Origin of the sequence: Pedobacter chinensis (assembly GCF_003339865.1) — a bacterium.
Classification (GTDB): Bacteria; Bacteroidota; Bacteroidia; order Sphingobacteriales; family Sphingobacteriaceae; genus Pedobacter; species Pedobacter chinensis.
Map to the genome: position 1 here is coordinate 807,400 of NZ_QPKV01000003.1, position 347,440 is coordinate 1,154,839.

Genomic DNA, 347,440 nt, shown 5'->3' on the forward strand with positions numbered 1-347,440 from the left:
ATTGGTTTACGCGATGCCTTTGATGTAAAGGGACAGAACGTTACGGTTTAGGTTTTTTCTTCCTCTTCGAAACCTTTGCCAGTGGATTATAGGCTAATGCTAAATTTATCCAAAACATTAAATCTTCATTTTTATTAAGCACATCTTCAGAAACCAAAATATAGCCTTTCATTAGTATTTTACCATGAATCATTTGCTCCCAACCATCTTTATCTTCTAATGTAATCAAACTTTCCGGATCTAGTCTGAGCATCATTTTGTTCTTCATTACCCCCATGCACATTTTTTCATCAACCATGAAAACCAAACCACCAAACATTTCTTTTTCTTCTACATCGGGCAAGTGCATTAAGCATTCCCGAACACGATTTGAAAGTAATTCATCGTACGGCATAATATTAATGTTTAAAACTAAATTAAACCTTTAATATCCGATTGACAAAATTTAGCCGTTAATAATTAAATTTGCAATATGTTATTAAACTGCTATCAGGAAGAATTTTTGGAGGCCGGATGTGATGAAGCTGGGAGAGGCTGCCTTGCAGGTCCTGTTTTTGCTGCGGCAGTAATTTTACCAAAAGGCTTTGTACTTGAAGGTTTAAATGATTCCAAGCAATTATCTCACGAGCAAAGAGATTTATTAAGGCCAATTATCGAAAAAGAAGCTCTGGCCTGGGCGGTGGCTTCATGCGATCATGAAGAAATAGATCGGATCAATATACTTAATGCTTCATTTCTGGCCATGCATCGGGCGATTGAAAAATTACATACCCAGCCTCAATATCTGGTTATTGATGGAAATCGTTTCAAAGCTTATCCACAAATTCCACACAGTTGTATTATAAAAGGTGATGGAAAATACTTAAACATTGCTGCGGCTTCCATCCTGGCAAAAACGCATCGTGATGAATATATGAGTAATCTCCATATTGATTATCCGCACTATAATTGGCAGCAAAATAAAGGCTATCCAACCATCGCGCATAGAAAAGCTGTTATTGAAATCGGATTATCTCCCTTTCATAGAAAAACTTTTAATGTGAGCGATCCACAATTAGAATTGTTTTCAAAAAATGCCTAAATTTCGTATTTTCACAACATTGTGAAAATTCTGTTGATTACTAAGCGGATCCCCTTCCCGCCAAATAGTGGTTATCCAATTGTGGTTTACAATACCATGAAAGGCCTGCTGCAACTTGGTGCAGATATCACTTTGTTTAGCCTTAATCCAAGTAAAGGCAGAGTAGATATTGAAGATGTTTATGATCCGATTTTCGATCAAATCAATTATCACACGGTTGATTTAGATATTGAAGTGAACGTGTGGTCTGCCTTCTTTAACATTTTTACTAACCAATCTTATAACGTTTCAAGGTATTATAGCGAAGAAGCTGCCCGACAACTGGAAAATGTACTGCGTGAAAATATTTTTGATATTATTCAATTTGAAGGATTGTTTGTTGTGCCATATCTGGATGTGGTAAAAGCAAACAGTAACGCAAAGCTGATTTACCGGGCCCATAATATAGAGTTTACTATGTGGGAACGTCTTTCCCATTCAGAAAGTTTTTTGATAAGGAGAAAGTACCTGGCTTTTCTCGCGCAAAGATTAAAAGCTTACGAAACTGATCAGATCAATCGCTTTCATCAAATATTTGCGATAAGTGAACCAGATCGGCAAAGTATTATCCGCTTCGGTTGCGAAGTGCCGATGTCGGTTTTTCCGGTAGCCATTGACCTGGAGAAATACCAGATCGACAAATCAAAAACGAGTTTTCCAACCCTTTTTCATTTAGGTGCAATGGATTGGCGGCCAAACCAGGAAGGACTTGAATGGTTTTTGGATGATATTTGGCCGGATATAGAAAGGCTAAATAAAGATCTGCGGTTTTATATTGCAGGTAAAAACATGCAGAAACATTTCTTTGATTATGATTCAGAAAACCTGATTGTGGAAGGCGAGGTTTTTGATGCAGTGGAATTTATGAATTCTAAAGCAATTATGATTGTACCCTTAATCTCCGGAACAGGAATGAGAGTGAAAATTATAGAAGGGATGGCCATGAAAAAATGCATTATTGCAACCACAACCGCAGCAGAAGGCATCAATTGCAGACATGGACACGATATTCTGATTGCAGATTCTGCAGATGAGTTTTACCGGTATATTTTACAATGTATCATTAACCCTAAACGCTGGATGGAAATAGGGGAGAACGCCCGGAAAACGGTGGAGAACGATCATGGAATAAAGTTAATAGCAGGCAAAATGCTGGAGATTTATGAAGGGCTGATTAGTGCTTAAGCAGCCATTTTCTGTCAACGAAAACGACTGGTGGTTTTCAACTGTCTTTTTTCCAAGGTAAGCGAAACAACGATTGTGCTTAATGGGAAGCTGGGGTTTGATGGAATCGGGGTAACTGAAATTTTGTGACGCGATTTACTCATAATGCCCATAATTTTCCAAAATTGGATTTAAATATCTCTCAAAATTAACCCCAAAACATTACAGTTTTCTTAGTACTTTTGCGCCAACTAAATATTAAGTATGAAACCATCTTAATTTGCTAAAAAAATCTAATTGAACAGGCAAATGACGCAGGAATCATCTCTTTAAAAAACAATTACATACGGATGAAAAATACCGCATTAACAGAAAAACACATTGCTTTAGGCGCTAAAATGGTTCCATTTGCAGGCTACAATATGCCAGTTACTTACGAAGGTATAAATGCAGAACACGCAACTGTGCGGAATGGCGTTGGCGTTTTTGATGTAAGCCACATGGGCGAGTTTATTTTAAAAGGCGAAAATGCTTTGGATTTAATTCAACGGGTAACCAGCAACGATGCATCAAAACTGTATGACGGCAAAGTTCAGTATTCATGCTTACCTAATAAAGATGGCGGTATTGTAGATGATCTTTTGGTTTATCGCATTGATGATAAAACCTATATGCTGGTTGTTAATGCATCGAACATTGAAAAAGATTGGAACTGGATTCAAGGTTTTAATGATCAGGATGTGGAAATGCACAATATATCTGACAAAACCTCACTTCTGGCCATTCAGGGGCCTAAAGCGGCAGATGCACTGCAAAGTTTAACTGATGTGAACCTGGCATCGATGGAGTACTACACCTTTGTTAAAGGTACTTTTGCAGGTGTGGATAACGTGGTTATTTCTGCAACAGGTTATACCGGCGCAGGTGGTTTCGAGATTTATTTCGAAAACCAATATGCTGATCAGATTTGGGATGCGATTTTCGAAGCTGGTGCAGCCTATAATATCAAACCAATTGGTTTAGGTGCCCGCGATACTTTACGCCTGGAAATGGGCTTTTGTTTATACGGAAATGATATTGATGATACTACTTCGCCAATTGAAGCTGGCTTAGGCTGGATTACCAAATTTTCTAAATCTTTTACTAATTCTGAAGCCTTGCAAGCCCAAAAGGAAGCAGGTATTCAAAAAAAATTGGTTGGTTTTGAAATGATTGATCGCGGCATCCCTCGTCATGATTACGAAATTGCTGATGCTGAAGGTAATATCATTGGAAAAGTAACATCAGGAACGCAGGCACCATCATTGCAAAAAGCAATTGGTATGGGCTATGTTGCAAAAGATTTCTCAAAAGAAGGTACTGAGATTTTTATCTTAATCCGAAATACACCAATTAAAGCTAAAGTAGTTAAGTTTCCTTTTTACAAGTAAGGTTTAGGGTTAAAGTTGTAGGGTTAATACACCCAAACCCTATACCTTTAACCTTACGCCTTTTACATTTTTTCTCGTGTCAAAAAAAATAGAAGTTTGTTTAACACCCGCTTTGATCGGTTTATATGATATCGAACAAAGCATTGTAGTCGTTATTGATATCTTAAGAGCAACCTCATCCATTACCTACGGAATTGATAATGGCGCAGAAGCCATTATTCCCGTTGCTAATGTGGATGATTGCCTGAATTATAGCGACAAAGGCTTTCTATTGGCTGCAGAGCGCAATGGAGAAGTTGTTGTTGGCTACGATTTTGGGAATTCTCCATTTTCCTACACCAAAGAAAAGGTGGCAGGTAAAACAATAGTGCTTACCACCACAAATGGAACCAAAGCCTTGCATTTGGCCAATAAAAGAGCTTATCAAGTTGTTATTGGCTCTTTTTTAAATTTAGATGCGCTTTGCAATTATCTTGAAAGTCAGAATAAAAACGTGCTTTTACTTTGTGCAGGATGGAAAGATCAATTCAATTTGGAAGATACCTTGTTTGCGGGAGCAGTGGTAAATAAACTTCGTAAAAATTTTAAACACTTTGATGATTCCAGTGTTGCTGCCGAAGATTTATATCTTTTAGCAAAAGAAGATTTAAGAAAATATCTCCATAAATCTTCTCATAGTCACCGTCTTGCTCAATTAAATATTGAAGAAGATGTTGTTTTTTGCTTGCAATTGAATATTTGTAAGGCTATTCCTGTTTTAGATGGGGAAAGATTGATAGCCCTGAACCCAAAAGCCTTTTAAAGGTGCTTAATGGCACATTAGAATATCAAAAGACAAAACCTTTAGAATCCTGATTTACTTTTTCAGAAAAGCAGGGAATTTAGGGCTTTGTTATCAGTTCTCTGATTGTAGGCGTGTTTTTAATGGTAATTAATGCCTCTTCGTGTGCCAGCCAATAAATATCCTCAGCACGTTTCATATCGAAAGTACTGATTGCACCCAAACCTTTAGGCTCAATCATCACACTACAAAACTTGGCTTTGCGCTCCATGTCATGATTGATAGACATCACACCCGCCCGACCCATTAAGTTTGTAATACCGGTAATTTTATCTACAGGTTTTAAATGATTACACGAAGAGCCAATAATAAAATCACATTTCTCCATCAAAGGCTCAACCGGGAAATTATTCAAAATTCCGCCATCAACATACATTTGCCCTTCTATCATAATGGGCCTGAAAATTCCAGGGATGCAGCTGGATGCATGTATGGAGCGAATTAACGGTCCTTTTGTAAAATAAACCAATTTGCCTTCACTGAAATTTACTGCTGCAATAGTTAAAGGGATTTTGAGTTTTTCAATAGCATCTTCAGGGAAATACTCCTTTAAAATCAATGAAGTGTTTTCGATGTTAATTAACCCTAAAGATCCTACTGCCGGGCGAACAAAACGCCATAATCTCGTTTTCAGGAAAATACTCAAACCTTCTTCCGGATCTATACCTGCAGCAAAAAATGCTCCGGCAATTGCTCCCGCGCTCGTTCCACTGATATGACTGAAAGTTATACCCAAATTGCTAAATGCTTTTAAAACACCTAAATGAGCTATTCCTCTGATTCCGCCTCCTGATAATACTATACCAACTTTCATCTCTACTGGTTAACTGTTAAAATTGATTAATCGGTTAAATTGCTTACAAATTGCAAACTACCAACTAAAAACTGTATGCTACTTCTGCTTAGGTTTGTATTTCGATTGATTGAGAATTTTTTGCGTATCGTGATCAGCCATAAGTTGTTGTAGCGTAACTTTCGGATTTTCGGCCATATATTTTCGCACAATTTGCCATCCGGTCCACACTCCCAGTTTCGGAGCTGACTCCCGCTTTTCTCCCAAACCTGGTGTAAAAGGTCCTTCAGATAAGAAAACCTGTATTTTTTGATAGTCAGTTTCATAAAGAAAACTATTCTCCAGAAAATATGCCCAGATATCGCCCTCGAAATTTTGAGCCCACTGTAACTGATCTTTCGTATACCCTATCTTAACAGAATCGGCAATGTTTTCAGGTAAAACCTGATCCAGAAAATACAGGATTTTCCCCTGGAAGATCATTTTTGATAATAAAGTTCTGTTCTCATCAGGTTCTGCAAATAATTCTTCGTGCGCATAGGTTTCCGCTACGCGTGGAACGATATATTCTGGTGTAAACCTTCGGGATAAGTATAGCGGAACGCTTTGAACTATAGCCGTGTAAAATTTACTATCCTTACCTAAAAACATATCCAATCCAATCCCCAAATAATTGTCGCCTACAGGCATTTGATAGGCGAAGCCCGATACAAAGGATATTATTTTTGGAACCTTCGCCTTTGGATAATAATATTTAATGTATTTAAAGGTTTCTGTCAAACCTTCTTCGTGAGCTTTCAGGTTTGGGTAAACACTATCAACTTCTTTGGTTAAATCACTATAAGCCTGATCTTTAAACAACGTATTCAATACTTCTTCATTGCTATATTCAGGCGATCCGATCATCTTATGAATATAGTCATCGTAGAAAAAACCGTATTTATTTAAAAATGCAATATTGGTTTGACCTGTATTTTTATCTCTTGCTGCAAACAGCTCTTTATCAAAGCGTTCTATTTTGATATTCAGATTTATCTGGCTCACATCGGGCCTTTTACTTTGCTTACAGGAAATAAGTGCTGCGGCAAAAAGAAAAATTAGATAAATTTGCCTGTGTTTTACGTTATACTTCATGTACAACAAACTTAGATAAAACCAGGGAGCATTCACGAACACAATAAAAAAAATATTGATTTACAATTGTTTTGGTGTAAAAAACATTGTTAAAAACAATTTTAGTTAATTTCTCCTTTATATAAATTAAACGGATTTAGGAGAAGAGGTATAGTAAATATGAAAAAAATAGCGACAATTTTAATTTTATCCTTTTTAAGTCTTGGTGGTTGGGCTCAAACTTCTCCGCTTACAAGCTACGGGTTCAGACTTGGGTTAACCGCCACACCAACTATAGGCTGGGTTAAACCAGAGCAGGGGAAAACCAATAGCGTTGCATTAGGTTTTTCTTATGGTTTGATTGGTGATTTTAATTTCGCCCCTAACTACAGCTTTTCTACAGCACTTACGGTAACCACTGTGAATGGAAAAAGTACCGAGGCTGATCCGGTATATATTAAAAGTATGGATCATGGTGCTAATCCGAATATTCCTGTTGCTTACGATTTAAAATATAAAATACAGTATTTAGAATTGCCATTAACCGTTAAGTTAAAAACAATTAAAGAAAATGGCAGACGTTTCTATGGCCAGTTTGGTCTATCCAACGCCGTTTTACTAAGTGCCAAACAAGATGCCGTAAGTGGAAACACAAAATTTGATGATGTTAAAATTTCAGATTATACCAAGTTTTATCGTGCCGGATTGTTAATTGGTGGAGGTGGTGAATTTGATATTTCTGGAAATGCAAGTGTTATTGCTGGCTTAACTTTTAACAATGGATTTACCAATATAACAACCGATAAAAATAGAGACGTTAGAAATCACTATTTAGCACTTAATTTTGGAATATTCTTTTAATCATATACCTCGAAAATGAAAATAGCACTAGCTCAACTAAATTATCATATCGGAAATTTTGAGTCAAACACAAAAAAGATCATCGATCATATTCAATTGGCGAAAGATAGCGGAGCTGATTTAGTGGTATTTGCAGAACTGGCTGTTTGTGGTTATCCGCCAAGAGATTATTTAGAGTTTGATGAGTTTATTTCACTTTGTGAAAATGCTGCGCAGGAAATTGCAAAACATTGCACGGAAATTGCCTGTATAGTTGGTTTGCCTGTTAAAAATGAAATTTTAGAAGGGAAGGATTTGTTCAATGCTGCTTACTTTATTGAAAACGGAAAGGTAAAATCTGTTACTAAAAAAGCGTTGTTGCCTACTTATGATGTGTTTGATGAATACCGCTATTTTGAACCTGCCACCAGTTTTAAATGCATCGATTTTAAAGGTAAGCGAATTGCACTAACCATTTGCGAAGATCTTTGGAATATTAACGATAATCCCTTGTATGTTTCTAATCCAATGGATGAATTAATAGAAGAGCAGCCAGATGTGATGATCAATATTGCTGCATCGCCATTTTCATATACACATGATGATGAGCGGATAAAAGTTTTAGCTGATAATGCTAAAAAATATAATTTGCCGGTTTTTTACGTGAATCAGGTTGGTGCACAAACCGAAATTATTTTTGATGGAGGTTCATTGGTTTTTGATGCCGACGGGGTAATGAAAGCCGAAATGAAATATTTTGAAGAGGATCTCCAGGTATTTGACTTAACAGAAGTAGAGCATGTTCGCAACAAATATCCTCAACCAGAAAGATTAACCGATATAGAGCAAATTCATGATGCCTTGATTTTAGGCATTCGGGATTATTTTCAAAAATCCGGTTTTACAAAAGCAGTTTTAGGCTTATCAGGCGGAATTGATTCTGCCGTTGTTTGCGCTTTAGCCTGTCGGGCTTTAGGTGCAGAAAATGTGATGTCGGTTTTAATGCCGTCTAAGTTTTCATCAGATCATTCAGTACAAGATGCCTTGGATTTGGTGAATAACATCGGATGTATGCATGAAATCATTCCTATAAAAGAGGTGGCAGAATCATTTGACCATATTTTGGTGCCAGCATTTAAAGGATTGCCCTTTAACCTTGCCGAAGAAAATATTCAGGCCCGCATCCGTGGAATTATTAATATGGCGATGAGCAATAAATTTGGTTATATACTGCTGAATACTTCTAATAAAAGTGAATGTGCTGTAGGGTATGGCACTTTATATGGTGATATGTGCGGGGCCATTGCTGTAATTGGTGATGTATACAAAACTCAGGTTTTTGAGCTTGCTAAATACATCAACAAGGAAAGAGAAATCATTCCGGTAAATACCATAGTTAAACCACCTTCGGCTGAGTTAAGGCCAGATCAAAAAGATTCTGACTCACTGCCTGAATATGATGTGTTAGATAAAATACTTTATCAGCATATTGAAAAGAAACAAGGTTCAAAAGCCATAATAGAACAAGGTTTTGATGAAACTTTGGTCAGAAAAATTTTAAAGATGGTAAATATTGCCGAATTTAAACGTTATCAAACGCCACCTATACTACGGGTTTCTCCTAAAGCATTTGGTATGGGAAGAAGGATGCCAATTGTGGGAAAACATTTGATTTAAGTCATCAAATTGCACGATTTTTTCTCTATTTACTTAATATTGAGTAGTTTGTATGTAAGTTGACATTTCAATCTCTCATATGGCTAAGTTTAATAATCCCAATCTTACTCCCGAAATGTGCAGTAAGATTAATAGTCACATCCAGTCTTTTAACAGCATTCCAGGCGTAGTTATTCTTCACGATCTTCGTGATTGGCACATTGCCTACATGTCTGATAAGGGGCTTAATCAGTTAGGAACTACACTTGAGGAGGTTTGTGCGCTTCCCAGCGAAATTTATCACGCTAAATATTTTAATCCAGATGATGCGCTGGATTATGTTCCGAAAATCGGTGCACTAATGGAAAATAATAAAGATTGTGAAACGGTAAGCTTTTATCAGCAAATAAGATTTCCCAATTCACCAAACTGGAACTGGTATTTATCAAGTATAAAAATTTTTATGCGTGATGCCGATGAAAAACCTTTAATGACGATTACAGTTTCCATTCCGGTTGATGCCATGCACCACATGGCAGTAAAAGCGGAGCGAAACCTGGAAGAAAATAATTTTTCGCGGAATAATTCAGATAATTTTTTACGCTTAAGTAAACGGGAAAAAACCATATTGAGGGAAATGGCTTTAGGAAAAAGTTCTATTGAAATTGCAAATGAGCTTTGTATCTCTTCTACAACAGTAGATACGCACCGACGAAATATCCGGGAAAAACTAAATACAAAATCGTCTTTTGAGATTTCAAAATACGCCAGAGCGTTCGATTTGATTTAGAAATATAGCGATCAGCTTTCTGATCGTTTTTTCTGTAGAATACAGCGAAATAGAGAAATCTTTGAGCTGTATGCTTTGCAAAGATTTCTCCACCAATGTTGAATGGCTAATTTTGTTTTTCAACTTACGCTAAAGTAGCATCAACTGTAATTGATGTGTTCAATAATTTTGAAATCGGGCAGTTTTTCTCTGCATCTGCAACCAACTCATCAAATTTTTCCTGAGATAAATCAGGTACTTCTGCTGTTAAAGTTAAGTGCGATTCTACAATTTCTCCTTTTGATGGATCGAGATTGATCTCACATTTGGTTTCCAGTTTCGTAGCTGTAAAACCTGCTTCTGCCAGGTTTGCCGAAAGCTTCATCGTAAAGCATCCTGCGTGTGCGGCCGCAATTAATTCTTCAGGATTGGTACCAACACCCTCTGCAAAGCGAGAGTTAAACGAGTATTGTGTATTACTCAGTGTTGTACTTTGAGTGGTTAAATGACCACTGCCTTCTTTAATAGAACCTTGCCAAACGGCTGTTGCATTTCTTTTCATGATGAGATTGGTTTTTTTTGGTTGATTTTAGATTGTTAAACAAATAAAGATAATTGAATGTTTTTACATAAAAGTAAATCCTTAATCATCTTAATATAAACTTTTGTTACTTCAAATGGTAAGTTAATTTGGTATGGTTGGACAGAAGGAGAGGTAAATAACCGCAAAAGGCAATTAATGATATTCCAACTGTGATTGCAATTTTTTTTAAAAAAACTGCCTTAAATTGATTCTTCTTCGATATCCTTATTAATCATTTTCCTCTTCATTGATTGAACCAACAAAATTCCTACGCCAATCATGATAGAAATATCTGCAAAGTTAAAAACCCCTGTTTGGAATATATAAAAATCCATGTGCATGAAATCGGTAACCGAGCCATGAACAATTCTGTCGTAGAGATTGCCAATGCCACCACCAATTAAAAAGCACAAAGCAATTTGCATACTGACTGGCAAGTTGCGTTTGGAAAAAAGAAAATATAAACCGTAAAATAAAAACAGCAATGGCAGGCCGGTTAAAATTACCAACCGAAAAAGATAAGGCATATTGTCGCCTAAACTTAAAAAGGCGCCACTGTTTTCAACTTTAGTCAGGGTAAAACGATCTTTTATAATACTGATATGCTCATAATCACTTACTTTATTTCGAATAATATGCTTCGAAACCTGGTCGCAACCAATGTTAAGCAACAATAAAAGAGTCAAAAAAATAAGTCTGGTGGTATGTTTTATTTTCATTTGTTTTAACGGATTATATCAGCATCAACAGGTGTATAACCTAAGTGCCTGCTTAACGACATGATTTGCCCTTTATGATGAAACTCATGAGTAATGACATGTGTAAATAATCGCAATGGACTTATCTTTAACGTTTCTCCATTGCGAAAAATGTCAATTTCGAGTTCGTAATCTGATTTGAATTTTTCAAAAAACCGATGCATATAACCGTCAACTTTACTAAAGTAGTTAATGCAATCATCCAGATGTTTATAGGTTTCGAAAGATGCATAGTTTATGTTATAGCCCAATGCCCGTTCTCCAATCCATGCTGAATAAGTATCACAAATATGAACCAATAAATTACGAATCGAACCTCTTCCAAAAGTACTATTATCTGTTACAAAATCTTCTGCAGAAATGGTTTTAATATATTCAAGAATCGTATTTCTTGAATATAGCACAAAATCGTATTGTTGTTGAAGCATGGTTATTTTTTAATCCATTTTTTATATGGAATGATTAAAGCTAAAATCACTGCGATTACGCACAATAATTTTGCAATGATATCTCCACTTTTAACATAAAAAGTAATTTCATCGTTCAGGTTGATTTCGCTCTTAAGTGCTGTTCTGGTCCACCAATTTGTACTTTGTGTTATATCTCCACGTTGATTGATGAAACAGGAAATGCCTGTATTAGCCGAACGTGCAATATCACGATGGGTTTCTATTGCCCGAAGTTTAGCATACATTTCATGTTGATCTTTACCTGAGGTGTTTCCCCACCACCCATCGTTGGTAATAATGGCAATAAACTGGGCGCCATCTTTAACCTGTTGACCAATCCAATCGCCCCATAAACTCTCATAACATACTACAGGAGCAGCGCCAATCCCGCTTTGAGCATATAAAACACTGGGTTTTTCTTGCCAGCCCCATCCGCTTACGCTACCGCCAAGCTCTGAAAAAACAGCATCCATAAAAGAAAATACTTTTGGGAAAGGCATTTTTTCTGCTCCGGGAACTAATTTCGATTTATGATAGAACTGAACATTGGCAGAATTTTCCAGTTGCATGGCTGCGTTAAAATTATCCCAGTATTGTCCGCTTCTTTCATCGTACTTAGCAGATAAAGTTCTTTTGTCAGGATAAATTTTAATGCTTTCAATGCCAGTAATCAGTGTGCCATTCTTGTACTTGTTTAGAAAGCTCTGTAAAGCAATAATTTCAGGATAGGTTCTGATTTTATCTTCGTCTGCATAAAGTGGAAGCGCTGTTTCAGGCCAAATGAAATATTCGGTGTTCGGCTGTGCCAGTGAGTCAGATAAATGGGTTAATATTTTGATTTGCTCTGCTGGTGGAATATCATCCAGCTTTTTATACGGATCTATATTGGGTTGAACCACTACAACATTGCTTGGTGCTCCCTGTTGTTCGGCCATAAAATATTTAGTTAGTGAAATCCCAATAGGAACAATAACAACCAAAGCCCAGGTTCCTGCTGCTCTGTATTTTAGATAACCGGTTTGTGATTTGAATTTTTTATAAGCCTCGAATGCTAAGATATTACTTAATAGAATCCAAAATGAACCGCCATAAATACCAGTGTGGTCATACCACTGTGCCAACTGATGCATCCCGGCTAATCCGTTTCCTAAGGTCATCCAGGGGAAAGCCAGATCCCAGGTTTGCTGAAGATATTCTAAAGCAATGTAAAAGGAAATCAAGCCTAAATAGGCAATTTTTTGATTGGTGTATCTGCCCAATCTGTAATGTAGCCAGAAAGCAAAGGTCATTAAAAGTGCGCCTAAACCATACGGAATTAAGGATACCGGAATGGCAACAAAAGTTCCGTTATAGGCTTTAATGGCATTATAAACCCAATAGGTTGATGCTGTATTCCAGACCAGAAAAGTTAAGCCCGCAGTTAAAAATATTCTTTTGCCTGTTTTTTTTATTCCGCTATTAGAGATATTTTCAAGCGCAATAAACAGCGGAACCAGTGCTATTAATAACAAAGGCGTTGTAAATGGCATTGGCGGCCAGGCCAGCCAGAGTAAAAATGCGCTTAGTAAAGCGAGCAGATAAGTTTGTTTGGATTTCATTTTAGATTATACCGTCATTGCGAGTCACGATTTTCTCGTGCGAAGCAACCTTTCATGTCGATTTATGAGTTTTCTGATTTTTTTGAAAAAGATTGCTTCGTCGTTCCTTCTCGCAATGACGAATTATTATACTTACAAACTATCTAAAATATCGGCTTTTTTTGCTTCGTATTCTTCCTGAGTAATCAAATGTTTATCATACAAAGTTTTTAGTTTTCGAAGCTTTAGTGTTGTTTCATCTTCCGCTTCTTCAACAACTTCTGCAATTTGAATGGGTTCAGGTACTACCGGAGTTTCTACAGGGGCAAAATTAGTGGGTGAATCGCCGGAAAGATTAATTGGCGATGCCGTTGCACGATTTTCTTCTAATTTTTGTTGACGCAACAACTCTTTATATTCTTCCAACTGTTGGTTAGCGGCCTGATGCAATTTTCTGGCCTGTACTTTTGGAATAAATTCAGTTACAATGTTTTCGCCATGTTGCGGAACACAGATAAACTTTGAACCGAAAAACTCTTCCTTAAAAGAAACCTCTTTAACACTTTTCCATGAGATATCTTTAAAGTTCATGGTTAAACCCAAATTACCCGGTTCACAGTAAAAAATGCGTTTGTTTGTGATGGCAATACTATCAGGTAATAAGTTTACTGCTGGCTTTTTCTGTACCGCTAAATATAAAATTTCTTCACCCGTGGTTAAAAGGTCGTTTAATTTTCCAATAACTTTTTCAACCGCTTTTGGGTCTTGCTCGTCACTTAGAAATCTATCAATGCTGATCATAATGTTAAATTTTTTATCCAAGGTAATTGCTTACCTCTTTTTGTAAAACTGGTAAATCTTTAATAATAATTTTTCCATATCACGATGTCGTTAACATTATCATATGAATGAATTATTTATTTCTCAAATCAATAATTTGCCTGGAATGAGAAATGGCAATTTCTTGATTTATTTTTAATAACTTATTTATAGCCTCTCTAATAATCTCAAGTTCTCATTAACAACTCTTCGTTTGGTTTTGTTAGCCTTATAAATTTCAAAGTCGAAGTTGCTTTCCAGATGATCATAAATGAACTGAATGGCAATTTTGATATCAGTAAGAAGTTTTTTTCTTCTAAAACACTCATATCAATTGAATTTTACTTTGATTAATGCTTTCAATGAGATATGGGTTGCTCAATGTTTCTTCGGCGATTAAATCAACATCTCTTTTCAACAAATCTTGCAGGGCATAGAGTAAATCGAAATAATTATTATCATAACTTTCAAAATCTGTTTTATTGGAAAAATTTATCAAAAAATCGACATCACTATTTTCAGTTAGGCTATTTCTTGCTGCACTACCAAATAAATAAGCTTCTTTAACATCATATTTTTTGAACAGATTTTTTATTTCCGGTAAATGATTTGAAATTAAACTCTCCATATAACTCAATTTAAAACATTGTTATTCCTCAACATCATCATATTTGCTTTTGCTCTTTTTTGCTGGTTTCCCTGCAATGCAAATTACAAATTCTCCTTTTAAAGTATTGTTCTCAAAATGTGATTTTATTTCTGTTAACGTGCCGCGAACAGTTTCTTCAAACATTTTGGTTAATTCCCGGCTTACTGATGCTTGCCTGTCAACTCCCAAATATTGTGCAAATTCTTCTAAAGTTTTTAATAAACGATGCGGACTTTCATAAAGTATGATAGTACGATCTTCTTCAGCAAGTTTTTTAAACTTGGTTTGACGTCCTTTTTTTACCGGAAGAAACCCTTCAAAACAAAATGCATCGGCAGGTAAACCCGAATTTACCAAAGCCGGAACGAAAGCGGTGGCACCGGGCAAGCATTCAACTGTAATTTCATTTTTAATTGCCTCACGAACCAGGAAAAAACCCGGGTCTGAAATGGCTGGTGTTCCGGCATCAGATATTAAAGCTATTTTCTGCCCTTCCTGTAAAAATTTAATGATCTCAGCAGTGGCCTTGTGTTCGTTATGCTGGTGATGTGAAAACACCCGTTTATCAATACCGAAATGTTTGAGCATTGGCGCACTTGTTCGGGTATCTTCTGCCAGAATTAAATCGCATTCTTTTAAAATCCGGATGGCCCTAAAGGTCATATCTTCCAGATTGCCAATCGGCGTGGGTACAAGAAACAGTTTGCCATCCATATATTTCACATGTTCGTCATTGCGAGGAGACCAATGAAGCAATCTTTCTTGGAGAGATTGCCGCACTGCGTTCGCAATGACGACTTAATTATTATCTTTGTAAAAAAATTAAATAATGCTGCAAGTTAACTATATCCGCGAAAATAGAGAGAAAGTTTTAGAACGTTTAAGTGTACGTAATTTTAAACAACCAGAGCTGGTAGATGAAATCATTAAAATTGATGAAGAGCGTCGTTCCACTCAAACTATTCTTGATGGTATTTCCGCAGAGGCAAATGCAGCAGCCAAACAAATTGGCGATTTAATGCGTGCGGGTAAAAAAGATGAGGCTGAAGCAATAAAAACTCAAACAGCAACTCATAAAGAAACCATTAAAAACCTTACCGAAAAATTGAACGAACTTGAGGCAAATCAATTTAATTTGATTGTTCAGTTACCTAATTTACCTTATGATCTTGTTCCAAAAGGCTCTACAGCAGAAGAGAATGAAGTGGTTTATTTACATGGTACACCAGCTGAATTGCCAACAAAAGCATTGCCTCATTGGGAATTAGCAGCAAAATACGATATCATTGATTTCGAGTTAGGTGTTAAAATTACCGGCGCAGGTTTTCCTGTTTACAAAGGAAAAGGTGCAAGGTTGCAACGGGCTTTAATTAATTTCTTTTTAGATCATGCTACTGCTGCGGGTTATAAAGAAATGCAGGTTCCGCATTTAGTAAATGCAGCTTCAGGTTTTGGTACTGGTCAGCTACCGGATAAAGAGGGGCAGATGTATCATTCTACGATTGATGATTTGTATTTAATTCCAACGGCTGAGGTTCCGGTAACCAATTTATACCGCGATGTAATTATTAAAGAAGAAGATTTGCCAATTAAAAACACAGCTTACACACCATGTTTCCGTAGAGAGGCAGGTTCTTACGGTGCGCATGTTCGTGGTTTAAATCGTTTACATCAGTTTGATAAAGTTGAGGTGGTGCAAATCACACATCCTGATAAATCTTATGAAACTTTGGAAGATATGAGCCAGTATGTTCAGTCTTTATTACAAGAATTGGGCTTACATTATCGCGTTTTACGTTTATGCGGAGGCGATATGGGATTCACTTCTGCGATGACTTATGATATGGAAGTCTGGAGCGCGGCACAAGAACGCTGGTTAGAAGTTTCTTCTGTTTCCAACTTTGAAACCTACCAAACCAACCGCCTGAAACTTCGTTTTAAAGGAAAGGAAGGGAAAGCACAACTGGCACATTCACTAAACGGAAGTGCTTTGGCATTGCCACGTATTGTAGCCTCTATTTTAGAAAACTATCAAACTGAAAACGGAATTAAAATTCCCGAAGCTTTGGTGAAATACACAGGGTTTGATATGATTGATTAATCATTCCTGTAGAAAAATTCTATTTTTTTTAAAGAAGTCAAGTTTTTAAAACTTGACTTCTTTTTGTTATGACCAAAGCATAAAAACACAAAAAAGCTTTGCATCACTGCAAGGCTTTTTGTTTTTATAGATAGATGTGAATATTTTTTCTGATTATAAGATCAGGATCAATAATAAAATGATGATGATAATTGCACCAACTGAAAGATAAACGCCGCCAGAAATTGCCCGGGCCTGACCTTTTAACTCTTTTAATTCGCTACGTAATGCCTTACGTTCTGCTTTGGTTAAGTTAGATTTATCCATATCTCTGATCTCTTCCACGCGGGTTTTGATTCTTTCTAACTGTACAGATTGCTCAGCAGTTAGTTCAGTAGGATTTTTTGCAGGTTTATCGGCCGCCTGTACCGAGTTGAAACTAATGCCTAAAGTAAAGATAAGTGCTAGGGTGTAAACGAATTTTTTCATAATATTTAAATTTTTTAGTGTTCGATGTCTACCTAACAAAAAACCTACCAAAATGTTTCTGGTAGGTTTAAAAAGCATTAATTTAAATGTTAAACTTTTAATTGATCTCGAAAACAGCATTCACAGTGAAATTCAGCTTAATTTTCTTGAAATCGATTTCCGGAGCAGATCCTGCATCAGCCATTTCTGCTTTCATCATATAGTTTCTGTAAACAGGTTGTATAACATTGTCGCCACCATCCTGTATTTCAATTACACCACCTAATTTATTGCCAAGTGCTTCTACCATATAGGTTGCTTTTTCTTTGGCGGCCAGCAAAGCTTTAATTTTTAAATCCTTTTTTAGGCTTTCTATTTTGGAATAATCATAACTTTCTATGTTTGTACTGGCAATGCCTTTGGCGTCAATTCCATCCAATATGGCGTTGAACTTATTTAAATCACTTACTTTTAAACGATACTGTTTGCTCGCTAAAAAATCCGGATTTTTCTTTTTCTCGGTAGCATAATTCCAGCTGTTCAGGTTGCTGATGGTTAAATTTTCTTTTGCAATACCCGCTTTTTGTACTGCGGCATAAAGTTGTTTTTCCAAATCTGTAATCTCTACTTTTTTCTTGCCGTTTAAATATTCCTTAAGCGAAATGCCGATATAGATAATATCGGGAGTAACTTCAGTTTCGGCAGAACCACTAACATTAATTTTTCTACGTAAATCTGCTTGTTGAGCCATTGCTGATGAAAGGCCTAAAAATGCAACGAGTGCAATTGCTATTAACTTTTTCATATATTTTTTCTTTGTGTGTACTGTAAAGATGTAAGGGCTAAGCAAATTCCACACCGAGATTTTTGATTTTTTTATGTTTTGTTTAAAATGAGTATCTATTTGGTTTATTTACAACAGATTATGTTTCTTTAAAAACATACTGGCAAAAGTAATAACTGCCATAAAATGATTTCCATAAAAAAATATCAGTTGATTTTAAGCGCCCGGTTCTTTAAAAAAAGATTCTGTTTTGGCCACCTAAACCCGACAGAGCGGATTAGCCCGGAATGAAGCGCAGCGAAATGAGGACTATTAGCGATGGCGGGACTGAAGCAGCCAAAGCGAATCGGAGCCTGATTTTCTAAAAATAAATTAGAAGGAAAGAAAATATGCGCCAGGTTTTATGCTTAAATAGACGGAATTATAAATGATTATAAAACCTTGCGCAGCAGAAATTTCTGCAGAATTTTGTTGTTCACCGTTTTTGGATAACCGTGAATGAAAACTAAATTTTAGATACTTTAACGGCAGTTGGTCCTTTTTGACCCATTTCTACCTCGAAAGTAACTTTGTCGCCTTCTTTAATTTGAGTTATGCAACCATTAGCATGAACAAAAATGCTATCCTGAGTTTCAGTATTTTTAATGAAACCGTAACCTTTACTATCGTTGAAGAAAGTAACTGTTCCTTTTTTAACCGGATTTTCGTCGATGATATCTTCTTGTCTGGAAATACCAATCTGAATATCTTCAGTATTGATTACTTTCTTCTTTTTCGGATCTGGTGGAGTAGAAGAGATGTTCCCGTTTTCATCAACGTAAGCCATCATATCTTCAAGCGCTAAACCTTTTTTGGCATTAGCCTGACGCTCTTCTTTTTTCTCTTGTTTGTCTTTTTGTTTTTTTAATCGTTTTTTTTCGTTCTCTTTTTTACTGTATGTTGCCTGAGATTTAGCCATATTTATTTAATTGTTTTGTTTTTAGAAAGGTGAGTGGAAATGGAGAATTATTCCAAAGATAACAATACTAAAATGAAAACACGATTTTATTCCTTCAAGTATTGTTCATGAGGCAATTAGTGTTTTTGTTTAGCAATAGAATAACAGATTTTTTTGATCAATTATTTTTCTAACGTAGAATTTGTAGTTGTTTTAGTTCCTGTTTTCCCATTTCTCTTTGTCAATTTGATATACAAAATTCCATTTTATAGGTTCGCCATAATAAGCAACTTCCAGTTCTCCAACTTTTAATGCACCCAGCTTTTCTGTTGCTTTTTGCGACCTGAAATTTGTTGCCCCGATATGCAGGATCACTTGATCAACAAACCGGAAAGCATGATCGAGCATTAACTTTTTTAATGCGGCATTATAACCCTTGGCCCAAAAATCGCGGCCTATAAAGGTATAACCAACAGCAACTGAGCCATTCTCTTCCTCCAACTCATAATATCTCGAACTGCCAACTACGTTTCCTGTCGCTTTATCATAAACAATAAATGCACCTTTAGATTCCATCGCACCTTTGAAAAAGTTTTCAAAAACATCGCGTTTATAACGGTCTTTGTTTGGATGTTGCTCCCATATTAATGGGTCGGAGGCAACGGCATAGAGTTTTTCGAAATCATCAGCTTTTAGCGGAACCACTTTAATCAGATTGTTTTCTAATATAGGTTGTAAATCGAAATTCATAATAGCTGCTGGAATTAAAAACGGCCAGCTAAAAAGCCAGCCGTTATATGATGTGATACTGAAGGGGTAATTGATGAATTTTAACCCGAAACAAGCGTTTTATATCTTGCAGATATGTTACTGTTTGGGGAATTACAGGTCAGTTTTATTCTACCAATCCTTCAATTTCTACTACTTCGTTAGCGTCTTTTTGGTAATCTACCTGATCAACTTCGAAACCGAACAGACTTAAAAAATCAGAACGATAACCTGGTAAATCGCCAATTGCCGGTAAAGTTTCAGTGGTTGCTTCTTCCCAAAGTTTTGCAACTTCAGCCTGAACATCGTCACGCATTTCCCAATCATCAATTCTTATTCTGCCTTGTTCATCAACTGGAACTTCGCCGCTGTTATATAATCTTTCTGCAAACAAACGCTGAATTTGTTCAATGGTTCCTTCATGAATGCCTTCTTTTTTCATTATTTTATACAATAATGAAATGTACAATGGAATTACAGGAATTGCAGAACTTGCTTGTGTAACTAATGCTTTATTTACCGAAACGTAGGCTTTACCATTAATATCTTTCAATTTGTCACTGATTTTGAAAGCAGTGGCTTCTAAATCATCTTTGGCTCTTCCGATGGTTCCTTTACGGTACACAGGCTCAGTTAAAGCCGGACCGATATAAGAATAAGCTACGGTTGTTGCACCTTCTGCCAGTAAGTTCCCGGCTTTCAGTGCGTCAATCCACATTGCCCAGTCTTCGCCGCCCATTACAGCAACTGTATTTGCAATATCTTCTTCTGTAGCTGGCTCAATGGAAATTTCAGTAACATTACCAGTATGGAAGTCAACGGTTTTATTTGTGTAAGTTCCACCAATTGGTTTTAAGGTAGAACGGTGTAATACTTCGGTAACAGGATGTTTTCTAACCGGAGAAGCCAGACTGTAAATGACTAAATCAACTTGTCCTAAATCTGTTTTAATCAGTTCGATTGTTTTCTCTTTGATTTCATTTGAGAAAGCATCGCCATTAATGCTTTTGGCATACAAACCAGCAGCATGAGCTTCTTTTTCAAAAGCCGCACTATTGTACCAACCTGGAGATGCTGTTTTGCCTGCTGATGGTGCTTTTTCGAAAAACACACCAATTGTGGCAGCGCCAGAACCGTAAGCAGCAGTAATGCGTGATGCTAAGCCGAAGCCAGTAGATGCACCAATTACCAATACTTTTTTAGGTCCGTCAACAGCACCTTTAGATTTTACATATTCAATTTGGTTCTTTACGTTTTGAGCGCAACCATCAGGATGTGCAGTTAAACAAATAAAGCCCCTCATTCTCGGTTCAATAATCATTTTGTTCTTATTTTACGTTTTGTAATGTTTAAAAACCCAGGCTAGTTATAGAAATGAAAACCATCCCAATGCCCAAATCTATAACGAAGATAAATTTTTAATTGTTTACCGCTAAATGAAATTTAAATAAACGCCAATTGAGTTAACAAATCGGTGTAAGTTTATGTTATCGTAATATTAATTTAAGATGATGATTAAGCTTTGTTAAATTTCTATTATTTTAGCGGCACACAGATAAAACCGGTTAATTTTTTATGAGAAGAATATTACTGCCTGCCCTAATTTTATTCGGCACCTTAGGAAAACTTTCTGCCCAAACCCAACATCAAAATTCTGGCTGGCTCTTTTTTTTGAACAATACTAAATTTAATCAGAAATGGGGATTGCAATTCGATTTGCAAGTTCGATCGGCCGATGACTGGGCTTATGTTAGAAATACATTAGTGCGCCCTGCTGTACAATATTTCATCAATGATAAACATAATGTTGCTTTAGGTTATTTGTGGCAAACTACACAAAATCAGGTTGAAGGTACTTCCAATACTTTTCTTCACGAACATCGTATTTTTGAGCAATATATTTTTAACCATAAGCTTAGCTCTGTTTTTGCAAGTCATAGAATAAGGGTAGAGCAACGGTTTATTGAGCGTGCTAACGAGGATGTCTTTGCTCAACGCTTTCGCTATTTCTTCAGGTTGATTCAACCTTTACAAAAAACAGAACCAACCTTTAGTAAAGGGCCGTTTGTGGCATTACAAAATGAGGTTTTCTTGAATTTTCAAAATAAAGAAAAAATAAATAATAGCATATTTGATCAGAACAGGCTTTATTTAGCTGCCGGATATCGATTTTCGAAAAAAGTAGACCTTGAGGCTGGCTACATGAATCAGGCAGTTAAAAACACCCTAAATCATACCAATAACAGCATTGTTCAGCTCGCAGTTTACACCCGCTTTTAAAGTTTAAAAGTCATTTTTCGTATGCTAACTCTTACAAAATGTTAAAGATGTTGTAATTGGTTCGGCTTTTCGTTCAATTTGCCGCGTGAAAAAAATTTCGATCCTATTTTTAGCGTTTTTGTTTGGCAAGCGGATGCAGGCACAAGAAATAAAAACATCTTCTCTTAATAATACACCAAGTTCAAAAAGCCTGTTTAATCCTGAAAATAAGAGAAATTTCTCCCGAAAAGGTGATTTCTTTTTTCATTGGGGTTACAACAATTCATGGTATAGCAAAAGTGATATCAGGTTTCAAGGCCCGAATTACGATTTTACGTTGCACGATGTTGTTGCGCACGACAGACAATCGAAATTGGGTTGGGATTGGTTAAATCCTTCCATGATATCCATTCCACAATATAATATCCGGGTAGGTTATTTCATTAAGGACAATTATAGTATTTCCATTGGCTGGGACCACATGAAGTATGTGATGGATATTCCACAAAATGTAAGCATTACCGGAACAATTGGGAAAAATATTACACCTGAAAATGTGCCTACCGGGGCTTTGGCGGGTACTTATAATGGCCAAACCATTAATGTTAAAGAAAGCATGCTGACTTTCGAACATACTGATGGTTTCAATTATGCCAATATCGAAGTTGAACGTTATGATGATATATGGGTTGCACCCGGTGGAAACACTTCTTTAACCCTGGAAACCGGTTTGGGTGGTGGATTAATGGTGCCCCGTAGCGATGTTCGTTTGTTTGGCTTAGGTAGAAACAATCACTGGAATATTTCTGGTTATGGTATCTCAGCGAAATTAGGCCTTAAACTATATATTTGGAAGCGCGTTTATCTACAGAATACCACTAAAGTTGGTGCCACAAACTTAACGCAGATACATACCACTGGTTGGGATGAATATGATCATGCCAGCCAGAAAATTAACTATCTGGAAAACATGTGGGTAATTGGCGTACAGTTTTAATGTTAAAAAACAAGGTCATTGTGAGTAGGAGCGACGAAGCAATCTGTTTGCTGCCAAAAATCCATTGAGGCACTGAAAAGATTGCTTCACTCCAACGCACAGCCCTTTCTTCAGTTCGCAATGATGAGGGTTTCAAAATCGTAATTTATTCTTTAAAACAAAAACGTCCCGAATTACTTCGAGACGTTCCACTTTAATAGCTGATTTTTTAAATTTTTCTAACTCTTCCGGAGCCAATGATTGTTTTATCTACCGATGCATTGCCAGAATAGTTAACACTACCCGAACCGCTGATCACTGCTTTTATAGATTGATCAGCTTTTATATTGATTGTTCCCGATCCACTGATGGTGCTGGATAAGGTGTTTACAGAAAGGCCTTTTCCTTCAAATGAACCTGAACTACTGATAACAATTTTAGCCCGGTCTGCATTTCCGGTAATGTTTAATGAGCCGGAACCACTAATCACACCACTATAATGATCAACATCAGCAGATGCCTTGATACTTCCCGATCCGCTCAACGTAGTTGTTAAATCACCAGTGCTAATTTTGCCATTAACCACCATGCTGCCGGAGCCGCTCATGGTTAAACTTGCAAGTTCTCTTGCAGAAACATAAGCAGTAATTTTTTTACCCTCATATTTCCTAGACCAACTCGTGATACTGTTTTGAGGGCGAATAATTAATATATTGCCTTTAACTTCAGTAACAATTGTTGCTAATGCTTCTGCATCTCCTTCTAAACGACAGCTTTCTTTGCTTCCAAGCGTAACAATAACATTGATTGGCCCGGCTGCAGCAATGCCGTTGAAATTTCTTACTTCTCTTTCATCATCCTGGTATTTTGATGAAACGATGTTGTTTTGCGCTTTTGCTATTGCATTAGTGTTCGAGGTTAGTGCTAATGCAGCAAATAAAATAGTGAATAATTTTTTCATTGTATATAGATTTTTAGCAATTGAATAATAATGCTCAATGGCAGATTAATGAGTTTTTTAATAAGACGATGGATATGTCAAAAAGTTGCACGATGGATTAAATCTTTTGATTTTTCTTTTAAAATAAAGCAGTGTTTTTAAAAGTTTATTCAAAGCAAAATCGAGAAATCTTTTATCAGATTTCTCGATTTTGCTGCGTTTCGATGGAGAATATTTCTAACTTAAATCTTCTTTGTGGTGATATAAAACAGCGGATCGGCTTTAAAATTATCAGTGGTTATATTTTTATCAACCTTAATTGTTTTCCAATTGTTTGTTGGCTTAATTAAAGTGTATGTTCCGTTTTTTAATGTTACCCGAACTGGCATGTCGAAATCTTTCACGTCTGTTACCCATCGATAAGAAAGTAAACTATTATTGATCTTATATTCCAATACCGGAATTTGGGTATAACGTAAATATTGATCGAATATCTTGTTCAGTTTTAATCCACTTTGTTTAGCAATATAATTTTCAATTTCTGCCGTGGTTACGGTTTTGTGATAAAAAGTTTTATTCAAACCACGAAGGATCTGTCTGAATTTTTCATCATTATTAATTAACTGGCGAATGGTATGGATTAAATTTGCACCTTTTGGGTACATATCGCCCGACCCTTCTTTATTAACCCCATAAGGTCCAATTAGCGGAATATCATTTCGAATGCCTTTTCTAATTCCAATGACATATTCATTTCCTGAGGCTTTGCTATCGGTACATTCAGTAAAGAGCGTTTCGGAATAATTTGTAAATCCCTCGTGTATCCACATATCAGCAATGTCTTTTGATGTGATATTATTCCCAAACCATTCGTGCCCGCTTTCATGAATGGTAATGAAATCCCATTTTAAGCCATGTCCGGTGCCACTTAAATCTCTTCCCAAGTAACCTTTCATAAACTTATTGCCATAAGCTACAGCACTCTGGTGTTCCATTCCTAAATGCGGTGCCTGAACTAGTTTATAACCGTCTTTATACCAGGGGTAAGGTCCAAACCAGTACTCGAAACATTTCAACATTGGTTTAACATCAGCATCCCAGTGTGGGCGAGCTTTAGCGCTATCCACTTGTAAAGCCCAATAATCGATGGTCAATTTTCCGTTCTCGCCATCGAAGCTATCTTCCCAATGAGAATATTTGCCAATGTAAAAGGATACATCATAATTATTGATCGGATTGCTTACAAACCAATTATATTGTTTGTATCCATCTGCCTGGTCTACTGTATTTCTTAATCTTCCATTTGATACTTCCTGTAAAGTATTTGGCACACTGATACTGATCAACATACTGTCTACCTCGTCACTTTGATGATCTTTGTTTGGCCACCATACGCTTGCTCCAAGCCCCTGGCATGCTACGGAAACAAACGGATTGCCCGCTGAATCTTTCTTAAAAATAAAGCCGCCATCCCATGGTGGGTTTTTGGCAACAATGGGATTTCCTGAGTAAAATACAGTGAATTTATCTTTGCTGCCTTTTTTTATTATAGTAGGAAACGTTACAAAAACAGCATTATATTCACGGGTAAAAGATAGGTTTGTACCATTGTATACCACTTTCTCAACTTTTAAGTTTGAAAAAAGATCGAACTGTAACTTGCTAAAATCTTGTGTTGCCGTAAATGCAAATTCATTACTTCCGCTAACTGATTTCTGATCAATGTCGATTTTAACATCCAAATGGTAGTAGTTAATGTCGTAGCAGGTTCGCAATGGAGTAAGTGTTCCCCTAAGGCTGTCGGCACGGGAATTTATCTGGTTTTTGCCTAGCATTTGAGCACTTGCATTTGTAATGTATAGTGCAAAAGCAAAAAGGATGAGGAGTTTTTTCATTTATTTTTTAAGTTTTCCCGTCATTGCGAGGTACGAAGCAATCTTTTATGCTATATAAAACATTTAATGGTAAGATTGCTTCGTACCTCGCAATGACGACTGCCAAATATGCGTTTTTATTTTTAGGTTTTTTAAAATTTGCTTAATTGACCCACAAGCACTTTATTTTAAAACTGAAACAGTGATGTATGAACTGTTGTGTACATCGTGGTAAATTTTGTGTGTCGCTTTTTGGAAATCGCCTGGCTCTGCCTGATAAATATCCATAAATTTCTGTGGATTCCGGTCTGCTAAGGGGAACCATGAGTTTTGGATTTGGATCATTATTTTATGGCCTTTTTTAAAAGTATGAGCAACATCGGGCAATGGATAATTAACTTTTGTTATCGCATCCGGAACAAATGGCTCTGGTTTTTCGAAGCTGTTTCGATATTTGCCACGCATAATCTCTCCACGCACCAGCATTTCATAACCGCCCATAACAAGATTTTTCGGATTTGGAACCGGATTTGGTGCATCTTCAGGATAAACATCAATTAATTTGACCACATAATCGGCATCAGTTCCGGTTGTAGAAACAACTAAATTAGCCAATACAGGGCCAGTTAATGTAATATCTTCTGTTAGTGCATCAGTTTGGTAAGTTTTAACATCTGGCCTGCGAGCCGCAAAACGCTGATCATCGATCATGTATTCACGGGTACGTTTTGCCTGGATGCCATCCTGGTAAGGAACCGGATTATTTGGATCACTTACATATTCATCCCAACTATCGGTTCTTCCCACCTTTTCAAAACTCAGTTTTCCGTTAGGCTGAAGATATAGATTTTTCGTTTCCACCTCTTGCGGTGGCCATGAATTGAATTTTTTCCACTCATTGCTGCCTGTTACAAAAATATTAGCCTCGGCGGCATTGAAGTCTCCCTCTCCCTTTAAGTAATATTTGAAGAAAGGTAATTCATATTGCTGCTGGTAATCGATACTCGTGGTTTTACCAAACTGGATATCTCCAAAATAAGAGCCATCACTACGTACCCAACCTCCATGGAACCATGGCCCTGCAACTAAAATATTATTAGCGCCGGGATTCTGTTTCTCAATAGCTTTATAGGTATCGAAAGTTCCATAAGCATCTTCGGCATCGAAAAAGCCACCCACAACCATTACTGCTGGTTTTACATTCTTTAAGTGTGGTGTAATCAATCTTGCCTTCCAAAAGGTATCTAAATTCGGATGTTTAAACAGGTCATTCCAAAACTTAATGCTATCTGCAAAGTATTTATCTTTTAAATTTTTAACCGAACCTGATTCCAGATAAAAACGGTAATTATCCTGAATGGGGAACTGGAAGCCCTTCGGACCTTTATCTGGTGTGATCGGCTTCGGACGAGGAACCCCAAAGCTGCTCATAAAACTAAAAGCATCCATTAAAAATAATGTGCCACGGTGGTGAAAATCATCTCCCATAAACCAATCGGTAACTGGTGCTTGTGGCGAAACGGCTTTTAATGATGAGTGTGCATTTGGTAGTGATGTTGTAGAATAAAATCCCGGGTAAGAGATGCCATAAATTCCTGCTTTTCCGTTATTTCCTTTTATGTTTTTTACCAACCAATCAATGGTATCATAAGTGTCAGTGCTTTCATCGATATCTTTTTTGCCCTTTTTAGTTGTCTGCGGACGGATATCTTCGAATTTTCCTTCGCTCATCCAGCGCCCGCGAACATCCTGATAAACGAAAATAAATCCTTCATGCATCATTGCCGGGAAATTTCCTAAACTGAGTTTGTACTTATCCTCACCATATGGGGCAACAGTATATGGTGTGCGGTTGATCAGAAAGGGGTATTTTTTGGTTTGATTTTTGGGTATATAAATAGAAGTAAAGAGTTTTGCCCCATCACGCATGGGGATCTGGCGTTCTATTTTGGTATAGTTCTCTCTTACATAAGCCGAATCAGTTTGCTGAGCCAATAATTCATTTGAAATAAACAGAGAAAATAGAAGGCAGAAAATTTTTGTAAAGTTCATTAAGATTAGTTTTTTAGGGATGAAATTTAAATATAGGCGATTATGAATTGATTATAAAAATCTTCCCGTAAAAGGTTTGTTAGTAATGAATAAAGATTCGTCATCATTTTATCAAAATTTAGTTAAAAGACGTTAAGGGATAATCTTTTAGGAATTTTCATCGTCATATAAATAATTGAATTAAACACACAACATGAAAAGGTTATTAAATAAAAGATTGGTTGTTTTCGCTGCAGCAGCGATGATTACAACATTAAGCTTAGAAAGCGTTTTTGCTCAAAGACCAAGTAGAGGCGGTGGTGGTGTTTCTTCAGGTGGAGGGGCGAGATCAGGTGCTGTTTCTCCATCAAGAGGTGGCGGAATTTCCAGAGGACCATCTATACAAGGACCATCAAACAATAGAATTTCCCAGGCACCGAACAGAAGTGGTTACAGTCCGGCTCCAGGTAGAACAAGTGTACGACCAGAACGCCCAGGTTATAGTTATAATCGTCCGGGTGTAAATTATCGCCCGGGATACGGCTATAGGCCGGGTTATGGTTATCGTCCAGGTTTTGGAAGACCTTTCTACAGACCTTATTATAGCTATTATAATTTTTACAGGCCATTTTTAGGATTCAGAATTGGCGTTTTACCTTATGGTTATTATCCATTTTACTACGGTGCCAATCAATTTTACTATTCAGGAGGATTATTCTATCAACAAAATAATGATCAGTATGAAGTGGTAGCTCCGCCTGTTGGTGCAGAAGTACCTAGCTTACCTCAGGATGCTAACCTGGTTACAATTAATGGCGTTGATTATTATGAATATAAAGGTGTTTATTATACCCAAAGTCAAAATGCCGATGGAAAAACAGTTTATGTGGTTGCTGGTAAAGATGGTGTATTAAATACAGATAACGGTCCGGCTGATACGCATCAAATTGGCGATATCATCACAAAGCTGCCAGAAGGATGCAGAGCAGTTACGATCAAAAATGAGAAGTATTTTGTTTCTCCTGATGATGTTTATTATGAAGAAGTGGTGGATGGGAATAACATTTCCTACCGTGTAATTGGTAAGTTGTTTTAATCATTCGCATGAAATGATATAAGCCGTTCTGATATTAATTTAGAACGGCTTATTTGTTTTCGACTATTTTCTGGAAGATTTGCTAAGTTTTATATCCTGCACAATTTAGGAAGTTGATAAAATTTTTATCAGGCTCTTAATCAAATTCAATACTTTTACTGATAAAATATTTCGATTTGAAAAAAATATCCTTGAAAATCTCCCTTTTCTCTTTTGCTGTTATTGTAATATTTGCCTCTTGTTCTGCAACAAAAAATGTTGCAATTAAACAAAAGGAAACATCAATTTCTTCAATTAAATTCTTAAGTGAATACATTATGCCACTTAACGATACTTTTCAAAATACTTTGGTTGGTGGTTTGTCGGGGATTGATTACGATTTGAAAAATGATCAATATTATATGATCAGTGATGATCCATCTCAATACAGTCCGGCCAGAATATATACAGCTAAAATTGATATTAAGGAAAACAAAATTGATACAATCAGGCTTACGGGTGTTACTTTTATTTTACAGGAAGATGGTACACCATATCCTAAATATCAGTACGGTAAAAATTCAAAAGCCGATGGGGAATCTGTTCGGTACAATCCGTTAAAAAATACTTTCGTATGGAGTAATGAAGGTGAGCGTTTATATCGCCCAACCGATACCACTATCGTTCAGCCAGCTGTAACTTTTATTTCTACATCGGGAAAATTTTTAGATACTATTCCTTTACCAACTGGGTTTCATATTACTAAACAGGAATACGGTGTGAGGAAAAATGCCTTTTTTGAGGGTTTAAGTTATGCCGATGACTATAAAACACTGTATGCGAGTTTAGAAGAACCTCTTTACCAGGATGGAAACCAGGCTGCGTTTGAATATGATAAGGCACTGACGAGGATTTTAAAATTCGATGTAGAGAAGAAAAAAAATACGGCTCAATATGCTTACAATTTGGATGCCATGCCGATAAAACCAACCGTGGAAAGCGATTGGAATATTAATGGGATCTCAGAAATATTGGCTGTTAATAGTCACACCCTTCTGGTAATGGAAAGAGCCTGGGCAAAAGGACGCGACGACCACTCTTTTGTAAAGCTTTATCTGGTTGATTTAAATGGTGCAGAAAATGTGATCAACAATCCATCGTTTATTAACAACCCGCCAAAACCATTAGTAAAGAAATTGCTTTTTGATTTTGATACGCTGAATCGACATATCGATAATTTCGAAGGCATAACCTTTGGTCCGAAATTGCCCAATGGACATAACTCTCTTGTTTTTTGTGTGGATAACAATTTCGGTAAAACACAAACTCAACAGTTTTTCTTATTTGAGATTATACCTTAATGAGTGCGAAATTAGCATGCAACGTAGAAGATCAGTAATATAAATAGAATAAGATGAGTAAGATAAAAGCCCTGTTGTTTGATTTAGATGGAACATTAATTGACTCTGAAAAGTTTCATTTCGACTGTTGGAACGAGTTTCTGTGTCAGTATAAAGTTTCACTTGATTTTAAGGATTGGCTAACAAATTATGCCGGTATTCCCTTACCGCAAAATGCCAAAACGATTATCGACAGATACAAAATTGATGAGGAACTGGCGCATTTTATTGATAGGAGAGAGCGAATCACTTTCGATGGATTCAAGACAAAAGATATCGAATTAATGCCATTTGCTTTGGAGTTTATCCAGTTTTTCTACGAAAAAGGACTTAAGCTTGCTGTGGTTACGGCCAGTCCAAGAATTGATGTTGAGGCCGTTTTTGAAAGAAACGGATTGGCTAAATATTTCAGCTTGTTTGTTACCAGAACAGATGTGACCAAAAGTAAACCGGACCCAGAGAGTTACAATATTTGCGTTGAAAAATTAGGTTTCGCAAAAGAAGAATGCCTTGTATTTGAAGACACTATTAATGGCGTAAAATCGGCTATGGCGGCTGGAATTACCTGTTACGCCATTCAAAACAATATTAGAGCACACCAAAAGTTAAGAATTGCCGATCAACTGTTTCTGAATTTCGCTAATGTTAAAGATTACATGATTCAAAATAAATTAATTGATTAGCGTTAAAATGACTTGGTTCACATAGATGTTACAGATAATGATGTTTATGGATATTTCTATCATTGCTTAACCTTATTAAGGGGCTCTCCTGAATCCAGCTGATTTTACTTCATCATGGCTTTAAGATCGGCTTTTTACCTTTTACCTTAAGCCTTTTTTCCCTACATTTGGGCAATCAAAATTCTCAAAAAATTATGCAATACGATGTCGTTGTTATCGGTTCAGGGCCGGGCGGTTATGTAGGCGCAATCCGTTGTGCTCAGTTAGGTTTAAAAACTGCAGTTATTGAAAAATATAAAACCTTTGGAGGCACTTGCTTAAATGTAGGTTGTATTCCTTCAAAAGCATTGTTAGATTCTTCAGAGCATTATCATAACGCTGCTCATACCTTTACCACCCATGGCATTGATCTTAAAAATCTTAAGGTTAACATGCCACAAATGATTGCTCGTAAAGACGATGTTGTTGCACAAAATACAGCTGGTATCACTTATTTATTCAAGAAAAATAAAATTGATTCTTATGAAGGCGTTGGTTCTTTTGTAGATAAAAACACAATTTTGATTACTAAGGCTGATGGTTCTACTGAAACTTTAACCGCTAAAAATGTAATCATTGCTACGGGATCTAAACCAACAGCTTTGCCATTTTTGCCAATCGATAAGAAACGGATCATTACTTCAACCGAAGCCTTAAATATTAAAGAAGTTCCTAAAACAATGGTTGTAATCGGTGGTGGTGTAATCGGATTAGAATTGGGTTCTGTTTACGCTCGTTTAGGTACTAAAGTTTCTGTGGTAGAATTTTTACCATCTATCATAGGCACTATGGATGCCGGTTTGGGTAAAGAACTTCAACGTGTGCTAAAGAAAACCTTAGGCATGGAATTTTACATGGGGCACAAAGTTACTGGTGCAACCACTAAAGGCAAAACAGTAACCGTAACCGCCGATACTCCAAAAGGTGAATCAATCTCTTTAGAAGCTGATTACTGTATTGTTGCGGTTGGTCGTACCGCTTACACTGAGGGTTTAGGTCTAGATAAAATCGGAATCACGGTAGAAGAAAGAGGTAAGAAAATTCCTGTAAATGAACATTTGGAAACTTCAGTTAAAGGTGTTTATGCCATTGGAGATGTGATTACTGGTGCAATGTTAGCGCACAAGGCTGAAGATGAAGGAACTTATGTTGCTGAAACCATCGCCGGACAAAAACCGCACATCAATTATAATTTAATTCCTGGTGTGGTTTATACCTGGCCGGAAGTTGCATCAGTTGGTTTAACAGAAGAGCAATTAAAAGAAAAAGGAACGAAATATAAAGCAGGCTCATTCCCATTTAAAGCAAGTGGACGTGCGAAAGCAAGTATGGATACAGATGGTTTCATCAAAGTTTTGGCAGATGCTGCAACTGATGAAGTTTTAGGCGTGCACATGATTGGCCCGCGTGCAGCAGATATGATTGCTGAGGCTGTGATTGCGATGGAGTTCCGTGCATCGGCAGAAGATATTGCCCGCACTTGCCACGCTCACCCAACTTATACTGAAGCTTTAAAAGAAGCTGCATTAGCCGCAACGGATAACAGAGCGATACACATTTAATTGAATAGTTCATTATGCTGAACTTGTTTCAGCATCTATTTTATTGTTATAGATACTGCATTCAGTTCAATAAATGAGAAGCCTCGATAATGGTCGGGGCTTCTTGTTTAATAATTATATCCAAATGATAAACCTTTCTTCCAATTTCCGTTTGATTTAAGGAACTTTGCGGCACAATCCCACTCATAAAAAATCAGATTTTGGAAGACGTCAATGCAAATCAGAAAATTTTAAAGCAAGAAGAAGTTAAACCTGTACAACCTCACAGTTCTCCAAATCGAATTCGCTTAGCTGTTTCATTATTTTATTTTGGTCAGGGCATTGCTTTTGCATCCTGGGCGAGCCGGATTCCTGATATCAAACATAGTTTAAATTTATCTGATGGCGAATTAGGAACTATATTATTGGCCCTCCCATTAGGACAGTTGTTGACCATGCCAATTTCTGGCGGTTTGGTTACCAGATATGGCAGCAAAACCATTTTGACCATCACTGCTCCACTATACGTTTTAGCCCTGAGCAATCTGGGCTTAGCAACAGCTCCATGGCATCTTGCAGCTTTCCTTTTCTTGTTTGGTGTAATCGGAAATATGTGTAATATTTCAGTGAATACGCAAGGATCGGAGGCTGAAAAGTTATTTGGCAGGCCCATCATGACTTCATTTCACGGGGCCTGGAGTATTGCAGGATTTACAGGAGCTTTGATTGGCTTGCTCATGGTTAATCTTCATGTTATCCCGTACCATCATTTCTGGATCATTGTTGCCCTCATTTTCACTAACATATTTTTTAACTATAAACACCTTGTTCCAGGAAAAGGTGCCAGTGCTGAACGTAAAGGAAAGTTATTTGTTAAGCCAGAGGGTATACTTCTACAGCTTGGTATTATAGGTTTTTGTAGCATGGCAACTGAGGGCGCCATGTTCGATTGGAGCGGGGTATATTTTAAGGAAATAGTTAAAGCGCCATCGTCTATGGTCATTTTAGGTTATGCATCTTTTATGGTGATGATGGCCACAGGCCGCTTTGTTGGCGATAAAATTATTGCTAAACTGGGTAGAAAGAAAACCATTCAAATCAGTGGTTTGATCATTTCCACAGGAATGTTTCTTTCTGTATTTTTACCATATATTGTAACGGCAACAATTGGTTTTATGCTGGTTGGAATAGGTGTATCGAGTATTGTTCCTACGGTTTATAGCGTAGCAGGGAAAAATGGAAAAGTTTCGGCGGGAATGGCAATAGCAATGGTTTCAAGTGTAAGTTATTTGGGTTTTCTGATGGGACCACCGTTAATTGGTTACATTTCGGCTTTATCCAGCCTTCAATATTCTTATGCCGTTATTGGTGTTTTTGGTTTGCTTGTTAGCGTTTTGGTTAGTAAAATTAAGGCTATTGAGTAGGTGTTTTGCCTAAATTATCTTTTTGTAAAGCTTTTCCCTCATTTTTAATTAACCCATGCTCTTTTAGTGCAGCAATTGCAATTTCAATCAGCCTCAGGTTTTCATCTAAATGGCCATGTTGCACTTCTACATTGATATATGGAATATTGTTTTGCATAGCATAAACAGACAATGACCCATCATTTTCTGCAAACTTTGATTGCAAAATCACATTCACATTTGCCTTTTTTAAGCTGGTAAATAATCGCGGTTCGGTAACATACAATAAATCATCGCCATCCATCTGAAAATTAATGTAAACTGAATCTGCTGTACTCGATAGCTCGTAACCAGGTAAATAAGAGGAAATACCAAAGCCTCCATCCGCATTGTTATGTAATGTTAATATATAGCCTGTAGATTTTGGATCGTAAAAGTCTAAAATTTGTTTTCCAGCATTTAGAATGAGTTTTTCTACTTCATTTGAGCTATAGGCATCCTTTTTTAATCTCGTGCTAACACCTATCTGGGTGTAAATTGCATTTGGATCAATTCGATAAGGATCGCTCATGTAGTTGAAAGTATAATCCCTGACTCCGCCGTACTGGCTGTCAATTAATTCTCCTCCACTCCAACGGATATATTCAAAACCAGCCTTAACTCCAGTATCTTCGTTATCGTGCACAACTAAAAATCTAACACCATTTGGCTTATAAGAATATTTAACAAGACTAATGTTTAGGTTAGCAATTTTAATAAAGGAGGAATCGGTTGTCATTGCCGGAAATACCGGGGGATGCTGGGCTTTTACTAGAAGCGAAAAGCAGATTAAAATAATGGATAAAGCAACTTTTAACATACCACTAATATACAATATTGCTCAATAATTTGTTTGCTGAACCAAAGAATAGACTTGCGAAGTTTAGGTGGATTTGTGGGATTGGGGAAACTTCGTCAGTCTGATCGATGTCTGGTCAATCTATTTAACTATATAGAAAATTAGCCCCAGCGGATAGCTAAGATATTCTTAAATGTCTTAGGTGGTTCATCCCTCCGAACCATCATTAAGGGAGTATCTGCCAAGGCTTTGGTCCTTGAAGCTTCGCAAGTCGAATCAGATACAGACTTGCGAAGTTTAGGTGGATTTGTGGGATTGGGGAAACTTCGTCAGTCTGATCGATGTCTGGTCAATCTATTTAACCATACAGAAAAATTAGCCCCAGCGGATAGCTAAATGTTCTTAAATGTCTTAGGTAGTTCATCCCTCCGAATCATCATTGAGGGAGTATTTGCCAAGGCTTTGGCCCTCGAAGCTTCGCAAGTCGAATAAGATACAGACTTACGAAGTTTAGGTGGATTTGTGGGATTGGGAAAACTTCGTCAGTTTGATTAAACTTCTCAAAAAAAAAGGCCGCCTTTGGGGGGCGACCTGATTGATTGTTAATCTGGATATATATTAATGTCCGTGATCTAAATCGTATTCATGCACTTCTTTATGATCGTAAGGTTCAACCATTAACTCATCGATGGTTTTACCTTTTTTATTAAAGCCAAATTTTTCCAGCATTCTATCGAATATTAAATAAACCACTGGTACAACAATTAAGGTTAAGAATAACGAACTGGTTAATCCGCCAACAATAACCCAAGCCAAACCATTTTTCCATTCAGCACCCGCTCCACTTGCCAATGCAATTGGAAGCATACCAAATACCATGGCGATGGTTGTCATTAAAATTGGCCTTAAACGAGCATGGTTGGCTAAAACAAGCGCTTCTTTGGTTTCTTTACCTTCTGCTTTTAAGTGATTGGTAAAATCGACAAGGATAATCGCATTTTTAGCCACAAGGCCCATAAGCATAATTAAACCCAATATAGTAAAAATACCAATTGAATTATTGGTTAATGCTAACGCTAATAAAGCACCGATTACAGCCAATGGAAGCGAGAACATTACTACTAAAGGATAAACAAAACTATCATACAGTGCAACCATAATTAAATAAACCAGTATAATTGAAGCCAGTAACGCAATACCTAGGGTACCGAAACCTTCGCTCTGATTTTCCTGATCTCCAGCCCATGTATAACTTACGCCTATTGGTGCTTTTAATTTACCATTCTGTTGCAACTCTTCTAATTTCGATTGAAACTCGGCAACTACTGTTCCGGTTGGTCTACCGATTGATTGTGCTTTAACTGATACTGAAGTGGATTTATTCAAACGTTCCAGCTGACTAGGTCCTGACCCTTCTGTAATAGTGGCAAACTGTGTTAATTTAATTTGTGCACCAGCATTATTTACAAAAATCAGGTTACGAACATCATCAATGTTTTTTCTATTGAAATCCTGATACTGAATATTGATATCATACTCGTATTCGCCTTTTCTATATTTGCCATCTGTGTTACCGGCAAATGCTGTTTGCATAGTTGAACCCACGGTTTGGAGAGTTAAGCCAACAGCCGACATTTTATCGCGGTCTACCTGAACATTAATTTCCGGCGTTCCTTTTTCTACTGATAATTTAATCTCTGTGGCACCTGGAATTGCTGCTAATACTTTTTGAGCACCTTCTGCATATTTTAAAGCGCTATCTAAATCAGAACCCATTACCACCAATTGGATTGGTGCATTCTCTGCTATACCCAAAATACTGATTGGAACAGTTTTAACCTTTGCACCAACCAATTCCTTACCTAAAGCACGACTCATTTTAGTGGCGAAGATATCTGAAGAAACACCTTCACGCTTGTTGCGTTCAACAAGTTTTACATTGATCTCTGATTTATAAGCTGTAGCCTGTGAACCACCAAAATCTCCGGTTGATTGTCCAACTGTTGTGATTAGCTGTGTAATTTCTGGTTGTTTACTTAAAAAGGCCTCTGCTCTTTGTGTGAAAAAGTTCGTTTGCTCAAGCGAGGCATCTTTTGGTAACTCTAACTGAACTAAGAACTCCCCTTTGTCTGATTTAGGGAAAAACTCAGAACCGATGAACCCAGCGCCCAATAAACCACAAGAACCCAGGAACATCACAAAAACAGCAACCAGGGTTAGTGCTTTATGGTTTAACGACCAGGTTAAAATACTAGTAATCCAAAGAGTGAATTTCTTCAATTGTTTTTCGAACCACAGAATAAAGCGGCCAAACATATTCTTACCTTCAATACGTTCTAATTTACCAAAACGAGAGAAGATAAGAGGTACAATCGTAAATGATGCAACCAATGAAAGCAGCGTTGCAATGATCACAACAATACAGAACTGACGAAGAATATTCGAAACTAAGCCTGTACTAACGGCGATTGGGAAGAATACCACCACGATTACAAAGGTAATGGATACAACGGTAAAACCGATCTCACGCGTAGCATCGGATGCAGCCCTAACCTTGTTCTTGCCCATTTCCATGTGCCGCTGGATATTTTCCAGTACCACAATTGCATCATCCACCAGGATACCTACTACCAGTGATAAACCCAATAATGACATTAAGTTTAGCGTAAAACCAAATAAGCTGATTCCGATAAATGTTGCTACCAGCGAAACCGGAATGGATACCATTACGATTAATGCATTACGAAAACTATGCAAGAAGAAAAGCATCACAAATGCCACCAATACTACAGCAAGAATTAAATCGTGAATTACCGCATCAGCAGATTCTAAAGTGAAAATAGAACTGTCATTAACAATTTTGATATCAAGTTTATTGGCTTCATATTCTAATTTTAGCTTTTCAATAATGGCATGTACACCTTTACTTACCTCTACCGCATTCGCGTCACTTTGTTTAATGATTTGAATGGCAATAGATGCCTGGCGATTAATACGGGCTAGCTTCTCTGTTTCTTTTTGCGCATCCTGAACGTCGGCAATATCACCCAGGCGAATTTGTGCGCCCGCTTGTGAGGTGGTTAAAACCAGGTTTCTTAATTCTTCAATACTTCTGTATTTACCAGATAAACGGATTAATACATCTTGATTTTGAGTTTTAACACTTCCTGTAGGGAAATCAAGGTTAGAACTTAAAATCATCTGCTGAACCTGAGGTACAGCAAGGTTATATCCTTGTAATTTATCCGCATCAAGTGAAACCTGAATTTCACGCTCCGATCCACCAACCAGGTTTACCTGAGCGATACCGTTTACCCTTGAAATTACCGGAGCAATTCTTTTATCGATCAAATCGTAAAAGGAAATGTCATCCATATTTGCTGAGGCCGACATGGTAATCACAGGTAAATCATCCAATGAGAATTTACTTAAGGATGGTGTTTTAACATCCTCTGGCAATTGAGATAAAATCGCATTTACCTTACGTTGTGCATCGTTTAATGAAATATCGATGTTTGCTTTATCCGTTAAAGTAATTGTTACGGTAGATAAACTTTCGAATGATACCGAGTTGATTTTTTTAATGTTTTCCATTGAGGATACCGCATCTTCAATTTTTTTGGTAACGGTATTTTCAACCTCATTTGGTGATGCACCAGGATAAATGGTTGCAATAGATACTACGTTGTTTGAGAATTTTGGAAGTAATTCATAACCCAACGAAAAGTAACTTAATAGCCCAAGTAATGTAAGTGCGGTAAATACCACAATTACCAGCGAGGGCCTTTTTATAGATATATCTGTTATCTTCATTTTAATTTTTTATTGCGATTGAACTAAATATTGTTCTTCAGCAGGCTCAGAATTATAAAATGTAAACTGAAAACTGCGAATTGAACTATTTAACGATACTCACGGCTGTGCCATCAGCTAAATTGATTTGGCCACTGGTAATTACCGTTTCACCTTCATTCAAGCCATCAAGAATTTCCACGCTATCGCCCAAAATACGTCCGGTAACCACCTTACGGATTTTCGAAGTGTTGTTTGCCTTATCTAACACAAATACCTGATTACTGCTTACACTACCAACAAAAGAAGTACGCGGAATCAGAATGCTTGGAGCTTGTTTAGGGAACTTAAATATGGCTGTTCCATACATACCAGCTTTCAATGTGTTCTTGTGGCTGTTTTCTACTTCAATTTCGATAGGGAAATTTAAGGTGGCATCGGCTTTAGCCGCAATAAAAGTTACCTTTCCAGAAAACTTATCATTAGGAAATACAGAAGATTTAATGTCGATCTGATCACCAACTTTTAAGTTTGCCACCTGCGATTCGTTTACGTTAACTTTCAATTTTAATTTAGAAACATCAACCAATTCGAATAATTGTGTTCCTTGAGCAGTTACAAAAGCACCAACCTCAATATATCTTTTGTTTACAATTCCGTTAATTGGAGATTTGATGTTTGCATCACTCAATCTGCGTTGAGAAGCTTGTAAGCGTAATTTTGCATTTCTGGTAGCCAGTTTAGCCTGATCTAACTGTTGTTGGGTAACACCACCAGTTTGATAAGAACTTTGATAACGTGCTTCGTCTCTTTGCGCATTTTGGTAAGCGGCTTCAGCAGTTTCTCTATCTGTATTGATAATTTCAGCATCAATGCGAGCCAAAACCTGTCCTTTACTTACACGGGCACCCTCGTCAACATAAATTGCTGTAACACGACCTGCATTCTCTGATAAGAAATTAAGTTCTTGTTTAGGAATGAAATTTCCGTTTGCACTAAAATCCAAGTCTACAACCTTTTTTTCAACTTGAGCAACACGAACGGCAACAGCACCGCTACCTTCTGCAATGAAAGCAGTTTTAGCTTCGTTCTTCTTTTTATTGTTGCTTAACACATAAGCTATTGCGCCCAAGGCAACAACAACTACGATAATTATGGTAATTACTCTTTTCATTTCTATTTTACTAGCGATTTAATATTTCCGTTTGATTTTATTAATTGTATTTCAGCTATTTTATAATTCAATAAAGCTTGTGTATAGCTGTTTTGCGATGAAGTAAGGGAGTTTTCTGTGTCCAATAAATCAGTTAAGGACGCTAAGCCGTTGTTATAATTGTTTTGCGTGCTTTTGTAAATTTCCTGGGCAAGTTCAACATTCTTCTTTTGCGCATTAATGGTGTTTAAGTTATTGCGCAACTGAATTTTGGCATTCTCATAAGCTAAGTTCAATGAGTTGGTAGATTCCTTTCTATCTTCCTGAGCCTTCTTGATTTCCACATCAGCCTGACGGATTTTTGAACGGGTCAAAAAACCATTAAAAATTGGCACCCTCAAAGTTAAACCTACTGCTGATGAACCAAAACCAATTGAAGATGCATTTGAACTCAGAAAATCGAAACCATTGCTCTGGCTCGAATAAGTGTAATTGCCAGATAAAGATAATGTTGGGTAGTATTCTGCCACATAAGCCTTACGTTGCAGTGATAACAACTTATCCTGATTGTCTAAAAGTTTAATTTCTGTTCGGTTAGCCAAATTAACTGAGTCAGTAAATACGGGTAGCTGCGAAACTTCGGTAAGCTCGGTATAAGGCAGTTCAATTGGATTAGAAACAGGCATGCCCATGGCAAATTTCAATTGATTTTCCAACTGAATGATGGCATTAATCACTTGTTCGCGTTGGGTTGTCAAATTGGTTAAATTAACACTGATCCGGTCAACATCAATTTTTCTTGCCAGGCCATTTTTATATTGGTTGGAAATAATTTTTTCTACCACCCTAACATTCTTAATGTTGGTATCAATTACGTTTAATTGCTGTCTGTTTACCAAAACCTGATAATAGTTATTGGCAACCAACTCAATAATTTGTTCTTCAGTTAACTGAGAAGTGAGGTTGTAATATTCTTCACTGGATCTTGCGGCTTGTAAGCCGGTAAAAACCTGTTGATTGAATAGTTGTTGCGAAAGTTGAACGCCAGCATTTGAATTCCACTTTTGTCCAAATTTTAATGTTTGCAATTGCCCGCCAAAATCAACCACTTGTTGACCAATTATTGGGTTATAAGTTAAACCACTCGTTCCAGTAATTTGTGGTAAGGCTTGCGCTCTTACTTCTTGCACTTTATATCTTCCACCTTCTATATCCAGTTTCGATTTACGAACACGGGCATTATTTTGTAATGCGTAAGTGAGTGCATCTTTTAAAGTAAGCCTTTGCTGTGCAGCCACCAATTGTGGTAAAGCCATGCCGGTAAACAGGATGAGCATTAATTTTACCATTTTTACTCTATGCATAATGTATTGTTTTTTTGTTTTTGGGTTCTTATCTATTTATTGTTCGCTTCAAGCTCATTCTTTACCTAAGCTTTCAGCATTTTAATCCTCTTGTAAAGATTGACGAAAGGTCTTTTTGCTTTTGAGCCATTTTATTTACCATTTTCTTGTCAGGCAATAAGTCTTTTCCAAGTTCCATGATACACATGTTGGTCAGGCCCATCAAACTTTCTAAATACAGTTCGGCCACATGAGTCATGTTTTCATGTTTGATTTCTCCTTTTTCCTGAGCACGCTCAAATATTTGAGCATAAAAAACTTTCTCAGAATTTTTCAGGCTGGTTAGCTTTTTCTTCATGGAGTCATCATTAAAAATATCGGGAAGCCCTTCTGATATTCGCAACATGAAGTACTTCATAAAGAATGTGTTACGAACGTCAATGGTTTGAAACAATATGTTTTCCAATGATGCATCCGGATTGTATTTCTTTTTCAGCAAATCGAAATAATCTGTAAAAACCTTTTCGATAACACCCACAATAAGACTTCTTTTATCGGGGAAATAATAATAAAGAGATGGTTTGGAAACAGATAAATCTTCGGCAATATCATTCATGGTGGTTTTGCCGATACCAAAATGAATGAAACGTTTTATAGCACCTTCAATAATTTGTTCCCGCTTTTTATCAGCTACAATCATTTTACTTTTCTACTTTCTGACTTTTTTAATATTTTAGTCAAAGTTAGATGTTTAATTTTAAAAGTTAATCAACTGATTAATAAATGAGAAATAACATTACCTTTTAATGACAATCAAATCCTTTATCATTGGTTTATAGTATATTTAGGTTGCCATTATCCAATTCCCTATGCAAGTTTTTCTAAATATCCTGATCATGCTGCTAACCATTGTTTTGATGGAATGTTTCTCATGGCTTATCCATAAGTATTTGTTTCATGGGCCACTTTGGTTCATGCATAAAAGCCACCATCAAAAGTCGCATTCCTTTTTTGAGTGGAATGACCTGTTTGCGTTAATATTTGCTATGGTATCACTTGATTTGATGTATACCGATCGAAATCAGTACGGATATTTGTTTTTTATTGGATTAGGAATCACTATTTACGGATTAGTCTATTTTATTTTGCACGATTGGTTTGTACATCGTCGGTTCAAAACTTTTAAAAGCAATAACAAATATTTACAAGCCGTTAGAAAGGCCCATAAAATTCATCATAAAAATCAAGGAAAAGAGAAAGGGAAGGCTTTTGGATTGTTGTTTGTAAGGAAAGATGTGTTACGGAATTAATCTGGATTTAAAATAATTGGTAACTTTTTCTTTATAAGTAGAACCAACCGGAATAGATTCCCCACTTCTTAAGTAAACAAAATCATCTTTAAATTTTTCAATATGTTTTGTTGATACGATAAAGGATTTATGAATTCTGATAAAATGTGAATAAATCTCTAATCTTTTTTCTGTTTCTGATAATTTTAAAAGTGTGGTTATTGGTTGATGTATGCCATTGATTACAACATAGTTTCCCGCTGCCTCAATAAAAGTAATTTCAGAAGTGTAAATTTTTATAAATCCCCTTTTATACTTGTTTTTTAAGAATATAAAAGGATTGTCTCTGGATAATTGATTAATAACAGATAATATAACAGATTTAAATTTTTGAAACGTGTAAGGCTTAAGTAAGAAATTATTAACGTTTACCTCATAGCCATCTAATGCATATTTTAAGTGAGCGGTAACAAATACTGTAGCTTTAACTTCATGGCTTAATTTCATTACCAGGTCAATGCCCGAAATTTTTGGCATTTCTACATCTGTAAATAAAATATCTACAGGAGTTTTCATTTGCATGATTTCGTGCAGTGCCAGCTCTGGGTCGGTAAAAGCTTTGATTAAGTATAATGTAGGGGTATTTTCTACATATTCTAATAGCTGTTCAGTAGCATGTTGTTCATCATCTACAATTATGCAGGTATATCTCATCACTTGTAAAACTTGTTTTTAAAACAATTTTTTTGTTCTGGGATGATAACAAAAATTGTATAATCGTACGTTGCAAATATAGGCGACTTCAAACTAAGAACAAGATCATTTTTAAAATTTCATCCTTAAAAAGCATGATTTCATCCTTGAAATAGCAAAATGTAGATAATTTTTAATAAATTTTGATCTTTAACTTCTATTCACAGAAGGTAATACGAGCTTTTAGAACTAACCTAATCATTATTGTACTTATTTGAATTAATGCCAATACTATCTGAAAAAAACGTCGCTAACACATCCCTCATCTTTCTTCATCAAACCCGTACACGCTCTCAGATTATTTATAGCGTAACTCTTTTTGCTATTTTGACGGCTTTAGGGGCGCTACCGTTTCTTTATACCACTGTTAGCGTAAAAGGTATTGGTTCTTTACAAAGTAATATTGAAAAAACCGAACTGCTTGCACCAGTTTCAGGTAAAATTACCCAAATTAATTTAGCCGATAATGAACAAGTAAAAAAAGGAGCATTGCTTTTAAGCATAGACTCCTCTTTGCCCGAAAAACAGCATATCATCAATAAAACACATGTTGGCGAGTTAAAGAGTTTATTAAAAGATGCGCTTATTGTGTTAAAACAGGTTGATTTAAACAATGGCACGCAACCGGCATTACAAACAGGTTTGTACATTGCAAGCTGGCAACAATATAAAGAACAAAGCCAAAATGCAATTAATGCTTGCGAGCAGGCACATAAAGTTTATAACAGATACGAATTATTGTTCAATAAAAAAGTTGTAACTCAGGTAGAATACGAACAATATAAATTTAATTATGAACAAGCACTTTCCGACTTTAAGTTGGTAACAAAAAAATATAAAACTCAGTGGCAAACTGAATCTAATCAGTATCGTAAAGAGTTAAAGGAATTGGAAAATCAAAATGTTCAACTTACAGAACAGGAAAAACTATATAATTTAACAGCACAAATTTCAGGAACCATTCAAAATCTTTCAGGTTTGCAATCTGGTTCTTTTGTTTCAACCGGTCAAAAAATAGGAGAAATCTCTCCTGATAGTGCTTTACTCGCCATTTGCTTTATTAAGCCATCTGATATTGGTTTGATTAAGAAAGGACAGCAAGTGCGTTTTCAGGTGGATGCATTTAATTATAACCAATGGGGTTTACTCACGGGTAATGTTTATGATATATCAGAAGATGTGGTTTTAGTTAATCAGACACCATATTTTAAAGTAAAATGTAAATTAAAAAAAGATTTTCTACAGCTTGGAAATGGTTATAAGGGTGTGGTTAAAAAAGGAATGTCTTTAAGTGCTCATTTTACCATAACCCGAAGAAGTTTATATCAACTACTATATGATAAAATGGATGATTGGCTAAATCCATCAATATAAAACCTCCCTTTTCACATCCTCTTCATGATTGCAGCTTTTGAATTCATTAGCTTAAATTTCATGTATCGAAAATCAAATTTATTAGTAAAACAAAGAGACATTACCGATTGCGGTGCGGCTTGCCTGGCATCTGTATCTGCATATTATAAATTAAACATGCCTGTTGCCCGTATCAGGCAATTTGCGGGTACCGATAAAAAGGGAACAAATATTTTGGGCTTAATTGAGGCCGCCAACAAACTGGGTTTTGAAGCAAAAGGCGTGAGGGGAAGTTTAGAAAGTTTAAATAAAATTCCCCTGCCGGCAATTGCGCATGTTGTGGTTAAAAAGCAATTGCAGCATTATGTGGTAATTTTTAAAGTTACCAATAAACATATTGAGGTAATGGATCCGGGCGATGGAAAAATACACCGCAAAACCATAATCGAATTTACTGAAGAATGGACAAACGTTTTATTGATTCTTTTACCCGATAAAGGATTTACGCAAGGAAACGAAAAAGTCGCCAATAGCTTTCGGTTTTGGCAATTAATTCAGCCATATAAAAGCATTGTGGTGCAGGCACTGTTTGGGGCATTAGTTTATACCATTCTAGGTCTTTCTACCTCAATTTTTGTGCAGAAAATAACAGATCATGTTTTAGTTGATGGAAATCGGAAACTGCTCAATTTAATGAGTTTAATTATGATTGGCATTTTATTGCTCCAGCTCTTTATTAGCACAGTTAAAACCATATTTACCATGCGAACCGGGCAACAGATAGACGCCCGGTTAATTTTAGGATATTACAAGCATCTGTTAAAACTGCCTCAACAGTTTTTTGATACCATGCGGGTTGGCGAAATAATATCAAGAGTAAATGATGCCGTAAAAATCAGAACATTTATTAACGATGTTTCTATTAATCTGGTTGTAAATGTATTCATTGTACTGTTGTCTTTTGCATTAATGTTTACCTTTTACTGGAAACTGGCTTTGCTTATGTTGACGGTTATTCTTTTTTATTTACTTGTTTATTTTATTACCAATAAACTGAACAAGAAAATACAGCGCAGGTTGATGGAAGATTCTGCCGAATTGGAAAGCCAATTGGTAGAAAGTTTAAATGCGGTTGGAACCATAAAGCGGTTTGGACTGGAAGAATTTACCAATCTGAAAACAGAAACACGATTTGTTCAATTGCTGCGAACAGTTTATAAATCGGGAACGAACACTGTTTTTTCTGGTACATCTTCTGAAATGATATCCCGTATATTAACCATCTTGCTGCTTTGGGTTGGTGCTGGTTATGTTTTGGATAATCAGATTACCCCGGGAGAATTATTTTCATTTTATACACTGATAGGCTATTTCACAGGTCCGGCAGCTTCATTAATTGGTGCCAACAGAGTTATACAAGATGCAGTTATTGCAGCCGATAGACTATTCGAAATAATGGATCTGGAGGTAGAAAATGATGCCTCGGATGTAGAGCTTACACAAGAGTTGATTGGAGATATTCGATTTGAACAGGTGGCTTTCAGGTATGGAACAAGAATAACCGTTTTCAAAGATTTAAACCTGAATATAAAAGCGGGTACGTTCACGGCCATTGTTGGCGAAAGCGGTTCTGGTAAATCTACCCTCATGGCATTGCTACAGAATATTTATCCGATACAAAAAGGAAACATATATATCGGCAAGTATGCCATTAAATACCTCAATAATAAGTCGTTGCGTAATTTGCTAAGTGTTGTGCCACAAACCATCGATTTGTTTGCGGGTAATGTGATTGATAACATTGCCGTTGGCGATTACGAGCCAGATATGCAGCATATAGTTGATATCTGTACCCAACTCGGCATTATCAATTTTATAGAGGCTTTGCCCGAAGGTTTTCAAACCTATTTAGGGGAAAATGGAGCAACCTTATCGGGCGGGCAAAAACAGCGTATTGCCATTGCACGGGCATTATACCGAAACCCGGAAATTTTAATATTGGATGAAGCCACCTCATCGCTCGATTCTACATCTGAACAATACGTACAGCGAACCGTAGAAATATTATTACAGCAAAAAAAGACGGTTATCATTATTGCACATCGATTAACTACCATTTGTAAAGCTGATAAAATTGTTGTTTTGGATAAAGGCAAGGTAGTGGAAGAAGGTAACCATGAAGAAATGATTTTGGCAAACGGATGTTATAGTAATTTATGGAAGCAGCAGTTCGGCTAAAAGGCTCGTTCAGCTGAATTTATTCCATTACCTGTTTGTAGCTAATAAACCAATACTAATGAAGCCAATAAACCAATTATGAAGATATTTGAATATATAGACCGGATTAACCTATTACATAAATTAATCAAGGAACGAAAAACAGGAACGCCTGAAAAACTGGCAAAACGCTTAAATATTTCTAAAGGCAGGCTTTATCAACTTATAGAAGAATTGCGTTTAATGGAAGTGCCCATTGCCTATTCCCGTAGTTTCGAAACTTACTATTATACCCTAGATTATGAAATTTCGGCTTCACTTTCTCTAAAAAATCTTTCTGCCAGCGATATGTTAAAAATAAATGCAGGCTTAAAATTGGAACATGAATTTCAACTTTTTTATTCGCTCTAATTTTTATAGAGTGGGCAAATGTAAATTAGCACTGTTGCAACAAAAAAGGCGTAGACCGAAAAGCCTGTAACAGAGTAGGGGATAAACTTAAAAACTAAATTATGAAAAAATTAGAATTGGAAAATTTCGGCGTTCAGGAAATGGATGCTAAGGAGATGGTGGTAATAGATGGGGGGAACTTGCCACCATGGGCTAAAGGTGGGATTTGGGGTGCAATAGCATATGAAATAATGGATAACTGGAAAGCAGTCAAAGCTGGTCTTTCTGACGGATGGAATGGGACATATAATAACAAATATTAGGTATGAAACTAGAAGAATTAACAATAGAAGAACAAATTGCAATTGAAGGTGGGAGAATAGGCAATTTCATATATGATGTAATGTATTGTATTTCATATACTGCTCATGCTTCATATGATATAGCTAACTCACTAAGAAGTAATCCGGCTTATGGTAATGCAAGCGTTTATAAATAATATTTTTAAAAAATAGTTAGCAGGCTATTTATACTTAAATAGCCTGCATTTTATTAAGAATGATAAAGGTGGGGTTAGAAAGTAAGAAAATCTTGAAATATTTCTTTGTTTTTCTATTCATGAAGATAATCAATGGTTATATATTCAACTATTTGAATGTAGTCTTTTTTAAACTAAATAACGATCAGTTTGACAAAATCTCTGAAAATGAATTTTTTTATATTGCGATTTTTTTTGCTCCATTAATTGAGACTTTAATATTTCAGCTTTTTCTATATCGATTTCTTAAACTGTTAAAAATTAAAAATACTTATATAATTATTCTTATAATGTCACTTGCTTTTTCACAGGCTCATTGGTATCATTGGCTTTATGTAGTGGCAGCATTTGTTAACGCATTATTATTGAATACCTTTTATCTAAAAGTTTACAAATTGAAAAATGAATTCATTGCTGTTTTGTTAACAATAATTTTGCATTCATCTTATAATTTATATGGTTGTTTATTTGTTCGGTAGTTTTTTTGATAATAGATATAACCACTAAATGAAAAATTATGACTGGCTAAGAGTTTTAAAAATATTATTTCCCTATATTTTTGTTGTTGGGTTCTTTCAATATCTGGCCTATCTAATTCTAGGGATACAGGTTTCTATAAAACCCAGGGATATAAATATCTATCAAAAAGTAGTTATAGCTATATTTACCGTCTTAGGTACTTTTTTAGTCATCTGGGCCTTTAACAAATATGTTGATAAACAAAAATTCAATGTTTTTCAACTAAATAAATTTAATAAAAAAAGCTTTTTTTACGGATTGGCAATAGGTATTATCATTATGTGCCTCGGTTTTGCCATTCTTTTTTTTACAAATCAAATCTTTCTGAAAACCATACAATGCAATTTTTCAAATTTCCTGTTAAGTATTGTTTTTTTTGCGTGCGTTAGTTTTAACGAAGAATTTTTAATGCGAGGTTATGTGTTAAATAATTTATTAAATTCCTTTAATAAATTTATTTCCCTTATTATTTCAGCTATATTATTTGCATTAATGCATTTTGCTAATCCATATCTTAATTCTTTATCTTTTGTTAATCTTTTTTTAGCAGGCATTCTTCTGGGCTCTTTTTATATTTACACCAAAAATCTTTGGTTCTCTTTCGGGTTACATTTCAGTTGGAATTTCTTTCAGGGAACAATTCTTGGTTTTAGTGTTAGTGGTATTAAATTTCCATCAATTCTTATGCAAGAGCGGTTGGAAAATAATATATGGAATGGAGGAGATTTTGGCTTTGAAGGCTCAATGTTGTGTTTGGTATTTCAAATAATCAGTATTATTGCAGTCTACAGGTTATTTAAACAAAGAAATTTCCGAATGCTAATGTACTCTGGCTATAATGATATTCCAGATTAACTGTATTTGTTTTACCTGCTTTAGTTTATTTTAAACGAAGCTATTTCGTGCAACGAACTTCTTTGGCAGGAAGCTTGATATGTTTTTTTAAATTTCTATATGAAACCATCATGATTTTTCAAACCACGCAGTGGTATGAATAAATCTGATAGCTTCATCACAATTAAAAACAAATTTATACGGATGAAAAAAAGCTCTTTTCTATTTTTATTTATACTTACTTTTTTATCCTGCTCTAAAAAAACGGATAAGGACCGGGCAATAGCACTCGTTGAATCCAAATATGAAAGTTCGGATCAGAAACTGGATTTTGAGAATTCAAAATTAGATAGCCTTTACCACATTGATCCTAAAGCTTACGCCGATAGTATTAAAAAAGGAAACGAACTGGATTCAATCCTGGCGGTTTTAGAAAGTCAGATCGAGCATTTTGATCAAAGAGAATCAGATAGTGTGGGGTTGATCAGTGCTGCGCTAACCAGGGAACGATATCACTTACTTGATTTGACAAAAACCAAACCCAGGTTTATCGGCTGGAAATTATCAGGTGTTAAAATAAAAAATGTGAAATCAGAAGAGCTAAGCTTTAATTTCAATAAAGATATCACAGAGATTGTGGAGTAATTATCTGAAAATCCGAACAGGTTTTAGATGTATCAGTATATCTATTATTTGTTACTTTTGTGCGCAAACACAAAAACAATATGCTTCAAATTCGAGAAAATATTTCGCTAAAGCCTCATAATTCATTTGGCATAGATGTAAAAGCAACCTATTTCGCAGAAATATTTACTGAAAATGATTTAAAAGAGCTGTTTCAAAACCACCTGGTAAAATCTCAAAAAATCTTAATCATTGGTGGCGGCAGCAATGTGCTCTTCACTGAAGATTATGATGGCTTGATCATAAAAATCAGTATCAAAGGAATTGAATCTCAAACAGAAGGGCAAAATGTTTATGTAAAAGCCGGAGCAGGAGAGGTTTGGAACGATTTTGTGAACTATTGCGTTGAGCATGGCTTTGCAGGGGTTGAAAACCTGAGTTTAATTCCTGGAACTGTAGGTGCATCTCCAATCCAAAATATTGGTGCCTATGGTGTTGAGCTTAAAGATGTTTTTGAAAGCTGCACTGCTTTCGAAATCAGAACGGGGGAAATTAAAACATTCAGCTTTGCCGATTGCCAGTTTGGTTATCGCGAAAGTATTTTCAAAGGCAAATTAAAAGGACAATACATCATTACATCTGTAACTTTCCGTTTATCATCAGTACCTAAAATTAATACCTCTTATGGTGCAATAGAAACCGAGCTTCAAAAAAGGGGAATTGAAAATCCGGATATTGCCGATGTATCAGCTGCGGTTTCACATATTCGGGTAAGTAAGCTTCCTGATCCATCAACCATTGGTAATGCCGGTAGTTTTTTCAAAAATCCGGTAATTGAAAAACATGAGTTTGCAGATATTGTGGGCAAACACCCCGATGTGGTGCATTATCCAACAGCAGATGATAAAATTAAATTAGCTGCAGGCTGGCTGATTGAACAATGTGGCTGGAAAGGTAAAATTGTTGGAGAAACAGGTACCTGGAAAAATCAAGCGCTGGTTTTGGTAAACCATGGAAATGCAACAGGCGCAGAAGTGTACCATTTTTCTGAACTAATAATAGACAGTGTAAAGTCTACTTTTGGAGTCACTTTAGAACGAGAAGTAAATATTCTGTGACGAAAATGCGCTTCAAATAACTTCCGGAGTTTTGTCGCCGTGCCAAAAAAAATTGGTATTAAGTTTGTTTAAGTATAAAAGAATGAACATCAATTCATTCATTTTTTTAAATCTTACCCTAAAGCTAAACATCATGACAAAATTTGAATTCAACCATCTGGTTAATCATCACTCGGTATCGCTTAGATCTTACGCTTTAAATTTCACTAAAGACGCAGAAGACGCCAATGACCTTGTTCAGGATACCATGCTGAAAGCGATCACTTATTACAATAAGTTTAAAGAAGGTACGAATTTAAAAGGTTGGTTATTTACCATCATGAAAAATACCTTTATAAACAATTATCGCCGGTTAGTAAAAACAAATACCTTGATTACGCAAAGTGAAGATATTTCTTCGGCAAACCTTTCTTACAGTGCTACCAAAAATCAAGCTGAAAGTAAATTTGTTTTAGGCGATATTGATAAAGCCCTTTCGCAATTGCCGGAAGAATATTATGTGCCGTTTATCCGTTATTTTGAAGGCTATAAATACCATGAAATTGCCGATATGTTACAAATTCCAATTGGAACGGTAAAAACCCGTATCCATGTGGCAAGAGGAATCCTTAAAAAATATTTGAAAACCTATTCAAAAGATATTGCCATTACAGAAATGGCGTAAAACACATCAATTGAAAAACTAAAAAGTCTCAGCAAAAGTTGAGACTTTTTTTTTATGCCTGAATTTTTAGGAGAGCATGTGCAGTGCCTCTTCGGTTAGTGTGGTCCCGCTATCATTTCAAGTCCTCAGCATTTCATGCTTCCGGGCTTTCCATTCTATCGGGTCTATATTTGCTCCTGCAGTATATCAAATTGCTTTATCGTTATTTTCTGAGTGTCATTAAGTCTTTTGTAGATCAGGTAAAGCGTTTGAAGTGTAGCAATCTTTCTTCTTTACGATGTCTGTAATAAAATTAAACGGCAAAACAGATTGCTTCGTCGTTCCTCCTCGCAATTGTAAGGTTTATTTATAGATGATAGGCTCGTCATTGCTGAGGCCAGTTTTTCACTGGCTGTGGCAATCTGTTAAGATGAACAATCTGATTGAAATAGGAGATTGCAGCTAATATTATCAATGAAGGATCGGAAATATTCTCACGATGTTATAATCATCAGACTGACGAAGTTTCCCTAACGCTCAACCCGACTAAACCTCGCAAGTCGATTTCAATCTCAAGAAAAGTGTTATAAAAATAGCCAATTGAAGATCTGTGAAAATCGGCGTTTTCAGCGTGAAGATCACTAAAGCTAAAAAACCAAAACCTTGTAAAAGCAAAAGGTCTGGAAAATCCAGACCTTATTTGCTTATCATATATTTGGTTAGTTGATTCTTATTTTTTCTTTCAACAATTCGCCTTTTCTCTTATTTCGAAACAAATGCAAACCTCAAACAATTATGCGTTTTAAAGTTTTTTAACAGTGTTTTTGTTTTGTGGTTATAAAGATAAGGGAAATTTTAAATTTGTCAAGCTTTTTTTAACTTTTTTTTTATTTCTTTTGCTGCCACTTGTCCTGAAATGATTGCAGGCGGCACACCGGGCCCTGGAACGGTTAATTGCCCGGTATATAAAAGATTTGTTACTTTACTTTTCATTCTGGGTTTTAGAAAAGCAGTCTGTTTCAAAGTGTTTGCTAAACCATAAGCGTTTCCTTTAAAAGCATGGTAGTCATCAATAAAATCGTTCATTGCATAACTTCTTTTAAAAAGAATATGATTGCTGATATCGTTTCCGGTTAAATCCTTAAACCGTTTGGTTAGCAAATTAAAATATTCTTCTCTTTTTTCATCGCTATCATTTAATCCGGGAGCAAGTGGAATAAGAAAGAAAAGGTTTTCGCATCCATCAGGAGCAACGCTGTCATCAGTAACAGAGGGGCAGCAGGCATAAAACAGTGGCTTATTGGGCCACTTAGCGCTGGTGTAGATTTCTTCGGCATGTTCATCAAAGTTTTCATCAAAGAATAAATTATGATGCAGAATGTTGTCGAGTTTTTTATTCAATCCAATATAAAAGAGCAAACAGGAGGGCGCCATTGTTCTTGTTTGCCAATATTTTTCATCGTAATTACGATAGCGCTGCGCTAAAAGGTGTTGGTCTATATGATGATAATCAGCATTGCCCACCACGAAATCAGTTTTAAAATTTCCTTTATCGGTAATGATTTCTTCAGCAATATTGTTTTTGACTTCAATTTTTTTTACTTCCGTGTTAAACACAAACTTCACGCCTTGTTCCTCTGCAATTTTTTGCATTGCCGAAACAATTTTATGCATGCCGCCAATTGGATACCAGGTGCCTAAAACCAAATCGGCATAATTCATTAAACTATACAATGCAGGTGTATTTTGCGGAGTAGCACCCAAAAATAAAACAGGAAATTCCAAAAGCTTTCTTAACTTCTCATTTTTGAAAAGTTTGTGCACATGTTTGCGCATATTGCCTAAAAGCTGGAGTCTGATTCCACTGATAGCCAGTCTTGGATCAAAATATTCCAATACACTGTGCGATGGCTTGAAAACATATTCATTCATGCCAACATCGTACTTGTATTTCGCCTGAGCTAAAAACGAATCTAAATTTTTACTGCTATTGGGCTCAATTTTTTCGAAGAGTGCATATAAATCCTCAATGGTTGTCGGAACGTCCAATGTGTCATTTTTGCCAAAATAGATTCTGTAAGAAGGGTTTAGTCTTTTAAGCTCATAAAAATCAGCAGTAGTTTTATTGAATAGCGAATAAAAATTCTCAAAAACATCGGGCATCCAATACCAACTCGGACCCATATCGAAAATGAAACCATCTTTTTCCCAGGTTCTGGCTCTGCCGCCAGCCATTCCATTTTTTTCGATTATGGTAACATCACAACCATCTTTAGCCAGTAAAGCTGCAGCAGATAATCCGGCAAAGCCAGCACCGATAATAGTAACCTTGGGTTTTTGATCCATTGTGTAAATAAAGTGATTTTTTAGAGATTTTGTTTCAGGAAATTTTGCCATTCTGAACGCAGTGAAGACTGCGAAGTAAATCCCTAACCTACAGGCATTGGACTTGATTTGTTGTTGGCTTTGTTTTTTAAATGTTATAGTGCTGTTTCATCGCGAGTAGATTATTCATTAATAATGTTGTTTTCAATTGTACTCATACTTGCTTCGGAGGCCTTCACTTCGTTCAGGACAGTGCCGAAATTGGGCCAAACAATGGCCCTTCTCCTCCCTTGGCATTGTTTCTGCAATTAAACAAAGTTGATTACCTTTGCCTGAACACATGATTAGACTCCTCATTTTATTTCTCTTCTTTACTGCTTTTATCAACATCACTTATGCTCAATTATCTCCCAGAGAAATTGCGGTTTTAAAAGCTGATATGGTTAAGGCTGTTGAAAACCCCAGGCTTACCGATTCGATATATGAGCGGCTAAATAACCTGCACAATAAAACCGCACTAGTCACAGCCTATGTAGGCACACTGGAGGCCTTAAAAGCCAAACATTCCTGGAATCCGTATCATAAGATAAAATATGTGAAAATTTCTTTAAAAACCATGCAACAGGCCATCGATATGGATAAAGAGAATATGGAAATCCGTTTCATGCGCTTTTCAATAGAACATTATACCCCAGGATTTTTGGGCTTCAGCAAGGATTTAACTATCGATAAAAAAGAAATTATTAAACACTATCAAAATCGTAATTTCGGAACGGCCGATGAAACACTTATTAAAAACGTAGCCAGGTTTATGATCGATAGCAAGCGCTGTACGCCATTGGAAATCAATATGTTAAAGAAATATATCTAAATGAACTATACTTATCTGTTAATCAATATTGCCGTGATTTTCTTTCCCCTGGTTTTATCATTTGATAAAAAAGTACATTTTTACAGCAAGTGGAGATTTGTAATCCCTGCAATATTTATAACAGGTATGGTTTTTTTAGTATGGGATCTGCTTTTTGTAAAATTAAATGTCTGGTCATTTAATTCAAATTACATTATCGGGCTAAGTTTGTGGGGATTGCCGCTGGAAGAAATACTCTTTTTTTTAACGGTTCCTTATGCCTGTATTTTTATTTATGAATGTTTAAATGCTTATTTCCCCAATAACAACTTACAGAGATATAGTTTGGCATTAAGCAACACCCTATTGGGGCTTTGTATCGCAATTTTGTTTTTTGGTTACAGTAAGTGGTACACTTTAATCAACTTTGGTTTTTTATTCGCCGCGTTATTTGCAGTAGAATATTTCAATCATAAATTTAGGTTTATGTACAAGTTTTACCGGGCTTATTTGGTATCGCTGATTCCTTTTTATATTGTTAATGGTTTTTTAACTGCCATTCCTGTTGTTATTTATAACAATAATGAAAACCTCAATTTCAGCATTGGAACCATTCCTTTTGAAGATCATTTCTATTTAATGGGATTGTTGTTGATGAATGTTTATTTATACGAATTTTTTAAAAGTAAAAAGGTTAATTAATGGATTTGCCTGGTTATACCAAACAACAACTGGCGTTGAGAAACGGGCAAGACAAACCACAGATTTGGGTTGCTTACAAGGGGTTAATTTATGATATGACCGACAGCAGGTTGTGGCGAAATGGCAAACATTATGAACATTGGGCTGGCCAGGATTTGACTGATGAACTTCCTGATGCGCCGCATACCGAAGCAGTTTTTGAAAAGTTTGTGCCAATTGGTCGTGTCATTTAAATAAATAGCCGTCGATTTGCAGGTTGTTATTCTGCGAATCGACGGCTAAACTTTTATTGTAATGAATCCTCCTGACTACAACTCTATCGTAAATGCGCTCAGACTCACAAATTCCTGAATTCTTGCAGCTACCTCTTCTTCAGTGAGGTTTAATAATTTTTCCGTACCGAATTTTTCTACGCAGAAAGATGCCAAAGCAGAACCATAAATAATTGCATTTTTCATGTTATTGAAATTGATGGTGCCAACTTTAGCTAAGTAGCCGATAAAACCACCGGCAAATGTATCGCCAGCACCTGTCGGATCAAATACTTCTGCTAAAGGTAAAGCAGGCGCAGAGAAAATCTGATCTTCATTGAACAATAAAGCACCATGTTCACCTTTTTTAATGATCAGATATTTTGGTCCCATTGAAAGGATTTTTTTAGCAGCTTTAACTAAAGAATATTCTCCCGATAGTTGGCGGGCTTCTGCATCATTAATGGTTAAAACATCAACTAATTTAATGGTTTCCAATAAATCATCCATCATAATGTCCATCCAGAAGTTCATGGTGTCCATTACGATTAATTTAGGGCGGTTTTTTAAACGTTTAATAACGGTTTGTTGCACTTGAGGGGTTAAATTCCCTAACATTAAATACTCACAATCCTGATAGCTATCGGGGATGATCGGGTCGAAGTTCTCTAAAACATTTAATTCTGTAATCAAAGTATCGCGGCTATTCATATCATTATGGTATTTTCCAGACCAGAAAAACGATTTTTCGCCAGTTTTGATTTGTAATCCCTCCGTGTCGATACCGTGTTTTGTAAAGGTATCGATATCTGATTGATGAAAATCATCACCTACAACTGCTACAATTTTTGCTCGATTATAGAAGTACGATGCTGCCAAACTTGCATATGTTGCAGCTCCACCAACAATTTTATCCGTTTTTCCGAAAGGAGTTTCAATAGCATCAAAAGCTACAGTACCTATGATTATCAGACTCATATATTTTAATTTAATTTTTTTTGAAAATTTTTCCCTGCAAATATTGCATAAATAATTTAAAAGCCCTAATATTGCATTCCCAAAACGAACAAGGGTTTACAAGGCGTAAAGCACAAAGAACCTCGTTTTAGGAAACAACCAGCACTCCTTCTTAGCTCAGCTGGTTAGAGCATCTGACTGTTAATCAGAGGGTCGCTGGTTCGAGCCCAGCAGAGGGAGCAAAATCCTCACAGTAATGTGGGGATTTTTTATGATAAATTGCCAAATGATTTTGGCAAAATTTACAGCATAACCAGAATAAATATTCCTTCTTAGCTCAGCTGGTTAGAGCATCTGACTGTTAATCAGAGGGTCGCTGGTTCGAGCCCAGCAGAGGGAGCTCAGATTTTCAAGACCGGAAATCACATAAAAACCCCATTTCTAGCGATAGGATGGGGTTTTTTATTTCCATAATAGGAAGTTTCCTACCTCCATTTTGTCTTTTCAATAGCCAAATCATGTTAAGTTTTACAGGAAAAACTGTCGAATTTAACGTATGACTTTTACAAATATTTAACAAAGAAAATCCCGCGATTTAGGACTTCCGGTATCCGTAAACGCAATTTTTTTCAAGTTAAAATGGCAACAGTTGATGCGAAAATCTACGTTCACCATTACAAAAATGATGGTACGTGCAATGTAAAGATTAGACTTTACCACAAAAACCAGCAGAGGTTCATAGAAACAACACACTTTCTCTGCGACAAACAGTTAAAAAGGCATCCCGAAAACAAGCGGGAGTTCTTAATCAAAGATCAGTTTGTTAAAACACTGGTCAATTCAGAATTGGACAGCTATAGATTGGCCATTAGCAACCTTGGTCCAAAGCTTAACCTCTTTAGTGCCGATGAACTCAAAAGGTATCTGACCAAGACTGATGAAAGAATTGATTTTATAGCTTTCTGTAATAAGTTTATAGCTGAGCTGGAAGAAAATGGTAGAGGTAAGAGCGCAGCAAATTACCGAACAGTAAAGAACAGCCTCATAGATTTTTTTGGTAAGGAGAAGATATTCATCGAGGAAATCAATCACGATATGCTTGGTGACTGGGAACATTACCTCAGATCAAAAAGGGTAATAACCAGATTGAACCAGTTCCACAAACCAGTCTCAACTTTTCAGCATCCCTTAAAAGATGCCAGTGTGCATAATTATCTACGGGACTTAAGAGGGCTTTTCAACCATGCTAGGAAAAAATATAACAGAAAAAGTTTGGGATTATTAAGGATTGAGCACTATCCTTTTGATGAATATAAAATTGTTGAAGCACCACTGACTCGTAAACGTAATACAGACATAGAGACATTAAAGCTAATCCGGGATAGCAGCCCCTTAACAGAAAGTAGAGCAGAGTTGGCCAGAGATTTATTCATGCTGTCTTTTTATATGTGCGGTATCAATGCTGTAGATGTTTTTAAAGCAGACAAGTCCAATATTGTTGGAGGAAGATTGGAATACAACCGTTCAAAAACCAAAAATAAAAGAAAGGATAACGCTTTCATTAGTATAAAGATTGTAGCCCAGGCTAAACCTCTTATAAATAAATACCTAGGATCTCTTTGTCAACGATACAGCAATATTGGGAGTTTGAACAAGGCTTTAAGTGCAGGAATGAGAGAGTTGTGTAAGCAATTAAATATCAAGGGAATCACTTATTATTGGGCCCGTCATACCGTTGGCAATTTAGCACGTAACAAGTGTAGGATAAGCAAGGATGACGTGGCGCTTGCATTGAACCACGTAGATCAAGGAAGAAGAATTACCGACATCTATGTAGACAAAGATTGGAGCATCATTGATGAATTACAGGAAAAAGTGATCAAACTTTTAATTGAAGAAAAAGAAGATATTAACGAAAAATGATAGATCAAAATGATTGGATTAATTATTCCATGTGAAGTAAGCACACCATTCATATGTGTAACCAAACGTTATAATCAACCCGATGTGTGCACAATAAATTATGGCAACAATTAGCGCAAAGATTTACAAGCATCACAAAAAAGCTGATGGAACTTACAATGTAAAGATCTGCATTTTTCACAAAGATCAAAGAAGGTACATTAACACTAACCACTATCTGGTTGGTAAACAGCTAACATCAAAGTTAAAGATAAAGGATAGGTTTATCGCCGATCTTGTTGAAAGGCAGCTGATCGATTATAGGAAAACAGTTAGCGAGCTTGGGAACAAGCTTAGTTCATTTAGCGCTGAAGCATTGCGGGATTATCTTAGGGATAAAGATGCAGATATCGATTTTATTGCATTTTGCGATGAACATATTCAAAAAACTAAATTGGAAGGACGTGAGGGCACTGCACATAATCATCGTAGAATTAAAAATAGTCTTATAGACTACTTCGGGCGGGAAAATGTTTCTGTGACAGAGATTAACTCGGCCATGCTATTTATTTACGAACGTTATTTGAAATCAGAAAGGAAAATGGCGAGGATAAATCAATTAGGGAAAACGGTTGTAATCATTAGGCCACCTATGAGTGAAATTGGTCTTCACAATCATATGAGGGATTTACGGACATTATTCAATGAGGCCAGAGATTTTTATAATAATGAAGATTTGGAGTTCAACCGAATCAAACACTATCCTTTTAAAAAATATAAACTTGGGCCAGCACCTGTGGCAAAGAAAAAGAATAATTCGATTGTAGAGGTGCTGCGAATTAGAGATTGCATAACAGAACCTGGAAGCCGGGCAGAGCTTGCAAAAGAGCTTTATATACTTTCCTTTCTTACATGTGGAATGAATGCAGTAGATCTTTACAATTGTACGAAAGATAATATTAGAGATGGTCGTATAGATTATAATAGAACAAAAACCAAAAGAAAAAGAAGGGATGATGCTTTTATCAGCATAAAAATAATGGAGGAAGCCGAACCTTTGTTGAAAAAATATATTGGCAAACTTCAAAAACGTTATGGTACCTATAGGACGCTCGATTCCGCTCTGAGCAAGGGAATGAGAGAAATCTGTAAAATGACCGGGTTGAATGGTATAACGTTTTACTGGGCACGTTATACCTTTGCAAATCTCGCTAGAAATTCATGTAGAATGAGCAAGGATGATGTTTTGTTGGCAATGAACCATGTTGATATGACAAGCCGTATGGTAGACATCTATATTGAGAGAGATTGGAAGATAGTGGATGAAGTACAATTAAAAGTTGTTCAATTATATAGGGATGCAGATGCTGAGTTAATCAGAAGAGTAGAGCCAAAATATGAAGAAGAATATTGTTAAAACTGTAACAGATATGTAACAGGGTAATATTTTCAGATTTTTAAAAAAAGCCGTAAAATCGGCCTTTAAGTGTATAAAATGCGCGTTTTTTCGTATATTTAGACTAGAAGACTCATAATCTTCTACTCTTTTAATTTACCAAGAGTATTATAGATGATTATAAAGCAATGATTTTGAATCGTCAAACTAACATCATACCGGATTCTTGGAAAGAGAATAGCCTACCGGAAACAAATGTGAATTATTATGAATCTGAACACCGTTTTGGGATCAATACAAAAAAATAACACATTTCATCTTCAATATGAGTTTTTTAGGGATACTTCATTTAAAACATCAGAAAAACTTTTCTAAAATCAGCAAAAACTGATTAATTTAGGCTAACGCTTTTATTGAGGAGAAATGACTAAGGAACAATTGTTCAAATATATTAGGGAAGAAAAGGTAACGCTTTGGGCAGGCGCCGGTTTTTCGAAATATGCAGGATATCCACTCGCATGGGAACTAAAAGATAAAATCTTAGCTAGATTATCAGTTAGTGAGGAGCCATTAATCGACAAAAATTTGCCCTTGGATGCTTTCGCAGATGAATTCGTAAGAATCAGGCGTAATAACAGAACCGATCTGAATGAATTGTTGGATGAATGTTTTAGCGCTGAGCCATCTACGACGCACTTGCATGAACAACTATCTACAATTCCGCATATCCAGGATATTATTACAACCAATTATGACTTGCTGTTTGAAACGGTGTATACTGGTCGCATAAATGTGATTGCCCAAAATCAGGAGGTGGTCAAATTCAATGGAAAAGAGACTAACTTAATAAAAATACATGGGGATCTTCGGTTTCCTGAAACACTAGTGATTACCAAAAGTGACTATGCCAGGTTTTACAACCTTGACAAAAGCTCTCCCTTGTGGTCATTGATTATAAATAAGATTTCAACTGATATTATCCTCTTCATTGGTTATGGCTATGAAGATCCAAATATTTGGGCCATTTATGATCAGGTGGCTGATTATCTTACCTCTTCGAGAAAACCAATATTTTTGGTCGCACCTGATTATCCTGAGCATAAAATCGAATTCCTGCGACAAAAAGGAATCACTTATCTAAATATGAAGGCGGAAGAATTCTTGACAGAGTTACATCAAGATATTAAAAATAATATTCTACCGGATTTTCGTGATGGTATTGTATCTCCTGAAACATTTAGGGAATTTTTAAAATACCATAATATTAGCCCAACATTGAAAGGGAATAATGAGGGATTTGCAATTGATGTATTAAAAGGAATTAAACGACCCTTGGAAGGAGATCTTAAACTGAAATTTAACGAAGGCCCCTTGAATGCCTTGAAGAGTTTTTTTGAGACGGGGTTAAGCAGCCCTGTAGAAATTGATGATACAGGTGCTAATGATATACAAATTTCTGTTGAAGGACTCAGCATGTATAAGGAGGGAGAAATAGCGAAAATCGAATTTAAAAAAAATCCGACTTCGGTTATTCAATGTGATCTTTCCTTTAATTCAAATCATTTTGAGTTGAATGATTTACAGGCCCAGGTTTATCATGGGACAAAACAGTTTACGATTGTTGTCGTGATCCATAATTATACCCTGAAGATTAATGGCGATCTGTTTTTTGATAATAAGATTGATTTGAATTTCACGCTTAACAATAGCCGGATGCATGCAAATACCAAGGATGCGTTAGAGGCCTATCAGTTTGCAAAAAACTTATTTCTTGCAGAGCCTTTTACAGTTTATCTCAAGGGTGGCGGATCATTTAGCAACTCCCTTCCCAAACGTCAGGATAAGAATGTGGAATGGTCAGAAAACTACATTCTGTACATCAAAGCATTAAGGGAAATCGAAAGCCATTTCAGTGTCCGCTTTAGGGATTTTGGGATGCCATCTGATGAAGAAGAATGGCTGATAAGAAAGCTGGTTCGCATTATCAAGGGACTGCCATTGGAATTGGAGAATAACGAGGTGACCATGACTATGTACAAGATTTATCCTAGTACGATTGAAATGGTAGAAAGATTGGAATATGAAAATCACGATCTTGATATGAGTTTCTTGCAAGTCAAAGAAGTTGAATTATATGGTTACCGTTTCTTTCTCACGAAAAGTAGCGTTAAGGTGGTTTGTGCCAAAGCAGTCAATCTTGAAGAGGTTAAGGCCAAAACAACCAAAGAAATTAAGATTATAAGTAAAACTGGTAAGTTACATGAGTTTTATGATCTTGAAAATTCAAGAGCTGAAAAGATATAATATCTATGCCAAAGAATTCTATAATAATCAAGGCAAAGGATTACAAGTATCCAACAACGGAAGAACTTAAATGGGCATATACTGTTTCTCCAGAACTTTCCAATTTCGGTTTTGAATCCAAAAACCCGATGATTTCATTAATCTCTGGTAAACGAAGCATTTCGGAAGTTCATCGGGATGATCAATTACAATATTGGAATAATATGCTTCTAAATAGGAATGGTGGGCTATTACATACTTATCACAATGCAATAGTTCACTATCAAAGAGGCGTTCCTGATGATTTTAGCAATTTTGAACAAAATCACTACATCAATAGGATTCAGTTTGATTATTATCTCGAATATTTTTACCATCAGTTTGCAACAGTTTCTGATACCATTAAAGGGTTTTAGTTGTGGCAAGGAGAAGCTCGACAACTACCTACATAAACAGGCAAGCCAAGATGTTAAACGTAAACTCTGTGTGGTGTTTGCAATGTTTGAAGACACAATAATCAAAGGTTATTATACACTTTCCAGTGCATCGATACCTTCAATGCTTGTGCCCGAGGATTTTAGAAAAAAAATGCCTAAATCATATGAGTCCCTCCCTGTTACATTGCTTGGAAGATTAGCAATAGATTCTAAATTTAAAGGAAATGGCCTGGGAGGTATTATATTGCTGGATGCGCTTAAGCGGAGTTATGAAATTGCCAATCAAAGCCTGGGTTCTATTGGTATTGTGGTTGATCCTTTAGACGATGATGCAGTGGCGTTTTATGAAAAATTTGGTTTTATTCTTTTGCCTGATAGTGGTAAAATGTTTCTTCCTATGTCTGATATTGCTCAATTAACATTATAGATGAGCTTTTACTCCATATACCTTATTTAAGGTTTGGTCATTTCAAACCTCGTGACTTACCGTAAAATTCCTATAATTTTCCAAATTGTGAATTTTGCAATGATTTCTCTAATAGCCGGTCAATTTTTTATTTACATCAATATTTTCTAATGGTAATCCTGTTAAGGTCGGTAAAGAGATTCCTGGAAAAACATAGTGTCTCGGGAGCTCAGATTTGCAAGCCTGCAATTACATTAAAACCCATTTCTAGCTAATAGGGTGGTTTTTATTTCCATAACAGAAAGTTTCCTTACGTATTATAAGAAATCTTTATTCCATTCTTTCAAAAGTTTATACTTTATATTTGCATCAGCTACATATTTCCCTTCGACATACCATACTAAAAGATCTCGAAAAGTCATATCTGAAACTGATCTGGCTGGTTTATAAAAAGTTGGCTTTGAGATTTTTAATTTATTGAATGTTAGCAATTCTATCGTTTTAAGCGGGAGCCAAATTGAAATTACTAATAAATTATAAAGGGCTGCGGCAGAATCGTACAGCTCCGCTTCGGAATAAAAATGTTTGTCATAATTAAAATCTGAATGTTCTAATTGAAATTTTTCTACAAACTTCACTAATAAAAAATAATTGTCATCACCAGATAAGCCCAGGTCTCCAACGATTTTAGTGTTCAATGATGTAACATCGTCTCCAGACTCACTTTCCAGGAAATTTTTAATGGTATGATAGGCGTGTTTTAATTTTGAAAATTCGATGTGTTTTTCGGTTTCCATGGGTTAAAATAATTATCTTTTAATCATTTTAAAATTAAATAAATATTTCAGGTTTTTACGAACTGTATAATTGTTCGAAATTCAGGCTATGGGTTTAGTTAGTATGATCCATGTTGTACATTCGAGGATGCTTACTTAAAGCCTTTTAATTAGGGAAATCATCATATTATCTCCAGAGTTCATTGCCCTATATTTTTTGATGTTATTCGTTGAAATGTATTTGCCTGCTGATATTTAACCCTTTTTAGCCAACCAGATAAGCATTAAACTGGTTGACTAAACTTCAATTAGAATTTTAAGCCTCTTCATTCCACCTTGCTCATGATTATCCTCTCCGTTAATTACAAGCCTAATATTCATTTTTATTAAATCGCTAAAACTTAATGGTAAAATAAAAGGTTGTATCATCACTATAATCTAACAAAACTGACCATGAAAACAAAGGAAACAGGTAGCGATCCAAAGTTTGCTACCAAAACAAGCTCGCAGGAGTCCCCTGCTCTAAATGAACTCTTTAAAGACTCGATTTCAGATTTATATTGGGCTGAGAACCATCTGGTAAAGGCATTGCCAAAAATGATTTCTGCAGCAACGGCGCCCGAGCTTAAAAATGCCATCGAATCGCATCTGGAGGAAACAAAGGGCCATGTTTCCAGACTGGAACAAATCTTCGAACTTTTAGGCGAAAAAGCCATTGCAAAAAAATGCGATGCCATGGAAGGCCTGACTAAAGAAGCAGAAGGCATTGTAGAAGAAACCGAGCCAGGTACAGCAACCAGAGATGTAGGGATTATTCTTGCCTCACAAAAAGTAGAGCATTATGAAATTGCCAGTTATGGCGGACTTTATCAGTTGGCAACTACATTAGGTTTGACTGATATCGCAGATCTTCTGGAGCAAACACTTGCTGAAGAGAAATTGGCAGACGGTAAACTAACTGATATTGCAGAAAATGAAATTAATTATAAAGCAGCCGATGAGGCCTAATAACGAAAGATATGGCTAAGAAAAGTTCTGAAAAAAAAGTAGCGCCAGTTCAGCAGGAAAATGAAAAAGCAGCTAAACTGGAATCATTCGTTGCAGATTCAACCGGTGAATTGATGACCACCAATCACGGTGTGAAAATCAATGATGACCAAAATTCGCTCAAAGCAGGCGAAAGAGGTGCAACATTATTGGAGGATTTTATCCTGCGCGAAAAAATTACCCATTTTGATCATGAAAGAATTCCTGAACGCATTGTACATGCCCGTGGATCGGCAGCACATGGCGTATTTAAGGTATATGAAGATATGTCGGAACTAACCCGTGCGGCATTTTTATGTGATCCGGGCGCTGAAACACCTGTTTTCGTTCGCTTTTCAACGGTAGCAGGTTCACGTGGATCTACCGATCTTGCCCGCGATGTTCGCGGTTTCGCCGTGAAATTCTATACCCAGGAGGGTAATTTCGATTTGGTGGGAAATAACATGCCTGTATTCTTTATTCAGGATGCTGTTAAATTTCCTGACCTCATTCATGCAGTTAAACCAGAGCCTGACAACGAAATGCCGCAGGCCGCTTCAGCACACGATACCTTTTGGGATTTTATTTCTCAAATGCCTGAGTCGGCTCACATGATCATGTGGGCAATGAGCGACCGTGCCCTGCCAAGAAGTTACCGGATGATGGAAGGATTTGGCGTACATACTTTCAGGTTTGTTAATGCCAAAGGAGTGTCCAGTTTTGTGAAGTTTCACTGGAAACCCTTGCTCGGTGTACATGCGGTGGCCTGGGATGAAGCACAGAATATTTCCGGAAAAGATCCCGATTATCACAGAAGAGATCTTTGGGATGCCATTGAAGCGGGCGCTTTTCCTGAATGGGAACTTGGTGTTCAGATTGTTCCGGAAGAAGATGAGTTTAAATTTGAATTCGACCTTCTTGATCCGACCAAATTAATTCCTGAGGAATTGGTTCCGGTACAACGCATAGGTAAAATGACACTGAACAGAAACCCTGATAATTTCTTCGCAGAAACCGAACAGGTAGCTTTTCACGTTGGTCATGTAGTGCCGGGTATCGATTTTACCAACGATCCCTTATTGCAGGGCAGATTGTTTTCTTATACTGATACCCAACTGATTCGTTTGGGCGGTCCAAATTTTCATGAAATTCCAATTAACAGACCCGTTGTTCCGGTTCACAACAATCAGCGTGATGGCCATATGCGTCAAACCATTAACAGAGGTAAAACAAGTTATGGTCCGAATGGTATCGCGGCCAATGACCCTCAACAGGCTAAAGCTGCAGATGGTGGATTTGTAAGCTATAACGAACGGATTGACGCCAGAAAGATCCGAGCCAGAAGCAGAAGTTTCTTCGATCATTTCTCTCAGGCCCGATTATTCTTCAATTCACAAAGTGATCCAGAGAAAAATCACATTATTGATGCGTTAAGCTTTGAGTTGGGAAAGGTAAAAGCAGTTGAAATTCGTGAACGCATGTTGGCGGTTCTGGCACAAATTGATAAAGGCCTGGCTGGAGAAATTGCCTTTGCCCTCGGTCTGCACATTCCAAAAATTCCGCTGGAAGAATTGAATAATAGTATTCCTGCCGATGGAGATCGGGCTGATTATGCTTCGACAAATCCTGAAGGTAGTCTGGCGAAATCGGAAGCATTAAGCATGGCAGGTACCATTAAAGATAATATCAAAACCAGGAAGATTGCCATATTGGCTGCTGATGGCGTAGATGAAAAATCGTTAAGCAAAGTAAAGGATACATTAGTTGCTGAAGGTGCAGTTGTTCATATTATTGCCCCAAAACTGGGAGAGATTACATCTAAAGGAGACAAAAAAATTGTTCCTGATGAAAGTTTCTTAACTGCTGCATCAGTTTTGTATGATGCTGTTTATGTTCCTGGCGGCGGAAATTCAGTAGCAACGCTTGAAGCTGAAGCTAATGCAGTTCATTTCTTAAACGAGGCTTTTAAACACTGTAAAGCAATTGCAGCTGATGATGAAGCCATTCAGGTATTGGAATCTACCTATTTCTTTAAAAAGCTGCCAGCCGATTATGCTAAAGAGACCGTGTTAAGGGAAGGCATTATCGTGTCTGCTGATTTTAATGAACTAGCAAGTACTTTTGTGGAAATGATTGCGCTACACCGTTTCTGGGAAAGAGAAAATCCAAGGAAAATCCCAGCATAATTAGAACAAGTATAACAAAATAATTGTCATTCTGAACGCGAAAGATCTTCGACTACGTTACCATTGACGTTTTTTGTAATTCATTGTAAATCATGATTTAACTGAAGTTTTAAAGAAATAATATCCCGCAGATTTAAGAAAATTACGCAGACTTTGTTTTTATCTGCGTAATCAGCAACATCTGCGGGAAATACCTTAAGAATCTCAACATCATTTATATTGATTTTTATGACCACGAAGTAGCTGCAAAGTAAAATAAATTATCCCTTAGACTGAGAGCGGTTATCTTAACTTAGGATGGTATTGGTTGAGAACCACGCAAGTGCTCATCGAAAATAATCTTAAAGTTTTCGCTCTTGAAAACGCATTAAGATACCAATTAACTGGGAATGATGTATAATTCTAAGGAGGAGTCCAACAGGAACAACGAGAACTTCTGTTCAGTTACGTCCTCATTGTTATAAATTTAATTTTTTGAGTTCGCTAGTTCGTTTTGGGAAGATTAGTATTGGCCAGATATGCTTCCAGCAGGGCTATTCCTTTTTCGTTCCCTTGCAATGCCGCAAAATCCAGTGCATGTTGACCTCTTGCATCTAAAAGGCTTACATCGGCACCGCTTTCCAATAGTAACTTTAGTACATCATTTCTGCCAAACATGGCTGCAAACATCAGTGCCGTTCCACCATTGCCATGCTGTAAATTTAATGCAGCCCCATTTTCAATAAGCAACTTTGCGATGTCAAAATACCCCTTAAAAGCTACACCCATCAGTGCAGTATTTCCACCCTGATCGGCAGCATTTATGTCAGCACCAGCCTCAATCAATATTTTTGCTGCTTCCAACTGGTTATTGTAACAGGCAATAATAAGCGGAGTGTATCCTTTTTCATCCTGATGATTAAGATCGGCATTTCTGCGAATCAATTCTTTTAATACTTCTATTTCCCCTTTTCTGGCGGCGGGAATGATGAGTTCGTTGATGTTTTCCATGTTCATACAACCACGCTTTGATTTAAAAGTTTTCAGCGCAACAATAATTTTTTAACACGATTATCTTAACTGTTTTATCTTCTCGCCCGGGTTAAGCTATAAGCTATGAAATATTCAGATTCGGCCTGCGCCTCAATTTTTGGGTTGTCAACTGTCAATTTTGGTTGAGCAGATTTGAGGTGAAGTATTACACTGTTAGAGAAATCTAAAAGCACTTTTGGATCAACCCGGGTTGATACTGTTGGATAATAATCTCGTTCAATAGCGGTTTTTCCTTCTTCATTTACGAGACTGAACTTCCAGCTTTCTTCCGGCCGAAAACCGTTTTCACTGTTTGAATTGTTAAGATGATATAAGAATACCTTAGCCTGTAAGGCAATATTTTCGTTTTGCATAATATAAAATTTATAGCCGGATGGCTGATTAAGAAATGATCAACTGAAATTAATCTGCCGATCCAAGTTTTTTAATGTGTGAAAGATGTGAAATAAATGCATTGAGCATGGTTTTATGCTCCAAATAAGATATTCCAAACTCTGCGCAGGTTTCTCTAACGTATTTGTTTATTGCAGGGTAATGTATGTGACTGATTGCCGGAAAGAGATGATGTTCCACCTGGAAATTGAGTCCGCCAAGAAACCAGGATGCAAGCTTACTTTTTGTAGCGAAGTTGGAGGTAGAGGAAATCTGGTGGATGGCCCATTCCTTTTCAATCTTGCCATTCTGTACTTGTGGAAAGGACGTTTCTTCAACCACATGAGCCAGTTGAAAAACAATACTGAGGGTAAAACCACATACCACCGCAACAATCATAAACCCTATTATTGCCTTTAAAAATCCAAGCATGATGATGGGCAATAAAAAGTAGATAGATAGATATACTAATTTTGTGATCCAGAAAATAAAATGTTCTCTGAACTTCAGTTTCATAGGCCTGCCATTTTTGCCCATCTTCCGGCTAAAGTATTTCTCGAAATCCTGATAAAGTGTCCACGCGATATAAGAGATCCCGTAAAGCAATACCCAGTAATATTGTTGGAAACGATGGTAAGAGTTTTTAGGCTGTTCAGCGTGCATACGCATAAACTTGATATCGATATCATGATCCATTCCTTCAATATTGGTATAAGTGTGATGATCGATATTGTGTTTCTGTTTCCAGAAATAGATGGTACCTCCCATGATATTAAGCGTATAGGCAGACAATTTGTTTACCCATTTATAACGGGAAAAAGTTCCATGACCGCCCTCATGCATGATATTAAAGCCTATTGCCGCCAGGTTTGCCCCGAAAAGAATACACAAAACCACAGAAACAGACCAATGTGGAACGGCAAAAATGAGGGTAACGTAAATGCAAACTGCAGAAAGAGATAAGATAAGTGCTTTAAGAAAAAGCTTTTCTCCGCCGTTTTTGCTTTTTCCAGAACTGGTAAAATAGTGATTAACCTTTGCCTTTAATGACTTAAAAAAAGGAGTTGATGTTGATTCGAATGATGTTTTTGACATATTTATTGTTTAGCTCCTGCACTGAAGACCAGTCAGGGAATTCCCGTTGCCTGCTAAACAAAAAGAACACGCTTTTTTGAGCGCTTATAAATTTAACGTTTTTTTCTGAATTATGTTGTGTGAACAGCATCGTTTGTTTTTCTGGCAGATTATGTGGTAATTTTTTTATAGGTTGGTGTCTCACCAACCTATAGAGCAAAATGGGTTTGTGTTCACTTGTCTGGCCAGGATCCAAGTAATGCTTTATGCGACACGGACCATAGATCTTAACAAAGAACCAGTTAAAGGCTGAGCTACAAAACCCTTTTAATATATCTTTCTAATCTGCAGCGCATTTAATATTGCAGAACCAATAGCTGGATCAAAGGCTATGCTTATTCCTTTATTATCAGTAACAGAGATCGAAAATTTTGTGCTGTATGCATGAATTGGCTTTAAATAATTCTCATCCGATAGATTTTCAATGATATTAATCCCATTTAGAGAGACGTTAAAACTTCTTGATTTCAACTCGTTCTTTTCAGCTGGATTGCTTTTGGCTAAATCGTATATCAGTTTCTGCTGTTGTTCTTTGGTCAGCAGTTCTGCAAAGTGGAAAGTAACCTCATAAAACCCATCTGGTACATCTGCCTTGAATTCTTGCAGGCCAATTCGCTGTGTTTGATATATGGCATCATAAGGAGTTCCAAGCACATTGCGCCACGAACCATAACGGTCGCTTTTTTCATCGTCTTTAAACACTGAACCTCCGATATAGCCCCAGTTTCCTGAGGAATATTCCTTTTCAGGGACCCACGATTCGCCGGTTACTTCATCCATAAACATTCGTTTATCGCCAAGGCTTACGTTTAAAGTCGTAAACTGATTGGTTTTATTCTTTAAATTATTGGCGATAACATGAAAATTAACATGAGTGTTATCTTCCATGCCATCATCGGCAACCGCCTTCAAATTATTTATTCCATTTAAAAAAGGTACATTAAAAACTGCTTTTCTCTCTACAACCTCTTGTGTACTTATTTTTTGATGATTTAACCACAATGTAACTTCTTTTTGGTTGGAGAAAATAGTAACGGGCTGTGTGGCTACTATATCACTTCCACGATCTGCCTGCTGAGCCCTATAATCCCAACTACTCCCACTAATTTTAACAACATGTTCCTTAGCTAACAGGGCTTTATAAATAAAATAAGAATCTTTCGCTTTTCGGTCTGCTGTTAACAACCCCTTCGTGTTAAGATGTGGATTTGCATCCTGTCTTGCCTCGTTAACAAACTCCACTAAGTTCCATACTATCCCTCCCGCAATAAAAGGGTATTTGGTAATCGTTTTTATATAGGCTTCATGATATTGATTGGCATATTCCTGTGTTTTGTCAAATCGCGAAGGATTAAAATCGTGAAGACGATAATCCGCATCTGCACCAAATTCTGAAATTATTATGGGTTTATCAGGATATTCACGATGATATCGTAAAACGAAGGTTTCAAAATCTTCAAATTTGCCTACGTACCAACCTTGATATAAGTTCCAGCCACTGATCATCGGAATATCAAAGAACCCAACACGCTTGTACAGCTCAAAATCGCCGTGGAATGCAACCATTGTGTATCTGGCAGGGTCTTCTTTCCTACACAAATCCTCTAACTCCTGCGCTAATTTTCTTAAATTTTTCCAGTATTGTTCGCGTTCAGGTGTATTCTCTTTATGAAGTGGCTGTATAAGAACTTCATTCATATAGCTCCAGATGATAACGCTTGGATGGTTAAAGTTTTGACGAATCATTTCTCGTTGCATCTCCAGCATATTTGTGGAATAAGCTTCGTTTTCTGTGATCTGGTTGTTACCAGGGGTTTCTACAGAAACAAGTATTCCCAATCGGTCGCAAGCCTCCATAATGGCTGGGTCCTGGGGATAATGCGAAACCCTCAAAAAGTTGCCGCCCATTTCCTTTAGCTGTTGCACATCGTTGATGTGTAATGCATCGGGCAGTGCAGAGCCAAGTCCTTTATAGTCCTGATGCCTGCTGGCTCCCATAATCTTATAAGGATTTCCATTAAGGAAAAAGCCCTTTTCTGCATCAAAGCTGAACCAGCGAAATCCCAATGGATTGGTCACTTCATCTAACTTCTTTCCAGATTTAATGTCAATTATAGAATTTACAACTCGATAAAGATAGGGGTTTTCAGGTGTCCAAAGTTTTGGATTAGTTACTGATTGTGCAACTGCAGAAAAGCTGCCATCAGCATTAATATCACTTGTGAGATTAGAAATAATACGTCCATCTGCATCATAAATGATGGTCTTAACCTTTAGGTTTTTTTGAAATGAAGATACTTTTCCTTTTACCGAAACAGACGCTTTTTGCGCTGAAACTTGGGGTGTAGTAATAAAAATGCCTGAAGAGGCATAATTATCCATGTCAAAGTGGGCTTTTTCTAACGTGACCAGATAAACATCACGATATATGCCACCATACACGCTAAAATCGCCTCCCAGTGGTGCAATATCTCTATGGTAAGAGTTGTCAACCTTTACAAAAACAGTGTTTTTTCCACGTTTAATTACCTTGGTCATGTTGAAACTGAATGGCGAATAACCTCCGATATGCTTACCAACGCTTTGGCCATTTACAAAAAGTTCGGCTAGTTGACCAGCGCCTTCAAAATATAGATACACATCTTTATTGGCAGCCCCATCGGCTATATAAATATCTTTTTTATAAAACCCGATGCCCCGGTAATAGCCGGGGGTGTCATCCATCACATCCTCACTGTTCCAGGTATGGGATAAATTTATATTTTGCCAGTAACCTAATGAAGCAGTATCCAGATCTTCTCCTTTATGGAATTGCCACGATGTGTTAATGCTTTGCTTTATTCTTTGAGCAAAAGCTGTATGCGATGATATTAATAATGTGAGTACGCATAAAGAAAAGATTTGGAAGGCAAGATTTTTTGGTTTATTCACTTTATATAAAATTTTTATGTTTTTCAATTTCTAGTGGTGTTATTCAATCAAAAATAAAATTATGACTATGCTTAAAAATGGATTAACCCTAAATTAAGATGGATTATATTATCAATTGGAATACTTTCGCAAAGTAAAGGTAATATTATCCATCTTTTTTTGTTGTTTATCCATTTTTACCAATAGAATTAAATGCCAACTTTAATTTTCTAACCAATAATATAAGTTCCGTGTATTGCATTTTGCTTTTACCACAAGCATTGTTATTGTGTAGCCAAATAAACCTTTTATAAATTTAGACCGAACGTATTTTTATGTTTTCTCATTTTACTAAAACGATTAACTCATTGGTTTTATTAATAACCATTAGCCTAAGCGTTTGCGCCCAGGAAATTGTTCCGTTAAATAGTTCTGCTACACAAGTATGGGGTGTTAAGCCTAAAAAAGAAGTAAGTGATATGAGCACTTTCTGGAAACCAGATTTTAAACAACAAGATTGGGTAAAAGCAGTGGTACCTGGAACCGTTTATAGCTCGTATGTTGAGGCTGGATTGGAAAAAGACCCTAATTTTGCCGATCATATCTGGAAAGCGGATCGGGCAAAATTTGATCAGAGCTTTTGGTATGTAACCAGCTTCGAAATGCCAAAGTCTTTCAATAAAGAAAAAATCTGGTTAAATTTTAATGGTGTTAACCGTAAGGCCGATGTTTATTTAAACGGAACGAAGCTGGGTTCGTTAAATGGCTTTATGGAAAGGGGCAAATATGATATTGGGAGCATCGTAAATAGAAACCAAAAAAATATTTTAGCTGTTTTGGTAGATATTCCTCAAAAGCCCATGGCAAATTCTGCCAGTCCAACCTATGTATCCAGTGCGGGCTGGGATTGGATGCCTTATGTTCCTGGATTAAACTCGGGAATTACCGATAAGGTATTTCTGTCCAATTCAGGTAGCTTAACTATTCAGGATCCCTGGGTTCGTACCAAATTGCCCACCAATGCCAGGGCCGATTTGAGTATTGCGTTAGCGATAAAAAATACAGAAAATGAAGAACAAACGGCTTATTTAAATGGACTGATCATGCCTGGCAACATCAGATTTGTTAAAAAAATAAAGGTAGATGCCAATGACGAAACTTCTTTTTTACTCGATAAAAGAGAGTTTGAGCAGCTTGCAATCAATAATCCAAAACTTTGGTGGCCAAATGGATATGGAGCACCTAATCTTTATACTTGTGAGCTGAATGTGGTGGTAAACGATCAGGTTTCGGATACGCAGACCATTAAATTTGGGATTAAATCATATACTTATGATACCATCGGACAAGTTTTTCATCTCTATATCAATGGGAAAAGAATTTTTGTTAAAGGTGGAAACTGGGCCATGTCTGAATATATGCTGCGTTGCCGCGGAGAGGAATACGATACCAAGGTCAAATTGCATAAGGAGATGAATTTTAATATGATCCGTAATTGGATTGGATCAACCACTGATGAAGAATTTTATGAGGCTTGCGATAAATATGGCATCATGATCTGGGACGATTTTTGGTTAAATTCAAATCCTGTTCTTCCGCGGGATGTCAATAATTTCAATGGCAACGTAATCGAGAAAATCAAACGGTTTAGAAACCATCCCTCTATTGCAGTTTGGTGTGGCGATAACGAAGGCTGGCCCGAAGCACCTTTAAATAATTGGCTAAAAGAAAATATTGCCACCTTTGATGGCAACGACAGGTATTACCAGGCCAACTCTCATGCCGATAATTTATCGGGAAGCGGGCCGTGGATGAATAAAGATCCGCGATACTATTTTACGCAATATCCTACTGGTTTAGGGGGTAATGATGGTTGGGGCTTTAGAACCGAGCTGGGCACTGCTGTATTTACCAACATAGAGAGCTTTAAGAAAATGATCCCTAAAGAAAACTGGTGGCCAAGAAACGACATGTGGGATAAACATTTTTTTGGTACCTGGGCTTTTAACGCAGGGGCCGATCATTATGAACAAAGCATTAACAGCAGATATGGCAAAGCCACAGGGATTGAAGATTTTTGTAAAAAAGCGCAATTGCTGAATATAGAAACCAATAAAGCCATGTATGAAGGCTGGTTAGATCATATCTGGGAAGATTCCTCGGGGATTATGACCTGGACAAGCAATGCCTCAAACCCAACTTTTGTTTGGCAAACCTACGATTATTATTATGACTTAAACGGAGCCTTTTGGGGCGTAAAGAAAGCTTGTGAACCTGTTCATGTTCAGTGGAATCCTGTAAATAATGAAATTAAGATTGTCAATACCTCTTCAAATGATGTAAATGAGCTAACAGCCGAAGCCAGTATTTTTAATATGGATGGCAAACAGGTTTCAAAATACAATCAAGTAGCAAAAGTAAATTCGTTGTCAAACGCTGCAGTTACTGCTTTTAAGCTTCCATTTCAGGGAGATAAGGTAAATTTGGCTTTGAATAAACCTTGTGTAGCATCTTCCAGCTCATACAGTGATGTGGCCATGGTTAACGATGGAAAAGATGATACCAGATGGGCGAGCAATTCTACTGATAATGAATGGATTTATGTTGATTTGGATAAGAAAGAGATCATTAGTGGGGTTAAGCTAAACTGGGAACAGGCCTATGCTAAGGTTTTTAAAATCCAGTTATCAAACGATGCCAAAAACTGGAATGATGCAGTGGCACAGGTTAACGGAAAAGAAGGGATACAAGAAATTATCTTTTCAGAAGAGAAAGAAGCACGTTATGTGCGAATATTAGGTATAGAGAGAGGTTCGTATTGGGGTTACTCTTTGTGGAATTTCGAAGTGTTTGCCGGTGGTGTTCCAAATCCTGATTTATCAAGTGTGCACTTTTTAAAACTTAAGCTTAGCGATATGAAGGGGCAATTAATATCAGATAATTTATATTGGAGAGGAAATAATAAAAAAGATTTTACGGCACTAAATCAATTGCCTAAAGCCAAACTGGAAACCAGATATACAGAGAAAACAGTAGGTGGTAAGCATTTCATTGAGGCAAAAGTTACCAATCCAAAATCAGCAAAAACAATTGCCTTTGCCGTAAGGGTGCAGCCACTTAAAGCAAGTAATGGCGAACAAATATTGCCTCATATTATTGACGATAGTTATTTTACGCTCATGCCAGGCGAAAGCAAGAACATTAAAATAGAATTTAAATCAGATTTGATAAAAAACGATTCAGTAAAACTATCTGTGGTACCTTATAATAATTAAAAAACTATCGTTTATGCAATTTTTTATAGCGTGATGGAGAGGTACCGGTAATCAGCTTAAACAAACGTGAAAAATAATATTGATCTACAAAGCCCAGTTCAGCGCAAATTTCTTTAATGCTCATATCGCTAAAATAAAGGTATTGGCAAGATTCCTGAATTTTAAGCTGATTGAAATAATTAATGGGTGAACTGCCGGTTTTTTGTTTAAAAGACCTGAGGTAATGAGAAACCGACAGGTTTTGCTGCATCGCTAAATCTTCAATGGAAAATCTTGTCCTCAGGTTTTTCTTCATATAAAGAATAGATTTGCTGATGGAGTCTGTATTGTAAACATCTGGATTTACTTCTTTGTAATAGATAAATGAAGATATAAAATTCAAAAGTTTGATATTAATAATCTCCATATCCCTTTCATCAACACTTTGCTCTAATAATGTATAAATTAGATTAAACTGTTTGATGCGGCTTTCTACAAATGGAATCTCCTGCACATGGGTTGAATTACCTTCAATAAAGCGATTATAGATGCTCTCTGCAATGTCACCACTAAAATGTACCCAAAAAATACTCCAGGGAGAGATTTCGTGACTTTGATAACGGTGGCTTGCATTTTTTGGAATGATATAATAAGAATTTGGACTTAACAGTAATTTTTCGCCAAAAATATTAATATAACCAAACCCTTCGGTACAGTATAAAAGAATATATTCTCTGCTGCCAGATTTTCTTTCGATATCATGATTCGCTGCTTTTGGATAATGACCTATTGCTGTTAAATAAAAATTTTTAACGATAGTGTTGTTTATGATCTTTTTCCGAATATTAGGCGGGAGTACAATTCTTTTCTGACCGATAAAGCCTTCCTTGATTTTTTTTCTAGGCTCAATGATTTTATGCTCCATTAAAATTTTTAGAAATATGGTTATAGAATATTTTGTTGATGATGAACTAAAAACATCATGTATGATTTATGGCTTAGCGGTAAACAATATAAGTATTTCTGATTTAAAACACTAATGCCTTTATATAAAATATGATAAACTTTTTCATTCGGCATGAATTTGAGCGTAATGATAATATTGTCCATCTTTTTTTTGGGTTTATCCATTTTAAAAGGCGCTTTTCTATCCTAAGTTTACTAAACCAAATATAAAACGTTATGATTGTCATCCCCACAGATCCGTAGTTAGCTGATTGCTTTGGTGCAGTTGATATATCAACCCAGCAAAAATTAATACTATAAGTAAAGCTTAAGTTACTTATACAACCAGCAATATTTACATTCACTAACCAAATCATTTATGAAGTCATTTTTTACTAATCATTCTGGAATTAGGTGGCTCTGCAAAAAACATATTTTGCTTAATGTGTTCAAATGCATTCCATTTTTGTTCCTTATTTTAATTGGTTCACAAGTAAACGCTCAGACCAAAGCAACCATTACGGGAACTGTTCGAGATACGGCTGGGCTGGCTTTACCGGGAGTAAGTATAACCATAGAAAATGCTAAAGGAGGTACACAAACAGATAACAATGGAAAATTTGTTGTCGATGTGGTTAAAGGTAACATCCTTCGGATATCATTAGTAGGCTATCTTGAAAACAGAATTACCGTAACAGATAATACGGTATATAACATTGTTTTGAAAGAATCAGTAGTAATGGCTGATGAAATTGTGATTACTGCTATGGGGCAAAAGCAACGGAAAGAAGCTGTAGTGGGTTCTGTAACTACAATTAAACCGGGCGATTTAAAGATACCAGCCAGTAATTTAACTGCTGCACTTGCGGGTCAGGCTGCAGGTATTATTTCATATCAACGTAGTGGTCAGCCCGGACAAGATAATGCCTCCTTCTTTATAAGGGGCGTAACCACATTCGGCTATAAACAAGATCCTTTGATTCTAATTGATAATGTTGAATTAACCCCTAATGATCTTGCTCGTTTACAACCCGATGATATCGCAAGTTTCTCTATACTGAAAGACGCCAGTGCAACAGCACTTTATGGCGCTCGTGGTGCCAATGGCGTAATTTTGGTAAGCACTAAAGAAGGTAAGGAAGGTAAAGCTAAAATTAACTTTCGTTCAGAGTATTCGCTATCACAATCTACCCAAACCCTTGAGCTGGTAGATCCTATCGAATATATGACACTTTTTAACGAAGCCTCATTAACGCGTAATGCCGCTTTGCCTTTGCCTTTTACGCAATCGAAAATAGATAATACACGAGCCACAATGGCTGGTGCGCCTGGTAGTAATCCTTATGTATATCCGGCAGTGAACTGGATGGATATGTTATTTAAAGACAGGGCCAGTACACAACGTAATAATTTAAGCATTAGCGGTGGCGGAGGTGTAGCCAAATACTATATTTCAGGTTCATATAATATTGATAACGGAGTTTTGAAAACAGATATCCGTAATAACAATGATAACAATGTTAATTTTAAAAATTATCAGTTGCGTTCAAACATCAATGTTAACCTAACCAAAACGACTGAGCTTATCGTTAGGCTTTCAGGTACTTTCAGTGATTATAACGGCCCTATTACACTTGATGGTTCTTTTGCTTCTGATTTGTATGCAGTGGCCTCCCACGCCAGTCCGGTTTTGTTCCCAGCCTATTATCCCGCTGATGAGGCAAATGCCGGTGCCAATCATATTTTATTTGGAAATGTAGGTGGTCCGGATGGAACAAGAAATAACAGCATTCTGTATCCCAACGGCAATCCCTATGCACAACTTTTAAAAGGACATAAAAATTCGTCAGAATCGCGCATGTCGGCACAGTTGGAACTTAATCAGGATTTTAATTTCATAACAGAAGGTCTTAAACTAAGAGCAATATTTAATACCAACAGATATTCTTATTTTGATTCTCAACTTTCTTATTCTCCGTATTTTTATAGTGCAGACAGCTACAATAAGCAAGCGAATACTTACTCCTTAACCTGGCTTAATCCAAGAAACAATGTAGACAATAATGTTCCGACAGAATACCTGGTGTATAGTAAAAATGAACCTAATGCCAATTCCTTTTTTTACTTTCAGGGGGCTTTGGATTATAATAGAAAATTCGGAAACCATACGGTTAGCTCTACCATGATCGGAACAGCACAGCAAACTTTATATTCTAGTGCAAAAGATCCGCGAACAAATACAACCACACTACCTTATTCACTGCCTTTCCGTAATTTAGGTTTAGCAGGGAGGGCTACCTATTCATTTAAAGATCGGTACTTTGTAGAATTTAATTTTGGATATAATGGTTCTGAACGTTTTTCAGAAGCCAACAGGTTTGGTTTCTTCCCAACTATAGGCGCTGCCTGGGTGCCTTCAAATGAGAGTTTCTGGAAGGAAAACGACATTGTTAATCGTTTAAAAATACGTTTTAGCCATGGTTTAGTGGGTAATGATGCCATTGGTTCTCAACGATTCTTCTACCTTTCAGACGTTAACCTGAATGGGGGCAACTTTGCTCAGTTTGGTATCAATAACCAAAATCAACTCAATGGTGTATCCATCAGAAGTTATGCAAACGCTAACATTACATGGGAAACTTCAAGACAGACCAATTTAGCAACAGAAATTACCTTGCTAAAGAACTTTAATATCATTGCCGAACTTTATAAAAACCACAGATACGATGTTTTACGTTCGCGTAATATTCCCTCTACCGAAGGTTTTGAAGCTGATGTTTTGACCAATCTCGGAGTAGTAGATTCAAAAGGAATGGATTTATCAGTTGATTATAAACAAAACTTCAGTAATGGTTTGTGGGGTGCAATTCGTGGAAATTTCACTTATTCTACTAATAAATATACCTATATAGAAGAACCTAACTATCCTGAAACATGGAGGCATTTTATCGGACAGCCTATTAGCAGGGGGTACGGATTTATTGCCGAACGTTTGTTTGTTGATGACGCTGAGGTGAGCAATTCTCCTACACAAGCTTTTAATACAAGTGATGCTTATGGCAATAGAATAACAGGAGCAGTTCCAAGAGGGGGTGATATAAAATATAGAGACTTAAACGGAGATGGAAGAATTGACGATTTGGATATGGCTTTTTTAGGTTATCCGTCTACACCTGAAATTGTATACGGCTTTGGTTTCTCAACAGGATTTAAAGGATTCGATCTTTCCGCATTCTTTCAAGGGCAGGCCAGGGTATCATTCTTTATCGATCCTCGAAAAACGAGCCCTTTTCTTGAACGTAATGTGGCGTATGTTGAAGGTAGAGCGCAGGTATTAAAATCTTTTGCAGATAGTCATTGGTCAGAAGAGGATCAGAATCTATATGCAATCTACCCAAGATTAGGAACAAGTTCAGCTGTAGTTGCGAATAATCTGCAGCCTAGTACCTGGTGGCTCAGAGATGGAAGTTTTATCAGGTTAAAATCGGTAGAAATTGGTTACACCCTTCCCAATAGCATATTAAAATCTTTAAGGCTTTCAAATTGTCGCATTTACCTTAACGGCCTGAATTTGGTTACCTGGAGTCCTTTTAAAATGTGGGATCCGGAGTTGGGCGGTAATGGATTTTCTTATCCGATCCAGAAAGTATTCAATTTTGGCTTAAATGTGAATTTATAATTATAACAGAAAAATAAAAGATATGAAATTCTATTATAAACTGACCTGCTTAGTTGCGCTTTGCATCACCAGCCTGTCCTGTAAAAAATATCTTGATGTTGTTCCTAACAATGTGGGTACGCTCGATTATGCCTTTTCGAATAGAAATGAAGCAGAAAATTACCTTTTCGGATGTTATAATACCTTTCAAACGTTAAATCGTGAGGTTGTGAATAATGTTGGCTTTGTTACTTCATCTGAAATTATCTACCCGAATTTAGATGACAATCCATTTAATAGAATTACAGGCGCTGGCTTTAAACTGATCAGGGGTGGTGTACAAAATGTATCAGACCCGGTTATTGATTATTGGAACGGTGCAAATGGAGGACAGGCAATTTACATTGCACTGAGAAGGTGCAATATTATGCTCGAAAACATCGATAAACCTTTCGATTTAAAAGAACCGGAAAAGAAAAGGTGGATCGCCGAGATAAAATTTTTAAAAGCCTATTATCATTATTATTTAATCAGATTGTATGGGCCAATTGTACTAATTAAAGTAAATCGTGCTATCGATGGCCCAATTGAAGAAACCAAAGTTAAAAGATCAACCATTGATGAATCTTTTGCTTACGTAACTCAATTGCTTAATGAGGCCATACCAGACTTACCGCCTGTAATCGAAAATCAACTTTTAGAATATGGCCGTACCACCAAATCAATGGGAATGGCTCTAAAAGCAGAGGTTTTAACAACTGCTGCAAGTCCGTTGTTTAATGGCAATCCTGATTATGCAGGTTTTAGAGATAAAGATGGTAGAAATCTTTTTTCAACATCAATTGATCCACAAAAATGGAGCATGGCCGCTACAGCCTGTAAAGAGGCAATTGCAGAATTTGAATCTCGTGGTGGTGTTTTGTACGATCGGGTTCCAACAAATAAAGTTGAAAATGTTTCCGATGAATTAAAACGGGTATTGAAACTTCAATCAGTTGTTACAGAAAAACGAGATCAAAATCCGGAATTGATATGGTCTTCTCAATTCAGTTTTGATTATCAGGGTTATGTGTTTCCAAAGTTAAGTACCGATGCGGTTTCTTTTGGTAATGAACATCCCTCAAACTGGTCGGTACCCATTTCTACCACCGAATTATTTTACACTAAAAATGGTGTGCCTATTAATGAAGATAACAGCAATGTATTTGATTTTGCAAACAGGAACACACCACAATTTGGCGATAATGACAATAAATCATATATCAAAATGGGGTATGAAACTGCCAAAGCAAACTTTAACCGAGAGCCAAGGTTTTATGCCGCGCTTGGTTTTGATGGCGGGATCTGGTTTGGCAACGATAGGAGGAATGAAAGCGATGCATTTTATGTACAAGCCAGAGGCCCTTTTGCTATCGCTGGGCCAAAAAGCCAGTTTGCAACCAATATTACCGGATATTGGCCTAAAAAACTAGCGAATTATTTATCGATAATGAATAACGGAGTAGAGTTTGAAAGCTATTATCTTCCTGTTATGCGTTTAGCTGGTTTGTATTTACTTTATGCTGAAGCGTTAAATGAAGAAGGAACAGCATCTCAACAGGATATTTTGTTATGGGTAGATAAAGTGCGTACAAGGGCTGGTTTGCCGGGCGTAGTAAATGCATGGCAGAACTATTCCAGAAATCCAGCCAAGCCCAATACCAAAGAAGGCAGGCGTGAAATTATTCATCAGGAAAGAAGAATAGAACTGTGCTTTGAAGGTCAAAGCGGATGGGATCTACGTCGTTGGAAAGAGATACAAGGGGTATTAAGCAGGCCACTACAAGGTTGGAATGTAAATGAAAGTGCTGCGGTAAATTATTATCGGCCAAGAACGATTGCAGTACCATTTTTTGGGTTAAAAGATTATTTATGGCCTATCCGAAATTCTGAAATTGTTATCAATGAAAACCTGGTTCAGAACCCATTCTGGTAATAGCGTATGTTTTGCAGATTAATATTCAAATATATAATTATGAAAAAAATTACTTACAGAAAAAGCTTTGTCTTTTTGATGTTAGCTATAGTTCTGGTTGCGACATTTTTTGCTTCATGTAAAAAAGCAGAAAACAATCAGGAAGCCATATCCAATGATATGACAAAACCAGGCACAGTAAGCAATGTTAAGGTAGAGAACATTAACGGAGCTGCTAAGATTACTTATGCTTTGCCCAATTCAAAAAACCTTTTATATGTTTTGGCCCGTTATGCCATAAATGATAACCGTGTAAGGGAAACCAAAGCAAGTTATTATACCGACACTGTATTGGTAGATGGTTTTGCCAGAGAGAAAGAATACGAAGTTACTTTGTATGCCGTTAGCAGAGCCAATGTAATGTCAGATCCTGTTGTGGTTAAAGTTCATCCTAAAACACCGAATTACGTACTAATCAACTCGAATTTAGATATCACAGCAGATTTTGGAGGAGCCAATTTTTTTGGCCTGAACACCAACAAATCATCGCTTTCATTGCATTTATTGGTATATAATGAAACCACAAGAAGCTATGACGAACAAGAACCCGAATATGTGAGCACTGATACGATAGATGTCTCGATTAGAAATTTAACGCCAACGCCTCATAAGGTTGGTGTATTTACAAAAGACAGGTTTGGCAATGTTTCGGATACTGTATTTAAAACAATTACCCCCTTATTTGAAACGATGCTGGATAAAAGTAAATTTTTTACCTATCGTTTACCAAGCGATGCTCCGATAGGCTACGGTTGGGAATTCCGTTATTTCTTCGATGGTAACCTGGGCGATCCCGGATGGCATACATTAAGTGCACCTAAAACCATAGGTACATTTGGCTTGGGAGTATCGGCTAAAATAAGCCGGTTTGTGATTTGGCAAAGACCTTCAGATTTTTATGGTTATCAAAATACCCGCAAATTTACTATATGGGGCTCAACTAAAGATGCACCAACAGACACAACCTTGCCAGGCAATTCAGCAGAAGGTACGGTAGCTGGCGATTGGATTAATTTAGGCAATTTTGTTTTCCCAAATCCACCATCCGGATTATTGCCAAGCCAGGCCAATGCAGCTGATAAAGAATTTGTGGCTAAGGGTGTTAATTTCAGAATGCCCAGATCAGCCCCGGCCGTTAAATATATCAGATATGAGTGTACACAAACATGGGGAGGTCTGGATTATGTAAATGCAATGGAAATAAGTTTGTATGGTAGTCCTTTATAAGGATAAGTTTCAATTTAAAAAATAGATTATGAAAATTATATTTAATATCACTTTCATCTGTTTTATATCCATTGTTTTCTTTGGTTGTAAAAAATACGATGATGATTATAAGGCTTATCTGGATAATAAGGAGATAAAATATTCGGGAAAGATTGCAAAAGCTGGGTATAATACGGGTAACCTGCGTGCCGAACTGTTCTGGAATCCTAGTCCAGACCCCAGTATTACTAAATATGTAATTACCTGGAACAATGGAGCCAGTAAACTGGAACTTGCGGCCACCAGCCACAATCCCAGCGACGTGGTTAAAGTTATTATACCTGATCTTGATGAATATGTATATTCTTTTTCAGTAGTGTCGTATGATAATGAGGGAAATAAATCTATTGCAACTGAGATTAATAATGTAAGGGTGTTTGGGGCGGCTTATGTAGCAACATTGCTTAACAGAGCTGTAAATACAGGTGATCCGTATAAATTCCTGCCTGATGGTACGTTACAGCTAAACTTTAATAAAAGAGATACCATGAATGTTGCTACCACTATACGTTACACGAATGTGTTGGGTGCAGTTGAAGAAAGACAATTATTGGCAGAAGAAAATTCCATCGTCATCCCGAATTATAAAACGGGTACAACGATACAATACCGGTCTTCTTATATTCCAGAAATTGGATCAATTGATGCATTTAATGTAGCACAGTTTTCAGATTTTCCAACCATAATAAAAATTACCGAATGTGATAAATCTCTTTTTAAAGAGTTAAATCTCCCAACAGATGTTGGAGCTGAATATGGCTGGGTGTTACCTCATTTATGGGATAATATCACTGGTCAAGATCAGGGTTTTCATACTGGTGGGTCTGGTATGCCGCAATCGTTCAGCTTTGATATAGGAGAGGAGGTACAGCTGGATAATTTTAGACTTTGGCAACGTGAAAATGCATTGTATGATGTCGGTAATCTTAAAGTGTTTGAAGTTTGGGGCAGTAATAACCCTAACCCGAATGGAAGCTGGGACAGCTGGACAAAACTGCAAACCTTTACTTCTTTTAAACCATCTGGCTTGCCTCGCGGACAAAATAGTGATGCAGATAAAACATTTGCCCAGGCTGGCGAAAAATTTACTTTCCCTGCAAACATTTCAAAGTTTAGATACCTGCGTTTTAAGGTGCTCGAAACCTGGGGCGGAGCAAATTATCTTCATTTAACTGAAGTAACATTTTATAAACGAAACTAATTCATCTTTGTACGCTGCCTTTACATCATCAAAAAGGTGGCGTATTTAAATTTCCGATCCCAATTGTCCTAACCCTTGCTTCAAATGAACAGACTTATCTACGCTATTCTTATTTTACTATTCGGTTTATCACGAAGTGTTGCACAAACCAAGCCTTTTAAATTGTGGTATGATAAACCAGCAAGTCGTTGGGAAGAAACGCTACCATTGGGTAATGGCAGATTAGGAATGATGCCCGATGGTGGAATAAAAAATGAACAGATTGTACTGAACGATATTACGCTATGGTCTGGCGCACCACAAGATGCCAATAACTACGAAGCGTATAAATATTTGCCAGAAATAAGAAATCTGATTTTGGCAGGTAAAAATGATGAAGCACAAGACCTTGTTAATAAAAATTTTGTATGTACTGGAAAAGGATCTGGCGGAGCCAACTGGGGCTGTTTCCAAATGCTGGGCAACTTAAACATTCAATATAATTATGAAGGAAATGAGGATAACCCAACAAAATATAAAAGGCAGCTTTTGCTAAACAATGCCATCGCCACAACAGATTTTACGCTAAGCAATGTAAACTTTAAAAGAGAGTATTTTACCAGTTTTAACGGAGATGTAGCAATTATTAGGATAACTGCAGATAAAGCAGGGCAAATCAATTGCAAGTTGTCTCTTAACCGCCCCGAACGTGGCATTAGCGAAGTTAAAGCCAATAGAATTATACTTTCTGGTCAGTTAGATAACGGTATTGATGGAAAAGGAATGCAATACCTGACCTTACTGGCTCCTGTAGCTTCTGGTGGTAAAATAATTAAAAACGGAAATACACTTGAGGTTACCAAGGCAAACGTTTTAACCATTTACCTATCAACCAAAACCAGTTATAAAGACAATAATTTTAGGATAAATGCTGAAGCTTTGCTCAACAAAGCCATCAAACAAAACTATGCTGCCGAGAAGTTAAAACATGAAGCTGTTTTCCAAAAAATGTTCAATAGGCTCAATATTGATATAGGAGAGGGAAAAAACAGTCAATTGAGTACCGATAAACGGTTAAGCTTATATTATAAAAATCCCGAATTGGATTTGCAGTTACCAGCCCTGTTTTTTCAGTATGGCAGGTATTTAAGCATTTCGAGCACGCGTGTAGGCCTTTTGCCTCCTAATTTGCAAGGACTTTGGGCTAATCAAATTCATACGCCATGGAATGGAGATTACCATTTGGATGTAAACGTACAAATGAACCATTGGCCTTTAGAGGTTGTAAATTTATCTGAACTTAATCTCCCTTTAACAGATCTGGTGGGTAATTTAGTGCCAAACGGACAAAAAACAGCCAAAGCCTATTACAATGCCGAAGGTTGGATTGCCCATGTGATTACCAATATCTGGGGTTTTACCGAACCTGGCGAAAGTGCATCGTGGGGCGTGGCTAACGCTGGTTCTGGCTGGTTGTGCAATAACCTTTGGGATCATTATGCCTTTACCAAAGATTTAAATTATTTAAAGAAAATATATCCTATAATTAAAGGCTCGGCTCAATTTTATAGCAGTGTGTTGGTTTCCGATCCGAAAACAGGTTGGCTAATGACTGCGCCATCGGTATCTCCAGAAAATAGTTTTTATATGCCCAATGGAAAAACTGCTAATGTAACCATGGGACCAACCATTGATAATCAAATTGTTCGGGAGTTATTTCAGAATGTAATTTATGCAGCTAAAACCCTGGGTAAAGACGATTTGCTGATCAAATCCCTACAAAATAAATTAAATCAGCTTCCACCAGCGGGCAGAATTTCTAAAGATGGACGAATAATGGAGTGGATTGAAGATTATAAAGAAACCGACCCTCAGCACCGTCATATTTCCCATTTGTATGGCCTGTATCCTGCTTCTTTAATTACTGTTGATGCCACTCCAGATCTTGCAGAGGCATCAAAAAAGACCCTTGATGTGCGTGGCGATGATGGCCCAAGCTGGTCAATTGCATATAAACTACTGTTTTGGGCCAGGTTAAGGGATGGAAACAGGGCTTTTAAACTTTTTAAAGAATTGTTAAAGCCAACCCAGAGCACTGACATTAATTATGGCGCTGGGGGTGGCGTGTACGATAATTTACTGTCGGCTGGTCCTCCTTTTCAAATTGATGGAAACTTCGGAGCTACAGCAGGCATAGCCGAAATGCTTATCCAAAGCCATGAGGGATACATTAATCTATTGCCAGCTATCCCCGATGCATGGAAAAAATATGGAAGTGTTAAAGGCTTAAAAGCCAGAGGAAATTACACTGTAAATTTAAACTGGAAAAATGGATTAGTAACCAATTATCAGGTTTTTTCGCCAACAGGAAACCGCGTAAAAGTTAAGGTAAATGGTAAACTACTTACTGTGGTTTCTTTAAAAAAATTAGGTTAAATAATAGATGGTTTGTTTCTAACATCTCCCTATACATATAATGAACGTTACTAACATAAAAGAAAATGGTTTAATCAATCGAGTAGATGAAGTTAAACTCATAAAAATAACCAATAAGCATGGTGCGTCTATTACGCTAACCAATTACGGAGCTACATTGGTATCGGTTGTTATGCCAGATAGAAATGACCAGCTTGCCGATGTGGTTTTAGGTTTTACTGATGTGGAAGCTTATTTAGGAGATACAAATTATTTGGGTGCTACTATTGGCCGTTTTGCCAACCGAATTGCCAATGGAAAATTTGTGCTTGATGGCAGAACTTTTCATTTGCAAACTAACGATGGACTACACTCCAACCACAGTGGTGCTTATGGCTTTAGCAACAAAACATTCAATTATCATACAAAAGATAACAGTGTGGTTTTTACATTGTATAGCCATGAAGGAGAGGGTGGGTTTCCAGGAGATTTGCAGTGCTCGGTAACTTATGAACTCACTGATCATAATGAGATTTTGATTAGTTACCAGGCCCGGTCAAACCAAAAAACAATAGTAAGTTTTACCAATCATGCCTATTTTAATTTAAGTGGTAAGCATTCTGATATTTTTGATCATCGCCTAACTATTCCATCAGAAAAAATGCTGGAGATGGATAAAGATTATCTGCCTACGGGGAAGATTGTACCAACCTCCACTCATACATTTAAAGGTCAGCAAATTTCAGAAGTGATTAAACAGAATAATGATAAAATTGAGGGGCTGAACAATTATTATTTACTGAAAGAAAAAACATCATCAACGCTTGATTTGGCTGCCGAGCTTTTGCATCCCCTATCGGGAAGAAGGTTACAGGTATTTACCGATAGTCCGGGCGTGTTGCTTTATACAGGCGATTTTTTAGCCACCAGCAGCATTGGTCATCAAGGTCAACCTTATCGTGCATTTAATGGTATATGCCTGGAGTGTCAACATTATCCCGATGCCCCAAATCAAGAAATTGCGCCAGAGGTAACTTTAGCAAAAGGAGCAGTTTATCAACAGAAAATTATTTACAAGTTCGATACCCTATAATCATGAGACGATTTTTATCAATTTTTTGCATTTTATTTTGCCTAACGAGTGTTGTTTTTTCTCAAGGTAAATACACTTTAAAATCGCCAGATGGAAATATCAGCGCAAATATTACCAGTGGTAAGACCCTTGGCTATTCAGTTGCTTTAAAACAACAGGAAATAATCGGGTTTTCGCCCATTGGCCTTAAACTCGAAAATGAAATTTTGGGAAATAATGCAGTTCCTGATCAAACTTCAACCCAAAAAACAACAAAATACAATGAGTTAACGCTAAGCTTTGCCAAAAGATACAAAGTTGTTTTCAGGTTATATAATGAAGGATTTGCCTACCGTTTTATTACCCATTTAAAAGACTCGGTAAAAGTGCTCGATGAAACGGCTACATTTAACATTAAGCCCGATGCTGCGGCAGTATTGCAAGAAACTGATAATTATACCACCTGGGAAGGTACTTATGTTAAATCGAATGCTGTAGAAGCTATTCCGTTGGGAAAAAGAGCAACAACACCTGCGCTTTTTGCCTATCCAAACGAAGTAAAAGTGGTTATTGCCGAGGCAGATTTATTTGATTACCCTGGGATGTACATCAAAAAAGAAAAATCAGATTTTATTGGAGAATGGGCTCAGTTTCCATCGCGTACAGTAATGGGGAGTTGGGGAAATTTTGTTTCGGTAGTGAAAGATAGGTATCCTTTTATTGCAAAAACAACAGGCGATAGAAGTTACCCATGGCGCATTGCGATCATCTCTACCGATGATAAACAATTGCTAACCAATCATCTGGTTACAGAATTGGCTACACCGTCAAAAATTAAGGATGCGAGTTGGATTAAACCTGGAAAAGCTGCCTGGGAATGGTGGCATGATGCCTTATTGCCTGGAGCAGCTATCCCATCGGGGATGGATAATCGAAATACCGCGCTGTATAATTATTATGTTGATTTTGCTGCAGCAAATAAACTCGAATATTTAATGGTTGATGCGGGCTGGTCTAACAACTATGACCTGACCAGAATTAATCCCAAAAATGATATCAGGGCGGTTATAGCACATGCCAAGTCAAAAAACGTGGGCGTGTTTTTATGGTGTGTGGCTACTACTTTACTAAAAGATTTAGATAAAAACCTCAATTTTATCCAATCTTTAGGCGCAGTTGGGTTAAAAGTAGATTTTATAGACAGGGATGATCAGGAGGCCATTAAATGGTTTGAACTTATAGCAGAAGCTGCTGCCAAAAGAAAATTAATGATCAATTTCCATGGTTGCAGCAAGCCTACAGGATTGGAAAAAACTTATCCCAATATTGTGAATTATGAGGCCGTAAGAGGTGCAGAATCAAACAAATGGGATTATACCATAAATCCTGATTTACATTTATTAATTCCTTTTACGCGTATGCTGGCCGGACCGTTTGATTATACACCAGGAGCCATGCGCAATAAAACCAAAGAAACGTTTAAGCCGATAGATCCAGGTTTACCATCGGCCCAGGGCACACGATGCCATGAGCTGGCTATGTACGTGGTGTATAATCAGCCATTTGCGATGCTTTCCGATTCGCCAACGGCTTATATGAAAGAAGATACAATTATGCGGTTTTTGTCTGCCGTGCCTACAGTATTTGATGAAGAAAAAGCATTGTCAGCTAAGTTAGGAGAACAGGTAGTCATGGCAAAAAGAAAAGGTAAAAATTGGTTTGTGGGTGGTATGACCAATTGGAATGAACGGGAAGTTAATGTCGATTTTTCTTTTCTCCCTTCCTCACAACAATACCAGGCCGAAATTTACATCGATGGGCCAGGCGCAAATGTAAACGCAGAAGAATATCTTTATAAAACGATACAGGTAAATAATAAAACCATTTTACCTGTAAAAATGGCTAAGGGTGGAGGTTTTGCAATATTTATCCATCCTTAATTATCTTAATTACAAACTATGATGAGAACCTTATACAATATGAAATTATCAATTATTTTATTTTCTGGGTTGATGTTAGGTATACTGCAGGTAAAATCGCAAACCATTATACCTATTGAAACCAAACACAACGCTATTGTTTTGCAGGCCGATGCAAAGGCAAATATTGCAATGGTTTATTATGGGTCGAAGCTCGCTTTGCAAAGTGATTATGCAAATATCGCAGGTTCATACAAACAAGGAAGTGAGTATACTGGAGTTGTTGATGCTGCTTATACTGCATCGGGGTCAAGAAATTTAATGGAACCTGCCATTACGGTTACACATGCCGATGGAAATAATTCTTCGGATCTTTTGTATAGCAGTCATGCTGTAAAAAAGCAATCAGATAATATTACCGTTACCAGCATTGTATTGAAAGATCCGGTGTATAATTTGGAAACCATTCTTTATTACAAAACCTATTATAATGAAGATGTGATTGAGCAATGGAGCGAAATAAAAAATAATGAGAAAGGAAATGTTACCTTACAAAAATTTGCCTCTGCCAATCTTTATTTAAGAGGGAAATCTTTTTATCTCACACAATATCATGGCGATTGGGCAAAAGAGATGCAGCCTGAAGAAAGTAAAATTACCCATGGTATAAAAACCCTTGATACCAAATTGGGTACTCGTGCCAATCTGTTTCAACCTTCTGTTTTTATGGTTTCGATGGATAAACCTGCAACCGAAACCGAAGGTACAGTACTGTATGGCACATTAGCCTATAGCGGAAATTTTAGAACCGATCTGGAACTTGATTATCTTGATAACCTGCGGATTATTTCTGGGATCAACAATTATGCATCGGCATATACACTAAAACCCAACGAGGTTTTTACAACGCCTGCTTTTCTTACCACTTTATCGAGCTCGGGTAAAGGTACAGCCAGTAGAAACCTGCAATCGTGGGCCAGAAATTATCGCTTGCTCGATGGTAAAGGTACTCGGCTAACCCTGCTAAATAATTGGGAAGCTACTTATTTTGATTTTGATGAGAACAAGCTTTTTGGCTTGATCAAAGACACCAAAAAATTAGGTGTAGATCTGTTTTTATTGGATGATGGCTGGTTTGCAAACAAATATCCAAGAAACGGCGATGTTGCAGGTCTGGGCGATTGGGGCGAAAATAAAAAGAAACTACCAAATGGTATCGCTTCATTGGTTAAAGAAGCTGAAAATAATGAGGTAAAATTTGGGATCTGGATTGAACCTGAAATGGTAAACCCAAAAAGTGAATTGTATGAAAAACATCCTGATTGGGTGGTTAAACAACCAAAAAGAGAGGAATTTTACTTCAGAAACCAATTGGTACTCGATTTGACCAATCCAAAGGTACAAGACTTTGTTTTTGGCGTAGTTGATGATCTTTTTAAACAAAATCCTAATCTTGCTTATATTAAATGGGATTGTAATGCCGTCATCTATAATGCTCATTCTGCCTATTTAAAAAATCAATCTCATTTTTACATCGAGTATGTACGTGGCCTTTACCAGGTTTTAGAACGGATTAGAAAGAAATACCCAACCGTGCCGATGATGTTGTGTTCTGGCGGAGGGGGCAGAGTAGATTATGCTGCATTACAATACTTTACCGAGTTTTGGCCAAGTGACAATACCGATCCTTTAGAACGGATTTTTATGCAATGGGAGTATTCTTATTTTTACCCTGCAATTTCGAGCTCAAACCATGTTACAGATTGGGGCAAACAACCCATTAAATTCCGAACTGATGTAGCGATGATGGGAAAATTAGGATTTGATATTGTAGTGAGCCACTTATCGCCTAACGATTTAAAATTTTGCCAGGAGGCCATTAAAACCTACAATGAATTTAAACCCGTGATTTGGCAGGGAGATCAATACAGGCTTTCTAATCCAAGGGAAAGTAGCGTAGCCTCCATGTTGTATATCAGTGAAGATAAAAACACAGGTATCGTATTTAATTATCTGGTTAACAATAGATATGGAGAAGGAAGTAAGCTACCCATTAAGTTTAATGGTTTGGATGCTTCAAAAAAGTATAAAATTTCAGAAGTTAATGTTTATCCTGGTGCAAAATCTTCCATTGACACAACGAAGATTTATAATGGAGATTTCCTGATGAAGATTGGGTTTAATCCAGATGTAAATCAATATAGAACAAGTGTGGTATTGAAAATAGAAGCGTTATAGTGCAATAACCGTTATTTTTTTTAGATAGAAGAAATGTATTTCAGATTAATGTCGTTTTAACTTCAAAAAGGATAGCATGTATCCATCGATGAAGAAAGAATACCTGAAAGATTTATTAATTTAACTTACTATATTTGATTAATGAACAGATTGGAAAGATATTCATCAGAAATAGTTGAACTTTGTAAAATTTACAAGGTCAAAAGCCTTTATGCTTTTGGTTCTGTTTTAACTGATAAATTTCATAAGAAAAGCGATATTGATCTGATTGTAGACTTTTCTAATATTCCTGTTGAAGACTATGCAGATAATTATTTTGACTTTAAATTTTCACTTCAGAGCATTTTAAAAAGACCAGTTGATCTGCTCGAAGAAAAAGCAATAAAAAATCCATATTTCAGAAGTGCCGTAAATCAGCAAAAACAACTTGTTTATGGGCAATGATATAAAAACATGGCTTTATGATATTTTGAATGCTATTATGGAAATTGACAGTTTCTTAAATGATAGGCCTAAAGATTTTATTAATTACCAAAACGACTTGCGAACAAAAAGGGCTGTAGAAAGAAATATAGAAATTATTGGCGAAGCACTTAGCCGAATTTTGAGGTTTGATGATGGTATAGTAATTACCAATTCAAGAAAAATTGTTGATGCAAGGAATAGAATAATACATGGTTATGATTCTGTTTCTGATGATGTGATTTGGGGAATTGTCATCAGACATTTACCTGTTTTGCAAGCCGAAGTTCAAGCATTATTAGAAGAATAACTAATGCTCTTGCCTATATATTTACCAGTAAATTACCCCTAATGTGATTAACAAAATATGAAATGGGCTAAAAAATGGAGCTTTGCTATCGGTATTATCTTTCTGTTTTCTTCATTTGATCAGCCACCTAAACAGCCAGTAGATTATGTAAACCCGTTTATAGGTGCAACCACAAGTGTTGATGCTGCAGGCACTTACCATGGATTAGGAAAAACCTTTCCTGGAGCCACAACCCCTTTTGGTATGGTTCAGGTTAGTCCAAATACCATAACAGGAGGCGATAATGGTTCAGGATATAGTGATGAACACCGAACAATTGAAGGTTTTGCCCTTACCCAAATGAGTGGAGTAGGGTGGTATGGCGATATGGGAAATTTTCTGGTTATGCCAACTACGGGAACTCTAAAAACCGCCGCTGGTAAAGAGAACGGCGTTCCAGGTTGTCGTTCCGTTTACGATAAGAAATCAGAAAAAGCATCGGCTGGTTATTATACCGTACAGCTTACCGATTATGCTGTTAAAGCAGAATTAACCGCAACCACACATAGTGGATTGATGCGATTTACTTTTCCCGAAAATAAACAATCAAGAATTCAGATCGATCTGGCCCGAAGAGTGGGTGGTACCTCAACTCTGCAATATATAAAAGTGGTAGATGATTATACCATTGAGGGTTGGATGAAGTGCAGTCCCGATGGCGGTGGATGGGGCAATGGCGATGGTTTGGCAGATTATACCGTTTATTTTTATGCCAAATTTAGTAAGCCCTTAAAAAATTATGGTGTATGGTCTGCGGAGATACCCGATGGACAGAAACGTAAGGCCGAAAATGTATTTAGCGATGCCTATCAATCTTTAATTGCCAATGCAACGGTTTTAAAAGGTGCTAAACTTAAACAAGGAAAACATTTAGGTTTTTATACCGAATTTGCCACCAAAAAAGGAGAGCAGGTGCTATTGAAAACGGGCGTCTCTTATAACAATATCGCTGGTGCCAAAAAAAATCTAGATCAGGAAATCCCAGATTGGAATTTTACTAAAATTCAGCAACAGGCCAAAGTGAAGTGGAACAATGCACTATCAAAAATTAAGGTTTCAGGTGGTTCAGAGAATGAAAAAACCATTTTCTATACGGCTTTATATCACACGATGATTGATCCACGTACTTTTGAAGATGTAGATGGAAAGTATTTTGGGGGAGATGGGAAAATACATCAATCTGATGGATTTACCAAAAGAACCGTATTCAGTGGGTGGGATGTTTTTAGAAGTCAGATGCCACTTCAAACCCTTATCAATCCTGTTGTGGTTAACGATATGATCAACTCGCTGGTTACTTTGGCCGATGAAAAGAAGAAAAATTACCTGGAGCGCTGGGAATTGCTGAATGCCTATACTGGCTGTATGATTGGAAACCCTGCTGTTGCAGTAATTACAGATGCTTACCAAAAAAACATCAGAGATTTCGATCTATCTAGGGCTTATCAATTGTCGGTAAACAGTGTAGAGCAATTTGGAAATGGAGAACAGGGTTTTTCTGCTGAGCCAGCAAGTATAGCACATACTTTAGAATATGCCTATACCGAATGGTGTGTGGCAACACTTTCAAAAGACTTAGGTAAAAAGGATGAAGAGAAATATGCACGAAGAAGTTTATCGTACAAAAATATATTCGATACCGATAAAAAATGGTTCAGGCCCAAAGATCAAAATGGTAACTGGCTTCCCTGGCCCGATCGAGGAAGGTTAACACAGGATTATGGTTGCATAGAAAGTAATCCCTATCAGCAGGGCTGGTTTGTGCCGCATGATATTGATGGGATGGTAAATTTAATGGGCGGAAAAGAAAATGTAATTGCCGACTTAAACGCTTTTTTTGAAAATGCACCCCAAAACATGAAATGGAACGATTATTACAATCATCCAAATGAACCTGTACACCACGTCCCTTTTTTATACAATAGAATTGGGGCACCGTGGCTCACTCAAAAAAGAAGCAGGGAAATCTGTAAAAACGCCTACCATAACAGCGTTGAGGGTTTGGTTGGCAATGAAGATGTTGGACAAATGTCTGCCTGGTATGTACTTGCCGCGGCTGGTTTATATCCCATTTGCCCGGGAGATAATCGCTATGAAATTACAAGTCCGTTATTTAGCCGAATTGATTTAAAACTGGATACTAAATATGCCAGGGGAAAGGCTTTTACCATTATAACTCAAAATAATTCAACTGAAAATGTTTATATCCAGCAAGCTACTTTAAATGGCAAGGCTTATCATAAATGTTACCTTAGCCATGATGAAATTAGCAAAGGTGGTATTTTGGTTTTAAAAATGGGAAAAAACCCCAATACCAATTGGGGTTTGGATTAAGCAATTCATTCATTTTTTACTTAAGATATAAGTCTATTTTCGTTAAAAGCAAAGGAAACAAAAAGAACAAACCTAAAGAGGGTTGGAAATCAAATTATAAGACATTAGGTTTAAAATCATAATTGTTTCGTTGCCATTGAAACAAAAAATATTAAAATAATGAGTCTGATCCCTTGAAATCAAATTTATGAAACTCTACATCAAATTAGTTAAAGGAGGCCTGATGGTGGCTTCGCTTTTTTTGTCAATCGTGACACAAGCCAAAGTAGTTTTGCCTGCCTTATTCAGCGACTACATGGTTTTCCAACAAAAAACCACCGCATCTGTATGGGGTAAAACAACTCCTGGAAAATCAGTGAACATTACCACTACCTGGAGCCATAAGGCTTATAGCACCAAGGCTGACCAAGATGGTAACTGGATCATAAAGCTGCAAACACCATCTTTTGGCGGACCGTATAATGTGGCCATTTCAGACGGTGAGGTAACCAATCTCATGAATGTAATGATTGGTGAGGTATGGATTTGTTCCGGTCAATCCAATATGGAAATGCCATTGGCAGGATGGGCAAAGATAGATAACTATGAAAAAGAGATCGAAGATGCCCAATATCCAAATATCAGATTGTTACAGGTTCAGCATGTGGCCAGCAATTTTCCTTTGGGCGATGCTAAGGTAGATAATGGCGGGTGGAAACCTTGTATTCCACAATATGTTGCAAATTTTTCTGCCGTGGCCTATTTCTTTGCCAGAGAGGTTTATAAAAAAACGGGTATTCCTATTGGCCTAATTCATACTTCATGGGGAGGTACCATTGCTGAAGCATGGACAAGTGCAGCTACGCTGAAAACCATGCCCGATTTCGTAGATGTAGTCAATAAAATAGAAAATTCTGCTAAAGACAAAAATGGGGCAAGTCTTGAGCAACAAATGCAGTCATGGCTTGATGTTATCAATATTAAAGATGCTGGAATGCAACATGGAAATGCGACCTGGGCATCAGCAAATACTGATCTATCCTCATGGAAATCCATTTCGATCCCGGCATTGTGGGGAGACGCAGATTTGCTCAACTTTGATGGCATAGTATGGTTTCGTAAAACGGTGACCATTCCTCAATCCTGGGAAGGTAAAGAAGTAAAAATCAACCTTGGAACCATTGATGACGATGATATTACCTATGTTAATGGTAAAAAGATTGGTAAAACCCAAGGCTATAATGTACCACGGGTATATACTATTCCTGGCAACAAAGTTAAAGGGGGGGCACTAAACATTACGGTAAGGGTATTTGATAGTGGGGGCGAAGGCGGTATTTATGGCAATAAAAACCTAATTTCAGTATCATCTGCTTCCGGGGAAAAAATTTCACTGGATGGAGAATGGAAATACAAAATAGGATTGGATCTTAAAGATGTACCTCCAAACCCAATAACAAATAACGGTCCTAATCGAGCGACTGTGTTATATAACGCAATGATTAACCCTTACCTTCAATTCCCAATCCGTGGAGCGATATGGTATCAGGGCGAAAGCAATGTAGACAGAGCCTACCAATATCAAACCTTATTCCCGAATATGATTAAGGACTGGAGAAAAAGCTGGAATCAGCCAGATTTTCCATTCTATTTTGTGCAACTGGCCAACTTTATGAAAGTAGAGGATCAGCCGAAAGAGTCGTCATGGGCAGAACTAAGAGAAGCTCAATTTAAAACTCTATCCTTACCTAATACAGGTATGGCAGTAGCAATTGATATAGGTGATGCAGAAGACATTCATCCTAAAAACAAACAGGAAGTGGGCAGGAGGCTGGCACTGATTGCCCTTGCAAAAAATTACAAACGAAAAATCACTTATACTGGCCCTATTTATCAGTCGCAGGTTATTGATGACAATGTCATTAAACTAAACTTTAGTTCCACTAAGGGCGGTTTAAAAGCTAAAGATGGAGGAGAATTGAAAGGCTTCGCGATAGCAGGAGCTGATCAGAAGTTTTACTGGGCAAAAGCCGTAATAAAGGGAAATCAGGTCATTGTAAGCTGTCCTGATGTTGCGAATCCTGTTGCAGTGAGGTATGCCTGGGCGAATAATCCTGTTTGTAACCTGATAAATGGTGCCGGCCTACCAGCATCACCTTTCAGAACAGACAACTGGAAGGGAATTACCCAAAGACCTTGATAGGAATTTAAATAAATAAGCCTGATAGGCTCGCCATTCTATTTTAAGAATAAGAAAAAAAGCTGAATGCTAATTGGGGCTTGGATTAAGTAATTCATCTTTTTTTCTTAGGCGGAATATAAAGCTATAGGCTAAAATGAAGATGGTAATATTGTCCATCTTATTAAATTGATTATCCATTAAATCGCTATGGTTTAGTATTTGATAGTTAGGATTGGATATTTAGTTTTGGATGTTCGATTTTAGGTCGAGCTGCTAACCAATATAAATTAATATGAATAATCAAACGGTTACTTACCATAACACCTACATCTTAGGCATCTCATTTATATCTGCACTTGGAGGCTATCTTTTTGGGTTCGATTTTGCAGTTATATCTGGGGCATTACCCTTTTTGCGTACAGAATTTGCACTAAATGCGTATTGGGAAGGCTTCTTAACAGGATCTTTGGCATTGGGCTGTATTGTAGGCTGCCTCATGGCTGGTAACATTGCCGATAGCAAGGGCAGAAAACCCGGGCTTATGTTGGCCGCTGTTATTTTTGCTATATCTTCCATCGGGATGGCGTTTTCTCACAATCTCACTGTTTTTATCCTCATGCGTTTTGCGGCAGGTATTGGGGTTGGAATGGCATCCATGTTAAGCCCGATGTACATTGCAGAGGTTTCTCCTCCCGAAAAACGCGGAAGAAATGTGGCCATTAACCAATTAACGGTAGTAATTGGAATTTTGGTCACTAATTTGGTTAACTATAAACTGGCAGATTATGGAGATAATGCCTGGAGGTGGATGTTTGGTTTAGGGGCAATCCCTTCTGGCTTGTTTTTACTTGGGGTTTTATGGCTGCCCGAAAGTCCGCGTTGGCTCATTAAAGCAGGTAAAATAGATCAGGCGAAAAAAGTGCTTTCTAAAATTGGCAATGCCTATTTTGTAGATCAAACCTTTACCAAAATCAATAATTCCATGCAAGGGGGCGAGGAAAAGCAAAGTTACAAAGCTGTTTTTGCAAAGGCCATTCGCCCAGCGGTAGTGGTTGGCATTACCTTAGCGGTTTTTCAGCAGTTGTGTGGGATCAATGTGGTTTTTAATTACACCTCCACCATTTTCGAAGCAGTAGGCGCTAAGCTCGACAGGCAGCTTTTTGAAACGGTTGCCATCGGGATTGTTAACCTTATATTTACCCTGATTGCCATGTGGCAGGTAGATAAGTTGGGCCGCAGACCATTAATGCTCATTGGTTCGCTGGGCTTATCGGTTTTGTATATTGTGCTGGCTTTTCTGCTGCAAAGTAATGCTCACGCCAATTTGGTTTCGGTTTTTGTACTTCTTGCTATTGCTACCTATGCTACTTCTCTGGCACCCGTTACCTGGGTTTTAATCTCAGAAATTTTTCCCAACAGCATAAGGGGAAAAGCATCATCAATAGCAATAGTTGCACTATGGAGCGCTTATTTTGTGCTGGTATTTACCTTCCCGATTTTGGCCGAATGGCTTGGTGCTTTTGGTCCGTTTTACCTTTACGCCGTGATTTGCCTGGCAGGATTTTTCTTTATTAAGAGCAAGGTAAAAGAAACAAAGGGGCAAACCCTGGAAGAACTGGAAACCAGTTTGATTGGCCATTAAGTTAAATAGGTATTTATTCAATTGTTAATAGTTAAATCCTGTAGTATTATTACGCAGATTAAAAAATAGAACGCTTAATTGGTGTTTATGAAAGTTAAAGTTTGGGCAGAAGCCGTTGTGATCCCAACCTACGAGGTTGGTTTGCCAGAAAAAAATCCTGTATTTATTGAAAAGAGGGTTTATCAGGGAAGTAGCGGATCGGTATATCCATATCCTGTTATTGAGAAAATTGCCGATGAAAAAACAGATAAAACCTATAATGCAGTTTATCTGGAAAATGATTTTGTTAAAATCATGATTTTGCCCGAACTCGGGGGCAGGGTACAAATGGCTTTCGATAAAACTAAAAATCGTCATTTTATTTATTATAATCAGGTTATTAAACCAGCTTTAGTAGGCTTAACTGGTCCTTGGATTTCTGGTGGCATCGAATTTAACTGGCCTCAGCATCATCGTCCTTCAACTTTCGATGCAGTTGATTTTTACTTTGAAGAGAGTGAAGATGGCAGTGCAACGGTTTGGTGCAGTGAAGTGGAAAGAATGTTCAGAACAAAGGGAACCATTGGTTTTACATTATATCCTGATAAAAACTACCTCGAAATAAATGGCAAACTGTATAATAGAACACCTTTTGCGCAAACGTTTTTATGGTGGGCAAATCCAGCAGTAAAAGTTAATGATGATTATCAATCTGTTTTTCCGCCAGATGTGAATGCGGTTTTCGATCATGGTAAACGCGATGTTTCTTCATTCCCCATTGCCAAAGGAACTTATTACAAAGTTGATTACTCGCCTGGTACAGATATCTCACGCTATAAGAATATCCCTGTCCCTACCTCATATATGGCGGTTTCTTCCAAATACAATTTTGTAGGTGGTTATGAGAATGACAGCAAGGGTGGTTTATTGCATGTGGCCAATCATCATATATCGCCAGGCAAAAAACAATGGACATGGGGCAATGGAGATTTTGGACAAGCCTGGGATAGAAACCTTACCGATGAAGATGGGCCATACATCGAATTAATGTGTGGTGTTTATACGGATAACCAGCCCGATTTTTCATGGATCATGCCAGGCGAGTACAAAGATTTTGTACAATATTATATGCCATACCGCGATTTGGGCGTGGTAAAAAATGCCTCTAAAAATGCCATGGTTAATATCGAACTGGCTGATGGAAAATTAATCGTTAAAGTTTATACCACGGGTGTTTATCCAGATGCAAAAATTGTGCTTAAAAATGGCGATCAAGAGTTATTAACTGATGGCTATGATGCTTCGCCAACGTGTTCTTATGATAAAGAACTGTATTTTGGAGGAGAGCCTGACCAGTTATTCATTCGTGTTACGGATGAGAAAGGCAATGTGTTGGTCGATTGGAAATGGGAGGGCGAAAATGAAAAGGCTATTCCCAAGCCTGCAAAACCCGCAAAGGCACCAAAAGACATTGAAAACAACGAACAACTTTTCTTAACAGGATTGCATTTGGAACAATACCGACATGCTACCTATAATCCGTTTGATTATTACAATGAAGCTTTGAGCAGAGATGCTGGAGACATTAGGTGTAATAATGCAATCGGGCTTTTAAAACTAAGGAAAGGTAAATTTGAAGATGCGGAGCTTTATTTTAAAACAGCAATAAAAACCTTAACAGAAAGAAATCCAAATCCTTATGATGGCGAACCATATTTTAACTTAGGGCTATCGTTAAAATTACAGGATAAATTTGATGAAGCGTATGATGCCTTCTATAAATCAATCTGGAATGCGGCCTGGCAAAATCAGGGGTATTTTTATATTACACAGCTTGATATCATTAAAGGCGATTTGGAGAATGGTTTAGTACATATAGAAAAATCGATCTCCAAAAATACCAACGATCAAAAAGCTTTGCATTTGCATGTGGCGATTTTACGCAAATTGGGGAAAACGAAAAATGCATTATCCATTGCCGAAACTTATTTGGCAGATGATCATTTTAATTTTGGAATACACTTTGAGAAATACCTTTTATCTGAAGCCTCCGAAGATTTAAGCCGATTTAATCATTTAATCAGGAAAAATATTCATACCTATATCGAATATGCTCTTGATTATGCGGCCGCAGGTTTATACCATGAAGCTATTTTATTGTTAAATGCAGGCATTGAACTTCAAGCAGAAGTTTACCCATTGGCTTATTATTACCTGGCCTGGTTTTATAATAAAACAGGCAACAGAGAGCTTGCCAAAGAAACGTATAAAAAAGCAGCTCATGCAAATCCAGCATATTGTTTTCCCAACCATATCGAAGCTGTTTTAGCCCTGCAGGAAGCAATTAAACAAAATCCTGATGATGCTAAAGCACCTTATTATTTGGGCAATTTTTGGTATGCTTCCAAATATTATGATGAAGCTATTGATTGCTGGCAAAAATCGATAGCAATTGATGCAGGCTTCCCAACCGTTCAGCGTAACCTTGCATTGGCTTATTATAATAAAACCGATAAACAGGAAAACGCTGTAGAATTATTGGAAAAAGCTTTTGAGCTGGATAAAAATGATGCCCGAATTCTGATGGAATTGGATCAGTTATATAAAAGGGTAAATAAAGACCTGGATTTCAGGCTTCAATTTTTAACGCAAAATAAAGATCTGGTATTGCAACGCGATGATGTTTATCTCGAATACATCACTTTGTTAAACCTCAGCGGCGAATATCAAAAAGCTTTTGATTTATTACAGAATAGAATTTTCCATCCCTGGGAAGGTGGAGAAGGTAAAGTGGCCATTCAATATGTAACTTCGCTCGTAGAAATGGCAAAACAAGCTATCGCTGATGAAAATTACAATGTAGCTATTCAGTATCTTACTGATGCGCAATATTATCCGCATAACCTGGCCGAAGGTAAATTGACTGGCGCACAGGAAAATGATATTTTTTATTGGCTGGGTGTGGCGTATGAAAAGTTGAACGACATTAATGAGGCAAGCCATTATTGGGAGAAAGCGGCCAAAGGCTTAAGCGAGCCTGCTGCTGCTATTTTTTATAATGATCAGCAACCTGATAAGATTTTTTATCAAGGCTTGGCCTTAATTCAATTAAACAGGCATGCTGAAGCAAATTTGCGTTTTGAAAAGTTAATAAACTATGCGCAAAAGCATTTAAATGATAAAGTTACCATCGATTATTTTGCGGTATCACTACCAGATTTAACCATTTGGGAAGATGATTTAGATAAACGCAATAACATTCATTGTTTATATATGCAAGGATTGGGCTATTTAGGACTTAAGCAATTGGAAAAAGCGGCTGGATCTTTTGCAGCGGTTTTAGCGCTTGAAAAAAGCCACGTTGGAGTTGTTATCCACCAAAATTTTTTAGTCGGAATAACTGTAAAATGAGAAATCAAACCGAATCCGCCATCCCAAATAATCGGGAATCTTTATAAGACTTAGACAGTCTCTTTATTATTTTGGATTTATTTAATAGTATTATCCTAATTATCTAAAAAGATTATATGTTCTCAATATTGCGTGCCGGAATTGGTTTCGAGAAAATCAAGGTTAATCCCATCATGATTGGAAAAATGTTTAGCTAAAAACAGATGTTTAGTTAATAAAAAACTAATTTAATATACACTTTGGTAAAAGACATTATAACTAATTTAATAATTTGTATTATTTCTTTTTTATTGCGCATTTGTTAGTATTTTTTTATTTTATTAAGTGTCATTATGACAATTTTTATAAATTTTTATTTTATTATTGTTATTCTCGTAAAATTTTCCATTCTGGATGCGATTCGTTAGTGTAAGGTCTAAAAAAACAAATGCTTGGTTAATCTAAAATTACTACTTTAGTAAAACGTTTAACTAGTTTGCTTTCTAACCGAAAATTATTAACACACACATTATGAACACTAACACTTTGAAATTTTTAATCCTGTTTGGTTGCATTTTCCTGAACGGGTTGCTCAATGCTCAGGATCGAAAGGCACCATCTTATCCATTAATCACGCATAATACCTATTTCAGTATTTGGTCAGGCACCGATAAGTTAAACGAATCATCAACAGAACACTGGACCGGAGCAGAACACTCCCTTTTAGGTTTAATTAATGTTGACGGCAGCATTTATCGTTTCTTAGGTAAAGAAACAGCGAGTTATAAAACCATTGTTCCAACGTCAGATGAGAAAAGTTATGACGTGAAATACACAGAAACTGAACCACAAGGCGATTGGAAATCAATAGACTATGCAGCAAGCGATTGGAAAACAGGTTCAGCACCGATTGGAGATGATGCTAAAAATGTTAAAACATTATGGAGATCACATGATATTTGGGTAAGAAGAACTTTTAATGTGGCCAATCCTCAATCAATAAATGAACTTTTCTTAAAAATAAATCACGATGATAACATTGAAATATTTTTAAATGGAAAGAAAATTTATACCAAAGAAGGTTGGACCAACACTTTCCAATACATTGCCTTGAATAACAGCGATAAAAATGCGTTAAAAGCAGGCAATAATGTAATTGCAATACATCTGCTGAATACTGCTGGTGGCCGTTACCTCGATTTCGGATTGGTTGATAAAGAAAAAGACAATGCACAAAAGGTCCAGCTGGCCAAACAAAAAAGCATTGATATTAATGCTACTCAAACCATTTACAATTTTACCTGCGGCAAGGTTGATTTAAAGTTAACTTTCACTTCTCCTTTGTTAATGAATGATTTAGGTTTATTCGCACGACCAATATCTTATGTGTCATACCAGGTAAAAGCAAACGACAGCAAAGCACATGATGTTAAGGTTTATCTAAGTGCATCATCAAATATTGCAGTTTATAAGCCATCGCAAGAGGTAACTACTACAAAATACGCCACCTCAAAATTATCAATTTTAAAAGCAGGCACAGTAGAACAGCCAATACTTAAAAAAGGTAGTGATGATATGCGGATTGACTGGGGTTATTTTTATGTTGCTGCTCCAAAAACAAGTAATGCCATTCAGTTTGTAACTGCAGAGAAAGATGCCATCAGTGCATTTAGAAAAGGAAACTCAGCATCAACGGCTAAGCAAGGAAAAGTGCTTGCATTAAATACCATTATCCCCTTCGGAAGTGTTGGTAAAACCCCGGTAGAAAAATTCGTGGAATTAGGTTACGATGAAATTTATTCAATTCAATACTTCAATCAAAATTTAAGACCATGGTGGAATACGTCAGGTAAAGAAACCATTGAAGGCCAGTTAACCAATGCTGCCAATGAGTACAAATCGGTGATCCAGAAATGTGAGTCTTTTAATAAAAATTTATATGCTGATGCACTAAAATCAGGAGGTAAAGAATATGCCGATCTTTGTGTTTTAGCTTACCGTCAAAGCATTGCGGCACATACCCTGGTTAAAAGCCCCCAGGGAGAAATATTATGGTTATCAAAAGAAAATAACAGCGGAGGATTCATTAACACGGTTGATGTGACCTATCCATCGGCACCCTTATATTTAATTTACAATCCAACTTTATTGCAGGGAATGTTAAATGGTATTTTCTATTTTAGCGAAAGTGGCAAATATCCACACCCCTGGGCTGCCCATGATTTAGGGACTTATCCTTTAGCCAATGGCCAAACTTATGGAGAACCAATGCCCGTTGAAGAATCCGGAAACATGATTATTTTAACTGCCGCAATTGCCAAAGTACAAGGAAATGCAAATTATGCAAAGAAACACTGGAAAACTTTAACTACCTGGGTTGATTACTTAACCAAGGAAGGTCTGGATCCAAAAACACAGTTGTGTACAGATGATTTTGCCGGCCACCTGGCTAGAAATGCAAACTTATCAATAAAAGCAATTGTTGGAATTGCCTGCTATGCACAAATGGCTCAAACTTTAGGTTATGATGAAACCGCAAAGAAATATAGAGCAATTGCAGAAAGCATGGTTCCTAAATGGATGGAAATGGCAGATGCAGGAGATCACTATGCTTTAACTTTCGATAATAAAAATACCTGGAGCCAAAAATATAACCTGGTTTGGGATAAGGTTTTGGGTTTAAATTTGTTTCCTCAAAAAATTTATGACACAGAAACAAAATATTATTTAACAAAGCAAAATAAATACGGTATTCCATTGGACAGTAGAAAAGCATATACTAAAAACGACTGGATTTTATGGACCGCAACTTTTGCACCTACACAAAGGGAATTTGAAGCATTGGTTCATCCGGTTTATAAACATGCGATCGAAACAGAATCAAGGGTTCCTTTGAACGATTTTTACGATTCAAATACTGGTATTCGTGATAATTTCAAGGCACGTAGTGTGGTAGGTGGTTTCTATATGAAAATGCTTTCAGATAAATTAAATTCAAAGTAATAATAGCTGGTAATAAGCCAGGGATGACGAACGGCTTAGCTTGTCTAATGGCAGGTAATAAGCAAATAGCTCAACCCCTCCCGTCTTTTCCCACGCAGACGGGGATCTTAAAGCGAAAACCCAACGCTTTAAGATTCCCTATCAAATAGGGAATGACGAAACGCTTGAAAACCCATTAGGATACCCCATAAATTGAGTATGATGCAAAGTTTAAGATGTGTCAACCAGAAAAGTAGAAGAGGGCTAAACGAGAATTTTTAGACAGCCTCTTTTTTTAATCAAAAATCAAATTCTAATTGATTGCGCTCTACATTTTCCAGGGGCGCGTCATCATAAAAGCGGGATAGCGTGATGCCAAGCAAACGTACTTTGGCAAATCCGATATTTGCTTCGTTAAGTAATTTAATCGCTTCTGCATAAATGTTTTCAGCCTCATTTATGGGCATTGAAAAAGATCTGCTTCTGGTAATTAATTTGAAATCTTCAAACTTGATTTTGAGCGTGACAGTTTTACCTTTCAACTGATATTTTTGTAGTCGTTTTGCTACGGTTTCGCTAATTTGTCTAAGTAAATCATGCATTACAGCATCCTCGTTGGTATCTTCTGCCAAAGTATCTTCAGCACCAACAGATTTTGTTTCGCGGTTGGATCGAACAGGGCGATCATCTATTCCACGTACGATTTTGTAATAAAATTTCCCTGATTTGCCGAACTGGGCAACGAGTTGAGATTCAGTCAGTTTCTTTAAATCTGCGCCAGTGTTAATTTGCATGGCTTTCATTCTTGCTGCGGTTACCTTCCCCACTCCGAAGAATTTTTCAATGGGCAGCTTTTCCATAAAGCTTTTAATTTTTGATGGACCTATAAATGTTAATCCATCAGGTTTATTCATGTCAGAAGCAACTTTGGCCACAAACTTATTTACAGAAACCCCTGCAGATGCGGTTAAGTTCAATTCTTTTTTGATGGCATCTTTAATGGATTTCGCAATATCAATTGCCGATCCTATTCCCAGTTTGTCTTCGGTTACATCTAAATAGGCTTCATCAAGAGATAAAGGTTCAATAATATCGGTATACCGGCTAAAAATTTCTCTAATGGCTCTTGATACGGCGCTGTAAGCATCAAATCTCGGATAAACAAAGATAGCCGTAGGACAAAGTTGATAGGCCTTGCTGCACGACATAGCCGATTTTATGCCATACTGCCTGGCTTCATAACTTGCCGTTGCCACTACTCCTCTGCTATCTGGTTTTCCACCAACCACTATAGGTTTTCCTCTGTACTCTGGAAAATCCCGTTGCTCTACGGAAGCATAAAATGCATCCATGTCAATATGGATTATCTTTCTTAAAACAGGTGGAGTTTGATCAGACATTGATTTTTAATCTCTATTAAAGTTTATTCACAAATTAAAGAATAAAGGTTTTTTAAAAATCGCGATTTTTATCTTCATAATTGAATTAGATTTTTTTTCTTTACAAAATATGAAACGAGCCATCAGATTTTACAAGAATGCGAAACAGGAATGGTATGCAGATATTCCTGAGTGGGGAGGAGATATCGCGGAATTGCAAATGGTAGAGGGTGCTGATGTTTTGTTAAACTGGCTTGAAGGATCTGATAACGAATGTAAATTGCTCATGTCCGACAACTATCTCAAAAACGCAGAGATTCTGGATCTGGTTTATATCCGTGAAGAAAACCTTGGTGGAGGCGGAGATTATATATTAGAAAACTTCAGGGGAGAAATTAAAAACCATAAGCTATGGTTATGCCATGTCACAGAATTTGTTTTTAAGCAATTGCCAGAGCGAATTTATTTTAAAAAAGTGTAGGCTCTGTAAAAGATTATGGGTTTAATTTAAAAGAAAATCCACCTTATTTAAAAGTGAATCCATTTCAAAAGGTTTTTCCATAAAATCATTAGCGCCCGCATCCAGAGCAGATTGACGAATATCCCTGCTTGCCGAAATCATTAAAATTGGTATTTCATTATATTGAGGATCGTTTTTTAATTGTTTACAAATATCGCGTCCATCATGGCCGCTCATCCAGATATCAAGCAAAATTAAATCGGGCCTGTTTTTAACGGCATCGATCACAGCTCCGCCATCGTAAGTATATTCAACTTCATACCCCATAACCTCTAATATCATCGTCACGGCATCCACAATCCCTTCATCATCATCAGCGATGAGTATTTTCTTAGTTCCCATTGATGTAAATTTTAACCATAGTAATTGTTAAATTAATTTATAAAAGGCAAATATGATCATTTGTGCATAAGTATTAATACTTGAAAGTTATTTTTTGTTTTTAAAAAAATGATATATATATTTCCAAATTACCGTTGCCCATTAAGTCTTTTTTTCCATTTATTCACAGATTTTGAAGTAGATGTTTAATTGTATTCATATGGCACTAATTATAAGCTTTACTTTTAAACCATATTTAGAAGTGTTAGTTTCGATAAATTAACTTCTTTTGCAAAATCACATTTGTTTATTTCGAAATATTATAGTTTATATTTACAACGGAATTTAAAAAAAGGTTTGATAGCCACGATGGATAGCATTAATATTAAGAAATTAGCCGAAGCCTTAAACCTGTCTACTTCGACCATTTCAAGAGCTTTTAGAGATAATAGTGATATTAGTGGCACTACTAAAGAGCGTATTTTGGCAAAAGCCAAAGAGCTTAATTACCAGCCAAATCATTATGCAAGTAATTTAAGAGAACAAAAAAGTAAAACCATTGCGGTTATTGTTCCTGAATTGGCCAATAATTACTTTTCTCAAGCTATTCACGGAATAGAAAGAGTTGCCAGGGAAAACGGCTACCATATTTTAATTTATGTTACCGATGATGATTACAAAAAGGAAGTAAACTTTATTCGTCACTTACACAATGGAAGAGCCGATGGCATTATCATGTCCGTTTCGGGCGAGGCAAATGATCATAACTATCTGAATAAATTCGGAACTAAAAGATTGCCTCTGGTTTTTTTCGATAGGATTTATGAAGATATTGAAACACCAAGAGTAATCACTAATGATTATAATAGCAGCTTTCTGGCAACAGAACACTTAATTGAACAAGGTTGCAGGCGCATAGCCTACCTGGTGGTAAACAAAAGCTTATCTATTGGTAAAACCAGGATGAAGGGCTATATAGATGCACTTGAAAAGTACCACATTCCTTTCGAAGAAAACTTAATTATTGATTGTAGTAATAGTTATGAGGAAAATAGCATCATTATTAAAGATGCACTTCATCAATTAAAACCTGATGGAGTTTTTACTTCTGTTGAGCGTTTAGCTTTTGCAACTTATTATGCTTGCTATGATTTAGGCATAAACATTCCCCAAGACTTAAAAGTGATTAGTTTTTCAAGCCTGGAGATTGCCCCGCTTTTAAATCCTTCTTTAACCACCATCACGCAACCCGCTACAGAAATTGGAGAACAAGCGGCTAAATTATTATTTAAAATATTAGATGATAATGAGGATAAAAACTTATTCAATGAGGTAATTTTACAATCCAAAATCATTGTGAGAAATTCTACTTCAAAAGAGCCCAAAAATCACTAAAAAATCTTGCGTTTTTTTAGGCTGAAATTTCCAAAAAATTTCAGCACTTAGTGTAAAATACGCAGAATTCCGGCTCAATTTCGGGAACGTTCCCGAAATTGAGCCGGAAATTCATGTCGTTTTTTCGGGAACGTTCCCGAAAAAACGGTAAAAAAATGCTTAGTGTAAAAAATACACTTTATTTTCTGTGTTTTGTTTTTTAATTTTTTGATTATCAATTAATTATAGATTAAAAATTGTTTTCTATTTCATTTTTGTGTTAAGAAAAAATGAACATTTTATTAATTTTCTGAATGAAGTTTTCAGGCAGAAAATATATTTTTTAAATAAATTTTGAAATATCATTAAGTGCTGTAAATTAGGCCTATGTGTAAATCACTATAATATTTAACCAAATTTTTATACTTAAACGAGCTTCGAATATGAAAGTATTTTACCTGTTAAAACAGGGGCTTTTGATGCTGTTGATTTTTTCAGCATTAATTGTAAAGGCACAAACCGGATCAGTATCTGGAAAAGTGCTTGATGAAACCGGCCAACCTTTGCCTGGCGCTTCAGTAATTGTTAAAGGAACAACAAGAAGTACTTCTACCGATGCAAATGGTGACTTCAAATTGATCGGGCTAACAAATGGCTCAATTACTTTATCGGTGAGTTTCATTGGTTATCAAACCCTTGATAAAGCTGTTACCGTTTCGGCAAACGCTACAGTTAATTTTCAATTAGTACCAGATGCACAAAAACTTAATGAAGTTGTGGTGATTGGTTACGGTACGGCAGAAAAGAAAAACTTAACCGGTTCCATCACAACCGTAAATTCAAAAGATTTCCAGAAAGGTACTATTACTACGCCAGAGCAGTTGATTCAGGGTAAAGTTGCCGGGGTTAATATTATCTCGGGTGGCGGTTCACCAGGCGGTGGTAGTACAATCCGTATTCGTGGAGGAGCTTCGTTAAATGCAAGTAACGATCCTTTAATCGTTGTAGATGGAGTCCCTTTTAGTGGAAATAGTATTGGTAACGCACCAAGCCCGCTTTCTTTAATTAATCCTAACGATATCGAAACTTTTACGGTATTAAAAGATGCGAATGCAACTGCAATTTACGGTTCAAGGGCTTCAAATGGTGTAATCTTAATTACAACTAAAAAAGGATCTTCTGGCGCACCTCAAATCACTTTTAGCACAAATAATTCCATTGCAACGGTTGCTAAAAAAGTCGATGTGCTTTCTGCCGCTCAAATAAGAGATTATGTGAATGCGCATCCGGAAGTTACTTATGATGATGGTAAATCATTCAAATCAATTTTGGGAGGTGCAAATACCGATTGGCAAGATGAAATTTACAGAAATGCTTTTACAACTGATAATAATTTAAGCATCGCCGGCACTTTTAAGGGCCTTCCATATCGTGTTTCAGCAGGTTATTTAAATCAGGATGGGGTTTTGATCAGGGGTAACTTGAAAAGGGCTACTGGTGCAATTACCGTTTCTCCAAGGTTGTTTCAAGATCACTTAAAAATCGATTTAAACTTAAAAGGTGCATTAACCGAATCACAATATCCTAATGATGGTGCTATTGGTAATGCTATCCAATTCGATCCAACTCAGTCCGTTTCAGGTCCGGCTACATACGGCGGATATTTTGAATGGTTAAGAGGAGATGGCAGTCTAAATCCAAATGCTCCACGCAATCCAGTTGCCTTAATTCGTTTACAAGATAATCATGGCAATGCAGCCAGAAGTTTTGGTAATGCCAAATTTGATTACTCCTTTCACTTCCTTCCGGAATTACACGCTAACTTAAACCTGGGTTATGACGTTTCTAAAGGTTATGGTTCTACAACCGTTCCTCCTTTTGCTGCTCAAAGCTTTTCTACTTTAGGCTCTGCTACTAACAGAAAAAACACCGAAGTAAATAAATTTTCTGAGTTTTATTTAAACTATGCTAAAACTGTAGAAAGTATTAAAAGTAGATTTGATGTAACTGCTGGTTATGGTTATTATGACGATGCGGTAACCAACTATAATTATAATTCATACAATGGCTTGGGCACACTTTTAACCACACCGGTTTTCCCATTTGCTGTTGAGCAAAATAAATTGCTTTCCTACTATGGAAGGTTTACTTACACTTTAGCGGATAAATATATCTTATCTGGTACTATGCGTGCTGATGCTTCTTCTAAGTTCTCTGCTGATAATCGTTGGGGGTACTTCCCGTCTGCAGCTTTCACATGGAGAGTAGTTGGAGAAGAATTTTTAAAAGACAGCAAAGTTATATCTGACCTGAAATTGAGGTTGAGTTATGGTCAAACCGGTAATAAAGACGGAATCGGCAACTATGATTATTTAGCAAAATATTATGCCAATACCAATCAGGGACAGTATCAGGTAGGAAATACTTTTTATAACTATTTTAGCCCTGCTGCCTATGATCCTGATTTGAAATGGGAAACAACAACAACCTATAATGCTGGTTTGGATTATGGTTTCCTGAAGGGAAGATTATATGGTAGTATTGATGCATACTTCAAAAAAACAAAAGACTTATTAAGTACAATCAATATTCCTGTAGGAACAAACTTTAGCAACTTATTAACCACAAACGTTGGAAATATGGAAGTTAAAGGTATTGAGGCAAGTTTAAACTTTGTGGCTATTCAAAGCAATGATATTACCTGGGATTTTGGTTTCAACGCTGCTTACAACAAAAGAAAAGTTACTAATTTAACTTTAAATCCTGATCCGGGATCGAAAGTTGGAGCAGGTGATATCGCCGGTGGAACTGGTGTTACATTAAAGTATAATGCAGTTAATCAATTACCAGGTTCATTCTTTGTTTACAAACAAGTTTACAATGCCAGTGGCGTTCCCTTAGAAGGTGTTTATGAAGATCTAAATGGCGATGGTGTAATTAATACAAGCGATCAGTATTTTTACAAATCTCCTGATCCAAACTTTACTTTCGGTTTTAACACTTCATTTACTTATAAAAACTGGACTGCAACAACTGTATTGAGAGCAAACCTGGGTAACTATGTTTATGATAACGTTTCATCAAATTTTGGTGTAAGATCAAATATCTTAAGTCCTAGTGGTTTAATTAACAACGCAAGTTCAGATTTCCTGAATACAAATTTCCAAACCAATCAATACATGAGTGATTACTACGTGAAAAACGCATCGTTTTTGAAAATGGATAATGTTGGCTTATCATACAACTTTGGTAAATTATCTAAAACAGGCAATACAACTATGCGTATTTCGGCAAACTGCCAGAATGTTTTTGTGGTATCTAAATATAAAGGCTTAGATCCGGAATTGATTACGGGTATCGACTATAATTTATATCCTAGACCAAGAACATATACTTTAGGTTTAAATGTTGGTTTTTAATAAAAAATAGAGCAGAAAGTTATCATGAGCAGCAATATTCTTCAATTAAGAAAGTCCATGATAGCTTTCATATCTATCAAAGAAAATATACTAAAGATGAAAAAATCATTTAAAACGATATTGGCAGCAGGGTTTTTATTGTTGTCATTAAATGCATGTAAAAAGGGGGATTTAGATTTAACCCCAACCAATGATGTAACGGCTGCTACAGTGTATGCAACACCTGCGGGTTATAAAGCGGCACTGGTAAAGCTATATGCAACTTATGCACTAACCAGCCCTCAAGGTGCTGATGGAAGTGATGTAGGTGGCTTAAATTCTGGTTTTGCAGATTTTTTAAGGCTATTCTGGATGTCACAAGAATTAACTACCGATGAGGCCGTGTGTTCCTGGGGAGATACCGGTATTCCTGAATTGGACTATTCTACCTGGTCTGTTGATAATCAGTTCCTAAGAGGTTTATATTCAAGAAGCATTCTGCAAATTACGGTTGCAAATGAGTTCCTTCGCGAAAGCACTCCTGATAAATTGGCAAGTCGTAATATTACAGGTGCTGATGCAACAGCTATCACGAGATACCGTGCAGAAGCTCGTTTCCTACGTGCTTATCAATACTGGGTATTGATGGATGCTTATGGCAATCCACCATTTGTTACTGAAGAAGATGCAATTGGTAAAGTTGCTCCAAAACAAATTACAAGGGCTGCTTTATTCAACTATGTGGAATCTGAATTAAAAGCGATTGAAGGTGATTTAGCTGAACCTCGCACAAACGAATATGGTCGTGCAGATAAGGGCGCTGATTGGGCTTTATTAGCCAGATTGTATTTAAATGCACAAGTGTATACCGGTACTGCAAAATATACTGAAGCCATCACTTATTCAAGTAAAGTTATCGGTGCCAGCTATGCTTTAAAAGCAAATTACAAAGATTTGTTCCTGGCTGATAACGATGTGAACAATGCTGAGAATATCCTAACCATCAATTATGATGGTGTGAATGGAACAAACAACGGAGGAACAACTTATCTGATCAATGCTGCTATTAATGCCGATATGGTTCCCTCATCTTATGGTGTGCCAACAGGTGGTTGGGGCGGTAACAGAACCCGACAAAATTTACCTGCATTATTTCCAGATCCAAACGGAACATTAGATAAACGTGGTATTTTCTTTGGAGTAAAGGCTAATGTTGATGACATTGGTGTATTTACAGACGGTTTACGGGTAACAAAATTCAAAAACGTAACTTCTACAGGTATTACGCCTCCTTCATTAGGTGGCACATACAGCTCGTTGGATTTCGCAATTTTCCGCCTGGCAGAACAATATTTAATTTATGGAGAGGCCGTAATGCGTGGTGGTTCCGGTGGTAGCACAGCCCAAGCACTAACTTATGTAAACAACCTGCGTCGCCGTGCTTATGGTAATACATCTGGTGATGTTTCTACACTTAGCGTTGATTTCTTCTTAGATGAACGTGGAAGAGAGTTATACTGGGAAGGTCATCGCCGTACAGACTTGGTTCGTTATGGTAAGTTCACAGGATCTAGCTATTTATGGCCATTTAAAGGTGGTGTTAAAGCTGGAGCTAATGTTCCCACACACCGTAATCTATATCCGATTCCAGCAGCAGATTTAATTGCCAATCCGAACTTGAAACAAAATACAGGTTATTAATCTTAATCATTATAAGATATGAAATCAACATTTTATAAATTATTAGCGTTAAGCTTCATTGCTTTATCGCTATGGTCTTGTAAAAAAGACGAAACACAAACTGTCGCAAGCGCAGGTACAGGAGGTTCATTAAAATCTTCTGTTACCAGTGTAACGCTCGATAAATCTGTACTTGAAACTGATGTAATCACGTTTACCACAACAAACGCAAACTTTGGTTACAATGCTGCAATCACTAACGTTTTGCAATTAGCAGCCAAAGGAACCAACTTTGCTCAACCAAAAGAAGCCCCGCTTGATGTTAATGTAACCTCAAAAAGCTACAATGGATTAGATTTTAATAATTTGCTTCTTGCTTTGGGTTTATCAACAACTACAACTTCTGAAGTTGAGATCCGTTTGAAATCTTCTATCTCTAACGCTGTTGCACCAGTTTACAGTAATGTGGTAACCATCAGTGCGAAACCTTTTCCGCTCACTTCCTGGATTTATGTTCCGGGAAATTACCAGGGATGGAACCCGGCAACTGCTGATAGTTTGGTTTCCATTACAGGAAATGGGGTTTATTCAGGTATCATCAAATTTGATGGTGATAATTTTAAAATTACACCTGCTAAGAAATGGGACATAGCTTATGGTAATGCAGGTGGCGGAAAATTAAGCACTACAGGTGGTGATATAAGCTCTGTTTCGGCTGGTTTTAAACTACTTACCGTTGATTTAAATACTTTAGTTTATACAATTGCTGATGCTGATTATTGGTCAATCATCGGTAATGCTATACCAGGGAGCAACTGGGATAAAGATATAGATTTAAAAGCTACAAATGATGGTAACAATACCTGGACAACAACGGTTGCTTTAACACCTGGTGCTTTTAAATTCAGACGAAACCACGATTGGGGAACCAATATTGGTGATAATGGAAATGACATCAACGTCACTTCTGCCGGAAATTACAAACTGGTATTAACTTTAAATGCCGATGGTAAAACTGGTTCTTATACCATGACCAAGTTATAATAATCAATTTTGGTAAGGATGTCCAAAAAGTTCTACGCTGTCATCCCCAGTCCGATTGGGAATCTTAATACAGTGCTATTGCTATTAAGGAAGTTCCCGTTTTCAGGGGAATGACGTTGTAACCTTTTGGACAGCCTTATTATTTATTCTCTACAGCATTTTAGTATGATCAGATCCCAACTTTTATTATTTCAAGGCATATCTATTTTACCTACGAATGCTCAAATTAATTTCCTGGTAAACCTGCGCGCTTTAATTATCAGCGCATTCCTTTCTACTAAAATGAAAAAAATTTTTATTTCCCTGTTAATTTTACTTTCAGGCACAAATCTTTTTGCTCAAAAGCTAGAACGCATTGAACCCATGTTTTGGTTTACCGGAATGCATAATCCAAAATTGCAGCTGCTTGTTCATGGAGAAAACATTGCAAAAAGTACCGTTACATTAACATATCCGGGTATAAAACTGGTTAAAGTCAATCAAGTAGAAAACCCAAACTATTTATTTTTGGATTTACAGCTTTCGGCGACCGCAAAAGCAGGAAAATTCCCAATTGACTTTTCTGTTAATGGAAAAAAGATATTCAGTTACACTTATGAATTAAAAACCCGCGATAAAAATGCAGGAAGAATTCAGGGCGTAACACAAAAAGATTTCATTTATCTTTTAATGCCAGATCGTTTTTCGAATGGCGATAAAAGCAACGATGTGGTTCAGGGATTAACTGAAACAGCATTAAACCGTGATAGCATGTATTATCGTCACGGGGGAGATATTCAAGGCGTAATTAATCATTTGGATTACCTTAAAGATTTAGGCATAACCACCATTTGGATGACTCCCGAAGTTGAGAATGACATGCAACAGGCATCTTATCATGGGTATGCTGTTACCGATCATTATAAAATTGATCCCCGTTACGGAACGAATGAACTTTACAAAAAATATGTAGAAGCTGCCCATGCTAAAGGCATGAAGGTGATCAAAGATATTGTTCATAACCATATTGGCACCAACCATTGGTTTTTTAAAGATTTGCCAATGAAGAACTGGGTTCATCAATGGCCAAAATACACACAAACCAGTTACCGGGATCAGGCAGTGATGGATACACATGCTTCTGCTGCCGATCGTAAAAAAATGTTGGATGGCTGGTTTGTACCTTCCATGCCCGATCTGAATCAAAACAATCCTTATGTTCAAAATTATTTAACACAGAATCACATCTGGTGGATTGAATATGCAGGCATTGACGGTTTACGTTTAGATACCTATCCTTATAACGACCCTGCTTACATGGCCGATTGGGCAATCAAATTAAAAGCCGAATTTCCTAATTTGTCAGTTTTTGGAGAAACCTTTGTTCATGGTGTAGCCAATCAGGCTTACTTTACTGAGGGAAATACAGTAAATCGTGGTTTTGATACGCATTTGCCTGGCATTACAGATATGGCTGTTAAAGAAGGAATTTATGAGGCTTTGAATGGCAAAAACGGTTGGACAGATGGTATAAATCGTTTGTATGATGTAGTTGCCCACGATTTCCTTTACAAAGACCCAACGAAAAATTGCATTGCTTTAGATAATCATGATATGAGCCGTTTCTACTCAGTGGTTAATGAAGATTTCGATAAATATAAAATGGGTATGGCCATTTTATTAACCATGCGTGGCATTCCTCAAATGTATTATGGAACCGAAATTCTGATGAAAAACTTCTCCGATCCCGACGGCCTGGTTCGCTCTGATTTCCCTGGCGGATGGGATGGAGACAAGAAAGATAAATTCATCGCCGATGGCAGAACAAACAAAGAAAATGAAGCGTTCAACTTTGTAAAAACTTTAGCCAATTACCGTAAAAAAAGTGCATCGCTACAAACCGGAAAACTGATGCAGTTTGTTCCGGAAGATGATATTTATGTGTATTTCCGTTACAACACCACGGCAAAAGGAACGGTAATGGTAATTGTAAATAATGCCGAAAAGGAGAAAACATTAAATACCGATCGTTTTGCAGAAAGAACCCTTGGAATCACAACTGCAAAAAATGTGATATCAGGAGAAAGTATATCATTTAAAGAAATTAAAGTCCCGGCGAAAACAACTTTGGTTTTAGAACTAAATTAAAATTAAAGAGGGTCCGGTGTCGGAGCTGCGAAGTCGGAAGAAACACGAAAAAGATAAAGCGAAAAGAATTAGTGTAACCAACAATCGGTGTAATCATCCCGAAGGGAAAAAGTATAAAAAAGATGCAAGAAAGACTCAAGACTTCAGATTCAAAACTCCAGACCAAAATCAAGGCCTGCCTCTTTGACCTTGATGGCGTTTTGGTAGATACAGCAGTTTACCATTATCAAGCCTGGAAACGTTTAGCCAATACCATGGGCTTCGATTTTACTGAAGAACAGAATGAGCAATTAAAAGGCGTGAGCCGTGTAGAAAGCTTAAATAAAATTTTGGCATGGGGCGGCGTAGAAAAAACAGAAACAGAAAAACAAGAACTCGCTACTTTAAAAAACAGCTGGTATGTGGATATGATTACCAAAATGACACCTGCTGAAGTTTTGCCGGGAACAGTTGATTTTTTAACAGCAATCCATAAAGCGGGATACAAATTAGCGCTGGGCTCAGCAAGTAAAAACTCAGGAATCATTTTAGAACGCACCAATCTTGCTCATTTCTTTGATGAGATTGTAGATGGAAATATGGTAACTCAATCAAAACCTGACCCTGAAGTATTTTTAAAAGGTGCTGAACTTTTGGGTTTTAAACCTGAAGAATGCGTGGTTTTTGAAGATGCCGTTGCTGGTGTCGAAGCCGCAAAACGCGGTGGAATGAAAGCCATAGGAATTGGAGAAAAAAGTGTACTTGCCAATGCTGATGTAGTGGTAAGTGGATTGGATAAATTAACGGTTAAAGATTTAGAAAGTTTATAGGTTTCTACTGCCGTCATTGCGAGGCACGAAGCAATCTTAAAGCGAAAGGAATTCAAAACAATTGTGAGCACACGCACTCTGAAAAGAGATTGCTTCGTGCCTCGCAATGACGAGAAAGCATAAAAGATGAAGAATTACATTAAAGCGGATGAGTGGAAAATTATCGAAGAAGGCTTTGATCCACATTTAAATAAAATTTCAGAAAGTATTTTCAGTTTGGGCAATGGGCGAATGGGGCAGCGTGCAAACTTTGAAGAAACTTACACCGGCGAAACTTTACCGGGCAATTATGTTGCAGGTGTATATTATCCGGATAAAACCCGTGTAGGATGGTGGAAAAATGGTTATCCCGAATATTTTGCTAAAGTTTTAAATGCAGCTAACTGGATAGGTATTGAAGTAAAACTGGATGATGAGATTCTTGATTTAGCAACCGCTGAAGTAAGTGATTTCAACCGCGTTTTAGATATGCACACTGGTATTTTGGAACGCACATTTACTGCAAAGCTAAAAAGTGGCAAAACCATTGAAGTAAAATCAACTCGTTTTTGCAGCATTGCCGATGATGAAGTTGGCGCGATCCGTTACAGCATTACACCATTGAATTTTGATGGAAAACTAACATTAATGCCGTTCATTGATGGAGATGTTAAAAATCAGGATAGTAATTACGATGAAAAATTCTGGGATTTTGTTGAAGATGATATTAACGGAACGGAAGCTTATATCAAATTAAGAACGAAGAAAACCGAGTTTGAAGTTTGTACCGGAAGTAACATTGAAGTTTTCAAAAACACAGAAAAACTAAGTGTAAACTTTGAAGAAGTACGCAAGGAGAAGTTTGTTGGACAAACGCTTTCTCTTGAGGTAAAAGCAAACGAAAAAATCACTTTAGTTAAAATTGCTGCTAATTTATCTTCAGAAAATTATCCGAAGGAAGAACTTTTAAAACATACAAAAGCTGCTATTGCCAAAGCAACGGCCAAAGGTTTCGATACTTTATTAAAAGAACAAACGGAGGCCTGGGCAACAAAATGGGAAGAAAGCGATATCATTATCGAAGGCGATGTTTCTGCGCAGCAAGCTATCCGTTTCAATATTTTTCAATTGTTTCAAACCTATACCGGTAAGGATGATCGTTTGAACATTGGTCCGAAAGGATTTACGGGCGAGAAATATGGCGGTTCTACTTATTGGGACACCGAGGCCTATTGTGTGCCGTTTTACTTGGCAACAGCCCCACAGGAAGTAAGCAAAAACTTATTGATTTATCGCCACAAGCAACTGGACAAAGCCATTGAAAATGCAGCCAAATTAGGTTTTAAAGACGGTGCTGCCTTGTATCCAATGGTAACGATGAATGGCGAAGAATGCCATAACGAGTGGGAAATTACCTTTGAGGAAATCCACCGGAATGGTGCAATTGCCTTTGCCATTTATAACTATATTCGTTATACCGGCGATGAAAGTTATCTGTTCGATTATGGTTTGGAAGTGCTGATCGGAATAGCCCGCTTCTGGAAACAACGTGTAAACTGGAGCACTGATAAACAGCAATATGTAATGCTTGGCGTAACCGGACCGAACGAGTACGAAAACAATGTGAATAACAACTGGTACACCAATTTATTGGCAACATGGTGCATGAAATATGCCACTGAAGCTGCTGAAATTGTTAAAGCACAACAACCGGAAAAATATAACAGCTTATTGCAAAGCTTAAATTTCGACGAAAAAGAATTTACTGATTGGGCTGATATTATTGAGAAAATGTACTATCCTGAAGATAAGGATAAAGGTATTTTTCTGCAACAGGATGGTTATTTAGATAAGGAACAAATTTTGGTTAAGGATCTTCCGGCAACGGATAGACCGATTAACCAAAAATGGAGCTGGGATAGAATTTTACGTTCATGCTTCATTAAACAGGCAGATGTTTTACAAGGTTTGTATTTCTTTGAAGAGAATTATGATTTAGACACGATCAGAAGAAACTTCGATTTCTACGAACCACGCACTGTTCATGAAAGTTCTTTATCGCCTTGCGTTCACAGTATTTTGGCCGCTAAATTAAATGATGAGGCACGTGCTTACGAATTCTATTTACGTACTGCCCGTTTAGATTTGGATGATTATAACAATGATACGGAAGATGGCTTGCACATCACTTCGATGGCCGGAACTTGGATGAGCGTTGTAGAAGGCTTTGCGGGTATGCGTGTTCGCGATGGTAAGTTGCAGTTTAATCCTTTCTTGCCAGGAAAATGGAAATCATTCTCATTCACGATTGGCTTTAGAGGCGCTACGTTAAAAATCAACATTACCGAAAGTGGAATCAATATCAAAAACAATAATGATGTAGATTTAGAAATTGGAATCAGAAACCAAACCTTTAAATTGGCTGGCCACGCAGAAATTGAAGTAAATAACGCCGAGTTGGTATGAGAGATGTAGAAGGTTTAAAGGTTGAAGGGTTAGAGGTAAAAGTTGTCTCAATTCGTCGTCATTGCGAGGAACGAAGCAATCTTAATGCGATAGTTTATTCAGCTATAATTTTCCTTTTATTTCTTTCGATTTCATCCTTTGCACAAAAAAAGAGTAAAAATATGAACGATAAACAAATCGTTATATATCAGTTATTGCCTCGTTTATTCGGAAATAAAAACACTGCAAATATTCCTTATGGCACCATTGAACAAAATGGTTCTGGTAAGTTTAATGATATAACAGATAAAGCTTTAGATGGGATAAAAGAGCTGCACGTTAATTATGTTTGGTACACGGGCGCCATTGCACACGCAAGTTTAACCGATTATTCTGCTTACGGAATTAAAAATGATGATGCCGATGTAGTTAAAGGCAGGGCAGGCTCTCCTTATGCTATTCGCGATTATTATGATGTTGATCCTGATTTAGCCGTTGATGTTAAAAACAGGATGAAAGAGTTTGAAGCCCTGATTAAAAGGACCCACGCTAAAAAACTGAAAGTTTTAATTGATTTTGTTCCGAACCATGTGGCCAGAAGCTATCATTCCTATGCTAAACCAAAAAATGTAATGGATTTTGGTGCAAAAGATGATGCAACGAAAAGTTTTAGTCCACAGAACGATTTCTATTATATTCCCGGAAAAACTTTTGTAGTGCCGGTAAACGATCAAAAAACGCCACTTTCTGTTTTGCAAGATGGTAAATTTGATGAAAATCCGGCAAAAGCCACAGGAAATAATGTTTTCTCAGCATCGCCAAAATATGATGACTGGTATGAAACCATTAAGCTGAACTATGGTGTGGATTATCAAAATGGAGAAAAGCAATATTTTAGTCCAGTCCCACCAGTATGGATCAAAATGCGTGATATTTTAATCTACTGGACAAAGAAAGGTGCTGACGGTTTCCGTTGTGATATGGCCGAAATGGTGCCTATTGCTTTCTGGAACTGGGTTATTCCGCAAGTTAAAAAAGTAAATCCCGATTTAATCTTTTTAGGAGAAGCCTACAATCCACAGGTTTATAAGCAATATTTAGAAGAGGGTAAATTCGATTATCTATATGATAAAGTTGGCCTTTACGATGGATTGAAACGATTAATCAGAAACGAACCATCTGCAGATGTTAGGGAGATTCGTCATGTTTGGCAGGTAGAAAGCGCTGGTTTTGGCAAAAATATGTTACGCTTTTTAGAAAATCATGATGAAGAACGTATTGCATCGGCAGGTTTTGCAGGAAAAGCTGAACTGGCTTTACCTGCAATGGTAGTTTCAGCTACTTTAGGTTCGGGTCCGGTTATGCTTTATTTCGGACAGGAAGTTGGAGAACCTGGAAAAGGACAAGAGGGTTTTGGAGGGGATGATAACCGCACCACTATTTTTGATTACTGGGGTGTTCCTAATCATCAGAAATGGATGAATGGCGGCTTATTCGATGGTCATAAATTAAATGCAGCGCAACAAAAGTTAAGGGCTTATTACAAGCAGTTGTTAAAAGTCACTTCAGCAAGTGATGCCGTTGTCAATGGAGAAATTTATGATGTTCCACATTCTGGGAACATGAATAATCGCATGTATGCATTTATCCGTTATTCAGGCAAACAACGTTTATTGGTAGTGGCCAACTTCGATAGAAATCAGACTTTAGAAGCCAGTATCGAAATTCCTGACCATATTTTGAAAGTAAAACACTCATCTCCGGTTACGGATTTGTTAACAGATACAAAGTTAAATATACCTGCAGGCACGAGTATACCTGTAAAACTTGTTCCGGTTTCGGCGCAAGTGATTGAATTTTAAATAAAGAAAACCGCAAAGAACACGAAGACTTTCGCAAAGAACACAAAGTTTGGATACAATAGCTTTGCGCCCTTTGCGCTTTCCACTCAGCGCCCTTTGCGGTTAAATAAAACCAAATACAATGAGCTTAAAAACAATATTCGAAAACCCAAAATTAACACTTGCACAAATTATAAATATGAGTGTTGGGTTTTTCGGCATCCAGTTCGGTTGGGATCTGCAACGTGCCAACATGGGACGGATTTATGAAAATCTTGGTGCTAATCCCGATCAGGTTCCCTTATTGTTTCTGGCAGCGCCTTTAACCGGTCTGTTGGTTCAGCCAATTGTTGGTTATTTGAGCGACAGAACGTGGCATCCGAAATGGGGCAGAAGAAGGCCTTATTTTATGATTGGTGCTATTGTGAGTAGTATTGCATTGATCTTCATGCCACATAGCAGTGCACTTTGGATGGCTGCGGGTTTATTGTGGATTTTAGATGTTTTTGGCAACATTGCCATGGAGCCTTTTCGGGCTTTTGTTACCGATAAATTGCCCGATAGCCAGATCAATCGTGGATTTATTATGCAAAGTATGATGATTGGTTTAGGTGGTAGTGTGGCATCAGCATTACCCTGGTTAATGAACAATGTTTTCAGTTTAACCAATACCGCTGAACCAGGCGGTATTCCTGAAAATGTGAAATTCTCATTTTATATTGGTGCATTTTTCTTCTTTACGGCTGTTTTATGGACCGTTCTTACCACTAAGGAATATCCGCCTCAGGATGTGGATTTCAAGGAAAAAGTTCGGGAAAGCAACAAGGGTTTTGGTGGAGGAGTAAGTGAGATTTTTAATGCTTTAAGAAACATGCCAAAAAGAATGCAAATTGTTTCTTTAGTTCAATTCTTTACCTGGCCAGGTTTATTTTTAATGTGGTTTTATTATACCACAGCTGTTGCCGTAAATGTTTTTGGCGGTAAAGATGCAGCTGATCCGGTTTATGCGCATGGAGCCGATTTTGGAAGTTTAACACTCGCCTATTATAGCGTAATAACCTTCCTTTTTGCTTTAGTACTTCCAAAAATTGCCGATGCTTTAGGAAGAAAAACAACTCATGCTTTGTGTTTAATTTGTGGTGCAATCGGATTGATCAGCGTAGCCTGGGTGCATGATAAAAATATGCTTTACCTCTGTATGACTGGCGTTGGAATTGCCTGGGCAAGTATTCTTTCTATGCCTTATGCAATGTTGAGCGGTTCATTACCGAAAGATAAAATTGGCATTTACATGGGCATTTTCAATTTCTTTATTGTGTTGCCGGAAATTATAGCCTCATTGGGTTTTGGTTGGTTAATGCGTAATGTACTGAATAACGACAGGCTTTTAGCTGTTCAGCTTGGTGGTGGATTGATGATTTTGGCAGCAGTAATTTGCTATTTGTTCATCAGAGAGCCTAAAAAAACGGATGAAATTTTAGCCTCTAAATTAGAAGTGGAAGAAAACAGATCAGTATAATCAAAATCGTCATTGCGAGACACTCGCAATGACAAAACCTGTAAAATCTAACCAAATGAAAAAAATATTTTATTTATTCTTGCTATTAACAGCATTCAACACAGCTTGTAAAAAAGCATCGACCAATGGAGACATCGAACCCACTTCAACAACTCCAACTACCAATTTACCTGCTGGTGCTAAAGATGGCGTGGCATTCATCAACAATGGAACATCGGCAATTATAACGCTTTATGCACCTGGAAAAACTTCTGTTTCCTTAATTGGCGATTTTAATGATTGGTCAACATCAGCAACTATAATGAAAAAAACTGCTGATGGAAATACCTGGTGGGTTCAAATCGATAATCTAAATCCAAACACTGAATATGCCTATCAATTTTATGTGGATGGAAAGTTAAAAGTTGCCGATCCATACTGTGAAAAAGTGCTGGATCCCAATAACGATCAATATATTTCGGCAAATGTATATCCAAATCTGAAAGCTTACCCAACAGGGAAAACCACTGGCATTGTAAGTGTAATGCAGGCAAATCAACCTACCTATACCTGGAAAAATAATGGCTTCGTACGTCCTGATAAAAATAATTTAGTGATATATGAATTATTAATTCGCGATTTTACTACTGAGCACAATTATGCCTCAACGCTTGCCAAACTGGATTATTTAACTGGTTTAGGCATCAACGCAATTGAATTAATGCCGGTTAATGAGTTTGAGGGTAACCTGAGCTGGGGTTATAATCCATCTTTTTATTTCGCCCCCGATAAGTATTATGGAACCAAAACTGCTTTGCAAAACTTTATTGATGAATGCCATGGAAAAGGGATCGCTGTAATTTTAGATATGGTGTTAAATCATTCATTTGGCCAATCGCCAATGGTTCAGTTATATTTTGATGGCGCAAAACCAACAAGTTCAAGTCCCTGGTTTAACGTAGATGCAAAACATCCGTTTAATGTGGGTTATGATTTTAACCACGAAAGCGCAGCCACGAAAAAATTCTCAAAAGATGTAATAAAATTCTGGATGCAGCAATATAAAATTGATGGTTTCCGTTTCGATCTTTCAAAAGGTTTCACACAAAAATCATCAACCGATGATGGCGTTTTCAGGCAATATGATGCCGGCCGTGTAGCAATATGGAAAGAATACAACAACTTTATTAAAGGTATTGATCCAAACAACTTTTATGTGATTTTAGAGCACTTTGCAGAAGAGGCTGAAGAAAAAGTTTTAGCTGAAGAGGGCATGATGCTTTGGAATAACCTTAATTATAATATGAATGAAGCCTCAATGGGCTGGTTGGAAAAATCTAATTTTCAATGGGGGTTTTATGCCAACCACGGCTTCGCAAAATCAGAAAACCTGATTTCATATGGGGAAAGTCATGATGAAGAGCGTTTAAATTTTAAAAATTTCACTTACGGCAATGCATCGGGCAGTTATGTGATCAAAGGAAACCTGGCCACCTCTTTAAAAAGGCAAGAGCTTGTTGCGGCATTTTTATTCGGCATTCCTGGTCCTAAAATGATTTGGCAATTTGGTGAATTAGGGTATGATGTCAGTATCGACTTTAATGGAAGAACGGGAGATAAGCCAATTAAATGGGAATATTATAATGATGCAAACCGTAAAGCTTTATATGATACCTATGCCAAATTCATCAGAGTGAAAAAGAACAACAGCATTTTCAATTCTACAAACGCTACTTACAGTTTAGCTGGCGGAGTAAAATATATCAAACTTACAGAAGGTTCTAATACTGTAATTGTAGTAGGAAACTTTGATGTTGTGCCCCAAACAGCACAAATTGATTTTGGTTCTAATGGCACCTGGATAGATGCTGTTGGAACGAGCATCAATCTTTCTTCCAATACTTATACAGCCAATTTAACTCCAGGCGAATATCATATATTTAGTAAAGAAGCTTTAAAATAAGTATAATCAAATTATGAGCCACAGGTTCACGGATTTATGTTCAAAACAAAATCTGAGAATCTGTGGCTTTCTTTGTAATAATCTTGTTGTTTTTAATTAATATTGCTTTAACAACAAAATCTCCTAATGAAAGATAAATTAGCGCATCACTTATTGTGGGAACGACTTCGTGCCGGTGATAAAGATGCATTTTTTGATCTTTATAAAGAACTTTATTATCCCCTGGTAAATTTCGGAATAAGAGTTTGCGCTGATGCAGACATAGCGAGCGAAGCCACTGATTTGGTTTTTACCACCATTTGGGAAAAACACGAGACCCTCAATCGCGTAGACAATGTGGAAGCTTATCTGCGGACTTTTTTGAAAAGAAAATTGCTTAGAATTTTAGAGCGCAAACGTAAAATAAACGATGCACTTTCCAATGCAGGGGCAGATGGTGATTGGATGGAAATGAGTTATGAAGAGTTTATTGTAAAGGTTCAGAGCGATGAATTGATCAAACATCAACTTAAGAATGCGTTGGAAAAACTCACATTTCGCCAAAAACAATTAATTCATCTCAAGTTTTTCGATGGATTGAGCTATGAGCAAATTGCCGAACAAAGTAATCAAACCATAAAAACGGCTTATAATACCATTTATGATGCGCTCAAAATTTTAAGGAAAGAATTTAATCAATAGTGTGTTCATCATCATCCGCTGCTTTTTACGGCGTTATCCCTTTATCAAAGACCATTGAAAATACTACTCTACCTTGTAAATCAAGTTCAGCAAAACGTAGCGGTTAAGCATTACGATTAGAAAACCATCCATGAACGGTCGTCATCCTGAATTTTTCATTTGTTTTTAAGTTTTTATTGGTATTCAAGAGGGCTGCGCCGTTTGTTTCAGGACCTTAATAGCATGAACGCTTAGCAGGAAAGATGCTGAAACAAGTTCAGCATGACGTAGTGGCTAGGTAAGACGCCTAAAACACCATCCATGAACGGTCGTCATCCTGAACTTGTTTCACTGTTGTCCGGTAAACTATTTTAGATAAAAGAAAAGGGGTTGCTTTAGGCTTCCCCTTTTTTGTGTTGATATTTGAGTTACCACACTTAAACATTCAACATGAGCAAAAGTACTTCTTTTACCGGACAACAGTGAACTTGTTTCAGAACCTTAATAGCATGAACGCCTAGCAGGAAAGTGTTGATCACGAAGTCGCTACAAACATTATCCTGAAGTTGAACTTATCCCGAACCCACACTAAATTAATGTTCTGATTGCTTGTTTAAAGTAACATTCAATATTTTGTTATTGCGCACAGGCACTTCTTTTGTTTCATAACCTTTTTTGGAAAAGATCAATATATCCGACGATTTCACGGTTATGATATAACTGCCTGCATCGTTGGTTACAACCTTTGTTTCGCCTGTTTTTGTATAAATGCTAACATCAGATAAAATACTTGCCTGCACATCTCGCACTATACCGCTTACTTTGATGGTTGTGTCATTGGAAATATTGGTATTGTTCTCTATCTGCTGCCTGGTTTCTGTTTTGCCAGGTAAAGTTTTAGCAGCTTGTAATTCTTTCTGTGAGACAAATACAGTAATTCGATCTTTTGCACGAATATCGTTAGAAGCAGCGCCTAACTGTATTTCAAAATCTCCTGGCTCAACAACTCTTTTTAAATCTTTATTATAAAGGTAAAGTTCATTAACAGGTAGTTGTAAGGTAACAATTTGTTCTTCTTCTGCTTTTAAAAATACCTTGCGAAAACCTTTTAAAGCCTGTACAGGTGTAGCTACCGAACTAACCAAATCGCGAACGTATAATTGCACCACTTCTGCTCCATCACGTTGTCCTGAATTTTTAACCTGAATGCTTACTGTAATGCTATCAGATGATAGCACTTTTTTTCTGGAAATATTCAAGTTATTAAACTCGAATTTGGTATAGCTAAGGCCATAACCAAAAGGCCATAAAGCGCCAGGTTTAGCAAAAACATAATCTCTTCCCGGTGTATTTTCCGTACCGGGCGAACCGTAAAAGCCTCTTTCCGTTGGAAGATAATTGTAATAAGCGGGTGTGTTGCCGGTACTCTTAGGAAAAGAGATGGGAAGTTTTCCAGATGGATTGGTTTTGCCAAACAACATGCCAGCAATAGCATGGCCCTCCTGCTCGCCTCCATACCATTGAATAGCTATAGCAGGTACATTTTTTTCTTCCCACGATAAAACAAACGGCCTGCCGGTTACCAATACCACGATTACCGGTTTGCCTGTACGGTGTATAGCTTTGATTAATTCTTCTTGTACACCTGGCAACTTAAGATCATCTAAATCAAAGCCTTCGCCGCTGGTTGAATTTATACGCTCTCTCGCGAGTGCAGCACTTTGAGAACCTACAAACACAATTGCTGCATTACTTTGCTTCGCTGCACTTACCGCTGCTGCAAAACCTGTCGAATCTAATCCCGTTAACTCGCAGCCTTTTGCATAATTAATGGTTACCTTATCTCCTATTAGCTGCTTAATGCCATTAAGAGGCGTTATTCCATCACGGTTATTTCTGCTCCAGGTATAATCTCCAAATTGTACCTGATCGGCATTTGGACCAATTATGGCAAGCGATTGTAATTTCGATTCATCAAGAGGTAAAATATTATTTTCATTCTTTACCAACACAATACTCTCATCGGCAATGGTACGTGCAAGTTTTATAGAAGCAGGTGTATGTATCTGCTGTTTAAAGGCCACCGTAGTATCTGGCAAAGCATCTTCAAATAGGCCAGATTTAAATTTTGTATATAATACATTTCTTACCGCCCTGTCAATATAGCTAACAGGTAATTTTTTACTTTTTACCAGGGAATCTAATTCTTCATAAGTTGAACTTGCAGCTTCCACATCTATACCCGCAGTAATTGCCTGTAACGCTGCATCAGTACTGTTTGCAGCTGTATGATGAAAAGAATACAACATGGATATAGAACCCCAGTCAGAATAAACAAATCCTTTGAATCCTAAGTGTTTACGTAAAAGATCAGTAAGGAAAAAAGATGATCCGGTAATCGGTTCCCCGTCATACGAACTGTAACAATTCATGATTGACAATGGATCGGCTTCTTTAATAACCCGCTCGAAGGGCTGCATATAAAGAGAATATAGTTGCTTTAAGCCACCCTCTACATTAGAAAGATTGATACCGCCAATTGGTGTGCCATGACCCACAAAATGTTTAGGTGTACAAATCAGATTATTTTCCCTGAATCCTTTTATATAAGCAACTCCCATTTCTCCCACCAGAAAAGGATCTTCTCCATAAGTTTCTTCCACACGGCCCCAGCGAAGCTCACGGGCAAGATCAAGGTCGGGGGCAAATAACTGTTTCGCACCAATGGCTTTCATTTCAGCTGAAATATGTACCGACATTTGTTTAGCAAGTTCCGGCCGAAAAGTACTTGCCAAAGCAATAGACTGAGGAAAAATGGTACAATTATCCTGCACTGTTCCATGTAAACCTTCCAATACGGGGATAACCGGAATGCCCAATCTCGTACGCTGTTTCATGTATTTTTGTACATGATATACCATTTTCAGATACTGTTTTGATGATAAAGGAAATCCTTCTATGCAACCAAAGCTATTGCCTTTGGTAAATTCATGCAGCTTTTGTAAGTCAACCACACCATTCGCATCATAATCTTCTGAATGTATATGGCGCAGCTGATCAATTTTTTCCTGTAACGTCATACGTTTTAAAAGGTCTTCTATTCTTTCAGTTATAGGTTTTGTTGCATCCTGATAAACGTGCTTTGTTTTTTGTGCTTCGGCTTTGCCTATAAAAGTCAGGATGGAAATGCTAAGCAGGGTAATCAGTTTTATTTTCATTAATAATCGTTTAAATAATGATGAAATCATAAGCTTGCTATCTCATGCCATTTGTAAGTATTTGGCTTATAGTTGTTTCGTTATTTTTTTTAAAGGTAATGAAGGTATTCACTCTTGCAAAAAAAAATATTCATTTTGATTATATGCTAGTGAAGAAACCTGAGAACCTCTGCTTTGCGAAATCTTTAATCAGCTAATGATATTTTTACATGTTTCAAAAGATCTCTCTAATTCTGCCGATAATTTCCAGTCAATCTTAAAACCAATAATTCACGAATTAAATTTCATCATTCTATGCATAGCCAGGGCATATATTTCGTTGCGTTAAAAAAAAGTTAAAATTTTCTTAGGAAAAAGTTAATCTTTTAGGCACTGATATATAAAAGGTAAATAAGAATGGTTGATAGAAGTAAGTTCAATGCAGAAGATTTTCTTGTCGATAGTACCTTTCAGCAATATTGCGCTGGAACCGACAAGCTATGTATTGGATATTGGGAAAAATATATAAATGCCCACCCGGAGCAGGCAGAAGTAATAGCGGAAGCTAAAAAACTATATACGATATTGAGTGGCAATAAGCGGTCACTAAATGCACAGGTTGAAAATTTAAAGGAAAGTATGTTTCCTGAAGAAAAGATTGTTAAAATAAGTCGTTTCTTATGGTTGAAAATAGCAGCAGCGATTGTTGTGCTACTTGGTTCAGTACTTGTTTTTGTAAAGTATGCCAACTTTAAAAAGAATGAACCGTACCAGGAAGTATTTACCTGGGCAACAAAAAGCGGCGAGCGTAAGCGTGTACGGCTATCTGATGGAACACTGGTTATTCTGAATGCTAAAAGTTCATTATCTGTCATTAAAGGTTTCAATAAGAAAACCAGGGAAGTTAATTTAATTGGCGAAGCTTTTTTTGATGTTGTTCATTGCAAAGAAAAACCATTTCAGGTTCACACCCCTGATTTTAACATCAATGTTTTAGGTACGTCTTTTAATGTGAAGGCTTATCCGGATGAAGCCACTTCAGAAGCCACTTTGATTCGCGGTTTAATCACTATGGAGGCCGTAAATGGCAATGGAGGTATAATCACATTAAAACCTAGTCAAAAGGTAACATTTTATAAAAATACGATTGAGCCCCAAAAAACTAAATTGGTTAAACCATCTCTTTCACGACCAGAAATTGCCATAAACCATTACACTTTAATAAAAGACAGCACCATTGTTGAAACAGCCTGGACAAAAAACCGCATCGAAATTTATGATCAGGATTTTGATGAGATTAAAGGCGTTTTGGAGAAATGGTATAATGTAGAAATTAAATTTACAAACAGCGAGGTAGAAAAGTATCGTTTTACCGCAACGTTTAGCAATGAAACAATTGAACAAGCCTTGTCGGCATTACAAAAAGTAGAAAACTTTAATTATGAAATAAAAGGAAACCAGGTAATCATCTCAAAGTAGGAACAAAAAAAGGACGGTGTTGGAGCACCGCCCTTTGCAGATTTCTTCTTTGATTAATTAATGGCAGTTTATGCGCAAACAGATTGCTGCCAAGAACTTATGCAACCAAAAAAAACAAAAATATGATTTATTATTACTTACTGCAAGGGCATCCGGCATACCGGAAGCTTTTAAAATTCATTATGCTAATGAAATTGACCTGTATTATGGTTTTCATTACCTGTCTTAATGTTTCTGCATCGGTTTTTTCGCAGGAGAAAATCTCTCTCGATGTAAAGAAAACTAAGCTGGGGAAGGTTTTACAGATTATAGAGCAGCAAAGCAGTTACCATTTTGTTTATAGCTCTTCTTATGTTCCGGTAAATAAGGATGTAAGTATCACTGTAACCAATACTTTGGTTACCGATGTTTTAGCTGCCATTCTTAACAGAACAAATTTAAAATACTCTGTTTCTGATGGAGGTTTGATTATCATTAGCAGAAATAAAGAAGTCCCGATTTCAGGAACAGTTAAAGATGCATTAGGCGGCGCCTTGCCCGGAGCAAGTGTTCGTGTAAAAGGAACAGGAATTGGAACATCAACAGATGTAAATGGAAAGTTTGCTTTAAATGCGCCTGAAAATGCTATCCTGGTTGTTTCTTATGCTGGTTTTCAAACCAAAGAGATTTCTATAGGCACACAGACTTCAATTAATGTGGTGTTGGTGGAAGATACAAAACAACTTACCGAAGTAGTGGTAACAGCATTAGGAATTAAAAAAGAAAGAAGAGCTTTGGGTTATTCGGTAACACAGGTTGCTGGTGAAACCCTTACTCAGGCAAGAGAAAATAATGTATTAAATTCCTTGGTAGGGAAGGTAGCCGGTTTGGATGTGAGTTCTACCTCTGGTGGTGCAGGTGCTGCAACAAGTGTTGTTATTCGTGGAGTATCTAGCTTGGGGCAAAGTAGTCAGCCATTATATGTTATCAATGGTATTCCAATGGAAAGTGAACCTGTTGGACGATTCAATCCTAACTCGGCCGGTAACTCCGGTAGTCAATGGGATAATGCTCCCGATCGTGGCGATGCAATTAGTAACCTGAATCCAGATGATATCGAAAGTATTTCTGTATTAAAAGGAGCAGCGGCAGCGGCATTATATGGTTATCGTGCAAAATCTGGTGTAATTCTAATCACAACAAAAAGTGGTAAAGGAAACAGCATAGAATTTAATAGTAATTATGTTGGCGAACAAATTATGGATAGAACTAACTGGCAATACGTTTATGGCCAGGGTGTTAACGGACAAAAACCAGCAACCCAACTGGCTGCCGCATCTACAGGAGGTTCAAGTTGGGGTGCCCGTTTAGATGGATCTAATGTTATACAGTTTGATGGGGTAAGCAGACCATATAGTGCTCAAAAAAATAATATTGAAGATTTTTACAAAACAGGAAACACATTTACTAATACATTAGCGCTAAATAAAACTTTTGATGGTGGTGTGATCCGTGTTTCAGCCAGCGATTTGCACAATAATTCGGTTGTTCCGAATTCTGGGCTTAACAGACAGAATTTTACTTTATCCAGTACATTTGATCCTATAAAAAGATTAGTGATAGATGCACGTTTTAACTACATTTTGGAGCAAGCTAAAAATCGGCCCATGGTATCTGATGGAGCAGGTAACGCCAATTATAATGCTGCTTTTTTACCAACAAGTGTAAATATTAAGGATTTAGATCCATGGAAAGATGCAAATGGCAATGAAATATTATACAATACAGGCAATCCTTATGCAACTAACCCCTGGTTTGCCGCGTATGAATTTATTCATAATACCAAAAAAGAACGGCTACTAAGTTCTGCCAATGCAAAATACACATTTGATAACGGATTGTTTTTACAAGCAAGAGCTGGAAGAGATGCCTATAATGAAAATTATCTTGGTGTAACACCTTCAGGAACTGCTTACGATCCTGATGGAGGCTATACTGAACAATTAACAAAATTTTCAGATGTAAACGTTGATGGATTAATTGGCAAAAGCTTTAAAATTAATGATATAGCCATCACTCCAAATATTGGTGCCAGTTATCGGCGTACTAAACTAACACAAACAACAAATCAAGGTGCTTCATTTGAAATACCTGGTATATACACTTTAACAAACACTGGAGGAAAATCAGTTGGGGTTCTCCAAAGCGATCAGGAAACCCAATCCGTGTATGGTACATTAGAAGTTACTTATAAAGATGTATTGTATTTAACCGGAAGTGGAAGAAGCGATTGGTTCTCTACATTGGCAACTCCGGGAAAAAACAATAAATTAAGCGTTTTTTATCCTGCAATCAGTGGCTCATTCGTGTTTTCTGAACTATGGAAACCATCTTTTTTAAGCTTCGGTAAGTTAAGGGCAGGATATGCAGTAGTTGGCCAGGGAGCGCTGCCCTTTAAAACTCAGTTGTACTACAATTTAAGAAGTGAAACTGTTAATGGAACGCCACTGGGAAATATAGTAAATCCATCTATACCAAATGCTACCTTGTTTGCTTCAAAAGCAAAAGAATTGGAAATTGGAACTGAAATGCGGTTTTTTGGTGATCGGTTAAATTTAGATTTAACATGGTACAACAAAAAATCAACGGATGAAATTCTTGATGTGCCAACTTCTACCACAACAGGTTACTCCGGAGCAACCTTAAATATCGGAGAACTTCAAAATAAAGGAATTGAAGCTTTAATAACAGGTGTTGTTTTAAAAACTAAAGAATTCGGATGGACTTCAAGTTTAAATGGTTCTTATAACGATAATAAAGTAGTTACGCTGGCACCAGGTACCGCTTCTCAATTGTTGGCTACCTCCAGGAGCAATGTTGGTTTCCTGCAGAATATTGCCGGTCTGCCTACAGCTCAGGTAATGGCTTACGATTTTCTATATGATGCAAACGGAAATATCGTAAAAGATACCAATGGTGTTCCACAACGTGGCGAACTAAAACCTTATGGCTCTGCTTACAATAAATGGGCTGCCGGATGGAACAATGAGTTCAATTATAAAGGTGTTAACCTGTCGTTTTTAATTGATGGGAAGTGGGGAGGAAAGATTTTCTCTGCAACAGATTATTATGGTTATATTTTTGGTTTACATCAGGCAACACTCGAAAACCGGGATGCACTGGGTGTAGGTGCCGCAAATTACTACAGCACCTATGCAAACAATGTTTCCAAGCAATTTGTACAGGATGCAAGCTTTATTAAATTCAGACAAGTGATACTGGGTTACAACTTTCCTGCAAGAGTATTTAACAATAAAATTAAAGGTTTAAACCTCAGTTTTGTAGGTCGTAATCTGTTTATTCTTATGAAGAAAACAGATAATATCGATCCAGAATCAAGCTATAACGCAACCTTCCCAGGCATGGAATTAGGTGGTGTGCCACCAGTGCGCACCTATGGTTTAAATTTAAGTGTTAAGTTATAATCCTTTAAACGAATTGAAAATGAAAACGATCATAAAATTATACGTACCACTTTTATTATCTGGATTAGCACTAATATCTGGTTGTACTAAAGACTTTGAAAAAATAAATACAGACCCGGTTTCTGTTGGGCAAGAACAATATAATCCTAATTATCTGTTATCCACTGCACAATTAAATTATACAGGAAGCATCGACTTTGCTTATGAAACATGGAGGGGTAATCTGATTTATGCTTCTACAATGATGCAGGGAATGTCATCAGTAATTAGCTACTGGGCTGGAGATAAATACATGTTGAATGAAGGCTATACTGCTGCTTACTGGGAAAAAGCTTATCCTGACCAGGTAAAGTATGCGGCAGATTTGGTTGAGTTTACCAGAGGAAAAGCACAATATAATAATGTGCATCAAATGGGTAGGATCTGGAAAGCCTTGATTTTTCAAAGGCTAACCGATTTATACGGCGATATTCCTTATTTTGATGCCGGAAAAGGTTACTATACAGGTAATTTATATCCGAAATACGATTCACAACAAGCCATTTATACCGATCTTTTAAAAGAAGTTGATGAAGCCGGCAATGCATTAGTGGCTGGTGGCGATGTAGTTACCGGCGATTTGGTTTATGCCGGAGATGTGAATAAATGGAAACGTTTTGCTAATAGTTTAATATTGCGCCTGGCGATGAGGCTAACAAAAGCTGATGCCACATTAGCTCAAACCTACATTAATAAGGCCGTGGGTAAAACCATGACCAGCGATGCTGATAATGCGCTGTTTAAACACGATGCAAATGGCGGAAGGGTAACTCAAAACAGGGCTGCCCAGGTATTGTTGGGTGATGGTGGCCAGGAGAATTATTATACCAGATGGAGCAGTACTTTCATCAACTACCTGAAAACAAATAACGACCCCCGTTTAAGTAAAGTTGCAGTAACCAGGTTGTACTTAACAGATGCTTCCAAAACACAAAATCCTGCTTTTGTTACCACAGCTTCGGTACAAAAAGGAATGCCTAACGGAAAAGATTTGAGTGGCATTGCCGGGAGAGATGTTCGCCAGGATGCTTCATACACTGATTTTACTGATTATTCTTCACCCAACCCGGGCATGATTAAAAGAGACGGTAACACCATTATTTTAACCTACGCAGAAACCGAATTGCTCTGGGCTGAGGCAGCGCAGCGTTATAGTATAGGTGGGGCTGCAGCAACGCACTATAATGCAGGCGTTACGGCAGCAATGACTTATCTTTCTCAATACGATCCGGGAATGGCTGTTAGTGCTGCAGATGCTGCTGCCTATTTAGCCAGCCATCCTTATGTAGCAGCTAATGGATTAGAGATGATCGCAACTCAATATTGGGCGCATACCATTACCATGTTAGATTTCTATGAAACCTGGTCAAACTGGAGAAGAACAGGATTCCCAATTCTAACTCCCGTGGTATATCCAAATACAAATACTGGAGGGTCAATTCCCCGTCGATTCCCATACCCACTTGCAGAAGGCGTATCTAATGCAGCTAATTATAACGCAGCTGCGGCAGCAGTTCCCGGGGGTGATAAACTCGTTGGAAAAGTTTGGTGGGATAAATAAAATATCTATCTAAGTTTTTTTATATAGGCCGGCATTGCATTTAGCAGTGTCGGCCTTTTTTTGTCATTTTGAAGCATGAACACACAGTTAAACAAACGTTTGTGCGGTATTTTGTGCCAATTCCAAAGCACGTTTTCCAAATGATTTTAATCGATAACAAATCTTCTGTATTTCGTTGCAATTAAGCTTGTAATGTGCTGATTAGATGTGTTTTAATAATAAATTTAGGCAAACGTTTGCGCATAGTTTAGTTAAAAGATGTTAAAAGTTTGAGCTTACCTTTAGATGACAGACAATTCGATATCCCTAAGAATTGTTACTCGCAACGTGCGGGTGATAAATAAGCTAACTAATCTTAACTAAATAAATTTCTATGAACAAATTCTTCATTCGAAAAATTGGTTTAGCTGCCATTTTTCTACTTACGGATACATCCGTCATGGTGCAATTGAAAAATCCTATTTTATTGTTCCTGAGCTATATGCTTAAACCAATACCTGTAACAGGCGCCGTAAAACATAACATGGCTTACACCTCAAGTTTATATAATCATTATTTGAAGTAAACACAAAAAATAATTAAAGGAGAGGATAACAATGATATAGATGCAAGTATAATTATAAATAAATACTTGACAGTTTATAAAGGTTACCGGTATTTGAATTACAAAGCATAAACCATTAAATAACTGGGTAATGTGCTGTTTATGAATAGTTCAATTTTAATAAACCATGCTCAATTAAACTATGATACAGATGAGTAAAGAAAAAACCAGAAAACATGTTAAGCTATTTGTGCTTAACCAGATAATTAAAACTCTTGGCCTGGCCGGAGTATTAATTATGAGCTTATGCCTGCAATACAGTATAGCAAGCACATTTAAAAAAGAAAACATAAAAAGCCATCCATTATTTATAACAATTGATAATGTTATCAGCATTAGAGTTGTAGATGCTAAGGGCATTGCCATTCCTGGGGTAGTAGTAAAAGTTAAAGGTACTACAACTGGTAATGTTACCGATGCCGATGGTATTTGTAATATCGACATCAAAACATCGAATGCTATACTAATAGTAAGCATGATAGGCTATTTAACGCAAGAAGTTGCTGTTGAGGGAAAAACCAAATTGGTTGTGGTATTGCAGGAAACAACCACGGGTTTAAATGATGTTGTTGTGGTTGGTTATGGCAAACAGAGTACAGCCAAAGTAACAGGAGCTATATCAAGCGTTAAAGGCTCAGAATTGTTAAAAGCTCCCGTAGCAAATATCACTAACTCATTGGCTGGTCGTTTGCCAGGTTTAATTGCGGTTCAAAGAAGTGGCGAGCCTGGTCAGGATGCCAGTAGTATTAATATAAGAGGCTTTGGTGATGCATTAATTATTGTAGATGGTGTTCCGGCTTCTTTTAGTGAGCTTGATGCAAATGAAATTGAAAGCATCTCTGTATTAAAAGATGCATCTGCAGCGGTTTATGGTGTTCGTGCAGCAAATGGTGTTGTTATGGTAACAACAAAAAAGGGAACAATAGGTAAACCCACCATTAGCTACAATGCTTACTATGCCATGCAACAGGTAACGAATTATCCTAAATTGCTGGATGCACTGCAATTTGCAGAATTAAGAAATGAAGCCGCTGTGAATGCCTGGGTAAGAGCAGGCAACCTCAATGCTCCGTTAAATCTGGAATATAGTGCTCAGGAGATAGAAAATATTAGAAACGGCACAACACCAAATACAGATTGGTACAGTAGTACCATTCGCGATATTTCGCCCCAGTTTTACCAAAACCTTGGCGTATCAGGTGGCACAGAAGATGTGAAATATTATGTAAACTTAGGCTATGTAAATCAGGGTGGATTATGGCATAGCGGTGATACAAAATATCAACGTTATAATTTACGCAGTAGTATTAATGCCAAAATTACAAAAAGGTTAACAGCCGATTTAAATTTATCAGGCCGTTACGAAGACAGGCAATATCCTGGCGAATCTGCTGCCAGTATAATCAGTGCAGTTAAAAGAATTTATCCGATTTATCCGGTGTATGCAAACAATAATCCGGCTTATTATTCAACTTCAAACGCAAACAATGCGGTTCAATTGACGGATAAAAATGAATCGGGCAATAGTACATACCTGACTAAGTATTTCTCTGGTATATTCTCTTTAAATTATGCACTGCCTTATATCGAAGGATTAAACTTAAAAGGACTGGTGTCATATCAAAATGAGGCCGATAACACTAAATATTATAGCAAGCAAAGATCGCTTTACACTTATGATGCCACAACCGGTATCTACAATGCTGTTTACAAATCATCTATAAGCAGTGTGAACCAGGGCAACAACCAACAAAATACGCTTCTAACGCAATTGTCATTAAATTATGCAGCATCTTTTAATAAGCATAATGTAAGCGGGCTATTGTTGTTTGAAAGACAAAATAGTGATTTAACTGCTTTGAGTGCCTATCGTCAATTTACATTGCAGGGTATACAACAATTGGATTTTGGCGATGTTGCAAATCAAAGCAATAGCGGTAATCTTACCGAACAGGCTAACATGGGATATGTAGGTAAATTTAATTATGATTATGCTGGAAAATATCTGCTGGAGTTCGGTTTCAGGTATGATGGTACGTACAGGGCATCGCCCGATAAAAGATTTGGCTTCTTTCCAAATGTATCGGTCGGCTGGAGAATCAGTGAAGAAAATTTCATGAAAAATATTACAGTGATAGATAACCTGAAACTTAGGGCTTCTTACGGAAAAGTAGGTGATGACCAGGGCTTAGCCGCATTTCAATACCTTCAGGGTTATAATCTGGGTGGAAACTACCTGTTCGGCGCAGATCCAACCCTGGGTATAGTCCCTTCTGTTCTGTCAAACCCGAATGCAACCTGGTTTACCTCTAAAACTTCAAATATTGGTTTGGATATCTCTTTATGGAAGGGCCTTCTTGGAGCAACAATTGAAGGATTTTACAGAGAGCGGGCTGGTTTGTTCGCCACTAGGGTTTTAAGTTTGCCAAATACCTTCGGCGCAAATTTGCCACAGGAAAATTTAAATGGTGACAATACTCGTGGATTTGAGCTGACTTTAACACATAAGAACAAAATAGGAAACCTTGACTATTCAATATCTCCTAATGTAAGTTTCACTAAATCGAGAAATGCTTATATAGAACGGGCAGAAAGTACCAACTCATATTTAAACTGGCGAAATAACACCACCGGTAGAAATAAAAATATCTTTTGGGGTTATGTGGCTACTGGTCAGTTTCAGTCGCAATCTGAAATTAATACCGCTCCAATTCAGGATAGTAGAGGTAACCAGACGTTATTGCCAGGTGATATAAGATATGCAGATTTAAATGGCGATGGAATTATAAACTCTTCAGATCAAACCATTATCGGGCGTGGAACCACTCCAGAAATGTTTTTCGGATTGAATCTCGCAGCCCAATATAGAGGATTTGATTTATCAGTACTTTTGCAGGGAGCAAGTAATTTCAATGCATATTATGATGGTGAGTTGCAAAACCCATTCTTTAATAATGCCAATAGTTACACATTTTTTGCAGATCGCTGGCACAGAACGGTTATAAATGATCCGAACAGCGCATGGATTCCGGGTAAATTCCCTTCAACAGTACTTTCAGGAAGTGATAACAATAAACTTACCTCAAGTTTCTGGTTACAAAATGCTACCTATCTCCGCGTAAAAAACGTCGATTTTGGTTATACTTTTTCAAAAAATCTGCTAGGGAAATCAGGCGTTCAAAGGCTGAGAGTTTATTTCTCAGGCCAGAATATTTTTACATTCAGTAAGCTTAAAAATATAAATCTGGATCCGGAAGCCCCGGGAGGCAGAGGAGATTATTATCCGCAAATGAAGATATGGACATTTGGTTTAAATGTTGGACTTTAATTCACAGAGTTATAAATATAAAAGTTATGCAAATGAAAACTCTTAATAAATATGTGTGCCTGCTTATAATAATATGCCTGGTCACAGCATGCAAAAAAGATTTCTTAGATAAGAAACCACAAGACTTAATACCAGATGATGTTGCTTATGGAAGTGAATCTGGCCTGGCGGCCCTTACTGTTACACTTTACAATGATATCAATACAGAAGATTTTAATTATCAGATAGGAAGTGAGGGAGGTTTCCCATCTACAGTAACGGATGAAGCATTAAGGTCATATCCCTGGGGAGCCCCTAATGATCCCGTGGTTGGAAACTGGTTTGGAGATTGGGATTATGGAAGAATCAGAAGAGTGAATGATTTCCTTGAAAAAATTGATAATGCGAAGGTTACTGATGATATTAAAAAACGGTATAAAGCCGAAGCCCACTTTATTCGTGCATTCCATTATTTTAACCTGGTAAAACGCTATGGTGGTGTGCCATTAATTACTACCGTGCAACAATTTACAGGCGATAATATCTCCCAATTGCAGGTACAGCGTAATAAAGAGCAGGAGATATATGATTTTATAGATAAGGAACTTGCTTTAGCTATAGCAGATCTACCCGAGATTAGCGTTGAGCAAGGCCGTATCAATAAATATGGAGCTTTGGCTTTAGAAAGCCGGGCCATGCTTTATGCGGCATCGAGTGCTAAATATGCAACATTACAGTTAAACGGCTTAGTAGGCATTCCGGCATCATTGGCCAACACCTATTGGCAAAAATCATTAGATGCTGCAAAAACCATTATTGATCAGGGTATGTATCACTTATATGATAGTAATCCGAATAAAGCAGCTAATTTTCAACAGCTTTTTCTTACTCCAGGTAACGCTGAGGCTATTTTTACAAAGTATTTCAAAGCACCCGCGGTATCTCATGCTTTCGATTTTTATAATGCACCGCAAAGTTTTAAGGTTGATTACGGCTGCGTGACCAATCCAACGCTCGAAATGGTTGAAGAATTTGAATACAGGGATGGAAGTCCGGGAAAACTTAAAGTATATGATAATGTAGGGAACCCGATAGTATACAACAGGCCGCAGGATTTGTTTGCCAACAAAGACCCAAGAATGTTTGCCACAATTTTAACGCCTTTTGATAGCTGGCAGGGTGGAATTGTAGAAATAAGAAAAGGGGTTATTGACGGAGGTTATAAAACTACTGAAGATTTATGGCAAGGATACCCAACAAATGATAACAGTTTTAAAATTGTTGGTAAAGATGGCCCGATTGCCGGTAGTAACGATCCTACCAAAACCGGTTTCTATATTAAAAAATTTATGGATCCTAATAACAGGCTTGATTGGGGGCTTTCTCAAACCCCCTGGATGGTTTTCAGATATGGCGAAGTGCTTTTGAATTATGCTGAGGCCGCAATTGAATTGGGCCAAATCGGCGAGGCACTGAATGCAATTAACCAAATACGCGACAGAGCGGGGATAGCCACACTGGGTTCAGTTACACGCGATATTGTACGTCATGAAAGAAAGGTTGAACTGGCTTTTGAAAATCATCGCATCTGGGATATTAGAAGATGGAGAATAGCTTCAACCATATTAAATAATACACAATTCCATGCTCTCTACCCTTGGATAATATGGCAAAACGGTGTTGATCCAAGTCAGATGAAATATAGCTTTACCATTGTAGTGGCACCTAAAAACAGCCGTACATTCCCTGAAAGGTTGTATTACGAGCCGGTTCCTCAAGGTAATCCAACGTATGTTCAAAATCCTTTATATTAAAAACATAAGATATGAAAATACATGATATAAAAATAATAGCACTACTTGCAATAGTGGGCTTTGCAAGCTGTAAAAAAGATAATTATCCAGCTCCGGATGCCAGTATCTCAGGAAATATAATAGATGCTGCTACGGGTGCAAAAGTTCCGCAACAAACTTTAAACGGCGGATTGATACAACTATATGAAACAACTTATCCTAATCCTACACCGATTAATTCGACCATGAATAGTGATGGGAGTTATGCAAATAGAAATATTTTTGCAGGTAATTACAGGATAGTAGCTACAGGGCCGTTTATTTATCAGGATGCAATTCAGGTTACCGTGAATGGGCAAACTACGCAGGATATAAAAGTTGTTCCCTATTTAACGGTTACTACCACATTGGTGTCTAAAACATCTACCAGTATTACTGTTAATGTGAAATTAACCCAAAGTGCTTTAAGTAGTACACAGAAAATAGCCCTGGTTGCTGCTGTAGCGGGTATTACTAACAGCGTAGATTATAATAATTATGCCAGAAGAGAATCTCAAAATACAGAATCAGTTACAAATGCAAGTATTGTTGCAAATACCTACACATTTGTGCTTACAGGGTTAAAACCTAATACCAGTTACTATGTAAGAGGTGCTGCAAGAACCAATAACAATGGTAATTATTTCAATTATGCACCTGTTTTTGAGGTAACAACTAATAATTAAAGGATAAAAAAACATGTTGTTGTAGTCCCGTTGTACCCGGCATTGCATTTTGCGGTGCTGGGTTTTTTATTAGTGACCTGAGTTAATAATCTATTATAATTTCAAATTAATAGATTTAATGTAGCCCGTTGTTACCCATTCCCTATGAAAATCACGATCAAGATCTTTCCTGTTATTAAGATGAGACAATTAGGCGGCAGTCAAACCATTGAAAACATAACAACTACTGATAAATAACACAAATCCTCTTGATCTTATTAAAAATTCAGCTGCATGGAAACTTCTTTGGAGCATAACGTGGCAGACAACCAAGTATAAAAAAAGATTTTGTTTTAATATTAATTGAGTTCAGGTTGGTAACATTTATAATGTGATTTTTGATTAACGGCAGTTTAGTTTGATATTTATGAACCAAACCAAAACAATGAAATTCAAACTTATACTCAGCACATTAATGCTGTCAAGCATTTTGTCTCAAGCACAACAGGCACCAGGAAAAAACCAATCAAAACAAACCGTTACAACCACGCAGGTAACCGTTAAAGATGAGCCAAAAACCACCACGAATGAACGAACAATAAAAGTTGAGAGCAGTGTGATAACCAATCACTCGGTAAATATTGATGGTAAAGCTATTCCATATAAAGCAACAACAGGTACGCTGCCGGTTTGGGATGAAGAAGGAAAGCCTATTGCGGGTTTATTTTATACTTATTATGAAAGGAGTGATGTTTCCAATCGCGATAAAAGGCCTTTGGTGATTTCTTTTAACGGTGGCCCCGGTTCTGCATCTGTTTGGATGCACATTGCCTATACAGGTCCGGTGGTGTTAAATATTGATGATGAAGGTTATCCTGTACAACCTTATGGTTATAAAGAAAATCCATATTCGATTTTAGATGTGGCCGATATTGTTTACGTCGATCCGGTTAATACAGGGTATTCCCGTGCAGTAAGCAAAGATGTTCCGACCAATAAGTTTTTTGGTGTTCGTGCCGATATTAAATATTTAGCCGAGTGGATCAATACTTTTGTAACAAGAAATAACAGATGGGCATCTCCAAAGTTTTTAATAGGCGAAAGTTACGGAACAACGCGTGTTTCTGGCCTGGCTTTGGAACTTCAAAACAACCAGTGGATGTACTTAAACGGAGTGGTTTTGGTTTCTCCAACCGAGCTTGGTATTGAACGCGGTGGACCGGTAGATGCTGCATTGCGACTGCCATATTTTGCAGCTACTGCTTGGTACCACAAACTTTTACCTCAGGATTTACAATCGAAAGATTTAACAGCAATGCTTCCTGAGATTGAAAATTTCACCATCAATGAGCTTATTCCCGCAATTTCGCAAGGCGGAATGCTTAGTGCCGATAAAAAGAAAACCATTGCCGCTAAAATGGCCCGTTACTCTGGCTTGTCAGAAAAGGTAATTTTAGATTATAACTTAAACATTCCAACAAATTTCTTTTGGAAAGAGTTAATGAGGGATAAAGGTGGTTTTACTGTTGGAAGGTTGGATTCGCGTTATCGCGGTATTGATAAAATGGGTGCTGGTGCCAGTCCTGATTATAATGCTGAATTAACTTCATGGCTGCATTCATTTACGCCGGCCATTAACATGTATATCCGAAATGAGCTGAATTATAAAACAGATTTGAAATATAATATGTTCGGTCCTGTTCATCCCTGGGATAGAAGTGGCGACCAGACAGGCGACAATCTTCGTCAGGCCATGGCACAAAACCCATACTTGCATTTATTGGTGCAATCTGGTTATTATGATGGTGCATGCGATTATTTTAATGCAAAGTATAGTATGTGGCAGTTAGATGCCGCTGGTAAATTGCAGGATCGGATGAGCTGGGAAGGCTACCGCAGCGGACACATGATGTATTTGCGTAAAGATGATCTTAAAACGGCCAATAATCATATCCGCGAGTTTATAAAAAAAGCGTTGCCAAAAGCAGGAGAGGCGGCTAAATTCTAGCCAGGATTTTTTAGGATTTAAGGATGGTAAGATTAATAAGCAGATTTAAAAATTGGATGCAAAATGTTTGAGTTAAACTGCTAACTACTCAGTTTAAGAGAAACCCAAACTTTATTCTGCTTTTAAAGTAAATAAAAGTGTTGCCTGCAAACTAAAAATAATTACTTATTTTTGTGGTTCAATTATGCAGCAAATAAAAACATCATTCGATTTTGAAAAACCTATTGCCGATTTAGTTCAGCAAATAGAAAAGGTTAAGCAAGTTGCCGAAAAAACCAAGGTAGATATGTCTGCCACGTTAGACGAGCTTGATGGCAAATTAGATGAAACCACTAATAACTTATATAAAAACTTAACTGGCTGGAATAAGGTTCAAATGAGCCGTCATCCCGATCGCCCGCAAACACTCGATTACATCAGCATGATATGTGATGATTTTATTGAGTTGCATGGCGACCGAACCGTTAAAGATGATAAGGCAATTATTGGAGGTTTTGCAACAATAAACGGCCAAACCGTGATGGTTATTGGTCATCAAAAAGGTAAAAACACCAAAGAACGTCAATACCGTAATTTCGGTATGGCGAATCCTGAGGGGTATCGCAAAGCTTTACGTTTAATGCGCCTGGCCGAAAAATTCAATAAACCAGTGGTATCTTTTATTGATACCATGGGTGCTTACCCGGGTTTAGAAGCAGAAGAACGTGGCCAGGGTGAGGCGATTGCCAGAAATTTATTAGAAATGTCAGTGCTTCGGGTGCCGATTATTTGCATCGTTGTGGGTGAAGGTGCTTCAGGCGGAGCTTTGGGGATTGGTATTGGTGATAAAGTTTATATGCTTGAACATACCTGGTATTCTGTAATTTCTCCTGAATCTTGTTCCTCAATTCTCTGGAGAAGTTGGGATTTCAAAGAGAAAGCAGCCGAATGCTTAAAACTAACTTCTGATGATATGTTCGGCAACAAGTTAATCGATGGAATTATTCCTGAACCACTTGGTGGAGCACATCAAGATCCGGAATTAATGGGTAAAACCCTAAAAGAATATATTGTTAAAGATTTAGCTGCTTTAGGTAAGTTAAAAACCGATAAAATGATTGAGCAAAGAATTGAAAAATTCTGTGAGATGGGCGTTGTTAACGAATAATCATTAACTAAATAAATTTGAATCCTGTTCGACAAAGTTGAGCAGGATTTTTTTTTGTGACGACCGTTCGTGTATGGTTTTTAAGCGCCTGGCCTAACCACCACGTCATGCTAAACTTGTTTCAGCATCTTTCCTGCGATGCGTTCCTGCTATTAAGGTACTGAAACAAGTTCAGGATGACGACCGTTCATGTGTGGTGTGTTTAATCGCCTGGCCTAACCACCACGTCATGCTGACCGTAGCGAAGCGGAAAGCTACGAAGTAAATTTATTTCAGCATCATTCCTGCTATGTGTTGCTGCTATTAAGGTCCTGAAACAAACGGCGCAGCCCTCTTGAATACCAATAAAAACTTAAAAACAAATGAAAAATTCAGGATGACGGCCGTTCGTGTATGGTTTTTAAGCGCCTGGCCTAACCACCACGTCCTGCTGAACTCGTTTTACAAGTGTAAATATTAATTTTAAAAGGTCTTGTAGCTACTTCGTGGTCAGCATCTTTTATGCCAGGTGTTCATGTCCATTAAGGTCCTGAAACAAGTTCAGGATGACGACCGTTCGTGTATGGTTTTTAAGCGCCTGGCCTAACCACCACGTCATGCTAAACTTGTTTTACAAGTATAAATATTAATTTTAAAAGGTCTTGTAGCTACTTCGTGGTCAGCATCTTTCCTGCTATGTGTTCAATGCCCATTAAGGTCCTGAAACAAACGGCGCAGCCCTCTTGAATACCAATAAAAACTTAAAAACAAATGAAAAATTCAGGATGACGATCGTTCATCTATGTTTTTTTAAGCGTGGCGCATATATGCATGTGGTGCAAATTTAAATAAAAAACGCAGCTGCAAATTAATACAGCTGCGTTTTTCATTTAATTAAACTCCCGTTATTGTGGAGTTTGTTGAGAATAATAAACAGAGAATCTGGCCTCCAAACCTGTGAATATTTTCTCTAATGGTGTACTTACTTTATCCTGGCCGTTGGCTTTGGCGGTTCTGATCATTCTATCTAAATAATACAACCCAGTTTGAACGCTCTGCGAACCTGTTAAGCCTTTTGTTTCTGACAAATCAGCCAGATAAGTCAACTCCTTATTAATGTAATCAGCTGATTGAGTTAAAATCTCATTGGCTTTAGCCGTTTCGCCAAGCTTATATAAGTTTTCTGCCATATAGAATTTTACCACAACCGTGCGGATGCCATAAAACTTTTGAGGCATAACAGCATAATATTTATCTACAACCTTTTTAGCTTCAGCCATTTTGCCTTCTTTAATCAGACTTCCTGCAAGGTTACTGAAGAGGTTAGTAAAGATAAATGTATCATCCGATGATTGTGGATCTAAATAGGTAGCGGTTTTCATGTTTCCCCATTTAAATTTATTCATCACATTGTTATATAAAACCGGAGTGTTTAATTGTTCAGCCCTATCTTCAGATGTGGTGGTATCTGGTTTTAGCGGTAATAAACGCAATGCCAAACCTTCACTATATAAATATTTATCCAGACCATTATATTGTTCGGACGGAACTGTTGAAGCGAAATAGATTGGACGTTTCCAATTGTTGTGTGCCAGGATATCGAACATGGCTAAAGTGCCTTTAGTTACATAACCTTTATTGAAAGTCCATGTCAATTCAGGAATAATCTTTGCTGCATCAGCTGCAGGAACAGTTCCAGTACTGATCACTTGTTGCGGATCAACAGTGATTTTAAAGTTTTTAGTAGGCAGGAAATTAGATTTAGTTCCATCCTGCATTGCTACTTTATCACTTTCATCGTTTGATAGTAAAAGATCAACAATGTTTTTAAGTTCCACATTGCCAGCAATTTTGTAATCATCATAAGGCATTACATCACGTTCACCTTGCACATATTGTTCAGGTTTCATCGAAATCGGCAATGGAGCCGATTCGTTTTGTTTTTGCCTTAAACCATTAATGTACCAATCCGTATCAAATAAACTTAAGTTTACAATTCTGATATCCGGACGAACATTTTCAACCTCCTGAATGTACCATAAAGGGTAGGTATCATTATCGCCATAGGTAAATAATATGGCATTGGGAGCACAAGATTCTAAATAATCAAGCGCAATATCATGGGCAACCATCTTACTAGAACGATCATGATCATCCCAACCCTGTTGCGCCATAATCACGGGTGCGGCTAATAAACCAATTATGGTTGCGGCGATGGCACCATTAGTAGGCGAAAGTTTTTTAAACAGCCACTCCTTAATGGCAAGCGCCCCAAGTCCGATCCAAATGGAGAACGCATAAAATGACCCGACATAGGCGTAATCACGTTCGCGTGGTTCCAGTGGTTTTTGATTCAGGTATAAAACAATGGCAATACCTGTGAAAAAGAACAATAAAGCCACTACGCCAGCATCTTTCTGATTACGTTTGAAATGCCACAATGCACCGATGATACCCATTATTAAAGGCAAAAAGAAGAAACGGTTGTAGGCATTGCTTTCAATGGTAGATGGAGGTAAATTGGTTTGATTTCCCCTCAATAATGCATCAATAGGTTTAATGCCGCTAATCCAGGTGCCTTCATGCCCGCTTCCTTGTCCTTGTTCATCGTTTTGGCGACCAGCGAAATTCCACATGAAATAACGCATGTACATGTATCCGATTTGATAGCTGAACAAGAAACCAACATTATCTACCAGATTAGGTACTTTGGCATCATCCAAGCGCATCCATTCTTTGTAAAAAGCAGCATGTCTCGGGTCATCGCTGTACATACGCGGCAATAATGTATTGTTATTGTATTCGTAATCGGTTTTCTTACCTGCAACCTCATATTTATCTGTTCCCTTTCTCCAGATGGTTTTTCCGCCCTCTTTAATGCCCACACGTTGTGAGTTGTAATTAGGGCCGTAACCCAATGGCCTATCACCATATTGCTCACGGTTCAGGTAACTCAAAAATGAGAATGCATCTTTTGGCGCACTGTTATTTAAATTAGGATCAGCCTTTGCTCTAATGATAATCATAGAGAAGGAGGCGTAACCGAAAATAATCAGTACTGTAGAAATCAAACCCAGGTTTAAAAGTTTCTTTTGATGTTTGATAGAATACCGGATGCCCCAAACCAATGCTGAAATTAACAAAATAGCGAAGAAAAGCACCCCGGTTCCAAATCCTAAACCTAAGGTATTAACAAAGAATAAATCGAAATATGCTCCAAATGAAACCAGGTACTGGATAATTCCATACTGAATAACTGCAAGGATTAAAATACCTACAATTAAGGTTTTAAAAATGCCCGAACTGGTGGCTTTGCCGGTTCTTTTGAAATAATAAATAAAAGCAATTGCCGGAATGGTTAACAAGTTTAACAAATGGATACCGATTGATAAACCCATAATATAGGCTATAAATAATAACCAACGGTCTGCTCTTGGCTCATCGGCATGGGCTTCCCATTTCAATATTGCCCAAAATACTATGGCAGTGAATAATGATGACTGTGCATATACCTCAGATTCTACGGCTGAAAACCAGAAACTATCAGAAAAGGTATAAGCTAAAGCACCAACTGCTCCTGCGCCCATAATGCTGATTAATTTTCCTGTTGTAAGCTCGTCTCCAGCTTTAAGAATAGTCTTTTTTGCCAATGCTGTTATGGTCCAGAATAAGAATAAAATTGTAGCCCCGCTGGAAACGGCAGAACCTATATTCATCCAGTAGGCAATTTTTGTCAAATCTCCGGCTGCAAAAACAGAGAAGAAACGTTGAATCATTAAAAATAATGGTGCACCTGGTTGGTGAACAACCTGCATCCTGAATGCTGAGGCAATAAATTCTCCGCAATCCCAAAAACTAGCTGATGGCTCAAGGGTTAAAACGTAAGTTATTGTGGCAATTAAAAAGCAGATCCAGCCTCCTGTATTATTGACTTTTGAATAATTCATTGGTTTGTTTAATGATATTAAAAAAATGTTTTCGCATGAAAATGCTGCCGAAATTAACTATTCTAGTCGATAAAATAGGTAAATTTTTGGATTGATTTAACAAAATTTAACGGCTTTGGGCTATTGAAGCAAAGTATTTTAATGCATTTTTAATCTGATGGGAAATTAAAAACCCATAAACAGAATTTAGAAAACTGCTTATGGGTTAATTTTAAAGCATTTTGAGCTTAGCTTGTTGCAAGCGGAGTAAATCTGCCAATCAGCTCATTGTATTGATTTTCTAACTTTTTACTTAATTCATGCTGCTTAAAGGTTTCAGTTAATTTTATCATTTGAGCGAGATAAGTCATGTAAACACGGACATTTTGTTCTGATACCAGGTAATTTTTACTTTCTGAAACATCAGCTAAGTAAGTCAGTTCTTTATTGATGTGATCTGCAGATTTTTTGATCATTGTATTTGCCCGGTTCAAATCATTTATCCGGTAAAGGCTTTCGGTAAAATAAAATGTGCTTAGTACCTGGCGCATGGTATAAAACTGATCAGGAATTACCTGGAAATATTTGTTAACCACTTCTTTACCTTCGTTAATTCTTCCTTCATTTATTAATTCGGCCAATAATCCACTAAACATATTGGAAAAATAGGTTACATCATCTGCCGATTGCCTATCAAGATGTTTTGCATTTTTGATATTACCATATCCATAAACATTTATTAAATTGTTGAACATCGGTTTTGGATTGATCAATTCCTGACCATCGGAAGTGGTGTTTTCTGGTTTCAGTGGAAGCAATCTTTTATTCAGCCCTTCTATATATAAATATTTATCAAGGCCGATGTATTGTTCATCTGGCATTGCACTTGTAAAATAAATAGGTCGCTCCCAATTATTATGGGTTAAAATATCAAACAAGGCTAATGTACCTTTGGTGATATAGTTTCCTTTGTAAGTCCATTCCATGCTGTCTGCAATTTTGCCGGCATCTTCTTTTGGCACCGTTCCGGTATCTAAAACCTGTTTAGGGTTTACTGTCAGTTTTAAGTTTCTTGTTGGCAAAATGTTGTATTTAGATCCATCGCTCATGGTCGCTTTATCCTCATCATGATCTGAGAGGAGAACATCTAAAACTTCTTTCAACTCAATGTGTTGTGCAATTTTATAATCCTGATAATACATCACATCTCTGGTGCCGGCAACATATTGTTCCGGTTTCATGGTCAAAGGCAAAGGTTCAGATTGATTTTGTTTTCTCTTCATGCCATCAATATACCAATCGGCGGTGAACAAGCTCAGGTTTACCACCCTGACATCCGGGCGAACGTTTTCCACTTCTTGCGCATACCAAACCGGATAAGTATCATTGTCGCCGTAAGTAAAAAGAATGGCGTTTGGGGCACATGATTTTAAATAATTTACAGCCATATCATGCGCTACATGACTGTCAGAGCGATCATGGTCATCCCATCCTTGATAAACCATCAGGATTGGTGCAGCAAAGAGCGCAATAACCGATGCGAAAATGCTTGCCTTAGTTGGGGAAAGTTTATTAAAAATCCAATCTTTTAATCCAAAAATGCCTAAGCCAATCCAAATGGCAAAAGCATAGAACGAGCCTACATAAGCATAATCTCTTTCCCGTGGTTCAACCGGTACCGAATTGAGATAAACCACAATAGCAACTCCGGTAAAAACAAAAAGCAACCCAATAATTCCGGCGTCTTTTTGATTTCTTTTGAAATGCCAGATTGCACCAATCAAGCCTATGATTAACGGCAGAAAGAAAAACCGGTTATAGGCCTTGTTTTCTTTGATAGATGGAGGTAGATTCGTCTGATTGCCTAATCTTAAAGCATCAATGGGTTTAATGCCGCTTAGCCATGCACCATTACGACCGCCATGCTGCCCATCTTCATTGTCTTGCCGCCCTACAAAATTCCACATGAAATAACGCATATACATCTGGCCAATTTGAAAAGAGAGCATATAAGTCAAATTATCCTTTAAGCTGGGTTTGTGCTCATCATCAAAACCCATGTAATTTTTGTAAAATCTAACATGCTCAGGTTTGTCGCTGTACATTCTTGGTGCTAAGGTTTTATCTGCAAAAACATATTCTGATTTTGTTCCGGCAGACTCATATTTCTGAGCGCCTTTTCTGTAAAGCTGACCAGTTTCTTTAATGTCGATCTTTTCAGAGTTATAGTTTTCTCCATAAAGTAAAGGCCGGTCGCCATACTGAGATCTGTTCACATAACTTAAAAAGTTGAAGGCATTTTCAGGATTGGTATTATTTAAATTTGGTTTAGCATGGGCCCTTATAATCAGCAGCGCAAAAGAACTATAACCAAAAATGAGTAAAACAGTAAATAGCATGATCAGGTTTAAAGCCCGCTTGTGTTTGCGGATAGAATATTGGATTCCATAAACCAACCCACCGATAACCAACACTGCATAAAACAAAATACCTGTCCCAAAGGCTAAACCTAACGTGTTTACGAAGAAATAATCGAAACTTGCAGCAAAAGAAATCATGTACTGGATAATTCCAAACTGAACAATGGCCAGCGCAAAAACCGATAGGATAAAAACTTTTAAGATACCTTTCCAATTGGGATTTGGATTTTTTTTGAAATAATAAACAAAGATTAAAGCCGGGATGGCCAATAAGTTTAAAAGATGGACGCCTACGGAAAGCCCCATAATATAGGCAACAAAAAGTAGCCATCTGTCTGCTTTTGGCTCATTTGCTTGAGATTCCCACTTTAAAATTCCCCAAAAAACCACTGCTGTGCAAAGCGATGACATGGCGTAAACTTCTGCTTCAACAGCCGAAAACCAAAAACTATCTGAGAATGCATAAGCAAGGGAACCAACCAAACCCGCGCCGATGATACTGATTGTTTTTGAACCGGTTATTTCCTCTCCTTTTTTAATGATGGTTTTTTTTGCCAACGCAGTAATTGTCCAGAATAAAAAAAGAATGGTTCCGGCACTTGCAAATGCAGAAGAAATATTCATGAAGTATGCGATCATGGTTTTATTATCCAAAGCCAGCGTAGAAAATACCTTTTGAATCATGGAAACAATAGGAGCACCGGGTTGATGAACAACCTGCATCCGAAAAGCGGAGGCGATAAATTCACCACAATCCCAAAAACTTACAGATTGATCTAAGGTCAGGATGTAAGTAAGTGCGGCGACAAAAAAGCATAGCCAGCCTGCAATGGTGTTAATCTTTGAATAATTCATAGTAAAATTTTAGTCTTTGATAATAAATGATTTAAGTGGTTCGCACTTAAAAAAGTCGTATAAAAAAATAAAATGTTGCATCCGATATGATGATTTTTTTATCTTTGCAACGCAAGAAGGAACAGCAAGAAAGAAATTAAAAATATTTTAAATCACTCTTGCATAATTAAAATAAGGTTCCTACATTTGCATTCCCTTTCGGGGATATATCCTCGAGAAGCTTTTGTCCGATAGTATAAGGGTAGTACAACGGTTTTTGGTACCGTTTGTCTTGGTTCGAATCCAGGTCGGACAACTAAAATTTAATGTCGGATCGTGTTTATAAAATGACATGATCCGATTTTTTTTAACCGTAAACTACACGGATCATGCCATTGCAGTTTAACCCGGTAAAATTATTTTCCGGCACAGGTTCAAGAGGATTATCACTTAAAATTGCTGAACATTACGGCAAGCCACTTGGTGATGTAACCATTCACAAATTCAGTGATGGTGAATTTCAACCTTCTTTTGATGAATCGATACGCGGCTGCGATGTTTTTTTAATCCAATCCACTTATCAGCCCAGCGATAATTTGATGGAACTTTTGCTAATGGTTGATGCTGCTAAAAGAGCATCTGCACATTATATTACTGCAGTAGTTCCTTATTATGGTTTAGCCCGTCAGGATAGAAAGGATAAGCCACGTGTAGCAATCGGAGCCAAGTTGGTGGCTAATTTGTTAAAATCTGCAGGTATTCACCGCATCATGACGATGGATTTGCACGCAGCACAGATACAAGGTTTCTTTGATATTCCGGTAGATCATTTGGATGGATCGGTAATTTTTGTTCCTTATATCAAAAGTTTAAACCTGCCGAATTTAACTATTGCATCGCCGGATATGGGTGGTTCATACAGGGCCCGTACTTTTGCAAAGTTTTTCAATGCTGAGGTAATCATCTGCGATAAACGCCGTAAACGTGCCAATGAAATTGAATCAATGTCGATTATTGGTGATGTTACTGGCCAGGATGTAGTATTGATTGATGATATTTGCGATACCGCAGGAACCTTATCGAAAGCTGCGGCTTTAATTATGGAAAATGGTGCTGCAAGTGTGAGAGCAGTTTGTACTCATGCTGTATTATCAGGAAAAGCTGTTGAAACGGTTGAAAACTCAGTATTGACAGAATTGATTGTTACTGATACTATTCCATTAAGAACGGAAAGTGAAAAAATTAGAGTGCTAAGCACAGCAAGTTTATTTGCAAGAGCAATTGCTAATGTAAATGAACATGGCTCAATTAGTGATCTTTTTAAAGTGTAATCTGGGTTGTTAATTGGTTAACTGTTTGAACTGGTAAATCGGTTAATTGTTGGTGATTCTCAACGATTATTGAGTAATGAAGAATAGATAGTTATAGAATTATGGTTCAAATAACCAGTTAAACAATTTGAATAACTAGCTTAAAGATAAAAAGGAAGATTGTGGAAGTTGTTTGGTTCAATTAACCAGTTAACAATCTGAATAACTAACTTAAAGATAAAAAGGAAGATTATGGAAATTGTTTGGTTCAAATAACCAGTTAACAATTTGAATAACCAACTTAAAGATAAAAAGGAAGATTATGGAAATTGTTTGGTTCAAATAACCAGTTAAACAATTTAAATAACTAGCTTAAAGATAAAAAGGAAGATTGTGGAAGTTGTTTGGCTCAATTAACCAGTTAACAATCTGAATAACCAACTTAAAGATAAAAAGGAAGATTGTGGAAGTTGTTTGGCTCAATTAACCAGTTAACAATCTGAATAACCAACTTAAAGATAAAAAGGAAGATTGTGGAAGTTGTTTGGTTTCAATTAACCAGTTAAACAATTCAACAGTTAACCTAATATTAATAATTAAATATAAATAAAATGAAAACAATCGCAATTAGCGGTTCTCCAAGAGAGAACGTAGGGAAACGCGATGCCAAGGAACTTCGTTACGAAGGTAAGGTTCCGGCGGTATTGTATGGTGGAAAAGAGCAACAACACTTAGCTGTAGTTATTGCTGATTTAAGAGATGTTATTTATACCCCGGAAGTAAACTTTGTGGAGATTGATGTTAACGGTACTAAAACTAAAGCTATCGTAAAAGACACTCAATTCCACCCACTTACTGACGTGTTAATGCACATCGATTTTCTTCAGTTGTTCGATGAGAAAGAAATCGTAATGGAAATTCCGGTTAAATTAACAGGAACTTCTCCAGGTGTTAAAATGGGGGGTAAATTAATTCAGAAATTACGTAAACTTCGCGTTAAAGCTTTACCAGCTAACATGCCACAAAACGTTGAAGTAAGCTTAGAGAAATTAGAAGTAGGTAGTTTATTCCGTGTTCGCGATCTTAAAGGTCAGGATTATGTGATCACTAACACTCCTGAAGATACTATCGTTTCTGTTGCAATGTCTAGAGCATTAAAACAAGCGGAAACTGAAGCTGCTAAAGGTAAAAAATAATTAAGATTCTTAGGATTTCTTGATTACAAGATTAAAGCGATACAAAAGAGATTTTGTGTCGCTTTTTCTGTTTAAAACGTTGGTGTGATGCCTAACCGCCGCGTTCTGCTGAACTCGTTTTACAAGTGTAAGTATTAATTAAAGGTCTTGCAGCTACGTGATCAGCATCTTTCCTGTTAGGTGTTCATGCCATTCAGGTCCTGAAACAAACGGCGCAGCCCTCTTGAATACCAATAAAAACTTAAAAACAAATGAAAAATTCAGGATGACGACCGTTCATGTATGGTTTTTTAAGCATCATACCTAGCCACCAACGTCATGCCGAACTTGATTTACAAGTGTAAGTATTGATTTAAAGGTCTTGTAGCTAATCGTGATCAGCATCTTTCCTGATAGGTGTTAATGCCATTCAGGTCCTGAAACAAACGGCGCAGCCCTCTTGAATACCAATAAAAACTTAAAAACAAATGAAAAATTCAGGATGACGACCGTTCATGTATGGTTTTTTAAGCATCATACCTAGCCACCAACGTCATGCCGAACTTGATTTACAAGTGTAAGTATTGATTTAAAGGTCTTGTAGCTACTTCGTGGTCAGCATCTTTCATGTTAAGTGTTCATGCTATTAAGGTCCTGAAACAAACGGCGCAGCCCTCTTGAATACCAATAAAAACTTAAAAACAAATGAAAAATTCAGGATGACGACCGTTCATGTGTGGTTTTTTAGGCGTTGTACCTAACCACCACGTTCTGCTGAACTCGTTTCAGCATCTTTCCTGTTAGGTGTTAATGCCATTCAGGTCCTGAAATAAATTCAGGATGGCGACCGTTCATGTGTTGTGTTTTAGGCGTCGTACCTAACCACCACGTCATGCTAAACTTGATTTACAAGTTTAAGTATTGATTTAAAGGTCTTGTAGCTGCTTCGTGGTCAGCATCTTTCCTGCTAGGCGTTCATGACATTCAGGTCCTGAAACAAACGGCGCAGCCCTCTTGAATACCAATAAAAACTTAAAAACAAATGAAAAATTCAGGATGGCGACCGTTCATGTGTGGTGTTTTAGGCAATTTGTATAACTACCACGTCACGCTGAACTTGATTTACAAGTTTAAGTATTGATTTAAAGGTCTTGTAGCTGCTTCGTGGTCAGTATCTTTCATGTATAGGTGTTCATGCTATTAAGGTCCTGAAACAAACGGCGCAGCCCTCTTGAATACCAATAAAAACTTAAAAACAAATGAAAAATTCAGGATGACGACCGTTCGTGTATGGTTTTTTTAGGCGTTGTACCTAACCACCACGTCATGCTGAACTTTGGTCTTTTACCATCCGCCTTTCCACCCTCCACCTTTTTTTCTACCTTTGCCTCATGAAATATCTTATCGTTGGCTTAGGAAATATTGGACCAGATTATGCACATACCAGACATAATATTGGCTTTGATATTGCCGATGAACTGGTTAAAGGCTTAAATGGAAGTTTTGAAAATATTCGCCTGGCATATTATTCAGAGGTAAGCTATAAAGGAAAGAAGCTCCATGTGATTAAACCCACAACCTTTATGAATTTGAGTGGTAAAGCCGTAAACTATTGGATGAAAGAACTTAAGATAGCACCCGAAAATGTTTTGGTTATTGTCGATGATCTTGCACTTCCATTAGGTAAATTGAGATTAAAATTACAGGGTTCAAGTGCGGGCCACAATGGTTTAAAAAGCATCGAAGAAGTTTGTGGCGGACAAAACTATGCACGTCTGCGCTTTGGCATAGGTAATGATTATCCTAAAGGCCGTCAGGTTGATTTTGTTTTAGGGTTATTTGATAAAAATGAACAGCTGGAACTTCCTGCCTTAATTGATAAAAGTGTGGAACTGATCAAGAGTTTTGTAACGATTGGTCCTGCACATACCATGACTGCTTTTAATAAGTAGTCAGGCATTAGCAAGCAAGCCGTCCTTTGCGAGGCACTAAATAATCTGTCTGGCAAAATAGATTGTTTAGTACTTCGCGACGACGAAAACAAAAAAAGACCATCTTTCGATGATCTTTTCAATATGATATATAAGTTAATGATTATTTAACCTGTTCCTGAGCTCTTGCAATATAAGCATCAACCATTTGTGCTTCAGCACTTTCAGGATATTGAGTTTTGATTTTGGTATATGCATCAACAGCACCTTTAAAATCTTTAAGGTTCTCATTAACTAAACCAAGCTTTTTAAGAAACATCGGAGAAGTAAATTTGCTTGCCTTATCAGAAGCTTTTTTGTAATAAGTAGCCGCTTGTTTATAGTCTTTTAATTCGCTGTAAGCATCGCCTAACAAACCTAAAGCCAATGGATCTGCAACCGGGCTACCTGTAGCACTGTATTTACTTAAAGATTCTACCGCTTGTTTGTATTCTCCTTTTCGCAGATAAATTCCGCCCAGATATAAGTTAGCTAAATTTGCCGATTTCGTGTTATCATATTCTTTAGCGATTTGCTCTAAACCAGGGTAACCACCTTCGCCTTTAATGGCTTTATTGGATAATGAATCTACACCGATGAATTGCTCAGCTTTAAACATTTTGCTTGCAGCTTCTTCGGCACGGCCTTTTAAGTACACATTTTGATACCAAAAATATACACCAATTAATAAAACCACAGCACCTGCTATAAACAGTAAGCTCTTGTTATTTTCCTGTAAGAATGAACCTTTTTTAATAGGTTGAGTTGTCTGGTTATCTGTTGTAGACATGTTTGTTTAAAAAATTAAGATTGCAAAAATACATTTTTCAATCAAAGAATCAATCTTTATTTTGAAGTATTTAATTAAACATTAGTTATTTAGAGGGTAAAAAACGGTAAATTGCGCCATATTTATGTGGTTAAAGAATATTACGCTTTTAAATTTTAAAAACTATACCGATGCCGACCTTCAGTTTTCGGATACTGTAAATGTTTTTACAGGCAATAATGGGTCTGGTAAAACGAATATGCTCGATGCTATTCACTACCTCTGTTTATGTAAAAGCTATTTTAATCCAATTGATGGTCAGCAAATCAAAACAGGGCAGGAGATTTTCATGATTCAGGGCGATTTTGATCGCAATCACAAAAACGAAAAAATATCTTGCGGGGTTAAGCGTAATCAGAAAAAACAGTTTAAGCGAAATAAAAAAGAGTACGACAAACTCGCTGATCATATTGGATTGTTTCCTGTGGTGATGGTTTCGCCTTATGATGTTAATCTGATTATGGAAGGAAGTGAAGAGCGTAGAAAATTTATTGATAATGTGATTTCTCAAACTGATGCTCACTACTTAGATCAGTTGATTACTTATAATAAAGTACTCATTAACCGAAACGCGCTTTTAAAGCAAATTGCAATTACTAAACGTTACGATCCAACCTTATTGGAGATATTAGATGAACAACTGATCGTGAACGGTAATAAAATTTTTGCTACCCGTAAAAGTTTTATGAATGAATTTATTCCGTTGTTTAACCAATATTATACTTACCTTACCGAAAACAAAGAAATAGTCGAGCTCAATTACCAATCGCAGTTAAATGATGCCGCTTTTAATGAGCTGTTGAAAAAATCAGTAGAGAAAGATAGAGTGCTTGAACGCACCACAACCGGAATTCATAAAGATGAGCTCGCCTTTGTAATCAGTGGTATGCCGTTGAAAAAATTTGGATCACAAGGTCAGCAAAAATCTTTTTTAATTGCTTTAAAAATTGCACAATACGCTTATTTAGCAAAGAATAAAGGTTTTAAGCCTTTGCTTTTATTGGATGATATTTTCGATAAGCTGGATGATAACCGTGTTCAGAAATTAATGCAAATGGTTTCTCATCATGATTTTGGTCAAATATTTATTACCGACACTGGTAAAGAAAGAGTAAAATCAATTTTTGAAAGAATAGAAGTTGATGTAACTTTGTTTGAGGTAGAGGAAGGACAAATAAAAAATGCGTAAACCGAATGATTTAACCATGAAAGATGCCGTTAGCAAAATGCTTGACGTGTATCGCTTACGCCGAAAATTTGATGAAACTTCAGTATTGGCCATGTGGCCTGAAATTATGGGCACCGCAATAGCCAATAGAACCACTCAAATTTACATTCGGGATAAAAAACTCTTTATCAGAATAGAATCTTCAGTAATCAAGAATGAGTTGGTTATGGTTCGGCAGGGCATCATTCAAAAGCTTAATGAACATGCCGGCAGCGAAGTGATCACCGAAATGGTTTTTTTGTGAAATGCTAAATTAAAGAAGTCAAGTTTTTTAAAACCTGACTTCTCCTTTTTTGTTGACTCTGAACTGAAGACTCCCAAGTCCCAACTCAATTAGCCTCTTCCACCGCCAAATATTTTGGCAAGTATCCAAATCAGTAGTGCAACTACCACTACAACTATAATGATGCCCGACCAAACGCCGGCTTTAAAAATACCTTCTACAAGCTCACAACTCGATAAGGTACTGCATAAAAATGCGATTAGTACTAAAGGGAATGCTCTTTTCATATTGATGTTAATTTGTATAAGCTAACATCAGATACTAAAGAAAGTTTTAATAAATGGCTATTTACCGTTTACTTTTAACAACTCCACTTCAAAAATCAAGGTGCTATATGGAGGAATATCTGCTCCTGCGCCACGTTCTCCATAAGCCAGGTTATATGGAATGAAGAATTTGTACTTCGAACCAGCTGGCATCAGCTGCACGCCTTCTGTCCAACCTGGAATAACCCTGTTCAATGGAAAGCTAATTGGCTCACCTCTGTCGTAAGAGCTATCAAACTGTTGGCCATTTAATAAGGTTCCTTTGTAATGAACCAAAACTGAATCTGTAGCTGTAGGTTTAACACCAGTTCCGGCAGTTAAAACCTCATATTGTAAACCACTGGCTGTTGTTTGAACGCCAGCACGCTTTTTGTTTTCTTCTAAAAATGTTTGTCCTTCTTTTATCATGGGTGCATATTTAATTTTATTTGCTTCTGCTTCAGCTTTGTTTTTTACTGCTGATGCTTGTGATAACGCATCATTAATACATTGTTGTGCCTGTTGCTGATCCAGGATCGTTTTTCCGCCGGTAAATGCATCTTTTAAACCTTTTAGCAAAACATCATAGTTCAATGTGGATAAACCAGTTGATTTTAAACCCGCTCCAATAGATGTTCCAAATGCATAACTGGTAGAATCCAGGCCAGATTTAAGGCTATTGGTAATTGTTGTGGTTTTACCAGAGGTAACCGGTTTTTTGGCTACAGGTTTTTTAGCAACTGGTTTGGATTGCGCATTTGCTGCCGCAGCGATACCTGAAATACATATCGCTAATAAAAATTTCTTCATTGTGTATGGTGTTGTAATTATTTCCAACGATTAATGAGTTGGATTTATTTTAAGCCCGAAAGATACAAAACTTATAAAACAATAAAACCCCGAAATCTTCGAGGTTTTATAATTTGTTTTTCTTGTGCAAAAACTAGAAACGTTCATCTGCTTTGAAAAAGAAGTTGCCTTCAATTTCAGCGTTTTCATCTGAATCTGATCCGTGAACTGCATTTGCATCAATTGATTTAGCATATTTCTGACGGATTGTTCCTTCTGCAGCTTCAGCTGGATTGGTAGCACCGATTAGTTTTCTGAAATCTTCAATAGCGTTATCTTTTTCCAGAATAGCAGCAACGATAGGTCCTGAAGACATAAAGCTTACCAAATCTTTGTAAAATGGACGCTCGGCATGTACAGCGTAAAACTGACCTGCAGTTTCTTCTGTTAACTTAGTATATTTCAATGCAATAATTTTAAAACCTGCATTAGTAATGTCGTTTATGATCGATCCGATGTGGCCGTTTGCAACAGCATCTGGCTTGATCATTGTAAAAGTTCTGTTAGTGCTCATGTATTTGATGTCAATTTTTTTGCAAAAATACGTTTTAATTGATGAATATTAAAAGGATAACATTAAATACCCAACAATTAATATTAATTTTTACTTAGCTTTGCAGCGCAAAAAATATGTTAACATTAACTGAATTAAAATCCCTTTTGGCTACGCCACAACGAATTGTGATAACCACGCACCATAAGCCTGATGGCGATGCGATGGGTTCATCTTTAGGTTTATATGGATATTTAATTCAGAAAGGGCATCATGTTAAAGTAATTACACCAACAGATTATCCCAGTTTTTTGCACTGGATGCCGAACAATGCTGATGTGATTATATTCACTGAAGAACAGGAACAGGCAGCGAAGTTTGTAGATGAAGCTTCTATTATTTTTTGTTTGGATTTTAATACGCTTAGTCGCATAAATGAACTCGGTGAATTAGTTAGAGCTGCTGGAGCTAAGAAAGTGATGATCGATCATCATTTAGAGCCGGAAGATTTTGACGATTACCGGCACTGGGATATTAATGCCTGTGCTGCTGCACAACTGGTTTACGATTTTATTGTAAATCAATTGGAAGATAAAGCCGGAATTAATAAAGATGTTGCCGCCTGTTTATACACCGGTATCATGACCGATTCCGGATCATTCCGCTTTCCATCTGCAACATCGCAGGTTTATCGTATAGCTGCCGATTTAATAGATTTAGGTGCTGAACATTGGAAAATCCATCAACTGGTTTATGATAATGCCAGCGAAGATCGCTTGCGTTTTTTAGGTTATTGTTTATCCAACAAATTAGAAGTTTTAAGAGAATATAATACCGCAATAATTTCGGTTACTAAAGAGGAGTTGGCTCGTTTTAACAGTGCTACCGGAGATACTGAAGGTGTGGTTAATTATGCGCTTTCCATAAACGGGATTCGTTTGGCCGCACTCATAGTTGAAAGAACCGATAAAGTTAAATTATCAGTAAGGTCAACCGGTGATTTCCCTGCTAACGAAATTTGCAAAAAATATTTCAACGGTGGCGGACATAGAAACGCCGCTGGTGGCGCATCAGAAAAACCTTTAGCCGAGGTTGTAAATGAATTTAAATCAATATTAGAAGAGTATAAAAATCAATTAATTGCATAAGGCAAGAACCAAATAAAAACAAGTTTAATACAAAAAATGAAAAAAGGAATAATTGTTCTTCTGGCAGCAACCCTGGGTTTAGCGGCTTGTAACAAAGAAAAAAAGGGAGCTGGTGGTTTGTTATATACCATTCATCATTCTGAAGGTAATGAGAAGATTAAAGAAGGTGATATCATTAAAATGAATTTTATTCAGAAAAATGATAAAGATTCTGTATTGGGTAGTACTTATGAAATGGAGAACGCTCAGGTGTTTCCGGTTCAGAAAAAAATGTACAGCGGTGATATGAATGATGTGTTAACATTATTTGGAGAAGGTGATAGTGCAACTTTCAAGGTTAACTTAGATACCATGGCTTTTTACAGTAAACAACCTAAGCCTGAGCAATTTAAAAATGATAAATACCTTACTTTTGTTGTTAAAGTTGAAAAAGTATTTAAAAAGAAAGCCAACGAAGCTGATTCAACTTTCAATAAAAGAGCAGGTGAGTTTTTCCAGGCAGATTATAAAGCAACTGCAGAAAAAAAGAAAAATGCTGAAGAAGGTAAGCTTAAAGCTTATATCGCTGACAATAATTTAAAAACCACAACTTCTGCAAGTGGCTTACAATACATCATCAAAGCACCAGGTAACGCAGAAAGAGCGGCATTAGGTGATACTGTTACTTTGAGCTATACAGGTAGAGTGACCAAGAAAAACGATAAAGGTAAATACCCAATCTTTGATACCAGTGATGAAAAAATCGCTAAAGAAGAAGGTAAATTCCAGGCAGGAAGACCTTACGGGCCAACTAAAATGACAATAGGGTCAACTATTCCTGGTTTCACTGAAGCCATACAGCTTATTGGAAAAGGCGGTAAAATCACTGCGATTATCCCATCAAAATTGGGTTACGGTGATCAGGGTGCACCTCAGGTTGGCATTATGCCATATAGTCCGATTGTTTTTGATATCGAGATTACAGATATTAAAAAAGGCCCGGCTCCTGCAACACAAACTGCACCTGCTGTAAAATAATAACGCTAAAAATCTCTTAAAAAAATCTTGCTCAAAACATTGGGCAAGATTTTTGTATTTATAAACAGTAAGAAAGAAGAAATGAAAAAAGGATTAATAGTTTTATTTGCAGCCACGCTAGGTTTGGTTGCCTGTAATAAGTTCGAAAAAGGCGAAGGTGATATGACCTATAAAATTTACAAAAGCGAGGGAAAACCTAAAATTCAGGAAGGCGATTTTGTGAAATTTAATGGCATTCAAATCATTGAAACAAAATCTGGTGATTCCACCCTTGTGAATACTTATGATAATGAACGTCCTGCGTTTTTTCCTGTTAGTAAATCCATGTTTAAGGGAGATTTGGTTGCTGCTTTAAAATTACTGGGAGAGGGAGATAGTGCATCTTTTAAACTGAATCTGGATTCAATGACTAAATATTCGGGCCAACCTAAACCAACAGGCGCTAAAGATAACTATGCAACCTTTACTGTGAAAATAGAAAAAGTATTGCATAAAGTGACGAATGAGCCAGATTCAATTTTCGAAACAAAGAAAAGAGATTTCTTTAAAACAGAATATGATCTGCTGATTAAAAAGAATAAAGCGAATGAGTCTTCTAAAATTGCCAAATATATTAATGACAATAGTTTAAAGGTTAATACTACGGCATCTGGTTTAAGTTATATTATTGAAGCACCAGGCAATGCACAGCGAGCAACGCTAACCGATACCATTATGGTTGACTATACCGGACAGTTTACCAATAAAAAAGCTGATGGTAAAATCAATGTATTTGATACTTCGAATGCTAAAGTTGCAAAAGAGGCTGGAATATTTTCGCCTATGGCCCAGTATTCGGCCCGCCCTTTGGTTTTGGGGCAGTTACCTGCCGGCTTTATAGAGGGCGTTCAGTTAATTGGAGTAGGTGGAAAAATTAAAATTATTATTCCATCCAAGCTAGGATATGGAGAAAATGGTGGTGGGCCGATTAATCCATTTACACCCTTGGTGTTCGATATTGAATTGAAATCCATTACGAAAGCTAATGCGCTTGCCGCGGCTCCTGCAACGAGATAAATAAGAAACAAATTAAAACGCAAAAGTGCAGACATAAACCTGAACTTTTGCGTTTTTTGTTATTGATCTTTCTTTTTTACCAATGATTAATATTTTCTACATTACTGAAGAAATATTTCATCCTTGTCTTGTGTGCCTAAATCCATTAACAACTGTTTACGATTATTTCCAGTTTTTAAATGGACTAATGGTTAGGTTCGAATTATAATATCTACTGTCGGTGGTTACCTCAGTATCAACCCAATTTGGAAGTTCAAAACTTTCATCCTCTGAAGCTAACTCAATTTCGGCTACAATCAGGCCTTCATTACCTCCGGAAAACACGTCAACTTCCCAAAGGTTACCTTTGTGGCTAATTTCATACCTGATTTTTTCAAGTTCGGATTCAGCAAAAGTATCTAATAATTCTGCGCCTTCTGATAATGGAATTTCATATTCATATTCAAGTCGCGATGTACCTTTGGAGATTCCTTTAATAGTTAGCCATGCATTCGTTTCAGTAATGCGTACCCGAATGGTTTTATTCGGGTGGGTTAATAAGTAACCTTGCCTGAAATGTTTTCCAACTGGTTTTTCAAGTTGGTTCCATTCCGTTTGATTGATCAGGAATTTTCTTTCTATTTCTTTTCCCATTACTTTGCTCTTTTCTGTAGATCGGGAATTGGAATGCTGATTAATCTTCCAACAGGTTGTTTGCCTCTATAAGTAATCACTCGAAGTATACCGGCGTCTTTTGGTGGGGTTAATGCTGTTGTGTATTTTGGATAAAAACGGTCAGGACTTGAATTATCGAAACTGTAATAAATATCTAAACCATCTATTTCGGTGGTTAACTCAATCATTAATTGTTTATCGGCACTGCGTTTAACCGTAAAAATCGGATCGTAAATGGCTGGAGAATATTTTACTTCAGCTAAATCCAGACGCTTAAAATGTTCTTCTGTACGACTAACAAAGTTAGTCCAGTTTTTCCGTTCAATAGGGCTCCAAATCGCTTCAGAAATTGCAAATGCACGGGGCCAAAGCATGTATTGAACCTGGCGGAAATTGAAAATCTGTTCAGTCCAGAGGTTGGCTTGTCCGCCAATAATGTATTTCGGATCGGCACCAGCCGGAATGGGATTGAACTGATAGGATTTATTCAGTCTGGTTGAAGCATACACCCGAGGTTCGGTAATTGCATCGGCCTGCATATAATCGAGATAAGCAAAATCTGTTGGACTCATAACCACATTGTGTTTATCTTTAGAAGCCTGAATTCCATATTTTACGCCTCTCCAGCTCATTACGGATGCTGTTGGCGATACACCACCTTCTAAAATCTCATCCCAACCCATAAACTTTTTACCTTTAGAAACTACAATTTTTTCTACGCGTTTTTCGAAGTAAGCCTGAACCTGAGGAATGGTTTTTAATCCTTCGCGTTGCATTAATGCTTTAACCTGATCATTTTTCTCCCAAAAATTGTGAGGCGCTTCATCGCCGCCCATGTGAATATATTCGAACGGGAAAAGCCTGGCAACCTGAGTGATGACATAATCAAGAAAAACATAGACTTTTTCGTTTGCCGGACAAAGCGTATTATCAATCAAAGCCAAAGGTGGGGCTCCGCGACTCCAGTCCATGATTTTTTCTCCTGAACGTACTTTATAATTTATTGCATCTGGCGTACAAGACAACTCAGGATATGATGCAATGGCAGCTAAACTGTGTCCCGGAACATCAATTTCAGGCATAATGTTAACAAAGCGTTCCTGTGCATATTGAACCAATTCTTTAATGTCTTCCTGCGTGTAAAAGCCTCCATAAGTACGTGGTTCATCAGCAGTGGGTGGAATAAAATCGCCAAAAGTTCCTGTTTTTTTAACATTCCATGCACCAACCTCAGTTAATTTTGGTAAACCCTTGATTTCAATCCTCCAACCTTCATCATCTGTTAAATGAAAGTGTAACAAATTGAATTTGTAGCGTACCATGTTATCAATAAACTGCTTCACTTCTTCTTTGGTAAAAAAGTGGCGGGCAACATCGAACATCAATCCTCTCCAGCCCAGCTTCGGATAATCGATTACATCAACACAAGGCAATTTCCACTTAACATTTTCCATCAATTCCTTACTTTCTATTTCCACCGGAAAAAGTTGAATTAACGACTGAACCCCCCAAAAAATACCCGCTGGTTTATTTGCCGTAATTACAATTTGAGTTGGATTTACATTTAATTTGTAACCTTCCAAACCTAACTGATTATCATTTTGGGTATTGATGATCAATTTAATAGTAGGATGATTTGCAGTGGTAACGGTGCTCACAAATTTACCTGTTGCTATGGTAATCCGTTCAGAAAGAAAAGCGATAGATTGTTGCAAACCTTCACTTGCCAGAATGCTTACATTTTCAGGCAACGTGAATGTTCCAGCCTTTTTCATTAACGAAACCGGCTCTGGAATAATGGCGATTTGCGTTTGTGAAACCGAGCCTTCGCCTTCGGAAATTTCAGGTTCACTTACTATATTTTGAGCGTATGAGTTTGCTGCAAAAATGCAGATGGAAATAATCAGGAATATTTTTTTCATCCGTATATAATTGTTTCTAGCTAATGAAGTGATCAATGATTTTATTGACACTCCTGTGTGATTATTCGTTTTATTTATTATTTAATCGGTTATCGTGAATTCCGAACAAGGTTTTAAATCATGATGGTTGCATGAATCAATAAACTATCATTAACCGAATAAGTATTAATCCGCAATTTATTAAAAAAGATTAAGAACTGCTCAACTTAGGTTGTGATCAAAAAAATATTATCCAATTCATTACAAACAGAATTGTACCAGCCTTATCCCCTTAAATGATATCCTTTTGGTTTAGTGAAAGCCCTTAAACCCAGGTGCGAAAGTGTTGCGCCAATACCGGAGTATTTTCTGCCACTCCAGGGCAAAGCGGCGCTTACTCTATCGCAGCAATTCCAATAACCCGAACCAGAGTCTAACTGACTCAGTATTTTCTCTGCTCTGGTTTGATCTGCAGTGTATACAGATGCGGTTAAGCCGTAATCAGTATCCTGCATCAGTTTTAAAGCTTCCTCATCATTTTTCACTTTCATGATACCGATAATGGGGCCAAAACTTTCCTCCTGCATAACCAGCATATCATTGGTTACATCGGCCAATACGGTTGGTTCAAAAAAGTAGCCTTTTCCATTACCTGCTTTACCACCAAACAGAAGTTTGGCTCCTTTGCTCAGGGCATTCTCGATCTGATTTTCTAAAACCCTGATCTGATCTTTTCTGGTTAAAGTGCCAAGATAAACGCCATCTTGAGTTGGCAACCCACTTTTCCAGCTTCGAACTTCGTTAACGAAAGCATTTAAATAAATTTCATAATTTTTCTCATGAACATAAATTCGTTCAACCGAACAGCAACTTTGTCCGTTATTATAGAAAGCACCATCAGCGGTTGCAATAGCTGTTGCATCAATATCGGCAACATCTTCTGCAATATACAACGGATCTTTACCGCCCAATTCCAACTGGCAGGGAACCATTTTTGCCGCTACTTTTTCGTAAATGTATTTTCCCGTTTTATATGATCCAGTAAAAAAGTAACCATCAAAATTAATATCAAGCAAAGCTGAACCTGTTTCTCTGGCACCAATTGCAATTTGGAAAACACCTTCCGTAACACCTGCTTTTTTTAATAATTTTTCAATGTTAATACCTGTTAAAGTTGCATATTCTGATGGTTTGTACATTACAGCATTGCCGCTCAATAATGCTGGGATAAAAACATTTACACCAACTAAGTAAGGATAATTCCATGCCGAGATATTGCACACTACGCCTAAAGGTTCATATTTAATGATTTCTTTTAAGCCAGGTTCGTCAACCATAACCTCATCTGAAAGATATTTTTCAGCGTTTGCCAGCATCCATTTAATACGTGCTCTTGCACCATTAATTTCATTTCGGGATTGTTGCAAAGGTTTACCAACTTCATTGGTTAAGGTTAAAGCAAGTGCTTCAATTTCTGTCTCCAGCAAGTCGCTAAATGTAGCAAGGATGGATATTCTTTCCTGCAATGTTTTCTTTGCCCATTCAGGTTGCACTTGTTTTAAAACCTCAAACTTTGCTTCAAGCGTGGCTTGATTATCTTCTTCTAAAGTGGATATAATTTCTTCCGTTGCGGGATTGATGATTTGCATTTTTATTTTTGTTTTTGCCATTGAAACATTGAATCCACGAAAAATATTACTCCGTGTAAATCTGTGTTTCCGTGGCTAATTATTTTATTTTCGATTTAAAATTATTGCGTTAATAAATGCCTCGTGTAAATTCTTACTGAAAGGACTTTGCTGATCTTTTAATCGTTCAGGATGCCATTGTACAAAAAGTAAAAATGATTTTCCTTTAGGATATAGCCTTTCCATAGCTTCTGTAACACCATCTGGAGAGACAGCGCTAACCACCAAACCTTTTCCTGTTCTATCAGTGCTTTGATGATGGTTGCTGTTGACCAAGCCTTTATCTATATTTACAATGCTGTTCAACCATGATGATGGATTGATCATGATTTCATGATACCTGTCACTTTTATCGGGCATTTTTGAATGATCAAATTTTCCCCAGGTTGGAATATCGGGGATTAACGTTCCCCCAAAGAAAACATTCCCAACCTGCATGCCGCGACAAATACCTAAAACAGGAATTTCGTTTTCCTCGGTGTGTTCCAAAACTTTGAATTCAAACTCATCACGTTGTTCGTCGATATCATCTTCGTAGCACCAGGGATAATATTCCGGATGATTATAAAATCGGGGATGAACATCTTCACCGCCGGTAAGCACAATGCCCTGGCATTTTTCTATTTCATTAAAGTTATCGAGTTTATAACCGAGCCGGATAACTTCAATATTTTCATTGTAGGATAATACCCAATTACGATAAATATCGAATTTGCTGCAATCGGTAACACCTATAATTATTTTAGCTGACATGAATATTTTGTTTTTGCTGCGGATTTGCAGATTTAAAATTTCAATCCAAAATTCTGCGAACCGATTTATAATGCGCTTAAATATAATTGTTTAAAGTCTTCTCTGCTGACTGGCTTTGGATTGTTTGGATGGGCGAAATCTGCAAAAGCCAGATCGGCAAGTGTTTCTATGTGTTCATTTTTAACGCCAATATCACTTAATTTATGCGGAATATTAACTTTAGTGTTTAAATCAAACAGATATTTTACCACTGCGTCTCCTGTTTCATCCTTCAATGTCAGGGTACGGGCAATTTTGCTAAAACGATCTTCAAAACCAGCGATATTGAACTGCATTCCGTAAGGAATATTTACCGCATTTGCCAAACCATGATGCGTATCCAGAAGCGAAGAAAGCGGATGAGCCAGTGAATGTACTACACCCAGGCCCTTTTGAAATGCAATGGCACCCATCATAGATGCCATTAACATTTTGCTACGGCTTTCTAAATCTGGATTATTGGTCGCTTTTTCCAGTGAATCTTTGATCAGCGAAATACCTTCAAGCGCAATTCCATCGCACATTGGATGGAAATTTTTTGCCAGATATGCTTCCATGTTGTGTGTTAAAGCATCCATTCCTGTTGCAGCGGTTATAAATGGGGGTAAATCCATTGTTAATTCCGGATCGGCGAAAACGATTTGTGCCATTAACTTTGGCGAAAATAAAATTTTTTTCTGATGCGTTTCATCATCAGCGATAATGGCGCTTCTTCCAACTTCACTGCCTGTTCCTGAAGTTGTTGGAATGGTAATAAAATGCGGTACATCATTGGTAACATAAATATCGCCACCAATCAAATCATCATATTTAAACAGATCTTCGCGATGATTGATCCGAAGAACAATGGCTCTGGCTACATCTAAAGCTGCACCACCTCCAATACCAATAATACAATCACGATTGGTCGCATCCCAGGCATCGCCGCCTTTATAAACATCGCTTTTTACCGGGTTTTTGTGGATATCACTAAAAACCTCAACTGAAATGTTTTTGGTCTTTAAATCATCAACAATTTTTTTGAAAAATGGTAGTTGAGCAATGGTAGGATCGGTTACAATTAATGGCGCTTTTAAATTTTTTTTTTGTAAATAGGAAGGCAATTCCTTTATAGCACCTGCACCAAAACGAATAGTTGTTGGGAAATTAAACTGATGAATTTTATCGAATATCATGTGATTCTTATTTACCACCTTAGACATCTTGGAAAACCTAAGGCCAGTGTTTTTATTCTATTGTTTTTATAATCTACTAAGGTTAACTTAGGTTTCTAAGGTGGTGGAAAACAAATATTAACTCAATTCTTATTTACCACCTTAGACATTTTGGAACACCTAAGGCCAGTGTTTTTATTCTATTGTTTTATAATCATACTAAGGTTAACTTAGGTTTCTAAGGTGATGGAAAACAAATATTAACTCAATTCTTATTTACCACCTTAGACATCTTAGAACACCTAAGGCCAGTGTTTTTATTCTATTGTTTTATAATCTTGCTAGGGTTAACTTAGGTTTTAAAGGTGGTGGAAAACAATCTTAACTCAATTCTTATTTACCACCTTAGACATCTTAGAACACCTAAGGCCTGTGTTTTTATTCTATTGTTTTATAATCATACTAAGATTAACTTAGGTTTCTAAGGTGGTGGAAAACACTATATTATTTCCAAATACCTTTTCAGTTCCCAATCGGTTACCACTTTTGCAAATTGTTTACATTCCCATGCTCTAGTCATGGCGAAATGTGCTACAAAATCAGCTCCGAGCAATTCTTTAGCCAAATCAGAGTTTTTCATCTTTTCTGTTGCCTCGAATAAATTACGGGATAAAACACCGTTGGATAAATCGGTGTAACCATTGCCTTTGGTAGCCGGTTGTTCCAATTTGAGTTTATTTTTCACACCGTACATCCCTGCGGCTAAACAAGCCGAAAGTGCCAGATAAGGATTAGTATCAGAACCAACAATCCGGGTTTCCAACCGGGTGGCCTTTTTACTTCCGGGCAAAGCTCTTAAAGCTGTTGTCCGGTTATCAATGCCCCAGGTTAGGGTTGTTGGTGCCCATGCACCTTCAACCAAACGTTTATAACTATTAATGGTTGGAGCAATCATAGGCAAAATATGAGGCAAACAGTGTAACTGCCCCGCAATGTAACTTTTCATCGTTTCGCTCATTTTATTGCTGTCATGCTCATCGTAAAATAAGTTTTTAGTTTTGCCGGCATCCCATAAACTTTGATGCACATGACCACTGCAACCAGGTAAATTTTCGTTGAACTTGGCCATAAAGGTGGCCAAAATGCCATGCTTGTAGGCAATTTCTTTAACCGATGTTTTAAATAAAATAGCCTGATCGGCAGCTTGCAAAATTGGTGCATACATGATTGCAGCCTCGTAAACGCCTGGTCCGGTTTCGGTATGTAAACCTTCAATTGGAACATTAAATTTATTTAGCAAATCAAATAAATCTGTCATGAATTCATTTTTTAAGGTGCTCCTTAAAATAGAATAGCCAAACATCCCCGGCGTTAAAGGTTTTAAACCATTAAATCCTTTCTCTTGGGCTGATTCTGGTGTTTCAGCGAAGTTAAACCATTCAAATTCCTGTGAGAAAAATGGCGAGAAACCTTGATCTTCACATGCTGTAGTTAGTTTTTTAAGCAACTGCCTTGGGCAAACATAATTAGGTTTTTCCCGGTCATCAATAAAATCTCCAAGGAAAAAAGGCACATCATTTTCCCAGGGAATTTTTCTGAATGTAGAAATATCGATTTTTACCTGCGCATCCGGATAACCCGTATGCCAGCCTGTATATGTTCCATTTTCGTAAGCGGTATCGGCTACATCCCAACCAAAGGTAACATCGCAGAAACCTAATCTTCCTTCTAAAAGGGTTGAGAATTTTTCTGCTGCAACATATTTCCCTCTTAATACACCATCAATATCAGCAACAGCAAGTTTAACTTTCTGTGAGGGATGGTTTTTAACGTAATCCAGAATTTCTTTTGTAGTGTTCATTAATCTGCCTTTTTAAAAATTTTGTATAAAAGAAATATGCCTAAAACAATGGCCGAATAAATCAATCCTAATTTAAGATTATAAATCAGCATTGCGATGAATGAACCGAAAGCAATTACCAATGCAAGAATTGGGAACAAGGGGTAAACCGGGACTTTAAAAGGCCGGTCCATTCCCGGCTCGTGCTTGCGCAATATCATCACTGAAACCATGGAGATGATATATAAAGTAAGTGCTCCAAAAACTGAAATCACAATAATATCGCCCGTTTTTCCGGTCAACAAAGCAATAATACCAATGACCATGTTACCTACTAAAGCATTGGCAGGAGTTTGAAATTTAGGCGATATTTTGCCTAAAACCGCCGGAATACTTTTTACTCTGCCCATTTCGTAGGTAGAGCGGCCAGCAGCTAAAACCAGACCATGAAAAGAAGCAACCAAGCCAAACAAACCAACCGTGATGAGTAAATGATACATTAAATGGTTGTCGCCGGTAATCATAGAAAGTGCTAAAGGCAAAGGTGAATCAGATGTTTCGCCAGATTTGCCGTTTTTATAAACAATGGCCTCCCAACCACCAATGCCAATGGCTGAAATGAACACCAATACGCAAAGCACAACCAGTGTAAAAATTGCCCACCCAAATCCCTTGCTAATATCTTTCTGTGGGTTTTTAGTTTCTTCGGCAACATTGGCCACACCCTCAATTCCTAAAAAGAACCAAATAGCAAAGGGAATTGCGGCAAAAACACCATTCCATCCATTAGGGAAATTGTTGTGAACCAGGTTTTCTGCCTGGAATTTAGGTAGTGTAATTCCTGAAAATAGGAGTAATTCACCAACCGCTAAAACAGTTATAATGACTTCAAAAGATGCCGCAGCTTTTACACCATAAATATTCAAAGCCGTAAAAACAAAATAAACAGCAATGGCACTGGTTAAAATTGGAACTTCCGGGAAAAAGGCATTGAAATAAGCACCTATGGCAAAAGCAATTGCTGGCGGAGCAAAAATAAACTCAACCATTTGTGCAATTCCAGCAATAAAACCCCAGTTTTTCCCCAGCGCTTTATTTGCATAATCGAAAACCCCGCCAGCTTTGGGAATAGCGCAAGCCAATTCTGCGTAGCTGAAACTAAAGGTTACATACATGGCCATAATGGTAATTGTGGCAATTGCCATTCCTAAAGTTCCGCCTTTTTCCAGGCCGAGGTTCCAACCGAAATACATACCGGAGATTACATAGCCAACTCCTAAACCCCATAACATGAATGGGGTAAGGGTCTTTTTCAAGCCTTCTGTTTGTGCCATCTTAAAGATTTATCGCAAAAATTAAATAGAATAATTCATCTGCCCGGAATGATCATCACTATTCGGTTTGGTTGTTTAATGTAGCAATTTTTATTCTTTTTAAATCAAGTGTAACTCAATCTAATTGGTTCAAAGAATAAAAATGTTTAAAGGAATATCCGTCTGGCAGTTTAAAAGTACTATATGTATTAAGAGATTTTGAGCTTTATTCCAATTTATTATCTTGCAGTATAATTTCATTTTATGTTAGAAAATACGCTCAGGCCATCTGATCATTTCAGGAAAACGGCCATCAAATCGGTATGGGCAATAGCCTTATTTGTTTTTACCTACATTTTTTTGATTATTTTATCCATTTCACTAACTATTGTTTGCGCCTATTTGGGCATAAAATTGATTGGAGTCTACGCCTCAACTATTACCCTGATCCTAGGCGTTGGATTGATTGGCTTTGGATTTTTGATTCTGTTTTTTCTCATCAAGTTTATGTTCAAAAGCAATAAAATTGATCGCTCGCATTTGGTGGAAGTGACAAGAGCGCAAGAACCTGGTTTGTTTAAAATGATTGATGAGATTGTAGAAACAGTGCAAACTGATTTTCCGAAAAAGGTTTATTTTTCTGTGGAGGTAAATGCAGCTGTATTTTATGATTCAAATTTTTGGAGCATGTTTTTTCCAATTCGCAAGAACCTTCAAATAGGAGTTGGCTTAATCAACACCACTACAACCGACGAGCTTCGGGCAATATTGGCTCATGAATTTGGACATTTTTCTCAAAAGAGCATGAAGGTTGGCAGTTACGTTTATAATGTAAACCGAATCATTCATGATATTTTGTATGATAATGAGGGTTACGATAAAGTAACGAGAAATATTGCCGGTTCCAGTTCTTATTTTGGGATTTTTGTGCTTGCATCTGACAAAATAATCGGTTTAATGCAGCATGTTTTAGTGGGCGTTTATAATATCCTGAACGCAAATTACTCAAAGCTTTCGCATGAAATGGAATTCCATGCCGATGCTGTAGCCGCTCAAACTGTGGGCTCGAAACCTTTGATAGATTCACTTTTACGCATGCAGCTCGCCAATCAGGCTTTGGATACCGTACTGAGTTATTATGATCGAAAAATTGAAGCTTGTATTAAAACCACTAACGTATTTCCTCAACAATTGCTGGCCATGAATTTTTTGGCAAAATTAAATAAGCTGCCTTATCAGGATGAGTTTCCTCAGGTGGATCTCAGGTATTACAACAGGTTTAATAAATCAAAACTGAGCTTTAGTCATGAGTATTCCTCTCATCCGGAAACTGAAACCCGCATAGCTAAATTAGAAGAATTAAATATTCCTTTAAGAAATCATCAGGTTGGTGTCGCGATGGATTTATTGACTCGAAAAGACGAAATAGCCGCTCAACTCACACATACCATGTTCTCAAGGGTAAATTATGCCCAAAATCCGGTTGATCAGGATGAGGCTGACTTTGAAGTCGATTTTATAAGTCAGGTAAAACAAAATTCCTATCCAGAGTTATTCAATGATTATTTCGATTATAGAAATCCATTTTTTAACTATACTGAACTTGATTTTGAGAAACCGGTTTCTAATCCTGAAATGGAAACAGATCAATTGTTTAGCGATGATCATTTGAGTTTGATTTATGAGTTAAATGCCCTTGAAGCTGATTGGACAACCATAGATAGGATAGACTCAGGTCTGATTAATTCTAAGACATTTAATTATAACGGACAAAAATATTCGAAAGGCGATTGCAGGGCAATGATTGAATATTTAAACACAGAGATACAAACAAAAAAGCAGCAGCTTGATGATCTTGATATTAAAATTTTCGAATATTTTCATTTTCTGGCCAAAGAGCAAAATGCAGATCATGAATTTGAAAAGATCGCCTTGTGGTATAAACAGATAGCTGATAAATTTGCGGCTCAACAAATTATTTATGCTGATTTAGTGAACTCAACCTCGTTCATGCACACCACCACACCTTTTGAAATGATCAAAAAGAAAATGATAACCGTTAAAAAAGAAGAGAAAAAATTTAAAGAGTGTATTGTTTCTATTCTTAATGATAAAGATTTTGAGGAAGTTATTTCAGCAGAGGTAAAGGCACGTTTCGAAGAATATTTAAAATTTGAATATAAATATTTCGGCGCTGATTTATATTTTGATGAGGAACTGAAAGTGCTGTTTACCGCCATGGCAGATTTTGCCGATCTTATTTCTGAAACACATTTCGGAGCCAAGAAAAAACTGCTGGAATTTGAAGCTGGGTTAGTGATTCCGGTTTTGAATTAAATATGAAAGAAGGTGTTCAAAAAGCCTCGTTTAGTCGTCATCTCCAAATGATCAGGAATCTTAAAGCAGTATTATTGCTGCTATTAAGGGGATTTACATTTTCATGGGACTAACGAGTAGACTTTTTGAACACCTCTTTTAAAAAAAGGATCAATGCAAATCCTGGTTTTATTGAAAACCTGGCTGTCTCTTGTATTCTTTTGCAGTGTTATAGTACCAAAAAGCGAGAGTAGAAAGGCAAAGGCATAAAAACCTTTTTCACTGGGCAAAAGGTTATATGAAAAGTATTGCGGGTTTTGTTTTCCTAAAAAAGTCAAACAAAATTCTATCTTTCGCATTATAGCAGTATAATCTTATATTAGTTACATGCAAACACTGCTTACTTCTGCACAAATGCGCAAGGCTGATGAGTTTGCCATTGCCAATTTACCTATTGCCTCTATTGATTTGATGGAAAAAGCTGCACGCGCTTTTGTTCAAAGTTTTCTGAGAGACGAATTTGACACCAATAAAAGCATTGCTGTTTTTTGTGGTAAAGGAAATAATGGCGGAGATGGCCTGGCTATTGCCCATTTGCTTTTGAACAATGGATGTGAAAATATCAAGGTTTATATCATCAATTTTAGCGATAAGCAAAGTGACGATTTCTCGATTAACCTGCAACGTTTGGACGAATCTCGCTGTAAAAAGATCGTAATTAACAATGCTGCAGAGTTAAAAAATGTGAAAGCAGATATCATTATTGATGCCATTTTGGGATCAGGCTTAAATAAACCTTTAGAAGGCGATTATGCTGATTTAGTTAAGTACATCAATAAATTAAATAAGAAAATTTATGCGGTTGATGTGCCAACTGGTTTTCCTGCTGAAGGAGAAATACCAGCCAATTACAATGGTATCAAAGCATATAAAACCGTTAGCTTTCAACGTCCGAAAATAAATTTTTTCTTTCCTGAATCGGCACTGGCTACCGAAACTTATGAGGTAACTGACATTGGACTTGATGAAGAGTTTATTCAAAAACAAGATGCCGATTTTTATTTGACAGAAGAAAGTGATATTCAACAGCTTCTGAAACCCAGAAAATTATTTAGCCATAAAGGAACTTATGGTCATGCACTGATTATTGCAGGCAATACCGATACAATGGGCGCAGCCTTACTTTCTTCAATGGCATGTTTACAGGCTGGTGCCGGGTTAACCACTGCTTGTATTCCACAAAGTGGTTTGATTGCTTTAAACACAAGCTTGCCCGAAGTAATGGCTTTACCAAGAGATGAATATACCAGAATAGAAAACCCCGCTAAATTTCAGGCAATTGCAGTTGGACCTGGATTAGGAATTTCTTCCGAAAACGAAAAGTTGTTAGAAAGTTTAATTTCAACAGATCAGCCATTGATTATTGATGCCGATGCGTTAAATATTTTAGCAGAAAGGATTGACTTAATTGATAAACTTTCTGAAAACACCATTCTTACCCCGCACATGAAAGAGTTCGATCGTTTATTTGGAGAGCACAATGATTGGTGGGATAGGGTTCAAACTGCTAAAGAGCAATCTAAAAGACTAAAAATCGTCATCATTTTGAAAAACCAATTTACCTTCATTTGCCTGCCAACCGGGAAATGTTATATCAATCCTACAGGAAATCCGGCAATGGCACAAGGTGGTATGGGTGATATACTGACGGGAATAATTGCGGCATTCGTTGCTCAAAGATATTCAGCTGTGCATGCTGCAATATTAGCTTGTTTTTTTCATGGAAAAGCAGGCGATTATTTAGCCCGGGGAAGTTTTGTGGTAACAGCATCGGAAGTTGCAAAACAAGTTTCGAAAGAAATTAATATGTTTAGTTGAAGTTAAACCTTCTGAAAATATCTATTGTTATTTACAATACCCTGGTTTACCAACAACAATAAATAACATTAATTTAATCAATCAGCTAAAAATTACAATGGAAAAAAGAGAGTATACGCTTAATGAACTGATTCAGGAATCGGCAGAGAACCCAAATGAGAATGATTTTTTTGAATTGGAAAAACCAGCCATGCTGGAAGTGAATTTAAAGAATCAAAAAATAATGGCTAAAGCAGGCACTATGGTTGCTTATATTGGTAACATTGATTTTAAAAGAGAAGGTTTATTGAGTAAAGGCTTAGGAGGTTTATTAAAAAAAGCAATTTCTGGCGAAGGAACATCATTAATGCATGCCACAGGAACAGGCAAACTTTATTTGGCTGATGAAGGAAAGAAGGTCAAAATTATCAAACTCCAAAACGAATCTGTTTTTGTTAACGGCAATGATATTTTGGCCCTGGAGGGTAGCATTAAAAATGAAATTAAAATGCTTAAAAGTGTAGCAGGAATGTTAAGCGGCGGTTTATTTCAGGTAAGATTATCTGGCAGTGGATACATTGCCATTACAACACATGGCGAACCTATTTTATTAAGGGTAAGTGCTAATCAGCCTGTATATACCGATCCAAATGCTACTGTGGCCTGGTCAGAAAATTTATCGCCGAACATTAAAACGAATTTAACTTTTGGTTCTTTCATTGGGAGAGGAAGTGGCGAATCTTTTCAGCTGGAGTTTTTCGGCGAGGGATGGGTTTTGGTACAGCCTTACGAAGAAGTTAAGTATGCGGCAAAATCATAAGGAACTAAACTCAATAACATTTACAATCCTTAAGAAATAAAAAAATCCTGATAATTATAATTACCGGGATTTCTAAATTTTTTCGGCTAATTTTTATACCCCACCCATTACAGTGAGTTTTTCCATTGTTGGATTAATACTTCCACCTTTAGGTTCTATTGTTACGGCGAATGCCTGTGCTTCCTGTATCGCCTGCATTTTTTGTAAAGCTTCATTGGTGGTAGAATCACTTTTTCCAAATACACCCAGGCTTACCGGTTTTCCATTTACTAAAGCCCAAAGTTGATACTCATGTTCTGCATCGGTTTTTGGTAAATCCATCGCCACATAATTAATGATTACGCTTTTATCTTTTTTGTTCCAGTAAACATTCATTTTAGCATTAGGACTAAAAGCTTGTCCGGCCATGCGAATGGTCACCCATTCTTTACTATCAGCCATGGCTACCATATTATCCAAACCTTTATTTTCATATTCCAGCTGACTAACCACTCCTGCAAACTTTTGCTTATCGAGATTTAAGCTGGCAATCTGGTCATGTGCATCATTTAATTTGTTATAGGTGATAAAAAGTGCGGCAGTACTTATGATGAGTAAGGCAACGCAGGCCACTAAAGCAAAACGTAAAGTCCTGATTTTACCGTCGCTGCTATCTAATCTAACAATTTTAGGTTCTTCTGAATCTGAATAAATTGGCGTGGTGGAAATTGTTCCCAGTTCATCTTCATCTCTTATCCCCAGTTTTTCAAACAATTTTGTTTCAACATCTGCAGATGGTTCTACCGCATTCTGCATAGCATATTGCTCCATAGCCTGCTCAATGGCAGCTATTTCATCTCTTACTTCGGGGTATTGAGATGCTATTTCCTCAACCTGCAACGCTTCTTCAGGCGATAAATCACCTAAAACGTACAATTCAAGTACTCCAGATTCGATATATGCTTTTAAATTTTCCACGCTCAATTAAAACTCCTTCTCAGTTCAATAATGGCCAGGCGGATTCGGGTCTTTACCGTTCCTAATGGCAGGTCTAACTTTTCTGCGGCTTCCACATGTGTATAGCCCTTGTAATAAACTAAATTGAGAACTGCTTGTAAGTCTGGTTTTAAGTTCTCTACAAGCTGCTTAACCCCAAGTACATCAGGATTAAAAGTTACCTTGTTTTGTTCATCAACGAAACTTACGTTATTTTCTATATCTTGGTTTTTGAGTGAATTTTTAAAATCTTTCGAACGTAATTTATCGATTGATAAGTTACGGGCAATATTCATCATCCAGGTAAACAAACGTCCTTTTGTATGATCGTAATGTGCTGCAGACTGCCATATTTTCACGAAAGTTTCCTGTAATACGTCTTCAGCTAACTCAGTGTGGCTAATGATTCGGGAAATAACGCCATATAATGCAGATGAATACATGCTGTACAATGTTTTTAACACCGCGGGATCTTTCGATTGCAGGGCTAGAACAAGTTCAGGCTCAGTTAAAGTTAATTTTTTTAATGCAGTCACTATTGGTTACTAAGATACAATACAGAACAGCAAAAGCGGAAAAATGTTTTATAAAGCCATTCTTCAGGAGAATCCGATTTATAAAACATTTCTAAAAAGGTAAAAAATAATATCAGGCAATTCCCTCAATTGGGAAAAGATGCTTTTCAGCGTGGTATGATGAACGAACCAGTGGCCCGCTTTCTACATATTTCAAACCTTTGGCAAGGCCAGCTTCTTTATACATTGCAAAAGTGTCTGGATGAATCCAATCAACAACCGGGTGGTGATTACGGGTAGGTTGTAAGTACTGACCTAATGTTAAAATATGAACCCCATTTTCTACCAAATCATCCATAGCTTCAAAAATATCTTCTTCTGTTTCTCCTAAACCAAGCATAATGCCTGTTTTAGTTCTTAATCCAAATTCCGAAATTCTTTTCAAAGCCTCTAAACTTCTGTCATATTTGGCCTGGATACGTACTTGCCTGGTTAAGCGCTTCACGGTTTCCATATTGTGAGAAACCACCTCCGGGCGCTCTTCCAAAACGCGATATAAATTATCCCACTGCCCTTTAAAATCAGGAATTAAAGTTTCAAGGGTTGTGATTGGGCTTTCTTTGCGAATGGCTTGTAAAGTTTCAGCCCAAATGATAGAGCCACCATCTTTTAAATCATCACGATCTACAGAAGTAATTACGCAGTGTTTAACGCCCATTAATTTTACTGAATTGGCAACACGATTTGGTTCATCAACATCAACCGCTAGTGGACGGCCAGTTGCAACGGCACAAAAAGAACAGCTTCTGGTACAAATGTTACCTAAAATCATAAAAGTTGCAGTACCCGCTCCCCAACACTCGCCCATATTTGGGCAATTGCCGCTCTCACAAATGGTATGCAATTTATGCGTATCAACCAAACTGCGGACCTGAGCATATTCTTTTCCAACAGGCAATTTAACACGCAACCAATCTGGTTTACGTTTAACTTCAGTCACAGCAGGTACTACCGGTAAATCAATCATGCTACAAAGTTAAGGATTAGGATTGAAATGTTGTAACGTTGAAATGTTTGAAGGTTGTAATAATATGGTTCATTGGTTCAATAGTTGATTGGGAACATGGAAACTTAAAAATTGCTGACTTTACTCATTTCTAAACAACAATTTAGAAAAATCATTTGTTGTTTGTGGAGTTTAAAGTCAATGTGTTGATGAAATTTGTGGCTTTCGGTTTTGTAAAAAATATCAGAATATCGCTCTATCTCTGTTCTTGTCAAAATCTGCGGAATGGATTTCCTTCAAATATTTAGATAATTTGGTTAATTAATCATTTTGCTTGCTTAAATTTTGTTTTTTCTAATGCAATTTTAATATCTTTTTTATTGGGAGGATTAAAACGGAACCACTTCATTTAAATCTTTACAGATATTGTAATTGTAGCAAAGCAAAATCTAATTTTTGAGCAATTTTTTTCAGTTTTGCCAGAACAAAATTCGTTTCATGTTTAAAATGATTCTAAATTTGCAACTCCTTTAAGATAAGATGACAAAAAAGAAAAAGACAGTTGGTAAAACTGACGCAGATGTAATTCTAATTGGCGCTGGTATTATGAGCGCAACCTTGGGTGTTTTGTTAAAAGAGTTGGAGCCAAACCTGAGCATTGAAATATATGAAAGATTGGACATTGCTGCAGCAGAAAGTTCTGATGCCTGGAATAACGCCGGTACCGGTCATTCTGCTTTTTGCGAATTGAATTATACTCCTGAAAAGAAAGACGGTACCATTGAAACTAAAAAAGCTGTTCAAATTGCAGAGCATTTTGAGGTTTCCAAGCAATTCTGGGCATATCTTATTGAAAAGGGCCTGATTTCTAATCCTGAAAATTTTATTCGTAAAATCCCTCACATGAGTTTTGTTTGGGGTAAAAAAAACGTAGAATATTTAAAAAAGCGCTACGAGGCTTTGCACCAATGTGATTTGTTTAGCGATATGCAATACACGGAAGATGCAGAAAGGGTTAAAGAGTGGGCGCCATTAATTATGGATGGCCGCAAAAAGAATGAAAAAATTGCGGCAACAAAAGTGGATTTGGGAACTGATGTGAACTTTGGTTCTTTAACCCGCGATATGTTCAATTACCTTAAAGGACAGAAAAATGTAAATCTTTATTTCAATCACGAAATTCGTGATTTGAAGAAAAATAAAGAAGGAAACTGGATTATAAAAGTTAAAGATTTAGATACAAAAGAAAAACGTAAACGTGTAGCCAAATTTGTTTTCATCGGTGCTGGTGGCGGTTCATTACCACTTCTTGAAAAATCTGACATTCCTGAAGGCAAAGGATTTGGCGGCTTTCCGGTAAGTGGCCAATGGCTAAAATGTACCAATGAAGAAATCATCAAAAGTCATCATGCAAAAGTTTATGGAAAGGCTGCGGTCGGTGCCCCACCCATGTCAGTTCCGCATTTAGATACCAGAATGATTAATGGCAAACAAGCCTTATTGTTCGGACCTTATGCAGGTTTTTCAACCAAGTTTTTGAAAAATGGCTCTTTTCTGGATTTGCCGAAATCTATCAAATTCAATAATATCCGGCCAATGATCTCGGCAGGGTTGCACAATCTTGATCTTACCAAATATTTGATCGAACAGGTTAGGCAATCTCCTGAAGATAGGTTAGCGGCTTTGAAAGAATACCTGCCAACTGCTCAGTTAAAAGATTGGGAATTGGAATATGCTGGTCAGCGTGTTCAGGTTATTAAAAAAGACGAAAAAAAAGGTGGTATTTTAGAATTTGGAACCGAGGTGGTAAGTGCAGCTGATGGTTCAATAGCTGCTTTACTTGGAGCGTCTCCTGGTGCCTCTACTGCCGTTTCAATTATGCTTGAATTATTAAATCGCTGCTTTAAAGAAGATTTGGCAACGGATGAATGGCAGGCAAAAATTAAAGAAATGATTCCTACGTATGGAAAGGCACTGGCAAATGATGCACAACTTTGCAAAGCAACCAGAAACAGAACTTCTAAGATTTTGAAAATAGAGGAAGCTTAAAGTGCATTGCCAATAAAAAAGGCGAACAAAGTCACTCATTTTCTTGCACAATCTTATCTCTGTTGAGGTAAGTGATAAATCGTTCGTCATTCGCTTGAAAGCCTATCGTGCGTACGCAAGTTTATAGGTTATTCCCGTGAAACGGAGATCTTAACGCGTACACATGGACTAATTAACCTTTCTATCGCATTAGGATGCCCAATTAAATTGGGTATGGCGCAAAGTTTTAAAGATGCATCACACCATAGATGAGAATCGGAATCTCTTACTGTATCTGATATATTTAGAGTTTTGCTTATTAAGCAGCAATCACTTCTGCAACTTCTTCCGCAGAGATGTCACTGTGAGATGCTTCGAGTACACAATCGCCATCTTTAATTAATAAAATTTGTGGCGATTGGTGAGTTACCTGAAAAATATGAGCAACCTCATTTGATATTTCGCGGTAAGCGATCAGGTCCAGAAAATACAATTTCGTGTCTTCTGGAATAACATCCCAGCTGAATTCAAAATTTCTTTTAGCCATCATGCTAATAGAGCAACGTGTACTATGCTTGAAAATAAGGCTATAACCACTGGCAGATTTGATATCATTCAGCTGATCTATTGAAGTTAAGTTAACCCAAGTCATGATTTATAAATATTGATTTATAAAGTAAACAAATGCAGCTGAATAAAGTTCTGCAAATGACCTTAAAATGAAAATCAAAGGAGATTAGTTTCTTCTACGTTTACCTTCGGGGTATGAGCTATAAGCAGGGCAAAGCTTGGAAGAACATGATTCTAAAATGGTAATGGTGCAAAACACCGCCAATAATAAGATGGCAACTTTTTTCATTCTTATAAATTATTAATAGTGGTTTACTTGCTTTTTAAAGGTGTTTTTCACTTGTATTTATTTTTTAATGGAATACATGAGAACGCTTCGCTTAGTTAATGGGCTCGTAAATTCGGTTTATTTTTCAATGTTAATGAAGCGACTATGATTACTTTCAGTTGAATGATTTGAAAATCATAAGGGTTTCATCAGACCATGATAATTTAAGATTCTAAGTTACAAATAGTTTATTAAAAGGCAAGATTAAATATTTGCAGAAAAGTCGGCCATTTTAATTGCTGTGATAGCAGCTTCATCGCCTTTATTACCGTGTTTGCCACCCGCACGATCCTGTGCTTGTTCCAGATCATTGGTAGTTAAAACCCCAAAAATAACAGGTTTGCTGTATTTAATGCCAACATTGGTGATCCCATGAGCAACTGCATCGCAAATGAAATCAAAATGTTTGGTATCACCTTGAATTACGCAACCCAAACAAATTACAGCATCTATATCGCTTCTTTTGCTCAATAAAATCTCGGCACCTCCTGTTAATTCAAAGCTTCCAGGTACAGGTAAGGAGATGATATTTTCTGTGGCAACGCCATTATCCAATAATGTTTTTAAAGCTCCATTGTATAAAGCGCCAGTGATTTCAGCATTCCACTCGGCCACGATAATTCCAAATTTGTAATTGGCTCCGTTTGGTACGGTAGTATGAGAGAAATCAGATAGATTTTTTAATTGTGTTGACATGAGGCAAAGATAATGCTATGGTGTTAATGTTAAAAGAGCTAAATGTTTAAATGTTGTAAGTTTAATTTTGTCATTCAGATTAGTGATAGGTAGTCTTCTTTTATTCACCTGCTATCATCATGAATCGAATTCGTTAATTGATCGCGAAGCTTAAAAATGTTTACTTTAGTAAGTAGTCAGATATAAATTTAATTATTTATGGAATCCAAATTAATATTCCATCTAATATTTAAAGCCGTAATTATGAAAAAAACGCTACAAGCCTTATTTCCCCTAGTTATTTTTTGCCTCATTTCAACCCCAACTTTTTCTCAAAAAAAAGGAGAATATTATAATACAGGTTTCAAAATTATTGATTCTTTAGCAATTGCTGGAAAGCCTAAAGATGCAGTTTTTATAGTTAATGAATTAAATGCACGTGCCCGACTTGAACAAAACACTACTGTACTGATCAAGTCAGTCATGTACCGAATGTTGTTCCAAGGCCATTTGGAAGAGGATGCATTCTCAAAGATCAATGTAGAACTGAAACAAGATATCGCTAAAGCACAGCAGCCAGCTAAAAGTATTCTTTATTCGCTACTGGCTGAAAGCTATTGGAAATATTATGAGCAAAATAGATATAACTTAATGAACAGAACAAATGTTCAATCGAATTTGGGAGATGATATCAAGACGTGGCCGGTTGGCAAATTTATAGATGAGATTATTAAAAACTATCTGGCATCAGTTGCCAATGTTAAAATTTTGCAAAATACTAAGATTGATAGTTTAAGTAAGATGATGATTGGCGACAGTCAAAATAGGTTTTTAAGACCTATGTTGTACGATATTTTAGCACATAGAGCTTTAGATGTTTTTCTCAACACACAGATTGAACTAACTAAAAAAGATGATTCAATTGATTTTGATAATGTAAGATGGTTTGATGATTATCAGTCTTTTTTAACCACTGAGATTCCAGGCACTGATTCTACCTCATTCGCTGCAAAAGCGCTCCGCGTTTTTCAAATCCTCATCAAAACACATCAGGATAATCAAAATATTAGCGCCCTGGCAGATGCAGATTTAAGAAGACTGAATTATATTTATTCAAGAAACACCCGAACAGATAAATTGATGCTTTACAGTGCAGCTATCCAAAAGCTAGCGGATTATTCAAAATCTACTGAAATTTATGCCGATGTGCTCTTTGAACTGGCATCAAAAAAATACGAAGCGCGATATAACCAAGACCCAAAACAGCGACCTGACTTAAAAGAATTGCTCGAACTGGCCAATATCGCTATTAAAGCCTACCCCGAGAGCATTGGGGCTAAAAATTTTGAAAAATTGATTACTGATATTAAAAATAAAACGCTCAGCATTACCATGAATCAATTTCTGGCGCCTGGAAAACCTTCACAATTATTGTTCAAGTATAAAAATACCAAGGCAATTTCGGTAAAGCTTTTTAAGATTGGCCAAAAGTATGACCGATTTTATTTTAACAGTCAACCAGCATATGATAAGTTTTTGTCAGCAAATAAAATATACAGGGAGTGGACGGTTAACCTCCCCGAAAGTGACGATTATCAGGAGCATACTTTGATTGATAAATTAGATGCTTTAGAAAAAGGACGTTATGTGATTATTGCAAATACAGCTGGTAATAATGCTACGTTTAATTACACTATATTTCAGGTAACCAATCTGGCAGTAACCAACCGGATTTCGGGCATAGTCAACCATCAGTATTTTGTTGCCAATAGCTCGAATGGGAATGCCATTCCTAACGCAATTGTAAAAGAGAAAATGCATGAATATGAGAATGGTAAATATGTTTATAAGGACAGAGGAACTTTACGAACTGATAAGGAAGGTTTTGCGGAGAGCACACTAAATGCCTCGGTAAACCGAATAGAGATTATTTATGGTAATGATTCTGTAGCTATGGATATTAATCAACGTGCTTACAAATACATGTCGATGACGCCAAAAGTAGTTTTATTTACCGATAGACCAATTTACAGACCAGGGCAAACTGTTTTTTATAAGGGGATTTATTTCGAATTCGAAGATGAGAAAAACCGCATTTTAAAAGAAGAAAGTGTTGATGTGACATTCAATGATGTAAATAGGAAAGAGATAGAAAAAACTTCAAAAATCACTAACGAATTCGGTACTTTTCAAGGATCATTTACGATTCCAATGGGCAAGTTGAACGGGCGAATGAGCATTAATACAGCTTATGGAAGTGTAGACGTTCAGGTTGAGGAATATAAACGGCTAACTTTTGAAGTCTTATTTAACCAGCTAAATCAGAAATACAAACTAAACGATTCCATTCTTCTGCAAGGAAAGGCAATTAGTTTTGCTGGTTATGCAGTTGCAGGAGCAAAGGTTAAATATGTTATCACAAGGAATATTCTTTCTGCACATAACCAGATTTATGGCTACAATTCCAGTAGGCAAATCGCTAATGGAACAACTGAAACAAAAGCTGGTGGCATTTTTAATATCCGTTTTATGGCTGCTGCGGAAAATAATAATATCAATGGTTATTCCTATCAAATCAATGTAGATATTACCGATTCAAACGGCGAAACAAGAACAAAATCGCAAGTAATTAATGCAGGGAAAAGTGATGTTCTGCTGAATGTGTCTATGCCAACTGATATTTTTCCGGCCCATTTAAAAGATAGTATTGCATTTGAGATTACGAATTTAAACAGGTCTCCGATAAAGGGTAAAGTAAGTGCTGAATGGTACAAGCTAGAATATCCAGGTAGGATAGTCTATCCGGCTGCTTTAGGTAAACCTGAAAAATATAATTTAACCAGAGACGAATTTGTTAAACAATTCCCTTTTGAGGATTATCAAAATGATGGGAATCCTGAACATTGGATAGCTAATAAATTGAGCCTCTCTCAGGTAAGCAACGTGGAGCAAGGCCTGGGAAATTTAGAAATAAACAGCAAGGAGTTGACTTCAGGCTATTACAAAGTAATATTTAAAGCCATAAATGATGACCTGGATTCTGTTGTTGTCGAAAGAATTATTCGCGTTTACCAAAACTCGAATGAGAAAATTTTATTAGCTAAGGAGTGGTTACTTCCTGAAAAGACCATTATTACGCATAATGAATCAGCAGTATTTAGGTTTGCCAGCGTTTTACCAAATGCCAGGGGATATTATGAAGTTTATTACAAGGATAGAATTGTAAATAAGGTTTGGTTACAACTTACAAATAAACAAACATCAGTTAATATTAAGCCTGAGCCAGAATTTGTAGATGGGTTTGCTGTTCAGTTTACATTAGTGCAGAATGGTAAAATTTATCAATCGATGAATGTGATTAACATTGTTGATGAAAATAAGGACCTAGAGATTAAGTTTTTGAGTTTCAGGGAAAAGCTGCAACCGGGAGAGAAAGATGTTTGGAAGGTTAAAATCGCAAATAAAAAAGGCGAGAAACAAATGGCTGAAATGGTTGTGTCGCTTTACGATGCATCATTAGATGATTTAAAAACAATGAGCTGGAATAAAATTACTTCGCCAAAGTATAACTATAATGTTTATGATTGGGGATACAATCTCAATATTATACAAACTGGAAACGAGATTTGGCCATTAAAAATATATCAGGCATACTACGATATCATTAAGAGGAAGTATGAATCGATTAATTATTATGGATTTAATTTCAATCCTTATAATCTTAAATACAACTATTCGCAATATTTAGCTCAAATAGAAACTAATAAACGAAAACAGGTAAGTGAGGCTGCAACAAAAAAGCTTGCATTACTAAAAGAAACAGGCCTGGTATACGGCATTGTGACCGATCAAGATGGTTATGGGATTCCAGGTGTTTCCGTAAGAACTGATAAAAAAACCGTTGCAACTGATGGTTTTGGAATTTACAGCATTGATGCTAAAGCTGGCGATGAAATTAAAGTTAGTTTTATAGGTTATGATTATGCAACGGCAACAGTTGGTACTGCTAAAAGAATAAACTTTAAATTGAAAGAAAATGGGAAGGGGCTTCATGAAGTTGCAGTGGTGGGTTATGGAACGCAAATGAAACATGACGTTACGGGCAGCGTTTCAACTTTGAGAGAAGAAGTTATTGCTTCGCCAGTTGGAGAAGGACCTGTAAGGAGCATAAGAATTAGAGGTTCAAATAGCATTGCCTATAACCAAAATGGCGATCCCACACCGGATATTGAAAAAGCCATTGCTGTTGAAGATAACAAAGTCTATGATTTTATGAGTGTAGAAATGTACGATCCGCAGACTGATACTTACATCATCAATGGTAAACCAGTAAAAAAGGCGAAGGTTGTTCCTAGAACAAATTTTACCGAGACTGCTTTCTTCTATCCGCAATTGAAAACAGATGAAGCGGGAGAAATTAATATCGAGTTTACAATCCCACAATCGTTAACCCGATATAAAATGATGGGTTTTGCTCACACAAAAGATTTTAAAACGAGTACGATAACCAAAGAGCTGATTACGCAGAAACAACTTTCTATCTCTGCAAACGCACCACGCTTTTTTCGTGAAGGCGATACCATTTTGTTTAGTGCAAAGCTTAATAACTTATCTGGTAAAGCGATTGATGGTATAGCCATTTTAGAGTTGAAAGATGCTATTTCAGGAAAAGTGATTCCGATTTTGGATAAAAATGAATCTCTTCAACAAAATTTCCAACTTGTTAATAATGGGAATCAATCCTTAAAATGGACATTAATTATACCATCAGGAATTGGGGCAATAACATATAAACTCATCGCACAATCTGAAAATTATTCAGATGGGGAGGAAATGACTATTCCAGTTTTACCCAATTCGATGTTGGTAACCGAAAGTATGCCTATGAATGTGCGTGGAGGAATGAGCAAAACATTTACCATGGATAGATTATTGGATTCTGGAAATTCAAAAACACTAAGAAATCAATCGGTAACATTTGAATTTACCTCAAACCCTGTTTGGTATGCCGTACAAGCTTTACCTTATCTAATGGAGTATCCTTTTGAATGTGTGGAACAAACTTTTAGCAGGTTTTATGCCAATAGCTTTGCAGTGGGTATCATCAATTCATCGCCAAAAATCAAAACTGTTTTCGAATCATGGCAGCAAACTAATAATGGCGAAACTTTAGGTGCTAATTTAGATAAAAACCCATCGCTCAAATCAATTTTATTGGAAGAAACGCCATGGGTTAGAAATGCAGGAAACGAAACCGAGCGTAAAAAACGACTGGCCATTCTGTTCGATTTGAACAGAATGACATACGAACTCCAGGCTAATTTCGATAAACTCGAAAATATGCAATTTAACAATGGGTCTTTTCCATGGTTTTCAGGGATGAAAGAAGATCGGTACATCACGCAACACATCGCCTTAGGTATAGGGCAATTGAAGCATCTTAAGCTTGTTGACGAAAAAAGTTTTCCGAAGTTGAATCAAATGTTAGCCAAATCCATCAATTATCTCGATGGAAAATTAACAGAAGATTATCATCGATACACCAAAGAAAGAACTTTATCTACCTATCTTCCAATTCATTATTTGCTGGCGAGAAGTTATACCAGTCAAAAGAATTCAAATCCAGAGTTTTTAAAAGCGTATCAATTTTTCCTAAAGAAAATAATCAGCGATTGGAAATATATGGAGCCTTATCAGCTGGCACAATCCGCATTGATACTTGAACGTAATTCCAATCATGCAGAGGCGATGAAAATCATCAATCTTTTAAAACAGACTGCCCGACAAAATGATGAAACAGGAATGTATTGGATGAAAAATCAGAGTGGTTGGTGGTGGTATCAGAGTCCTGTTGAAACCCAAGCATTATTGATTGAGGCATTTGATGAAGTGGCAAAGGATGCTAAATCGGTTGAAGAAATGAAAATTTGGCTTTTAAAGAATAAACAAACCAACGACTGGAAAACCACTAAAGCAACCGCTGCAGCATCTTACGCTCTACTAATGCGGGGCTATAACCTGCTAAGTGAATCGGCCGAACCAGAAGTTTTAATTGATGGAAAATCGTTTTCAGAACTGGGAATAATTAAGCCAGTAAAAGAAGAAGGTACGGGTTATGAAAAAATAACCATTCCTGGTCAGAAGGTGAAGCCAGAGATGGCAAAAGTGCAAATTAAAAACAATAATAAAGGTATTGCCTGGGGCACCTGTTATTGGCAATATTTTGAGCAGTTGGATAAAATCACATCTGCGGCAACGGGTGTTAAAATCAATAAGCAGCTATTTTTACAAAAGCAAACTGAGAAAGGTAATTTATTAACTCCATTAACCAGTTCTAATATACTATTACCCGGAGATTTGTTAAAAGTAAGGATCGAGATTTTCTGTGATCGGGATATGGAATACATTCATTTGAAAGATATGCGTTCATCAGGATTTGAGCCCGTCAATGTGATTTCTCAATATAAATATCAGGATGGATTGGGTTATTATGAAAGTACTAAAGAGGCCTCGACAAACTTTTTTATTAACCATTTATATAAAGGAACTTATGTGTTTGAATATCCATTGAGAGTAACACATGCGGGGAATTTTTCGAATGGAGTTACAACTTTACAAAGTATGTACGCACCAGAATTTACAACGCATTCAGGAGGAATACGTGTTAACGTAAAACCCTGATTTAATTCAGTTGAATGCCAGTATAAGTTGCCCCGATGGGGATGATTTTTTCTCCTATCCAAATTTGGCTGCGGTCGAATTTGGATATTTTATTTTTAGGCACAATGAAAGCCCTGTGGCAGCGAATGAAATCAGTTTTTGGCAGAAGGTCTGCTAAATCATTAATGGTAATTCGCGAACTAATGAGCTTATCTTTTAGTTGAATCTGTGTATAATTTCCTGATGCTTCCACATAGAGGATTTCATCCAGCTCCACTTTAATTTGTTCATAACCATCTTTTACAAAAATGTACCCGATTTTTGTTTCCTGCTTTTGATTTCGAAGGTTATGTAATTCATGAGCCTTATTGCAAGCTTTTAGGAAGCGTGAAAGCGAAAAAGGTTTTAACAAATAATCAACAGCATCAAGTTCAAAACTTTGTACCGCATGTTCGGTATAAGCTGTGGTAAAAATAATCATTGGTGGATTATTTAAACTCTTCAAAAAATCGATGCCACTGATGTCAGGCATTTTGATGTCAAGAAAAATTAAATCAACCTGATGTTGCTGTAAATAACCAATGGCTGCAAAAGCATCGGTAAAGGTTTCTTTTAACTCTACAAACGGAACTTTTGAGGCATGTGATTTTATAATCTCAAGCGCAATCGGTTCATCATCTATAGCAATAGCAATCATGTTTACTTTTGGTTGTCAGGCTAAGCCTATTTGTATTTTATTTGATGAATATACTAAATATAGCGTAACAGACTATTAAAAAAGATTTATAGACCAGGTGCTTCGGCTACGTTCGGCGTGACAAATTTATTATAACAGATCCATAAATCATCATTCAATTAATTGGATTAATCCAGTTGCAAAGTTAAATGCACAAAGAATTCATTAGCACTTTCACGGATAATTAATTCATGTTTACCATGATAAAGAAATGATAACCGCTGTTTCACATTTTCTAAACCTATTCCGCTTTTCAGTTTTTCAGGGTCGTTGTCGGCTTTAATATAAATGCTGTTGCTGATGTCAAAATATAATGTGCTTTCTTTGGTTTGCAAAGTTATTTTAATGTACGATGGCTGTTGAAGACTGATTCCATGTTTAAAAGCATTTTCAATAAACGGAATTAGTAACATTGGTGTAATCTGCAAATTGTTCAATTGTTCTTCAATGTGTGTATCAATCCTAATATCGGCAGAACGTGATGTTCTCAGTTTTTGTAAATCGATGTAGTTGTTTAAATATTCCACTTCACGGGTTAAAGAGATTTTATCCTGTGTGTTTTCATGAAGCATAAAACGCATCATATCGCCCAGTTTTTGAATACCCTCGCCCGTTCTTTCTGCATTTTCCTGCAAAGCGGTTCCAAACAGCGTATTTAATGCATTGAATAAGAAATGAGGATTGATTTGTGATTTTAGGAAGTTCAGATTTGCATCTGATTTTCCTAATTTGGTTTTAAGCATCTGGATTTCGGTTTGCTTTTCGAATTTATTTTTATACAGATACCAAGCTAACGGAGTTGATATGCATATCATACTAATTGAGGTCAGAATTAAAGCAATGGGAATTGCCTCGCCATTTTTTGCAAACTCAATTAAAAGCAATAACAACAATAGGCAAATCATTGTGGTTAATGCAACATTTCCCCAAAAATACCTCCCAAATCCTTTCCCCGCTTTCCGAAGATTAGGAATGATGTAATAGATAGAGAAAAACGTAAAAATAATATTCACCGGAGGAGCAATTATCCAGATTACTACAAGTTCATAGTTAAATTTTGGAGAGAAAATTACGGCGAAAATCATGAGCGAAATCAACCAGATTTTAGTAATTGTAAATACTTCTGGTATAATATTGTTGCTGTAGTTTTTAAGAAATTGAATTTTTCCCAGTAATGTTAAACCCTTTTCACTGAAATAAGCATAACAGTTAAAAAGTAAGTACAACAGGAAAATGTAGGTAAAAGCTTCCCCAAAGAGGATATCATAGGCTTTGCTTATATTATCGTATTTTACCAAACGGTATGCTTCCGAATAAGTGTTTGCAATCATCCAGGTAACAATAGATACCGCTGTGATTAGTACGGTCAAAATCACGTTCAATGCAACATTGTTTTTTCTTGCCAGCTGCGGCATAAAACAGAAATTAAAAAGCAAAAAGCTGATGTAAATGATGCTGATTTTGAATAATTCTGGCAGGAAAAAATTTCTCATCACACTATAATCGATCTGGTTTTCTGTAAATCGATAAGCGTTTCCGGAACCATAAGTGGTTGAGGTACAAATGCCAATTAATGCCAGAATATAGAGCGTAGTAGAAATCCAGAACTCCAATTGATTGATGTTTTTTGTTTTCGTTGTAGCGTCTTCGCCAGAAAGAATGATCATATTGTTTTCGGTTTATGACACAATTTTACAAAGAGTTGCCATTTCGATTTTAAAAATGTGATGGATCCAGGGATAAATGTGACGAATGAATAAGATTTATGGGATTTGTTGATTTTAAGATTAGACTTGCTGAAAGATAGGGGATTGGCAGGGACAGAAAGGGAACAGAAAATTTTTTAACGATTAATGAACCTTGCATGATAACATAATCGTCATTTAAAAAACGATCCTTTATCGTTTGTGGCAACCTCATTGTTGCAATTGCATTTCAAGTTAGAATAAGATTACCATCCCGCGGAGTAAGCAGTGAAAAATAAGAAATATTCTCGTAGGGAAATTAACAATGATTAACTTTGCAACTATTTATTTTATTCAATTATTATTTATATTATTTATGGTGGTTTACGGAATTCCAAATTGCAACACTGTTAAAAAATCGCTTGATTGGTTAAAAGCACATCAAATCGATTTTGAATTTCACGATTTTAAAAAGAAGGGAATTACCGCTGAAAAATTAAATGATTGGTGCAATGCTTTTGGCTGGGAAACTGTATTAAACAGAAAAGGATTGACCTGGAAAAAGCTGACTAAGGAAGCGCAAACCAATATTGATACCCAGGAAAAAGCGATTGCTTATTTGATTGAAAATACCAGTGCAATCAAACGCCCGGTTATTGAAAAAGATGGTCAGGCCATCTTAATTTCTTTTGATGAGGATCGTTATGCTCAAACACTTGGCTGATCCATTTGTTATAATGTTAAAGTTTGTTAAATGCAGCTTTTAAATGTCTAACTAAGTTACTTTTGAATATGTATAAGCTGATCATTTTTCTTTTTATTGCTCTTCCATTTGGTGTTTTTGCACAAACGGTTACTACTGGTACGGTGTTCGATTACAATAAGAAATCAGTTACCTTACCTGGTGTATCGGTAAGGAATTTAAATAATAAAAAGGCAACAAGCACCACCAGAGAAGGTAAATATACCATTCCCGCAAATGTTGGCGATCTCCTCGAATTTTCGGCTGTGGGTTACCATACTGATACATTGTATCTTACCAGCCTTTTGAACAGAAGCATTTATCTGCCGGTAAAATCAACAAATTTACAGGATGTGGATATTCGGGCAGTGAGAATGAATAGCCAGATTACGGATGCCAAAGATCCATTGGCTGAAAAATATACACTTTTAAGTACAGGTGGTAATTTAGGAAGAAAACGGATGACCGATAAGGTGGGTGGTTTAAATCTGAACCTGGGTTACGGGAAATATAAAAGACAACAACGTAAAGAGGCTGAACTGGATGAACGGGAAATGTATCAGGAAGAAATCGATGCTAATTTTAGTGAGAAAGCTGTTGCAGATTTAACCAAACTTCAGGGTGAAGAACTTAAAAATTTCATGATTATTTATCGCCCATCAGTAGAAGCGGTTAAAGCAGAAAGGCCATATCGTTATTCATATTACATTTCAAGAGCTTTTGTAGCATGGCAAAAATTAACGCCTGAACAGAAAAAACTTCAGGATTTGCCAAAACTTAAAGCCAATTAATTCAAAAAAGCTTAAAAATAGTAACATTGTAACCACATATAATTCTATATGTGGTTATTTTTTATCTTTACTCTTCAATAACAACCTTAAACAGATGAAAATAAATAAACTAATCACTTTGTGTTATGTTTGTTGCGTTTTTGCATTTTCTGCAGTTGCTCAACAAGCTACTACCACCACCACTACAACTAACTATAATCCTGCTGAAGCATTCGGACCATTATTCTATACTCAAAATGGTAACGAATTTCGCTCGGCAATGGGCACTCCTGGTCCAAAATACTGGCAAAATCGTGTCGATTATAATATTACGGCCAGTTTAGATGAAACCAGAAACATGGTTACAGGCACGGTTACCATCACTTATAAAAATAATAGCCCTGATAAATTGCCATATTTATGGCTGCAATTGGATCAGAACACATTTAAAGATGATTCGAGAGGTAAACAAATTACGCCAGCACGCAGCCGTTATGGCGCACAAGGCGAAAAATTTGATGCCGGGTATAAAATTCAGAACATCAGTGTATTGCAAAAAGCTGCAGCCGTAAAATTTACTTCATTGGTAGAAGATACGCGGATGCAGATTCGCCTGGATCAGCCAATGGCTGCAAATGGCGATGTGGTTACTGTTAAAATGGACTATTCTTACGTGGTTCCTAAAGAAGGATCGGATAGAACGGGACATTTAACCACTAAAAACGGAGAAATTTTTGCGATTGCGCAATGGTTCCCCCGCATGTGTGTTTATGATGATGTAATTGGCTGGAATACTTTACCTTATTGGGGCGGGGGAGAGTTTTATTGCGAGTATGGTGATATTACAATGGCCCTCACTGCGCCAGCAAGCCATATTGTAATGGCTTCTGGAGAATTGTTAAACCCTCAGGAAGTTTTCACTGCAGAACAATTGCAGAGATGGAATGCTGCGAAAAACAGTGATGCAACGGTTCACATTCGTTCTGAAGCCGAAGTTACAGATCCAAAATCTCGTCCGGCTAAAGATAAACTAACCTGGAAATTTAAGATTTTAAATGCCCGCGATGCCGCCTGGGCTTCATCAAAAGCATTTGTTTTAGATGCTGCCCGTATTAATTTGCCAAGCGGTAAAAAAGCTTTGGCCGTTTCGGCCCAGCCAGTGGAAAGTAATGGCGTGGATTCTTACGGCCGTGGTGTAGAATACGTTAAAACAAGTATTGAGCATTATTCAAAACAATGGTTCGAATATCCATACCCAATGGCGGTGAATATTGCTACTAATATAGGCGGAATGGAATACCCTGGTATTGTATTTTGCGGCTGGAAAGCGAAAAAAGGAAATGCCTGGGGTGTTATAGATCATGAATTCGGGCATACCTGGTTCCCTATGATAGTTGGTTCAAACGAACGTAAATACGGTTGGATGGATGAAGGTTTCAACACATTTATAAATGGTATTTCTTCAAAAGATTTTAATAAAGGAGAATATGCCGGACGAACAGCTGATATGAACGCAATTGGCAAACAAGTGATTGGTAATCCTAAGTTCGAAAATATTATGCAAATGCCTGATGGAATGACTGAAGGGAATATTGGGGTAAACTTATATGCTAAACCAGGATGGGGATTGGACATTTTAAGAGATCAGATTTTAGGTGAAGACCGTTTTGATTATGCTTTCCGTCAATACATCAAAAATTGGGCATTTAAACATCCAACGCCTTTTGATTTCTTCCGCTCCATGGAAAATGCCGCGGGCGAGGATTTAGCCTGGTTTTGGAGAAGCTGGTTTTTAAACAATTGGAAAATGGATCAGGGACTTGGCAATGTTGAAGCGGTTAAACAGGATGATAAATTAGTTGGATATACCATCAGGGTTAATAATCTTGAAAAAATGCCAATGCCAATCATTCTTCAGGTTAAAACGAAAAGCGGTAAAACAGATATCATTAAAGTTCCTGTTGATGTTTGGATGAAAAACACAACCTGGTTGGTTCGCTATCCTACAACTGAAGAGGTGGTTTCAGTAACTTTGGATCCAAATAAAGTGTTACCAGATTCAAATGCTGAGAATAACACCTGGACAGCTTCAGGGAATTAAAAAATAAATTTAAAGCCTCTGGTCCATCTGATTAGAGGCTTTTATTTTTTGATCGCAGTGGAGGAAAAAATACTAGCTAACAATACCATACTTTTGAGTGCTAAATAGTGGTCAGGATTAACAAAATCATACTTTATGAAGATGACAAGTATTCGTCTTGCTGACTTGCTTCAGTAAGGATAAATATTATCTTTGAAATAATTGAGTCACATTATGAAAACAATATTCTTAATTACACTATTTATCATTTGCATAGTAACCAGTAATGCACAAAACCCTGTTCTACCCAAAATCTCCGAACCTCTTATAAGTGATTTTCACAAGAAACCACCTTTTAATGATAGTTTACTTATAAATAGCTTCTCCAAAACGAAGTTTCAGGGCATCAAACAACAAGGTGTTTTGAAAAGTGACTTACTATTAAGAGATACAACCAAGCATGCAGAAAAATTTTTTTCCCCAAAGATTACTAATCCCTTTGCAGATAATTTTCACAAAACTTCTTTGAAAGACTCGTTGTTTATTGATAACTTTTCAACAAGAAAGTTTCAGCGTATTCCACAACTAGGGTTTATTAAAAGAGACTTACTTTTGAGAGATACAGATAGGGAAACCAGGTTGATTTATCTTTCCAGTGATAACAACAGCTCAATTAGGCGATTTTAAGCGCAAAACTGGAATCCCATTCCTCAATAAAAATCCTGATTTGAAAAGATAAGGTTTTTGTTTTTGTAGAATAGCCAGATTTGCATGTTAATAATCAAAAGCTAAAACCTCAATAATTTATTATTTCCTTACCTTTGCCCTATGGCAGAAACGCAGAAAAACAATCCTTTACATGGTATTGATTATACTACACTTCTGGATTTATTGCTGCCTTTGGCAAACCATCTATTGCATCCCAGGTTGGCCTAACTGCATGAATTTATCTTCTCCAAATGCTTTTGTCATAAAACCCAAGCCATAGAAACTGACGGAGGAAGCCATTCTTTAACATTAATTTCGTTTCTCAAAACTTCAATATTTAGATTGGTTCCTGGAATAATAAGAAAATTTCAGCAAATGATGGGTTATTTACTCTGTGATTATTAATTCAAGTTTATGTTTCTTTTTTTAATTATATGTATTTATGTCATATTTCATGAGAATATATAGATTTTCATCACTTATTTTTTAAAAAGTAGGTTAAATTAAAGTTAGATTTTGTCGAATAGTTTTTAAATTTGAGCTAGAAAACTAATAGTCTAATGAAAAATACGCTCCCAATTAGCAAGATCATTGCTTCCCTAGTCATCATATGCACTTTTATGATGATAGCATGTAAAAAAGAACTTCTTACACCGACAGAAAGAAAATTAATCAAGTCTCCAATTAGTAAAATTAATTATACCGAGTTCCTGTCTTCTGTAGATATGAGGCAATTAGGTATTCTTAAACAAAAATTCAAGACTGTTGAATCTGCAGAACGAATCATGGCAATTGGCGATAGTCAATTTATGACAGATTTGGCGGTATATACTGATACTATTCAGAAGATGGAAACTAGTGTTGGAGTTGATTATATCTTTCGGATGCCGCTTGAATCACCCCACTCAATTTCTTTTAGAAATTTGACTATACATATAAGTAATGATCATAAAGCTAATGCTTTTATTGCTACTTATACCCCCTCCGCGAAGTGGATTGATGAATGGAAGAAAAAAAAATCCATAAAATACGAGGGAGATGTTTCTTTTGCGCCACTCCAAATGGACGCAATCAGTTTAAAAGAAGCCCTGACATTTAAAGATTCCAAAGCAGGCGATAAGTTGATGTCTGTAGGAGGAAGAACAATGTTTGTTCAGGTGTGTGACACATATTATGTTACTACCTATAGCGCTTATGGCTGCTCAAACGGAGGGCACATGCCTTGGGATACCGCTTGTGTTTGGAACTGGGAAGGATCACAAGTTCCGAGTGGTGATTACCGCGGAGGATATACACCAAATACACAGTCATTTACTGTTTGTACTGTTGTTGATACTGGAAACCCTGGTGGAGGAGGATGGACTGGAGGAGGTGGGTCCACGCCGAATCCAGACCCGAACTATGATCCTTGTAATGGAGGAATACCAACTGTTCAGATTCACTTCGAAAAAGGTACAAGACTTATGGCTTTACCTCCCAATGGATGCGATGACAATCCGCCACAGATTGATCCACCTAATGAGCCAAATATTACTTTAGAACAGTCTAATTTATTGGCAAACCCCTTAATAGCCCAAGATTTTTCAATTAAGGACTATATATTAAATAATCCAGTATTGAGTTCGGAATTACACAATCTTTTATTAGAGGATGATTATTCTTATGAATCACAAGTTGCAGCTGCCATTATGATAAAGGGCTTGATTGCAAACCAAATCAATTATCCGAACGCTCAAACTCTTTATTCAAGTGTTTCCTCCGTAATTGCTAATACACATCCAGATTATGGAATTTATTTCGCTACTTATTTCTCCACAGAATGTGCAATTATAAAATTTCAACATCCTGACTGGCCAAAATGGAAAGTTTTTTATAATGCAAGCAAAGAACTGTTACATTTGACACTGGACGGAGTTGGTCTCCCGTTTACGGTGAGGTCGCAGATTTAACTAACGGCTTGATATATTTAGTTGAGGGCGATGGTACAAATGCGACACTGAGTGTCTTGGGAGCTATTCCCATTGCTGGCTGGTGGGCTACTGGCGCTAAGTTTGCGAAGAAAACATTAAATCTGGGAAATGGGTCTAAAACAACTTTGAAATGGGTATCAATAGCTGGAAATAAGATACATTTTGGATATAGAGGTCAATTAAGAAAAGTTTTACAACTGGCTAAAGGCGATGCCCGCCAAGCTCATCATATTATACCTTGGGCAATGTATGCTAATAAGGCTATCCAAAAGGCAGCGAAGTCAAAACATCCGTTTCATATGAATGAAGCTTTAAATGGAATCCCGCTTAACACGCTTATTCATAATGGAAGTCATGCTAACTATGATGCAATAGTCCAGAGAAAACTTGATCTAATTCCAGAGAATTTAACTCCTGAACAAACATATTCTGCAATTCTTGAAATTATTGGCGATATTAGAAATGCAATTAATAGTTATCCAAATATTCCACTTAATCAACTAATATTCTAATGTTTTACAAGATAGAAACAAGTATAAACAACAAAATCATTGGGCAATACCCTCAAATTCAGGACGCTGAACTTCCTGCAGGCTGGGAGAATAATCTAAGATTCACGCAAAACATATTGTTTAAGAAAGTTGACTTTGAACCAATAGCACCAAAAGGCATTTTGCATAAAAAGGCCAAATTAACTGACCTTTTGAGCACAGTCCCACCGGGCTTCACGCCAAAACTATTGGTCAGCAATTCGTTTAAGATTATTTTAGAGGAATTTGAAGAAGAACTTTTCCAATATTTCCCATGTGATGTCTTGAGCAAAAATGTGCCTTACAAATATTGGTTGGCTAGTCCATTAATGACAAAACTTGATAATGTAGATTTTAAGCTATCTGATGTTGAGGTGAGGAAAAGCAAACCTGAAGGAGGGACTTATCTCGAACGTGTTCAAGTGTCCACATTAAATGAATTTAACGATTACCTTCAAGCACAGGGAATTTTAAGCTGGAAAACAACAATAAGTCGGGTTGAGGTTAAAAACAATGTAAAAGACAATATATTTGTATTGACTAATGTGGATGGAGGTGTTGGGTATTATGTTTCAGAAACCTTTAAGAATGCAGTAGAATATCACGGTCTTACAGGTATAGAATTTATGCCTAGTAATATGACATTTGTGGAGTGGTTGCATGGTGGATCAAGAGAAAAAATATATGGCAAAGCGTAATAAACAAACAAACCCTATAAAAAATTGGATTGATAATGATAGTATTTTAACCTCTGTTTTGGTTGAAATACAAAACATGAACATATCAATTGAAGAACAAGCCGAAGCTGCTTTCCATAAGCTTTGCGAAATGTATAGATTGCCTAAAATGCCTGCAAATATTAATGAATATGATGAAGATGAGTTAGAGAGTGAAGATACATCTGTGTATCAAGAATTGGGACTGCTTAAATTTCTTGAACCTAATGATGACTTAAGAGGCTTGGTTTTAGTCGCAGTATATAATACACTCAATAAAATCACAATAAATTTAGATGAGGTATATAGAAAGGCTGGCGTGAGTATACACGCTCTCATTTGTTATAAAGGCGAAAATTCTAGAGTAAACATTTCTTTTTTGAGTGATAGTGAAAGTTGGTTTGATAGTGAGTGTGTAATGTGTTTAAAGGGGGAGTAAAAATATTACCAATTATAATACTCTTCTAATCCCTTTGCAGATAATTTTCACAAAAAAACTTCTTTGAAAGACTCGTTGTTTATTGATAACTTTTCAACAAGAAAGTTTCAGCGTATTCCACAACTAGGGTTTATTAAAAGAGACTTACTTTTGAGAGATACAGATAAGGAAACCAGGTTGATTTATCTTTCCAGTGATAACAACAGCTCAATTAGGCGATTTTAAGCGCAAAACTGGAATCCCGTTCCTCAATAAAAATCCTGATTTGAAAAGATAAGGTTTTTGTTTTTGTAGAATAGCCAGATTTGCATGTTAATAATCAAAAGCTAAAACCTCAATAATTTATTATTTCCTTACCTTTGCCACATGGCAGAAACACAGAAAAACAATCCTTTACATGGTATCACTCTTGAAAAAATTGTGACCGATTTACAAGCTCACTATGGATGGGAAAAGCTAGGTTCTTTAATCAGAATTGATTGTTTCAATAATAATCAAAGTATAAAATCGAGTCTGAATTTTTTAAGAAAAATGCCCTGGGCCCGTAAAAAAGTAGAAGATTTGTATTTGGATACTTTCCACAAGTAATCTGACCTGTCTCAACTATTTAATAATCCTTATTTAAAATCTTTCTAATTAATTCAAAATATTTTATCTTTACCGATAAGGTAATGAACAAAGAAAAAGTAAAATTATGGTTTAAGCGAGTGGGCTTAATCGGATTTTTATTCTTCCTGATTAAAGGATTAATCTGGTTGGTGGTATTCTATTTTATTGGCAAAAACGTTACTTAAGGGCTTACAAATTAAACTCTGTATTTATTGTTTCATAAGCCTTGTGTTCAAAAAAATATTCTGCCAAAGCTTTAGGATCTTACCTAAAAGTAAACATCAGGTTGGCTAAGAAATTCCATACAAATACAATTACGATCGCAAAAAATTTGGCCACATAAAAATTAGTTCCGTTTTTTCTTTGATGAAAGAGGTAAATGATAAAAGTGTTCAACGCCAATCCTATTAAGCTTACGATAATAAATTTACTAAATTCTTCTCCCCAGTGCGCATTTGTGCTTTGGAATGTCCAAACACGGTTAATGAGATAATTATTGGTAACTGCAAGAGAAAAACCAAGTGCATTGGCAATGTATTTATCGATTTTCAATTTCTCTTTACACAGCCAGGTTACACCAAAATCAATAGCCATGCCCAGCAAACCTGTTAAACCAAATTTTATAATACGGAAGAATAAATCCATTGTTAATGCAATCTAACTAAATAAAAATGTTCTAATACTGTTGGCCTACTTTCTTTGTTGATAAATTTCGGGGTCAGTTTTGTGATGTGGTAATACACAAATCCCTTCAAAACCTCTGCATTATAATCTTTCTTTAATTTTGCCAAATCATCATCCTGTATATATAAAATGGTATTGTTTTCATTTCTAACATTTTCTAAATCTTTATAGTTCCAGATATATTGAACATCGCCTTTAGCATAAAAATCCAGTGAATAGGCATCAGGATACATTAGAACTTTCACGTTCGAGTGAGGATGATTCTTATTAAGCCATAAACCAGCTTCCATTCCTGCCTCGTATTTTAAAACCGCCGGGTAAAAAAAGACACATAGAAATATAGCCAGGCTATATGAAATAAGCACGCTTCTGCCTATAATTGAAGTAGCAGTTGGTTTTTTAAATAGTAGAAAACCCAGAATTGGGAATAATGCTGCAAAAAAGATAGCGACTATAAAGCCATCAAAATTAAAAAAACAGGCAATAACGCTGATTAAAATGGCCACTAAAATGGATACTACACTTTGTATCGTGAAAAAAATCTTTGTTGCTATTTCTGATAGTTTTTGCAGATACAAAGCGGTTATGATTGCAAATTGTGGTAAAATAATCAGGATATAATGTGGGAGTTGAAATTTAGATAAGGAAAATAGTAAAAAAGTAATAGCGGCACTGGTCCAGATAATAATGCTCTCTCGTGGGAAAGCTGTATTATTTTTCCTTTTAAAAAGGTTAACAATGGCTGTACAAAATAAAAACGACCAGGGAAGAAACGCCCAAATGGTAGTGTGCAGGAAAAAAGAAATATCGCCTTTGCCTTTAATAGGTCCGTTGTTAAAAAATCTTCCAAACTGGCTATCCCAAAAGAAAAACTTTAATCCTGAAACATTCGTTTTACTGAATATCGTTTTTTCAGGGTGCAGATCGAACTGTATGTAAAGTGAATAAAGCTCTGGTGTAATAAAAAGGAAAATAAGCACAATCGCGATCCACCACTTGATTTTTAGAAGCTCCTTAAATTGTTTAGTGAGCAACCAATAAATAATGAATCCACCAAATACAGGGATCAGAACAAAAATCCCTTTAACCATAATGGCGCAGGCAGCGAAAAGAGATCCCGCTACAATATGCCAGAAACGATGTTGGTGTGCCTTATAATAATGATAAATAGATGCCAGGGTAAAGGCCGTAATGTAAATTTCTGCCCTTACATCAAACGTAGATATTAGAACATGTAAAGCACTTAAGAAAATCAAAGCGCTGATTAGCCCTGTTTTTTTATCGTAAATATCTTTGGCCAGGCCGTAAGTGTACCAGGTGGCAATTAATCCAAATAGAAAAGAAGGAAGTTTATATGCGAAAGACGAAATGCCAAATAATTTAAAAGAGATAGCGGCCAGCCAGAATGGCAAATGCGGTTTGTCTAACCAGTCTGCACCACGAACATAAAGATTTAGCCAATCATTGTGCAATGCAATGTTTTTAGCAATTGAAGCGTACAGCGCACCATCGGGTTCCATGATTCCGCCAAAAAGTGCGGAGGCACTCACGACTATTAAAATGGAAATCAACAGTAAGTAACGCTTGCTTTCGTCTATATTCATTCTAAAACTTTACGATTTGACAGGGAAAACTTAAAATCGTTTAATGGCGCAATTTAAGTTATTAAATAAGTTTACAACTGAAAATGAATGTTAAATGATTGTCTGTTTTCGTAATAAATTTGATGTAAAAAGCTTATTGCTATCTTTGCATCATGACAAAGTTATCGGTAAACATCAATAAGATTGCTACACTTAGAAATAGCCGTGGAGGGAATAATCCGGATTTAGTTAAGGTGGCATTGGATTGTGAACGTTTTGGAGCTCAGGGTATCACGGTGCATCCCCGCCCCGATGAGCGCCATATTCGATATCAGGATGTTTATGATTTAAAAGCGGTTATTGCGACTGAGTTTAATATTGAGGGCAATTGCAGAGAAGATAAATTTGTTGATCTGGTTTTAGCCAACAAGCCTGCTCAGGTAACTTTAGTTCCGGACGCTGAAGGCCAGATCACATCAAACCACGGCTGGGATACCATAAAACATAAGGCTTATCTTGAAGAAATGGTTGCCGTTTTCCAAAAAGAGGGCATCCGCGTTTCCATTTTTGTTGACCCTGTGGTTGAAATGGTTGAAGGTGCTGCAGAAACGGGGACAGATAGAATTGAATTGTATACAGAGGCTTATGCCTATAATTATTTTGCAGATCGGGAAAAAGCAATTGTTAATTATATCGCAGCTGCTCATCATGCAAATAAATTAGGTTTAGGTATCAATGCCGGTCATGATTTAGATTTGCATAATCTGCATTATTTCGCTCAAAGTATTCCTGGTTTATTGGAGGTTTCTATCGGTCATGCGTTAATCAGCGATGCACTTTATCTAGGTTTGGAAACCACAATTCAAAAATATTTACAACAACTCGTTTAGAAAGATTAAACGGAAAGCATCCCTCATATTTTCACATTGAGCTTGTCGAAATGCTGAAGTTCTTCGACAGGCTCGGAATGATAATCTCGTTTTAAAAATATATCAATGTTAAAAGGAATTCTCCTTGTCTTTTTTGGTGCCTGCAGTTTCGGCATCCTGTCAACTTTTGTAAAACTCGCTTATCATGATGGTTACACACTTGGAGATGTAACCGGTGCCCAGGCTTTTTTTGGCGCGGTAATATTGTGGGTTTTGTTTTTATTTCAGCGCAGAACAGCTAAATATAAAGTGCAGAAAAAAAATATGGTTACACCATGGTGGAAAATGATTATTGCCGGAACTTGCACCGGCCTTGTTTCAGTGTTTTATTATCAGTGTGTAAAACTTGTACCTAATTCAATTGCTATCATTCTGCTCATGCAATTCATTTGGATGAGCATTTTAATAGATTATCTCATTTTTAAAAAGAAACCAACGGGCTTGCAATTTTTAGCAATTTTATTGGTTTTAGGAGGAACGATTTTGGCAAGCGGGATGGTAGAAACCAATATCAAAACGATTAACTTAAAAGGAATTGGTTTTGGTTTATTAGCGGCATTATCCTATGCAGGTTTTCTAATGCTCAGTGGTAGAATTGGGAATGAATATCCACCATTAAAGAAAAGTGCTTTAATGATTACGGGTGCCTGCCTGTTAATCTTCATCATTTTTCCGCCAGTGTTTTTATTTAATGGAGCTTTAAATGGCAGCTTGTTGAAATGGGGATTAATTATAGCTGTTTTTGGAACGGTTATTCCGCCTTTGTTTTATGCAGAAGGAGTGCCAAGAATTGGAACAGCTTTAAGTTCGATTTTAAGCGCAGCAGAATTGCCTGTCGCGGTAATGATGGCAGGTTTCGTTTTACAAGAACAGGTTTCTTTTCTGCGATGGATTGGTGTCCTCGTGATTTTATCAGCGATGGTTTTGCCGAATTTGAAGTATTTGAAACGGAAATGGTAGGTTTAGTTTAACCGCAAAGGACACAAAGTGAAGGCGCAAAGAACGCCAGGGTTGGTGCGCAATAAATAACCACGGAGTACACCGAGTAATGGCACAGAGGACACTAAGCTTTGTTTTTTCTTGGTGTCCTCTGTGAAAATCTTTGTGTGCTCTGTGGTAGAAAAATGGCTTTGTGTCCTCTGCGAAATCTTTGTGTTCTTTGCGGTTAAACTTAAACTGCGGTTAAACTAAAATTTGCGGTTAAACCAAAATTAAATACCTTTAAAAAGCAAATTTCAACCAACATGAAAAAAAACATCTTCTATATTCTTTCCCTGATAATTATCGGCCTCGCCGGATGTAAATCCAAAACAACAATTAACCAGGATGTGGCAGGAGAAGTGATTATCGATTATTTAAAAGCCAATCCAGAATATAAAACAACCCGTTTTAAGTTTGGAGAAGTAAAATTTAATAGTACAAATGATCTGTTTGAACTTGGAAAATATAAATCTTTAGCAAGTAAAGGACTGGTAACATTAGATTTAAAGGAGGCTAAAAAGAAATTTCTTTCTAAGGATAGCAGCTTTGTATATCAAATTACCTTAACTGATAAAGCCAGTCCGCTGGTTTTAAAACAAGATGGCGATAAGGCAACTGTAAAGGTTGTGGAATATGTTCTTTCTGACGAAAAACCAGTAAATTTCGAACAAGTAAATTCGAGCACAGCAAAGGTAATCGTTTCATTAAAGATGGTTACCACCGATTTTGAACCTTTTGATAAGGAAGCAAATAAAAACAGCAACTTCATTACCAAAACTTATAAACTAAAATTGAGTAAAGACGAGGGCTGGAAGGTGCAGAAATAAGGTTTGAGTTAAGGATGTTGTTTGCAACAACCTTGTAAATTGTCATGCTGAGGCACGAAGCATCTGCAGCCGATGAAACCACGCTTTAGTTCCTTTTTAAAAAGAAATTGTTAAGTGGCGAATTTGGAGAATAAGGTTTTTCCATAAGACAAATATTCTGCAGGTTTAATTGATTTACTCAAACTTCATTCTTTTCTGCGTAAATCAGCAACATCTACGGGAAATACCTGAAGAATCTCAACATCATTTAGATTGATTTTCATGACCACGAAGTAGCTGCGAAGCAAAATAAATTATCCCTTAAGATGACAAAGTCCGCGAATAGACAATCGTAAATGGTGGTAACAAACTTAGATTATTGAATGGTCAGTGCTTTCCAAAAAAATAATTTCCGTTCCGAATTCAGGCAAACGTTTGACTGACTGCTTGCTCATAAAATCTATCTGTTTTGTAGCTTTTAAATGTAAATAAGACACCTTTTTTACACTGGTATGTAGCAAAATACAGCTCTGAATTTCCTACCTTTGCGCCATCTTATTATTCATACAGCATGAGCTTAAACATCCACTACAAAGAAGAGTTTCAAAACCGACATATTGCACCAAATCAGGAAGATACTGAGGAGATGTTGCAAACTGTTGGTGTTAATTCTATTGATGAACTGATTGAACAAACCGTTCCGGCAGCAATTAGGTTAAAACAGCCTTTGAATTTGCCGGCAGCGAAATCAGAAACCGAATATCTTGGTGCCTTAAAACAAACTTCATTGTTGAATAAAGTTTTCAAAAGCTTTATTGGTCAGGGTTATTATGATACGATTACACCGGGCGTAATTTTACGTAACGTTTTCGAAAATCCGGGATGGTATACACAATATACGCCTTATCAGGCAGAAATTGCTCAGGGTCGTTTACAGGCTTTATTGAATTTCCAAACAATGGTTATTGATTTAACCGGGATGGAAATTGCAAATGCATCGTTATTGGATGAAGGTACTGCTGCTGCAGAAGCCATGTTTATGCAATATAGCCTGCGTAAAAATCAAGCAGCTAAAAAATTCTTCGTTTCTGAGTTATTATTCCCACAAACGATAGATATCTTAAAAACCCGTGCTAATCCATACGGTATTGAATTGGTTATTGGAAATCATTTAGATTTTACAGCCACTGAAGATTTCTTCGGTGCAATTGTTCAATATCCTGCTGGTAACGGCGAAGTTTTCGATTACAAAAATTTTGCTGCCGAACTGCACAATCAAAATATTAAACTTACAGTTGTTGCTGATATTTTAAGCTTAACCTTATTAACGCCTCCGGGTGAATGGGGTGCCGATGTTGTGGTGGGTACTACTCAACGTTTCGGTATTCCAATGGGCTTTGGTGGGCCACATGCTGCATTTTTTGCAACTAAAGAAGAATACAAACGTAATATTCCTGGTCGAATTATTGGGGTAACCATTGATAGCCATGGCGATTACGCTTTACGTATGGCTTTGCAAACCCGCGAGCAGCATATCCGTAGAGATAAAGCAACCTCAAACATTTGTACAGCACAAGCTTTACTGGCTATTATGGCTGGTTTTTATGCAGCTTACCATGGGCCGAAAGGATTAAAAGCTATTGCAGAACGTACACATGGTTTGGCAATCAGTTTATCTTCAACATTGAAAAGCTTAGGCTATGAGCAATTGAATTCATCTTATTTCGATACCATTCGTTTCGATTTAGGCGATTTAAAAGGCGGCATCCACGCTTACTGTTTAGACAATGAAATTAATTTAAATTACGTAGGCAGCACCGTTACCATTTCAGTTGATGAAACTACAACTTTTGAAGACATCACTTTAATCGCTAAAATATTTGCAAGAGCAAAAGGAATTGCCGGCGATCAGGTTGAAGTTATCGAACATGTTGAAACGGTTATTCCATCAGCATTACAACGTACCTCTGAATATTTAACGCACCCGATTTTTAACTCGCACCACTCAGAACATGAAATGTTGCGATACATCAAATCATTAGAAGCAAAAGATTTATCACTTTGCCATTCTATGATTGCACTGGGTAGCTGTACCATGAAATTAAATGCAACGGCAGAAATGATTCCGGTTACCTGGTCTCACTTCGGTCGCATTCATCCATTTGCTCCTGCCGATCAGGTATTAGGTTACTATTCGGTTTTCAATGAATTGGATAAGTGGCTAAGTGAAATCACTGGTTTCGCAGCAATGAGTTTACAACCAAATGCCGGTGCTCAGGGCGAGTACGCTGGTTTGATGGTTATCCGTGCTTATCATCACGACAGAGGCGATTTCCACCGTAATGTGGCATTAATTCCTGCATCAGCTCACGGTACAAATCCTGCATCTGCAGCAATGGCCGATATGAAAATTGTTGTTGTTAAATCTTTGGAAAACGGTAATATCGATGTTGAAGATTTAAAAGCAAAAGCAGAATTACATGCAGCTAACTTATCGTGCCTGATGGTTACTTATCCGTCTACTCACGGTGTGTTCGAAGAAAGCATCATTGAAATCTGCGAAACGATTCACGCAAACGGTGGACAGGTTTACATGGATGGCGCAAATATGAATGCACAAGTTGGTTTAACAAGCCCTGCTAATATTGGTGCCGATGTTTGCCACTTAAACTTGCACAAAACCTTCTGTATCCCTCACGGGGGCGGTGGTCCAGGTATGGGGCCAATCGGTGTGGCAAAACATTTGGTTCCTTATCTTCCAGGACATGCAGTGGTTGATATCGATAAAGGAAAATCAATTTCTGCGGTTTCATCTGCACCTTGGGGTTCGGCATCAATCCTGATTATCTCTCACGCATATATTGCGATGATGGGTGCTGAAGGTCTAACCAATGCCACTAAATATGCTATTTTAAATGCAAACTATATGAAAGCTCGTTTAGAACAACACTACCCGGTGCTTTATTCAGGCGCTCAGGGTCGTTGTGCACACGAGATGATTTTAGATTGCCGTTCGTTCAAAGCATTTGGAATTGAGGTTACTGATATAGCGAAACGTTTAATGGATTATGGTTTCCATGCACCAACGGTTTCATTTCCGGTTGCAGGAACTTTAATGGTAGAGCCTACAGAATCTGAACCTAAACATGAATTAGATCGTTTCTGCGATGCTTTAATCGCGATCAAAAAAGAAATTACAGAAGTGGAAAACGGCACTTTAGATAAAGTTGATAATCCATTGAAAAATGCACCTCATACTGTTGCAGTGATTACTGCTAACGAATGGGATCACACTTACAGCCGTCAAACAGCTGCCTTCCCCCTTCCTTATGTGTTGGAGCGTAAGTTCTGGCCATCAGTTGGTCGTGTTAACGATAGCCACGGAGACCGTTCGTTAATTTGCGCTTGTCCGCCAGTGGAGAGTTATCTGGAAGAAATCGTACCTTAATAAGGTTGAAGGCTAAAGGTTTTCCTTTCCATCGTATACTCCATCATAAGAGGAGGCTTTTTCAGCAGGTAAAGTAATCTCATTAGATAAAATGATCTGCAGGTTTTGTGAATTTTTTTCATAAAGCTTGCAGATTTTTTATTTAATCCATCGGATGAATATCTGCACTTTGAATGGTTTTATGCGATGGTTATCCTGAATTTTTATGAATACCTTACCAGAAAGATGCCGACCACGAAGTAGCTACAAGATCTTTAAAAACACTGACTCTACCTTGTAAATCAGTTCAGCATGACGTAGCGGCTAAGCCAAACGCTTAAAAAACCATACATAACAGCTGTCATCCTGAACTTGTTTCATGACAGTTTTATCTTAATTTTCACGCAAAAAAATAAACCATTAAACCACATCGTTATTTTACAGTCAATAGAATGATTTAATTATATCGGTTATTTTTAAAAAACTTAACATAGGTCAATAACAAAGACCCTACCTTAATTATATCTTTGTACCATAATTAAAAAACCAGAAAATGAAATTAAAAATTAGCTCAATTTTTTTATTAGTGGCAGTTGTAGCATTGTCAGCTTTTAAAAACCCTACTAAACCAGTTACTTATACTGTAGATCCATCAAAATCAACCATCACTTGGGTTGGTAAAAAAGTAACAGGATCACACAACGGAACAGTATCGTTAAAATCAGGAACTTTAATTCTTGATGGCAAAAAATTAGTTCAGGGTGGTTTTATCATTGACATGAACTCAATTAAAGATGCTGATGGCAGTGATAAATTAGAAGGTCACTTAAAAGCAGATGATTTCTTTGGGGTTGCTAAATTCCCAGCTGCAAACTTTGTAATTACTAAAGTTAGCGGTTCAGGTGCTAATGTAACCGTAACAGGTGATTTAACAATCAAAGGAATTTCTAAACCATTAAGCTTTCCTGCAACTGTATCTGTAAATGCTGATGGAACTGTTTCTGCTTTAGCAGGTAAAATCACAGTTGATAGAACTAAATATGATATTCGTTACGGTTCAAAATCTTTCTTCGATAGCATTGGTGATAAAGCAATTGATGATAACTTCGAAATCAGTGTGAAATTAGTAGCTAAAAAATAATTATTCCCGTCTCGGAAAATTGAAAAAGGTCTTGATGAGTTTTCATCAGGGCCTTTTTTTATTGGTAGATGGAGTTGAAATATGAAGGCCCGCTTTGCTTTTCGCTTTGACTTTTCTGCTTCATTCTTTCCTACCTTATTTTAAATCCACCCTCAACTAAATCTACAAAGCCAGTTGCGGCACTTTTGCCATGATAAAATAAACATTCCCAATTTTCTTCTGCAGCACGCTTGCCAAATTCTTTACGTAATTCCATTGCTTTGCGGCCATCAAAATCATATTTAGCAATAAAATTTTTAATCAATTCTTCAGGTTCGGGTAGAACATCACCGCCAAAAAACACCTTTTGATTTCCTTCGGTTAAAAGAAAAACCTGATGATTGGGGCAGTGGGCGCCTGTAAATTCATAAGTAATGGATTCATTTAAGCTGCCATCGCCTTCAACAAATTTCAATTGTGCATTGCGTTGCAGGTGTTCAAAAATATCAGTATGGTAAGAAGATGAAGTACTGCTAAAAGCAGTTTCCCATTCTCCGCGATTGATCACATATTCCGCATCTGGAAAACTAAGTTCCACTTTTCCATTATCTTGCTTGTGGATCATTCCCCCAGAGTGATCATAATGCAAGTGCGACATTAAAACTTTAGTCACATCAGTTGGATCAAAGCCAGCATTGCGAATGTTTTTGTGCAAAATCAATTCGCCATGGTCATCGCTGAATCCTAAACCAGTATCAAAAAGGATCAGATCATTTTTCAATTCAACCAAAAATGGCTGAACATTAATAAACAACGATGCTGGCCGATCTTTAAAATGATGGATGGAAGAATCAAAAGGAACAAATTTCTTTGTAGCATCAACAGAATAGGTTCCTTCAAATAAGGTATGAACTTGCAAAATGTAGAGATTTAAATGTTTTACTGCAAAGGTAACAATCTAATCTTGGGAATTTGTTTTGGTAAAAGCTTGGATACTTCCTTTTTTTGTAAAATATCATTCTTAATTTTCTGCCAAATTATAATCATGAAAGTTCATTTGTCCGTTTTCTTGTTTGCCTTATTTTTTTCCTTTGCCTTACAAGCACAGCAACGGCCAAATGTAATTATTGTATTGGCTGATGATATGGGTTATGCTGATATTTCATGCTACGGTAACCCATTAATTAAAACTCCCTTTTTGGATGGAATGGCCGCCAAAGGCATAATGGCAACAAATTTTGTAACCACTTCACCAACTTGTACACCATCAAGAGCATCATTATTAACCGGAAGGTATTGCAGCAGAATGAATTTGCCTCGTCCGATTGGGCCTGGTGATCAAGGTGGTATACCAGAAAATGAACTAACAATTGCCCAAATGCTTAAAGGCTCAGGGTATAGAACAGCATTGGTTGGAAAATGGCATTTAGGCGATCATGGTGTTTCTTTGCCAAATAAAAAAGGTTTTGATGAATTTTTTGGCATGCTTTATAGTCATGATTACAGAACTCCCTACGTTAAAACCGATACTGCAATTAAAATTTTCAGAAATGCTAAACCCGAAATTATCAAACCTCACGATAGTATTTTAACAACCATCTATACAAAAGAATCCATCAGTTTTATTAAGCGAAGTGTAAAAGATAAGAAACCATTTTTTCTTTATCTTGCTCAGAACATGCCACACTTACCAGTTGCTTTTGCTGCTCAGAAAAGTAGAAAGGCAAATTCTGCCGGTGGTGAACTTGGCGATGTTATCGAAGATATGGATGCAGGTTTAGCTAAAATTTGGCAACAAGTTGTTGCTTCCGGACAAGCGGATAACACCATTTTCATATTTACCAGCGACAACGGGCCTTGGATAAATGCACCTTCCAGAATGTATGAAGATGGATTTACAAAGTTTTATCATGTGGGATCTGCAGGGGTTTTTAGAGGCGCAAAGGCAATTTCTTATGAGGGTGGCCACAGGGTTCCTTTCATCGTTTACTGGAAAGGGCATACCCTTACCGATAAACAGTTTACAAAACCCTTTTCAAATTTGGATATTTTTCCAACAATAGCGAACTGGACCGCAACCAAACTTCCGGAAATTGTTTTTGATGGAGAATCTGTTGCCGGTCTGCTGACCAATAAAAATTATAACAAGCCTCACCGCCCAATTTATTATCACAATTATGTTTTAGAGGGCGTAAAGGATGGTGATTGGAAACTTAGGATTACAAGAAATGAGGGCAAAGAATTGAACGAACTGTACAACCTTTCCTGGGATCCGGCAGAAAGAGTTAACCTTTTTGATGATGTTAAATACAAAGATCAACGCCAACATTTAGTGAAGCTTTTTAATGAATACCCAGGAAATCCAAAATAAAATAATCTTTTGTGAATAAAGCATTTGAGGATGATCTGACAATTAATTACTGTTTACCTATCCAATTAAAATGTATATTTACTGTTCGGAGACAGAATAAATGGAAAAAAGATGGGTACAATCATCAGGTTGCAATGATGAAACCATAAAAAAATTAGCAGAAAAACTCAACATAGATCGATCGCTTGCTCAGATATTAGTTCAAAGGAATGTTTGCGATTTCGATCAGGCAAAATACTTTTTCAGGCCAGAATTAGAGCATCTGCACAATCCCTTTTTAATGAAGGATATGGATGTGACAGTTGAGCGAATCGAAGAAGCCTTATCTGCTCAGGAAAAGATTCTGATTTATGGCGATTATGATGTTGATGGAACCACATCAGTCGCACTGGCATATAGTTTCTTTTCCAGGCTTACCGAAAATATTGAATATTACATTCCTGATCGTTACCTGGAAGGGTATGGGATTTCAACCACGGGTATCGATTACGCCAAAGAAAACGGGTTTTCATTGATCATCGCTTTGGATTGCGGGATTAAATCAATTGATAAAATTGACTACGCCAATAGTTTAGGGATTGATTTCATTATTTGCGATCACCATTTACCTGGCGATGAAATACCTAAAGCAATTGCGGTACTGGACCCGAAACGCTTAGATTGCGAATATCCATTCAAAGAATTAGCAGGATGTGGCATCGGTTTTAAACTCGCCCAGGCTTATGCTCAAAAACATAATTTGCCCAAAGAAACCTATTTGCAATATCTCGATTTAGTAATGGTTAGTATTGCTGCAGATATTGTACCCGTGGTTGGCGAAAACAGAATCCTGGCTTATTATGGATTGAAGAAACTCAACACAAATCCGTGCGAAGGTTTGCGGGCTTTAATGGAGGTTTCCGGTAAAACTGAAAATTATACCATTACTGATGTAGTTTTCACTTTAGGCCCACGAATCAATGCCGCAGGCAGAATAGACCATGCTAAACACGCTGTGGCCATGTTGCTTTGTCAGGTAGACAGCAATTCATTAGAGCAAAGCGAGTTAATCAATTTAAAAAACACTGAACGTAAAACCTACGATCAGGATATTACCCGCGAGGCCCTAGCTTTAATTGGAGAAAGCGAAGTTTTGATTAATAGAAAAACCACCGTTGTGTTTAATGAGAACTGGCACAAGGGGGTTATTGGTATTGTTGCTTCACGCTTAACAGAAAAATATTATCGCCCAACTATTGTTTTAACTAAATCAAACGGGCATGTTGCGGGTTCATGTCGATCGGTTATCGGCTTTGATTTATATGAGGCATTAAGTGGATGTGCAGATCTTTTGGATCAATATGGAGGACATAAATTTGCAGCAGGTTTAACCATGCAGGAATATAATGTAAATGCTTTTGCTGATAAATTCGAGGAAATAGTTTCTTCTACGATTACGGAAGAGCTCTTAACACCGATGATAAAAATTGATGCAGAGATTGAACTAGCACAAATAGATGGCAAATTTTATCGTGTTTTGGCGCAAATGGGGCCTTTTGGGCCAGAAAATATGGCGCCAATGTTTGTTACTCACAATGTTTATCTGGCTCAACACGCCATGGCTGTTGGCGCAAATCATTTAAAAATTAATATAAAACAACAAAATTCGCCTATTTTTGAGGGTATTGCATTTGGGTTGGCAGAATTTCAAAATCTTTTACAACCAAAGGTCCCGTTTTCTGTTTGTTATACGATAGAAGAAAATGTGTGGCGGGATAAGAAACGTTTGCAACTCAATATTAAAGGAATAAAAGTTAATTAAATATAAAATAAATCGTCATCCTGAATTCAGTTCAGGATCTTTTAATTAGATGCTGAATCAAGGTCAGCATGACGGATCAAGCAATATGATACTAAGAGCCGAAAATCTGGTTAAAAAATATAAGCAGCGTACAGTGGTAAACGATGTTTCATTCAGCGTAAGCCAGGGTGAAATTGTTGGATTGTTAGGGCCAAATGGCGCTGGTAAAACCACTTCTTTTTACATGATCGTTGGTTTGATCAAGCCGAATGAAGGTCGTATTTTCCTGGAAGAAGAAGATATCACTGAAGATGCCATGTATCGCCGTGCACAAAAAGGGATTGGTTATTTAGCGCAAGAGGCATCGGTATTTAGAAAGCTTACCGTAGAGGATAACATTCTGGCTATTTTGGAAATGAGCGATATGACCAAAGCGCAACAGAAGGATAAGTTAGAAGAATTGATCAACGAATTCAGTTTACACAAGGTTCGTAAAAATCGGGGTGATTTGTTATCAGGAGGTGAACGTCGGCGTACCGAAATTGCCCGTGCATTGGCTGCAAATCCTAATTTCATTTTGCTGGATGAACCTTTCGCGGGTGTCGATCCAATTGCTGTTGAGGAAATTCAAAGTATTGTTGCTAAATTGAAGCATAAAAATATAGGTATCCTGATTACCGATCATAATGTACAGGAAACACTTTCCATCACTGACAGGGCATATTTACTCTTCGAAGGAAAAATTCTTGAACAAGGCGTTCCTGAGGTTTTGGCAGAAAATGAGATGGTAAGAAAGGTTTATTTGGGCGCTAACTTCGTATTGAAGCGTAAGAAATTTGAGGTTTAATAAAAGCAGATGGCATTTGTAAATTCAATTTTTACCTGGTTAATGAAAAAGCGGATCCACCAGATCGAGCTTTTTATGAAATATCCACACGATGTTCAGCAAGAGTGGTTCCATACTTTAATCGATAGTGCAGAAAATACTGAATGGGGAAGATTATACGATTATAAATCGATTCTGACCACTCAGCAATATCAGGAACGCGTTCCTATTCAAAATTACGATACACTCAAACCGTACATTGAAAGGATGCTGAACGGCGAACAGAATATTCTTTGGCCTTCAGATATTAAATGGTTTGCCAAATCATCAGGAACCACAAGTGATAGAAGTAAATTTATCCCTGTTTCTGAAGAATCGTTAGAAGAATGCCATTTCAAAGGCGGTAAAGATATGCTTTCCATTTACTGCAATAATCGCCCGGATAACCAGATGTTTACAGGAAAAGGACTGGTGTTGGGCGGAAGCCATCAGGTAAACCAATTAAATGAAGATTGCTTTTATGGAGATTTATCAGCGGTACTAATTAAAAACCTTCCGATTTGGGCGGAGTTTTATCGTACTCCTGATATGTCTATCGCACTGATGGACAACTATGAAATCAAGATGGATAGAATGGCTGAAGCCACTATTCATGAAAATGTAACCAGTATTTCCGGTGTTCCGACGTGGACAATCGTTCTCGCTAAAAAGGTTTTGGAATTAACGGGTAAAAGCAACTTGTTAGAAGTTTGGCCTAATTTGGAAGTTTACATCCATGGCGCTGTAAATTTCGCCCCATACCGGGAACAATTTAAACAACTCATCCCATCAAATGATATGTATTATCTGGAAACTTATAATGCATCGGAAGGATTTTTTGGAATTCAGGACCAGGATGGTTCTGATGAAATGTTGTTAATGCTTGATTATGGAATTTTCTATGAGTTTATACCTATGGAAAACATTTGCGATGAAAACCCGAAAGCATTGTTATTGGGCGAAGTCGAATTAAATAAAAATTATGCAATTGTAATCTCAACTAACGGTGGCTTATGGCGATATATGATTGGTGATACCATTCAGTTTACATCACTCTCCCCATACCGGATTAAAATTACCGGCCGTACCAAACACTTCATAAACGCTTTCGGTGAGGAAGTGATTATTGATAATGCAGAACAGGCATTAACTAAGGCTTGCTGCGAAACAGGTGCTGAGATTAAAGATTACACTGCCGGACCAATTTATTTTGAAGGTGAAAAAGCAGGTGGACATGAGTGGATCATTGAATTTGACAAACAACCTGATGATTTTGAGAAGTTTATCGATATAATGGATCAAACCCTGAGAGCTGTAAATTCTGATTATGATGCCAAAAGATTTAAAGATATGGCCTTATCCAGGCCGAAAGTACATAACGCACCGATAAATACGTTTTATAATTGGTTAAAGGCAAAGGATAAGTTAGGCGGACAACATAAGGTTCCCCGATTAGCTAACGAACGAAAATATATAGATGATATTTTGGAAATGATAAACACTTCGGCAGCATAATTCTATTGGAGTGGTAATTGCTTAGGATTTGGGTATGAGGTTGAATAGAAAGAAAATATTGGATTTTTTTAAAAAATCTGAAAGTAGGGCAACATTGATCTTGAATGATAAATCTAAAGCGAGCAACACTATAAAAGATGCTTTAGGAAAGGCTATAACAAATAAAGGCGAGCTGGAAGGAGTATGGGGTAAAATGGTTTTATTATTCGGCGTTGCAAAAGATTATGTAAACGGCGATTACACCGAAATTCCTAAAAGATCGATCGTTGCAATTTTAGGTGGCTTAATTTATTTCCTGTCTCCTTTGGATGTTGTCCCGGATTTTGTCCCGATTTTAGGTTTTATTGATGATATTTTCATTTTAAACCTGGTTTACAAACAGGTTATTAAAGATTTGGAAAAATATAAAGCCTGGAAAGATGCCCAGATTAAATTTATTGATAATGTAGATGGCTCAGCAACAACCTAGCTTTTTAGAATGGCTAAGTCATCATTTGTTCGCTTGTCCATTCAAAACTTATTTTGGCTTTGATTGTCCGGGATGTGGTTTACAACGATCAATAGTCGCCTTGTTAAAAGGGGATGTTATAGATTCCATAAAACTTTATCCCGCTACCATTCCGCTGGTTTTAATAATGGTTTTCACTTTGATTCACTTAAAATTTGATTTGAAATTTGGAGCCTTTGCAATAAAAGTAGCATTTTTAGGTATTGCAGTAATTATCTTAATCAATTACATTTACAAAATATACAACCATCAACTTATCGCTTAAGTATGTCAGAAGAACAAGAAAATCCTCAGGAAAATAATCCTATCGATTTAAATAAAAGTGAAAATCCTGTTGAAATACCATCAACATCAGGCCCGGTAACACCACCACCTTTTCAGCAACCACCACCATTTGGCCAGTTTCAAGGTGGAATGGGACAGCAAAATCTACCGAATTCAACCATATCTTTAGTGCTTGGTATATTGGCACTTCCGGCATGTTGCTTTTACGGTATATTCGGATTGATTTTTGGTATCATTGCCTGGGTTCTTGGGGGTGGCGATGTTAAAAAGTATCAATCAAACCCTGGTTTGTACACCGAATCATCATACAAAAATGCCAAAGCGGGTAAAATTTGTGGTATGATCGCTACGATTTTAAGTTTACTGTTTATCGGATTTGTTATTTTGATCGTTGTTGGTGCAATAACCCATCCGGATGCTTATGATCAGTTCTTTAAAGGATTTCGTTAGAGATAGTTTAATTTTACCTTAAAAATATAAATCGGATGGTGCATGCCATCCGATTTTCTTATTTTTGTACCGTTAAATTGTAAATAAAAAACTCACGATAATGTATCCAGAATATTTAGTAGAACCAATGCGTAAGGAATTAACTAACGTTGGTTTTCAAGAATTAAAAAATGCAGAAGAAGTTGACCAGGCCATTAAAGGCGAAGGCACTGTGTTGGTTGTGGTAAACTCGGTATGTGGTTGTGCGGCAGCAAATGCTCGTCCGGCAGCAAGAGCAGCGGCAGCTCATGAAAAACATCCTGATAAATTGGTTACCGTTTTTGCAGGAATGGAAAAAGAAGCTGTTGATCAGGCCAGAAATTATATGATGCCTTTTCCTCCATCTTCTCCGGCAATGGCTTTATTTAAAGATGGTAAATTGGTTCACATGATTGAACGCCATCAAATTGAAGGCAGACCAGCACAAATGATTGCCGATAATTTAATTGGCGCTTTTGAGCAATATTGTTAATTCATTTTTGTCATGCTGAGGGACGAAGCATCTATGAAGGAAGTATCTAATCTCAGATTCTTCGTTCCTCAGAATGACAATAGCATTAAAAATCTTTATTGAGCAGTTTCTCCAGCTCTCCAAAAGAAACATTCATTCTTACCCTACCTTGCTTGGCATAAGATATTTCTCCGGTTTCTTCTGAGATAATAACCGCTACAGCATCAGTGGTTTCCGAAACCCCGATTCCCGCTCTGTGCCTTAAGCCAAACTGCGACGGCAACTGATCATTATCCGTTAATGGTAAAATACAACTTGCACTTTTGATCTTGTTTTCTGAAATAACCACTGCACCATCGTGTAGCGGACTATTTTTTTGAAAAATACTTTCTAACAACCGTTTAGATATTTTAGCATCAACCACTTCACAACTGTTTGCAAAAAACTGTTCATCATAAAATTTAACAAACACAATTAATGCTCCTGTCCGGGTTTTTTTCATCGTTTTACAAGCATCAATGATCGGTTTAATACGTGTTAAATTATTTCTTTCTATTTCTTTCCTGCCAAACAAATACCCCCACCAGGCTTTATTTTTTTGAAGAAATGCATTTTTTCCAATCAGTAAAAGGAAGCGTCTGATCTCCGGATGAAAAATCACAATTAAAGCAATAATACCAACACTCATGAATTTCTCTATGATAGTGGTTAATAACTCCATTTGCAAGCCTTTTACGATCCAGTAAAAAACGGTAATAATGAACATGCCAACAAGCAGGTTCACTGCTAAAGTATTGCGAATTAGGGTATAAACATAGTAAATCAGCAACGCAACCAATACGATATCAACTACATCGGTTGGCGATACTTTAAGAAAATCAAAATCAAATCCTTTCATCAGCGACAAGATAGTAAATGTTTGTTTAAAGGTTAATAGCTATATGGATTTTGGTTGAATGAAGAAGGTGGTTAACTGTTTGAATTGGTTAATTGTTTAAGGTGGTATGGTTAATCGTTTAACTGTTTGAATCGGTTAATTGTTGAGATAATATGGCTAACTTTTAGGTTGCAGAAGAATTAATTCTTTAGTATCGCTTTACGTAATGCATTTAACTTATTTGTTAATTCATCAAGCTTTAATCTGAATGATATATATTCTTCTTCGTTAATGTATTCGAGATCGCAAGCTCCAATAATATGATTAATGGTTTCGATTGCACTTGAATAAGACATCGTTATAAAATGAGCTTTGTCTTTAGGTGTAATTCTAGCTGAGCCTTCTGCCAAACAATCTCCAATACTGCTCGATGATCTTTTGATCTGACTGGTCAAACCAAAAATTTCATCCTTTGGAAATTTTTTAACTAACAAATAAATATCTTTTCTCAATGTTCTGGCCTTTTGCCAGGTTTCCAGTTTTTCGAATGAATATATATGCATATTAATTAATTAAGATTAATCATGAATGCAATCTAACAATAGGTTGAATCTGTTAATTTTTGTAATCATCAAACTTAGCAATTTAAAAGGTCATTCTATCAACAGTTAACCAGTTAACAGTTGCTAATAATCAGTTAAACAGTTAACCAATTACCAATTACCAATTAACAATTGCCAGTTAATCAGTTAACCAATTCAAACAATTAACCAACTAACCAACTAACCACTAACCATCTCCATTAGCCTAACACATTCCACGGCTTCTTTTACATCGTGAACACGTAAAATTCCAGCGCCTTTTTGCAGTGCAATGGTGTTTAACACAGAAGTTCCGTTCAATGCTTCAGCGGCGGTAGTGCCTAAAACCTTATGAATCATTCCTTTTCTTGAAAAACCAACCAGAACAGGAAGTTCAAATATTTTAAAAGCTTCCATTTCTTTTAATAATTGATAATTGTGCTGAATGGTTTTCCCAAATCCAAATCCCGGATCAATGATTACATCATGAATCTTTAATGATCTGAGTTTTGAAATCTTTTTGGCCAAATAGTCAATAATTTCTAATGTCACATTTTGGTAGACTGGATTTTGCTGCATGCTCTGTGGGGTTCCCTGCATGTGCATAATGATGTAAGGTACCTGAAGTTTAGCAACCGTTTCAAACATGTTCTCATCCATATCACCGGCAGCAATATCATTGATGATATGTGCGCCGGCCAAAATACTTTCTTCGGCAACTTTCGCCCTGAAAGTGTCAATGGAAATAATGGCTTCAGGAAATTTATCGGTTAGGGCTTCAATTACCGGAATTAATCTTTTCAGCTCTTCTTCGACCGAAATATCCATTGCGCCCGGCCTCGAAGAATATCCACCAATATCTATAAAAGTAGCGCCCTCATTCAAAAACTGTTCGGTTTTTTTTAAGGCTTCCCCGGTTGATTTTGTTCTGCTATTGCTGTAAAAAGAATCTGGAGTAATATTCAAAATGCCCATTACCCTTGGTGAACTTAAATCAATTAATCTGCCTTTTATATTTAAGCTTTTTTTAGGTTCAAAAAAGTTTTTTTCTGCCATAATAAACCCTTTCGGGATTTGGGTTTCGCTTTAAAAATGTATCTTTAGCTTTTGTTCTTTCGCAACAAAAATACATTAAAACTAAATAATTTTACCGAATTGGCACAAACAAATACCGCTATAGAATTTGATGAAGTGATCGCTGTTTGCAGATCATTATTTTTGAAAAAAACAAAAGATTATGGAACCGCATGGCGCATTTTAAGGCCAAGTTCTATTACCGACCAAATTTTTATTAAAGCACAGCGTATCCGTACGCTTGAAGAAAAAAAAGTAAGTTTGGTAGGCGAGAATATCACTTCAGAATATATAGGAATCGTTAACTATTGTGTAATCGCGATGATGCAGCTGGAACTTACCGAAAACGACCCAAACGAAATGCCTTTTGAGCAAGTAGAAGTTTTATTCGAGGAAAAAGTAAAAGAAACCAAAGATTTAATGTTTGCCAAAAACCATGATTATGGCGAGGCCTGGAGAGATATGCGCATTAGTTCTTTAACTGATCTTATCCTGATGAAAATTTTCAGGGTTAAACAAATAGAAGATAACGAGGGGCAAACATTAGCCTCTGAAGGGGTAAAGGCAAACTATCAGGATATGCTCAATTATTCGGTTTTTGCATTGATTAAATTAGGAGTAAAATAATAATGAAGAACATAACCTTAAGCTTTTCACGATTTTTTGTAGGTGTATTATTCATCTTCTCCGGATTGATCAAAGCCAATGATCCTTTAGGATTCGGATATAAACTGCAAGAATATTTTGAGGTGTTCCACATGAATTTTTTGAGCGGTGCCGCAACGGGTATTGCCATTTTGCTTTGCACACTCGAAATTGTACTTGGCGCATTATTGCTTTTGGGCTTTTGGAGCAAAAAAGTTGCCTGGGGATTATTATTGCTCATTATTTTCTTCACACTTTTAACATTCATTTCTGCAGCATTTAAAGTGGTTACAAGCTGCGGCTGTTTTGGCGATGCAATTCCGCTTACCCCTTGGCAATCGTTCGGTAAAGATTTGATCTTGCTGGTGTTGATCATCATTATCTTCTTAAACAAAAATCGTATTCAGCCGCTTTTCAAAAAAGAATCCACACAAATAAGCATTGCAATTGTAATAACATTAATTTCTTTGGGCTTTGGTGTTTTTACTTATAATGTTTTGCCTATAATCGATTTCCTGCCTTATAAGGTTGGTGTACATATTCCATCACAAATGGTAATCCCTCCGGGAGAAAAACCTGATGAATACGAAATCATGTATCATCTTAAAAACAAACAAACCAGGGAAGAAAAAGATATGAGCGATAAAGCCTATCTAAAAACTGAAATTTGGAAAGATAATAACTGGGAAATTATTGGTGAGCCGGTTAAACGTCTCGTAAAAAAAGGTTTCGAACCTAAAATTAAGGATTTGATCATTACAGATGCATCAGGCACTGATTACACTAAAGAATTGATTGAAAACCCATACTATAGTTTGGTTTTTGTTGCTTATGATTTAAAGAACACCAATGAAACGGCCATTGGAAAACTAAATGCTTTGGCCATCAACGCCACTCAGCAATTTAATATTCGTACTGTTTTATTAACTTCAAATTCTGCTCAGGATGCTGAAGCATATATTAAAAAGCATAATCTTTTCTCTGAGGTTTTTTACGCTGATGCTGTTCCTTTGAAAAGCATGGTAAGGGCCAATCCAGGCGTATTGTTGTTGAAAAATGGAGTAGTGGTAAATAAGTGGCATCATCACAATGTTCCAACGTTTGATCAACTGAGCAGAAAATATTTCGATAAATAATGATTGGTTACGCAATAAAAAAACTGATGTACGGAATGCTGGTTATGGCTGGTGTGGTACTTGTTGTTTTTGTGCTATTCAATATTTTACCTGGCGATCCTGCCCGGATGACCATGGGGCAAAGGGCTGACGTTCAATCTTTAGAAGCTGTGCGTAAAGAGTTTGGTCTGGATCGGTCAAAACCGATGCAATTTGTACTCTACGTGAATGATCTATCGCCGGTTAGTGTGTTAGACAATGATAGTACTACACAAAATAAGTATCATTATGTAAAATTAGTTGGTTTTGATAAAAAAGCACTTGTTTTAAAATGGCCTTATTTGCGCAGTTCGTATCAAACCAAAAGAGATGTAACGGCCATACTTTCTGAAACCGTTCCAAATACATTTATTCTGGCATTAACAGCAATGATTTTTGCCACAATCATCGGGGTGTTTTTGGGTGTTCTGTCGGCTGTTTACAAAGATTCATGGATTGATAAGGCTGCAAATGCTTTTGCCATTTTAGGAATTTCTGCGCCCTCGTTTTTCGCGGGGATTATTATTGCGTGGCTCTTTGGGTTTGTTTTAAGTGATTACACTGGCTTGAAAATGAGCGGGAGTTTATATTCTTATGATCCTTTTAGTGGAGAGATTTTGACCCTGAGAAATTTATGGTTGCCAATGATCACATTAGGATTGAGGCCGCTGGCAATCATCGTTCAATTGACGAGAAGTGCCATGCTGGATGTATTGGCACAAGATTATATTCGTACCGCAAGAGCCAAAGGCTTAAGCAGAAATACAATCATTTATAAACATGCATTAAAAAATGCAATGAACCCTGTAATTACGGCAATTTCAGGTTGGTTTGCTTCATTGCTTGCCGGTTCGTTTTTTGTTGAATATATTTTCGGTTATAACGGCTTGGGAAGAACAACGGTAACGGCATTGGAAATGTCGGATTTTCCTGTGGTTATGGGTTCCATATTATTTATTGCTTTCGTTTTTGTAGTGATTAATATATTGGTTGATATCCTTTATGCTTATGTTGATCCAAGAGTGAAATTAGCATAACCATCGTTAATTAAATAACACTTTAAAATTTATGAAGATTTTTCTTATCGGATATATGGGTTGCGGTAAAAGCACGAAGGCTAAACAATTGGCGCATCGGCTGGAGTGTCCGGTTATTGACCTGGATGCAGAAATTGTAGCGAAATCTGGAAAAACCATTGCCGAATATTTTGCAGCATTTGGAGAAAGTGGCTTTAGGGATTATGAGCGTGAAATGCTAAAAACCTTCAATTATCCGGATAATTGCGTGGTGGCCACTGGAGGTGGTTTACCTTGTTTTTTTGATAACATGGAATGGATGAATGCGCATGGCGAAACGGTATATCTTCAAATGGAACCATCGGCTTTAGTGTCACGACTGCATAATCGTCAAAACCGCCCGTTAATAAAGGATTTGGATGATGAACAATTATTAGCGTTCATTAAAGTAAAACTGAAAGAACGGGAGCCATTTTATACTAAAGCTAAAATAATTGTTGATGCCTTTGATTTAGATGGAGAGAAACTAGAAAATGAAATCAGAAGAAAAACTGAGATGTAACGATTTATGGAGGGAATGATTTTTTTAAGATAACCTGAGTTTTGGATGTATTCCATGAATTTTAATCTAAAATCATTATTCATTGTCTACAAATTGCAGATTAAAAAGACCCAAAATTCGTTAAGATAGGATACTTTTTGAAGAATGCGTTTTTTGGGAGATGTTTTTTGAAACAGTAGGTGCGTTAGATCTTACCATCCTCAAATCTTAAAAATCCTGATCAATTATTTTAGCCGATAGCAATGCTAACGGAATTCCTCCTCCGGGATGAACACTTCCACCACAAAAGTACAGCCCTTTGATTTTTGAACTGAAATTGGGGTGCCTTAAAAAGGCAGAGAACTGATTATTGGAACTATTACCATAAAGTGATCCCTGGTATGATCCTGTTTTTGATTCAATGCTTCGGGGATCGAGAATTTGTTCACAAACAATATTTTTTTCTATTTCTTTACCCAATACCCGACTTATTTTATTCAGGATATTTCTTCGGGCTTCTAAAATCAATTCATTCCATTGCTGTCCATTATTTGCAGGTACATTAATCATCACAAACCAATTTTCGCATCCATCAGGAGCATCAGTTTTAATGTGCTTTGATGTTATATTGATATAAACAGTTGGGTCGTGATCAATTGTTTTGTCTTTCCAAATTGCATTAAATTCCGTGTGATAATTTTCAGCAAACAAAATATTATGCAAACCTAATTCCGGGTAATTACCTTTAATTCCCCAATAAAAAATCAGTGCTGAACTACTTCTTTCCTGTTGTAAAAGCTTTTTTGGAGCGGGGAAATTTTTTAATAAATTTTTGTAGGTAAACCAGATATCCAGATTAGATATGATGATATCTGCGTTTTGAATTTGGTTTTTATACCTGATGCCTTGTGCCCTTAGCTCTCTACCTTCTACTGTGCCCATTATTTCTTCCACCTTGGTATTGAAATGGAATTTCACGCCAAGTTCCTCAGCTAATTTTAACAGAGATGTGGTAATGCTATACATGCCTTTTTTGGGGATAAAAGCACCAAAATGGTATTCAAAATGAGGAATCACGTTGAGTGTTGCCGGAGCCTGATAAGGATTTGATCCATTATAAGTTGCATACCGGTTAAACAACTGAGCAACCCTTTCATCGTTAAAAAAGCTTTTGTTGGCTTTTGCCTGGGTTCTGAAAGCGTCGATTTGGCCAAAGCGAAAAACAGATTTTAAAGTGTCCCAATGTAAATAGCTTTTTATTCTATGTAGTGATCTTTCCAAAAAAACTTTATGCGTTACCCCATAAATGATTTTGCTTTTATTAAGAAACTGATGGACTTCGTTTGCGCTTGAATTTGTTTTCTGCTCGATTTCATCAGCAAATTTATTAAGATCAGCATGGGCTGTTAACTTTAATCCATCTTCATAAAAATATCGGCAAATTTCATCCAACGCTTCATATTGAAAATAATCTTGTGGGTTCTTGCCTGCCAATTTGAAAAGTTCATCAACATATTGAGGCATGGTAAAAAGACTGGGACCGGCATCAAACCGAAATCCATCCAAGTTAATTTCTGCAAGTTTTCCACCCGCATAAGCGTTGGCTTCAAAAACTTCAACTTCGTAACCCTTTACAGTCATCCTGATGGCAGAAGCTATTCCGGCAATTCCAGTACCGATGATTATGGCTTTTGGTTTAGGCATCAGTTTACTTCAACGCCTCCAAATAAAGTCTTGTTTGTTTTTCGATTTCATTGGTTGCGAATTTTATGGCAGAGCCAACACGAGTGGTTTCAGCCTTAACGGGCATTTTATTAATGGTTGCTAGGGCATCAATATACCATTTGCTCCATACCTCAATGATGTGTTTTTCATCAGTTGCAGCCTTTCCATCGGCTATCGCTTTCTTACTGAGTTCAAATTCAGTTTTAAGCCGGGCCAAAGCATCCGTTTTAACTTGCGAAACGGTTGCTGTTGCCGTGTTTTCATTAGCAGAAATTAAAGTAAAGGCAGCGGTTAAGCCACTAATTGCTACATTTTTCATTTCTGTTGCAGATACTTTGTCGATCCGGTCATTATCGGTATGATAGAAAACATCAGTAAAGTGCCACATCAATAAACCAGGAATCTTGTGCTGCAAAAATGGCGTATGGTCACTTCCGCCTTCGAAAGGATTATAGTTTACCGCCCAATTGGCAAATTTTCCTTGCGCTTTGCAAATGTTGAAGATGAAATCATTAAAATAGTGAGGAAAAAGATCTTTTTCTTTTACATCGCCAGCGCCCCATTCAGTATGTTTATCCGTTCCTCTTGTCCAAATGGCAGATGGATCGGGCATTTTTTCGATCAAAAAGGAGCCACCGGTTTTTTGGGTGTCTTCTCCAACCATGTCCAAACTCATTCCCCACATAATGCCCTTTGCCCTGGCAGTATCTTCAGTGATATACCTTCTTGTAGATACAATTTCATCGCCCCATAAAAAGGTAAGGGTACGTTGAGGAATAAGCTTTTTGGCTTGATAAAGTTCTGCCGTTAACCTGGCCATTTCAGCCAATGTACCTACACCGCTTGCATTGTCATTTGCGCCGGGTTCCTGTACGTGTGCACTGAAAACAAATCTTTCATTTGGATTAATGCTTCCTTTTACATTAGCTACAATTGTTAATTCTTCTGATGGGTAAATTTTAGTTTGAATATTAACTTTCAACTTCGTTGAACCTTTTAAGCAAGTGGCTTTTAACTTTTCTTTTGCAGCGTAAGATAAAAGTAAGGTCCACACTTCGCTATTGGCTTTCATACTGCTAAACTGAATGGAAGTTTGATGGATTTCCGGTTGTGTATATTTAGGCATTGAGTATCCTAAAACGCCAATTGCTCCTGCTTTAGCTGCCATTGCCAACACTCTGGAAGGATGATTTTCTGAGAAAACAATCTTGCCTTTTAAATCTATCTTTTCAAAATCTGTGGTTGAGGCAAGGTAAACAACTTCAGCGGTAACGCCACCAACAGGAGTAGATCCGCAGTTGATCGGAATCATATTACGATTCGTTTTAAAAGAGATTAGCGGTTGCGACTCTCCAATAAGTTGAGGATTTCTTTCTAATAATTTTTCATAACGCTCTTTCGCGTTCAGCATACGCAGTTCATTTGCCTGCATTTCATTACGCATGTGGTAGAACTCCGTTAATTTTCTGCCTGAAAAATTAAATTCCATGTGCTTTAGATACATTTCATCTAGCTTCTCTCTTTTTACGGCAATGAATGTGCAGTCTTCCAGCGTTTCAATATATTCGAAACTCGGATGGCCTGTATAGAAACTATAAACAGAAATGAGCAATTCATTTTCAAATAAAAACCAGGTATTGGTTTCTTTCCCCTCTTTATCAAGGTAATAGATTCTAACTGCACCTTTTGCAATAAAATAAATGGTATTGCTCCGCTGGCCAACACTTAAAAGCTTTGTTTTCTTTTTAGTTTCAATAACTTCACTATTTGAAATTATAGCTGCTTTTATTTCATGGCTTATTGGATAAATGGAATTAAAAAGACTAAATAGATTCTGATAATCTTTATGAAATAATGGTTCTTGCATAAATAATAGTTTATCGGAATGCAATCTAAATAGTGGATGGGTAATCAAATATAACATTTAGAAAACAAAAAAGCATCGGTTTTAACCAATGCTTTTTGTTTTGCTATGCACTCAAGACTGACGACTCAAGACTCTGGACTTACTTCTTCAATCCAATTTCCCTTAATCTTTCATCAAGATATTCACCCGCCGTCATATCGCTATAAGCTTTTGGATGTTCAGCATCAATTGTTGATGGTAAACTTGTTAAATCCATATCACTGCGGGGGTGTAAGAAAAATGGCACTGAGAAACGAGATGTTTTCATCAATTCGCGAGGTGGATTTACCACTCTGTGTGTAGTCGATTTTAATTTGTTATTGGTTAAACGTTGTAACATATCGCCAACATTAACCACAATATCGGTATGGTGTGCCTTGATTGGTAACCACTCATTGCTGCGGGTTAATACTTCTAAACCATCGGCACTGGCACCAATCAATAAAGTAATCAGGTTAATGTCTTCATGTGCTCCGGCGCGTACCGCATCATCAGGAATAACTTCCGGGTTTTCGATCGGAAAATAGTGAATACCTCTCAAAATCGAATTTCCATTATGGACATGCTTGTCAAAATAATTAACCGGTAACCCAAGATAGGTCGCAATGGCACGTAACAGATGAGTTCCGTTTTCTTCCAGTTTTTTGTAGATCTCGCCCGTAACTTTGTTAAATTCAGGAAGTTCTTCTAAAACCTCATTGTCAGGATATTCTTCCTTTACCGGGTCGCCATCCGTAACTTCCTGACCAATTTGCCAGAATTCTTTTAAATCAGGTGTTTTTGCTCCCTTTGCAGTCTCTTTTCCTGCACTGGTATAACCACGCTGACCGGCCAACTCAGGCTTTTCGTATTTCCTTTTCGTTTCAACAGGAAGTGCAAAAGCAGCTTTTATGTTTTTGTAAAGTTTATCAATTAATTCCTGACTTAAACCATGATTAGTGATGGTTACAAAACCTGAATCGTTGAAGGCTCTTCCCAATTCATCAGAAAATTTTTTACGTTCTTCTTCAGTTCCGTTAATGTACGAACCTAAATCTAAACAAGGAATATACGGTGTAGACATAATTTTATTTTTAATGTTATACGAATTTAGAAAAGAATTGTTAATAAGTATTGATAAGATAAAAAATAAGGCCTTAAAATTTTGTTCAATAATGTTTTAAGTTATTAACATTGATATCGAAATTAACAAATTTATGAATTGTCATGTAAAACCCATTATTGTTCTGATGGAAACTACAGGCCGTTTTATTTCGTAATATAGTATGAAGATCAAGAGCAATCTTTCTTAAAAATCACAACATACAACATGAAAAAAATAATTTTAATCTTATTATCTGTCTTAACTTTAAATCAAGCCAATGCGCAAGGAATAAAAACAGAAAAAGCCACTTTTGGGATGGGCTGTTTTTGGTGCACAGAGGCTATTTTTCAACGATTAAAAGGCGTAACTGCCGTAAAATCGGGTTATGAAGGCGGTAGATTAGCTAACCCTACTTATGAGGAAGTATGTACTGGTGCAACCGGCCATGCCGAGGTTTTGGAAATCACCTACAATCCAATGGTTATCTCTTATGATGAATTATTGGAGGTTTTTTGGAAAAGCCATGACCCGACCACGCTGAATCGCCAGGGGGCCGATACGGGTACGCAATACCGTTCTGTGATTTTTTATCATACGCCCGAACAAAAAGATTTAGCTACCAAATATAAAGCAGAGTTAAACAAAGATAACGCTTTTGGCAAGCCTGTTGTAACGGCGATTGAAGCTGCAAAACCTTTTTACGTGGCCGAAAATTATCATCAGAATTACTATTTAAAAAATGGAAGTGAGCCATATTGCAGAGCCGTGATTTTACCGAAAATGCAAAAGCTTGAAAAGATTTTTAAATCAAAATTGAAGAATTAATCAATTAATTTAAAATAAATCCTGTGGAAGCACCGCAGGATTTTTTATTTAAAAATGTAAATTTCGAAACAATAATATTATTCTTATGGTAAAGCGAATTGTTTTAAATGTTGATACACGCGAAATAGCAAAAGCACAATCATTTTATCAGGATGTTTTAGGATTGGATTTGTTAATGGATCATGGCTGGATTGCAACTTACGGCTTAAATAATCAACAAATGAACATTCAAATCAGCTTTGCTAATGAGGGTGGCTCCGGAACGCCAACACCCGATTTATCTGTTGAGGTAGACGTTCTGGAAGAAATTTTAGAACGGGTTAAGGCAGCAGGCTTTCCGATTGAATATGGCCCGGTTGATGAACCCTGGGGAGTGAGAAGATTTTATACAAGAGATCCATTCGGTAAACTCGTTAATGTTTTATGTCATCGCTGAAAGAAATTACGGTGCTGTGCTTTTTAGAAAAAATACAGATTTTGACTTGGCTAATGTCAATTAAGCAACTTATACAACTAAACAGTTAAGCATACATTAAACTTTCCGGCGGTAAATATTACATTTGCAATATGAATACTGGCTTACAGCTTTACAATACGCTTTCACGCAAAAAAGAACTTTTCCAACCGCTAAATGCACCGAATGTGGGCATGTATGTTTGCGGTCCCACTGTTTATAGCGATGTACATTTGGGCAATTGTCGCACTTTTATATCTTTCGATTTAATTTTCAGATACCTGAAGTATTTGGGTTTCAAAGTTCGCTATGTCCGTAACATTACCGATGCAGGCCATTTGGAAGGCGATAGAGATGAAGGCGATGATAAGTTTGCAAAACGAGCTAAACTCGAGCAGTTGGAGCCTATGGAAATTGTACAAAAGTACACCTTGGGTTTTCATGACGTGATGCGGATGTTCAATACCTTACCACCGAGCATTGAGCCAACTGCCACTGGTCATATCATCGAACAAATTGAGATGATTAAAATGATCATAGCCAATGGTTATGGTTACGAAATTGATGGGAATGTATATTTTGATGTAGAAAAATACAGCAAGGAATATAATTATACCATTTTGACTAATCGCAATCTGGAAGATATGTTGAACAATACAAGAGAGTTGGGCGGACAAGATGAGAAACGTGGCAGACTGGATTTTGCACTTTGGATTAAAGCAAAACCCGAAACTTTAATGCAATGGCAATCGCCCTGGGGAATGGGATTTCCAGGCTGGCATATTGAGTGCTCGGCAATGAGCGCTAAATATTTGGGCGATGAGTTTGATATTCATGGTGGCGGAATGGATCTGGCCGCTACGCACCATACTAATGAAATTGCACAATCTGAAGCTTGCAGCCATAACCAGCCTGCCCGTTATTGGATGCACACCAATATGTTGACGGTTAATGGCACCAGAATGTCCAAATCTGCCGGAAATGGTTTTCTTCCACTGGAGTTATTTGCAGGTAAACATCCGCTTTTGAAAAAAGGTTATAGCCCTATGACGGTTAAATTTTTTATGTTGCAGGCGCATTACCGCAGTACTTTAGATTTTTCTAACGATGCACTCGATGCCTCAGAAAAAGGCTTCCGTAGATTGATGGCTGCCGTGAGTTTGCTTGATAAATTAACAGCTTCTGATCAGAACGACTTTGATATTGATGCACTTAAGGAAAAGTGTATTCATGCCATGAACGATGATTTTAACAGTCCTATTTTAATTGCTGAATTATTTGAGGCCGTAAGGATCATCAATACCGTTTATGATGGCAAAGGCAAAATTTCAGTTGAATCTTTAGAAAAACTGAAAGCTTTAATTTACGATTTCGTTTTTGATATTTTAGGGTTGAAAGATGAGGATGCCGGAAGTAATGATTTGAATGGTGTATTGGAAATGGTTATCAACCTTCGTACAGAAGCTAAAGCCAATAAAGATTACGCTACATCTGATAAAATCAGAATTGGTTTGCAAGAACTGGGCATTCAACTTAAAGACAGTAAAGAAGGAACAACCTGGAGTAAGGCGTAGTGTTTGGTTTAAAACAGCACTATTCCCTTACAGAAACAATTCAGCAGTAAACCAAGTACAATATCTTTAGGTTAGGGATTTACTTCGTAGCTGCTTCGCGGTCTTCGTACCTCAGAATGACAATTATTTTTTGTTTTTTCTTAACTTAAGATTGGGTTCCCACCAGCGTGCGCATGACGACAACAAGTATTACTTGGAAAATATTTGTACTATACATGGCTTCAAAGGGGCAAATGCCGCTTAAAATTTTATCAATGAATAAGAAACTTTTAATTCTATCTTTAATCGCTTTACTAGGATTTCAAGCTTGTAACAATAATTCAAAACAATCAGCAACAACTGAAGAAAATACCGTTAAACTGGTTTCTCCCGATTTTGATGCTGACAGCGCTTATGCTTATGTTAAAGCTCAGGTAGATTTTGGACCCAGAATTCCGGGAACTGTTGCACATGAAAAGTGTGCCGCTTATTTAGTTTCAAAATTAAAATCTTTTGGAGCTGATGTTAAGCTTCAGGGCGGGAAAACACAAACACACGATGGCAAAACTTTCCAGCTAAAAAATATCATTGCAACTTTTAATCCTGAAAAGAAAACCCGTGTTTTGATTACGGCGCATTGGGATGCCCGGCCATTTTCAGATCAGGATACTGATCCAGCAAATCATACCAAACCTTTTGATGCCGCTAATGATGGTGGGAGTGGAGTTGCTGTAATTATAGAGATGGCCCGCCAGATTCAACATAAAGCACCAAACGTAGGTGTCGATTTCATCCTCTGGGATTTAGAAGATTACGGAAAGGCAAATGATGATACACAAAACGAAGTAACATGGTGCTTAGGCTCTCAATACTGGGCTAAAAATGCAATCGCCACTGGTTATAAAGCTGCTTACGGAATTAACCTCGATATGGTTGGTGGTGGAAATGCACAGTTCACACAGGATGAAATTTCTCGTCAGGCTGCTCCTGGTTTAGTTAGTTACGTGTGGGATATTGGAAATGAAATTGGTTACTCATCTTATTTTGTGCGTATTCCAAGCGGCAGGCTTGTTGATGATCATTTTTGGATGAACAAAGCCGGCGTTCCTTCGATTGATATTGTTCATTATAACGATAACAGTGGTTTTTACATCAATTGGCATACACAGTTGGATAATCTGGCTAACATCGATAAGAATACCCTAAAGGCAATTGGTCAAACAGTTCTCGAAACCATCTACCGGGAAAATTAAAATGTGCAATTGTTAATTACTTTTGAAAGCACAGCACTTAAAAAATTTTATATTCGCCAAACATATATCTAAAATTCATAATGAAACAATTATTTTCAACTGCAATATTTTCTCTTTTAGCAATAGGTGCATATGCACAAAAGAATGATGGAACCACAAAATCTTTAGTAAATGCAGAAAAAGATTTTGCAAAATCAATTGCAAAAAACGGAGATAAAGAATCTTACCTGGAATTTTCATTAGCAAGTGCATTGGTTTTCAGGCCAAATCCTGTTAATGTTAAAACTTTTTATAACGCACAAACAAAAGGCGAAAATGCTGTAACCTGGGAACCAAATTTAGCAAAGGTTTCGCGCAGTGGCGATTTAGGTTTCACAACAGGTCCTTATGTTGTAGAAGGTTCAGAGAAAAAATATGGCCAGTATTTATCAATCTGGAAATCAGAAAATGGTAAATGGAAATTGGCAATTGATTTAGGCACATCAAGCAACAAACCTTTAGATAAAACAACACCTAAATTTATTGAACCAAAAGATCATGTGGCGCCAAAATTCTTAAATGAAAAAGAAATCAAAGCTGGCAAAGATATTATCTTAACAACCGAAAAAACATTAAATACTTTATTAAAAACTCATGGTATTGCTGCTTTCGGGGGGTTCCTTACTGAAGATGCCCGTTTATTATTTCCAGGTAATGAAGCCATAAACGGTAAAGGAAAAATCATCTCTTTTTATAACGGGATGATTAGCAAAATAAATTTAAAAACCACAGGGGTAGATAAAGCAATTGGCAGCGATTTAGCCTATACTTACGGCGTTGCAACCATAGATTATAAAGCAGATTTGCGGGAAAGCTTTAACTATGTTTTCGTTTACGAAAAAGCTGCTGATGCAAGCTGGAACTTAATCGTCCAGGCATTTGTACCTGCTGAAAGATAGATAATAAATGTGAATTAAAAAGGGCTCTCCGTAAAAAGAAAGCCCTTTTTTTATGAAGGGATTGTATGGGATATTCCTTGTTCTTCATTTAATAGCTTCTTATAGAAGCAGCATGTTTTTATTGAAGATTTGATGGGTTTTCTCCATCCGCTATTGAAGAAATCTTATAAAAATGTGAACAAATCAGAAATAAGCACTGTTTTTGCGCTACAAAAAATATAAGAATTAATCATTTTACGTTTTAAGTTCATGAATAAAAAATTACCCTTATTAATTGCCTTAACCTTTGTTTTTTTACAAGTTGCTGCGCAGAAACAGAAATTTGATGTACAGGGAAAAGCTGGCGCCCGTGGTATTATGCCGGAAAATACGATTGAAGGAATGTTGAAAGCCCTTGATTTGGGCGTTACCACACTTGAAATGGATGCCGTTATTTCAAAAGATAAACAAGTGGTCTTATCGCAAGAACCTTATTTTAATAACGAGATTTCGTTAATGCCAAACGGTAAACCCATTTCATTGAAAGACCAAAAGAATTACAACATTTATAAAATGGATTACGAAGAGGTAAAAAAGTTTGATGTGGGGAGTAAGGTTCATGCACGTTTTCCTGGTCAGGTAAAGTTTAAAGCTTACAAACCTTTACTTGCTGAAACGATTGATGCTGTAGAAGCCTATGTTAAAGAGAAAAAGTTGGCAAAGCCGGTTTATAGCATAGAAACAAAAACAATCAAAAATGGCGATAATGAATTTCATCCGGATCCTGCCGGATTTGTTGAACTGATTATGGAGGTAATCAATGCCAAAAAGCTTTCAAAACGAGTAATTATTGAATCTTTTGATATGCGAACCTTACAATATTTGCATGAGAAATATCCGAAAATTCAAACTTCACTGTTGATTGATGAAAAAGAACCTTTTGAAGATTATATAGAAAAGCTTGGGTTTAAACCAACAATTTACAGCCCGTATTCGGTTTTGGTTGGTAAAGGGTTAGTAGATCGCTGCCATGCAATGGGAATTAAAATTATTCCGTGGACAGTAAATACAGCAAAAGAAATTAAATATTTTATGAGTTTAGGGGTAGATGGTATAATCACCGATTACCCAAATTTGATGGGGCAACTTAAATAGTTTACCCATGTAATAAAAAAGCGTCCTCAATGTAATCGGGACGCTTTTTTATTAGAAAGATATTTCTAGTGATGCGCTTCTCCCGCCTCTGCTTCTGTGTGGTGTGATTCAGTTTTTTCGTGACCTGATCCTGTTGCTTCATGGAAGATTGGACGGGTAAAAGCGAAAACCAGAATTATAACAATAATCCAGGCGGTTAATGGTAATGCCCAAATGCCTTTTGTTTGCTGAACTGGTGCGTGTGAGTCGTGAGCTGACATGTTAAATATTTTTGATTTAAAAAATTATGCTTTGTAATTGGGATAAAGATAAGAACAATTTTAAAATTTAAAGATTAATGTAGGGATTTGTCAGGAAAATCGCTTTTAAGAAATCAGGCTAAAAAATCCCGAAGTGGAATGTCATTGAGTTGATGTGAGTTCGACTTAAGGATTTTGTTTACAAAGATAATTGATTGATCAATAAACGTACCAGGAAGGACTTTAGGCCATTAAAAATCCAGAATAAAGCTCGGCAGGCCAAAGGGCTCAGGCAAAAGCAAACTCGATACTTTCCGACCGGAGATAGAGGCACTGTTAACAAACGGTTTAACCCAAAAATTTATTTAAGGAAGGTATAACGTCACTGTGCCGACGTTAAGTAACTGGTTAAAAAATAATAAGATTAAAGTAAAAACCTCATTTAGATTTGGAGGTAATAATACCTTAATGTAATTTTTTGTTTTATTAAGATTCTTAACTATATTCATCAAACATCATCTCTCAAAATATAATTTAAACTAATTAACTGATGAAAAAATTAATGTTCTACAAAGGCGATGCAATGGCTTGCCTCCTCCTCTTACTTCTTTTCTTGATAAATGGGTGTAAAAAAGAACTCTTAATACCCAATAGTCCTGAGGGTACACAATCTGATAAGATTAGATCTATTTCCTATTCCCAATTTATCAGTTCCATAGACCTTAACTCTACCGGAAGTTTAAAAGCACCACTATCTGGCCAAAAAGCAAAATTATTGAATACCCAGGTTGTAGATCGAAACATTGACCTGGAGATGGATAGCGTTAAAAAGCTTACTCTCGGGGATACGGTAAGTTATGTAATCGCGGTTAAACCCCAAACCCCCAGAGCAACTACCTTTCAGAATTTGACCATACAGATGATCAAAACAAAAACCTCTGCCTTTTTATCTACCTATTATCCTGATAAGGAGTGGATAGATAACTGGAGGAAGAACCGTAAAACTGCTTTTAAAGGAACAATAATCTTCAACAGGATATATCTAGAAGATGTTGAGTCAAGTCCAGCGAATAATCTGGAAAAGAAACAGACGGGCCTAAAGGATAGGATGCTGGCCAGTATTAACGGAAAAGCGGGGTTCGGAAATGTGATCAGCCTGATGCCGGGAGAATGCGAGATTTACGATGTGGTTACCGTAGTACAACAGCCCTGCAAAAATGGCCATTTAACCAGAAGCGAATGCAATTATTTTGACTACTATGGTAGCTGGGAACCACGTTCCGACGATTGGCCGCCAAGTACATCAATCAACATTTCAACAGTTGTAAATTGTGCAATGCCAAGTTTTCCGTCAAACGGTGGAGGTGGCGGAGGAGGTGGTAGCACAACACCTAATCCTCCAGGCACTTACAATCCATGCGATGGAAATCCACAGCCTGTAGGGCCAGGTGGCATATCCTTTGAAAGGGGGACACTGCTTATGGTCGGTGCGCCAACTGATTGTGATGAAATGCCCGGTCCGCCTGTAACCACTACCACCCAAACGCCGCAACAATATTTAATGGATCATCTTGATCTCAACGTGACCGAGTACAATTATGTTAACAATCCATTAAATAACGTAGCGGTTGCTGAATTAACAAAATATTTAATAAACAACGGGCTATCAGTAGATAATACGGACTTTGTCCATTGGGCAATCGCGTACAATATAAACAATGGTTATAGTGAATATGTCGCATCACTAGGTAATGGTATTTATGAGAATCAACCAGATGCGGATGCAGAATCAGCTTCTACAAACTTTAACTTTGATAATATTGAAACAAGTTTTGCTTTTAGTTCGAATGGGGTTAATGTTTATGGGAATGGTCCTGGACTTCCAGACTACCCCTCTACTCACCCGGTTTCTGAAACAATTGCAGCGTATAATCCGTGGATATATTTGGCGTTTTCCAATTCAAATAATACTAGCATTAGGCATTTTCATAAACAAGTTAGGGGGCTGTCAGGAAGTGACGGCTGGTCAAAAGCAATTGGTACCATTGGAGAAGGATTGGCAGCAAGCAGAATCACATCTTGGCCAACCTCTCCTGGTTTCGATTATAGGGTTGGTTACATGGTAGGAACTACTCATTTAGACGGTTTACAATGGGGACTTCTTTTAAAAACTAGCTCTGGAACCGGGTGGGGACTAAATGTTGTAAATTCAGACCTTAATGGAAATGAAGTGATCACAAAAATGGAAGAGCCTGATGGGCCAGAAATTATGGGTCAAAAAATGGCGAGAATTTCGTATGAGATAAAAACTATCAGTCCTTATAATGAACCCGCTTATCTATGGGCTAGTTTTTCAGAAGGAATAAAACAAGCTGAACATCGGGCCAATAGCTCAGGCATTAGTGCTTCTGTCTTAGTCTTTGATACTGACTCCTTTATTAAATTAAAAAATTCGACCTATGGGGCACAATTATTAAATCGGTTGGCAATCATGTTTTCAAGAAAAAATGGCAATGGTGAACAAAAAGTGTATTTAAGGTTGGAGAAAAATTTGTATGCTAACGCAAGATCTTCGTATTTTGCTTTAATGGGCAGAATTAAAAATTTACCAGAATGAAAATAGTTTCTTTAATCATATCCTTAATTTTTTTAAGTTATTACAACCTAATGAGCCAATCAATAGACAAAAATCTGGGAGTAGTGGTAACAGATTTTGATCCTAATTTTTCAGATTATGTAAAGAAATATTCCCAAATAGAAGGTTTAACATTACTTAATCCTGGGCAAACAATCTTTCCTTCCGGTAATGTTATGCCGATGAACCCCTATTATTATAAACTAACAGAGAAAATTAATGCTTTCAAAAATTTAAAGCACCTTCGATTACAGAGTTTGTATGTATTAGATCTTCCGAATAGCATTACGAAATGCAAACTGGAAACACTAGCCATTCCATTCTGTCCTGATTCTAACATTGAGGCCATTGTGGCTAAATTAAAAAAGTGCAAGTATTTAAAAGAAATTGATCTAGTTAATGTGGTTCTTCCTGATGACAAAATTGCATTTTTGAAAAAAAGCTTACCTCATGTAAAGTTCGTTAATTTGATGGACGACCTTTCTTTTGATGATGAAATTGAAAATTGAAAGAAAGCCACTCGCTTAACCGCAAAACTATTTTTTTTACGACTTTCATGAACTAAATGAAAAAATCGAAGTTGGGGCATTACCAAGATTGAAATACAAAAATTGCGTTAGATGAGTCTTAAGGCTGTAAAAAAGCAACGCATAATCAATCAATGCGTTGTTTTTTTGCTTAAATGTGCCTAAAACTTGAATATCAATACAACTAAATAGTACAGTTGGCGCTATTTAGAATATCTTGAAGTCCCAAACATTTGGTGATTATTAATTAGGGGACTTGATTATTCCGTTTACCTGGAAATTAATTAAAAACATTGTCTAACTAGCAATCAATATATGCCTACTTGCGAGTCTTATTGGCTGGAAAAGGGGGAACTTGTATTAGAACTATGGAATTGTTTTTTACATTTCTATTCAACCTATTGTCATTTAGAAAGCTTTTGGGAAAAAGAGAAGAAATAACTGATGAAAAAATCATTAGATCAGCCGTATTTTTATTTCATTACACGTCAAGTTGGAAGTGGCCGATTAATGTTCAAACATGATGAAGTATTCCCATAAAGAATACTAATCCGTTTTTATATGTCTCGTATATTAGAGTAGTAGACAAAATACCGCTAAAAAAAGTGACAATTTCGATAAAATTTACACGTAAGCAATATCTTCAAAAGAGTGTAATTATAAAAGGTCTTTAATAATCTTTTCTATAGATAATCCCTCAGCTTCAGCACGATAATTTCTAACAATACGATGGCGTAAAATAGGCTCAGCAACCGCTTGAACATCTTCAATATCAGGTGCATATTTACCTGAAATAGCTGCGTGACATTTTGCCCCCAAAACTAAAAATTGTGAAGCTCTTGGCCCGGCACCCCAACTGATATATTTATTTACAGCATCAGTAGAGAATTCACTGTTCGGGCGGGTTTTAGAGGCTAATTTTACTGCATATTCTAGCACGTTATCCGTTACAGGGATATCACGGATCAACTTTTGAAAAAATTGAATGTCATCTGCATGGATGATCTTTTCCAATGGAGTAACCTTGTTCCCTGTGGTGTTTTTTACAATGTTTAACTCATCTGCAAAAGCAGGATAGTTTAACTGGATATTAAACATAAAACGATCCAATTGTGCTTCTGGCAAAGGATATGTTCCTTCCTGTTCAATTGGATTTTGAGTGGCCAAAACAAAGAAAGGCTTTGGTAGGATATGGGTTTGACCAGCAGCAGTAACTGCTTTCTCCTGCATGGCTTCTAAAAGTGCAGCCTGTGTTTTTGGAGGTGTACGGTTAATCTCATCGGCTAAGATGATATTTGAAAAGACAGGGCCTTTAATAAACTTAAAATGCCTGTCTTCTCCTAATATTTCAGCGCCAATAATGTCGCTTGGCATTAAATCCGGAGTAAACTGAATTCTGTTGAAATCGAGATCTAAAACTGAGGCTACAGTTTGAACAAGTAAGGTTTTAGCCAATCCGGGCACACCAACCAACAAACAATGTCCGTTACTGAAAATGGCGATTAAAACAGATTTTATGATGTCATCTTGACCAACTACAACCTTGCTGATTTCGGCTTTAATGTTGTTGAAAGTAAGATGAAGTGCGTCAACGGCTTCTACTTCGTTCTTGTACTGCATTCGTATTATTTTGCGGCTGTGGTTTTAGTCCAGATTTTTAATTCATCGCAGGTGTTAAATTCGTCGTCAATTTTAATATAAGTGCTTTCACGACGTTTCTCGAACCATTCGCTTAAAGTACGATTTATTTTGTCACTTTGAGCAGCATCTCTGATTTTTGGAAAATCCTGAGCCATGTTTGCCTTGTGTGGCGGAATTTTTGATTTTAAATAAAGCAAACGATAACCTTGTTTGCCATCAGCAGCAGTATATAAATCTGGTTTAGAAATATCACCCACTTTCATGGTGTCAATCACTAAAAACACCGATGGATCTAATCTGTCGATTGGAATAAATGTGGTTCTTGACTGAACATTTTCTGCGTTTAACATCATACCACCATTGTACTTAGATTCTTTGTTATCTGAATATAAATTTGCAGCAGTAGCGAAAGATAGTTTTCTAGACATGATGTTGTTATAAATACTATCTGCATGTAGTTTCAAACGTGTTAAACTTTCGGGCGTAGTGGCAGGTCTGATTAAAATATGGCGAGCATGAACCTGTTCACCACGTCGTTCAATTACCTGTAAAATATGGAAACCAAATTCTGTTTCAAATACAGGTGAAATTTCACCAGCTTTAAGTTTAAATGCCCAGGCAGTAAACTCTTTTGCCATCATGCTTCTATCGAAGAAACCTAAATCACCACCATCTGATGATGAACCCGGATCTTCTGAATAGGTTTTAGCCAATACTCCAAAATCGTCGCCACCTTTAATTCTTAAACGTAATGCCTCAATTTTATCATGGAATCGCTGCTTTTCTGCCCTGGTTAATTTTGGGTCTAAAATGATTTCGCCAATTTCAACTTCCGTATTAAATTCGGGAATAGTATCGCCTAACGACTTGAAGTATTTTTCAACTTCCATTGGCGTTACATTGATGTTTTCAGTGATTTTTGCCTGCATTTTTTGAGCAATTAACCCATCCTTAATGGTTGGTCTCATCTCATCTTTATATTGCAGAACAGATTTATTTAAAAATTGCTCCAAACGTTCCTGTCCGCCGGCACGTTGCATCATTGAGCGCATACGTTTATCAACCTCATCATCAACCTGGCCATCTTCAACCATTACTGAATCGATTTCGGCTTGCTGTTTTAAAAGCTTTTGAGTAAGCGTGTTTTGTAAAATCCTGCATTTTATACTTTCATCTGGCGGATTGCCCTGATAAAGATATTGTGTGTATTCTTGATTGAGATCTGATAGTAAAATAATATTATTACCTACCACAGCAGCAACTTTATCGATGTTATGTTTCCCCGGTTGGGCATAACTATTTAAAAACAAGCAAATTAATGCAGTTGCTGCTAAAAAAACTTTTTTCATTCTATTTATTATATTTTGCAAATTTAATACTAATCCTTGTATCAATTAGATTTTACTGTTTAGCAAGTTTTCTCAACTCGTTTTCGTTAATCTTAATCTGATATTTTTCTTTAAGACCTTTAAGCCAGCTTTCCTCTAAACTTTGCTGGTAATCTGCTATTACCTGCCCTCTTATTTCGCTTAATGGTTTATTATAATTTTGTTGGTTTCTATTGTAAAAATCGTTCAAAGCCTGTTCATCATCCTGTGCCTTGTTCCAGATCTTTTGTTCGGATATGTTGAACATCAGCACACCCTCTTTGTATTCATTCAGCAAAAAATCCTGATCCTTATGATTTGCATTTGCTTTTTTATGCGTCATTAATGCATTTTCATAAGTTTTCACTTCTTCCTGATAAACCGGACTTTTATCAAGGCCCATTTCTCTTGCATCTAAAACTTTCAGTTTAAAATTTACATACAAATTTAAATAGTTCTGTAAGTTGGAGTAATCTGCGCTTACACTTCCATTATGGCTCTTTTTATAAGCCCATAGAAATTCTTTGGCACTTATTGATTTACCATTTACCACAGCTACGTTTTGTGCAAACGAACAACTGAAAATAAAGCTAAAAATAAATAAGCAGTAAGCCTTCTTTAAGCAGAGCACTCTATAAATTTTAAGGGATAAAAGTAACAATTAGCGGCGCTATTATAAGATATTTAACTAATTTTAACAGAAATTATTATCCAACAAAAATACGAATGGAAAACCAGGTTACCAACAATGCGAATGCTTTACGCTTATTTTTTACTGAAGATGTTTTTTTAGTGGAAGATGAAAACGTAAAAATACCCTCTGTTGTTGATGTAAAGCCGATTTCCGATCCAATTATAAAGTCAGAAAATTTAGTTCAGGAAACCGTTATACAGCATGAAATTGATGTAACTTTAGCCGCTAAGCCTGTAGAATCTGTTAAAAACTACATTCCGGAAGCGGAAATTACGCATATTGTGGCAGAACCCAAAGCTTCAAAGATGTTCAGGTTTTTAGGTGGAAATAAGAAATCGGTATTGATATTGGTTAATGATCAGTTGAATGATGTTAGCACTGAACAAGGGCGTGAGCTCCTCAGAAAAATTGTTAAAGCGGTTGATTTAAGCACACCCGATTTTGCGGTTGTTAACTATGCTCATTACCATGGAACAGATTTCATCGAACTGCATCAATTTTTTAAGCCTGCAATCATGCTTTCTTTCGGCGTTGAAATTTCAGATTTAAAATTGAATCTAACCTGGCAAAATGAAGTGATCATTCATGAAACCACAAGAATAATTTTTGCTCCAAACCTTCATCATCTGGATAGCGACTTGACCGCTAAAAAACTACTTTGGAGTAATCTCCAAAAAATTAAATAGGGTTACAGATATATTTGTAACACAAATTTGTTCAACCCCTAACCCCTAACCCCTAACCCCTAAACTTTAAACCCTAACCCCTAAACCTGTAATGAAAAAACTCGTGTTTGCGACCAATAACCAACATAAAACAGATGAAATTAGGTTAGCACTTTTAGGTCAGTACGATGTATTGAATTTGCAGGATATTGGCTGTACCGAAGATATTCCCGAAACCGCAGATACATTTGAAGGGAATGCAAGTTTGAAAAGTATGTATGTAGCCAAAAACTTCAATCTGGATTGCTTCGCAGATGATAGCGGTTTAGAAGTTGAAGCCTTGAATAATGAACCTGGTGTATATTCTGCCCGTTACAGTGGAAGTAGGGATAGCATGGAAAATATTCGATTGGTTTTGAATAAACTGAAGGGACAAGCAAACCGTAAAGCCAGATTTAAAACTGTTATTTCATTAATGCTTAATGGACAAAATCATTTTTTTGAGGGGATAATTGAAGGCACAATCAGAGAAACCTTATCGGGTTCAAAAGGCTTTGGTTACGATCCTATTTTTCAACCTAATGGTTATGATATCACTTTTGCAGAAATGGATATGGCTGAAAAAAATAAGATTAGTCATAGGGCAATCGCACTTCAAAAAATGATTGATTTTTTGAAAGGCTAGGTTATTAAAAACTTTTTTCTTTGAGTGCTCCTTCGTAATGTGGTTTATATGTGTCGATACCTAAAAGAGCTATACATTAAAAACAGTGACAATCGGGCGTATAGCCATTCAAAATTAATTCATTAACCTGTATAGCTATATACGGATAAGACATTTGTTTAACTGTTGTAGTGACCAGGTTAACCCCTGCTTAACCCTTTGTTAACTCTTTCTGTACCCTTTGTTAACCCTTTCTATACCCTTTGTTAACCCTTTGCTTACCCCGGCTTAACCCAAATGGTTAAGAAACAGTTAAGAAAAGGTAGAGGATTAGATGAAAAGCAGGCTATTCATCACGAGGAAATGTAATGGGATGATACTTCATAATCTCTGTCGTACATCCTCTGGCACACCGAAGGTTTAAGATAAAACTTTGTTGAGATTCCCGTCATTGCGAACTGAAGAAAAGGGATGTGGGTTGGTTCGATCATTTACTCGCTGCGGTTCCGTATTTTGATTTGGAGATTTTTCAGAGCCCAAGTGGAAGTGATATGAGAGGGTTTGTTGGAATGATTAGGGAAGTTAAAATCTTCTGGACAGCTGACCTAGACTGTCGTCATGCTGACCTGTAGCGAAGCGGAAAGCTACGAAGTAAATTTATTTTACAAATGGAGTTAGTGTTTTCAGTGGTCTTGTAGCTACTTCGTGGTCAGCATCTTTCCTGCTATTGGAGTGAAGCAATCTTTCCGATGCTTCAATTGGGATGACATTGATAGAACAGATTGCTTCGTCGTGCCTCCTGGCAATGACGGTGTTCTGCGGGGTGCAAATTGAAGGTTTAAAATAGAACATCGTTGAAACGCTCGTCATTGCGAACTGAAGAAAAGACATGTGCGTTGGAGTGAAGCAATCTTTCCGATGCTGCAATTGGAGATAAATTGATAGTACAGATTGCTTCGTCGTGCCTCCTCGCAATGACGGTGTTCTGAGAGCCACATATTGAAGATTTAAGTTAAGCTTGTTGAGATTCCCGTCATTGTGAACTGAAGAAAAGGGAAGTGGGTTGGAGTGAAGCAATCTTTCCGATGCTGCAATTGGAGATAAATTGATAGCACAGATTGCTTCGTCGTGCCTCCTCGCAGCGATGACGGTGTTCTGCGGGGCGCAAATTGAAGGTTTAAAATAGAACATTGTTGAAACGCTCGTCATTGCGAACTGAAGAAAAGGGAAGTGGGTGAAGCAATCTTTCCGATGCTTCAATTGGGATGACATTGATAGAACAGATTGCTTCGTCGTTCCTCCTGGCAATGACGGTGTTCTGCGGGGCGCAAATTGAAGGTTTAAGATAAAACATTGTCAAAACGCTCGTCATTGCGAACTGAAGAAAAGGGATGTGGGTTGGAGTGAAGCAATCTTTCCGACGCTTCAATTGGGATGACATTGATAGCACAGATTGCTTCGTCGTTCCTCCTCGCAGCAATGACGATATTCTGAGAACCTGGATTTAAACCGTCGCTATTTAGATAAATAGCAAAACCTACAATTTCTCCACAACCTTCTTTGATGAATCTGGTTTTGGTAAAACAGGTTTGATCCCGAAATTAGCCGTATCTAAAGGTTTTCCTTCAGGTAAATTTTTATCCAGGTTGAGGTTTATTTTTTCGTTTAGCGCACCAACCTTTTTGGTTAGTGAAAGGCTAACTGTATTTTTAGATGGCGTTGTTGTTTTGTTCGCCAGGGTTGTTTTAGGTGGAAGTGTTTTCAGATTTGCTTTAGGTTTCGCTTTGCCGGATGAACCTACAGCATCCTTTTTACTCTTCGGTCTTTCATTAGGCTTCCATGAAAATCCTTTCAAAACATGATCTTTTGCTATTTTATTCTCCGGATTTAAAGCACCCTCAACACCTTTGATGTAAACGATATCCTCAATATCATTTTCGTTATCCTTGAATATGAATTTAATACGGCTGCTTAGCGTTTGGTTCATTTCCTTATAAACCTTTGTGCTATCATCCTGAGTATAGTAAATACTTTCAGCGTTTCCATCAACATACATGGTTTTCAGCTTACCATCCTTAAAAAAGCCAGTCATTAACCTGCCTTTAATCTGATTAAACCTCAACGAATCTTTTGGAGTATTCACTAAAAAAGCATTTCTAATGGCTTGCAGGTTGTTGAGTTTTTTATTCTTAAACTGAACATAAATGGTGTCAGCAATCTGTTGTGAACCCTCCGACCAAATAATTGGATTAATAAAACAACGTAAAGTAGAATCTGCACTGGTGTAAAATAAGCTGTCGGTTTTAGCCTGAATGTTGGTTTTGAAAATTTTAACGCCATGGTAAGCTTTAATAATACGCGCTTGAACGGTATCTGCAGGATTAAATTTTGCAGTATCATTTTTTAAACCGGGCTTCAGGTTTACCAATGCTTTAGTTAAGCTGTCTGTTCCTGCGTTTTTCGTGATATTTTTGGAAAGACTATCAATCTTTGTTGTGCTTTTTACCACATTTCCTGCTTTTGTCTTCAGCTGATTGGTCAAGCTGTCAGTTTTTAAATTTGGCAATTTTTTAACTATAGAATCGGCCTTGCTTTTTAAAAAATTCTCAGCACTATCTGGGTTTATTTTTGGCAAGGTTTTACTTAGCGAATCAACGTTTAAACTATCAATGCCTTTATCTGGAAATAAGCTTTGCTTATCTGCAGCTTCTGGCTCATCTTTTGATTTCTTTTTCGCCCTTTTATCATTTTTTGATTTACTTGCCGTTGGAGCCTTAATATTGATTGGTGCAGATGCAGGAGCATCAGGAGCTTCCTTTGTTTCCTTAGTTCCACCATCTTCATCATCTTCTCCAACCTCATTATCAGCTTTGATAGATATTTTGGGGATTAGCTTTAATGTTTTTTGTAAAACCATTTGAGTTTCTAAAGTATCGGCACCCATCCATAAACTATCTGGCTGTTTCTTTCCTTTTACCAATACCGAATCCTCTGTTCCGATACCTAAATAAGCATTTCGGGTAACCAATGTTCTTTGATCGGCTTTGTAATAGTAACCCAAATCGCCAAACATTTTCATTTTATCTTTTGTATCAGAGAAAACGATGTTTTTAACCGCTTTTCCATAACCCACTTTCCCGAAATAATAAAGACTATCTCCTTTTAGCGATCTTGTGCCTTGTGTATAAAGGTTTTTCTTTCCGAAATAGGCATCTTCCGTCATGGTATTATAAGCGCCATTTTCGGTGTATAAATTATCGTCTTTACCCTTAATGTTTGTTGGCCCGTAAAAGTAAGTCCATTTGGTTTGTGTGTTGTAACGGAGCGTATCCGACTTAATGGTAACCTGAGGTGTTACCACAACCACATTGTAACGGAAATAGGCATCATTACTTGTGCTAAAGTAGTAGCCGTTTTTGCTCGTTAACGTTACTTCCTGATTAACGATTTTACCACCGCTGGTATAGGTGCCGATTTTGCTCAGTGTGTTGTAATCTAAAATATTAGTGGTTAAAACCGACGTTGGATCTTTCATTTGAACGTTTCCGGTCAAATGGGCATGCTTTTTATTTCCATCATATTCCAGCTGATCGGAATAAATATCGGTAGTAAGCTGGTTGATATGAACATTTTTAAAAGCCTCAAAATAGTTTCGTTCACTGTAAAAAACAGCACTATCACAAGTAAGTGTTGCATTATCCTGCTGAAAAACAGGATTACGCAAATAGCTGATTTTATTTTTGTTATCTCCGGTTATTCTGGAAAAAGAAACGACTTTAATCCTCGTTCCCTGTTGTTGGGCGAATAAAATAACGGGGAAGAATATTAAAAATAAAAAGACAAATAGTTTTTGCACTTTACAAAGTTAGTTTTTTGTTCCGAACGTTCGGAATACCAGTTAAAATTAAATATTTTTGAAGGATGTTACCTTTGGCACAATTTCAGGATTTTATTGAACAGCATCAGCTGTTTGCTAATGATAACAAGATTCTTTTAGCCGTTAGCGGAGGAAAAGATTCGGTATTGATGTTGCATTTATTTAAAGCAATAGGCGTTAATATTGGTGTAGCACATTGTAATTTCAATTTACGGGCAGATGAAGCACAGCGTGATGAGAACTTTGTAAAAATGCTTGCCGCCAGTCTGGACCTTCCTTTTTACATAACGCATTTTGATACAAAAAAATATGCAGCTGAACATAAAATTTCCACGCAAATGGCTGCGCGTGATTTACGATACAACTGGTTTGAAGAAATAAGAGATAAAGAAGGTTATGATTTTATCGCTTTAGCCCAGCATCAAAATGACATGGTTGAAACGGTGCTCATTAATCTTACCCGGGGAACAGGAATTGGTGGTTTACATGGAATTTTGCCTAAACGGGAAAAATTAATCAGGCCGCTTTTGTTTTTAAACCGCGAACAAATAAATGAACTGATAGAAGAAAATAATTTCGGTTTTGTTGAAGATAGTTCAAACCAAAGCACCAATTATACCCGCAATAAAATACGGCTAAAGGTAATTCCCCATCTTCAGGAAATCAATCCGAATTTAGAGAAAACATTTGCCGCGAATATTGCCCGCTTTGCTGATGTGGAGGAGTTTTTAAACCTGCAAGTTCAGAAACTTCATGATAAAATTATCAATAGAAAAACTGATGGCATTTATATTCCACTATCAGAAATAGCGAAGTTAAAGCCGCAAAAATTACTGCTTTTTGAGTTGCTTAAACCTTTTGGGTTCACTGAAAACATTGTTGATGAGATTCTGAATAACTTAAAAGCGATGAGTGGAACTCAATTTTTTAGTTCAAACCATCAGGCCATTATTAATAGAAATGATTTAGTTATTGTAGAGAAAAACGTAGTTGGAGTTAAAAATCAATTCATACATCCATCAACCACCTGCATTTTTTTGGGTAAGGATGAAATCAACTTATCTTTTTCAAATGATATTAAATTTGAAACTGACCCGAACAAAGCTTTTGTTAACGCCGATAAATTAATTTTTCCATTAATATTAAGATATTGGCAAAATGGAGATAAGTTTATTCCTTTGGGAATGCGCCAGCCGAAAAAGGTTAGTGATTTTTTTATCGATGAGAAAGTTCCCTTGCATTTAAAACACACAACTCCTATCTTAATAAATGGAAATGGCCATATTGTATGGATTGCAGGTATGCGACAGGATAATCGATATAAATTAACTACAGCAACAAAAAAAGTTGCTATATTCGAACTCAAAAATTAGTAAGTGGAAAGCAGATACGCCTATATCGAAAAACAATACATCGGTCGTGATTATGTTCGCATTTTCATCAGATTAATTATGGCCGCATTCTGTTTTGCAGCATACGTTTACGAGCGTGACCGGGATAATACCCAAGATTTATTCCTGGTAGTTGGTTTTGGCATTATTGGTGTTTCAATGCTTTTGCTTTTTCTTATTCAATATAAAATTATTGTTGATAACGGAAGCTTGATTTTGGATGGGCTTTGGACCACGAAACGTGTGAAAATTGATTTGAACAGCATTGTTGATGTCCGTAAAGCAACCTACAGCCGTTATTTTTTCAATAATCCTGTTTATAATCTACACACTAAAGGCACCATCCGTTTTTATTCTTCAGGAAAAGATGCTGTCGTACTAACCGACCGTGATGGTTTGGAGTATTTTATAGGTACCCAAAGACCAAATGAACTTTTCCTTGTGATCAAAGAAGAAATGAGAAATCTGAAATAATTTTTGGGTAAAAATTTACCCAATATTCAACATTTCAAAAACTGTAATATTCTTATATCCTCGATTTCATGCTTTGACCCATATTTTTTGCCTTGGGCATTTTAATTGAGTTGATGGTTATCAAAATGATCATCAATGAAAAAGTTAATATTCGCTTGTTTAATAAGTGTTGGATCAATTCCGGCAGTGGCTCAAACCTATCATCCAAAGGTTTCTAAAGATTCTTTAAATATTTTAACCAACCGGGTGGAAGTGTTGAAAATGAACATCAAGGTTTTAGAGCTTAAAATAAAAGAAGCAGGAGAAGAAGCCGACGTGGAAAAATTACGCTTAAAGTTGCTTGAAGCAAATGGAAATGCTAAAGTGTCTTCAGAAAATCATAGCGGAAACATCAATAAATCTGGTTTGATTGTGGATCAAAAAGCTGCAGAAAAGTTAGCGAAGAAAGCAAAAAGTGATACTGAAGATGCAAAAAAAGCCTTGGAGCGTTACAATAAACAGGTTGCTAAAGTGGAAGATATCCGTACTCAGATACAAGGTGAAGAACGTAAGTTAAGCTACAAAAAACCTCAGGTGGTTTATGATTATAAATAATTAAAGATTGTTCCTGGCTTAATTATCGCTCTGGTAACGGAGCGTTTTTCGTTTAGTTCAGAACTTAGCCGCAGATTTGCAGATTTAAAATAAATTCATGATTATGAAAAATCTCTACAATGGTTCTGATTATCCCTTTCGAGAAGAATGTTATTTAATCATTGGCATTGCAATGGAGATATATAGAATTTTAGGTAAAGGTTTTTAGAAATTGTTTATAAGGATGCGCTTGAAAATGAGCTTAATTTAAGAGGCATTAATTACGAAAGAGAAAAAGAATTCTCAGTAAATTATAAAGGAATAATTCTTAAGCACAAATTTTATGCAGACTTTGTTATCGATAACAAGATAATTCTCGAGATTAAATCGAGCACTGGGTTTGTTGATGAGTATTACGCTCAGGTATTAAATTATCTCACAATTTCGAAATTACAAATAGGTCTGTTAATCAACTTCAATGAAAAGTCTTTACAGTATAAAAGAATTATCCAAAGCAAATAATTGTTTTAATTCAATAAAAAATAATCTGCTAATCTGCGGCCACCTTCAATGAAAAGCCCCACAGCATAAAAAATAATCCAAAGCAAATAATTGTTTTAATTCAATAAAAAATAATCTGCGAATCTGCGGCCACCTTCAATGAAAAGCCCCGCAGCATAAAAAATTATCCAAAGCAAATGATTGTTTTAATTCAATAAAAAATAATCTGCTAATCTGCGGCCACCTTCAATGAAAAGCCCCACAGTATAAAAAATAATCCAAAGCAAATGATTGTTTTAATTCAATAAAAATAATCTGCTAATCTGCGGCTACCTTATCCAGAAAACATACCTGTTTTTATTGCAATATCCCGACACGTATTATACATTAAAATCGGCTACATTTGTGTTAACAACAATGCATGTATAAATGAAGATAGGAATTGTGTGCTACCCCACTTTCGGTGGTAGTGGAGTAGTTGCCACAGAGCTTGGGAAAGCACTCGCAAACGAGGGACATCAAGTTCACTTTATCACATATAGCCAACCAGCAAGGCTTGATTTCTTTTCAGCAAACCTATTTTATCACGAGGTTTCGGTAAGAGATTATCCACTTTTTGATTATGCACCTTATGAATCGGCCCTGGCAAGTAAACTGGTAGATGTTGTTCGTTTCGAGCAATTGGACGTTTTACATGTGCATTATGCTATTCCACATGCATCTGCGGCGTTTATGGCGAAACAAATTTTAGCCAGCTATGGTATTCACATCCCGGTTGTTACCACTTTGCATGGAACAGACATTACCCTTGTTGGTAAAGATCCAACCTATAAGCCTGTAGTAACTTTTTCTATCAACCAAAGCGACGGTGTAACCACTGTTTCTGAAGATTTGAAAGAAGATACTTATAATCATTTCGAAATTACCAAAGAAATTAAGGTAATCCCGAATTTTATCGATTTCAGCCGTTTTAGTTTACAGGCAAAAGATCATTTCAAAAAGGCAATTGCACCCAACAATGAGCGCATTTTAATCCATACCAGTAATTTCAGAAAGGTAAAACGTACGGCTGATGTTATTCGGATTTTTGAAAAAGTGCAAGCAGTAATTCCCTCAAAGCTTTTAATGGTGGGAGATGGCCCTGAACGTGCTTACGATGAACAACTTTGCCGTTCATTAGGTATTTGCGATCATGTGCGTTTCCTCGGTAAGCAAGATGCTGTTGAAGAAATTCTTTCTGTTTCTGATTTGTTTTTGATGCCATCTGAATCTGAAAGTTTCGGTTTGGCGGCTTTAGAAGCAATGGCTTGTAAGGTTCCTGCAATTACAACCAATGCTGGTGGTTTGCCTGAATTGAACATAGATGGATTCTGTGGATATATGAGTGAAGTTGGCGATGTTGATTCGATGGCTGCTTATGCAATTGAAATTTTAAAAGATGAAGAAATCTTAAACCGTTTCAAAGAAAATGCCTATACCAGAGCACAGGATTTTGATCTGAAAAAAATCCTGCCTTCATATATCAATTACTACAAAGAGGTAATCGAGAATTCGTTGCAAGCGAAATACTAAAATTTGGTTTTTTGTAGCTTAAACGCTTATATTTAAAGGTTTGGGCATATAATTGGAAGAAAAAAATCTTCGTTTCTGCAAAGTAGAACGCAATCAAACGTTTGTCTTAAAGCAGTGCTTTTTCTCAGGAAAGCGGTAAAAATTCGCCGTTTTTTCGAAGAAAATAAAAAAAGTGAAATTTTTTTTCAAAAAAATATGGCCAATGTTAAATCGGGTAATGCCCGGTTTGAAATGAACCTAATTAAATAAACACAATGAAGACCAAATTTTTTACGCTTGCATTGCTGCTGACTCTGGCGCTAAATTCAAACGCTCAAAACAAAGCAACTGCTGCAAAACACACGTTCGCGATTGCCGATGGCAACTTTCTGCTGGATGGAAAACCGGTTCAGATACACAGTGGCGAAATGCATTATGCCCGGATCCCAAAACCATATTGGCGTCACCGCTTAAAAATGATGAAAGCCATGGGCTTAAATGCCGTAGCCACCTATGTTTTTTGGAATTATCATGAAACATCTCCGGGCGTTTGGGATTTTAAATCGGGAAACAAAGATATTGCTGAATACATCAAGACAGCCGAAGAAGAAGGTTTATTCGTAATTCTTCGTCCAGGCCCATACGTATGTGCAGAGTGGGAATTTGGTGGTTACCCTTGGTTTTTATCTAAAGTTCCGGGAATGGTTATCCGTGGCAATAATTCCCAATATTTATCGGCAACCAAAGCTTATTTTACTGCACTTTATGGCCAGGTTAAAAATCTTCTGGTTAGCAACGGCGGGCCGATTATTATGGTTCAGGGAGAAAATGAGTTTGGCTCGTACGTTGCTCAACGCAAAGACATCAGCTTGGAAGATCATAAAAAATATAGTGCTGCGGTATTTCAGCAGTTGAAGGATGTTGGTTTTAACGTTCCGTTTTTCACTTCTGATGGCAGCTGGCTTTTTGAGGGTGGTGCACTGCCAGGTGCTTTGCCTACTGCCAATGGCGAAGATGATGTGGCGAAGTTGAAAGATATTGTTAATAAATTCAATGATGGCAAAGGGCCTTACATGGTTGCTGAGTTTTATCCCGGTTGGTTGGATCATTGGGCAGAACCTTTTCCGAAAGTTTCTTATAAAAGCACGGCGAAGCAAACACAAAAGTATTTAGATGGAGGAGTTTCATTTAATTATTACATGGTGCATGGCGGTACAAATTTCGGTTTTACATCTGGCGCCAATTACGATGGCAAACATGATATTCAACCAGATTTAACCAGCTACGATTATGATGCACCGATCAGTGAAGCAGGTTGGGCAACCAAAAAATACGATACTTTAAGATCAATGCTTAAAACTGCTTCAACACCTGCTGTGCCGGCTAAAAATCCAATCATTGCTATTCCAGACATTGCCTTAACCAAAGCTGTAGATTTAGAGGATCTTAAAAGTAAGATTACGCCTGTAAATGATGATAAACCGCTAACATTTGAGGAGTTAAATCAGGGGCACGGTTACGTTTGGTACAGTAAGAAATTCAATCAGCCCATTAGTGGTAAACTGGAGCTCGCCGGACTTCGGGATTATGCGATTGTATATGTGAACGGAACCAAAGTTGCTGAGTTAAACAGTTATTATAAAAAATACGATTGTGAAATTGACATCCCATTCAATGCTACATTGGACATTATCGTTGAAAATATGGGACGTATTAATTACGGATCTAAAATCATTAACAGTACCAAGGGAATCATTTCTCCGGTAATTATAAACGGGCAAACGATAACCGGAAATTGGGATATGTATAAATTACCAATGGATGTAGTGCCAAATATTGTTGCTGGCAAAAATACAGCCATTGCAGGAAGACCTGCAGTTTACCAGGGTAGTTTTACACTTGCTAAAACTGGAGATACTTTTCTGGATATGCGTGATTTTGGCAAAGGAATTGTATTCATTAACGGGATCAATATTGGTCGATATTGGAGCGTAGGTCCTCAGCAAACTTTATATGTACCGGGCTGTTGGTTAAAAGCTGGTAAAAATGACATCGTGATATTTGAGCAGAAAAATGATGTGATGCAAAAATCAGTTAAATCACTAACCACACCAATTTTAGAAGAACTTAAGCCTGAAAACGGTTTGCCAAAATAAAATATTTATTTATGACTTACGAAGTTTTTGGCGGGAAGGTAGGCGGGGAACTTCGTAGGTCATAAGCTATAATACAAAACTTGCGAAGTTCTGCTACGCTTTTGCCATTGAAACTTCGCAAGTTGATATGACTTACGAATTTAAAATCATCAACTTTAAATAAAACAAAACTTTCTCAAAATCAAATGATTATAAATCGTATCTTTGCGCCCTTGAAATCATTGGTGGGTAAAAAACTGCCCGGTTTCATGAAAATTAAAAAAGGTTAGCATAAATGAAAAAAATAGTTGATTACAGAAAGCTTTTAAACGTAGATAAAGATGCTGAGTTAAAAGAGCTTAAATCGGTGTACCGTACATTGATGAAAGATTGTCACCCGGATAAATTCCAGCAGGAAGAAGAGAAATTAGATGCAGAAGCAAGAAGTAAAGAAATTATTGAAGCTTACCATTTCTTAGTGAGTATTGCGCCAGAAACCTGTGAGCAAAACATCGAAAGCTACACGCAAACCACCACCTTGTCAAATATTCAGGATTTTGAATACAAACAACAGGTATTGAACATTCAATTTTACGATGGTAGTGCTTATGAATATTTTGATGTGCCAAGAGCAATTTATATTAAATTAGTAAATGCAGATTCTCCAGGTCGTTTTGCCCGCAGACATATATTTAATGAATATCCTTACCGTAACGTTGCAAGGGTAGCCGAGCCTGCATAAAGGATTCAAAAATATTTTAGAGAAAGACTTGCTTTAGGGCAGGTCTTTTTTGGTTATGCGTTCCTGCGATTCAGGTCCTGAAACAAACGGCGCAGCCCTCTTGAATACCAATAAAAACTTAAAAACAAATGAAAAATTCAGGAAGGCGACCGTTCAGGTATAGTGTTTTAAACGCCTCGCCAAGCCATCACGTCATGCTGAACTTGTTTTACAAGTGTAAATATTAATTTTAAAGGTCTTGTAGCTACTTCGTGGTCAGCATCTTTCCTGCTATGCGTTCATGTCATTAAGGTTCTGAAACAAACGGCGCAGCCCTCTTGAATACCAATAAAAACTTAAAAACAAATGAAAAATTCAGAATGACGACCGTTCATGTATGGTGTGTTAAGCGTAATGCCTAACCATCTCGTCATGCTAAATTTATTTCAGCATCTTTCCTGCTATGTTTTCATGCGATTCAGGTCCTGAAACAAGTTCAGGAAGGCGACCGTTCATGTATGGTTTTAGGCAGTATGCCTAGCCATCTCGTCATGCTGAATTTATTTCAGCATCTTTCCTGCTAGGCGTTCATGCCATTAAGGTTCTGAAACAAGTTCAGCATGACGATCGTTCATGTATGGTGTTTTAAGCGCCTCGCCTAGCCACCACGTCATGCTGACCTGTAGCGAAGCGGAAAGCTACGAAGTAAATTTATTTTACAAATGGAGTTAGTGTTTTCAATGGTCTTGTAGCTACTTCGTGGTCAGCATCTTTCTGGCGATGCGTTCCTGCGATTAAGGTCCTGAAACAAGTTCAGGATGACGATCGTTTGTGTATGGTGTGTTAAGCGCTTGGCCTGGCCATCACGTCATGCTGAATTTATCTCAGCATCTTTCCTGTGATGTGTTCATGCGATTCAGGTCCTGAAACAAACGGTGCAGCCCTCTTGAATACCAATAAAAACTTAAAAACAAATGAAAAATTCAGCATGACGATCGTTCATGTATGGTGTTTTAAGCGCCTCGCTAAGCCACCACGTCATGCTGAATTTATCTCAGCATCTTTCCAGCTAGGCGTTCATGCCATTAAGGTCCTGAAACAAACGGCGCAGCCCTCTTGAATACCAATAAAAACTTAAAAACAAATGAAAAATTCAGAATGACGATCGTTCATGTATGGTGTGTTAACATAATGCTTAACCACCCCTTCTAGTTATTCAACATCGGTTTAAAACGATTATCCTTATTTCTCAAATCTAAGCCACCTTCATAAACAGACTTTAAATTGATCAAATAAAAACTCCAGCCATTGTGACAACCCAATCGAATGTTTCTTTTAGCTTTTTCATCTGTTGGGATATTTTTTTGAGTCAGCTCTACAATGACGTAATCAAATTCTTCTATTAAGTTAATGTCAATCAAACAGGCTCCTGCAAAAGTGAATTGAAAAAAGTCTTTACCATTTGCTTCCATTATTTTTCCATACTCAATCTCATCATACAAATACCAGCTCCACTTATACTGATCGCCCTGGAGTACATTTTGAGTTTTGTTCAACAATACTTTATTCTCGTCAGAAAATTCAGCATCACTTAGAAACCACCTTTCAATTTCACTTGCCTGAGTCCAGGCATTGTAAATATCTTCCAGTTTTGCTTTAATTGCAATTTTTAAAGTGAACCTTGTCCAGTCGAAATTTTCCATTTGGTTTTTATTAATTAAACACTAAACAAACCGGGGCGCCAACCTCAATTCTTTTTCCGCTGTCAGTAAGTTTCCCCGTAATTTTATTCCTGTTGAAAATTACCACCTCATTAGTATATTGATGGGCAATCAACAAATGTTTTCCACTTGGATCAATGGTGAAATTTCTTGGCCCTTTGCCTAAGGTGCTTACCGTTTCAATAAAATTCAGTTTTCCTGTTGGTTGAATGGAAAATACAGAAATACTGTTAGCGTCGCCACGATTAGTTTGATAAAGGAATTTTCCATCAGCTGAAACGTGAATATCTGCGCCATCAATTTTACCATTGAAATCTTTTGGCGTAGTGCCAATTTCCTGAATTTTGGTTAAGTTTCCATTGGAATAGCTAAACGCAGTAATACTTCCGTTAAATTCATGTGCCAGATAAGCGAATTTACCACCCGGACTGAAAGTGATGTGTCTTGGGCCAGTTCCTGCGTTTGTTTTAATTACACTTTTATGGGTTAAAGTGTTATCTTTTCCTGCTGGATTATAGTTGTAAATATAGATTTGGTCTTCTCCAAGATCATTAACAATTAAATATTTATGATCGGGTGTGAATTTTACCATGTGAACATGAGCACTTTCTTGCCTGCCTTTAGGATCAATACTTTTCCCGGTATGCCTGATTACTTGAGTTGCTTCTGTTAAAGAGCCATCAGCCTGGCGGGAAAATACGGCCAAACTTCCGCCACTATAATTTGCAACCATAACATTTTTTTCATCGACAGTGATATAACAAGGTTCTGCACCATGGCTATCAACTTTATTTAAAAAAGTTAATACGCCTGTTTTGGCATCGTACTTAAAAGCGCTAACCGTACTGGTATTTCCCGTTTCATTTACTGCATAAACAAATTTCTGATCAGGAGCAATGGCTAAATAACTAGGGTTGGCAACGCCTTTAGCTATGCTTTTCAAATTAATTTCAGCAGTTTCGCTGTTGAAATTGTAGGTATAAATTCCTTCACTTTTCCCTGGTGCAGTATAAGTTCCAATTAATAAATTGTAATTGGTTTTTTGTGCAAACGCAGTTGTAGATATTAACGACATTAAAGCTATAACGATATTTGTTTTCATCTGTTTAAATTATTAATGTTTTGTTTATTGTTTTCAATGGTATTAATAAGCTCGTAAACCCGGGTTAAACAAATATGGGAAAAATGTTTTAGCATTCCTTTATCGTCTTCGTTTGTAATGATGATGTATGGGAACGACGATTGTATCGTTATGATGTTACCTGGATTTAAATCGACTTCAGTTTACTTATTCCCGACATTTCATTCGGCATAAAAAAGGCAACCTTACGATTGCCTTAAATATTATTTGATTAAATGTTTGATCTGGATTAACTCATGATCTTCAAGATAACGCCATCTTCCGCGGGGCAAATCTTTCTTGGTTAAGTTACCATAAACCACACGATCTAATTTTTCTACGTTATAACCTAAATGCTCGAATATACGACGAACAATTCTGTTTTTACCACTGTGAATTTGAATGCCGATTTCCTTTTTGGTTCCACCTGTAACATAAGAAATGTTATCAGGTTTTATTATCCCATCCTCAAGCTCTAAACCGAAAGCAATTTTATTTAAATCACCTTGAGATAAAGCTTTATCCAATTCTACATTGTAAATTTTGGTAATGCCGTTTCTTGGGTGTGATAATTTATCAGCCAGGTCGCCATCGTTGGTCATCAACAATAAACCCGTGGTGTTTCGATCTAAGCGACCAACCGGATAAATACGTTCGCGGCTCGCTTTATCAACCAATTGCATCACAGTACGGCGTTCCTGTGGATCATCAGTTGTAGTGATATAATCTTTTGGTTTATTTAATAAAACGTAAACTTTTTTCTCACGTTTAAGTAATTCGCCGTTATAGCGAACCAAATCTTTTGCCGGGTCAACTTTGTGACCAAGTTCAGTAATTGCTTCACCATTTACGGTAATAATACCTGCAGTAATTAACTCATCTGCTTTGCGGCGTGAACAAATTCCTGCATTTGAAATATATCTGTTTAGGCGAATTAAGCCTTTATCTTCATTGGTTTTATGGGCAGGAGCAATAACAGTTCTTTCCTGGCGGTTGAACTCTGTGTCTCTTGATCTTGCCTCCTCACGTTTTCTAAACGGACGAGTATCGCCTTCTCTTGCTTCCCTTGGTTTTACATCTCTTGAACTTCCGGCGCTAGGTTTAAACCCATCAGATTTTCCTCTTGATTTGAAATCTTTGTAACCACCTTCTCTAGGCTTGAAATCCCTGTCTCCGCCTCTCGATTTGAAGTCGCGGTCGCCAGTTCTCGGTTTAAAATCTCTCGAATCTCCATCCTTAGATTTGAAGTCACGTTCTCCTGTTCTGGGTTTATAATCTCTTGCTCCACCATCTCTTGATTTAAAATCTCTATCTCCTGTTCTAGGCTTGTAGTCTCTTGAACCGCCTTCTCTTGATTTAAAGCCACGGTCTTCTGATCTCGCGCCGGAATCTTTTGATTTGAATTCACGGTCGCCGAACTTGAAGCTTTTTGATTCCCCGTCTTTCGATTTAAAATCACGATCTCCCGTTCTTGGCTTGAAATCTCTTTTGTCTCCGAAAGATTTTGATTTGAAATCTTTACTGTCTGAACTTCTAGGTCTGAAGTTGTCTTTTGAATCGGATGATTTTTTGAATTTGCTGTCTCTCTCGTCTGATCTTTTTCTATCAGATCCGGCATCATTGCTTCTGCCTTCTGTTCTCCGGTTGCCCGGTTTGGACTTGTCATCCCGACTGTTCCTACTGTTTTTATTTATCATGATACGCTTTTAACCACATCAAAAATGCGGGCTGCAAATTTATGAAAAATTGATGAATATTACAATTCTTGGAGGGCGAAAATTTTAATCAAAAAATAGCCTCTAAAATAGGAAAAACCACTCGAAAAACAAAATTTAAAATCCACGTTTAAAGCACTTTACGGGCTGGTTTTTCGAGTTTATTTTGTAACTATTTGATAATGTGCTTATTATTTTTTAGCTTTGCCGACGTTTTTATATAAGTTCACCAAAAAAAGGAGGAAGATGTTAAAGAAACACATCGTACCATTTTCGGTAGTGGCAACACTATTTATCTTGGCAAAAGTGTTCACTTACCAAATGCCCTTAGCACAAAAAAGTCTTTCAAAAGAAGCAGAATTAAACACTACAATAACATTAGCTGATCGCTCAAAAGTTGAAGAGGTAGAGAAACCTCAATCTTTAATGGCTCAGTTAAATTTCGCGGATGAAACCTTGCCATTGGGCGATAAAAAGGTAGAAAGAAAAATGAAAAAAATTCTTGCCGCACACACTTACAAGAACACACAAACAAATCTTTTGCACCAAAAAGCAGCAAAATGGTTTCCGGTAATCGAACCCATTCTTGAAGCTTATGGAATTCCGAACGATTTCAAGTATTTAGCTTTAGTTGAATCTGGAACAGTTGAAGGAGTTTCCCCAAAAGGTGCAGCGGGAATTTGGCAATTTATGCCAGGTACGGCTCGTACTTATGGCTTAAAGGTAAACGGCAAAGTTGATGAGCGTTATAATTTGCGCAAATCTACTATCGCAGCCTGCAAATACATTAAAGAAATGTATGGAAGCTTAGAAAGCTGGACCTTGGTTGCCGCTGCTTACAATGTTGGCGATGGCCGCTTGCGTAAACAGATCAATAATCAAAATCAAGACAATTACTACAAAATGAAGCTGAACCGCGAAACCGGTGGCTATGTTTATAAGGTAATTTCCATGAAACAGATTATGGAGCATCCTAAACGTTACGGATACGAAAAACCGAGAGTATTATTGGCGTATAACGCTGATTAATAAATTAAGATAAAGACAAGGCATTTGGTAAGGCGTTCCGGGTAAACCGGAACGCTTTTTTTGTGAAAGTTGTAGCCCCGCAGATTCGCAGATTTTATTGTTTCCCTTCGGGATGATTTCACGGATGGTTTGATTACACCGATATAGGGTTGTATTTAGCTTTTGGTTTTTCTCCTTTGATTTTTTAAGCTTTGGTCTTTCTTCTTTAGTCTTTCAAACCAAATTCCTTTCTTTGCAATATGTTCAAATTGCGAATCGACAAAATAATCAATCAACCAGGAGATAATATTACTTTTCAGTTTGAAGATGTGGAGAAGAATTATCCTGAATATCTGGCCGGGCAGTTTGTTTCATTGGTTTTTCAAGGCCAACATAAAGAAGTGCGGCGATCGTACTCTTTTAACAGTTCGCCTGATGTTGATGAACCTTTAGCCATCACTGTTAAACGTGTAGAAAATGGAGAAATTTCACGGTTTCTGCATCATAAAACCGCTGTTAATGATGTTCTTCTGGCGCAAGAACCTCAGGGGATGTTCAGCTATATTCCTGATGAAAACCTGGAGAGGGACCTTTTTCTTTTTGCAGCAGGAGTTGGCATTACGCCATTATTTTCCATTTTAAAAACAGCGTTAGTTCGTGAAAAAAACTCATTGATTACATTGGTATACAGTAACCGGTCAATGCAGGATGCTTTATTTTATGATGAATTGATTGAATGGCAAGATAAATATCCCGAAAGATTAAAAATTGTTTGGGTTTTTAGCAACAGCAAAAACTTAATGACTGCCCGGCTAAATAAGTTCTACATTGAAAAGTTGATCAAAGAGCATTTACACTTCGAAAGAGATAATGCTTTATTTTATACCTGCGGACCAATTATTTACATGGATTTATGCCGGATAACTTTACTCGGGATGGGTTTTGATATCAAGCAAATCAAGAGAGAAACATTTGTTTTACCCGAAGATGAACTGGATGAAGATGATCATTCACCTGAAAAAGCAGTGGATAAAAACACTTATGCTGTGGTATTAAATTTTAAAGGCGAAACCTATCATTTAGATATTCCCTGGCCAAAAAGGATTTTAGATGTAGCGTTGGAAAATAAAATAAAACTGCCTTATAGTTGTCATGCAGGAATGTGCAGCACTTGCGTGGCAAATTGCACCAAAGGTGGTGTTCGTATGGATTATAACGAAGTACTAACAGATGATGAGCTGGCCAAAGGCAGGGTTTTGGTTTGTACGGGGCATCCAACAGAAAATGGGACTACGCTGGAGTGGCGGTAGTGATTATGTTATATCCCTCTCTTTTATAAAATTAGAAACTGTTAAACGATGAACACCACATATTCTTCCAAAAACATGTTTGAAAATGTTTTTAATCTGGTCAGTTGTCATTTATTGAGCATTGTTAATATTGTTATGAGCAATTGAAATAGCTTTACGGAGTCTGTCCAGCAGTATTTCTTTTGATGGCAATATGGTAAAGTAGTCTGCAACTTTTATATTGCTTTTATGTAATTGTAGTAATTCTATATGCTCAGGGTTTTTGCCTGTACATAAAATTAAACCGATTGGATTGTTTTCTCCCTCTACAGTTTCATATTTTTCCAAATAACTTAGATATAATTCCATTTGTCCTTTGTAAGCGGCATCGAATTCTCCAATTTTTAAATCAATAACTACTAAACATTTTAATCTTCTATGATAGAAGAGCAGGTCAATATAATAATCTCTGTTATCGATCATTATTCTTTTTTGACGAGACATAAAAGCAAAGTCAGAGCCTAGTTCAGAAATAAACCGTTGCAATTCAGCAATAATGGCCGATTCTAAATCTTTTTCAGAATAGGTGTCTTTTAGTCCAAGAAAATCTAAAAAATAAGGGTCTCTAAAAACTAAGTCGTGTGTGATTTGATTGGTGTCAGTAAGTTGTTGTAAATCTTTTTTTATGGTTTCTTCTGGCTTTTTACTAATCGCTGTGCATTCATATAGCATTGAATTTATGCGTTCTCTAAGTGTGCGAACACTCTATTTTTCCATTTTGCACATCTCTATGTAAAAGCTTCTTTTTAATGGATCTTCCATAAAATCAATATACGGATATGCGACCAGCTCAATTGTCTACACAGTGTGTAGACAATTTCTTTTTCTGGCATTATCTCTGCAAAGCGGAGACAATGCCTTAATTGTTTTTCACTCCATCCGCTTCCATATTCTATCTCCAATTGCTTGGCAAGTGAAACAACAACGCACTTTCCGTATTCAGCTCGCTTATCTTTTAAAATTTCTTCGTTTATTTTTTTTCCAATACTCCAATATAATGTAGTAATGGCTGTATTAACTGCTACAGAAATTTGTTGTTTACTTTGTTCTATAAGTGTTTTGATATCACGTATAAAACCTGTGTCTTCTATATTTTTTTGGACCATAGATTTACACTTCCGTTCGGAATCCAGAATCACAATCTAACTAAGTAAATGCTATAAACCTTTAACTTACTTATGCGATCAAATGTTAATTAATAAAAACACAAAACCATCATCCGCATATCAACGTTTATGTAGGCATGATGAAATCTCTTTTGATGCTTTTGGTCTTTGGCTTTTTGGCTATTGAGGTTTCCGCTCAGGATTCACTCATCATTAAAAGAGAGTTTGCCAATATACAATACGTAAATCTTTACAAAGAAAATTCAGATTTAGCTTACACCGCTCCGCTTGGAGAATTAGGAGCACCATCTAAATATGTCATCAACGGAAGGTTAACCACCACTTACATGCTTTTAGGAAGTTATAAATCATCAATTGCTTTTGCTGTTATTCCTGATTTTACGGTTCGTGTGAGAAATGAGTTTTCTGCCGGGGTGCGTACACCAAGTTACCGGTTAGGTGGTGCACTATATGCGAGGTTAAGTATTAGTCCCGATAATTATAAGTATGGAGAACTTGCTTTTACACACCACTCCAACGGGCAGGATCAGGCTGCTATTAATTCTGACGGTACAATCAATACCCGAACAGGAAATTTCAATGCCAATTATTTAACACTTTCGTATCGTTTTGGTCATTTAACGCTAGCCAGTGCCAATGAAAGTTACTATTCTTTTAATCATCGTTTAGGTTTTCAATGGTATAAGTTTTTCAGGTATGAACCAGCTTTAGATCTGGGCTTTGGTTTCACAAGAGTGCTGTATAATTTTTCCTGGCGTAAATATGAACAAACAGAAAGAAATGCAAAAAATAAACCTAAAGTTAAAACCGAGAAAGAAACATGGCGTTTAAATACTGAGGTTTCTTATGCGGTAAATCAAATTCCATCAAAGAATTTTGGTCATATTCAGAAAAGATTAAATGCTGAAGTAAATTTCAATTATAGTTTTCCCTTTATGAACAATGTGTTCTTAATGGCTGCGGTTGGATATTATGGCGAAGATAATTACAATATTTATTTTCAGGATCATTATGGTTATTTGCGTTTTGGTTTATCGTCAGGTTTCCTCAGAAATAGAAGTCGACATTATGACAATTAATCCTTAATACAGCTTTACTTAGACTTTCTTTTTGATAAAATTTTTAGCAATTTTGCAGATTGGAATTCAGGCTTGTTTTTCGCTGGAATTCCTCCCAATTTTCAACAAAATATGAGCAACAAATCCATCGACCTTGGTGAGCAGAAAGATGTAGAAGTTTACGGAGCTAGGGTACATAATTTAAAAAATATTGATGTTAGTTTTCCCCGCAACCAACTGGTAGTAATTACCGGTTTAAGTGGTAGCGGGAAATCTTCTCTGGCTTTTGATACCATTTACGCAGAAGGACAACGTCGCTACATGGAAACGTTTAGTGCTTATAGCCGGCAGTTTATGGGTGGTATGGAACGCCCTGATGTAGATAAGGTTTCGGGTTTGAGTCCGGTTATTGCCATTGAACAAAAAACCACCAGTAAAAATCCACGTTCTACAGTTGGTACCATTACCGAGATTTACGATTTCATGCGTTTACTTTTTGCCCGTGTTGCCGATGCATACTCCTACAACACTGGTGAGAAAATGGAGCGAATGAGCGAAGACCAGATTCTGCAGAACATTTTCAACAAGTTTGATGGTTTGGCAGTAAATATCTTAGCGCCGGTTGTAAAAGGAAGAAAAGGTCATTACCGCGAGCTATTTGAGCAAATTCGCAAGCAGGGTTATGTAAAAGTTCGTGTTGACGGGGAGATTAAAGACATAACCGCTAAAATGCAAGTCGATCGTTATAAAATCCACGATATAGAAGTGGTTATCGATCGTTTGATTGTTGATCATAAAGATAAAAAACGCCTGTTAGATTCAGTTCAAACTGCGATGAAGATGGGTAAGGGTGTAATTAAGATCAGCGATAAGGACAACAATGTTGCCCATTTCAGCAAATTTTTAATGTGCCCAACAACCGGAATTTCTTACGATGAACCTCAACCCAACAGCTTTTCGTTCAACTCGCCTTACGGCGCATGTGAACGTTGTGATGGTTTGGGTTACATTTTCGTAGTGGATAAAGAATCGGTTATGCCGAATCCAAAACTGAGTATTTTAAATGGCGGTTTAGCACCGCTAGGCGAGTATCGCGATACCTGGATGTTTCAGGTATTAAAAGCATTGGCTAAAAAATACAGTTTTTCTTTGTCCACACCTATAGAGAAACTGGGTGATGAAGTCATCAATATCATTCTGAACGGAACCCATGATTTAATTAAGGTTGAAGTAGAGTACAATAAATGGAACGTTCAGAATTATAACATTACTTTCGATGGCATCATTAAAATGCTGGAAGAACAGAATGAAAAAAGATCGGAAAGTGCTGTTGATGACATGGAAGCTTTTCGTAAACTAAAAACTTGTCCGGAGTGTAATGGAGCAAGGTTAAAGAGAGAAAGCTTACATTTTAAGGTTGATGGAAAGAATATTTTTGATCTTTCTTCAATGGATATCAACAACCTTCATAGCTGGTTTGAACATGTTGATGAAAGACTTTCTGAACGCCAGAATATTATTGCAAAGGAAATTTTGAAGGAAATTAAAGCACGGATCGGTTTCCTTACCGATGTTGGTTTAACTTACCTTACTTTAGATCGAACGGCTCGTACACTTTCTGGTGGCGAAGCGCAACGTATCCGTTTGGCTACACAAATTGGTTCACAATTAATGAATGTGATGTACATTCTTGATGAACCAAGCATCGGTTTGCATCAACGTGATAACGAAAGGTTAATTAATGCTTTAAAAAATCTTCGTGATCTGGGCAATACTGTTTTAGTTGTGGAGCATGATAAGGATATGATTTTGGAGGCCGATTGGGTAATTGATGTTGGGCCAGGTGCAGGTATTCACGGGGGGCAAATTGTTGCCGAAGGAACTGCACAGCAAATTCTGAAATCGAAAACGCTAACAGCAGATTATCTCAACGGAAAGAAAAAAATCGAAACACCAAAAGCCCGCAGAAAAGGTAATGGACATAAGTTATCTATTATAAAAGCCACTGGCCATAATTTGAAAGAGGTTTCTGTTGATTTTCCTTTGGGTAAATTTATTGCTGTGACCGGGGTTTCAGGATCAGGAAAATCGAGTTTAATTACCGAAACTTTGTACCCGATTTTAAATCATCATTTCTTTAGGGCGAAGAAAACTCCGCTTCCTTATGAGAAAATAAGTGGATTGAAAGAGATTGATAAAGTTATTGAAATCGATCAGGCACCGATTGGGAGAACGCCACGTTCAAATCCATCAACATATACGGGTGTTTTCTCCGATATCAGAAATCTGTTTGTACAATTGCCAGAAGCGAAAATTCGTGGTTATAAACCCGGCCGTTTTTCTTTCAACGTAAAGGGGGGAAGGTGTGAAACCTGTCAGGGTGCCGGAATGAAAGTGATTGAAATGAATTTCTTGCCAGATGTACAGGTTCCCTGTGAAGAATGTGGTGGTAGAAGATATAACAGAGAAACCCTGGAAGTTCGCTACCGTGGAAAATCAATCAGCGATGTATTGGACATGAGCATTGAAGATGCCTGTGTTTTCTTTGAGCATATTCCAATTATTTATAGGAAAATCAAAACCTTAAAAGATGTTGGTCTGGGTTATATTACTTTGGGGCAATCTTCAGTTACTTTATCGGGAGGAGAGGCGCAACGTGTTAAACTGGCCACTGAGCTTTCGAAAAAAGATACAGGAAAAACATTTTATATTTTAGATGAACCAACTACCGGACTTCATTTTGAAGATATCAATGTTCTCTTAGGCGTATTACAAGAATTGGTTGATAAGGGTAATACCATTTTGGTTATTGAGCATAACCTGGATGTTGTAAAAGTAGCCGACTGGGTAATTGATTTAGGCGAAGAGGGGGGAGCAGGTGGAGGAAGAATTCTATTTGAAGGTACGCCAGAAGGTTTAATCCAAAATCCAATCAGTTTAACCGGAAAATTCCTGAAGAAAGAGATGGAAGGTAGTTCGAAGTCTGAACCCAGAGAGTCGGAAGTTAAAAAGACGGGAAAAATAAAAAAGAAAGTTTAAAAAGCTAACCTATCGTCATTGGGAGGCACGAAGCAATGACGACCGCTTCAGAAATGCCCATTTCACATCAACAATCTTTATCAATTATGATATTTACCGATACCCATACTCATTTATATTACGAACAAGAAGCAGAAAAGCAAGCGCAGTTAATGGAACGTTGTTTTGAAAATGATGTTCGCCGTTTGTTCCTGCCAAATGTAGATGTGAAATCAATCGCTATGATTGATGATTTGGTAAATAAATACCCTGAAAACTGTTTTGCAATGGCAGGCCTTCATCCTTGTGATGTTAAGGATGATTATCTTTCGATGTTGGATGAGATTTACAAAAGTATTTCTGGCAGAAAGATTTATGCCATAGGCGAAATCGGGATCGATCTCTATTGGGATAAAACCACTTTAACCATTCAGCAAGATGCATTTCGCAAACAAATTGGCTGGGCCAAAGCATTAGGTTTGCCAATTGTTATCCATTGTCGCGAAGCGTTTGATGAAGTTTTTGAATTGTTGGAAAGTGAAAAAGATGAGCGGCTCAGGGGAATTTTTCATTGCTTTACCGGGAATTTAGCACAAGCCAGACAAGCAATCGATCTTAATTTTTATTTAGGAATTGGTGGCGTGGTAACTTACAAAAAGGCGGGATTAGACCTTGTTCTTTCAGAAATCTCCTTAAATAATCTGGTGTTAGAAACTGATTCGCCTTATTTGGCTCCTGTTCCGTTTCGTGGAAAACCAAATGAGAGTAGTTATCTGATTTATGTTGCCCAAAAACTGGCTGACATTTATGGTGTTTCTGTTGAAGAGATTGCAAATGTAACTACAGAGAATTCTAAGAAAGTTTTTGGGATTTAGAATTTATACTGTTAAGCGCTTGGCCTAGCCACTACGTTATGTTAAATTTATTTTACAAGTGTAAATATTAATTTTAAAAGGTCTTGTAGCTACTTCGTGGTCGGCACTTTCTGGCGATGCATTCATGCCATTAAGGTCCTGAAACAAGTTCAGGAAGACGACCGTTCATGTATAGTGTTTTAAACGCCTAGCTTAGCCACTACGTCATGCTGAATTTATTTCAGCATCTTTCCTGCTAGGCGTTCATGCTATTAAGGTTCTGAAACAAGTTCAGAATGACGGCCGTTCATGTATGGTGTTTAGGCGTTTTGTTTTGCCATCTCGTCCTGCTGACCTGTAGCGAAGCGGAAAGCTACGAAGTAAATTTATTTTACAAATGGAGTTAGTGTTTTCAATGGTCTTGTAGCTACTTCGTGGTCAGCATCTTTCTGGCGATGCATTCATGCCATTAAGGTCCTGAAACAAGTTCAGGAAGACGACCGTTCATGTACAGTGTTTTAAACGCCTCGCTAAGCCACCACGTCATGCTGAATTTATTTCAGCATCTTTCCTGCTATGCGTTCATGCCATTAAGGTCCTGAAACAAGTTCAGGATGACGGCCGCTCATGTATGGTGTTTTAAACGCCTGGTCTGGCCACCACGTCATGCTGACCTGTAGCGAAGCGGAAAGCTACGAAGTAAATTTATTTTACAAATGGAGTTAGTGTTTTTCAATGGTCTTGTAGCTACTTCGTGGTCAGCATCTTTCTTGCTATGCGTTCCTGCTGTTAAGGTCCTGAAACAAGTTCAGGATGACGACCGTTTGTAATCAGCATCTATCTTATTTGCTTTTTAAATTTTTAATTTATATGTCATTCGGTTAAAAATATCGTAACTAAGAGTAGATTTAAGGCTTAATAATTGCGAATTTGAAAATACTGCATGATCATTTGTAATTTTTTACTTTCTTTGCGCTGAGCAACCCAAACCAACCAAATGACCAAGATTCTTATTATTTATACCGGTGGAACCATCGGTATGGTTAACGACCCCAGTAATGGGATGTTAATTCCTTTTGATTTCGAACAGATTAAAGAAAATGTTCCAGAGTTAAGCCGTTTAGATTACCACCTGGATGTACATTCTTTTAATCCGGTTTTGGACTCTTCTAATATGGACCCCGAGATTTGGAAAACATTGGCAGAACTGGTTTATAACAAATATGACTTATACGATGGTTTTGTGATTCTTCACGGATCAGATACAATGGCTTTTACTGCATCAGCATTAAGTTTTATGCTCGAAAATTTGGATAAGGCTGTGGTACTTACCGGATCTCAATTGCCCATTGGCGAAATCAGAACTGATGCAAAGGAGAACTTAATTACGGCTTTGGAAATTGCTGCCACCAAAGTAAATGGCAAATCTTTATTTCCTGAGGTTTGTATTTATTTCGATGCCCAATTGTTTAGAGGAAACCGTTCCATTAAATACAATAGCGAAAAATTTGAGGCTTTTCGTTCGCCAAACTATCCGGTATTGGCTGAGGCTGGTGTGCATCTTCAATTTCATACTAACTATGTACTTAAGGCGCCAAAAGGTAAATTAACTTTACATACCAACTTCAATGCTAATATTGGCGTTTTAAAATTATATCCTGGTATTACACCTCAAGCGGTTTCAGCGATAACGGATTCAAAAGTTGATGCCATCATTTTAGAAACTTTTGGTTCCGGAAATACTACAACTGCTCAATGGTTTTTAGACAGCTTGCGTCAGGCAATTTTGAATGGAAAAATCATCATCGATATTTCTCAGTGTAAAAAAGGATCTGTGCAATTAGGTCGATACGAAACCAGTCGCGAATTGTTGAAAATGGGCGTGTTAAGTGGCTATGACCTTACTTTTGAAGCAACTGTTACCAAATTGATGTTTGTGATGGGTTTGGGTTTGCCGATTGAAGAAAGCCGTAAACTGATGGAGGAATCACTGCGCGGAGAGTTAACGAAAGAATAATTCGCAATCGCATCGGCGTGCCTGTACGATTTTTTAAAAAATCCTGTCATGCTGAGGCACAAAGCATCTGTTTCATAGGTTGCAGTGGCTTCGTGCCTCAACACAGTTTATTCAAGGTCGTTGCTATTTAAAAGTATTTTCATTTCTATGGAGGTTAACATGGCCAAACAGCAATAGCTCCTGCTTTGCACAATCCTAATGCGTAATAAGTAAAACTTCTGCAATTATGACACTCATCATTTCGGTTATCCATATTTAGCCTTATTTTTGCTCTAACCATATTCGTCATGCTGAACTTGTTTCAGCATCTGATTTAAGAAAGACCTTGAAATAATTCAGGGACGGCGATACAGAGAAAACATGAGAATAGAACAAATATATACCGGATGCCTGGCTGAAGCTGCTTATTACATTGAAAGTAAGGGCGAAGCTGCAATTATTGATCCGCTGAGGGAAGTGGGAACTTATTTGAAGAAAGCTGAAAAAGCTGGTGCAACTATTAAATATATTTTTGAAACTCACTTTCATGCCGATTTCGTTTCCGGACATGTGGATTTGGCTGAAAAATCAGGCGCTAAAATTATTTACGGACCAACAGCTAAAACTGAGTTCGAATCTCACATTGCAAAAGATGGAGAAAAATTTAAAATTGGCGATATAACCATTACAGCTTTACATACGCCCGGACATACACTCGAATCTACCACTTATTTGCTTACAGATGCCAGTGGTAAAGATCACTGTATTTTTAGCGGTGACACGCTGTTTATCGGTGATGTGGGCCGCCCGGATTTAGCACAAAAGGGGAATCTGACCATGGATGATCTGGCTGGAATGCTTTATGACTCATTAAATGATAAAATTAAACCTTTAGCTGATGATGTAATTGTTTATCCGGCACACGGGGCCGGTTCTGCTTGTGGCAAAAGCATGAGTAAAGAAACCTTCGATACTTTAGGGCATCAAAAAGAAGTAAACTACGCTTTAAAAGCAGCAACCAAAGAACAATTTATAAAAGAAGTGACTGATGGCATTATGCCTCCTCCACAATATTTTGCTAAAAATGCAGCCATTAATAAAGGTGGTGTAGAAAGCATTGATGAAGTTTATGAAAAAGGATTAAAAGCTTTAACGCCACAAGCATTTGAAGATACTGCAAATCAAACCGGGGCAATCTTGCTCGATACCCGCGATCCTCAGGTTTTTGCAAAAGGGTTTATCCCAAATGCGATTAATATTGGTTTGAACGGACAATTTGCACCTTGGGTAGGGGCACTGATCACAGATTTACAGCAACCTATACTATTGATCACTGAAGCTGGAAAAGAGCAGGAAAGTATTACCCGCTTAACTCGTGTGGGTTATGATAATACCATTGGCTACCTGGATGGCGGATTTGAAAGATGGACGGATGCAGGAAAGGAAATAGATACAATTGAAACGATTTCTGCAGATGCTTTTGAACAAGCAGCTCGCGAAAATGAAATTACAGCGCTCGATGTGCGAAAACCAGGTGAATATGAATCGGAGCATTTGGAGTTTACCTTGAGTCGACCTTTAGATTTTATAAATGACTGGATGGGAGAAATCAATCCAAAAGGTACTTATTACATTCATTGTGCAGGTGGTTACCGCTCAATGATTGCTGCCTCAATTTTAAAATCAAGGGGTATTGAAAATGTGATTGATATTGCCGGAGGTTATGGCGCAATTAAAAACACTGGTTTAAAGAGAACCGATTTTGCTTGCCCAAGTAAAGCAATGAAAGTTTAAGGCTATCGTTATTGCGAGGTACGAAGCAATCTTAAACGATAGATAAAAACTAAATGGCAAATCAAATTCATTACGATATATTAATCATTGGCGCTGGTCCAATTGGTATGGCTTGTGCCATTGAAGCACAAAAAGCTAACCTGAGCTATGTGATTATTGAGAAAGGTGCATTGGTTAATAGTTTGTTCAATTATCCGGTTTTCATGACATTCTTCTCTACTTCTCAAAAACTCGAAATTGGCGGGGTTCCATTCGTAACCATCAGTCCAAAGCCGAACAGAAATGAAGCTGTTGAATATTACCGCAGAGTTGCAGAAAAATTCGGTTTGAACATCAATCTGTTCGAAAAGGTTAAGCAGGTAAACAAAAATGAGGCTGAAATTTTTGAAGTAGAAACTTCTAAAACTCATTATACAGCTAAAAATGTAATCGTAGCCACTGGTTTCTACGATGTGCCATTACTCATGAATATTCCAGGAGAGAATCTGCCTAAAGTTACTCACTACTATAAAGATCCGCACTTGTATGCTTTTCAAAATGTTGTGGTAGTAGGTGCAAATAATTCTGGCGTAGATGCTGCTTTGGAAACTTATCGTAAAGGTGCACATGTGACAATGGTAATTCGTAGCAGTGAACTTGGTCCACACGTAAAATACTGGGTGCGTCCGGATATTGAAAACAGAATTAAAGAAGGTTCGATCACTGCATATTTCAACGCTGAATTGCTTGAGATTAGAGAAAATGAGGTGGATATTAACACAACGGATGGAACCAAAACCATTCCAAATGATTTCGTTATTGCGATGACTGGTTATCAACCTGATTTTTCGATGCTGAGAAAGTTTGGAATAGAATTACCTGAAAGCCTTTGTCCTGTTTATAACGAAGAAACAATGGAAACCAATGTAAAAGGCTTGTATTTAGCAGGGGTAGTTTGCGGTGGTTTAGATACGCATAAGCTTTTCATTGAAAATTCAAGGGTTCATGCGGAGATGATTGTTAGGAATATTACGAAGTAGACTTACGAAGTTTAGCTGGGATTTGTAGTGGGAAACTTCGTCAGTCTTTTAATTGCCTATTCATTTTGTCTCATTCCCCATTTGTATCCCAATTTAACCAATAGGTAAATAATAAATACCTGAATTAACATAATCGAATATGAGAGTATTTCAGAAAAACTAATATATACTTTAGGCTCGGCCTTTTCTAATTTACCCAAAGGAGGGTAAACAGTCCAACCAGTGGCAGGCAAATCATTCTGATTGCTGTTTTTCAAGCTAGTTTCTATGCCCTTAAATAAAGAAATAAGACCATTTATCCTGGTAAGTGAAAGAATTAAAAGTAAACCAAAAATTATGATGATAATGTTTTGGGCTTTTCGTTGAAAATGTTTTCGATGCTCTTTAACATAATAGATAACAAAACTTATCACAATAAATAAAAATGCGAACAGCGGTAATGATTGCGTTACAAAGTAAGTATCATGAAGATTAATGGCAACAGTTTTTTGGAGAATATTTTTGCCAAATACCAAGATTAATATTGATAAATTTATCAAAGCTGCTAATAACAACCAGCAAATTTCGATTAAGAGCGATTTTGGTTTATTCATAGTTAATTACCGGCACCTTTAAAACATTCTCCACAAAGTTATCAATGGCTGTTTCTACACCTGGTAAATCTTTAGAGGTAATGTAAGAACCCAAAACATGATTTTCTGCATTTGGAATGGCAATTTTTCTTTTCAAATTTTCAGGAGTTCCCAGCTCATCAAACATTTTAAGCATGGCATCAACCCGAACAACAGGATCCTGTTCCAAATCATTTTTATAATAATAGAGCATCAAAACAGGTTGTTTAACCTTTTCGAAAACAGATTTGCTCATCGTACTTTCTACAAACTCCTGCAATTCAACGAGTGATTCTATCCGGTAGTTAGTGTACCAGTATTTTCTATACTCCTCTGACCGGCCATCAACCTTGCGTTCATCACTTCGTAAAACAGTTCTGGCAATTTGCAAACCCCAGGGATCATTTAATAACCAGGCATTTTTATCATTAATAGCTACATTTGGCGATAGAAGTATTAAGCTATTAATTTCAGGGTAAGTTGCTGCTAATTTTAAGGCTACTGTTCCACCAGTCGAAGTGCCTACCAGAATTACTTTTTTACCTAATTTTTTTCCAATGGCATAAGCCTGTTTACTGCTTTCCCATAGTCGATCGGCAGTGAAATATTGCATTGGTGCAATGGTGTCAAGGCCATGATCAGCTAATCGGGCGAGGTATAAATTGGCGTTTAGTGCTTTTGCAAGATTCAGGTGGACAGGATTACCCTCTGTTTTTGATGCTGAAAAGCCATGTAGATAAACTATTGCATACTCAGTTTGTTGATGCAGCGAATCGGCCCAAATTATTTCGGCCTCATTACCAGGTTTTATTTTATGCTTGCTTTCTATGTTTTGTACATAAATGTCAAGATCCATCAAATCCGGAACTTTGGTAAGTTCGGCGTTGTAAAGAGCCTTTTTAGGTTTAGGACCCAGTAAATACCCTGTAACAAGCAAGGCTGAAATGCCCAGCAAAAATTTATAGCGTTTTTGCATCCGTTATATCAATGTTTTTAGAGAAGATGAAATTATTATAATTTTTTTGTTCATCCTACAGTTTGCAATTGGCAAAATCATCATGGATTCATCTGGCATAAGGTTGGCTTAAATGTAAACTTTTGGGTGGGATAAAGAAGAATTTTTCTACAATATGATTTCAATTTTAAAGGTTTTTGGTTATGGATCAGCCAGTGTTTAAACCCGATAGAAGGACTCATGTCATTCAGATTCTTGATCATGAGCTAAGTAAAATGCCTAATAGGGGTAGAAGAAGTAAATTATTACTTCCTAATGCGATTATAGATTATCTTTTTAAGTGAAATTAGTTTAAGTTTGCAATCAAAATTTTTCGACTTAATGCCGGGAATCGAACAGATAAAAACACCTATAGCTGCTGATATTAAAGCGTTTGAAAAAACCTTTAAAGAATCTATGCATAGCGACGCACCGTTGCTGGATAGGATTACCCATTATATTGTGAAGCAAAAGGGCAAACAAATGCGGCCAATGTTCGTGTTTTTTGCAGCTAAACTTTGCGGTGGAATTACAGAATCCACTCATCGCGGAGCGGCTTTGGTAGAGCTTTTGCATACTGCTACGTTGGTGCATGATGATGTAGTGGATAATGCTTATGAGCGTCGTGGATTTTTCTCTATAAATGCTTTATGGAAAAATAAAATAGCCGTTTTGGTGGGCGATTATTTGTTGGCCAAAGGATTGTTGCTATCGGTAAACAATAACGAACATCGATTGTTACAAATTGTATCTGAAGCAGTAAAGCAAATGAGCGAAGGTGAGTTGCTTCAGGTAGAAAAGGTGCGCAAAATGGATATTTCAGAAGATTTATATTTTGATGTGATTCGTCAGAAAACAGCTTCTTTAATTGCTTCCTGTTGTGCTGCGGGTGCAGCATCAGCTGGAGCGGATGACGAAACCATCGAGAAAATGCGCCTGTTCGGAGAGAAAGTTGGTATCGCTTTTCAAATTAAGGATGACACCTTTGATTTCGGAACAGATGATGTGGGCAAACCTTTGGGTATAGATATTAAGGAGAAGAAAGTGACTTTGCCTTTAATTTATGCGTTGAATAAAGCTGAAAGACCTGAGCGTAAAAGCATCATCAATCTGGTAAAAAATCATCAGGATGACCCGGTTAAGATTCAGCAAATTATTGATTTTGTAAATGCGCAACAGGGTGTTTACTATGCCAACCAGAAAATGTTGGAATACCAGAATGCGGCATTTGATATTTTGCATCAATTTGATGCGGGAGAAGCAAGAACTGGCTTAGAACAGCTTGTACTCTATACCACCGAACGTAAAAAATAATGAGCAACGAATTACTTTTCAGCTTAGGTTTTCTTTTATTTATTGTGCTCATACTGGCTTTAGATTTAGGGCTTTTTAGTAAAAGAGATCATGTGATCAGCTTAAAACAAGCTGGTATCATGAGTTTGATCATGGTTGGCCTAGCAATTGGGTTTTATTTTGTTTTGTTAGCTGAAGGACATGAGCTACATGGAATAAAAGATTTTGCCCGTCTTCAGGAAATTGTAACCAGGCATCAACATCACATTAAACTCATTCCAGATGACTTTTATGGTAGCTTAGCTATTTATAAACAAAACCTGGGCTTAGAGTTTTTAACGGGTTATGTAATTGAATATGCATTATCGGTAGATAATATTTTTGTGATTGTGCTTATTTTTTCTGCGTTTTCAGTTGAAGAAAAATACTATCATCGTGTTTTATTCTGGGGAATTTTAGGTGCCATTATCATGCGTTTCATCTTCATTTTTGTGGGTGCAGCCTTGATTGCCAAATTTGCATGGATACTTTACTTATTCGGTGCTTTCCTGGTTTTTACCGGTGTGAAAATGTTTTTTAATAGAGAAGAAGAAGAAAAGATCGATCCTGAGAATCATCCGGTGGTAAAGTGGGCTTCGAAGATTTTTTCTATCCATCCCAGGTATGAGGGTAAAAAATTCTTCATCAAAATTAACCATAAAAGATTTGTTACGCCATTGTTTTTGGTGCTATTAATTGTAGAGTTTACCGATTTGCTTTTTGCAGTTGATTCTATTCCTGCCATTTTTGCCGTTACAAAAGATCCTTACATCGTATTTTTCTCTAATATTTTCGCCATCATGGGCTTACGTTCCATGTTCTTCTTATTGGTGAATATTATTCATAAATTCCATTATCTAAAAACAGGATTAGCGATATTGCTGGCATTTATCGGAATAAAAATGCTCGGACATATTTATTTAGAAAGATGGGGTTTTACTACCCAGCATTCGCTCATTATCATTCTAAGTATTTTGGTCATCAGCATCGTGGCATCGCTGGTTTTTCCGAAGAAAAAACTTCATTAGATTTTTTTTGCTGCTAGGACACCGAAACTGTGGTTTGGTATTTCTTAGGTCTTTAAAAATGCTGTTTTGGGACGAAGGTTGTAATGCTAACCCTGGTGTAAATATCTTATATGGTTTGAGTTTTTTTACCACCTAAGACATCTGAGAGCAGCTAAGTCATATGTAATTATCTTTAGGGTTCTAAGGTGGTTGATTTAGAACGTGGCTAATTCATTTTAAAGTTTGTACTGCTGACACACCTTTACGGTTTGAGTTTTTTACCACCTAAGACATCTGAGGGCAGCTAAGTCATATGCAATTATCTTAGGTTTTCTAAGGTTTCTAAGGTGGTTGATTTTGGAAGACGTGGCTAATCATTTTAAAGTTCGTACTGTTGACACACCTTTACGGTTTGAGTTTTTTACCACCTAAGACATCTGAGGGCAGCTAAGTCATATGCAATTATCTTAGGTTTTCTCAGATGTCTAAGTTGGTTGATTTAGAACGTGGCTAACCATCTTTTAAAATTCATACTGCCGACACACTTTATACGGTTGAGTTTTTACCACCTAAGACATCTGAGAGCAGCTAAGTCATATGCATTATCTTAGGTTTTCTAAGGTGTTGATTTTGGAAGACGTGGCTAATCATTTTAAAGTTCGTACTGTTGACACAGTTTGAGTTTTTACCCAGCTAATACATTTAACGGTACTTGAGTGTCTAAAGAGGTTAATCTTTTTGGATTGCAAAGCAAAATATACGTTACAGCCGTAAAGCTGAAAGTAAATTTTGTAATTTCAGCGGATAAACCATTCTCAATGAAATACCTTTTTTCAACTGCAATTATTTTCAGTGCTTTGTTCGCTAATGCCCAGGATAAATTTGGTGATGTTTTTGCTAAAATCAACACTGATGTTCAGCAAAATTCTAAAGCTTACCAAACGCTTAAATATGAAACTGAAACCATCGGACATCGCTTAACAGGTTCCGAAAATGGCAAAAAGGCAGAACAATATGCTTATGATTTACTGAAATCTTACGGTTGCGAGGTAAAATTCCAACCTTTTGAGGTAGAGAGCTGGAGTAGAAAAACCATCAATGTAGAAATAGGAGCAGATAAAAATAATTTAACAAAAATTAAAGCAGTAACCCTTGCGCATTCGCCGGTAAGTGCTGATGTTACCGGCGATATTGTTGATGCAGGAAATGGCATGGAAGTAGATTATCAGGCAAGTCCTGATCGGTTTAAAGGAAAAATTGCCTTGATTTACCTAGGTGTTTTACCAGGTTCTCCTGCTGGAACAAAATCATTACACCGTTCAGAGAAAACTGCGATTGCCACTAAATATGGCGCTATTGGCGTAATCATTATCAACACCGTAAAAGATAGTGTTTTGTTAACGGGTACAGCATCCGTTACTGGTAAATTAATTTCAATTCCTGCGGTTTGTATTGGCTTAGAAGATGGAGTAGCTTTGAAAGAAAAGTTAAAATCTCGGGCTCAAGTTGCTCATATCGGCATGACTAATTTTTCTGGTATTATTAAAGCAAGAAATGTTATTGCTACTTTCAAAGGAACTGAAACACCAAAAGATAAAATTGTAGTTGGCGGGCATTTGGATAGTTGGGATTTGGCAACTGGTGCCATCGACAATGGTATTGGTTCTTTTGCCATTATGGATATGGCCCGTACATTTAAAACGCTAAACCTGAAAACAAAACGCACTGTGGAGTTTGTTTTGTTCATGGGCGAAGAGCAAGGTTTACTGGGCTCAAAAGCTTATATCGATCAAGCTAAAAAAGCAGGAACACTGAACCAGGTTAAATTCATGCTAAATTATGATATGACAAACGACCCAAAAGGTTTTGCTACTTCACGTATTGAAATGAAAGATTTGTTTACTGCGTGGGGTGCTGATATTGTTAAAATAGACACGGGATTTAAAAACCTGTTTAATGCAGGTGCTGGCTTACATAGCGACCATCAACCATTTATGCTGGAAGGGATTCCGACGGGTGGCGGCTTTGGTGGTAAGTTGCCAAATAATTCAGGTCCATTCTATCATTCGGATGGCGATTCATTTAAACTGGTAGATGAACAGGAACTAAAAAATACAGTACGTTACAGTGCCATGCTTACTTATGCATTAGCCAATACACCAAAAATTCCGGTTGGTGTACAGGGCGAAGAAGAATTGAAGATCTTTTTAGAATCACAAAATTTAAAAGAACCATTGACAATTGCAGGCGAGTGGCGGTGGAAGTAATGATTCCAAGAGATTGATTTTTTTCTCCATGTGGATTCCACTGATAAATTGTTTTTGCAGATTAAATCTTATAACCCCTAAGCCTCTTATCCACTAATATAGCTTTCCAATTGGGAAATGGTTTGTTTTTGGTCGGCAATAATAAACTTTACCACGTCGCCAATGGAAACCATGCCTTTCACTTCATCATTAACCACAATAGGTAAATGACGAATGTGTTTCTCGGTCATGAGTTCCATGCAATAATCAATGGTATCGCTGAAATTAATGGTAATAGGATTCGCGGTCATGGCTTCACTAATCAAGGTGTCTTTTGATGATTTTCCCTGAAGAATGATTTTCCTCGCATAATCTCGTTCGGTAAAAATACCAGATAGCTTTTCGTTCTCCATAACCAAAACAGCACTGATGTTTTTGTCGGTCATTACTTTTAATGCATCCAATACGGAAATGTTTTCGGGTACAGCGACTATTCTTGGTTGTTTGGTATCGAATAACTGTTTTACTGTTTTCATGATTTTTAATTTGGTTACTTCAATTTAAGAAATAATAAGCTGAAAATCAAAGTTTTATTTTGGATTTGTGATGGTTTTATAAATTACTGTAATTGTGTTCTAAGTTATAAGTGAAATGTGAACTATTTTACATTCTATAAACCAGCTTGTTTCTTAATCATTTGACTTTCCCGCAGGGATGTGGTAACTTTGCATCACATTTAAAAATAAGAAATTATGTCATCAGTAGCAATGATCTCCTCGCTTCAACTACACCGCCTTTATAGGTTGTTTTATGGTAAGGGCTATTGATCCAATATTCGAATCATTTGCTAAATATCCGATATCACTTTGCATAATAGTTGGGATTTATTGAGAGGGATGATCTCTCGACCATCCCAAATAAAATTAATAGTTAAATTGGATCAATGGGTAAAGGTATGCTAGTTATTCTAGACTCTTGATAATTTGGATGTGCTATATAAAAGTGTATAACTCCTTGGCTATCTTTTAAAGCCGCCAGCTTGAAAGTTACCAACTTGGGGTTTGTCTGGCAATTGCCTAATCCATAAAACAAAACTCTTGTAATTTTTACTTTATGAATATTGTCGAAAAAACGTTCGGCAATATCAAACCCATCTGGGTTATCAATAGCAATGTTCCATTCATTTGTTTGTTGAAATTGGCTGCCATAAGCTGTAAATGTATCTCCAGCATTGTCTTTTCCTATCATGTTATAATTGGTCCAAGTGCTTGTTGTTTTATATATTGTTGGAGGATTACATGATCGCCTCGTATATCCGAATATTCTTGAAGGTCCATCCCCTGGATTATCTCCCGCTACTAGGTTTCCGACTTCGCCAGTGGGAAGCTCTGGAGTTCCAGTGATAACTGCCACAGCATAACCACTCGCATAACCATTTCTTAGCTGTACGTTACTCATGTAAATTGTTTGTCCATCCCAAGGAATCGCAGTTTTCCACTGCGTGCCATCTCCGTAAGGAAAGATTTCACTTTTGGCATATGCTTCCCAACTTGGAGCATTTGCTGAAGAATTAGGTTTACCGGCAAAAGTTTGAAAATCTTTTTCTTTTTCAATTGGTTCATTTTTTTTGCATCCTGAAAGTGTGACCGTCGCAACCATTGCAAGGCCAAGCATAAGTTTTAGATGTCTTTTCATAAAATTGAGTTAAGTGTTAATAATTAATTACTACAAGATATGTTATATATCAATATAGCGCATGTATAATTTAGGTTACAAAACTTAAGTTAGTTACCATTTCCTCACACGTATCCTTCGACCACATCGCCATTTTAAGGCATGCTCATGTTACAATTTTTTTTATGGGCATAAAAACCAAGGATTATTTAATTCTTAATTAGGCACCTACAATCTATCTCCTCAAATAAAAGCTAAAACCCTATGTATTAATTTAAACTTGATTGCATTCATGGCTGAAAGTTTTTCTTTTATTGACTTCAACCCATCTTTTATAATAAGCCTAGTGATAACATCAAAAACGTTGAAAATAATAGCAGACCGAGAATTCCTTTGGGAAAATCTCCTCAAGGATGTTGGCTGGGCATTATTTATTATGAGCATTGGTTATATTAATTTAAATGAAAAAGATGTTTGATTTTTTTCGTCCAGAATGCCGAATGGATTGCTGTTGTGGTGGAGTTATAGCCCTCGTTGGGACCATACTGGTAAATATTAAATCAACAAGAGAATCAAAAGCTAATGAGTTGAAACAATCCGAATTGCTCAAATTATCATTGAAACTAAACGATAATATAACCGGTGGAGATAGTTATCCTATGATAACCTTCTTTGATATGGAAGAAGAATTTGGTATACCTCAATTTGCGGTGGCAAATCGTGGAGATTTCCCTTTATATTTTAACACAAATGATCATTACAGGCAGCTATGAGACTCAAAAGATCTTGGATGACCCAAGAAATACGACTGGACGCGGAATTCCTTCTGAGTTGTTTGAGCCATTCAAAAAGCGGTATGACTTATTAGAGATAATGCCAGGTAACGCGATTATGATGAATGCTTTTCCATTTCAAATGAAAGAGGAGGGTTCGTTCTCGGTTACGTTTACCGCTCGGAATGGTACTTTTACCCAAGCTATAATTCCACATAAAGCAAACGGGAGGTGGATTGTTGCACACCGTATGCGCAAATTTGATGGAAAGACTAACCCAATATTATTTGAATATGTGCCTAACGGCTTCCTACAACAGCTTTTAAATTGGTAGGGCTACCATCAACGTCTTTTTTGCGTGATCAAATCTACATTTAACAAACATTTCAACATCTTACGACTGTATGTAGGAGTTTTGCATACTGCCCATCACATTATTATCAGGCAAGAAACAGGCAAAAACCTTACCTTGATCAATAGTTTTGTAGTTGTTGGTAATTGTTAGTATTCAAACCATAATCTAGGCGGGAAGGTCTTTCTAACATCATTCAAAATATAGTATACACCTTTGATCTTCTCCCCCTGAAGGTAAGAGAAAGTAAAAGTAAAAGGAGCCTGTCTCATCCCATAGACGAAAACATGCTCCTTTTAATTCTAATGTTAACTTTTTATTTATTGATTATTAACTAAAGCAAGATGCCAATAATTGTGTAGCAACGTTTGAGACAGTCCCCTGGATAAATCCTTGTGCAAAACCTGCCATAAATGAGCTAACACCGCCTGTCACTGTTCCAATTAAAGGAAAGGCAGCTGTGTCCATCATAGCGCCACCAACACCGATTACTGTGCCACGGAATAGCCCAGTCATCACGCCTTGCTTTAATGCTTGCTTGGTATCTACCTTGCAATGAAGCCTGTTAAAGCCCATAACTCTATCCATTGGCTTAAGTGACATAGACGTCATATTTTTCAATCCGATCACTGGTGTAATTGGCAGCTCGCCTCCAACTTCAGTTACGCTAAGCCAAAACTCCATGTCTTGCTCGAAAGATGTCGCATAGGCTTTAAGCCAATTCCATTTCAGTTAATAGTTGGATCTTTTCCTCTTCAATATTATAAAAATCATAATAAAGTCCTAAAGCAATACCATCCATGGCTTCGATATAACTATTCAGATCAGTATAATTATCGGTTGCAGCCCAATACATTGCTCGATACCCTTCTGCTAGTAAAGCCATTGCAGGACGGTTGGAAGTTCTTGTTAACAATATTGTTATATTTGATATCTAAATTTAACGTTCAACTTAAGGTTTTTAAACATGGAGGCAATCATTAACTTTTTTTTCGATTTTGTAATTAATCCAATATTAACACGATGGACCTTGAAAAAAGAGCAGCAGCGAAGAAAGAAGTCAAATTAGCATAATTAAAGGACTTATCAGATATATGTTGCTCATTCGTAAACCTTGGTATCTAAGCCTCTTTGAAGTCTTAAAAGAGTTTCTAATAGAATTGGAAAAAAGATTATAAAGTGTTTTGCGAGTCGGTCACGCGAGGAAATTATTCTTCCTAACCCGAAACACATTGATATTCATGTGATCAAGGCTCTTGGTGCGTTAAGAGATTTTCTAACAGTTAATAAGGGGTATTTTTAAATAGAGGGTAGTTACCCATTGAATTGATGTAGAAACATGAGAAAACATGAGGTTTTTATAGTAACTCCCTCATCCCCTTAACCAATAAATTGCATTTCCAGCCAATTAAAGATTTTTGGACAGTTAAATCCTTACTTACCTAAGCGTTTAGGCTTCGTTGTTAAGAAATGTTAAGGTTCAAGTAATAAATCCAAGTATTGGAAACCTCACAAAACCTCACTATTTTTGATAAAAACATCTAAATGTGTAGCATTTATCATTTTCACGCCCACTTAGAACTTCATATAAATGGTAATTTGTATAGAAATTGGGTGTTTTTGGTCATTCTAATGTCACAGAGCTTGACAAAACTTTACATCTTTTTCAAAACATCCATCTCAAACTATGCTTTATTGCCATTACGATATTTTAAACGTTGTCGGAAAACGTGACAAAACGTGAGTTATTCTTAATTTTTGAGTTATCAAGCCTAACACCATCAATGCTAAGAATCTGAGAAAACCTGATATTTTTCCGAAAAATCTTACAAAATCCGACATAAATAGTTTAACATCATTTCGAAACGTTCCCGAGGCAGGAGAGCTTAATCATTCAGAAGAAAATTTTAGAATTGGATAAACCTCATAAAACCTCATATCAAAATTGATCCTTATTAACACATTAATAGCCTTGGTTCATTGATATTAACTGCAATAATTTAACATCACTACGCATGCGTGTAAAGCCGCAGCCATTGCCATTGGAAAGTTATAAAGCACAACCTGGAACCGATTAAATTCTAAGCTTTTGATATTGGCTAAACTATTGTGTAATTTTGAGGCTCGAAAAACATGGAGTTTTAGAAAAAGTAAGCAAATAGTGGGCAATCTCAAAATACTTATTTGCTAAAACATTGATTTGTAAACAAATAAATAATTATATTATGTCATCAGTAGAGACAACTTACGTTCCTTACAAAGTTAAGGACATTTCACTGGCAGAATGGGGCCGTAAAGAAATCGAATTGGCTGAGGCTGAAATGCCTGGGCTAATGAGTTTACGTAAAGAATTCGGTCCAACACAACCACTTAAAGGTGCTCGTATTGCAGGATGCCTGCACATGACCATCCAAACAGCGGTTCTGATCGAAACTTTAGTGGCTTTGGGCGCTGAGGTTACCTGGTCATCCTGCAACATTTTCTCCACTCAGGATCATGCTGCAGCAGCAATCGCTGCCGCTGGTATTCAGGTTTACGCCTGGAAAGGCTTGAACGAAGAAGAATTTGATTGGTGTATCGAGCAAACTTTACATTTCGGTCCGGAGCAACAACCATTGAACATGATTTTAGATGATGGTGGTGATTTAACCAACATGGTTTTTGATCGCTTCCCTGAATTGATTGCTAATATCAAAGGTTTATCAGAGGAAACCACAACTGGTGTACATCGTTTATATGAAAGAATGAAAAACGGAACATTGCATTTACCTGCAATTAACGTTAACGATTCAGTAACCAAATCTAAATTCGATAACAAATACGGATGTCGCGAATCATTGGTAGATGCGATCCGTCGTGCTACTGACGTAATGATGGCTGGTAAAGTTGCTGTAGTTTGTGGTTATGGCGATGTGGGTAAGGGTTCTGCAGAATCGTTGAGCTCACAAGGTGTACGTGTGATCGTTACCGAAATTGACCCGATTTGTGCTTTACAAGCGGCAATGGAAGGTTATGAGGTTAAGCGTTTGGATACGGCAATTAAAGAGGCAGATATCGTGGTAACCACCACTGGTAACTGTGATATCGTTCGCGAAAAACACTTCAGAGCATTAAAAGATAAAGCGATTGTTTGTAACATTGGTCACTTTGATAACGAAATCGACATGGCCTGGTTAAACGGTGCTTATGGTGATACCAAAATTGAGATCAAACCTCAGGTTGATAAATATACCATTGATGGTAAAGACGTGATCGTTCTTGCTGAAGGTCGTTTGGTTAACTTAGGTTGCGCAACTGGCCACCCAAGCTTCGTGATGAGTAACTCATTTACCAACCAAACTTTGGCACAGTTGGAACTTTGGACCAACACAGATAAATACGAAAACAAAGTGTATACCTTGCCTAAGCATTTAGATGAGAAAGTTGCCCGTTTGCATCTGGAAAAAATCGGTGTGGAGTTAGAGGTTTTAGATCAACACCAGGCTGATTATATCGGAGTTTCAGTTGAAGGTCCATTCAAATCAGACGAATATCGTTACTAATTAGTCTTGAGTCCGGAGTCGGGAGTATTAATATGAAAGGGATGTGCAGATTGCATATCCCTTTTTTGTTGCGTTAAGAATTCCAGGTTTTTAAACTTCTATCAATGCTTAGGCATCACATTTAAACCATACAAGAACGGTCGTCATCCTGAATTTTTCATTTGTTTTTAAGTTTTTATTGGTATTCAAGAGGGCTGCGCCGTTTGTTTCAGGACCATAATAGCAGGATCATGTAACAAGAATATTGCTAACCGCGATTAGCTACAAGGGATTCACAAAAAAGATGCTGAAACGAGTTCAGCACTGGCTGGATATTCAAGGTTGCTGCATTTTAAAATCTTTCACGCCTATCAGATTTATTTTACAAAGGATTGAAATTCTTTTAATATTCAAAGCCTACATTTGAAAAAACAATTGCAATGAAAAACATAGCTATCCTTTTACTATTCATTATATCCGGTTTAACAACACAAGCACAAACCGCACCTAAAAAAACTGTTTCAAAGCAAGAAATTACCGATCAAATAGTTGATGTTGCCTGTGGCGAATGTCAATTTAAAATGAAAGGTAAAAATTGCGATCTTGCTGTAAAAATTGATGGTAAATCTTATTTTGTTGAGGGAAAGGATATTGATGATTTCGGAGATGCTCACGGAAAGGAAGGTTTCTGCAATGCAATAAGTAAAGCAGTGGTTTCAGGTAAAATTGTAAACAACAGATTTAAAGCCACCAGCATTAAGCTCTTATCCAAATAAAGTTAAACATTATAATTTCTAAGCCTTTCAATTCAAGTGAAAGGCTTTTTCGTTTCTAGTCAATTTTTTTTATCAAAAATAAATCAAAACTGTCACATTTTAATTTTTCCGGTGTCATATAGCTGAAAATTGAGCTTATGATCTCAATATCAAAACCAAACCAAAAATTTAAATTTCAGATATGAAAACCTATTTATTTGTATTGTTATGCATTTTATCTACGAAAGTCTTCGCACAAGAGAGAGGAGGAATTACCGGAAAAATTATTGATGCCAAAACAAGTGTGCCACTTGAATACGCAGGAGTTATTTTATCTGGCAAAGCTGATTCTACAAAGAAATTAGGTGTTGTAAGTAATAAATCGGGAGAATTCTCTTTTAAAGATATCGCAAAAGGCGATTATAACATCAAAATCTCTGCAATGGGTTATAATCCAATTTTAAAAAACATCAGCATAAACGGTAAAATATTGAATTTAGGAACATTAAAAATGCAGGAAGATGCCATCGCCCTAAAAGATGTATCAGTTGCAGGAAGATACGCTACAGCAACCATCAAAAAAGATACGGTTGAATTTAACGCTGATGCTTATAAAACTCAACCCAATGCTGCGGTTGAGGACCTATTAAAAAAATTGCCTGGTGTAACCATTGATAAGGATGGAAGCATTTTAGTGCAAGGGCAAAAAGTTACAAGATTAACAGTTGATGGAAAGGATTTTTTTGGTACTGATCCAAAAACAGCAACCAAGAATTTACCAGCAGATGTGATTGCAAAAGTTCAGCTGATTGATAGTAAAACCCTGGAAGCAAAAGCAACTGGAATTGATGACGGGCAAAGAGAAAAAGTTTTAAACCTAACGATTAAGGAAGATAAAAAGAACGGTTGGTTTGGCAATGCCAATTTATCTGGAGGTACTACAGATAAATATAGCAGCTATTTAAGCGCCAATCACTTTACCAAAAAGATGCAATTTGCTGTATTGGGTATGAGTAACAATGTTAGTAATGCAAGTTTTCAGTATGAAGATTTGAGCAGCTTTACGGGTGGAAATTTAGGAAATATTTTTGCCCCTCCTGGTGGTGGTGGTTTTTCTATTAACGTAAATAATGGCCGTACAACCATTGGAGGCTCGGGTGTTTTTGATAATAGTGCTTTGGGAGAAGTGACAACACATAGCGGCGGACTTAATTACAGCAATAGTTGGGGAAAAAAAGACAAGCTTGCGCTTAGCAGCAGTTATTTCACTTATTTTAGCAAAGGTTTGGGCAACAGGTTTTCCAATCTTCAGGATATTAACCAGAATGATGTGTTGAGAACCAATGAAGTATCAAATCGAAATTCTGATAATCAGGCACACCGTTTCAATTTCAAGGTAGAATATCATCCCGATTCTTTAACTGATATCACTTTTCGATCTAACGCTATTCTTAACTACACCAACAATATCAATAACCGGAACTTTAATTCTGCATTTGATTTAGCCGGAAAAACCAACGATGGTAATCAATATCTCGATCAGAGAAATTCCACACCAGCATTTTTTGGCGAATTTTCAGCTACCCGTCGCTTAAAGAAAGGATCTATCATTATTGGTTTAAATGGAACACAAAATACCTTTAACTCTAACTGGCTTAATAAATCGCTGATCAACAATTATAGTAGCGGCACAATAGATATTACAGATCTGAATCAGCAGGCAGAACAAGAAAATAATTCAAGAAATTATAGCTTTGCGGTCAATTATAGTCGTCCGATTATTGAAAAAAAAATGAGTAGCAATATTGCTTATATCCGTAATGAAGGTAAGGTTGAGGCGCAACAATTAACCTTAAGCTATAATCCATTAAACAATACTTACGATACTGTTGTTCCGGATTTTTCGAACACATTGGAAAACAGAACATGGACACAAACCGCAAGGTTAGGGTTGGTGTATAACCGTACAGGATGGACTTATAACTTAGGCCTGGGTTTTCAGGAAACCGGTTTGGATGCATCAACATTCAATAGTGCGGGAGTAAATATGAATAACCTTGAAAAGAAATACTACAATATTTTGCCCCGGTTAAACATCAATTTTAGAAATAAGAACAAACATACCTTGCAGATTAATTACAATGCAAATGTGAACTTGCCATCAGTGAATGATTTACAACCCGTTCAAAATAACAGTAATCCACTGTATCAACGTATCGGTAATCCAAATCTGGAGGCCAGAAAGAGTCATCGCATGTCGGTTAACTTTAATACATTCAGCGCAGATAATAATAAATACTGGAATGGTTATTTCCTGATCAATTATGCCCTGGATGATATCGGCAACAGTATTAATTATGTGGATGGTGTTCAGTATGTCCAGCCTGTAAATGTAGATGGTAATTATTACATTAATACCGGAACGTTTTTTGGTCAACCCACAAAATTAAAAGGTTTAAGGATGGGCTATGGCATTAACTTGTTTGTTTCACATGCTTCCTCTTTTATCAACAGCGAAAAGAACATTACAGATCGTTATAATTTTGGTCCGAATGCCAACTTTAGCTATGATATTGATGATAAATTAAATGCTGGAATTTATTTGGGTGTGCAATACAGTAAAGTCAACAATTCGCAACCAAGCGCAATTGATAATAAATATTTCAATTTCTCCAACAGCGCAAATTTAAGTTATGAGTTTATTAAAAACACGAGAATGAATGCCGAGCTTCAGCATAATGGTGCCGCTGGCAGAGCAGATGGCTTTAATAACAATGTGTTTTTATTAAACGCAGGTTTGGAACAATATTTTATGCAACGCAGGATAACCTTAGCTTTAAAGGGTTTCGATATTTTAAATCAAAATACCAACATTGACAGAACAATTAATGGAAGTAGGATAGAGGATATCCGTTTTAATAGTATTACCAGGTATTTTTATGTTTCATTAAATTATAAAATTACCAAGGTTGGTTCGAAAAACGAAAGAAGCAATCCAAGAAATACAGTGAATTGACGAAGTGAAGCAAGGATATGAGGGGCGCTAGGTAAGGGCAAATAACAAATTCCGCTACAAAGGTAGATTGCTTCGGTTTGAAGAAAATCTAGCAATAACGAATTTTCCTTAATTTAATGGGAACCACGTAAGTGTCCATCGAAGATAGTCTTAATGCTTTTAGCTTGAAAACACAATCAAATTTTCAATCCGCAATGATTTAGGCCGTTGCGGATTTTTTATTGGTTGATAAATATTACCTTTGATAAAAATCCAACCTTGCTTATGAAAAAAAATCTACCCTTAATCTTGATCATTGTTTGTGCTTTACTTTTTTCAGCTTGTAAAAAAGGTCAAATTAAAAATCTGAATAGCATTGGCTATGGTACATCATTTGGTATGTGCGCAGGTTATTGCTCCAATACGCTATTAATCAGCGATTCAAAACTTACCTTTTCAAAAAGTAAAAACGGGCAAACACCCGATACCAGAACCTGTAGTAAAACAATTTCTGAAGCTGAAGTGAATGCCATTAAAGATTTATTGAATTCCAGCCAGATTGCAAATTTACCAGAAGTGATCGGCTGTCCGGATTGTGCAGATGGAGGTGCTGAATGGGTTTCGGTTAATGCTGATGACAAACAATATAAAATTACTTACGAATATGGTAAAGCACCCAAAGAGTTGGAAGCAGCCGTTGCCAAATTAAAAGTACTTAAAGATGGTTTTAAAGATTGTAATTAGTTTCCTCCTAAAATAATAGGTGCGCTTTTACCATTTCCCATAATAATCACTTTTGTATTTGCCGATTTTGCAACTTCTTTTTGAGCAAGAATAGATTCGTACTGAAGCTGACGATCACTTAAACCTGTTGATAGAATTCTTTGGTAATCGGCAATACCTTGTGCTTCAACGCGCTTACGTTCCGCTTCCTGGCGCTCTTTCTGAAGCACAAACGTCATTTTTTGTGCATCTTGCTCCGCATTAATTTTAGATTCGATACTTGCTTTTACGGATGCAGGCAAGGTAATATTACGTACCAGCAGTTGTTCCAGTTCAAGACCCCTGTTTGCAAAGCTTTTCTCTATAGTGTTAAATATTTTTGCCTGAAATTCATCCCGTTTACTGGAATACAATGCAACGGCATCATAAGCAACCGCATTATCTCTTATCGCCGTACGGGCAACTGGGCGGACTATTTTTTCTAAATAATCAGTGCCAATTTCTCTGAGAATATTTGGTGCCGCACTCCCCTTAACCCTGAATAATACTGAGAGGTCAATAATTACTTCCAGACCATCGGCAGATAGCACACGTAAAGCATCATCTGTTGTTTGTTTTCCCTCATCCTGTACGCCCGACATGGTATAATTTTGAGTTTTAACATCAAAAGTGGTGATTATAGCTATGGGGTTAATCACATTCAGGCCGCTGTACAAAACATCATTGTCAACTTTTCCAAAAACTGTTTTAACCCCAACCTCTCCGGCATTAATCACTTTAAACATTGAAAATGACAGACCAATAATGACCAACACAATGCCTGTGATTTTAATAACGGTACTATATCGCGAAGCCATATTGTTTTGATTGGTTATGGCAAAGCCAATGAAGATGATGATAATTCCGATAATGCTTAGAAACATAATTTAAGATTTTATTTAAATATAAGATATTTAAAATTATGTTGTAAAAAATTCTTTAATGAAGTATTTATGCCAACCTGAATTATTAACCAACACTGATAAATTTGCTTTGTTACCATTTTGGTAATATCTTTGTGTTTACATGCGGATTATTGCAAAGAAAACACTTGTAGAATATTATAAGAAACACGGCGCTGCAAGGGCTAGCTTAGAGGCTTGGTATGCTGAGGTTGTTGAACAAGATTGGAATATGCCTGCAGAACTTAATAAAAGATTGCGTGGATTTACTGAAATGAATTTACTTCGTGGCTTCTCGCTTCGCTACACAGCACGATGCATGTTTTATTAAACTCCCCTCAATACCTGTCAACTGCAAATTCCCAGCTGCAAACCGAATCGCAACTCCTTAATCTTCAAGTTAAAACTGATTATTGCCAGCTGAAAACTTTTTCTGCCCAAGCCCTTGATTTATAAAAAGAATTGTTCTACTTTTGCAGTCCGTTTTATGGGCTATCTGCGAGGATGCCGGGGGAGCGGTAAATTTTTAATAAAAAACATAAAAAAGCACAATGCCAACTATTCAACAATTAGTTAGAAAAGGTAGAGTAGCACTGGAGTTCAAGAGTAAGTCTCCAGCGTTGGACAGCTGTCCACAGCGAAGAGGTGTATGTACACGTGTGTACACCACTACCCCTAAAAAACCAAACTCAGCAATGCGTAAAGTAGCCCGTGTTCGTTTAACGAACGGTAAAGAGGTGAATGCTTACATTCCTGGGGAAGGTCACAATTTACAAGAGCACTCAATCGTATTGATTCGTGGTGGTCGTGTTAAAGATTTACCAGGTGTACGTTATCACATCATCCGTGGTGCATTGGATACATCAGGCGTTGCTGGTCGTAACCAACGTCGTTCTAAATATGGTACTAAACGTCCTAAACCAGGTCAAGCTGCTGCAGCTCCTGCAAAAGGTAAAAAGAAATAATCGGGAGGAAATAAGAAATGAGAAAGTCAAAACCAAAAAAGAGAATTATTCTTCCTGATCCAAAATTTAATGATGTTCAGGTAACTCGTTTTGTAAATAATATGATGTACGATGGAAAAAAATCTATCGCTTACTCTATTTTTTATGATGCTGTTGAATTGGCTGAGAAAAAAGCTGGTGAAAACGGTTTAGAAATATTCAAACGTGCTTTAACCAACATTATGCCAGCTGTAGAGGTTAAATCTCGTCGTGTTGGTGGTGCTAACTTCCAGGTTCCAACTGAGGTTAGACCAGAACGTAAAACAGCACTAGGTATGAAATGGTTAATTTTATACGCTCGTAAACGTGGTGAAAAAACCATGAAAGAGAAATTAGCTGGTGAAATGGTAGCTGCTGCTAAAGGTGAAGGTGCTGCTGTTAAGAAGAAAGAAGATACGCACAAAATGGCTGAGGCTAACAAGGCGTTCTCTCACTTCAGATTCTAATTTAGGATTAACAGATTAGTAAGATTACACAGATTTAATTAGAAGATTATACTGATTAAATAAATTACACCGATTTGTATTACATAATCGGTGTAATCATTTAAAATCAGATAAATCAAAAAAATAACAATGGCAAGAGATTTAAAATTTACAAGAAATATCGGAATCGCGGCTCACATTGATGCGGGTAAAACTACAACAACTGAGCGTATCCTTTATTATGCTGGTGTTAGTCATAAAATTGGTGAGGTGCACGAAGGTGCTGCAACAATGGACTGGATGGCACAAGAGCAAGAACGTGGTATTACCATTACTTCTGCTGCTACAACCGTGGGTTGGAAATACAGAGGACAGAACTATCACATTAACATTATCGATACACCAGGACACGTGGATTTTACCGTAGAGGTAAACCGTTCATTACGTGTGTTAGATGGTTTAGTGTTTTTATTTTCTGCTGTTGATGGTGTTGAACCTCAATCAGAAACTAACTGGCGTTTAGCCAACAACTATAATGTTGCCCGTATCGGTTTCGTTAACAAAATGGACCGTTCAGGAGCTGACTTCTTAAAAGTTGTTAAACAAGTTAAAGACATGTTGGGTAGTAATGCAGTTCCATTGCAATTACCTATCGGTGCTGAAGATAACTTTAAAGGTGTGGTTGATTTGATCAACAACCGTGGTATTGTTTGGAACGAGCATGATAAAGGTATGACCTTTACTGAAGTGCCAATTCCTGATGATATGTTGGATGAGGTTGCTGAATGGAGAGAGAAATTATTAGAATCTGTAGCTGATTATGATGAGACTTTGATGGAGAAATTCTTCGAAGATCCAAATTCAATCACTGAGCGTGAAATTTTAGACGCTTTACGTGCAGCTGTATTAGATGCTAAAATCGTTCCTATGGTTTGTGGTTCATCTTTCAAAAACAAAGGTGTTCAAACCATGTTGGATTATGTGATGGAATTATTGCCTTCGCCTTTAGATTCTGAAGGTGTTGTTGGTACTAATCCTAACACAGAAGAAGAAGTTTTATTAAAGCCATCAGAAAAAGAACCGTTTGCAGCATTAGCATTTAAAATTGCTACTGACCCATTCGTAGGTCGTTTATGTTTCATCCGCGTTTATTCTGGTAACTTAGAAGCTGGTTCATACGTTTACAATACCCGTTCAAACAACAAAGAACGTATTTCACGTATCTTCCAGATGCATGCTAACAAGCAAAACCCAATCCCTAACGTAGGTGCTGGTGATATTGCTGCGGTAGTAGGCTTTAAAGATATCAAAACAGGTGATACACTTTGTGATGAGAAACACCCTATCGTTCTTGAATCGATGGTATTCCCTGAGCCGGTTATCGGTTTAGCAATTGAGCCTAAAACTCAGGCTGATGTTGATAAACTAGGTATGGCTTTAGGTAAATTAGCTGAAGAAGATCCTACTTTCAGGGTACAAACTGACGAGGAAACTGGTCAAACCGTAATCTCTGGTATGGGTGAGCTTCACTTAGATATCTTAATCGACCGTTTAAGACGTGAATTTAAAGTAGAGGTTAATCAGGGTGCACCACAAGTTGCTTACAAAGAAGCGATTTTTGGTACAACTCAACACCGTGAAACGTATAAAAAACAATCTGGTGGTCGTGGTAAATTCGCCGATATTCAGGTTGTTATTTCTCCAATTGATGCCGATTTTGAAAAAGGTGGTTTACAATTTGTGAACGAAATTACAGGTGGTTCAATTCCACGTGAATTTATTCCTTCAGTAGAAAAAGGATTTGCATCAGCAATGGCAAATGGTGTATTAGCAGGCTATCCACTTCCTGATATGAAAGTTCGTTTGATTGATGGTTCATTCCACGCAGTCGATTCAGATGCTTTATCATTCGAGCTTGCTGCCCGTATGGCATATCGTGAGGCATTACCTAAATGTAAACCTACTTTGATGGAGCCAATCATGAAAATCGAAATCTTAACCCCTGAAGAAAACATGGGTGATGTGATCGGTGATATGAACCGTCGTCGTGGTCAGTTACAAGGTATGGATACCCGTAATGGTTCTCAGGTAATCAAAGCATTGGTTCCACTTTCAGAAATGTTCGGTTATGTAACGCAATTACGTACCATCACTTCAGGCCGTGCAACTTCTACAATGGAATTTGATCACTACGAACCAGCGCCTAAAAACGTTCAGGACGAAGTAATCGCAAAATCAAAAGGCAGAATTAAATCTGTAGAATAATTAGCATCAAGATCAAAGTATCAAGTATCAAGACCTGCATTGGGTCTTGATACCCGATACTAATACTTGCTACTAAAAAGATAAATCCGATTTCTGTTGTTAATAGCTCTAACAGGAAATCATAATTAAAAATAAGATGAGCCAAAGAATCAGAATTAAATTAAAATCTTACGATTATAACCTGGTAGATAAATCTGCTGAGAAAATCGTAAAAACTGTTAAACCTACGGGTGCAGTTGTAAGTGGTCCGATTCCACTTCCTACAGAGAAAAAAATCTTTACTGTATTACGTTCTCCGCACGTAAACAAAAAAGCCAGAGAGCAATTCCAATTATGCGCTTACAAACGCTTATTAGATATTTATAGCTCTAACTCTAAAACAGTTGATGCTTTAATGAAACTTGAATTACCTAGTGGTGTTGAAGTTGAAATCAAAGTTTAATTGATTTTAAAATGAATTGAAAACCATCGATGTAAATCGGTGGTTTTTTTATGCATTTAAATTTGAAACAAAAACTTCATTAACTGGTTTAAAGCATATGAAGAAGCCAATAAAGCAAGATGAAAATTTACCGGTTGAAGGTCAGGATTTTGCTGATCCTAAAGAAGAGCTAAATGAAAAACCATCATCTCATGGTGAAGTTGCAAATCAAAAAGGCAGTGATTTCTCCGAGTTAGAAGAAAGCAGGATGGAACATCCACCAAAACACAGAGAAGAGAATGATTCAAGTAAAGATGACTTGGATAGTACTCCATCAATTGACCAAAGTAAAGGCGTGAAATGATTTTTAATCAATTATTCCATTCCTTACAACAAAATTGATCAGAGCAGCAGTATTTTTCTTGCCGGTTTTGTCCAATAGATTTTGTCGGTTCCCTTCAATTGTTCTTTTACTGGTAAACAATTTTTCAGCTATCTCTCCATTGGTATAACCCTCTGCAATTAGATTTAATATTTCTAATTCTCTCTTGGAAAGCTGAATGCTTGATTTTAGATTTTTTGAACTAAAAGTAAACCTCCCCTGCCAATGGTTCAGTAGTTTAATGCCGATTGCAGTACAAATATGCTTATGCCCGGCGTATAGCTGCTCAATCGCAAAAACAACTTCAGATATGGTTACATTTTTAAGTAAATAGCCTTGTGCGCCTGCATTAAAGCATGAAATGATCAGATCTTCCTGATCAATAATGGTAAGAATTAATACCTTAATATCGGGATAGTTTAATTTTATTGATGCTGTTAATTCAATTCCATCCATTTCTGGCATGGTAATATCGGTAATGATAATGTCGGGTTTCACGCCACTTTGTAAAAGCCGTAAAACTTCTAAACCATTTGATGCTTCAGCTACGATTTCTATGTTTTGTTGTTTTTCCAATAATGAAATTATCCCATTTCGCACAATTGCGTGATCATCAGCTAGTAATACTTTTATTGGAATTTTCAATTTTTAATTGTTAAAACTTTGAGGGGTTTATTCAAATATCGAAATAATATTATACAGCAAAATATGTGTTAATACTCAAAATAAGCGTATTTATACTCTTTTTGGGTAGGAGTTTAAAGTTGAAACTTAATTAAGAAACAGAGGGGTAGAAAATAAATTTTGCGTCGATACAATATTAGAATCAACCATTATTATCATTTATTAATTCATAGGTCAATAATAGTGCCGTTAAACTCCACATAAAAGCCTGGTTTCATTAATTCATTTTTAATTACCATTAAAAATGAGATAAGTTTATAAAATAATTAAACCTTATAGCGTAGATTATTGTTATCCATAAGATGGATTAACTAATTCTAAGGTGATGAATAACGAAATCAATAATACAGACGGAGATCAATTTGAAAAACAAGATGATCAAAATATAGAATGGGATAAAGGCGAGGTTACTTATGGGCATAGCGTTACCCACTCTGAGTTTAAGCGGAAAAATCTTCCAAGCGAAGAGCATATAGCAAAAGCTGAAGAAGGAAATGATTCTAAAATAATCGATGATTTGAAGAATGCCAACCTTAGCCAGGGTGAGGATATCGGGAATAGAAATAGCGATGAGGAAAAAGGTATTGGTGGAAAGGATTTATAATTTTTAAATAGGGATCACCTTATTGATCCCTATTTAATTTGAAATAAATTTCCAGGCAGATGGAGAACTTATTTAGAATTCAACAGCTTAATGTATTTAATTAAGAAGCATTATATAGCCCTTAAAATTAGTTTAGCTAATGATTTTGAAGATTTTGCCGCGAATTCCAATTAGCTGCAAATTTGATAACTTAATGGGAGATTTTCAAACGATTACAGAAATATACCGATTGATATAAGTCAACAAGCTGGGTAGTATAAGGCAGCTTGTTAATGTCAATATAATTCTGTGGTTTGATTATAGTCTTTCCTGATTTTTTCTCCGTAATTTCTTATTTTATTGATGATGTCAGGAATAGCATCTGTTAAATCGTCAATTAAAGATTTTCCATCAACCGATCTTTTTTGTGTTGCGTACTTAAAGCCATAAACGCCTAGGGCGCCTAAAATGGCGTATTTTATTAATCTCATATCTTAAAAATTTAAATACCACTATTTAAAACATCATCTTCATCCCTTTGCTTTATTTGCTCTTCATTCGGAGTATCAAAGTCTTTAGATGAACTGCCTGTTTTGCTTTCGGCGCTTTCTACCGTAGGATTCTTATCATGACTATTATATGAATCATCACTTAGTGAATCATAACCCTGAGTTCCGGTATTGTCTAACCCATCTTTAGCGTGAATATTAGTTTCATTATATCCGTGGGCATTTTTTTCGGCTATGGTTTCTTGTCCAAAACTTGTTACCTCATTTCCATCATTGCCTTTTTCGTATTCTTTTTGAACATCAGATTTATTGTGGTCATCTCCTTTGCCAACATAACCTTCAGTATGTTCTTCCTTATTATAAATACTTGTTTTCATAATTATATTTTTAAGAAAAACAGATGGAATCCGAAATGGTTTTATCCCACTTTTTGAAAAAATGGAATCAGCTCGGATTTTGATAAACATTGAGCTTCAAAAAAATTTAAATGGTCGTTAAAAATCATTCGGGTATTTTCTCCGTTTTATTTGAATATGATTTTCTTCTTTTGTTTAACTTGGCCCAAATTTTAAAGGTTACAATAAATGGAGTGGAAATATTTACTATCAAACAAACGATTTGGGCAGGAAAGCTGGACCGGAGACCGTGATAAGGCACGTTCTGACTTCCAGAGAGATTATGACAGGTTAATTTTCTCTTCGCCATTCAGACGTTTGCAAAATAAAACTCAGGTATTTCCTTTGCCCGGCAGTGTTTTTGTACATAATCGCTTAACACATAGTTTAGAAGTGGCGAGTGTGGCCCGTTCTATGGCCAATATGTTTTTAAACAATGTAGAGGAAAAAAAACCTGAATTAGTTAAAGAGGTACCTTTAATTAATGAAGTGGGAAATATTGTTGCTGCAGCGGCCCTGGCTCATGATCTGGGTAATCCTGCTTTTGGTCATTCAGGCGAAGCAGCTATATCCAGATATTTTACTGATGGTGATGGTAGAATTTACCAAAAAGAGATGAATGAATCTCAATGGCATGACTTGATCAATTTTGAAGGGAATGCAAATGCTATCCGCATCCTTACACACCCATTGAAGGGTAAAGGGCATGATGCTTATGCACTCACTTATTCAACTCTTGCATCAATAGCTAAATATCCATGTGCATCAATTGCAGGTAAACAGAAAGGTCTTTTGCATCGCAAAAAATATGGTTTTTTTCAATCTGAGGAAGAAACTTTTAAGAAAATTGCCAATGAGCTTGGCCTGGAGCAAGAAGATAATGAATATTTGATTTATAAACGTCACCCACTGGTTTACCTGGTTGAAGCAGCAGATGATATTTGTTACAGTATCATCGATCTTGAAGATGCCCACCGTTTAAAAATCCTTTCTTATGAGGAGGTAAAAAACTACCTGTTACCATTCGCAAATTCTAATACGATAGAAGACAGACTTAAAAATAATTATGAAGATGATGATGCTAAAATAGGATTGCTCAGGGCAAAGGCCATTAACACGCTGACTAATTTATGTGCAGATATTTTTTACAGAGAGCAAGAAAGTTTATTAAAAGGTAGTTTAAATAATAGCCTTACTGATTTGATTCCAGAACCTTATCTTTTAGCCTGGAGAGCCATTGAAAAAGTTTCAATCGAGCGAATATATAATTTTTCTTCAGTGATTCAGAAAGAGGTTGCAGGATATAAAATTATGGCCGGACTTCTGGAAGAATTTGTCCCTGCACTAATTAATAATAATACGCATTATTATAAAAAACTGGTTAAGCTTATCCCTAAGCAATATCATACTGATTTAACAGACATTTACTCCCGAACACAAAGTGTTTTAGATTTCGTATCTGGAATGACCGATCTGTATGCCGTTGATTTATATCGCAATATTAAAGGTATATCCTTTCCGTCCGAAACATAAGAATTGTTATTGATCTTATTGTTTTTTTTTAGATTTAATTAGTATAGTTTCTGTTAGATTTACCATTCTTCAATTTTAGAATTGTGTTAAAACAGGACGTTCGTGTAAAAAAAAGCATTTTGTTGCTTTTTTAAGATAATCATTATTAATGATTTAACCATTTATGAGTATTTATAGAAAGGCATTAGTGTAAATCAAGCATAGTGGGATATACTAATTATTAGATTTGAGAGTTGGGGCTTCTGCAGTTTTTGCATCAGGTTCAACAGATTAGATCATATCCCTATTCATGAAAAAAATTTTACTTATTGCTTTGCTGAGCATGGGCTTGGCATTTGCTGTAAAAGCACAAGCTCCGCAGCAGTTTAATTATCAAGGTGCAGCCAGAAATTCGAATGGAACCCCCATTGCGAACAAAAGTATTTCATTAAGAATTAGTATTCTTGATGCGTCTGCAACGGGAGCAGCGCAATATTCCGAAGTAAGAAGTGTTACAACAAATTCCACTGGATTATACGCCATAAGTATAGGTAGCGCTGGTGCAACGTCAACCACAGGTTCTATTGGAGCCGTAACCTGGGGCACAGGTTTAAAATTTGTTAAGATTGAGGTTGATTCAGATAACGGTTCAAATTTTAGTTTAGCAGGCACTGCTCAATTGTTAAGCGTTCCTTATGCGCTTTATGCCGCTAATGGTCCAAGCGGCCCTCAGGGTCCAGCAGGTCCTGCTGGCGTTGCAGGTCCCGCTGGTATTCAAGGTGCTCCTGGAGTTAAGGGTGATAAAGGTGATACAGGTCCTGCCGGACCATCTACTGGGGTGGCAGGAGGGGATTTGACAGGTAATTACCCCAATCCCACTATTGCCGGTTTACAGGGTCAAGTCTTATCTGCTGCTACTCCATCAAATAATCAAGTATTATTATATGACGGTAATGCCTGGAAACCAGTAATGCTGGATGTAAGTCAACTGGCAGGAGCAAAATCTCTATCTTCTACAGATTTGAGCATAAGCGCTAATGGAGCAATTGCATTGTTAAAAGATGTGGTTGTTGATATCAATGCAGGCGCTGTTACAACTGTTAAAATTGCTGATGCTGCCATTACATCTGTTAAAATTGGAAATAAAGAAGTTAAAAATGTAAATATAGATGACGCTGCAGTTAATACTTTGCAACTCGCTGATGCTTCGGTTACTACTTTGAAACTCGCAGACGGAGCTGTTACGTCAGTTAAAATCGGGAATAAAGAAGTCAAAAATGTAAATATAGATGATGCTGCTGTTAACACTTTGCAACTTACAGACGGATCTGTAACAACTCCAAAACTCGCAGATGCATCTGTAACCGTAGCTAAATTAACAAGTGCCGGTGTAAGTGATGCCAATAAAGTTTATATAACCAATGCAATAACTGGCAAGCCAGAATTAATGAGTATTCCTGTACTGACTAAATCAAATACGTGGGCACTAAGAGGTAACTCTGGTAACATTGATCAAACCAATAATTTTTTAGGAAATACTGATGATGTGGCAATCAATTTTTTAGTAAATGGCCAAAAATCCGGTCGGTTAGGAAATTCAGCAGATAACAATATATCCTATGGTTATAGAACCCTTATGGCAAATGTTTCAGGATTTTTTAACAGTGCATTTGGCAAAGAAGCATTATCTGTAAACGTTTCAGGATATGAAAACAGTGCGTTCGGACATCTTGTTTTGCAACATAATTTTAGTGGGATCAACAACAATGGATTTGGTTCGCAATCATTGGCAACCAATACAGTCGGTTCAAATAACAGTGCTTTTGGTACGCATACATTAATGGCGAATGGTACGGGTGTTGCCAATACAGCAATTGGAAGTTTAGCTTTAGAAACGAGTAACGGGAATAATAATACTGCTTTAGGGTTTTCGTCCGGGAACAAAAATAGAGGAAGTGGTAATATCTTTTTAGGAAGTAATGCCGGAAGTACATTGACCAATACCAGTAATACGCTTATTGTAGCCAATAGCAATACAATTTATCCTCTACTGTCAGGAAACTTAACAACAGACGGGGGAACGCTAACAATCAATAGTTCTTCAGCAGCCACTGCAACAAGTTATGCTCCGGGCAACTCCAGCACTTTAAATGTAAACGGATCTGTTTCCGCAAGTATTTTAACACATACTGCGGCAGGTGCTTTAACCCTGGACGCAAGCCACTATACTGTTCGGGTAAAAAATGCAGGATCGGCAGTAACAATAAATCTGCCGAGCGCAACAAGTTGTAAAGGTAGAATCTATATTATTATAAAAGCACTGTCATCTGGAAACATCACCTTTAATACTGCAATATCATTAAATGATGATACCACAACTACAACAATGAGTGGTAGTAAAACTTATACTATTCAAAGTGATGGTACAACCTGGATTTCTTTAAACTAAAGAATATGAAACCATCATGATTTTTCAAACCACACAGTGGTATGAATAAATCTGATAGCTTCATCACAATTAAAAACAAATTTATACGGATGAAAAAAACATACTACCTGTTTATTTTCTCATGTTTGATGTTTTTAGGAAAAAACCTTAAAGCACAAAATCTGCCCTATGCTATAAATTCGGCAGGTGGATATGGTAAAATCAATAATCAGTTATACGATTTCAGTATTGGCGAAATGGTTTTGATACAGACTTTTCAAGCCAGTGATATAAGCTTAACACAGGGTTTTTTACAACCTTTTTTATTGATCCAGACATCTGCCGATGTGGCTATTGTAAACAATATTCTTACGCCTAATGGCGATGGAAAAAATGATTTTTTCTTTATTAATGGCTTGGAGAAATATCCAGCTAACAAGCTGACCATTTTTGATAGGGGCGGAAGAAAATTGTATTCAACTGCCAATTATCAAAACAATTGGGATGGTTACTTTAATGGAAAGCCCTTAATGGAGGATACATATTATTACATCCTGGATTTAGGTGTTGACGGAACAATTAAAGGGTTTATATCAATTTTATATAAGAAATAACAACGTGAGAAAGATGAAATTTTATTTATGTGGCTTGTTGTTATTGTTAATTACACCAGCCTTTGGTCAACTAAATCCGATGGGTAGCGTTTATTACCAAAACCAATTTCTGGCAAACCCTGCAATGGCAGGAGTAGAAAATGGTTTAACTTTAAACGGTGCTTTTAAAGCCCAGTGGCTGGGTGTAGATGGTGCACCCAAAATTCAATATATTACCGGTGATTATGGAATGGAAAGCAATAAGGTTGGCCTCGGTGCACTTATTTACAACGAAACCGCTGGTGTAATAAACAGATTACGGGCAACAGTTAGCTATGCCTATCATTTACCACTCAATAGTGGCTCAAGCTTCTTAGATTTCGGTTTATCTGCCGGAGTGATGAATGAGTATGTGAACATGGGAAAGGTTAAAGGTGATTTCACTGATGATGTCCTCAATAGTTTCAATGATCGCCGAATGTATCTGGATGGCGATTTCGGAATGGCTTATCGTATGGATAAGCTGACTTTACAGGGAACATTACCCAACCTTAAGCGTTTTTTTAAGAGGGATGTATTGAGAAATGTTGTAGACCGGTCAATCTATTTTATTGCAGCGGGTTATAAATTTACAACCACCAATGTGATTAACAGTATTGAGCCCAAACTGGTTTACAGGGGCGTACAAAATTACAATGGTATTTTTGATGTAGGTATCAATCTTCAATTTCTAGAGAATAGGTTTATGTTAAATGGAATTTATCACAGTACCAATAGCCTTACCGCTGGTTTTGGAGCAAATTATAAAGAACAGTTTTTGATTTTATTCCAATACACAACCAATACTTCTCAAATGAGAAATTATAGTAATGGCGAGTTTGAAATCGGTTTAAGATATAATTTCAAAAATCAATAGAAACAAAAAGGTTGTCCAAAAGTCTCATTCAATTGCTTTTTGGACAACCTTTTTAATTTTTTTATCTGCCTCTGGCATCATCCCATTTATTTCTCTCGTCCTGGAGTTCACGTGCAAGTTTCATCTCTTTGTCCTTGGCTTTAACTTTGTGCGCCTGGAATTCGTCGGCCACTTCCTGATAAAGTTGTGTTCGGTATGTAGCCTCTCTTCTATATTTTCCAGATTGAAAAATCACAATTGCCAAAGCTGCACCAAGCACAAGAATAATGGCCCATACTATAGTGTTGTAAGTGCCTTTTTCAAATGATATGCCCAAAAACTTGATCTCATTAACAGATGCTGTAGCGTTGGCTAAAGAACTTTCTTTTCCTGAAACTTCTCCTTTTAAACTTGAAATATTGTCTGATTGTGCTTTAATTTCCTTTCGGGCATCTTGTAGTTGCTTGCGCTCTTTTCTTAAGGTGTCATTTACGCTCTTCCATAAAGAAGTTAACCTGGATGGATTAATCAGCTTTGCACCATACAAGCTTTTGGATTTTTTTAACATAAATTCATACTGACCGTTTAATGATGGATCGGTATTCTTCGAAGTATCAGGTAGAACTTGTCCAAATGCAACGTTTAAAAATAGCATAGCTCCTAAAAACAATAGCGTGTGTTTAATTTTCTGCATAGTTTAAATATAGGTGTTAGAATGTAAAACTACATTTTTATATATTTCTTAACCAATTATATTTTATTTAAAAGGTTAAGAGAATGAATAAACTGTTTTTGTTAAAATAACAATTTTATCTAAGTTTTATTATAAATTAATTCACTATAGGTTACATTTGTTTCATGCAAATAGGAATTATCGGTTTAGGCGATATGGGCAGATTATATGCAATATCGTTTGTAAACGCTGGTTATAAGGTATGCGGGGCGGATATGCCTTTACGTTTTACAGATTTAAAAAATGAACTTGAACCAAAAGGAATTGAAGTATTGATTGATGGTCATGAAGTGGCCAGAAAGTCTGATTTTATTATCTATTGTGTTGAAGCTGAGAAAATTGATGAAGTAGTGGCCACCCTTGCACGCTCTACAAAGTTTGGTGCAATTGTTTCCGGGCAAACATCTGTTAAACATCCTGAAATTGCTGCTTTTGAGAAACATCTTCCGGAGGATACGCAAATTGTAACATGCCATTCTTTACATGGGCCTGCTTTTAGTCCTGAAGGGCAAACGTTGGTTGTGGTTCGCCATCGTGCAACGGATGAAGTTTATGGAAAAGCATTAGAAATTTATAAATCTCTGAAATCAAACATCATTGAGATGGATGATTACCGGGAGCATGACAGAATTGTTGCCGATACGCAGGCGGTTACACATATGGGTTTCGAAAGTATGGGCTCGGCATGGAAAAATGCAGGTTTTTTCCCCTGGGATAATCCGGCTTATGCGGGCGGAATAGATAATGTCAAAATTTTAACCACCCTGAGGATTTTTAGCTACAAATCTCATATTTATGCCGGTTTAGCCATCCTAAATCCCTACGCTCAAAAGCAAGTTAAATATTATGCACAGGCAGAGTCTGAATTATATAAACTGATGATTTGTGAAAATGAAACCGAATTCAGGGAAAAGATTTATGCTGCCCGCGATTTTGTTTTTCATGAAAGCAGAACACTTTTGCTTTTGGATGATAAGATCATGAAAGAATTTAGCTTGTCTGATTCTGAACATAAACAGAAACCAAACTCGCATTTAAGTTTGTTGAGTATGGTTTACGCCTGGTATAAAATGGGCGTTAACCCTTATGATAATTTGATTTGCCAAACGCCGCCATTTAAACTGAGATTAGGTATTGCCGAATATCTTTTCAAAAATGAAGAAATGCTCGAAGAATCCATACGAACTGCCTTGTACGATAAATCGATCAGGGGTGATGATCTGGAATTTCATACGGCGGTGCACGAATGGGCATCAATTATAGGGTATGGAGATTTAAAAGGATATAAAGAACATTTCGAAGCTGCTAAATCATTTTTTGCTAATCGTTTAAATGACGGACGTGATTTAAGTGCAGAAATGATTAGAAGATTAGGAAAGTAATTGATTTAAACACGAGTGGTTGTCATGCTAACCTGTAGCGGAAAGCTACGAAGTAAATTTATTTTGCAAGTGTAAATATCAATCTTAAAAGGTCTTGTAGCTACTTCGTGGTGAGCATCTTTTCTGCTATTAAGGTTCTGAAACAGATTTAAGTGATGATATTTCTAAATACATTCATTCAAAATTAATTCTTAACTTTGTTATTATGACTACTTTAACTGTAAAAATAGATAATAAAAAAACAGAAAAGGCCGTGAAAGCAGTTTTAGATGCTTTAGGATTGAGTTATGCTGAAGATAAAGGAATAAAAAAAGCTCAAGAACCATTAAATAATGCTGAGCAAGCAATGTTTAATCGTTTAAAAAACTCTTTTGAACAGATTAAACTTCATCAAGAAGGAAAGATAAAGCTTAGGGATGCTAGAGAACTTTTAGATGAATTATAATGTTAAAACAATACCCGATTTTGACAAAGAAGCAAAAAGGATTGCAAAAAAGCATAAATCAATTAAATATGATATTTCAGACTTAATTGATAATCTTGAAGTTAATCCAACTTTAGGCATTCATCTCGGACAGAATGTTTACAAAATTCGCATGGCTATTTCCGACACGAATAAGGGGAAATCTGGTGGCGCTAGAATAATTACTTATGTTTTGTTAGACGATGAAACTGTATTTTTAGCTGACATTTATTTGAAAAGTGAGCATGATACTGTTGATGTGAATAGGGTTATACTGCGGTTAAAGGATGCAGGGATAATTTAACAGTAAATCTAATCTTAAATAATTTTAATTCATTCAAAATCCTATTTTATCCCCTTAATATATAGACTTTATTTTATTCACTCAATCTTTCGTTTCCATAAAACAAGTGCATTATATTTGCCCGCATGTCGGTATTGCTGTTTACCATTATCGTTTTATTGGGCGCTTTTTTAGCTGGTTTGCTAGGTTCGTTAACCGGTTTGGGCGGTGGTGTAATCATCATTCCTTTGCTAACCCTGGCGCTTGGTGTTGATATTCATTATGCTATTGGCGCCTCCATCGTTTCTGTTATTGCAACATCTTCAGGTTCTGCCGCGGCTTATGTTAAAGAGGGAATCACTAATATTCGGATAGGGATGTTCCTCGAAATTGCTACCACGGTAGGGGCTATTTGTGGGGCGATTGTTGCTGTATATCTTAATGCGAATTACATTGCTATTATATTTGGTTGCATTTTGATTTTTTCGGCCATCATGACGCTTAAGAAAAAAGTAGATCATACTACTTTAGATAATACCGATAAATGGGCTAAATTTTTTAAACTGAACAGCACCTATCCCGATAAAGGAATTGACCATCCTTATGCGGTAAAAAACGTTCCTGGTGGTTTTTTAATGATGCTTTTTGCTGGAACGCTATCCGGGTTGTTGGGTATTGGAAGTGGCGCATTGAAAGTTATTGCGATGGACAACATTATGCGGCTACCATTTAAAGTATCTACAACAACGAGTAACTTCATGATGGGTGTAACAGCCGCTGCAAGTGCTATTGTTTATTTACATCGTGGTCAGATTGATCCGGGAATCGCCATGCCGGTTTGCATTGGTGTTTTAACAGGCGCATCAGTAGGGTCAAAAGTGTTATTAAAAACCAAAACAGATAAACTCAAAATTATTTTTGCAATTGTAGTTACATTTTTAGCATTGCAAATGATATATAAAGGAATAAGTGGTTTGTAAATGGGTACAGTTAAAAAAGAAAATATTAACGATAAGGATATTCAAATCATTTTGGGCACACTATTACGTGCTGGTGTAATTATTTCTATGGGTATCGTATTAATAGGCGGCATCATTTTCCTGATTCATAATAAAGGAGTGATTACCGATTATAAAGTATTCAGGCCTGAGCTTTCCAAATTTTCTTCAATTGCTGCAATTTTCAAAGGTGTTTCTACATTTCATGGCGATGCAATCGTGCAATTTGGCATTCTCATGCTGATCTTTACACCAATAGCCCGCATAGTTTTCGCTATTTTTAGCTTTTTAATTGAAAAAGACTACTTGTATGTGATCATTGGATTTATCATTTTAGCGATCATAACCATCAGTTTAAATGGTGGTTTGGCACACTAACTTTCCTTTTTCGGTTAAATCCCATCGTATCAGCAATTTATTTGAAAAAATATTTCGCTAACTATTTGAAAATTAATAATTCTTGTCTATCTTTGCCGTCCCTTTCGGGGGATGTACAACCACCTTGAACGAAGCCCTACTGCTTCGATGGGTGTTAAAAAGAAAAGATAAAATGTCAGGAATTATTGGAAAAAAAGTAGGAATGACCAGTATTTTCGATGCAGAAGGAAGAAACATTCCTTGTACTGTAATCGAAGCTGGGCCTTGTGTAGTTACACAAGTAAAGACCGAAGAAAAAGACGGGTATTCATCAATCCAGTTGGGTTACGATGAGAAAAAAGAGAAAAACACAACTCAACCGTTAAAAGGCCATTTCGCGAAAGCAAACACAACTCCGAAACGCAAACTTGTTGAATTCAATTCGTTTACAACTTCACTTAATTTAGGTGATGTAGTAACAGTTGATGCATTCGAGGAAGGCGATTTTGTTGATGTTGTAGGTACCTCAAAAGGTAAAGGTTTTCAGGGTGTTGTAAAACGCCACGGATTTGCCGGTGTTGGTATGCAGACTCACGGTCAGCATAACCGTTTACGTGCCCCAGGTTCATTGGGAGCATCATCATTCCCATCACGTGTATTCAAAGGAATGCGCATGGCAGGAAGAACAGGCGGAGACAGAGTGAAAATTCAAAACTTACAGGTTTTGAAGATTTATGCTGATCAAAACTTATTAGTAGTTAGTGGTTCCATTCCAGGAGCTAAAGGTTCTTACGTAATCTTAGACAAGTAATCAGATGGAAGTTAAAGTATTAAACATTTCAGGTAAAGAAACAGGTGCCAAGGTGCAACTTCCTGAATCGGTATTTGGTATCGAGCCTAACGACCACGCGATTTATTTAGATGTAAAACAGTATTTGGCTAACCAACGTCAAGGTACTCACAAATCTAAACAACGTAACGAGATTGCAGGTTCTACCCGTAAACTATACAAACAAAAAGGTACAGGTGGTGCCCGTGCCGGAAGCATTAAATCTCCATTATTTAATGGTGGTGGTCGTGTTTTTGGTCCTCAGCCACGTGATTATAGTTTTAAATTGAACAAGAAATTAAAATCATTAGCACGTAAATCTGCTTTAGCTTATAAAGCAAAAGATAACAACGTGGTAGTTTTAGAAGATTTCAACTTCGATACAATTAAAACTAAAAACTATACAAGTTTAATTTCAGCATTAAACGTTGGAACTCAAAAAACTTTGTTGGTTTTACCTGCACAAAATAATAATATCTATTTATCAAGCAGAAACGTTCAGAAAACTAAAGTAATCACTGCAGCAGAATTAAATACTTATGATGTATTAAACGCTGGTGTTCTTGTGTTAACTGCTGATTCTGTTAAAACTTTGGAGGAGGCATTTGCCAAGTAATATGGAAATTTTAAAAAAACCAATATTAACCGAAAAAGCTTCAGCTTTAACTGAGAAATCTAACCGTTTCACTTTTAGCGTTAACCACAAGGCTAACAAAATCCAGATTAAAGCAGCAATTGAGAAATTGTACGGTGTAACCATCGTTGCAGTTAACACAATGGTTGTTGATGGAAAAGCTAAATCTCGTTACACTAAAGCAGGTTTTGTATCAGGCCGTAGTCCTAAATACAAAAAAGCAATCGTAACGTTAAAAGACGGCGAAACAATAGATTATTACGCAACCCTTTAATTTAATAATTAATTATAACTATGGGCTTAAGAAAATTTAAACCAGTTACTCCAGGTACCCGCTTTAGAGTTGGTGCTAGTTTTACGGAGATTACAGCAACCAAGCCCGAAAAATCATTGGTTGTATCATCAAAAAAGTCTGGTGGACGTAACAACACAGGTAAAATGACTATGCGCTACATGGGTGGTGGTCATAAAAAATCATATCGTTTAATCGACTTCAAACGCGATAAATTCGATATTCCTGCAACAGTAGCTACTGTTGAATACGATCCAAACCGTACTGCCCGCATTGCATTATTACATTATGCAGATGGCGAGAAGCGTTATATCATTGCTCCTGAAGGTTTGCAAGTTGGTCAGAAATTAGTTTCTGGCGATACTGCAGCTCCAGAAGTAGGTAACACTTTAAAATTATCAAACATTCCATTAGGTTCTATCATCCACAATGTGGAGATCCACCCTGGAAAAGGAGCACAATTGGCTCGTAGCGCAGGTGCTTATGCACAATTAGCTGCCCGCGATGGTAAATATGCTACTTTAAAAATGCCTTCAGGCGAAACCCGTTTAATCTTGACTACTTGTCTTGCTACAATCGGTGCTGTATCTAATTCAGATCACGCAAACGAAGTATTAGGTAAAGCTGGTCGTAAACGTTGGTTGGGCCGTCGTCCGAGAACCAGACCGGTAGCGATGAACCCAGTAGATCACCCAATGGGTGGTGGTGAAGGTAGATCATCAGGTGGTCACCCACGTTCAAGAAATGGTGTTTTAGCTAAAGGCTATAAAACCAGAGAACTTAAAAAATATTCTAATCGTTACATCATAGAGAGAAGGAAGAAATAATGGCTCGTTCGATAAAAAAAGGACCTTATATTGACCATAACGTAGAGAAAAAAGTTAGCTCTATGAATGATTCAGGCAAAAGAACTGTAATCAAAACTTGGTCTCGCAGATCAATGATCTCACCAGATTTCGTAGGTCATACATTTGCAGTACACAACGGTAACAAATTCATCCCTGTGTACGTAACAGAAAACATGGTTGGTCACAAGTTGGGAGAATTTGCTCCAACCAGAACATTCAGAGGACACGCTGAAAAGAAAAAATAATTAGACAATGGAAGCAATAGCAAAATTAAACAATTGTCCAACCTCACCGCGTAAGATGCGTTTGGTTGTAGATCTTATCAGAGGTGAACGTGTAGAAAAAGCATTAAGCGTTTTAAAGTTTACCAATAAAGAAGCAGCAATAAGAGTTGAGAAATTATTATTATCTGCAATTAACAACTGGGAAGCTAAAAATGGTAAAACTTCTGATGGAAGTGAGCTATTTGTTAAAACGATTATGGTAGATGGTGGCCGTCAACTTAAACGTTTACGTCCGGCACCTCAAGGCCGTGGATATAGAATTCGCAAACGTTCTAACCACGTTACGCTGATTGTAGATAGTAAAAATACAGAAACAACTCAAAACTAATTTTAGGAAATGGGACAAAAAGCAAATCCAATAGGTAACAGGTTAGGTATCATCAAAGGATGGGATTCTAACTGGTTCGGTGGCAACAACTACTCCGATAAATTAGTTGAAGATGAGAAAATAAGAAAATACCTTTCTGCCCGTATCGCTAAAGGTGGTGTTGCTAAAGTGGTTATCGAGCGTACGTTAAAACGTATCACGGTAACAATCCACACAGCTCGCCCAGGTATTGTAATCGGTAAAGCAGGTGCTGAGGTTGATAAAATCAAAGAAGAGTTAAAGAAATTGACTAAAAAGGAAATTCAAATTAACATCTTCGAGATTAAACGCCCTGAACTTGATGCACAATTAGTTGCAGAAGGTGTTGCAAAACAATTAGAAGCAAGGATCTCATTCCGTAGAGCAATGAAATCTTCTATCGCATCAACCATGCGTATGGGTGCTGAAGGTATCAAAATCATGACTTCTGGTCGTTTAGGTGGTGCTGAAATGGCTCGTACTGAACAGTACAAAGAAGGAAGAGTGCCTTTGCATACATTCCGTGCTGATATTGATTATGCTTTAGCTGAAGCTTTAACCACTTATGGTAAAATCGGCGTTAAAGTATGGATCTGTAAAGGTGAGGTTTATGGAAAACGTGATTTGTCTCCAAACATCGGTTCGACAAACAACGGTCCAAAAGGCCAGTCAGATAAACCAGCCTTCGGTGGAAGAGATAACAGAGGTGGTGGAAGAGATAACCGTGGCGGTGGAGACAGACGTGGTGGAAACCAAGGTGGTCGCCCAGGTCAAGGTGGTGCAAACAGAGGTGGTGGCGCAGGCGCTAACAGAGGTCCTCGTAAATAATTGATTTATTAACATCGTTTAACGATTAGAACAAAATAAAATGTTACAGCCAAAAAGAACGAAGTTCAGGAAGATGCAAAAAGGCAGAATGAAGGGTTTAGCTTCTCGTGGAGCTGAATTAGCATTCGGATCTTTCGGTATCAAATCTTTAGAAGCTACTTGGATCACAAGTCGCCAGATAGAGGCTGCCCGTATTGCCGTAACACGTTTCATGAAACGTGAAGGTCAGGTATGGATCAGAATTTTCCCGGACAAACCGGTAACTAAGAAACCTGCTGAGGTACGTATGGGTAAAGGTAAAGGTGCTCCTGAATATTGGGTAGCAGTTGTAAGACCTGGACGTGTAATTTTCGAAGCTGAAGGTGTGCCTTTAGAAGTAGCTAAAGAAGCATTACGTTTAGCCGCTCAGAAATTACCAATCCAAACCAAATTCGTAGTACGTAGAGATTACGTAGAAGCATAGTAAAGTGTTGAGGTGAATGTTGTAAATACTTGTTTATTATAACCGCTACACTCAACGTAAAAGAAAAAGAAAAATGAAAAATTCAGAAATCACAGGGCTTTCAAAGGAAGAATTAGTAGCTAAGATTGCGGAAGAAAAAGAGAACTTATCAAAGTTAAAGTTCGCTCACACTATTTCAGCTATCGAAAATCCTTCGCGTATTGCAAAAGTAAGGAAAGACATAGCCCGTTTAAACACTGAGTTGACTAAAGTGAAAAACACTGAGTCAGCTACTGAAACTAAATAATTTGAGAGTCGACATGGAAAGACAATTAAGAAAAACAAGAACGGGGTTAGTAGTAAGCAACAAGATGGATAAATCTGTTGTAGTGAGCGTGGAACGTAAAGTGAAACACCCGATTTATGGTAAGTTCGTTAAGAAAACTACCAAATTTATGGCTCATGATGAGAAAAACGAATGTGGTATCGGTGATACTGTATTAATTATGGAAACTCGTCCGTTGAGCAAAAACAAGAACTGGAGATTGGTACAAATTTTAGAAAGAGCTAAATAAGATGGTACAACAGGAATCGAGATTAAACGTTGCTGATAACAGCGGCGCAAAAGAAGTATTGGTAATTCGCGTGCTAGGTGGAACCGGCAAACGTTATGCTTCAATTGGTGATAAAGTAGTTGTTACCGTAAAAAGCGCATTACCGTCAGGTAATATTAAAAAAGGTACAGTTTCTAAAGCAGTTGTGGTAAGAACTAAAAAAGAGATCAGACGTAAGGATGGTTCTTATATCCGTTTTGACGATAATGCTGCTGTATTATTGAACGCACAGGATGAGCCAAGAGGTACACGTATCTTTGGCCCGGTTGCGAGAGAACTACGTGAAAAACAATTCATGAAAATTGTATCATTAGCACCGGAGGTATTATAAAATGGGAAACAAAGTAAATACACCATCAAAACTTAAAATCCGCACTGGAGATTTAGTTAAAGTCATTGCTGGCGATTCAAAAGGTCAACAAGGAAAAGTACTTTCAGTACAAATAGATAAAAACAGAGCCATTGTAGAAGGCGTTAACTTAGTATCTAAACATACTAAACCAAATGCTGCGAATCCAAACGGTGGTATTATAAAAAAAGAAGCTGCTCTTCACATTTCTAACTTGATGTTGGTTGATCCAAAATCTGGTAAAGCCACTCGCGTTGGTCGTAAGCTTAACGCTGATGGTAAATTAGTTAGAGTTGCTAAAATTTCAGGGGAGGAAATTAAATAATGGCTACACCTAGATTAAAAAGCAAATACAAAGAAGAAGTTGTAAATGCATTAAAAGAAAAATTTCAGTACAAAACTGTAATGCAGGTTCCTAAATTGGAAAAAATCTGTATCAATCAGGGTGTTGGTCGTTTTTCTGTTACTGATAAAAAGATTATGGATACTACAATCGTTGAGTTGTCTACCATCACTGGTCAACAAGCGGTTCCGGCACAATCTAAAAAAGATATCTCTAACTTTAAATTACGTAAAGGTATGCCGGTAGGTGTGCGCGTAACATTACGTGATAACAATATGTATGAGTTCTTAGATCGTTTGATCTCTGTAGCTTTGCCACGTATTCGTGATTTCAAAGGTATTAACGATAAAGGTTTCGATGGAAAAGGTAATTACACTTTAGGTGTTACTGAACAAATCATCTTTCCTGAGATTAATATAGATAAAATCAATAAAATTTTAGGGATGGATATAACTTTCGTAACTTCGGCAAAATCTGACGTTGAAGCCCTTGAGTTATTGAAACAATTCGGATTACCATTTAAAAATCAAAAAACAGCAGAATAATGGCAAAAGAAGGTGTAAAAGCACGCGAAGTTAAGCGCCAAAAATTGGTAGCTAGATACGCTGAAAAACGTGCAGTATTAAAAGCTGCGGGAGATTTCGAGGGTTTAGATAAATTACCTAAAAACTCATCTCCGGTACGTTTACACAACCGTTGTAAATTAACTGGTCGTCCACGTGGTTACATGCGTACCTTTGGTATTTCAAGGGTAACGTTCCGCCAAATGGCACTAGACGGTAAAATACCAGGTGTTAAAAAAGCATCTTGGTAATATAAAGTAGCTAGTACTGAGTATCAGGTATCGAGACCAATTGGTTTCTTGATACTTGATACTTATGTCTATATACTATAATAAAGAATTTTAACCGATAGCAGGTCCCACCGCTGGGTAGCGGAAGGAAACCATTATCAAAAACAATAAATAATGAATACAGATCCAATAGCAGATTATTTAACAAGAGTAAGGAATGCCATTAAGGCCAACCACAGAGTTGTAGAAATTCCTGCATCAAACCTTAAAAAGGAAATCACTAAAGTACTTTTTGATAAAGGTTACATCGCGAATTATAAATTTGAGGATACTACAGTTCAAGGCACAATCAAAATTGCTTTGAAGTACAATCCAATAACTAAAATTCCTGCTATTCGTACATTAGTGCGAGTAAGTAAACCAGGTTTGAGACAATATGCAGGCGTTGAAAACATGCCAAGAGTATTAAACGGTTTAGGTATCGCAATCTTATCTACTTCTAAAGGCGTAATGACCGACAAAGAAGCAGCCAAATTAAACATTGGTGGTGAGGTATTGTGTCACGTTTATTAATATTTAGGAGAACAACACAATGTCAAGAATAGGAAAAGCCCCAATTACAATCCCTGCAGGTGTTACAATTACCGTATCTAACGATAACGTGGTAACTGTAAAAGGTCCTAAAGGTGAATTAACACAAGCAGTAGATTCAGATATCACTGTAAGTCAGGAAGATGGAATTTTAACAGTTCAACGTCCATCAGAACAAAAGAAACACAAAGCATTACACGGTTTATACCGCTCATTGCTTAACAATATGGTTATTGGTGTTACAGAAGGTTATACTTTAACTCAAGAATTAGTAGGTGTTGGTTACCGTGCTACAAACCAAGGTAACACACTAGATTTAGTTTTGGGTTATTCTCACCACTATGTATTCCAGTTACCAGCTGAGATTAAAGTTACTACTCAATCTGAAAAAGGTCAAACACCTAAAATCATTTTGGAAAGTATAGACAAACAATTGATCGGTCAGGTAGCAGCGAAAATCCGTTCGTTACGTGCACCAGAGCCATATAAAGGTAAAGGTATCAAGTTTGTAGGTGAAGTGTTAAGAAGAAAAGCAGGTAAATCAGCATCTAAAAAATAGTAATCATGGCAGGTAAAAAATTATCAAGAAGAGATCGTATTAAAAAAGGGATCAGAAAAAGACTTACCGGTTCGGAAGAGCGTCCAAGGTTATCTGTATATAGAAGCAATAAAGGGATTTATGCGCAGGTAATTAACGATGTAACCGGTAAAACAATTGCATCAGCATCATCATTATCGAAAGATTTTACTGGTACTGGAAATAAAAGCGACCAATCAGTTGCAGTAGGCAAATTAGTTGCTGAAAAAGCAATTGCTGCTGGTGTTAAAGAAGTTGTTTTCGATAGAAACGGCTATTTATACCACGGTCGTGTAAAATCGTTGGCAGAGGGTGCCCGCGAAGCTGGTTTAGTATTTTAATCTGAAGAAAAAGTAAGATGTCAACTATCAATATAAAAAGAGTAAAAACCACCGATATCGAATTAAAGGATCGTTTGGTTAGTATACAACGTGTTGCCAAAGTAACCAAAGGTGGTCGTACTTTCAGCTTCTCAGCAATTGTTGTTGTTGGAGATGAGAACGGTGTTGTTGGTTTCGGTTTAGGTAAAGCGAAAGAGGTAACTGAAGCAATCGCTAAAGGTGTGGATGATGCTAAAAAGAACTTAGTTAAAGTTCCAATTTTAAATGGTACTGTTCCTCACGAGCAAATCGGTAAATTTTCAGGTGGTTTTGTATTAATCAAACCAGCTGCAGTAGGTACCGGAGTAATTGCTGGTGGTGCGATGCGTGCTGTATTAGAGAGTGCCGGCGTTCATAACGTGTTGGCAAAATCTAAAGGTTCATCAAACCCACACAACGTGGTAAAAGCAACTGTTGATGCATTAACTAAAATGCGTGATGCTTATACAGTAGCTCAAACTCGTGGTATAGATTTAAACAAAGTATTTAACGGATAATATCATGGCTAAGATCAAAATAACACAAGTAAAAAGCGTTATCGACAGAAGCGAGCGCCAAAAAAGAACCGTTCAGGCTTTGGGTTTATCTAAAATGAACCAAAGCGTTGAAGTAGAAGCTACACCGCAAATTATCGGTATGATTCGTAAAGTGAATCACCTGGTAGCTATCGAAGCAATTTAATAAAAATCTGAAGCTAGTATAGGGGTATCCCTGTACTGGCTTTATATATGTTTAATCGTTGTACCTGTTTAGTGAAAGCGAAGGGCAACACAAATTCAAAAAAATGAATTTAAGTAATTTAAAACCTGCAAAAGGTTCTACAAAAAACAGCAAAAGAATTGGTCGTGGTACAGGTTCTGGTCGTGGTGGTACTTCAACTCGTGGTCACAAAGGTGCGGGTTCTCGTTCAGGTCACTCTACTAAAATCGGTTTCGAAGGTGGTCAAATGCCTTTACAACGTCGCGTACCTAAAGTTGGTTTCAAACCAATTAACCGTACAGAGTATGTTGGTGTAAATTTAGATGTACTCCAAGGCTTAGCTGAAAAACATAACTTAACAACTATCGATTTCGCTGCTTTACAGGCGCATGGTTTAGCTTCAAAAAATGACTTAGTTAAAATTTTAGGTCGTGGTGAAGTGAAAGCAAAATTAGAAGTTACTGCACATGCGTTTTCTGCAACCGCACAAAAAGCTATTGAAGCTGCAGGTGGTTCAATTGTAAAATTGTAATTATTAAATGAAGAAGCTATTTACTACTTTAAGTAATATCTGGAAAATTCAGGAATTAAAAGAGCGTATTTTGTTTACGCTCTTAATTCTTTTGGTATACCGTTTCGTATCTCACGTGGTTTTACCAGGTGTAGATCCAACTGCTTTAGGCACTAACGAAAAATCAGGACTTTTAGGCATACTAGATATGTTTGCCGGAGGTTCTTTCTCTCGTGTGTCTATTTTAGCATTGGGGGTAATGCCTTATATCTCTGCATCGATCGTGGTGCAACTATTGGGTATTGCTGTTCCTTCTTTTCAAAAAATGCAGAAAGAAGGCGAAAGTGGTAGAAAGAAAATGAACCAGATTACCCGCTACCTTACGGTGGCAATCACAATCGTTCAATCTGTAGGTTACGTTAAAACGCAAGTTCCGGCTGAGGCAATTTTATTACCAAATACTTTATTTTTAGTGCTATCTACGTTTGTATTAACGGCAGGTACATTATTTGTAATGTGGTTAGGTGAAAAAATTACTGATAAAGGTATTGGTAATGGTACGTCTCTAATCATCATGGTTGGTATCATTGCCCGTTTACCAATTGCGATTTCTCAGGAATTCAGTGCACGTGTAGGATCTGCCAGTGAAGGCGGAGGTCCTGTTGCATTGGTTTTAGAAATCGTTGCTTTATTTGCGGTAGTGATGTTTACCATTTTAATTGTTCAGGGTGTACGTAAAGTACCTGTACAATACGCAAAGAAAATCGTTGGTAATCGCCAGTTTGGCGGTGTTCGTCAGTACATTCCTTTAAAGGTTAATGCTGCTGGTGTAATGCCAATTATTTTTGCTCAGGCGTTAATGTTTATTCCAGGTGCTTTAATGCAATTTGTTCCTTCGTTGCAAGGTTCATGGTTAATTCAATTCAGCAATACAACTTCGTTGGCTTATAGCTTAACGTTCGCATTTTTAATTATCGCATTTACATTCTTCTATACTGCAATTACAGTAAATCCAACTCAAATGAGTGACGATATGAAGAAAAACGGTGGTTTTATTCCAGGTGTTAAACCAGGTTTTGCAACATCAACTTTCATTGATGATGTAATTTCAAAAATCACTTTTCCAGGTGCGGTGTTTTTAGCGATCATTGCTATTTTGCCTTCGTTAGCAGTTAAATTTGGAATTAAGCAAGAGTTTGCTCATTTCTTTGGTGGTACATCATTATTAATTTTAGTTGGTGTTGTTTTAGATACTTTACAACAAATTGAAAGTTATCTGTTAATGCGTCACTATGATGGTTTAATGAAAACGGGTAGAGTTACTGGCAGAACAGGTGTTCCTGCAGCGAGTAGCAATGCAGCGTTGTAGTTCTGAAGGATGTCTAAAATTTATTACAAATCTCTTGAAGAGATCGAGTTAATAAGAGAAAGTTCCATGCTTGTTTCCAAAACTTTGGCAGAAGTGGCTAAAATAATAAAAGCAGGCATGACTACTTTAGCCCTGGATAAATTAGCTTACGAATTTATAAGTGATCACGGAGCAATTCCGGCATTTTTAAATTACAATGGTTTTCCAAACTCTTTATGTATTTCGCCAAATGAGCAGGTTGTTCATGGATTTCCAAGCGATTATGTTATACAAGAGGGCGATCTGATTTCAGTTGATTGCGGCGTAATTAAAAACGACTATTTTGGTGATTCGGCTTATACTTTCTCTATTGGAGAAATTGATGCTGAAAAACAAAAACTGGTAGAAGTTACAAAACGTTGTCTGGAATTAGGAGTAGAAAAAGCTGTAGCTGGCATGCGTGTTGGAGATATTGGTTTTGCCGTTCAACAATATGCTGAAGCAAATGGTTTTGGAGTAGTAAGAGAATTAGTTGGGCATGGTGTTGGGGTAAAACTTCACGAAAAGCCTGAAATTCCGAATTATGGGAAACGTGGTGCAGGGCCAAAACTTGAAGAAGGAATGGTTATTGCAATTGAGCCGATGATTAATGCAGGCGTTGCCGGTGTTAAATTTCATAATGATGGATGGACGGTAACCAGTAAAGACAATAAACCATCAGCACATTTTGAACATACAGTAGCTATTAAAAAGGGCAAAGCAGACGTTTTATCAACGTTTTCTATAATAGAAGAAGTTTTACAACAAAAAAAATAAATAATTAAAATTTTTTATTTAATTTTGCAACCCTGTTTAGAAGCAGCTAATTAAGTAACAATCAATAAAATATGGCTAAACAAGCCTCAATTGAACAAGACGGAGTAATAAGAGAAGCATTATCTAATGCGATGTTCCGGGTAGAACTCGAGAACGGACATGAGATTATTGCCCACATTTCAGGAAAGATGAGGATGCACTACATCAAGATTCTACCTGGTGATAAAGTAAAATTAGAGATGTCTCCTTATGATTTAACAAAAGGACGCATCACTTATAGATATAAATAAAATGAAAGTTAGATCATCAATTAAAAAACGTAGCGCTGATTGTAAGATTATTCGCCGTAAAGGTAAACTTTACGTTATCAACAAGAAAAATCCTAAATACAAGCAACGTCAGGGGTAATTAAAAATATTGTAATGTACCGTACAACGGTGGCCCGCCGTTCGGAATTACTTAAAAACATAAATAAATATGGCAAGGATTTCAGGTATTGATTTACCAAGAAACAAAAGAGGAGAGATCGGTTTAACTTATATCTATGGTATAGGTAGAACAACTGCACAACGTATTCTAACTACTGCAGGTATCGATTTTAACAAAAAAGTACAAGACTGGTCTGATGATGAGTTATCAGCGATCCGTACGATGATTAACGATGAGATTAAAGTGGAAGGTGCTTTACGCTCAGAAGTTCAGTTAAACATTAAACGTTTAATGGATATTGGTTGTTACCGTGGTTTACGTCACAGAAAAGGTTTACCTTCTCGTGGTCAGCGTACTAAAAACAACTCACGTACACGTAAGGGTAAGAGAAAAACAGTTGCTAACAAGAAAAAGGCTACTAAATAATCATTAGTAGAACGTAATAAACATGGCTAAGAGTAAAAAAGTAACAAAAAAACGTATCGTTGTAATTGAGCCTGTTGGTCAGGCGCATATCAATGCTACTTTCAACAACATTATCGTTACCTTAACAAACAACAACGGACAGACTATTTCATGGTCTTCTGCTGGTAAAATGGGCTTTAAAGGTTCTAAAAAGAACACGCCGTATGCAGCTGGTCAAGCAGCTTCAGATTGCGGTAAAGTTGCATTTGATTTAGGTTTACGTAAAGTTGAAGTGTTTGTAAAAGGTCCGGGTTCAGGTCGTGAATCTGCAATCAGAACTTTGCAAGTAGCAGGTATCGAAGTAACATCTATCAAAGATATTACTCCACTTCCTCACAACGGATGTCGTCCTCCTAAAAAGAGAAGAGTTTAATTAATTTTAAAGCTAAGAATCTTCAGTTACAGGCTGAATGATACTTTAAAAACAGAAAAAAATGGCAAGATATACAGGCCCAAAATCAAAAATCGCCCGTAAATTCAGAGAACCAATCTTCGGTCCTGATAAGGTGTTAGACAGAAAAAATTATCCTCCTGGCCAACATGGCGTTTCAAAAAGAAGAGGAAAACAATCTGAGTATGCGATCCAGTTAATGGAGAAACAAAAAGTAAAATATACTTATGGTGTATTAGAAAAGCAGTTCAGTAACTTGTTTAAAAAAGCATCTTCACGTGCAGGTATCACAGGTGATAACTTACTTCAATTATTAGAAGCACGTTTAGATAACACAGTTTACCGTTTAGGTATTGCAACAACCCGTTCTGGTGCACGCCAGTTAGTTAGCCATAAACACGTTACCGTGAATGGTGAAGTTGTAAATATCCCTTCATATCAGTTAAAAGCTGGTGATGTAGTTGCGGTTCGTGAAAAATCAAAATCTTTAGAATCAATTACTAACTCAGTTGCAGGCAGAACTATTAATAAGTTTGCTTGGTTAGAGTGGAATGCCAGTGAATTAACCGGTAAATTCTTAACCTATCCACAACGTGATGAGATTCCTGAAAACATTAAGGAAAACTTAATCATCGAGTTATACTCAAAGTAATAAATAATATAGTTAATTACCTCAAAAGGGTAATTAACTTTTTTCATATTACTATACATTCAATAACGAATTTAAAAAAATATAAATGGCAATTTTAGCATTTCAGAAACCAGACAAAGTGATCATGCAGAAATCAACAGATTTCGATGGCACATTTGAATTTCGTCCTTTAGAGCCCGGTTTCGGTGTAACAATTGGTAATGCCTTAAGAAGAATTTTACTTTCTTCATTAGAAGGTTATGCTATTACTACTATTCGTTTTTCAGGCGTTTCGCATGAGTTTTCTACCATGAAAGGTGTTGTAGAAGATTTAACTGATATCATCTTAAATTTAAAACAAGTTCGTTTTAAGAAAACAGGTGATTCTGGTGATGCTGAAAAAGTTTTCATCATTGTTAACGGTCAGGATCAGTTCAAGGCTGGTGATATCACTAAATTCTCTAACAACTTTACAGTTTTAAACCCTGAGCATGTAATTTGCAACATGGATAAATCTGTTACTTTAGAAGTGGAATTAACCATCAATAAAGGACGTGGTTATGTACCTGCTGAAGAAAATAAAGTTGCTGATGCTGTTGTAGGTGTAATCGCGATCGATTCGATCTACACTCCAATGAAAAACGTAAAATACACAATTGAAAACTTCCGTGTTGAACAAAAAACGGATTATGAGAAATTGGTATTAGATATTTCTACTGATGGTTCAATTCATCCTGAAGAGGCATTAAAGGAAGCGGCCAAGATTCTTATCCAACACTTTATGTTATTCTCTGATGAGAACTTAGTATTAGAATCTCAGGCTAAAGAAGAAACTAAAGAGGTTGATGAAGAAATTTTACACATGCGTAAAATCCTTAAAACTGAATTAGTGGACATGGATCTTTCAGTGAGAGCATTAAACTGCTTAAAAGCTGCTGATATCCGTACTTTAGCTGATTTGGTTTCTTACGATGTTGCTGATATGTTAAAATTCAGAAACTTCGGTAAAAAATCTTTAACAGAGATTCAGGAACTGGTAAAATCAAAAGGTTTATCATTTGGTATGAACCTGTCTAAATTTAAGTTAGACGAAGAGTAAGATTAGTCTTGAGTCTTTAGTTAGGAGTCGTAAGTCTTCTTTTCTAAAGTCTTAACTAAAATAAATAATTTTTCACAGTGTATAATTCCCTCTGCGAAGAGACGGTATACACTTAATTAAAGAACAATGAGACACGGTAAAAAAGTTAATCACTTAGGCAGAACCGACAGCCACAGAAAAGCTATGTTAGCTAACATGGCTACTTCACTTATTAAGCACAAAAGAATTTCTACAACTTTAGCTAAAGCTAAAGCTTTACGTACTTATGTTGAGCCTCTTATCACTAAATCAAAAAATGATACTACTCACTCACGTCGTACAGTATTTGCTTATTTACAAGATAAAGAAGTAGTAACTATTTTGTTTCGTGAAGTTGCTGAGAAAGTTGCAAACCGTCCAGGTGGTTACACTCGTATCATTAAATTAAACAACCGTTTAGGTGATAACGCTGAAATGGCTTTAATTGAATTGGTAGATTATAATGAAATTTACGGTAAAAATGTAGAAGCTAAAGAAGAGAAGAAAACTACTCGTCGTGGTAGAAGCAAATCTGCTGCCGCTCCAAAAGCTAAAGAAGCGAAAGCTGAAACTGCTGAGGAAGTTGCTCCAGAAGCTGCTCCTGCTGAAGAAGCTCCGGCTACAGAAGAACCAAAAGGAGAATAATTTAATTCGCCTTAAAATGAAAAGTCCTGCTCGAAAGAGCAGGACTTTTTTTGTGCTTTTGGAATTTCTGTTGATCGTGATTGCGAAGCGCAAAGTAATCTCAATGCTTTGGCTTGATAACGATTGTTGTGTGATTACTTCATCGTCCCTTACCGCAATAACGACAGCGCAGATTGAAAAAGATCTGATATCACTGATGAACTATTGACCAATGAACTAGTGAATTAATCAAAGCAAACGTTTGTCTCATTTTTTCATTACATTATTATATTTCAACTATGTATCTATAAATTAGCCTAAAATAAACTGAAATGAAATTTAGGCTTTTTCTCCTGTCCATTCTCCTCTCACAAGTATCGTTGCTACACGCTCAAACATTGAAATACTCCAATGGAAACAATGAATGGAATCCTGATTCTTTAGGAAATCATCGTGTTGTGGTTCAATTTAACGGACAAGGTAAAATTGCGCATGTAAAAATAGATTGGAGAAGACGGGATGAACATCCTGAATTAAAAAAAATCATTGTACAAAATGCTAATGGTAAAAATGTTACGGTATCAGGTACGGCTAATTTTACCAGAGAAAGTGCTGATGTTTATTTTGAAGCTTCCGGAACAGGCAAATATTACATTTACTATCTCCCTTATAAAAACGAAGGACGTAGCAATTACCCTAAAGGTGTATACTTAAAAGCAGATGCTGGAAAAATAGCACAGCCTAATCAGGTAGCTGTAAACTCAACTGTATTGGAGATTCAATCAATCGATGCATTTAATTCTTTTTACCCAATGGAAGTGATTGCTACTGCAAAAGAAACGGCGGCAATTAAATCGAAATTCCCAACGGAGTCCTTTATCGTTTTTCCTGAAGACAGAATGTATCCGATCAAGATGCAAAATGATTTACCTTATCGATGGATTCAAAAAGGTGTTTCGGCCTCATTCACTGGTTCAGCGAGCAGAGGAGAGAATTATGCTTTTCAATTAGGGGTTTATGCATTAAAGGATTTAAAGGATGTTAAAATAACTTTTGGTGATTTAAAAACAGCTACAGGAAAAACCGTTCCCGCCAGGTTTATTAATTGTTTGAATACAAATGGATTAAGTTATGATAATAAACCTTTAACTGAAACGGTTAACGTTGGTAAAAGTAAAGTACAACCGATGTGGATTACCATTGATATTCCTAAAACTACATCAGCAGGAGTTTATAATGGTAAATTCAAAGTAAGTGCAAATGGCAAATCGAAGATAATAGATGTTAAATTAACTATTGGAAATGAGGTTTTAGCCGATGCAGGTGTAGGAACGCCAGAGAAACAAACGCGTTTAACCTGGTTAAATTCAAATTTGGCGCAATCAAACACAGTTGTTGCACCTTACACACCATTAACTATAGAGGGAAATGTGATTTCGCTTTTAGGCAGGAAATTTGAAATTAATAACGATGGTTTTCCTAAACAGATTCAAACTTTCTTTAATTCAGAAATGACGGGTTATACTGAAAAACCTAACAATATTTTATACGAACCCATTCACTTTCACTTTTACAATACGCCTAAAACTCAGGAGAAATTTGTTCCTGGCGATTTTAAGATTACAAGTAAAGAAAGCGGAACTGTAAAATGGGTAGCCACAAATACCTCCGAGAATTTAAAAATGGATATCGAAGGTACACTGGAGTTTGATGGATATGTTCATTATGTGGTTAAAGTTACTGCGTTAAAAGATGTTGGTTTCAGTAATGTAGATTTTCATATTCCGTTTGAAAAAAACTCGACCAAGTATTTAATGGGGCTTGGAGAGAAAGGTGGATTAAGGCCTGATACCGTAAAATGGAAATGGGATGTGGCAAATAAAAACCAGGATGCTGTTTGGATCGGAAACGTAAATGCGGGATTGTATTATAATTTAAGAGATGAAAACTATGTTCGTCCGTTGAATACGAATTTTTATTTGCAGAAGCCTTTATTATTGCCAAAATCGTGGGGAAATGAGAACAAAGGTGGGGTCCAGATCAATGTGAAAGGCAGTTCGATGTTAGCCGATAATTTCACAAGCGACCGAACTATGAAAAAAGGTGATGTACTTTACTATAATTTCAATTTACTGATTACTCCTTTTCATCTGATCGATACCCATTTTCAATGGAATAATCGTTTCTATCACAAGTATGGAAATTTAGACTCTATCAAAACCACTGGTGCCACAGTTGTGAATATTCATCACGCAACGCCAATAAATCCATGGATAAATTATCCTTTTATCGAATGGAAAAAAATGAAAAACTATATTGATGAGGCACATCACAAAGGCTTAAAAGTTAAAATATATAATACTGTCCGCGAGTTATCTAACCATGCTTATGAATGGCCAGCTTTACGGAGCTTAGGTACCGAGGTTTACTCGCCTGGAAAAGGCGGTGGTTTCAGTTGGTTGCAGGAGCATTTGGATTCTAATTACATTGCTGCCTGGTTTGTACCCGAAATCAAAGATGCAGCCGTTATAAATGGCGGAATGAATCGCTGGCACAACTATTATGTTGAAGGAATGAACTGGTTGGTGAACAATGTTGGAATAGATGGCGTATATCTTGATGATGTTGCTTTTGACAGGATAACCATGAAACGTATTAAACGCGTTTTAACACAAAATAATCATCCTGGAATTATCGATTTACATTCAGCTAATCAATACAATAAAAGCGATGGATTTAACAACAGTGCCATTTTATATCTGGAACATTTTCCTTATTTAAACCGTTTGTGGTTTGGTGAATATTTCGATTATGAAAAGAACAACCCTGATTTCTTTTTAACAGAGGTTAGCGGAATTCCATTTGGTTTGATGGGAGAAATGCTTCAGGATGATGGCAACCCATGGAGGGGAATGCTTTATGGGATGACGAGCCGCTTAGGTTGGTCAGATAAAAGTGACCCAAAACCTTTGTGGAAAGCCTGGGATGATTTCGGAATTAAAGGATCGGAGATGATAGGCTATTGGAGCGATAATTGCCCTGTTAAAACCGATAACTCAAAAGTTTTGGCAACAGTTTACAAGCAAAAAGACAAGACGATGATTGCCTTAGCCAGTTGGGCAGAGGGAGATACCAGGGTTAATTTAACTATCGATTGGAGCAAACTGGGCTTGAATGCAGATAAGGTAAAAATATCAGCCCCGAATATTGATAAATTTCAAACTGCTGGAAATTATCCCGAAGGGAAATCAATTCCGATAGAAAAAGGAAAAGGTTTAATTTTGATTGTGGAATAAGTTTAGTTCATAACGGAAGAAGTCAAGTTTTTAAAACTTGACTTCTTCCGTTTTATTACTGGTTATATCTTCACATTCTGCATTCCATATTGTTTCAATACATCATCAGGAACGCCAGTCCATTGGTTTGGCGCATTACCTGCATAACCAATATCTTTCACACCAATTTCTGTAGTGTAAAAACCAGATGCAGTAAGATTTCTCATTCGATTGAAAAACGTTACGCCTACCCGAACTTCAGGTTTTGCTTTTTTCGGATAAGCAATTTCATCAACAATAGAAATCTGCTGATCGGGTGATGCATCTATAAATGATTTATTGAATTTGTTAAAGCAATAAACATCGAGCCATTTCAATCCTCCACGCATTGGGATTTTATGTTCAGGGATATCTTTCACTATAAATTCGATAAATTCTGGCACTTTTGCATCTGATGCACTTCCAGATACTTCATCCTTCGGAATGATAATATCTGCTAAAACGGTAATAGTAGCCATTTCATGTTTAGTGAAAAAGGTTTCTGCTTTCAGTTTTTTATCCCGATCAATTTCCCACTGTTCTCTTCCCGCTTCTTTAGCAGTTTCTTCAGGAGCTGCAACTTCAGTTTTTGTTTCAGGTTGCTTACAGGCTTCTAATAATACAGCTGTGCTGACAGCAGTTAAACCTAATGCTTTTATGGAATCACGTCTGTTCATGTTGTAATTCTTAAATGTTTTGTTTTTTCTTTTGAGCTAAAATATATTCTGCGGTTCTCATAGAGAGTGCTAAAATTGTCCAGGTAGCATTTTTATCGCCTTGCTGTACAAAAGGACCAGCATCAACTACAAATAAATTTTTGCAATCGTGCGCCTGGCAATATTTGTTCAAAGCAGATTTTTTTGGATCATTGCCCATGCGGATAGTACCAACTTCATGAATGATTTTTCCTGGCGGAAGTAAGCCGTAATTGGTTTCAGGGCCTTGAATTTCTGAAGTAACCACACCACCCATTTCTTTCATCATGTGGAGAAATGTATCCTGCATGTGTTTTGCCTGCAAAATCTCTTCTTTGGCCCATTTGTAGTGAAATCTCAAAACGGGAATACCAAACTTGTCAACGGCATTCGGATCAATTTCACAATAATTATCCTCTCTGGCAATCGCCGTCCCTCTTCCTGCCATTCCTATTGTTGTTCCATAAAAACGACGATAATCATCTTTTAATGATTTTCCGTAACCTCCTGCATCTTTCATTTTGCCATCTCTGCCCGGAACCATTCCGTTCATTTGCTCAACGCCTCCACCAAAGCCATAAGCAGGCATTCCCATTCCGCCCCAATATTCGATGTGGTAGCCACGGGGGAAATTCAGTTTTTTATTATCAAGCCACCATGGAGAATAAATATGAACACTTCCTAAACCATCTTCATTGTAACGTTTTCTGTCCATTAATTGTGGAAGAAATCCGGAAACACTTACACCTGTAGAATCGTGAAGGTATTTGCCCACCACTCCGCTACTGTTCGCTAAACCATTGGGATGAGATGATGATTTTGAATTTAGCAGAATACGGGCTGATTCGCAGGCGCTTGCACCAAGAATAACCATTTTGCCATTTACCTGGTATTCCTGCAAATCCTTTCGGTTTACATAAGAAACTCCTCTTGCTGAGCCATCTTTATCAGTAATTACCTCACGAACCATTGCTTCGGTAATTACCGTTAAGTTTCCTGTTTTTACCGCTGGAATTACCAAACATGATGATGAGGAGAAATCGCCATAAACTTTACAGCTTCTGCCACATTGCCCACAATAAAAACACGGTGCCCGATCACTATTATTTGGCAAAGGTTCAGTTAATACAGAGCCACGACCCGTTATTACCTTTACGCCAGCTTTATCTGCACCTTTTTTAATAAATAGTTCTGTTAATCTTGGCTTGGGTGGTTTCATGAAAATTCCATCAGGTTCATTTGGTAAACCTTCTTTGGTTCCGTAAATTCCAATTAAGCGATCAACTTTATCATAAAAGGGTTTCACATCATCGTAAGTAATCGGCCAATCATCTGTTAAACCATCTTTAGCCTGAAAATCCAATGGTCCCATTCTTAAAGATATTCTTCCCCAGTGATTGGTACGGCCGCCAAGCATTCGCGATCTGAACCACTCAAATTCAGTTTTATTTTTGGTTGTATAAGGTTCGCCCTCTAATTCCCAGCCACCATAAGATGCATCAAAGTCGCCAAAAGGACGAACGGTACTTGCACCACGGCGGGGCGATTCCCATGGCCATTTTAACTGATGGGCATCTATTCTGGGGTCAAAATACTGACCGGCCTCGAGCATTAATACTTTTTGACCAGCATTGGCCAGCACGTATGCAGCCATTCCTCCACCTGCACCAGATCCTACTATAATGGCATCGTAAACGGTAGGCGATTTTTTTATTTGAAAGTCACTCATGAACAATGGTTAGAAATAAAATGATTTCCTAATCTAAAACTAAATTCTTTTAAATAAAAGTGATTATTTATTTTGGAATGATTACAGATTAATGTTGAATTAGAATACAACTAAATCGTATTACTTAAATCGCCCAGTTCAGTATTAATAGTGGTTTTACGATAAAAGATAAAAACGAGCCGGTCCACAAAGTCGCTCATTTGTTACATTCATAAATAGGTAGATGGTGTCTGATTAAACTTGATTATCTTTGTGCTTTGGAAAAAATATGCTGCAGTCTCAATCATTAGAATTGTTTATTTCAAGTCTGAAAAATAGTTTAGATTCATCGGTTTTCGTTAAAATTTCTTTGGGGAACTATAAAGGAAAGGAAGAGGGTTTAAAGCAAATTATTGTTCGTAAGATAATCATTAAGCGTGAACATAAATTTGCCTTTACTTTTCGTTATAAAACCCGCGATGTGATTAAAAACTACTCCAGTGCTGAAGCAATAGCCTTAATTGAAGATTATTTAAATACTGGTTTTAAAATTGGTACGCTATTTACCACCGAGAAAGATTTAATTCTGGAAGAATTGAATAGTGGTAAGGTTGTTTTAAGAGAATTGAAAGCTTCAACTAAAGAGGCTCCGTCTGCTCATCACGATAGAGAAAAAAGCAGGTTGATTCAAACGAATTCAAAATCTTATTTAACCGAGCTTAAAATCACAGATGCTGATGGGAAAGTTTTTAAAAATGCACAAGATAAGTTTCGTCAGATTAATCATTACATCGAAATTTTAAGTTCCTTAATTAAGGAATTGCCTGAAGGAACAATTAAAAAAGTTGCCGATATGGGTTCAGGCAAAGGCTATTTAACTTTTGCCCTGTATGATTATTTGCATTCGGTTTTAAAATCGGATGCTGAAGTTGTTGGTGTAGAATACCGCCAGGATATGGTTGACCTGTGTAATGGTGTTGCCAAAGAATCTGACTTCGATAAATTAAATTTTGTTCAGGGAACCATTGAAGATTACAAGGCCGATGACGTGAATTTATTAATTGCACTTCATGCCTGTGATACAGCAACTGACGATGCGATTTTTAAAGGAATTAAAGCTAATGCCGAATTGATTGTTGTTGCTCCTTGTTGCCACAAACAAATTCGTAGAGAAATTGAGAAAAACAAAGTAAAGAACGATGTTTCGTTTTTAACCAAATATGGTATCTTTTTAGAACGTCAGGCAGAAATGGTTACCGATGGTATTCGTGCTTTGATTTTAGAGTATTTTGGTTATAAAACTAAAGTATTCGAATTTATTTCTGACGCGCATACGCCAAAGAATGTACTTGTAGTAGGAGTGAAGAAAAGTCCGAAGTCTTTAGTCGGAAGTCCGAAGAACGAAGAGCAAAAGAGAATTTTAGAGAAGATTAAAGCGAGTAAAGAATATTTCGGAATTGGCTACCATCATTTAGAGAAATTGTTGGAATTGTAAGATTTTCAAAACCTTTTGGTTTTTAGAATGAATGCGCTGTGGGTTTGTGGTCGTCATGCTGAATTTAGTTCAGCATCTTTCCTGCTAAGCCGCCTTGCAATAAAGACTCTGAAATAAATTCAAGGTGACGGCAGTGTTAAACATAAATCCAAAGCAACACTGGTTTTTTCTTCGTCTTTAGAAGCGTGTCGATTTTTCGCATTGTTTCGTCAGATAAACTTTTAGTTTTTAGAATGAATGTGCTGTGGGTTTATTGTCGTCATGCTGAATTTAGTTCAGCATCTTTCCTGCTAAGCCGCCTTGCAATGAAGACCCTGAAATGAATTCAGGGTGACGGCAGTGTTAAACATAAATCCAAAGCAAAAGAGGCTTTTTCTTCGTCTTTAGAAGCGTGTCGATTTTTCGCATTGTTTCGTCAGATAAACTTTTAGTTTTAGAATGAATGTGCTGTGGGTTTGTGGTCAAGCCTACAGGTGCAATAAAATCAATGCAACTAATGCAGGGATTGATTGTACATAAAGAATTTTCTTACTGGCGGTTGCTGCTCCGTAAATACCAGCTATAAGCACACAGGTTAAAAAGAATATGGATACATGAAATTTCCAGTGATGATCGTTTATGCATAATGACCAGATCAAACCCGCCGCCAAAAAGCCATTATACAATCCCTGGTTTGCTGCCAAAGTTTTTGTTGGCGGGAATAATTCTTTTGGTATGGTTTTGAAAACTTTTGGCGCTCTGGTTGTCCAGGCGAACATTTCCAGCCAAAGGATATAGATGTGAATGATGGCGATTAAGCCGATTACGATTTGTGCTGCTGTTTGCATTTTGAATTTGGTTTAACGATTGAATATACAATAAATTTGGTTTATTTATTGCCCTTGATTTCAACCAACGGATTTTATTATGTCTTGGCCAAACAGGCTTTTTTCTTTTTCTTGATAAAAAGAAACAAAAACCGAGCATTTCTGCGAGCTCATGAATGCAGTTAAAAACAAATAGACACTGATGAATAATCAAGGCTTGCGAAGTTTTGTTGTAAATCCTCAATAAATTTTTTGGCGTAATCCTAAGCCGTTTAACCAAACATTTTAACACAAACTTTCCTATCAGTAATACCAAACTCCCCTCCTTATTTTCAAGAAGGGGTTGGGTGGGTGGTTTATTTCCCAAAAGCATCAAAGTTGGTTCATTAAACCCGATGGGAGCGGGCACGTAGCATCAGCCCTTGTGGCTGATCGCGAAGTAAAGCGTACAGCGGGGCAGGTGTTTCCGAAGAAATACTGACATTCGTTTTCAAATCATTTTAAAAAAATTAACCTTCGCTTTAGTCTTCCAGCTTTAACATTTTAGCCCAATTCTGTCATGCTGTCAGTAAACCGTTACCTCATTTTTTACATTTTATCAGTCTTTTACCAATATTATCTGCCAAAAACCAATTGGCACAAGCATTGTTTAATAGGAGTAGAAATTATAATACTTTAAAAAGAGAAATTAAAAATACAATGGGAAAAATTATTGGAATAGACTTAGGAACAACAAACTCTTGCGTGAGCGTAATGGAGGGCAATGAGCCTGTAGTTATTGCGAACAGTGAGGGTAAACGTACTACACCGTCTATTGTTGCTTTTGCAGAAAACGGTGAGCGTAAAGTTGGCGAGCCTGCTAAACGTCAGGCTATAACCAACCCAACAAAAACAATATATTCAATTAAACGCTTTATGGGCAGCAGCTACGACGAAAGTGCGAAAGAAGCTGCTCGTGTACCTTATAAAGTGGTTAAAGGTGATAACAACACACCACGTGTAGAAATCGACGACAGAAAATATACTCCACAAGAGATTTCTGCGATGATTTTACAGAAAATGAAAAAAACTGCTGAAGATTTCTTAGGCCAGGAAGTTACTGAAGCGGTTATTACAGTACCAGCTTATTTTAATGATGCACAACGTCAGGCTACTAAAGAGGCAGGCGAAATCGCAGGTTTAACTGTAAAACGTATCATTAACGAACCAACTGCAGCTGCTTTAGCTTATGGTTTAGATAAAGCGCACAAAGACATGAAAATTGTTGTGTTTGACTGCGGTGGTGGTACTCATGATGTTTCTGTTCTGGAATTGGGTGATGGTGTTTTCGAAGTAAAATCTACTGATGGTGATACACACTTAGGTGGTGATGACTTTGATCACGTGATTATTGATTGGTTAACTGATGAATTTAAATCAGAAAACAGCATGGATCTTTCTAAAGATCCGATGGCTTTGCAACGTTTAAAAGAAGCTGCTGAAAAGGCTAAAATTGAGTTATCGAGCACTACTTCAACTGAAATTAATTTACCATATATTACTGCTGATGCTAGTGGCCCTAAACACTTGGTACGTACATTAACCCGTGCTAAATTTGAGCAATTGGCTGATAGCTTAATCAAACGTACTATCGATCCTTGTAAATCGGCGTTGAAAAATGCTGGTTTAAGCACAAGCGATATCGATGAAATCATTTTAGTTGGTGGTTCAACCCGTATTCCTGCTATTCAGGAAGCAGTTAAAGCTTTCTTTGGTAAAGAGCCAAGTAAAGGTGTTAACCCTGATGAGGTTGTTGCTATTGGTGCTGCTATTCAAGGTGGTGTGTTAACTGGTGATGTGAAAGATGTATTGTTATTAGACGTTACGCCTTTATCATTAGGTATTGAAACTATGGGCGGTGTAATGACCAAATTAATTGAGTCTAACACAACTATTCCAACCAAAAAATCAGAAACTTTCTCCACTGCAGCTGATAACCAGCCTTCAGTAGAAATTCATATTTTACAAGGTGAGCGCCCAATGGCTGCTCAAAACCGTACAATTGGTCGTTTCATTTTAGATGGTATTCCACCAGCACCTCGTGGTGTGCCTCAGGTAGAAGTATCTTTTGATATTGATGCGAATGGTATTTTACACGTAAGTGCTAAAGATAAAGCTACTGGTAAAGAGCAAAAAATCCGTATTGAAGCATCTTCAGGTTTAACAGATGCAGAGATTCAGAAAATGAAACAAGAAGCTGAAGCTAACGCTGATGCTGATGCAAAAGCTAAAGAAGAAGCTGATAAAATTAACGGTGCTGATGCTTTAATTTTCTCTACAGAGAAACAATTAAAAGAATTTGGCGATAAATTATCAGCTGATAAAAAAGCACCAATTGAAGCTGGTTTAGAGAAATTAAAAGCAGCACACAGTGCCCGTAACTTCGCAGATATTGATGCCGCACAAGCTGAATTGCAAAATGCATGGAACGCAGCATCAGAGGAAATGTACAAAGCCGGAGAGCAACCTCAGGGTGGTGAACAACCACAAGCAGATGGTCAGCCTCAAGGCGGTGGCGATAACGTTACTGATGTTGATTTCGAAGAAGTGAAAGAAGAGAAATAAGTCTGGAGTCTTCAGTCCTAAGTCGAGAGTCTTAGGCAAATAACAAATAATATAAAAAGCGTTTCTGATTAATTTCAGGAACGCTTTTTGTTTTTAATGGCATTTTTCTAAGTCGATCGTCATTGAAATGGCGGTTTTTATAAGTCCGCTGCCTGAAGCCAAAATGGCCATAAATTAGCGGCGAGTTACATAAACGCTCTTCATTACGAGATGCGAAGCAATCTTAATGCTTTTAATTAATGTTATTTAATTAATCCCACCTATTTGTTGTAGGATTTTTTATGCTTAATCTATTTTTATTAATGGTATTCAAGCTTGCTTCGCATGTGCTTCTTACCTCGCAATAACTTTGGAAGTTAAACTAAATTTTCTTCAATAATATCTTGTAACTCTTTTTCATTTAAAGATAATTCGGAGAGTAATTTAAACTGATTTCTTGCCCGATCTAAATTTTTTGTCGGATAATTTATAGGGTAGTAAATGTTATCATTTAAAAAATCAGTTAAAAACCGCAAGGCTTGCATGTAGATAATATACTTACCCGAAAATAAAATCAATTCTTTTTCAGTTGCTGTTAAAATTCCCTTCATTTCCGAAAGGTACCCTTTAATCATGGCCTCAAAATATGGTAATCTGATCTTAATTTTGGTTAAATCAGTTTCATTTTCAGAAAAAGCACAAAGATAAGTACGCATCATGTCACCCAAATCTGAGATGAATTTTCCAGGCATAATGGTATCTAAATCAATTACACAAACACCTTCAAAAGTTTCTGCATTTAATAGTACGTTGCTGATTTTAGTATCGTGGTGCATTACGCGATCCGGAAAATCAGTTCTATGGGTATATGAATTGTAGTAATCTAAAATGTAACGATGATCCAACGCATGATCGATTTCTAGCTTCGCTAATCCTTTTAGTTGTTTTGTTGTTTGGTTTAAGGCGAGTGTAAATTGCTCAAAACGTAATCCTAAATCGTGGAAACCTGGAATGGTTGGCTCCAGTGTATTGGCGTTAAAATTATTTAATAACCTGCTTAATTTACCGAATTCTTTCGCAGCTTCATAAGCTTGCTTAGGTTCACTTAAAACATCAAGAGATACTGTTTTTGAAACAAACGGCAGCATTCGCCAATATTCATGATTTACATAGGCCATTTCTTCTCCATCAACAGTTGTAATTGGTTTTATGAAAAGATAATCAGGATAGTTTTTGGCCAGATAATCAGATACAGCCTTTAAGTTTTTTGCAATCGCTTGTGGATCTTGAAAAACAGCAGTATTGATATTTTGCAGGATAAATTTTTTATCCTGCAACAAAGGTGAAAGCAAATATGTCCGGTTAATTAACCCTGAACCTATTTGTACAATATTTACATTTTCTTTAGTGTATCCGTACGCCTTTAAAACTTCGGAATCTAAATTCAGCTCCATAGCTTTGTAGGGTATGTTCCGTTTTTAACTAACTGATCAATACAATCCTGAACAAAAGGTTTGTCTTCTTTATAAGTTACGCCAAACCATTGGTTTGATGTTGGCACTACTTTAAATGTTGCAATATTGCTTTTTACCAGGGTTTCACCAATAAGCGGAATAAAAAATTCTGCTTTAGGTTTATCTTTATTTTCCATGGCAAATGTTCTGAACATGTCTTCTGTGATTTTGAAAACCGCAGGTGTAAATCCCCAGAAATTCATTGAAACAGGAGTATCAAAACTTAACGGATATTTCTTATCATCTTCTTCATAAACTATAGTGCCATTTTCCTGGTAAACTTTAGTTCTTTCTACAATTTCTTCTAAATTTCCTGATTCATCTACTTTACAAACACCTCGGGAAACTGCACCAAAATCAGATAATGTTTTTCCAATTTCGTAACCGATAATAGAATAATTACTATCAGTGGCTTCGCTGGTTAAAAAATCAACCATCTTTTTATAGGCATCAAAACCATAAAAATCATCAGCATTTATTACACAAAATGGTTCCTTAATTACATTTCTGCCAGAAAGAATTGCATGAGCAGTACCCCAGGGTTTTTCTCTGTAAATTTCTTCTTCAATGCCAAATTGTTTTAAATCGAAATTCTGGAAAACATAATCTACTTCAATTCTCCCCTTTAATTTTGGATCAAAAATAGCTCTGAAATTATCTAAAAATTCTTCTTTAATGATAAATACAACTTTACCAAAACCAGCTTTAATTGCATCATATATTGAATAATCAATGATGGTTTCTCCATTTGGGCCAAAGCCGTCAATCTGTTTCATGCTTCCGTAACGGCTGGCCATTCCGGCAGCCAGTATTAATAGGGTAGGTTTCATATTGCGAAAATAGTAATAGCCCTTTGTTTTTCATTGGAACGGACTATTGTTTTAATTTATATTTTAATTTAGATCTGAAAATTTTCGTAGTAAGTACGAATAACCATTTGAGATATATTGTTAATTGTTAGAAACCGAAGAGCCCGCCTCCTCTGCTTTTAGTCTTTTTGCCGGTAATCATTCCAAAAATGCCGCGAACAATCTCTTTCCCTATTTGCCGAGTTATAGTTGCACCCATAACCTGCTCAACAATGCTTTTTTCATTTGATTTAGACTTGCTTTCTACCTGCTGTTGTTTTTGAGCTGCAGCTTCTTGCTTTGCCTGTTCTGCAGCAGCAATTTGTTCATTTATACGTTTTGTTAAAATTTCATAGGCACTTTCAGGATCGATAACGTCCTTATACTTCGTATACATCGGACTTGCCTGAATTACCCGTTCAAAATCAGCAGAAGTTAAAGGACCCATTAATGCACGTGGGGGAGTAAGCATGGTTGCTGAAACCTCAGTTGGAATTCCTTTTTCATTTAATACTGTAACCAAAGCCTGACCGGTGCCTAAAGCGGTCAGTACTTTATCTATTTGGTAGAAATCTGATTTAGGATAGGTGTTAACGGTTTTCTTTAATGCATCAACATCATTTGGTGTAAATGCCCGTAATGCATGTTGAACTCTGTTCCCTAACTGTCCTAAAACGCTTTCAGGTACATCTGTAGGTGCTTGCGTACAAAAGAACACACCAATGCCTTTGGATCGGATTAGTCTGATAATCGTTTCTATCTGCTCTAAAAATGCTTTTGATGAGTTTTTAAATAACAAATGTGCCTCATCAAAAAAGAAGATCAGCTTTGGTTTGTCAAGATCGCCAACTTCCGGCATTGTATTAAACAGCTCTGCCAGTAAGCTTAATAGAAAAGTAGAGTATAAAACCGGCTGATTTTGTACATCAGCAATATTTAACAAGCTTATAGTGCCTTTTCCATCAACCCTCTCAAATAAATCCTGAATATCAAAAGATTTTTCTCCAAACATTCCACCCAAACCTTGCTGCTCAATGGCCACAATTTTTCTGAGAATTGTACCAGATGTTGCAGTAGAAATGCTGCCATAACTCTCCTTGATTTCGGCAGCTCCGGCTCCTTCTGATAAATAAGAAACTAATTTTTTTAAGTCGTTTAAATCAATTACAGGCATTTTATTGTCATCGGCATATTTAAATATTACCGCCATAACACCAGCTTGTGTATCATTTAAATCAAGCACTTTTGATAAAAGGGTAGGGCCAAACTCCAATACTGTAGCACGCATTTGAGCACCCATTTTACCGGATAATGAATATATTTCTACTGGAAAGCCCGAGGGGGAAAAGGGTTTGTTTAATTGTTGAGCCCGTTCTTCAATTTTTGGATTGACGGTTCCTGCCTGATGCAACCCCGATAAATCTCCTTTAACATCCAGCATAAAAACCGGAACTCCTTCATCTGATAACTGTTCAGCTAATAGTTGTAAAGTTCTGGTTTTACCGGTTCCGGTGGCACCAGCTATTAAACCGTGCCTGTTCATCATTTTTAATGACAGGTTAACTTCAGCATCACTGTAAACTTGTCCATCCAAAATCCCTGCGCCTAAATAAATATAAGAGCCCGTTGGGGCATAGGATGATTTTATTTTTTCGATGAACTTAGAAGACAAATCACTCATTTTTTTTAAAATTAGTTCGCCAATTTAAGAAACTAATCTTAAAAAGAATGTTTTTTCAGTTTCACTTTTTATGCAAATCTTTACACAAACGATTGATTTGCACCTTCAATTAATCTGCTTATAATAATTTAGTTCATTTTTAAGTGAGTTAATCTCATTCTGCATTTCATTGAGTTGATTGAGTAGGTGGGCTACAGCGTGTAAGCCTTCCAAATTAATTTCTAAATCATTACTCAAACGTAAGTATCGTTCTAACTTGGTAAGTTCATCACTGTTCAAAAAAACTGTTTTTTTAACTATTGTAGTATGGATCAAACCAAAATCTTCCAAAGATTGGATGAAATTAATTTTTACCTGATGATAAGTACACACGTCATCAATTGATATTAAATTGTTTTCCATAATGTTTAGCTTTTGGAAAGTTTTTCGAATAATTCTTTTTGCTCAGCGTTAAGGTTTGTAGGTAATTTAACCTGCCATTTGATGTATAAATCGCCAAATTGATTTTCTTTTTTATAGATAGGAAAACCTTTGCCCTTAAGCCTTAAAGTAGTGTCAGGTTGTGTTCCCTCTGGTATTTTAAGCTTAACTTTCCCATTTAAAGTTTCAACTATTTTCTCTCCTCCCAGAATTGCGGTGTATAAGTCTATTTCTTCATGAATATAAATATCGTTTCCTTTTCTTTTAAATCTGGGATGATCGGTAATATTAAATTTGATGTATAAATCTCCGGGAGGGCCATTGTTTACACCAGGTTCCCCATATCCCGGTAATTTAATTTTTTGAGCATTTTCTACACCGGCTGGAATGGTTATTCGAACCTGTTTGCCGTTTACAGTCAATGTTTGCTTATGTGTAGTGTAGGCATCAAGCAGATTCAATTGCAAATCTGCATTGTAATCTTGTCCTTTAAAAGGTGAATTCCGGCCGCTTCTGCCACCTCCACCACCAAACATAGAAGAAAAGAAATCAGAAAAATCATCGCTACCAAAATTGCCCGAGTAATTCCCTCCACCAAAACCGCCGCCGCCTTGCGACTGATATTGACGACGTTGCTGTTCCTGCGCATCCAACTGATCAGCGTGTTGCCAATCTTTACCGTATTTATCGTATTTCTTACGTTTTTCAGGGTCACTTAAAACTTCATTGGCCTCATTGATTTGCTGAAATTTTTTATTAGCCTCTTCATTGTTTGGATTTAAATCAGGGTGATGTTTTCTTGCTAATTTCCTATAGGCTTTTTTGATATCCTCAGTTGAGGCGTCTTTCTTTAAATCGAGGATTTTATAATAATCAATATAGTCCATGTTTTTTCTAACAAATAAGTGCTTGTTATGTTCCGTTTTAATAAGATAAATTTAAGCGGAATTCAAGGAATTTTCAATGTGTTTTTATTTTAAACAAATCATGCCATTGTAATCAAAACAGTTTTACCATTGTTATGATTAGAAGCAAAAAAAGCCCCTATTGGAGCTTTTAAAAGTATAACAATAGAGAGAAATTATTTTTTTGCTTTTACATATTTTTCCAGCCACTGATCTTCTTCCCAAAGCGTGTGTAGTATGTTTTCCTTACCACGATATCCATGCGCTTCATAAGGTAAAAATACAAAACGAGTAGTTCCGCCTGCACCTTTAATTGCATTAAATAAGCGCTCGCTATTAATTGGGAAAGTTCCAGGATTATCATCCGAGTCACCATGAATTAATAGAATAGGAGTTTTAATTTTATCAGCATAGCTGAATGGGCTCATTTCATAGTATAATTGAGGTGCCTGCCAATAAGTACGTTCCTCATTTTGGAAGCCAAATGGTGTTAATGTACGATTATAAGCACCACTTCTGGCAATTCCAGCAGCGAAAAGATCAGTATGCGCCAATAAATTAGCCGTCATAAAGGCACCATAACTATGGCCTCCCACTGCCATCCGCTTTTTGTCGCCCACTCCTAAATCAGATAATTTATTAATGGCTGCTTCAGCATTTAATTTTAATTGCTCAATAAAGGTATCGTTAGGTTTTTTGCCATCTTTAGCAACAATTGGCATTTCTGCATTATCTAAAATAGCATATCCTCTGGTTACCCAATAAATAGGTGATCCCCAGTTTATTGCCGTAAATTTATCTTTCGATCCACGAATTTGAGCCGCATCAGCTGCTGAGTTAAACTCACGCGGATAAGCCCAAATCAAGGTAGGTAACGGACCATCTTTATCCTTATTATAACCTCTTGGCAAATATAAGTCACCAGTTAAATCAACGCCATCAGCGCGTTTATAAGAGATTTTTTCTTTGGTAATTCCCTCTAAAGATGGATAAGGATTTGCAAAATCAGTAATTGGCCGATCTGCAACACGCAGAACCAGATTTTTGATATAATAGTTCGGAACAAGTTTCTGACTTTCTTTTCTGGTCAGTAAAATTAATTGATCAGGATTAATGACATCGCTCACATACTCATAAGTTCCTTCAGCACTGCGCCATATGATTTCATTCTTTTTAGATGAAAGATCAAACTTAGCAAGAAAAGGTAAATCTCCTTTTTCTGATGAACCAACGGGGTTATTCATTAATAGTTTTGTGCCATTATCAACTGTTTTAATTACCTGACGGCCATACTTGTTTTTTACCGTTACCGGTGAACCGGGATTACCATAGGCATCAGTTTGGTTGCGGCTATATAATTCCTCTACAGCACCGGTTGTGGGATTGTATCTGCTTACTTTTGATGTTTGTTTGCTTCTTAAACCTTCCATAACCAAGGCAAGGTTTGCATCTCCCCATTGAATGCCACGATAACGGGTTTGTGTTTTAAACAATTCCTTTTCGGTTCCGGTAAACGGCGCACTTAATGCGTAAACAGCATCATGAAACGGAACGTTATTTTTGATTAAACCACTATCTAAAGGTTTGGCCCAAACAATTGTAGCAGGTTCATCATCTCTCCAGTCAAAACCACGGGCTACATTTTGAGTATTATCATAGCCTGATGGGGTTCCTTCTGATGAAGGAAGCTCAGCAATAACTTTAACTGGTTTTCCTGCTAAATCTGTAATGGTTACCGTTGATGGGAAGCCATAAGCAGAAACAAGGTAAGAGAATGGTTTGCGAATGGTTTCAACCATCATATAATTTTTATCAGGTGATAAGCTTACTCTTGCATAAATTGAAGGTTTCCCAATTGGGGTTTCTATACCTGCTGTGTTTTTTACCAACTGAGACGTGGCAAAAAACTCAAATAATTGCTCGTCAAAAGGCGATTTAATTAAGTCCTGATAAGTTGCACTCGGCGCTGCCTTGCCTAAATTTTGCTGAATGGTTGGGCCTTTTGGCATTAAAGGTTTTGTTGGCGCAGCGCTTGCTGGTTTGGTAACAGTACGATAAATAATTGTGTTATCATTTAACCAGGTTAAGCCGCTGCCTAAAACCACGTTTAAATAGGCTTTGTTGGTTTTTGTGGCTTTTTTAGTTGCAATATCTATAATGTAAAGGTCTACACCCTTTTGTGTGGTATTAGTGAATGCAATTTTATTTTCAGAAGGGTTCCAGCTTAGGTTTCCAGCATATAGTGGAGTTGGCAGGCCTGTAACCTGAAAAGTTTGATTCGATTTAATGTTCTTTAAGCTGAAATTATTGATATAATTCTGTCTGCTTGGAGAATAGTTATTTGGGTTTAATCTTAGTCCGGCGATTCGATATTCAGGCATCGCCAATTCTTCCACTGAAGGATAAGAATTACGTTCGCTAAATAATATCCATTCGGCTTTCCCATCGATACTTACACCGGGAGTAGGTTTTGCCAACAATAAATCGGCAATTTCCTTTGGCGGTGTTTGATAGCTGATCGCATCCTGAGCAGTTGCATTCAAAGAAACACATACACCAGCTATTAAAAAATAAAATTGTAGTTTTTTAATCATTTCAAGTTAGTTTTTTCTAAATAAGGGAGACTCAAATATTGCAAAATTTAAATTGTTGTAGCGTAACTTCTTATTTACAGAGGTTTTCTGTTTGGAGAAATGATTTTGCTCTTTATTTAAGAACATGCTATTTTAATATTTCATGGCAACAGTTTTTATTGGAATTGCATCGCTTTAGGGATAAAGGCTATTTATTCTGCTTACAGAATTTGCGATCATTTCTTTCAAAATTTGTTGGTCTATATCGGCTAGTTTTTTAATGTACACGCAAGCCTTGCCTGTTTTATGTTTGCCAAATTTTGAGAGCAGTTGTTCCCGATCTTTAAACTGAGATGAAAAGTACAAAGCAATAGCATCTTTTCTTGGTGAAAAACCAACCAAAGGAGCATCGCCCGTTCTACCACTTTCGTATTTATAGTGGTAACTGCCAAATCCGATAATCGCAGTTCCCCACATTTTTGCATTATAACCTGTTGTATCAACCATTAATTTAACAAGTTCAAAACAGTCTGCTTTTTTATTTTCATCAACTATTCCATTTAAGAAATCGGCAACACTTAAATTGTTTTCGATGGTTTTGTTTAGTGCCATTTTTAAGATTTTTTTAATATCCGGATATAGTAAATTAAGATATAATTTACCTTAATTAACAGGCTTATTGTTTATGATTCTGCCTTTTTGCAGAAAAAAATGCTAAAATATCTTATGATGTATACGTAAATATACGCTTTTAGCTACCGTTTTTTACGGTCAAATTTAACTTTTACACAGAAAAACATGGTAAAATATTGATGTATGTCAAAAAATGCACATGTTTTATACAAACTTTTACGCTTTTATATAAATTTGATATGTCAATCGTCCCCTATATTGATTTAAGTAATTTTTAAGCAAAAAAATTAATTATCTCGATGACAACTCAATTAAAACACGGTGAAGTTCTGGAGCGCATAGTGCGCCGGGACCGTATGGGAATTAGCGAACTTTCAAGGAAACTGAATGTAAGCAGAAGAACAATTTATAACTGGTTTGGCCAGGACAGACTTAGCTATGAAGTGATCTGGCAAGTTGGTGCTTTGCTAGGTCAGGATTTTTCCACTTCTTTTCCCGATGTATTTCCAAAAGAGAATCAGGAAGGCTTAGGTGCAATGGAATCCAGTAAGCAATCTGGTGCTGAATCAAACTCTGTTTATTTTTGGATGAACAAGTACATACATTTGTTGGAAAAATATAACGACTTGTTAAGCATGGAGGCGCAACAGGCTCAGGCAGAACACCAACCCAAAACCCTGCGACTTAGGAATATAAAGAACTGAAACTTTGTTGTATCAGTAGATTGTTATCTCGATTAGTCTAAATCATTGTTAAAGTTTTCAAAGGCATGCCAAAAGTTAAATGATAATTCCAAACATTGGGCGGCCTAAGGAAAACAGTATTTGATTATAATTCTAACACCATGCAATAAAGAATAGATATTCATTAATATTTGCTTCAATTTAACGCTCTTTAAATTGCTTTGGCAAACAAAAGAATAGCCACTTATTTTAATAAGCGGCTATCTTTTTTTTAAAGGATTTTCCTTTTATGGTGTGCCTGCCCTCCGCGGATCTCCCGCTCACAGGACTTTTTAATCTGTTGTATTTATGCCTAACAATTTACGTAAATGTTGGTTTGACATCATGAAATAATTTTGCACAAAACAATAAAAATGTTAATAACTTAGAAACGTTTAATCAAACATTAAAGAGAAAGCCCAGTTATTTAAAAGGCTGTAAAGTTCTAACCCAATTGATTAAATCACGAAATGACATCAGCTATTATTTTATTTAATTGTAATTGCTAAGTTTTACAAGAAAGTTTTTATATTCAGAATTTCGTCTTTAAATAAATGAGTGATCAAAATTATCTCCTGAGTAATGAGCAATTACTGGATGTTTTTAATTTAACACATACTGCAACAGCCATACATGTTGGCGAAAATGCTACCATCCAGACAGCAAATGATGCAATGCTGAAGATTTGGGGAAAAGATAGAAGTGTTATTGGTAAATCATTGGAAGAAGCGCTTCCAGAACTTAAAGGGCAACCTTTTATTGACATGTTTAAAAAAGTATGGAGAGAAGGGCTAACCGTTTCGGGAAAGGACACCGCAGCAGATTTAGAGATTGATGGTAAAATTCAGACCTATTATTTCGATTTCGAATACAGAGCTGTGAAAGATGATAAGGATAAAACCATTTGCATCCTACATACTGCAATTGATGTTACAGAAAGGTTCTTAAAAAAAGAAGCGATAGAACAAGCTGCTGAAAAGGAACTTGCGCTGCAAAGAGAACAAGCACTTAATGAGGAGCTTGCAGCCACAAATGAAGAACTTTTAGCGACTAATGAAGAGTTACAGAATGCTCAGGAAAAACTATCTGTTTTAAATAATGAGTTAGAAGATAAAGTAGAAAAAAGACTTAGTGAACTTACTGAAAGTGAGGAACGGTTCCGTACCATGGCTGAAGGCACAGATATATTTATTGCTGTTGGCGATGAGACTGGAAATGCAGTATATTTTAATAAACCATGGGTAGCGTTATCTGGCAGATCTATGGAAGACTTACTCAAATTTGGTTGGGTAGATTTAATACATCCTGAAGACAGGGACCGTTATGTAGGAATTTACCTTAGAGCTTTAGAAAAACAAAAACCTTTTGCCGGAGAATTCAGGATATTAAATAAAGAAGGAAATTATTGTTGGCTCTTAGCCAGTGGTCAACCTCGTTTACATGCTAATGGTACTTTTGCCGGTTACATCAGTTCAAGTATTGATATAACTGATCGTAAGCTTATTGAAATAGAAAAACAAAACCTGGGCTCTTTAGTGGAAGCCAGTTCAGAATTTATTAGCCTGGCCAACTTAGATCATTCTATGCTGTATGCCAATCCTGCTGCCTTGCGAAAACTAGGCTGGAGTTCGGTTAATAATAAAACAATTCTTGACTGTATTTATCCGGAGGATCGGGGTGAAGCAAAAAATATCCTGAACAATTTGATTGAACATGGGAGATTTAAGCATGAAATCCGTTTCTGGAATGAGCAAACGAAAAAACCTTTTTGGATTGAATGGAATGGCTTTGCAATCAGAAACCCTGAAACCAGTGACATCATTGCGTTGGCAACTGTGAGTCCGGATATAACGGAAAGAAAACTTTACCAGGAAGAATTACAGGAAGTTAATGAAGAAATGGCTGCAGCCAACGAAGAACTTGCTGCAACAAATGAAGAGCTGGCGGCTACTAATGAAGAATTAGCCCAAACTCATAACGATCTCATCGAATACATAAAGAAACTTTCAGATAGTGAAGAGAAACTTCTTCAGGCCATAAGAACCGGTAAAATGGGTACCTGGAGCGTTAACCCGCAAACATTAAAAGTTACCATGTCTACTTTTGTTAAGGAATTGTTAGGCCTGGATATGGAAAAAGATGTGGAGATAGGAGAAGTGATGAAAGCAGTTCATCCTGATTACCGTCAGATGCTTTTAACAGCACTTGATAATGCTATTAATCATCATCTTTCCAGCGATACTGAATATCCAATAAATAATCTCCTTACCGGTGAAGAGAAGTGGGTAAGAGCTACAGGCATGGTGTTTTTAGATCAACAAGGTAATCCAACAGAATATTCAGGCATGTTTATGGATATCACTGAACGAAAACTTGATGAGTTGCGTAAAAATGATTTTATCGGAATGGTAAGTCATGAACTAAAAACGCCGCTTACAGCCATTAACGGCTTTGTACAGGTTCTGCAAAGAAAGGCTAAAACTACCAATGATGAGTATTCTTCGTTAGCTTTGGATAAGGCCTATATTCAGGTAAGAAAAATGACAGCCATGATTAATGGTTTCTTAAATGTGTCTCGTTTAGAATCTGGAAAACTGATGATTGACAAACGTCCGTTTAAACTGGATGAACTTTTACGGGAAACCATTGATGAATCTTTTATTTCGCCATCTACCCATCAGGTAACACTTGGATCATCCTGCGGGGTAATCGTAAATGGAGACAGAGATAAAATTGGGAATGTAATTTCTAATTTATTGAGCAATGCCCATAAATATTCATCAAACGGAACCAATATTGAGGTTAGTTGTAATATTACTGATGATGAAGTGATTGTAAATATTAAAGATGAAGGAATTGGTATTTCTCCTGAAGATGCCAAAAAACTTTTTGAAAGGTATTATCGTGTGCAGAGCAACCATACCATTTCTGGTTTTGGCATCGGATTGTATTTAAGTGCAGAAATTATTGAACGCCATCATGGCAGAATTTGGGTGGAAAGCGAAATTGGTAAAGGTTCGGTGTTTTCATTTGCCCTGCCACTAAAGTAGATGTCAAATTAATAAAAAAGGATAGGCTAAACAGCCTATCCCATATCTAAACCCAAACATGCGCTCAAACATGAATGAATTATAATTTAAACAGCAATATAGCATATTGGTTTTAATCAAACCAAATTTATTCTTCATAAAGATTAATCGTATTTAAATCTGGCAATCCATTAAAATAAGTAGATAATACTTCTTCAAATATTGGGTTGGTGTTTGGGATAATAGAAAACAAGGTCATTGACGAATGGAGTTTCAAATCATCCGGATAACCAAAAATATCGTTAGCACTCTTGCCTTTATGCTTTAATAGTTCTTTAGATATATCAATCAATCTCTTTCCAAGCAGAGGATGAGAGATTGTAAAATAAACTGTGTCAAAAGTCAAAATCACTAACTTTAGATACAGTTTATTATGATGAGAGAAGAACAGCTCGATTATGAGCTAATGAAACAAAAGGCCCTCGAGCAATTGCGCTCAGG

At 36.9% G+C, this 347,440-nt stretch carries 297 protein-coding genes and 2 tRNA genes (1 of these 299 cut by a window edge); 201 read left to right on the plus strand and 98 right to left on the minus strand.

Annotated elements, in window-relative coordinates; all coding sequences use genetic code 11:
- Positions 1-51: the 3' portion of an ABC transporter permease gene (locus DU508_RS08845; protein WP_115402441.1), read on the plus strand. It extends 1,092 nt beyond the left edge of the window; 51 of the gene's 1,143 nt are visible here — the last part of the coding sequence; the start codon falls outside the window, past its left edge; its stop codon occupies positions 49-51.
- Here the strand turns inward: DU508_RS08845 and DU508_RS08850 are convergent.
- Entirely contained in the window at positions 41-394 is a 354-nt protein-coding gene (locus DU508_RS08850; RefSeq protein ID WP_115402442.1) for a TfoX/Sxy family protein, read from the minus strand. The two genes, DU508_RS08845 and DU508_RS08850, sit on opposite strands and share 11 nt — an antisense overlap.
- Before the next feature lie 78 nt (positions 395-472).
- Here DU508_RS08850 and DU508_RS08855 point away from each other — a divergent pair, with 78 nt between their 5' ends.
- The 4 genes from DU508_RS08855 to DU508_RS08870 all read left to right on the plus strand — a co-directional run bounded on the left by DU508_RS08855 (position 473) and on the right by DU508_RS08870 (position 4,516).
- The gene (locus tag DU508_RS08855; RefSeq protein WP_115402443.1) at positions 473-1,081 is read left to right on the plus strand and encodes a ribonuclease HII; all 609 of its coding nucleotides are present in this window, start codon (positions 473-475) and stop codon (positions 1,079-1,081) included.
- Between the two features lie 21 nt (positions 1,082-1,102).
- Positions 1,103-2,305, plus strand: coding sequence for a glycosyltransferase family 4 protein (locus DU508_RS08860; protein ID WP_115402444.1), 1,203 nt, complete (start codon positions 1,103-1,105; stop codon positions 2,303-2,305).
- A 329-nt stretch (positions 2,306-2,634) separates the two neighbouring features.
- On the plus strand, positions 2,635-3,714 hold the full coding sequence (gene gcvT, locus DU508_RS08865) for a glycine cleavage system aminomethyltransferase GcvT (protein ID WP_115402445.1): 1,080 nt from the start codon (positions 2,635-2,637) through the stop codon (positions 3,712-3,714).
- Positions 3,715-3,790: 76 nt separating this feature from the next.
- Complete coding sequence (locus DU508_RS08870; protein WP_115402446.1) at positions 3,791-4,516, plus strand: 2-phosphosulfolactate phosphatase; 726 nt, start codon at positions 3,791-3,793, stop codon at positions 4,514-4,516.
- A 79-nt stretch (positions 4,517-4,595) separates the two neighbouring features.
- Here DU508_RS08870 and DU508_RS08875 read toward each other — a convergent pair whose 3' ends face one another.
- Entirely contained in the window at positions 4,596-5,369 is a 774-nt protein-coding gene (locus DU508_RS08875) for a patatin-like phospholipase family protein (RefSeq protein ID WP_115402447.1), read from the minus strand.
- A gap of 78 nt (positions 5,370-5,447) precedes the next feature.
- Positions 5,448-6,482 (minus strand): gliding motility lipoprotein GldB, encoded by a 1,035-nt coding sequence (gldB, locus tag DU508_RS08880; protein ID WP_115402448.1) that lies wholly within the window; start codon positions 6,480-6,482, stop codon positions 5,448-5,450.
- A gap of 159 nt (positions 6,483-6,641) precedes the next feature.
- Here gldB and DU508_RS08885 point away from each other — a divergent pair, with 159 nt between their 5' ends.
- From DU508_RS08885 to DU508_RS08895, 3 genes are all read left to right on the plus strand, one after another.
- On the plus strand, positions 6,642-7,322 hold the full coding sequence (locus DU508_RS08885; RefSeq protein ID WP_115402449.1) for a porin family protein: 681 nt from the start codon (positions 6,642-6,644) through the stop codon (positions 7,320-7,322).
- 15 nt (positions 7,323-7,337) lie between these two features.
- Positions 7,338-8,978, plus strand: coding sequence for an NAD+ synthase (locus tag DU508_RS08890; protein WP_115402450.1), 1,641 nt, complete (start codon positions 7,338-7,340; stop codon positions 8,976-8,978).
- A gap of 79 nt (positions 8,979-9,057) precedes the next feature.
- Positions 9,058-9,747, plus strand: coding sequence for a response regulator transcription factor (locus tag DU508_RS08895; RefSeq protein WP_115402451.1), 690 nt, complete (start codon positions 9,058-9,060; stop codon positions 9,745-9,747).
- Between the two features lie 124 nt (positions 9,748-9,871).
- On the opposite strand, the gene DU508_RS08900 is transcribed toward DU508_RS08895, so the two are convergent.
- The 7 genes from DU508_RS08900 to rsmI all read right to left on the minus strand — a co-directional run bounded on the left by DU508_RS08900 (position 9,872) and on the right by rsmI (position 15,275).
- Entirely contained in the window at positions 9,872-10,288 is a 417-nt protein-coding gene (locus DU508_RS08900; protein WP_115402452.1) for an OsmC family protein, read from the minus strand.
- Between the two features lie 221 nt (positions 10,289-10,509).
- Positions 10,510-11,028 carry a signal peptidase II gene (lspA, locus tag DU508_RS08905; RefSeq protein ID WP_115402453.1) on the minus strand — a complete coding sequence of 173 codons (519 nt, stop codon included), beginning with the start codon at positions 11,026-11,028 and terminating at the stop codon, positions 10,510-10,512.
- Positions 11,029-11,033: 5 nt separating this feature from the next.
- Positions 11,034-11,495 carry a DinB family protein gene (locus tag DU508_RS08910; protein ID WP_115402454.1) on the minus strand — a complete coding sequence of 154 codons (462 nt, stop codon included), beginning with the start codon at positions 11,493-11,495 and terminating at the stop codon, positions 11,034-11,036.
- A 2-nt stretch (positions 11,496-11,497) separates the two neighbouring features.
- Positions 11,498-13,114: an apolipoprotein N-acyltransferase gene (lnt, locus tag DU508_RS08915; RefSeq protein WP_115402455.1), complete on the minus strand. Its 1,617-nt coding sequence runs from the start codon at positions 13,112-13,114 to the stop codon at positions 11,498-11,500.
- Between the two features lie 132 nt (positions 13,115-13,246).
- A complete protein-coding gene (locus tag DU508_RS08920) occupies positions 13,247-13,894 on the minus strand; it encodes a PH domain-containing protein (protein WP_115402736.1) in 648 nt (215 codons plus the stop codon).
- A 343-nt stretch (positions 13,895-14,237) separates the two neighbouring features.
- Entirely contained in the window at positions 14,238-14,540 is a 303-nt protein-coding gene (locus DU508_RS08930) for a nucleotidyltransferase family protein (protein WP_115402456.1), read from the minus strand.
- A 21-nt stretch (positions 14,541-14,561) separates the two neighbouring features.
- Complete coding sequence (gene rsmI, locus DU508_RS08935) at positions 14,562-15,275, minus strand: 16S rRNA (cytidine(1402)-2'-O)-methyltransferase (protein ID WP_115402457.1); 714 nt, start codon at positions 15,273-15,275, stop codon at positions 14,562-14,564.
- Positions 15,276-15,390: 115 nt separating this feature from the next.
- Between rsmI and serS the strand changes: the two genes are divergently transcribed.
- Positions 15,391-16,662, plus strand: a complete 1,272-nt coding sequence (gene serS, locus DU508_RS08940) for a serine--tRNA ligase (protein ID WP_115402458.1) — start codon at positions 15,391-15,393, stop codon at positions 16,660-16,662.
- A gap of 153 nt (positions 16,663-16,815) precedes the next feature.
- On the opposite strand, the gene DU508_RS08945 is transcribed toward serS, so the two are convergent.
- The 5 genes from DU508_RS08945 to fabV form a co-directional block, all read right to left on the minus strand.
- A complete protein-coding gene (locus DU508_RS08945) occupies positions 16,816-17,130 on the minus strand; it encodes a hypothetical protein (RefSeq protein ID WP_115402737.1) in 315 nt (104 codons plus the stop codon).
- Positions 17,131-17,227: 97 nt separating this feature from the next.
- Positions 17,228-17,914, minus strand: coding sequence for an SIMPL domain-containing protein (locus DU508_RS08950; RefSeq protein WP_115402459.1), 687 nt, complete (start codon positions 17,912-17,914; stop codon positions 17,228-17,230).
- 484 nt (positions 17,915-18,398) lie between these two features.
- Positions 18,399-18,851, minus strand: coding sequence for a cold-shock protein (locus DU508_RS08955; RefSeq protein WP_115402460.1), 453 nt, complete (start codon positions 18,849-18,851; stop codon positions 18,399-18,401).
- A 192-nt stretch (positions 18,852-19,043) separates the two neighbouring features.
- On the minus strand, positions 19,044-19,580 hold the full coding sequence (locus tag DU508_RS08960; RefSeq protein ID WP_115402461.1) for a GNAT family N-acetyltransferase: 537 nt from the start codon (positions 19,578-19,580) through the stop codon (positions 19,044-19,046).
- Positions 19,581-19,725: 145 nt separating this feature from the next.
- Positions 19,726-20,919 carry an enoyl-ACP reductase FabV gene (gene fabV, locus DU508_RS08965; protein WP_115402462.1) on the minus strand — a complete coding sequence of 398 codons (1,194 nt, stop codon included), beginning with the start codon at positions 20,917-20,919 and terminating at the stop codon, positions 19,726-19,728.
- A 254-nt stretch (positions 20,920-21,173) separates the two neighbouring features.
- On the opposite strand from fabV, the gene DU508_RS08970 reads away from it, so the two are divergent.
- Together DU508_RS08970 and DU508_RS08975 are read left to right on the plus strand one after the other, a co-directional pair.
- Positions 21,174-21,878 carry a DUF2490 domain-containing protein gene (locus DU508_RS08970; protein ID WP_115402463.1) on the plus strand — a complete coding sequence of 235 codons (705 nt, stop codon included), beginning with the start codon at positions 21,174-21,176 and terminating at the stop codon, positions 21,876-21,878.
- Between the two features lie 85 nt (positions 21,879-21,963).
- Entirely contained in the window at positions 21,964-22,854 is an 891-nt protein-coding gene (locus tag DU508_RS08975) for a hypothetical protein (RefSeq protein ID WP_233509442.1), read from the plus strand.
- A 208-nt stretch (positions 22,855-23,062) separates the two neighbouring features.
- Here DU508_RS08975 and DU508_RS08980 read toward each other — a convergent pair whose 3' ends face one another.
- The 3 genes from DU508_RS08980 to DU508_RS08990 all read right to left on the minus strand — a co-directional run bounded on the left by DU508_RS08980 (position 23,063) and on the right by DU508_RS08990 (position 27,699).
- Positions 23,063-23,794, minus strand: coding sequence for a head GIN domain-containing protein (locus DU508_RS08980; RefSeq protein ID WP_115402464.1), 732 nt, complete (start codon positions 23,792-23,794; stop codon positions 23,063-23,065).
- A 221-nt stretch (positions 23,795-24,015) separates the two neighbouring features.
- A complete protein-coding gene (locus DU508_RS08985) occupies positions 24,016-25,668 on the minus strand; it encodes a M1 family metallopeptidase (protein WP_115402465.1) in 1,653 nt (550 codons plus the stop codon).
- A 162-nt stretch (positions 25,669-25,830) separates the two neighbouring features.
- Positions 25,831-27,699, minus strand: a complete 1,869-nt coding sequence (locus DU508_RS08990; RefSeq protein WP_115402466.1) for a CocE/NonD family hydrolase — start codon at positions 27,697-27,699, stop codon at positions 25,831-25,833.
- 193 nt (positions 27,700-27,892) lie between these two features.
- Here DU508_RS08990 and DU508_RS08995 point away from each other — a divergent pair, with 193 nt between their 5' ends.
- The 5 genes from DU508_RS08995 (at position 27,893) to DU508_RS09020 (ending at position 33,840) form a co-directional block, all read left to right on the plus strand.
- Complete coding sequence (locus tag DU508_RS08995) at positions 27,893-28,774, plus strand: DUF6515 family protein (RefSeq protein ID WP_115402467.1); 882 nt, start codon at positions 27,893-27,895, stop codon at positions 28,772-28,774.
- 176 nt (positions 28,775-28,950) lie between these two features.
- Positions 28,951-30,114: an esterase-like activity of phytase family protein gene (locus DU508_RS09005; protein WP_147273602.1), complete on the plus strand. Its 1,164-nt coding sequence runs from the start codon at positions 28,951-28,953 to the stop codon at positions 30,112-30,114.
- Between the two features lie 53 nt (positions 30,115-30,167).
- Positions 30,168-30,836 (plus strand): HAD family hydrolase, encoded by a 669-nt coding sequence (locus tag DU508_RS09010; protein WP_115402470.1) that lies wholly within the window; start codon positions 30,168-30,170, stop codon positions 30,834-30,836.
- Positions 30,837-31,030: 194 nt separating this feature from the next.
- A complete protein-coding gene (gene lpdA / locus DU508_RS09015) occupies positions 31,031-32,437 on the plus strand; it encodes a dihydrolipoyl dehydrogenase (protein WP_115402471.1) in 1,407 nt (468 codons plus the stop codon).
- Between the two features lie 200 nt (positions 32,438-32,637).
- Positions 32,638-33,840 (plus strand): MFS transporter, encoded by a 1,203-nt coding sequence (locus tag DU508_RS09020; protein WP_115402472.1) that lies wholly within the window; start codon positions 32,638-32,640, stop codon positions 33,838-33,840.
- On the opposite strand, the gene DU508_RS09025 is transcribed toward DU508_RS09020, so the two are convergent.
- The 5 genes from DU508_RS09025 to DU508_RS09045 form a co-directional block, all read right to left on the minus strand.
- A complete protein-coding gene (locus tag DU508_RS09025) occupies positions 33,830-34,678 on the minus strand; it encodes a hypothetical protein (protein ID WP_115402473.1) in 849 nt (282 codons plus the stop codon). The genes DU508_RS09020 and DU508_RS09025 overlap by 11 nt on opposite strands.
- 597 nt (positions 34,679-35,275) lie before the next feature.
- Complete coding sequence (locus DU508_RS09030; protein WP_115402474.1) at positions 35,276-38,470, minus strand: efflux RND transporter permease subunit; 3,195 nt, start codon at positions 38,468-38,470, stop codon at positions 35,276-35,278.
- Positions 38,471-38,555: 85 nt separating this feature from the next.
- Positions 38,556-39,623, minus strand: a complete 1,068-nt coding sequence (locus DU508_RS09035) for an efflux RND transporter periplasmic adaptor subunit (RefSeq protein ID WP_115402475.1) — start codon at positions 39,621-39,623, stop codon at positions 38,556-38,558.
- A gap of 2 nt (positions 39,624-39,625) precedes the next feature.
- Positions 39,626-40,966, minus strand: a complete 1,341-nt coding sequence (locus tag DU508_RS09040; protein WP_115402476.1) for a TolC family protein — start codon at positions 40,964-40,966, stop codon at positions 39,626-39,628.
- Between the two features lie 73 nt (positions 40,967-41,039).
- Positions 41,040-41,645: a TetR/AcrR family transcriptional regulator gene (locus tag DU508_RS09045; protein ID WP_115402477.1), complete on the minus strand. Its 606-nt coding sequence runs from the start codon at positions 41,643-41,645 to the stop codon at positions 41,040-41,042.
- A gap of 196 nt (positions 41,646-41,841) precedes the next feature.
- Between DU508_RS09045 and DU508_RS09050 the strand changes: the two genes are divergently transcribed.
- A complete protein-coding gene (locus DU508_RS09050) occupies positions 41,842-42,255 on the plus strand; it encodes a sterol desaturase family protein (RefSeq protein ID WP_262511022.1) in 414 nt (137 codons plus the stop codon).
- Here the strand turns inward: DU508_RS09050 and DU508_RS09055 are convergent.
- Positions 42,244-42,948, minus strand: a complete 705-nt coding sequence (locus DU508_RS09055) for a LytR/AlgR family response regulator transcription factor (protein ID WP_115402479.1) — start codon at positions 42,946-42,948, stop codon at positions 42,244-42,246. The genes DU508_RS09050 and DU508_RS09055 overlap by 12 nt on opposite strands.
- 261 nt (positions 42,949-43,209) lie before the next feature.
- Here DU508_RS09055 and DU508_RS09060 point away from each other — a divergent pair, with 261 nt between their 5' ends.
- From DU508_RS09060 to DU508_RS09100, 10 genes are all read left to right on the plus strand, one after another.
- The gene (locus DU508_RS09060) at positions 43,210-44,361 is read left to right on the plus strand and encodes an HlyD family secretion protein (protein WP_115402480.1); all 1,152 of its coding nucleotides are present in this window, start codon (positions 43,210-43,212) and stop codon (positions 44,359-44,361) included.
- Between the two features lie 60 nt (positions 44,362-44,421).
- Complete coding sequence (locus DU508_RS09065) at positions 44,422-46,578, plus strand: peptidase domain-containing ABC transporter (protein WP_115402739.1); 2,157 nt, start codon at positions 44,422-44,424, stop codon at positions 46,576-46,578.
- 78 nt (positions 46,579-46,656) lie between these two features.
- Positions 46,657-46,968, plus strand: coding sequence for an HTH domain-containing protein (locus tag DU508_RS09070; RefSeq protein WP_115402481.1), 312 nt, complete (start codon positions 46,657-46,659; stop codon positions 46,966-46,968).
- A gap of 101 nt (positions 46,969-47,069) precedes the next feature.
- On the plus strand, positions 47,070-47,270 hold the full coding sequence (locus DU508_RS09075; protein WP_115402482.1) for a hypothetical protein: 201 nt from the start codon (positions 47,070-47,072) through the stop codon (positions 47,268-47,270).
- Positions 47,271-47,272: 2 nt separating this feature from the next.
- A complete protein-coding gene (locus DU508_RS23800) occupies positions 47,273-47,446 on the plus strand; it encodes a hypothetical protein (protein WP_158542142.1) in 174 nt (57 codons plus the stop codon).
- A gap of 119 nt (positions 47,447-47,565) precedes the next feature.
- The gene (locus DU508_RS24305; protein WP_158542143.1) at positions 47,566-47,964 is read left to right on the plus strand and encodes a CPBP family glutamic-type intramembrane protease; all 399 of its coding nucleotides are present in this window, start codon (positions 47,566-47,568) and stop codon (positions 47,962-47,964) included.
- A gap of 28 nt (positions 47,965-47,992) precedes the next feature.
- Positions 47,993-48,859 carry a CPBP family intramembrane glutamic endopeptidase gene (locus DU508_RS09085; protein WP_115402484.1) on the plus strand — a complete coding sequence of 289 codons (867 nt, stop codon included), beginning with the start codon at positions 47,993-47,995 and terminating at the stop codon, positions 48,857-48,859.
- Between the two features lie 183 nt (positions 48,860-49,042).
- On the plus strand, positions 49,043-49,483 hold the full coding sequence (locus tag DU508_RS09090; protein WP_147273603.1) for a hypothetical protein: 441 nt from the start codon (positions 49,043-49,045) through the stop codon (positions 49,481-49,483).
- An 80-nt stretch (positions 49,484-49,563) separates the two neighbouring features.
- Positions 49,564-50,580, plus strand: coding sequence for a UDP-N-acetylmuramate dehydrogenase (gene murB, locus DU508_RS09095; RefSeq protein ID WP_115402486.1), 1,017 nt, complete (start codon positions 49,564-49,566; stop codon positions 50,578-50,580).
- 133 nt (positions 50,581-50,713) lie between these two features.
- A complete protein-coding gene (locus DU508_RS09100) occupies positions 50,714-51,244 on the plus strand; it encodes an RNA polymerase sigma factor (protein ID WP_115402487.1) in 531 nt (176 codons plus the stop codon).
- An 843-nt stretch (positions 51,245-52,087) separates the two neighbouring features.
- Here the strand turns inward: DU508_RS09100 and DU508_RS09105 are convergent.
- Complete coding sequence (locus DU508_RS09105) at positions 52,088-53,569, minus strand: phytoene desaturase family protein (protein WP_115402740.1); 1,482 nt, start codon at positions 53,567-53,569, stop codon at positions 52,088-52,090.
- A gap of 319 nt (positions 53,570-53,888) precedes the next feature.
- Here DU508_RS09105 and DU508_RS09110 point away from each other — a divergent pair, with 319 nt between their 5' ends.
- The 3 genes from DU508_RS09110 to DU508_RS09120 are packed head-to-tail and all read left to right on the plus strand — an operon-like array spanning position 53,889 to position 55,333.
- A complete protein-coding gene (locus DU508_RS09110) occupies positions 53,889-54,419 on the plus strand; it encodes a hypothetical protein (RefSeq protein WP_115402488.1) in 531 nt (176 codons plus the stop codon).
- Positions 54,420-55,100 carry a lycopene cyclase domain-containing protein gene (locus DU508_RS09115; RefSeq protein WP_115402489.1) on the plus strand — a complete coding sequence of 227 codons (681 nt, stop codon included), beginning with the start codon at positions 54,420-54,422 and terminating at the stop codon, positions 55,098-55,100.
- Complete coding sequence (locus DU508_RS09120; protein WP_115402490.1) at positions 55,100-55,333, plus strand: cytochrome b5 domain-containing protein; 234 nt, start codon at positions 55,100-55,102, stop codon at positions 55,331-55,333. The genes DU508_RS09115 and DU508_RS09120 overlap by 1 nt, the downstream gene beginning before the upstream one ends.
- A gap of 75 nt (positions 55,334-55,408) precedes the next feature.
- On the opposite strand, the gene DU508_RS09125 is transcribed toward DU508_RS09120, so the two are convergent.
- Entirely contained in the window at positions 55,409-56,329 is a 921-nt protein-coding gene (locus tag DU508_RS09125) for a PfkB family carbohydrate kinase (protein ID WP_115402491.1), read from the minus strand.
- 145 nt (positions 56,330-56,474) lie between these two features.
- Between DU508_RS09125 and DU508_RS09130 the strand changes: the two genes are divergently transcribed.
- The 7 genes from DU508_RS09130 to DU508_RS09155 all read left to right on the plus strand — a co-directional run bounded on the left by DU508_RS09130 (position 56,475) and on the right by DU508_RS09155 (position 62,753).
- Positions 56,475-56,548, plus strand: a tRNA-Asn gene (locus DU508_RS09130).
- Positions 56,549-56,634: 86 nt separating this feature from the next.
- A tRNA-Asn gene (locus DU508_RS09135) sits at positions 56,635-56,708 on the plus strand.
- Between the two features lie 239 nt (positions 56,709-56,947).
- Positions 56,948-58,231, plus strand: coding sequence for a site-specific integrase (locus tag DU508_RS09140; protein WP_115402492.1), 1,284 nt, complete (start codon positions 56,948-56,950; stop codon positions 58,229-58,231).
- A 100-nt stretch (positions 58,232-58,331) separates the two neighbouring features.
- A complete protein-coding gene (locus DU508_RS09145; RefSeq protein WP_115402493.1) occupies positions 58,332-59,627 on the plus strand; it encodes a site-specific integrase in 1,296 nt (431 codons plus the stop codon).
- Between the two features lie 402 nt (positions 59,628-60,029).
- Entirely contained in the window at positions 60,030-61,910 is a 1,881-nt protein-coding gene (locus tag DU508_RS09150) for an SIR2 family NAD-dependent protein deacylase (protein ID WP_115402494.1), read from the plus strand.
- A gap of 5 nt (positions 61,911-61,915) precedes the next feature.
- Positions 61,916-62,305, plus strand: a complete 390-nt coding sequence (locus tag DU508_RS23715) for a Cthe_2314 family HEPN domain-containing protein (RefSeq protein ID WP_147273604.1) — start codon at positions 61,916-61,918, stop codon at positions 62,303-62,305.
- Positions 62,271-62,753, plus strand: coding sequence for a GNAT family N-acetyltransferase (locus tag DU508_RS09155; RefSeq protein ID WP_199562676.1), 483 nt, complete (start codon positions 62,271-62,273; stop codon positions 62,751-62,753). Before DU508_RS23715 ends, DU508_RS09155 begins: the two co-directional genes overlap by 35 nt.
- A 296-nt stretch (positions 62,754-63,049) precedes the next feature.
- Here the strand turns inward: DU508_RS09155 and DU508_RS09160 are convergent, their stop codons facing one another.
- Positions 63,050-63,529 carry a DUF1493 family protein gene (locus DU508_RS09160; RefSeq protein WP_115402496.1) on the minus strand — a complete coding sequence of 160 codons (480 nt, stop codon included), beginning with the start codon at positions 63,527-63,529 and terminating at the stop codon, positions 63,050-63,052.
- Positions 63,530-63,961: 432 nt separating this feature from the next.
- On the opposite strand from DU508_RS09160, the gene DU508_RS09165 reads away from it, so the two are divergent.
- Positions 63,962-64,516, plus strand: a complete 555-nt coding sequence (locus DU508_RS09165) for a YciE/YciF ferroxidase family protein (protein ID WP_115402497.1) — start codon at positions 63,962-63,964, stop codon at positions 64,514-64,516.
- 11 nt (positions 64,517-64,527) lie between these two features.
- Positions 64,528-66,720 carry a catalase gene (locus DU508_RS09170; protein WP_115402498.1) on the plus strand — a complete coding sequence of 731 codons (2,193 nt, stop codon included), beginning with the start codon at positions 64,528-64,530 and terminating at the stop codon, positions 66,718-66,720.
- 483 nt (positions 66,721-67,203) lie between these two features.
- Here the strand turns inward: DU508_RS09170 and DU508_RS09175 are convergent, their stop codons facing one another.
- The 4 genes from DU508_RS09175 to DU508_RS09190 all read right to left on the minus strand — a co-directional run bounded on the left by DU508_RS09175 (position 67,204) and on the right by DU508_RS09190 (position 72,189).
- Positions 67,204-67,710: an ankyrin repeat domain-containing protein gene (locus DU508_RS09175; RefSeq protein ID WP_115402741.1), complete on the minus strand. Its 507-nt coding sequence runs from the start codon at positions 67,708-67,710 to the stop codon at positions 67,204-67,206.
- Between the two features lie 74 nt (positions 67,711-67,784).
- Positions 67,785-68,105 (minus strand): hypothetical protein, encoded by a 321-nt coding sequence (locus DU508_RS09180; protein WP_115402499.1) that lies wholly within the window; start codon positions 68,103-68,105, stop codon positions 67,785-67,787.
- Positions 68,106-68,154: 49 nt separating this feature from the next.
- Positions 68,155-69,219, minus strand: a complete 1,065-nt coding sequence (locus DU508_RS09185; protein ID WP_115402500.1) for a fatty acid desaturase family protein — start codon at positions 69,217-69,219, stop codon at positions 68,155-68,157.
- Positions 69,220-69,525: 306 nt separating this feature from the next.
- Positions 69,526-72,189: a glycoside hydrolase family 2 TIM barrel-domain containing protein gene (locus DU508_RS09190; RefSeq protein WP_158542144.1), complete on the minus strand. Its 2,664-nt coding sequence runs from the start codon at positions 72,187-72,189 to the stop codon at positions 69,526-69,528.
- Positions 72,190-72,536: 347 nt separating this feature from the next.
- Here DU508_RS09190 and DU508_RS09195 point away from each other — a divergent pair, with 347 nt between their 5' ends.
- Positions 72,537-75,443, plus strand: a complete 2,907-nt coding sequence (locus DU508_RS09195; RefSeq protein ID WP_199562677.1) for a discoidin domain-containing protein — start codon at positions 72,537-72,539, stop codon at positions 75,441-75,443.
- A 4-nt stretch (positions 75,444-75,447) separates the two neighbouring features.
- Here the strand turns inward: DU508_RS09195 and DU508_RS09200 are convergent, their stop codons facing one another.
- Together DU508_RS09200 and DU508_RS09205 are read right to left on the minus strand one after the other, a co-directional pair.
- The gene (locus tag DU508_RS09200; RefSeq protein WP_115402503.1) at positions 75,448-76,347 is read right to left on the minus strand and encodes an AraC family transcriptional regulator; all 900 of its coding nucleotides are present in this window, start codon (positions 76,345-76,347) and stop codon (positions 75,448-75,450) included.
- A 20-nt stretch (positions 76,348-76,367) separates the two neighbouring features.
- Positions 76,368-76,553 (minus strand): hypothetical protein, encoded by a 186-nt coding sequence (locus DU508_RS09205; RefSeq protein ID WP_115402504.1) that lies wholly within the window; start codon positions 76,551-76,553, stop codon positions 76,368-76,370.
- 193 nt (positions 76,554-76,746) lie between these two features.
- On the opposite strand from DU508_RS09205, the gene DU508_RS09210 reads away from it, so the two are divergent.
- From DU508_RS09210 to DU508_RS09280, 15 genes are all read left to right on the plus strand, one after another.
- On the plus strand, positions 76,747-80,046 hold the full coding sequence (locus tag DU508_RS09210) for a SusC/RagA family TonB-linked outer membrane protein (protein WP_115402505.1): 3,300 nt from the start codon (positions 76,747-76,749) through the stop codon (positions 80,044-80,046).
- A gap of 22 nt (positions 80,047-80,068) precedes the next feature.
- Complete coding sequence (locus tag DU508_RS09215) at positions 80,069-82,000, plus strand: RagB/SusD family nutrient uptake outer membrane protein (RefSeq protein ID WP_115402506.1); 1,932 nt, start codon at positions 80,069-80,071, stop codon at positions 81,998-82,000.
- 39 nt (positions 82,001-82,039) lie between these two features.
- Positions 82,040-83,266 (plus strand): DUF4959 domain-containing protein, encoded by a 1,227-nt coding sequence (locus tag DU508_RS09220; protein WP_115402507.1) that lies wholly within the window; start codon positions 82,040-82,042, stop codon positions 83,264-83,266.
- A gap of 28 nt (positions 83,267-83,294) precedes the next feature.
- The gene (locus tag DU508_RS09225) at positions 83,295-84,506 is read left to right on the plus strand and encodes a DUF4998 domain-containing protein (protein ID WP_115402508.1); all 1,212 of its coding nucleotides are present in this window, start codon (positions 83,295-83,297) and stop codon (positions 84,504-84,506) included.
- 84 nt (positions 84,507-84,590) lie between these two features.
- Positions 84,591-86,921, plus strand: a complete 2,331-nt coding sequence (locus DU508_RS09230; protein WP_115402509.1) for a glycoside hydrolase family 95 protein — start codon at positions 84,591-84,593, stop codon at positions 86,919-86,921.
- 40 nt (positions 86,922-86,961) lie between these two features.
- Positions 86,962-87,993: an aldose epimerase family protein gene (locus DU508_RS09235; protein ID WP_115402742.1), complete on the plus strand. Its 1,032-nt coding sequence runs from the start codon at positions 86,962-86,964 to the stop codon at positions 87,991-87,993.
- Between the two features lie 2 nt (positions 87,994-87,995).
- Positions 87,996-89,912 (plus strand): glycoside hydrolase family 97 protein, encoded by a 1,917-nt coding sequence (locus DU508_RS09240; protein ID WP_158542145.1) that lies wholly within the window; start codon positions 87,996-87,998, stop codon positions 89,910-89,912.
- An 18-nt stretch (positions 89,913-89,930) separates the two neighbouring features.
- A complete protein-coding gene (locus DU508_RS09245; RefSeq protein WP_233509443.1) occupies positions 89,931-92,129 on the plus strand; it encodes an alpha-galactosidase in 2,199 nt (732 codons plus the stop codon).
- Positions 92,130-92,270: 141 nt separating this feature from the next.
- Positions 92,271-92,573: a nucleotidyltransferase family protein gene (locus DU508_RS09250; RefSeq protein WP_115402512.1), complete on the plus strand. Its 303-nt coding sequence runs from the start codon at positions 92,271-92,273 to the stop codon at positions 92,571-92,573.
- Entirely contained in the window at positions 92,563-92,901 is a 339-nt protein-coding gene (locus tag DU508_RS09255; RefSeq protein ID WP_115402513.1) for a HepT-like ribonuclease domain-containing protein, read from the plus strand. The genes DU508_RS09250 and DU508_RS09255 overlap by 11 nt, the downstream gene beginning before the upstream one ends.
- A 57-nt stretch (positions 92,902-92,958) precedes the next feature.
- Complete coding sequence (locus DU508_RS09260) at positions 92,959-95,274, plus strand: GH92 family glycosyl hydrolase (RefSeq protein WP_115402514.1); 2,316 nt, start codon at positions 92,959-92,961, stop codon at positions 95,272-95,274.
- A gap of 187 nt (positions 95,275-95,461) precedes the next feature.
- The gene (locus tag DU508_RS09265) at positions 95,462-97,453 is read left to right on the plus strand and encodes a sialate O-acetylesterase (RefSeq protein ID WP_115402515.1); all 1,992 of its coding nucleotides are present in this window, start codon (positions 95,462-95,464) and stop codon (positions 97,451-97,453) included.
- Positions 97,454-97,727: 274 nt separating this feature from the next.
- The gene (locus DU508_RS09270) at positions 97,728-99,077 is read left to right on the plus strand and encodes a sugar porter family MFS transporter (RefSeq protein WP_115402516.1); all 1,350 of its coding nucleotides are present in this window, start codon (positions 97,728-97,730) and stop codon (positions 99,075-99,077) included.
- An 87-nt stretch (positions 99,078-99,164) separates the two neighbouring features.
- Positions 99,165-102,467 (plus strand): DUF5107 domain-containing protein, encoded by a 3,303-nt coding sequence (locus DU508_RS09275; protein WP_115402517.1) that lies wholly within the window; start codon positions 99,165-99,167, stop codon positions 102,465-102,467.
- A 510-nt stretch (positions 102,468-102,977) separates the two neighbouring features.
- Positions 102,978-105,449, plus strand: a complete 2,472-nt coding sequence (locus DU508_RS09280; protein ID WP_115402518.1) for a glutaminase family protein — start codon at positions 102,978-102,980, stop codon at positions 105,447-105,449.
- 278 nt (positions 105,450-105,727) lie between these two features.
- Here the strand turns inward: DU508_RS09280 and dinB are convergent, their stop codons facing one another.
- A complete protein-coding gene (gene dinB, locus DU508_RS09285; protein WP_115402519.1) occupies positions 105,728-106,828 on the minus strand; it encodes a DNA polymerase IV in 1,101 nt (366 codons plus the stop codon).
- A gap of 109 nt (positions 106,829-106,937) precedes the next feature.
- Here dinB and DU508_RS09290 point away from each other — a divergent pair, with 109 nt between their 5' ends.
- Positions 106,938-107,288: a DUF6717 family protein gene (locus DU508_RS09290; RefSeq protein WP_115402520.1), complete on the plus strand. Its 351-nt coding sequence runs from the start codon at positions 106,938-106,940 to the stop codon at positions 107,286-107,288.
- A 21-nt stretch (positions 107,289-107,309) separates the two neighbouring features.
- Here DU508_RS09290 and DU508_RS09295 read toward each other — a convergent pair whose 3' ends face one another.
- Positions 107,310-107,669: a response regulator gene (locus DU508_RS09295; protein ID WP_115402521.1), complete on the minus strand. Its 360-nt coding sequence runs from the start codon at positions 107,667-107,669 to the stop codon at positions 107,310-107,312.
- A gap of 348 nt (positions 107,670-108,017) precedes the next feature.
- Here DU508_RS09295 and DU508_RS09300 point away from each other — a divergent pair, with 348 nt between their 5' ends.
- The 11 genes from DU508_RS09300 to DU508_RS09350 all read left to right on the plus strand — a co-directional run bounded on the left by DU508_RS09300 (position 108,018) and on the right by DU508_RS09350 (position 126,487).
- The gene (locus DU508_RS09300) at positions 108,018-109,043 is read left to right on the plus strand and encodes a LacI family DNA-binding transcriptional regulator (protein ID WP_115402522.1); all 1,026 of its coding nucleotides are present in this window, start codon (positions 108,018-108,020) and stop codon (positions 109,041-109,043) included.
- A gap of 422 nt (positions 109,044-109,465) precedes the next feature.
- Positions 109,466-112,441, plus strand: coding sequence for a SusC/RagA family TonB-linked outer membrane protein (locus DU508_RS09305; protein ID WP_115402523.1), 2,976 nt, complete (start codon positions 109,466-109,468; stop codon positions 112,439-112,441).
- 96 nt (positions 112,442-112,537) lie between these two features.
- A complete protein-coding gene (locus DU508_RS09310) occupies positions 112,538-114,121 on the plus strand; it encodes a RagB/SusD family nutrient uptake outer membrane protein (protein WP_115402743.1) in 1,584 nt (527 codons plus the stop codon).
- An 18-nt stretch (positions 114,122-114,139) separates the two neighbouring features.
- Positions 114,140-115,144: a SusE domain-containing protein gene (locus DU508_RS09315; RefSeq protein WP_115402524.1), complete on the plus strand. Its 1,005-nt coding sequence runs from the start codon at positions 114,140-114,142 to the stop codon at positions 115,142-115,144.
- 282 nt (positions 115,145-115,426) lie between these two features.
- Complete coding sequence (locus DU508_RS09320; protein ID WP_233509445.1) at positions 115,427-117,271, plus strand: glycoside hydrolase family 13 protein; 1,845 nt, start codon at positions 115,427-115,429, stop codon at positions 117,269-117,271.
- A 122-nt stretch (positions 117,272-117,393) separates the two neighbouring features.
- Positions 117,394-118,080 (plus strand): beta-phosphoglucomutase, encoded by a 687-nt coding sequence (pgmB, locus tag DU508_RS09325; protein ID WP_115402526.1) that lies wholly within the window; start codon positions 117,394-117,396, stop codon positions 118,078-118,080.
- A gap of 126 nt (positions 118,081-118,206) precedes the next feature.
- The gene (locus DU508_RS09330) at positions 118,207-120,525 is read left to right on the plus strand and encodes a glycoside hydrolase family 65 protein (RefSeq protein ID WP_115402527.1); all 2,319 of its coding nucleotides are present in this window, start codon (positions 118,207-118,209) and stop codon (positions 120,523-120,525) included.
- Between the two features lie 161 nt (positions 120,526-120,686).
- Positions 120,687-122,366 (plus strand): alpha-amylase family protein, encoded by a 1,680-nt coding sequence (locus tag DU508_RS09335; protein ID WP_233509452.1) that lies wholly within the window; start codon positions 120,687-120,689, stop codon positions 122,364-122,366.
- A gap of 121 nt (positions 122,367-122,487) precedes the next feature.
- Complete coding sequence (locus DU508_RS09340; RefSeq protein ID WP_115402529.1) at positions 122,488-123,864, plus strand: MFS transporter; 1,377 nt, start codon at positions 122,488-122,490, stop codon at positions 123,862-123,864.
- A gap of 55 nt (positions 123,865-123,919) precedes the next feature.
- Positions 123,920-125,806 (plus strand): alpha-amylase family glycosyl hydrolase, encoded by a 1,887-nt coding sequence (locus DU508_RS09345; RefSeq protein WP_115402744.1) that lies wholly within the window; start codon positions 123,920-123,922, stop codon positions 125,804-125,806.
- Positions 125,807-125,932: 126 nt separating this feature from the next.
- The gene (locus DU508_RS09350; protein ID WP_115402530.1) at positions 125,933-126,487 is read left to right on the plus strand and encodes an RNA polymerase sigma factor; all 555 of its coding nucleotides are present in this window, start codon (positions 125,933-125,935) and stop codon (positions 126,485-126,487) included.
- Positions 126,488-127,059: 572 nt separating this feature from the next.
- Here DU508_RS09350 and DU508_RS09355 read toward each other — a convergent pair.
- Positions 127,060-129,684, minus strand: a complete 2,625-nt coding sequence (locus DU508_RS09355) for a glycoside hydrolase family 3 N-terminal domain-containing protein (protein WP_115402531.1) — start codon at positions 129,682-129,684, stop codon at positions 127,060-127,062.
- A gap of 396 nt (positions 129,685-130,080) precedes the next feature.
- On the opposite strand from DU508_RS09355, the gene DU508_RS09360 reads away from it, so the two are divergent.
- The 9 genes from DU508_RS09360 to DU508_RS09400 all read left to right on the plus strand — a co-directional run bounded on the left by DU508_RS09360 (position 130,081) and on the right by DU508_RS09400 (position 145,769).
- Positions 130,081-131,142, plus strand: coding sequence for a FecR family protein (locus tag DU508_RS09360; protein WP_115402532.1), 1,062 nt, complete (start codon positions 130,081-130,083; stop codon positions 131,140-131,142).
- A gap of 188 nt (positions 131,143-131,330) precedes the next feature.
- Positions 131,331-134,606, plus strand: coding sequence for a SusC/RagA family TonB-linked outer membrane protein (locus DU508_RS09365; protein ID WP_233509454.1), 3,276 nt, complete (start codon positions 131,331-131,333; stop codon positions 134,604-134,606).
- 19 nt (positions 134,607-134,625) lie between these two features.
- Positions 134,626-136,206 (plus strand): SusD/RagB family nutrient-binding outer membrane lipoprotein, encoded by a 1,581-nt coding sequence (locus DU508_RS09370; RefSeq protein ID WP_115402746.1) that lies wholly within the window; start codon positions 134,626-134,628, stop codon positions 136,204-136,206.
- A gap of 373 nt (positions 136,207-136,579) precedes the next feature.
- Positions 136,580-136,771, plus strand: coding sequence for a hypothetical protein (locus DU508_RS09375; RefSeq protein WP_115402533.1), 192 nt, complete (start codon positions 136,580-136,582; stop codon positions 136,769-136,771).
- A 190-nt stretch (positions 136,772-136,961) separates the two neighbouring features.
- Entirely contained in the window at positions 136,962-140,138 is a 3,177-nt protein-coding gene (locus DU508_RS09380) for a SusC/RagA family TonB-linked outer membrane protein (RefSeq protein ID WP_158542146.1), read from the plus strand.
- A 32-nt stretch (positions 140,139-140,170) separates the two neighbouring features.
- Entirely contained in the window at positions 140,171-141,931 is a 1,761-nt protein-coding gene (locus DU508_RS09385; protein ID WP_115402747.1) for a RagB/SusD family nutrient uptake outer membrane protein, read from the plus strand.
- Positions 141,932-141,942: 11 nt separating this feature from the next.
- On the plus strand, positions 141,943-142,635 hold the full coding sequence (locus DU508_RS09390) for a DUF3823 domain-containing protein (RefSeq protein WP_115402535.1): 693 nt from the start codon (positions 141,943-141,945) through the stop codon (positions 142,633-142,635).
- Positions 142,636-143,059: 424 nt separating this feature from the next.
- A complete protein-coding gene (locus DU508_RS09395) occupies positions 143,060-144,622 on the plus strand; it encodes a S10 family peptidase (RefSeq protein WP_115402748.1) in 1,563 nt (520 codons plus the stop codon).
- A 184-nt stretch (positions 144,623-144,806) separates the two neighbouring features.
- Positions 144,807-145,769, plus strand: coding sequence for an acetyl-CoA carboxylase carboxyltransferase subunit alpha (locus tag DU508_RS09400; RefSeq protein WP_115402536.1), 963 nt, complete (start codon positions 144,807-144,809; stop codon positions 145,767-145,769).
- Positions 145,770-146,653: 884 nt separating this feature from the next.
- On the opposite strand, the gene DU508_RS09405 is transcribed toward DU508_RS09400, so the two are convergent.
- Both DU508_RS09405 and DU508_RS09410 read right to left on the minus strand, forming a co-directional pair.
- Positions 146,654-149,695, minus strand: a complete 3,042-nt coding sequence (locus tag DU508_RS09405; RefSeq protein ID WP_115402537.1) for a DUF2723 domain-containing protein — start codon at positions 149,693-149,695, stop codon at positions 146,654-146,656.
- A gap of 227 nt (positions 149,696-149,922) precedes the next feature.
- The gene (locus tag DU508_RS09410; protein WP_115402538.1) at positions 149,923-152,949 is read right to left on the minus strand and encodes a glycosyltransferase family 117 protein; all 3,027 of its coding nucleotides are present in this window, start codon (positions 152,947-152,949) and stop codon (positions 149,923-149,925) included.
- 368 nt (positions 152,950-153,317) lie between these two features.
- Between DU508_RS09410 and DU508_RS09420 the strand changes: the two genes are divergently transcribed.
- The 3 genes from DU508_RS09420 to pth all read left to right on the plus strand — a co-directional run bounded on the left by DU508_RS09420 (position 153,318) and on the right by pth (position 157,365).
- Positions 153,318-154,259 carry a ribose-phosphate pyrophosphokinase gene (locus tag DU508_RS09420; RefSeq protein ID WP_115402539.1) on the plus strand — a complete coding sequence of 314 codons (942 nt, stop codon included), beginning with the start codon at positions 153,318-153,320 and terminating at the stop codon, positions 154,257-154,259.
- 590 nt (positions 154,260-154,849) lie between these two features.
- Positions 154,850-155,434 carry a 50S ribosomal protein L25/general stress protein Ctc gene (locus DU508_RS09425; RefSeq protein WP_115402540.1) on the plus strand — a complete coding sequence of 195 codons (585 nt, stop codon included), beginning with the start codon at positions 154,850-154,852 and terminating at the stop codon, positions 155,432-155,434.
- Positions 155,435-156,804: 1,370 nt separating this feature from the next.
- Positions 156,805-157,365: an aminoacyl-tRNA hydrolase gene (pth, locus tag DU508_RS09430; RefSeq protein ID WP_115402541.1), complete on the plus strand. Its 561-nt coding sequence runs from the start codon at positions 156,805-156,807 to the stop codon at positions 157,363-157,365.
- A 142-nt stretch (positions 157,366-157,507) separates the two neighbouring features.
- On the opposite strand, the gene DU508_RS09435 is transcribed toward pth, so the two are convergent.
- On the minus strand, positions 157,508-158,173 hold the full coding sequence (locus DU508_RS09435; RefSeq protein WP_115402542.1) for a tetratricopeptide repeat protein: 666 nt from the start codon (positions 158,171-158,173) through the stop codon (positions 157,508-157,510).
- Positions 158,174-158,297: 124 nt separating this feature from the next.
- On the opposite strand from DU508_RS09435, the gene recF reads away from it, so the two are divergent.
- Entirely contained in the window at positions 158,298-159,401 is a 1,104-nt protein-coding gene (gene recF, locus DU508_RS09440) for a DNA replication/repair protein RecF (RefSeq protein WP_115402543.1), read from the plus strand.
- Entirely contained in the window at positions 159,394-159,684 is a 291-nt protein-coding gene (locus DU508_RS09445; protein WP_115402544.1) for a DUF721 domain-containing protein, read from the plus strand. The genes recF and DU508_RS09445 overlap by 8 nt, the downstream gene beginning before the upstream one ends.
- 89 nt (positions 159,685-159,773) lie before the next feature.
- Here the strand turns inward: DU508_RS09445 and DU508_RS09450 are convergent, their stop codons facing one another.
- From DU508_RS09450 to DU508_RS09460, 3 genes are all read right to left on the minus strand, one after another.
- The gene (locus DU508_RS09450) at positions 159,774-159,950 is read right to left on the minus strand and encodes a hypothetical protein (protein WP_199562679.1); all 177 of its coding nucleotides are present in this window, start codon (positions 159,948-159,950) and stop codon (positions 159,774-159,776) included.
- Positions 159,951-160,007: 57 nt separating this feature from the next.
- On the minus strand, positions 160,008-160,778 hold the full coding sequence (locus DU508_RS09455; RefSeq protein WP_115402546.1) for an FKBP-type peptidyl-prolyl cis-trans isomerase: 771 nt from the start codon (positions 160,776-160,778) through the stop codon (positions 160,008-160,010).
- A gap of 133 nt (positions 160,779-160,911) precedes the next feature.
- Positions 160,912-161,331: a nucleoside-diphosphate kinase gene (locus tag DU508_RS09460; protein WP_039479466.1), complete on the minus strand. Its 420-nt coding sequence runs from the start codon at positions 161,329-161,331 to the stop codon at positions 160,912-160,914.
- 116 nt (positions 161,332-161,447) lie between these two features.
- Here DU508_RS09460 and DU508_RS09465 point away from each other — a divergent pair, with 116 nt between their 5' ends.
- The 3 genes from DU508_RS09465 (at position 161,448) to DU508_RS09475 (ending at position 164,531) form a co-directional block, all read left to right on the plus strand.
- Positions 161,448-162,458, plus strand: a complete 1,011-nt coding sequence (locus DU508_RS09465; RefSeq protein ID WP_115402547.1) for a DHH family phosphoesterase — start codon at positions 161,448-161,450, stop codon at positions 162,456-162,458.
- Between the two features lie 36 nt (positions 162,459-162,494).
- Positions 162,495-163,475 carry an FKBP-type peptidyl-prolyl cis-trans isomerase gene (locus DU508_RS09470; RefSeq protein WP_115402548.1) on the plus strand — a complete coding sequence of 327 codons (981 nt, stop codon included), beginning with the start codon at positions 162,495-162,497 and terminating at the stop codon, positions 163,473-163,475.
- An 81-nt stretch (positions 163,476-163,556) separates the two neighbouring features.
- Positions 163,557-164,531: an FKBP-type peptidyl-prolyl cis-trans isomerase gene (locus tag DU508_RS09475; protein WP_115402549.1), complete on the plus strand. Its 975-nt coding sequence runs from the start codon at positions 163,557-163,559 to the stop codon at positions 164,529-164,531.
- Between the two features lie 162 nt (positions 164,532-164,693).
- Here DU508_RS09475 and DU508_RS09480 read toward each other — a convergent pair whose 3' ends face one another.
- The 7 genes from DU508_RS09480 to eat form a co-directional block, all read right to left on the minus strand.
- Positions 164,694-165,164 (minus strand): CYTH domain-containing protein, encoded by a 471-nt coding sequence (locus DU508_RS09480; RefSeq protein WP_115402550.1) that lies wholly within the window; start codon positions 165,162-165,164, stop codon positions 164,694-164,696.
- Positions 165,164-167,107, minus strand: coding sequence for a beta-N-acetylhexosaminidase (locus DU508_RS09485; RefSeq protein ID WP_115402551.1), 1,944 nt, complete (start codon positions 167,105-167,107; stop codon positions 165,164-165,166). The genes DU508_RS09480 and DU508_RS09485 overlap by 1 nt, the downstream gene beginning before the upstream one ends.
- A gap of 263 nt (positions 167,108-167,370) precedes the next feature.
- Positions 167,371-168,756 carry an aldehyde dehydrogenase family protein gene (locus DU508_RS09490; protein WP_233509462.1) on the minus strand — a complete coding sequence of 462 codons (1,386 nt, stop codon included), beginning with the start codon at positions 168,754-168,756 and terminating at the stop codon, positions 167,371-167,373.
- A gap of 63 nt (positions 168,757-168,819) precedes the next feature.
- Positions 168,820-169,527 carry a gamma-glutamyl-gamma-aminobutyrate hydrolase family protein gene (locus tag DU508_RS09495; protein ID WP_115402552.1) on the minus strand — a complete coding sequence of 236 codons (708 nt, stop codon included), beginning with the start codon at positions 169,525-169,527 and terminating at the stop codon, positions 168,820-168,822.
- 65 nt (positions 169,528-169,592) lie between these two features.
- A complete protein-coding gene (locus tag DU508_RS09500; protein ID WP_115402750.1) occupies positions 169,593-170,741 on the minus strand; it encodes an iron-containing alcohol dehydrogenase in 1,149 nt (382 codons plus the stop codon).
- A gap of 478 nt (positions 170,742-171,219) precedes the next feature.
- Positions 171,220-172,581 carry a glutamine synthetase family protein gene (locus DU508_RS09505; RefSeq protein WP_115402553.1) on the minus strand — a complete coding sequence of 454 codons (1,362 nt, stop codon included), beginning with the start codon at positions 172,579-172,581 and terminating at the stop codon, positions 171,220-171,222.
- Complete coding sequence (eat, locus tag DU508_RS09510) at positions 172,581-173,894, minus strand: ethanolamine permease (protein ID WP_115402554.1); 1,314 nt, start codon at positions 173,892-173,894, stop codon at positions 172,581-172,583. The genes DU508_RS09505 and eat overlap by 1 nt, the downstream gene beginning before the upstream one ends.
- A 243-nt stretch (positions 173,895-174,137) precedes the next feature.
- Here eat and DU508_RS09520 point away from each other — a divergent pair, with 243 nt between their 5' ends.
- Positions 174,138-176,210, plus strand: a complete 2,073-nt coding sequence (locus tag DU508_RS09520; protein WP_147273605.1) for a M48 family metallopeptidase — start codon at positions 174,138-174,140, stop codon at positions 176,208-176,210.
- 101 nt (positions 176,211-176,311) lie between these two features.
- Here the strand turns inward: DU508_RS09520 and DU508_RS09525 are convergent, their stop codons facing one another.
- Entirely contained in the window at positions 176,312-176,548 is a 237-nt protein-coding gene (locus DU508_RS09525) for a YiaA/YiaB family inner membrane protein (RefSeq protein WP_233509464.1), read from the minus strand.
- A gap of 28 nt (positions 176,549-176,576) precedes the next feature.
- Here DU508_RS09525 and DU508_RS09530 point away from each other — a divergent pair, with 28 nt between their 5' ends.
- The gene (locus DU508_RS09530) at positions 176,577-178,067 is read left to right on the plus strand and encodes an NAD(P)H-hydrate dehydratase (protein ID WP_233509469.1); all 1,491 of its coding nucleotides are present in this window, start codon (positions 176,577-176,579) and stop codon (positions 178,065-178,067) included.
- Between the two features lie 97 nt (positions 178,068-178,164).
- Entirely contained in the window at positions 178,165-178,866 is a 702-nt protein-coding gene (locus tag DU508_RS09535) for an AIM24 family protein (RefSeq protein WP_115402557.1), read from the plus strand.
- 93 nt (positions 178,867-178,959) lie between these two features.
- On the opposite strand, the gene DU508_RS09540 is transcribed toward DU508_RS09535, so the two are convergent.
- From DU508_RS09540 to lipA, 3 genes are all read right to left on the minus strand, one after another.
- The gene (locus DU508_RS09540; RefSeq protein ID WP_115402558.1) at positions 178,960-179,823 is read right to left on the minus strand and encodes an anti-sigma factor; all 864 of its coding nucleotides are present in this window, start codon (positions 179,821-179,823) and stop codon (positions 178,960-178,962) included.
- Positions 179,824-179,825: 2 nt separating this feature from the next.
- Positions 179,826-180,377: an RNA polymerase sigma factor gene (locus DU508_RS09545; protein WP_115402559.1), complete on the minus strand. Its 552-nt coding sequence runs from the start codon at positions 180,375-180,377 to the stop codon at positions 179,826-179,828.
- A gap of 112 nt (positions 180,378-180,489) precedes the next feature.
- Positions 180,490-181,383, minus strand: a complete 894-nt coding sequence (lipA, locus tag DU508_RS09550; RefSeq protein ID WP_115402560.1) for a lipoyl synthase — start codon at positions 181,381-181,383, stop codon at positions 180,490-180,492.
- 519 nt (positions 181,384-181,902) lie between these two features.
- Here lipA and DU508_RS09555 point away from each other — a divergent pair.
- Entirely contained in the window at positions 181,903-183,411 is a 1,509-nt protein-coding gene (locus DU508_RS09555; RefSeq protein WP_115402561.1) for a malate:quinone oxidoreductase, read from the plus strand.
- A gap of 298 nt (positions 183,412-183,709) precedes the next feature.
- Here the strand turns inward: DU508_RS09555 and ytxJ are convergent, their stop codons facing one another.
- Together ytxJ and ribH are read right to left on the minus strand one after the other, a co-directional pair.
- Positions 183,710-184,042, minus strand: coding sequence for a bacillithiol system redox-active protein YtxJ (ytxJ, locus tag DU508_RS09560; protein WP_115402562.1), 333 nt, complete (start codon positions 184,040-184,042; stop codon positions 183,710-183,712).
- A 450-nt stretch (positions 184,043-184,492) separates the two neighbouring features.
- A complete protein-coding gene (gene ribH, locus DU508_RS09565) occupies positions 184,493-184,984 on the minus strand; it encodes a 6,7-dimethyl-8-ribityllumazine synthase (RefSeq protein WP_115402563.1) in 492 nt (163 codons plus the stop codon).
- A gap of 243 nt (positions 184,985-185,227) precedes the next feature.
- On the opposite strand from ribH, the gene DU508_RS09570 reads away from it, so the two are divergent.
- Positions 185,228-191,644, plus strand: a complete 6,417-nt coding sequence (locus DU508_RS09570; RefSeq protein ID WP_158542148.1) for an alpha-2-macroglobulin family protein — start codon at positions 185,228-185,230, stop codon at positions 191,642-191,644.
- A 1-nt stretch (position 191,645) separates the two neighbouring features.
- On the opposite strand, the gene DU508_RS09575 is transcribed toward DU508_RS09570, so the two are convergent.
- Complete coding sequence (locus DU508_RS09575) at positions 191,646-192,320, minus strand: LytR/AlgR family response regulator transcription factor (RefSeq protein ID WP_115402565.1); 675 nt, start codon at positions 192,318-192,320, stop codon at positions 191,646-191,648.
- Positions 192,321-192,487: 167 nt separating this feature from the next.
- Positions 192,488-194,026: a sensor histidine kinase gene (locus tag DU508_RS09580; RefSeq protein WP_115402566.1), complete on the minus strand. Its 1,539-nt coding sequence runs from the start codon at positions 194,024-194,026 to the stop codon at positions 192,488-192,490.
- A 343-nt stretch (positions 194,027-194,369) separates the two neighbouring features.
- Between DU508_RS09580 and DU508_RS09585 the strand changes: the two genes are divergently transcribed.
- The 10 genes from DU508_RS09585 to DU508_RS24190 all read left to right on the plus strand — a co-directional run bounded on the left by DU508_RS09585 (position 194,370) and on the right by DU508_RS24190 (position 202,793).
- Positions 194,370-194,768 (plus strand): Spx/MgsR family RNA polymerase-binding regulatory protein, encoded by a 399-nt coding sequence (locus DU508_RS09585; RefSeq protein ID WP_233509472.1) that lies wholly within the window; start codon positions 194,370-194,372, stop codon positions 194,766-194,768.
- A gap of 68 nt (positions 194,769-194,836) precedes the next feature.
- Positions 194,837-195,577: a carboxypeptidase-like regulatory domain-containing protein gene (locus DU508_RS09590; RefSeq protein ID WP_115402567.1), complete on the plus strand. Its 741-nt coding sequence runs from the start codon at positions 194,837-194,839 to the stop codon at positions 195,575-195,577.
- A gap of 94 nt (positions 195,578-195,671) precedes the next feature.
- On the plus strand, positions 195,672-197,657 hold the full coding sequence (locus DU508_RS09595) for a M1 family metallopeptidase (protein WP_115402568.1): 1,986 nt from the start codon (positions 195,672-195,674) through the stop codon (positions 197,655-197,657).
- Between the two features lie 213 nt (positions 197,658-197,870).
- The gene (locus tag DU508_RS09600; protein WP_115402569.1) at positions 197,871-198,323 is read left to right on the plus strand and encodes a hypothetical protein; all 453 of its coding nucleotides are present in this window, start codon (positions 197,871-197,873) and stop codon (positions 198,321-198,323) included.
- A gap of 581 nt (positions 198,324-198,904) precedes the next feature.
- A complete protein-coding gene (locus tag DU508_RS09605; RefSeq protein WP_147273606.1) occupies positions 198,905-200,293 on the plus strand; it encodes a hypothetical protein in 1,389 nt (462 codons plus the stop codon).
- A gap of 8 nt (positions 200,294-200,301) precedes the next feature.
- Entirely contained in the window at positions 200,302-200,826 is a 525-nt protein-coding gene (locus DU508_RS09610) for an AHH domain-containing protein (RefSeq protein WP_115402571.1), read from the plus strand.
- Positions 200,826-201,542, plus strand: coding sequence for an imm11 family protein (locus DU508_RS09615; RefSeq protein WP_115402572.1), 717 nt, complete (start codon positions 200,826-200,828; stop codon positions 201,540-201,542). The genes DU508_RS09610 and DU508_RS09615 overlap by 1 nt, the downstream gene beginning before the upstream one ends.
- Positions 201,529-201,999 carry a hypothetical protein gene (locus DU508_RS09620; protein ID WP_147273608.1) on the plus strand — a complete coding sequence of 157 codons (471 nt, stop codon included), beginning with the start codon at positions 201,529-201,531 and terminating at the stop codon, positions 201,997-201,999. Before DU508_RS09615 ends, DU508_RS09620 begins: the two co-directional genes overlap by 14 nt.
- Before the next feature lie 366 nt (positions 202,000-202,365).
- Positions 202,366-202,587, plus strand: coding sequence for a VF530 family protein (locus tag DU508_RS09625; protein WP_115402574.1), 222 nt, complete (start codon positions 202,366-202,368; stop codon positions 202,585-202,587).
- An 83-nt stretch (positions 202,588-202,670) separates the two neighbouring features.
- On the plus strand, positions 202,671-202,793 hold the full coding sequence (locus tag DU508_RS24190; protein ID WP_010602346.1) for a hypothetical protein: 123 nt from the start codon (positions 202,671-202,673) through the stop codon (positions 202,791-202,793).
- A gap of 79 nt (positions 202,794-202,872) precedes the next feature.
- Here DU508_RS24190 and DU508_RS09630 read toward each other — a convergent pair whose 3' ends face one another.
- Together DU508_RS09630 and DU508_RS09635 are read right to left on the minus strand one after the other, a co-directional pair.
- Positions 202,873-203,253: a GtrA family protein gene (locus tag DU508_RS09630; protein WP_115402575.1), complete on the minus strand. Its 381-nt coding sequence runs from the start codon at positions 203,251-203,253 to the stop codon at positions 202,873-202,875.
- Between the two features lie 2 nt (positions 203,254-203,255).
- A complete protein-coding gene (locus DU508_RS09635) occupies positions 203,256-204,896 on the minus strand; it encodes an ArnT family glycosyltransferase (protein ID WP_115402576.1) in 1,641 nt (546 codons plus the stop codon).
- Positions 204,897-205,048: 152 nt separating this feature from the next.
- On the opposite strand from DU508_RS09635, the gene DU508_RS09640 reads away from it, so the two are divergent.
- From DU508_RS09640 to DU508_RS09660, 5 genes are all read left to right on the plus strand, one after another.
- Positions 205,049-205,765 (plus strand): pyridoxine 5'-phosphate synthase, encoded by a 717-nt coding sequence (locus tag DU508_RS09640; protein WP_115402577.1) that lies wholly within the window; start codon positions 205,049-205,051, stop codon positions 205,763-205,765.
- A 105-nt stretch (positions 205,766-205,870) separates the two neighbouring features.
- Positions 205,871-206,764 (plus strand): EamA family transporter, encoded by an 894-nt coding sequence (locus DU508_RS09645; protein ID WP_115402578.1) that lies wholly within the window; start codon positions 205,871-205,873, stop codon positions 206,762-206,764.
- Between the two features lie 284 nt (positions 206,765-207,048).
- Positions 207,049-207,612: a hypothetical protein gene (locus DU508_RS09650; RefSeq protein ID WP_115402579.1), complete on the plus strand. Its 564-nt coding sequence runs from the start codon at positions 207,049-207,051 to the stop codon at positions 207,610-207,612.
- A gap of 550 nt (positions 207,613-208,162) precedes the next feature.
- Positions 208,163-211,039, plus strand: coding sequence for an aminomethyl-transferring glycine dehydrogenase (gcvP, locus tag DU508_RS09655; protein WP_115402580.1), 2,877 nt, complete (start codon positions 208,163-208,165; stop codon positions 211,037-211,039).
- 532 nt (positions 211,040-211,571) lie between these two features.
- Positions 211,572-212,159, plus strand: a complete 588-nt coding sequence (locus DU508_RS09660) for a YceI family protein (protein WP_115402581.1) — start codon at positions 211,572-211,574, stop codon at positions 212,157-212,159.
- 130 nt (positions 212,160-212,289) lie between these two features.
- Here DU508_RS09660 and DU508_RS09665 read toward each other — a convergent pair whose 3' ends face one another.
- Positions 212,290-213,057 (minus strand): MBL fold metallo-hydrolase, encoded by a 768-nt coding sequence (locus tag DU508_RS09665; RefSeq protein ID WP_199562680.1) that lies wholly within the window; start codon positions 213,055-213,057, stop codon positions 212,290-212,292.
- Positions 213,058-213,183: 126 nt separating this feature from the next.
- Here DU508_RS09665 and DU508_RS09670 point away from each other — a divergent pair, with 126 nt between their 5' ends.
- The 8 genes from DU508_RS09670 to DU508_RS09705 all read left to right on the plus strand — a co-directional run bounded on the left by DU508_RS09670 (position 213,184) and on the right by DU508_RS09705 (position 220,423).
- Positions 213,184-214,509 (plus strand): sulfatase-like hydrolase/transferase, encoded by a 1,326-nt coding sequence (locus tag DU508_RS09670; protein ID WP_115402583.1) that lies wholly within the window; start codon positions 213,184-213,186, stop codon positions 214,507-214,509.
- A gap of 100 nt (positions 214,510-214,609) precedes the next feature.
- The gene (gene recJ / locus DU508_RS09675) at positions 214,610-216,310 is read left to right on the plus strand and encodes a single-stranded-DNA-specific exonuclease RecJ (protein WP_115402584.1); all 1,701 of its coding nucleotides are present in this window, start codon (positions 214,610-214,612) and stop codon (positions 216,308-216,310) included.
- A gap of 85 nt (positions 216,311-216,395) precedes the next feature.
- The gene (lptB, locus tag DU508_RS09680; protein ID WP_115402753.1) at positions 216,396-217,136 is read left to right on the plus strand and encodes an LPS export ABC transporter ATP-binding protein; all 741 of its coding nucleotides are present in this window, start codon (positions 216,396-216,398) and stop codon (positions 217,134-217,136) included.
- 9 nt (positions 217,137-217,145) lie between these two features.
- Positions 217,146-218,669, plus strand: coding sequence for a GH3 auxin-responsive promoter family protein (locus DU508_RS09685; RefSeq protein ID WP_115402585.1), 1,524 nt, complete (start codon positions 217,146-217,148; stop codon positions 218,667-218,669).
- A 34-nt stretch (positions 218,670-218,703) separates the two neighbouring features.
- On the plus strand, positions 218,704-219,138 hold the full coding sequence (locus tag DU508_RS09690; RefSeq protein ID WP_115402586.1) for a YkvA family protein: 435 nt from the start codon (positions 218,704-218,706) through the stop codon (positions 219,136-219,138).
- A complete protein-coding gene (locus DU508_RS09695; RefSeq protein WP_115402587.1) occupies positions 219,119-219,442 on the plus strand; it encodes a DUF2752 domain-containing protein in 324 nt (107 codons plus the stop codon). The genes DU508_RS09690 and DU508_RS09695 overlap by 20 nt, the downstream gene beginning before the upstream one ends.
- A gap of 2 nt (positions 219,443-219,444) precedes the next feature.
- A complete protein-coding gene (locus tag DU508_RS09700) occupies positions 219,445-219,912 on the plus strand; it encodes a CCC motif membrane protein (protein WP_199562681.1) in 468 nt (155 codons plus the stop codon).
- A gap of 100 nt (positions 219,913-220,012) precedes the next feature.
- The gene (locus tag DU508_RS09705) at positions 220,013-220,423 is read left to right on the plus strand and encodes a BrxA/BrxB family bacilliredoxin (protein WP_086549173.1); all 411 of its coding nucleotides are present in this window, start codon (positions 220,013-220,015) and stop codon (positions 220,421-220,423) included.
- 85 nt (positions 220,424-220,508) lie between these two features.
- Here the strand turns inward: DU508_RS09705 and cdaA are convergent, their stop codons facing one another.
- The 3 genes from cdaA to folP all read right to left on the minus strand — a co-directional run bounded on the left by cdaA (position 220,509) and on the right by folP (position 222,916).
- Positions 220,509-221,300: a diadenylate cyclase CdaA gene (gene cdaA, locus DU508_RS09710; RefSeq protein ID WP_115402588.1), complete on the minus strand. Its 792-nt coding sequence runs from the start codon at positions 221,298-221,300 to the stop codon at positions 220,509-220,511.
- Between the two features lie 179 nt (positions 221,301-221,479).
- Positions 221,480-221,842 carry a four helix bundle protein gene (locus DU508_RS09715; protein ID WP_115402589.1) on the minus strand — a complete coding sequence of 121 codons (363 nt, stop codon included), beginning with the start codon at positions 221,840-221,842 and terminating at the stop codon, positions 221,480-221,482.
- Positions 221,843-222,061: 219 nt separating this feature from the next.
- Positions 222,062-222,916 (minus strand): dihydropteroate synthase, encoded by an 855-nt coding sequence (gene folP, locus DU508_RS09720; protein WP_115402590.1) that lies wholly within the window; start codon positions 222,914-222,916, stop codon positions 222,062-222,064.
- A gap of 99 nt (positions 222,917-223,015) precedes the next feature.
- On the opposite strand from folP, the gene DU508_RS09725 reads away from it, so the two are divergent.
- Genes DU508_RS09725 through DU508_RS09740 form a run of 4 tightly spaced genes read left to right on the plus strand, consistent with a single transcriptional unit; the run spans position 223,016 to position 226,311 of the window.
- The gene (locus DU508_RS09725; RefSeq protein WP_115402755.1) at positions 223,016-223,561 is read left to right on the plus strand and encodes a DUF1599 domain-containing protein; all 546 of its coding nucleotides are present in this window, start codon (positions 223,016-223,018) and stop codon (positions 223,559-223,561) included.
- A 2-nt stretch (positions 223,562-223,563) separates the two neighbouring features.
- Complete coding sequence (locus DU508_RS09730; RefSeq protein ID WP_115402591.1) at positions 223,564-224,715, plus strand: BT_3928 family protein; 1,152 nt, start codon at positions 223,564-223,566, stop codon at positions 224,713-224,715.
- Positions 224,715-225,770, plus strand: coding sequence for an ABC transporter permease (locus tag DU508_RS09735; protein ID WP_115402592.1), 1,056 nt, complete (start codon positions 224,715-224,717; stop codon positions 225,768-225,770). The genes DU508_RS09730 and DU508_RS09735 overlap by 1 nt, the downstream gene beginning before the upstream one ends.
- Before the next feature lie 31 nt (positions 225,771-225,801).
- The gene (locus tag DU508_RS09740; protein WP_115402593.1) at positions 225,802-226,311 is read left to right on the plus strand and encodes a shikimate kinase; all 510 of its coding nucleotides are present in this window, start codon (positions 225,802-225,804) and stop codon (positions 226,309-226,311) included.
- Between the two features lie 207 nt (positions 226,312-226,518).
- Here DU508_RS09740 and crtD read toward each other — a convergent pair whose 3' ends face one another.
- From crtD to DU508_RS09755, 3 genes are all read right to left on the minus strand, one after another.
- Positions 226,519-227,994, minus strand: coding sequence for a 1-hydroxycarotenoid 3,4-desaturase CrtD (gene crtD, locus DU508_RS09745; protein WP_115402594.1), 1,476 nt, complete (start codon positions 227,992-227,994; stop codon positions 226,519-226,521).
- A gap of 4 nt (positions 227,995-227,998) precedes the next feature.
- Positions 227,999-229,882 (minus strand): M28 family peptidase, encoded by a 1,884-nt coding sequence (locus tag DU508_RS09750; protein ID WP_158542149.1) that lies wholly within the window; start codon positions 229,880-229,882, stop codon positions 227,999-228,001.
- A gap of 139 nt (positions 229,883-230,021) precedes the next feature.
- Positions 230,022-230,984 (minus strand): isopenicillin N synthase family dioxygenase, encoded by a 963-nt coding sequence (locus DU508_RS09755; protein WP_115402596.1) that lies wholly within the window; start codon positions 230,982-230,984, stop codon positions 230,022-230,024.
- Between the two features lie 246 nt (positions 230,985-231,230).
- On the opposite strand from DU508_RS09755, the gene msrA reads away from it, so the two are divergent.
- The 6 genes from msrA to DU508_RS09785 all read left to right on the plus strand — a co-directional run bounded on the left by msrA (position 231,231) and on the right by DU508_RS09785 (position 237,162).
- A complete protein-coding gene (msrA, locus tag DU508_RS09760) occupies positions 231,231-231,830 on the plus strand; it encodes a peptide-methionine (S)-S-oxide reductase MsrA (RefSeq protein WP_115402597.1) in 600 nt (199 codons plus the stop codon).
- A gap of 85 nt (positions 231,831-231,915) precedes the next feature.
- A complete protein-coding gene (locus DU508_RS09765) occupies positions 231,916-232,266 on the plus strand; it encodes a VOC family protein (protein ID WP_115402598.1) in 351 nt (116 codons plus the stop codon).
- A 131-nt stretch (positions 232,267-232,397) separates the two neighbouring features.
- Complete coding sequence (cysS, locus tag DU508_RS09770) at positions 232,398-233,858, plus strand: cysteine--tRNA ligase (RefSeq protein ID WP_115402599.1); 1,461 nt, start codon at positions 232,398-232,400, stop codon at positions 233,856-233,858.
- Positions 233,859-234,112: 254 nt separating this feature from the next.
- Complete coding sequence (locus DU508_RS09775) at positions 234,113-235,090, plus strand: M28 family peptidase (protein WP_158542150.1); 978 nt, start codon at positions 234,113-234,115, stop codon at positions 235,088-235,090.
- 80 nt (positions 235,091-235,170) lie between these two features.
- The gene (locus tag DU508_RS09780) at positions 235,171-236,028 is read left to right on the plus strand and encodes a nuclear transport factor 2 family protein (RefSeq protein WP_115402601.1); all 858 of its coding nucleotides are present in this window, start codon (positions 235,171-235,173) and stop codon (positions 236,026-236,028) included.
- A 249-nt stretch (positions 236,029-236,277) separates the two neighbouring features.
- Entirely contained in the window at positions 236,278-237,162 is an 885-nt protein-coding gene (locus DU508_RS09785; protein ID WP_115402602.1) for a glycerophosphodiester phosphodiesterase family protein, read from the plus strand.
- Positions 237,163-237,227: 65 nt separating this feature from the next.
- On the opposite strand, the gene DU508_RS09790 is transcribed toward DU508_RS09785, so the two are convergent.
- Entirely contained in the window at positions 237,228-237,422 is a 195-nt protein-coding gene (locus tag DU508_RS09790; RefSeq protein ID WP_115402603.1) for a hypothetical protein, read from the minus strand.
- 529 nt (positions 237,423-237,951) lie between these two features.
- On the opposite strand from DU508_RS09790, the gene DU508_RS09795 reads away from it, so the two are divergent.
- A complete protein-coding gene (locus tag DU508_RS09795) occupies positions 237,952-240,018 on the plus strand; it encodes a hypothetical protein (protein ID WP_115402604.1) in 2,067 nt (688 codons plus the stop codon).
- On the plus strand, positions 240,015-240,545 hold the full coding sequence (locus DU508_RS09800; protein WP_115402605.1) for a hypothetical protein: 531 nt from the start codon (positions 240,015-240,017) through the stop codon (positions 240,543-240,545). Before DU508_RS09795 ends, DU508_RS09800 begins: the two co-directional genes overlap by 4 nt.
- 675 nt (positions 240,546-241,220) lie before the next feature.
- Here DU508_RS09800 and DU508_RS09805 read toward each other — a convergent pair.
- From DU508_RS09805 to DU508_RS09815, 3 genes are read right to left on the minus strand one after another with little or no spacing between them, the layout of a single operon-like run.
- Positions 241,221-242,183 (minus strand): AAA family ATPase, encoded by a 963-nt coding sequence (locus DU508_RS09805; RefSeq protein WP_115402606.1) that lies wholly within the window; start codon positions 242,181-242,183, stop codon positions 241,221-241,223.
- Positions 242,184-242,188: 5 nt separating this feature from the next.
- Positions 242,189-243,553 (minus strand): peptidylprolyl isomerase, encoded by a 1,365-nt coding sequence (locus tag DU508_RS09810; protein ID WP_115402607.1) that lies wholly within the window; start codon positions 243,551-243,553, stop codon positions 242,189-242,191.
- Between the two features lie 52 nt (positions 243,554-243,605).
- Entirely contained in the window at positions 243,606-244,124 is a 519-nt protein-coding gene (locus tag DU508_RS09815; protein ID WP_233509474.1) for a hypothetical protein, read from the minus strand.
- A gap of 173 nt (positions 244,125-244,297) precedes the next feature.
- Between DU508_RS09815 and DU508_RS09820 the strand changes: the two genes are divergently transcribed.
- The gene (locus tag DU508_RS09820; RefSeq protein WP_115402609.1) at positions 244,298-244,951 is read left to right on the plus strand and encodes a hypothetical protein; all 654 of its coding nucleotides are present in this window, start codon (positions 244,298-244,300) and stop codon (positions 244,949-244,951) included.
- A 91-nt stretch (positions 244,952-245,042) separates the two neighbouring features.
- Positions 245,043-245,615: a non-canonical purine NTP diphosphatase gene (locus DU508_RS09825; RefSeq protein WP_115402610.1), complete on the plus strand. Its 573-nt coding sequence runs from the start codon at positions 245,043-245,045 to the stop codon at positions 245,613-245,615.
- A gap of 1,516 nt (positions 245,616-247,131) precedes the next feature.
- On the opposite strand, the gene DU508_RS09830 is transcribed toward DU508_RS09825, so the two are convergent.
- Positions 247,132-249,450 (minus strand): OstA-like protein, encoded by a 2,319-nt coding sequence (locus tag DU508_RS09830; protein WP_115402611.1) that lies wholly within the window; start codon positions 249,448-249,450, stop codon positions 247,132-247,134.
- Between the two features lie 65 nt (positions 249,451-249,515).
- Between DU508_RS09830 and tilS the strand changes: the two genes are divergently transcribed.
- From tilS to DU508_RS09865, 8 genes are all read left to right on the plus strand, one after another.
- Positions 249,516-250,844: a tRNA lysidine(34) synthetase TilS gene (gene tilS / locus DU508_RS09835; RefSeq protein WP_115402612.1), complete on the plus strand. Its 1,329-nt coding sequence runs from the start codon at positions 249,516-249,518 to the stop codon at positions 250,842-250,844.
- A 3-nt stretch (positions 250,845-250,847) separates the two neighbouring features.
- The gene (locus tag DU508_RS09840) at positions 250,848-251,336 is read left to right on the plus strand and encodes a hypothetical protein (RefSeq protein ID WP_115402613.1); all 489 of its coding nucleotides are present in this window, start codon (positions 250,848-250,850) and stop codon (positions 251,334-251,336) included.
- A gap of 135 nt (positions 251,337-251,471) precedes the next feature.
- On the plus strand, positions 251,472-251,930 hold the full coding sequence (locus DU508_RS09845; RefSeq protein ID WP_115402614.1) for a hypothetical protein: 459 nt from the start codon (positions 251,472-251,474) through the stop codon (positions 251,928-251,930).
- A gap of 103 nt (positions 251,931-252,033) precedes the next feature.
- Positions 252,034-252,138, plus strand: a complete 105-nt coding sequence (locus DU508_RS24050) for a GxxExxY protein (RefSeq protein WP_233509475.1) — start codon at positions 252,034-252,036, stop codon at positions 252,136-252,138.
- Between the two features lie 47 nt (positions 252,139-252,185).
- Complete coding sequence (locus DU508_RS24310) at positions 252,186-252,431, plus strand: GxxExxY protein (protein WP_394341370.1); 246 nt, start codon at positions 252,186-252,188, stop codon at positions 252,429-252,431.
- A gap of 408 nt (positions 252,432-252,839) precedes the next feature.
- Complete coding sequence (bshA, locus tag DU508_RS09855; protein WP_115402615.1) at positions 252,840-253,982, plus strand: N-acetyl-alpha-D-glucosaminyl L-malate synthase BshA; 1,143 nt, start codon at positions 252,840-252,842, stop codon at positions 253,980-253,982.
- Positions 253,983-254,236: 254 nt separating this feature from the next.
- Entirely contained in the window at positions 254,237-256,117 is a 1,881-nt protein-coding gene (locus DU508_RS09860; RefSeq protein WP_115402616.1) for a beta-galactosidase, read from the plus strand.
- A gap of 274 nt (positions 256,118-256,391) precedes the next feature.
- Positions 256,392-256,838 (plus strand): KTSC domain-containing protein, encoded by a 447-nt coding sequence (locus DU508_RS09865; protein ID WP_115402617.1) that lies wholly within the window; start codon positions 256,392-256,394, stop codon positions 256,836-256,838.
- A gap of 1,187 nt (positions 256,839-258,025) precedes the next feature.
- Here the strand turns inward: DU508_RS09865 and DU508_RS09875 are convergent.
- The 3 genes from DU508_RS09875 to DU508_RS09885 form a co-directional block, all read right to left on the minus strand.
- Positions 258,026-258,520: an SRPBCC family protein gene (locus DU508_RS09875; protein ID WP_115402619.1), complete on the minus strand. Its 495-nt coding sequence runs from the start codon at positions 258,518-258,520 to the stop codon at positions 258,026-258,028.
- Between the two features lie 10 nt (positions 258,521-258,530).
- Positions 258,531-259,640, minus strand: coding sequence for a lactonase family protein (locus tag DU508_RS09880; protein WP_115402620.1), 1,110 nt, complete (start codon positions 259,638-259,640; stop codon positions 258,531-258,533).
- A 242-nt stretch (positions 259,641-259,882) separates the two neighbouring features.
- Positions 259,883-261,355, minus strand: coding sequence for a pseudouridine synthase (locus DU508_RS09885; protein ID WP_115402621.1), 1,473 nt, complete (start codon positions 261,353-261,355; stop codon positions 259,883-259,885).
- A 264-nt stretch (positions 261,356-261,619) separates the two neighbouring features.
- On the opposite strand from DU508_RS09885, the gene DU508_RS09890 reads away from it, so the two are divergent.
- Positions 261,620-262,402, plus strand: coding sequence for a lytic transglycosylase domain-containing protein (locus DU508_RS09890; RefSeq protein WP_115402622.1), 783 nt, complete (start codon positions 261,620-261,622; stop codon positions 262,400-262,402).
- 239 nt (positions 262,403-262,641) lie between these two features.
- Positions 262,642-263,691, plus strand: a complete 1,050-nt coding sequence (locus DU508_RS09895) for a ferredoxin--NADP reductase (protein ID WP_115402623.1) — start codon at positions 262,642-262,644, stop codon at positions 263,689-263,691.
- Between the two features lie 111 nt (positions 263,692-263,802).
- Here the strand turns inward: DU508_RS09895 and DU508_RS23975 are convergent, their stop codons facing one another.
- Positions 263,803-264,402 (minus strand): PDDEXK nuclease domain-containing protein, encoded by a 600-nt coding sequence (locus DU508_RS23975; protein WP_199562682.1) that lies wholly within the window; start codon positions 264,400-264,402, stop codon positions 263,803-263,805.
- Positions 264,403-264,476: 74 nt separating this feature from the next.
- Positions 264,477-264,836, minus strand: coding sequence for a DUF1016 N-terminal domain-containing protein (locus tag DU508_RS23980; protein WP_199562683.1), 360 nt, complete (start codon positions 264,834-264,836; stop codon positions 264,477-264,479).
- A 137-nt stretch (positions 264,837-264,973) separates the two neighbouring features.
- Here DU508_RS23980 and DU508_RS09905 point away from each other — a divergent pair, with 137 nt between their 5' ends.
- The 6 genes from DU508_RS09905 to DU508_RS09930 all read left to right on the plus strand — a co-directional run bounded on the left by DU508_RS09905 (position 264,974) and on the right by DU508_RS09930 (position 274,596).
- Positions 264,974-265,936: a hypothetical protein gene (locus DU508_RS09905; protein WP_115402624.1), complete on the plus strand. Its 963-nt coding sequence runs from the start codon at positions 264,974-264,976 to the stop codon at positions 265,934-265,936.
- A gap of 111 nt (positions 265,937-266,047) precedes the next feature.
- Positions 266,048-268,954: an excinuclease ABC subunit UvrA gene (gene uvrA / locus DU508_RS09910; protein WP_115402756.1), complete on the plus strand. Its 2,907-nt coding sequence runs from the start codon at positions 266,048-266,050 to the stop codon at positions 268,952-268,954.
- 86 nt (positions 268,955-269,040) lie between these two features.
- Positions 269,041-269,808 carry a TatD family hydrolase gene (locus DU508_RS09915; protein ID WP_115402757.1) on the plus strand — a complete coding sequence of 256 codons (768 nt, stop codon included), beginning with the start codon at positions 269,041-269,043 and terminating at the stop codon, positions 269,806-269,808.
- A 976-nt stretch (positions 269,809-270,784) separates the two neighbouring features.
- A complete protein-coding gene (locus DU508_RS09920; protein WP_115402625.1) occupies positions 270,785-271,804 on the plus strand; it encodes an asparaginase in 1,020 nt (339 codons plus the stop codon).
- Between the two features lie 360 nt (positions 271,805-272,164).
- The gene (locus DU508_RS09925) at positions 272,165-273,577 is read left to right on the plus strand and encodes an MBL fold metallo-hydrolase (protein ID WP_115402626.1); all 1,413 of its coding nucleotides are present in this window, start codon (positions 272,165-272,167) and stop codon (positions 273,575-273,577) included.
- A gap of 53 nt (positions 273,578-273,630) precedes the next feature.
- Complete coding sequence (locus DU508_RS09930; protein WP_115402627.1) at positions 273,631-274,596, plus strand: YpdA family putative bacillithiol disulfide reductase; 966 nt, start codon at positions 273,631-273,633, stop codon at positions 274,594-274,596.
- Between the two features lie 56 nt (positions 274,597-274,652).
- Here DU508_RS09930 and DU508_RS09935 read toward each other — a convergent pair whose 3' ends face one another.
- Positions 274,653-275,189: a hypothetical protein gene (locus tag DU508_RS09935; protein WP_115402628.1), complete on the minus strand. Its 537-nt coding sequence runs from the start codon at positions 275,187-275,189 to the stop codon at positions 274,653-274,655.
- Positions 275,182-276,183: an alpha/beta hydrolase gene (locus tag DU508_RS09940; protein ID WP_115402629.1), complete on the minus strand. Its 1,002-nt coding sequence runs from the start codon at positions 276,181-276,183 to the stop codon at positions 275,182-275,184. The genes DU508_RS09935 and DU508_RS09940 overlap by 8 nt, the downstream gene beginning before the upstream one ends.
- A 360-nt stretch (positions 276,184-276,543) precedes the next feature.
- Here DU508_RS09940 and DU508_RS09945 point away from each other — a divergent pair, with 360 nt between their 5' ends.
- The 3 genes from DU508_RS09945 (at position 276,544) to DU508_RS09955 (ending at position 280,807) form a co-directional block, all read left to right on the plus strand.
- Complete coding sequence (locus tag DU508_RS09945; RefSeq protein ID WP_115402630.1) at positions 276,544-277,515, plus strand: polyprenyl synthetase family protein; 972 nt, start codon at positions 276,544-276,546, stop codon at positions 277,513-277,515.
- Positions 277,515-278,561: a TerC/Alx family metal homeostasis membrane protein gene (locus DU508_RS09950; protein WP_115402631.1), complete on the plus strand. Its 1,047-nt coding sequence runs from the start codon at positions 277,515-277,517 to the stop codon at positions 278,559-278,561. The genes DU508_RS09945 and DU508_RS09950 overlap by 1 nt, the downstream gene beginning before the upstream one ends.
- A gap of 797 nt (positions 278,562-279,358) precedes the next feature.
- Complete coding sequence (locus tag DU508_RS09955) at positions 279,359-280,807, plus strand: M28 family peptidase (RefSeq protein ID WP_115402758.1); 1,449 nt, start codon at positions 279,359-279,361, stop codon at positions 280,805-280,807.
- 86 nt (positions 280,808-280,893) lie between these two features.
- On the opposite strand, the gene DU508_RS09960 is transcribed toward DU508_RS09955, so the two are convergent.
- Positions 280,894-281,322: a CBS domain-containing protein gene (locus DU508_RS09960; protein WP_115402632.1), complete on the minus strand. Its 429-nt coding sequence runs from the start codon at positions 281,320-281,322 to the stop codon at positions 280,894-280,896.
- A 394-nt stretch (positions 281,323-281,716) separates the two neighbouring features.
- Positions 281,717-282,481 (minus strand): hypothetical protein, encoded by a 765-nt coding sequence (locus DU508_RS09965; RefSeq protein WP_147273609.1) that lies wholly within the window; start codon positions 282,479-282,481, stop codon positions 281,717-281,719.
- A 440-nt stretch (positions 282,482-282,921) separates the two neighbouring features.
- Between DU508_RS09965 and DU508_RS09975 the strand changes: the two genes are divergently transcribed.
- Together DU508_RS09975 and DU508_RS09980 are read left to right on the plus strand one after the other, a co-directional pair.
- A complete protein-coding gene (locus tag DU508_RS09975) occupies positions 282,922-283,233 on the plus strand; it encodes a hypothetical protein (protein WP_115402635.1) in 312 nt (103 codons plus the stop codon).
- On the plus strand, positions 283,211-283,567 hold the full coding sequence (locus tag DU508_RS09980) for a hypothetical protein (RefSeq protein ID WP_115402636.1): 357 nt from the start codon (positions 283,211-283,213) through the stop codon (positions 283,565-283,567). Before DU508_RS09975 ends, DU508_RS09980 begins: the two co-directional genes overlap by 23 nt.
- Before the next feature lie 348 nt (positions 283,568-283,915).
- Here DU508_RS09980 and DU508_RS09985 read toward each other — a convergent pair whose 3' ends face one another.
- Both DU508_RS09985 and DU508_RS23810 read right to left on the minus strand, forming a co-directional pair.
- Positions 283,916-284,269, minus strand: coding sequence for a hypothetical protein (locus DU508_RS09985; RefSeq protein ID WP_115402637.1), 354 nt, complete (start codon positions 284,267-284,269; stop codon positions 283,916-283,918).
- A 28-nt stretch (positions 284,270-284,297) separates the two neighbouring features.
- Positions 284,298-284,471 (minus strand): hypothetical protein, encoded by a 174-nt coding sequence (locus DU508_RS23810; protein WP_158542151.1) that lies wholly within the window; start codon positions 284,469-284,471, stop codon positions 284,298-284,300.
- A gap of 1,339 nt (positions 284,472-285,810) precedes the next feature.
- Here DU508_RS23810 and ahcY point away from each other — a divergent pair.
- From ahcY to DU508_RS10005, 4 genes are all read left to right on the plus strand, one after another.
- Positions 285,811-287,127, plus strand: a complete 1,317-nt coding sequence (gene ahcY, locus DU508_RS09990) for an adenosylhomocysteinase (protein WP_115402638.1) — start codon at positions 285,811-285,813, stop codon at positions 287,125-287,127.
- Positions 287,128-287,546: 419 nt separating this feature from the next.
- The gene (locus DU508_RS09995) at positions 287,547-287,882 is read left to right on the plus strand and encodes a DUF6370 family protein (protein ID WP_115402639.1); all 336 of its coding nucleotides are present in this window, start codon (positions 287,547-287,549) and stop codon (positions 287,880-287,882) included.
- Between the two features lie 181 nt (positions 287,883-288,063).
- The gene (locus DU508_RS10000) at positions 288,064-290,877 is read left to right on the plus strand and encodes a TonB-dependent receptor (RefSeq protein WP_115402640.1); all 2,814 of its coding nucleotides are present in this window, start codon (positions 288,064-288,066) and stop codon (positions 290,875-290,877) included.
- Positions 290,878-291,141: 264 nt separating this feature from the next.
- Positions 291,142-291,600, plus strand: a complete 459-nt coding sequence (locus DU508_RS10005; RefSeq protein ID WP_147273610.1) for a hypothetical protein — start codon at positions 291,142-291,144, stop codon at positions 291,598-291,600.
- On the opposite strand, the gene DU508_RS10010 is transcribed toward DU508_RS10005, so the two are convergent.
- Positions 291,597-292,502 (minus strand): prohibitin family protein, encoded by a 906-nt coding sequence (locus tag DU508_RS10010; RefSeq protein ID WP_115402642.1) that lies wholly within the window; start codon positions 292,500-292,502, stop codon positions 291,597-291,599. The two genes, DU508_RS10005 and DU508_RS10010, sit on opposite strands and share 4 nt — an antisense overlap.
- Positions 292,503-292,644: 142 nt before the next feature.
- Here DU508_RS10010 and DU508_RS10015 point away from each other — a divergent pair, with 142 nt between their 5' ends.
- From DU508_RS10015 to DU508_RS10040, 6 genes are all read left to right on the plus strand, one after another.
- On the plus strand, positions 292,645-292,851 hold the full coding sequence (locus DU508_RS10015) for a hypothetical protein (RefSeq protein WP_115402643.1): 207 nt from the start codon (positions 292,645-292,647) through the stop codon (positions 292,849-292,851).
- A 220-nt stretch (positions 292,852-293,071) separates the two neighbouring features.
- Positions 293,072-293,485 carry a 30S ribosomal protein S12 gene (gene rpsL, locus DU508_RS10020; RefSeq protein ID WP_010599925.1) on the plus strand — a complete coding sequence of 138 codons (414 nt, stop codon included), beginning with the start codon at positions 293,072-293,074 and terminating at the stop codon, positions 293,483-293,485.
- A gap of 17 nt (positions 293,486-293,502) precedes the next feature.
- Positions 293,503-293,970, plus strand: coding sequence for a 30S ribosomal protein S7 (rpsG, locus tag DU508_RS10025; protein ID WP_115402644.1), 468 nt, complete (start codon positions 293,503-293,505; stop codon positions 293,968-293,970).
- A gap of 129 nt (positions 293,971-294,099) precedes the next feature.
- Positions 294,100-296,214, plus strand: coding sequence for an elongation factor G (gene fusA / locus DU508_RS10030; RefSeq protein ID WP_115402645.1), 2,115 nt, complete (start codon positions 294,100-294,102; stop codon positions 296,212-296,214).
- 136 nt (positions 296,215-296,350) lie between these two features.
- Positions 296,351-296,656, plus strand: a complete 306-nt coding sequence (gene rpsJ, locus DU508_RS10035) for a 30S ribosomal protein S10 (RefSeq protein ID WP_008244591.1) — start codon at positions 296,351-296,353, stop codon at positions 296,654-296,656.
- A gap of 16 nt (positions 296,657-296,672) precedes the next feature.
- Entirely contained in the window at positions 296,673-296,999 is a 327-nt protein-coding gene (locus DU508_RS10040; protein WP_115402646.1) for a hypothetical protein, read from the plus strand.
- Positions 297,000-297,002: 3 nt separating this feature from the next.
- Here DU508_RS10040 and DU508_RS10045 read toward each other — a convergent pair whose 3' ends face one another.
- Complete coding sequence (locus DU508_RS10045; protein WP_115402647.1) at positions 297,003-297,662, minus strand: response regulator transcription factor; 660 nt, start codon at positions 297,660-297,662, stop codon at positions 297,003-297,005.
- A gap of 364 nt (positions 297,663-298,026) precedes the next feature.
- Here DU508_RS10045 and DU508_RS10050 point away from each other — a divergent pair, with 364 nt between their 5' ends.
- Positions 298,027-298,305, plus strand: a complete 279-nt coding sequence (locus tag DU508_RS10050) for a hypothetical protein (protein WP_115402648.1) — start codon at positions 298,027-298,029, stop codon at positions 298,303-298,305.
- Positions 298,306-298,580: 275 nt separating this feature from the next.
- Here DU508_RS10050 and DU508_RS10055 read toward each other — a convergent pair whose 3' ends face one another.
- Positions 298,581-298,775, minus strand: coding sequence for a YtxH domain-containing protein (locus DU508_RS10055; RefSeq protein ID WP_115402649.1), 195 nt, complete (start codon positions 298,773-298,775; stop codon positions 298,581-298,583).
- 11 nt (positions 298,776-298,786) lie between these two features.
- Positions 298,787-299,170, minus strand: a complete 384-nt coding sequence (locus DU508_RS10060) for a hypothetical protein (protein WP_147273611.1) — start codon at positions 299,168-299,170, stop codon at positions 298,787-298,789.
- A 207-nt stretch (positions 299,171-299,377) separates the two neighbouring features.
- Between DU508_RS10060 and DU508_RS10065 the strand changes: the two genes are divergently transcribed.
- The 4 genes from DU508_RS10065 (at position 299,378) to DU508_RS10080 (ending at position 304,637) form a co-directional block, all read left to right on the plus strand.
- The gene (locus DU508_RS10065; protein WP_115402651.1) at positions 299,378-300,721 is read left to right on the plus strand and encodes a deoxyguanosinetriphosphate triphosphohydrolase; all 1,344 of its coding nucleotides are present in this window, start codon (positions 299,378-299,380) and stop codon (positions 300,719-300,721) included.
- A gap of 289 nt (positions 300,722-301,010) precedes the next feature.
- Positions 301,011-303,149: a hypothetical protein gene (locus tag DU508_RS10070; protein ID WP_115402652.1), complete on the plus strand. Its 2,139-nt coding sequence runs from the start codon at positions 301,011-301,013 to the stop codon at positions 303,147-303,149.
- A gap of 89 nt (positions 303,150-303,238) precedes the next feature.
- Positions 303,239-303,742: a gliding motility-associated C-terminal domain-containing protein gene (locus tag DU508_RS10075; protein ID WP_158542152.1), complete on the plus strand. Its 504-nt coding sequence runs from the start codon at positions 303,239-303,241 to the stop codon at positions 303,740-303,742.
- Between the two features lie 13 nt (positions 303,743-303,755).
- The gene (locus DU508_RS10080) at positions 303,756-304,637 is read left to right on the plus strand and encodes a PorP/SprF family type IX secretion system membrane protein (RefSeq protein ID WP_115402654.1); all 882 of its coding nucleotides are present in this window, start codon (positions 303,756-303,758) and stop codon (positions 304,635-304,637) included.
- A gap of 61 nt (positions 304,638-304,698) precedes the next feature.
- On the opposite strand, the gene DU508_RS10085 is transcribed toward DU508_RS10080, so the two are convergent.
- Positions 304,699-305,310, minus strand: coding sequence for a hypothetical protein (locus DU508_RS10085; protein WP_115402655.1), 612 nt, complete (start codon positions 305,308-305,310; stop codon positions 304,699-304,701).
- 164 nt (positions 305,311-305,474) lie between these two features.
- Between DU508_RS10085 and DU508_RS10090 the strand changes: the two genes are divergently transcribed.
- The 35 genes from DU508_RS10090 (at position 305,475) to DU508_RS10260 (ending at position 327,309) form a co-directional block, all read left to right on the plus strand.
- Positions 305,475-306,731, plus strand: coding sequence for a prephenate dehydrogenase (locus tag DU508_RS10090; RefSeq protein ID WP_115402656.1), 1,257 nt, complete (start codon positions 305,475-305,477; stop codon positions 306,729-306,731).
- Between the two features lie 205 nt (positions 306,732-306,936).
- Positions 306,937-307,176, plus strand: coding sequence for a hypothetical protein (locus DU508_RS10095; protein WP_115402657.1), 240 nt, complete (start codon positions 306,937-306,939; stop codon positions 307,174-307,176).
- Positions 307,166-307,498, plus strand: coding sequence for a hypothetical protein (locus DU508_RS10100; RefSeq protein ID WP_115402658.1), 333 nt, complete (start codon positions 307,166-307,168; stop codon positions 307,496-307,498). Before DU508_RS10095 ends, DU508_RS10100 begins: the two co-directional genes overlap by 11 nt.
- A gap of 125 nt (positions 307,499-307,623) precedes the next feature.
- Complete coding sequence (locus tag DU508_RS10105) at positions 307,624-308,457, plus strand: sulfite exporter TauE/SafE family protein (RefSeq protein ID WP_115402659.1); 834 nt, start codon at positions 307,624-307,626, stop codon at positions 308,455-308,457.
- Complete coding sequence (locus DU508_RS10110) at positions 308,458-308,853, plus strand: DUF1634 domain-containing protein (protein ID WP_115402660.1); 396 nt, start codon at positions 308,458-308,460, stop codon at positions 308,851-308,853.
- A gap of 172 nt (positions 308,854-309,025) precedes the next feature.
- Positions 309,026-309,643 (plus strand): 50S ribosomal protein L3, encoded by a 618-nt coding sequence (rplC, locus tag DU508_RS10115; RefSeq protein ID WP_115402759.1) that lies wholly within the window; start codon positions 309,026-309,028, stop codon positions 309,641-309,643.
- Between the two features lie 4 nt (positions 309,644-309,647).
- Positions 309,648-310,277 carry a 50S ribosomal protein L4 gene (gene rplD, locus DU508_RS10120; RefSeq protein ID WP_115402661.1) on the plus strand — a complete coding sequence of 210 codons (630 nt, stop codon included), beginning with the start codon at positions 309,648-309,650 and terminating at the stop codon, positions 310,275-310,277.
- A 1-nt stretch (position 310,278) separates the two neighbouring features.
- On the plus strand, positions 310,279-310,569 hold the full coding sequence (gene rplW, locus DU508_RS10125) for a 50S ribosomal protein L23 (protein ID WP_025145221.1): 291 nt from the start codon (positions 310,279-310,281) through the stop codon (positions 310,567-310,569).
- Between the two features lie 20 nt (positions 310,570-310,589).
- Positions 310,590-311,414 carry a 50S ribosomal protein L2 gene (rplB, locus tag DU508_RS10130; RefSeq protein WP_115402662.1) on the plus strand — a complete coding sequence of 275 codons (825 nt, stop codon included), beginning with the start codon at positions 310,590-310,592 and terminating at the stop codon, positions 311,412-311,414.
- Positions 311,414-311,680, plus strand: a complete 267-nt coding sequence (rpsS, locus tag DU508_RS10135) for a 30S ribosomal protein S19 (RefSeq protein WP_115402663.1) — start codon at positions 311,414-311,416, stop codon at positions 311,678-311,680. Before rplB ends, rpsS begins: the two co-directional genes overlap by 1 nt.
- 7 nt (positions 311,681-311,687) lie before the next feature.
- Positions 311,688-312,047: a 50S ribosomal protein L22 gene (gene rplV, locus DU508_RS10140; protein WP_010599905.1), complete on the plus strand. Its 360-nt coding sequence runs from the start codon at positions 311,688-311,690 to the stop codon at positions 312,045-312,047.
- Between the two features lie 9 nt (positions 312,048-312,056).
- Positions 312,057-312,893: a 30S ribosomal protein S3 gene (rpsC, locus tag DU508_RS10145; RefSeq protein ID WP_115402664.1), complete on the plus strand. Its 837-nt coding sequence runs from the start codon at positions 312,057-312,059 to the stop codon at positions 312,891-312,893.
- Between the two features lie 40 nt (positions 312,894-312,933).
- Entirely contained in the window at positions 312,934-313,356 is a 423-nt protein-coding gene (gene rplP / locus DU508_RS10150) for a 50S ribosomal protein L16 (protein ID WP_010599903.1), read from the plus strand.
- Between the two features lie 73 nt (positions 313,357-313,429).
- Positions 313,430-313,642, plus strand: coding sequence for a 50S ribosomal protein L29 (gene rpmC / locus DU508_RS10155; protein ID WP_025145217.1), 213 nt, complete (start codon positions 313,430-313,432; stop codon positions 313,640-313,642).
- 13 nt (positions 313,643-313,655) lie between these two features.
- Complete coding sequence (rpsQ, locus tag DU508_RS10160) at positions 313,656-313,910, plus strand: 30S ribosomal protein S17 (protein ID WP_010599901.1); 255 nt, start codon at positions 313,656-313,658, stop codon at positions 313,908-313,910.
- 1 nt (position 313,911) lies between these two features.
- Entirely contained in the window at positions 313,912-314,280 is a 369-nt protein-coding gene (gene rplN / locus DU508_RS10165; RefSeq protein ID WP_010599900.1) for a 50S ribosomal protein L14, read from the plus strand.
- A 1-nt stretch (position 314,281) separates the two neighbouring features.
- Entirely contained in the window at positions 314,282-314,623 is a 342-nt protein-coding gene (gene rplX / locus DU508_RS10170; RefSeq protein ID WP_025145216.1) for a 50S ribosomal protein L24, read from the plus strand.
- Positions 314,620-315,186: a 50S ribosomal protein L5 gene (gene rplE / locus DU508_RS10175; RefSeq protein WP_109926340.1), complete on the plus strand. Its 567-nt coding sequence runs from the start codon at positions 314,620-314,622 to the stop codon at positions 315,184-315,186. Before rplX ends, rplE begins: the two co-directional genes overlap by 4 nt.
- On the plus strand, positions 315,186-315,455 hold the full coding sequence (gene rpsN / locus DU508_RS10180; protein ID WP_025145214.1) for a 30S ribosomal protein S14: 270 nt from the start codon (positions 315,186-315,188) through the stop codon (positions 315,453-315,455). The genes rplE and rpsN overlap by 1 nt, the downstream gene beginning before the upstream one ends.
- Positions 315,456-315,608: 153 nt before the next feature.
- Positions 315,609-316,007 (plus strand): 30S ribosomal protein S8, encoded by a 399-nt coding sequence (rpsH, locus tag DU508_RS10185; protein WP_115402665.1) that lies wholly within the window; start codon positions 315,609-315,611, stop codon positions 316,005-316,007.
- Between the two features lie 19 nt (positions 316,008-316,026).
- A complete protein-coding gene (gene rplF, locus DU508_RS10190) occupies positions 316,027-316,584 on the plus strand; it encodes a 50S ribosomal protein L6 (RefSeq protein ID WP_115402666.1) in 558 nt (185 codons plus the stop codon).
- A 5-nt stretch (positions 316,585-316,589) separates the two neighbouring features.
- Entirely contained in the window at positions 316,590-316,943 is a 354-nt protein-coding gene (rplR, locus tag DU508_RS10195) for a 50S ribosomal protein L18 (RefSeq protein WP_029278655.1), read from the plus strand.
- A 17-nt stretch (positions 316,944-316,960) separates the two neighbouring features.
- The gene (gene rpsE / locus DU508_RS10200; protein WP_010599893.1) at positions 316,961-317,479 is read left to right on the plus strand and encodes a 30S ribosomal protein S5; all 519 of its coding nucleotides are present in this window, start codon (positions 316,961-316,963) and stop codon (positions 317,477-317,479) included.
- A gap of 4 nt (positions 317,480-317,483) precedes the next feature.
- Positions 317,484-317,663 carry a 50S ribosomal protein L30 gene (gene rpmD, locus DU508_RS10205; protein WP_115402667.1) on the plus strand — a complete coding sequence of 60 codons (180 nt, stop codon included), beginning with the start codon at positions 317,484-317,486 and terminating at the stop codon, positions 317,661-317,663.
- Positions 317,664-317,766: 103 nt separating this feature from the next.
- Positions 317,767-318,213, plus strand: a complete 447-nt coding sequence (rplO, locus tag DU508_RS10210) for a 50S ribosomal protein L15 (protein ID WP_115402760.1) — start codon at positions 317,767-317,769, stop codon at positions 318,211-318,213.
- Positions 318,214-318,220: 7 nt separating this feature from the next.
- The gene (gene secY, locus DU508_RS10215; protein ID WP_115402668.1) at positions 318,221-319,561 is read left to right on the plus strand and encodes a preprotein translocase subunit SecY; all 1,341 of its coding nucleotides are present in this window, start codon (positions 318,221-318,223) and stop codon (positions 319,559-319,561) included.
- A gap of 9 nt (positions 319,562-319,570) precedes the next feature.
- On the plus strand, positions 319,571-320,356 hold the full coding sequence (map, locus tag DU508_RS10220; protein ID WP_115402669.1) for a type I methionyl aminopeptidase: 786 nt from the start codon (positions 319,571-319,573) through the stop codon (positions 320,354-320,356).
- Positions 320,357-320,427: 71 nt separating this feature from the next.
- Positions 320,428-320,646: a translation initiation factor IF-1 gene (gene infA, locus DU508_RS10225; RefSeq protein WP_010599888.1), complete on the plus strand. Its 219-nt coding sequence runs from the start codon at positions 320,428-320,430 to the stop codon at positions 320,644-320,646.
- Position 320,647: 1 nt separating this feature from the next.
- Entirely contained in the window at positions 320,648-320,764 is a 117-nt protein-coding gene (gene rpmJ / locus DU508_RS10230) for a 50S ribosomal protein L36 (protein WP_010599887.1), read from the plus strand.
- A 69-nt stretch (positions 320,765-320,833) separates the two neighbouring features.
- The gene (gene rpsM / locus DU508_RS10235; RefSeq protein WP_056097529.1) at positions 320,834-321,211 is read left to right on the plus strand and encodes a 30S ribosomal protein S13; all 378 of its coding nucleotides are present in this window, start codon (positions 320,834-320,836) and stop codon (positions 321,209-321,211) included.
- A gap of 22 nt (positions 321,212-321,233) precedes the next feature.
- Entirely contained in the window at positions 321,234-321,623 is a 390-nt protein-coding gene (gene rpsK / locus DU508_RS10240; RefSeq protein WP_010599885.1) for a 30S ribosomal protein S11, read from the plus strand.
- Between the two features lie 61 nt (positions 321,624-321,684).
- Entirely contained in the window at positions 321,685-322,293 is a 609-nt protein-coding gene (gene rpsD, locus DU508_RS10245) for a 30S ribosomal protein S4 (RefSeq protein ID WP_115402670.1), read from the plus strand.
- A gap of 85 nt (positions 322,294-322,378) precedes the next feature.
- Positions 322,379-323,371, plus strand: coding sequence for a DNA-directed RNA polymerase subunit alpha (locus tag DU508_RS10250; protein WP_056848536.1), 993 nt, complete (start codon positions 322,379-322,381; stop codon positions 323,369-323,371).
- A 126-nt stretch (positions 323,372-323,497) separates the two neighbouring features.
- Positions 323,498-324,034 (plus strand): 50S ribosomal protein L17, encoded by a 537-nt coding sequence (gene rplQ / locus DU508_RS10255; protein ID WP_115402671.1) that lies wholly within the window; start codon positions 323,498-323,500, stop codon positions 324,032-324,034.
- A 311-nt stretch (positions 324,035-324,345) separates the two neighbouring features.
- The gene (locus DU508_RS10260) at positions 324,346-327,309 is read left to right on the plus strand and encodes a glycoside hydrolase domain-containing protein (RefSeq protein WP_233509478.1); all 2,964 of its coding nucleotides are present in this window, start codon (positions 324,346-324,348) and stop codon (positions 327,307-327,309) included.
- 62 nt (positions 327,310-327,371) lie between these two features.
- On the opposite strand, the gene DU508_RS10265 is transcribed toward DU508_RS10260, so the two are convergent.
- Both DU508_RS10265 and DU508_RS10270 read right to left on the minus strand, forming a co-directional pair.
- Positions 327,372-328,004 carry a gluconate 2-dehydrogenase subunit 3 family protein gene (locus DU508_RS10265; RefSeq protein WP_115402673.1) on the minus strand — a complete coding sequence of 211 codons (633 nt, stop codon included), beginning with the start codon at positions 328,002-328,004 and terminating at the stop codon, positions 327,372-327,374.
- Between the two features lie 10 nt (positions 328,005-328,014).
- Positions 328,015-329,751, minus strand: coding sequence for a GMC family oxidoreductase (locus DU508_RS10270; protein WP_115402674.1), 1,737 nt, complete (start codon positions 329,749-329,751; stop codon positions 328,015-328,017).
- Positions 329,752-330,019: 268 nt separating this feature from the next.
- Between DU508_RS10270 and DU508_RS10275 the strand changes: the two genes are divergently transcribed.
- Positions 330,020-331,225, plus strand: a complete 1,206-nt coding sequence (locus DU508_RS10275; RefSeq protein WP_115402675.1) for a class I SAM-dependent methyltransferase — start codon at positions 330,020-330,022, stop codon at positions 331,223-331,225.
- A gap of 467 nt (positions 331,226-331,692) precedes the next feature.
- Here the strand turns inward: DU508_RS10275 and DU508_RS10280 are convergent, their stop codons facing one another.
- The gene (locus DU508_RS10280) at positions 331,693-332,052 is read right to left on the minus strand and encodes a DUF1304 domain-containing protein (RefSeq protein WP_115402676.1); all 360 of its coding nucleotides are present in this window, start codon (positions 332,050-332,052) and stop codon (positions 331,693-331,695) included.
- Between the two features lie 678 nt (positions 332,053-332,730).
- Between DU508_RS10280 and dnaK the strand changes: the two genes are divergently transcribed.
- On the plus strand, positions 332,731-334,635 hold the full coding sequence (gene dnaK, locus DU508_RS10285; RefSeq protein ID WP_115402761.1) for a molecular chaperone DnaK: 1,905 nt from the start codon (positions 332,731-332,733) through the stop codon (positions 334,633-334,635).
- 356 nt (positions 334,636-334,991) lie between these two features.
- Here dnaK and DU508_RS10290 read toward each other — a convergent pair whose 3' ends face one another.
- From DU508_RS10290 to DU508_RS10320, 7 genes are all read right to left on the minus strand, one after another.
- The gene (locus DU508_RS10290) at positions 334,992-336,068 is read right to left on the minus strand and encodes a phosphotransferase enzyme family protein (protein ID WP_115402677.1); all 1,077 of its coding nucleotides are present in this window, start codon (positions 336,066-336,068) and stop codon (positions 334,992-334,994) included.
- Positions 336,059-336,958, minus strand: a complete 900-nt coding sequence (locus DU508_RS10295; RefSeq protein WP_115402678.1) for a nucleotidyltransferase family protein — start codon at positions 336,956-336,958, stop codon at positions 336,059-336,061. The genes DU508_RS10290 and DU508_RS10295 overlap by 10 nt, the downstream gene beginning before the upstream one ends.
- 127 nt (positions 336,959-337,085) lie before the next feature.
- Entirely contained in the window at positions 337,086-338,657 is a 1,572-nt protein-coding gene (locus DU508_RS10300) for a helicase HerA-like domain-containing protein (protein WP_115402679.1), read from the minus strand.
- Between the two features lie 105 nt (positions 338,658-338,762).
- A complete protein-coding gene (locus DU508_RS10305; protein ID WP_115402680.1) occupies positions 338,763-339,059 on the minus strand; it encodes a chaperone modulator CbpM in 297 nt (98 codons plus the stop codon).
- 5 nt (positions 339,060-339,064) lie between these two features.
- Positions 339,065-339,964: a DnaJ C-terminal domain-containing protein gene (locus tag DU508_RS10310; RefSeq protein ID WP_115402681.1), complete on the minus strand. Its 900-nt coding sequence runs from the start codon at positions 339,962-339,964 to the stop codon at positions 339,065-339,067.
- Positions 339,965-340,158: 194 nt separating this feature from the next.
- The gene (locus tag DU508_RS10315) at positions 340,159-342,576 is read right to left on the minus strand and encodes an alpha/beta hydrolase family protein (protein WP_115402682.1); all 2,418 of its coding nucleotides are present in this window, start codon (positions 342,574-342,576) and stop codon (positions 340,159-340,161) included.
- 174 nt (positions 342,577-342,750) lie between these two features.
- Positions 342,751-343,167, minus strand: a complete 417-nt coding sequence (locus DU508_RS10320) for a DUF1801 domain-containing protein (RefSeq protein WP_115402683.1) — start codon at positions 343,165-343,167, stop codon at positions 342,751-342,753.
- Between the two features lie 320 nt (positions 343,168-343,487).
- On the opposite strand from DU508_RS10320, the gene DU508_RS10325 reads away from it, so the two are divergent.
- Both DU508_RS10325 and DU508_RS10330 read left to right on the plus strand, forming a co-directional pair.
- Positions 343,488-343,892, plus strand: a complete 405-nt coding sequence (locus DU508_RS10325; protein WP_115402684.1) for a helix-turn-helix domain-containing protein — start codon at positions 343,488-343,490, stop codon at positions 343,890-343,892.
- Between the two features lie 572 nt (positions 343,893-344,464).
- The gene (locus DU508_RS10330; RefSeq protein ID WP_115402685.1) at positions 344,465-346,960 is read left to right on the plus strand and encodes a PAS domain S-box protein; all 2,496 of its coding nucleotides are present in this window, start codon (positions 344,465-344,467) and stop codon (positions 346,958-346,960) included.
- 127 nt (positions 346,961-347,087) lie between these two features.
- Here the strand turns inward: DU508_RS10330 and DU508_RS10335 are convergent, their stop codons facing one another.
- Complete coding sequence (locus DU508_RS10335; RefSeq protein ID WP_233509480.1) at positions 347,088-347,345, minus strand: DUF1810 family protein; 258 nt, start codon at positions 347,343-347,345, stop codon at positions 347,088-347,090.
- Between the last annotated feature and the right edge of the window lie 95 nt (positions 347,346-347,440).

Bases quoted from the DNA above. Each gene is read 5' to 3' on its own strand.
- DU508_RS08850 (WP_115402442.1), bottom strand. From the start codon at position 394: ATGCCGTACGATGAATTACTTTCAAATCGTGTTCGGGAATGCTTAATG.
- DU508_RS08855 (WP_115402443.1), top strand. From the start codon at position 473: ATGTTATTAAACTGCTATCAGGAAGAATTTTTGGAGGCCGGATGTGAT.
- gcvT (WP_115402445.1), top strand. From the start codon at position 2,635: ATGAAAAATACCGCATTAACAGAAAAACACATTGCTTTAGGCGCTAAA.
- DU508_RS08875 (WP_115402447.1), bottom strand. From the start codon at position 5,369: ATGAAAGTTGGTATAGTATTATCAGGAGGCGGAATCAGAGGAATAGCT.
- gldB (WP_115402448.1), bottom strand. From the start codon at position 6,482: ATGAAGTATAACGTAAAACACAGGCAAATTTATCTAATTTTTCTTTTT.
- DU508_RS08885 (WP_115402449.1), top strand. From the start codon at position 6,642: ATGAAAAAAATAGCGACAATTTTAATTTTATCCTTTTTAAGTCTTGGT.
- DU508_RS08890 (WP_115402450.1), top strand. From the start codon at position 7,338: ATGAAAATAGCACTAGCTCAACTAAATTATCATATCGGAAATTTTGAG.
- DU508_RS08895 (WP_115402451.1), top strand. From the start codon at position 9,058: ATGGCTAAGTTTAATAATCCCAATCTTACTCCCGAAATGTGCAGTAAG.
- DU508_RS08900 (WP_115402452.1), bottom strand. From the start codon at position 10,288: ATGAAAAGAAATGCAACAGCCGTTTGGCAAGGTTCTATTAAAGAAGGC.
- lspA (WP_115402453.1), bottom strand. From the start codon at position 11,028: ATGAAAATAAAACATACCACCAGACTTATTTTTTTGACTCTTTTATTG.
- DU508_RS08910 (WP_115402454.1), bottom strand. From the start codon at position 11,495: ATGCTTCAACAACAATACGATTTTGTGCTATATTCAAGAAATACGATT.
- lnt (WP_115402455.1), bottom strand. From the start codon at position 13,114: ATGAAATCCAAACAAACTTATCTGCTCGCTTTACTAAGCGCATTTTTA.
- DU508_RS08920 (WP_115402736.1), bottom strand. From the start codon at position 13,894: ATGATCAGCATTGATAGATTTCTAAGTGACGAGCAAGACCCAAAAGCG.
- DU508_RS08930 (WP_115402456.1), bottom strand. From the start codon at position 14,540: ATGGAGAGTTTAATTTCAAATCATTTACCGGAAATAAAAAATCTGTTC.
- rsmI (WP_115402457.1), bottom strand. From the start codon at position 15,275: ATGGATGGCAAACTGTTTCTTGTACCCACGCCGATTGGCAATCTGGAA.
- serS (WP_115402458.1), top strand. From the start codon at position 15,391: ATGCTGCAAGTTAACTATATCCGCGAAAATAGAGAGAAAGTTTTAGAA.
- DU508_RS08945 (WP_115402737.1), bottom strand. From the start codon at position 17,130: ATGAAAAAATTCGTTTACACCCTAGCACTTATCTTTACTTTAGGCATT.
- DU508_RS08950 (WP_115402459.1), bottom strand. From the start codon at position 17,914: ATGAAAAAGTTAATAGCAATTGCACTCGTTGCATTTTTAGGCCTTTCA.
- DU508_RS08955 (WP_115402460.1), bottom strand. From the start codon at position 18,851: ATGGCTAAATCTCAGGCAACATACAGTAAAAAAGAGAACGAAAAAAAA.
- DU508_RS08960 (WP_115402461.1), bottom strand. From the start codon at position 19,580: ATGAATTTCGATTTACAACCTATATTAGAAAACAATCTGATTAAAGTG.
- fabV (WP_115402462.1), bottom strand. From the start codon at position 20,919: ATGATTATTGAACCGAGAATGAGGGGCTTTATTTGTTTAACTGCACAT.
- DU508_RS08970 (WP_115402463.1), top strand. From the start codon at position 21,174: ATGAGAAGAATATTACTGCCTGCCCTAATTTTATTCGGCACCTTAGGA.
- DU508_RS08980 (WP_115402464.1), bottom strand. From the start codon at position 23,794: ATGAAAAAATTATTCACTATTTTATTTGCTGCATTAGCACTAACCTCG.
- DU508_RS08985 (WP_115402465.1), bottom strand. From the start codon at position 25,668: ATGAAAAAACTCCTCATCCTTTTTGCTTTTGCACTATACATTACAAAT.
- DU508_RS08990 (WP_115402466.1), bottom strand. From the start codon at position 27,699: ATGAACTTTACAAAAATTTTCTGCCTTCTATTTTCTCTGTTTATTTCA.
- DU508_RS08995 (WP_115402467.1), top strand. From the start codon at position 27,893: ATGAAAAGGTTATTAAATAAAAGATTGGTTGTTTTCGCTGCAGCAGCG.
- DU508_RS09010 (WP_115402470.1), top strand. From the start codon at position 30,168: ATGAGTAAGATAAAAGCCCTGTTGTTTGATTTAGATGGAACATTAATT.
- lpdA (WP_115402471.1), top strand. From the start codon at position 31,031: ATGCAATACGATGTCGTTGTTATCGGTTCAGGGCCGGGCGGTTATGTA.
- DU508_RS09025 (WP_115402473.1), bottom strand. From the start codon at position 34,678: ATGTTAAAAGTTGCTTTATCCATTATTTTAATCTGCTTTTCGCTTCTA.
- DU508_RS09030 (WP_115402474.1), bottom strand. From the start codon at position 38,470: ATGAAGATAACAGATATATCTATAAAAAGGCCCTCGCTGGTAATTGTG.
- DU508_RS09035 (WP_115402475.1), bottom strand. From the start codon at position 39,623: ATGAAAAGAGTAATTACCATAATTATCGTAGTTGTTGTTGCCTTGGGC.
- DU508_RS09040 (WP_115402476.1), bottom strand. From the start codon at position 40,966: ATGCATAGAGTAAAAATGGTAAAATTAATGCTCATCCTGTTTACCGGC.
- DU508_RS09045 (WP_115402477.1), bottom strand. From the start codon at position 41,645: ATGATTGTAGCTGATAAAAAGCGGGAACAAATTATTGAAGGTGCTATA.
- DU508_RS09050 (WP_262511022.1), top strand. From the start codon at position 41,842: ATGCTGCTAACCATTGTTTTGATGGAATGTTTCTCATGGCTTATCCAT.
- DU508_RS09055 (WP_115402479.1), bottom strand. From the start codon at position 42,948: ATGAGATATACCTGCATAATTGTAGATGATGAACAACATGCTACTGAA.
- DU508_RS09060 (WP_115402480.1), top strand. From the start codon at position 43,210: ATGCCAATACTATCTGAAAAAAACGTCGCTAACACATCCCTCATCTTT.
- DU508_RS09065 (WP_115402739.1), top strand. From the start codon at position 44,422: ATGTATCGAAAATCAAATTTATTAGTAAAACAAAGAGACATTACCGAT.
- DU508_RS09070 (WP_115402481.1), top strand. From the start codon at position 46,657: ATGAAGATATTTGAATATATAGACCGGATTAACCTATTACATAAATTA.
- DU508_RS09075 (WP_115402482.1), top strand. From the start codon at position 47,070: ATGAAAAAATTAGAATTGGAAAATTTCGGCGTTCAGGAAATGGATGCT.
- DU508_RS23800 (WP_158542142.1), top strand. From the start codon at position 47,273: ATGAAACTAGAAGAATTAACAATAGAAGAACAAATTGCAATTGAAGGT.
- DU508_RS24305 (WP_158542143.1), top strand. From the start codon at position 47,566: ATGAAGATAATCAATGGTTATATATTCAACTATTTGAATGTAGTCTTT.
- DU508_RS09085 (WP_115402484.1), top strand. From the start codon at position 47,993: ATGAAAAATTATGACTGGCTAAGAGTTTTAAAAATATTATTTCCCTAT.
- DU508_RS09090 (WP_147273603.1), top strand. From the start codon at position 49,043: ATGAAAAAAAGCTCTTTTCTATTTTTATTTATACTTACTTTTTTATCC.
- murB (WP_115402486.1), top strand. From the start codon at position 49,564: ATGCTTCAAATTCGAGAAAATATTTCGCTAAAGCCTCATAATTCATTT.
- DU508_RS09100 (WP_115402487.1), top strand. From the start codon at position 50,714: ATGACAAAATTTGAATTCAACCATCTGGTTAATCATCACTCGGTATCG.
- DU508_RS09105 (WP_115402740.1), bottom strand. From the start codon at position 53,569: ATGGATCAAAAACCCAAGGTTACTATTATCGGTGCTGGCTTTGCCGGA.
- DU508_RS09110 (WP_115402488.1), top strand. From the start codon at position 53,889: ATGATTAGACTCCTCATTTTATTTCTCTTCTTTACTGCTTTTATCAAC.
- DU508_RS09115 (WP_115402489.1), top strand. From the start codon at position 54,420: ATGAACTATACTTATCTGTTAATCAATATTGCCGTGATTTTCTTTCCC.
- DU508_RS09120 (WP_115402490.1), top strand. From the start codon at position 55,100: ATGGATTTGCCTGGTTATACCAAACAACAACTGGCGTTGAGAAACGGG.
- DU508_RS09125 (WP_115402491.1), bottom strand. From the start codon at position 56,329: ATGAGTCTGATAATCATAGGTACTGTAGCTTTTGATGCTATTGAAACT.
- DU508_RS09140 (WP_115402492.1), top strand. From the start codon at position 56,948: ATGGCAACAGTTGATGCGAAAATCTACGTTCACCATTACAAAAATGAT.
- DU508_RS09145 (WP_115402493.1), top strand. From the start codon at position 58,332: ATGGCAACAATTAGCGCAAAGATTTACAAGCATCACAAAAAAGCTGAT.
- DU508_RS09150 (WP_115402494.1), top strand. From the start codon at position 60,030: ATGACTAAGGAACAATTGTTCAAATATATTAGGGAAGAAAAGGTAACG.
- DU508_RS23715 (WP_147273604.1), top strand. From the start codon at position 61,916: ATGCCAAAGAATTCTATAATAATCAAGGCAAAGGATTACAAGTATCCA.
- DU508_RS09160 (WP_115402496.1), bottom strand. From the start codon at position 63,529: ATGGAAACCGAAAAACACATCGAATTTTCAAAATTAAAACACGCCTAT.
- DU508_RS09165 (WP_115402497.1), top strand. From the start codon at position 63,962: ATGAAAACAAAGGAAACAGGTAGCGATCCAAAGTTTGCTACCAAAACA.
- DU508_RS09170 (WP_115402498.1), top strand. From the start codon at position 64,528: ATGGCTAAGAAAAGTTCTGAAAAAAAAGTAGCGCCAGTTCAGCAGGAA.
- DU508_RS09175 (WP_115402741.1), bottom strand. From the start codon at position 67,710: ATGGAAAACATCAACGAACTCATCATTCCCGCCGCCAGAAAAGGGGAA.
- DU508_RS09180 (WP_115402499.1), bottom strand. From the start codon at position 68,105: ATGCAAAACGAAAATATTGCCTTACAGGCTAAGGTATTCTTATATCAT.
- DU508_RS09185 (WP_115402500.1), bottom strand. From the start codon at position 69,219: ATGTCAAAAACATCATTCGAATCAACATCAACTCCTTTTTTTAAGTCA.
- DU508_RS09200 (WP_115402503.1), bottom strand. From the start codon at position 76,347: ATGGAGCATAAAATCATTGAGCCTAGAAAAAAAATCAAGGAAGGCTTT.
- DU508_RS09205 (WP_115402504.1), bottom strand. From the start codon at position 76,553: ATGGATAAACCCAAAAAAAAGATGGACAATATTATCATTACGCTCAAA.
- DU508_RS09210 (WP_115402505.1), top strand. From the start codon at position 76,747: ATGAAGTCATTTTTTACTAATCATTCTGGAATTAGGTGGCTCTGCAAA.
- DU508_RS09215 (WP_115402506.1), top strand. From the start codon at position 80,069: ATGAAATTCTATTATAAACTGACCTGCTTAGTTGCGCTTTGCATCACC.
- DU508_RS09220 (WP_115402507.1), top strand. From the start codon at position 82,040: ATGAAAAAAATTACTTACAGAAAAAGCTTTGTCTTTTTGATGTTAGCT.
- DU508_RS09225 (WP_115402508.1), top strand. From the start codon at position 83,295: ATGAAAATTATATTTAATATCACTTTCATCTGTTTTATATCCATTGTT.
- DU508_RS09230 (WP_115402509.1), top strand. From the start codon at position 84,591: ATGAACAGACTTATCTACGCTATTCTTATTTTACTATTCGGTTTATCA.
- DU508_RS09235 (WP_115402742.1), top strand. From the start codon at position 86,962: ATGAACGTTACTAACATAAAAGAAAATGGTTTAATCAATCGAGTAGAT.
- DU508_RS09240 (WP_158542145.1), top strand. From the start codon at position 87,996: ATGAGACGATTTTTATCAATTTTTTGCATTTTATTTTGCCTAACGAGT.
- DU508_RS09245 (WP_233509443.1), top strand. From the start codon at position 89,931: ATGATGAGAACCTTATACAATATGAAATTATCAATTATTTTATTTTCT.
- DU508_RS09250 (WP_115402512.1), top strand. From the start codon at position 92,271: ATGAACAGATTGGAAAGATATTCATCAGAAATAGTTGAACTTTGTAAA.
- DU508_RS09255 (WP_115402513.1), top strand. From the start codon at position 92,563: ATGGGCAATGATATAAAAACATGGCTTTATGATATTTTGAATGCTATT.
- DU508_RS09260 (WP_115402514.1), top strand. From the start codon at position 92,959: ATGAAATGGGCTAAAAAATGGAGCTTTGCTATCGGTATTATCTTTCTG.
- DU508_RS09265 (WP_115402515.1), top strand. From the start codon at position 95,462: ATGAAACTCTACATCAAATTAGTTAAAGGAGGCCTGATGGTGGCTTCG.
- DU508_RS09270 (WP_115402516.1), top strand. From the start codon at position 97,728: ATGAATAATCAAACGGTTACTTACCATAACACCTACATCTTAGGCATC.
- DU508_RS09275 (WP_115402517.1), top strand. From the start codon at position 99,165: ATGAAAGTTAAAGTTTGGGCAGAAGCCGTTGTGATCCCAACCTACGAG.
- DU508_RS09280 (WP_115402518.1), top strand. From the start codon at position 102,978: ATGAACACTAACACTTTGAAATTTTTAATCCTGTTTGGTTGCATTTTC.
- dinB (WP_115402519.1), bottom strand. From the start codon at position 106,828: ATGTCTGATCAAACTCCACCTGTTTTAAGAAAGATAATCCATATTGAC.
- DU508_RS09290 (WP_115402520.1), top strand. From the start codon at position 106,938: ATGAAACGAGCCATCAGATTTTACAAGAATGCGAAACAGGAATGGTAT.
- DU508_RS09295 (WP_115402521.1), bottom strand. From the start codon at position 107,669: ATGGGAACTAAGAAAATACTCATCGCTGATGATGATGAAGGGATTGTG.
- DU508_RS09300 (WP_115402522.1), top strand. From the start codon at position 108,018: ATGGATAGCATTAATATTAAGAAATTAGCCGAAGCCTTAAACCTGTCT.
- DU508_RS09305 (WP_115402523.1), top strand. From the start codon at position 109,466: ATGAAAGTATTTTACCTGTTAAAACAGGGGCTTTTGATGCTGTTGATT.
- DU508_RS09310 (WP_115402743.1), top strand. From the start codon at position 112,538: ATGAAAAAATCATTTAAAACGATATTGGCAGCAGGGTTTTTATTGTTG.
- DU508_RS09315 (WP_115402524.1), top strand. From the start codon at position 114,140: ATGAAATCAACATTTTATAAATTATTAGCGTTAAGCTTCATTGCTTTA.
- DU508_RS09320 (WP_233509445.1), top strand. From the start codon at position 115,427: ATGAAAAAAATTTTTATTTCCCTGTTAATTTTACTTTCAGGCACAAAT.
- pgmB (WP_115402526.1), top strand. From the start codon at position 117,394: ATGCAAGAAAGACTCAAGACTTCAGATTCAAAACTCCAGACCAAAATC.
- DU508_RS09330 (WP_115402527.1), top strand. From the start codon at position 118,207: ATGAAGAATTACATTAAAGCGGATGAGTGGAAAATTATCGAAGAAGGC.
- DU508_RS09335 (WP_233509452.1), top strand. From the start codon at position 120,687: ATGAACGATAAACAAATCGTTATATATCAGTTATTGCCTCGTTTATTC.
- DU508_RS09340 (WP_115402529.1), top strand. From the start codon at position 122,488: ATGAGCTTAAAAACAATATTCGAAAACCCAAAATTAACACTTGCACAA.
- DU508_RS09345 (WP_115402744.1), top strand. From the start codon at position 123,920: ATGAAAAAAATATTTTATTTATTCTTGCTATTAACAGCATTCAACACA.
- DU508_RS09350 (WP_115402530.1), top strand. From the start codon at position 125,933: ATGAAAGATAAATTAGCGCATCACTTATTGTGGGAACGACTTCGTGCC.
- DU508_RS09355 (WP_115402531.1), bottom strand. From the start codon at position 129,684: ATGAAAATAAAACTGATTACCCTGCTTAGCATTTCCATCCTGACTTTT.
- DU508_RS09360 (WP_115402532.1), top strand. From the start codon at position 130,081: ATGGTTGATAGAAGTAAGTTCAATGCAGAAGATTTTCTTGTCGATAGT.
- DU508_RS09365 (WP_233509454.1), top strand. From the start codon at position 131,331: ATGAAATTGACCTGTATTATGGTTTTCATTACCTGTCTTAATGTTTCT.
- DU508_RS09370 (WP_115402746.1), top strand. From the start codon at position 134,626: ATGAAAACGATCATAAAATTATACGTACCACTTTTATTATCTGGATTA.
- DU508_RS09375 (WP_115402533.1), top strand. From the start codon at position 136,580: ATGAACAAATTCTTCATTCGAAAAATTGGTTTAGCTGCCATTTTTCTA.
- DU508_RS09380 (WP_158542146.1), top strand. From the start codon at position 136,962: ATGAGTAAAGAAAAAACCAGAAAACATGTTAAGCTATTTGTGCTTAAC.
- DU508_RS09385 (WP_115402747.1), top strand. From the start codon at position 140,171: ATGAAAACTCTTAATAAATATGTGTGCCTGCTTATAATAATATGCCTG.
- DU508_RS09390 (WP_115402535.1), top strand. From the start codon at position 141,943: ATGAAAATACATGATATAAAAATAATAGCACTACTTGCAATAGTGGGC.
- DU508_RS09395 (WP_115402748.1), top strand. From the start codon at position 143,060: ATGAAATTCAAACTTATACTCAGCACATTAATGCTGTCAAGCATTTTG.
- DU508_RS09400 (WP_115402536.1), top strand. From the start codon at position 144,807: ATGCAGCAAATAAAAACATCATTCGATTTTGAAAAACCTATTGCCGAT.
- DU508_RS09405 (WP_115402537.1), bottom strand. From the start codon at position 149,695: ATGAATTATTCAAAAGTCAATAATACAGGAGGCTGGATCTGCTTTTTA.
- DU508_RS09410 (WP_115402538.1), bottom strand. From the start codon at position 152,949: ATGAATTATTCAAAGATTAACACCATTGCAGGCTGGCTATGCTTTTTT.
- DU508_RS09420 (WP_115402539.1), top strand. From the start codon at position 153,318: ATGCCATTGCAGTTTAACCCGGTAAAATTATTTTCCGGCACAGGTTCA.
- DU508_RS09425 (WP_115402540.1), top strand. From the start codon at position 154,850: ATGAAAACAATCGCAATTAGCGGTTCTCCAAGAGAGAACGTAGGGAAA.
- pth (WP_115402541.1), top strand. From the start codon at position 156,805: ATGAAATATCTTATCGTTGGCTTAGGAAATATTGGACCAGATTATGCA.
- DU508_RS09435 (WP_115402542.1), bottom strand. From the start codon at position 158,173: ATGTCTACAACAGATAACCAGACAACTCAACCTATTAAAAAAGGTTCA.
- recF (WP_115402543.1), top strand. From the start codon at position 158,298: ATGTGGTTAAAGAATATTACGCTTTTAAATTTTAAAAACTATACCGAT.
- DU508_RS09445 (WP_115402544.1), top strand. From the start codon at position 159,394: ATGCGTAAACCGAATGATTTAACCATGAAAGATGCCGTTAGCAAAATG.
- DU508_RS09450 (WP_199562679.1), bottom strand. From the start codon at position 159,950: ATGAAAAGAGCATTCCCTTTAGTACTAATCGCATTTTTATGCAGTACC.
- DU508_RS09455 (WP_115402546.1), bottom strand. From the start codon at position 160,778: ATGAAGAAATTTTTATTAGCGATATGTATTTCAGGTATCGCTGCGGCA.
- DU508_RS09460 (WP_039479466.1), bottom strand. From the start codon at position 161,331: ATGAGCACTAACAGAACTTTTACAATGATCAAGCCAGATGCTGTTGCA.
- DU508_RS09465 (WP_115402547.1), top strand. From the start codon at position 161,448: ATGTTAACATTAACTGAATTAAAATCCCTTTTGGCTACGCCACAACGA.
- DU508_RS09470 (WP_115402548.1), top strand. From the start codon at position 162,495: ATGAAAAAAGGAATAATTGTTCTTCTGGCAGCAACCCTGGGTTTAGCG.
- DU508_RS09475 (WP_115402549.1), top strand. From the start codon at position 163,557: ATGAAAAAAGGATTAATAGTTTTATTTGCAGCCACGCTAGGTTTGGTT.
- DU508_RS09480 (WP_115402550.1), bottom strand. From the start codon at position 165,164: ATGGGAAAAGAAATAGAAAGAAAATTCCTGATCAATCAAACGGAATGG.
- DU508_RS09485 (WP_115402551.1), bottom strand. From the start codon at position 167,107: ATGAAAAAAATATTCCTGATTATTTCCATCTGCATTTTTGCAGCAAAC.
- DU508_RS09490 (WP_233509462.1), bottom strand. From the start codon at position 168,756: ATGGCAAAAACAAAAATAAAAATGCAAATCATCAATCCCGCAACGGAA.
- DU508_RS09495 (WP_115402552.1), bottom strand. From the start codon at position 169,527: ATGTCAGCTAAAATAATTATAGGTGTTACCGATTGCAGCAAATTCGAT.
- DU508_RS09500 (WP_115402750.1), bottom strand. From the start codon at position 170,741: ATGATATTCGATAAAATTCATCAGTTTAATTTCCCAACAACTATTCGT.
- DU508_RS09505 (WP_115402553.1), bottom strand. From the start codon at position 172,581: ATGAACACTACAAAAGAAATTCTGGATTACGTTAAAAACCATCCCTCA.
- eat (WP_115402554.1), bottom strand. From the start codon at position 173,894: ATGGCACAAACAGAAGGCTTGAAAAAGACCCTTACCCCATTCATGTTA.
- DU508_RS09520 (WP_147273605.1), top strand. From the start codon at position 174,138: ATGTTAGAAAATACGCTCAGGCCATCTGATCATTTCAGGAAAACGGCC.
- DU508_RS09525 (WP_233509464.1), bottom strand. From the start codon at position 176,548: ATGCGAAAGATAGAATTTTGTTTGACTTTTTTAGGAAAACAAAACCCG.
- DU508_RS09530 (WP_233509469.1), top strand. From the start codon at position 176,577: ATGCAAACACTGCTTACTTCTGCACAAATGCGCAAGGCTGATGAGTTT.
- DU508_RS09535 (WP_115402557.1), top strand. From the start codon at position 178,165: ATGGAAAAAAGAGAGTATACGCTTAATGAACTGATTCAGGAATCGGCA.
- lipA (WP_115402560.1), bottom strand. From the start codon at position 181,383: ATGATTGATTTACCGGTAGTACCTGCTGTGACTGAAGTTAAACGTAAA.
- DU508_RS09555 (WP_115402561.1), top strand. From the start codon at position 181,903: ATGACAAAAAAGAAAAAGACAGTTGGTAAAACTGACGCAGATGTAATT.
- ytxJ (WP_115402562.1), bottom strand. From the start codon at position 184,042: ATGACTTGGGTTAACTTAACTTCAATAGATCAGCTGAATGATATCAAA.
- ribH (WP_115402563.1), bottom strand. From the start codon at position 184,984: ATGTCAACACAATTAAAAAATCTATCTGATTTCTCTCATACTACCGTA.
- DU508_RS09570 (WP_158542148.1), top strand. From the start codon at position 185,228: ATGAAAAAAACGCTACAAGCCTTATTTCCCCTAGTTATTTTTTGCCTC.
- DU508_RS09575 (WP_115402565.1), bottom strand. From the start codon at position 192,320: ATGATTGCTATTGCTATAGATGATGAACCGATTGCGCTTGAGATTATA.
- DU508_RS09580 (WP_115402566.1), bottom strand. From the start codon at position 194,026: ATGATCATTCTTTCTGGCGAAGACGCTACAACGAAAACAAAAAACATC.
- DU508_RS09585 (WP_233509472.1), top strand. From the start codon at position 194,370: ATGATTAACTTTGCAACTATTTATTTTATTCAATTATTATTTATATTA.
- DU508_RS09590 (WP_115402567.1), top strand. From the start codon at position 194,837: ATGTATAAGCTGATCATTTTTCTTTTTATTGCTCTTCCATTTGGTGTT.
- DU508_RS09595 (WP_115402568.1), top strand. From the start codon at position 195,672: ATGAAAATAAATAAACTAATCACTTTGTGTTATGTTTGTTGCGTTTTT.
- DU508_RS09600 (WP_115402569.1), top strand. From the start codon at position 197,871: ATGAAAACAATATTCTTAATTACACTATTTATCATTTGCATAGTAACC.
- DU508_RS09605 (WP_147273606.1), top strand. From the start codon at position 198,905: ATGAAAAATACGCTCCCAATTAGCAAGATCATTGCTTCCCTAGTCATC.
- DU508_RS09615 (WP_115402572.1), top strand. From the start codon at position 200,826: ATGTTTTACAAGATAGAAACAAGTATAAACAACAAAATCATTGGGCAA.
- DU508_RS09620 (WP_147273608.1), top strand. From the start codon at position 201,529: ATGGCAAAGCGTAATAAACAAACAAACCCTATAAAAAATTGGATTGAT.
- DU508_RS09625 (WP_115402574.1), top strand. From the start codon at position 202,366: ATGGCAGAAACACAGAAAAACAATCCTTTACATGGTATCACTCTTGAA.
- DU508_RS24190 (WP_010602346.1), top strand. From the start codon at position 202,671: ATGAACAAAGAAAAAGTAAAATTATGGTTTAAGCGAGTGGGCTTAATC.
- DU508_RS09630 (WP_115402575.1), bottom strand. From the start codon at position 203,253: ATGGATTTATTCTTCCGTATTATAAAATTTGGTTTAACAGGTTTGCTG.
- DU508_RS09635 (WP_115402576.1), bottom strand. From the start codon at position 204,896: ATGAATATAGACGAAAGCAAGCGTTACTTACTGTTGATTTCCATTTTA.
- DU508_RS09640 (WP_115402577.1), top strand. From the start codon at position 205,049: ATGACAAAGTTATCGGTAAACATCAATAAGATTGCTACACTTAGAAAT.
- DU508_RS09645 (WP_115402578.1), top strand. From the start codon at position 205,871: ATGTTAAAAGGAATTCTCCTTGTCTTTTTTGGTGCCTGCAGTTTCGGC.
- DU508_RS09650 (WP_115402579.1), top strand. From the start codon at position 207,049: ATGAAAAAAAACATCTTCTATATTCTTTCCCTGATAATTATCGGCCTC.
- gcvP (WP_115402580.1), top strand. From the start codon at position 208,163: ATGAGCTTAAACATCCACTACAAAGAAGAGTTTCAAAACCGACATATT.
- DU508_RS09660 (WP_115402581.1), top strand. From the start codon at position 211,572: ATGAAATTAAAAATTAGCTCAATTTTTTTATTAGTGGCAGTTGTAGCA.
- DU508_RS09670 (WP_115402583.1), top strand. From the start codon at position 213,184: ATGAAAGTTCATTTGTCCGTTTTCTTGTTTGCCTTATTTTTTTCCTTT.
- recJ (WP_115402584.1), top strand. From the start codon at position 214,610: ATGGAAAAAAGATGGGTACAATCATCAGGTTGCAATGATGAAACCATA.
- lptB (WP_115402753.1), top strand. From the start codon at position 216,396: ATGATACTAAGAGCCGAAAATCTGGTTAAAAAATATAAGCAGCGTACA.
- DU508_RS09685 (WP_115402585.1), top strand. From the start codon at position 217,146: ATGGCATTTGTAAATTCAATTTTTACCTGGTTAATGAAAAAGCGGATC.
- DU508_RS09690 (WP_115402586.1), top strand. From the start codon at position 218,704: ATGAGGTTGAATAGAAAGAAAATATTGGATTTTTTTAAAAAATCTGAA.
- DU508_RS09695 (WP_115402587.1), top strand. From the start codon at position 219,119: ATGGCTCAGCAACAACCTAGCTTTTTAGAATGGCTAAGTCATCATTTG.
- DU508_RS09700 (WP_199562681.1), top strand. From the start codon at position 219,445: ATGTCAGAAGAACAAGAAAATCCTCAGGAAAATAATCCTATCGATTTA.
- DU508_RS09705 (WP_086549173.1), top strand. From the start codon at position 220,013: ATGTATCCAGAATATTTAGTAGAACCAATGCGTAAGGAATTAACTAAC.
- cdaA (WP_115402588.1), bottom strand. From the start codon at position 221,300: ATGAAAGGATTTGATTTTGATTTTCTTAAAGTATCGCCAACCGATGTA.
- DU508_RS09715 (WP_115402589.1), bottom strand. From the start codon at position 221,842: ATGCATATATATTCATTCGAAAAACTGGAAACCTGGCAAAAGGCCAGA.
- folP (WP_115402590.1), bottom strand. From the start codon at position 222,916: ATGGCAGAAAAAAACTTTTTTGAACCTAAAAAAAGCTTAAATATAAAA.
- DU508_RS09730 (WP_115402591.1), top strand. From the start codon at position 223,564: ATGAAGAACATAACCTTAAGCTTTTCACGATTTTTTGTAGGTGTATTA.
- DU508_RS09735 (WP_115402592.1), top strand. From the start codon at position 224,715: ATGATTGGTTACGCAATAAAAAAACTGATGTACGGAATGCTGGTTATG.
- DU508_RS09740 (WP_115402593.1), top strand. From the start codon at position 225,802: ATGAAGATTTTTCTTATCGGATATATGGGTTGCGGTAAAAGCACGAAG.
- crtD (WP_115402594.1), bottom strand. From the start codon at position 227,994: ATGCCTAAACCAAAAGCCATAATCATCGGTACTGGAATTGCCGGAATA.
- DU508_RS09750 (WP_158542149.1), bottom strand. From the start codon at position 229,882: ATGCAAGAACCATTATTTCATAAAGATTATCAGAATCTATTTAGTCTT.
- DU508_RS09755 (WP_115402596.1), bottom strand. From the start codon at position 230,984: ATGTCTACACCGTATATTCCTTGTTTAGATTTAGGTTCGTACATTAAC.
- msrA (WP_115402597.1), top strand. From the start codon at position 231,231: ATGAAAAAAATAATTTTAATCTTATTATCTGTCTTAACTTTAAATCAA.
- DU508_RS09765 (WP_115402598.1), top strand. From the start codon at position 231,916: ATGGTAAAGCGAATTGTTTTAAATGTTGATACACGCGAAATAGCAAAA.
- cysS (WP_115402599.1), top strand. From the start codon at position 232,398: ATGAATACTGGCTTACAGCTTTACAATACGCTTTCACGCAAAAAAGAA.
- DU508_RS09775 (WP_158542150.1), top strand. From the start codon at position 234,113: ATGAATAAGAAACTTTTAATTCTATCTTTAATCGCTTTACTAGGATTT.
- DU508_RS09780 (WP_115402601.1), top strand. From the start codon at position 235,171: ATGAAACAATTATTTTCAACTGCAATATTTTCTCTTTTAGCAATAGGT.
- DU508_RS09785 (WP_115402602.1), top strand. From the start codon at position 236,278: ATGAATAAAAAATTACCCTTATTAATTGCCTTAACCTTTGTTTTTTTA.
- DU508_RS09790 (WP_115402603.1), bottom strand. From the start codon at position 237,422: ATGTCAGCTCACGACTCACACGCACCAGTTCAGCAAACAAAAGGCATT.
- DU508_RS09795 (WP_115402604.1), top strand. From the start codon at position 237,952: ATGAAAAAATTAATGTTCTACAAAGGCGATGCAATGGCTTGCCTCCTC.
- DU508_RS09800 (WP_115402605.1), top strand. From the start codon at position 240,015: ATGAAAATAGTTTCTTTAATCATATCCTTAATTTTTTTAAGTTATTAC.
- DU508_RS09805 (WP_115402606.1), bottom strand. From the start codon at position 242,183: ATGCAGTACAAGAACGAAGTAGAAGCCGTTGACGCACTTCATCTTACT.
- DU508_RS09810 (WP_115402607.1), bottom strand. From the start codon at position 243,553: ATGAAAAAAGTTTTTTTAGCAGCAACTGCATTAATTTGCTTGTTTTTA.
- DU508_RS09820 (WP_115402609.1), top strand. From the start codon at position 244,298: ATGGAAAACCAGGTTACCAACAATGCGAATGCTTTACGCTTATTTTTT.
- DU508_RS09825 (WP_115402610.1), top strand. From the start codon at position 245,043: ATGAAAAAACTCGTGTTTGCGACCAATAACCAACATAAAACAGATGAA.
- tilS (WP_115402612.1), top strand. From the start codon at position 249,516: ATGTTACCTTTGGCACAATTTCAGGATTTTATTGAACAGCATCAGCTG.
- DU508_RS09845 (WP_115402614.1), top strand. From the start codon at position 251,472: ATGAAAAAGTTAATATTCGCTTGTTTAATAAGTGTTGGATCAATTCCG.
- DU508_RS24050 (WP_233509475.1), top strand. From the start codon at position 252,034: ATGAAAAATCTCTACAATGGTTCTGATTATCCCTTTCGAGAAGAATGT.
- bshA (WP_115402615.1), top strand. From the start codon at position 252,840: ATGAAGATAGGAATTGTGTGCTACCCCACTTTCGGTGGTAGTGGAGTA.
- DU508_RS09860 (WP_115402616.1), top strand. From the start codon at position 254,237: ATGAAGACCAAATTTTTTACGCTTGCATTGCTGCTGACTCTGGCGCTA.
- DU508_RS09865 (WP_115402617.1), top strand. From the start codon at position 256,392: ATGAAAAAAATAGTTGATTACAGAAAGCTTTTAAACGTAGATAAAGAT.
- DU508_RS09875 (WP_115402619.1), bottom strand. From the start codon at position 258,520: ATGGAAAATTTCGACTGGACAAGGTTCACTTTAAAAATTGCAATTAAA.
- DU508_RS09880 (WP_115402620.1), bottom strand. From the start codon at position 259,640: ATGAAAACAAATATCGTTATAGCTTTAATGTCGTTAATATCTACAACT.
- DU508_RS09885 (WP_115402621.1), bottom strand. From the start codon at position 261,355: ATGATAAATAAAAACAGTAGGAACAGTCGGGATGACAAGTCCAAACCG.
- DU508_RS09890 (WP_115402622.1), top strand. From the start codon at position 261,620: ATGTTAAAGAAACACATCGTACCATTTTCGGTAGTGGCAACACTATTT.
- DU508_RS09895 (WP_115402623.1), top strand. From the start codon at position 262,642: ATGTTCAAATTGCGAATCGACAAAATAATCAATCAACCAGGAGATAAT.
- DU508_RS23975 (WP_199562682.1), bottom strand. From the start codon at position 264,402: ATGCTATATGAATGCACAGCGATTAGTAAAAAGCCAGAAGAAACCATA.
- DU508_RS23980 (WP_199562683.1), bottom strand. From the start codon at position 264,836: ATGGTCCAAAAAAATATAGAAGACACAGGTTTTATACGTGATATCAAA.
- DU508_RS09905 (WP_115402624.1), top strand. From the start codon at position 264,974: ATGATGAAATCTCTTTTGATGCTTTTGGTCTTTGGCTTTTTGGCTATT.
- uvrA (WP_115402756.1), top strand. From the start codon at position 266,048: ATGAGCAACAAATCCATCGACCTTGGTGAGCAGAAAGATGTAGAAGTT.
- DU508_RS09915 (WP_115402757.1), top strand. From the start codon at position 269,041: ATGATATTTACCGATACCCATACTCATTTATATTACGAACAAGAAGCA.
- DU508_RS09920 (WP_115402625.1), top strand. From the start codon at position 270,785: ATGACCAAGATTCTTATTATTTATACCGGTGGAACCATCGGTATGGTT.
- DU508_RS09925 (WP_115402626.1), top strand. From the start codon at position 272,165: ATGAGAATAGAACAAATATATACCGGATGCCTGGCTGAAGCTGCTTAT.
- DU508_RS09930 (WP_115402627.1), top strand. From the start codon at position 273,631: ATGGCAAATCAAATTCATTACGATATATTAATCATTGGCGCTGGTCCA.
- DU508_RS09935 (WP_115402628.1), bottom strand. From the start codon at position 275,189: ATGAATAAACCAAAATCGCTCTTAATCGAAATTTGCTGGTTGTTATTA.
- DU508_RS09940 (WP_115402629.1), bottom strand. From the start codon at position 276,183: ATGCAAAAACGCTATAAATTTTTGCTGGGCATTTCAGCCTTGCTTGTT.
- DU508_RS09945 (WP_115402630.1), top strand. From the start codon at position 276,544: ATGCCGGGAATCGAACAGATAAAAACACCTATAGCTGCTGATATTAAA.
- DU508_RS09950 (WP_115402631.1), top strand. From the start codon at position 277,515: ATGAGCAACGAATTACTTTTCAGCTTAGGTTTTCTTTTATTTATTGTG.
- DU508_RS09955 (WP_115402758.1), top strand. From the start codon at position 279,359: ATGAAATACCTTTTTTCAACTGCAATTATTTTCAGTGCTTTGTTCGCT.
- DU508_RS09960 (WP_115402632.1), bottom strand. From the start codon at position 281,322: ATGAAAACAGTAAAACAGTTATTCGATACCAAACAACCAAGAATAGTC.
- DU508_RS09965 (WP_147273609.1), bottom strand. From the start codon at position 282,481: ATGAAAAGACATCTAAAACTTATGCTTGGCCTTGCAATGGTTGCGACG.
- DU508_RS09975 (WP_115402635.1), top strand. From the start codon at position 282,922: ATGAAAAAGATGTTTGATTTTTTTCGTCCAGAATGCCGAATGGATTGC.
- DU508_RS09980 (WP_115402636.1), top strand. From the start codon at position 283,211: ATGATCATTACAGGCAGCTATGAGACTCAAAAGATCTTGGATGACCCA.
- DU508_RS09985 (WP_115402637.1), bottom strand. From the start codon at position 284,269: ATGGAGTTTTGGCTTAGCGTAACTGAAGTTGGAGGCGAGCTGCCAATT.
- DU508_RS23810 (WP_158542151.1), bottom strand. From the start codon at position 284,471: ATGGCTTTACTAGCAGAAGGGTATCGAGCAATGTATTGGGCTGCAACC.
- ahcY (WP_115402638.1), top strand. From the start codon at position 285,811: ATGTCATCAGTAGAGACAACTTACGTTCCTTACAAAGTTAAGGACATT.
- DU508_RS09995 (WP_115402639.1), top strand. From the start codon at position 287,547: ATGAAAAACATAGCTATCCTTTTACTATTCATTATATCCGGTTTAACA.
- DU508_RS10000 (WP_115402640.1), top strand. From the start codon at position 288,064: ATGAAAACCTATTTATTTGTATTGTTATGCATTTTATCTACGAAAGTC.
- DU508_RS10005 (WP_147273610.1), top strand. From the start codon at position 291,142: ATGAAAAAAAATCTACCCTTAATCTTGATCATTGTTTGTGCTTTACTT.
- DU508_RS10010 (WP_115402642.1), bottom strand. From the start codon at position 292,502: ATGTTTCTAAGCATTATCGGAATTATCATCATCTTCATTGGCTTTGCC.
- DU508_RS10015 (WP_115402643.1), top strand. From the start codon at position 292,645: ATGCGGATTATTGCAAAGAAAACACTTGTAGAATATTATAAGAAACAC.
- rpsL (WP_010599925.1), top strand. From the start codon at position 293,072: ATGCCAACTATTCAACAATTAGTTAGAAAAGGTAGAGTAGCACTGGAG.
- rpsG (WP_115402644.1), top strand. From the start codon at position 293,503: ATGAGAAAGTCAAAACCAAAAAAGAGAATTATTCTTCCTGATCCAAAA.
- fusA (WP_115402645.1), top strand. From the start codon at position 294,100: ATGGCAAGAGATTTAAAATTTACAAGAAATATCGGAATCGCGGCTCAC.
- rpsJ (WP_008244591.1), top strand. From the start codon at position 296,351: ATGAGCCAAAGAATCAGAATTAAATTAAAATCTTACGATTATAACCTG.
- DU508_RS10050 (WP_115402648.1), top strand. From the start codon at position 298,027: ATGAATAACGAAATCAATAATACAGACGGAGATCAATTTGAAAAACAA.
- DU508_RS10055 (WP_115402649.1), bottom strand. From the start codon at position 298,775: ATGAGATTAATAAAATACGCCATTTTAGGCGCCCTAGGCGTTTATGGC.
- DU508_RS10060 (WP_147273611.1), bottom strand. From the start codon at position 299,170: ATGAAAACAAGTATTTATAATAAGGAAGAACATACTGAAGGTTATGTT.
- DU508_RS10065 (WP_115402651.1), top strand. From the start codon at position 299,378: ATGGAGTGGAAATATTTACTATCAAACAAACGATTTGGGCAGGAAAGC.
- DU508_RS10070 (WP_115402652.1), top strand. From the start codon at position 301,011: ATGAAAAAAATTTTACTTATTGCTTTGCTGAGCATGGGCTTGGCATTT.
- DU508_RS10075 (WP_158542152.1), top strand. From the start codon at position 303,239: ATGAAAAAAACATACTACCTGTTTATTTTCTCATGTTTGATGTTTTTA.
- DU508_RS10080 (WP_115402654.1), top strand. From the start codon at position 303,756: ATGAAATTTTATTTATGTGGCTTGTTGTTATTGTTAATTACACCAGCC.
- DU508_RS10085 (WP_115402655.1), bottom strand. From the start codon at position 305,310: ATGCAGAAAATTAAACACACGCTATTGTTTTTAGGAGCTATGCTATTT.
- DU508_RS10090 (WP_115402656.1), top strand. From the start codon at position 305,475: ATGCAAATAGGAATTATCGGTTTAGGCGATATGGGCAGATTATATGCA.
- DU508_RS10095 (WP_115402657.1), top strand. From the start codon at position 306,937: ATGACTACTTTAACTGTAAAAATAGATAATAAAAAAACAGAAAAGGCC.
- DU508_RS10100 (WP_115402658.1), top strand. From the start codon at position 307,166: ATGAATTATAATGTTAAAACAATACCCGATTTTGACAAAGAAGCAAAA.
- DU508_RS10105 (WP_115402659.1), top strand. From the start codon at position 307,624: ATGTCGGTATTGCTGTTTACCATTATCGTTTTATTGGGCGCTTTTTTA.
- DU508_RS10110 (WP_115402660.1), top strand. From the start codon at position 308,458: ATGGGTACAGTTAAAAAAGAAAATATTAACGATAAGGATATTCAAATC.
- rplC (WP_115402759.1), top strand. From the start codon at position 309,026: ATGTCAGGAATTATTGGAAAAAAAGTAGGAATGACCAGTATTTTCGAT.
- rplD (WP_115402661.1), top strand. From the start codon at position 309,648: ATGGAAGTTAAAGTATTAAACATTTCAGGTAAAGAAACAGGTGCCAAG.
- rplW (WP_025145221.1), top strand. From the start codon at position 310,279: ATGGAAATTTTAAAAAAACCAATATTAACCGAAAAAGCTTCAGCTTTA.
- rplB (WP_115402662.1), top strand. From the start codon at position 310,590: ATGGGCTTAAGAAAATTTAAACCAGTTACTCCAGGTACCCGCTTTAGA.
- rpsS (WP_115402663.1), top strand. From the start codon at position 311,414: ATGGCTCGTTCGATAAAAAAAGGACCTTATATTGACCATAACGTAGAG.
- rplV (WP_010599905.1), top strand. From the start codon at position 311,688: ATGGAAGCAATAGCAAAATTAAACAATTGTCCAACCTCACCGCGTAAG.
- rpsC (WP_115402664.1), top strand. From the start codon at position 312,057: ATGGGACAAAAAGCAAATCCAATAGGTAACAGGTTAGGTATCATCAAA.
- rplP (WP_010599903.1), top strand. From the start codon at position 312,934: ATGTTACAGCCAAAAAGAACGAAGTTCAGGAAGATGCAAAAAGGCAGA.
- rpmC (WP_025145217.1), top strand. From the start codon at position 313,430: ATGAAAAATTCAGAAATCACAGGGCTTTCAAAGGAAGAATTAGTAGCT.
- rpsQ (WP_010599901.1), top strand. From the start codon at position 313,656: ATGGAAAGACAATTAAGAAAAACAAGAACGGGGTTAGTAGTAAGCAAC.
- rplN (WP_010599900.1), top strand. From the start codon at position 313,912: ATGGTACAACAGGAATCGAGATTAAACGTTGCTGATAACAGCGGCGCA.
- rplX (WP_025145216.1), top strand. From the start codon at position 314,282: ATGGGAAACAAAGTAAATACACCATCAAAACTTAAAATCCGCACTGGA.
- rpsN (WP_025145214.1), top strand. From the start codon at position 315,186: ATGGCAAAAGAAGGTGTAAAAGCACGCGAAGTTAAGCGCCAAAAATTG.
- rpsH (WP_115402665.1), top strand. From the start codon at position 315,609: ATGAATACAGATCCAATAGCAGATTATTTAACAAGAGTAAGGAATGCC.
- rplF (WP_115402666.1), top strand. From the start codon at position 316,027: ATGTCAAGAATAGGAAAAGCCCCAATTACAATCCCTGCAGGTGTTACA.
- rplR (WP_029278655.1), top strand. From the start codon at position 316,590: ATGGCAGGTAAAAAATTATCAAGAAGAGATCGTATTAAAAAAGGGATC.
- rpsE (WP_010599893.1), top strand. From the start codon at position 316,961: ATGTCAACTATCAATATAAAAAGAGTAAAAACCACCGATATCGAATTA.
- rpmD (WP_115402667.1), top strand. From the start codon at position 317,484: ATGGCTAAGATCAAAATAACACAAGTAAAAAGCGTTATCGACAGAAGC.
- rplO (WP_115402760.1), top strand. From the start codon at position 317,767: ATGAATTTAAGTAATTTAAAACCTGCAAAAGGTTCTACAAAAAACAGC.
- secY (WP_115402668.1), top strand. From the start codon at position 318,221: ATGAAGAAGCTATTTACTACTTTAAGTAATATCTGGAAAATTCAGGAA.
- map (WP_115402669.1), top strand. From the start codon at position 319,571: ATGTCTAAAATTTATTACAAATCTCTTGAAGAGATCGAGTTAATAAGA.
- infA (WP_010599888.1), top strand. From the start codon at position 320,428: ATGGCTAAACAAGCCTCAATTGAACAAGACGGAGTAATAAGAGAAGCA.
- rpmJ (WP_010599887.1), top strand. From the start codon at position 320,648: ATGAAAGTTAGATCATCAATTAAAAAACGTAGCGCTGATTGTAAGATT.
- rpsM (WP_056097529.1), top strand. From the start codon at position 320,834: ATGGCAAGGATTTCAGGTATTGATTTACCAAGAAACAAAAGAGGAGAG.
- rpsK (WP_010599885.1), top strand. From the start codon at position 321,234: ATGGCTAAGAGTAAAAAAGTAACAAAAAAACGTATCGTTGTAATTGAG.
- rpsD (WP_115402670.1), top strand. From the start codon at position 321,685: ATGGCAAGATATACAGGCCCAAAATCAAAAATCGCCCGTAAATTCAGA.
- DU508_RS10250 (WP_056848536.1), top strand. From the start codon at position 322,379: ATGGCAATTTTAGCATTTCAGAAACCAGACAAAGTGATCATGCAGAAA.
- rplQ (WP_115402671.1), top strand. From the start codon at position 323,498: ATGAGACACGGTAAAAAAGTTAATCACTTAGGCAGAACCGACAGCCAC.
- DU508_RS10260 (WP_233509478.1), top strand. From the start codon at position 324,346: ATGAAATTTAGGCTTTTTCTCCTGTCCATTCTCCTCTCACAAGTATCG.
- DU508_RS10265 (WP_115402673.1), bottom strand. From the start codon at position 328,004: ATGAACAGACGTGATTCCATAAAAGCATTAGGTTTAACTGCTGTCAGC.
- DU508_RS10270 (WP_115402674.1), bottom strand. From the start codon at position 329,751: ATGAGTGACTTTCAAATAAAAAAATCGCCTACCGTTTACGATGCCATT.
- DU508_RS10275 (WP_115402675.1), top strand. From the start codon at position 330,020: ATGCTGCAGTCTCAATCATTAGAATTGTTTATTTCAAGTCTGAAAAAT.
- DU508_RS10280 (WP_115402676.1), bottom strand. From the start codon at position 332,052: ATGCAAACAGCAGCACAAATCGTAATCGGCTTAATCGCCATCATTCAC.
- dnaK (WP_115402761.1), top strand. From the start codon at position 332,731: ATGGGAAAAATTATTGGAATAGACTTAGGAACAACAAACTCTTGCGTG.
- DU508_RS10290 (WP_115402677.1), bottom strand. From the start codon at position 336,068: ATGGAGCTGAATTTAGATTCCGAAGTTTTAAAGGCGTACGGATACACT.
- DU508_RS10295 (WP_115402678.1), bottom strand. From the start codon at position 336,958: ATGAAACCTACCCTATTAATACTGGCTGCCGGAATGGCCAGCCGTTAC.
- DU508_RS10300 (WP_115402679.1), bottom strand. From the start codon at position 338,657: ATGAGTGATTTGTCTTCTAAGTTCATCGAAAAAATAAAATCATCCTAT.
- DU508_RS10305 (WP_115402680.1), bottom strand. From the start codon at position 339,059: ATGGAAAACAATTTAATATCAATTGATGACGTGTGTACTTATCATCAG.
- DU508_RS10310 (WP_115402681.1), bottom strand. From the start codon at position 339,964: ATGGACTATATTGATTATTATAAAATCCTCGATTTAAAGAAAGACGCC.
- DU508_RS10315 (WP_115402682.1), bottom strand. From the start codon at position 342,576: ATGATTAAAAAACTACAATTTTATTTTTTAATAGCTGGTGTATGTGTT.
- DU508_RS10320 (WP_115402683.1), bottom strand. From the start codon at position 343,167: ATGGCACTAAACAAAACCATCGAAAACAATTTAAGTGTTGCCGATTTC.
- DU508_RS10325 (WP_115402684.1), top strand. From the start codon at position 343,488: ATGACAACTCAATTAAAACACGGTGAAGTTCTGGAGCGCATAGTGCGC.
- DU508_RS10330 (WP_115402685.1), top strand. From the start codon at position 344,465: ATGAGTGATCAAAATTATCTCCTGAGTAATGAGCAATTACTGGATGTT.